The following is a 461,373-nucleotide window of genomic DNA, read 5'->3' as shown; positions in this document are numbered from 1 at the left end:
TCGCGGGATCGCGGTCATCGTCAAGACCGCCAATTCCAACTACTGGCAGAACGTCCGAAAGGGCGCCGCCGACGCCGTTGCGAAGGTAGAGAACTATACGATGACCTTTCAGGGACCGACGTCCGAATCCGCGGTCGCGGACCAGGTCAACATGGTCGCCGACGCCGTGACGCAGAAGGTCGCGGCCATCGTGCTGGCCCCGTCCGATCCGGATGCTCTGGTGCCCTCCATCCGCAAGGCGTGGGAGGCGCATATTCCCGTCGTGCTGATCGACAGCATGATTTCTGATTCGGGTGCCAAATATTACCAGTCCTTCCTCGCGACCGACAACGAGGCGGCGGGCGAGGCGCTGGGCAAGGAAATGGTCGATCATGTCGGACAGACCGGCAAGGTCGCGATCATGTCGTATGTGCCGGGTGTGGGGTCTGAAATCGGCCGGGTCGGCGGATTCAGGAAATATATCGCCGAACATTCGCATATCCAGATCGTCGGTCCCTTCTATTCGCAGTCCCAGATGGCCCTGGCCATGAACCAGACGACCGACGTGCTGGCCTCGAACCCCGATCTGAAGGGTATTTTCGCCGCCAACGAGATGACGGCGGTGGGCGTGGGCCGTGCGATCCAGCAGGCGGGAAAAAGCGGAAAGCTCTACGCCATCGCCTTTGATGGAAACGAGGACGAACAGGGGTTCGTCAGGAGCGGCACGTTCCAGTTGCTTGCCGTGCAAGGGTCCTACGCGATGGGCGCGAAGGGGGTCGAGACGGCGATCGGCGTCCTGACGGGGGCGAAGCCCACCAAATATGTCAACACGGGCGTGGTCTTCGTGACCAGTGCGAACCTGGATTCGCCGGAAGCCAAGCAGGTTCTGTATTGATCGGGAGGATGTCATGAACAGATCTTTTCCGAAAATCGGCATCCGCCCGATCATCGACGGGCGGCGCGGCGGCATTCGCGAATCGCTTGAAGACGTCACGATGGCGATGGCCCACCGCACGGCCGCGTTCCTGACCTCGGAATTGCGTCATGCCGGGGGCGAGGCCGTGGAGTGCGTGATCGCCGACACCTGCATCGCGGGATACGCCGAAGCCGCGGCGTGCGAAGAGAAATTCGCGTCCGCGCATGTCGGACTGTCGATTTCGGTGACTCCGTGCTGGTGTTACGGGGCGGAGACCATCGACATGGTGCCGGAACGCCAGAAGGCGATCTGGGGCTTCAACGGCACGGAACGGCCGGGCGCGGTCTATCTGGCGGCGGCGCTGGCGGCCCATAACCAGAAGGGGCTGCCCGCCTTTTCCATCTATGGACGGGATGTCCAGGATTCCGGCGACGAGGCGATCCCGCCCGACGTGCGGGAAAAACTGCTGCGGTTTGCCCGCGCGGGGCTTGCGGTCGCCACGATGCGCGGGCGCACCTACCTGTCGATCGGCGGCGTGTCGATGGGAATAGCGGGGTCGATCGTCGATCACGCCTTTTTCCGGTCGTGGCTGGACATGCGCGTGCAGGCCGTGGACATGACGGAATTGCGGCGCCGGCTCGACAGGAAAATCTACGACACGGCGGAACTGGAGACCGCCCAGGCCTGGGCGGACGCGCGGTTCCGTTTCGGCATCGAGCGCAACGCCCGTCCGCGTGACGCGGCCGGGAAACGCGAAATCCTGTCGGAAAGCCTGGCGATGACCCTGTGCATTCGCGACATGATGCACGGCAACGCGCGTCTGGCGGCAATGGGGTGGGCGGAAGAGGCGCTGGGCTATGACGCGATCGCGGCGGGTTTCCAGGGGCAGCGTCACTGGACCGACCAGTATCCGAACGCCGATGTCGCGGAGGCATTGCTGAACAGCTCGTTCGACTGGAGCGGCGCGCGCGCACCCAGTATCCTGGCGACCGAGAATGATTGCCTGAACGGGGCGACCATGCTGTTCGGCCTGCTGATGAGCGGCAAGGCCCAGATTTTCGCCGATGTGCGCACGTTCTGGTCGCCCGAGGCGGTGCAGCGGGTGACGGGACACCGGCTGGAAGGCAAAAGCGCGGGTGGAATCCTGCATCTGATCAACTCGGGCGCGGCCGCGCTGGACGGGTCCTGCGCCGTGCGCGACGCGCAGGGTGCGCCCACGATCAAGCCGCACTGGCAGGTGGACGAGGACGATATCTCCGCCCTGCTGGCCGCGACGGACTGGTGCCCGGGACTGGAGGAATATTTCCGGGGCGGCGGCTTTTCCAGCCATTTCGTGACACGGGGTGGCGTGGCCTTCACCATGGTGCGGCTGAACCTGGTCGCCGGAATCGGTCCGGTGCTGCAGATCGCGGAAGGCTGGAGCGTGGACCTGCCGCCTGCCGTGCATGCGGCCCTGGAAGCCCGCACGGACCCGAGCTGGCCGACGACCTGGTTCGTGCCGCGGCTGACGGGGCATGGCGCGTTCCGCGACGTCTATTCCGTCATGGCGTCATGGGGGGCGAACCATGCCGTGCTCGCGCACGGGCACGTGGGCGCGGACTTCGTGGCGCTCGCCGCCATGCTGAGGATTCCGGTGTGCATGCACAACCTGGACGAAGCGGCGATCGATCGCCCCAGCCTCTGGGGGGCGTTCGGTTCCGACAAGGAAGGACAGGACTATCGCGCCTGCGCCGCCCTCGGCCCGCTATACGGGCGCAGGGGCTGACGGCTCAGGCCCTGTTTTTGGCTCTAGCGGAGCCGTCGCGCCGCGAGGTTTCCGATCAACTGGATGATGGTGACCATGACGATCAGCACGGCCACGACCGACAGCATCACCTGGGTGTTGAATCGCTGGTAGCCGTAGCGGATCGCCAGGTCGCCCAGCCCGCCGGCACCGATGACGCCCGCCATGGCCGAGGCGCCGACGAGTGTGACCAGCGTGACGGTGAAGCCCGAGATCAGGCCGGGCAGGGCCTCCGGCAGCAGGACGTAGCGGACGACCATCCAGCGCGTGCCGCCCATCGCGCGCACCGCATCGACCAGGCCGCGATCGACCTCGCGCAGCGAAACCTCGGCGATGCGGGCGAAATAGGGCACGGCGGCGATCGCCAGCGGCACGATCGCGGCCCCGGTGCCCAGGGTGGTCCCGGCGACCAGACGCGTCAGCGGAATCAGCAGCACCAGCAGGATCATGAAGGGCACGGCCCGGACCGCGTCGATACCCAGGCCGAGGATACGCGAGAGTGCCGGCAGCGGATACAAGCCGCCCGGTGCGGTCGCGACCAGCAGGACCGCCAGCGGCAGGCCGCCGATGACCGCGATCAGGCCCGATGCCAGCACCATGTCCAGCGTCTCGACCGTCGCGCGCAGGACCAGATCAACGATCAGCCGGGACATACCCGATCACCTCCATGGACTGGCTGGCCTGCCGGATGAAATCGAGCGCCTCGGCGGACTGGTCCGACAGGCGCAGGACGAATTCGGCGCCGGCACGGCCCGAGATGTCGCCGACCGTTGCCTGCACGACCGTCACGTCCAGTCCGAAGCGGCGGCCCAGCGTGGACAGAAGGGGCGTCTGGCCTGCCGGCGCGTCCAGGACGACGTGCAGGACCGGATGGGCGCCCTGGGATGGCGCGTCGCGCAGGGCGTCCATCACATCGTCCGGAACGCGGGGCCGGCCTTCGGACAGGAAGGCGCGCGTGACTGGGTGGCGGGTCGCGCCGCCCAGCAGCGCGGCGGTCGGGCCGTCCTCGACGATCCGGCCCTGGTCCAGGACCAGGACGCGCCGGGCGATGCGACGGATGACCTCCATCTCATGCGTGATCAGGATGATGGTCAGCCCGAGCCGCCGGTTGATGTCGAGGAGGAGGTCGAGAATCGAGACGGTCGTTTCGGGGTCCAGCGCCGATGTGGCCTCGTCGCACAACAGCAGCGCCGGCTGCGCGGCCAGGGCCCGGGCAATGCCCACGCGCTGTTTCTGGCCGCCCGACAACTGGCTGGGCCGTTTCCGTTTGTGCCCGGACAGCCCGACCAGTTCGATCAGTTCCGCCACCCGCGCCGCGCGTGCGGCTTTCGGCACGCCCGCGATTTCCAGCGGCAGCGCGACGTTGCCGGCGACGGTCCGGGACTGCAGCAGGTTGAAATGCTGGAACACCAGCCCGATGCGCCGCCGGACCTGCACCAGCCGGCTTTCCGGCAGGGCGGTGATGTCCTCGCCTTCGATCACGATCCGGCCGCTGTCCGGCCGTTCCAGGCCGCTCAGGCAGCGCAGCAATGTCGTCTTGCCCGCGCCCGACCGGCCGATGACGCCCAGAATCTCGCCGGGATGGACCTCGAAATCGATATCCTGAAGCGCGGTATGGCCGGCGAAGCGGCGCGACGCGTGCTCGACCCGCAGAAGGCTCATCCCCATGCCGGAACGATCGCACCATGGTAGACGTCCAGGATTCCCTGGCGGACGTCCGGCTGCTGGAAGGCATGGACCAGCGGGGCGACCCAGGGGGCGTGCTCGTCCTGCGCGTTGACGGCGATGAAGTTGACGTAGGGGTTGCCGGCCAGTGCTTCCTGGCCGATCCGCTGCCGGCTGACCTGGATACCGGCCTTGAGGGCCCAGTCGGTATTGACCACCGCCGCGTCCAGGTCGGGCAGCGCGCGGCCCACCATCCCGGCATCCAGTTCCTTGATGGTCACGTTGCGCGGATTGTCGGCGATATCCAGCGCGGTGGGCAGAAGGCCCGCCGAGGGGGTCAGGGTGAACAGGCCCAGCGATTCAAGCAGATGCAGGGCGCGCCCTTCGTTGCTCGGGTCGTTGGGGACGCCGATCACGGCGCCGCCGGGCAGGTCCCTGACCGATTTCCAGCGGCTGGAATACAGGCCGATCGGCGAGAAGTAGGTATTGCCGACCGCAACGATGCGATAGCCGCGCGCCGCGATCTGGGCCGACAGGAACGGCCCGTGCTGGAAGGCGTTGGCGTCCAGTTCATGGTCGGCCAGTGCCTCGTTGGGCGCGTTGTAGTCCGAGAACGTGACGACCTTCAGCATCAGGCCGGCCTGGGCGGCATGGACGGCGGCGATACGCCAGATATCTTCATCCTCGCCAGCCATGATGCCGATCCGCAGGGTCGTCGGCGCGGTCGCGTGGGCGACATGCGAAAAGGGTGTCGCGGCCAGCAGGGCAAGCAGCGAACGGCGGCGCAGGGGCAACGGGGGCGTCATTGGCACTCCTTGAAGTGAAACGGCTGGCGGCGTCAAGGCAGCGCGTGCGCCAGTTGCAGCAGGGCCGACAATCCGTCCGGCCACAGCCCGACGCCCGATGCGCTGCCGATATGCCCGATCCGCCCGGCATCGATCAATGTCGATCCCCACCGTGTCGCCAGGGTCGCGGCGCGGGCCGGCGACAGCCATTCGTCGTTCCGGCTGGCGACCAGGATGGAGGGTAGCGGCAGCCGGACACCCGGCAGCGGGGCGAAACCGGTGACCCGGCGGGCGTCCGGCCCGGCATAGTGCTCGACATCGGCGGGCGCTACCAGCAGGGCGCCGACCGCGCGCCCCAGGCGGTGTTCGGACGCCCGCCGCGCCACCAGGACGGCGCCGAGACTGTGCGCGACAAGGATGGCCGGGCGCCGGCAGGCCTGCAAGGCATGGCGCAGACCGTTGCTCCATGCCTGATAGGTGGGATTCGCCCAGTCGCGCTGGATGACCCGGCGTACCGTGACACCCTGCAGGCGCAGGGCGTTCTCCCACCGGGACTGCCAGTGATCGGGACAGGAGCCGTGGAGGCCGGGCACGATCACGATTTCGAAAGCCGAGAGAAGCGCCAGCGCGGGGGTGACGTGATTCGGGGAATCGACGGCCGACATCGCTGTGCCTCCGGGATCGATAATGGTCATGGTCGGTGATTTTGCGGTTCGGGGCTTCAGGCCGCACGTCTGTCGCGTAGTGCGGCACAGCCCGTATCGCAGGCTTCCACGACCTGGATGATTTCAGCGAAGTCCCGGTTGCGCGACGGGGGATAGGACACCGTCGTCCGGATCGTCCGGGCCGGGTCCAGGACGAACACCATATGTTCGTCCAGCGTCGTGCCGGCCGGTCCGACATCCACGCTGAAGCCGCGCCAGAGGGCGGCGACACCTTCGGCGCCGTCCTGGATGATCGGAAACTCCAGGCTTTCGACCTGCCTTGCTTCGTGGCCTGACGATGCCAGGCCGAGCAGCCGGACCGGCCGCGCGCCGGACCGGGCCCAGGCAACGGCGCTGCGCAGGCTCTGCGGGCTGTAATCGTCCGGGTGGGTGACGACGATGCCCCACCCCCCGGCCAGCCACGCGTGGAAGCGGACCGGCCCCAGTGCCGTATCGATCGTGAAATCCGGTGCGGTCCAGCCGGGGAAGAGCGCCATGGCCTGTATCCTGAAACGCGCTATCGCGGTTGCGGGACAAGCCGCAGATAGGGCAGCACCGTCTTCCAGCCGGCGGGAAAAAGGCTACGGGCCTGTTCGTCGCCGACCGAGGGCGCGATGATGACTTCGTCGCCGTTCGTCCAGTTGGCCGGGGTCGTGACCTTGTGGGCGTCGGTCAGTTGCAGGCTGTCCAGCACCCGCAGCACTTCGTCGAAGTTCCGGCCGGCCGACGGCGGGTAGGTCAGCGTCAGGCGGACCTTCTTGCTGGGATCGATGATGAAGACCGTGCGGACCGTCACCTTGGGATCGGCCGACGGATGGATCATGTCGTACAGGGCCGCGACCGTTCCGTCCGCGTCGGCGATGATCGGGAAATTGACCGACGCCCCCTGGCTCCGGGCGATATCGCTCTCCCATTCCGAATGGCTGCCGACCGGATCGACGGACAGGCCGATCACCTTGGTATTCCGTTTCGCCCATTCGGGTGCCAGCTTCGCGACGGCGCCGAGTTCCGTCGTGCAGACCGGCGTGAAATCCTTGGGGTGGCTGAACAGGATGCCCCAGGAATCGCCCAGCCAGTCATGGAAGCGGATCGGGCCGAAGGTGGTTTCCTGCTCGAAATCGGGAGCGATCTCCCCGAGATGAATGGTCATTGGACTGGATTCCCCTTGCCTGTGATGGCCGCCATGCCGGCAGGACACCAGATAACGGCATTCGGTCGTTCTTTTCAATATATAACTATCGAAAATGTTATATAAAGGTCGCATCCGTGCGCACTGAAAGCGCCTATGGAACCAGGCATGATCCGGGGAACGGGCCCGATCCTGGCCCGCGCGATTGGGAATTATAACCAACACATTGAAAATAATATAAATTATATAAACCGGCGGGACTGGGTCCAAAAAGCACTCAATAAATAGTTATATAATATATAACCAAAATTCGGCGGGTTTATGTGTTGACCGGCGGCCTGCCGCCTGTATGATCACCCTTGTTCGCCGCGATGGGCGACGATCGACCGGAGTGGTTCACATGATTCAGGCGACTGCACGAATGTGCCGCATCGAACGATGTAGCGCGGCGTGTGCCGGCCACGGGGCGCCGGCGCACACCGGATAGAACGCCGGCGGGAAACCGTCGGCCGAATCCCGCCTGTGCGGGGTCGAAAAGGCGGCAACCCGATGCTTGAATCCCATATCGTCGAAATCGACGGCACGTTTCTCGGCACCGTCATCCTGGAGGATGACCACGAGACGCGGCGCTTCTATGCCACGCACGACAGCGTGCGGGCTTTCCATAACCGGACCCTGACAGGGCATGACGACCTGACGTGGCAGGTCGCGCGGCTGTTTCGGCGCGCGCGCGCCCGCCTGTCCGGTCATTCGACTATTCCGAAGGAAAATTTGTCATGAGCAGCTTTCGCCCCCTGCATGACCGCGTGGTCCTGCGGCGCATCTCCCCGACCGAAAAGACGGCCGGCGGCATCATCATTCCCGACACCGCCCAGGAAAAGCCGGTCGAAGCCGTGGTGGTGGCGGTCGGTCCCGGCGCCCGTGACGATCGCGGAGAGATCGTGCCGCTCGAGGTCCGCGCCGGCGATCACGTCCTGTTCGGGAAATGGTCGGGCACCGAGGTCAGGATCGCGGGCGAGGACCTGCTGATCGCCAAGGAATCCGACCTGTTCGGTATCGTCGGGTCCACGCGCTGACATCTCAGGGACAGGAAAAACTTCAATGGCCAGCAAAGACGTCAAGTTCGCCGGCGACGCACGGGCGCGCCTGCTTTCCGGAATCGACACGCTTGCCGACGCGGTCAAGGTGACGCTGGGGCCGAAGGGCCGCAACGTCGTCATCGACAAGAGCTTCGGCGCGCCAAGGATCACCAAGGACGGTGTCACGGTCGCCAAGGAGATCGAACTGTCCGACAAGTTCGAGAACCTGGGCGCGCAGCTTCTGCGTGAGGTCGCCAGCAAGACCAACGACCTGGCGGGCGACGGGACGACGACCGCGACCGTCCTGGCGCAGTCCATCGTGCGCGAGGGGCTGAAGGCGGTCGCCGCCGGTTTCAACCCGCAGGACGTCAAGCGCGGAATCGATCACGCGACGACCGCGGTGATCGAGGAACTGCGGACGCGTACCCGCCCGATCGCGACCCGGGAGGAAACCGCCCAGGTGGCCACGATTTCGGCCAACGGCGAGGTGGAAATCGGCCGCATCATTTCCGAGGCGGTGCAGAAGGTCGGCAAGGACGGTGTGATCACCGTCGAGGAAGCCAAGGGATTCGAGACCGAACTGGACGTAGTCGAGGGGTTGCAGTTCGACCGGGGCTATATCTCGCCCTATTTCGTGACGAACAGCGAGAAGCTGATCGCGGACCTGGAAAATCCCTATATCCTGATCCATGAAAAGAAGCTGTCGTCGCTGCAGCCCCTGCTGCCGCTGCTGGAGAACGTGGTCAAATCCGGGCGCCCGCTGCTGAGCATCGCCGAGGATGTCGAGGGCGAGGCCCTGGCGACCCTGGTGGTGAACAAGTTGCGCGGCGGGCTGAAGATCGCGGCTGTCAAGGCGCCGGGCTTCGGCGACCGGCGCAAGGCCATTCTGGAGGATATCGCGATCCTGACGGGTGGCGAGGTCATCAGCGAGGATCTGGGCATCAAGCTGGAAAGCGTGACGCTGTCGCAGCTTGGCCAGGCGCGGCGCATCGTGATCGACAAGGACAACACGACCATCGTCGACGGCGAGGGCGACGCCGACGCCATCAAGGGCCGCGTCGGGCAGATCCGCGCGCAGATCGAGGAAACCACCTCGGACTACGATCGGGAAAAATTGCAGGAGCGCCTGGCGAAGCTGGCGGGCGGAGTGGCCATCATCCGGGTCGGCGGTTCGACCGAAATCGAGGTGAAGGAGCGCAAGGATCGCGTCGATGACGCGCTGAACGCCACGCGCGCGGCCGTCGAGGAAGGCATCGTCCCGGGCGGCGGGACCGCGCTGGCGCGCGCGGCGGAGGTCGTGGCGCGGCTGCAGTTCCATAATGACGACCAGCGCATCGGCGGCGACATCGTCCGCAAGGCATTGCAGGCGCCGCTGCGCCAGATCGCGGAGAATGCCGGCGAGGACGGTGCGGTCGTGGCCGGAAAGGTGCTGGAGAACGGCGCATACAATTTCGGATTCGATGCGCAGATCGGCGAATTCAAGGATCTGGTCGCCGCCGGCATCATCGACCCGACCAAGGTCGTGCGCACGGCCCTGCAGGACGCGGCCTCGGTCGGCAGCCTGCTGATCACGACCGAGGTCCTGGTCACCGAAAAGGCCGAACCCAAGCCGGCCGCCCCACCGGCGGGTGCCGACCTCGGATACTGACCAAGGATGCCCAGGGGTTGCGCCGGACCGGTCGTCCGGCGCAACCGCCTGCATCGCCAGGGGCTGAAGCGGAAAAGACATGCCAGGACACGTCACGAGTTTACGCGCCTATCTCGACCAGGGCCGCGCGGTGCCGCTGACCGCGCGGGTCAGGCAGCACGCGCCGTCCTCGACGGCCGCGCTGTGGCAGGCCATGCGGGCGGAGGTGCGTGGATGTCGCGACGTGGTCCTGAAGGATCTTCTGCGCCCGTCCATTCTCGACCAGCCGGATTTCGCGACGGCACTGGCTTTCCTGCTGTCACGGAAGCTCGACAGCGACCTGCTCCGCAAGGCCACCCTTTTCGGGCTGGTCCGCGATTTCCAGCGGGCGCGGCCCCAGTCCGTCGATGCGGCGGCGGCCGACCTGCATGCCATCTGCGACCGGGACCCTGCCGCGACGGATTCCGTGACGCCGTTCCTGTTCTTCAAGGGATTCCATGCCATCCAGTGCCACCGCGTGGCGCACTGGCTGTGGCAGGAAAACCGCCGGACGCTCGCGCATTATATCCAGAGCCGGGCTTCCGAACTGTTCGCGGTGGACATTCATCCCGCGGCGCGCCTGGGGCAGCGGATTCTGTTCGATCACGGCACGGGCATCGTCGTCGGGGAAACCGCCGTGATCGAGGATGACGTCGCCCTGCTGCAGAACGTGACCCTGGGCGGCACCGGCAAGGAAGCCGGCGACCGGCATCCGAAAGTCCGGCGTGGGGCCCTGATCGGTACCGGCGCCAAGGTCCTGGGCAATATCGAGATCGGCGAAGGGGCGAAGGTCGGGGCGGGTGCCATCGTACTGCGCCCTGTCGCCCCCTTCACCACGGTCGTGGGCAATCCGGCGCGTCCGGTGGGCGAGAGGCATGAGGGCCTGCCGTCGCTGACCATGGACCAGAGCCTGCCGCCGGTGGATTACGTGATCTGACGGTTGGCTGGCGGCTACCAGTCCTCGCTGTGGCCCAGCCGGACCAGGATCTCGCGGCGCAGCGTCAGGAGGCGCGGATCGTCGCGATGGCGGTGATAGGGCAGGTCGATCGCGATGTCCGAAAGCACGCTCGCCGGCCGCGCGCTGAACGTTACCACGCGGGTGGCCAGCAGCAGCGCTTCCTCCACGTCATGCGTGACCATGATGACGGTGAAGCCGCGCCTTTGCCACAGGCGCAGCAATTCCGTCTGCATCGTCAGCCGCGTCAGGCTGTCCAGCTTGCCCAGCGGTTCGTCCAGGATCAGCAGTCTCGGATCGTTGACCAGTGCCCGGGCCAGGGCCGCGCGCTGCGCCATGCCGCCCGAAAGCTGGTGCGGCCAGGCGCGTTCGAAGCCCTTCAGCCCCACCATGTCGATCGCGGCATCGATGGCCGCGTCGTCGCGCCGGCCCGCGATGTCCTGGCTGAGCGCCACGTTGGCGCGCACGGTGCGCCAGGGATAGAGCGTCGGGTCCTGGAACATGACGATACGGTCGGGCCCCGGGCCAGTGACCGGCACGCCGTCCGCCAGAATTTGCCCCGAACGCGGCGGTTCCAGCCCCGCGATCAGGCGCAGCAGGGTCGATTTGCCGCACCCGGACGGACCCAGCAGCGCCACGAACTCGCCCGGCGCGATATCAAGGCTGACACCCTGGATTACCGGCTGGAAGGCGCCGCCGATCCGGTAGCCGTGGTGAATGCCGCGAAGCCGGATGCCCAGCGGTGCTGTCTGTCCGACCGGAGAGGTCACCATTTCAGCCCGTCCTTCTGCCAGCCGAGAATCCGGTCCCGTACCTTGAACAGGATCGTGACCAGCCCCGTGCACATCAGCGACATGACCAGGAGCGCGGCATACATGTTGGGATAGGCCGCCCATCCCTGGGCCCACTGCATGTAAAAGCCCAGCCCGGATTTCACGCCAAGCATTTCGGCGACCACCAGCACCACGAAGGACATGCCCAGGCCCATGAACAGCCCGACGAAGATCTGGGGCATGGCGGCGGGCAGCGCCACCCGCAGGACAAGGAAGCGGTCCCGTGCGCCCATGGTGCGCGCCACGTCGTAATAGGCCGGGTCGACCGCGGCCACGCCGGACCAGGTCAGGACGGTGATCGGAAAACCGGAGCCAAGTGTCATCAGCGCCTCGCTGGCCAGCCAGTTCGAGGGAAACAGCACCATGGCAAGCGGCAACAGGGCCACCGGGGGCAGGGGACCGATCAGGCGGACGAAGGGCAGCGCCCAGTAGCGGAAGCGCCGCGACCGGCCCAGGCCCACCCCCGTCGCGATGCCCAGGGTGGCCCCGGTCGCGTAGCCCACCGCCAGCAGGCCGAGCGAGTGCAGCAGGCTGTCGCCCAGCCGTTTCCAGTCGGTCAGGAACACATCCAGCAGGTCCTGCGGCGTTCCGAAGAACGGCCGTGGCAGCAGCAGCAGCTTGGCCTGCGCGACCTCCCACGCCGCGAGGCCGAGGCCGAGCGCGATCATCCAGGGGCCGCGCGCCGAAAGACGCCGCACTGCCGCCGCCGCCAGCAGCGCGACGCCGATGCCGGCGAACACGCCGGCGAGGATGTCGGTATCCGGAAAATCGTCGGCGTCCGGCCAGCGCCAGGTCAGCAGGGCCGCGACGAACCACGCCGGGCCGGCTACCCAGGGCAGAAGGGCGCGCGACGAAATGTGCGCATTCGCGCGGACATGGGGCCGATCCTCCGCGACGGACCCGATGGCCTGGGTCGTCTCGCCGTTCATGCGCTGAACAGGTCCTGCGTGACGCGCACCGCGAAACGGGTGGTGTCGAACGAGGGACGGAACACGCCGATATCCTTCAGGGCGTTGGCGTAGAGCACGATCTCGTCGCGGAACGTGCCGCCCCGTGCCTGGTGATGGTGTCCCTGGAGGCGGATCATGGCGGCGATGTCTTCCGCCGTCGCCCTGGGCGCGTAGGGCTGGAAGATGCGGCCCGCCTCGTCCGGATTGCAGGACAGCCACGCGCCGGCATCGAGGATGGCGCGCGTGACCGCGACGGCAACCTGTGGCTCCTCCCGGATCAGGCTGCCGCGCAGCCCGATCACGCAGCATGCGACATGCGCCCAGTCGCCGTGCATGCTGCTGTCGATCTCGGCCAGCCCGAACTGGCGTTTCTGAAGGTAGCTGTAAGGATCGCTGCCCGTGATTGCCTGGACCTCGCCGCGTTGCAGGGCGATGGGCAGCAGGTCCGGGGGGTACTGGCGCCACTGCACTTCGGATTCCGGGTCGATGCCGATCTTCTTCAGGCGGATACCGAAGAAATTCCGGTCGGGGCCGCCCATGTCGGTAACACCCACGATCTTGCCGCGCAGGTCCGCAAGCTGCGTGACGGCGCCCTTGGGCGGGGCGAGCAGGTACAGGCACCCCGCATGGAGGCCCGCGACCAGCTTCACGTCGAACCCCTGTTGCAGCGGCTTGAGCCAGCGCAGCGCCATGCCGGGGGCACCGTCGGCCTTGCCGGTCGCAAGTGCCTCAAGCAACTGGTCGGTCGAGCCGGCGAAATTCACGTAGTCGATGTCCAGGTTGTGCCGCGCGAAGAATCCCTTGGCTTTCGCGACCGGCACCGCCGCGGTGCAGATCGAATTCTGGTTCCACGCGATGGTCAGCTTGCGTGGCGGCCCGGCGAGCGGGATGATCGCGCCCGGCGCCGCACCCGCGCAGGCCATGTCGCCGGTCATGCCGTCGGACGCGGCGGCGCGCCCGGCGCCGATGAACGGAAGGGCCAGGCCAGCGGCTGTGGCCAGCGCCGCACGACGGGAGAGAGGGGGAAGTTCGGACATGATGCTACCCTGACGGACCGGAGCGGGATGCTCCTCACGTGAAATCGCGGCGCCCCGAACCGGCCGGCAGGGCTCCGGAGCATATCCATATTAACGTATACAAATCGTCATATGGTTATATTTGTCCCGTTCCTGCTTTACGCACAAGTGTCAAATTCCTCAATTAACGATAAATATTCGTTAAATACGTGCGTTCAACCACCTGATGCGCGGACGCATGGCCGTGTTCGGCCCGATTACAGGGATGAGCCGCCCGTGGCCGGAGCGACAAGTCGTAAAGCTTCGGCCCAGGGGCGCGCGACTGTGCCCTGGCCGGGACTTTCCCGGGGCGTCGCGCGCAACCGGCGCGCGGGCCGCCGGTACGGTTCATCTGATGATCATACGTCGAAATGATGCGGCAGAAGCACCAGGTCGCGGACGATGACCCCCTTGCGGCGGGTCAGCATGAACATCACGGCTTCGGCGACCTCGTTGGCTTCCATCATCGCACCGGCCTCGATATTGGCCTTCAGCCGCGCCGGGTCCCAGTCCTTCAGCAGGGGGGTCACGACGGGGCCGGGCTGGATCGCGCCGACGCGGATGCCGAACTGGGCCACCTGGCGGCGCACCGTATGAACGAAAGCCTGTACGGCGTGCTTCGATGCGGTGTAGATCGGCTCCGCCATGATCGGGACCACGCCGGCGATGGAACTGGTCACGATGATGTCGCCGGATTCCTGCTTCATCATCTGCGGCAGGGCCGCGCGGACCGAACGGAATGCCGCATTGATGTTCAGGTGCAGCATCGGGTCCCAGCTATCGGGGTTTCCGTCCCAGACGTTGCCGCCGACATAGGCGCCCGCGTTGGCATGGAAGATGTCCAGTTGCCCTTTCTCGCCGACGATGCGGGAAACGGCGGCATCTACCGTCGGGTAGTCAAACAGGTCGACAACGCAGGCATGGGCCTTTCCGCCCAGTTCGGCCGCCGCCTTGTCCAGCGCGGATGCGTCACGGTCCAGCAGATAGACCTCGGCGCCCGCATCGATCATGTGACGGACGCATTCCAGGCCGATGCCCGACGCCGCGCCGGTCACAGCCGCGATCTTGCCTTCAAGAGAGTTCGTCATGGTGGTTATCCTTGTCAGAAGTCACAGAGAGCCCCATTCAGCGCGCCATGCCGGCAAACCCGTCCAGCGCGCCTTGCCGGCGCGACGCCGGCGGCTGATGAAGATGGTCAGCAGGGTGATGGCATCCGCGTTGGGCTGGCCGCTCATCAGCCGCGAACGCGGGACCACGCCCGACAGCGCGGCGGTAAAGCCGCTGATCAGGTAGACGATGATCTTGCAGCGCCGGGCGTCGATGCCGGACAGGCGGACGGCTTCCTCATTGCTCCCGATGGCGTAGATGAAACACCGATCTTCAGCGGGTCGGCGCAGGCGGTCTGGGACAGGGCGGTACCACCCAGGCACAGGACAGCCAGGGCAAGAGAAAGCGTGGGATTTTCACGGGACACCTTCTGGAATTTTATCGTTCCAGATGATCGACACCTGGAATCATCTTGTTTGTTTCCGCAGATACGTCTTCTTGCTTTTTCTTGACGCGGACGTTTTTCGAAGCAGACCCTGCCGGCAGGAACCATCCCGAAACCGTCCGATTTCGTCTCTTTTACTCCATGCACGAACGCTTGACCAAGTCCAGACAATTGTCGGGCAGACCGTTCGTATCGGTACCCCTGTGGAAGATGAGCAAACTCTCATAATCGTGTAATGACGATGGCGAACCAACTTTTGTACGAGGCGTTCTGAGGGCCGTAGGCGTGGAGATTACCGAGGTTTATAAAATCTTGCAAAAATCATTAGAGTAATCGGATGATAAAAATGAATAAAATCTGGTTGCCAGCCCGAAATCGAGTCCACGCAGATAAATGGGGTATGTCGCTCCGGCCCGGAAAGTAGAACATAAAAAAGAAATCATAAGATCCGTCTAAACAATGCTTCTCCATCGACCGTGGATCATGGTGCGGGGGTGAGGCGTTGGCCGAAACCGAGCAATCAGGCTCCAACAAGAAAACCAAGAACAATGAAGAAGACAATCTCTTTTTCCCGTACCGTGGCGTGTGGCGCCCTGCTGTCCGTATGCACGGGTTTTGCCGTGTGTGCCGCGACCGGGGCCATGGCGCAGACCTCTCTCAATCCCAGCGTCCGGGTCGCGACCCCGCTGAACCAGGTCAATTTCGGTGCGACGTCGGTGCCCCCGCTGCCCCAGCCCGAGGCGCTGTGGCCGGACCCGTTCGGCTGGAATACGTGGCTTCGCGATCGCGGCGTTGCGTTCCTTCTGGATAACGTCAACGAATTCGCGGGAAATGTCGGAAGCGTGACGCCCGGATACGGCCTGCGCAAGGGCAGTTCCAACGCGGGCCAGTACGCATTCGAAAATGATACGGACTGGGAGCGCCTTGCGGGACTGACGGGCTTCAGCACGCACGCGATCGTCGTCGGTCGTTACGGTATTCCGGCCAGCCGCATGTTCGGTGACAACGTGGCCCCCAGCCAGGAAATCTATGGTGCCGGCGGCAACGTGGTCGTGCACTTTGTGTATGGATACGGGGAAGAGACGTTGTGGCAGGGCCGCTTCGATGTCGCGGCCGGGCGCATTCCGTTCCTGAACGATTTCTCGTCCAACCCGCTGTACTGCAATTTCATGAACAATGCGTTCTGCGGTAACCCCAAGGCGTCTTCCGACAACACCGCCCATTCGTCCTATCCGGATTCGAACTGGGCCGTCCGGTTCCGGGTCCGTCCGACCACCGATACGTATTTCCAGACCGGCGTCTATTTCGACCAGGCCGGTATCTACGGCAATACGCAGTATCGCACCGGCTTCAAGCTCAACGGCGCCGATATCAACGGCGAATCGATGCCCATCGAATTCGGCTGGGAACCGGTCTTCGGTCACGGGACGCTGCCCGGCCATTACAAGATCGGCTACGCACGCGATACGGTGGACCATCAGGACGTCTATTATGACGGCTATGGCGATGCCTGGGCGTTGACCGGCCTGCCGCGTCGGCGGGACCATGGTGCGAACGCCGCATGGTTCCTGGCCGACCAGATGCTGTATCATTTCAAGGGCGGGGCCAAGGATGCGGGCGTGACCTTCCTGGGCGGCTTCTATTACAACGACGAAGATATCTCGATGCGCTCGCAGCAGTACCAGGCCGGTTTCCTCGCCCGGGGATTCTGGAAGGCGCGGCCGCTCGATGGTGCCGGCATCAATTTTGCCTATATCCGTGAGTCGGCGCTGGCGGCCAAGACCCAGGAACTGCAACTGCAGCAGGGAATTCTGCCCGGCAACCTGCTGAACGGGGCCTATGGCCCGCAATCCTACGGCATGAACCTGGAAGTGGACTATCAGATCCACGTCTATCGGGGCATGACGATTGCCCCGGATTTCCAGTATTACTTCAATCCGGGTGGCCAGCGCGTGCTGCGTGACACCGCCGTGCTGGGGTTCAAGACCCATATCGAACTGTTCTGAACACCAGGCCGGGGCCGGAGCCGTCCTTCCCGCATGCGGGACGGGAACGGCTCCGGCCTTCGTCGTGACGGGGCCGGACCGCCCCTGCGTTACAGGCCGGCGGCCGTGCCCTGGCCGATGGATCGAATGGCCGGATACAGCCGTTCGAATTGCGCATATTGCGCGTCATAGAGCGGGATCGCTTCGTGGTCGGGCGCAATCGCCTGCGCGATCTCGAAAGCCGGCATGGCGTCCGCCATCGTCCATCCATCCGCCACCATGCCCAGCCGGGCCGCGCCCAGGGCGCAGGCATGTTCGGCATTGCGCGGAATGACCAGGTCGCGGCCCAGGACCGTCGCCATGATGCGGGCCCATTCCGGACTGCGGGCACCGCCGCCGATCAGTGGGACAGGGCCGGAAATCGCCTGCTGGCACGCCAGAAGGTCCTGGCCCTGGCGCAGCGAGAACGCCACCCCTTCCAGCACCGCCCGGGCCAGGTCCACCACATCGCACGATGCGTCGAGGCCGATGAAGGCGCCCCGGGCCAGGGCATCGTCGTGGGGCGTGCGTTCCCCGCGAAGATAGGGCTGGAACAGGATGCGGCTGGGGCCGGGTCCACGCGCCTCCACCCGCCGAAGCAGGGCGGGGAGATCGCTCTCGCGGCACAGGGCCGCCACCCAGGCCAGGCAGCTCGCGCCGTTCAACATCGCGGCCATCTGGTACCAGCGGCGGGGAACGCAATGGGCGAACGTGTGCAGGCCCACCGCCTCGTCCGGGGCGTACGTGTCCTGAACGGTGACGTAGACCGCGCCCGTCCCCAGCGAGATATAGGACTGCCCCGCATCGACCCGGCCCAGCCCGACCGCCCCGACCGGCGTGTCGCCGCCGCCCGTGGCGACGGCTATGCCGGGGGGCAGGCCCAGATCCCGGGCCGTCGCCGTGCGCAGGCGTCCGGCGCAGTCGGTGCCGTCCCGCAGTTCGGGCAGGATAGCGGGGCCGAGCCCCAGATAGTCGCGGACCGGGGCGAACCAGGTGCGGTTTTGCTGGTCGAACAATTGCGACCCGGCGGCGTCCGACATATCCGTGGCCAGCGCGCCGGTCAGCCACAGGCGGACATAATCCTTGGCCCACAGCACGTGCCGCGTCGCCGCGAACGCCGCCGGATCGTTCTCCCTGATCCACAGCAGCTTCGCCGCGCTGAAGCTGGCCATAGGACGCACGCCCGTGGCCCGGCTGATGTCCGGCACGTCCTGAAGCAGGCGTTGCGCCTGCGCCTGGCCCCGCGTGTCGTTCCACAGCAGGGCGGGGCGGACGGGGTGCAGCCCGTCATCCAGCAGGGCGACCGAATGCATGTGACCCGACAGGCCGATCGCGCGGACGGCGCCATAGGCCGGCCCCGCCTCGTCGCGCAGCCGGGCCAGCGCCAGGCGCACGCCGGCGATCCATGTATCGGGGTCCTGCTCGCTCAGGCCCGGGGCAGGCTGATCGATCCGCGACGCGACGGTGGCGGCGGCCAGGACCGATTGGCGGTCATCGACCAGGATCGCCTTGGTCGCGGTGGTTCCGATATCCAGTCCCAGATAGGTCATGGGGCCGCATTACCATACCGTGAACCCGGCATCGACATTGATGATCGCCCCGGTCATCAGGCTGGCGGCGTCGGACGCCAGGAACTGGACGACCGACGCCACTTCGTCCGGCTGGCCGACGCGATGCATCGGCGTGCCTTCCAGCCAGGCATTGTACAGCCGGGGCTGTTCCATGCCGAAGCGGGTCAGCGTCGTTTCGATATAGGTCGGCGCCACCGCGTTGACGCGAATGCCGCGCGTGGCCCATTCCGCCGCCAGCGAGCGCGTATATTGATGCACCCCGGCCTTCGTGGCGTTATAGGCGGCCTGTTCCTGCGGCTTGTTGACGATCAGCCCGGACATGGACCCGATATTGACGATCGCGCCCCCGCCCTGTTCCAGCATGATACGGCCGAATGCACGGCAGCAGCGGAAGACGCCGTTCAGGTTGATGTCGACCTGCTTCAGCCATTGCGCATCCGTCATCTCCTCGGCCTTGACTTCCGAGATGCAGATGCCCGCATTGCAGACCAGGATGTCGATATGCGCCTCTTCCTTCTTCAGGCGCGCGGCGACGTCATCGACCTGTGCGGTGTTGGTGACGTCCAGCGTCGTGCCCGCCACGTCCAGCCCTAGGGCCGACAGTTCGGCGGCGGCGCTTTCCGCCAGCGGGCCGTCCAGGTCCGCGATGATGACGCGGGCGCCGAATTCCGCCAGCGCCGTGGCGCACGCCAGGCCGATATTCTGGGCACCGCCGGTCACGATGGCGGTGCGGCCGTCCAGGCGAAGTTTTTCCGTATACATCGGGTTCGGATTCCTCAGGGGAAATGAAGGCAATTTGACGATCGCGCTGCCGGTCAGTGCCCGACCGGAAGCGGGTGCGCGGACACCTGGTCCAGCGCCAGTCCATCGGCGTCGAACAGATGGCAATGCGCCGGATCGGGGGCGATGCTGACCGGGGTGTCCGGCATGTCCGTATTGTTTCCGCTGGTCTGCACGACCAGTTGCTTTCCGTCCGACAGGCGGACATGCAACAGGGTCGCCGCACCCAGGCGCTCGGCGATTTCCACCAGGCCGTGGGATGCCCCGGCGGCATTCAGCCCGATATGTTCGGGCCGGATTCCCAGCGTGACGGACGACCCGGCCTCCAGCATCCGGCCGGACGTCGGCACGGTGACGGTCAGGGGACCGGTGGTTACCGTCGTCTCCCGGTCGGTGGCCGATACGACGTGCGCGGGCAGGATGTTCATGGGCGGCGATCCGATGAACTGCGCCACGAACAGGTTGCGCGGGCGGTGATACAGTTCCAGGGGCGATCCGATCTGTTCCACGACGCCCTTGCGCAGCACCACGATCCGGTCGGCCATGGTCATCGCCTCGACCTGGTCATGGGTCACGTAGATGGTCGTCGCACCCAGCCGGCGGTGCAGGGTGGCCAGTTCCACGCGCATCTGCCCGCGCAGCGCGGCGTCCAGGTTCGACAGCGGTTCATCGAACAGGAAGACCTTGGGATTGCGCACGATGGCGCGGCCGATGGCCACGCGCTGCCGCTGCCCGCCGGACAATTGCCCCGGCTTGTGGTCCAGGTAGGGCTCAAGCTGCAGGATGCGCGCGACATCGGCGATGCGGTGCCGCCGCTCGGCCTCCGGCATGCCGGCCAGGCGCAGCGAGAATTCCATGTTCCGGTAGACGTTCATGTGCGGGTACAGCGCGTAGGACTGGAACACCATCGCCAGCCCGCGTTCCGCCGGGCCCATGTCGTTGACCCGGACGCCGTCGATCAGCAGGTCACCGGCGCTGATATCCTCCAGCCCCGCGATCATGCGCAGCAGCGTCGATTTGCCGCAGCCGGACGGCCCGACGAAGACGACGAATTCCCGGTCGTGAATGGTGAGCGAGACCCCCTTGATGATCTCCTCGTCCGAATAGGTCTTGCGGATGTTCCGCAGTTCCACTGTTGCCATGACACCCCCCCCAGATACGTTTCAGGCCCTGAATGATTCGCTTATTTGACCGCGCCGAAGGTCAGTCCGCGGACAAGCTGTTTCTGGCTTAGCCATCCGAAGACCAGGATGGGGGCGACCGCCAGCGTCGAGGCAGCGGACAGCTTGGCGAAGAACAGCCCCTCGGGCGACGAGAAGGAAGCGATGAAGGTCGGCAGCGGCGCGGCGTTGGACGATGTCAGGTTCAGGGACCAGAACGCCTCGTTCCAGCACAGGATCATCGACAGCAGCCCGGTCGAGGCGATGCCGGGCAGAGCCAGCGGTGCCAAAACCTGGGTGATTTCCTGCCAGCGCGTGGCGCCGTCCATGCGCCCCGCCTCCAGGATCGGGACCGGTACCTCGCGAAAGAAGGTGTACAGCATCCAGACCATGATCGGCAGGTTCGTCAGCGTATAGATCACGATCAGCCCGGTGCGGGTGTCCAGCAGGCCGCTGCTGCGGGCCAGCAGGTAGATCGGCACCAGCACGCCCACGGGCGGCAGCATGCGGGTGGACAGCATCCACAGCAGCGTGCCGCGCGTGCGTCGGCCGGGCAGGAAGGCCATGGCGTAGGCCGCCGGGATCGACAGCAGGATCGCGACAATGCTGGAAAAGAGCGAAATCGCGACGCTGTTCAGGGCGAAGTGCCAGTAATTCTCGCGCGCGAAGACCTCGCGATAGCTGGACAGCGTCGGGTGGAAGAACAGGTGCGGCGGCGTGGAAATGGCGTCGGGTTCGGTCTTGAAGCCGGTCAGCAGCATCCACAGGATGGGGAAGAACACCCACAGCGCGACGGCCCAGGCCAGGACGCCGATGCCGATGCGGTTCAGGCGCGCGCGGTTCCTGGTCATGATGTCAGGCCTCCAGGTTGCGGGCGACGGCGCGCAGCAGGAACGCCGCCACGATGTTGGCGATGACGATGGCGACCATGCCGCCCGCCGACGCGCCGCCGACATCGAACTGCAGCAGCGCGCGGGCATAGATCAGGAAGGCCAGGTTGGTGGACGCGACCCCGGGACCGCCCGCCGTGGTGACCGAGATTTCGGCGAAGATCGCCAGCAGGAAGATCGTCTCGATCATGATGACGACCGTGATCGCGCGCGACAGGTGCGGCAGGATGATGTAGCGGAACTGGGCGACGGGCCCGGCGCCGTCCATGCGCGCGGCTTCCTTCTGCTCGGAATCCAGCGACTGGATCGCCGTCAGCAGGATCAGGATCGCGAACGGCAGCCATTCCCACGACACGATCATGATCAGCGTCGCGAGCGGATAGCGCGACAGCCAGTCCACCGGCGTCAGCCCGACCGCCCGCATCATGGCGGAATACACGCCATAGATCGGGTGCAGCATCAGGTTCTTCCACAACAGGGCGGACACGGTGGGCATGATGAAGAACGGCGAAATGACCAGGACGCGGGCAACGCCCTGTCCCAGGAACGGCTGGTCGTACAGGACGGCCAGCAGCGTGCCCAGTCCGACGGTGATGACCAGCACGCCGCCGACCAGCAGGCCGGTATTGAGCAGCGCGGTCAGGAAGTCGGGGTCGGTCAGCAGGTAGCGGTAATTGCTGATGCCGGCGAATCCCTGCAACGTCGGATCGACCAGGTTGTAGTTGCGCAGCGAGTACCACAGCGTCATCGCCAGCGGGACCAGCGACCACACCAGCAGCAGGATCACCGCCGGGGATTGCAGCAGCATTCCTTCATGCCGCCGGGCGCGGGCCGCGCCCCCGGGCGGGACCACGCCGCCAGGGGGGACCACGGGGGGAGTCAGGTCGATCGTTCCGGTCATGCCACCCATGATCCGCTCCTTGCGCGTCGGGATCTAATGCAGCAGGCCTGCCTGCCGCATGGTGCGTGTCACCAACGCCTGGGCCGAGGCCTGGGTTTGCTCGACCGTCGTCTGGCCCGACAGGGCGGCGGCGACGCTCTGGCCGACCTGGGTGCCGATGGCCTGGAACTGCGGGATGGCGACGAACTGCGCGCCGCCATAGGGGCGCGGCTGCTTCGTCGGCCCGTTCGGATCGGCATGGTCGATGGCGTTATGGACGAACGCCGCGAACGGCGCTGCCTTCTGGTATTCCGGGGTGTTGTAGGTCGACAGGCGCGTGCCGGCGGGCACTGCGACCCAACCGCGGTTCTTCGCCACCAGTTGCACATAGGCCTTCGACGTCGCCCAGGTGATGAAGGTCTGGGCGTCGGCCACATGGGTGGACGATGCGGGAATGGCCAGGTTCCAGCTCCACAGCCAGGTCGGTCCCTTGCCGTATGGCCCCAGCGGCACGGAAGCGAAGCCTACCGTATTGGCCACGTGTGATTGCGCCGGATCGAACAGCAGGCCGCCGGCCACCGTGGAATCGATCCAGATGCCGCAATGGCCGCTGGCGAACAGCGCCAGGTTTTCATTGAATCCGTTCGATGTCGCCCCGGGCGGGCCATCGGCCTTCAGGGCCGACACGTACCAGGTCAGCGCCGCCTTCCATTCCGGACTGTTCAGCATGGGGTGCCAGGTCATGTCGAACCACTGGCCGCCGAACGTGTTCACCAGCGACGTGACATAGGCCATGTTCTCGCCCCAGCCCGGCTTGCCGCGCAGGCACAGGCCATAGGTCTGGCTGTCCTTGTCCGTGATCTTGTCGGCGAAGGTGCGGATCTGGTCATAGGTCGGGGCGTCGGGCATCGTCAGCCCGGCCTTGGCGAACAGGTCCTTGCGGTAATAGGTCATGACGCTTTCGGCATAGAACGGCAGGGCATACAGCTTGTCGTTCACCGTCAGGCCGGCACGTACCGCCGGCAGGATGTCGTCCGCATCATAGGCGGCATCGGGGTGCAGTTCTGCCAGCCATCCCTGCTTGGCCCAGATCGGCACCTCGTAATTGCCGATCGTCAGGATGTCGAACTGGCCGGAATGGGTCGCGATGTCGGTCGTCGCCCGCTGGCGCAGGACGTTTTCCTCCAGCGTCACCCAGTTCAGGTGGATGTCGGGATGCGCCGTCTCGAATTCGCCCGATAACTGTTTCATGACGACCATGTCGGCATTGTTGACCGTGGCGATCGTCAGCGTGCCGGCCGCATGGGCCGGCGACGCCGCGCCCATGCCGAGGCAGGATGCGGTGCCCAGGACCAGCATGCCGAGAATCTGCATCGAGGCACCGGACCAGCGCCGCGAAGTCGTGGAATGCGCCATATTGCAACCCTTTGTTCTTATTCCGCCCTTGTTTCGGGATGCCGCTTATGTCGCGGCGTTCAGGCAGGCGGTTTGAATTCAAGTGACTTTCGGACAGGGAAGGGGTCGATCAGGCCCCGCGTGTCATGATCCCCCGGTACCGCTTCTGGTCGTCATACATCGCACGGCAGACCTGCAGCTTGGCGTCATGGAACCCGCGCGTTTCCGGATCGGGCCGGATTTCGGCGCCGGTGCGGCTCATGGCCGCCATTCCGTCATGGATCGACGCATGCACGCCGCCCGCCACGGCGCCCAGGATGGCGCTGCCCAGCAGGACGGCGTCCGGTTCCTCCGGCAGCAGGATGCGGCAGCCGGTCGCATTGGCATGTTCGCGGACGAAAACCGGGTTCTTCGTCCCGCCGCCGGTCGCCAGGATCGTGTCGATGGCATAGCCCTGCCGGTTCAACGTGTCTATGATGTCGCGGGTCCCATAGGCCAGGCCCTGGATCGTCGCCAGATACAAACACGCCAGGTCGTCGTCGGTTGCCGACAGGCCCAGCCCGCCGATCATGCCGTGCGATGCCGGGTCCGCGTGCGGCGAGCGGTTGCCGTTGAAGTCGGGCATGACATGCAGGTCGCGCGTGATGCTGCCGGCGGGCATCCCGGATTCCAGCCCGGCCAGGATGTCGTTCAGCACCTGGTAGATCGTCCGCTCCTCCTGCTGCGCCTGCCGGCGCAGCGCGGGGGTGGCCGGATGACTGGCGATGATGAAGTCGATCAGGCTGCCGGTGGCGGATTGCCCGGCCTCGTTCAGCCACATGCCCGGCAGCATCGCGTCGAAATACGGTCCCCAGATGCCCGGCACGAAGCGCGGCGTGGGCGAGACGACCATGTGGCAGCTCGACGTGCCGCCGATCAGCGCCACGCGCCGGTCGAACGACGGATCGCCGCCCCCGGCCGCGCCGATCACCCCGATGCCGCCGGCATGGGCATCGATGGCCGACACCGCGACGGGTGTGCCGACGGGCAGGCCCAGCTCCTCCGCCGCCCGCGCGTCCAGTCCCGCGCCGACGCGGCCGCCCAGCGGGCGGATATCGGTGCCGATCCGGCGATAGCCCTCATCGACCAGCCGGCCCAGGCCGACGGCGCGGAAGTAACTGTCGTCCCACCGGTCCTCATGCGCCAGGTAGGTCCATTTGCACACCGTCGAACAGCGCGACCGGGATTCTGCGCCCGTGGCCCGCCAGGTCAGGAAATCCGGCAGGTCGAAGAAAAGGCCGGCCTGGTCGAAGACGTCCGGCAGCCGTTCCTTCAGCCACAGCAGCTTCGGCGTTTCCATTTCGGGCGAGATCGTCCCGCCGACATAGCGCAGGACGTCATAGGCCCCGTCATTGATCCGGGCGGCCTGATCCACGGCACGATGATCCATCCACAGGATCACGTCCTGCCCGGGCGCGCCGTCGCGATCGACCGAAAGCGGCGCGCCGTTCCTGTCCAGCACCACCAGCGAACAGGTGGCATCGAACCCCACCCCGCGAACATCCAGCAGGCCGCCGGCCCGCTCCGTCGCGAGCGCCATCGCATCGGACACGCTGGCGCAGACGGCATGCCAGATATCGGTGGAGGATTGCTGGGCGACATGCGGGCGCGGGTGCCACGTGCGGGTCGCCCGGCTGGCCGCGCCAAGCTTGCGGCCGTCGGTGGTGAACACCCCCGCCCGGGCGCTGCCCGTTCCCACATCAATTCCTAAAACGACGTCCATTGTCGGAGCGCTTCTTGTTATTTCGGCCAAGCCTATCCGTAGTCAGGGCCGCTCGCAACGGGGCCGGCCGTCACGGTAGAGTGATTTTCGGGGGCGTCGCTTCGGATCATGCGCTTTGCCTATGGACCTGGAAATTCTGGTATTCCCGCCGCACGATCGTCATCAGTTCCGGCACCGAGGTCGCGCGTGCGTCGTTTTCATACGTCACCTGGCCGTGCTGCATCAGCATGATGCGGTCCGCGATATCCAGCGTCTGGGCGTAATTATGCATGATCATGATGATCGACATGTCGCCTTCCGCCTTCAGCCGCAGGATCAGGTCGATGATCAGGGCCGCCTCGCGCGCGCCCATCGCCGCCAGGGGTTCGTCCAGCAGCAGGATGCGCGCCTTGCCCTGCACCGCGCGGGCGATCGCGATCGCCTGGCGCTGCCCGCCGGACAGCGAGCCGACCTCGGCCTCGACCGAGGGAACGGAGACGCCGATTTCCTCCAGGCACCGGACGGCCTCGCGCCGCATGGCGCGATTATTGAGAATATGCAGTCCGGGATAGAGTATTTCGCGATTCAGGAAGATGTTGTGGTAGATCGACAGCGAATTCGCCAGCGCCAGGTCCTGATAGACGCATTCGATACCCAGCGCGCGCGCATGATCGACCGAACGCAGCGTGGTCTCGACCCCGTCGACGAACAGTTTGCCCGATGTCTGGGGCTGGTAGCCGGTCAGGATCTTCATCAGCGTCGATTTGCCGGCGCCGTTGTCGCCCAGGATGCCCAGGATCTCGCCGCATCGCAGGCGCAGCGACACCCCGTTCAGCGCCGTGACGGGGCCGAACCTCTTGACGATGTTTTCGGCGCGCAGCATCTCGGCGCCGGCGGTCGGTGTGTCGGTCATGATACCGCGATCCCGCGCCGATACCGGCCTATGAGGATATTGCAGAGCATGGCCACCAGGATGGCCCCGCCCAGGATCAGGTCGAAGGTAAAGGCGTTGATCCCGATCAGGGTGAACCCGTCATTGAGGATGCCCAGCACCATGGCCCCGATCATCGCCCCCGCGATGGTGCCCGACCCGCCGGCCAGCGGCGTGCCCCCGATGACCGCCGCCGCCACGGCCAGGAACATGATATGCGTGCCCCCGGCCGTGGGATCGATCGACGAAATCCGGAAGGCTTCCAGAATCCCGGTCAGGCCGGCCAGCGCGCCGCACAGGACGAAGTTGACGATCTTCAGCGACCGGATGCGAATGCCGGCCTCGCTGGCCCCGATGGGGTTCGCCCCGGCCGCCACCGTATGCAGCCCCCAGCGCGTGTTGCGCAGCATGAAATGCATGACCAGCACGACCAGCACCGCCCAGAGGAATTCCGCATAGCCACCCCGTCCCATCAGGAAGGAGAGCGTGCGGCTGGCCTCGATATCGACCGGCGTGCCGTTGGAAATCGTCAGCGTCAGCCCGTTCAGCAGGAACAGCGTGCCCAGCGTGGTGACGAAGGAGGGCACGCCCAGCATCACGGTCACGAAGCCGTTGACCGCGCCGATCGTGGCCGCGCCCAGCAGCGCGCCCCCGATGGCCAGCGGATAGGGCAGGCCGGCCCGGGCCAGGAAATACATCACGAAGGGGGCCAGGGCGTAGACCATGCCGGCCGAAAGATCGATCTCGCCCCCGATCATCAGCATCACCTCGCCGCAGGCAATGATGGCGACCGGGGCGATGAACTGCGACAGGTTCTGCAGGCTGGCGTTGGAAAACAGGAAGTTGGCGTTGGCGATCTGGAAATAGACCGCCAGGACGACAGCCACGACAATGACGCTCAGTTCACGCCATCTCAGCATGCCGGTGATGGTTCTCGTCATGAGACCGCATCCTTGCTGTATTCTATCCTAGCACTACAGTTGCGTTTTTGCCCTGAGGCGCGAGAGGTATGCTGCGGCCTGATGAGCACGTCGAAAGAACGACCATCGGAGGATATGCTCGATGGAGGCGCGGCTTCGGGTAATTTTCACGGCGAGGCGGCGGATTTCCTGGATTGACCAGCGGATGAGCGGCCGCGTTTGTGCAACTGGCTTTTTTTGAGCGCCATGGCGTTGGCCTGGGACCGCACAGCGGCCATCATGGCGTAAGCCAGCATGACCAACGAGACGTGACGGTGCCAGCCATGCCAGGAACGGGTTTCATTATGGTCGAGTCCGAATTCGTTCTTGGCGGTCTCGAACCCTTCCTCGATTCGCCAGCGCGTGCCCTCGACACGCACCAAGATCTCAAGCGGTGTTCCCTGAGGGCACCAGGTCGTGAAATATGCCAGATCGCCATCGGAGGGATTACGCCGGACCAGCAGCCCACGGGTCCATATCCCGGTTGAGATACCTGAATATTCGGAGGCCTCGAGATCGGCCATCGGGCAATACAGCCAGTCATACAGTCGTTCGCCCTTGGTGCCGCGTCCGGCGGAACAGCGGACCCAGGTCTCGTCCGGCAGGGTCTTGATGATTTCGCGCGCCTCGCCGGACCAGTGGATGTCCGGACGCCAGGAATGGAACCAGTGATTGGCGTTGACGCCAAGGACGAAGCCTTTGCCTGCGCGGCGCAAAGCCATTTCCAGTTCACTGACGCCATAGACGCTGTCGCCAGCCACCCACCGGAACGGCACATCGGCCGCAAGCGCCCGGCCGATCATCGCGGTGGCCAGGGACGGTTTGCTGGCAAACGTGACATCGCCCGGCACATGGGCCGCCGCCAACCGCTCAGGCTTTTCAGTCCAGGCTTTCGGCAGATACAAAGCCCGGTCGAGAAAAGCATGCCCCTTGTCAGAGACATAGGCTGCGAACACGCCAATCTGGCAATTCGTGATCTTGCCGGCAGACCCGGTATATTGCCGTCCCACTCCGCATGATGCAGAGCCCTTCTTGAGGAAACCAGTCTCGTCGACCACCAGTACCGCGTCGGCATCCCCCAGATGCTCGACAACATGATCGCGCACGACGTCCCGCAATGCATCGGCGTCCCAATGCCCGCGTCCAAGCAGGGCCTGCTGTCGCCATGGCCCCGGATCGCCCGCAGCTTCAGCCCGCATCCAGCCGGTCTTGCGCGGCTCGTTGCCCAGTAGTGTTTCCAGAAACCGGCCTGCCGATGCCGCCACCCGCTCCTGGCCGAATACCGGGCGCATTCGCTCCTTGGCGTCCCGCAGCGCCTCCAGCGTCAGAGCCAGAACATCCTCGACCGAAGCTGCGCTATTCATCTCGTTCAGAATCATGGTTACCCATAGATTCAGAACTCTCAGAAAAACGCAACTGTAGTGCTAGGACTGGATCGGGCCGGAGCGCGGGATGAACTGCGCCTCGCTCGAACTGCCCTCGTAGCGGCTCTTGGTCGCCAGGTATGGCGCCACATCCCCTTTGGTCACGAATTTCAGGCCGGTATTGATTTCCGCCGGTCCCACCAGGCCCCCGGACATCAGGTAGGTGTACATTTCCATGACCGTGTAGTAGCCCTGCAGATAGGGTTGCTGGTCGATGGTGAAATCCAGGTGCCCGTCATTGATCAGGCGCAGCGTGCGCGGCAGCAGGTCGAAGCCGCCGCCCCGCACGCCCTTGGCGGCCAGGCCGTACTGCGCCATCGTGTCGGCGACGGACTGCGTGGTGCCGCCATCGACGGCGAACATTCCCTTCACGTCCGAATGGCCCAGGTAATAGGCCTTCACCTTGGACAGTTCCTCGTTCACCGTGGCGCCCGTCGCGACGATGTCGATCTGGTACGACCGGCCGCTCTTGCGCAGCATGTCCTGCGCGCCGTCGATACGCGGCTGGATGTTCAACTGCCCGGGTGTCGCGATCATCAGCGCCACGCGCCCGCCGGGCACCAGGTCGAGAATCCGCTGGCCCATCATTTGCCCGGCCTTGAACAGATCCTGCCCGATATAGGCCAGGCGCTTGTTGCCCGACCCCGCCGGCGCGTCCGCGTTATAGGCGAAGACCGGGATTCCGGCGGCCAGCGCGCGTTCGACCGGATCGTTGAAGGCATGCGGATCGACCAGGCAGACGGCGATCGCGCTGGCCTTGGCGGCGATGGCGGCATTGATCGCGGTGATCATCTCGGCCGCGATGCTGTTTTCCGACCCCGTCCACTGGGTATCCGCCCCGACCAGGGCCGCCGCGTCGCGCAGTCCATACTGTGTCGCCGTGAAAAACGGATTGGTCGTGACATGGTTGACGAAAACCAGACGGAATCGGGGATGGCTGACGGTTTCAGCGGCGGCGCGCCGGATGCCGCCCAGCGCCGCCATCGAGGCGCCAAGGGCGGCGGTCTGCATGATTCCGCGCCGGCCGACGCCGGATTGCGCCGCCGTGAAAGGCCTGTTCCACATCGTGTCCTCCAGGGTCGCCTTTTGCCGGCGATCTTGCTTTTCGGTATCCGGGGTCGACGAATCGTCCGGAAAGGATGCCCGGCCGGCTTCCCGCCTGATGCCGGACGATCGCCCTCCGCTAACGCTGGCCGGGGCGAAGAAACCAGACGTTTCGATGGTGCCGGCCAATCAATAAAATGCGAGAGGCGCCGGGGACCGCAACTTGCCATCCGACGAACAGTTTCCGGTCCCGGACTCCCGAATCTCGGGCCTGCTCTTTGCGCCGCTTCCTCATCCGTCGAAATCACCTCGGTCGCGGCCGTCGGGCATACACGCGAAAATGAAACGCGGCCGATGACCGGTCATGTTCTAATAGCGTTCAGGTATGGCGAATACCTCAAAAAAGAAGAGCCGCCCCCCGGCTCAAAAAAATGGTGTGATAATGAACCCAGAAACGTCTCAGCCCAACGCGGCTGACCGCGCCGCGCCCGCGGAAGGTCATCATTCTGCCAGGCCTGTCCTGGAAATGTTCGGAATTTCCAAAAGTTTTCCAGGCGTCAAGGCGCTGCAGGGCGTGCAGCTCTCGGCCTATGCCGGTGAGGTCCTGGCCCTGATGGGCGAAAACGGCGCGGGGAAGTCCACGCTGATGAAGATCCTGTCCGGCGCCTATGTCGCCGATGCGGGGGGCGAGATCCGGATCGACGGGCAGCCGGTCAGGATCGGCACGCCGGCGGCGGCGCGCGCGGCCGGCATCGCCATCATCTACCAGGAACTGGCGCTGGCGCCGAACCTGACGGTGGCGGAAAACATCCATCTGGGTTCGGAACTCGGCCGGGCGGGCCTGATCGACCGCGCCGCGATGAACGAGGCCTGCCGGCCGCTGCTGGAACGGCTGGGCACCCCCTTCCGGCCCGAAACCCTGGTCGCCACCCTGTCGGTCGCCGAACAGCAGCTTGTCGAGATCGCGCGTGCGCTGCATCGCCACGCCCGCATCCTGGTGCTGGACGAACCCACGACCGCGCTGTCGGCCCGCGAGACCGACCGGCTGTTCGCGCTGATCCGCCAGTTGCGCGCCGAGGGCATCGCGCTGATCTATATCAGCCACCGCATGGCGGAAATCGACGAACTGGCCGATCGCGTGGCGGTGCTGCGGGACGGTACCTATGTCGGTACGCTGGAGCGGCAGGAGATCAGCTCGGCGTCCATCGTGCGGATGATGGTCGGCCGCGACCTGTCCGGCTTCTACGTCAAGCAGCGTGGGGTCCGGCATGAACCGGGTGCGCCGGTGCTGGAAGTCGACGGCCTGACGGACGGCAGCCGCGTGCACCCCAGCAGCTTCACCCTCCATCACGGCGAGGTGCTGGGCATCGCGGGGCTGGTGGGGGCCGGGCGCACCGAACTCGCGCGGCTGATCTTCGGTGCCGACCCGCATCTCAGCGGGCGGATCAGGCTGGATGGGCGGACGATCGAAATCCGCTCGCCGCGCGAGGCGCTGGATGCGGGCATCGCCTACCTGACCGAGGACCGCAAGGCGCTGGGCCTGTTCCTGGACATGTCCTGCGGCGGCAACCTCAATATCGGCGTCATCGGGCGCGACGCCCATGGCGGCGTGCTGGATGGAAAACGCGGGCGGTCGCGGGCGGCGAACGCGTTTTCGATGCTCAAGGTTCGCGCCGCCAGCACGCTGGTGTCGGTCGGCGGCCTGTCGGGGGGCAACCAGCAGAAGGTCCTGCTGGGCCGGCTGCTGGAAACGGGCCCCAAGGTGCTGATCCTGGACGAGCCGACGCGCGGCGTCGATATCGGCGCGAAATCGGAAATCTACCGCATCATCGGCGAACTCGCGGCCAAGGGGCTGGGCATCATCGTGATTTCCAGCGAGATGCCCGAAATCGTGGGCATCTGCGACCGCGTGCTGGTGATGCGCGAAGGCGTCATCACGGGCGAGGTCGGCGGCCCCGAAAGCCCCGACATCAGCCAGGAAGCCATCATGGCCTATGCCGCCGGCATAGCGGCCTGAGGAACCCCAGACATGCCCAACACACTCGTCCCCCCTGTCGGCCCCGCCGACATCTCGGCCGTCCGCGCGTCCGAACGGCTTCGCAGCGCCATGCAGGCGGCCGGCATGCTGCCGGTCCTGGTCCTGCTGGCCATCTGTTTCCACGTCTTTGGCGGCCACCGCTTCCTCAGCGGCCAGAACCTGTCGATCGTCGCCCAGCAGGCCGCGATCAATATCGTGCTGTCGGCCGGGATGACCTTCGTCATCCTGACGGGCGGCATCGACCTGTCCGTGGGCTCGACCCTGGCATTCTCGGCCATGGGCGGGCTGATGGTCTCGCTGGTGCCGGGCCTGGGCTGGCTGGCGATCCCGACCTGCCTTGCCGCCGGGTTGCTGGTCGGCCTGTTCAACGGGTCGCTGATCGCGGGGCTGAAGATTCCGCCCTTCATCGTCACCCTCGGCACCCTGACCGCCGTGCGCGGGCTGGCGCGGCTGATGGGGGCGGACCGCACCATCTTCAACCCGTCTCTGTCCTATGCCTGGATCGGCAATGACGGCATTCCCGTCACCTCCACGCTGGTCATTCCCTGGCTTGCCGTCATCGCACTGGTCGTCGTCGTCACCTGCTGGTTCGTGCTGCGGCGCACCGTGCTGGGCGTGCATATCTATGCGGTGGGCGGCAACCCCGCCGCCGCGCGCCTGGCGGGTATCAACGTGCCGGCCGTGCTGATGTTCGTCTATGCGCTGTCCGGCCTGCTGGCGGGGCTGGGCGGCGTCATGTCCTCGGCCCGCCTCTATGCCGCCAACGGGCTGCAACTGGGCCAGTCCTACGAACTGGACGCCATCGCGGCGGTAATCCTGGGCGGGACGTCCTTCGTCGGCGGCATCGGCTCGGTCTGGGGCACGCTGGTCGGCGGCCTGATGATCGCGGTGCTGTCCAACGGACTGATCCTGATCGGGGTGTCCGACATCTGGCAGTTCATCATCAAGGGCCTGGTCATCATCGTCGCCGTGGCGCTCGACCGCTTCCGCCAGCCCGCCGCGCGCACCTGATCGCGGCGTCCTCCCACTTTTCCTTCCCCCCCTCATCGGACCTGTCAACATGACGTTCAAATCCGTCCTTCTCGCCGGCCTGGCTGTACTCTCGCTGGCCGCGCCCTCTCTGGCTGTGACTGCGGCCCAGGCCAAGCCGATCACCGGCATCGGCGTTTCGCTGGGCACATTGGGCAACCCCTATTTCGTGGCGCTGGTCAAGGGCGTCACCGCCGAGGCGGCGAAGGTCGCGCCGAACGCGCGCATCACATCGGTTTCGGCCGACTACGATTTGAACAAGCAGTTCTCGCAGATCGATAATTTCATCGCATCGGGGGACAATCTCCTGCTGATCAACGCGGTCGATCCGCAGGCCATCCTGCCGGCCATCAAGCGCGCGCAGAAAGCGGGCGCCGTGGTGGTGGTGGTGGACGTGGGCGCGGCCGGCGCCGACGCGGTCGTCCAGACCGACAACGTGGCGGCGGGGCGCCTGTCCTGCGAATACCTGGCGCAGAAGATCGGCGGCAAGGGCAACGTCGCGATCCAGAACGGCCCGCAGGTGTCCTCGGTCCTCGACCGCGTCAAAGGCTGCAAGGAAGCACTGGCCAAGAGCCCCGGCATTACGATCGTGACCGACGACCAGAACGGCCAGGGCTCGCGCGATGCCGGATTCGCCGTCATGCAGGGCTATGTCGTGCGCTTTCCCGACCTGGCCGGCGTGTTCACCATCAACGACCCGCAGGCCATCGGCAGCGACCTCGCGGCCCGGCAGGCGCATCGGTCGGGCATCGTCATCACCTCGGTGGACGGCGCGCCGGATATCGTGACGGCGCTGAAGGACAAGACGTCGTCGGTCCTTGCATCGTCCAGCCAGGACCCGTACCAGATGGGCATCGATGCCGTCATTGCCGGGCAGGACCTGCTGGACGACAAGCTGAAACGCGGCACGGTCCAGTTGATCATGCCCAAGCTGATCACCCGCGATAACGTGGACAGCTATCAGGGCTGGACCAACCACTGATCCGATTGCTGGATTTCCGGGGGATGCGTTCCCCCGGAAATTGACGTCAGGTCGCCCAGTTTTCCTGAAAATCGCCATACAGCGTCAGGCCGCCATCGACGAAGAGGGTCTGCCCGGTGATGTAGGACGCCTGGCCGGACGCCAGGAACAGGATCGCATCCGCGATCTCGCCGGCCTGGCCTGGCCGGCGCATCGGGATATGGCGTGATACCGCATCATATTTGCCCGGATCGTTGATCCAGCTTCGGTTCATCGGTGTCTCGATCGCGCCGGGGGCCACCGCGTTCACGCGAATGCCCCGGCTGGCATATTCCAGGGCCCAGGTCCGCACCATGTTGCCGATGGCGCCCTTGCTGGCGGAATAGCCAAGGTAGCCGGGCTTGGGAATGATCTCGTGGACCGAACTGGTCACCACGATGGTCCCGCGTGTGCCGCTGCGCACCCAATGCCCCAGGGCCGCCCGGGCACACAGCATGACGCCGGTGACGTTGACCGCCATGACGGTCGCGAAATCGTCCAGGGTGACGGACTCCGACGGGCTCGGGATCTGGATGCCGGCATTGCAGACCATGACGTCCAGGCCGCCCATCTCCGCAATCGCGGTCTCGATCATCCGCGTCGCCGTGTCCTCGTGCGAGACGTCCCCCGGCCGTTCCAGATGCGGACCCGCCGCCACGGTGGGCAGGCCGGCCAGGGTTCGTCCCAACGGCTCGGCATGCAGGTCGTTCAGGGCCACCCGGGCGCCCTGGGTAGCGAATTTCATTGCCGTCGCGGCGCCGATGCCCTGGCCGGCCCCAGTGACGAACACGCGGCAGCCGGTGAAACCTTGCTGATCGGGGGGTGGCATGGCGTTTCCTTTTTCGGGATTTTCGACAGTCTATTTCAATATAACCCGATCCGGTCGGGATGAACGCACAAGTGATGCCAATCGGGGCGATGTGCGGGCCCGCCACGGGGCAGGGGAGGCGGATGTGGCAGGGCGGCAATGGAAACCTGCCGTGCGAATTATGCTGTATCCGGAATGATCGGGCGGCGCCTACACTGCCGGTCAGTCGCACAGGACCGGACGGAAAGGAAAACGACGGAATGCTGCCACCGACGACAAGCCTGCTTGCCTTTGCCCTCGTGGCGTTCGGGATGGCGCTGACGCCGGGTCCCAACATGATCTATCTGATTTCCCGATCGCTCTGCCAGGGACCGCGCGCCGGCCTGGTCTCGCTTGGCGGGGTGGCCGCCGGGTTCGTGTTTTACATGCTGTGCGCGGCGTTCGGGGTTACGGCGCTCGTCATGGCGGTGCCGTATGCGTACGATGGCCTGCGGATGGGCGGGGCGGCCTACCTGGTCTATCTGGCCTGGCAGGCCATCCGTCCGGGCGGGCGTTCGCCCTTTCAGGTGCGGAACCTGCCGCCCGATTCCCCCCGGCGTCTGCTGGCGATGGGCTTCGTGACGAACCTGCTCAACCCGAAGATCGCCGTGATGTACCTGTCGCTGCTTCCCCAGTTCGTCAATCCGGCGCAGGGGCACGTGCTGTCGCAGTCCCTCACGCTCGGCACGACGCAGATCGTCATCAGCGTCATGGTCAACACGGTCATCGCCCTGATGGCCGGTTCGATCGCGCTGTTCATGACGACCCGGCCGCGCTGGGCCCTGGTCCAGCGCTGGGTCATGGCCAGCGTGCTGGGCGGCCTGGCGGTCAGGATGGCGACCGAGGCGCGGCGCTGACAGGATGGTTCAGGACGGCCCTGTCGCAAAAGCGCGACAGGTGCCACGCCGGCGGGTCACGACCGGGTGATCGCGATGACGAGGGCTCTGGCGCACGGGATCGGGGCGTGGCGATCTCCAACATGGCCGGGTGTGCGGCAAGTAAGAACGTATAATAACCCGCGCCGGGACCAATATGCCTGATTCGGGAGAGGACATCATGTCCATTGAAGGAAAAGTCGCACTTGTCACGGGCGCGGCACAGGGGATCGGACGCGGCATCGCGCTGCGTCTGGCGAAGGACGGCGCCGACATCGCGCTGGTGGACATCAAGCGCGAGGCGCTGGCGGCCGTGGCCGCCGAGATCGAGGCGCTGGGCCGCAAGGTGACGACCTTCGTCGCCGATGTCGGGGACCGCGCACAGGTCCGCGCCGCCATCGACCACACCGAAAAGGCGCTGGGCGGCTTCGACATCATGATCAACAATGCCGGCATCGCGCAGGTCAAGCCGATCGCCTCGGTGGCGCCGGAGGATGTCGAGCGCATTTTCCGCATCAATGTCCAGGGCGTGCTCTGGGGTATCCAGGCCGCCGCCGACAGCTTCATGGCGCGCGAACAGAAGGGCAAGATCATCAATGCCTGCTCGATCGCGGGTCATGACGGCTTTGCGTTCCTCGGCGTCTATTCCGCCACGAAATTCGCGGTGCGGGCGCTGACCCAGGCCGCGGCGAAGGAATATGCCAGCAAGGGCATCACCGTGAACGCCTATTGCCCCGGTGTCGTGGGGACGGACATGTGGGTCGAGATCGACCATCTCTTCGCCCAGATCACCGGAGCGCCGGAAGGCGCGACATTCCGCAAATATGTCGAAGGCATCGCCCTGGGCCGCGCGGAAACCCCGGAAGATGTCGCTTCCCTGGTGTCCTACCTCTCCAGCCCGGATTCGGACTACATGACGGGCCAGTCCATCCTGATCGACGGCGGGTTGGTGTATCGCTGATCGTCCCGGATCCCGCACCGGACACTTGTGACGGGACGCCCGATCCGCGTCGGGATCGCGTCCCGTCCGCATGGGCTGTCCTCACGCAGACCGTAACGGGTCAGGATAGTCGTCCGTCCTGAAAATCGGGAGAGGAGGACCACCGAAATTCCAGAATATAAAATTAAACTATATTTTATTCCTGCCATCACAAGGTCATTACGACTATAAAAGGTCATTGACCTTTCCAGGGTGATATGACTGAATCGCAGATTGCTAATAATGGTAAACGTGAGCGAACGCTCGCAATAATTCTGCGTGATTTTGATGGCATCGAAAATAGAAACCTTCCCATCCTTCGTAAAGCGAATAAACCACCCTAAGTTCGCAACAAAGACTGACAGAAAAATATCTTTCCATTTCCTCGGAGGGGTCTTTTTATGATGGCATCGTCAAGCGCCCGGTCCCGCCCGTATTTGTCGACCAAAATCATCATGATATGCGGGCTGTCGTTTCTCGTTATCCAGATCGTCGCCGTAAGCTTGTCCGCCAGACTGATGAAGGCGCAGGTCGAGAAGAATATCTATTCCGAGGCGATTTCAAAAAGCCAGATCCTGGCGCAGCAGATCATCCAGGCGCTCGACGCGCAGAATACCGTCGTGCGCAGCCTGCGAGGCACCATTGAATCCGCCCATCGGTCCGGTGTGCTGACCAGGCAGTTCGTCATCGACAATCTGTCCGAAACCATGCGCCTCTTCCCCGATATTTACGGCATGGACGTCAAGGAAGCCGCGCATGGCGCCGAGGGCTCGCTCTTCCCCGGCGGGCCGGCCGGCAGTTCTCACGACGTATTCTTTCCCTACGCCGTGCGCGGCCCGGGCGGCAAGGTTGCCATCACCACGCCCGCGCTGCATTACAGTCCCGTCTTTTATAGTATTATAAATACCGGAAATCTCGAAGGTCTTGAACCGTATATCGACACGGATTCAGGGGTTCCGATGGTATCGCCCACCTATCCCATCACGTTCGATGGAAAGAGGATCGCCGTCATCGGCGCGGATATCCCGCTCGGGTGGCTGGCGCCGCTTCTGAAAACCGTCCATATCGCCCAGGGTTCGACGGTTTCCCTTCTGTCGGATCAGGGCTTCTGGATCGTCACCCCCAATTCCTCGCAGGTGATGAAGCATTATGATGCGTCGTCCGACGCGACTGTGCAAAAGGCCATAACACAGCATACACTGACCATCGCGCGGGATTTCAATGACGGCGCGGTGGACCGTATCATCGTTCCGATCAGAATTGACGATTTCGGCATCTACTGGACGCTTATCGTCGACGTGCCGTCCGACGCGATCACCAAACCCGTCTGGAATACCGTCTTTTCCCTGGTCGTTCCGGGGGTTACGCTGATTCTGCTGTCCATCGTGGTGATGTGGCTCACGTTCAACAGGATGTTGAGCACGCCCCTGCGCAACCTTTTGCGGTCGGTTTCGGAACTGGAACGCGGTGAATATAACGGCACGGTCTACGGGACACGGCGTTCCGACGAAATCGGCGCCATGGCCCGTGGGCTGGAGGGCTTCCGCGGGTCCCTGCTCAGGGCACAGCAGGCTGACGCCGAAGCCCGGCAGGCCCGCCAGCAGAACGAGGCGATGCAGGCCGCGCGCCGCCGGGAAGACGAACAGAGGCTCAAGGACGGCAACCGGGTCATCAAGACGATCGGCGCCGCGCTGGACGACCTGGCCAACGGGGACCTGTCGGCCCGTGTCCATGACGCGCTGCCCCGGGAGTTCGAGCCGCTGCGCGACAATTTCAACCGGTCGGTCCAGCAACTCGCCATCGCCATCGGGGGCATCTCCGAGGCCGTCAGCGTCATCAGGAAAGGCAGCCAGGTCGTCTCGGGCGGGGCGGAGGAACTCGCCGAACGGACGGAACAGCAGGCCGCCGCGCTGGAAGAAACGACGTCCGCGATAAATCAGATCGCCCGGAACGTTTCCCAATCGGAGGAGATCATCACCCAGACCCAGACCGTCGGTCTGAAAGCCTGCCGGTCCGCCGAATCGTCTTCGGACATCATGGGCAGGACCCGCAAGGCCATGCAGCGCATAGAAACGAGCTCGGCCGAAGTCGTCGCCATTATCGAGATCATCGAAGGCATCGCGTTCCAGACCAATATCCTTGCCCTCAATGCCAGCATCGAAGCCGCCAGCGCGGGCAACGCGGGAAAAGGCTTCGCCGTCGTGGCCAACGAAGTCCGCAGCCTGGCCCAACGCAGTGCCGAGGCCGCCAAGGGCATCAGTTCGCTGGTGAACAAGACGGTCGAGGAAATTCATGAAGGTGCGACCTGCGTGCGGGACACGGAACGGGCCCTGCAGGATATTTCCAGCCTTGTCTCGACAATGGGCGAGAAGCTGAACACGATCGTCCATAGCGCGCGTGAACAATCCTCCAGCCTGCGGGAGGTCACCACCGCTGTAAACGTCATGGACCAGACCACGCAGAAAAACGCATCCATCGCCGACAATTCGCGCTCGTCGTCACGCAGCCTGACAGAGGAAACGCAGAAGCTGACGGACCTGATCACGCACTTCAAACTGTCCGGGTCCGAAAACAGCGATATCCAGGCATGGCACGGTGAAGTCATTCACCTGGCCGAACGGGTTCATGAACGTTCGGGGTTCAATCGCTGATATCGTAGCTTACGGGCAGGTGCCTCTATCCACTGTCCCCAGTCCGAGAAACTTCGGATGCGGGGCGGTGGATCGAGCACAGACGGACCAATCACCACCTGGAATAATCCGCGCTTCAAGGCACAAGAGTAGCCCCAGGGTTACTCGGTCAATCCTGCCGCGCGCCTGCCTGCCATAGATCCGCCGCCGGTCACCGCGACGTGATGGGATCGTTTTTCATCCCGGATGCGTTCGAGGGGGGAACGATGCGCGGGTGGATCGGGCCGCCCTGGTCAGCAAGGTGGAACATGGCCGATGGCGGCGGTATTCACTCCACGAGCCAATGTCATCGTTACCGTGGTGATGCTGGGGATCGTGGGCGCCGTTGCCGGTGTGTGCCTGTGGTGGTTTGCCTGGCCACGGTCGGATTACGTTCGCCATGTCGGGTGGATAATCCAGCAGCCGGTCCCGTTCAGCCATCAGCATCATGTGGCGGGGCTGGGCATCGATTGCCGGTTCTGCCACAGCAGCGTGGAACGCAGCGCGCAGGCCAGCCTGCCGCCGACCTTCACCTGCATGACATGTCATTCCCAGATCTGGACCAACGCCGCCCTGCTGGCGCCGGTTCGCGACAGCCTGACGGAAAACAGGCCGATCGTCTGGGCGCGGGTCACGGACGTTCCGGACTACGTTTATTTCAATCACAGTATCCATGTCTCGAAAGGCGTGGGGTGCGAGAGCTGCCACGGCGACGTGGCCGGCATGCCCCTGACCTACAAGGCGAAGACCCTGACGATGCAGTTCTGCCTGGACTGCCACCGCAACCCGGGGCCGAACCTGCGCCCGCTTGCGAACGTCTATGACATGGGCTGGCACCCGGACCATGCGACACCACCGCCGACGGAACTGATGCGCGCCTACCATATCGGCGGCCGCAACCTGACGGAGTGCTCGATATGCCATCGCTAGACGGGCTGCCGGGCGACGAACGGGAGTGGATCGGGCGTTTTCCGCATCTGGAACAGGCCCTGGCGCATCCGCTGGACCGGCGGCGGACGCTGAAACTGATGGCCCTGGCGCTGGCCGGCGGCGGGCTTGCGGGATGCGATCCCGGAACGCCGGATCGCGGCTTCGTCTCTGCCGTGCGGGCGGCGCCGGGGGTGATTCCGGGGGTGCCCAACGTCTACGCCAGCGCCCATGTCCGCGACGGCTATGCCAACGGTATCCTGGTTACCCACCAGATGGGGCGGCCGACCAAGGTGGAAGGCAACCCCGGACACCCGTCCAGCCTGGGTGCCACCGATGTATTCGCCCAGGCCGCGATTCAGGATTTCTATGACCCCGACCGGGCCAGCGGGCCGCTGCATGACGGCATGCCCGCCGCGTGGCAGGAGGTCACGACCGCCCTGCAGGTCCTGCGCGCCGCGCCGAACGGCGGGGTGCCGCAAGGTGCGTCCGGCCTGCGCATCCTGACCGGAACCGTCACGTCGCCCACCCTGGGGGCGGCGATCGACGCGCTGCTGGCGGCCTATCCCGGCGCGATCTGGCATCGATGGGACGCCATCGGGCGGGATACGGTGCGGCAGGGCGCGGAACTGGCCTATGGCCGCCCGGCGATGGTGATCCCGGACCTGCGACAGGTCGATGTCGCCCTGGCCGTGGACAGCGACCTGCTGGACAGCGCGCCCGGCCATCTGCGCCATGCCCGGGCCTTCGCCGGCCGCCGCAATCCGGTGCAGGGGCCGATGAACCGCCTGTATGCCGTGGAGCCGACGCCCAGCCTGACAGGGGTAGCCGCCGACCACCGCTTCATCACGGCGCCCGCCGCCTGCGACGAGATCATCGGCCGCCTGGCCGCCGCCGTGTTGCGCAACGAGGCACCGTCGGGCGGCCCCGACTGGCTGGGCGCGGTGGTGGCCGACCTGCGCGCCCATCCCGGGCGGGCGCTGATCCATCTCGGCCCCGATCACGGGGCGCAGGCCCAGGCCGCCGTGCATGCGATGAACGAGGCGCTGGGCGGCCGGGGCAGGGCATTCGACGTCTTCGACGCACCCGATCATCGCCCGGCGCGGCCGACATCCACCCTGCCGGCCCTGATGGACGACATGGAAAACGGGCGCGTCCGCGCGCTGCTGATCCTGGACGTCAATCCGGTCTATCAGGTGCCGCGTTTCGCGGCGGCGCTGCCGCGCGTCCCCCTCAGCGTCGCGCTGGCCGACCGGCCGCATGAGACGGCGCAGGCGGCACGATGGCATGTGCCGCTGGCTCATGGGTTCGAGGAGTGGGGCGATGCCCGCGCCGACGACGGTACGGCGACGATCCTCCAGCCGCAGGCGATGCCGCTCTATGGCGGTGTCAGCGCCGCGACCATCCTGCATCTTTGCGCCGGCGACGTCGCGCGCCCCGCGCGGGACCTGGTGCGGCAGACCTGGCGGCAGCATCTGCCGTCGGAACGCGACTGGCGCGCGGCGCTCGCGGCGGGTGTCGTTCCCGGCACCGCCAGCGCGCGCCTCGATACGCCGCTCGCACCCGTCATGCCGCCCGCGCCCCCTCCCGCGCCGCCCGTGGACCTGACCCTTCTACTGCGGCCCGACCCGCATCTGTGGGATGGGCGCGAGGCGAACAATCCCTGGCTGCAGGAATTGCCGCGCCCGCTCAGCAAGATCGTCTGGGGCAACCCGCTGCTGATCCCGCCGGACCTGGCGCGGTCGATGGGCCTGCGCAATGGGGACGAGGTCGCGCTGTCGGTGGGTGCGCGCCGCGCCGTGCTGCCGATCTGGGTGCAGCCCGGGCAGGCATCGGGCTGCGTCGTCGGGCTGCTGGGATCGGGCCGGCGGCGCGCCGGGGAAACGGGTGACGGGGTCGGCACCGACCTGTATCCGCTGCGCGACGTGGCCGGGCCGGTGCGTATGGTCGCCACCGGCCGCGCGGTGGCCGTCGCCTGCACCGAACACCACGCCACCCTGGTGGCCGATACGCCGTCCGACATCGTGCGGCATGGCGTGCTGGCACGGTTCCGGCAGAACCCGAAATTTCTTGGAACCGCGCAGGACGATCCCGCCCCCGCTGCCGCCCTGTACCGTCGGAACCCCGGCGCCCCGGTGGCGTGGGGCATGGGCATCGACCTGAACGCCTGCATCGGCTGCAATGCCTGCATGACCGCCTGCCAGGCGGAAAACAACGTGCCGGTGGTGGGACGTGACGAAGTGCTGCGCCAGCGCGAGATGCACTGGCTGCGGATCGATCGCAGCTATGAAGGAACGCAGGACGCACCGGACACGTTCTTCCAGCCCATGCTCTGCATGCATTGCGAACAGGCGCCGTGCGAAACGGTCTGTCCCGTCGGCGCCACGACGCATGATTCGGAGGGCCTGAACGTGATGGTCTACAACCGATGCGTCGGCACGAAATTCTGTTCCAACAACTGTCCTTACAAGGTCAGGCGATTCAACTACTTCGCCTTCGCCGAACAGGAACGCCGGCCGCCGATCAGCCGCAATCCCGATGTCTCGGTCCGCGCGCGGGGCGTCATGGAAAAATGCACCTTCTGCGTCCAGCGGATCGCGCAGGCGCGCATCGCGGCCGACCGGGACGGGACGGTGGAACAGGTGGTGACGGCCTGCCAGGCCGCCTGTCCCACGCAGGCCATCACGTTCGGAGACATCAACGACCCCGATGCTGCTGTCAGCCATCGCAAGGCCAGTCCGCTGACCTATGTCGCGCTGCCCGAACAGGGCACGCATCCGCGCGTGACGTACGAGGCGCGCATCCGCAATCCCAACCCGGCGATCGAACTGTGAGCGCCCCCGCCGTCGTCGCACCGGGCGAGACCGCGCAGTCGCTGACCGAACGCATTTGCGCGGTGACGCTGCGCGAGGACGCGCGCCCCTGGACGCCGCTGTGGTGGTGGGGGGCGTTCGCGGTGTCGCTGGGGCTGCTGGGCATGGGCGTGGTCGCGGTCGCGTGGCTGTTTTATGCCGGCCTGGGCATCTGGGGCATCGACTGGCCGGTGGTCTGGGGGCTGGATATCCTCAATTACGTGTGGTGGATCGCCATCGCCTCGGGCGGCACGTTCATCTCGGCCCTGTTCTTCCTGCTGGGGGTGGAATGGCGTACGGCGCTGAACCGCCTGGCGGAAAGCCTGACCCTGTGCGCGGCCCTGTGCGCCGCGATCTTTCCCATCCTGCATCTGGGGCGGCCCTGGTTCTTCTACTGGCTGTTTCCCTATCCGAACACGATGGGACTATGGGCGCAGTTCCGCAGCCCGCTGGTGTGGGATTTCTTCGCGATCCTGACCTATGTTCTGGCGTCGATCCTGTTCTGGTATTTCGGCCTGCTGCCGGACCTGGCGACCTTGCGCGACCGCGCGCGGGGGCAGGGGCGGCGCATGTTCTACGGGGTGCTGGCCCTGGGTTTTCGCGGTTCGGGCACCCAGTGGCGGCATTATCGCGCGGTCTATGCCGTGATGGCCGCGCTGATGGCGCCGCTGGTGGTGTCGGTGCACAGCATCGTGGGCATGGATTTCGCGGGCAGTGCCGCCACCGGCTGGCATTCCACGCAGTTTCCGCCCTTCTTCGTCTTCGGTGCCGCCCTGTCGGGGTTCGCCGTGGTGCTGATGGCCATCCTGCCGCTGCGGTCGCTGCTGGGCCTGCAGCCCTATGTGACGGAGCGGCACATCGACGTGCTGGGCCGGCTGTTCCTGACCAGTTCCCTGTGCGTCGCCTATGCCTATCTGATGGACGCGTTCGCCACGTTCTACGGGCCCGACCAGGCGGACCGGACGATGTTCCTCATGCGCGCCTTCGGCCTGTACGCGCCGGTCTATTGGGGCACCATCGTCCTGAACATCGTGTTCCCGCAATTGCTGTGGTGGCGCGCGGTGCGGCTGACCCAGCCCCTGGTCTGGCTGATCGGGCTGGGCGTGCTGGTCGGCATGTGGCTGGAGCGGTTCCAGATCATCGTGACCAGCCTGGCGCGCACGCAATTGGCCTCCGCCTGGGGGCAGTACACGCCGACGATATGGGAATGGAGCCTGCTGTTCGGCACGATCGGGCTGTTCCTGACCACGTTCCTGCTGATCGTGCGGCTGATGCCGGTGGTCGCGATGGCCGAAATGCGGGCCATGCTGCGGGGGCCGGCATGATCGTCGCCGCCTTCGCCACCGAGGCCGGAATGCGGAAGGCCGCCGCCGAAATCCGGCGCGGCGATCCCGGATTCGTGGAAACCTACATGGCGATGGAACCGCGCGAGGCGGAAGACGACGGTGCCGGGGACGGGCATATGGCGGGCGGTTCCATCCTGCCGGCGGTCATGCTGTTCGGCGGGATCGTGGGCGGGCTGGGCGGCTTCCTGATGCAGGCCTATGCCACGACCATCAGCTATCCGCAGAATATCGGTGGCCGGCCGGACCTGTCCTGGCCGTCCTATGTGCCCACGACCTTCGAACTGGCGGTCCTGGGCGCGGTGGTCGCCGGCATGGCCGGATACCTGCTGCTGGCCCGGATGCCCCGCCTGTACGATCCGGTGGACGAGGCCGAGTGCATGCGCACCGCCATGCTGGGATTCTATGTCCTGGTCGCGCGCCCCACCGACAGCGCCCGCGCGCACCGGGTCCTGGCCCGCCACGCCCCGATCGGGATCGAGGAGGTAGCGGAATGAGAGGCTGTTTCAAAAGCCCCGCTGCTGGCGATCCGACGCGCGTTTTGAAACAGCCTCCGAGGCCGCGCCCCGCTTTCGTCCTGGCAATCGCGGCCGTGCTGCTGGTCGCCGGCTGTGACGACATGACGAAGCAGAGGAAGCAGAACCCGTATGCCAGCCGTGCGACCGCCCCGGGCGAAGTTCCGGGCGGCACCGTGCAGTACGGCGAAACCGCCAGTCCGGTGCCCCCGGTGACGATGGCGCTGCTGGAACGCGGGCGAACCGAATATCATGTTTTCTGCGCGTCCTGCCATGCCGAAACCGGTGACGGTCATGGCATGATCGTGCAGCGCGGCTTTCCCGCCCCGCCGCCGCTGGCCATGTCATCCCCGGCCGCGTCCAGGCCGCAGTTTCTGTACGACGTCGTAACCGGCGGCCGGGGCATGATGTACGGCTTTGCCCAGCGGATCGAGCCTGGCGACCGCTGGGCCGTCGTTGCCTATGTGCATGCGTTGCAGCGCAGCCAGCACATGGTGCTGGCCGACCTGACGCCGGAACAGCGGGCCGCGCCATGACCCGTACCCCGCCCCGGACCGAAGGCGTCGCATGGGCCATCGCCGGGCTGGCGGGGCTGGCGGTGCTGGCCGGGCTGGTGTGGATGCCCCGCGCCGTCTATGGCCCTTGGCTGGCCGCATGTGCCGCCTGGCTAGGCTGGCCGCTGGGCAGCATGGCGCTGATCCTGGCCCACGCGCTGACGGGCGGGCGCTGGGGCGACATCCTGCGCCCCGCCCTGCGCGCCGGCGTGGCCACCTTGCCGCTGGGCCTGCCGGCGCTGGCCGTCCTGCTGGCGGGGGCAGGGGACCTCTATCCGTGGCTGCATGCCGGGGGTACCGCGCACGCCGCCAACCGGTTCTATTTGAATCCGTCCTTCGCGCTGCTGCGGATCGCGCTCTATGCGGGGGTCTGGGCCGTGCTTGCCATGGCGTGCCTGCGGGGGGGCAGGCTGGCGCGCATCGCGCCGGCGGGGCTGATCCTGCTGGCCCTGACCTTCAGCTTCGCGTCCATCGACCTGACGGAATCGCTCGATCCGCACTTCAATTCCAGCGCCTACGGGCTGATCGCCGCCGCCGGGGCGGGCCTGCTGGCGCTGGCCATGCTGCTGGTCCTGCTGGCGGGTTCTGCCGACGGGGCCGCGACGCGCGACCTGGCGCGGCTGTTGCTCGGCCTGACGGTGCTGTGGGCCTACCTGGATTTCATGCAGTTCCTGATCATCTGGCAGTCGAACCTGCCGGTCGAGGCCGCCTGGTACGGCCGCCGCCTGCATGGCGGATGGGGCGCCGTGGCGGTGGGGATCGTGCTGCTGCATTTCCTGCTGCCCTTCGTGCTGCTGATGCTTGCCCCGCTGCAGGTCCGGCGCCCGGTCGTGCTGGGTGCGGCGGCCCTGCTGGTGACCATGGAGGTCGCGCGCAATCTGTGGCTGGTCCTGCCGGAACGCGCGTCGGTGTCGGTGATGCTGACGCTGGCGTCGCTTCTGCTGTTCGCGGGGGCGGGGGCGGCACTGTGCCTCCGCACGATGCAGCGCGAGGCCGCCCATGCCTGACGATCCCGCCCCCGCCGCGCCCCCGCATTTTTCCCGCCCCCGGCATGAAGTCCGGGATGTGGCCCTGCGCCCGGTCCTCGTGGTCGGAATCGGGGTGGGCGTGGCGGTGGTGATGCTGGCGGTGCTGGCCAACATGCTGTTTCCGCAGCACACGCTGGACACGGAACTGCGTGGCCCCCTGCCGCGGATGGCCGCGCCCGCCCTGCAAAGCGACCCGCCGGCCGACATGGCGGCCTTCCGCGCGGCGGACCTGGCACGGCTGAACGGGTTCGGCTGGGTGGATCGCGCGGGCGGGGTGGCCCACGTGCCGATCGACCAGGCGATGCGGCAGGTGGCGCGCGACGGTATTCCGGACTGGCCATCCGCCGGGGCGGACCGGCCATGACGCCCGGACCGACGATCGGGCGCGCCATGGTGGCGGCGCTGGCCCTGGCGGTATCCACGGCGGCGTGGGCAGGTCCGATGCAGGACCTGGCCTTCACCCAGCGCCAGGGGGCGATCGTGCCGCTCGATGCGCGTTTTACCGACACGGCGGGGCGCACCCTGCCGCTGGGCGCGTTCATGGACGGCCATCCGGCGATCCTGTCGATCGGCTATTACACCTGCCCCAATCTGTGCGCGCTGGAACGCGAGGACCTGCTGCACGCGCTGGATGCCGGCGGCCTGAAGACGCCCGACGATTACACGTTGATCGTCGTCAGCATCGACCCGGCCGAAACCGCCGCCATGGCGCGGCAGGCCCGGCAGGACGACCTGGCCAGCCACGCCACCCCGGGCGCCGACCGGGGCTGGCATTTCCTGGTCGGGCAGACGGCGTCGATCGCGCGCCTGTCCCAGGCGGTGGGGTTCCACGCGCGGTACGATCCGGCATTGAAGCAGTATCTGCACCCGATGGGACTGGTCTTCATGACGCCGGCCGGCATGGTCTCGGGCTACGTGCTGGGGGTCGGCTACCGCCCCGGCGATGTCCGGCAGGCCCTGGCGCGGGCGGCGGCGGGACAGCGGGCCGAGGCGTCGCCGGTCCTGCTGCTGTGCTTCCATTACGATGCCGCCACCGGGCGCTACACGCTGGCTGAAGCGGGCCGGCAGGTTTGGAACAGCAGGACACCAGGAATGGAACCCATTTCTCCGGGGTTCTGAGGGACCGTTAAGGGCGTAATTAGGCCCCACTTAGTTCGAAATCAGTACCTCCCCACGTTGCCCGCGCGCATGGCTTTCCCGGCAGTTTATCCGTGCGTGGGTTCAGCACGCGGCTCGGCTGCGTCAACAGCCTGTGCCCCCGCCGTCTCACCATCAGGCACTGTCTCAGCGGGGAATGGATAAGGCGGCAGTGGCTCGAACGCGCGTAGCGGCAGTCCGGCCTTGGCCTCCAATTCGTGGACGATCAGCCTGGCGCCGATAGCCTCGGCGTGCAGGGCTTCCAACAGGTCTCGCGTGCGCCAGCCGGTCGAGCGCAGCGCGCCGATCTCGTCGCTGGCGGAGAGCAGCGATCGCGTCAGCGCCTGCTCGCGCTTGCTGGCCAGATCAAGCGCGGCCAGGGCCTGCTGGCCGGCGTCATACTGGGCCTTCTGCGCCTGGAGACGGGCATGCTGGAGCTTGGCGAACCACCCGGACGCCAGGCCAACGACGGCCCCGGCCGGTCCCGACCATTCATTATAGAGGGCGAGGAGGTCCATCAGGTCACGTCCAGGGTGCCGTTCACCAGGGCGACCGTTCCCGCGCCCAGCATAAGCGCACCATCGGCATTCAGCGTCGCCAGCGAATTCCCGCCCACTGACGCGGCAAGCGCCTGCATCAGGTTGGCAACTTCGACGGTCGATCCGTCCGACATGGTGAACTGGAGCGCGCCGCCCTCGACGATCTCGGCCGAGGCGATGAACGGGGGAGGCGAGAGAGCGGTCCCAGGCGCAATGACGACGCGCATCGGCGAATTGGTCAGCGGCGTGACGTTCATGGAGTAGGATTCCCGATCTGGGTGACGCCAGGGATCACGGTGACGGCGAATGTCTCGGTCGCAGTGACCAGGCCGGTCGGCGAGGTGAAGACGACGTCGCAGAGATAATTTCCCGCCGCCCATGTCGCTGTCGAACCCGCAAACGACAGGTTGAGGATACCCGTGGTGTTCGCCGGCACGACAGCCGAAAGCGCGGCGATCTGGTTGCCTTGGCTGTCGCGGATCTGACTCGCGAAAACGAAGCCAGTCAGATCGACCAAAGTCCCATCATCATGCTCGACCTTGCAGGTCAGAACAAAGGTAGTCCCTGCCTTGAGAAGAAAGCCGCTCATTTGCTTCGCTCAATACCCAGAGCACTTGACCAACAGGGTATCCCCCGCGACCCAAGGGTGCTGCGCACCGTCTGTGCCAAAATTGGCCAGGGCGGACGATGTGGTCGTCGATCCGGTCTGCCGGGTCTGAAACACCGTGGCCGATTGGGTCGTGATATCCGACGCGTCGCAGACCCAGCCGTGATAGGCTGGCGGCAGCGTCAGGACGCCCGACGATCCCGGTGACGTGCCGACCGTGAGCGAGAACGCGGCCGACCCGTTCGTCTGGAGCGTCGCACCCGTCCCGAACCCGCTGGCGACTGCCGGGCCCGTCGAACTGCTGACAAGGGAGGAGGCAGCGTAGAGCGACGGGTCCAGGATGCTGAGCGCGCCGGCCCCGCGGTAAAACGTGCCGGCCGTGCCGGGCGTCAGGCTGACACCGTTCAGCTTCACGGCCGGGTTGTTGCCGTATGATCCCAAAGACAAGGTGTAGGTATAGGAGGGCGACCCCGCCGCCGTGACCGACAGCCCGTTGAATTCGGCCAGCGTGTTGAGGATGTCAGGAGCGGTCACGTCACTGGTGTTGCTGGCGTCGATCTGGACCGCCGCGACCTGCGGGGCCGGCGTCTCGCCCGCGGCGATCGTCTGGCCCGCCAGGTAATTCGGCGTATCGCACTGGACGTTGCTGTAGACGGTATGACCTGACCGTTGCCAGATGCACTCAAGGCCTGGACGCACGACACGCAGGTTGGCGACCGTGAGGCCGTTAGAATGCAAATCTGTGACGAGCCCCTGCATCTGAGGCTGGATGGCTGTGCAATTCACGCACGAGGACCCCGCCAGCAGCGCGTTTGTCGATCCATCGAAGTTTTCATTGCTGCCGGACAAGTAGAATGCAACGCCGCCCTGTGCGTATCCCCACCCACCACTCGGCAAGGTAGGCGTCCGCTGCGCATACCACGAGGTCAAATTCGAGAACGAGGCGCCCGCACCTCCGGATGTGTCGATCCAGAATCCGTCGTGCGACATAAAGTCCGTGCTGTCCGAGACAATGGCGCCCGTCGCCGTCAGCACATCGACGCCAGCACCCTGGTTATATACGGGGGTGCTGCTATGATTCCCGACGCCACAATACGACGTGTGGGTTTGCGTGACAGTAGGGCTCTTGGGGGCAGGTGTCGTAGTCTGGGCGCCCGTGGTTAGGCTGAATGAGCCGAGGCCTACGCAGTTGTCCCAGCCGCGAGTGACGGTCCCCTCGAATCGGGCGTAGTCTGCCATGACCAGTACGGCATTCCCCAGGCCGTCATTGGTGTGCGTGCCGATCGTGGTGTTGTTCCACGCCAATGGAACGAATGGCCCGGTGCTGAGGAACTGGGCCCCGTTGTGGTCGATCGTGCAGCCCCGAAACTCAGCCATGACCGCCGAAGGCTCGATGACCAGGGCCGGTGACGGGGCATATCCCGCCCGCGCGACGGTCAGCGTCGTCTGCGGGCCGTCACAATAGACGCGCTGGCCCGGCGTCGTCATGTCGATCCACCCGGCCGTGATCGTATATTTGCCCTGCGGGATATACACATTCCGCCCGGTCGCGATCGCCTGATTGATCGCGCCGACCGCGTCGGTCGCGCCGGTATTGTCGGCGCCATAATCCAGCACGTTGACGACGTCGCCGAGATGCGCGGCCAGCGTGCGGGACTGGGTGCTGGCGACAATGCCGTTAACCGTCTGTGCCCCGTCCATCGTCCCGCCGATCACCGACGGCGTCGTCAGCTTCTGGGTGGTGGACGATCCGCCCGCGACATCGACCTTGGCTTGTTGCATGGCCGTCAGCTGGGCGGCGGTCAGGATCTGGCCGGGAGAAAATTGCGGCACCGTCGACTGGGCACGGAGAGGTCCCGGCACGAGGACAGCAGTGGCGCAGATGATGATACCGATGATACGCAATAGAAGCGTCACCCCAGCGTCTCCCTTGGTCATGGCAGGAACCGATACATGATGGCGCCGCCGGCGCCTGCGCCGCCCGAATATACGGTGCCCGAACCGGACACGTCGTACGCACCCCCACCGCCGGCCCCCCAGGCCACGCCGGCAATGCCGCCGCCCGCGCCCGCACGGCCGCCGCCGCCCCAATGAGAGGGCGCTCCGCCCCCCGCGAAGACGTAATTCTGTCCCTGCCCGTCACCGCCGCTGCCGCCCTTGATCTGGGCGATCTGCAAGACACCGGCCGATGCCTCCGAGGCGTAATCTCCGCCGGATGCCCCGGCCGAACCGTTCGCGGAATACCAGGTTGCCCCGCCACCCCCGTTCGCCGTGGCAAGGATGGTGCCGTTCACCGAGACGGCGCTGGCCCCTCCCGCCGCAGCGGCAGCCGTGCCGGCGCCTCCGGCCCCTCCGGAGCCAACGGACAGCGCGACGGCTGCCCCGCTCGTGACCGATAGCATCGCGTACACGGTTGCCGCAGCTCCGCCCCCGGCACCGGATATCGCGCCACTGATCGACGTGCCCTGACAGCCCGCACCGCCGCCGCCGCCGCCCGTCATCCAGATTTCCAGGCGGGTCGCCCAGGCGGGCGTTACCACAGTTCCGCTGGCGGTCGCCGTGTTCCAGGGGCCGGATGCATCCTGGATCGACGTCGCCAGAGCCGTCTCCTTCTGTTCCGCTCGCGTGACCTCGTTTTGCAGGTCCGTCGCCGCCGCCTTGCTCGATTGCAGGTTGCTTTCGACGGTCGAGGCACGCAGGTCCTCCGCTTCGACGGCGGCAGCAATCGCCTGCGCAAGCAGCGTGTCGTCGGCGGCATTGGGTGTGATGCCGTACGCCTTCATCGCGGCGATCAGCGTGTTCGTCACCGCATTGAGGTCCGCCGCCAACAGCGATGTGCCGGGGACACCATTCACGATATCCCGGTCTGCGTATTGTCTGCGCCCCTGGCTGTCCGTGACGTAGTTCGCCGCGCTTGTGTAATCCATTACAGAGATCCTGCATCAGACGCGATCACGAGATCGCATCCACATTGAGGTTGAAGGTATCTAGGACCGCCCCTGTCGGGCCTGGTCCGAACCCGAAGACCACGGTGGTATCGGCAGGGCTCATTGTCTGGATCGGACAGATCAGCATTGCCGCTTCGTTTGCGATCGCCGGCGGCAGGATGTCGCCGCAGACCGTGACGCCGGAGACACCGATTCCGCAGATCGCCGCCTCGGGCTCCAGACCCGTATTGCCGGGCTGGATATTGACGACCCAGATGAACCGGTCCGTTTCCTGGCTACAGACATCGACGCCGCAGACGGCCGCGCCGCAGATCGCGGGCTCGGGTTCGTCGATCGTGATGGTCACACCGACCGAGGCGGCCATCTGGGTGTAGAAATCGATGCTCTGGCCGCCGGCATACGTCCAGCGCTGGAAGTCCAGCGCCTGGCGCTCGGCCACCGTAGTCACCAGTTGGTCGCGGCCGCATGGGTCGGGCCCCAGGACGGCCTCGTAATCCGACAGCAGCAGCGTGCTGGTCTGGGGCGAAATCTCCAGCTTCAGCGCGTCCAGGTCGGCTTCGGTCTGCGCGCGCGTCAGCGCCATGGCGCGGTAAAGCCCGGCCAGATTGCTGCCCGCGATTTTCGGAAACGCGCGACCCGGAGGCGAGAGCTGGTGCAGCCACTGATCGACGATCTGGTCGGCCGTGCGGCTCATGACGGCGCCTGCCATGCGATCGTGCCCAGAACGGGCATCTGGTTGGCGCCGAACGCCTGGTCGGCGGTCGGCGAGACCAGGTCGTTTTCCTCGCCCGCGACGGCCGAGATCTGGGCATTGATCTGTTCGAGATAGGCCGTGCCGCCGATGCCGACGCTGAGGTAATACGGCCCCAGGACCGAAGCGACCGCCGCCTGCGCCGTGACGGTGTCCGGATTGAGCAGGATGGTCAGGTTCTGCGGCACGATCGTCGCCGCGAACACGGTGACGTTGCCGCGCACCGGGCGCACGCTGTCGATATAGGCCTGGATGGCAGTCACCTGGGCGGGCGTGGGCGCGACGCCGCCGGCCATCGCCACCGCGACCCCGACAGTCCCCAGGCCCAGCCATGCGCGGATGACGTTGACGTAGGCCGCGCCGGCCGCCTTGGCCCAGCGCTGATAATCCGCGACCGTGCCGCCGCCGACCGGGGCACGGATATTGGCGATGATACGGGCGCGCCAGCTTTCCACCGGTTCGATCGGCGCGCCGCCCGCCAGGCCATTGCCGTCCACCGCGACCGTGACCACGCCGACGATCGGCGAGACCAGCGTCAGCGCCGTGTTGGCCGCGAGATTGCCCACGGTGCCGGTCGTGGTGGCCTGGACGGACACCGATGTCGTGCTGTTGGCGGCGAGATTATACGCCTGCGTCACCTGCCACTGGACCGACCCGTCCAGCGTCAGCAGCGTGCCTTGCGGCAGGTTGACGGCCTGGTTGGTGGTGAAGTGTTAATTTCTGCTGAGATTTGACCCTGGGTTTTCATCGAGAACTGACCCGGCCTTTGGTTATCTCTGCTATGTTTTATGGGCTGGTCAAGCGGTTGCCTTTTCCTTCCGGTTCCTGGGGGCGGCGGAGCTTGCGCGGAACCGGTAGCTGTCATTTCCGGTTTCGAGGATATGACAGTGGTGGGTAAGGCGATCGAGCAGGGCTGTCGTCATTTTGGGATCACCGAAGACTTCGCCCCATTCGCTGAAGCTCAGATTGGTGGTGATGATGACGCTGGTGCGCTCGTAGAGACGGCTGAGGAGATGGAACAGCAGGGCACCGCCTGATGCGCTGAACGGCAAATAGCCAAGTTCGTCCAGGATCACGAGATCGAGGCGCAGGAGACGTTCCGCGATCTGTCCTGCGCGATTGGCGGTTTTTTCCTGTTCGAGGGCGTTGACGAGGTCGACCGTGGACCAGAACCGTATCTTCTTGCGGTGATGTTCGATCGCCTGCACGGCAAGTGCGGTGGCCAGATGGGTCTTGCCGGTTCCTGGTCCACCAATGAGGACGACGTTGTCGGCACGGTCGATGAAATCCCCGGCATGGAGTTGACGGACCATGGCCTCGTTGACCTCGGCGGCCGAGAAATCGAACCCTGCCAAATCTTTGTAGGCCGGGAACCTGGCAGTCTTGGTTTGATAGGCGATGGAGCGCACCTCTCGCTCGGCGAGTTCCGCCTTCAAAAGCTGGGAGAGGACGGGGATGGCGGCCTCGAATGCCGGCGCACCCTGTTCGGTCAGTTCGGCCGTGGCCTGGGCCATGCCATACATCCGCAGGCCGCGCAGCATGACGACGAGGGCACCGGCCGCGGGATCATGACGCATGACGGGCCTCCCCGCGCAGGGCGTCATACCGTCCGGTATCGGCCTGAGGCTCGCGTTCGAGCACCAATGCCTGCGGCGCGTCGAGCCTGGGTGCTCCTGTTTTCTTGGCGTCCGTCAGACGATGCAACGTATTGAGGACGTGTGTCTTGGTGGCTACTCCCTCCTCGAGCGCGAGTTCAACCGCGCAAAGCACGGCCTGCTCATCATGCTGCAGCACCAGGGCGAGGATCTCGACCATTTCCCGGTCGCCGCCCGTGCGCCGGAGGAGGTGCGTCTGCAGCGTCCGGAACGCCTCGGGCAATTCAGAGAAGGGCGCGCCATTGCGCAAGGCCCCGGGTTTGCGCTGGAGCACCGCCAAGTAATGCCGCCAGTCATAGATCGTGCGACCGGGCACGCCGTGGGACCGCTCGACGATCCGGGGATGTTCGCATAGGATCCGCCCCTCGGCCGCGATCACCAACCGGTCGGGATAGACGCGCAGGCTGACCGGCCGATTGGCAAAAGAGGCGGGCACACTGTAGCGGTTGCTTTCGAACTGCACGAGGCAAGTCGGCGAAACCCGTTTGGTATGTTCGACGAACCCGTCGAACGGGCGCCCTGGAACCCAGGTGAGGCACTTCCGCCGCATGGCCTCGGCGAGGCTGCCGGGCAATTCGACATGCCTCAAGATAGTCCAACGTTCCCGGCAACGCGCCTCGAGCCAGACGTTCAGGGAGGCCAGATCAGGAAAATGCGGCATCTCCTGCCAGATCTGCCGCCGGGCGTCCTGGACGGTCTTCTCGATTTGACCTTTCTCCCAACCCGCTGCCGGATTGCAGAACTCCGCCTCGAACAGATAATGGCTCACCAGGGCCGAAAAACGCAGATTGACCTGGCGGACCTTGCCGGGCCCAACCCGGTCCACGGCGGTTTTCATATTGTCAAAAATACCTCGACGCGGCACCCCGCCCAAAACGCGAAAGGCTTCCGTCAGCGCGTCGAACAGCATCTCGTGAGTCTGGAGCGGATACGCCCGCAGAATGAAGGCCCGGCTGTAGGACAGCTTGGTGTGGGCGACCTGCAGCTTGACGCGCCGCCCCCCGATCACCGCCCAGTCCTCTCCCCAGTCGAACTGGAAGGCCTCTCCGGGTTGAAAGCGCAACGGAACGAACACGCCGCGTCCCGTCGTCTGCCGCGCCCTTTGCTGTTCCGCCTTCCAGTTCCGGATAAAGGCCGCAACCCGTCCATACGATCCGTCATAACCCAGCGCTACAAGATCCACATGCAGGCGCCGCCCCGTGCGGCGCTGCTTGCGCGACTTTGACGTCTCCAGAGCAAGCCAGGTCGCCAGTTTCTCCGCAAACGGGTCCAGCCGGCTCGGACGCTCGGCAACCTTGAACTGCGGCTCAACCGTCTCCGCCCGGAGATACTTGCGGATCGTGTTGCGCGACAATCGCGTCCGACGCTCAATCTCGCGGATCGGTACATGATCCCGGTAATGCCACCGCCGGATCACACTCAACAATTCCATGCTGATCACTCCTTTAACCCCCGGACAGTTGCTCCGGGGAAGTGTCAGACACGGGTCAATTCTCAATGAAAATTTCCGCCCCTACAGGGTCAGTTCTCGCTGGAAATCAACACATTTGGGAAAAAACGCTCGAATTTGACGTTTTTGATATTTGCATGACAACCGTTCCCGCCAATAATTCGAATGAATATTTATTCGAGGTGACTGCCAAGGTCAGGATAACTTGCCGCGGCGACGCCCAAATGAAATTTGAGGGCTCGGTTTCGACCCAGTTCGATATCCTTCCAGCCATGAAGCCAGATACGATGGCCGACCACTTGCGGAATATTCTCGTGCGGCAAATACAAAGAGCGCAGCCAGGAACCGGAACTGCGAGATAGAAAGGCTCACTTTCGCCTCATGGTCAGGGAGAGAATTGTCAAAGGACATCACCCCCTGACTATCTTCCTGAACAACGAGACCAAGCATCTCTGCCGTAAAAAGCGCACCACCTTCAAAGAGGACTTCTTCCGTTACTTTGACCATCACCGACCTCCCCGAACCGCCTGGCGCCGGAGCATCCGCTCACGCTGTGCCAGGTCTTTTTTCTGTTCACTGACTGCCGCCAACTCGATCATCGGCAGATACCGCCGCTCGATCACCGCCCAGCCGTGCGGCTCCGCCATGAATTCCAGCAGCCGCCGATCACCGGTTGCATGCACCAGGGCGTCGAAACGCGGCACGCTGATCTGGTGCCCCTCACGCATCGCCGACGAATAGGCATTCAGCATCGGCAGGCTGACCGGCCGTTCCAGAATGGCCGACATCCGCGCCGCCACGTCCTCACGCGACTGCCCGCACTCCTGCAGGCTGATCGAAATCGCCCGCGACAACCGGCCGCTGAAGGAATTCGCCCGGATCAGGCGCTCATCGAACTGCACCACCGGCTCCGGCGGCATCCAGTCCAGCAGGGACATCTGTCCCGGCACAGGGCGGCGGCTCATGCGCGCCCCCGACTGCTGGCACGAGCCCGTTGCCAGACTCGCGCCAGCTTCTTCACCATGGGAAGTGCCACCAACCCCATGGAGAACCAAAATGCCCTATTACTTGAGACGACTGACCATACAGCCCGGCCTCGCCACTCCCGAGGAAGCGATCCCGGCTTATCTTGAAGCCGATCTGCACGTGACCGCCGATACGGCAGCGCCAGAACTTGGCGCAGCTTTCGGCAATATGATCGTGACGATCCGGATGAGCGAAACCACGGTTCCTTTTCCAGAGCTTCCCGCAGAAGACCTTCAATTGTGGCTTGTCGAGCTTTTGCGCGCGCGACTTCGTCCCGAACAAAAGTAAGCCCAACCTTGTCGTCTCCGGAGACGACGAAGCTCATCCGCATACCAGGAGGCGCTGGCGCTCGCGCGAGCGCCTCTTTCAGATCGGAGGGAAGATCGTTTTCGTAATCGCTCATGCCGCGCGCTCCCGCGTCTTGGCATCCGCCGCCAGAATCTCCAGAAACACCGACTGCGGCACATCCAGTTCCCACAGCAGATCGAACAGATGGTTCATGCGGGGCAGGCGGGCGCCGGTCTCCCAGCCCCAGATCGCATTCGACTGAACCCCAATGGCCTTCGCCAGGTCAGTCTGGGTCACACCCGAACGCTTCCGCTCGCGCTCGATAATCGCGCCGACGGCGACAGCCAGGGCAGCTTCTCCTCCGCCGCTCATGCGACCGCCCCCCGCACGATCTGGTCACGCTGGATCAGCCCGGCCTTGACCAGTTCCTCCAGCAGCACCCGCTGGGCCGGCGCATCCATCTTGATGATCTTCGCCGCCGCCTTGCGGCCCATCGCCAGCCACATCGCCTCAGTCGGGATGGCGGCGACCGTCTCCTCGGCCAGTTCCGAAGGCTTCTTCCCGGCTTCCAGGGCCTTCTTGACCAGAACGACCTGTTCGATCTCGTGCTCGATCTTGCCGATATAGAGCAATTCCGCCCGGTCATCGGCCAACGTCGTGCCCTGAAGCGCCCGCACGGTTTCAGGCTGGAGGGCGCGATACAGGGCGATGTATCCGTGGATGCTCCTCTCACTGATGCCCATCTTGTCGGCTGCATCGACGGCGAAACGGGGAGGCGAGCAAGTTGCAACGGTTGCAACTTGACCAACTTTTCTGTCGCCCCCATGCCGCGTCTCGGGGAATAGCCGGAGATAAACCTCCTTCCGCTCATACAGCGACCGCGCCCGCGACAGCACGTCCAGTTCGTGCTTGTACAGGTTTTCGTCGATCTCCTTCAGCCGCGCCTCATCGGCATTCAGCTTCGAAATCACCGCATCCAGCGCGTCCCAGCCCGCAATCTGCGCGGCCCGGTATCGGTGCCCACCCGCGACCAGGATGAACTTCGGCGCACCTTCCTCGCCCGATCCATATCGGACCTCAATCGCCGTATCCTGCCCGCGCTCCAGGAAGCTCTCGGCATAAATCTGGGCGACAGCCTCAACGACCGGCCGGATACGCCCGTCGAAACGCGGATCGATGTCCGCCAGCTTGACCTTCTTGACGTTCATGCCGCCACCCCGTTTGCACGAAGACGGTCAGGAATCCGGCAGGTAGGTTTCCGATCAACGACACGCGAAATCGGAGTCCCGTCCTTGTGGAAGCGGTCAGGAAACACCTCATGCGGCGCTTTCCCCAGAAGCTCGGCGATGCGCCGTTCGGAGCGGACGGAATTTCCCGGCTTGTGGATGGCTGCGGTCAACGCATTGGGGTTCAACCCCAATTGGCGACTGATGCTAGCCAAACTGCCATACCGCTTGCGCAGTTCGGCCTTAATGTCTTCGACATGCATTGGCATTGCGCACGGCTTTCGTGCCATATTGCGCCCCTCGTTCGAACCAGGCCGGCGCCAACCGGCCTTTATTTTCACCCACGGATCAGATGTAACGGTCTGATCCATAGGCCAGAGGATATGGTTATGTTCGCCATTTGGAAAGCCAAACAGAACATTCCGAACCTAAATTTTAGGTAATGTTGGCAAATTTGAGACAACACACTGACTTAAAAGGCAGAATTGAGAATATGAGCCGGGACAGTATCGCTGAACGGAATTCCGACCCCGACGCGGACAAGTTTGGCACCGCAGAGCGAGCCGAACGCTTGAGGGAGGCTGTCAGGCTGGCTGGAGGAAACACCCAGGTAGCCGCTCGTGCTGGAATCCCATTTGGGACACTCAACAACTACCTCGCCGGACGGGAGATGAAGGCGGGAACGATGATCGCGCTGGCAAAAGCCTGCGGCGTCTCTCTGGAATGGCTAGCAGAGGGAGTCGGGCCTATGGAGATCAGCAACGCCCAGCAGGCAGGGCCCGCGCACGAAGCCTTCATTCCAGCAAACCAGAACCTTGTTGATGTAAGGTATTACGATGTTCGCGCTTCGGCGGGGTTCGGGCTTCTCAATGATGAGAGACCAAAGCCAGTTATAATTAAGATTTTCTGTAGAAGTTTGCACTTTATCTGACGGACGGCTTGAAGTGGCCGGCGTGGATGCTACGCGTTCATGTGGTGTTCGACGTGGCGCCCGATATCTTTTTCGCGGGCGTGGTGGGCTGCGTCAAGGAAGGTTTGCATCGGGGTTTTGCCGAAGCAGTATCGTCCCTGGTGGGTGCGATTGCGGTTGAAGTCATCCATCCATTCGTCGAGGTCTGCCTGGAGTTCGTGGATGCTGTCGTAGATCTTGCGGCGAAAAGTGACACGATAGAACTCGTCGAGCATGGTCTTGTGGAAGCGCTCGACGATGCCGTTGGTCTGCGGGCTGCGCGCCTTGGTGCGGGTATGGTCGATGTTCTCCACCGCCAGATAGAGTTCGTATTCATGGCGGTCATGAGAGCCGCAGAATTCGGTGCCCCGGTCGGTCAGCACGCGCTGGAGCGGGAGATCGTGCAGCTCGAAGAAGGGGATGACGCGGTCGTTGAGCAGGTCGGCAGCGGTAACCGGGGTCTTGCGGTCATAGAGCTTGGCGAAGCCGACCTTGCTGTAGGTATCGACGAAGGTCTGCTGGTAGACGCGACCGACGCCCTTCAGGGTGCCGACATAGAAGGTATCCTGAGCGCCGCAATAGCCGGGACATTCGGTCTCGAACTCGCCCCAGGCCTCCTTGTCGGCCTTGGCCTTCTCCAGGGCCGCAAGCTGGCTTTCGGTGAGGATCAGCCGTTCCTGGGCCATCTTGGCTTCGAGCGCCTTGAGGCGGAGCTTCATGGTAGCGAGGTCGTGGCGCAGCCAGATGCTGCGCACCCCGAAAGGAGAGACGGTGACGCCGCGCTTGAGCAGTTCGTTGGCCACGCGGGCCTGGCCCCAGGCCGGTTGTTCGATGGCGATCGCGACCACTGCTTCCTCAACCGCCGGCTCGACGCGGTTTTTCAGCAAGGGTTTGCGGCGGGAGAGTTCCTGGAGCGCGATTTCGCCGCCTTTGTCGTAGAGCTCCTTGAAGCGGTAGAAGCTGTCGCGCGAATACCCCATCATCTTGCAGGCCTGGGAGACGTTGCCCAGTTGCTTCGATAGTTCCAGCAGGCCAACTTTGGCGCGGATGATCTTCTGGTCACGGGTCATGAGGATATCCTCCGATGGCTGCGGCGGGGGCTGCGTCGCCCGGCCACTCCGCCCCCGCCGCAGCCCTGGTTGAGCTTCAGCAGACACCATCCGTCAGATTTAGTCGAGACTTCTACAGATTTTCAAAGCCATACTTGATATGGCGAATGTGCATCCCAGCGACGCCATTATTATCCACGCCAACGGCGACAGCATGGTTCCGACGATCAATAGTGAAGACGGTCTGGTTATCGATACTAGACGATCAAACAGTTTGTCCGGCGTCTACGTCATGGTCCTCAATGGCCAGCTGCTCGTGAAGCGCCTCTCCCTGCGCGCCGACGGCAGCATTCGCATCTCCAGCGACAACACGATATACCCGCCGGACGAGGTGCCGCTGGAGAATGTGTGCTGGGGCGAGGCCGAGCGATCCGACCAGCTCTGCATCGTCGGGAAGGTCAAAATGCTCTTCCATGAGATGCCCTAAGAACCGATTACGACCCGCTGAGAGCCCCCTGAGCGCCCGGCACCGACAGTTCCAATCCAACCGTCCGCCGGCAGGGTGAATCCACCCCAAGTTCCAAATCTGCTGTCCGCGCCACCCGGGGTCTCACACCCCCCTTGCAATCCCCACACCCACCGCGCGACCGCCGATTTTCATCCCACGACATCCCCGCATATCCCACCACATCCCACATCCCCGGATGTTCCAATCCTAGTGTCCGGTTACACTGGCGGTCCGCAAGCTGCTGCGGCTGGGCGCGCTGATGACGGTACTGACCCTGGCCACCCTGCTGGGCATGGCCCATTGGCGGAGGGCGCGATGACCTGGCTGCCCGAAGCCTCGTCCCACGCCATGCGGATCGATATCCTGCTGGCCGGACTGGTGCTCATCAGCCTGGCGGTGCTGGGGCTGGTGTTCGGGCTGATGCTGCTGAACGTGCTGCGTTTCCGTGCCGGCCGCACGACGGATATCGTCCGGGCCATCGCGGAACATAAAAGCTGGTGGTTCGAGATTTCCTGGACCTCGGCGACGCTGGTGATCTTCTTCGGCCTGTTCCTGTGGGCCACGCAGCTTTACGTCGTGGCCTTCCGCCCCCCGGCCGGGGCGATCCAGGTCTATGTCACCGGCAAGCAATGGATGTGGAAGATCCAGTATCCGGGCGGCCAGCGCGAAATCAACGCGCTGCATGTGCCGGTGGGCCGGCCGGTGCAGTTGCTTTTGACATCGGAAGACGTGATCCACGATTTTTCGATCCCGGCGCTGCGGATCAAGCACGACGTGCTGCCCGGCCGGTATCAGAGCCTGTGGTTCACGGCAACGCAGACCGGATCGTTCCGCCTTTACTGCACCCAGTTCTGCGGCCTGGCCCATTCCCGCATGACCGGCACGGTGACGGTCCTGAGCGCCGCGGATTATGCCGGCTGGCTGAACGGCACGCCGGCCAGCGGCAGCCTGGCGATGACGGGCGAGGCCCTGTTCATCCGCAGCGGCTGCAGCGGCTGCCATGCCTCCAGCCGCTATGCCCCGGATGCGGCGGATACCAGCCGGGCGCCGTCGATGGTCGGGCTGTACGGCAGCCGGGTGACGCTGGCGGACGGCCGCGCGATCATGGCCGATGCCGCGTTCCTGCATGATTCCATCCTTGATCCGCCGCGCAGGCAGGCTGCCGCCTTCGCGACCGAAATGCCGTCCTTTCGCGGCGTCCTGGCCGAGGACGACCTGGCCGCGCTGGTCGCCTACCTGCAGACCCTCTCGCCCGCCCTTCCTCCAGTTGCAGGGAATTGACGCGATGTCGGAAAGCTATCTCTGGCAGGACGGAACCCTGCGATCCTGGCTGCTGACGCGTGACCACAAGCGGATCGGCCTGCTCTATCTGGGCTCGATCACCGCCTTCTTTGTGCTGGGCAGCGTCGGGGCGGCGCTGGTGCGGCTGCAGTTGCTGGAACCGAACGGCACCATCCTGTCCGATGCGACCTATAACCGGATGTTCACCATGCATGGCGTGGTGATGGTCTGGCTGTTCCTGGTGCCGTCGATTCCGGTCACGCTGGGGAACTTCCTGGTCCCGCTGATGCTGGGCGCCCGCGACCTTGCGTTTCCGCGCCTCAACCTTATCAGTTGGTACCTCTTCGTCGCGTCGGGCCTGCTGGTGGTCTACGGGCTGTTCCGGGGCGGCCTGGAAACCGGCTGGACGTTCTATACCCCGCTTTCGTCGGATTATACCGAGGGCCGGGTACTGCCGGTCGTGCTGGGTATCTTCCTCAACGGGTTTTCCTCGATCGCGACGGGGGTGAACTTCATCGTCAGCATCCATCAGCTCCGCGCGCCGGGCATGACGTGGTACCGCCTGCCGCTGATGCTGTGGGCGCTGTATGCCACCAGCGTCATCTTCGTGCTGGCGACACCGGTCCTGGGCATCACGCTGCTGCTGCTGGCGTTCGAACGCCTGTTCCACGTGGGCGTGTTCGACCCGACGCTGGGCGGCGATCCGCTGCTGTTCCAGCAGATGTTCTGGTTCTACTCCCACCCCGCCGTCTACATCATGATCCTGCCCGGCATGGGCGTGGTCAGCGAAATCGTCAGCACGTTCTGCCACAAGCCGGTGTTCGGCTACCGCTTCGTGGCATGGTCGTCGGTCTCGATCGCGGCGATCGGCTTCATCGTGTGGGGGCACCACATGTTCGTCGCCGGAACGTCGCTCTATTCCGCCATCGTCTTTTCGATGTTCAGCTTCTTCGTCTCGGTCCCGTCGGCCATCAAGGTCTTCAACTGGCTGGGCACGATGCATGGCGGTTCCATCCGCCTGGACGCCCCGATGCTGTATGCGATGGGCTTCATCGGCCTGTTCACCGTGGGCGGCCTGACCGGCCTGTTCCTGGCCTCGCTGGCCGCCGACGTGCATCTGACGCAGACCTATTTCGTGGTCGCGCATTTCCACTACATCATGGTCGGCGGCATGGTATCGGCCTATTTCGGCGGCCTGCATTACTGGTGGCCCAAGATCACGGGCCGGATGTACCCCGAAATGTGGGGACGCCTGGCGGCCGCCCTGATCTTCTTCGGCTTCAACCTGACCTTCTTCCCCCAGTTCATCCTGGGGTTCGAGGGCATGCCCCGCCGCTATGCCACCTATCCCGCGCAGTTCCAGGTCCTGAACGTGCTGTCCTCGGCCGGGGCGAGTATCCTGGCCGTCGCCTATGCGATGCCGCTGGTCTATTTCACCTGGTCGCTGTTTCGCGGCGCCCGCGCGCCCGACAACCCGTGGGGGGCGACGGGCCTGGAATGGCGGACGACATCGCCCCCGCCCACCGAGAATTTCGCCGTCACACCGGTCGTGACCACCGACGCGTACGATTACGCGGACCTGGATACCCATGCCGGGCTGGCGGATACGGGGGTGCCGCATGTCTGACGGTTCGACGCTCGACCACCATTCCCCTTACGAGACGCCCCTGCATCGCGACGAAAGCGCGCTTGCCGGCATGTGGCTGTTCCTGGCCAGCGAGGCGCTGCTGTTCGGTGGCCTGTTCCTGGTCTGCCTGATCTATTCGCACACCCGGGCCGGCGGATGGGCCCTGGGCGTGCGCCACACGAACCTGGCGATCGGGGCGGTCAACACCCTGATCCTGATCACCAGCAGCGCCGTCTTTACGATGGCGGTCGAGGCGGCAAGGCGTGGCGACAACCGCCGCGTGGTCCGGGCCGGACTCGGCGCGGCGGCGCTGGGCCTGGCATTCCTGGCCCTGAAGGGGATCGAATGGGGACAGGAATTTGGTGAAAACCTGTTTCCCGGGCCGCATTTCGCCCTTCATGGCCCGGATTTCGGGGGCGCCGAACTGTTCTACAGCTTCTACTTCCTGGCGACCTTCCTGCACGGCATGCACATGGTGGTCGGAATCGGGCTGATCCTGTGGATCTGCCGCAAGGCCCATCGACAGGCGTTCAGTCCCGCATGGAACACGCCGGTCGACGTCGTGGGCCTGTACTGGAGCTTCGTCGACCTGATCTGGATGCTGCTGTTCCCGTTGCTCTATCTGATCGGGCGGGCATGATGACGCGCATCGCGATATATTGGGGAATGCTGGTCCTGCTGCTGGTGGCGGAACTGGCGGCCGCGCGGGCGGGAATCGGGATCGCCGTGTCCGTGCTGGCCATCCTGATGGTACTGGTCATCGTGCTGGGCTTCATGCAGATCCTGCATGCACCGAAGCTGGCGGTCATCTTCGCGCTGGGCGGCCTGTTCTGGCTGACGATCCTGCTGGCCCTGGGCAGCCTGGACAGTTTTACCCGGACGACCGTACTGGTGCATGATGTTAACATTACGGGATAAAGACCTGATGGAGAGCCGGATGGAAAAGACACTCTACGCCACCATGCGCGCGCTGCCGGGGCAGGAGGACGCCGTCGCGGCCCTGCTGCGCGACCTGGCGGGACAGGTCCGGGCCGAGCCCGGCTGCCTGCGCTTCGTCGTCTATCGGCTGGAAAACGATCCCGCCGCCTTTCATGTCGAGGAGACCTATCGCGACCAGGCGGCGTTCGAGGCGCATATCGGCATGGAGCACGGGCGGCGTTTCAACGCGGCCATTACGACCATGGTCGAAGGCGGGGCATCGACCGTCGTGTTCCTGGACCGGGTTGCCTGACGCCACCGCCGCTGCCCCCAGGCGGCCGTAGCGGCCTTTACGCCCGGCGCGTCAGGCGAAAGGCGGGGGCGTAGCTGGGCCGCGTCGACAGCACGCCGACCGGCAGGACGGGAGCGTGGTCCACCAGGGCCAGCGAGACATCCTGCACCACGCGCGCCAGCACCAGCACCGCTTCGGTCATTGCCAGTTGCGCGCCGATGCACACATGCGGGCCGGCCCCGAACGGCAGGAACGCGAAGCGCGGCGGGTCCGGCCGGTCCAGGAAACGCGCGGGGTCGAAGCAGCCGGGGTTGTCCCACAGCGCGGGATTGCGATGCAGCATCCAGAAGGGCAGCAGGACCATCGCCCCCTTCGGCACCGTGTGACCGCACAGGTCGGCCTCGTCGACGCTTTCGCGGCCGCTCATGAACGCGGGCGGGTACAGGCGCAGCGTTTCGCGCACGACGGCGGTGGTGACATGCAGCGCGGGCAGCGTCGTGGCCGCGCCGGCGGGGGACAGGTCCATGTCGCGGACCTCTCGCGCCACTTCGTCCTGCCAGCGGGGCGACTGCGCCAGCAGCAGGCACGCCCAGAACAGGACCGAGGCCGTGGTCTCGTGCCCCGCGACGATCATGGTCGCGACTTCGTCGATCAGTTCGGACGTCGTGCCGCCGCCCTCCGCGCCGAAGGCGGCCTGCATCAGGTCGAACAGGTCGCGCGGGGCGTCGGTGGGGCCCAGGGCCTGGCGGGCCGCGATGATCTGCCCGATCAGGGCGACCCAGCGCCGGCGAAAGCGCCGCCGCCGCCAGCCCAGCAGCGTGGGCATGCCGGGCGGCAGCAGGAAATCGCCGGGGCGCGGCGTGCCGATGCCGGTCATGAAGCGGGTGACGGAATCGCGCAATGGACGGTCGAAGGACCCGATATCCAGCGAGAACATCGAAACCGCCGCCACGTCCAGCGCCAGGCGCCGCATGGTGGAAAACAGGTCGACCGGGCGGTCGGGCTCCAGCGCCCGGCAGGCGCGGTCGGCGCAGGCGGCGATATGCCCGGCCAGGACGGGCACGCCGCGCGGGGTGAAGGCCGGCGCCATGGCGCGGCGCTGCCGCCGCCAGGTCTCGCCCTCGCTGACCAGCAGGCCGCGCCCGACGATCGGGCTCAGTACCCGCTGGCCGACGCGCAGGCGCCGGTATCCCCCCGCCTGGGTCACCAGGATGTTCTGGACGGAATCAGGTCCCGCGGCCAGGACCAGCGGCCGGCCCAGGGCGCGCAGGCTGACCACCGACTGGTCGAAGCAGCGGCGCGGAAAGGCAGAATAGCCGTTGCGCCGCAATGCCGCCAGCACGCCCAGGCCGCCGGCCCGGTCCGCAAGCATGGGCGGCATGGGCGGGATCAGAGGAGAGGATTCGAGCACGGTCGGGCCTTCGCTGGACAGAAGGGCAGGCTATCCAAACCGTTGGAAACTGGAAAGGACGGCAGCGGGAAGCAGGGGACCGGGAAACGGAGGGCCGGAGCCGACGAACAGGGCGCGGAGGCCCGGCGAAAGGCGATGGCCGAGATCGATTGAGGATCGTAATCAGTTCCGTGTTACCCGGTTAGAGTCGCGTGGAACTTATGACGGGAAAAATCAATACTGTCTTTCCGATCAGAGAATCGGCCTGATCATGGGCCGGCGGTTGATCATGGACTGGGAATGCGTAATAACGTCAAAGTGGATGGGCGGGGTCGGTCATATCGTCCAGGAGTCTTGCACTATACTCGCGCGACGGCCTGTCGCCGCTATTGGGACAAAGGGTTGGCCGGAATGGAGGGGCTGTTTTCCGGCATGCGGCAGTGGACATCGCGACGGCCTGGCAGAACGGGAATTGCGCGCGCCTGTCCCGGTTTCCGAATCATCCTGCCTGCGATCCTGATCGTTTTCGGCTGCCAGGCATCATCGGCGGCACCGTTGAATTTCCTGGTCTGGGAATCGGGCGTCAGTCCCGAAGTGGTCAAGTCGTGGACCGACATGACCGGCATCGACATCAACCAGATCATCTTCGACAGTGGGGACCGGCGCGACCTGATGGTCGCGAACGTGAATGCGCCGATCGACCTGGCGGTAATCGACAGCGCCCACGTCCAGGCGTTCGGCGAACGCGGGCTCCTGCTCGACCAGTCCCGCTTCCCCCTGCCGCCGGAGGAGCAGAGCGAAGGGCGGTGGCGCGCGATGTGCGGCCGTTACGGCGTGCCCTATAGCTGGGGGAATACCGGCATCGTCTACCGCGCCGACCGGCTGAAGGTGCCGCCCAGTTCGTGGGGCGACCTGCTGAAGCCCGCCCCGGCGCTGGTGGGACATATCGCGATGCCCGATGATCAGGAGGAACTGCTGGCTGCCGCCCTGAATTATCTGGGGCGTCCGATGAACAGCGGCGATCCCCAGGACCTGCGCCGCGCGTTCGACCTGCTGCGCGCCCAGGCGCCGGCCGTCCTGATCTATGGATTGCCCGTCACCGCGCAGCAGGAACGCAGCGTGCATGACCTGATCGATATCGGACTGGGGGGAACGGGGGACGAGAAGACCCTGAACATGACGACGGACCAGACCCAGCCCTGGCGGTTCGTCACGCCGCGTGAAGGGGTGATGGTATGGGTCGACTGCCTGGCTGTGCTCAGCCGGACCTCCCGTCCCGACCTGGCGGAGAAGTTCATCCGCTTCCTGGTCAGGCCGGACAATGCGGTCCGGGATGCGATCTTCCTGCACCAGCCGACACCGAATCCGCGCGCCGAGGCGATGCTGCCCCGCGCGGTCCGCGATGATCCCCAGATCTATCCGCCCCAATCCTACCCCATCATCTATCGCAAGCCCGTGCCGACCGACAGCCTGGCGTTGCGGAGGCGGATTCTCGGCGCCCTGATTGCGATCCATGACGCTCAATAGACGCGCATTCGCGGTCCTGCTGCCGATCGTCCTGCTGGGCCACATCCTGGCCGGCGGGGCGGCGTTCCTGGGATACCGTACCGCACTGGTCCTGCTGCACAAGGCGCGCGTGCAGCAGGAACTGTTCCAGCTCAAGACGTCCTATTCCGATTATGTGTCGCTCGAAGCGCAGTTGCTGTACGTCATCCGCAACAGCAGCGCCTTCATGTCCTTCATCAACGAATCCGATCAGGCCTACCGGACCCGTGTCCTGGCCATCGGAATCCAGGACAGCCTGCAATCACTCGTTCCCAATGACGGGACGAAGGTGTCGTGCAGCGTCTTCCAGTCCGATGGGCGCGAGATCTTCTATTTCGACAACGGCCTGGACCCGTTCCAGACGCTGGGCGAGCATCAGGCGGCATTCGCGCACGCCGTCCTGACCGACAACGCGCTGTCGCGCACCGGCCTGGTGACGGAAAAGGACGGCACGACCTATCTGCTGGATGCGGCGGAAGTTCAGGCGCGGGGCAATCGCCCGGTTTCCTCCGGGATGCTGCCGGAACAGTCCGTCCTGTTGCAGATCGCTGTGAAGCCCAGCCGTTTCGAGACGATTCGCCACACCCTGGCGGTCGAGTACGGGGCACCGGTCGAATTGTCGGCCACACCGCCGGTGCCGGGCAGGGGGCTGTCCGCCAGCGTCCGACTGGCACCCGCGCTGTACGCCCGGGTAACCCCGGCCGGGTCCTATATGCGGGCGAAGCTGACGCGGGTCGCGATGGTGATCGGGATGTTCGTCGTGGTCCTCAGCGTGATGTCGGTCGGTGTGCTGATGCTGCTGGTGCGGCGCTATATCATCGCACCGATCGAGGAACTGGACCGGCAGGTGACGGCGATCATGGAAAAGCGCCGGATCGACATCGATGTGCCCGAACGGGGTGAGATCGGGCGGCTGGCGGCGAATGTGCGGATGCTGCACGGGCAACTGGCGCGGGCGCTGCGCAAGACCCGGCGGCTGTACGAGACGGATTCGGTGACGGGCATCGGCAACCGGATCTATTTCAACGAAATGCTGGAACGGTTCTTTCTGGACAGCGCCGAAACCGGCCGCCCGCTGACCATGCTGTTCATCGACCTGGACAATTTCAAACAGGTCAATGACGAGCACGGCCATCGGACCGGTGATGCCCTGCTGGTGGCGGTGGCCAAGGCGCTGGTGGCCTCGGCCGCCGAGACGGCGGAGGCCTGCAACGAACCGCCGGGCATCGCTGCGCGCCTGTCGGGGGATGAATTCGCCTTCCTGATCCAGGCCGAGCCGCGCAGCGCCGCGGTGCAGATGCTGATTCAGTCGTTCCTGGTAAAGTTCCGCTGCGGGTTTGCTGTCGAGTCCGACTCATACCCGGTGACCGCCAGCGTCGGTGTGGCCGCCGTGCCGGGCGACGCCGATACGCCCACGCACCTGATGTCGTGCGCGGACCATGCGATGTACTACGCCAAGGCGGCGGGGCGGAACACGTTCGCGTTCTACAGCGACCTGCCGCCCTCGGCCCGTACGCCGGGTGTACGCGTCCCCTAGCGCTCAGGCGGTCGGTGCGGGAACAAGCAGCGCCGCCACCTGTTCCAGGACCAGCCGATCCTGCGGTGTGAAACGGTCCCTGATCGGGCTGTCGATATCCAGCACCCCGATCAGCCGGTCACCGTCCAGGATCGGAACGACGATTTCGGATTCGGACGCGGTGTCGCAGGCGATATGGCCGGGAAAGGCATGCACGTCGGGCACCACGATGGTGCTTCGCCGGGCCGCGGCGGTGCCGCAGACGCCCCGGCCCACTGCGATGCGGGTGCAGGCGACCCGCCCCTGGAACGGCCCCAGCACCAGTTCGCCGTCACGCAGGATATAGAACCCGGCCCAGTTGATGTCCGGCAGCGCCTCGAACAGCAGGGCGGAGATGTTCGCCATGTTGGCGATCAGGTCGCGTTCGCCCGTCAGAACGGATTCGACGGTGGACAGCAAATCCTCCAGCGTGACGCGGTGATCGGCAGGCAGGGTGGTCATTGACGGGCTCCGGGTGGCTTGGCCGGTGGGGTGGGTCGGCTGCGTATAGAATGCCACCGTCGAGGGCGGAACCAACCAGGACGCGAAATGCACGACAAAAGGTCGCTTTATCAGATCGCGGAAGCGCGCGGCCGTCCAGCGGCATTGCCAGAAAGGCATCCGCCGGGGAGGAGGGCCGTTCGGGGTGGTCCGGCACGCGCCACTGCGGGGCGGGGCCGGACCGGCCCCTGATCAGACCGCCTTTTTCAGGTTGGGACTGGCCTTGAAACGGACGGTCTTGCCGGCCTTGACCTTCACCGGTTCGCCGGTGCGGGGGTTCAGCGCCTTGCGCGCCTTGGTCTTGTGCACGGTGAATGTGCCGAACGACGGCAGCGTGAAACCGCCTTCCTCCTGCAAGGTTGCCACGATGGCGGTAATCAGGTCGTCGGCGGCCTTGCCGGCGGCGACGCCTGTGCAGGCAAGAGAATCCTGAAGAACGGCGGCGATGAAAGCCTTGCTCATGGAGGAGCGTGTCCCAATAGTTATTGACCGTGGGGAACGGTAGCAGCGAGGCCGGAAAATTGTCTAATACCAACTCCGGTCCGCCCTGACTCATATGTGATTGCCTGACGGTATCGTTCTGGAACGAGCTGTGATTCACAGGATGCCGAACCGGGCGGGAGGCATCCGAATGGGCGGGGCGTTAGCGTTGCGTGAGGATTATGATGCGGCGGGACTGCGTGCTCTGGCGCGGACAACGAGGCATGCGGGCCAGGCGCGTCGGCTTCTGGCGCTGGCGGCGATCTACGATGGTGCGTCACGCGGAGACGCGGCACGACTGGCTGGGACGGATCGGCAGATTGTGCGGGACTGGGTGGTGCGTTTCAACGCCGAGGGCCCGGATGGCGTGCGGGATCATCATGGGGGCGGTGTCGTTCCCCGCCTGACACCAGCCATGTTGGAAGCGCTGATGCGCCGGATCGAGGACGGCCCGATCGCTGCCGTGCATGGGGTGGTGCGCTGGCGGCAGGCTGATCTGGGGCAATGGCTTTATGAGGAATTCGGCGTCTCTCTTTCGCGCAGCCGGCTGAGCGCCGTTATCCGGGGCCTCGACTTCCGCCTTCTGACGGGACGCCCCCGGCACCATGCCCAGGATCCCGAGGCCCAGGACGTTTTTAAAAAAGCTTCCCCGACGTCATGGCCGGGATCCGGGCCCGGCATCCCGGCAAGGCCATCGAACTCTGGTGGGGCGACGAGGCGAGGGTCGGCCAGAAAACGAAGCTGACGCGCCGCTGGGCCAGACGCGGCACCCGTCCACGCGCGCCTGCCGATCAGCGCACACGTTCGGCCTGGATCTTCGGAGCGATCTGTCCGGCGCTAGGTGTTTTGTCCCGGGATTTGGTGGTGCGGATTATGTATGAACCGTGATGGTTCTTTTTCCCACTGCTGACAAATGAATTCATATGGAGTGAGGCCGCGCAGGGTCTTGAGCCTGCGGGCGAAATTGTAGGCGGTAACGAAGTCGGCGAGGTGTTGACGCAACTGGTCATGTGTTTCGTAGTAGAAGCGCTTGACGGTGGCGTCCTTGATCGTGCGGTTCATCCTCTCGACCTGGCCATTCGTCCAGGGATGTCGCGGCTTTGTCAGTCGATGCTCGATATCGAGATCAGCACAGGCCAGTTCAAAAGAGTGGCACCGGAACAGGACACCATCCGCCCGCATGGCCTTGATGTCTTCGGGTGTCCATCCATTGCCGGCCGGATCGGTAAAATGCGTGCCGTTATCGGTCAGCACGGTATGGATGCGGTAGGGAACCGCAGCGGCCAGAGCACGCAGGAAGTCACCGGCAACGCGACGTGTCGCTTTCTCGTGCAATTGGACAAAAGCGAATTTCGAGGTCCGGTCGATCGCCACCAGAAGATAAAGGCGCCCCATTTCAGTGCGGACTTCAGCAATGTCGATGTGAAAATAGCCGATCGGATAACTCTTGAACTTCGACCGTTTTGGTTTGTCGCCTTCGGTCTCGGGCAGGCGGCTGATCCCATGGCGCTGAAAACAACGGTGCAGGGAAGATCGCGTCAGATGCGGGATCGTCGCCTGAAGCGCATAAAGGCAATCATCAAGAGGCAGCAGGGTATGGCGACGGAAGGCCACAACGATCGCTTCTTCTTCGGTCGACAGGATGGTTGAGGATGCGACCTTCGGACCGGTGCGTCGATCCGACGTATCGGTCCGCCCCTTCCATTTGGCGACCGTCTTCGGGTTGATCCCGTAGCGTTTCGCCAGAACCCTCAGGCTCTCTTGACTATGTTGTATCGCTCGACGGACTGCCGCTGTCGTCGTGGCGCTTCCGTGGTGAACCTGGCCCATAGCGCATCCTTCCACTCATGTGAAAATAATGCACCACCAAATCCCGGGACCAAACAGCTAGGCAAGGGAGCGGCCCTCGTCCTGCCCTGGTGCAACCTCCACGCCATGAACCGGCATCTCGACGAGATCTCGCAGGCCGTAGCGCCGGGCGCTCACGCTATCCTCATCGTCGATCAGGCAGCGTGGCATACCAGCCCGAAACTCGATATCCCCGCCAACATCACCATCCTGCCGCTCCCGCCACGCTCGCCCGAACTCAATCCGGTGGAAAACGTCTGGCAGTTCATGCGCAATACCTGGCTGTCGAACCGGATCTTCCGCACCTACGACGACATCGTCGATATCTGCTGCCACGCCTGGAACCAGCTCGTCGACCAGCCCTGGCGCATCATGTCCCTCGGGCTACGACAATGGGCACATGGGTTTTAACAAACAGGAGTTGGTATAATCCGATCGCGGCGCGCGGGCCCGGATTCGCATCCCTTACTGCGCGGTGTAGCCGCCGTCGATCACCAGTTCGCTGCCGGTCATGAATTTGGATTCGTCCGAGGCAAGGTAAAGAATGCCGTAGGCGATGTCGTCGGCCTCGCCCAGATGGCCGATCGGATGCAGCGCCACCAGCTTTTCGCGGGCGGCTGCCTGGTCGGCGGTCAGGCCCTGGACCATCGGTGTCCAGATATAGCCCGGATGGACGGAATTGACCCGGATCTTGTAGCCCGAGCGCGCGCAGTGCAGCGCCGCCGACTTGGTGAACAGCCGTACGCCGCCCTTGCTGGCATTGTACGCCGCCAGCGTCGGATCGCCGATCAGCCCTTCGATCGACGACAGGTTGATGATCGACCCGCCATGATCCTTCATCGCCGCGACGGCGAACTTGGTGCCCAGGAACACCCCGTCCAGGTTGATCGACTGCACGCGGCGCCATTCGGCCAGGTCCGTGCTTTCCACGGTGCCGGAAAACGCGATGCCGGCATTGTTGACGGCAATGTCCAGCCGGCCGAACCGGCCCGTCACCGCCGCCATGGCCTGGGTCCAGGCGTCCTCGCTGCTGACGTCCAGCGGCACGAACAGGGCCTCGCCGCCCGCCGCCCCGATCTCGGCGACGACCGCCTGGCCCTCGTCCTCCTTCAGGTCGGCGACGGCGACGCGCGCGCCCTCGCGGGCCAGCATCAGGGCGGTGGCCTTGCCGATCCCACGGGACGCCCCCGTGACGATCGCCACTTTTCCGGAAACGCGGGCCATGGTGGTCTCTCCTTGTCGAAAATCGGGGCCATGGTGCGCCATCCGTCGCGCCTGGCCAATGATTTGCCTCAACGCGTGCGGGTCACTCCTGGCCCGGGACCAGCCCGCGATGTCGCAGCATCGGGGTGATATCGGGGTCCTGGCCGTAGAAGGCGCGGAACATCGGGCCGTACGCCATCGTATGCCCGCGTGACAGGATCATGTCGCGGAAGCGCTGCCCGTTTTCGCGCGTCAGCCCGCCGTGGGCGCGGAACCAGGAAAACGCCGCGTCGTCCAGCATCTCGGTCCACAGATAGGCATAATAGCCGGCGGCATAGCCGTTGGCCCAGATGTGCAGGAAATAGCTGGACCGGTAGCGGGGCGGAACGTCCGTGGTATCCAGTCCGGATCGGGCCAGCGAGTCCGCTTCGAACCGGTCGACGTCCTGGCGCGGGGCGCCGGCGGGCAGCATGTGCCAGTCCATGTCCAGCTTGGCGGCGGCGATGACCTCGCCCAGCGCGTAGCCCTGGTCGAAGCGCGCGGCCTTCCTGATCTTGTCGACCAGGGGCTGCGGCATCGCGGCGCCGGTCTGGTACTGTCTGGCGTAATGGGCGAAGACGATCGGGTCCAGCGCCCAATGTTCGTTGAACTGGGACGGGAATTCGACGAAATCGCGGGCCACGGCGGTGCCGGACAGGGTGGGATAGGTCTGGTCGGCGAACATGCCGTGCAGCGCATGGCCGAATTCGTGGAACATCGTGGTGACGTCGTCGAAACTGATCAGGGCGGGTTGCCCCGGCGCCGGCTTGGTGAAGTTCGCGACGTTATAGACCACCGGCTTCGTGCCCAGCAGGTGCGACTGCCCCACGAAATTCGACATCCAGGCGCCGCCGTTCTTGTTGTCGCGCTTGAAGTAATCGAAATAGATCAGCGCCAGCGGCGACCCGTCCTTGTCGGTGACCTGGAACACCCGTACGTCGGGGTTGTAGACGGGGATGTCCTTGCGTTCGGTGAATGTAAGCCCGTACAGCCGGTTGGCGGCGAAGAACACGCCGTCGCGCAGCACCCTGTCCAGTTCGAAATAGGGTTTGACCTGGTTCTGGTCCAGGTCGTAGCGCGCCTTGCGCACCTGTTCGGCGTAATGGGTCCAGTCCCACGGCTGGGGCTGGAAGGTCTGGCCGTCCACATGGATGGCGGCGCGGATATCCGCGATTTCGCGCTTCTGTTCGGCCAGCGTCGCGGGCACGAGCTGCGCGATGAAACGCTGCACCTTCGCAGGGGTATCGGCCATCTGGTCATACAGCACGTATGACGCGTAATCGGGATAGCCCAGCAGTGCTGCCTTGCGCGCGCGCAACTGCGCCAGTTCGGCGATGACGGCGCGCGTGTCCCCGCTGTCGCCGTGTTCGGCGCGCAGCCAGCTATCGGCGAACAGCGCCTGGCGCGTGGCGCGATCGGTCAGGGATTGCAGGTCCGGCTGCTGCGTCGTGTTCTGCAGCGGCAGCGCCCATGCGTCCGTCAGCCCGCGCCCCCTGGCGGCTTCGGCGGCGGCATCCAGTGCGGCCCGGTCCAGCCCGTGCAGGGCGGCGGGGCGCCAGACGACCAGCGCGCCCTGCCGGGTCGCTGTCAGCAAGGTCTGCTGGAAGCGGGTTTCCAGTTGCGACAGGTGCGTGTTCAATCCGCGCAGCGTCGCCTGGTCCGCGGCGGACAATTGCGCGCCGGCATGGATGAATTGCTGATAATAGACCGTCAGGAGCTGCGCCTGCTCTTCCGTCAGGTGCAGCGTGGCGCGCGCGTCGTACAGCGTGCGGACCCGGGCGAACAGTCCGGGATTCAGGTAGATCGCATCCTGATGCTGGGCCAGTTTCGGCGCGATGGCCGTTTGCACGGCATCCAGCGCCGGATTGGTGTTGGCCTGGTACACCCCGTCGAAGGTCTCGGACACCCGGTCCAGCACGCGGCCAGAACGTTCCATTGCCGCGATGGTGTTGTCGAAGGTCGGGGGCGCGGGATAATCCGCGATTGCCTGGATTTCGGCCATCTGCTGCGCCATGCCCTGCTCGAACGCGGGCTGGTAGTCGCCGTCATGGATCAGGTCGAAGCGCGGGGCCTGGAACGGCAGCGTGCTGGCGGTCAGGAACGGATTGTCGGCGGCATGGGCCGGGCCGGACAGGGCCGCCCAGCCACCCAGGCACGCGGCGACGGTACGAAGCCAGACGGTACGATTCATGCGTTTCCAGACCTTCTGCGGTGGCATGGCGCGCAGGATGGGCCAACGGGGCATGAAAATCCACCCGACCCGAAACGATCCGGCAGGCCGCTTAAGGCCGTGGATGGCGTGGTGGATTTGCAAAATAACATAATCTTTTCGTTATAACTATTGACCATGACGATATATGACGTATGATCTGGTAAATCCTGCGATTTGTCGGGATTTCGGGATCGGGGCACGATGGCGATGCGAATGTGGAACTGGCACCGATGTAGCGCGCGGTGCTGCGGCCAGCGCGGCGGGCCGAACGCCACGCCTTGACGGACCGGCATGCCGCCGGCCGCCGAATATACCGACGGACGGATATCCATGCTGAATTCCACGATTATCGAAGTCGACGGCATCTTCCTGGGCGCGGCCATCGTGCTGGATGGTCTCGGCGGCCGGCGCTTCTACGCCACGCACGACAGCGTGCGTTCCCTGCATAACCAGACATTGCCGGACCTGGCCGTGCTGACGCACCGGGTGGCGCAGCAATTCCGTCGTGCCCGCTTATGCCAGGGGGCGTTATGAACACGCGCTGCGGCTGCCCGGGGACCATTCCGGCGCGCGGGCGGGACCGCATGCCGTCCGCGGCCCAGTGGGCGGAATGGGGCGGCAGGGCGGCCGTGCTGCTAGCCGTCGCCTGGGCGGCCTGCATGGTGTGGAACGGCGGCGCGGGCCTTCATGCGCTGTCCCAGGCGACGGCGGCGTTTTTCGCAGCCTGATCCCGATCCGCGCTATGCCACCGCGCCGCCGCCCATTTCCGGCAGGGCGCGCGTCATGGCGTGTACCGGAGAGATAGGGGATATGTCGTGTTCGGCATGGTCCAGCATCGCCCGGGCAATTTCGCGTTCGCCCATGATGACGACGTCCGCGCCCAGATGGTGCAGGTGATCGACCGCGCTGTCGAAATGCGCGCGGGCGATGATGGTGATGGACGGATTGGCGGCGCGGCCCTGCGCGACCACCTGTCCGGCCTCGAACGCCTCGGGGATTGCCACGACCAGCAGCCGGGCCTCGGGAATGTTCGCGGCGGCCAGGACCGCGGGATCGGCGGCATTGCCCAGAATGGTCTCGATCCCGCGATCGCGCAGGGGCTGCATCGCCATGTCCCCGGTTTCGATCACCAGCAGCGGCCAGCCCTGGTGCAGCAGCCCGTCCACCACCAGCGCGCCCACCCGGCCATAGCCCACGACCACGGCGTGCCCGCGCAGGGTGCTGGGATGGGCTACCGTCGCGGCTTCGCCGGGTGGTCCCGCGCGCAGGGCGTCGATCCTCTCCGCCCACGGGGCCAGCAGGGTGACCGCCAGGAAGGCCAGGGGATTGAGCAGGATCGACAGGATCGAGACGGCCAGGATCAGGCTGCGCGCCGATTCGTCCAGCAATCCCAGATCGACCCCCAGCGTCGCCAGGATGAATGAGAATTCCCCGATCTGCGACAATCCGGCGGCAATGGTCAGCGCGGTGCGCAGGCTCTGGCGCAGAATGCAGAGGGTGACGAACACGATGGCCGGCGTCACGATGAAGACGACGGCCAGGGGGGCCAGCAGGCTGGCGGGGTGACGCAGCAGGGTCGTGGGTTCGAACAGCATGCCCACGGAAATGAAGAACAGCACGGCGAAGGCGTCGCGCAGCGGCAGGGTTTCCTCCGCCGCGTGCTGGCTGAGCGCGGATTCGCTCAGCACCATGCCCGCGACGAAGGCCCCCAGCGCGAAGGAGACGCCGAACAGTTCCGACGCCATGAAGGCGACGCCCAGCGCCACGGCCAGCAGCGCCAGGCGGAACAGTTCGCGCGATCCGATCCGCGCCACGTAATGCAGCGCCGCCGGAATGACGCGGCGCCCGACCAGCAGCATCAGCGCGATGAACGCCGCGACCTTGCCCAGGGTCAGCGCCAGGGTCAGTGCCAGCGCCCACAGGGTGGGCGCATGGGCGGCCCCGTCCTTCAGCACCGGGGCCAGCGCGGGCAGCATGACCAGCACCAGCACGGTCACCAGGTCCTGGATCACCAGCCACCCGATGGCCAGGTGCCCGCGCTCGGTTTCCATCAGCCGCTGTTCGTCCAGCGCGCGCATCAGCACGACCGTGCTGGCGACGCTCAACGCCAGGCCGAAGACCAGCCCTGCCCGTACCGTCCAGCCCATCAGCAGCGCCAGTCCCATGCCGGCCAGGCTGGACAGCGCCACCTGCAGCAGGGTGCCGGGCAGGGCGATGGCGCGCACGGCCAGCAGGTCCTTGACCGAAAAATGCAGCCCGACCCCGAACATCAGCAGGATGACGCCGATATCGGCCAGTTGCAGGGCCAGTTCCTGGTCCGCGACGAAACCGGGCGTGAACGGCCCCACCGCGACACCGGCCAGCAGGTAGCCGACCAGAACCGAAATCTTCAGCCGGTTGGCCAGCATTCCCAGCACGAAGGCCAATGTCAGGCCGACGACCAGGATGGTGATCAGGGGGCTGGCGTGGGACATGGCCGGTACTCCTGGCGGTACCGGAACAACGGCGGAACGTCGGCCGGGGTTGTGGGGCGGGACCGTTATTTACTGTACAACCGGCATGATGCATGCGAAAAGCCGGGCTGGTTCAAGGCGCAATGCCGGTGTTTGGGGAAATGGTCCGATCATGATCCTTCGGGGAAACCTCGTCCTGCCGGACCGGGTGGCGGCGGGGCGCATCACCTTCGACGGGACGATCCGCGCCATCGCGCCGGACGAGGTGAGCGGCGGGGATGGACCGGCCGAGGCACTCTATATCCTGCCGGGCTTCATCGACGCGCATGTGCATGGCGGTGACGGCGCCGACACGATGGACGGCGCGGCGGCGATCCGGCGCATGGCGCGGTTTCACCTGGTCCATGGCACGACGACGATCCTGCCGACCACCATTACGCGGCCATGGCCGGACGTGATGGACGCGCTGCATGCGGTGGCCGAGGTGAAGCAGGCCGGGATGGCGGACGGCCCGGTCATCCATGGCGCGCATCTGGAAGGTCCGTTCGTCAGTCCGCATCGGCTGGGGGCGCAGCCGCCCTTCGCCATCGCCCCGGACCCCCATCATGTCCGTGCGGCGCTGCAGACCGGGGTGGTGCGCGTCGTGACGCTGGCGCCGGAACTGGAGCATGCGGACAGCGCCATTGCCGCCTTCGCCGCCGCCGGCGTGCGCGTCAGCATCGGCCACACCGTCGCCGGCTTCGAACAGGCCGAACAGGCGATCTGCCGGATCTGCGCCGCCGGCGGGACGGCGGGCGGCACCCATCTGTTCAACGCCATGGGCGGGATCGAGGGCCGCCGGCCCGGCCCGGCGACGGCGCTGCTATGCAGCGATGCCGGTCATGCCGAACTGATCTTCGACACCCATCATGTCCATCCTGCCAGCTTCCGCCTGGCGCACCGGCTGCTGGGCGACCGCCTGCTGTTCGTGACCGACGCCATGCGCGGCGCGGGGCAGGGTGACGGGATCAGCCAGCTCGGTGGGCAGGAGGTGACGATCCGCGACGGAATTGCGCGCCTGCCTGACGGCACGCTGGCCGGCAGCGTACTGACGCTGGATGGGGCGCTGCGCAACGCGATCGCGGCCGGCACCGATCTGGTCGATGCCGCGAAGCTGGTTAGCCGGAATGCCGCGCACTATCTGGGCCTGCGGGATCGCGGCGCGCTGCTGCCCGGCCTGCGGGCCGATTTCGTGGTGATGGACCGCGAATTCATGGTGCGCGAGGTCTGGGTCGGCGGCGAACGCCGCTTCTGAAATTTTCCTATCGGGCCTGTGGCGCGGTACTGCCGCGTTCGACCAGCCGGGCGGGAACGGTGCGGGTCCGCCCTTTCGCCGCTGTCGCTGGGTCGGCCAGGGCGGAGGTCAGCAGGTCCAGTGCCGCTTCCGCCATGCGGTCCACCTGCTGGTCGAACGATGTCAGGTCGTACCCGTGCCATGCGGCCTGGGGAATGTTGTCGTACCCGACCACCCGCACGTCGCCGGGCACCGTCAGGCCGTGGGCGCGCAGTGCGTCGATCGCGCCGCATGCCATCATGTCGTTGCTGCAGAAGAACGCTTCCGGCGGCCGGTGCCCCCGCAACAGGTCGCGCACCGCCGCATATCCATCGTGATAGGTATCCTGCCCCACGATGACGACGGGCGCGGGCAGGGCGCGGGCGGCCAATCCATCCAGGAAGCCGCGTGCCCGCGCGCGGGTCGCGGCGCTGTCGCGCGGGCCGGCGAGCCATGCGGTGCGGCGCGCCCCGCGATCGGCCAGCAGGTGGGCCGCAGCCTGTCCCGCCGCGCGGTTGTCCGACCGGACGGTGGAAATCCACGGCGCTGTCAGCCGGGAATTGAAACAGACGATCGGTATCCGCAGGTCCGACAGCGCCGTCGCGGCCTGCCGCGTGCCCACGGCCAGCGCGGTCACGACCGCATCGACCCGGTAGCCCGCCAACTGGTCCAGCGCCCCGTCCAGCGCCAGGGCATCGGGCACCTGCACCAGCAGGACCTGCAGCCCCACGGCGCGCAGGACGACCGCGAAATGATCCAGGACGGCGGCGTAGAAGGGATTGTCCAGCCCCCCGACCACCACGCCGATCATCCGCGACCGGCCGGACAGCATGATGCGGGGGATCAGGTTCGGCCGGTATCCCAGCACGGCGGCCGCCGCCAGAACCTTCTCGCGCATCGCGGGGGATACGCTGCCGCCGGGGGAAAAACTGCGTGAAACCGCCGATTGCGATACTCCGGCCAGCCGTGCGACGTCGATGGAGGAAATGGGGGAGCGGGGCGTGCGCTCGCGCGGCATAATGGTATCATTTCCGATAGTGCAGGCGGTGTACAAGTTCTGGCCGGCCAACATAGTCTTTCATCACGCAATGCGACAAGCAGGAGCACGATCATGCTGGAAGACGGTGCGTGAAGCAGTCGGCGCGGCTGATCCTGGTCCTGTTGCTGGCGCTGTCATGCTGCGCGCCGGCCACGCCGCCGGCCTGCGGGCCCGTGGGAACGCTGTCCGGGGCGACGGTGCCGGTCTATCTGGTCGACCGGGGCTGGCATACCGAAATCGGGATTCCGGCGGCGGCGTTGACGGGGCCGCTGGGTTTCTATCGCCAGGTCTTTCCGGGCGCGCGGACCATCCTGTTCGGCTACGGCAAGAAGACGTTCTTCACCGCGCCCGCGACCAGCCTGGAGGATTACCTGATCGGTCCGTTTCCCGGCTCCGCCGTCATCCAGGTCGTTGCGCTGACCGTCGCGCCGGACCAGGCCTATGGCACCGGACCCGTGGTCATCCTGACGCTGAAGCCGGCGCAGGTGGAGCGTCTGTCGGCCTTCATCTGGGGGGATCTGGCCTCCGGACAGGACGGTGCGCCGCGCCTGGTGGCGGTCGGGCACGATCCGGACAGCCTGTTCTATGCGGCGCGCAGCCGCTACACGCTGTTCCACACCTGCAACGGATGGGTGGCGCAGGCGCTGGGCCGGGCCGGGCTGCCGGTATCGGACCGCATGGCTGTGTTCGCCGGCCAGGTCATGGCGCGTGGCGCACGCGCGGCAAGGGCCCTGTGTCCTGTCCCGTCCGCGGCCCCGTAGATACGGGACCGGTCTCAGGGGCAGGGGGGATGGGTGCCGTCGGGGCAGACCACGTCGGTGCCGCGGGGGACGACGATGACATTGCGGTCGTGGGGCGGGTGATGGTCGCCCTCGCCGCTGGCGGAACTGCATGCGGCCAGGGGCAGCATGCCCAGGCACAGGAGGGCGGACAGGAGCGCGCGCGGTGACGGGGCGGCCGACATGTCGGGGACTTTCATGGCAGGGCGGATCGGGGAGGCCATCGCATGATCAAGCGCCCGACACCCACCCCAAGTTGCAGGCCCGCCGCGTTTTTTTCCGTTACCGGCCCAGCAGCCGGCACAGCGCCAGCGAGGCGTCGGCCCGGTTGAGGGTGTAGATATGGAAATGATCGACCCCCTCCTCGCGCAGGCGCCGGCACAGTTCGGTCGCGACCGTCGTCGTCACGATGGCACGGGCGCCGGGCTGGTCGTCCAGCCCGTCGAACAGGCGCCGCATCCAGTCCGGAACGCGTGCGCCGCACATGTCGGCAAAGCGATAGGCCTGGGCGATATTTCCCACGGGCAGGATGCCGGGCACGATTTCGGCCGTGATCCCGGCGGAAGCGGCATGGTCGCGGAAGCGCAGGAACGTTTCGGACTCGAAGAAGAATTGCGTGATCGCCCGCGTGGCGCCGGCATCGATCTTGGCCTTCAGATTGTCCAGGTCGGCGGCGGCGCTGACGGCGGCGGGATGGGTTTCGGGATAGGCGGCGACCGAAATCTCGAACGGCGCGATGCGGTGCAGGCCGGCGACCAGCGCCGCCGCGTTCGCATATCCGTCGGGATGCGGTACGTACGCGGCACCCGCCTCGGCCGGGTCGCCCCGCAGGGCCACGATATGCCGCACGCCCGCGTCCCAATAAGCGCGCGCCACCGCATCGACCTGATCGCGCGAGGCGTCGACGCAGGTCAGGTGTCCAGCCACCGGCACGGTGGTTTCGCGAACCAGCGACGCGACGATGTCCAGCGTGCGGTCGCGCGTCGATCCCCCGGCGCCATAGGTGACCGACATGAAACGCGGTGCAAGGGGCACCAGGCTGGCCACGGTCTGGCGCAGCGTCTCCGCCATCCTGTCAGTCCTGGGCGGGAAGAATTCGAACGACATTCCCAAGGGGGACGGTGTGTCGGCGGACGGATTCAGGGACATTCAACCGCTTTCATGACGCAGGGTGGTGGATCGGGGCAGCGGGTGCCGAAAGGCGGCGGCCCAGCCATAATTTGACGGTCAGTTCGCCATCCAGGTGAACCGGGGGCGCGCAGGACAGGCCGGCGGCGGCGAACCAGTCGGACATCTGCCGGTCGGTGAAGCCCAGGCGGACATGCGCGTCGCGCTCGCGCAGGTCCTCGCGGTCATGCGGGGCGAAATCCACGATCAGCAGCCGCCCGCCCGGGGCCAGCAGCCGCGCGGCCTCGGCGATCGCGGCGGCGGGGTGCTGCGCGTAATGCAGGACCTGATGCATGATCGCGACATCGGCCGATGCCGCGGGCAGCGGCAGGGCATACATGTCGCCCTGCCGCAGTTCGGCGTGCTCCAGCCCCGGTTCGGTCGTCGCCGCCTGGGCCAGCTTGGTGCGGGCCAGGCGCAGCATCGCCGGACTGCGGTCGAAGCCGACGGCGCTGTCGGCCTGGCGGCCCAGCACCTCCAGCATCCGCCCGGTGCCGGTGCCGATATCGACCAGGCGCCCGATCGGATCGGGCGCCAGCACGCGCAGGATCGCGGCCTCGACATCGCCTTCCGCCACGTGCAGCGAGCGCAGCGCGTCCCAGTTCGCGGCATGGGTTTCGAAATAATCCTCGGCCGCACTGGCGCGGACCGCTCGCACGGCTTTCAGCCGGGCGATATCGGCCTGCTGCTCGGCATCGTCCGCAGGCGTCCAGCGGTCGATCGCGGCCAGCAGCGGGGCCAGGTCGTCGGGCGGCCCCAGGGTCAGGAACACCCAGCTTCCTTCCTTGCGGCGCTCGGCCAGGCCGGCATTCACCAGGATCTTCACATGCCGCGACACGCGCGGCTGGCTTTGCCCCAGCACCTGGGCGATTTCGCCGATGGACAGTTCCATCGTGCGCAGCAGCGCCAGGATGCGCAGGCGTGTCGGGTCGGCCAGGGCCTGGAAGATGACGAGCGGGCGGGTCATGGAAGAATGAATATAACAACATCCTTATATGTGCAAATTCCAATTGACTCCTGTCGGCGTCGCGCGCCTTAATCCGCCCCGTCATGGTTCCGTGCCCCCCGTTCCGGGGCACGGCTAAGAGGGAAGCCGGTGCGACGCCGGCGCTGCCCCCGCAACTGTAGGCGGCGAGCATCGGTCCATTCGCGTCACTGGGGCGTCATGCCCCGGGAAGGCCGGACCCATTGCGCGGACCCGCGAGCCAGGAGACCTGCCATGGCCGCAAGAATCCTCCGGCGGGGTGTCCGGACGGGTCGTGACGGCACCGTGCCCGGGATGATCCGGCGCGGCTGGTGACGCGTGCCTGTTCCCCGGTCCCGCCCAACCTGACGAGGCTGTCATGACCGTTACCGTCGCCAAGATTGAAGTCGCCACCCTGGGCTTTCCCCGCATCGGCCCCCGGCGTGAACTGAAGGCGGAGCTGGAAAACCACTGGGCCGGCCGCACCGATGCCGCGTCGCTTCACGCCGCCGCAGCCCGGCTGCGTGCCGCCAACTGGGCGTGGCAGCGCGACCGGGGCGCGGATGTGATCCCGTCCAACGATTTTTCGCTCTACGACCATGTGCTGGATACGACCGTGATGGTCGGGGCGATTCCGCCGGCCTATGGCTGGACCGGCGGCACGGTCGACAGCGCGACCTATTTCGCCCTGGCGCGCGGCACCCAGGCGACGCCGGACGGGCAGGCGGACACATGCGCCCACGGCCATGCGCATGCCCACGGCGCGGGCGTGCCCGCTTCCGAAATGACCAAATGGTTCGACACCAACTACCATTACCTGGTGCCCGAATTCTCGGCCGACCAGGTGTTCCGCCTGTCCTCGACCAAGCCGGTCGATGAGTATCGCGAGGCCCGCGCCCAGGGAATCGAGACCCGGCCCGTCCTGCTGGGGCCGGTCAGCTACCTGCTGCTGGGCAAGGCGCGCGGCGGCGGCTTCGATCCACTGACGCTGCTGCCGCGCCTGCTGCCGGTCTATGTCGCGATCCTGCGGGCGCTGGCCGATGCCGGGGCGGAATGGGTGCAGATCGACGAACCCTGCCTGGTGCTGGATCTGGACGACGCGGCGCGGGCGGCCTTCGTCCAGGCCTATGCGCAGCTCGGCGCGGGGGCGGGCGAGGTGCGGCTGATGCTTGCGACCTATTTCGGGGCGCTGGGCGACAATCTGGCGACGGCGCTGTCGCTGCCGGTTCACGGTCTGCATGTCGATCTGGTCCGCGCGCCGGAACAACTGGACGCGGTTCTGGCGGGCGCGCGGCCGGACCTGGTGCTGTCGCTGGGCGTGATCGACGGGCGCAATGTCTGGCGGGCCGACCTGAACGCCATCCTGGCGCGGATCGCCCCGGCGGTGCGTGCGGGACGGACGCTCCAGCTTGCGCCGTCCTGTTCGCTGTTGCATGCGCCGCTGGACCTGGACCGCGAGACGGCGCTGGAGACGGATGTCCGGTCCTGGCTGGCCTTCGCGGTGCAGAAGATCGCCGAACTGGCCGTGCTGGCGCGCGCGTTGAACGAGGGCGAGGCCACCGTGCGCGAGGCGCTGGATGCGTCATCCGCCGCCGTCGCGTCGCGCCGGACCTCGCCGCGTATCAACGATCCTGTCGTCCAGGCGCGGCTGGCCGCGGAAGGGCCGACCGCGGCCCATCGTGCATCGGCCTTTCCCGTCCGCCGGGCGGCGCAGCGCGCGCGGCTGAAGCTGCCCGCCTATCCCACCACCACGATCGGGTCCTTCCCGCAGACCCCGGAAATCCGCCAGGCCCGCGCCGCCCATGCCAGGGGCGAGATGCCGCGCGCGGACTACGAGGCCTTCCTGCATGCCGAGATCGCCCGCGCCGTCGCCTGGCAGGAGGAGGCCGGACTGGACGTGCTGGTCCATGGCGAATTCGAACGCAACGACATGGTGCAGTATTTCGGCGAACGGCTGTCGGGCTTCGCCTTCACCCGTCATGCCTGGGTCCAGTCCTATGGATCGCGCTATGTCCGGCCGCCGATCATCTATGGGGACGTGTCGCGGCCCGAGGCGATGACCGTGGCATGGTGGCGCCATGCCCAGTCGCTGACCGCCCGCCCGATGAAGGGCATGCTGACCGGTCCGGTCACGATCCTGAACTGGTCCTTCGTCCGCGACGACCAGCCGCGCGAGACCACGTGCCGCCAGATCGCCTACGCCATCCGGGACGAGGTCGTGGACCTGGAACGGGCGGGCGCCGCCATCATCCAGATCGACGAGGCCGCGCTGCGCGAGGGGCTGCCGTTGCGGCGGGGGGAATGGCAGGCCTATCTGGACTGGGCGGTGGCTTGCTTCCGCATCGCCGCGTCCGGGGTGGCGGATGTGACGCAGATCCATACCCACATGTGCTATTCCGAGTTCAATGACATCATCGCCGCCATCGGGGCGATGGATGCCGATGTCATCTCGATCGAGACGGCACGCTCGAAGATGGAACTGCTCGATGCCTTCGTCGGGCATCGCTATCCGGCCGAAATCGGACCCGGCGTCTACGACATCCATTCCCCGCGCGTACCCACGGTGGCCGAAATGACGGCGCTGCTGGCGGCGGCGGCCGCGCGGATCGATGCCGACCAGATCTGGGTGAATCCCGATTGCGGTCTCAAGACCCGGAAATGGCCCGAGGTCCGCGCGGCGATCGCCGGGATGGTGGAGGCCGCGCGCCGGATGCGGGCGGGCGACGCGACCGGCTGACCCCGGCCTGTTGCGTCCGGACGCGGAACGATGTTGGTTGGGCGAATCCGCGTGCGATTCGCACCCACCCCCGCCCGACTGCCGGAGAAGCCCAGACGTGTCACCCCACCTGAATCGCGCCCTTGGCCCCTGGCAACTGATGTTCACGGGGCTGAGCGCCATGATCGGGTCGGGCTGGCTGTTCGGGGCCCAGCGCGCGGCCGCGACGGCGGGGCCGGCGGCCAGCCTGGCCTGGCTGCTGGGCGCGGTCATCGCGCTGGCGATCGCGGGCGTGGCCACCGAACTGGGGGGCATGTTCCCGGTGGCGGGCGGCATGGTGCGCTACGCCAACCTGACCCACGGTCCGCTGGTCGGCTTCATGGCCGCCAGCGCGAACTGGCTGTCGATCGTCAGCGTCGTACCGGTCGAGGCCGAGGCGTCGGTGCAGTATATGAGTTCCTGGTCCTTTCCCTGGGCGCGGGGGCTGTATCATGACGGCGTGCTGACGCCGCCGGGCCTGATGGCGGCGGCGGTGCTGGTGGTGGTCTATTTCCTGCTGAATTTCTGGAGCGTGCGGTTCTTCGCGCGCTTCAACGCCATGATCACGGTCTTCAAGCTGGTGGTGCCGGCCGCCACCGCGCTGGCGCTGATGGCCAGCAGCTTCCGTGCCGGCAACCTGGTGGGCGATGGTGCCGGCGGGTTCATGCCCTATGGCCTGTCGGGCATCCTGACGGCGGTTTCGACCTCGGGCATCGTCTTCGCCTTCAACGGGTTCCAGAGCCCGCTGAACCTGGCGGGGGAGGCGCGCAATCCCGCGCGCAGCATCCCCTTCGCCGTGCTGGGATCGGTCGTGCTGGCGACCGTGATCTACCTGCTGCTGCAATGCGCCTACCTGGGCGCCGTGCGGCCGGGGGCGGGGGGATGGGCCGGCCTGTCCTTTTCCTCGCCCTTCGCGCAGCTTGCCATCGCCTTCAACCTCAACTGGCTGGCGATGCTGCTGTATTTCGATGCCTTCCTCGCCCCCAGCGGCGCCGGGGCGACCCATCTGGCCAGCAGCACGCGCATGACGCTGGGCATGCAGCGCAACGGCACGATGCCCGACCTGCTGGGGCGCATCCATCCGCTCTACGGCGTGCCGCGCCCGGCGCTGTGGTTCAACCTGGGCGTGGCGTTCATCTTCCTGTTCTGCTTTCGCGGGTGGGGTATCCTGGCCTCGGTCATTTCGGTCTGTACCGTGATTTCCTACATGATGCTGCCGATCGCGGCCCTGGCGCTGCGGCGGACGCTGCCGGATCGTCTCCGGCCGGTGCGGGTGCCGGCCATGCGGGTGGTGGGCGCGCTGGCCTTCATGTTTTCCTCGCTGCTGCTCTATTGGGCGCGATGGCCGCTCAGCGGCGACATCATCCTGCTGATGCTGATGTTCCTGCCGCTCTATGCCTGGTTCCGCCGGCATGACGGGTGGGCGCGGCACCGTGCGGCCTTCCGCCATGCGGTCTGGTTCATGGCCTACCTGCCGACCATCGCGGCGCTGTCCTATGGCGGCAGTACGGCGTTCGGCGGGCGGGGCTGGATTCCCTATGGCTGGGACCTTGCGGTGGTGGCGGTCGTTTCTCTGCTGTTCTGCGAATGGGGGGTGCGCAGCGCCGTGCCCGTCCCAGACGTCTCGGTAATGGACGCGCAGGACGACGTGCCGGCCATGGAAGGGCACTGAGAAACGTATTTCGTTCCCTCAAACTATTGTGCGAGACAGGCGCCGCGCGCCCCCTTGTTCCGTCTTGTGGGCCCACCAACTCAGGTCTCGTTCATCAGCGAACGGAGGACGTCATGTCAAACGTTACAACGGACAAGATCAGCGAGACGCACGAGCTTATCTCCTCGGACAAGGTGGAGGGCACGGCGGTCTATTCCCGGGGCGGCGACCGGCTGGGCACCGTCAATCATTTCATGGTGGACAAGCGCACCGGTCATGTCGCCTACGCCGTGATGAGCTTTGGCGGATTCCTCGGGATCGGGAACAGCTACCACCCGCTGCCGTGGAAGACCCTGACCTACGATCCCGACCTCAGCGGCTATGTGGTCGACCTGACGCGGGAACAGCTCCAGGGCGCGCCGGCCTATACCGACGACACGATGCCGAACTGGGGGGACGAGATGTATGGCCACCAGATCGACGAGTATTACGATCGGTCGCTGGGCCGCTGAGCCGCATCATCATATATCGCGTCGTCATATGAAGACAGCCTGAGAATAAAAATGCCGGAATGGGGGATCGGGCCTACCTGGTCGCCCATTTCGGTCCCCGGCATTGGGCGACAGCCCGCCGGATAGACAGATGACCCGGATCGCCGTTAGTATCGGGGCCATGCTCATCCTCTCCATTTTTACAATATGTTTCGCCGGCGGTCCGCTTCCGGTCGATCTACAATCGTATTACTTCGCGTCACTGGCCCTGCTTGTGGCGCTATGCGGCGGGACCGCGATCGTCGCCAGGGTTGCGTCGCACCTTCGATGAGGACGATCTTCGGCTGCATCATCGCTGAACACAGCCTGTCCCTGGTGATCGCCGCCGGGCTGCTCTGCGGCCTGGGGTCCTGGGTGACGGCGCGGCTGTTCTTCCGCACGCTCGATACGACCGGGCTGCAGAAGTATGGCTGGCACTTCCTGACGGCCCTGACCGCGGCGGTGTCGATCTGGTGTACCCACTTCATCGCCATGCTTGGATTTCATCCTGGCGTTCCCGTGGGGTTCGATCCGGTCCTGACCATCGTATCCCTGCTGATCGCGGTCATCGGCAGCACGGCCGGCTTCGTCCTGGCCGGAAACCGCGGGACGGGGCTGGCGCCCGCATTGGGCGGTGGGATCGTCGGCCTGTCGATTGCCGCCATGCACTATACCGGGATGACGGCCTATCGCGTGCAGGGCGTCATGTCGTGGGACAGGCGTCTTCTCGTCGTATCCATCGTGCTTGCCGTCGGCCTGTCGGCGGTGGCACTGCAGGTCGCCGCGCGGCGGGGCCGGCAGGCCCGCAACCTGATGGCCGGCCTGCTGGTGCTGGCGACCATCGGGCTGCATTTCACCGGCATGGCCGCGCTGCGCATCACGCCCGCGCCCATCGACGGGTCGTTCGCCAATCCCGAGGCATTGCATGCCCTGGCATTGGCGATCACCGCTACGGCGCTGGTCATCGTCGGCGCCGGGCTGGCGAGTTACCTGATCGACGACAGCGTCCGGGCCGAAACCGTGGAGCGACTGCATCATATAGCGATGAACGACACGCTGACCGGCCTTCCGAACCGCGCCAGCTTCAACGACCGTCTCGATTCCGAGATCGCGTTGGCACGGGAGAATAAGGGCACGTTCGCCTTTATCGGCATCGATCTCAATCGCTTCAAGGAAATCAACGATCTGCGCGGTCATGCGGCGGGGGACGAGGTGCTGCGCATCCTCGGCCGGCGCCTCAAGGGATTACTGCGCGACGGCGAGTTCGTCGCCCGGACCGGCGGTGACGAGTTCGCGGCCCTGTATCGCATGGGGGACAGGCGGGACCTTTCCGACTTTCTCGGACGCCTGGAACGCGCCCTGTTCAAGCCCCTGCGGCTTGATGGATTCGAGGTCCAGTCAGGCGGCAGCCTGGGCGTGGCCATCTGGCCCGACGACACCGCCGACAAGGAAATGCTGGCGAACAACGCCGACCTGGCCATGTATCGCGCCAAGGCCGATCCGATCCGGAAGATCTGCTTCTACAAGCCCGAGATGGACGAGGCCCTTCGCGCCCGTCGCATCCTCGCCGCCGACCTGCGCGACGCGCTGGCGCGCGACCAGCTCTCGCTGCACTACCAGGTCCAGACGTCGATCGCGACCGGCCGGATTCGTGGCTACGAGGCCCTGCTGCGCTGGGAGCACCCGCAGATCGGTTCGATCTCGCCGGCCGAGTTCATCCCCCTTGCGGAAGAAAACGGCCTGATCCTTCCGATCGGCGAATGGGTCCTGCGAACCGCCTGCCGGGAAGCCGCGTCGTGGGAGCCGCCCTACAAGATCGCGGTGAATCTCTCGGCGGTGCAGTTCGTGCATGCCGATCTGGCGAAGCTGGTCCGGACCGTGCTGGCCGAAACGGGGCTGTCGCCCGAACGGCTGGAACTGGAACTGACCGAAACGACGATCTTCGCGGACCAGAAGCGTGCGTTGCACGTGCTGCGCGAAATCAAGGCGCTGGGGGTCACCATCGCGCTCGACGATTTCGGAACGGGGTATTCCTCGCTCGATACCCTTCGTGCCTTTTCCTTCGACCGGATCAAGATCGACCGTTCGTTCTGCTGCGCGGCGGCGGCCAATCCGCAGACGCTGGCCATCATCCGGGCCGTGCTCGGCCTCGGCAAATCCTTCGGCATTCCCGTGCTCGCCGAGGGAATCGAGACGTATGACCAGCTTTCCATGCTGAACAGCGAAGGGTGCGACGAGGCCCAGGGCTTCCTGCTTGGCCGGCCGGCCCCGCTCGGGCAGATCGTCGGAAGCGGGCAGATCACGCTGACCCGCGAAAGCCGAACCCTCCGCGACGGGAACGGGGCGTCCGCCCGTGCCGAATTCGCCCGCTGACGCCACCACCGACCAAGCCATGCCCATGAGCGGCGGCGTGAGGACCTGATGAATCCGAAATCGATCTGCGCCGGAATTGCGACGTTCCTGTCGGTGCGCACCGGTAACCCCGAACTGCTGAAGGCGCAATTCGCGGCGCTCTCGCGCCTTATCCCGCTGATGTATTTCATCCTGGTGGCCGATGCCTGGGTCCTGGCCGGGACCTTCATCCATCGGGCGCCGCTGTGGCTGACCCTGTATGCGTCCCTGCTGCTGACCGCCATATGCCTGTCGCGCCTGGTCGTGTGGTGGAAGAAGAGAAACGTCGCGTTGACGGTGGAAACGGCCTTCGCGGAACTGCGACGCGCCAATCGCGTGGCCGCGGCCCTGACGGTGGTCTTTCCGGCCTGGGCATTCGCGCTGTTTTCCTATGGCGACGCGCTGGAACAGAGCCACGTCGCGTTCTTCCTGGTGATTTCCATCCTGGGCACGATGTTCTGCCTGATCCACCTGCGCTCGGCCGCCCTGATCGTCGCCGCTGTCGCCGGGAGCGCCTTCGTGGTCTTCTTCGCTTCGACGGGACAGCCCGTGTTCATCGGCATGGCGGTCAACGTCGTGTTCGTGATCGGGGCCTCGGTGGTCGTGGTGCTGATCCAGAACCGCGACTTCGTCCGCATGGTCAACGCGTCGATCGCGGCACGGTCCAAGGAACAGGCGCAGAACCGGCTGCTGCGCATGATCGACGACATGCCGGTCGCGGTGATGACGGTCGAACCCGATACGCTGAAGATCAATTACGTCAACGAGACCTCGAAACGCCTGGTCCGGCGGATCGAGCACCTGCTGCCGATCAAGGCCGACGACCTGCCGGGCACCTGTATCGACGTCTTTCACAGGCACCCGCAACACCAGCGCCGGATTCTGGGCGACCCCGCGAACCTTCCGCACAACGCCCGCATCAGCCTCGGTCCCGAGGTCATCGACCTGAAGGTTTCCGCCGTCACGGACACGGACGGGACGTATATCGGCCCCATGCTGACCTGGGCGCTCGTGACCAAGGAGGCGGAGTCCGAACGGCGCATCTTCCAGATGGCCCATTACGACATCCTGACCGGGCTTCCGAACCGCATCACGTTCCACGAGGAACTGGACAAGCGCCTGGGCACGCCCGGGAACCGGGTCGGACTGCTGTTCGTGGATCTGGACGGCTTCAAGCTGGTGAATGATACAAGGGGGCATCGGATCGGCGATATCCTGCTCACCCAGGTGGCAAGCCGCCTGCGCGCGACGTGCAACAGCCCGGCGACCGTCGTCGGACGGCTGGGAGGGGACGAGTTCGCCGTCCTCGTTCCGCACGACAACGCGGAAGAGGCCGCGTTGCTGGCCGCGCGTGTCGTCGCCTTCCTGAGCGAGCCCTATGACCTCGATTACGACCGGAGCATCCAGATCACCGCGTCCGTCGGCATCGCCCTGGCGCCGCTCCATGGCGAGGACGGGGAAACGCTGCTGAGCCGGGCTGATATCGCCCTCCATGTGGCCAAGACCGCCGGAAAGGGAGAGTTCCGGATGTTCCAGCCCGAGATGGAGGCCCGCATCCAGGAGCGTATGCGCCTGGAAGCCAGGCTGCAGGCTACGCTGAAAAGCGAGGAGGGGCTGTTCGTCTTCTACCAGTCGATCATCGGCATCGACAGCGGCACCGTGACGGCCCGCGAAGCCCTGGTGCGGTGGTACCATCCCGAGCGCGGCTGGATTTCGCCCGGCGAGTTCGTGCCGGTGGCCGAGCAAAGCGGCCTGATCGACCAGCTCGGCGGTTTCGTGCTGAATACGGCCTGCCGCGACGCGGCCCGCTGGACCGATGGCGCGCGCGTCGCGGTGAATATTTCCGCCAGCCAGATCGGCAAGGGAACGCTCGTCCCGTCCATCCTCGCAGCCCTGGAGGCCTCCGGCCTGCCGCCCGAGCGGCTGGAAATCGAGGTGACCGAAACGGCCCTTCTCTACGACGAACGGGATACGACCGCCGAACTGCAGCAATTGCGGAAGCTGGGCGTCCGGGTGGCGCTCGACGATTTCGGGACGGGCTATTCCTCGCTGGCCCATCTGCGGGCCTTCCCGTTCGACAAGATCAAGATCGACGGTTCGTTCGTGCGCGATGCCGTCGACCGGCCCGATTGCGCCGCCGTGGTGCAGGTGGTGGCCAGCCTGGGCAAGCGTCTGGGCGTGACCACGGTCGCCGAGGGTGTCGAGACCCAGGCCCATCTCGACCGGGTCCGCGAGGAAGGCTGCACCGAGGTCCAGGGCTACCTTTTCGGCCGGCTCAAGCCGGACGAACGGGACGCCCCGCTGGTCGAGGAACTGAACCGGCGGGCGCGCGAAGCCGCGACGGCCTGACCCGGACGATCCCGCGCCAGAAAGACGAGGAACCTCCGCCGTCGGTTGAACCGTTATGCCCGATATCGTCCCCATTCCGGGGGCCGGGTGTATGGGTTCTTCCACGGAGATGCATGTGACGCAGCAGCCCGGTCCGACCGATGCCGATCGTGGCCGGCGCTTTTGGCAGACACGCAATTTCATCCTGTTTTTCGTTGCCACCAGTGCCTCGACGCTGGGATCGGCCATGGTATCGGTCGCGTTGACGTTCGCGGTGCTGTCGCACGGGCATTCGGCATCGATCCTGGGCCTGGTCCTGGCCGCGCAGGCGGCCCCGGTCGTGGTGCTGATGGTTCCGGCGGGGGCGATCGCGGACCGGTGGGTGCGGCGGTCCCTGATGGTGGGCGCGGACCTGCTGCGCTGTGCCAGCCAGGGTCTGACCGCGATCCTGATGGCGGGTGCCCATCCCTCGGTCGCCGTGCTGATCGGCCTGGTCACGCTGGTCGGGGTCGGCAACGCATTCTACGGCCCCGCGGAAAGCGGCCTGATTCCGGTTCTGGCGCGGCCCGAGGATCTGCGCCGCGTCAACAGCCTGCTCAGTCTTTCCGGCTCGATCACCGCGATACTGGGGCCGTCGCTGGGCGGCATGCTGGTTGCGATCGGCAGCGCACCGATCGCGATTGGCTGCGACGCGGTGACCTATGCCATCAGCGCCATCTGCCTGACGGCGATGCGTACCCTGCGCCCGGCGCGCCGGGCGACCGCACCGTTCCAGACCCAGTTGCTGGCCGGCCTGCGCGAGTTCCATCAGCGGCGATGGCTGATCCTTATGACGGCGCAATACGGGTTCCTGAATCTGGCGGCGTTCGCGCCGTTCCTGATCCTCGGCCCCGTCTCGCTGGCCCATGTGGTGCGTGGCGCCCAGTCCTGGGGCATCATTTCCTCGGCCATCGGCATCGGCGGCATTTTCGGTGGGGGCGTCAGCCTGTTCTGGCATGTTTCCCGTCCGCTGGTGCTTTATGAAACGGCGGCTGCCGTCCTGGTGATTCCGCTGGTCCTGCTGGCCGCGCAGGCGTCGGTTCCCTACCTGGCCCTGGGCGGCGTCGCCTTTGGCGCGGGGATCGTGATCCTGAACCTGGTCGCGCAGACCACCATTCAACGGCAGGTGCCCGAGGAGGCGTTATCGCGGATCAACGCCCTGTTCGGCCTGGTCGCGCAAGGCCTGACACCGCTGAGCTACGCCATGTGCGGCTTCCTGGCCCGTGCGGTCGGCATAAAGCCTGTTCTGGCGGCCAGCAGCGTCGTGGTCGGGGTCAGCGTCGTGGTCCTGCTGATGCGCAGGGAAACCTGGGACCTGCGGGATGCGCCGGCCGTCGCCGACGGCCGAAGTCAGGATAAGGGGGGCAGGACAAGGGGTCAGGATAACCGGTCCAGCCGGTAGCCGTCATGGTACGCGGTGACGGTCATGGCCAGCCCCCGGTCGCGGCAGCGCGCGACGAAGAGGGTGGCGGCGTCATCGCCGCTGCACGGCGTGTCGGTCGGGCCCGTCCAGTTGGCCAGCACGATCGGACCGCCGGGCCGCCGCACGGCGAGAACCCGGTCCGCCAGGCGGCGGATGTCGGCCGGCGAGAGGAAATAGAGCAGCTCCGATATCACCACCAGATCGCAGGAGCCCGGACGCAGGGCCGGAAATTCCGCCGGCAGGAAGGCGCGGTGAAAGGTGATCCGGTTGCAGTCCGCGCAATGGCGTCGGGCGTGGTCCAGGGCCGTGGCGGCCGTGTCCACCGCGACCAGGCGGTCGCATCGTGCGGCAAGGGCGCGGCTCATGATCCCGATCGCGCACCCCAGTTCCAGCGCCAGCCCGAACGGGCCGCGTCCCACATGATCGAGCGTCGTGGCGTATTTCCGCCGCTCGTAGGCCGATGTCGTCACGCGCCAGGGGTCGGGATCGGCCCGGTACAGATCCTCGAACAGGGCCGTGGGCCAGGTTTCGACCGTCGCCGGCTTACGCGACCGAACGTCCATGCCCCATCTCCATGACAAGATCGTCGATCATGGCCTGCGCCATGGCGTGTTGCTCGGCCAGATCGCGTCGCAGCACCCGCCGCCGGTGCAGCGACGGGCTGCATCGTTCCAGGCTTTCCCATGCCGCGCCGAAGGTGTGTCCGGCCAAGGGGCGTGCGAGGGCGTCGGCCGGAATGCGCAGCATGTCCGCAAGCTGCCGCGCCGTATCGGCACGGTCCCGGCCGCATACCGACAGGTCGCGCAGCCTGCGCAGGGCCGCCCGGGCCATGGCACGGCGCAGGCAGTCCGCCGTCGGTTCCAGCGCGTCGTCCAGTTGGGTGTCCTGGCGGATCACGTGCCGGGCCATCGTATCCGCCATACCGCCCCTTGCGCGGCCCGCCAGGCGGCCGGAAACGGTGACGGTCACGCCGGGGGCGTGGCGGATCGGCGCGTCGATCCGGCGCAGGGCCGCCATGAAGCCGCGATCCTCGCCCAGCGGCTGGGGCGGAATGCCGCCCGCCCGGCGCCAGGCCCGCACCGTGACGGCGATGCTGGCACCCGAATGTTCGGTATGACGCGGCCAGGGATCATGGGGGTCGGGATCGAGCAGGTGATAGAGCCTGTCCAGCAGGGTGCCATAGGCGATTTCCTCGGCCTCCTGCCGGTGAAGGTATGCCGGTATGGCGCGTGCCTCCTCGGGGTCGATCTCGGCGCGGCCGCAGACGACATCCACACCGGTATCGAAGGCCGCGAAGGTCTGGCTGATCCAGTCCGGGGCGACGACCCCGTCGGCATCCGTCGTCAGCAGGATGCCGTCCGGCCCCGCGATGCGGCCCGCGATCTCCATGGCTTCCCGCCGCGCGGTGCCGACATGGGCGACGGCCGGGGAAAAGATGCGATGGGCGACGGTCAATCCGAAGGGCAGCACGGGGGCCAGGTCGTCCACGCGCGCCGCCGTCCGGTCCGTGCAGTTGTTCAGAAGCAGGACGACATGATCGACCGTCCGCCCCGTCTGCGCGGCCAGGCCGTACAGGCAGGGCGCGATGCGGTCCTCTTCGTCCCGGACCGGTATCGCCACGACGACGGGGCAAGCAGCCGACGCGCTGGACACGACAGGCTCCGCATTCGATCGACCCCTCATGCCATCATAACACGGGGCGGGGCAGGGGGTTGCGCCGTGCCCGTGGCGGGACCGGCATCCTTTTTCGGCACGATGCGTTTGAATCTGTCGGGCAGACTGTCCTGCGGATGGTTCCGTCCTGCCTTGCGCCATCATCTGCCGTATCGGAGGACGATTCAATGAGACTGATATTACTTGTGATTGTCGTATTGTTGCTGATCGGGGCCCTGCCGACATGGCCATATAGCGGCGGGTGGGGATACTATCCGGCGGGCGGCCTGGGGCTGATCCTGCTGATCCTCGTGATTCTGGCCGTCATGGGCAATATCTGACCCTGCCCCTACAGGTCCGGCATCAGGAATGTCTCGAAGGCGGTCTCGAACGCCGACAGAAGGTCCGGGGGCAATTGAAAGCCCTGCGGATCGTCGGTGATCAGACCGCCGTACTGGCTGCGATGGGCAAGGATGGCCTGTCGCTTGGCATCGCGATAGGCGCTGATGTCCAGGCGCATTCCGGTGGCCTCCGTGCAGTCCAGTTCGGTATCCGGGGCGATGGTCCAGCCCCATACCGGATAAGCCAGCAGCGCGATGCCCAGGCGCCGGTACAGGGCTACGCCCATTTTCCAGGTGGCTTCATGATCGCAATGCGGGTCGTGGCGCCACGGGGCCAGGATCGTCGTGCAGCCCTGCTGCCGCGCGATGTCGGCCAGGCGGTCCAGCGCGGCGTCGAAGGCGGGCCCGTCATGGGGGGCCGCCGCGTCCGGCAGGCCGAGAAAGGTCAACCATTCCGCATCCAGCCCCAGTCGCCGCGCGGCCTCCGTGGCCTCGGCCTCGCGCAGGCGTTTCAGGCGCGGCGCGGGCCATGCGCGGGATGCGGGATGCGAGGCGGCGCCGTCGGTGATGATGACGACGGCCGGCGGCCGGCCGGCGGCACAGCACGCGGCGATCAGGCCGCCGCAGCCCAGGCTTTCGTCATCGGGATGCGGTGCCAGGATCAGCGCCCGGCCCGGCACGATGTCCGCCAGTTTCCTGACAGGCAGGCCGCGGAATGCGTGCTGCAGGCGGCCGGCCTTCATGACGGATATCCGGGTTCCGTGCTTTCGGGTTGTGGCGGGTCGCGGCCCGTGAACCATCCGGCTGCTTCGACCAGCGTCTCGTCGGGGGCCGGTTGCCGCAGATAGGTTGCCAGGTCGCGCAGGACGCGCTCGACGGGATTGGTCTGCACGAAAGCCGACAGCCCCAGGCCGCGCTGCACCCGTTCGATGATGTGCAGGGCCGCGTGTTCCACGGCCAGGCGCGCCAGGTTGACCGTCTGCGCGACGTCGCCGGGGTCCATGTCCGGCTCGCCGGCGGCCAGTGCCGCGCGGCGCGTCCAGAAGAAGGCGGTTTCGCGGGCTATCAGGGCTTCGCCGATGCGGGTCCGCTGATGCGGATCGCCGTCGCGGGACCGGGCCACGAGCTGCTGCCGCAACAGGTCCACCAGCCGGTCCATCCCGCCCAGCGCCACGGCCATGCCGCGCCACGCACCGGCGGAAAATTCGGGCTGTCGCAGATAGTCGCCGGCCTGCCCGATCAGCGATGCGGTGGATAGCGTCAGGCCGTCAAGGTCGCACCGGCCGGTTTCGGCGCCCCGCATGCCCGTCAGGCCGCCGATGGACGGCACGGCCCGCCGGTCCGCGCCCAACGGGACCAGGATCATGCGGGATACCCCTTCCGGGTCGGTCGCGGTGATCAGCGGGTGGGTGACATGCAGCGCGCCGGAGGTGAAGGATTTTCCGCCCGTCAGGCTGACCCGGTCCCGGTCCACGGTCATGCGGACGGGGACCGGCCCGTCGGACGCCCATACGCCCAGCAGTGCGCCGGCATGGATGGCGGTGGCCAGGCGCCGCGTCTGTTCCGGTCCGCCATACCGCGTGACCAGCCGGACGGCGTTCACGTGGCCCTCCAGCAGCCGGCCCAGGGCCAGGCTGGCCCGTCCGGTCAGGCGCAGCAGATGCAGCAGGGCCGGTTCGCCCCCTGCCTCGGTCCCCATCCCTGTCCACCAGACGACCGGGGCAGAGGCAGGGCCGTCACGCCGAGGCGCGCCAGGGTCGCCATTCCTTCGCCGGGGAACGCGGCGGCCGGGTCGTTGGCCGATGCTTCGGCCTCCAGACAGTCCAGGACGGCTTCCAGGCGGGAGAAGGAAAATGTCGGTTCGCTGATCAAGCCTTCGTGCATGGGGACCCCTCCGGGCGTCGGCGCCCTGGCGGGCCGGGACGAGTTGCCTGTCATGGAACCGCTTTTTGCGGTTCCGGTTCCGGCCCAGCAATCGAATCCGGCGCAGGAACTCATGCCCCGACACGTCGTTGACTCCATCCCGGACTGGTCAGTCCGGGACATTTTCCTCGTGAAAAATCCTGATAGGAATTGAGGAAAGACAGAGATCTGCCGATATCGAGGCGATCTCCTGGAGGACCGAAATCATGGCTTACATCATCAAGGCAATCGAAGGCGAACTCGCCTTCGTCCTGGCGCAGGCTGACAAAAGCGGTGGCAGCGGGGCCAAGCACAATCCCGGCAACTTTGCCAATAATCCCCAAAAAGCGTCCGAGGCAGGACACAAGGGCGGCCAGCACAGTTCGGGAAGTTCCGCACGCGAGTCGGACAAATCGTCCGAGACCGGACATAAGGGCGGAACCCAGCACAATGCGGGAAATTTCGCCGAAGATCCGGAACGGGCGGCGGAAGCCGGCCGGAAGGATGGGCAGCACAGCCACGGCAAGACCTGACATCCGGCAAGGGCGGGACCAAAAGGGTCCCGCCCGCGCGTTAATCTCGCGTACTGGTGATCTCGCAAGGAACCCTTCCGATGGCGTCAAGTTACCGTCGCCCGGCGTCAAGGGGATTACCAAATGGGCAGGACACATTTCCCAGGCCGGGGATTCGGAACATTCTGGCATGGAATGGCTCTATCGGGTCTCGAAAGGGCATGCCTTGCTTCGTTCGCGTCCCGAGGCCATGACGTGACGCTGTTTTCCTTCGGACCCCTTGCCGATCTTCCGGATGGAGTCAGGAACGCCGGCGCCCAATCGATCGTATCGCCTGAACTGTCCTCGCGTTTCTATTATGACGGTGCGCCGCATATGGGACATTTTTCGGATATTTTTCGCTACCGCATGATGAAGACGGGCTTGGCCTAGGTCGACATGGACGTCCTGATGATGTCGGACGACAAGATATTCGACAAGCCGGCCATCGTTCCGCTGGAGGACGACAGGACCATCAACGGTGCGATTCTTTATATCGAAAATGTTCCGATATTGGAACATCTTATAGATGAAACGATGAAGAGCATGGACCGGACGCTGAGATGGGGAGAAACTGGTCCATTGCTTCTGACGCGCATTCTGTTCGAGCAGATGAACCCGTCGGGGTTCACGGACATGGCCGTGTTCTATCCCATTCCCCATTACGATATCTACAAGGTATTGCTGCCGGAATTCCGGGACGAATGCGCCGAGGCCTGCCGGGACGCCATCACGATCCATTTGTTCAATAATGCCATCGTCAGGATGGGATATTGGAAAGACATGGCGCCCCCCATAGGGTCGTTCCTGCATGAAAAGCTGGGCGAAGGCGACCTTCTGAGGTATTTCGACGAGACCTATCCCGTGCAGGTCATGAGGAATATGCTGGATAATTTCCGGCTTCGCATGAGCGGGCAGGCGCTCGGCATCAAGAGCATTGTCCGGGAATTCGTGCCGAGCCTGATGCGGACGTACAGGCATTATCATCCGAAACAAAATTGAGGGGCTGTTTCCGAAGCGCCGCTTGCGGCGATCCCGCGGCGTTTTGAAACAGCCGCTGAGCACCGATCGGCGGAGGGAGACGGGCGATGCGCGGAAAACGGACGAAGAAGCGGGATGCCGGCGGACAACGCTGGTCGGCCGACGTCAACCGGACGAGCGATGCGCTGGACCTGGAGCCGGATATCTTCACATCCGGCGATCCGCATCATATCGCGGAATCCCTGAAACATTCGGCCGAGGCCAGCACCCGTCGCAAGACAGACCCATTTCGCTCGGCCATGTCCATGCTGGTCTTCTACATCAACCGGGCGGGCAGGGCGCTTCCAGCGCCGCGCCGCCGGATCCTGGAACGCGCGAAGGACGAATTGCGCCGGGTCTTCGGGCGGCCATCCTGACTGCCCGAAGACCATCCCGGACGGGCGTCAGCCTCTCGTCTCAATGTGTCTCATGCCGGCGGCGGGTTTCGGCGGCTTTCTGTGCAGAAGCCGACCGGGCCGAGTCCGAGCGGCTGGCCGACGCGGCGCCGCCGGTCCGTCCGCCCTTGCGTGACGGTTCATGCGATACCGCATGCCCGCGTCCCGAGCCGCTCTTCTTGCCGCCGCCGGTTTCCTTGTTCACGGTCGCCCAGGCCCGGCGTTCGGCTTCCTTCTCGCCGACGCCGCGATCCTCGTAGCCTTCGGCGATATGGTCGGCCTGTCGCTTCTGCTTGTCGGTATAGGTGGATTTGTCCCCGCGTGGCATGGCACATGCTCCCTGCTTGAGCGGCCCGTCCGTCCGACGTTGCGTCTTGCGGCGAGATTGCAAGGGGTCTTAGAAATACCGTTCATAGATTGTGATGACGTCGCCGGGCTGCAGCATGGAATCGCGCTTCACCCGTCCCTCGACCGCATGGCCCCCCGGGTCGCTGCGCACGTCGCCCGCGTAATCGGTGATCGCGCGATAGGTGTATCCGCCGGCGAGCGCCACGGCGCTGAGGGTGGTCATGCCGGGCATGTAGGGATACTGGCCCGGATGCGCGACTTCGCCCAGCACAAAGATGGGACGATACTGTACGATCTCGACCGACACGCTGGGGTGCGTCAGGATGCCGCTGCTGCTCAGCCGCCCTGCGATCGTGGACGCCAGGTCATGCGTCGTCAGCCCGGCGGCGGCGACCGAGCCGATCAGCGGAAAGGCGATCTGCCCGTTATCCCCAACGGTAAACGTATTGCTGAGCTGCAGGTCGTTATAGGTCAGGACCCGCAACTGGTCGCCCGCCCCCAGGCGATAGGCCGTGCTGGCCGGCGGCGGCAGCGGGGCCAGGTCGCTGCCCGGGGCACAGCCGCCCAGGACGGACAGCGCCACCACCAGCATTCCGGCACCCAGACGTGTGCGATGGGGCCGTGCGCGATGGGGGTGCGCGCGACGGCGGATCGCGGGGCGGCAGTCCGTGTGGGGCGGGCGGTGCGTCGGCGCGGTCATCATTATCCTCCGGTCATGGCACGGGTCATTCGGCGAAGCTGACCCCGAGTGCGATATAATTGCTGGCGAAAGTCGATCTCTGGTCGGCAAAGAGCGGGTCGGGCGCAGCACCCCCGTGGGCGTAGTCGTTGACGTGGCTGTAGGACAGGCTGGCCGTGACCGTGCGGTTGACCTTCCAGTTCGCGGAAACACCGAACTTGAACAGGGTCTGCGTGCGGGACCGGGTTCCCTGGACGGTCTGCCCGGTCTGGCTCATGCCGCCCTCGGCATAGCCGCGCAGGAAGATATTCCGCCGCAATTCGTGATCGACCTGGATGCGCCCGTCCGTCACCGTCTGGTTGCGCGCGAAGGGCGAGGCAGGGTCCAGGATCCGGCGATAGAAGAAGATGCTGACCGTATCCAGCCGCGTCGGCGTCCAGATCGTATCGATCTCGAAGGTGGGGGTGGTGACGGACGGCGCCGCGCTGCGGGTGAAATGGCGCGTCTCGCCCCCCGCCAGCAGCCGGTAGCGGACGGGCGAATCCGTATTCAGGTCCAGGCCCGCGAAGGCCGCGCCATCGACGTAGTCGTTGGGGGTGCCGCCCGGGGTCGTGACGAATTGCGCCGTCGATCCGCGCAGGATCATGACCGCCGCATTGCCGGTGGATATTTCGAAGCGCGAGGTCAGCGATCCGGTCTCCAGCCGATGGCTCAGGCTGTCGTAGTTGGTATCGAATCCCCCGCCCGTGGCCCGGCCGAATGAATAGTTCTCGAAGATCGCGGACGGAATCAGGCTGAATCGGCCGAACAGCTTGGTATAGGTCAGGCGCACATCGTCGGCGGCGTAGGGGACCGGGCGCGATACGCCGAAATTGCCCAGGTCCATCGACGACAGATGCAGCAGGTAGTGCGTATATCCCAGCGACAGCGTGTCGTTTCCCAGGTTCAGCAACCCGCCCGCCCCCGTCGCCCAGTTTGTGTAGTTGGCGACCGGGATCTGGGGAAAGCGGCGGTCGCTGACGTTGGCGAAGATGCCCAGCGCGTGGCGGGACCAGTTCGAATTGATCTTCAGGCCGCCATCCATTTCGAATTCCGCGCTCTGGGTATGCGGGGTCGCCAGCGTATTGGTGTTGTACCCGGCGTTGAGCGCGGCGGAGGGACGCACGATGAAGCTGCCCAGCGGAATTCCCGTCGGCTGCTGGCCCAGCAACTGGCGCATGACGACGGAATCGGCCTGGTCGGACGATGCGTAGCCCGGCAGGTCCGATGGGAAATATTGCGCGATCAACTGGGCCCGGGCCGGATGGCTTCCTGCCGCCATCGTCGCCATCGCCAGCGTGGCCAGTACCGCCGGACGGCGGGAGGAGCGCATATACAAGCGGGCTTTCAGGACAGGGAGCCCCCTTGCGCCGTGTCCAGCGAGATCGGGGGGGCTGGATTCTTGCCGGCGGACATCAGCACCGTTCCGTACATGTCGGTATAGCGGCGGGCGACATCGTTCCAGTCATAATGGGCTGACTCCCTGATCGCGTGCGTGCGCAGGCTGCGCAACGCCTCGTCGCCGCGCGCATGAAGCGCCAGCATCTCCTCTGCCAGCCCGTCCACGTCATCGGCCGGCCGGACGATGCCCATGCCGGTCTGCCCGACCAGGCGGCGGAAGGGGACGATATCGCTCAGCACCGGGATCAGTCCCGCCGACAGCGCCTCGACCGCCGCCAGGCCGAAACCTTCATGCCGGGACAGGCACCCGTAATAACTCGCCTGACCGAAAAGGGTTTTCAGTTCGTTGTCCGACGGCGCGATGACGAAGCGCACCGCATCGGCCACGCCGGCGGCGCGGGCGGCGGCGGCCAGGTCGGCCTCCGACTGGTCGGCGGGCCGGCCGGCCACGATCAGCCGCCAGTCCCCGCCGCCCGCGCGCAGGCGCGCCAGCAGCGGAAACAGCAGGTCGATCTGCTTGTGACGCGCGAACCGGCCGAAGCTGACGATCGTCCGGGTGGGATCGGCGGCGGCGGCGGCGCGGAATTTTCGCTGGTCGATGCCGTTCTCGATCGTCAGCAGGCGCGTGCCCGCGATGGGCTCGAACATCTGCGCGTCGCTGTGGCTGCATGCCACGATCCGGGCATAGGCGTGAAGGGACGCGCGGGTCACGGTCCGGAACCACATCGTCTTGATCGCGCGTAGCGCGCTGGTATGGAAGAACCCGCCATGGGTCGAGGCCACCAGCGTGCGCCCGTGCAGCCAGCGTGTCGCGGCCAGGAAATCGAAAAAGAAATCGATGGCGTGCACATGCACGATCGTGGCGTCACCCAGGTGGCGAAGCACGCCGGGGGCCAGCGGATAGCGGGTGGACCCGCGCCAGGCGATACGGCGGACCGGCACGCCCTGCACGATGTCGGTCGCGGGCAGTCGGTCCGGGGCGCCGAACACCCGGTCCAGGGTCAGGACCGTGGCGTCGATCCCCAGCAGGTCGCGCTGGATGCGTGCAAGGTTCAGGACTGAATCTTCCAGGCCGCCGACCGACGGGTTGAACTGGCGGACGATATGCAGGACTTTCAATGTGCGTCCCTCAGGAATCGTAATTCAGGGCGATGCGTCGCGTCGTTTCGCCGCGATAATGCGCGCCGGGGAACGCCGAGGCCGAGGCCTCGGCCATCGACACCACGACGCCCGAAACCTGCGCCCCGTAGGACCGCAGCCGCTCGATCGACGACAGGACAGCGCTGCGCGAGGTCCGCAGCCAGCGGCAGACGAAGACGGTCTGGTCCGCGACGGCGCCGTAGACCAGCCCGTCGGGCATGTTCTGCAGTGGCGGGCTGTCGATGATGATCAGGTTGTACGACCGGCTGATATCCTTCAGCAGGGTGCGCAGGCGCGCGATTTCCGCCGTGTCGAACGAAAGCATGCAGGGCGCGCCGGCCGAGATGAAATCGACGCCGGTTTCCGCGTCGTGACGCACCACGTCCGTGACCGACGCCGCGCCGGACAGCAGTTCGGTCAGCCCATGGGGGACGGGCGTGCCGCCGCGGCGGGTTCCCTCGCGATGGTCGCCGTCGATGACCAGGACGGGCTGGCCGCCGGTGCGGGCCAGCACCGCCAGCCAGTAGGCCAGCGAACTCTTGCCGTCGCCGCCCGAAGCCGAGGCGACGGTGATGACCCGCCCCCGCCCGGTCAGGGGGGCGGACAGTGACAATTGCGCCAGAAGGCTGCGTACCGCCTCGCTGGCCGGCGAGAAGGGGGCATCGAGCACGTGGCTGCGGACCGCGCGCCCGTTGCGCGCCGGAATGCGGGGAATGGCGGTCAGCAGCGGCAGGCCGATCGCGGCGCGCAACTGTTCGATTTCCCCGAAACCGGGCGAGAGCAGGTCGCGCAGGAACACCGAGCCCGCCGCCGCCACCACCGACAGGACGATCACGCCCATCAGCAGCTTCTTGCGATTGGGGAAGGTGGGCGCGTCCGGGGCCGTGGCGTGCGAGACGAAGGCGACCGGCGCCTGCAGCAGCGCCACCCGGTCGACCATTTCCTTCGACCGGCCCAGGAAGGCCTCGTACACGTCGCGCGCGCTCTGCGCCTCCTGGTCCAGCATGCGGTATTCGGCCTGCGGCGAGCCCTGGATGCTGGCTTCCTGGCGCAACTGGTCCAGATTGCGGCTCAGTTGCGCGACCTCGGCCCGCGCGGACACCACGTCCTCGTTGATCGAGGCCAGGGCGGCCTGGGTCTCGGTGGCCAGGCTGGCGCGGGTTGCAGCGATCTGCTGGTCCAGGCCCGCCAGGTCGGGGTGATGCGGCCCCATGGCGGCGGCCTTCTGGGTCCGGGTGCTTTCCAGTTGCGCCAGCGTATTGGCGGTGGCCACCAGGATCGGCTGCTGGGTCAGCGCGACCAGGGCGCGGCTTTCGCCCCGCGCGCTGGCGCGGGCCAGGGCGTCGGCCCGGGCCTCGGCGGCGGCCAGGCGGTTCTGCGCCTGCGTCAGGCCGATGGCGGTTTCCGACATCTGCCGGTCGATCAGCGGGCCGTTGCCCGATCCGTCGCCGGTATTGGACAATTTGTGCGCGGCGTTGAACGTGCTGGCCTTGGTCGCGGCCTCCAGCCAGCGCTGGCGCAACTGCCCCGTCCGCCCGTCGACCCAACCCGCCGTGCGGTTCAGGTCGGCGCGCTGCCGGTCCAGGGCGATCTGCTGGTATGCGGTCACGAACATATTGGCCAGGTCGGCCGCGCGCTGTCCGTCGGCGGCGTTGACGCTGATGTTGATGATGCGCGAATGGACGCCCGGCACCACCGTGACGGCGGCCAGAAGCTGGTCCACCTGCGCCTGCCGTGCGTCCTCGGGGCTGATGGGTTTCGCCGGCGCGCACAGCAGGTGGGCGTGGGTACACAGGGCCGCGCGCAGGCTGAAGCCCGGCGGCGCGGGCGGCGGCGGCAGGGCGCGCAGCACGGCCTCGGCCACGTCGCGCGACTGCAGCATGCCGGCCTGCGTCGCCAGTTCGTCATCGTCCAGCCGGTCGTTCGGCTGGGCGTTCTGGTTGACCGGGTCGGTGCTGGCGGGCGACACGACGACGGTCGCGGTGGCCATGTAGGTGCGTTTCAGCATCAGCGTCGCGCCGCTGCCCGCCAGGAACGTCCCCGCGCCCACGGCAAGGAACAGCGTGCGATAGCGACGGATCAGCCGCATGCCATGCAGAAGAATGGCCCGGCCGTCGCGCGGTGGAATCATCGTCGGCAGGGGGTCGCCCATGCTGACGTCGTGGAAGGGAGCATGGTTCATGTCGGCATCGCTCATGGCAGGCACCGGCCGGGGCCAGGTGTCGGTTCTAGCGGTCATCGCGCGGGCTCCGTTCGGGGCTGATCTTCCAGCGCAGGACGTGAAACCCGAAGATCGGCAGGCCGATCAGATAACGACGCCACAGTCGTTTCGGTTCGCGCGATAATCTGACAAGCCATTCCAGTCCCAGGTTGGCCACCCAGCGTGGCGGCCGGCGGACCCGTCCGGCGGCATGATCGACCAGCGCGCCCGCCGTGATGGCGACCGTGGGCGCCAGGCGGTCCCAATTGTCGTACAGCCATCGTTCCTGCCGCGGCATGCCCATGTTGACCAGCAGCAGGTTCGGGCGCGCTGCGTTGATCTGCCGGACGATCTCCTCCGATTCGGCCGAGCCGGGGCGCGCGTCGAAAAACCCGTCGCGTACTCCGGCCGTACGCACGCCGTAACGCTGTTCGTAGGCGCGCGCGGCGGCTTCGGCCACGGACTGCTCGCCCCCCAGCCAGAACAGCGAGGCATCGGGGCCCAGGGCCTCCAGCACCGGTCCGATCCATTCCGGAGGGGTGGTGCGGTGGGGACGCCGCCCGATCAGGAACAGCGACGCCAGTTGCACCCCCGCGCCGTCGCAGAAGGTGACGTCGGCGCGGTCGAACAGGTCGCGCAGCCAGTGCTGGCGCTGTGACAGCACGACACAGTGCGCATTGGCGTTCACGATCAGCATCTTCGCATGGCGGCGGGTGGCCTGGATGACCTGCCCGGCCAGGTCCTGGCGAGGAATGTCCAGCAGGCGCAGCCCCATTACGCGCAGTTCGTCGGCCTGCGTCGGGGTGAGGGGGGCAGGGACGAAGGGAGCGATGGCGTCAGAAGGCATGACGGCTGAAGACCTCTCGCACCACGGTCAGCATCAGGATCTTCAGATCGAAGCGCAGCGACCATCTCTGCATGTATTCCAGGTCCAGTTCGACGCGGCGGCGCAGATCGTCCAGCGTGACCAACTGGCCGCGCGCGCCGTTGACCTGCGCCCATCCGGTAATGCCGGGCTTGACCTGGTGGCGGATGACATATTCCGCCAGCGCATCGTCCAGCAGCATGCCGGCCGCGCGGGTGTGCGGCGCGTGCGGGCGGGGACCGACCAGCGACATCTCGCCGCGAAGAACGTTCAGCAATTGCGGCAGCTCGTCGATGCTCAGCTTGCGCAGCCACTTGCCGATGGGGGTCACGCGCGGATCGTCCCGCGCGGTCTGGCGCGCGGCCATCATGTCCGACTTGTCGGTGAACATCGTGCGGAACTTGAAGACCATGAAGGTCCGGTTGTTGAACCCCAGGCGCGGCTGCCGGAAGAAGACGGGACCGGGCGAGGTCGCCTTGATCGTGATCGCGACCGCCGCCATCAGCGGCGCGAGCATCACCAGGGCGATTGCGCCCAGGAAGACGTCCAGGACCGTCTTCTTGACGATCTGCCAGTCCGACAGCGGGCGACGCTGAAGGACCAGCAGCGCGAACGGCCCCAGCCGTTCGATCGGCAGCAGGACGTCGATGCCATGCACGATATTGGGCAGCACATAGACGTCCGCCAGAACGCTGCGCAGCCGCCAGTTGATTTCGGCTACATGGTCGATCGGATCGGTACTGGGGGGAATGGCCAGAATGATCGCATGCAGCGGGGTTTCGCGGCTGCGCTCGATCAGGTCGTCCAGCGTGCCGGTGGTGGCGGTGGGGTCCAGCGCGGTGTCATGGTCGTCGAATACGCCGATCATGCGATAGGTCGATCCGGCTTCCTCCCCGATGCGGGCGGCCAGCCTGATGGCGGCGTCGTCGCTGCCGACCACGGCCACGTTGCGTGCCAGCTGGTTTGCGATTGCCGGCCGGGACAGCAGCACCGTTTCGGTTCCGCGCACCACCGCCAGCACGCCGGTCGAAAAAGCCAGCCACGTCAGCGCCAGTTCGAACGACGGCACGATGGGATGATGCAGCATGTACAGGACGATGACGTGCAGCAGCGCCCCGGCCAGAAGCGGCGGCGTCAGATAGCGGACCTGTGCCGAAAAATCCTGTACCGTAGGGACATGAAGCAAACGGCGGTTCTTGGGGAGCATCAGGAACCCCAGCGCCGACATCAGGTCCGCCAGCGGCTGCGCCACCCGCCAGTCCTGGTGGATGATCGCCGGTTCGACGGAGGCGCCGATGAACGTGGCGGCCAGAATCGCCAGGGTATCTACGCTGGTTATCATCCCGGCCAGAACGGAATGATAATAAGGATAGGTCCCGGGTTCGGCGATCCTGGCCGAAGGCGTCTTGTATGTGATCGGATCGGTCGAAAGACCGATCGAATCCTGCAACTGGCCATACCACTCGCTCATGCGAAGATCTCCATCGGGCAAGCGCTCACTGTCGACCGTTTTACCGTTTCGAAATGTTATGATCTGAAAAAAGTCTTTTTAAGACGAGTGTGTCAAAAAGTTCACGAATTTCTCAATCAGGCCGAAGCCGCCCGGTCTGTACGCGCGGACGTCCACACCGCCTGGGTTCCGTCGCGTCGATCAGACCGGCCGGGCGTGCTCCGCTCGGCGATATCGATCGTAAAAGGCTGATGCGTCGATAAAATGTCTTCCGTGGAGTTCCGGAAACCCCGGTTCGGCATCAAGACATAAACGTGATGCCCAAGGCACACGCGTAAATCCAGGCCCACGAGGGGCCGGGTGGAAAATTTCGAAGCATGTCAAGACTAGAGGCGGAAAGATGGCGGTGTCCAGCGTTTTGTGTAAAATATTTTAGAAACTCGTGATGTAGGCAGAAGAAATGAACGATGTCGTGCCTCGGCCCCCCGGTGCCCCGATTTCGCAGGGGCATCGGGGCGCCGTCGTGGCCCGTTATTTCCGCACGGGGCCTTCGATCAGGGGGCGGCCGATTGATTCGTATTGGAAACCATGGTCGCGCATGGCCTTGGGTTCCCAGACATTGCGCAGGTCGACGATGACGTCGCCTTTCATCAGTTCGCGCAGCCGGGCGGGCGACAGGGCGCGGAATTCGTTCCATTCGGTCAGCACCACCAGGGCATCGACCCCCGTCGCGGCGTCCAGCGCGTCATGGCAATAGACGACTTCCTCGGGCAACAGCGGTTGGGCGGCCTCCATTCCCGCCGGGTCGAACGCGCGCAGCGTCGCACCCGCGCCGGCCAGGTGATGCAGGATGGGAATGGACGATGCCGCGCGCATGTCGTCTGTCTCGGGCTTGAAGGTCAGCCCCAGCACCCCGATCGTCAGGCCGGCCACGGACCCGCCGCAGGCCGCGACGATGCGGTGGGCCATGCGGGTCTTGCGCGTATCGTTGATGTCCACCGTCGTTTCGATCAGCCGCATGGGCGAGCCCGCGTTCTGGGCGATGTGGACCAGCGCCAGCGTGTCCTTGGGGAAGCACGAGCCGCCGAAGCCGGGGCCCGGGTGGAGGAACTTGCGGCCGATCCGGTTGTCCAGTCCGATGCCGCGGGCAATGTCGTGGACATCGGCCCCGACCTTTTCGCACAAATCCGCGATCTCGTTGATGAAGGTGACTTTCATGGCCAGGAAGGAATTGGCGGCATATTTGGCCAGTTCCGCGGTTTCCAGGCTGGTGAACAGGATCGGGGCCTCGATCAGGTACAGCGGGCGGTAGAGCCGGCGCATGATCTCCATCGCACGGTGCGCACCCCCTTCCTTGGTCGTGTCGGTGCCGATGATCACGCGATCGGGGCGCATGAAATCGCCGATGGCGTTGCCCTCGCGCAGGAATTCGGGATTGGAGGCGACGTCGAAATCCAGGTCCGGCCGTACCCGGCGGATCAGGTCGGAAACCTGGCGTCCCGTCCCGACCGGCACCGTCGACTTGGTGACGACGACGGCATAATCCTTCATGCATTTCGCGATCTGTTCCGTCGCGGCATAGACATAGCGCAGGTCGGCATGCCCGTCGCCGCGCCGGGTGGGGGTGCCCACCGCGATGAAGATCGCCTCCGCTCCCTGGACCGCCTGTTCGATATTGTCGCCGAAGGTCAGGCGTCCGGCGGCCACGTTGTCGGCCACCAGCTTGTCCAGGCCCGGTTCGTAAATCGGGATACGGCCCTCGCGCAGCGCCGCCAGGCGGTCCGGGTCGGTTTCGACGATGGCCACGTTGGTGCCGAATTCGGCGAAGCAGGCGCCGGACACCAGTCCGACGTACCCGCCGCCAATCATTGCGGTCTGCATGATCCACTCCTCTGCTTCATGATGGGTCCATGGGGGGCGCCGCCGGTCATGCCGAACGCCATTGCGCGACCCGGCGTTGCATCGCGCGCCCGATCTGCCACCCCATGCGCGGTACAAAAGACGGGCGTTTCACGGCCCGCGCCGCCAGGGCGCCGACCGCTCCGCGCCGGATCGCCTGCGAAAAGAAATGGGCGTCATCCAGCCGCCTGAGCCCTTCTGCCCGTGCCAGAAGCATCGCCGTCAGCCGGGGGATCCGCACGGATCGCGGGGGCGTCCGCCAGGTCGATCGCCGCCTGCGCCAGCGCGCCGTAGCGATCGTCGTGCGCGTCATGTCCGACGCCCGACGGCTGATCGTGCCCTCGCGCTGGGTGTAGAGGTAATGCGCCGTGTCCAGGATCCGCATCCGCGCCCCGTGCAGCAGCAGCGTCACCATGAAGGTGAAGTCCTCGCCATGGCGCTGCCCGACGGGATAGCGGATACCCGATTGGACCAGCAGGTCGCGCCGGATGACGGGCTTCAGCAACCCCCAGTCCACGCCCCGCCCGTCGGCCAGGTTATGGGCCAGATAGTCGTCCAGCGTTACCGGTGGCGGCGGCATGGCGCGCGGTCCCATGGCGCGTCCCGTCACCTGCCCGGCCACAGCGTCGTAATAGAGCAGGTCGTCCGCCAGGATGTCGGCCGCCGGGTCCTGCGCCGCCATGTCCGCCATCGTGTCCAGCCGGTCGGACGCATAGGCGTCATCCGCGTCGAGGATCGCGATCCAGTCGCCCGTGGCGTGGGCGATGCCCATATTGCGCGCCCCCGCCGGCCCGCCGTTCCGCGCCATGCGCAGCGGGCGGATGTGGGGGTGGCGCAGCGCCAGGGCCTCGACCACCGCCAGGGTCGTATCGGTCGAACAATCATCGACGACCAGGATTTCCGCCGCCGGCAGGCTCTGCGCCAGGACGGACCCGATGGCCCGTTCGACGAAGCGGGCGGCATTGTAGACCGGGATGATGACGGAAACGGCGATCCGGCCGGTCATGCGCTGGTCCTCGTCATGCGTCGATCCTCGCCAGTTCGTCGTACAGATCCTCCAGTGCCGCCGTGCAGAGCCGGATGTCATGCTTCCGCTGGACGAAGCGCCGGCCGGCGGCGCCCATGCGGTCCGCCAGTCCGTCATCCGCCAGCAGCGCCAGAAGCCGGTCGGTCAGCGCATCGATATCGCGTTCGGCAAAGGCGAAGCCGGTTTCGCCGTCCTCGATCCCCTCGGTCACGCCGCCGCGGGCCGAGGTGACGACGGGCACGCCGCTGGCCTGTGCCTCCAGCAGCACCAACGGCAGGCCCTCGGCGTCGCCGCTGACGGCCGTGACGCTGGGCAGGCAGAAGATGCGGGCCTGGTTCAGAAGGTCCTGCACCCGATCGCGCGATACCGCGCCGGTGAAGGTGACCGTGTCCAGCGGCGCGGCCATGTCCTGCAGGGCCGCGCGTTCCGGCCCGTCGCCCGCGATGACCAGGCGGGCCTGCGGCATCCGGTCGCGCACGCGGCGGAAGGCCTCGATCAGGAAACGGCATCCCTTCTTTTCGACCAGCCTGCCCAGGAACAGGATGGTCGGCGCCCGGGCACCGGGGGTGGGTGCGCGTGGGACGAAACGGTCCGGATCGATGCCGATATGGCGGACATGGACCCGCCCGGCCGGCAGGCCCACGGCAATCGCGGCATCGCGGATGTGGCCGGATACCGCGACGAAGCTGACTTCGGGCCGCCGGGCCAGCTTTTGCAGGCGGCTGGGGTAGCTCTTCCACCGCCGTCCCGACCGGCCGGCCGAGAACCATGCCATGTGGGTGGTGATGTCCGACCCGTGCAGCGTCACCAGCAGCGGGACCGACAGCCGCCGCGCCAGATGCCAGGCCTCGACCCCGTCAAAGCCGAAATGGGCGTGGATCAGCGCCGGACGGACCTGCCGGGCAATGCGGGTCAGGCCGGGCGGCGCGCGATCCAGCGTCCGCGCCACCACGCTGCGCGCACGCTGCGGCAGGGTGGCGGGTCCGCGATAGGCGGCTTCGGCCGCCAGGCCTTCCAGCGGCAGCCGGTCGACCAGCCGTTCGCCGATCATCACCGGATTCCATCGGCGCAGGGCCAGGGACTGGTCCCGCACGAAGGTTTCGGACAGCGGCAGGATTTCGGTCCGATAGATCCCGACGGTCGGGCGGTCCGTCATACTGTCGGTTCTCTGAAGCATCCGTCCTTCCTTTCCGGCTAAAGCCTTGTGTCGGCATAGGCTTCGGGCGTGATGATGCGATCCACCACCTCGTTCCAGCCCAGCATCTGGGGGCGGATGGGGTCGCTATGGGCCAGGGCGTCGTCGATCGCCTGCCGGATCGATGCCGGGTCGCCCGGCCGGTATCCGTATCGTCCCGGCTGGTCACCCATGGCGAAGTCGGGACAGATCGCGGGAATGCCGAACAGCCCGAATTGCCGAAGTTTCAAGGAAGTATCGAGCAGATAGCGTGGCGTGTCGCGGTCCAGGTACGGCGCCACCCCGAAGGCCGCGTGCTGCACGAAGGGCAGCGTCTGCTGGAAGGGCATTTCCTGGTGAATGATGATGTTGGGCGCCGACAGGCCGTCCGCGGCCTTGCCCGCGCCGATGATGTGGAAGTCGATATCGGGAAATTCCGCCGCCGCGATCGTGAAAAACGAGGCATCGAACAGCATCGACCCCATCGACACGCAGCTCCGCCGGTTGCCGTAAGGGTTGGGATAGGATCGCTCGGCGATCGTGCGGTCGATACCCTGGGGGATATAGAACGACGTGCGGTCGTGCGGCAGGCCGTCGCGCAGCAGGCGCGAGGGCAGGCGTATGGCATCGATGCTGTCGAAATTGGCCCGAAAGCGTCTCTTTATGGTTTCGGCGCAGCCGATGACGTCCAGATCGTCCGATGCCAGATAGACGATACGGGCCGTTGGATTCAGCCGGCGTGCATCCTCGATGAAAACCGGCGCCATGCCGGATTCGATGAAAATCGTGTCGGCATCGCAAAGCCACTGCCTTGGAATCCTTGGAATCATCCGGCGATAAAGCCAGAACATCGATTCCTCGACCGGTGCCAGGGCCGGGCGGCGGATGTTGAACGGGTGCCAGGCCGCACGCCACAGGAAGCATTCGACGCCATCGACGGTTTCCACACGGTTGGCGCGTGGCGCCAGATCGGCCCGGGTGTCCCCGCGATGTTCCGACAGACGGCTGAGGCCTACGGAAAAGAAGCGGGTTTCCCCACGCTTTGCCAGTTCGGCAGTGATGAAATGCACGCTCGCCTTCCGGCGGGAACGATAATCATGCACCGATATAACCAGTGATCCGGTCATGCGTACGGTCTGCCTCTCTTCGTTACTGATAACGCAGGGAACAGTCGCAATATCGATTTTGGAACGGGGCCAAAAATCCGCGTTCTCCGACGCGTGGCCCCGTCACCTGTAGGGGATCGTTTCGGGGAATGCAAGAAAGGAGAGAGTTCCTTCAATCGAAAAATTCCAGGCGCTATATGCCGCCTCTTATCCGGCGACAAATAAGGCGATTCTTTGTCCATAGGATGCCATTGGGATGGCGGGGGCAATGCTTGCTCATTCCAGTGGAAAATATCCGAAACATGCAATGTTACGCTTGCAAGTCCCGTCATGCTCTGGGTAAGTGGGGACGACGGCAATGCCGACACGCCCGCCGCCAGGGGCGGATCATGACAAGCGCGTCATCGTCGGCGTTTCGGTCTTGCGTCCTGAATGGAACATTCTGAAAGATCGAGACTCTCGGTCGTAAATCGTCAATTGGTGTGACGCCTGTACTTGCGGATGCATGGCAGCGGGCGAAATTCTCCAGCGGAGGGACGGTTGCATGTCGGACCATCTGTTTGAGGCACGATCGGAAAGATCCTATCTGGGACAATTGACGTCCCTGCGGGGGATCGCCTGCCTGGTCGTTCTGGTCGGTCATGTCATCCAGGTCATCCGTTACGATCCCGTTCCCCGGTCGCCGTGGGGGCGGGCGGTGCACGACATCGTCACCTATGCATTCAATGCCCAGGCGGCGGTTCTGCTGTTCTTCGTGCTCAGCGGCTGCGTGCTGTCGCTGTCGCTGCGTCGGGTGGAGCGGTTCGACTGGTCCGCCCTGACCGGATTCTATATCAAGCGCGTCTTCCGCATCTGTCCGCTCCTGTGGGTGTCGGTTCTCTTCGCCATCGTGGTGACGGTTCGGGTCCGTTCCTCGATGGATATCGGGGTCTTCGTGGACTGGCTGGCGCGCAACCTGGGCTCGCCGGTGTCGGTGCCGCATGTCGGACTGGCGCTGGTCGGCGCGTACACGCGTTATAACGGCCCGATGTGGTCGCTGCGGGTCGAACTGATCTTCTCGGTGCTGTTCCCCTTCATCCTGATCGCGATGCGCCATGTGCGTATACGCCCGTGGGCCCTGGCGGGTTTCCTCGTCCTGGCGCTGGTGCCGATGCCATCGGAAATCGGCCTGAATTTCGGCCTGGCCTTCGCGGTCGGGGCGCTGATCCCGATGCTGCCCCGGGTCGACTGGGCGGCGGCGCCGGCCATTCCCGTCATGGCGGTCGTGGTCCTGCTCTATGATCGCCTCGCCCTGGGCGGTCACGCGGTGCCGGAACAGATCTATGACGTGATCGAAACGCTGGCCGCGTTCGTCATCGTGCGCGACCTGTACGCGTCGGGACGGTCGTCCAGGGTGCTGAACCATCGCGCCGCCGTATGGGTGGGGGAACTGTCCTACAGTGTCTATCTGCTGCACCTGCCGATCCTTCTGGTGCTGTTCGACCTGATGCAGCATCAGGTCGGGCTGCGGCCGCTGCTGGCCGATCCGGACGTGACGCAACTGATGCTGGCATTGCTGACCATCGCCGTGACCCTGGCGGTATCCAGCGTGACCTATCGCCTGGTGGAATTGCCGCTGCACAATGTCGGGCGGGCGCTGGCCCGCCGTCTGCCCGCCAGCGATGGCCGGGCAGCGGCGTGGCGCGGCACTGTCGGGCTGGCAACACCGCTGACGGCCGGGCGCGAGGGCGAGGGATGACCGCCGGAATCATGTCGGCCGGCCGGATCCAGGTCCGCGGCGGCGGCCTGCAGGCGGGGAAATACCTGGTCCTCGCCGGGGCGGTCTTCAACCTGGCGTTGTGCTTCGTTTCGACCCGGCACTGGCTGCATATCGGAAACGCCCAGATCGCCATGGTGGAAATCGCGATCATGGCGGCCGGATTCTACCTGATCCGGCATCAGGTGGACCGGAACGCGCTCTGGATCATGGCCGTGACCTTCGGCTTCCTGGTGGGGGCGAAACTGGTCAATCCGGCCCTCAGCTTCAAGATCGTGCATGATGTCGGCATCATGTATATCTTCTTCGTCCTGGGGCGCATGACGACCGAGCGCGTGGCGTGGTCCACGATCTGGATCCTGACGGCGCTGGTCCTGGCGGTCGGCATGGTCGAACTGATCTTTACCGACATGTATGCCAGCCTTTTCAATATCTGGGATTATTACGTCCAGAAGGGCGTGATTTCCAGCGACACCGTCAATTACAGCAACACCAACCTGTTTCTCAGCGGCAATCGCGGGGCGGGCGCGGGCCGCACGTTCTTCCAGTCGATCTTCGGGCCGCACCGTGTGTCCTCCCTGTTCCTGGAGCCGGATTCGCTGGGGAATTTTTCGGCGGTCCTGTTCGCATGGTGCCTCAGCGTATCGCGCAACCAGCCGGGGCGGCGGTGCGTGCTGCTCTACGGCCTGGCGGTGCTGTGCTTCATCCTGGCGGATTCCCGGTTTGCCTCCGGCTGCTGCATGCTGATGCTGCTGATGCGCATCAGCCCGTTCTGCCGGGTGCCGCTGGTCGCTTTCCTCTGCCCGGTCATCGTGGCGACGGGGCTGACCGTCCTGGGGTCCCTGCACGAACTGCCCGGCGTGCTGCCGGCCATCATCAAGGACGACCTGTCCGGCCGGCTGATCTTCTCCGGCCGCCTGCTGGACTATTGGAATATCGGCCAGTGGTTCGGCCTGGCGCCCTCGCAGGTCTATACCTCCGATACCGGCTATGCCTACGTGCTGAACAATCTCGGCGCGATCCTGACCCTGTTCTATCTGGGGGTATTCGCCTTCCACCGGTCCCGCACGCCGGAAAGCGCGATCATGAAAACCATGATTTCGGTCTATTTCGCGACGTCGCTGTGCATCGGGGCCTCGGTCTTTACGATCAAGACGGCCGCGCTGCTGTGGTTCCTCTATGGCGTCACCGAGGTCATGGGCCCCGCCCGCCAGTCCGTCCGCCCCGTGCGGGCGGCACGCCCGGCCGCGCGCGCCGTTCTGCCGCACGTGGCCGGGGCCGCCGTCTGATCCGCCATGATGGGAACGATTATGCGCATTATACAATTGCCCATGCGATCGACCGCCCTGGCGCTGCTGCTGCTCGCGGGGGCGATGCCGGCCCGGGCCCAGGACTACAAGGGTGTGAACCTGGCCGGGGCGGCCTATTCGTCGAACAAGATCCCGGGTCGCTACGGCTACGACTATCTGTTTCCCAAGCCGGGCGAGGTCACGTACTTCCATGACCGGGGGATGAATATCTTTCGCCTGTCCGTTCTGTGGGAACGGCTGCAGCCCGCGCCGGGGGTGGCGCTGGATTCCGGTTATATGGGCCGCATCAACGGGTTCGTGGACCAGGTCCACGCGGTGGGCGGCAAGGTCATCCTCGATATCCACGATTATGGCCGCTATCGCGGCACGCTGATCGGCGACGGCCAGGTGACCGCCGCCGATTTTCGCGACCTGTGGACCCGCCTGGGGACCGCGTTCCGCGACCGGCCGGATGTCTGGTTCGGCCTGATGAACGAACCGCAGCAGAAATCGGCCGAGGCGTGGCGCGATATCGAACAGCAGGCGATCCTGGGCATTCGCGCGGCGGGGGCCCGGAACCCGATCCTGGTATCGGGCGTTGGCTGGGACGCCGCCCATGGTTTCGCAACCGTAAATGCTCCGGCCCTGGCCACGTTGAAGGACCCCGACCATTCCCTGGTGTTCGAAGTCCATGAATATTTCGATCCCGACAGTTCGGGCCGCAGCCCGGACTGCATCCCGACCGATCAGGCGGTCGCGCGGCTGGCCTCCTTCACCGCATGGCTGCACCAGACGGGAAACAAGGGCTTCCTGGGCGAATTCGGCGTCGGCCGCAGCGCGGCCTGCCTGGATGTCCTGGACAAGGTCGCATCCTATCTGGCGGCCAACCAGGCGGTCTGGCTCGGCTGGACCTACTGGGCCGCCGGGCCGCTATGGGGCGAATACATGTATACGCTGGAACCGACCAAGACCGGACAGGACCGGCCGCAGATGCTCGTCCTGGACCGTTACCTGACCCACCGGGGGAGATAAGGTGCAATGGCAGATCCCGTGATCGACATCCTGGTCCCGGCCTATAATGCCGAGCCGACCATCCGCGAGGCGATCGACAGCCTGCGCAACCAGACGGTGCGCAATATCCGCATCGTCGTCGTCGATGACGGGTCGACGGATGCGACCGGCCGCATCCTGGCCGAAATGGCGGCACAGGACGGGCGGATCGTCGTGCTGACCCAGCCCAACGGGGGAATCGTCGCCGCCCTGACATACGGGCTTTCGGTGTGCCGCGCCCCGTTCATCGCCCGGCACGATGCCGACGACCTGGCGGCCCCCGATCGCCTTGAACGCCAGATCCGCCATATGGAAGAGCACCCCGACTGCGTCGCGGTGTCCGGCAGTGGCAGCCATATCGACGCGCAGGGGCGGCCGACGGGCGGCCGGGTACGGCTGGCGCGGATCGACAAGGCCGACCCGTTCTGGATTCCGGCGCGCGAGCCCTACCTGCCGCAGCCCTTCCTGCTGATGCGGCGGGCCGCCTTCGACCTGGCCGGCGGATATCGCAGCCTGGCGGTGGCGGAAGACAGCGACCTGTACTGGCGGCTGGACGATATCGGGACGCTGTCGAACATCGACCGGAATTTCGGGTCCTATCGCGTCCATGCGGGCAGCGTGTCCAGTGCCTCGATCCGCAATGGCCGGTCCATGGCCTTCTGGTCGCAGATGGCCGCGCTGTCGGCGCGCCGCCGTCGCGCGGGCCAGCCGGACCAGGTGTTCAGCCCTGCCGAGCTGCGACGATGCGAAGCGGCGGAAACGCTGGAGGAATTCTTTCGCGCCGGCTGCCCCGGCCTGACCCAGGCCGAACGGTCCTGGCTGGCCCTGGCCCTGGGAATGAAGCTGGTCGCGCTGGCGTTCTACCGGCCCTACGAACTGGATAGCGCGGATTGCGCGTTCATCGGCCGCGCGCTGCGCGACCGGGACGTGGCAATCGGCCGTGAAAACCGCGTCGAGATTGCCGAGCACCTGATGGCGACGGCAACCCGCCTGGCCGCGCATGGCCGTTTCGGCGATGCGCTGAAGCTGGTGTCGCCCGCGCGCTATCCCGTGCTGCTGGGCCGGATTTCGTTCCGGCTGGTGCTGCCGTCGGGCCTGCGCGACGTCTTCAAGCGCCTGGCGGGCCGCGCGCAACCGGCGTGACGACACCGGAAAGACGACGAGACCCAGAGGAGGACCGCATGGCGGCAGAAGGACAGGGCGCGCGCGCGGGCGGGCTGGGCAGGGCGGCCACCAGCGGGGTCCTGTGGCTGATGGTGCAGAGCCTGGCGGCGCGGGGAATCGGCTTCGTCTCGCAGCTGGCGCTGGCGTGGCTGCTGACCCCGGCCGATTTCGGGGTCATCGGCCTGGCCTATACCGTGTTCGGGATCGCCAACGCGCTGGTCAGCTTCGGTGTCGACGACGTGCTGCTGCAACGGCAGAAGGTCATGACGCTGTGGTCGGCGCCGGCCTTCTGGGTCTGCCTGTCGCTGGGGCTGCTGGGCATGGTCGGGATGCTGGTCGCCGCCCCGTTCGCCGCGTCCTGGTACCATTCGCCGGAACTGGTGGGGCTGATCGCGGCGCTGGCCATCGCCACGCCGATCAAGACCCTGGCCACCGTGCCTTCGGTGCGCATCCGCGCCGACATGGATTTCCGCTTCCTGGCGGCCTACAACACATTCGAAATCATGGCGCTGCAACTGGGGACGATCCTGCTGGCGTGGCTGGGATGCGGCGCCTACAGCTTCGCGATCCCGATTCCGGTGCTGGCCGTCATCAAGGCCGCCCTGTTCTGGTGGAAGGCCCCGCCGCGCATCGGCCGCGCGATCCGCAAGGTCCAGTTGCAGTACATCCTGGGCAGCAGCAGCACGGTGTTCGCCACGCGGACGATCATCGAAATCGTCAACCAGGGCGACTACATCGTCCTGGGGCTGATCGCGTCGCATTCCGTCGTCGGACTCTATTTCTTCGCCTTCCGCTTCTCGGCGCAGCCGGTGCGGATGCTGGCCGGCAATTTCATCAATGTCCTGCTGCCGGCCTTCGCGCAGTTGCGCAGCGACCCGCACCGCCAGACCGAGGCCGCGCTGAAGGCCTGTCGCCTGCTGGCCTATATCGTCGTGCCGTTCTGCTTCCTGCAGGCCGTCCTGGCCGGACCCGGCCTGCATTTCCTGTTCGGCGAACGCTGGATGCGGGCGGTGCCGTTCGTACAGATCCTCAGCCTGGGCCTGCCGTTCGACGCGGTGTCGTGGATTACCGGCTCGTTGCTCAGCGCGCGGCGCGAATTCCGGCTGGGGCTGATGTTCGCCGTGATCTCGGCGCCGCTCTTCTTCGGGCTGGCGATCGCGGGCGGCCTGGCGGACAGTGCGCTTGGCGTCGCGATGGCGGTGGCGTTCTATTATTTCACCTATCCGCCGCTCTGTTCGCTGCTGATCCTTCGGCGCTGCGGCGTGCCCGTCGGGCGCGTGATGGAGCTCTACGTCATGCCCTTCGTGATCTCGGCGGTGGCGATGGGGCTGGGGTACGCGTCATCGCTCCTGCCAGGCGTCCGCGCCCATGACCTGTCGCGGGTCATCGCGATCGGGACCGTGGGCACCGGCCTCTATCCGGTGCTGCTGTTCATGCTGCGACGCGACGTGTTCGACCAGCTTGCCGGACGGTTCGGCGGCATGCTGGGGAAGTTTCGGCGGGTCAAGGGCGGGGTCGCGCAGGCTGCCTAGAACGGCGCGCCCGCGTTGGGTCCGCCCCCTGCCAGATGACGCAGTCGTTATAGGGTAAGCACGCTATATCGCTTGTATTGCGCCAACACATCTGCTGTCAGTTTAGATAACGCCAGCAAGCCAAAAAGGCATTGCAAAATGACTGGCGAGGGATCGAACGACGCCTGATGGCGAAATCTGTTCGGCAAGAGCGGAGTGTGTTTGGTGAACAATAACAACAAGATTATCAAATGCCGCGCGTCTGTCACGCGTCGGGCAGCCCTTGGCGTGCTCATGGCCAGCGCGTTGTGCGCGATGGTGCCCCATGGGGCCATCGCCAGCGCCGCCCATCCGAAAATCGGTTTTTCCATCGACGACCTTCGCGTGGAACGCTGGACGCATGACCGCGACTATTTTGTCGCTGCTGCGACGAAACTGGGCGCGACCGTCAACGTGCAGTCGGCGAATGCCAGCGAATCCCGCCAGATGGCGCAGATTGAAAACCTGATATCCCGCGGGATGGATGTTATCGTCATCGTGCCGTTCAACGGCAAGGTGCTGGCCAATACGATTGCCGAAGCAAAGCAGGCCGGAATCAAGGTGATTTCCTATGATCGCCTGATCCTGGATTCGGATATCGACGCCTATATCTCGTTCGACAATGTGCGCGTGGGTGAAATGCAGGCCCAGGGCGTCGTGGATGCGGCACCGACCGGAAATTATTATCTGCTGGGCGGCGCGCCGACCGACAACAACGCGAAGTTGCTGCGCGAAGGCCAGATGAAGGTGCTGCAGCCCCTGGTGGACAGCCACAAGATCAAGATCGTGGGCGCCCAGTGGGTCAAGGAATGGAGCCCGACCGAGGCGCTTGCCATCACCGAAAACGCCCTGACCGCCACCGCCAACAAGATCGACGGCATCGTCGCGTCCAATGACACGATCGCGGGGGGTGCGATCCAGGCGCTGGCCGCGCAGGGCCTGGCAGGCAAGACGGCCATTTCCGGGCAGGATGCCGACCTTGCGGCGTTGCAGCGCATCAACAAGGGCACGCAGACCATGACGGTCTACAAGCCGTTGAAGGATATCGCATCCACCGCAGCGCACCTGGCGGTCGACCTGGCAAAGGGGACGACGCCCACTTATACGACCAAGATGAACAATGGGCAGAAGGATGTGAATACCGTTCTGCTGACGCCGATTTCACTGACCAAGGCCAATCTCGATCGCGTCGTGAAGGACGGGTATTTCACGATGGCACAGATCGAAGGACAGTAATCCTTCGCCGTGTGCGCGGGAAGACGGATACTCCTTCCCGCGCATCCCGATTGGAATGGACACGCGATACGCGAGGACACGGGATATGGCCGAATACCTTCTTGAAATGAAGGAGATTACCAAATCGTTTTCGGGCGTTCCGGCCCTGAACGGCATCAATATCCGTGTCCGGGCCGGCGAATGCGTCGGCCTGTGCGGCGAGAACGGCGCGGGTAAATCGACGCTTATGAAGGTTCTGTCGGCCGTGTATCCGTATGGAACGTGGGGCGGCCAGATCCTGTGGGACGGCGCCGAGCTGAAGGCCCGATCGATCCGGGAAACCGAAGATGCCGGTATCGTCATCATCCATCAGGAACTGATGCTGATTCCCCAATTGTCGGTGGCGGAGAACATCTTCCTGGGGCGCGAGCCGCACACGGCGGCTGGCCTGATCAATTTCAACAAGATGTACGAGGACGCGGCACGGCTGTTGGCCGAACTGCATATGGGTCACATCAACGTCGCACTGCCTGTCTCGCGTTATGGCGGGGGAGAGCAGCAACTGATCGAGATCGCCAAGGCGCTGGACAAGAAGGCGCGCCTGCTGATCCTGGACGAGCCGACATCCTCGTTGACCCGGTCCGAAATCCAGACGCTGCTGACGATCGTCAGGGAACTGAAGTCCAAGGGAACGGCCTGCGTCTACATTTCGCACAAGCTCGATGAAATCGAGGAAATCGCCGATACGGTCGTCGTGATCCGGGACGGGCGCTTCGTGGGCGAGGCGGCGATGGCCCAAATCACCACGAACGATATCATCCGCATGATGGTGGGGCGGGAACTGACCGCCCTGTTTCCGCGAGAGGAGCATGCGATCGGCGACGTGATCTTCCAGGCGCGGAACGTGACCTGCCTCGACCCGAACAACACCGCCAGAAAACGTGTCGACAATGTCTCGTTCTCGCTCCGCCAGGGTGAGATACTGGGTATTGCCGGACTTGTCGGTGCGGGGCGGACGGAACTGGTCAGCGCGCTGTTCGGCGCCTACCAGGGCGCATATTCCGCGGAATTCCTGATCAACAACAAGCCGGTCAAAATCAGGAACCCGCGGGACGCGGTCCGTCAGGGTATCTGCATGGTTCCCGAAGACCGCAAGGCCCACGGGATCGTTCCGGCGATGGGGGTGGGGTATAACATCACCCTGTCCGTCATCGGATCGCTGAGCCATCATGGCCTGATCGACGACGGGCATGAGTTTTCCTCGATCGGTGAGGCGATTACGCGCATGCGGATCAAGACCTCCAGCGCGCTGCTGCCGATCGCCAACCTTTCGGGCGGAAACCAGCAGAAAGCGGTCATTTCGAAAATGCTGGAACCGAAACCAAGGATCCTGATCCTCGACGAGCCGACGCGTGGGGTCGATGTCGGCGCCAAGGCCGAGATCTACAAGATCATGTTCGCCTTGGTGAAGGAAGGCATGTCGATCATCATGGTGTCGTCGGAACTGCCGGAAATACTCGGAATCAGCGACCGCGTCCTGGTGATCGGGGAAGGGCAGTTGCGCGGCGAATTCATCAACGACGCAACATTGACGCAAGAACGCATCCTGACGGCCGCCATCACGCCGATCGCGCAAGCCGCGTGAATTGAGACGTATCATGACCATACCCAATACCCCCGTGTCCAGCCCGCCGCATTTCACCGCCGGTATGGCCCAACGGGTCAAGCTGCTGGACACGGCGCACATCAGGCGCGCCTTTGCGCGATACAAGACGCTGGCGCTTCTGATCGCCATCGCGATCCTGTGGGGCGTGTTTTCCCACTTCACCGATGGCGATTTCCTGACGGCACGCAATTTCTCGAATCTGCTGCGGCAGATGTCCATTACGGGGATGCTCGCCTGCGGGATGGTGTTCGTGATCATTTCCGGGGAAATCGATCTGTCGGTCGGCTCCATGCTCGGGTTGCTCGGCGGTCTTGCGGCGATCCTGGATGTATCCTTTCATATGCCGCTGGTGTTGAATGTCCTGATCATCATCGTCGCGGGGGCGGCGATCGGGGCCTTCAACGGATATTGGGTTGCGTATCTGCGCATACCCTCCTTCATCGTCACCCTGGCCGGGTTGCTGGCGCTGCGCGGCATCCTGCTCGGGATTACCGGTGGCGCGACGATCGCCCCGGTATCGCCGCACCTGGTGGCGGTGGCGCAGGATTACCTGCCCCCGCTGTTCGGCCGGGGGCTGGAGATCGTCATTCTGGGCATCCTTGCCGCCTCGGCCTTCCAGTCCCGGGCCAACAGGACGCGCTACAATCTCGCGACGGCGCCCCTGTGGCTCGACATCGTCAAGCTGGCGGGGTCGGCGGCGGCGATTGTCGCGTTGTTCGCGGCGCTCGATGCCTATCGGGGCGTGCCGCTGCCGGTTCTCGCCATGTTGTTCTTCCTGGCGATTTTTACCGTCCTGGCGCAGCGGACGACCTTCGGCCGCCGCATCTATGCGATCGGTGGCAACCTGGAAGCCACACGCCTGTCCGGTGTGAACGTGAAGCTGGTCAAGCTGTCGGTCTTCAGCCTGATGGGCGTGATGGCCGCACTGGCCGGAATCAGTACGACGGCCCGGCTGGCGGCGGGCTCGCCTTCCGCCGGATCGCTCCAGGAACTCGACGCGATCGCCGCATGCATTATCGGCGGCACGTCCATGCGGGGCGGCGCGGGAACGGTCTTCGGGGCGCTGATTGGCGCGCTGATGATGGCGACGCTCGATAACGGCATGTCGATGCTGGGGGTCGAGGCATACTGGCAGATGATCGTGAAGGGCACGATCCTGTTGGCGGCGGTCTGGCTGGATGTCGTGACGAATACGAAGGAGTGAGAGCGGGTGGGCCTTCCACAATCAGGCACTGTTCCGGCGCGCCGCACGCCGGATCTTCTGCAGCAGTCTCACGCCCTGGGGGGGCAGGACGTTATGCAGCGTCGTCTGCAGGCGCGCGCTCGCGGACTGGCCGGGGCGTGGCATATAAACCGTTGTGTTCCGGCCCGATGCCGCATCGTTCGTATAGAAATAGGCAATCACGGCCTTGCGCTCCAGCCCCGGCCTGACCTGCTCGGGGTGGCCGTGCGCCGCGATCGCGGATTGTTCCATCAGGACCGTGCGCCCGAAATGCGGAATGATCGTGACGGCGCGCCGGGCGGGACGCATGGTCCACAGCTCCAGGCTGCCTCCACAGGTGCTGTCCCAGCCGTCATTCAGGTAGGTCAGAACCGCCAGCCGGTTGCTCAGATTCGTGGTTGGATGTTTCTGAAAATCGATATGCATGTCGAAATGACCGCTGCCCGAAACGACATGCAGCCCGCCGCCATATAATGTCGGGTCCGGCAGCAGGGCCTCGATTCCCGTCAGTTGCGTCAGCAGGCGCAGGAAGGGGCCGGAATTGATGAAGTCGAAATAACGCTGGATGCCAGGGGGAAGATCGGAATCGGGCTCTGTTCCCTTCTTTTTCTGCAGGGCGGTATTGTAGGATTTCCAGTGCCGGACGGCGCCTGTGTCGTAATCGTCCAGGACCGCGCGCAGCCAGGGTGCGGGAAACAGGTTGTCGATGATCAGGTGGGGAAACGGATGGGCCGCCAGGTAGCGTGCCTTCATCTGCTCCGCCGGTTCCGCCAACGTCAGGTCCCCGACCGAGAACGGCGCGGGCAGGGGGGGTGAAGGCCATGTCGCGTGCTGTGTCATCGGAAACCGCTCTGTCGTTCGCCACCGCCGTGAACAGGCAGGTGTTTCTCGAACGAGGATAGCGGCACATTGTTTCCAGACAACAGGAATAGGCCCCGGACGGCGAAGGGGCGACCGCCATGGCCGCCCCTGGCAGGATCAGGCCTGTGCGGGCAGTGTCGCCATGTCGATCACGAAGCGATATTTCACGTCGGATCGCAGCATGCGCGCATAGGCGGTCTCGATTTCATCCATGCGGATCATTTCGATGTCGGCGGTGATGCCGTGTTCGCCGCAGAAATCGAGCATTTCCTGGGTCTCGGGAATGCCGCCGATCAGCGAACCCGCGAAATTGCGCCGCTTCATCAGCAGGCTGAATACCGAGACGGGCAGCGGATTTTCCGGCGCCCCTACCTGGACCAGCGTGCCGTCGCGCTTCAGCAGGTTCAGGTAGGCGTTGATGTCGTGGTCGGCCGCGACGGCATCCAGGATGAAATCGAAGCGCCCGGCCTCGCGCGCCATGGCATCGGGGTCGCGCGACAGCACGACCTCATGCGCGCCCAGGCGCAGCCCGTCCTCGATCTTGCTGGCCGACGTGGTGAACAGCACGACCTCGGCCCCGAAGGCACGGGCGAACTTCACGCCCATATGGCCCAGGCCGCCCAGTCCCACGATGCCCACGCGCTGCCCGGGCCCGACCTTCCAGTGGCGCAGCGGGGACCAGGTCGTGATTCCGGCGCACAGCAGGGGCGCCACGGCCGCCAGGTCCAGGGTTTCGGGCACGTTCAGGACGAAGGCCTGGTCGACCACGATGGCACGGGAATAGCCGCCGAAGGTGATGCCGCGCCCGTGCCGGTCCTGGCCGTTATAGGTGCCGACGAAGCCGTTTTCGCAATATTGCTCGTACCCGTCGCGGCAGCTTTGGCATTCGCGGCAGGAATCGACCAGGCAGCCCACGCCCACCAGGTCCCCCGCGCGGAATTTTGTGACACCGGTGCCGACCTCGGCCACCCGGCCGACGATTTCATGCCCGGGAACGCAGGGGTAGATCGTGTTGTGCCATTCGTTGCGGGCCTGGTGCAGGTCGGAATGGCAGACGCCGCAATAATGGATGTCGATCCGCACGTCCTCCGGCCCGGTATCGCGACGTTCGAAGGCGAACGGGGCCAGCCGCGCGTCGGCGGCGGTGGCCGCATATCCTGTGCATGCGAACATGATGTGTGATCCTTCTGAAAATGTCGGGGCAGGATATCCTTGGCGAACATGCCATGCCGCTCCCGCCGGCTGAATGCGGAATGCTGTCTGGTTCTTGCACGATCCTGCCGAAGATCCGGCCCCATGGCTTGCCAGATGCCGGTCCAGCGGCCACATCGGTGGGCGGAGGGAACGGCATGCGGCAATCGATCGAGGCATTGCGCCACCATATTGACAGGCATTGCAAGGCGGGTCGCGTCGAAACCGTGGTGCCCGGCCTGTCGCTGATGCGCGCCGACGCGCCGACGCTGCCGGTCAGTTGCGTGTACCAGCCCACGCTTTGCCTGATCGTGCAGGGCAGCAAGCAGGTGGTGTTGGGCGATCGGATCTTCGCCTATGACGCGCGGAACTACCTGATCGCCACGGTGGACCTGCCGGTGACGGGCGGCGTCACGCAGGCGACGCCCGATTATCCCTATCTGGCGCTGAGCCTGGCGCTGGACCCGTCGCGGATTGCCGCCCTGCTGCTGGACGTGCCCGCCGTGCTGGCCGAAACCAGGCCGGCGGCGGGCCTGGCCGTCAGCACGGTGACCGACACGCTGCTCGACCCCGTGGCGCGGCTGGTCGGGTTGCTGGACCGGCCGGAGGACATCCCGGTGCTGGCGCCCCTGTTCGAGCAGGAGATCCTCTACCGGCTGCTGCAGGGCGACCAGGGCGGGATACTGCGACAGGTTGCCCGCGCCGACAGCTATCTGTCCCATGTCCGCCGGGCGGTCGCCTGGATACGCGATCATTACGCCGAGCCGTTCAGTATCGGTGACCTGGCGGCCCAAACGGGCATGAGTGCTTCGTCCTTCCACCGTCATTTCAAGGCGGTGACGATGATGAGCCCCCTGCAATACCGCACGCGCATCCGCCTGCAGGAGGCACGGCGCATGTTGCTGGCCGACGGGCAGGACGCCGCCGGCATCGGCTTCGTGGTGGGCTATGACAGCCCGTCGCAATTCAGCCGGGAATATCGCCGGATGTTCGGCGTTCCACCCGCGCGTGACGCCGCGCGCCTGCGCCGGACGGACGGCGAGGCACGCGGCCTGGCCTATCCGCCCTGATTCCGCCGGTCGCGCGGGGCAGGCGGCGCAGCCGGAGGGCAGCCCCCAGCGCCCCGGCCAGCAGGATCAGGTGAAGGCGGCGACCCCGTTCCACCCCAGGCCCGACCACCACCAGCCGCCGACCGATCCCGCGATGCTGGACCCCAGGTAATAGGCCAGCAGGTAGAGCGACGTCGCATGGCCCCTGTCGGCCAGCGCCAGCCGCCCGACCCAGCCGCTGGCCACCGCATGGGTGGTGAAGAAGCCGACCGTCAGCAGCACGATCCCCGCGACGATGGCCGGCAGCGCGCCAGCCAGGGTCAGCAGGATGCCGGCGGCCATGATCGCGATTCCGGCCGTCATGACCCGGCCGCGCCCCATGCGGTCGGACAGTCCCCCCGCGATGGACGAGGACGCGATGCCGAACACATAGACCGAAAACAGCAGCCCCAGCCTGGTCTGGTCCAGGTCGTAGGGCGGTGCCATCAGGCGATAGCCGGCATAGTTGAAGATGGTGACGAAGGTGCCCATCACCGCGAAGCCGACCCCGTACAGCGCCGGCAGCGCCGGGTCATGCAGGTGCCGCCCCCACGCATCGAAATGATGCCGCGCGCCCAGGCCGTGCCGCCGGGTGAAATTGCGCGAGGGCGGCAGCAGCGCCAGGAAGCCCAGCGCCGCGATCAGGCCGGCCGCCCCGACGATCGCCATGGCCGGGCGCCAGGACAGGGCGTCGGTCAGGATGCCCGTGCCCACGCGTCCGATCATGCCGCCGAAGGCGGTGCCGGAGACGTACAACCCCATGGCCAGTCCCAGTTCCCGGGGATGGATTTCCTCGGCCAGATAGGTCATCGCCACCGCCGGCACCCCGCCCAGGGCGAAGCCTTCCGCCATGCGGGCCAGCAGCAGCAACGGCCAGGTGGGCGCCCAGGCCGCCGCGATGTTCAGCAGGGCCGAGACGACCATCGACATGGCCATCAGTTCCCGGCGCCCCGCCCGTTCGGACAGGGCGGCGGCCACCAGGATGGCAATGGCCAGCGCCCCGGTCGACAGCGACAGGGACAGCGAACTGGCGGCGGCCCCGATGCCGAACTGGCGGGACAGCACCGGCAGCAGTGGCTGCACGCAATAGAGCAGCGAAAACGTGGCGAACCCCGCCAGGAACAGCGCCATGCCCGCGCGGCGATAGGCCGGGCTGGCGCGGGTGATGAAAGTGCCGGCCTTCGCAGGGGCGACAGGCATGGTCCGGTCCGAAAATATCTGATGGAATTCCAGTATCTTCGGTATGTCATCGTGGCGGATGGCGGAATTCAACTTCACGCGATCCCGCCAGCCGCGCCCTTTTTCCCCTTACTGGTATTCCTCGGATGGCGGGGCGGCGGCGATGGGCTGCCGGTCGCGGACCTGTCGGGCGGGACGGCGCAGCACCCACATCGCGGCGCCCGATATGCAGAAGAAGGCCAGGGCCAGGCCGGTGACGAATATGGCGGCCCGCCACAGCGGGGCGAACCATGACGACGGGGCCAGCTTCGCCTCGTGCAGCGTATGCATCCACTGGAAGAACACCTCGCCCGTCTTCTGCGCGCCCGGGTCGCGTACCATCACCAGACTGTCGCTGGCGGCATCCAGGCGCAGCGTCGCCGGGCGATTGGGGCCATAGGCGGGAAGGGCGACCTGCACCTGCTGGGCGTCCGGCGTGCGGCCAAGCGTCACGTCCATCGGCACCGCGTCGGGCAAGGTGGCCCGCAGGCGGTCCAGCATATGGTCAAGTCCGGCCTCGCCCGGCACCCCGCCGCCGGAACCCGGCATCTGGCCCCCGCCATGGGCGTGGTGCGCGGCGGCCGGGGCCGGACGATGCACACCCAGAACGGTACGGGCGAAGGGCAGGGCGAGGATCGTCCCGCTGCTGGCCAGGAACGCCAGCATCAGGGCGGTCCAGAATCCGAAACTCTGATGGGTCTCGCGCCAGAAGCGATAGCCGCGCGCGCGCCGCGAGATCGTGATGGTCCTGCGCCATTTGCCCGACAGCCAGAGGTCCGGACGCGGCCACCACAGGATGATGCCCGTGATGGCCATGCCCAGCAGCAGCAGCCCCATGATGCCGGTGGCTGTCTCGCCGTACGGGACGAGAAACAGGTCGGCGTGCAGCCGGTGCAGGAAGAAGAATGACGCGGGGATGGTGTGCGTGCCGGTGATCGTGGCGGTGGCGGGATCGACCATCACCTGGAAGGCTGGATGACGCTCGCCCGGCGGTCCGAAGCTGACGCACGTGCTGTCACCCGCCCAGCGCGGCGGCGAGACGCGCAGGGGGATGGTACCCGCCGGCGCCGCCGGGCGCGCGGCGGCGATCTGTGCCTCCATGGGGCGGGGGATGCCCGTGGCGTGGGTCTGCGGGCGTCCGGATGTCAGCAGCGGGATCAGGATCAGAAGCGTGCCGGTTATCCCCTGCAGTGCCAGGGGCAGAGCCAGGATCAGTCCGATCCATCGATGTATTTTGCGAAGCACGCCCGTTTAACCCTGATAGTAAGAATTATTCGCATACATTACCGAATCGCGGATGACAAGGGACGATCGCCCGGCGAAACGACCGGTGTCGAGCGGTCTACGATATGATATTTCTCAGGATGGTGTCGTTGTATTTCCGAAGACGACAAACTGTGATGAAGAGCCCGGGGCGGAATCTGCAACAGGTTGAACTATTCCACGATGCCGCCGCCGGGGCGGTGGATCAGCCGATCACCCGCATTTGCCCGACATCGACCAGTCCGTGATCGGTGATCTTCAGATGCGGCACGACCGGCAGCGGCAGGAAGGCCAGTTGCAGGAACGGTTCTTCCAGCGTCACGCCCATGGCGCGGGTTGCCGCGCGCAGGGTCTCCAACTGGTCGCGCACGGTCTCGAACGGTGCATCGCTCATCAGCCCGGCGATCGGCAGGGGCAGTTCCGCGCGCACCTGCCCGTCCTGGACGATCACGAAGCCGCCGCCGATTTCGGCCAGGCGATTGACCGCGACGGCCATGTCGCCGTCATCGGCGCCGACGACGCAGATATTATGGGCATCGTGCCCGACCGAGGACGCCAGCGCCCCGCGCCGCAATCCGAAGCCCCGGACGAAGCCCCGGCCGATATTCCCGTTCAGCCCATGCCGCGCCACCACGGCAACCTTGGCCACGTCCCGGTCGCAATCGGCTTCGACCCTGCCGTGCCGCGCCGACAGGTCCAGGGTCAGGAAATCGGTGATGATCTGGCCCGGGATGATGCCCATGACCGGGTGACCGGTCCCGGACCCCGAAACCGTGAAATCCTCCGCCGTGACCGGGCGCCGCAGGATCACGCTGTCGCGCCCCGGCGCCGGAATCGTCCGGCGCTGCTCCAGGGCCGGACCGATCGGCCGGCCGCCGGCCAGAACGTCCGAGACCTGGCAGGTTTCCAGGTCGTCCAGGAACACGATGTCGGCGCGCCGGCCCGGGGCCAGCATGCCGCGATCGGCCAGCCCGAAGGCGCGCGCCGCCGTCAGGCTGGCGGCGCGATAGGCCGCCAGCGGCGGAACGCCGCGCGCGATCGCGCTGCGGATCAGGAAATCGATATGCCCCTCATGCGCGATTTCCAGCGGATTGCGGTCGTCGGTACAGAAGGCCAGGAAGGGCGACGTCTCGACCGTCAGCAGCGGGGCCAGCGCCGCCAGATCCTTGCAGACCGATCCCTCGCGGATCAGCACGGTCATGCCCTTGCGGATCTTTTCCAGCGCCTCGTCGGCGCGGGTGGCTTCGTGGTCGGTGGAAATACCGGCCGCCAGGTAGCCGTTCAGCGCGCGGCCGCGCATCAGCGGCGCATGCCCGTCGATATGCCGGCCCGAGAATGCCGCCAGCTTGGCCAGGCAATCCGGATCGCCGGCCAGTACGCCGGGCATGTTCATGACTTCCGCCAGTCCGATGACCTTGGGGTGGTCCATCAGGGGCGTCAGGTCATCGGCGCCCAGGTTCGCGCCCGAGGTCTCGACCGAGGAGGACGGCACGCAACTGGACAGGTTGACCCGCAGGTCCATGACCATGCGCGTCGCGGCGTCCAGGAAATAGCGCAATGCGTCGGTGCCCAGCACGTTGGCCATTTCGTGCGGGTCGCAGATCGCGGTCGTTACCCCGTGCGGCAGCACGCAGCGTTCGAATTCGAATGGCGTGACCAGCGACGATTCGACATGCAGGTGGGTGTCGATGAAACCGGGAACGACGACGCGCCCGTTCCCCTCGATCACGTTCGGTCCCTGGTAGCGGTCCAGCATGCCGACGATGGTATCGCCGCAGATCGCGATGTCGGTCGGGATCAGGTCGCCGGTGACCAGGTCGAACAGGCGGACGTCGCGGACCACCAGGTCAGGCGGTTCCTGTCCACTTCCCTGGCGGATGCGGCGGGCGATGATGTCGGGCGATGTCCTGCTCATGGTATTTTTATGCATGGAAGGGGGATTCCCGTCCATGGCACGTCCGCGTCAGGTCCCGTTTCGCGCCGGGCATGGCCCACAGCGCGGCACCCCCTGCCAGCGCCGTCCCGATCACATACAGCGCGGGCGCCTGCGGGTCATGCCCCACCAGGGCCGACACGCAGGCCGGGGTCAGCCCGCCGAAGACGGCGTATGACAGGTTGTAGGAAAAGGACAGCCCGGAAAACCGCACGGCAGCGGGAAAGGCCCGCACCATCGCGATCGGCACGAGGCTGACGTATCCCGCGCCGATACCCGCCAGCGCGGCCAGCGGCAGGAACCAGCCGGGATGGGCGGGGGCCAGCGCATACAGCCCCCATGCCCCCGCGATCAGCAGCCCGACCACCGGGGGGATCATTCCGCGCAGGCCCCACCGGTCGGTGGCCGCGCCGATCACGACCGAAGCGACGGTGACGGACAAGGTCGCGACCAGGCTGGCATCCATGGTGCGGGCGGGGGAAAAACCGTACAGCGTCTGCAGCAGCGACGGCATCATCAGCAGCAGCACGACGATCGCGGCCGTCAGCGTCCAGGTGCCGATGATGGACAGGATGACCGCCCGGCGGCAGGTGCGCAGCACCGCGACCAGCGGCGTCTGCCGCGCCAGCGCATCCCGCGCGTGCATCTCGGTAAAGACCGGCGTTTCCTCCAGCCAGCGGCGCAGTTTCATGGCGATCAGGCCGAAGATGCCGCCCAGGATGAAGGGCAGGCGCCATCCCCATGCGACGATCGCGGCGGGCGGCAGGGCCAGGTTCAGGCCCAGCGCCACCAGCGAGCCGATCAGCATCCCGGCCGTCAGTCCGCCGGTCAGCAGCCCGCAGGCCAGTCCGGTGCGTCCGGCGCTGGCATGTTCGGCCACGAAGACCCAGCCGCCCGGCGCCTCGCCGCCGATCGCGGCCCCCTGTGCCATGCGCAGCAGCAGCAGGGCCAGCGGGGCGCCGATGCCCAGCGTGCCGAAACCGGGCAGAAGCCCCATCAGCAGGGTGGGGGCCGCCATCAGCAGGACGCTGAAGGCGAACATTTTCTTGCGCCCGTGCCTGTCGCCGAAATGCGCCATGACCACCCCGCCCAGCGGCCGGGCCAGGTATCCTGCCCCGAACAGGCCGAACGTCTCGGTCTGGCGCAGCCAGTCGGGCTGGATCGCGGGGAAGAAATGCTGGGCGATGATTTTCGCGAAATAGGCGAAGATCACGAAATCATAGAATTCCAGCGCCCCGCCCAGCGCGGCGAGGGCCAGGGTGCGCAATTCCCCCCAGGTCAGGCTGCCCGTTTGCGGGGGAGGGAATTCAGGCATGGCGGGCGCGATCCGGGCTTGGGAAAGGGTCGGGCGGGCAGAACGGCCCGCCTTGCGCCTGCCTTGTCAAGGAGAAAGGGCAGGGCTGTCCGGAATCCTGGTTGCGCCGACTATGACAAAAGATAAAGAATGGGTTGCATCAGAAGGCGGATGCAACTGAAAATGGGACCGGGCCCGAAGCCGGCCCGATCGGCGCGCATAATAAAAACAAGAACGCGAGCAGAACATATGGGTGAGACAGGTCTGACCCGGTCCGAGGAGCGGTTTATTCGCTGGTCCTTCGGAACCTATTCCGGGCACAATCCATCGTTGTCGGACGGGATTATCCTGCCGATCTGGAAAAGCGGGCCCTGCTGCGGGCGCCCCCGTATCCCGGCCTCGATCCGCGGCCTGGTGGCGCGTGGGCTGTTGCAGGTGTCGGAGGACGAACCGCCGCCGCGGGCCTATTTCACGCCCACGGGGATACGGGCGGTACGGCGCATGTTCATCAAGCCCCGCTTCGACACCGGGCAGTACATTCATCTGTGGCGCGAAGTGGAAAGCCGCGTCGAGATGGAATAGCCCTCAGCCGCGCAGGAGCGACCGGCGGCGCAGCGGCATCGTCATGCAATGGATGCTGCCGCCCCCCTGGGAAAACTGGTCCAGTTCCGGGTCCAGCACCGTCAGGCCTTCCGCGCGGAGCATCGCGTTGACGCGGGTGGAATGGCGCGGGCTGACCACCCGTCCGTCGCCCAGCGCCAGCACGTTGCAGGCCATGTCGCGCATCGCTTCCTTGTACGTGACGGGCAGCAGGCGGATGCCCTGGTCGCGGAACCAGTCCAGGTCCGCGTCGGCCAGGGCGTCGGGTGCCACCAGGGCCAGGTTTTCCGCGACCATCGTAAACACCACGTCCAGATGCAGGAAATGGTCCGAGAACCGGATCATCCGCGTCTGCCATCCGGCCTCGTCGAACCAGCCGGTGAATTCGCGGGCGCCCGCCGTGTCGGTGCGCGTGCCGGTGACGCCCACCGCCAGCAGGCCGGGGCGGATGACATGGATGTCGCCGCCTTCGACATGACCCCCGGCGGTGCCCTTCCCGGCGGTCTTCCAGATCTCGCCCGCGCCGTAGAAGGCTTCGATCTGCGCCTTCTCGTCCTTGCGCTCGTGGCGGAACAGGCTGGTGACGACGGTGCCGAAGGGGGTCGTCTGCGAACTGTCGCGGGTATAGACCTGATAAGGCAGGCCGGGTTGCGGCGTCAGGAAATGGCAGGTCACGCCGGCGCTGCGCAGGCAGTCGACCATTTCGTCGAACTGCTTCTGTACGGCGTGATGCTCGGGCTTCAGGCCATTTTCCAGGCTCAGGACCGCGATGTCGTTGCTGGGAATCCAGTCGTAATAGGTCGGCGGGCACAGCAGGACGTCGTCCAGGTGTCCGGTTTCGCTATCGATGAACCAGCGGTTGGCCGTCATGTCCCGTATCCTCGTCCCAAAGCCCGATCCTGTCCGCTACCATAAGGGAGCGGGGCGGCCTATCCGATAGCGGACCCCGCAAGTGAAGTTTGCGATCCGTTCAATCATCCGGACGCTCGCCCGTGTCGGGCGGGGCTTCTCATCGGCCGTCGCGCTCTATATGGGCTGAAACCGGACGGGGAGGTTCTGTTGCGTATTCTCATGACCGGCACGGCGGGATTCATCGGTTTCCATGTGGCATGCCGGCTGCTGGATGACGGGCATGAGGTCACGGGCATCGACGGGATCACCGCCTATTACGACGTGGCGCTGAAGCGCGAGCGTCACGACCGCCTTGCCATGCGGCCCGGTTTCACCCGCCACGAATTCATGCTGGAGGATGCGGTCCGGCTGGCGGAAACCTGCCGCGAGGCGCGCCCGGACATCGTCATTCACCTCGCCGCCCAAGCCGGGGTGCGGTACAGCCTGGAAAATCCCGGCGCCTATATCAGCGCCAACATCGTGGGCACCCATAACCTGCTGGAAGCGATCAAGACGCTGGGCGTGCGGCATTTCGTCCTGGCCTCGACCTCGTCGGTCTACGGGGCCAGCGCCGAGAGCCCGTTTACCGAGGACCAGGCCTGCAATCACCCGCTCAGCCTCTACGGCGCGACCAAGAAGGCGTGCGAGGAGATCGGTCATTCCCATGCCCACCTGTACGGGCTGCCGATCACCGCCTGCCGGTTCTTCACCGTCTACGGCCCATGGGGGCGGCCGGACATGGCGCTGTTCCGCTTCACCAGCAACATCCTCGGCGGCCGCCCGATCGACGTCTACAATAACGCGCAGATGGAACGGGACTTCACCTATATCGACGACGTGGTCGAGGCGCTCTGCCGCCTGCTGCCGCACGCGCCGGCGGTGACGACCCCCACCCGGCGGGGCGTCAGCCCGGTCGCACCGTTCCGCGTGGTGAATGTCGGCCATGGCCAGCCCGTCGCCCTGGGCGATTTCATCGGCGCCATCGAACGGGCGACGGGGCGGACGGCCATCCGTCACAACCTGCCGATGCAGCCCGGCGACGTGCCCCGGACCTGGGCCGACTGCACGATCCTGGAACATCTGACCGGCTATCGTCCCGCCACCGCGCTGCAGGACGGGATCGACGCCTTCGTCGCCTGGTACCGCGACTGGTACGACGCCGCCTGACGATTCAGAACGACCCGGTCAGGCTGACATTGAACGACCGGCCCATGCCCTTCAGCGGGCCGAGAACGCCCGTCGCGTCGTAGTCGCCCAGCGACAATCCCCCAAGCGGCAGATAATATTTCTGGTTCATGACATTATCGATGCCGGCGTTGAGCGCCAGGTAGCGCCAGCGATAGCTTCCCCCCAGGCCCAGCAGCGCATAGCCCGGCGTGCGCGGCTCGTTGCGCAGCCGGTCGACGGTGTCCTTCGATTTCACGAACGTCATCTCGACGCGGCCGGTCCAGTTTCCGACCGTCTCGTGCACACCGACCATGCCGTTGGCCGGCATCTGGTGGTACAGGCCGGAACGGGTCACCAGATCCTGCCCGCGCACCCAGTCGACGGTGCCGACCAGGTCGCCCTGGCCATACCGGACCGTGTTCCACAGACGGTACGAGCCGGAGGCATTGATGCCGTAGCTCTGGGCGTCATGGTTGACGAATTCCAGCAGCGACGTGCCGTTGCTGTACTGCGCCAGGCGCACGACGTTCACATAGTGATGCGTGTAGGTGTAGTAGGGCTGGATCTTCAGGTCCCATGCCTGTCCGTGCGGGTCGTGCCAGTCGATCGTGATGCTGGCGGTATTGGCGATTTCGGGCGTCAGGTTCGGGTTGCCGACATAGCCGTTGCCGTCGCCGAACCAGCCGATCATCTTCGTTGCCATGGCGCCCCGGCCCCACGCATAGCGTTCATAGAGGTTGGGCGAGCGCGTCTTGCGGGCATAGCCGCCTTCGATCGTCAGGCTGTCCAGCGCCTGCCAGCGCGTCAGGGCCGTGACGTCGAAATTGACGTCGGTACGGCCCCTGTCCATCGCGTTGAACGCCCGGGCGGCCGTGGCGTCCGCCGCCGCCATCATGCCGGTCCAGGAATAGGGCGAGACCGGTCCGGTATTCATCATGACGAGGTCGTTGCGGAACCCGAGCAGGGTGGACAGGCGGGGCGTCCAGCGTGCTTCCCATTCCGCGTAGTGCCCCAGCCGGTCGCGGTGGCCGTTATTGACGTTATGGAACGTTCCCGGTCCCATCATCATGCTGCCCTGCAACGGCGGCCACCAGTCGTTCAGCCCGTCATGATCGAACGAACTGCCGAGCCGGAGCGTGTCGCGCGGCCCCAGCGGGATGGTCGCCTTGAGCGTATAGCCCGCCATCCGGGAATCGGTGTTCATGGGCATGCCGGTGGTGGGGGAATGGCCCCCCTTGTCGCCCAGCATGTCCATGACGTGATCGACCCGTTGCCAGTAGCCCCGGACCTCAAGGTCGCCCCAGTCGAAACTGCCGTCGTACTTGCCGTTCACGTAGGTCGACCGGTTGTTGGTCATGTCCATGTACTGGTTGGGAAAGCCCTCGTAGGGGGTATCCTGCTGGCCTGCCGTCAGGGCCAGCAGATGGTTGCCCTTGTGCATGCCCAGGGTCACGGCATGGTTGAAGGTCAGGTAATCGGTCGAGCGCACCACGCCCCCGTCGCCGCCCGCGTGATAATCGCCGGCATGGGCGTAGGAAGCCGTGTAGCGCAGGCTGAACGTGTCGTCCGCCAGCGTGACGGTGCCCGACGCCTCGGACCCGCCGCCATTGCTGCGGTAATTGCCGGTGACATGGCCGGTGACCAGGACCTGGCCCTTCCGGGCGAATTGGGGGTCGCGCCGCTCGACATCGACCGTGCCGGCGGTACTGTCGCCGCCCAGGCTGACCGGCGTGATCCCGGCGATCGCGGTCGCGGTCTGCACGCTGTCCGGGTCGATATAGGACATGGCGGGGTTCATGTGATTGGGGCACCCCGCGCTGATCCGCACTCCGTCGACGACGGTCGCCACCCGGTCGTCCGCCATGCCGTTCAGCACCGGAAGCGACGAGATCCCGCCGGCCGAATAGGCGCTGAAGCCGGGCGTGTCGTGGAACAGGGCGACGGCGTCGGGGCTGCCGAGTTGCGCGGCCGCGCGGTCGCTGGCGCCGGGCGAGGAGGCGGAAAGCGGACTGTCCGCCAGCGATGGAAGATCCGTGGCCTCGATCGAGAGCGAAGGCAGGGTAACTACCGGATCGCCGGCGCGGGCCGGGGCGGCATGGGCGCAGAAGGCGACGATGCAGCCGCAGAGTGCCGCCTCGGCAGGCGAGGGGGCTGCGGGAAAACGTGACATGGATGGGCTGTCCTGAACTGACGGGATGTCAGCCGGCGGCGTCATGCCCGCCTGTCCGCATGGGCCACGCGGCATGGTGCGGGCACCAGGGCGCGGGCGTGGTCTGGGCATTCGGGTGGCGTGGGCCGTCGGCGCTACGGGTCAGGCAGCGGCAGGGGGCCCCCGTGACGGCGGCAGTCCGCAGCCGCGCACGGGCGGGGCCCGTGGCTGGGCGGGGCGGCTGCGCGGCCGTGCCCACACCATTGGCGGCAACGGCAGGAACGCCAGCGTCGTCAGCGTCACGACCGGCAGATGCAGCAGCGGGCAGAGCGGGCACGAATCGCCGTGGTCCGGAGCGGCAGGGTGATGGCCGTCGGGTGTCACCTGCGGCGCCCCGTCCATCCGCATGCCTGCCATGCCGTCGTCATGGGGGCGCGCCGGCATCGTGCACGCGATATCGATGCCCGTCAGGCGTTCGATCGTGGCGCGCGGCATCTCGTCGGGCAGTGCGCGGCTCTGGATCAGCAACTGGCTCAGCAGGCCGATCAGGGTCAGCGCGACGATCAGCCAGCGGCCGCAAATCGGCCGTGTCGCAGGAAGGGCGGCGCGCGTCAATGGAGCGGACGGATATGCCTCTTTACGGATCGCCGCTCTTGTCGCCCCCGGCGGCGGTGGTTGTCAAATTGCCGTGTTCGGCCTTTTCTGGCGACCATGAGTGACGGAGCCGACACCGTGATGCGCGCGGCCGCTGTCCCGGACCGGGGGCGGCGCGACCGCCTGATGCGCCAGGCCGCGCCCGCGTCGCGCGGCCTGGTCCCGGCGGTGATGGTCGCGGCGCTGCTGCTCCATGGCCTTTTCGGGCTGGTCGTCTTCCCGTGGGGGCGGCCGATTCCGGTGCCGTCCATGGCGCGCGTGGTGGAAATGTATTTCCTGCCCCCCGTCGCCGCGCCAAAGCCGCCCCCACCCACACCGGCGGCCACGCCGCCGGAGCCGCCGCCGCCCGGGCCCCGGCCCGACACCCCGCCTTCGCGGCCCGTGATGCCGGCGGACCGGGATGCCGACCGGATCGTACCCCGTCCCAGAGCGATGCCGTCCCACGCGCCGCGCGTGGCGAGGCAGCAGGCGACCGTACCGGTCCCCGCCCCGGCAAAGCCCGCCCCGCTTTCCCCGCCGGAGCCGGCTGCTGCCCCCGTGAAGCCGGTGGCCCCGGCACCCCCGGCGGCACCGGTCTGCGACCGGCCGGCCGGCCGGTACCCGCCCATGGCGCGGCGACTGCATGAAGAAGGGGAGGCCGAACTGTCGTTGCAGCTCGGCCCCGACGGGGCCGTCGCCCATGCTGAACTGGCGCGCAGTACCGGCTATGACGATCTGGACGAAGCGGCCCTGGCGGCCGGCCGGACGGTGCATTGCACCGTTCTGTCGGGGCGCATGCCGGCGTCGGCGCGTATCACGGTCATGTTTCACCTGAAAATGACCTGAATCGATTTTGGAGGGGCAGACGGTATGGACACGGTGGACATGGACGGGATTCCGGTCACCTTCGCTGTTTCGGTCCCGCCGGATCGCCATGCCGACGTCCGTGCCGCGCCGCATTTCCGGCGCTGGCTGCTGCAGGCCGCGTCGCGGTTCGACCTGCGCGCCGTGGCGGTGCGGGACGTCGTCTTCTTCGGACACAGGGTGGGCTTCATTCTGGTGGAGGCCGACGCCTGGCATGCCGGGCGGCAGGTCCCGGGCGCGGCCCTGCTGCGGGGGGATTCGGTGTCGGTGCTGGTGGTGCTGCTGTCCCGGCATCCCCCGCGGACCATCCTGACGTGCGAGCCGCGCCTGCCGGTGGCCTGCCCCGACCTGCTGGCGCTGCCGGCCGGCATGCTGGACGGCGGCCAGCTTGTCAGCACCGCCCTGCGCGAACTGGCCGAGGAAGTCGGCACCGACCTGACCGTGCGGGCCGACATGCTGGTCGAACTGACCACCGTCTGGCTGTCGCCCGGCGGATGCGACGAGGCGATCACGCTCTACGCCGTCGATCTGGATATCGACGCGCAGGCCATGCGGGCGCTGGACGGGCGACGGACCGGCAATGCCTGCGAGCATGAAACGATCCATCTGCGGATCATCGACCTGGATGCGATCCCCGGGATCGGCCGCACCGACGCGAAGACCCTGCTGTCCTATCACCTGTACCGGAACCTGAAGGACCGGAGCCCGGGCCCGGCGGATATGGTTTCCAAAACGGAATAAACCGGCTTGACCGCGACCGGGCGGGTACGGATCATGCCGTGATGATCGATGATCCGCCCGCGGATGCCGCACCCGTCATCCTGCCGAACGGACCGTCGCCCGTGCTGCCGCGATGGCGGCTGGCCGTCGGGATCGGTATCCCGTTCTGCGCCGTGGATCTGGCTCTGCCGTGGCTGGACCGGGTGCGGGGCACGATCCTGGGCTTCCCGGTCGTGACGGCCTGGCTGTTCGCGTGGTTCGTCCTGACCTCCGCCTGCCTGGGCACGGTATGGGTCCTGCATGACCGCCATCTCGGCGATGACGACTGACATCCCATGTCAAGTGTGACGTTCTGCCTCGTGATCCTGCTGTCGCTGGGGATCGCGCTTTATTCCCGGCGAGGGCACCATCACCAGGGAACGCGGGATTTCTTCGTCGCCTCGGGGCAGTTCGGCGGTGCGCTGCTGTTCTTCCTGGCGGTGGGCGAGACGTACAGCATCGGCACCGTGCTGGGCTTTCCCGCCGGCACGGTCAGCCACGGCACGGCGTTCGTACTCTGGTTCCTCAGCTACATCGTGCTGGCCTTTCCGGTGGGGTATTTCCTCAATCCCAGGATCTGGCAGGCCGGACAGGCCTGCAATGCCCTGACCCTGGCGGACCTGTTCCGCCACCATGTCGGCAGCCGGGCGGTCGAAATCGCCATGGCGCTGAATGCCATCCTGTTCCTGTTGCCGTTCGGCGACATGCAGTTCGTCGGCCTGCTGACGGTGCTGCAGGGCTTCGGCTGGCAGGTGCCCAGCATCCTGCTGACGACGCTGGCGGCGGTGATGGCGTTCTTCTGGGTCGCGCTGTCGGGGATACGCGCCCCGGCCTATGTCTCGATCCTGAAGGATGTGCTGACGATCGTCGCGGTGGTGGCGGTCGGCGGCGCGGCCCTGCTGGCCATGGGCCACCTGCCGGACCCGCACCAGGCCGGGCGGGCGGTCGGGCAGGACATCGCGGATATCCGTCCCACCGGGCGGGACGAGGCCTTCGCCATGTCCACCGTCATCCTGCAGTCGATCGGCTTCTGCGTCGCGCCGCAGACGGTGGCGTTCCTGTTCACCGGGCGCTCGCGGCGGATCGTCCGGCGCAACCAGGTCCTGATGCCGCTCTATATGCTGATGTTCCCGTTCCTGTACCTGGTCGCCGAGTATGCGCGCCGGTCGGGCATGGCGCTGCCCACGCCGAACGATGCGTTCATGACCGTGTCGCTGGCGCTGCTGCCCGGCTGGATGGACGGGCTGGTGGCCGCGGCCTGCACCCTGTCGGCGCTGGTGGTCCTGGCCGGAACGTGCCTGGCGATCGGTTCGCTGGTATCGCACAACCTGCTGCATGGCCTGTCGGATCGCCAGCAGCGCTACGGCGCGCAGGTCGTGATCGCGCTCTATCTGCTGTTTTCGGTCGTCAGCGCGGCACACGCGTCCGGCGTCCTGGTCAAGCTGAACACCATGTATTATTTTGGCGTGACGCAGGCGGCGCCCGGCCTGTTCGCTATCCTGCTTGCCCGGCCGGTCAGACCGGCGGCGCTGGTCGCCGGATTGCTGGCCGGGGACGGGCTTTCGGTCGGACTGTATCTGGGCGGTGTCGATCTGGGCGGGATCAATCCCGGACTTGTGGGGCTGGTGGCCAACGCCGCCATCCTGTGGGCCGGCAGTTACATGCCGCGGCGCCGCTGACACGCCGGCATCGTGGCGGAATTCCGTCGCGGGCGGGAAACTTTCATCGCCGGAAGATGTTGCTTTCGCGGTCGCATCAATGATCCGCGTGCCGAATGATGGCGACCCGTCGGGTTCGGCGAATACAAGTTCATAAAAGTATAGAAATTTAAATAACGTCTAATATTATTTTCCGAATTTTTACGCATAAATTTAATATATATATTGGGGCGAGAGATGGATTCCTCATTATTGCTGGATCATGACACCCAATATCCATTGGTCGTGGATCTGGATGGCACATTGATCGCCTCGGATCTGCTGATCGAATCGTTTTTCGCCTGTATCGGTCAGGAATTCGCCAGCCTTCCGCATCTGTGTTCCTCCCTGGCCAAGGGGAAGGCGCACCTGAAGCATGCGCTGGCCTCGCGGGTCGAAATCGATGCCATGACGCTACCCTACCAGGACGCGGTTCTGGACCTGATCGACCAGGCGCGGGCCCAGAGGCGGCCGATCTTCCTGGCCACGGCTTCGAACGAACGCTACGCGCGGGCCGTGACCCAGCATCTGGGCGGGTTCGATGGAATATTCGCCAGCGACACGCACAACAACCTGTCGGGCGCGAACAAGGCCCGCGTCCTCGTCGAAGCCTTCGGAGAAAAAGGCTTCGATTATGTCGGCAATCATCGTGACGACCTGGAAATCTGGCGCCACGCGCGGCGATGTCACGCGATCGGGCTGGATGGCGGGTCGCGGCGCAAGCTGCACGCATCGGGCCCAGACCGCGTCGAAATCCTGGACAAGCCGCCCCAGTCGCTGAAGACATGGGCGCGCGCCCTGCGTGTCCATCAATATGCGAAAAACGTCCTGGTCTTTCTGCCGGCCCTGGCCGCCCATGCGTTCAGCCTGACGGTCCTGCTGCAAAGCTGCGCCGCCTTCCTGGCCTTCTGCGCCTCGGCATCGGCCATCTATCTGGTGAACGACCTGGTGGATCTGCGTGACGACCGGTCGCATCCCACCAAGAAAAGGCGCCCGCTGGCCAGCGGCAGGGTGTCGATCCACGCGGCGCTGGCCGCGATCCCGATACTGGGACTGTGCGCCATCGCGCTCTGCCTGTTCCTGCCATTGATCTTCAGCGTCACGCTGTTCGGCTACGTCGTGCTGACGACGGGCTATTCCTTCTGGCTGAAGCGCAAGAAACTGGGGGACGTGGTGGGGCTTGCGCTGCTGTACACGGCCCGGCTGGTCGGGGGCGCGGCGGCGACGGGGATCGTCCTGTCGGAATGGATCCTGGCATTTTCGCTGTTCGTGTTCACGTCCCTGGCCCTTATCAAGCGCTATACGGAATTGCTGACCCGGCTGGATGCGAACCTGCCGGATTCCAGCAGCCGGGACTACAAGAAGGACGACCTGGTGGTACTGGCGTCCCTGGCGGCGGCGTCCGGGACCAACGCGGTGACGGTCTTTTCGCTGTATATCGCATCGGATTCGGTCAAGGCGACGTACCGGCACCCCGATATGCTGTGGCTGCTGTCACCGATCCTGCTCTTCCTGCTGGGCCGGGTGCTGATCGTCGCCCATCGGCGGCACATGCATGACGACCCGGTCATCTGGGCGTTGCGCGACCGCACGAGCTGCGTTGCCGTCGCATGCTCGATCATGATCTTCCTGGCGGCGTCGTGACATGACGATTTCTCTGCCGATGCATCATGAGGCGGCCCTGGAGACGCACAGGGCGTCGGACTGGCGCGTCACGCTCGGGATCGTCCTCTGGGGGACCCTGCTGTCCCTGATCTCGTCCCAATATGCCGGCGGGCAGGTGAACAATTTCTACCACCTTCCCATTCTGGCGGGGCTTTACAATGAACCCCAGTTCGCGGACGACCTGTTCATTCAAAGCCTGCGCTTCTACTCCTCCGGTTTCTGGCAAATTCTGTCCGGGACCATCAACGGCCCCCAGGTCTTCGGAATCCTGTTCTTTTTCCTGATCCTGTCACGCATGCTTCTGTTCGCGGGCATGCTGGCCTGGGCCAGCCTGCTGGGTTTCGACAGCGTCAGGGAACGGATCGTGTTCACGACGCTCGTCGCGTTCGCGTCGATCCTTCAGGGCTATGCCGAAGCAGGGGCGGGGGGGCTTCTGATCGACAGTTTCACGCAATCGGAGGTCGCGAACGCGACGACGCTGATCGCGCTGGCCTGGGCGGCACGGCGGCGGATCGGTGCCGCGTTCGCCATCAACGGCGTGACGTTTTTCCTCAATGCCTTTGTGGCCGTCTGGACCGCCGTTCCCCTGGCCTTCATCCTCTGGCGCCAATGGCGGCGGAAGGACTGGACCCTGCGGACGCTTGGGATTCAGGCGGCGCCCGGCCTGGCGTGTTTCGTCGTCCTGGCCGTCCCGGTCGTTCGCAACATGCTGGCCAATCCCTATGTCACGGTCACGCCGCCCTTCGATTACATCGCCTTCCTGGAAGCGTTCTTCCCCTATCATTTCCTGGTCTGGGACATCTCCATCCGGGACAAGGTTATCTTCCCCGCAATGTTCTGCAGCGGAATGCTCGCCGCCATGATGCTGCGCCGACCCAATGCCTTTCTGACGACCGCCCTGTGGGGGGCGATCGCGGTCTGGGTGACGGGTGCCGTCCTGCCCTTCGCAACGCATTCCCGCATGCTGCTGAACCTGCACCTCCTGCGGTCGGGTACCACCGTGTACATGCTCGCGGCGATTGCCGTCGCCGCGCTGACGACCCGGTGGGTGTTCTCGCGCAATACCATGGACCGCACCCTGTGGGCGCCGGCCCTCATGCTGGCGTCCTGCACCCTCAAGATCCTGGCGCCGTTCATGCTGCTGGTTCTGCTGCTGCGGCGCCGGCCGTGGCGCTTCCTGTCCAATCCGCGGCTTTCCGTCATGGCACCGGTTCTGCTGCTGATGACGATCCTGTTCTGCGGGGTGCGCATCTACCATACCATGGCGTTCGACCACACTTTCCTGGCGAAGCGGGCCGACTGGCAGGCCCTGGGCACCTGGGCGCGGATACAGACGCCGGTGCGCGCGATGTTCCTGATCCCGATCGACCTGCTGCCGGAGGCGAGCCTGCTTCCCAAGGGTGACGCCGGCCAGAACGAACTGGCGATCGGGAACACCGTTTTTTCCTATTTTTCGCATCGTAGAGCCTGGGTGTTCCCGCGTGCCGGTGCGAACGTGCTGTGGGCGCCCGCCTATTACCCGGAATGGCATGACAGGATGGTGGATGTCCGCCGGCTGAAGAGCCTGCCCGACCGTCTGCGCTATGCCGATCGGCACGGCATGTCCTACGTGGTCGATGGCTGCGGCCAATCCGATTCGCCGGTACCGGTCGCCCAATTCAGCCGGCTGTGCGTCTTCGCCGTTCCGCAACATTCCGCAGCATGACGGAAGCCACGTCCCTGGGCGGCTGGAGCGACCTGACATGAACCTGTCCGATACCTTCCCGCCCCTGGAAGCGCCAGCCCCGGCGGCCGTGCGCCCCTGGTCGTTTCCCGACCATGCCAGGCCCGTGCCCGACCGGCGCGCGACGTTCGCCGTCATGTTGGTCGGAACGCTGCTTTCGCTGGCCCTGTCGGGATACGCCGCCGGGGAGGAGAACAATTACTATCAGATGCCGATCCTGGCGGGCCTGTATCACGAGCCGCAATTCGCGACCGACCCGTTCATACAGAGCCTGCGCTTCTACGCATCCGGCTTCTGGCAGATGCTGTCCGGAAGCGCGAACGGGCCCCATGTCTATACGATCCTGTTCGCCTTCCAGATTCTGTCGCGCATGATCCTGGTGTTCAGCATCATGGAATGGGCGACCCTTCTGGAATGCGGATCCGTGATGGAGGTGGCGACATTCACGGCCCTCGTCCTGCTTTCATCGACGATCCGGGGATTTTCCAATGCCGGCGTGGGTGGCCTGCTGATCAGCAGTTTCACGCACTCCGAAATGGCAAACGGCACGATGCTCCTGGCGCTGGTCTGGGCCGGACGGGGACGGATCACCGCTTCGCTGGCCGTGAACGGGGTGACGTTCTTCCTGAATGCGTTCGTCGGTGTCTGGACCCTGGTGCCACTCGTCTTCATCATCTGGTCGCACTGGCGGCACCACGGAGTGGCCGGGCGTACGCTCGCGCGTCAGGCGGCCTGGGGGGGCGGGATCCTTGCGGCGTTCGCCGCTCCGGTTGTCCATAACATCCTGGCCAACCCCTATACGCGGGAGGCACCTTCCTTCGACTATGTCGGCTTCCTGCAGTCGTTCTTCCCGTACCATTTCCTGATCTGGAGCACGAGCCACCGGGAACAGGGCCTGCTTGCGGTCATTTTCTGCTGCGGCCTTGCGACCGCGTCGATGCTGCCGACATCGCGCGCCGCCCTGAAGGCCGCGTTGTGGGGGGCGGCCTCCGTCTGGATCGCGGGTGTGTTTCTTCCGTTCCTCAGCCATTCCCGCCTGCTGCTGAACCTGCATCTGCTGCGCTCGGGCAGCACGGTTCACATGTTGTCGGCCATCGCCGTCGCCGCACTGGCGACCAGGTGGGTCTTTTCCGGCACGGCGTCGGATCGCCTCGTGTGGGCCCCCTTGCTCTTTGTGCTGTCCTGCACGCTCAAGATCTTCATGCCGCTGGTCCTCGTGCTTCTGGTGGTGCGGCGGTGGCGGCCGGCGGTGGCGGTCGGCCTGCGCCGTTACGCGGCGCCGGCGCTCCTGCTGGCCGGGGTCGCCTTCAACGTGGCACTGATCTATCGCGCCGCCGTTTCAAGCCGGGTCGCCGTCCAGAAGCGCGACGACTGGCAGGCCCTGGGCACATGGGCGCGGGCTCATACGGCCGTGGACGCCCTGTTCCTCAACCCGCCCGGGATATCATGGGGAATGGGCATGTCGGCGAAGAACGACGCGTTTCAGGACGGGCTTTCAGAGGGGGCGCCCGTCTTCACCTATTTTTCCCATCGGCAGTCATGGGTCTCGTCCCCCGCGGGGGCGGCGGTGATGTGGGCGCCCGCCTATTACCCCACGTGGCACGCCAGAATCACCGAAGTCCGGGCACTGAAGACCCTGCCGGACCGTCTGGATTACGCGGCCCGGAACGGCATCGCCTATGTCGTCGATGGCTGCGCCCGGACCGACCGCGACCGCCCCTCGCCCGTTTCGGACGGCTTTGCCTCTTTTCCTCCAGGAGCACCCAATCATGAAATTCGGGACGGTTTCTCTCGTGCTGTGGACCGTTCTATTGTCGTTGTTCAGCGTTCTATTGTCGTCCTCGGCCCAGATCCTTGCTGAAGATGGGGATGTCCGCCCCGTCGGTGCAGGCCGTGATCGCCACCCGGTCCGACCTGCGACAGGTCTTCGCGGCGGTGGCGCTGAATCCGTCGATCGTGCTGGGATTGCTGGCCTTCGGTTCCAGCGCCGTCGTGTGGCTTCTGGTCCTGGCGCGTATCGACGTCTCCCAGGCCTATCCTTGCGTTGCGCTGGGCATCGTCATGACCGTGGGGGCGGGCATCGTCCTGCTGGGCGAGCAGATCCACCCCACGCGAATCATCGGCCTGCTGGTGATTCTGTCCGGCGTCGTCATCATGGCACGCGCGCAATAGCGCGGCTCCAGATGAGGGGATCGCCCCTCATCTCGATCGCCCCGCGAAGCCGGAGACCCCGTCAGAAGCGCGACAGCGCCATGGTGTCCTCGGTCTTCCGCGTGCTGATACCATCAGGAATACGTGCTGTCGATCGTGCGAGCAGGCCGCTGCGGCACAACGCGATCAGGAAGAGCACCGCACCGATCAGCCATGCCGATGCAAGCGTGCGTGTGGCGAGGAACCCGATGCGGCCTGCCAGGATGGACGGATAGGTCACCGGCATCGAAACGAGTATGATGCTGCACCAGACCAGCCTGTCCGTCAGCGGGCCGCCATGCAACGGCAGCCGGCCTGTGATGTAGGCACTCCACGGCATCAGCAGCAGCAGATAATAATGCGTCCACGATACGGGGCTGGTGATGACGCAGAATGCGATCAACAGCGAAAAATCGAATATATCCGACAGGTCAGCCGCGCTCCGGCCCGTCCGGGCTGCCCGGGATCGCCAGGCCAGGCTCGCGATGGTGGTCAGCGCGAGGATGACGATCGCCAATGCCTTCGACACCAGGGTCATGGAAAACGGCAGGTCATGCAGATACCAGTCGAAGACATATTTCGGCCCTGTCGCAAGCCGCAGCAGGAACGCGTTGATGGACTGATTGTTGAAGGCGCCGATGGTCTGCTGCGTATAGCGGACAATGCACCACTCGTACCATCCGCGCGTGACAGGCCAGCCGAAGACCGCCACGGACGATACGGCCGTCACGGCCACGATCGCCGCGCAGGCCCCGGCGGCGCGCCAGTTTCGCCGATACAGGAAATAGAGGAAGAAGATCGAAATCATCGGCTTGATGGTGGCGGAAAATCCGATCAGCAGGCCAACGGAATACATCCGCTTCTTCTTCAGCAGGCCGAGGCTCAGGATAAGCAGGAGGAATATGAAATGGGTCGTGTTGCCCATGTCGAACATGCTGTACCACAAAGGGCCGTTGCAGATAAAAAGGAAGAACACCAGAATCTTCTTCCTGGTGTTGCACCCTTTCGTCAGGATCAGGAAGGACCCGACCACGGCCAGCAGCCCCAGAATGGAAAAGACGATCACCGCCCCGGTGGGGCCCATATAGGGGAACGGGGCGAACAGGTAGACGTCGATGGGCCAATTGACGAATTTTCTGTTCATGAGAAACGGAACCAGCGCGCCCCTGCCATGCCTCAGCACGGCATCGGCCGCGTCGTAATAGCAGTCGCGGAAATCGGCCATGAACAGGGGAGGTTTTATAAAATATAGAGGAAACCATATATTGATAAATATCGATAAAATAGCCAACGATATCAGGAGGGAAATTGTCATGCTCCAATTCCCTTTGGTCAGGGATATGCGCAGGTTTTGCATGGTATTCCGTATTCCCTGTATTAAATGGAATTTGTCATATGGTCCGATAGGATAATATATAAAATCACGCGGGCTCGAATTTTTCGGTTTTTGCCGGACCATCGCTCTCGTGCCGTCCGGCGATGGGACGATCAGTCCCACTGATCTCGATCGGTCGAGCATTGCCCGATGATTACGCCGCAGGCACGAGGCGGTTGCACCCCGTTCCAGCCCCGGTTTGGTCGTGACAGGAAGATCAGGGCGAGGACGCCAGCCGCGGCAGGGTATGGAGAATATCGTCGATCGGCAAGAGCCATGGCAACGCAACGGAAAATCCACAATACGAGACAAAATCGGCCATATCGGAGAAACGGTGCGGGCGGTGGGGGAACGTACCGAAAGGAAGGGCGTTTGCTGTTTCGTTGCTTTTCGATCCGGATATATTCCGCACCCGAAGCGATCAAATATGGCAATATAATCAGTATAATTTTCAATAATTACATTACGGGGCGAGGGGCTGCATGCTCTATGAATTCAAGCTCACTTCACTCATTCCCCAGATGTCCGGCGCGACCACGGAATGTGTCTATGCCGCGCCCGATGCGGCGCTGCGGATGGGCAGCAAGCTGATGGACCTCAGCGTCGATCTCAGCAGTGCGTTTGCCCAGGAATGTCCGCCGGTTTCCTATTATCGAGTGGTGCTGCGCGAGGCCGTCTTCCTGCGGCGGATCGACCTGTCGCCGGGACAGTACTGCGCCCTTGGCGATCGTCTGGCGCTGTTTTCCACCGATCCCGACGAATCCCTGGATCAGGAGGTGGATCGGCCGGTGCGCTGCACCGTGGCCGGTATCATTCATCACGACGGCATGTGGACAGGACGGCATTCATGAACAGGATTCCCCTGCGTTTCGGCGCGCTCAAGGCCGACGGCTATACCATTGTTCGTTCCAGCCTGCGCTGGCTGCGTGAATCCGGCCAGTTCTGTCGGGCCGGTCAGCCGGTCGCCTATTGCAATATCAGCCTGGAACCATCGGGTGTGCGGATTGCCGCCGGCGCGTCCATGGCCGGGGAACTGGAGATGCAGGTGGCCTTCGCGCCCCGTGTGTCCGGCCGCCTGACCGTGCAGGACGACATGGCCCGCGGCGGCTACCTGGCCATTCGCGGTGTCGATACATGGGACCCGAATACGATCCTGGGCCATATCGAACCCGACGGCGAGGTCCAGGACGACGATCCGGGGCGCCTTCGTCTGCTGATGCTGGCCGGGCGGCGGATGACGGCCCTGGCCGACGTGCATGCGGGCCTGCTTTCCGGCTGGTTCGGACGCAGCCGCGCGTGGTGGCATGAGGACGGGGAGACACCTGTCACGCTGCTCAGCATGGGGGTCTGCGACGCGGCCGGCGTCGTACTGGGCGAGCAATCCGCGTTCCTGGAAATGTTCGAAGCCGAACGGCGATCCTCGCAGTTCGTCTTTGTGCCCGATCATCCCGTCGCCCCCTGCACGCCGATCCTGATCGACCAGTTGTCGCGGACTCCGGCGCAGTTCGATGCGATCGCCGAGGATCTGCGGCGTTTCCTGGGCAGCGGGGCGGTGGCGCCGACGGCGGATGACTGGATGTTCGCCGGGGCGTTGCTGTCGGTCCTGCAGAACGCACCGCTGAAGGATCGCTACACGGTGTTCGGTGCCGACGGTTCGACCCGTCTCGGGCCGCCGGACGCCGTTCTGCTGTCCCTGAGCGTGGAACCGCAGGCGATCCTGCGTCACCGGACGCTGGGCTACCCCCTGCATGTCATACGTCACCACCTGGCGGCGGCGGGCCCGGCCATCCGGGCGTGGATCGCCGGTTCCTTCGAATCGGTCAGGCGCCCGGTGGATGCGATCCGCCGCGATTACGAAACGCTGATCGATACCCTGGCCGCCACGACCAGAAGCCGCGTCATGGTGCTCAATCGCATGTCGACGTCGGGATACGAGGATATCTCCAGCTACCTGGCCTTCGATGCCCCGCTCAGCGACACGCTGTCCAACATCGCCGCCAAGGAATGGAACCTGATGCTGCATGACGTGGCGGAAAGCCACGACCTGACCATCATCGATGTCGATGCGCTGGGTGCCGAACTCGGCGGGGGCATGCATCTGCCGGACGGAATTCACCAAAGCGGACAGATGGCGGCGGCCCTGAGGCAGGAGATCCTCCAGGCGCTGTCGGAAACGCGCCCGGTCGGAACTCCTGCCGCCCTGGTCAGGTAATTTCGAATGCGACGGGGATGTCGGCTGCCGCGACATCCCCGTCGGGCAGGGGCTCGTCCGCCTCGTCGCTGAACAGCGCCAGCCGCAGCCCGACCGCGCACCAGTCGCCGGGCTGGGCGTGAATTGCCCGCAGGATGCCGGCCTGGCCCGCCCGCACCTCGACGACCGCCTTGTGGGTCTCCAGTTCGACAATCAGGTCGCCCGGCGCAAAGGCGGTCCCGGCATCGCCATGCCATTCGAGGATACGAATTTCCTCGACCCCGGGCACCGCGGCGGGAACGGATAATTGGTAGATCATGCATGTTTTCCTGGTTTGGGTGGTCGATCGCGCTCTAGAGCAATCAGTCATCGGATAGAACCAGCTGAATTGCTCCAGTCTTTTGTTTTCCGAGCATCTTCACGTGGAGGTGATTTCACCCGACCACGATCTGCTCTATTGCGCCATAAGCGCGCACACGGTTCGGGCAACGCGTGCCGCATCGGGGACGCACGCCGTCTCCAGAACCGGATTCGATGAAACGGGCGCGGGAAGGGCGCCGATGCGGATCCACGGCCTGGGGCCGATCCGTTCGAACATCTGGCTGGCCACCTCGGCGCCGACGCCGCAGACGGTCTGGCCTTCCTCCAGGGTCAGCAATCGCCCCGTCCGCGCGACGGACGCCGTCACGGTTCCGATGTCCAGCGGCGCCAGGCTGCGCAGGTCGATGACTTCGCAGGATATGTCCTGGTATTCGAGCGCGCGCGCCGCCTCCAGGGCCACCTGGACCATGTAGCCATGGGTGACCAGCGTCACGTCCCGCCCCGTGCGCCGGACGCAGGCCTGCCCGAAGGGAACCGGTTCCTCGATCACCGGCACCTCGCCCGGGGCGGGGAACAGCCGCTTGTGGTCGATATAGACGACGGGCCCGTCATGCCGCAGGGCCGTCTTCATCAGCCCGTAGGCGTCGGCCGGGGTGGCCGGCGCCACGACCGTCAGGCCCGGGACGCTCATCAGCCAGGCCTCGATGCATTGCGAATGGGCCACGCCCTGGCCGTGCGCGCCGGCCGTCGTCTTCACCACCAGCGGCGCCGTCAGGGTCCCGGCCGATTTATAGCGCAGCTTGGCCGCGTAATTGATCAGCGCGTCGAAACCCAGCATCAGGAAATCCATGTAGGTGATGCTGACCAGCGGGCGATACCCGGCGGCGGCGGCGCCGGCGGCAATTCCGATGGTGGCGGCTTCCGCCACCGGCGTGTCGCGAATGCGCCCGGGCCCGAAGATCGGGTACAGCCCATCGAATTCCCGGTAGGAACCGCCGAAGGCCCCGACGTCCTGCCCCATGATCAGGATACGGGGATCACGCGTCATTTCCTCGCGGACGGCGCGCGCGACGCCCTCGCGAAAGAACATCCGGGTGGTTGTCAGGCCATGGCTATCCAACATGATGCAGGACCTCCTCTGCGTCCGGGTAGGGTGAGGCGTCGGCATAGGCCAGGGCCTGTGCCGCGCGGCTGGTCGCCTGCTGCTGCATCCGCTCCAGATCCGCCGCACCCAGGATGCCTTCGGCCCGCAGGGCCGTGATCGTGCGCTCGATCGGGCAATGCGTCCGCAGCGCGGTCAGTTCGGGCCGGCTGCGGGTCTCCCGCGCCGTGGTGGAGTGCGAGCGCAGGCGGATGGACGTGCATTCCAGGAAGGCCGGCCCCCGTCCGTCGCGGACATGGCGGACGGCCTCGGCGGCGGTGGCGGCGACCAGGCCGACATCCAGCCCGTCGATCGTCCGGGCCCACAATCCGAACGTGGCCCCCAGGTCCGACAGGCGCGGGACGGCCAGCGCAGCCTCGCGCGCGGTCGAAACCGAAAGCTGGTTGTTGTTGCACACGAACAGCAGCGGCAGCTTCCACAGGGCCGCCATGTTCAGCGTTTCGTGCAGCGCCCCGGCGCCGCAGGCACCGTCGCCGAACAGGATGACGACAATGCCGCCGGTCCCGTCCATCTGCCGGGCCAGCGCCACCCCGGCCGCGATGCTGATATTGCCGCCCACCACCGCGTGCGCGCCGAAAAAGCCGTCATCGGGCGCCGACATGTGGCCACGGCCGGCGCGCCCGCGATTCATGCCGCCGGTCCGGCCCAGCAGTTCGGCCATGACCCGCTCGGGCGCCACGCCGCGTGCCAGGATGGGGCCGATCGACCGTCCACCGGTCAGCAACTGATCGCCCGCCTCCAGCGCCGAGGCCAGGCCGACGGCAACCGCTTCCTCGCCCGACGACAGAAGCTGGAAGCCATGGTCCTTGCGCGCCGACAGCGCCTCCTCGAAGGCCCGGATCAGCATCATGTCGCGCAGGGCCTCGATACGATCGATATGGCTCATGTCTACCTCGCGCCGAATGCGCGGATGACGCCGGTGGTCAGCAGGCCCAGGCTTTCCTGCACGCCGCGCTTGCGCACGGCATGGACTAGTTTTTCCATGGCCTGCGCCGGGTCCATCTGCCGTTTCATCACCAGCCGGATCAGCCGGCCGACCTGGTTCTCCTGGTCGGTGTCGGTGATCGTCGAGACGACCTGCCGCCGCCGTCCCTTGCCCATGGTCACCATGTTTCTCGGCGTGATTTCCGGGGGCGGCCGCGTCGCGGGACGACGGGCGGCAATGACCGCCTTCACGCGCTCCTGCGCCTCGTACGGCAGGACGGCGTCCAACCCGTTATCCACGATGCCCAGCGCCACGGCATGTCCGGCCAGTTCGCGGGCCGCCGCGCCGTCCAGACGGTAGTCGGTCTCCAGCCGCAGGGCCCCGATATCGGCGAATATCCGGTCCAGGTCGATGACGAAGGCGCCATATTCGCGCGACAGTTCGGCCGCCAGCAGGTTCAGCCGACGGATCCGCACCAGCAGGACATCGGACCGGTCGGGGTCCGCCTGCGGGCCGACATGGCGGAACACCGTGGCAATCAGAACCGGTGCGCCGCCTGCGCACAGCGTCGCATAGTGCTGCCGGATCTGCTGCTCCAGCACCGGCCATGGCGTGTCCAGCGTCTCGACCCAGGGGACGAGGGATGAAAGGCGGATGGAATCGGCCGGTGCGCCCGGCAGATCATCCATGCTGGCCACCATCGTGCAGGACAGCGGGGTGCCTTCCTGCCGCAATCCCTCGGTCAGGAAATCGGCGGCGCAGGCGACGGCCGGCTGTTCCGAATCCGATACGAAAGCTGTCATGGAAACCTGTGCCATGGTCATGTTCCCCAGGGAATGTTGGAACGAATGTCGGACTCCGACAGCGTCGCTTCCCGTGCCGCCATGTAGGCCTCGCGCACGGCCTCGCGGCTGGGCAGGCCCTCGTAGGACCCGGCGATCTCGGCCAGGTGCGGCAGCGACAGAATGCGGAAATCTTCCGGAATGATCGCGGTGTCGCTCAGGCTCTGCCACAGCAGCGGCAGCAGGGCGACGTCGGCGCGCGGATGGGCCTGGTAGAAGATGTCCTCCCAGTCCTTGTCCTCCAGCGGGTCCCGCCAGCCGCTACGATGGATCAAGTGATAGCTGCGTGCCGCGCCGGCCACCATCTTCAGCCCCGCCTGGCACAGGCGCAGTGCCAGTTCGCGATGTTCGTTGATCGATATGTCGGGATGAAATCCCCCCGCACGGGCGAAGGCATCGCGCGGCACCGACTGGTTGGCACCGGCGGCGGCAGCCCACAGGACGCCGCAATCCCCTTCCGCCCGCAGGGCCTCCATTTCCAGTTCGTACAGCTTGCGCGGGCCGAAACCGGGATAGACGCCGGCCTGGGCGCGACGGTCGATTTCATCGAACCGCTGCGTGACCTGCGCGCGGGTGACGATCGCCCGCGCCCGTTCGGCCTCCGACATGCGCGCGACCCGTTCTTCCTCGCCGGGCCGGGGCGTGCCGCGTTCGGGGTCCAGGAACGGGCGGGTGCAGCGCAGATGGAAGTTCTCGCCACGGACCACCACGCCGGGCCGTTGGCGGTGGATCGCCAGATGGTCCGCGACCAGGTCGGGCCCGGCAAGGGTGTTTCCATCCAGGAAGATCAGGATGTCCCCGTGGCATTGGTGCCGCCCGGTATTTGGCCGCCGCCGATCGCCCGGCCGGGCGGGCATGGTGAACGGACACGATATCCAGTTCGGCCCTGGCGTCTTCGATGACCTCCGCCGTATGGTCGGTGGACCCGTCATTGACGACGACGACTTCCGCGGCCTCGGTCTGGCTGGCAAGCGATGCCAGGGTCAGGCGCAGCCGGTCCGCTTCGTTGCGGGAACGAATGACGACGCTCGCTCTCATCTTGCTTCCTCCGTGCTGTCGAGGACACCCAGGTCGGCGAGAATCCGCACGACTTCCTCCGCCACGCGCCGGTATCCTTCCGGCGTCAGATGGACGGTATCGAGCTTCAGCCGATCCGCGCCATGACGGGCGACAATGGTATCGACATCGACGATCGATATGCCGGTGGTGCCCGAAAGGTCGATCAGTCCCTGGTTGAAACGCCGTATGCGGACGGGAAACGTCTCGTCCAGGCCCATGTAGCAATGGGTCGTATCGCCCGGTATGACCGGGGACAGGTTATAGACCAGGATCGGAACGTCCCGCGTTTCGCGAATCCTTCCGATCAGGGCGTCGAGATGCCGCATGGACTCCTCGACGTCCAGAAGCCCGATCATATCGAATTCGGAGCGGAACCAGGCCCTGTCCTCGTCGCGCCATGTCGCGATATCGTTGGGATAGAGCAGGTAGCCCTCGCTGCGATGACGGCCCAGCTTCGTCGTGATGTCGGCCTGGATCGAGAGCAGGATCGCATCGGCCTCGGTCGTGAAGATCGCGGTGCTGAACTGGCTCTTCATCGGATAGCTGCCCAGCGGAATGTCGCGGGCGGCCAGCGAGGCCGGGATCGTGCCGTCGGCCGCCAGCAGGGCGTCGGACCGTGTCCAGGTTTCGTGCCGGACGCGGGCGGACACGCCGGGCCAGGACTCCCGCAGGGCATCGTTGATTCCGTTCCACTGCAGCACGCCGCCGATGCGGCAGGAATGCAGCGTGTCGTGGATATCGACATTGCCTTTGGAAAACAGCGTCAGACGTTTCATATGACGGTGACCCGGTCGGTGTAGATCGATGCGCCATCCAGCCCGACCATGTCGATATCCACACCCTTGCCGCGCGCGGTCTGCAGCACGCGCCAGGTGGCGGGTATGGCGACGCCCACGGGCCCCACGCAGCGGCGCGGCAGGCACTGCGTGATCATCCGGGCATCGGTCCGCCCGTAAAAATGGTCGCGCCAGGCGGAATCCTGTCCGCCGTGGGACAGGTCCCAGCTCATGAAGTCGAACGGACGCCATCCCGCATCCTCCGTCCAGATTTCGGCCCAGTAATGAAGGGTCGGCGAATGCCGGTACAGGAAATGGCCGCCCACCAGGCGTGCGGGAATACCCCGCGCGCGGCACAGGCCTATCAGAAGCGCCGCGCCAAGCTGGCAGTCGTAGCATCCGGCCTCCAGGACCCAGTCAAGGGGGGCGTCGGCCCGGATCTGATCGTAATGGACCGGGCTGTTGATCAGTTCGTCTATGATGAAGGACCAGAAGGCCCGCACGGCCCGTTCCGTCGGTGCCGTCCCGGCCAGGCGGCGTGCAAGCGCCGCGACCGGATCCGTGATCCTGATCAGGCCTTCGCTTGGACGAAGGAAGATGTCGCGGTCGGCGTCATCCTCGGGCCTGCCGTCCGGCAGGGGAGCGAGGAAGACATCCGCCCCGATCGTGATGTCGCCTTGCCCGTCCGGACGGATCCGCACATCCATGCGGCCGTCGCTGATGCTGATCGTCCCCCCGTCGCAGGGCCAGGGCCGGACATCCAGATAATCGCATCGCGATCGCAACGGCAGCGGCATGCGTAGCCGCAGCGTCCTGTCGGGGGCGAACGCACCGCGGGCGAACGTGCGCCCGATGGTGATGTCCATATGCGGGCTGTCGCGGCCGCCCAGTTCCCCGACCAGCCGCCGGCTGGTCGGGACGTAGCATGAGGACCAGAAATCATCCTGTCCCTGCCGCCCGCGCGATTTCAGGAAATGTACTACCTCCACCGGATCGAACAGGCGCTGTCCCAGACGATCCCGGTGGAATTGCAGGCCGGACCCGATCCACCGGTCCAGCGCCTGGCGCGTCATGGCCAGGGCATGCGCGGTATCGTCGGTGAACGCCCAGCCCAAAAGCAGAAGCGCCTTCAGAATCCGAGATTCATCGATGGTCCTGTAGCGGTCCGCGAATTGCAGTAATTCGGTCATCGATTTCTCGGTATGTTCTTGTCGGATTGAGCGGGCGGAGTTTTTAAATGTCTCTGCTTGACAGAATATATTAAACCGTGCTTCATAAATAATGATGTAAAAATGTGTTCAGTATAAAAATCAATTCTATAATTATTTCTGTTTTCGGTGTCTGGAATAAAAAACGTTCAGACAAGACGTTAAAATAACGATCTGCAATTAACGCGTTGAATTTTTTAATAAACGCGCCTCTCTCGAACGTATCAACGCTCGCCCGGATAACCGGTTTTGAAGTGTGTCAAAAAAAAGACCGACGCGGTCGGGAAAACAGGGCCGGACCATTCCGCGCGCATGTTGTCTACACGGCCCGCGACTTCACAAGCCTGACCGCGATGATGTCCGAAAAGCGAAGGAAAGCCTTTCGCTCGGAAATGTCGAGGCAGGCGAACCACAGGATTCCATAAAACGCCCCCAGGAGCAGCGCGGCGACCATGATGGCAACCGGACGGGGCATGTCGAAAAGTGCGATGCAAAGCGATGCGGAACCGCACAGAGCGGCCGGCAGGATGCGGCCGATCGCGCCTGACAGGGGTCTGTAGAGGTAGATGCTCATCGCCGTCCGGATGATGAAATCGATCGTGGTGCGCAACGCCCACGCGAAGGCCGCCCCGACCACGCCGAAGGACGTCAGGAACAGGAGCAGGATGGGCGTATAGATCAGCAGTTCGCCGATGGACAGTTTGGCACTGGCGTCCGGTCGCCCGATACCGTCCAGGAAGCCGGCGGACACGGAATCGATGCCGGAAATAAAGACGCCGAGGCAGAGCAGCTTCATGATCATGCTGCTGTGCGCGGCGAAATCGGCGTCGATCCAGATCGACAGGATGTCGTGGCTGAACAGCGCGCCGCACAGGCAGACCGGGAAGAGCAGCGCCACCACCGTCAGCACGCTCGTCTGGTAGAGCTTGACGGTCAATGCCACGTCCTTGCGCCATGACGCCGCAAAGGCAGGGTAGGCCGAACCCGTGACGGCATTGGTCAGCAGGCCGAAGCGCCCCACGACATCCGCCGGCGTGGTGTAGAAGCTGGTCGCGGCCGCCGAAATCACGCTGGCGATCATGAACCGGTCCATATAGGACAGGATCGGATAGGCCACGTTGGACACGGTCATCCACCCGCCGATGCGAAACAGCGGCAGAAGCAGGCGCGGACGGGCCCGTGCCCTGCGCAACTGGGGGATCAGCCGATAGCAAAGCCGCCCATAGCTGACGGTCATCCATAGCCGGCATACGGCCAGCACCAGCATGACGCCGATCAGATTGTTCCAGACCAGCAGGATCAGCAGCGGACCGACATAATACATGATCGAAAACGGCATGTTGATCAGGTTGATGGATTTGAAATCCTGATACGCCGTCACGACGCCCCACATCGCGGCGTTGACCATCACAAACGGCGCCGTAGCGCAGAAGACCCAGAACGACAGCTTCACTTCCTGTTCCAGTTCGTGCGGAATCTTCAGGCCGTGCGTGACCCACAGACCGGCCGATGCCGCCGCGACGAACCCGGCGACAAGCCCGATGCCGCCAAGGGCGAGAATTCCGGTCAGGACCAGGTCGGCGGTGTCCTGCCGGGGGCTGTCGGTCGCCCGGTCGGCGATGGCACGAGTCAATGCCCGGCCCAGGCCGAAATCGAAGATACCGAACGTGCCGATCAGGGTCAGGGCGATGGTGAACACGCCCCAGCGTGACAGGCCCAGCAGGTGAATGAGCTTCGGCGTCACCAGGATCGCCACGAAAATCGGCAGAATCCGGCCAAAGATGTTCCAACCCGTATTGGACAGGATATGCCGGGGTTGCGGAGGCGCAAGCGGGGCTGAGGACGTCATGAATACACCTCGTGTCGATACCAGCCGTGTCTGGCGGGGGCAGTTCGCTATTCCCCGCGGGGCTGGCGACGCCGATGGTCCATGCCGATGATCCCGTGCGCCGCCCGAAAGCGTCTCCGGTTCCGTCTCCAGATCTCGAAAGCGATGTCATTCGTCATCTTGGCGGCCACATGATGATTTGCGTCTCTGTATTTCGGTATGAAATCGTAACGGGTTGGCCCGAGGGCGGCCTCGGATATAATGGGTCGGATCCTTATTCGACTGAATCGTCAGGCAATCGGGCCGCGATCGACGCCGGAAGCCGGATATCGAAGGGCTTCGCGTCGAAACCTGCGGTTTTTCCATGTCGCCGGGCCATTGAACGTCTTCCGGTCCCTGCGGTTCCTCGGGGCGGATTGCCGGCGCATGGTCATCTTCCTGAAGGGACGGCATTTCCGTACCCGGCCAGGCGGCCCAGGAACGTCATCAGGTAGTAGCGCGCGACCAGCATATCGAATTTGGCCAGGTGGACCGCGACCCCGCCGATCGGGCGCACCAGGAACCGGGCCACGGTTTCCCGGTCGCATCCGTTCTTCCGCATCACGCGCCCGACGCCGCGTCCGTACAGGAAGGCGCGGGCTACGTTCAGCACCACGGGTTTGTCCGGGTGGATGATCTTGAGCGTATAGGCGTAAAAGCCGGTAACCTTCCTGGCCAGCATTCTCAGGGCCAGGTCCTGGCCCTCGCCCGATCCGAACGGTGTTCCGGGCCCGATCGCCTCGTCGAAACCGCCCACGGCGTCGAATATGCTTCTGCGGATGAACAGGTTGAATTCGATCAGGCAGGTCCACACCGTCTGGCCGTCGATCGCGCTGTCATGCGCCAGCCATCGTCCCGACCGTCCGGCCTGCCCGCCGGGCAGGATCACCGATCCGGTCAGGAAGCCCAGTTCGGGCTGGGTGCGGAAGCGGGCCTCGACCTGCGACAGGACATCCGGCGGATATTCGCAGTCATCGTCGGGGAAGGTGATGATGTCCCCCGTGGCATGGCGGGCGCCCAGGTTGCGCGCATGATTGCAGCGGCGGACCGGGCTGCGGATATGGCGGATCGTCAGCCGGTCGCCAAACGTGGCGATGACCGGCAGCAGCCGGTCGTCATCGTTCTGGTCCACGATGATGACTTCGAAACTCTGGATATCCTGTTTCGTCAGCGAGAGCAGAAGGGCATGAAGCTCTTCGACGCGTCCGAGCGTCGGCACAACCAGGGAAAAGAGCATGGATCGCGCTCCGTGCTACAGGGTCAGGATACGTTCCGGCGCAATGCGCCCGCGCAACAGGTCCATCAGGGCCAGACCATTGCCGAGCAGCCGGCCCCTGCGGTCGACATAGGGTTCGGGCCACAGGCTGCGCATCAGGTTCATGGTGATATTGCGCCCGACGCTGCGCAGCGTGTGGTCCCACGGAAACGTGCCCTTGCGCGACAGATAGATCGGGTTCGCGACCTGCGAATATCCCAGGCGGCGTCCGGGGGTCTTGCCGGTCTTGCTCGCCAGGTGAATGCCCTTGGCCGCGTTCATCCTGACGACGCGGCCGTGGCGGCCCAGCCTTCGGGAAAAATCGATATCTTCATACCAGGCGTAAAGCGGCAGCCGCTCATCGAAGCGCACGCCGTGCCGCTGGACGGCCGGAATGCGGAACGCCATGTTACAGCCGTAGCTGCTCCATGCGTCCTCGACCGAGGACTGGGCGGGATTGTCGTTGATCCTGGGGTTGTCCAGCATCTGCCGGGCTTCTTCCATCGAAAAGCCCGGTCCCTTCGCTCCATCCGCAAGGACCCGGCCGGTCGCGGCCAAGATGCCTGGGGAGGCGCCGAAGACCTCGGCGCATACTTTCAGGTAGTTCCGGTCCGGCAGGAAATCGTCGTCGAAGAAGACGATGACGTCGTTGTCACCGGCATGGTCCAGGATCACGTTTCGCTGGTGGCACGCGCCGATCGGCCCGCGCAGGATCGTCAGTCCGTCGGCCTCGGCCAGACCGTCCGCGTCGGATGCACGGGGCGTGCAGACGATGATCCGGCTGGCCGGATAGCTCTGCTTGCGTAATTCCTGGACCGTTTCCCTCAGGATGCCGGGACGTCCGCAACTGACGATGCCGATCACGAGAGTTGGGAGGGGCGTCATGGTACGGCTCCGGCATAATGATGGGTGGCGCGCCTGTCCTGCGTCGCCGGTTCGGGATGATGGACGGCGTCCGGTTGCAGGGTCAGAAGCTCGTACGAAAGGGCGACGTGCCGCGCGGCGTAGGTCTGCGAATTCAGGCATTCCCGCATCCGCCGCTGGGCATTGGCGGTCATCGCGGCCTGGCGCGGCGTGTCGGCCGCCAGGTCCGTGATCGCGTGCGCCAGGGCCGCGATGTCGCCGGGCGGGACATAGGTGACGGCGTCATGGTCGAAATAATGCCGCAGTCCGCCGACATCGGTCGTAATTACCGGCACGCCCCGCGTGATGGCTTCCTGGATGGTGGTCAGGCCGGATGCATGCAGGTTGGGACCGAGCGGCACGACGACCAGATCCGCCTGGTCGTACAGGGCCAGCAGGTCGGCATTGTTTTTCAGGGACGCCAATGTCGCGTGGCCGTATCGGGCGATGCGCCGCCGCGCCGCCGGGTCCGTGGTCGCGATCGTCAACCGGCACGGCAGCTCCGCCGTGGCCCGCAGCAGCGTCTCCCAGTCCCGATGGCGGTCATTGCCCAACGACAGGACCCTGATGGTCTGCCGCGCCGGGCGCGGCGGCCGGACGATCATGTCGTCGGCACGGATGCCGAACTCGACCAGTTCGGTGCGCGTGCCGGGGAAGAGCCGCGCCGCCGCCGCCCTGTTGCACGGCGAATGAAACGTCAGGACATCCGCACGGGACAGCAGGGCACGGAATATCAGCCGGTTCTTCCGGGATTCATGTGCCCATCGGTCGAGCAGCCAGACGCTCTGCGCGATGATCCGGGGGTGCCGCCGCCAGGGGTACAGGCGGAACAGCAGCAGGACCGCCATGGACTGGGCCTCGGTATGGGTCCAGACGATATCGCTGTTCCATATGCCGGACCGGTTGCGCCAGGCATGGACGAAATCGAACCCCAGCAGCAGGCGTACGGCATAGCGGATGGCACGGCCGGGCAGGCGTTCCCGTTCGTCCTCGGACTGCGTCACGCTGAAGCTGGGTTCGGCGGCGCGCTGATATCCGTAGGCATATTCCTCGTTGACGCCCAGAAGGCTGCCATCCTTCCATCGCGTATGCCAGTTCGTGGCCCCGTATCCATAGCTGAGCTGTACAAAGGCCCTGACGGGACGCTGCATGTCGGTCATTGAGCGGGTTCGCGACGGTATTGAAAACTTATTCATGTGGCATTTCTTGTTGAAAGTGGCAGCGTGAAGACACGATCAGTAGACTCCCACGTCGACAATGCCGACATTCTGCGCGGCCGTGCGTCCGATCATGGCGGCACGGGCGGTCGCCGCGGCAGCGCGGGTTTTGAACCGATGGCAGTAATTGATCTCCAGGCCCAGATGCAGCCCGTATCGGGCGTTGACCGTCCGCCCGAACCGCCCGCCATAGACGCCCAGCGCGACCCGCGACGTGCTGGCCACGCGGATCAGGTCGCTGATGAACAGCCGCTGGTCCGCCTGGACGCTGCACCAGACGACCGTCGCGGGACCGTTGGCCTCGGGCAGGAAGCCGGCTATCGGGTCATCCTGCGCCACGGCCGGGCGGGGCGACGCCGCAAGGAGGGCAAGCACGCAGGCGGCCCATGCCAGATGGCGTTTTGTCGGATGGCGCATCATTCATGCGGCTTCCCTGTCATGCACCAGGTCCAGAAGCGCGCGCGCCGCCTTGTCCCAGGTAAAGCCGGCGGCGCGTGCCATGCCCTTCATGCGCATGTCCTGCGCCAACCCCGGTGTGTCGATCACGCGGGCCACGGTACTGGCGATCGCGACGGGGTCGTCGGGATGGGCATAGAGCGCGGCATCGGCGCAGACTTCGCGCAGGGCGGGGATCGAGGACGCGACCACGGGGCAGCCGCACGCCATGGCCTCGACCGCCGGCAGGCCGAATCCCTCGTATCGGGACGGAAAGACGAAGCACGCGGCGTTCTGGTACAGGGCGCACAGTTCCGTGTCGCTGACGCGGCCGATATAATGGGCCGGCGCGGGCAGCGTGATCCCGTCCTGCCCGTTGAACACGGACCGGTTCAGGGCGCCGGTGATGACCAAGGCGATGTCGCGGGCGGCCAGCATGCGCGCCAGCACGCCCAGGCTGGCCAGGTTCTTGTGCGGCGCCAGGTTGCCGACGACCAGGACATAGCGTCCCGTCGCAAGCCCGTGCCGCGCCAGAACCGCATGGTCGGCGGCAAGGCGCGAGATATGATCTGCCCCTTCGGGGATCACCGCGAAACGCTCCGCCACGACGCCGAGGTGGCGCGCCAGTTCCCCGCGGGAAAATTCCGACACCGTGACCAGGCGCGAGCGCGTACGCAGCAGCAGGTTGTGCAGGACGCGGTACCACAGGCGGAAGCGCCACGAATAGGCGTCGGGCTGGCTGAAAATGCCTGCGTCATGCAAGACCACCAGTTGCCGCCGCCCCATGATGGGGGCCGTGTTGCCCAGGTTCAGCAGCACGCCGTCCCGGGCCCGGCGCGGCAGGTCGATCTGCTCCCAGATCTGTCCCTGCCGGCGTCCGACGAACTGGCGCTCCAGATCCCCGGGGCCGTCCGCGATCAATGCCGCCGCCGGGGTCAGCAGGATGGGGCGGCTGACGTCATTGGCGCTCCAGACCCGGCCGATGGCGCTGGTGATCTCGGTCGCGAAGCGCTGCACGCCGCTCAGGGGCTGGGTCAGGAAGCGGCTGTTGACGTAAAGCGCGGACTGCATTGAAAACTCCTGCCCATACCGGCATTGGAGGGACGTGGGGCCGGATTCAGGAGGTCAGCAGGCCGTACTGACGATAGATCCCCAACTGGCGCTTCTCGGCGCTTTCCAGTCCCCGGGCCGGGACCTGCGTCAGGACGCTGCCCAGCACGCGGGCGTCATAGGCATGCAGGATCCGCATCGCCTCGGTCAGTTCCATGGACCCGGTCAACCCCCATTTGACGACCATGACGATGCCGTCGGTCTGCTGGGCCAGGACGGCGGCATCGGGGAAGGCCAGGATCGGGGGGGTGTCCAGGACGATCATGTCGTAATGGGGTGAAAACTGCGTCAGGACGCGGCTCAGTTCCATCGGCGACACCATGGCGTAATTGCGTTCGCCCGGCGGCCGCATGGTCAGGATATCGACCCCCGGCATCACGTCGCGCGCCAGCCTGCCCGTGGCCACGCTCACCGGCAGGGAATTGTCGCTGGCCTGGTCCGTCTTGCCCAGCGCGCCCAATGCCGAGGGGTTGCGGGAATCGCAGTCGATCACCAGCGCGCGTTGCAGGTCGCGGCCCGCATTGGCGGCCAGGGACACGGCAAAGGTCGTCTTGCCTTCCCCGGGGCGGGCGGAGGTGACCAGGACCACCTTGGCGCGGAAGCGGCTGTGACCGAAGCACAGGATGCTGCGGATGTTCTCGATCGTCTCGACATAGGCCGAGGAGACGCCTGCGGCAGCGGACCGGTAATGCCGCACCAGAGCGCCGTTGAAGACCGGGACCATGCCCAGCGTGAACAGGCCGGGGACCGAATCCAGTTGCGACGTGCTGCGGATTCCCTTGCGAATGCGATCCGCCAGCAGGGCCGCGCCGGTCCCGCACAGCATCGAGAACAGCAGGGCGATGGCCAGGTACTGGGTCCGCGGCGGCCCCGAAAAGCCCAGCGGGATCTCGGCGCGCGAAATCAGTTCCGCTTCCGGTTCCTGCAACTGCGCCTGGGTCGAGGTCTGGGCAAAGCGGCCCAGATAATCCTGGTAGACGACGCGTGCGGCGTTGGCCTCGCTTTCCAGCTGGCGCAGGGTGACATTGGCCTGGTTTTCGGCGGTCACCTGCTTCTGCAGGCTGTCCACGGCGTGGCTCAGCGCCGCGACGCGCGCCTGCGCCCCGCTGACATCCTTGGCGATGCTGTCGGCGATCCGCGCCGTCTCGGCGCCGATCTGGCGCCGCACCTGGGCGGCGGCGGCCTGGGCGGCCTGCATCTCGGGATTGCCGTCCAGGACGGAGCGGCTGAGGCTGGACACGCGGCTGCTCAACTGGGCCTGCTGGTTCTGCAATTGCTGGATCAGCGGGGCCGAGACCACGTCCGGCAGGTTCCCCACCGTGCCGTTGCGTTCCGCGGTCCGGACTTCCGAATAGCGTGCGCGCTTTTCCTCCAACGCGGCCTGGGCGGTGACCAGTTCCTGGTTCATGCGCATCAACTGCTCGTCGGCGACCGTGGTCGCATCGGCCTCCGGCGTGCCGGGCATATGTTCCAGGCGGGCCGAGATCAGGCCATTCTGTTCGCGAAATGCCTCGACGGCCTGTTCCGCATGACGCAGCCTTTCGCGCAACGGGACGATCTGTTCATCCAGCAGGGCATTGGCCCGCCATGTCGCAGCGACCTTCATGTGACGCCGGGATTCGAAATAGGCGTCCGCATAGGCATTCGCGATCCTGGCGCTGGATGCCGGATTGTCGGTCTTCGCCGTGATCGTGATGATATAGGACCGGCCGTCATTGAGGATATTGACCTTGTCGGCCAGCACGAGCGCCGTCGCCTGCAGCCGCGCCGTCGGCGTCATGGGGGGCGCGGGCGGCGGCGCGATGCCGAACAGCTTCTGCACGGCAAGGACGATCCGGGCCTTGAGCGGCACGGTATCGAGGACCTTGCGGAATTCCGGATCGTCGACCAGGTTCAGGCGTTCGGTCACCGCCCGGGCAATGGTCGAACTGCGCAGGACGCCGACCTGCGTATTGATGCCGACGGCATCGATGTCGGGGGTCGATACCGTGGCCTGCAGGTCGCGGAAGGACGCCTGCCGCGTGCCCACCATCAGCATCGCCGTCGCGGTGTAATAGGGTTTCATCGTCTCGATGAACGCCACCGCCGGAGCGAACATCCCCACCGTCACCAGCACGACCGCCAGGCGATGGCGCCCAAGGATGCGGAATACCTGCGTGGGGGGAACATGCTGACTGTCCGTCGGCATGCCCGAAAGGCCGGCCAAGGGAGATAATTGAAGCTGGTTCATCGCACGATCTCTCGCATGGGGGCGTAGGGAGATTTCATCGAAACGGCCTTGCGGCGGTCGGGCTTTCGGACTGTGCGGCTCTATCGGGCGCCGTTCCGGAACAGGACGGCCGGCACCGTCCTGGCAAGGATCACGACGTCGTTCCACAGGCTCCAGTTACGGACATACCAGTTGTCCAGTTGCACCCGTCGCGGATACGACGTGTCGCTCCGTCCGCTGACCTGCCACAGGCCGGTGATGCCCGGGCGGATCGCATGGTAGTACTCCATGTCGTCACCGTAATGATCTGCTTCGGCCGTCACGATCGGCCGTGGTCCGACCAGGCTCATGTCCAGGCGCAGCACATTCAGAAGCTGCGGCAGTTCATCCAGGCTGGTCTGGCGCAGCAGGCGGCCGATCGCGGTGATCCGCGGATCGTTCGTCAGCTTGCGCGTCGCGGCCCATTCGGCGGCGGCATGGGCGTCCCGGGCCAGCAGGTCGGCCAGGACCTCCTCCGCGTTCGGCACCATGGTGCGGAACTTCAGGCAGCGGAAGGGCTGTCCATTTCGTCCGACGCGCAGATGTCCGAAGGTCGCCGGGCCGCCATCCATCCGCACCAGCCCATAGAGTATAAGGAACACGGGCAGTGCCAGGAACAGCAGCGCGGACGCCACCGCCACGTCGAACGCGATTTTGGTCGCGCGGTGGAACGGCAGGTCCAGCTTGCTGCGAAATGTCAGCATCATGGTGTCGAAGCTGAAATAGGACAGACGGCTATGGTCGATGGGTATGTCGGCCATCTGCGGGACCAGCGAAAACGGCACCCGGCCCCGCGTCACGCGTGAAATGACCGCGCGGCCGGCGGCTTCGTTGACATCGATGGCCAGGACCAGTCGTACCGCGCCGTACCGCGTCAGAAGTACCCGGGTCAGATGCGAAGGCGCCACGCGCAGCAGGGATTCCGAGGAAATGCAGTCGACCGCCCGCAGACCGGGCAGACGCTCGCTGGAAAATGCCTCGATGGTCTTGTTGCAGGTTTCGGTGTCGCCGACCAGAAGAACCGGAAGCTGCCACAGCCCGAAATGATGCAAGGTGTGCTTGGCGATCTGGCGCAGGGAAATCGCCAGCGCGGCAAAGACGACCCATTGCTCCGTCATCCGCGCGGCATCATGCAGCGAGCCGAGCAGGACGCCGAACCCGGCCGCCACGGTCATGGCGGCCACCGAGATCGCGATGATCTGCGGGACCTCGCTCCAGAACGGCAGCCGGTCGCGATAATGGCCCTTGGTCGAAAAATAATAGACCAGACCCGCCATCATGAAGATCGAAAGCCACAGGCTCTTTTCCGTCGCCAGGTGCCCGTCGGGGACCAGCAGCGACGTCGATGCCGAAAAGGCGGAGGACAGGTGAACAGTCGCGAGCGCAAGCGCGAACGCCAGCGCATCGCCCATCATCAGGGCAGTTGCGGAAAAGTAACGAAAACGGCGAAGATCCGACGGAAGCGCGGGCGTCGGACCGCTGGCCAGGGTAAGGATATTGCTTTCCGGCACCTGACCGGCCGCGTCAGCAACGCCAATAATGATGCTGGAAACCTGTGTATCCATAACACATCCCCGGCTAAAATAAAAATAAATAATTAAAATCAGGTGTCGATAATTTTAAAAAAAGCGATTATATACGATATAAAAATAAGCAATTTATGTTGGCGGGCGGGAAATATGAAATATATCGTTACGTAATGTAGTCGTGTCCAGTCCGGAGGGGTATACGCGGCGACACTGGCAAGGTTTCCTCCCGAAAGGGGGGGGGCTCAAAAAAAGTCGAAATGAAGGCGCAGCTATCGTGATCAGAAAAACGTGATAGCGATCGGCGAAGGCGGATGAAAATAAAACTGGAGTCAAGCGATATAGGTTCGGTCAAACGCCCGCACAGTGACAGGAAATAAAAATAAATCACGTGGGTGAAACGATCGGGACGTTGCGGCCGTTTGGAATCGCCATATTTGCAAGGTATCCGGTGAGAACAACATTATACGTCAGTCTGGGGCTGATAGTCGTTGTCCCTCTGTTCCTGCCGGATAGTGCATCCGCCCAGGTACTCGATACGTATTTTCCGCCCATGGGAAGCGGGTTCGGCGATATCATGACCGAGCCGGCACAGGTTCGCGCGCTGGAAGAATACGCGCCGCTTGGCCTTCGTTACGGCCCCCTGCGTATAGACGCCGACGCGGCGGAGTCGATCGGCTATGATTCCGATATCGCCCGCCTAGCGAACGGAACCGGCGGCGTCATGGAAACGACGCATGCCCGGCTGGCAGGGGCGGCCGTATGGCAGCGCGACCAGGTCCATGCCGAAATATCCGTCGACGATTACCGCTTTCCATCCCAGTCCATACAGAACCGTACAAACTGGACGGTCGGCCTGGGCGCGGTGCATGATTTCGGCCACGACCGGCTGGGCATGGCCTACACCCATCTGTCGCTGGTCCAGACACCGATGGACCTCGGCGCGCTGATCCTCAGCCGTCCCATACCCTATCAGTATGACGACGTCCGCCTCAGCTATACGGCGACGACCCACGGGCGCTTCAGCTTCATTCCCGAAGCCGGTATCAACCGTTACAATTTCGACCGTGTCGTTCTTGTTCCGGGCCAACTCGACCAGACCTATCGCAACAGGGCCACGATCACCGAGGGCGTGACCGGTCGGTACGACCTTGCCGGGACGACCCAGATTCTCGTGATTCTGCAGGGGACGGAAATCCGCTATCTGGACCGTACCCCGGGCGTTCCGTCCCGCGATTCAAACGGTGTGTCGGCGATGGCCGGCATGGATTTCGGCCTGTCGGGGCCACTTCGCTTCCGTGCCCTGGTCGGCTATCAGACACGGGTCTATCGCTCGTCCCTCTACCAGCGGATCACCTCCCCGATCGCCGAGGCGGAACTGGGATGGAATCCCACCCGCCTGACGACGATGACGCTTTCGGTGCGTCACGGGATCGAGGACGGCGCCTTCGAGAACGTTGTCGGCTTCAGCTATACCTCCGCACAGATCGGTGTCCGTCACAATTACGGACGCAACCTGGTACTGAACGCGCAGGCCGGAATCGAGAAGGCGGATTATTCCGCAGCGTCGGGTGTGCTGAGAAACACGATCCTCGACCAGATCGCGTCCAACCAGACAGTCTATAATATTGGCGCGGGCGCCCAGTGGCTGCTGAACCGTCACCTGAGCGTAACGTTGAACTACAACTTTTCCAGCCAGAAGACAGTGGGATACAGGACATTTTCCGACCATACCGTCCTGCTCAGCGCGCATCTGGCGCTTTAGCCCTTGTGATCTCCAGCCCATGCGATACGGGAGCATATCCAGAATGCCGACGACCAGTCTCACCAGCCGTCGTTCCGCCGTGGTGCTTTTCGGCATGGCAACCGTTCTGAGCGGATGCGCCGCCGGATCGTCCCTCGATCCGGTGGCGGCATACGATCCCAACCAGTATCGCCTGGGGGTCGATGACCAGATCCGGGTTCTTACCTACGGTCAGGACCAGCTGACGTCCGATTTCCGGGTCGACAGCAACGGCAAGGTCGCATTCCCGCTGGCCGGCCACCTGCAGGCGGAAGGACTGACCACCTCCGAATTCGCGGCGGAAATTTCCGCCGCGCTGGAGAAGGCGCGCATGGTGCGGCAGCCGAACGTCACGGTCGAAGTGACGGCCTATCGCCTGGTCTCGATCCTGGGCGAGGTCGCACGGCCGGGCCAGTATGCGTATCAGCCTTTCATGACGATGCTGACGGCCGTCGCATCGGCCGGCGGATTCACCTATCGCGCGCTGGAAGACCGGGCCTACGTCGTCCGGCAGGAAGGCGACCATACGGTGGTGGGGCGCCTTAATCCACAGGACTACGTCAAGCCCGGGGACGTCCTGAAGATTTATGAACGCCACTTCTGATGGAAGATACGGGAGGTATATATCGTGACCGTCATGCAGCCCGATCCGTCCGTCGCACCGATGCTGAAGGTGGCCGTCGTTCATGAGTGGCTGGAACATTTCGCGGGGTCGGAACGTGTCGTCGAGCAGATCCTCAAGGTCTTTCCCCAGGCCGAGATCTTCGCGATCGTCGATTTCATGCCGCCGTCCGAACGCGGCATGCTGGGCCAGCGCAAAGTCACCACGACGTTCATCCAGCACCTGCCGTTCGCTCGCAAACGCTTCAGGAACTATATCGGCCTGATGCCGATCGCCATCGAACAGCTCGATCTTTCCGGGTTCGATCTCGTCATTTCCAGCAACCACGCCGTTGCCAAGGGGGTGATTACCGGCCCCGACCAGATCCATATCTGCTATGTCCATTCCCCGATGCGCTACGCATGGGACATGCAGGCCGCCTATCTGAAGCAAAGCGGGCTGGAGCGCGGGCCGAAGGGATTGTTCGCCCGCTGGCTGCTGCACCGGCTTCGCAACTGGGACGTGCGCTCGGCCAACGGCGTGGACGTGTTCATTGCCAATTCCAGCTATATCCAGCGGCGGATTCGCAAGGTCTATCGCCGGTCGTCCGTCGTCATCTATCCCCCCGTCGATGTCACGCGCTTCCGGCCCGTGGTCCAGGTCCGCGACGCCTATGTGGTTGTCTCGCGCCTCGTCCCGTACAAGCGCGTCGATCTCGTGGTCGAGGCATTCCGGCGCATGCCGCAGCGCCGGCTGATCGTCGTGGGGGATGGTCCCGAACGCGACCAGATCGTCGCCGTCGCGGCCGGTGCGCCCAATATCGAAATGCGGGGCAAGGTGGGAAGCGAGGAATTGCTGCACCTGATGCAGGCGGCACGCGCGTTCGTCTTCGCGGCGGAAGAGGATTTCGGCATCGCCATGGTCGAGGCCCAGGCCTGCGGCACGCCGGTGATCGCGTTCGGGCGCGGCGGCGCGCTGGACATCGTGCGGGGGGTGGGCGACGCCGGCGGCCCGACCGGGCTGCGTGTTCGACCAGCAGGGACGCGGGACGCCATTCGTTGACGCCGTGGAACGCTTTGCCGCCCTCGAATCCCTGATGACAGTGGAGCTGTGCCGGGAAAATGCCCTGCGTTTTTCCGAAGAGATGTTCCGCCGCGCGATCCGCGACGTCGTCGATGCGGCCCTTCTCGATACGACCGGGCCCGGCGTGACGCAACTGACGGGTGGGGCTGGGGGTTAAGCATCGCGATTTCCGTCCTCTCTTCCTTCCTGACCGGAGGCCGATCCCGTGTCCGTACCTCTTTTCGGCCTTATCGTTTTTCCCCTCTGCTTCCTGCTGTGGCTGCGGCCCGCCAGGATGCTGGAAGTCCTGCTGCTGGCGGGGGCCTTTCCGGCGGCGGCGGCGCTGGTTCTGGGCGGCGGGGGGGTGCAGCCGGTCCTGGTGCCGACCCTGGGCTTCATATCCTACGCCATGCTGCAACGCATGCTGGGCGCGCGCTATCCGGGGGATCGGGCGGCGCGCGCGCTCTATATGCCTTTCGTGCTGACGGCGGCGTGGGCCGTCCTGGGTTCGGTGATTCTGCCGCGCGTGTTCATGAACAGCGTCCTGGTGTGGCCGCAGAGGAATGATTCCACCGCGCAGCAGGTCCTGCTGGCCCCCAGTTTCGGCAACATCACCCAGGATATCTATCTGATGGTCAACGTCATGCTCACGGTCCTGGCGGCGGGATTCCTGACGCGGGCCGATATCCGGATCGACCGCCTGTATCGCGCGTATCTTTTCAGTGGCTGGGTGGTCTGCATACTCTGCTTCTGGCAGCTCGCGCACCGGCTGGCCGGCGTGCCGTTTCCCTCCGCCTTTCTGTATTCCAATCCCGGATGGGTTATCTTCGACGGGCAGATGGCCGGGTCGGTGCCCCGCATCAACGGATCGTTCACCGAACCATCGGCATGCGGCGCCTACCTGTCGGGGATTCTGTATTCCACGATCTGGGCCGGACTGCAGGGATATCGCCTGCGCATGCTGCGGGCCCTGATTCCGGTTGCCGCCGTCGCCCTGCTCACCACCACATCCACAACCGGTTTCGCCACGATGGCCGTGGGATTCCTGATCCTTCCCGCGGCGGCGCTGGCCACCGGTTCGATCCGGCTGTTCGGCCGTGTCGGCCGTTTCCTCGCCATCGGCGCGGCGATTGCGGGCTTCGGGTCACTGGTCCTGATCACGATCGAGCCGCGCCTGCTGCCGGCGATGGAACTGGTGTTCCAATCGACCGCCGACAAACAGGATTCCGAATCCTATCAGGAACGGTCGATGGCCGACCGCGACGCGCTGGCGGTGGTGCCGCAGACATTCGGGCTGGGCAGCGGCTGGGGAAGCAACCGGGCCTCCAGTCTCATTCCCAGCCTGCTTTCGACGATCGGCGTCGTCGGCGTGGCGGGCATGCTGATCTTCGATGTGCGACTGGTACGAAGCGCCATGCAGGCCCGCCGCCTCGTCCCCATCTGTCCCGAACGCCTGATGATCGATGGTGGTCTTGCCGCGCTGGCCGGGCGCATGGTGGCGGCCATCATGTCCGGTCCAACCATCGGGTTTCCTGACTTCTACCTGATGATGGCCATGGTGATCGCCGCGGTCGCCCGCATCAGGGTGTGGGCCGCGGAAAACCGCTGGCCGTATGAAACCCAAGGCCGGCCGGACATTCCGTCAACGCCGGTGTGGCCGCATGTCCCGGGGCCGGTCGCTCTGTCCCAGATGGTCGGAAGCAGCGTGGCATAGTCCCCAACGATCAGGACCCATCGAACATCGCGGTGACGGGTCCCGTTCCATGTTCCACCGCGTATGGAGGCGCAGGTTGAGACGCAATCACGAACTTGATGCCATTCGTGGCATCGCGGCGTTCGTTGTCCTTCTGCATCATGCATGGCTGGCGATGCCGCGGCCGTGGCATGACATGGCCGAACCGTCATCGTTATGGCTGTTCCTGCGCCCGGCTTTCCTGCTGCGCTACACGCCGCTCGGCCTTCTTGTCGACGGGCCGCGCTGTGTGGGCCTGTTCTTCGTTCTCAGCGGCTATGTGCTGGCGATTTCGCTTTCCGGTCCCCGCGCGGGAGGTTATGGGCGCTTCGTGGTCCGCCGCCTCTGCCGCATCTACCTTCCTTTCGCCGCGATCATCCTGGTGTCGGCCATGGTCTGGGGGCTGGTCCCGGCGGCGGGGGACCGTGTGCCCGAAGCCAGTGACTGGCTGTCGCAGGGGCAATGGTCGGTGGTGCCTGCCTTTGCGGTGCTGTTGGGACACCTGGCCATGATCGGAACGCCGGCCCTGCAAAGCCTCGATCCACCGATGTGGTCCCTGGTGGTCGAAATGCGGGTCTCGTTGATTTTTCCGCTGCTCTACCTGGTCATGACGCGCTATCGGGCGATTGGTATCGCCGGGGTCGCAGTCCTGTATCTGCTGTCCTGCGGCATCATGTCGGCCCGGGACGAGGTCGTACCCCTGTCCTTCGGGACCAGCCTGCTGCTGACCCTGGACTATATGCCGCTGTTCGTCGTGGGTATTCTTCTACACCAGGGGCGTGAACGGCTTTGGCATGTCTGGCGGTCGATGCCGGTCATCCACCGCTGCGTCGCGATCCTCTCGGTCGTGGGGGCCTATATCGCCTTCCAGCGCAGCATGCCCGCGACGGAGGCGGCGTTGATGGCGTGGGCTCCCGGAATCGGGGCGCACGTTGCGATCGACGTGACGAAGAATATCATCTGGCAGTTGTCGGTCGCGGGCGGGTCGGTCGCCGCGATCATGATCGCCCTGCACAGCCAGCGCGCCAGCCGCTGGCTCGACCTGCGACCCTTCCAGTGGCTGGGCAGCATTTCCTACAGCCTCTATCTGGTGCATATGCCGGTGCTGATGGCCATGGTCCACGCGCTTCACGGCCATATGCCCATGCCGGCCATCCTGGCCGTGTCGATCATCCTGTCGCTGGCGGTGGCAACCCTCGGCTTCCACTGGATCGAACAGCCCGCGATCGCCCTGGGCCGTCATCTGACGCGCAGGACGATGTCGGCCCCCGTCGCCGTGGTACCGTGATGCCCGGCCTATCCGTGGTGGTGCCAGAGCAGGAACAGGCCCAGCAGGATCGCAATCCATAGCACGGCCCCGGCCAGCACCGCCCGCATCACGCCGCGGGCGGGACGCAGGGGATCAGGGGTCTGTTCCGTCCTGTCGGCCGGATGATCGACCGTTCTCATGCTGGGTTCCGGCATCGTCTGATCTTCATCACCCCGGTCATTCCCCTCTGGCATCGTGTCGGGTCCAGACTGTCAGCCTACGGAAGCGAAATGATAATCTATTTTTATTTCAAACACATGGTAAAAGATATGTCCAGATCGGAACGAGGTTGATACCCTGTTTTCGCCGGGCGGGCGAGGAGATGCGGGGCCAATGATGTCTTTCGTGACCGATCTTGCGGATCAGTCTGTCGTCATTCCCTTGCAAATCATGGTTTTCGTGACCTTCCTGCTGTTCCGCTCCTGGCGTTTCGCGCTGGTCTGGGGCCTGGTGACGTGCGGCGGATCGGGACTGATCCTGATGCTGAAACTCTGGTTCGAGGCCTGCGGCCTGCCGCCGGACCGGGTTCTCTACAGTCCCAGCGGCCACACCATGGCCGGCACGATGGTCTATGGCTGCCTGCTGGCGGTCCTGCCCGTGCGCCGGTCGATCCTGATGGGGGTCACGGTTGCCATCGCCTGCGTGCTGGGACTGTCGCGCGTCGTGCTGGGCTGCCACACCGTCACCGAGGTCATCGTCGGCGGGGTGGTGGGCGTGGCCGTCGTGGGCGTCTTCTATCGCCTGGCGGGTCCGCCCCCCGGCGGAGGGCGGACCGTGCTGGGCGTGCTGGCCGTGGTCGCGGGTATCGTCGCACTCTTTCACGGATATCACTCGACCGTCGAATACCATATCCAGCAATTTTCGCGTTTCGATCTCGGGCCGCTCTTCTGCCGCTCCGACGTGCGCGGCGCATAGGCCGTCCGGTCAGAGGGCGACCACGATGCGCCCGCGAACGCGACCTTCCAGAAGGTCCGTGGCGGCGGGAACCACGTCCGACAGCGTGATGTCCTGCGTCATCGGTTCCAGTTCCGCCGGGTCCAGGTCCTGCGCCAGCCGCCGCCAGGCCTCGATACGGTCGGGGCGGGGACACATGACGCCGTCGATGCCGACCAGGGTGACGCTGCGCAGGATGAAGGGGGCGACCGTGACCGGAAAGGCCATGCCGCCCGCCAGCCCGCATGCGGTGACGATGCCGCGATACTGCATGGCGGCACAGATGCTGGCCAGGACCTGCCCGCCCGCCACGTCCACCGCCCCGGCCCATCGCGCCTGTGCCAGCGGGGGGCCCGGATGCGACAGGACGGCGCGATCCATCACGTCGTCCGCGCCCAGGGCGCGCAGATATGCGTCGTCACCGGTCCGCCCCGTCACGGCAACGACGCGATAGCCCAGCCGTGACAGCAGCACGATCGCGATGCCGCCGACGCCGCCCGATGCCCCGGTCACGACCACGTCGCCCGAATGCGGGGTCAATCCCTGCCGTTCCAGGGCCAGAACGCACAGCATGGCGGTAAAGCCGGCGGTACCGATGGCCATGGCCTGCCGGGTGCTGAAGGCGCGGGGCAGCGGCACCAGCCAGTCACCGCGCACCCGCGCCAGTTGCGACAGGCCGCCCCAGTGGCTTTCGCCCACGCCGCAGCCATTCAGGACCACGCGGTCGCCGGAGCGGTAGCCCGGATGGTCGGATTGTGCGACGACCCCTGCCAGGTCGATGCCCGGCACCATGGGAAAGCGCCGCACCACCGGGGCTCGCCCGGTCAGGGCCAGCGCGTCCTTGTCGTTCACCGCCGAATATTCCACCCGCACCGTCACGTCGCCCTCCGGCAGGCGTGCCGGTTCCAGCGTGCGCAGCGTGGCACGATAGCCGTCCGCGTCCCTGTCGATTATGATCGCCCTGAACATGCCCGCCCCCCGTGCCACGCCCCCTTTGCGGAGGAACGCGGGACGATGGTGATTGGTGCCGCCGATCGGCCTTGAGGCTGTTTCAAAAGCCCTGCTGCGGCGATTCGACGCGCGTTTCCTGCGCTCAGCAGCAGAACTTTTGAAACAGCCTTTTTGACCCGAACCGGCGCTTGGGGCACGTTCTGGCGAATTGCCCCATACCCGATGGAGATCCCGCCATGTCCCAGTATCCCGAGACGCTGCTGTTCATCGACGGGCAGTGGATCGCGGCCAGCGACGGACGGTTCGTCGACGTGGTGAACCCCGCGACGGAACAGGTCATCGGCCGCGTGGCCCATGCCGGCCAGCCCGAACTGGCGGCGGCGGCCGCGGCGGCCGGGCGCGGCTTCGCGGTCTGGAGCCGGATGTCGGTGTTCGACCGCTACAGGATCATGCGGCAGGCGGCGACCCTGCTGCGCGAGCGGGTCGAAACGGTGGCCCCGATCATGACGATGGAACAGGGCAAGCCCGTGGCCGAGGCCCGGACGGAACTGCTGGCGGCGGCGGATACGATCGACTGGCTGGCGGAAGAGGGGCGTCGCGCCTATGGCCGCCTGATTCCCGCCCGCGCCGTGGGCGTGACCCAGGCGGTGATCCGCACCCCGGTCGGTCCGGTCGCCGCGTTCTCGCCGTGGAATTTCCCGGTCAACCAGGTGGTGCGCAAGGTGGGCGCGGCGCTGGCCACCGGGTGCTCGATCATCGTCAAGGCCGCCGAGGAAACGCCGGCCTCGCCGGCCGCCCTGGTGCGGGCCTTCGCCGATGCCGGGGTACCGGCGGGGGTGATCGGGCTGGTCTACGGCACGCCGTCCGAAATCTCGGAAACGCTGATCGCGCATCCGGCCATCCGCAAGGTGACGTTCACCGGATCGACCGCCGTGGGCAAGATGCTGGCGGCCCTGGCCGGATCGCACATGAAGCGCGCGACGATGGAACTGGGCGGCCATGGTCCGGCGATCGTGTGCGCCGATGCCGATCTCGACCGGGCCGCGACCACGCTGGTGGCGGCGAAGTTCCGCAATGCCGGACAGGTCTGCGTCTCGCCCACCCGCTTCCTGGTGGAACGCCCGGTCTTCGGCCGCTTCGTCGAACGGTTCGCGGAACTGGCCCGGAAGGTTCAGGTCGGCGACGGGCTGCAGTCCGGCACCACCATGGGACCGCTGGCCAATGTCCGGCGCGTGGACGCGATGGAGGCCCTGATCGGCGATGCCACCGCCCGGGGGGCGGAGATCGTGACCGGCGGCCAGCGGGTGGGCAATGCGGGGTATTTCTTCGCGCCCACGGTCCTGCGCGACCTGACCACCGAGATGCGCATCATGAACGAGGACCCGTTCGGTCCCGTGGCGCTGATGGTGCCCGGTTCGACACGCTGGCCGATTGCGTGTGGCCGAGCGACCCGCCTGCCTTACGGCCTGGCAGCCTATGCCTTTCCCGGTTCGGGGCGCACGGCGGCCCGCCTGAGGGACGAGGTCCGGACCGGCATGCTGACCGTCAACCACCTGGGCCTGGGACTGCCCGAAGTCCCGTTCGGCGGAATCGGCGATTCCGGGTACGGATCGGAAGGCGGGACCGAAGCGCTGGATGCCTATCTGGACACCCGCTTCTTCTCGATGCGCGACTATCCGGCTTGACGCGCGGCGCGATCTGGGGACTCTGACCGATCGGTCCGGCCCGCGTCGCGGGCGCGTAAGGGGGCCGTTTCGGGCTGGCGCGGCAGAGGCCGCGCCGATGTGGTGGTGAAAGAGCAGGATCATGGACAGCGCCGACCAATTTCGTTTTACGCATCTTCCGCATCCCGCGCCGGTTCCGGCGGCACGGCGCACGGAATTGCTGGCCAATCCGGGATTCGGTCGCGTCTTCACCGACCACATGGCTGTCGTACGCTACAAGGAAGGGCAGGGCTGGCATAACCCGACGATCGAGGCCCGGGCCCCGATCCCGCTGGACCCGGCCGCGGCGGTGCTGCACTACGCCCAGGAAATTTTCGAGGGCATGAAGGCCTATCGCGCCGCCGATGGCGGCGTGGTGATGTTCCGGCCCGATGCGAATGCCCGCCGGTTCTATCAGTCCGCCGAACGCATGGCGATGGCCCCGGTGCCGGATGCGCTGTTCCTGGCGGCGGTGCGGGAACTGGTGCGGGTCGACCGCGACTGGATTCCGACCGGCGAGAACGCCAGCCTGTACCTGCGGCCGTTCATGATCGCCAGCGAGGCGTTCCTGGGCGTGAAGCCCTCGTCGGAATATCTGTTCATCGTCATCGCCTCGCCGGTCGGATCGTATTTCAGCGGGGGCGCCGTCTCCGTCTGGGTGTCCGAGGATTATACCCGCGCGGCCGTGGGCGGCACGGGGGCGGCCAAATGCGGTGGCAACTATGCCGCAAGCCTGCTGGCCCAGCGCGAGGCGAAGACCCACGGGTGCGATCAGGTCCTGTTCCTGGACGCCGTCGAACACCGATGGGTCGAGGAAATGGGCGGCATGAACATTTTCTTCGTGCTGGATGACGGATCGCTGGTCACCCCGCCGCTGGGGGGCACGATCCTGCCGGGCATCACCCGCGACGCGATCCTGACACTGGCGCGCGACCGTGGCCTGACGGTGCGCGAGGAGCCGTACAGCATCGACCAGTGCTATGCGGACGCCGCCAGCGGTCGCCTGAAGGAAGCCTTCGCCTGCGGAACGGCGGCGGTCGTGACCCCGATCGGCCGCCTGTGCGGCCATAGGGGCGAGGTCGTGATCGGCAGCGGCAACGGCGCCGATCCGATCACCGAAAGCCTGCGCGGCGCATTGATCGGCATCCAGCGCGGGCAGAACCCGGACCCCTATGGCTGGGTCCAGCACGTCGCCTGAACCCAGGACGACCAGCTACCCCAAAGGGCTCGGCCCTTTGGGGCACAGGGCAGCGCCCTGACGCTTTACAAGGCTGCGATGGCAGTGAGTTCGACCCGCCAGAGCGGATCGGCCAGACGCGCCTCGACAGTGGCGCGGGCGGGTTTGTTGTCCCGGTCCAGCCATACGTCCCAGGCGCGGTTCATGCCGTCCAGGTCGTCCATGTTCGCCAGGAAGATCTGCACGCTCAGCAGACGGCTCTTGTCGGTGCCGGCTTCCGCAAGCTGGGCGTCGACCTGGCGCAGGATGTCGGCCATCTGGCCTTCGATATCCAGCGTCACGTCTTCGGTCACCTGTCCGGCCAGATAGACCACACCGTTATGGATGACGGCACCGGTCAGACGGGTCTCGGGTTGCAGGCGGGTAATGGGGGACATCGGTCGCATTCTCTCCGGATCACATAGGGATGGCTCAGGATAGGACGTAAGGCGCGCCCGCGACAGGGCCGCGGGTCCGGGGAGAGGCGACTGGCCAGCATGCTGACAAGATAGTCGCCGTATGCGCAATATTATTTTAGCGTTAATATAAAGTGCGTGAAATATTCCATCGATTTCCATGCGGCGTGCGTCGGATATCCGGGCTGCGTCACCGACGCCTTGTCATTGAATTGTCATAAGGGAAACCGGGAGGTCTGTCGTATAGGCACTGACCTATACGACACTCATCTTATATGCCCCTCATCCGGCGGGTCTTGCGCGAGTAGACAATGGCCACACGCAGAGATTTCCTGAAATACGCCCTTCTGTCCGGAGCGGCGGGTGGCGCGTCGTTGCTGTCTGATCCCATCCGCCGTGCTTTCGCCATTGCACCGAATCCGGGCTCGACCTGGCAGGACGCCGAGCATGTCGTGATCCTGATGCAGGAAAACCGCTCGTTCGACCACGTCTTCGGCACGCTGCAGGGTGTGCGCGGCTTCAACGACCCGCGTGCGATGCGCCTGGCCAACGGCAATCCGGTCTTTGCGCAGACCGGCAAGGCGGGGGAGACGTATCTGCCCTGGCGGCTGAACATCCGCGATACGCGCGTGACCTGGATGGGCTCGATCCCCCATTCCCGCGACAGCCAGGTCGATGCCTGGAATGGCGGCGGTCATGACGGATGGATTGATGCCAAGAAGTCGCATCACAAGGGCTATGATCGCTATCCGCTGACAATGGGCCACTACACGCGCGAGGACCTGCCTTTTTACTACGCGCTGGCCGACGCCTTTACCGTCTGCGACCAGAATTACTGCGGCGCGATGACCAGTACCACGCCCAATCGGCTGCTGTTCATGACCGGAACCGTGCGCGACCGGCAGGATACGTCGTCGAACGTGTATATGCGCAATGGCGAGATCCTGGAGGGCGGCATGACGTGGGCCACCTTTCCGGAACGACTGGAACAGGCCGGAATTTCGTGGAAATACTACCAGAACGAACTGACGCAGACCGGCGGCATGAGCGAGCCGGAACGGGCGTGGCTGGGGAATTTCGGCACGAACGTTCTGGAATGCTTCGATCAGTATTGCGTTTCGGCCAATCCCGGTTTCGCCGACTGGCTCGAGGCGCGCATCGCCGACTGCCAGGGCCATATCGACCGGCTCAACAGCCGGGAAATGCTCATTTCCGAAGCGCATGAGGAGCAGTTGGCCGAGGCGCGGATGCTGCTCGATGTCCTGACGCGCCGTCGCGGCCTGGCCGACCAGACGATGGACAGGCTGACACCGCAGGAACGTACGTTGTTCGAGAAGGCGTTCGTCATCAACAGCGGTGATCCGAATTATCGCAAGCTGGACCGTCTGGCCTTCCATGACGGAGAAAAGACCACTCACATGGATGCGCCGAAGGGCGACCTCCTGCATCAGTTCCGCCAGGATGTGAAAGCGGGCAGCCTGCCTGTCGTATCGTGGCTGTCGGCACCGGGGCATTTTTCCGACCATCCGACCTCGCCGTGGTACGGCGCGTGGTACGTGTCGGAAGTCATGGATATCCTGACCGAAAATCCCGATATCTGGAAAAAGACCATTTTCATCATCACCTATGATGAAAATGACGGTTATTTCGACCATTGCTGTTCCTACGCGGCCCCGGACCCCACGCGCCCGGACACCGGTCGTTCTTCCGCCGGCATCGGACCGGACGGGCTGGAATACACCACCGCGAAGGATGAAACGGACCGAGGCGTGCCCGAACGCCTGGCCCGCAGCGGCCCGATCGGGCTGGGCTTCCGTGTGCCGATGATCGTGGCCTCGCCCTGGAGCCGGGGCGGTTGGGTCAATTCCCAACTGTTCGAACACACCTCGACGTTGCGCTTTCTGGAAGCCTTCATCCAGGGCAAGTTCGGCAGGACGGTCACCGAGACCAATATCTCGCCCTGGCGCCGCGCCATCAGCGGCGACCTGACCTCCTGCTTCCGGCCCTATGACGGTACGGTGCCGACCCTGCCTTTCCTGGACCGCGACGCCCATCTGCATATGATAGAGGACGCGCGTGACCGGCCGATGCCGGGCGGCTTTCGCGCGCTGGATGATGCGGAGATAGCCGCCCTGCGCGCCGACCCCGCCACCTTGCGGCGGGTGATCCGGCAGGAGCCCGGCACGCGTCCGGCCTGCGCTCTGCCCTACGAGCCCTATTGCGACGGCGGCATGTCGAAGGATGGCAGGCTGGTCAGCCTGCGTATGCGCGCCGGTACGACGCTGCATGGCGCACGGTCGGCCGGGCTGCCGTTCAATGTCTATCGTCATGCCGCCGCACCCGATGGCGGCATGCAGGCAGGGACCTACGCCGTCGCGGCCGGGGATACGCTGAGCACGGCATTCGGCGGTTCGGCATTTCTCGACGGGCTCTACGACGTGTCGGTCCATGCGCCGAACGGCTTTTATCGTCGGTACAGGGGGCGGCGGGACGGCGTGCCGTTATGGGCGGAATGCCTCTATCTGCACGGCAAGGATGCGGATCTGCTGGTGCGCGTCACCAATCACGGGACGAAGGCAATCGACATAACCTGTACCCTGGCCGCGCACGGCACGGCGCGGACGCTGCATGTGCCGCCGGGACGGAGCGTCGAGGCGCCGTTCGCCCTGCGTCAGGACGCGATGTGGTACGACGTCACCCTGACCAGCCCAACCGAGGGCGATCTGCTGTATCAGTTCGCGGGCCGGGTCGAAACCGGGAACCCGGGGCGGACCGATCCGGCCATGGGCGCGGCGTAGGGGACCATCTCCCCGCGCGTCAGCGGGCGGGGCGATCGGTCAGCATGTCCAGGAAGGCGACGATGTCCCGCCGCTCGTCCGGGGTCAGGGGCGGCGCGTCGCCGGGGTGCCGGTCGAACGGGGCATCGGCCACGTCGATATTGGTCTGGTAGCGATCGGGCAGATCGTCGAATTTCCGCACCTGCCCATCCGGCCCCACGGGATAGATGCGTCCGGGATCGACGTCGCGGAAGGTGTAGAAGGCCAGGACGTCGTCCAAGGTGCGGAACACCCCGTTATGGAAAAAGGTGTGGCGCGTCGCGACATTGCGTAGCGTGGGGGTCGCGAACAGGCCGCACATCGCACTTTGGCCCGCCATGTCGGCGCGCGGCGGCCCGCACAGCCCCAGATCGTGGAAGGACGGATCGCGGTTGGCGGCCAGTGCCCGGTTCCGGGGGGCGCCCAGGGCCTCGAACTGATGGTCGGTGAACAGCGGCGGCCTGCCGTCGGCCCCCGGCCGGTCGGGGTGGCATGCCGCGCAATTGCCCTTCGCCGGGTCGTTGAACAGCAGATAGCCCCGGCGCTGGGCGGGGGACAGGCGCGTCTTTCCCTCCAGCCAGTCGTCGAAGGGGCTGGCGTAGGGATGGAAGGCGGGGTCTTCGATCTGGTAGCGCGCCACGGCGAACAGGGCCTCGGCCAACAGCAGGTCCGGCGACCGCGCGACGGCCGGGCCGCCCAGGCGATAGAGGGTAGGGGTGTAGGGGGCCCGCGCCAGCCGGGCCAGGACGACGGCGCGGCTGGACGCCATTTCCCGGGGGTCGAACAGCGGGCCTGTCGCCTGCTGTTGCAGCGTGTCGGCACGGCCGTCCCAAAACAGGCCGCCCTGCGGGACCATGTTGGCAGCGGTCGCCGCATTGTTCTGCGCGGTCTTGGCGGCGTGGGGGAGGCCGGTCGCGACGGGCGGCGGCGGGGCTTCGCTTTCGGCATTGTCGGGGCCGATGCTGAAGGCGGGGCGGCGCTCCAGATAGGCCAGGGTCGGGACGGCGCGCAGCCCGTCCCGCGACAGGTCGACCCCACCGCGCGCCACCATGGCGGCACCCGCCGGCCCGTAATGGCGCGCCCGGTCGTGGCAGGACGCGCAGGATAGCCGTCCCGACCCCGACAGGGCCGGATCATGGAAAATGTCGCGCCCTGCCAGGGCCATCGCCGAAAGCGGGGCGGCGGGCGGGCGACGCAGGGCGACGGGGCAGGGGTTGCGCCCGTCCGACAGGGGCTGGCAGGCCGCGGGCGCCGGACCGCCCGCCGCACGGGCCGGCCGATCCCCCGGCGAACACAGCCACAGGACCGGCAGCAGCAGGATGAACCATACCCGGCCGCTGTCCGATCGGCGCGGCACGGCCCCTATCGGGCCTCCTGGCCGGTTTGGGGGTCCAGCAGCAGCGGCGTCAGGCGCGGCGGACGGGTAAAGTCGAACAGGTCCCCCAGATCATGGGCGTCGGCGTCGAAGGCCCCGCCACCCAGGCGTGCGCCGCCCAGCCAGTTATCCTCGATGAAGCGGGTGATCGAACTCTGGGTGACCAGGGCGTGGCCGACATGATTGACCCGCGCCCAGGGCGAGACGACCATCAGCGGAATGCGGGTTCCCGGGCCGGAGCGGCCATCGACCGGCTGGCCCGCGACGCCCGGCGGACGTGGCGCCGTGCCGCATCGGTCGGTGCCATCCAGCTGGTCCGCCGATTGGTCGCCCCCCGGCGCCGCCGACGAATGGGTCGGCCGGACTAAGGCATGGTCGTACCACCCGTCCGAATCGTCCCATGCGATGATGATCGCGGTGTCACGCCATTCCGGACGCTGCTGCAGCAGGTTCACGATGTCGACGATCCCCTGCTGCTCGTCCAGCGGGTCGGAATAGCCGGCATGGCCGTCCTGATAGGCGGGCAGTTTCAGGAACGAGACCGCCGGCAGGTGTCCCGCGCGCACGGCGGCGAAGAAATCGCGCAGGTCGTATTCGTGATTGGCCGGGTCCGGCGTGACGCCGTCCGCGCCCAGCGTATGGCCGATGGCGGCGATCGATCCGGGGCGCGCATGGGTCGGGTTGGCGGTGCTGGGGAAATACTGGAACCAGTTGTGATGGGGAATGTAGTCGGTGATCGTCTGCCCCACGACGGGCGAGGCCGTGGCCCGCTGGCACCCGGTGGACCCGTCCGGGTTGCGCACGGTCAGGTCGAATCCGCCCATGAACCCGCCCCAGGAAATCCCGGCGCCGTTCAGCAGGTCGCCGATATTGCGCCCGCGCATCACGACCTGGTCCTTCGGCACCGAGCAGACGTCATGGGCGGGGTCGATGTCGCCGATCATCGTCCAGCCGCCCTGCCCGTCGGCGATGTAGGGGGAATGGGCCTGCCGCGTGGCCGGCTTCTGCGTGGTCGCGACGATCTGCATGCCGTTGGTCTGCCCCGACACGACCTCCAGCGCCCCGGGGGTGGAGGGGCCGTAGGTATCGGTATAGGCCGCGTCGCTCATGGCGAAGCGCTGGGCATAGCGCCACAGAGCGGTGACGGTATTGCCGTCGAAATAGCCCATGACCTGTCCCCGGGTGGCGAACGCCCCCACGCCGCCGGGCGTACCGCGCCCGGTATGGCGGGGAAACAGGTCGGCCCTGCCACCGTGATAGGCCAGTTGTTCGGCGGTATAGGCATGGTTCTGGTCGGCGGTGGCGGCCTGCGTCCTGTCCAGCCGGAACGGCAGGCTGGCATCCCGGCCATTGGCCGGACCGGCGTTGGGGTTGGCGGTCAGCAGGCCGGTCGCGGCCAGGGTGTTGGCCGGCGGCGTGCCGGCCCCCGCGACGAAGGCCGGTTCGCCCGGCGGGTTCGCCGCCTGCGGGTAGGTCGCGAAATAATGGTCGAACGACACGTTCTCGTCGTACACCACAACCAGATGCCTGATCGGCGTCGTGGTCACGGCGGGTGGCGGCCCGGCCCCCCAGGCGGACGCGGCCAGCAGGGTCGTGGCCAGGGGAATGGCGAGGAAGGGGAGCGTTCTGCGAATCATGCCGGCGCGTGTGTCCTGATCGGTCGTCGCCGGGGCGGCCGTCACCGCCCCGAACGGCCGCTCAGGCTATAGCGGCTGCCCGGATAGGTGAAGATGCCCTTCATGACGACGCGGCCCTCCACCCAGGTGCGGCGGACCAGTTGCAGACAGGCTTCCGGCGTGTCGAGGTCCAGCAGCCCGCGCAGCCGCGCGTCGGGCGTGATGGCGAAGACCACGTGCTCGACGTTCTCGGGCCGGGCGATCAGCGACAGATACCGGTGCGGATGGGCCAGCGAGAAATCCTGCGCCAGATAGGCGGGCGCGAAATGCGGCGACACGAAGCGGTCTTCGACCTGCAGCGGGATACCGCCCTCGTCATGGACGATGACCGAGTGGAACAGCCGCGCCCCTGGCCGCTGGCCGAACGCGATGGCTAGGTCCATGTCCGCGCGTACGGTCTCCAGCGCCACGACGCGCGCGTGATGGGCCTGTCCGCCGGCCGCGATGTCGTCGGCGATGTCGCGCAGTTCCAGGAATTCCGCGTCGATCGCGGGGGGCGATACGAACGTGCCCACCCCCTGGGCACGGTTCACCACGCCCTCGGCCGTCAGTTCGCGCAGGGCCCGATGCACCGTCATGCGCGATACGCCCAGCGTCGCGACCAGCGCGCTTTCGGACGGCAACCGGTGCCCGGCGGGCCATTCGCCGCTTCGGACACGGTCCAGGACATAGTGCTTGACCTGGCCGTACCGGGTGGGCGGGATGCTGTCGGGCATCGAGGGGGGGGACTCCGTGGGGCGGTTGCCGGATGTCGATGGGTGTCTATACAACCAAACCCGAACGGGAGCCTACTCCGGCACCCTGGCGGGCCGGCTTGATGCAGATCAGGTCGTGCCGGAAGGGAGCTGTGTAAGACTACGCCACAGAGACGATCCGCGGATGCGATCTGCGGATACAATCCTTGGGGGAACGAGCATGACTGGAAAGATGAAGGCCGCTGTCGTTCGTGAGTTCGGCAAGCCGCTGACGATCGAAGAGCTGGATATTCCCTCGATCCGGCCGGACCAGATCCTGGTCAAGATGGACGCGTGCGGCGTCTGCCACACCGACCTGCACGCCGCCCGGGGGGACTGGCCCGTGAAGCCGAATCCGCCCTTCATCCCGGGGCACGAGGGCGTGGGCCACGTCGTGTCCGTGGGCAGCGCGGTCAAATGGGTCAAGCTGGGCGATGTCGTCGGCGTGCCGTGGCTGTATTCGGCCTGCGGCCATTGCGAGCACTGCCTGGGCGGGTGGGAAACGCTGTGCGCCAGCCAGGACGATACCGGCTACACCGTCAATGGCTGCTTCGCCGAATATGTGGTGGCCGATCCCAGTTACGTCGCCCACCTGCCGAAGACGATCGACCCGCTGCAGGTGGCGCCCGTGCTCTGTGCCGGCCTGACGGTCTACAAGGGCCTGAAGATGACCGACACCAAGCCGGGTGACTGGGTCGCGGTGTCGGGTGTCGGCGGGCTGGGCCAGATGGCGGTGCAATACGGCGTCGCCATGGGGATGAACGTCATCGCCGTCGATATCGACGACGAAAAGCTGGCCACGGCAAAGGCCCTGGGCGCGGCGCTGACGGTGAACGCGCGCGCCACCGATCCCGCCCCCTTCATCCAGTCGCAGGTCGGCGGCGCCCATGGCGCGCTGGTCACGGCCGTGTCGCGCAGCGCGTTCTCGCAGGCGATGGGCTTTGCCCGCCGGGGCGGCACGATCGTGCTGAACGGGCTGCCGCCGGGGGAATTCCCGATTTCCATCTTCGACATGGTCATGGCCGGGACCACGGTGCGCGGATCGATCGTCGGCACGCGGCTGGACATGATCGAGGCGGTGTCCTTCTTCGCCGACGGCAAGGTCAAGACGGTGATCGAGCCCGACCGGCTGGAAAACATCAACCAGATCTTCACCGACCTGGAAGAAGGCAAGATCCAGGGACGCAAGGTGCTGGATTTCCGCCAGTAAGCCGCGCCACGACCCCAGTCGTTCCGTCGAGGCCGGCATATCCGTGGCCGGGCACGGTGTGCAGGATGGCCTGACGGGGCGCATATGGCCTACGATGCGGCTGTTGCCGGGGAATGGTACCGGCGAGCGATTGGGGACCCGCGATGCGAAACAGTGCGCCGGTATGGGAATTCGTCGAGGCCCGCAAGGCACCGCTGATCGCGCTGAGCGATGCGGTGTGGGGCGTGCCGGAACTGAATTTCGACGAATTCCGCTCGGTCGCGCTGCATGACGCGGCGTTGCAGGCCGAAGGGTTCCACGTCACGCGCGACGTGGCGGACCTGCCGACCGCCGTCATGGGCGAGGCCGGGTCGGGCGGCCCCGTCATCGCCATCCTGGGCGAGTTCGACGCGCTGCCGGGACTGAGCCAGGAAGCCGGCCTGCTGCATCACCAGCCCGTGCCGGGCAGCGGGAACGGCCACGCCTGCGGGCACAACCTGCTGGGCTCGGCGGCGCTGCTGGCGGCGACGGCGGTCAAGGACTGGCTGGCCGCCACCGGCACGCCGGGGCGCGTGCGCTATTACGGCTGCCCGGCCGAGGAGGGGGGCGCGGGGAAGGGCTTCATGGTGCGCGCCGGGGTGTTCGACGATGTCGATGCCGCGATTTCGTGGCATCCCTTCGCGTTCGCCACCGTCTTTCCGCCGGCCGCCCTGGCCAATACGCGCCTGGACTTCACCTTCACCGGCCGTGCCGCCCATGCGGCCTCGGCCCCGCATCTGGGCCGCTCGGCGCTGGATGCGGCGGAACTGATGAATGTCGGCGTCAACTACCTGCGCGAGCACATGCTGCCGACATCGCGCATCCATTATGCCTACCAGGACGCGGGGGGTGCCGCGCCGAACGTGGTCCAGTCGCGCGTCGTCATCCGCTACACCGTCCGCGCGGCGGAACTGGAGGACATGCTGGCCCTGGCCGCCCGGGTGCGCCGCGTGGCCGAGGGCGCGGCGATGATGACCGAGACCCATGTGGACTGCGCGGTGGTCAGCGGCATGGCCAACCTGCTGGGCAACCCGCCGCTGGAAGCCGCGATGCAGGCCAATCTGGAACGGCTGGGCCCCCCGCCGTTCGACGAAGCCGACCGGGCCTTCGCGCGCCGCATGCAGGCGACCTTCACCCCGGAAGATATCGCATCGGCCTTCCGCCAGGTGGGAATGCCCCCGGCGACCGACAAACCGCTCTGCGACGTCGTCCTGCCCTATCCGTCGCCGGCCGGGCCGATCCTGCTGGGATCGACCGATGTGGGCGATGTCAGCTGGACGGTGCCGACGGTCCAGGCGCTGGGCGCGACCTGCGCCATCGGCACGGCGCTGCATTCCTGGCAGATGACGGCGCAGGGAAAATCCCCGATCGCGCACAAGGGCATGGTCCATGTCGCCAAGGTCATGGCGGCGACGGCGACCGACATCCTGAGCGACCCGGTATTGCTGGACCGCGCGAAGCAGGACCACGCGGCGAAGCTGCGCGCGCAGCCCTATATCAGCCCGATGCCCCCCGAAGTACAGCCCCCGGTAAAACACCGTCCGTAAACGCGCACCGGTATCGGCCCGACACGGACGCGTGAACGGGGTAAAAAAGGGTGAACCCGGTCCGGGCAGGGCACGTTAACCGCAGAACATTCCGTCATTTTCGGTCACTTCAACCTCAGCGGTGTTGGCCATGTCGGACTTCTGCACGCAGCATCCGCTCTTTTCCTATGCCGTGGCGATCGTGGTCCTGCTGGCCGCGATGCTGGGCCTGGGGGCGGTTTCCGGGACCCGGCGCGTCGGCGCGGCACGTGGGCGGTCGATGGACCTGCCGTTCGAATCCGGTGTCCTGCCGGTCGGTTCGGCGCATTTGCGCATCCCGGTGCAATATTACCTGGTTGCGATGCTCTTCGTCATATTCGACGTGGAATCGGTTTTCCTGTTTTCGTGGGCACCGGTGGCGGTCGGCGCCGGGTGGCGCGGCTATGGCGCGGTGGTGGTGTTCGTCGCCTCGCTGGCGGCGGCGCTGGCCTATGTGTGGCGGTGGGGCGCGCTGGACTGGGGCCCTGTTCCCCGTCGCCGGATAGACTATCGCAGGGCGGGGGACGCATCATGCGCTGGTCGCTGACCCGACCGGGCGAGGAACCCGGCACGCCGCGCGACGCGACCATGACCGAAACCGTGAAACGCAACCTGGTGATGGGGCGGTTGCAGGATTTCGTGTCCTGGGGACAGAAGAATTCGATCTGGCCGTTCAATTTCGGCCTGTCCTGCTGCTACGTCGAAATGGCGACGGCCTTCACCAGCAAATACGACATCGCCCGGTTCGGGTCCGAGGTGCTGCGCGCCACCCCGCGCGAGGCCGACCTGATCGTCATCTCCGGCACCGTCTTCGTGAAGATGGCCCCGATCGTCAAATATCTGTACGACCAGATGCTGGAACCGCGCTGGGTGATCTCGATGGGGTCCTGCGCCAATTCCGGCGGAATGTACGACATCTACAGCGTGGTGCAGGGGGTGGACAGCTTCCTGCCGGTCGATGTCTACGTCCCGGGCTGCCCGCCCCGGCCGGATGCGCTGCTGGAAGGACTGATGCTGCTGCAGGATTCCGTGGGCACGCAGCGCCGGCCGCTCAGCTGGATGGTGGGGCCGCAGGGTGTCGAACGGGTCACGCCGCCCAGCCTGCGTGATGCGAAGCGCGACCAGCGCCGCGCCGCGCAGACCCTGCGCAGCCCCGACACGATCTGACGGGGCCGCGCGATGATCGTGCCCGACCTGGTGGCGGACGCCATGACCGCAGGACCGCCCGCCGCGAAAAGCGGAGACGGCGCCACCATGTTCGGGCAGGTCTCCGACCTGGGGCCGGGAACGGTGCTGGCGGTCGAGACGGCGCGCGACGGAGTGCCCACGGCCTGGATCGCGCCGACTTCCCTGCGCGCGGTCGTCGGCATGCTGCGCGAACCGGCGGCGGCGCTGCGGATGCTGTTCGACCTGACGGCGATCGACGAACGGCAGCGCGCGCACCGCGTCGGACAGCCGGATTGCGCCTTTACCCTGGTCTGCCATTTCATGGCCCTGGGGGGTGCGGGCGACGCACTGCGCCTGAAGGTGCCGTTGCCCGCCGAGGCGCCGCGGGTGCCGTCGATCGCGGACTTTTGGCCCAACGCGAACTGGTACGAGCGCGAGGTCTGGGACCTGTTCGGCATCACGTTCGAGGGCCACCCGTTCCTGCGGCGCATCCTGACCCCGCCCACCTGGACCGGGCACCCGCTGCGCAAGGACCATTACGCCCGCGCCACCGAAATGCCGCCCTACAGTCTGACCGAAGACCAGGAAATGGCCGAACAGCAGGCCCTGCGCTTCGACCCCGGCGCGTGGGGCATGGCGCGGCATTCGGCGCATAGCGACTTCATGTTCCTCAATCTGGGGCCGAACCATCCCAGCGTGCATGGGGTGTTTCGCATCGTCTTGCAACTGGAGGGCGAGCGGATCGTCGATGCGGTGCCCGATATCGGTTTTCACCATCGTGGCGCCGAGAAGATGGGCGAGCGCCAGTCCTGGCACAGCTTCATTCCCTATACCGACCGGGTCGATTACCTGGGCGGCGTCATGAACAATTTCCCCTATGTCATGGCGGTGGAAAAATTGGCCGGCATCACGGTGCCGCCCCGGGCGCAGATGATCCGGGTCATGCTGGCCGAACTGTTCCGTGTGGCCAGCCACCTGGTGTTCTACGGCACCATGACGCAGGATGTCGGGCAGTTGTCGCCGGTCTTCTACATGTTCAGCGACCGCGAGCGGGTTTTCGAAATCATCGAGGCCATCTGCGGTTTTCGCATGCATCCCGCCTGGTTCCGCATCGGCGGCGTGGCGATGGACCTGCCGCGCGGCTGGGACGGGCTGATCCGTGATTTCCTGGACTATCTGCCGCCGCGCCTGGACGAGTACGAAAAGATGGTGATGCGCAATCCCATCTTCCGGGCACGGACCATCGGCGTCGGCGCCTACGACGTATCGGAAGCCATTGCCTGGGGGGTGACGGGGCCGGGCCTGCGGGCCTGCGGCCTGGAATGGGACCTGCGGCGCAAGGTCCCCTATTCGGGATACGACCAGCTGGAGTTCGATATTCCGACGGCGCAGAACGGCGATTGCTACGACCGGGTGCGCGTCCATATCGCGGAAATCCGCCAGAGCCTGCGCATCATCCGGCAATGTCTGGACGGCATGCCCGCGGGCGCGATCAAGGCGGAACACAGGCTGACCACGCCGCCGCCGCGGGCGCGGACGATGCATGACATCGAAACCCTGATCCATCATTTCCTGTCCGTCAGCTGGGGGCCGGTCATTCCGCCCGGCGAGGCCCATGCCTGCGTCGAGGCGACGAAGGGGCTCAATTCCTATCACCTGATCAGCGACGGGGGGACGATGTCCTATCGCACGCGCATCCGTACCCCGTCCTTTCCCCATCTGCAGATGATCCCGCTGATCAGCCGGGGCGGGATGATCGCCGACCTGATCGCGATCATCGGCAGCATCGATTTCGTGATGGCCGATGTCGACCGCTGACCCGCCCCTGCCGCCCGACCTGAAGGCCGAGATCGCGGCCATGGTGCGGGCCGCCGATTACCCGCGCGCGGTGTCGGTGGGCGCGCTGGCCGCCGTGCAGGCGCGCTTCGGCTGGGTGTGCGACGCTCATCTGGCCGAACTGTCGGATCTGACGGGCCTGTCGGTCGCGGACCTGGACGGGGTCGCGACCTTCTTCAACCTGATCTTCCGCCGCCCGGTCGGGCGGCACGTCATCATGATGTGCGACAGCGTGTCGTGCTGGATCATGGGGCGTGACGCGCTGTGCGCGCGGCTGTGCGACCGGCTGGGCATCCGCCCCGGCCAGACGACGCCGGACGGGGCGGTGACGCTGCTGCCGATCGTCTGCCTGGGCCATTGCGACCACGCGCCGGCCCTGCTGGTGGACCGGACGCTGCATGGCGATGTGGACGAGGCCGGGATCGACCGCATCGCCGACAACGTGCGGGGGCACCCGGCATGAGCGAACGCCCCCTGACCGCCATGATCGACGCCGCCGGCCCGCCGGACTGCGCCGCCTATGGCCGCGCCGGCGGCTGGCAGGGGCTGCGGCGCGCGCTGCGCGACCTGACGCCGGAGGCCGTCATTGCCGAGGTCACGGATTCACGCCTGCGCGGGCGCGGCGGAGCCGGGTTCGGCACCGGGCAGAAATGGAGCTTCGTACCCAGGACCCCGGCCGGGGACCAGCGCAAATACCTGGTCGCCAATGCCGACGAGATGGAGCCCGGCACCTTCAAGGACCGCATCCTGCTGGAGGGCAATCCCCTGCAACTGATCGAGGGGATGATCGTGGCGGGATATGCCATCCAGGCCGGCGAGGGCGTGATCTTCCTGCGCGGGGAATATCACCTGGCGCTGGACCGCCTGACCCGCGCGATCGACGAGGCCCGGGCCGTCGGCTGGCTGGGGCGGGACATCGCGGGCTCGGGCTTCGATTTCGACATCCATGTCCATGCCAGCGGCGGCCGCTATATCTGCGGCGAGGAAACGGCGCTGCTGACGGCGCTGGAGGGCAGCCGCGCGGTGCCGCGCAGCAAGCCGCCCTTTCCGCAGGTCGGCGGCCTGTGGGGCGCGCCCTCGGTCGTCAACAATGTCGAAACCCTGTGCAACGTGCCACACATCCTGGCCAATGGCGCCGCGTGGTTCCGCGCGCTGGCCATCGGGCCGGATGGCGGGACCAAGCTGTTCGGCGTCAGCGGCCGGGTGAAGCGGCCGGGCGCGTGGGAACTGCCGATGGGCACCCCGCTGCGTGAGATCATCGAGGAGCATGCCGGCGGCATGCGCGACGGCTACGGCCTGCGCGCGCTGCTGCCGGGCGGGGCCTCCACCGCCTTTCTCGACGGCGGGGCGATCGACATCGCCATGGACTACGCCACCGTCGAGAAGGCCGGCAGCCGGCTGGGCACGGGGCTTGCGATCCTGCTGGACGACCGGACCTGTCCGGTCGGGATGCTGCGCAACCTGGAACATTTCTTCGCCCAGGAATCCTGCGGCTGGTGCACGCCCTGCCGCGACGGGCTGCCCTGGGTGGAACGGCTGCTGGACGCGATCGAGGAGGGCAGGGGCGAGGATGGCGACCTGGACCTGCTGGCCCATCATGCCCGCATGATCGGCCCGATGGGCCGCACCTTCTGCGCGCATGCCCCCGGCGCCATCGCGCCGCTGTCCAGTGGACTGAACCTGTTCCGGGCGGAGTTCGAGGCGCATCTGCGCCTCGGCCGCTGCCCGCATCGCCACGCGGCATAAGGGGACGCCATGGCCACGATCCGGATCGACGGACGAGACTGCCCCGCCCGGCTGGATGAAAACCTGCTGCAGGCGTGCCTGGAAAGCGGCGCGGACCTGCCCTATTTCTGCTGGCATCCCGAACTGGGGTCGGTCGGGGCGTGCCGGCAATGCGCGGTGCGGCAGTTCGCGGGCCCCGACGACACGCGCGGGCGGATCGTCATGGCGTGCATGACGCCGGTCACCGATGGTGCGATCCTGTCGATCGAGGATCAGGAGGCACGGGACTTCCGTGCCGGGGTCATCGAATGGCTGATGACCAACCACCCCCATGACTGCCCGGTCTGCGCCGAGGGCGGCGAATGCCACCTGCAGGACATGACGGTCATGACCGGCCATGCCGCGCGGCGCTATCGCTTCCCCAAGCGCACGCATCGCAACCAGGACCTGGGCCCCTTCGTCCGGCACGAGATGAACCGCTGCATCGCCTGCTATCGCTGCGTGCGCTTCTATCGCGACTATGCCGGCGGCACCGACCTGGCGGCGTTCGGCGCGCATAACGACGTCTATTTCGGCCGCGCCGCCGGCGGCGTGCTGGAAAGCGGCTTCGCCGGCAACCTGGTGGAAATCTGTCCGACCGGCGTGTTCACCGACAAGCCTTTCACGTCGGTCTATGTCCGCAAATGGGACATGGACGGTGCGCCGTCGGTCTGCCCCCATTGCGCGGTCGGCTGCAATACCATCGTCAACGCGCGCCAGGGCTCGGTACGGCGGGTGATCAACCGCTACCACGACGCGGTCAATCGCTATTTCCTGTGCGACCGGGGGCGGTTCGGCCATGGCTTCGCGCAGGCGCCGTCCCGCCCGCGCGTCCCCCTGCGCCGGGTGGACGGACAGCAGGCGGTCGCGGCCGTGCGCGACGTGCTGGACCGGTTCGCGGACATGGCGGCGGACGGGCCGGTGGTGGGCATCGGCTCGGCGCGCGCGTCGGTCGAGGCGAATTTCGCCCTGCGCAACCTGGTGGGTCCGGCGGGATTTTCCACCGGCCTGACGGGGGCGGAACACGACCTGGCCTGCGCGCTGCCGAACCTGCTGCGCGCCACGCCGGCGCGCAATCCCACCCTGCACGACATGGAACGCGCCGATGCCGTCCTGATCCTGGGCGAGGACGTGGCGGCGACCGCCCCGCGTGTCGCGCTGGCGCTGCGCCAGGCGGTGCGCCAGCCGGATTACGGCGCCGCCGACGCGGCCAAGGTCCCGCGCTGGATGGACGCCGCCGCGCGCACCATGGGCACCGGCCTGCGCGTGCCGCTGTTCGTGCTGACGCCCGGCGCCACCGGCCTGGACGACATTGCCGAGGGCATAAGGCGCGCGGCCCCCGACGACATCGCGCGGCTGGGCTTCGCCATCGCGCACCGGATCGACATGAACGCGCCCGAGGTCGCGGACCTGACCGAGGACGAGGCCGCCCTGGCGGACCGGATCGCGCGGGCCCTGTCCGCCGCCGGCCGGCCGCTGATCGTCACCGGGTCGCACTACGGCATGGCGGCGCTGCCGCACGCCGCCGCCAACATCGCGACCGCCCTGGCCCATGCGGGGCGCGACGTGGCCCTGTCGGTGATGCAGCCGGACTGCAACAGCATGGGCGTGGCGCTGCTGGGCGGGGTCAGCCTGGACGCGGTGGCCGGCATGGTGCGGGCGGGCGGGATCGGCACGCTGGTGGTGATGGAAAACGACCTGACCCGCCGCATGGCGCCGGACGCGCTGGAGGCCCTGCTGGCGGGTGTGCGGCATCTGGTGGTCATCGACCATGTCGCGACGCAACTGATGGCGCGGGCGGATATCGTGCTGCCCTCCGCCGCGTTTTCGGAATGCGCCGGCACGCTGGTCAGTGCCGAGGGACGGGCCCAGCGTTTCCTGCCCGTGCTGTCGCCCGACCGGCCCATCCAGGCGGCATGGCGCTGGGCGCGCGACCTGGCCCGCGCGGTGGGGCGTGATCCGGGCTGGGCCGACCTGGATTCGATCGTCGCCGCGATCGGCACGTCCTGCCCGGCCCTGGCCGGGATCGGGGCCGCCGCGCCGGATGCGTCCTATCGGCTGGACGGACAGCGCGTGCGTTCGGCGCCCCCGCGTTTCGACGGGCGTACCGCGATGCGCGCCCAGGTCAGCGTGCGCGACCGGCCGCCGGTGGCCAACCCGGACACGCCGCTCTCCCCGTCGATGGAGGGATCGTACGGGGCGGACATGCCGGGGGCGCTGGTTCCGTACTATCAGCAGCCGGGATGGAATTCGGTCCAGGCGCTGAACCGCTTCCAGCAGGAAATCGGCGGCCCGATGCGCGGCGGCGACGCGGGAGTCCGCCTGCTGGATGGCGACATGCCGGCCGCGCCTGCCTGGCACGCCGACATTCCCCCCCGTTTCGTGCCGTCCACGGACCGCATCCTGCTGCTGCCGCAGGAACTGCTGTTCGGAACCGAGGAACTGAGCACGCTGTCGCCGCCGGTCGCCGCGCGGGCGGAACCGATGGTGCTGCGCGTGGGCACGGACTGGCCGGCGGATGCCACTCTGCTGCTCGCGGGGCAGGCGATCGGCCTGCCGGTGGTGCGGGATGCGGCGGTGCCGCCCGGGGTCGCGCTGTGTCCGGCGCATGCGGGCGGGGCGCAGGGTATCGTCAGTCCCGTCTGGGCCGATATCGGGCATGCGGGCGGGGACGCGTCATGATCGTTCCCATGCCCGCCATCATTGCCGTCACGCTGGTGGTCCTGCTGGGGCTGGCGACGGCGCTGACGTGGGTCGAGCGGCGCCTGCTGGGCGTGTGGCAGGACCGCTACGGGCCCAACCGCGTCGGGCCCGGCGGCGTTCTGCAGGCCGTGGCCGACGGCATCAAGATCCTGTTCAAGCAGGACTGGATTCCGCCGTTCGCCGACCGGGCCGTGTTCGTCCTGGCGCCGACCATCGGCATGATGACGGTGCTGCTGTCCTTCGCGGTCATCCCCGTCACCGCGTGGTGGAGCGTCGCCGCCGGGCTGAATGTCGGGCTGCTGTTCGTCTTCGCCGCCATGGGGATGGGGGTCTATTCCGTGGTGCTGGCGGGCTGGGCGTCGAACAGCAAATACGCCCTGCTGGGCGGGCTGCGGGCGGCGGCGCAGATGATCAGCTACGAAGTGTTCATGGGCCTGTCCGCCCTGGGCGTGGTCATGGCGGCGCATTCGTTCAGCCTGCGCGACATCGTGCTGGCGCAGTCGGGCCTGTGGTTCGTCATCCCGCAGGCACTGGGCTGCGTCGTGTTCCTGCTGGCCGGAATCGCGGAAACCCATCGCCTGCCGTTCGATCTTCCGGAAGGCGAGAACGAACTGGGGGCCGGATTCCATACCGAATATTCGGGCATGAAGTTCGGCATGTTCTTCCTGGCGGAATATGCGGGCATCGTCCTGATCTCGGCCCTGGTGGCGACGTTGTACCTGGGCGGATGGCAGGGGCCGGTCCTGCCCGGGGGGCTGTGGTTCGCGCTGAAGACCGGGGTGCTGACCGGCCTGTTCATCCTGCTGCGCGCGGCGCTGCCGCGCCTGCGCTACGACCAGTTGATGGTGCTGGGCTGGAAGGTCCTGCTGCCGCTTTCCTTGCTCAATATCGTTGCGACCGGCGCGGTGCTGCTGCTGCGCGCGCCGGGATAGGGGGCCCGCGATGTTCGATATCCTGCGCACGCTGTGGCTGACCTTCCGGCACATGACCCATCGCCGGGTCACGGTGGGCTATCCCGAGACCAAGCCGCCGCTGCCGCCGCGCTATCGCGGGCGCATCATCCTGTCGCGCGATCCCGACGGGCAGGAACGCTGCGTCGCCTGCGGCCTGTGCGCCGTGGCCTGCCCGGTGGACTGCATCAGTCTGCAGAAAACGGAACAGGACGGGCGCTGGTACCCGGATTATTTCCGTATCAATTTTTCCCGCTGCATCTTCTGCGGATTCTGCGAGGAAGCCTGCCCGACCTACGCGATTCAGCTGACCCCCGATTTCGAGATGAGCGAATATGTCCGCCCCAGCCTGGTCTATGAAAAGGAGGACCTGCTGATTTCGGGAACCGGGAAATATCCCGATTACAGCTTCTATCTCGTGTCCGGCGTGACGATCCCGGGCAAGGACAAGGGGGAAGCGGAACGCGAATCCCCGCCAGTCGACGTGCGCAGCCTGATGCCCTGAGGGTGATGGACATGAATGTCTCCTTCGCCCTGTCCGCGCTGGTGGTCGTGCTGGCCGCCTTCATGACGGTCACGCGCGCGAATGCCGTGCACGCGCTGCTGTACCTGGTCGTGCTGCTGCTGGCGCTGGCCGGCATCTTTTTCCAGTTGGGCGCGCCTTTCGCGGCCATGCTGGAAGTCATCATCTATGCCGGCGCCATCATGGTCCTGTTCGTATTCGTGGTCATGATGCTCAACCTGGGGGCGACGGACCAGCGGCGCGAACGGGCGTGGATCGTGCCGCGCGTGTGGATCGGCCCGGTCCTGCTGGCCGGTGTCCTGCTGGCGGCGCTGCTGCGTGCGCTGGCCGTGACCGCGCCGGCGGGCGGCGGCGGCCCCATCGGTCCGGCGCAGGTGGGGCTGGTGTTGTACGGGCCCTATGCGCTGACGGTCGAACTGGCGTCGTTCCTGCTTCTGGCCGGGCTGGCCAGCGCCTTTCGCATCGGCCGCCATCTTCAGGGGGGGGAATGATCATGCGCCCCACCCCGGACATGGCGATGCTGCTGGCCGCCGGCCTGTTCGCGCTGGGGCTGCTGGGTGTCCTGGTGCGGCGCAACCTGCTGTTCATGCTGATGTCCATTGAAATCATGCTGAATGCGGCGGCGCTGGCCTTCGTCGCGGCCGGAACGCGCTGGCATGCGGCGGAGGGGCAGGTGATGTTCCTGATGATCCTGTCCCTGGCGGCGGCCGAGGCCGCGATCGGGCTGGCGATCCTGCTGCGGATGCACCAGGCGGGGCGGCCGACCCTGGACGCCGATACCGGCAACCGCCTGAAGGGATAGCGATCATGACCGCGCTGCCGCCGCTGATCGTCCTGTGCCCGCTCCTGGCCGCCACGATCCTGTTCCTGTTTCCCCTGTTCCTGCGGTCGGGCCGTATGTCCACCCGCGCGGCCTGCATCATTGCCGCCGGGGCGCTGGGCCTGTCGGCGCTGCTGACCGGATGGCTGGCGGTGGACCTGCTGCCCGCGCCCCATCCGGCCCTGCGGATCGTGCTGTGGCAGTGGATGCGCGTGGACGGGTTCGACGCGCATGTGTCGTTCGCGGTCGATCCGCTGTCGCTCGTGATGATGCTGGTCGTGACCGGGATCGGGTTCCTGATCCACCTGTATGCGTGCGGATATATGTGGGACGACCCCGATATCGCACGATTCTTCGGCGGCATGACGCTGTTCGTCGCCGCCATGCTGGTACTGGTCCTGTCGTCCGACCTGCTGTGCCTCTATGTGGGGTGGGAGGGCGTGGGCCTGTGTTCCTACCTGCTGATCGGCTTCTGGTACCGCGAGGTCGCGAACGGCGCCGCCGCGCGCAAGGCCTTCATCGTCACGCGGATCGGCGACGTGCTGCTGCTGTGCGGGCTGCTGCTGCTGGCGACGCGCGCGGGCAGCCTGGACATCGACCGCGTGCTGGACGCCACGCGCTTCCTGCGCGGCCCGGGCGCCGAACTGGTGGCGCTGCTGCTGCTGTGCGGCGCGGTGGCCAAGTCGGCGCAGGTTCCGTTCCAGATCTGGCTGCCCGACGCCATGGCCGGTCCCACGCCGGTTTCGGCCCTGATCCACGCGGCGACGATGGTGACGGCCGGGGTCTACCTGATCGCGCGGCTGCATGCGCTGTTCGAGCCGGCGCCGGTGGTGATGGGGGTGATCTCGGTCGTGGGGCTGGTGACGCTGCTGCTGGCGGGGGGCAGCGCCCTGGTCCAGACGGATATCAAGCGTATCCTGGCCTATTCCACCATCAGCCAGCTTGGCTACATGTTCCTGGCGCTGGGCACCGGGGCGTGGGGGGCCGCGATCTTCCACCTGGTGACGCATGCGATGTTCAAGGCGCTGCTGTTCATGGCGGCGGGCGCGGTGATCCTGCGCATGCATCACCAGCAGGATATCTTTCACATGGGCGGGCTGCGGCGGGCGATGCCGGGCGTCTTCGCCGCCTTCGTGGCGGGGGCGGCGGCGCTGGCGGGCGTGCCGCTGGTCTCCGCCGGGTTCTACAGCAAGGAAGCGATCCTGCAGGGCGCGTGGGACAGTTCCCCCCTGCTGTGGGCGGGGGCGCTGCTGGGGGCGTTCCTGACCGGGCTGTACAGTTTCCGCTGCGTCTTCATCGTCTTCCTGGGCGCGCCGCGCGGCACCGCGACGGGCAGCACCGGCTGGTCGATGGCGGTGCCGCTGGCGTGCCTGTCCGTCCTGGCGGTCGTCGGCGGGATGATCGAAATGCCCGATGTCATCGCGCCGGTGCACCTGCTGTCGCACCTGCTGGCGCCGGTGCTGGGCGGGGCCGAGGCGGAATCGGGCGGCGAGGGTGGTCGTGCGTTGCTGGCGGCCGGGTCCCTGGCGCCGCTGGCCGGGATCGCGCTGGCCTGGGTGTTCTGGCAACCGGGACGTGTGCCGCAGCCGGCCTCCGGCGTGCTGGCGGGGCTGGCGCGGGCGGGGTGGGGGTTCGATGCGGCGTACGGCGTGCTGGTGGTGCGCCCGTTCACCGCCCTGGGCCGGTGGATGAAGCGGGACGTGTTCGACATCCTGCCCGACCTGCTGGCGGCGGGGGCCGTCTGGGGCGGCAAGGCACTGGGACTGATGCAGGACGGCCAGGTCCGGCGCTATGCCGGGTGGCTGGCCGTGGGTACGGCGGTCGCCCTGTGCCTGGCGGTGCAGCCATGGGGGGGACGGCCATGATCGCGTTGCCGGCCCTGGTCCTGCTGCCGCTGGCCGGCGGGACGGCGGCGTGGCTGGCCGGACGCGGCGCCGGCCCGCGCGGGCCGTGGCGCGTGACGCTGGCCACGCTGGCGCTGCTGACCCTGCTGCTGCTGTACATCACCTGGCGTGCGTACTGGCACGCCCCGGCGGGCGGCGGGCCGTGGCTGGCGCATTTCGCCGTGCCGTGGATTCCCGCCCTGGGCATCGCGGTGCGCTGCGACCTGGACGGGCTGGGGCTGGTTATGCTGTGGCTGACGGTGGTGCTGTCCTGGCCGTGCGTGCTGCTGGCCTCGCGCGATATCGGGCCGGGGGCCGGGGTGTTTCACCTGCTGCTGCTGGCGACGGTCGCGGGGGTGGACGGCGTGTTCATCGCGACCGACCTGTTTCTGTTCTTCTTCTTCTGGGAACTGATGCTGGTACCGCTCTATGTCCTGATCACCGGCTGGGGGCACGAGGACCGGGCGCGCGCGGCCATCAAGTTCTTCCTGTTCACCCAGGGCAGCGGCCTGCTGATGCTGCTGTCCATCCTGGGTCTGGCCATCGCGCATTTTCGCCAGACCGGGGTCCTGACCTTCGATTATTTCGCCCTGGCGGGCACGATGCTGGCGCCGGGCGTGGCGCTGGCGCTGGCGTCGGGGTTCTTCGTCGCCTTCGCGGTGAAGCTGCCGGTGGTGCCGCTGCATGTCTGGCTGCCCGACACCCACACCCAGGCCCCCACGGCGGGCAGCGTGCTGCTGGCCGGGGTGCTGCTGAAGACCGGCGGTTACGGGCTGATCCGCTTCGTCGCGCTGCTGTTTCCCGACGCCGCGTCACGGCTGGCGCCGCTGGCGCTGGTGCTGGGGGTGGCGGGCGTCCTGTACGGCGCGATGCAGGCACTGGTGCAGGACGACCTGAAACGGCTGATCGCCTATAGCAGCGTCAGCCATCTGGGGTTCGTCCTGATGGGGGTTTTCTCGGGCTCGGCCCTGGGGATGGAAGGGGCGGTGGTGCAGATGCTGGCCCATGGGCTGAGCACCGGCGCGCTGTTCGTCATCGCCGGGGCGCTGCAGGACCGGCTGCATACCCGCGACCTGCGCCGCATGGGCGGATTGTGGGCGGTGATGCCGCATCTGTCCGCCATGGGGCTGGTCTTCGCGGTGGCGTCGCTGGGCCTGCCGGGCCTGGGCAATTTCGTGGGCGAATTCCTGGTGCTGCTGGCGACGTGGCGCATCAGTCCGCTGCTGGCCGTCCTGGCGGCGTCGGGGCTGGTCCTGTCCGCGCTGTACGGCCTGACCATGGTCAGCCGGGCCTTCCAGGGTCCCCTTCCGGTGGACGGGGTCCGGGGGGCCGGCGATTTCGGGGCGCGGCACATGGCGGTACTGGGCGGCACGGTCGCGCTGCTGATCGGCCTGGGCCTGTGCCCGCAGCCGGTGCTGGACCTGTCGCAGCCCGCCCGCCCGACGGTGTCCGCGCCATGACTCATGACGCCATGACCATATTGCCCGCCATGCCGCCGCCCGTGCTGGTCCTGGGGGCCGGCATCCTGGCCCTGCTGGCCTGCCTGGCATGGCGGCGCGCGGCCATGGGATGGGTGGCCGCCGGCACGCTGGTCCTGGCGCTGGCCAGCCTGGCCTTCGCCGGTGCGGGCGGCCCGCCCGTCGCGGACGGGGCCGCCCTGTTCGCGGCCGATGGGTGGTTCGTCTATGGCGCCGGGCTGATCGTGCTGTCGTCGGGCGGCGTGCTGGCCATGGCGTGGCGCCGCCTGGGGGATGACGGCGCGGGCGAGGGGCACCTGCTGCTGCTGCTGGGCACGCTGGGCGCCGTGATCGTGGCGGGCAGCGCGAACATGATCGCGCTGTTCCTGGGGCTGGAAACGCTCAGCCTGTCCCTGCCGGGGCTGGTCGCCTACCGGCCCGGCCGGCCGGAAGCGGTCGAGGCCGCGATGAAATACCTGATGCTGTCCGGTGTCTCGACCGCGATCCTGCTGTTCGGACTGGCATTGTCCTACGACCAGGGCGGCACGCTGCGCTTCGCCGCGCTGGATGGCGGGGCGCATGGAATCCTGGGGCTGGCGGCCAGCATCATGGTCCTGACGGGCCTGTTCTTCAAACTGTCGGTCGTGCCGTTCCATTTGTGGCTGCCCGACGTGATCGAGGGCGCGCCGCTGCCGGTCGCGGCCTTCATCGCCGTCGTCTCCAAGATCGCGCTGTTCGTCGCGCTGGCCCATTACGCCGCGGGCGTGGACCTGGCCGGCGCCGGACCCCTGTCCACCGAACTGACCGCGGTGGCGGTGCTGAGCATGCTGGGCGGCAACCTGCTGGCCCTGCGGCAGACCAACCTGAAGCGGCTGCTGGCGGGGTCGTCCATCGCCCATATCGGGTACCTGCTGGTGGCGCTGCTGTCGCCCGGGCCGTTCGGCGCGGGCAGCGCCGCCTTCTATCTGGCGGCCTATTCGGCGGCCACGCTGGGGGCGTTCGCGGTGTTGGGCGCGGTGGGGCAGGGTGGCGAGGACATGGCGGACCTCGATTCGTGGCGCGGCATGTTCCACCGGCATCCGGCGGTGGCCTGCGCGCTGTCCGTCATGCTGCTGTCGCTGGCGGGCATTCCCCCGGTCGCCGGCTTCTTCGCCAAGGCGTATATCGTCACGGCGGGCATGTCGGCCCACCGCACGGTCCTGTTGGCGGCCCTGATCGTGGGCAGCGTCATCGGCCTGTACTATTACCTGAACGTGGCGCGGGTCATGATGGCGTCCGCGCCGGGCGTCCTGCCGCGCGAAGGCGCCCCGGCGGGGCGCGGACAGGCCGGCCTGGTCGCGGTGCTGGCGGTGGTCGTGGTGATGATCGGCCTGCTGCCCGGCCCGCTGGTGCGGTGGAGCGGCGCGCTGGTCGCGGCGGCGGGGTCTCACGAATTTCTGTTCGCCGCCGCCCACGTGCCGGGCACCGTCCCCTTCCGTTAGCCGTCCGGCTTGCCACATCACCCTTGCGCGCCCCCGATCGGGGACGCGGGAGGATGCATCATGACGGCTTCTGTTCTTCAGGTGCTGGACCGCAAGGGCCATCACGTCACGACGGTGCGCGAGGATATGAACGTGGCCGACGTCGCACGCCTGCTCAGCGACCGGCGCATCGGCGGGGTTCCGGTGCTGGACGCGGCGGGCGTGCTGGTCGGGCTGGTGTCGGAACGCGCGCTGGTCGGCGCGCTATCGCGGTACGGGGCGGATTTCGCGCGGCTGCGGGCGGAGGACGTGATGATGCGCAACGTCCCCACGACGTCGCTGGACGAGGATATCGTCGCGGTCGCGCGCCGGATGACCGGACGGCGGGCCCGGCACGTCCCGGTGCTGGAAAACGGCGCGGTGGTCGGCCTGGTCAGCATCGGCGACCTCGTCAAGTTCCGGATCGAGGAAGCCCGCCACGCCGCGACCTCCGGCCGGAACTACATTATCGGCAACACGGACCACGCCGCCTGACATGATTCGATACCGAGACATTTTTTTGTTTCGTTGTGGCATTTGAATCACGATATCCCCCAGGCGCGCCCGGGACGTGCGGCTTCGAAAGCAGCGGTGAAACAAGGTGTCTTCGCGATGCGGGCCGGTACCGGGCGCCGGCGGAGGCGGAAAAAACCATTACGGTATGGAACCCAGATGATTGCCCCGGCGCGACGGAAGGCTGTAACAAGGTGGCTCACCGGCACAAGACGGGCGTGCCGTCCGGCTGTCACCTTATCTGTTGCATGCTCCTGCAACGTCTTCTGGGGAAGCTTTTATGACGAATGCTTTTCGGCGTCCGGCGGCTACGCGCCGTCAGATGCTGACCCGAATCGGCATATTGGGGGGCAGTGCCGCCCTCTATCAGGCGATGACCAGCCTGGGCCACGCCGCCGGCACCGATTTCAGCGGCCCGCCCGTCCTGACCGGGGCCAAGCGCGGAACCCGGGTTCTGGTGCTGGGGGCCGGCCTGGCCGGGATGCTGGCGGCCTATGAACTGCGCAAGGCGGGCTATCAGGTCCGCATCCTGGAATTCCAGAATCGCAGCGGCGGGCGCAATATTTCGCTGCGTGGCGGCGACACGCTGACGGAACTGGGCGGCGCGACCCAGAAGGTCCAGTTCGCCCCGGGCAACTACATCAACCCCGGCCCGTGGCGCATTCCATACCATCACCAGGGCCTGCTGCATTACTGCAAGGCGTTCGGTGTCGAACTGGAACCGTTCGTCGAACTGAACCATAATTCCTGGCTGCATACCTCGGACGCCTTCGGCGGCAAGGCCGTGCGCTATCGTGAATTCGCGTCCGACTTCAACGGCTTCACTGCCGAACTGCTGTCCAAGGCGATCGAGCAGCACAAACTGGACGATGTCGTTTCGGCCGACGAACGCGCCCATGTCGCCACGGCGATGCGCGAATGGGGCGGGCTGGACGCCAGCGGGGCCTATCGCAAGGGGGTGACCAGTTCGCTGCGGCGCGGCTTCGCGAAGCCGCAGGGCGGCGGCGTCGACGGCGCGCCGATCCCTTCGGATACGTTCGCGCGCGGCGACGTGATGCGGTCGGGCCTGTGGCAGTGGATGGCCTTCCACGAACGGCTGGACATGCAGACGACGATGTTCCAGCCCGTCGGCGGCATGGACCAGATCGGCAAGGGCTTCACCCGCCAGGTGCATGACCTGATCACCCTGAACTGCAAGGTCTCGTCGATCCACCAGGACGACCACGGGGTGACCGTGACCTATGACGACATGGCCCATGGCGGCGCCGTCCGGCAGGCCCAGGCCGATTATTGCGTCTGCACCATTCCGCTGTCGGTGCTCTCGCAGCTCGACATCCAGGTCAGCGGCCCGCTGAAGGCGGCGATCGCGGCGGTTCCCTATGCGTCGTCCGTCAAGCTGGGCCTGGAATTCAACCGCCGCTTCTGGGAGGAAGACGACCAGATCTATGGCGGCATCAGCTTCACCGACCAGCCGATCAGCCAGATCTCGTATCCCAGCCACGGCTATTTCAGCAACGGTCCGGCCGTCCTGCTGGGCGGCTACATGTTCGGGCCGGCGGCCTACGATTTCGCGGGCATGAGTCCGGCGGAGCGGATCGAGCGCGGGCTGGCGCAGGGTCAGGTCATCCATCCGAACTATCGCAAGGAATTCCGCTCGGGCGTCGCCGTGGCCTGGAGCCGCATGCCCTGGACCCTGGGGTGCTGTTCCATGTGGTCCGAGCAGGCACGCAAGACCCATTACAAGACGTTGTGCGAGGTCGATAACCGGATCGTCCTGGCCGGGGAGCATGCGTCCTATATCGGCTGCTGGCAGGAAGGCGCGATCCTGTCGTCGCTGGATGCCATCACGCGTCTGCACAAGCGTGCGCATGGGGCTGTCTGATGCGTTCCGTATTCCTGCTCCTCACCGGCCTGGCGGGCGGCGCGTTCCTCGCCCCGCAGGCCCATGCCGACAGCGCCAGCGCCGTCGTGGGCAAAATGCAGCCGCTGACGGACGGCGCCGCAATCTACCAGCATGTGTGCCAGGGCTGCCATATGCCCGACGGCAAGGGCGCCCTGGGGTCGGGCGCCCGCTTTCCGGCCCTGGCCGGGAATGCCAAGCTGGCCAACGGCGACTACCCGATCTATGTCGTGCTGAACGGTTACGGCGGCATGCCGTGGTTTTCCGGCATGCTGACCGACAAGCAGGTGTCGGACGTGGTGAACTATGTCCGCAGCCATTTCGGCAATCATTACACCGACATCGTGAAGCCGGAAGACGTTGCCGGCCAGCGCCCGGCCATTAATCCCGAACAGGAATGACAGACATGACGATGGTCAAGACAATGGCGGGCGCCGCCGCGCTGGCGGCTGTCCTGGGCGTGGGGATGGCATCCCCGACGCGGGCGGCGGATATCGTGCGCTACCCCGCCGATCATTTTCCGATCGCCACGGCGATCGAGGTCCCCCCCGGCGCCAGCACGATCTATCTGAGCGGCACGGGCGCGCAGCCGGTGAACAAGTCGGCGAAGCCGATGACGCTGGCCGCCTACGGTGACACCGAGACCCAGGTCCGTGGCGCGCTGACGCAGATTCAGGGCCAACTGGCCAAGCTGAAGCTGACGATGGGCGACGTGGTGCAGATGCACATCTACATGGTCGCCGATCCGAAGCTGGGCAAGATCGACTTCCCGGGAATGATGAAGGCCTATACCGAGTTTTTCGGAACGAAGGCGCAGCCGAACCTGCCGACGCGCTCGGCGTTCGAGGTCGCGCACCTGGCCAACCCCGGCTGGCTGGTCGAAATCGAGGTCACGGCCGTTCGCGCGCACTGATCGCGGTTCCGATATCGTCACGAAATCGTCACAATTGGCCGGCATCGTGGTCTTGCGATGTCCGGCTGTTTCGATCCGGGGCGGCGGAAAGCCGCCACGGTAGCGGAACTTTTGCCGCCGGGCATGGTTGAATCAGGCATTTCCACGGGAGATCCAGCCATGCAGCCAGAGAACAGAGTCGATTCTGACCGGTCCTCCTCCGCGCAGGATCAGGTTAAATCCGCACCGTCCCGCGGTTATCCCCCCGTCGCGGATTCCCTGTGTTTCGAAACCGTGCCGCTCGGCACGCCCAGGGCGCATCGGCCGCCTGCCGAATCATAAGATCTCGTAACGGTTTTTTCCTGTCGTGTGGTTGGGTCCCACGGCAGGAAAATGACCCGATCGCGATCCGCTCCTGGGCAATCGACTGAATCCGGCTTCCAGACGGCCTCTTTTCGTCTATCTGGTATTCTGGTCCGTCCAGAAAACAGGTCGATTGCATTACAGTGTTTGAACCGTCTTCTTTCCCGCCATGTGGCGGTACCCTCCCTCGTGGGATCGCCCCACGCGGGTTGTCGGTGCGCGGGTTATGTAATCCGCATGCGGGGCCGGTCGATTTCGATGTGCCGGGCGGTGCCTGCCTGGTCCTGACCGGCATGTCGGGCGCCGGCAAGACGGTGCTGTTGCGCATGATCGCAGACCTGGACCCCCATCAGGGCGACGTCGCGCTGGACGGCAGGCTGTGCCGTGCGATGCCGGCCCATCTGTGGCGCCGGCAGGTCGTATATTGTCCGGCCGAACCGGGATGGTGGTCGGATTCGGTTCTGGATCACCTGCCCGACGATGCGCGCACGCGCGACCTGCTGGCGCGGGCCGGGCTGCGCGACGGCCTGCTGCGCGATCCGCTGCACCGCCTGTCCACCGGCGAGCGGCAGCGCCTGGCCCTGGTGCGCGGCCTGCGCCAGGACCCGCGCGTGCTGCTGCTGGACGAACCCTGTTCGGCGCTGGACGAGGCGACGACGCGCAAGGTGGAAACCATCCTGCACGCCGAGAAGGCCAGGGGGGTGGCGATCGTCCTGATATCGCACGATCCGCGACAGGCCGACCGGATGGCCGACCTTCGGTGCCATATGGAGCATGGCCGCTTCGCCCGGGTGGGTTCGTGACGCCGATCCTGCTGACGACCGGGGACCTGGTCCTGGCGGGTGGCCTGATCGCCGGCTGCATCGTGGTGTCGGTCATGCTGTCGCTGGGTATTCATCGCACGCTGGCGATCGCGGCGGTGCGCATGGCCGCCCAACTGATCCTGACCGGCAGCGTGCTGGTGTTCGTGTTCGGAAAATCGTCGATCTGGCTGACCCTGCTGGTGGTGGCGTTCATGTTCGCCGCCGCGTCCTGCGAGGTCGGGTCCCGCCAACTTGTCCGCCTGACGCCGGGCTGGCATTTCGGTATCGGCGGGGTCAGTACGGCGGCCGGGACAAGTGTTGTGGTGCTGGTGGGGCTGCTGACGGCGTTGCAGCCGCACCCCTGGTACCAGGCGCGCACGGCCATCCCCATGACCGGGCTGCTGCTGGGCAATGTGATGAACGCGACCAGCCTGTCGATGAACACGCTGCTGTCCTCGGTCGTGGGCGAGCGCGCGGCGATCGAGGCCCGGATCATCCTGGGCGCGACGCGGGCCGCGGCGATGAACAGCCTGATCCGCCGGGCGATCCGCACCGCGCTGATCCCCACGCTGAACCAGATGGCGGCGGCCGGGATCGTGACCCTGCCCGGGATCATGACCGGCCAGATCCTGGCCGGCATGAATCCGCTGGAGGCATCGAAATACCAGATCGTGCTGATGAGCCTGATCGTCACCGGCAATATGATCGGCGCCGTCCTGTCGGCCGGACTGACGGCGGCACGGCTGAGCGACGCCCGCGGGCGGCTGCGGCTGGAGCATCTGCGCGCCTGACCGGCCGCCCGCCGCCCGTTCGATCACCCCGTTACGGAACGGCCCGGTCCAGTTCCGGCACCGTCCGGTTCGCCGCGGCGGCGCCGTCCTTGGCCACCCGGCGCCAGCGATGCAGCGTGGACTCGGTATAGCCGTTGGGCTGGGTCACGCCCTTGAACACCAGGTCCGACGCGGCGCGGAAGGCCGGGCCGCCTGCGTTGTCGGCCAGCGGGCGATAGCCGGGCTCGTCGCGATTCTGCCCGTCCACGATGGCGGCCATGCGGATCATGGACGCCCGGACCTCGTCTTGCGACACCACGCCATGATGCAGCCAGTTCGCGACGTGCTGCGAGGAAATGCGCAGCGTCGCGCGGTCCTCCATCAGGCCGACATCGTCCAGGTCCGGCACCTTGGAACAGCCGATGCCCATATCCACCCACCGGACGACATAACCCAGGATGCCCTGCAGGTTGTTGTCCAGTTCGGCCCGGCGCTCCGCCGCCGACCACGCCGCCGGATCGGCCAGCGGCAGGGTCATCAGCCCCTTGATGGCGGCCGGCGGCACGTTTTCCATCCGCGCCTGCACCGTCGCCACGTCGACGAAGTGAAAATGCAGCGCATGCAGCGTCGCCGCGGTGGGCGAGGGCACCCAGCCCGTATTGGCGCCCGCGCGGGGGTGGGCGATCTTCTGCGTCATCATGTCGGCCATGCGGTCCGGCATCGCCCACATGCCCTTGCCGATCTGGGCATGGTCCTTCAGCCCGCAGGCCAGGCCGATCGCGACGTTGCGCTGTTCGTATGCCGCCATCCACGGCTCGGCGCGCATGTCGGCCTTGCGCACTACGGGGCCGGCCTGCATGCAGTAATGGATCTCGTCCCCCGTGCGGTCCAGGAAGCCGGTATTGATGAACACCACCCGCTCGCGCGCGGCCTGGATGCAGGCGGCCAGGTTGGCGCTGGTCCGCCGTTCCTCGTCCATGATGCCCATCTTGATGGTGTTCGGCCCCAGGCCCAGCACCCGTTCGACGCGCGCGAACAGGGCGTCGGACAAGGCGACCTCTTCCGGCCCGTGCATCTTGGGCTTGACGATATAGATCGATCCCGTCCGGCTGTTGGTGGTGCGCGACGTTCCGCGCAGGTCGTGCAGGGCGATGACGGCGGTCACGGCGGCGTCCAGCACGCCCTCGGGCACCGGGTGGCCGCCAGTGTCCACGATCGCATCGGTGAACATGTGGTGGCCGACATTGCGGATCAGCATCAGGCTGCGCCCCGGCAGCACCAGCGGCGTGCCGTCGGGCGCGGTGTAGTGCCGGTCGGGGGCCAGGCGCCGTTCCAGCAGGCGGCCGCCCTTGCGGAACGACGCGGTCAGGGTGCCCTGCATCAGGCCCAGCCAGTTGCGATAGACCTGGATCTTGTCCTCGACATCGACCGCCGAAACGCTGTCCTCGCAATCCATGATGGTGCTGATCGCGGATTCCGCGATCACGTCGGATATCCCGGCGCGGTCCCGGCTGCCGATCGGCGATGTCGGGTCGAAGCGCAGTTCCAGATGCAGGCCGTGATTGCGCAGCAGGACCACCCGGGGCGCGTCCGGCGGTCCCTGGAATCCGGCGAACTGTGCCGGACGGCGCAGGCCGGCCGGCGGCGCGCCGTCGTCGAGCGCCGCCGTCAACCGGCCGTCCTCGACCCGATAGCGCGCGACGTCGGCGTGGCTGCCGCGCGTCAGCGGCATGATTTCGTCCAGCAGCAGCCGTACCCGCCGGATCACCCGCTCGCCGCGCTGCGTGTCATAGCCGGCGGTGGGAACGCCTTGCATGTCGTACGGCTCGGCGTCGGTGCCGTAGAACGCGTCATACAGGCTGCCCCAGCGGGCGTTGGCGGCATTCAGCGCATAGCGGGCGTTGGTGACGGGAACCACAAGCTGGGGCCCGGCGATGCGCGCGATTTCGGCATCGACGTCACGGGTGGCGATCGACACGCTCTCCGGCTCGCGCTCCAGATAGCCGACGGTGCGCAGCAGGTCGATCTGCGCGCCGACATCGCCGGGATCGAATCCGGGTGCGGTCAGCAGATGGTCCACGGCCTGCTGCAACAGGCGGCGGCGCGCCAGGGCGTTCAGGATCTTCGGCGTGAAATGGGTGACGATGTCCGACAGGCCCATCCAGAACCGGTCGGCGGAAACGCCGGTTCCCGGCAGGACTTCGTGCGTGACGAAGGCATCGAGGGCATGATGGATGCGAAGCTGGCCGATCGTGCGACGGGACATGGTCTTTCCCCTTTTCGGGCCCTTTTTCGGGTCTGTCTTCCGGTGTCTGGTCTGTGGTCGGGTCTGCGGTCGGGTTCGGCGGCCGGGCACGCGGCCCGGCCGCCCCCGGCCGCCGGTTCATCAGACCGGCGTCTTGTTCCGGTCGAAGGACAGGTCGGCATGGAACTGCTCGGTCTCGGTCGAACCGGCCATCGCGGCGGTCGAGGTATGGCCGCCGCCGGCCACGGTCGCGACCGCGTCGAACCAGCCGGTCCCGACCTCGCGCTGGTGGCGGGTGGCGGTGTAGCCGTCGACCTCGGCGCTGAACTCGGCTTCCTGCAACTCGGAATAGGCGGCCATGCCGCGTTCCGCGTAGCCATGCGCCAGCTTGAACATCGAATAGTTCAGGCTGTGGAAGCCCGCCAGGGTGACGAACTGGAACTTGTAGCCCATCGCCCCGATCCGGCGCTGGAAGTCCGCGATGTCGCGCGCCGACAGCTTCTTCTTCCAGTTGAAGGACGGCGAGCAGTTATAGGCCAGCATCTTGCCGGGGAACTGCTTGTGGATGGCCTCGGCGAACTGCCGGGCTTCCTCCAGGTTCGGCTCGGACGTCTCCCACCACAGCAGGTCGCAATAGGGCGCATAGGCCAGCGAACGGGCGATGGCGTATTCGACGCCCAGCCCCTCGCGGATGCGGAAGAAGCCTTCCCGCGTGCGCTCGCCGGTCAGGAACGGATGGTCGCGCTCGTCGATGTCCGAGGTCAGGAGCTGCGCCGCGTGGCTGTCGGTGCGGCAGATCAGGACCGTGGGCACCCCCTCGACATCCGCCGCCAGCCGCGCCGCGTTCAGCGAGCGGATATGCTGCGCGATCGGGATCAGCACCTTGCCGCCCAGATGGCCGCATTTCTTTTCCGAGGCCAACTGGTCCTCGAAATGCACGCCCGCCGCGCCGGCCGCGATCAGGGCGCGCATCAGCTCGAAGACGTTCAGCGGGCCGCCGAACCCGGCCTCGGCATCCGCGACGATGGGGGCCATCCAGTACTGGCCGCGATCGCCCTCCTGCGTCGCGATCTCGTCACAGCGGCGCAGGGCGTTGTTGATGCGCCGCACCACGGTGGGCACCGAATTCACGGGGTACAGCGACTGGTCGGGATACATCTCGCCCGCCACGTTGGCGTCGGCCGCGACCTGCCAGCCGGACAGGTAGATGGCCTTCAGCCCCGCCTTGACCTGCTGCATCGCCTGGTTGCCCGTCAGCGCGCCCAGCGCGTTGATGTAGGGTTCGGTCTTCAGCAGGTGCCACAGGCGCGCGGCACCCATTTCAGCCAGGGTGTGGCGGATGCGGAACGAGCCGGAGAGCGTCGCCACGTCGCGCGCGTCATAATCGCGCTTGATGCCCGCGAAGCGCTCGGGGTCGGCCATGAAGGCGGCAATGGTGTCGATGGACATTGACGGATCTCCCTTTTCGATCGTCTGTTCCATCATTTAATGAGAAGGGATAATGATATGCCATGTAAAACAGGATAGCGTATCATGAATGGTGTAAAATTATTTACATACTGTTTTGAATATTTGTAAAAAGAGTAAATCGCCATGGCGCCGACCCGCATCGGTTACATCATTCGCCGGCTTCGGTCCGAGCGGTCCCTGTCGCAGCAGGGGCTGGCGACGCGGCTGGGCATTTCGCCCAGCTACCTGAACCTGATCGAACACGATCAGCGCAGCGTCACGGCCTCGCTGCTGATCAAGCTGACCCGGGCGCTGGACGTATCCATCGAAGCCCTGTCCGGCGTGGACGAACAGCGATTGCGGGGATTGCTGCACGAGGCCCTGTCCGACCCGCTGCTGGGCGCGCACGCGGTGCCGGCGCAGGAGATCGCGGTCCTGGCGGCACAACCCGAGGCCGCGCGGGCGGTGCTGACCCTGCATCAGGCCTTTCGTGCCGCCCATCATGACGCGACACGCCTGATGCTGCCGACCGGCACGCGGGTCATCCTGCCGCAGGAAGAAGCACGGCTGGTCTATGACGAGCGGCTGAACTTCTTCCCGGAACTGGAGGCGGCGGCCGAACAGGTGCGTGCCGACATGGCCCGCGCGGCGCGGCTGCCGGACGGCGAGGCCCTGCCGCCGTCGGAAAGCAACCACATGATCGCGACCCGGCTGCGCCAGCACCACGGCATCGTGGTGCGGATCGCGGCCCTGGACGGCGCGTTCCGCCGTTACGATCCCGACAGCCGGCTTCTGCAGCTTTCCGATCTGCTGCCGCGTGAAAGCCGGGGGTTCCAGCTGGCCTTCCAACTGATGCTGATCGAGGGACGCGACGCGATCGAGCATCTGCTGCAGGATATCGCACCCAGCACGCAGGAGGCGCGGATCGTCATCCAGATCGGGCTGGTGAACTACGCGGCGGCGGCATTGCTGATGCCCTATTCGCCCTTCCTGGCCGCGGCAACGGCCCTGCGCCACGATCTGGACATCCTGTCCGCGCGGTTCGGCGTATCCTACCAGCAGGCGGCGCAGCGCCTGTCCACATTGCAGAAACCCGGCGAACGCGGGGTGCCGTTCTTCTTCGTGCGGACCGATCCGGCGGGGAACATGACGAAGAGCTTTTCCGCCTGCGGCTTTCCGGTGCCGCGCCAGGGCCATTCCTGCCCGCAATGGAATGCCAATACCTGCTTTTCCACCCCCGGCGTGATCCAGGCGCAGGTGGCGCAGTTCACCGACGGCCGGACCTTTTTGTGTTTCGCGCGGACCGTGACGGGCATTTCCACCGGCTGGAACGACGTGCAGCCCGTTCATGCCGTCGCCATGGGCTGCGACATCACCCGCGCTGCCGAAATCGTGTATTCCGATCGCCTGAATTTACAGGCGCCGGCGATTCCTGTCGGCATATCCTGCCATTTATGTGATTGGACCGAATGTCGTTCGCGGGCCTTTCCTCCCCTGCATCACCGGTTGGCGCCCGACGTCAACCAGCGGGATTCGCTGCCGTTCACATTCGCGCCCGAACCGCCGGGGTGATCTGCCATGAAGGGGGCGGGAATGGGCTCGTCTCCCAAGGGTGAAACCGTTATATTCACCGTCTATACCCTCCCATTCAAGAAGCCGGATTCCCTACCGGCCATGACAGGCGAATAGAATAAACCGTGATACACGCAGAGACCTTTCCCGTTCCACCCTCGTTCGCGGCACAGGCTGCCGTCGATGCCCCCCGCCTGCGCCAGATGACCGATGCCGCGTCGCAGCATCCCGATCAGTTCTGGCTGGACCAGGCCGGGCGCATCGACTGGGCGGTCCGGCCGACGACCGCGTCGTCCTCGACCTTCGGGGGCGACGTGGCGATACGCTGGTTCGCCGACGGCACGCTGAACGCCAGCGCCAATTGCCTGGACCGCCACCTGGTGACGCGGGGCGACCAGGTCGCGCTGATCTGGCAGGGGCAGGATCAGGGACAGGTCGAACGCCTGACCTACCGGGCGCTGCACCAGCGCGTGTGCCGGATGGCCAACGTCCTGCGCGGGCTGGGCGTCGGGCGGGGCGACCGGGTGGCGATCCACCTGCCGATGGTGATCGAGGGCGTGGTCGCGATGCTGGCCTGCGCCCGGATCGGCGCGGTGCATGTCGTGCTGTTCGGCGGGTTCTCGGCGGAAGGGCTGGCCGACCGCCTGGTCAACAGCGGGGCGGTGGTGGTGATCACCGCCGACGAGGGACGGCGCGGCGCCAAGCGCATTCCGCTGAAGGCCACGATGGACGACGCCGTGGCCCGTGACGGCGTGCAGGTGCGCCACGTGCTGGTCCTGGCCGTGACCGGGGCGGCGGTACCGATGCACGCGGGCCGCGACCTGCCGCTGAACCCGCTGCTGGCGCAGGCTGCGGAGGACTGCCCGGCCGAAATCATGGGGGCCGAGGACCCGCTGTTCGTCCTCTATACCTCGGGCAGCACCGGCAAGCCGAAGGGCATGGTCCACACCACCGGCGGCTACATGGTCTGGGCGTCCTATACCCACGAACTGGTCTTCGATCACCGGGCGGGCGACGTGTTCTGGTGTACGGCGGACATCAGCTGGATCACCGGCCACACCTATGTCGTCTACGGCCCGCTGGCCAATGGCAGCACCGTCGTGCTGTTCGAGGGGCTGCCGTCCCACCCCGCTCCGGGCCGGTGGTGGGAGGTGATCGACACCCACAAGGTCACGACCTTCTACACCGCGCCGACCGCGATCCGCGCGCTGATGCGCGACGGCGACGACGTGGTGGACCGCTACGCGCTGGACAGCCTGCGCCTGCTGGGCAGCGTGGGCGAACCGATCAGTGCCGATGCGTGGCTGTGGTTTCACGAGAAGGTCGGGCGCGGACGCTGCCCGGTGGTCGATACCTGGTGGCAAACCGAAACCGGCGGCATCCTGATCGCCCCGGTGCCCGGCGCGGTGCCGCAGAAGCCCGGGGCGGCGACCCTGCCGCTGCCGGGCGTAGCCTGCGTCCTGCTGACGGACAAGGGCGCGGTGATCGAGGGCGAGGGCGAGGGCTGCCTGTGCGTGGCACGATCCTGGCCCGGGCAGGCCCGGACGATCTGGGCCGACCATGCGCGGTTCCGCCAGACCTATTTCACCTTCAGCCCCGGCTATTATTTCTCGGGCGACGGGGCGCGGCGCGACGCCGACGGCTATTACTGGATCACCGGGCGGATCGACGACGTCATCAACGTGTCCGGCCACCGTATCGGCACGGCCGAAATCGAGGACGTGGTGGCCACCGACCATCGCTTCGTGGAATGCGCGGCGGTAGGCATCCCCCATGACCTGAAGGGGCAGGGACTGGTGGTGTTCGCGGTCGCGCGCGACATGGCCGAGCCCGGCCTGGCCGAGGCCGCGGCGCTGGCCGTCACCAGGGGCGTGGGGCGCTACGCGGTGCCGGAGCGCGTCTATCTGGTGCCCGACCTGCCGAAGACCCGGTCGGGCAAGATCGTGCGGCGGCTGCTGCGCAAGATCGCCTGCCACGAACTGGACGGGCTGGGCGACCTGTCGACGCTGGCCGATCCCACGATCGTGGACCGGCTGATCGCCGAGGTTGCGCGGGTGGCGTAATGGCGGCCTGGGGGAGGGGCGGAATGATGCGATCCGTGCGGTTTTTCGCCGTGCTGGGCCTGGTCGTGGCGGCAGTATGTGCCCCCTCCGGCGGGGCGTGGGCGCGCATGGTGACGCGCCCCGTCGCCTGGACCCTGGACGGCACGCGGTTCGAAAGCGTGCTGATCTATGACGATGCGGTCTCGGCCCGGCGGCCGGGGCTGGTCATGGTGCCCAACTGGCACGGGGTGAACGCCATCGCCATCGACAAGGCGCGGATGATCGCGGGGCGGGATTACGTGATCCTGCTGACGGACATGTACGGTGCCTCGGTCCGGCCCACCGACGATGCGCAGTCGATGGCGGCGGTGAAGCCGCTGATGGGCGATCGGGTCCTGATGCGGCGGCGTGCGGCGCAGGCGCTGGCGGTGCTGAAGTCGCTGGCCGGCACGGCGCCGATCGACCTGTCGCGGCTGGCGGCCATAGGCTTCTGCTTCGGCGGTACGGCGGTGCTGGACCTGGCGCGCAGCGGGGCGGATGTGCGCGCCGTCGTCTCTTTCCACGGCAACCTGACGACCGACGATCCGGGGCTGGCGCGCGGCATCCACGCCGCGGTCCTGGCGATGAACGGGGCCGACGACCGGACGACGTCACCCGATTTCGCATCCTTCCTGGCCGAGATGGGCCAGACGCCGACACCATGGCAGTTCGTGGTCATCGGCCACGCCGTGCATTGCTTCACGGAAACCGAGGCCACGGCGCCCACCGGCCTGTGCCGCTACAACCCCGCCGCGGCCCGGCAGTCCTACGACCTGATGCATCGCTGGCTGGCCGCGCGCTTCGCCGCACCGGGCCCGTAAGCCGTGTCCCGGCGCGCGCTGGTGCTGGCCGGGCTGCTGGGCATCGTTCTGTCAGGCATCCCGGCGGCGCGCGCGCAGGTGGGGTGCGCAGCCGGGCCGTTCGGGTGCGGGGTCAATCCCGCCGAACAGGCGCAGCGGCGCATGCAATTGCAGACGGAAATCCAGCGGCAGGAATTCACCGCCCGGCAGCAGGGGCTGCGGGCGATCGAACGCGACCGCGCGCAACTGGATGCCCTGCGCCGGCAGCAGGAAACTGCGCCCGATGCTACCACGCCCCCGGACAGACAGCGCCAGAAGCAGGCCCTGCAGGCCGATATCGACCGGCAGACCGCCGCGATGCGCGGGCACTTCACCGCCCAGCGGACCGGACCCGGGTCGTGGACCATTCAAAACGGGCAGGGCGCCCCACAGGCCGCCTGCCGTGAGGTCGGCAGCGTGCTGGTCTGTTAGATGTTTTGTCCCGGGATTTGGTGGTGCGGATTATGTATGAACCGTGATGGTTCTTTTTCCCACTGCTGACAAATGAATTCATATGGAGTGAGGCCGCGCAGGGTCTTGAGCCTGCGGGCGAAATTGTAGGCGGTAACGAAGTCGGCGAGGTGTTGACGCAACTGGTCATGTGTTTCGTAGTAGAAGCGCTTGACGGTGGCGTCCTTGATCGTGCGGTTCATCCTCTCGACCTGGCCATTCGTCCAGGGATGTCGCGGCTTTGTCAGTCGATGCTCGATATCGAGATCAGCACAGGCCAGTTCAAAAGAGTGGCACCGGAACAGGACACCATCCGCCCGCATGGCCTTGATGTCTTCGGGTGTCCATCCATTGCCGGCCGGATCGGTAAAATGCGTGCCGTTATCGGTCAGCACGGTATGGATGCGGTAGGGAACCGCAGCGGCCAGAGCACGCAGGAAGTCACCGGCAACGCGACGTGTCGCTTTCTCGTGCAATTGGACAAAAGCGAATTTCGAGGTCCGGTCGATCGCCACCAGAAGATAAAGGCGCCCCATTTCAGTGCGGACTTCAGCAATGTCGATGTGAAAATAGCCGATCGGATAACTCTTGAACTTCGACCGTCTTGGTTTGTCGCCTTCGGTCTCGGGCAGGCGGCTGATCCCATGGCGCTGAAAACAACGGTGCAGGGAAGATCGCGTCAGATGCGGGATCGTCGCCTGAAGCGCATAAAGGCAATCATCAAGAGGCAGCAGGGTATGGCGACGGAAGGCCACAACGATCGCTTCTTCTTCGGTCGACAGGATGGTTGAGGATGCGACCTTCGGACCGGTGCGTCGATCCGACGTATCGGTCCGCCCCTTCCATTTGGCGACCGTCTTCGGGTTGATCCCGTAGCGTTTCGCCAGAACCCTCAGGCTCTCTTGACTATGTTGTATCGCTCGACGGACTGCCGCTGTCGTCGTGGCGCTTCCGTGGTGAACCTGGCCCATAGCGCATCCTTCCACTCATGTGAAAATAATGCACCACCAAATCCCGGGACCAAACAGTTAGAGCAATCGGTCATTCCCCCTTGGCGTAGAGTTCCTTGGCGTTGCTCGCATCGATGCGCTGCGTCGGCACCGTGACCAGGCGCGGGACGGACGATGCGCAGTCGATCAGGATCTTCTTGGCCAGGTCCAGGGCTTCGGCGGCACCGGTGGGGTACACGTAGGTCGCCGTCCATTGACCCTCGGCCACCGCGCGGATGCCGCCGGATGGTCCCGGCAGTCCGTCGGTCCCGATGATCTTGACCTGGCCGAGCTTGCCGGCCTGCTTCACCGCGATATAGGCGCCTGCCGCGGCCAGATCGTTGCTGGTATAGACCAGCTTGATGTCCGGATGGGCCTGCAGCATCGCGGAAAACACTTCCACCGCCTTGTCCTGCATCCAGTCGACCGGCTGGACCGCGATGATCTTCACCTTGGGGTTGGTGGAAATCCCGGCCTTGAAGCCCTCCAGCCGTTCGATCGCCGGCGAGGAACTGGGCAGCCCCTCCAGAATCGCGACGTCGCCGCCATCGGGCAGCAGGCTTGCCGCATACAGGCCCGCTTCATGCGCGATGGCGCGATTATCGCCGCTGACGAAGCTGGTGAATTTTTCGCCCGTCGTCCTGCGGTCCAGTTCGATGACCGGGATACCCTTGTCGTAGACGGCACTGACGGCCGGGGTCAGCGGCGCGGCCTCGAACGCCGAGACGAACAGGATATCGACCTGCTGCGTCAGGAAATTCTCGACCTGCGAGACCTGGGTATTGTCGTTGGCCTGGCCGTCGGCGATGACGAGCTTGAATTGCGGATAATTCTTCACCAGGCGCTGAAGTTCATGATCCACGTGCGCCCGGTACGGTTCCTTGAAGTTGGCCTGCGAGAACCCGATGACATAGCTCTTGTTCGGCCCGCACTCCTTCGCCAGCGGGGCGGCCGCCGCCGCCAGCGGGAAGAGGAGCGCCAGGCCGACGACAGGGGCAATCCTGACAATCATCGTTTTGTCTTTCTTGTTCTTGTTTTTGGTTTCAACGGATGATTTCACGCGCGCGTGCCGTTTCCGGCGCCGACGAACGTCTGCAGTCCGGCCGCGCCGACGATGATCAGGCCGGTTGCCAGAAGCTGCATCGCGGCACTGACGTCGTTCAGTTGCAGGATATTGGCCAGCGCGCCCAGCATGACGGCCCCGGCGATGGTGCCGACCATGCTGCCGGCGCCCCCGAACAGGTCGGTCCCGCCGATGACAACGGCGGCGATCGCATTCAGTTCGTAGCCGGTACCGTCATTGGGACTCCCGAAGCTGAACTGCCCGGCATGCACGATCCCCGCGACCGCCGCGCAGAAGCCGCTCAGGCCATAGACCGTGACCTTGATCCATCGCAGCGGGATGCCGGACAGCCGGGCGGCGCGTTCATTGCCGCCCACGGCAAAGACATAGCGTCCATACCGCGTTTCATCGAGCAGCAGCGACGCGATGACCGCCAGCACGACAAACACCAGCGTCGCCACGGGAAAGATGTTGCCGAACACGCGCTGGCCCAGAATCGCGAAGGCCGGGGGGGCGTCGCCGGGGCCGGTGCCGTAATTGATGTTGATGAAGTTGTTGTCCGAAGCGATCAGCGCCAGGCCGCGCGCGGCCTGAAGCCCGGCAAGCGTGACGATGAAGGCCTGGATCCGCAGGCGATTGGACAGCACGCCCTGAACCAGCCCGAACGCCGTTCCGATCAGCAGCACCAGCGGCAGGGTGGTGGCGATCCCCCATCCGTGATTGACCATCAGGGACGCGGTCAGCACGCTGGACAGGCCCAGCAGCGCACCGACGGAAAGGTCGATCCCGCCCGAGATGATCACGAAGGTCATGCCCAGCGCCAGGATACCGGTTTCCGAGATCGAACGGACGATGTTGGCGATATTGTCGGGTGCCAGGAACAGGATGTGCCCGTGCCGCCGGGGGGAGAATATGATTCCCCCCGCCGCGACAAGGACCAGGCCCAGAAGGCTCTGGAACCGGACCAGCCACGCCAGCCGCGCACGGAGCGGGCGCGGTGCCGAACGGGGCGGGCCGGATGCCGCGTCGGTCACGCTCATGCGGCGACCCCGCCTTCCAGGGCCGCGCCACGAAGCGCATCCTCGCCTGTGTCGGCCGCGAAATCGGCAACCGTGACGCCGTGATTCATGACCACGATCCGATCGCACAGCCCGATCAGTTCCGGCAGTTCCGACGAGGCGACCAGCACGCCCAGACCCTGCGCCGTCAGCGCCCGCAACTGGAAATAGATGTCGCTCTTGGCCCCGACATCCACGCCGCGCGTCGGTTCGTCCAGCAGCAGGATCTTCGGTGTCGTCAGCAATTCCTTCGCGAAGACGATCTTCTGCTGGTTGCCGCCGGACAGGTTGACGACCTTCGCGTCCGGCCGTCGTGGCCGGATGTCGAAGCGGTCGATCGCGCCCTTGACCACCATCCGTTCGCGCACGGGGGCGGCCATGCCCCAGGGTGTGACCCGTGCCAGGGTGGACATGACGACATTGCGTCCGACGCTCTGGCCCAGCATCAGGCCCGCACCCCGGCGATCGTCCGTGACGTAGGCCAGGCCCGCGCGCCGCGCCCGGGCGACCGAACCCAGCCGGGCGGCGCGGCCGGCGATTTCGACGGTGCCCTCCCACGTGCCGCGTGCCTCGAAGCCATAGAGCGCGGAGAGAAGTTCCGTCCGCCCTGCGCCCGTCCGGCCCGACAGGCCCACGATCTCGCCGGCATGCACGCACAGCGAAACGTCCTGCGGTGCCTGCCATCCCGCCCGTGGAACGGTGGGCACGAATCGCGCATGGTCCAGGCGCAGCAGCGGCGGGCCGACCTGCGTTGCCCTGGGCGGAAAAAGATCCTTGAAGTCGCGTCCCACCAGCATGTGCACCAGCGTCGCCTGCGGCGCATCGGGCGCGGCCTCGCCCACGACCGCGCCGTCGCGCATGACCGTCACGCGGTCGGCGATCTGCGGCACTTCCTCCAGGCGATGGGAAATATAGATGATGCCGACGCCGCGCCCGCGCAGTTCGCGAATGGTGGCGAACAGATGCTCGGCTTCCCCGGCAGAGAGCGCGGCTGTCGGTTCGTCCAGGATCAGCACCCGTGCCTCCGCACCCAGTGCCTTGGCGATCGAGACCAGTTGTCGCTCCCCCATGCGCAGCGAGGACATGCGCAGCGCGGGGTCCAGGTCGACCCCCGCGCGCGCCAGAAGGGCGCGCGCATCGCGCCGCATGCGGGCATGGGCCAGTGTATGCATTCCCGTGACGGGCTCGTGCCCCAGGAACAGGTTGGCGGCGATGTCGAGACCGGGCACGAGGTCCAGTTCCTGCGGGATCATGACGATGCCCGCCGCCTGCGCGTCACGCGGCGTGTGGAAATGAACCGGTTCGCCATTCAGCAGGAAGCGGCCGTCGTCGGGGCGGGTGGCGCCGCTGACGACGCCCATCAGCGTACTCTTGCCCGCGCCATTCTCGCCCAGCAGCACGTGGACCTCGCCCGCAAGCAGGGTGAAATCGACACCCCGCAATGCATGGACGCCGCCGAAATGCTTCTCGATACCGACAAGCTGCAACAGCGGCGTTGTCATGGGGCGGTGCCCTCGCATGCCGGCCGTTGATCGGCCGTGCTTTTTGTTCGCTCCCTATAGCGCTGGAGACGGGGTTTTTTTGCCCGTCTTCCGGATCACCATGCCGCGATCAGCGAATCAGCCCGACCGTTTCTTGCCGCTCGGGATATCCTGCCGGTTCCACCAGCCACCGCCCAGGGCCTGGAACAGGCCGGCAGTGTCGGACAGGCGGGCGGCGCGGGCCTGGACCAGGGCCAGGCGGGCCTGCAATTCGGTCTGCTGGGCGGTCAGCAGCGCGACCTGGCTGACATCGCCCAGGCCCAGGCGCGCGTGGGTGATGCCCAGGCTGCGCGCTGCCGCCTTTTCGGCATTGGCATTGGCCGCCAGGGCCGAGGCATCGGCTCGGACGGCGTTCAGGCTGTCGGTGACGTCCTGCACGGCGGTCACGACCGCCGCACGGTATTGCGCGGCACTTTCCTTGTAGGCCGCGCGGGCGGCGCGTTCCTCATGCAGCAACTGTCCGCCCTGGAACAGGGGCTGGCTCAGCATGCCGGCCAGCATCCACTGGCCGTATCCGGGGGTGAACAATTGCGCGATGGTCGCGGCGGCCACGCCGGGCTGCGCGCTCAACTGGATGTTGGGCAGGCGGTTGGCCACGGCCACGCCCACCTGGGCACAGGCGGCGTGCCAGTTCGCCTCGGCCACCTTGATGTCGGGGCGCTGGTCGATCAGGCGCACCGGCAGGCTGACCGGCAGGTCCTGGGGCAGGGTGAAGGCGTCCAGCGTGAAATCCGGCGTCGGGTCGTCCGGCATGTCGCCGGTCAGGGCGGCGATATGGTCGTGCTGCTGCTGCAATTGCTGCTGCAGGGGCACCAGCATGGCCTGGTCCTGGGCCAACTGGGCGCGCTGCATGGCCACGTCGGCATCCGCCAACTGGCCCAGTGCCTGCTGGCGGATACTGGAATCCAGAATCCGTTGCTGGGCGGCGGTCAGGTCCTTCACGGCGTCGATCTGCGCCCGCAGCGAGGCATAGCCGACCGCCGCCTGCACCACTTCGCCCGTCAGGGTCAGGTACGCGGCCTCAAGCTGGTAGCGCAGGGCATCGCGCTGGGCGGACGATGACTCGATCCCGCGCCGTATGCCGCCCCAGATATCCGGCTGGTAGGAAATGTTCAACTGCGCTGTGTGGACGGTATACAGCCAGCTATTGTTGTTGGGCACCGGCGAGTAGACGCGCGACGTCTTGAACCGGGCCGGGTTGAAACTGGCCGAGATGCTGGGAAACAGGGCGCCCACCGCTGCCGAGCGGTTTTCCTGAGCCACCCGCAGGGCCAGGCTGGCGGCTTCCAGCGTCGGGCTGTGGTCCAGCGCGTGGCGGACCAGGCGGTCCAGGGCCGGGGAATGAAACAAGGTCCACCATTGCCCCGGAATGTCCTGGCCGGGGTTGAAGGTCTGGGCCATGCCGTCCGCGTCGGCCGTGCTGTCGGTATGGGCGGGGCGCCCCGCCTGGGCGAAATGGGTGGACGGTGCGGCGGGGTGCCGGAAGTCCGGCCCCACGGAGCAGCCGCCCAGGACCGGCAGGCCGGCCAGCAGGCCGGCACCGCACATCAGGGTTGCCCCCCGGGCCGGCCAACGCCGGGCGGTACGGGCGGTCATGTCACGCCTCCCTTGCGGGCTTCGCGGCGCGGGTCGCGGCGGGCACACCATTCTTCCAACTCGCAATAATAGGTGGGCAGGATGAACAGGGTCAGCAGGGTGGCGATGCCCAGCCCCCCCACCACCACGGTGGCCAGCCCGCGCTGCACGTCGGTGCCGATGCCGGTGGCCAGCGCCGCGGGCAGCATGCCCATGCTGGCGACGGTCGCGGTCATCAGCACGGGGCGGAACCGTTCGCTCGCCCCCTCCAGCACCGCGTCGCGCAGGGGCATGCCCTCGTCGCGCAGGCGGTTGATGGCCGACACCATGATGATGCCGTTCTGGATGGCGACGCCGAACAGCGCGATGAATCCGACCGCGGTGGCGATGTTCAGCGTCTCGCCGCGCAGGTTCAGTGCCACCAGCCCGCCCAGGGTGGCCATGGGCACCACCGCCAGCACAAGCACTGCCTGCCGGATACGCCCGAACTGGCCGAACAGCAGCACCAGCATCACCGCGAACATGATCCCCAGCGCCACCGTCAGGCGGGCCTGCGCGCGCTGTTCCTGCTGGAAGGTGCCAGCCCATTCCAGATGGTAACGCGCGGCGTCGAAATGGACCTGGCTGTTGATGCGGGCCTGCGCGTCGGCCAGGTACTGCGACAGCGGGCGCTGGCCGTTATCGACGCGGATGGTGATCTGGCGATGGTTCATCTCGTGCGCGATATTGGCCTCGCCGGTCTGCAGCGAGACATGGGCGACCAGCCCCAGCGGGATGCGTGCGCCGTTCAGCCCCGTCAGCGGAATCTGGTTGATGGCGGGCAGGTTGTTGTTCAACTGCCGTTCCATGTGCGCCGTCATGGAATAGATCCGGTCGGCCACATAGACCTGCCCGACCGGGGCGTCGCCGACCATGTTTTGCACGACGTTCATCACGTCGGTCCCGGTGATTCCGTAGCGCGCGGCCGCGGCCCGGTCGACGGTGATGTCCATCTGCGGGATTTCGGGTTCCTGGAAGATCGAGGCGTCGGCGGTCCCGGGAACCTGTTTCAGGATATCGACGACCTGGTTGCCGATCCGACGCAGTTCCTTGAAATCGTCGCCATAGACGCGCAGCACCAGCGGGCTGTGCGCCCCGCCGACCAGGTCGTTCATGTTATCGGCGATCGGCTGGCTGATGCCGAAGCTGATACCCGGAATCTGCGCCAGCCGGTCATGCAGGCGCTTGACGAACTGCACCCGGTTCTCGCCGTGCGGCCAGGTCGCATAGGGCGTCAGGCCGACCGGTGCCTCGATGTGCGAGGGGCTCCAGGGGTCGGTGCCGGAATCGTTGCGGCCAAGCTGGGTCGCCACATAGCTGGTTTCGGGAAAGGCATGGATCGCGGCCCGGATTTCGTCCGCCATGGAACCCGCCTTGTCCAGGGACAGGCCGGAGGGAAGCTGGATCTGCAGCCACAGCGCACCCTCGTCCAGGTCGGGCAGGAATTCGCGGCCGGTGCGCCCGCCCAGCCACAGCACCAGGGCGAAGGCGATCGCCCCGGCCAGATAGGCCGCCCAGGGCCGGTCCACCATATGGCCCAGCCAGCGGCGATAGGCATGGTGCAGCTTTTCCAGCGGGACGTTGTGGAACATGCGGTGCGGCTTGCGCATGGCCAGGTAGGCCAGGGCCGGCGTCAGCGTGATGGCGCACAACAGCGCCCCCAGCAGGGCGAAGCTGACGGTGAAGGCCATCGGCTCGAACAGCTTTCCCTCGGCGCCCTCGAACGCGAACAGCGGGCCATAGGCGACGATGATGATCAGCGTCGCGAAGAAGATCGCCTTGCCGATATGTTTGGTAACCGCAAGGATATCCTCCTCGTCCATCGTGTGGGTCGGGTGTTCCTCGCGGATGCGCAGGATGGCCTCGGTCACGACGATGGCGCCGTCCACGATCACGCCGAAATCGATGGCGCCGAGCGAGAACAGGTTGGCCGGCATTCCCAGCAGGTGCATCACCACGAACACGGTCGCCAGCGCCAGCGGAATGGTGACGGCGGCGACGATGGCGCTGCGCGGGCTGCCCAGGAACAGGACCAGGATCAGGAATACCAGCCCCACGCCCTTGACCACCGTGTCGGTGACCTTGTCGGTCGTGGTCTGCACCAGGCGGTCGCGGTCGATATAGGGGACGATCCGCACGCCCATCGGGGCCAGCCGGGCCTGCAACTGGTCGATGACCCCGTGCAGGTCGTGCAGCACCAGCGACGGATTCTGCTTGCTCAGCATCGTCACGATGCCTTCGATCGTGTCCGAATTGCCGTTCATGCCCAGGATGCCCTCGCGCACCTGGTGGCCGAGCTGCAACTGGCCCAGATCGCGGATCAGGACCGGCACGCCGTTGCGCTGCGTCACCGCGATGGCGCCCATGTCGGCCATGGTGTGGACCATGCCGACGCCACGCACGATATAGGACTGCTCGCCCCGGGTGATGCGGCCGCCGCCGGCATTGGCGTTGTTGGCCTGCAATGCGGTGATGACGTCGTTGACCCCCACCCCGTAGCGGAACAGCGTGGAGGGATTCAGGACGATCTGGTACTCGATGGTGAAGCCGCCGAAATTATTGACGGCGGCCACGCCCTGGACCTGCATCAGGGCCGGGATGACGATCCATTTCTGGATGTCCGACAATTGCATCAGGTTCTTGCTGTCGGATTGCAGCGTATAGCGGTAGATCTCGCCCGACGGTCCGGTGACCGGACCCAGCGAGGGCGTGGCGCCCATCGGCAGCGTGGCCTGCGCCATCTGTTCCGCGACCTGCTGGCGCACGAAATAGACGTCGGTACCGTCACGGAAGATCAGGGTGATCAGCGACAGGCCGAAGGTGGAACTGGATCGGCTGTCCACCAGCCCCGGCGTATTCGCCACCAGGCGTTCCAGCGGAATGGTGATCTGCTGCTCGATCTCCTCCGCCGCCAGGCCGGGAACCTGGGTCGTGATCTGGACGTTGACCGCGCCCAGGTCCGGATAGGCCTCGACCGGGATCTGGTGCCACGCCAGGGCACCCAGAGCGACCAGCACGGCCATGGCGGCAAAGACGATGCGCCGCTGCCGCAGGCAGATCGCGATGAACTGGTTAATCATCGTTCAGCAGCACCGCGCCCTGGGTGACGATCCGCTCGCCCGCCGACAGGCCGGAATCGACCTCGCACAGGTCGCCGTCGTCATAGATGATATCGATATTCCGACGCATGTAGGTGTGTGGGGCGACCTCGACGAACACCGTGACCGTGTCGTTGTTCATCAGCAGCGCCGATTGCGGGACCATGATGCGGGGGGATTGCGGGGCTTCCACCGTCACGGTCGCGAACATGTTGGGCTTCAGCGCGCCGTCCGCGTTGGGCAGTACCACGCGGGCCTGCAGGGTGCGCGTATCCGCGTGCAGCGTCGGTTCGATCGCCGCGATGGCGCCATGCAGCACCTCGCCCGGCAGGCCGGGAACGTAGATGTCGGCCTGCTGGCCGGCCTGGATGGTCGCGACCTCGTTTTCCGGCACGTTGGCCACGGCCCAGACTTCCCGCGTGTCCGCGATCGTCAGCAGCGGCGCGGTCGGGTCCGTGACGTTGGCGCCGGCGGCGGTATTGACCGTCGAAACCACGCCATCGACCGGCGAGACCAGCTTCATCGTGCCGCCGCCGCCCGGCTGGCCGCCCAATGCCGCCAGACGGGCGGTGGCGCGGTCGTCCTCGGCCACGGCCTGCAGGTACGTGCTGCGGGCGGCTTCGATGTCGCGCACGGCACCGCCGCCGGCCTGCGCCACGCCCTGGGCACGGGTCAGCGCGCGGCGGGCGAGGTCGAGCGCCGCCCGGGCCTTGACCTCGTCGGTCGTGGCCTGCGCCATGTCGCCCGAAAGCAGTTCGGCCACGACCTGCCCGCGCGTCACGTGATCACCCGGGGCCACCGGCAGGCTGACGATATGCCCTGCCAGCGGTGCCTGCACGGAAATCGAGCGCGCGGGTTCGGCCATGATCGCGCCGGGGACGGGAATAGCGCGGCTGGGTTTCGTCAGCGTGACCGGGGCGACGGCCAGGCGGGCCGCCATGGGGGAATTTTCCGGAACCGTCAGGCGGCCGTGATCGTCCCGGATCATGGTGGTATTCTCGGCCCGGGCGGCCGACGGCGCGGCCACGGTCGCGGCCAGGAGGAGGGCCGCCAGGCCCCAGGCGGCGATTGACCCGGTGGCTGGCCCGGAAATGGTCGGGGGCATGATGTGGAGCATGGTCTGGTGTCTGGTTGTCCCGGCCGTCTGGCACCCCCGTGTCGTGCGGGTGCCGGCGCATCTGATGGAGAAAAGGATCGGGGCCCCAGGCTTCGGGACCGGTGGTGTGCTCCATGCCTCGACAGCCAGGCCGGCGGACATCGGGTCGTGTGGTGTACAGTCAGGGGCGCGAACCGCCGCACCCGGTTTTCCAGCCATGGCGATAGCGGTCAAGCCCCAGCGGCGCGCGAGGCCAGTAGCCGTGATCACGGGCCTTGTCCATGGCCGCGACAGGCCGGCGCGGCAGTGGGACGATCGCTCACGCCGCCCGTTCCGGGGCAGGCGGAAGGGCAATCGTTACGCCACGAGGAAAATCCCAGGGAATTCCCATGTAAGTCCTGGATTTTCCGTGAAAAAGAGATGGAGGTCCGGACAGGAACACGGCATGGCGCGACAGGCTGGAAAATGGCATGAGTCGAACACGGGGCAAGTTTATTTTCGCCAACGCTGACTACAGAGTATTGCGAAATGTTTCAATGAGGTGACCCCCAAATTGTGATAATTTAATAATCATCGATTATCGGCGACGACCGTCGGCCGATCGTCGATTTTACCGCCGATATGTCATGAAAATTTCATCATTATGCTGCAAGGGCGCAATCCGGCGAGGCGGGTCATGGTAGCGGGGCGGACCATTCCATGTCATTGCGATAGGTGATCGTTGCGGCCTCCGGGTCGCGTCTTCTACCGCCTGCCTCGAAAGGGTATGTCCTCTTGCGTCCGCTTTCCAAACGCTTCCTCGCCCTGTCCCTGACCACCGCCCTGGTGGCCGCCGGCATGGCGGGCCGTCCGTATTCCGTGCGCGCGGCCGACAGCCAGCCGCAACCCGAGCCCCTGGCGCTTCCAGATTCCGTGCCGGTGCCGCGTGACGTGCCGTTCGGCGGAACCATTCATCTGACGGTCGATGCCACCGACCTGGCCCGGCGCGTCATGACGGTGCGTGAAAGCGTGCCGGTCCCTGCTGCGCTGGCGGAAACGGGCGGCGACATGACCCTGCTCTACCCGATGTGGGTGCCGGGCGACCATTCGCCGACCGGCACGATCGAGCAGTTCGGCGGCCTGGTGGTCAAGGCCGGCGTCGCCCCGCTGGAATGGGTGCGCGACACGGTGATGGTCAGCGCCTTCCATGTCCGGGTGCCCAAGGGCGTGCATGCGCTGAACCTGTCGTTCCAGATTCTGTCGCCCGTGTCGCCCGAGGAAGGGCGCGTGGTCATGACGCCGGAGATGCTGAACGTCCAGTGGAATGCGGTGGCGCTGTACCCGGCGGGGTATTTCACGCGCCAGATCCCGGTGCAGGCGGAACTGCGTCTGCCCCACGGATGGCAGTACGGCACCGCGCTGCGCGCCCATGGCCCGGCGGGCGACGTCGTCACGTTCGACCCGGTGCCGTTCAACACGCTGGTGGATTCCCCGCTGTTCGCCGGGCGATATTTCCGCCGGTTCGACCTCGCCCCCGGGGCTGCGGCGCCGGTAACGCTGAACGTGATGGCGGACAAGCCGGCGGAACTGGCGGCCACCGACGCCCAGGTCAAGGCGCACCAGGATCTGGTGACGCAGGCAGGGCTGCTCTTCGGCTCGCACCATTACGACCATTACGATTTCCTGCTGGCTCTGACCAATGAACTGGGGCGGATCGGGCTGGAACATCACCGCTCCAGCGAGAACAGCGGTCCGCGCGGCTACTTCACCGAGTGGGACAAGACCTTCGCCGTCCGTGACCTGCTGGCCCACGAATACACCCATTCCTGGAACGGCAAGTATCGCCGCCCCGCCGACCTGTGGGCGCCGAACTTCAACACCCCGCAGCGCGGGTCCGGCCTGTGGGTGTATGAAGGACAGACCCAGTACTGGGGCTATGTCCTTTCCGCCCGGTCGGGCCTGATGACCGAACAGCAGGTGATCGACGCGCTGGCCGAGGTGGGCGCGATGTACGACACCCGCCAGGGACGCACCTGGCGTCCGCTGCAGGACACGACCAACGATCCGGTGATCGCCCAGCGTTCGCCCCTGTCCTGGCGGAGCTGGCAGCGCAGCGAGGATTATTATTCCGAAGGCCAGCTGGTCTGGCTGGACGCGGATACGCTGATCCGCAAGCTGTCGGACGGCAAGCACTCGCTGGACGATGTCGCGCGCCATTTCTTCGGCACCAATGACGGCAGCTTCGTCACCAGCACCTACCAGTTCGCCGACGTGGTGAAGGCGCTGAACGACATCCAGCCTTATGACTGGGCCACCTTCCTGCGCCAGCGGCTGGACCGCACATCGACCCATGCGCCGCTGGACGGCTTCACGCGCGGGGGATACCGCCTGGTCTATACCGACCAGCCGAACGACTGGGTCAAATCCTTCGCCGCCATGCGGCACGTGACGGATTTCAGCTTCTCGCTGGGCTTCCTGGTCGGCAAGGGCGGTACGCTGGCCAACGTCGAATGGGGCAGCCCGGCCTGGCAGGCCGGCGTGACCCGCGACGCGCAACTGGTCGCGGTGAATGGCGAGGCCTACGATCCCGACGTGCTGCAGGACGCGATCACGGCGGCACGGGACCCGCACGCGGCCCCGATCGCACTGCTGCTGCACATGGGGGACCACTACGTCACGATCGCCATCCCGTATCACGGCGGCCTGCGCTATCCGCATCTGCAGCGGATACCGGGCACGCCCGACATGCTGGCTGACATCCTTGCACCGCGCCACTGACGTAAAAGGCCGCGCCCCAGCGGGCGCGGCCATGGACAAGGGGGCGGCCGGGGGGGCCGCCCCGCCTGCTGCGCCGGCGGGACGGGCACGAGGCCCGGGTGACGTTCGAGGAACTGTTCTTCGACCTGGTCTACGCCTTCGCCGTCACGCAATTGTCGCACCTGCTTCTGCATCATCAGACCACCCAGGGGGCGATCCAGGCGCTGATCCTGTGGTTCGCGGTCTGGCTGGGCTGGCAATATACCTGCTGGATCACCAACTGGTTCGACCCCGAACGCCCCGCGGTGCGCGGGCTGCTGTTCGGCATCACCCTGCTGGCGCTGCTGCTGGCGGCGGCGCTGCCCGAGGCCTTCGGCGAACGCGGCATGCTGTTCGGCGTGACCTATGCCGTCATGCAGGTGGGGCGCACGGTCTTCGCCCTGTGCGCCGTGGGTGCCGATCATCCCCTGGCCGCCAATTTCCGGCGCATGATGGTCTGGGTCGGTGCCGCAGCCCTGTTCTGGATCGCCGGCGGACTGGCCGGCGAGGGGCCGCGTCCCTGGCTGTGGGCCTGCGGCGTGGCATGCGAATATATATCGCCCATGTTCGGCTTTCCCGTGCCCGGACTGGGCCGGTCGCGGACGAGCGAATGGACCGTCGAGGGCGCGCACATGGCCGAGCGCTGCCAGGCGTTCGTCCTGGTGGCGCTGGGCGAAACCGTGATCATGACCGGCGATACCCTGGCCGAAAACGGGGTGTGGAGCGCGCCGGTCATCCTGGCCTTCCTGACTGCGTTCGTGACCTCGCTGGCAACGTGGTGGCTCTATTTCGGCACCAGCGGCAAGGATGGCAGCGCCGCGATCCGCCATTCCGGCGATCCGGGGCGGATGGCGGCCTATTTCCATTATATCCACGTGATCCTGATCGCCGGCATCATCGTCATGGCGGTGGGCAGCGACCTGGTCCTGGCACACCCGCATGGCCCGGCCCGCCCGGTGCCCGCCGCGATCATGGCGGCGGGGCCGGTGATCTTCCTGCTGGGCAGCCTTTTGTACAAGCGCGTGGTCTATGGCTGCATCGCGCCGTCGCACCTGACGGCCATCGCGGCCCTGGTCGCCGGTTATCCGCTGGTGATTCACATGGACGTCCTGGACGCGGGCATGACCATGACCGCGATCATGCTGCTGGCGGGATTCTGGGAAAGCCGGATCCTGCGCCATTTCCCCGCCGCCGGGGCCTGACGGCAACATGCGCGCGACGCTGGGCCGGATCATCCTGTTCGCCGACCTGGCCGGCACGGTGGTATTCGCGGCCGAGGGCGCGATGGTGGCGGCCGCGCGCGGGCTGGACCTGTTCGGGGTCATGGTCCTGGCATTCGTGGTCGCGCTGGGCGGCGGGATGATCCGCGACGTGCTGATCGGCACGGTGCCCCCCAGCGCCATCCAGGACTGGCGCTATCCCGTCCTGGCTTTCCTGACCGGGCTGGCCGTGTTCGCCGGGCGATGGGCGGTGCCCACGGTGCCGGGGTGGTACCCGCTTTCGGTCCTGGATGCCGCCGGCCTGTCGCTGTTCGCCGTCGCGGGGGCGGAAAAGGCGCTGTCCCGCGGCATCGGGCCGCTGGCCGCCGCCATGATGGGCATGCTGACCGGCGTGGGCGGCGGGGTGATGCGCGACGTCCTGCTGGCGCGGGTGCCGCTGGTGCTGGTGTCCGACATCTACGCCACCGCCGCGCTGGCCGGGGCCGCATTGGTCGTCGTGGGGCGGCGGCTGGCGCTGCCTACCGCGCCGGTCGCCGTTGCGGGCGGGCTGCTCTGTTTCGGACTGCGGCTGCTGGCATTGCGATATGGCTGGCGGCTGCCGGCCGCCGCGCCCTGACAGCCCGTGTCCCTGGCGGACGCCGTCGTCAGACGATGCCTTCGGTTTGGCTGACCTCGCTGTCATGGAGCGCCGTGCGCAGGACATGCAGCGCCTGTTCCAGCGTCGCGCGGTCTGCCGGGGCGCCCAGGCAGACCCGCACGCCCGGATCGGCATCGCGCGACACGCTGGATGCCTCCTGCGGCGTCAGTTCCACGCCGGCGCGCAGGGCCCGTCCGATGACCCGCTGGGTCTGCACCGGCGACAAGGGCAGCCAGATATGGGGCGAGCGCACGGCGCCCGGCTGTTCCATCGCATCGCCCAGGATTCGCCGTGCCAGGTCCAGCCGAGTGGCGGCCTCGGCCTGGACCGCGTCGGCGACGGCGTCGGCGGTGCCGTCCGCCACCCAGCGGGTAAAGACCAGTCCGCCCAGCGCCGGGGGGCAATAGCCCAGGGCGCGGATGCCGCGCAGGATCCGCTCGCGCGGCATGGCGGGCGGCAGCGCGACGAAAGCCAGGCGGAGTCCCGGACAGATCCCCTTGGAAATACTGGCCAGATAGAGCGTGCGTTCGGGCGCGAGGGACGCGATCGGCGGAGGACGGTCGCCCGGGTCGGCGTAGGCGGAATAGGCGTCGTCCTCGACGATCGTCAGGTCGTGCCGCCGGGCGATCCGCACGATCTCCTCGCGCCGCGCGGCGCCCATCGTGCGGGCGGTGGGGTTGTGCAGCGTCGGCACCGTGAACAGCACCCGGGCGCGGGTTTCTGCAACGATGCGGTCCAGCGCCGCCGGCACCAGCCCTTCATGGTCCATCGTGACCCCGCGCAGGGACAGGCCCAGATGCTCCGCAGCGATCTTGGCGCCATAGAAGGTCGAGGATTCGCACAGCACCGTATCGCCCGGACGACAGAGCGCCGACAGGGTCAGCGCGATCGCATGCTGCCCGCCATTGCACTGGATCAGGTCGCCCGGATCGCGCTCCAGCCCGTAGCGCCGCGCCAGCCACGCCGACCCGGCCTCGCGCACCGGGCGCAGGCCGCTGCCCTGGATATACTGCACGGCGGGCTCCAGGTGCCCGGCCGCCGCCAGTTGCGTGACGGCGCGTTCCAGCGCCTGTGACAATGCGACCGCGGGCGGGGTGTTGCAGCGCAGGTCGATCATCGTCCCCCGCGGTGCGGGAGTCGGCGCGATGTCGAAGGTGGGCAGGATCGCCACGTCGGGCGTCGGCGCGCGGATGAACGACCCCCGGCCGACATGGGCCTGCAGCAGGCCGCGCCGCTCGGCCTCGGCATAGGCCTTGGTCACGGTGCCGATGCTGATTCCCAGCGCATGGGCCAGGTCGCGATGCGGGGGCAGCCGCGTGCCGTTATCCAGCGTCCCGGCCGCGATATCGCGTTCCATGGCGTCGGCCAGCCGATGATAGAGCGGGCCGGGCGCAGGTGGGATATCGGGGCGCCACATGCTGTCTCGGTCCATTTGTGCGGCTCCGGCTTGATTGAACTATGACAATATAGCCGTTGACCAACGAATGTCATAGATGAAAACTCAAGAAATGAAGAGAGCGACGAAGTTGTACTAATACAATTGAAGCGGAGGCCTCTTCATCATCCAGGAGGATAGTCGATGATGTCCATCACAGGAAAAAACAGGCAGGGCGCCGGCTCTCCGGCCCGGACCGCCGGAAACGGAGCGGCGGATCGCTTCTGGCCGTATGTCGAGGCGGCGGGGATCGGTCTGATCATCGTTCTGGGACTGCTGGTTCTGCTGGTCCTTCACGGACCGGCACACGGGCAGGACGATGACGGCGCCCCGGTGGCGATCCGGGTGGCATACAGCGCGGCCGATATCCGGGACGTGGCACATGCGCGCCTGCTGCTGGCACGGCTGGACCGGACCGCGCTGGCGGCCTGCGGTGCCGACTCCACCAGCCTGGACGGGCTGCGCGCCGCCGCCGAGCAGTCCGATTGCCGGCGGCAGGGCGTGCTGCGCGCGGTGGCGCGCATCCACGCACCGGCGCTGGACCAGGCTCTGCGACAGGACGGCCTGCCGTCCTGACAGCCGGGCGTAAACGGATGGATGGTATGGGAATCGGGAACAGCAACATGACAGAATTCGCATTTCGCCAGGTCGATGTCTTCGCGGCACGGCCGCTGAAGGGCAATCCGCTGGCGGTCGTCATCGGGGCTGACGGGCTGAGCGACGGGCAGATGGCCGCCTTCGCGAACTGGATGAATCTCAGCGAGACGACGTTCCTGCTGAAGCCCACCCGGCCGGACGCGGATTATCGCGTGCGGATCTTCACGCCGCACCAGGAACTGCCCTTCGCCGGACATCCCACCCTGGGGTCCTGCCATGTCTGGCTGTCCATGGGCGGCGTGCCGCAGGGCAGGGACGTGGTGCAGGACTGCGCCGCCGGGCTGGTGCGCATTCGCCGCGATGGCGACAGGCTGGCCTTCGCGGCCCCCACGTTGCGCCGTGCCGGACCGGTCGGGGCGGAGGTGCTGGCGGCGGTGACGCGCGGGCTGAACCTGCCGCCCGATGCGGTCGTGGCGTCGAACTGGGTGGATAACGGCCCCGGCTGGGTGGCCGTCATGCTGCGCGGCCGGGCGGACGTGCTGGCGGTCCGGCCGGATTTCCGCGCGCTGGGGGACCTGCAGGTCGGCATCGTGGCCCCGTGGGACAAGGCGGTGGACGGTGACGGCGCGCAGTTCGAGGTCCGGGGGATCTGCGGCGGCGTGGACGGGTTCGAGGACCCCGTGACCGGCAGCCTGAATGCCGGCCTCGCGATCTGGATGATCGGCAGCGGGCTGGCGCCGCCGGCCTATGTCGCCAGCCAGGGGGCGGCGCTGGGCCGTATGGGGCGTGTTACGGTGACCCGGATCGGGTCCGATATCTGGATCGGCGGCGAAACGGTGACTCGTATCGAAGGGCGGGTGACGATCCCGGATCTATGACGGGCCCGTTCTATTTCGGATCGTGCAGCAGCAGCGCGAAGCCGAACAGGATGAACAGCGCGCCACTGAACCGCTGCACGCGCCGCCGCCACACGGCGCGGGTCAGCACGACGGCCAGGCGTGCGCCGCTGCTGGCATAGATCAGATACCACAGCGTCTCGACCACGGCCGAGGTCGCGACCAGCAGCCCGTATTGCGGGGCCTGCGGCGCCGTGGGGTTGATGAATTGCGGCAGGAACGATGCCGCGAAGATGATGGCCTTGGGGTTGCTGGCCCCGACCAGGAAGGACGTGCCCAGCGTGGAATGCCACGCCAGGGGAACGGCCGCGTCCGGCCCCGCCGGGGCCGACCCGCGATCCAGCCAGGCCCGCACGCCCATCTGGACCAGATAGAACGCGCCGGCGAATTTCAGGACCCTGAACAGGGTGGGCGACGCCGTCAGCACGGCGCTGAGTCCCAATGCCGATGCGCCCATCAGCGCGACCAGCGCCAGCAGGCATCCGACCATGCCCGGCACGGTCCGCCAGATGCCGTTTCGGACGCTGACGGTCATGATGTGCGTCATGTTCGGCCCGGGAATGGCCGACAGCAGGAACACTGCGTTCAGGTAGAGCAGCCAGGATTGCAGCGTCATGCCGGCGTGCGGGTGATGGCGCGCAGGTCCGCCGCCAGCGCGTCGATGCGCGCACGCTCCGAATCCCAGGCGAACATGAAGCGGGCGCTGTCACCGATGAAGGTATAGAACAGCCAGCCGCGCGCCCGCAGCGCCGCGGTCGTCTCGGGGGGCAGCTTCAGGAATACCGCGTTCGCCTCGACGGGAAACTGCACCTCCACCCCCGGCAGGTCCGCGACCTGATCGGCGAAGTGACGGGCGCAGGCATTGGCATGGGCGGCATTCGCGCGCCATGCGCCGGTTTCGAACATCACGGCCCAGGGCGCGGACAGGAAGCGCATCTTGGATGCCAGTTGGCCGGCCTGCTTGCAGCGATAATCGAACCCTTCGGCCAGGGAGCGGTTGAAGAAGATCACCGCCTCGCCGATCGCCATGCCGTTCTTGGTGCCGCCGAAGCTCAGCACGTCCACCCCGGAACGCCACGTCATATCGGCCGGGGTGCAGCCCAGGCTTTCGACGGCATTGGCGAATCGCGCGCCATCCATATGCAGCTTCAGCCCCAGTTCGCGGCAGGTGGCGGCGACGGCGCGGATTTCCTCCAGGCTGTAGACCTGGCCGGTCTCGGTGGGCTGGGTGATGGTGACGGCGCGCGGACGCGGGAAATGGATGTCGGTGCGTCCCCGCGCGAAGCCGCGGATCGTCTCCGGCGTCAGCTTGCCGTTTTCGGTCCGCCCGACCAGGATCTTGGCGCCGTTGGAAAAGAATTCCGGCGCCCCGCATTCGTCGGTTTCGACATGGGCGATGTCGGCGGCGATGATGCTTTCGTACGACTGGCACAGCGCGGCCAGGGCCAGCGAATTGGCGGCCGTGCCGTTGAAGACGAAGAACAGCTCGCAATCGGTCTCGAAGGTCGCGCGAAACGCATCGGCCGCGCGGACCGTCCAGGGATCGTCACCATAGGCCTGGGCGGACCCGCGATTGGCGTCTTCCATCGCACGCAGGGCTTCGGGACAGATACCGGCGTAATTGTCGCTGGCGAACTGCTGCGTCTGGGGCATTGCGGTAAAGGCCTTTCCTCGTCCGATGTCGCGCATCGCGAGGATCATGGCGTGCGGCTGGGGTCCGTTTTTTGCCGGATCGGCCACATCTTCCCGTCACGGGAACGCCACCTTGCTCGGATGCAGGTTGGTGCCGGGGCGTGACCCGACTCTGGATGCGGGCCGGACGATATCGCAGGGTCCCGCCGCCCGCAAGTCGTGTGCCAGGAGGCTGGCGGAACCTTAAAAGCCGGCTTCCCCCATCAGCAGCGAGACCGTCTTGCGATAGACGCGTGCCAGCAATGACACGGGCCGGCACTGGATGATCGCGACGCCGGGCTGGCGCAGGGCCGCGCCGCCGGCCCCGTGTCCCGGCGTTTCCTGATCCGGCACCAGGATGACGCGATAGATCGCGCTGTCGGGAATCAGGCGCCCCGCCTCGTCCTTGCGGGCCTGGACATGGCCGCCATAGACCGACGCGGCCTCGGGCGAATCCAGTTCCCGGATCGAGGCCGCCGAGATCGACGCCACCCGCGCGTCCGTCGCCGGGACGTCCGATCCCGGCGCCCGGAACCAGGCCCGTGCGCCGACGCGCAACTGGTCGATGTCGGCCTCGTCGACATAGGGTGTTTTGTCCCGGGATTTGGTGGTGCGGATTATGTATGAACCGTGATGGTTCTTTTTCCCACTGCTGACAAATGAATTCAATATGGAGTGAGGCCGCGCAGGGTCTTGAGCCTGCGGGCGAAATTGTAGGCGGTAACGAAGTCGGCGAGGTGTTGACGCAACTGGTCATGTGTTTCGTAGTAGAAGCGCTTGACGGTGGCGTCCTTGATCGTGCGGTTCATCCTCTCGACCTGGCCATTCGTCCAGGGATGTCGCGGCTTTGTCAGTCGATGCTCGATATCGAGATCAGCACAGGCCAGTTCAAAAGAGTGGCACCGGAACAGGACACCATCCGCCCGCATGGCCTTGATGTCTTCGGGTGTCCATCCATTGCCGGCCGGATCGGTAAAATGCGTGCCGTTATCGGTCAGCACGGTATGGATGCGGTAGGGAACCGCAGCGGCCAGAGCACGCAGGAAGTCACCGGCAACGCGACGTGTCGCTTTCTCGTGCAATTGGACAAAAGCGAATTTCGAGGTCCGGTCGATCGCCACCAGAAGATAAAGGCGCCCCATTTCAGTGCGGACTTCAGCAATGTCGATGTGAAAATAGCCGATCGGATAACTCTTGAACTTCGACCGTTTTGGTTTGTCGCCTTCGGTCTCGGGCAGGCGGCTGATCCCATGGCGCTGAAAACAACGGTGCAGGGAAGATCGCGTCAGATGCGGGATCGTCGCCTGAAGCGCATAAAGGCAATCATCAAGAGGCAGCAGGGTATGGCGACGGAAGGCCACAACGATCGCTTCTTCTTCGGTCGACAGGATGGTTGAGGATGCGACCTTCGGACCGGTGCGTCGATCCGACGTATCGGTCCGCCCCTTCCATTTGGCGACCGTCTTCGGGTTGATCCCGTAGCGTTTCGCCAGAACCCTCAGGCTCTCTTGACTATGTTGTATCGCTCGACGGACTGCCGCTGTCGTCGTGGCGCTTCCGTGGTGAACCTGGCCCATAGCGCATCCTTCCACTCATGTGAAAATAATGCACCACCAAATCCCGGGACCAAACACATAGGCCTCGATCACCCCGCGCGTATCGGTCACCAGGGTCCCGATCTGTTGATTTCCAGCGAGAACTGACCCTGTAGGGGCGGAAATTTTCATTGAGAATTGACCCGTGTCTGACACTTCCCCGGAGCAACTGTCCGGGGGTTAAAGGAGTGATCAGCATGGAATTGTTGAGTGTGATCCGGCGGTGGCATTACCGGGATCATGTACCGATCCGCGAGATTGAGCGTCGGACGCGATTGTCGCGCAACACGATCCGCAAGTATCTCCGGGCGGAGACGGTTGAGCCGCAGTTCAAGGTTGCCGAGCGTCCGAGCCGGCTGGACCCGTTTGCGGAGAAACTGGCGACCTGGCTTGCTCTGGAGACGTCAAAGTCGCGCAAGCAGCGCCGCACGGGGCGGCGCCTGCATGTGGATCTTGTAGCGCTGGGTTATGACGGATCGTATGGACGGGTTGCGGCCTTTATCCGGAACTGGAAGGCGGAACAGCAAAGGGCGCGGCAGACGACGGGACGCGGCGTGTTCGTTCCGTTGCGCTTTCAACCCGGAGAGGCCTTCCAGTTCGACTGGGGAGAGGACTGGGCGGTGATCGGGGGGCGGCGCGTCAAGCTGCAGGTCGCCCACACCAAGCTGTCCTACAGCCGGGCCTTCATTCTGCGGGCGTATCCGCTCCAGACTCACGAGATGCTGTTCGACGCGCTGACGGAAGCCTTTCGCGTTTTGGGCGGGGTGCCGCGTCGAGGTATTTTTGACAATATGAAAACCGCCGTGGACCGGGTTGGGCCCGGCAAGGTCCGCCAGGTCAATCTGCGTTTTTCGGCCCTGGTGAGCCATTATCTGTTCGAGGCGGAGTTCTGCAATCCGGCAGCGGGTTGGGAGAAAGGTCAAATCGAGAAGACCGTCCAGGACGCCCGGCGGCAGATCTGGCAGGAGATGCCGCATTTTCCTGATCTGGCCTCCCTGAACGTCTGGCTCGAGGCGCGTTGCCGGGAACGTTGGACTATCTTGAGGCATGTCGAATTGCCCGGCAGCCTCGCCGAGGCCCATGCGGCGGAAGTGCCTCACCTGATGGTTCCAGGGCGCCCGTTCGACGGGTTCGTCGAACATACCAAACGGGTTTCGCCGACTTGCCTCGTGCAGTTCGAAAGCAACCGCTACAGTGTGCCCGCCTCTTTTGCCAATCGGCCGGTCAGCCTGCGCGTCTATCCCGACCGGTTGGTGATCGCGGCCGAGGGGCGGATCCTATGCGAACATCCCCGGATCGTCGAGCGGTCCCACGGCGTGCCCGGTCGCACGATCTATGACTGGCGGCATTACTTGGCGGTGCTCCAGCGCAAACCCGGGGCCTTGCGCAATGGCGCGCCCTTCTCTGAATTGCCCGAGGCGTTCCGGACGCTGCAGACGCACCTCCTCCGGCGCACGGGCGGCGACCGGGAAATGGTCGAGATCCTCGCCCTGGTGCTGCAGCATGATGAGCAGGCCGTGCTTTGCGCGGTTGAACTCGCGCTCGAGGAGGGAGTAGCCACCAAGACACACGTCCTCAATACGTTGCATCGTCTGACGGACGCCAAGAAAACAGGAGCACCCAGGCTCGACGCGCCGCAGGCATTGGTGCTCGAACGCGAGCCTCAGGCCGATACCGGACGGTATGACGCCCTGCGCGGGGAGGCCCGTCATGCGTCATGATCCCGCGGCCGGTGCCCTCGTCGTCATGCTGCGCGGCCTGCGGATGTATGGCATGGCCCAGGCCACGGCCGAACTGACCGAACAGGGTGCGCCGGCATTCGAGGCCGCCATCCCCGTCCTCTCCCAGCTTTTGAAGGCGGAACTCGCCGAGCGAGAGGTGCGCTCCATCGCCTATCAAACCAAGACTGCCAGGTTCCCGGCCTACAAAGATTTGGCAGGGTTCGATTTCTCGGCCGCCGAGGTCAACGAGGCCATGGTCCGTCAACTCCATGCCGGGGATTTCATCGACCGTGCCGACAACGTCGTCCTCATTGGTGGACCAGGAACCGGCAAGACCCATCTGGCCACCGCACTTGCCGTGCAGGCGATCGAACATCACCGCAAGAAGATACGGTTCTGGTCCACGGTCGACCTCGTCAACGCCCTCGAACAGGAAAAAACCGCCAATCGCGCAGGACAGATCGCGGAACGTCTCCTGCGCCTCGATCTCGTGATCCTGGACGAACTTGGCTATTTGCCGTTCAGCGCATCAGGCGGTGCCCTGCTGTTCCATCTCCTCAGCCGTCTCTACGAGCGCACCAGCGTCATCATCACCACCAATCTGAGCTTCAGCGAATGGGGCGAAGTCTTCGGTGATCCCAAAATGACGACAGCCCTGCTCGATCGCCTTACCCACCACTGTCATATCCTCGAAACCGGAAATGACAGCTACCGGTTCCGCGCAAGCTCCGCCGCCCCCAGGAACCGGAAGGAAAAGGCAACCGCTTGACCAGCCCATAAAACATAGCAGAGATAACCAAAGGCCGGGTCAGTTCTCGATGAAAACCCAGGGTCAAATCTCAGCAGAAATTAACAGTTCAGGGGCGCGTGGCCTCGGCGTAACCGCCCCTGAACGATCGGGCTCTTCAGCGATACCGGGCCAGCGCCAGGTCTTCATGCGCGATGTCGGGCGTGCGGCCCGACATGATGTCGGCCAGGACCCGGCCCGACCCGCACGCCATGGTCCAACCCAGCGTGCCGTGCCCGGTATTCAGGTACAGGTTGCCGATCTCCGTCCGGCCGACGATGGGCGTGCCGTCGGGGGTCATCGGGCGCAGGCCGGTCCAGAAGGTGGCGGCCGGCACGTCGCCCGCGCCCGCGAACAGGTCGGTCAGGGAATGCTCCAGCGTGGCCCGGCGGGGCGCGCGCAGGCTGGTGCTGAATCCGGCCAGTTCCGCCGTGCCGCCCACGCGGATGCGGTCGCCCAGCCGGGTGATGCCGATCTTGAATGTCTCGTCCATCACCGTGGATACCGGCGCGCGCGCGGCATCCAGGATCGGGGCGGTGATGGAATAGCCCTTGACCGGATAGATCGGCAGGTCCAGCCCCAGCGCCCGCACCATGGCCGGCGAGAAACTGCCCAGCGACAGCACATAGGCATCGGCTTCCAGCATGCCCCGGCTGGTGTCCACGCCGGTGATGCGCCCGCCCTCGCGCCGCAGGGCGCGGATGGTCGTGTCGTACAGGAAGGTCACGCCCCGCTCCGCCGCCATCGCGGCCAGGCGCTGGGTGAACTGGAAGGCGTCGCCGGTTTCATCCCCGGGCAGGCGCAGGCCGCCCACGATCTTCTCCCGCGCCCCGCTCAAGCCGGGTTCGGCATGGATACAGCCGGCGGTGTCCAGCACCTCGTACGGGACCTGGTACTGGTCGAGGACCCGCAGATCGTCGCCGATATGGTCCAGTTGCTTCTGCGTGCGAAAGACCTGCAGCGTTCCCTGCTGGCGGTCGTCGTAGGTGATGCCCGTCGCGGCGCGCAGATCGGCCAGGACGTCGCGGCTGTATTCAGCCAGGCGGACCATCCTTCCCTTGTTGCGGTCATAGGCGGCGGTCGTGCAGTTTTGCAGCATCTGCGCCAGCCAGCGCCATTGGCCGATGTCCGGCATCGGCCAGAAGACGAAGGGCCGGTTCTTCATCATCAGCCAGCGCACGGCTTTCAGCGGCACCCCGGGGCCGGCCCAGGGCGAGGAATAGCCGGGCGAAACCTGCCCGGCATTGGCAAAGCTGGTTTCCAGCCCGGCACCCGGCTGGCGGTCGATGACCGTGACCGAATGGCCAACCTGCGCCAGGTACCAGGCGGAACTCACGCCCACGACGCCGCTGCCGAGAATGATGATCTTCATGGTCCTGTGTGCCGATCTGTCAGGAGGAAAAAGCGTCGGAGCCGCCCGCGACATAGGCGCGGTGATAGCGATGCCCCAGCGATGTCAGGATTTCGTAGCCGATGGTGCCGGCCGCCCGGGCCACGTCGTCGACGCCACGGCGCGGCCCCAGCAGGTCTACCATGGTGCCGGGCCGGGTCAGCGTTTCGGGGGCATCGGTGACGTCGACCGTCATCGAATCCATCGAAATCCGGCCCAGCACCGGCAGTTGCATGTCGCCCAGCCAGGCGCAGCCCCGGGCGGCACCGCTGCGCATGAAACCGTCGGCATAGCCCGTGGCGATCGTCGCGATTCGCCGCATCGCACTGGGGCGGTAGGTCAGGCCGTAACCCACCCCGTCATTCGGGCTGACATGGCGCGTTTGCAGGATTCGTGCCTGCAGGCGTACGACCGGACGCATCGGGTTCGGGGTAGCGGCGTTGGGGGCCACGCCGTACAGCGCCGCACCGGGACGGACCAGATCGAAATGAAAGTCCCGCCCCAGGAAGACACCCGACGAGGCGGCCAGGCTGACCGGCGCGGGGGGCAGCAGGGCGCGCATTCGTACCAGGCGCGCACGCTGACGGGTACTGGCTGGATCGTCCGGGTCGTCCGCGCAGGCCAGGTGGCTGATGACCAGGCGCAGGTCGATCCCGCGCAGGCCGTCCGGGTCCGCCACGATCGCGCGGATCTCGTTCTCGGACAGCCCGAAGCGCGACATCCCGGTATCCAGTTGCAGGATCGACGGCAATGCGCGGCCCGCCTCATGGGCCAACCCGCGCCAGCGCTGGATCTGGTCGACACTGTTCAGGACCGGGATCAGGTCATCATGCAGACAGTCCTTCTCGGCCCCCGGCACGGCGCCATGCAGGACGATGATGCGCGCATCGGCGCTGACATGGCGTCGCAGCGCCATGCCCTCGTCCAGATGCGCGACGAAGAATGTCCGCGCTCCTTCCTCCTGCAGCGCCGGAGCGACCCGGGCCGCCCCCAGCCCATAGGCGTCGGCCTTGACCACCGCAGCGCATTCCGCGCCGGCGGCCAGGTTCCGTACCGTGCGGTAATTGGCCCGGATGGCATCAAGATCGATGGTCAGGGTCGCGCCGGCCCGGGCATGGGGCCATGCGGTATCGGCAATGGGGGGAACAGGCATGAATAGTGCGGGCTCCGCCAGGGAGAGGGAGGGATGGCGTCTGGCCCGACTCTAGGTCAGGATGGCCGGCATTTCCTGCCGAAGGATCGCATGATATGTCGCGGGCGGCCGGACCGCGCATCATCATGCGGCGGAATGGCGAAACATGCCGATTTGGTTGCCGAACCATGATGAACACAGACCCGGAATGATCATGGACAAGACGACCGAGGCGATTCTGCGTTATCTCGGCCAGGACGGACGCATGACCAACGCGGAACTGGCCCAGCGGGTCGGCCTGTCGCCGTCCGCCTGCCTGCGCCGGGTGCGACAACTGGAACAGGACGGTGTGATCCGGGGGTATCGTGCGATCATCGACGACAGGGCGCGCGAGGGCGCCACGACGGTGATCGTCCGCATCAGGCTGGAACGCCAGACCGAGGAATGCCTGCGCCGGTTCGAGGCCCGGGTACGGACCTGCCCGGACGTGCGCGAATGCTACCTGATGACCGGCGACGCCGATTACCTGCTGCACGTCGCGGCCCGCGACGCCGCGGATTACGAGCGTATCCATAACGAGGAACTCTCGCGCCTGCCTGGCGTCGCACAGATCCAGAGCAATTTCACCATCCGGCCGGTGATCCGGAAATAGGGGCTGCCGCCCGAGGGTAGGCGCCGGCGAAGCGGAATGGAGTGCATGATCGTGTCTGACCGGGCGACCGCCACCGTTCCCGACAGCCGCCGCGCCGCGCCGATCGTGCTGGGCCAGGGGGATACGGTGCGGGTGGCGGTGCGGCGGATCGTTGCCACCATCCACGATCACCTGGCTGCCAACCTGCCGGTCGCGATCGACGGGCGCAACGCCGAAGGCGTGCATCAGGTCCGGGTCGCGCTGCGGCGGTTCCGCGCCCTGGCGGGCCTGCTGCGACGCGACACGCCCAATGTGGTACTGGAAGGGGCATCGGCCCATGCGCGGTCGCTGGCCGGGGCGGTGGGCGACGCGCGGAACTGGGACGTGTTCCTGCTGACCACGGTACCTGGATTGGCGGCGCTGACGCAGGTCGATGTCGACGTGGCAGGGGTGGTGACGCCGCTGGCGCAACCTCTGCGCCATGCCGCGTACGGCCAGGTGCAATCAGTCCTGGGCGGCGAGGAAGCCCGGCAATTCCTGCGTCTGCTGGGCCAGATGGGGGACGGAGATGTCTGGCTGGCATCGCTGTCGGCAGCCGGGCAGGAGACGCTGGAAGAGCCCGCCATTGATTTCGCCGTCCGGCACCTGACGCGACTGCACCGCAAGGCACTGCGCAAGGGCCGGGATTTCGCGCTGCTGACGCCCAAAGAGCGGCACGAGGTCAGGCTGGTCCTGAAGAAACTGCGCTATACGGCTGAATTCTTCAACGCGCTGCATATGCCAGGAGGGAAAGCCAAGCCCTATATTCGGCGCCTGGCTGCATTGCAGGACGTGCTGGGAATGGACAGCGACGTGCTGACGACGCGCAGCCTGCTGGCCCGGCTGGGCGAGCATGGCGGGGACGCACTTCAACATACCGTGGGGGCGGTGACGGGTTTCCTCTGCTGCCGCCAGCTTGGCGTACATGGGACGGCCCATAAGAAATGGCGCAAATTCTGCCGCCGTCCCGTGTTCTGGCAGCCCTGACCGCGAACCCAATCCGCCACCGTCATCGAACTGTCATCAGGACTTCACGCATTCGTCGTTGTCACAGGACGGACTGCATGCTCTTGCACGGCTGTTCTCAGCCGTCCCGTCGCTTCAAGCGAAGGAGATCATGTCATGTTCAAATCCGAGATCATCGAAATCGACGGTGTGTTCGTCGGGGTCGTCATTCAGTCCCGTCGCGACGGCGCACGGGTGTTCCGCGCCATCCACGAATGGCTGCGGCCGTTGAACGGTCAGATCATGTCATCCCTGCAGGAAGCCCGGAACGTCGCGACAGGCCTTTTCCGCCGCCAGCGCGTGGGGCTTGCGCCGGTCCTGACCTGACGGTCCGGCTAGGGGCGGCCGATCACCGCCCCTGAACGATCACCGCGCGATAGGACGCGCCCCGCCAGCGGTGCTGTGCGACGGCCTGATAGGGTGGGCTGTCGTACCACGCGCGGGCATCCGCCATGGTCGGAAATTCCACGATCACGACGCCTTCGGGCGCCAGCCCCTCCAGCACGTCCTGAGTGCCATAGGCGGCCAGGATCTTGACGGGATGCCCCTCGAAGGTCGTACCGACTGCCTGCATATAGGTGTCGAGTTCGGCGGCATCGTGGGTCGATTCACGGGTGAAGACGATATAGGCGGCCATGGCCTCTACTCCTTCAGGGGCAGCTACGTTGCCATGGTGCCGGGCGGCGGACCAGCGGGATCTACTTCATACAATTCCAGCGGCAGGTCGTCGGGGTCGGCGAAGAAGGTGAAATCGCGCCCGGTCAGGGCGTCGGTGCGAATCGGCTCGACCACGATTCCGGCCTGCTGCAGGTGTTCGACCGCCGCGTGCAGGTCCCGCACGGCGAAGGCCAGATGCCGCAGGCCGCGCGCCTCGGGACGCGAGGGACGTGGCGGCGGGTCCGGGAAGGAAAACAGTTCGATCTGCGCATGGCCGACGGCCAGGTCGCATTTCCAGGATCGGCGTTCGGCCCGATAGGTCTCGCGAATGATCGGCAGGCCGAGGATGCGCGTATAAAAATCCTTCGACCGGTCGTAATCCGCACAGATAATAGCCACGTGATGAAGGGCGTCGATCAAGGAACTGTCCTTCCGGCAAGCGTGTTGAGGCACCAGGGCAGAGGACGAAACGCCCGAACACGGGATTTGTCCCGGATGAACAAGCGGGAGGAGCAGACGACTATGACACCCGAAGCCACCGCGATCGACCTCTTTGCGCGCCACGGTGCCGAAGCCTTGGCCATTGCCCAGACCCATCTGGACGAGGCCCGCCTCGACGGCGACGCTGAAAAGGCACGCTACTGGATCGCGTCATGCGAGGAAATCAGGCGCCTGCATGCCGGCCAGGAATCGATGGAAATCGATCTGTCCCGATAGGCGGGGACCGTCCTTCCGGCCGGATCTCCTGCATTCGTGATCCCGTTGCCGCCTCGTCCACTGCATGAGACCCGCGCGGTTACCCCCATACGCAAACGTACCGTTTCGCGCCATCCTGCGTCGAATAGGCGTCGCGAAAAGGTGCGGGGGAATGAAACGGGAGTCGGGATCGTCCAAATCAGCCGGAGGACATGCGAGACGTACGCCTTTTGCGGCACAGGTGCCCCAGGCCCTTTCGCGTCTGCTCAATCACCATGCGCTTGAAGATCGGGGCCATGACAACATCGTCCGCATCGGCGATGCCGATCGGGCGTGGTCCGACCTCTATCATCATGCCCTCACGGTGCGCTGGCGCACTTTTTTCTGGTCTTCGCTGGCGTTCTACGTCCTGATCAATGTCGGGTTTGCCTTGCTATATATGATGGCGCCGGGGCAGGTGACGGGGACGCATCCAGGGGCGTTCTGGGATTACTTCTTCTTCAGCATCCAGACCCTGTCGACGGTCGGCTACGGCGTGATGGCCCCCGTCGGGCCGGTGGCGCATGTCATTTCGTCATTCGAATTGCTGGCCGGCATGATCTTGAACGCGGTCGCCACCGGCCTGGTCTTCGCCCGCTTCGCACGCCCCAAGGCGCGGATCATGTTCAGCGACCGCGCCCTGATTCGGGTTGAAAACGGAATCTCTCACCTTAGCGTGCGAATCGCGAACCGGCGCCTCAGCCCGATTCTGTCGGTCGGCGTGGAAATGTTCCTGGCCCGCCTGATCGTCCAGCCAAACGGACGCCTGGCCCGCCAGTTCGACCCGCTACCGCTGGTCCAGTCCCACATTCCCGTCCTGCGCTTCGCGTTCCCACTGATGCACGTCATCGACGAGCACAGCCCCCTGAACGGCCTGACAGTCGATGAACTGCGTCTGGAGGAGGCAGAAATCGTCGTGACCATGACCGGCACCGACGAGGTATCCGGACAAAGCGTCTTCGCCCGCAACGCCTACGGATTCGATCGGGTGCTCTACAACCACCGCTTCGTCGACATCATCGATTCTGGCCCCGACGGGCGCATTACGGTCGATTACACCCGCTTCCATGCGACGGAAGGGCATTGAAGTCTGGATTTTCATGAATCGGGAGAAGCCACGGCTCCAGGCCGAAACACGTTGTCCGGCGCTACGCCCACAAACGAGCGCCGAAAGTCAAGACAAGGAACAAGCCGCGAAGGGTGACACAGTCCGGAGTGGCCTATCTCGCCACGTACGCGGCGGTAATAGCCGGGCTGGTCACAGCGCCAATCAAGGTCAGAAATTTATACAGCTTGTTGACCTTTGCGTTGGAAACGAAAATAAGATCCTTGTCTTTCATGACAAACTTCTGGGCAAGAAAGTAATTCGTCGGGTTCATCAGATCGACATGGTAGATAATCGGTGTGCCACCAGTTTTCGGTGCTAGCCCAAGCTTTTGGGCGACCTCGTCGCTCTCGTAACGGAATAGATAGATTGCGTTGGCGTCCGCGGTATCATCAGATGGTCCACCAATTCGCGCTATGGCCTGGTCAAGTGTGAGCACTGGCGTATTGAACGGAGTCTGATTGACGTGAGTTGCGCCGAAAACAGTATAGGTGCGGGGCAGATAGATAACCTGCACTCTGTCGCCCGGCATGAGCGGAATATTTTCGTCAGGATGCGTTTCAAGTGTACGCAAGGGTATGCGTCCGGTAACGCCATGACGTGTCAGCATCACCATGCTATCCTCGGATGAGTGGCTTGCCCCGCCTCCCATCGCAATGATGTCCAGAAGTCCCTCATGGGCGAGGGTAAGCATCTGACGCCCAGGATGAAGAATGTCGCCGGACACGATAATGGAATTGTGAAGATCGGTCAGGACGCGTACGATAACTTGGGGATTCTGGGACTTAGAGGCCAATTGGCTCTCGATCGTCTTCGCAAGTTGGGTCGGCGTTTGTCCCGCGACCAAAATGCGACCGATATAGGGAAAAGCAATCGAACCCTGGTCGTCGACTTCAGTCGGGGGAAGCGCCTCAACGCTGGCGGTGGTGCCACCGCCACCACCCCCGCTCGCAGTACTTGCCGTTCCCGCTGCCGCCCGTCCCCCGGTGGCCGCTCCACCACCACCCGAAAACAGCCCGCTGCCAATCTCGAAAACGGAGATCGAAAGAACGTCGCCCGGGCCAATGGCCCCATGTTCTCCTTGTCCAGGCCCTTCTTTATCGAGGGTGGAGAGGAGCGGAGGCGTCTCATTCTGGAGTATATTGAGTGTTTTTGGTGTAAGCGGTACGATGTGAAAACCGATAGGGTTCAGCTTCGGATCTTTTGCGGCTTGTATGATCTGTGAACTGACCGGGCCGCTGCTGGGCAAGGCGCTGCACCCAGCCAGCATGACAGAGATGGCCAGGATTCGAGCAACGGATGCCGAGCGATCGATCATGTAATCCATACGAGCTGAGACAATGTTGAGGTCCTTATGCAACGTCAAAAAATATTATGCAAGAACGCCGCAGCCCTGTAGCTTGTCGTTGTGTGTGCTAAATAGTCTGAGTGTTGCACAGTGTAAATTTGGATTATCTACAATAATAGATAGTTTCGTGCAGTTCTGATTGTTTGGTTTTGTGAAATATATCTGCCTTTTTGTGAGGTGCCGTTGCTTCGTGATCTTTCCCCACGTATTGGTGTTGATGGATTCAATCTCGCGCTTCCGCGTGGGACTGGCGTTGCCACTTATGCGCGTACGTTAACCTATTGTCTCAAAGCAATGGGAAACGTCGTGGATGTTATCTACGGCATGAATATCTCCAGGCGAACGCCAACCGATCTGCGGGAGGTAATTTTTTTCGATAGCTTGGACCAGGAAGCGACCGGCAGGCTTCCCAAGCCTTTCACGTTGCGTTGGTGGCAAGCTCGGAAGGCTGATATTGTCGGACACGTAGCCCTTGATGTCCCAATCAGTGGCCGAGTCGAGGCGCGCGGATTCGCGCATCGTATGCCTGCGTTTGACCGGATTCTCAACGTCCCCGACCTTTATCGTTCGGCTGCGAGGCATTTTCGGCACACCGGTCGATTCCTGACAGTCACCATTCCCAATCCTCCGGCAATTATGCATTGGACTTACCCATTGCCGATCAGGCTAAAGGGCGCGCGGAATATTTATACTATTCACGATCTTGTGCCATTGAGGTTGCCGTATACGACGCTAGATAATAAAAATTATCATTTCAAGCTACTTCGTAAAATTGCGCGGCAGGCAGATGCTGTTTGTACTGTTTCCGAGGCGTCGCGTTCTGAAATTCTGTCGTTTTTCCCGGATGTAAGTGATCGGGTCCATAATACCTACCAATCATTTCAGCCTGCTCTTTTGCCCGGGAATTCGCACGGACTTGATTCGCTTCCGGAAATTGCCGGTTTGTTCGGCTTGCAGACGGGGAGATTTTTCCTATTTTTCGGTTCCTTGGAGCCTAAGAAAAATCTTGGTCGTCTGATTGAAGCCTACCTTATGGCCAGAACGGAGTGCCCTCTCGTCATTGTCGGAGCCATGGCCTGGAAATCGGAAACCGAATTGCGCTTTCTGGCAACTGGTCTTGCCAATGGGCGGGTACGGCAGTTGGAGTATCTGCCGACACCGCTGCTGATGGCTCTGATCAGGGGAGCACGAGCAGTCCTCTTTCCTTCGTTGTCCGAAGGGTTTGGTTTACCCGTGCTGGAGGCTCTGTCGTTTGGTACGCCGGTGTTGACCTCACGCGAAGGTGCCTTGCCTGAGGTGGCGGGACCGGCGGCATTATTCGTGGACGCATATGATACATCTTCCATTACCGCTGGAATCGAGGAAATGGATAGGAACGACGCATTGCGCGTTCGTCTGGGCGAGTCCGGGCCGTTGCAAGCCGCATGCTTCAATATGACGAGGTACGAGGAACGGCTGCGAAAAATGTATGAAGCGGTATTGTAAATTATCGTAATCTCCGAGCTGTCATTACTCCCGGCTATGATTGAGTCGCTGGTCTTTACATTTCGCTTTTCGAGGAAAAAAGAAAAGAACTGCCGGAGCCCCCGACGACCGTACCTGACGACCTGCTGGGTCGGCAGAGGGCGGCCATCGCAACCGATCGGGAAGGGCCGGCAGAGCGGCCGTGATCCCAAAAAAAAGAAACAGTTCTTTCAACTCATTATGACCCAGATCCTCATTCCCTAGTTGCTTTTCACTTACCAATGGGGCACCTAATTTCCCATGGATAGATTTGAAGTTCCGAGCGAGAGAGCAGCGTCAGTGGCCTCGGCGCTCGTCGCGATTCCGCGAGGTTTTAACCGTGAGCATCGACTCCGGAAAGCCCGGCCATTTCTGTTGGTGGTTGCGTTGCCCACACTCATTGCAGCTATTTATTATTTCCTGATCGCCGCCCCGCAATATGTTTCGCAAGCTGAATTCGTTGTGCGAGGCGCAGCGTCGCAGCCCGTGGGAATGCTAAGCAATCTGCTGACGCCGGGGGAAGGGTCGGTCGCTGACGAAGATTCCTATATCGTACAAGATTACCTGACTTCCAGGGACGCCGCAAAAACAATGCTTGCGACGAAACGGTTGGCGGCAATCTTCAATCGTCCCGAAGGTGACAGATTTGCCCGTTTTCCAAATGTCTTTACGGGGTCATCCTTCGAATATTTTTATCAATATTATAAAAATCATGTCACTGTCGAACTTGATACCTCAACCTCGATCGCGACCCTGCGGGTTCGCACTTTTCGTGCACAGGATTCCCAGGATATCGCAACAGCCCTGCTTGTCTCTGCGGAGCAGCTTGTTAATCAAATAAATATGCGACAACGCGCTAATATGATTGGTAGTGCGGTGAAAGAGGTTGAAGAAGCCACAGAACAATTACGTGATGTGGAGGGGCAGTTGGCAGCGTATCGCAATCGCGAAGCACTTCTTGACCCAATCAAGCAGGCGACTCCGCTGTTGTCGAATATCAATGAGTTGCAGGTGATGTTGACATCTGCGCGGATGCAACTCGCTCAAGTTCAGACCGCGTCTCCGCGTAGTCCCGCCATCCCCGTCTATCAGCGTAGGATTGCGATCCTGGAAGAACAGATTGCACGGTTGAGTAGGGATGTTACCGGATCGAAGGCCTCTCTGGTTCCTAAGATTACAGACTATGACGCTTTGACGTTTAAACAGGAACTTATCGAGAAGCAGTTGACCGCGGCAGCCACGGCACTGGAAACAGCGAAAGCTCAGGCTGACCGTCAGCAGGTCTATCTGGAGCAGATCTCTCATCCCGATCTGGCAGATTATGCGACCTATCCGAAGCGGATCAGTGACGTGCTGACCGTATTTGCGACATTCTTGGGGCTTTTCTTAATGGGCAAGTTGATCATCAGCGGTGCGCGAGAGCATCAGATCGTTTGAGTGTCAAGATGAACGGACCGTCCCTTTTTGTGCTGTTTCGAGTTCAGATGCGGGTGATCGGCGCATTGATGATGCGTGAATTGCATACGCGGTTTGGACGAGAAAATTTGGGCTATTTGTGGATCGTCGGAGAGCCAATTCTGTTTTGCGCGGGTGTTGCCGTCGTTTGGACCGCCATTCGGCCCGCGCATGAACATGGGTTGCCGACAACCGCTATTGTCGTGACGGGCTACGTTCCGCTTACAATGTGGCGGCATTGTCTAGGCCATTCGCTTCATGCCTTTACAGCAAATGGGAGTCTTTTATTCCACCGGCAGGTGACGCCGCTGGATCTTATTTTCACCCGGGTTAGTCTTGAGGTTATGGGCTCTTTAATTGCGGGTCTGATTGTGGCCGTCGGGGCGATTATAATGGGTTTTATGAAGCCACCAGTTGATTACGGGTTGCTGTATTTAGGACTTTTTTTTCACGCCCTGTTTTGTCTCGGAACAGGACTGCTCGTTGCATCCTTGTCAGAAATGTCAGAATTCCTGGAAAAAGGCGTCGGGATTATTTCATATCTGTCCTTGCCCCTGTCCGGGGCATTCTCAATGGTTGATTGGGTATCACCACGTTATCGCTGGATTTTGTTACTTTCACCAAGTGTAAATGATATTGAAATGGTGCGTGGCGGACAGTTTGGTTATTCTGCGCATGCACATTTTAATGTGCTCTATAATAGCTGTGCGATTTTTATCATGATTCTTATAGGACTATCGCTGACACTTCGGGTGCGGCGTTATATATTGGTTCAATGATTCGGTGTATTGATCTCGTAAAAGACTATCATACACCCGGTGGAAAGCGGCGTGTGCTTGATCGTGTCAATTTCCAACTGGATCGTGGGCAGAAGCTGGGGATACTTGGCCGGAATGGCGCGGGAAAATCGACATTAATCCGCATCATTGGAGGAGTGGATTTTGCGACGTCGGGACGTATTGAACGTACGATGTCCGTCTCTTGGCCGCTGGCATTCGGTGGGGCCTTCCAGGGAAGCCTGAGCGGTCTAGATAATTTACGTTTTATTTGCAGGATTTACGATCTCGATTATCCGGCCACGCGTGCATTCGTGGATGATTTTGCCGAACTCGGCCGGCAATTAGGGGAGCCGGTCAAGACCTACTCCTCGGGTATGCGGGCACGCCTCGCGTTCGCATTGTCAATTATCATCGAATTTGATTGCTACCTTATCGATGAGGTTATCATGGTTGGTGACGCTCGCTTTCTGGCTCGGTGCCAAGATGAACTGTTTGGCAAACGGCGAGAGCGGTCTTTGATAGTCGTCTCACATAATATGGATTTTATACGAGAACATTGCGATCATGCTGCAATTATCCATGAGCGCCAATTTTCTCTTTACGATAATGTACAGGATGCAATCGCAACTTACGAACGTCTGTAAAGACGAAATTTCATAAAGATGCTATGAAAATTAAATATTAGAGCAATTTATCTCACTTTATCCGATAATAAATACTCTAGGGTCAGAATCCATTGATATGAGCGGCAGGTTGTGATTCAGGCCTCCTTGAGGAGACTGAAGATGAGTGACCTGTATTGGTTGACAGGCGAGCAGATGGAGCGTCTGCGGCCCTTTTTTCTGAAGAGCCATGGGTAAGCCTCGGGTTGATGACCGCCGTGTGTTGAGCGGGATCATTTTCGTGAACAAAAATGGTCTGCGCTGGCGTGATGCGCCGTGGGAATACGGCCCACACAAGACGCTCTACAATCGGTGGAAGCGCTGGGGTGCCATGGGGATCTTCATCCGCATGATGGAGGGACTGGCCGCCGAAGGGGCAGAGCCTCAGACGATCATGATTGATGCGACCTATCTCAAGGCACATCGCACAGCTTCGAGCCTGCGGTTAAAAAAGGGGCTCCAGGCCGTCTGATTGGGCGCACCAAAGGCGGGATGAATACGAAGCGGCATGCCGTCACCGACCGGGACGGACGTCCACTCGACTTCTTCATGACAGCAGGCCAGATCAGTGATTACACCGGTGCCGCAGCCCTTCTGGACGATCTCCCACCAGCCGAATGGATGCTGGCAGATCGGGGCTATAATGCTGACTGGTTCAGGGATGCCTTGGAGGAGAAAGGGATCAAACCCTGCATTCCCGGACGGAAATCCCGAGGGGAACCCATAAAATACGACAAGCGGAAATACAAAAGACGCAACCGTATCGAGATCATGTTCGGGAGGCTCAAGGACTGGAGACGGGTCGCGACACGCTATGACAGATGCCCCACCGTATTCTTCTCGGCAATCTGCCTCGCTTCAACCGTCTTGTTCTGGCTATGAGTCCTGAGCCTAAGGGAGTATTTAAAGATGACGATTACGATTTCATTAATTTTAGAGTTTCTGAGATCGTTGACGACATGCAGGCAGCGATTATGACCATCTGCGAAGCTAACCCTGTATCCCGCTTTATTCTGACTGTATCTCCGGTCCCTCTTATTGCAACCTACTGTAACCGCCACGTTCTTGTGTCTAACACCTATAGTAAGGCATGCCTTCGTGTGGCGGCGGAAGAGCTCTCGATGAGTATTCCCGACGTTGCCTACTTTCCATCCTATGAAATTATTGCTGGCCTTACAACCGCGCCTGGTTACTACCTTAGTGGTCTTCGTTCCATCTCACCGTTTGGTATAGAACACGTCATGCGTGCATTTTTTTTAGGCATTGCGTCGACCAATTTCAGCATTCTCACGCTGGGGTGAGGTTTTCTCTTGAGAAAAAGATTCAGGATGTATCGAAAATTGTATGTGATGAAAAGGAGATTGCCAAGGTTTAATTGTATTATACTCGATGGTGCTGTTTTTTTTGCGAAACCGTGGCGGCATTGTGGACTGATATTTTTGATTAGTCTATAAATATTCTGGAACGTGCGTAAATAGGTAAGGTTTATACGTGGAAATGATCGTAAAGCGAATGGCGCTGAAGGCGGGATCTGCAGCAGGCTGGACAAGAGAGGGAGATGCTGCCCGCGACAGGGGTGACTGGCCTGCGTCCGCGGCTGCTTACGAAAAGGCGCTCGAACTGCAGCCTCTGTTAGGACATATCTGGATTCAATATGGGCACGCTCTGAAGGAAAGTGGGGAGTTGGACAAGGCCCACATCGCCTATCGTCGGGGAGTTGAGATTCTGCCGACTTCTTCAGATGCTTATATTCAACTAGGACACATTCTGAAATTAAAGAATGACCCATTGCGCGCAACTATTGCCTATCGACAAGCAGTGATTCTTGACCCGGATAACGATAATGCTCTCAGGGAACTTCGAACTGCCGAATGGACTGACGCTGAAATTATGGAAACCACATGTTCTCAGGAGGTGGGCAGGAAATGTCCTCCAACCCGTTCTGATTTTACACGATTAGTATCAAAGTCGTTTATAAAATTTGATGCTCAAAATTACCGCGATCAGTTTCCAGATGTATCATTTTTGATTGATTTGGGGGTTATATATTCACCTGAGCAGCATTATCTGCATTACGGATATAGGGGGGGGAGGGATATTCTTCTTTCCCTAGAGCAAAAAGCTCCGTCGCGGGCGTTTGTCCTGTGTCCAAGTTTTTTCAAGCGATGTGGTATCGGCGAACATGCTCGTTATCTGGCGCATAGTATCGAGGCATCAGGATTAGAAACGCATCGAATCCGAACGACCGTTGAGTTGGAGCAATTTTCTCCGGCAATTCTTCAAGATGCGATTCTTATTATCAATCATGGTCCAGGCTTGTTTGATGCATATAATCCTGAACTCTCCGAGGGTGAGAGTGTAAGCGACGTTATTTCGAAATCAATCGATGTATTCGATAAATATAATACGCGCACCGTTGTGTTGATGCATTCCCTGCTCGACCGAGACAACAGAGAGATGTTTCCGCGGCAGCAGCTTTGGCTGGAAAGTCCGTTGCCGATTGTCACGACTATCCAAGCAGCGGCGACATTTTTTAATCTCATCCATATCGAGCACGGAATGCAACCTGTGGAGGTGCCTCCCGCGGTGCCGAAAGCTAAAAATAGCCGAGATTATCCGACTATCGGATTTTTTGGTTTTTTCCAGTGGGGTGGAAAGAATTTCGACGCTCTCTTCAATGCGGTGGAACGGCTGAAAGGTAAATTGGTTGGTTCGGTTGCCACTGGGAAAGAGTATGATATTGAAAAATTGCGGGAAACTTTAAAAGAACGAGGTATTAATTGCGATCTCGGAACTGGATGGGTTGACGACTCCGAGTTGACGAGACGGCTATCGGAAGCTGATTATTTTTATCTTCCGCAGTACGATTATGATCATTGGAACAATAGCGGTACGGCGCGCTTGGTGATGAACTTTCGCCTCCCGGTCGTTCTCCCGCCGCATAATCCGTTTCTTGATTTGCGTAAATATGCCATTTTTGCGGATGAGGCTGATGTCCCCGCGATTATGTCGTGGATGCGTATTCCGAAAATTTACGAGGATGCGGCGACTCGCTCCGAGCGTTATGCAAAGGCGCATCCGATGCTCGTGGAAATGCCGAAACTGGCGCATGGTCTGAAACAGGTGGTGGCCGCAAGCGGGGCGGATGTTTTTCTGGACCCCAATCTTTTTAGCGTGTGGTCGCTGCTGAGTGTTTCGTCAGACGTGTTCCTGAAGCGTGTCTCTTTTCGGACGTCTGATGATGATCTGGATTTTCAATCGACCGATCCAGATAGTGATGAACGCCTGGAGCAGATCTTGGCATTGCGCGCGCATTATCCACATCTATTCGGTTTGATTTTTAATGTCGTGCAACCTGTTCATTACTGGCGAGATCATTATGATCTTGATTCATTTTTCTTCCCGACATGGGGAGAAACGATAACAAACGTCTGTCGTGTTATGTATAAAAATGAACCAAATTTTTCATATGTTAATAAAATTCTCAGTTTGCTGGGTGTCGAACTACAAGGGATAAATGACGCTATTTCGCCCAGCCAGACACTTTCCCTGCTTCGCTGGCATATGTTCCGAGAGCCCAATTTGGATTTTGCTCCTTGCGTGCAAATTTATCATGCGGGCAGTCCGTTGGCACTCGACAACTTGAGTTCGTCTGATCTTCTCGCCACTTTTGAGGAGACCACGACTCGTCGACTTGCACTTTGTAAAAAGGTTCATATTTCCAATGAACCTCTGTTCTGTCCTGAAAATGACCGGAATTTATTGAAGTTATTAACACTTCCGACTGAATGGGTGGATCGGGCTCTGACGGAGTGTGCCCGTTCGGCGGGGAAAGATTTTGTATTCGAAGGGGTTGGTGAAATACAGGACATCTACCTTAGATATAATAAGTTGCTATATTCTCTTAGTGGTAAGGATGTTAGAGTGTCTGACATTGGTCTGCTTGATAGGCCAATTGTTGATTCTGTAAATTTCCACCGTTTTGTTTATTCTATTGCAGATTTTTGGCATTTTGACGGTGACGGATTGATTTTTCAGGTGGTACGCTGTTTGCTAAAGCGGGATCCTTCTCCTCGCGAGATGTTTGCGCTAAGCCAAATTTATGATCAAAAAGGGCGTCTGGCGGTCATTCAATGTGTTGCTGCCTATCCCTATATAAGCACGCGTGTTGTCGATTTGAACGCGGATCATCTCGTGATGAAACTTGATGAGATGCGCAAGGCTACCGAAGTTTTGGTCGGGCAGGTTCGTTCACCTTATGCTGGTGGTTGGGATTTGCGGAACAAATATCTTGAAGATCGGCGGAACTTTGACCGGGCTTGGCTGCGAATGAAGAATATTAAAGACTTGTGGTGGTCTCAGTCCGGTGGCAGCATAGACAGCATTGTTTCCCTCAACGTCCACTCCTAAGTGCCGAAAATAGTTATAATAATTTATCGATTAGATGGCGGCGGTCTCATTTGCGAGATTGCCGCCGATATAGACGACACAGACACCGTCCATTCGTTCCAATTGAATTAACGGAGATGATGTCAGATGATCAAATCACATCATCAAGAAATGGGTGATCGCCCAATTTATTCAATAGGTTGGGGAGTTATTTCATCTGTTTCAATATATGCGACGTTTCTGATTCGATCATTTCCGAGTTGTCCCGCGTTTAGTTGATTTTTATTTTTGCTCGTTACGAGAAATTTAGTGCGCTGTGGCGCAATCGCGTATTGGAGGATCTCGATCTTGCGCCATTTATTTATGCGGATCTTGGGGCGATCCGTTGCGGCGCTCGTCGTACTTGCGCCCGTTTTTACGCCCGTCTTTGCACGTCCGCCGGGAATCAGGGCGTCGGTTTCCGTGCTAGATTACGGTGCTGACCCCTCAGGCAAGAAGGATAGCGCACCCGCGATCAATGCTGCGCTGGCGAGTGGGCGCGATGTCGTGATTGCGAAGGGCAATTATGTCCTTACTGCGGGATGGATTTCCATGACGTTACCGCATCAGACATTGTCCTGCATGCCGGGCGCTAGGCTGCGTGTCGTGCGGCCGGGCCGCAATCCAACTCCGGCTCTCATCATCGCCCAAAGTGCGGTCGGTGCACGTTTGAATGGATGCCAGATTGACCATGATGGCGGACAATTTCTGCCGCTTTCGCCATTCTATCCCATAGCCTGGAACGATGGAATCACGGCTATCGAAGGCAAGGGGCTGGCTAACAACCCGCAGGGCAAGACCCTCCGCAACGATGGCTTCGGCGTCGGCGTACTGGTTATGGCCGATGCGGCGGAATTGCGCGATGTGACTGTTCTTCGTGGTTGGGACAACTCCATCATGGTTGCCAATTATCGCATGGATGCGCCGGGTCAATCGTTAGGTCCCTATGGTGTTCGGCTCACGAATGTGAGGACGGCCGACGCCGGTGCCGGCGCTCATTCCTGGGATCCGAAATTCTACATGGGTTGCGGCATCGATATCGGGACGGGTGTTGACACGATGCTGCACGATGTCGTGGACGACCGGTCGCATATCGGTTTTTGTGTCGATGAGGCCGGTGGCGCTTCGGCGCATTTCGTCAACGCCATTTCGCATGCCGCACGAATGACAAAGGCGCCTTTTATCAAGCCGGACCGGGTAAGCAGCTATTATCCCGATCCGCACGATCCCTGGCATGCTTCGACGATCAGCGGTTCGGCATTCTTCTTCGGTGGTTCGACACTTTCGTCGCTCACAGGCAAGCCGATGAAAGATCTTCATGAATCGGTCTGTACTAACTGTCAGGCGATGGAACCTGACGGCGTGGGTGTCTGGCTCAGCCGCATTTCAGATGGCGTGCGTTTCGAAGGGCTGAAGATTATCAGGCCGGGGCTTGAAGGAATCTGGGCGCTTGGTGGTACACATACGTTCGTCGATACGACGATCGAACAGCCAAATGCCTTTCGGGGTTCAACACGCATATGGGGCGTACGGTTCCCATGGCCACAGGTGTCAGCGATCAGCGCACACTGTGCTAATTGCCCACCCTTCGCTAGTGATTCCAATGCCACACACTTGAACCTGAGCAGAGAGCAACTTAACACGACACTCCTCTTCCACGGTCTCAAGATTGATGCAGGATCGGGGCAGCGCACCTATAGCTATGTTTACACTACACGTTCGACTTCCGATGAGACTTCCATCATCAAATCCGAAAGGGTCGAGGCACCTGCGGGCGCGCTCGGTCTGGAGGATAGGCAATGACTGGATAGTTCGCGTCTTCCTTTTCTTTATAACAAGTAAAGATAGGGGCATCGACTTTAACGTACAAAATATTGGCGAACGGCCCAATTTGGTAAAAAATGCAAAAATATGGACCCGTCAAATAATAGCACGCAACACGGCGGCAGCTTCTTCGGCGGCTTTTTTCAAGCGGGCATGATTAGTAGCTGCTACATTGGTAAGTCGGCTTTGCATTGCTTTATCGGTTACGCTTGTGTTGAACTTTGATAAAAGCACATCATAGTCGATACTATTTGACGGTACGAGTAAATCTTCGAGATCATTCTCGCGCATGAAATTATCTGTTTTCAGAGCAGGTGAAACTGCTACGAAAGGCGTTCCAGTCATCACGGCTAGCACAGCGCCGTGATAACGTAGAGATACGCTGGCCTGCATATCGGCATATATGTCGAGTGACTGGCCTAAATCGACCATATTAACCTGATCGAATTCAATCAGGGGAGGTGACATCCTTTGTGTTATATCATAAGCCATTGCTCTATCGAGGGGCTGTTTAGTGGAAAAACAGGCCCACACCGTCCACCAGTCATTTTCCCAGACTGAAGCGGCTCTGGCCAGAACCTCTGATACATAATTAGCCCAAAAAAAATGCATCATTCGGTCTGGATTGGGAATACGCCAACGTGCGTTGAACTCATCGTTGAGGGCGATCATCAGTTTGGGTTTTTCGTCACTACGAAATTTATTCTTTACCACGGCAGGCGTCCACGTCGCGAATCCCGGGTCCGCGCCATGAAATGCCCGGTAACCCTGTGCCGCGACAGCAACGTAATCGTTGTAATTGCGCATAATAGCTAGTCGCAGATCAAGATGGCTTAGAAGTTCAAGTTCCGTCCAACTGCGCAGCCCAGCCCCGAATATGATGACTGGAAGCTTTCTGTCTTCTATTATCTTGATGTAATAATCGTCAATAACGTCCCCACCTCCGAGAATAACAGCTCGCGCTTCAGGATGAATGAATTCGGATGAAAATTTAAGATCGAAGTCCGGAAATAATATTGAGAGACCTAAAGCCATCAGGTCATCACCAAAATTGTTTTTGTTATACCAGCCGATGCACTGAATTATCGGGCGATTAGAGGAAGAAATAACATTTTTTTGCATCTCGGATGGCAAGATTCTTCGCGGGTGATTTTCGTAAAGCAAATCAGTCTCTCCTTGTAATTTATATTATTACTGATTCTGCGGTTTGGTCGTGGAGCTTTTACTTCGAGCGTCAGAGTCGTTTTCTGAGCAATTCAACGGATCATGGTACCTATAAGAAGTTACCATAATCAGGCTATGATCGGCAGCGTGGAAATTGATGTCTGCGACGATTTGGGGGGGAACACTGGTTGACGGCGTTCACCCTGGGAAAATCGGACGGGGTGCCAAGAGGATTTCGCCCCGACGATTACGGATATATGATTTGGGTTCTGTCCTGATTTTACTTTATGTCTGGCGTTATTGATCAAATAATGTTCCGATTGAACCTCGATGAGAGTCAATCGAATGAGAGGAATCTATGATATTTCTTGTCTTGAGACGCCGTTCCATCAGGCGCTTAGCTACGCTGTGGCCCAGCATGTGAACATCTATATCGTTTCGGGATCGATCTATTGGGTGTGCTGTATCCAGAATGAAATAATCGGTCGACGAATTGATATTAAAATGACCTTGGGTCAGGGCGGGCAGGGCGGGTTGATGGTCACCATACAGTGCAAAGATCCCGCCTTTGTCGTTCAGCCAGCTTGATGAGGCGAGTTGGCCGATCATTCGGTCAGTGGCCATCAGGCTGTCCAGGTAGCCGCCGAGTTTTTCCGCGAGGGGGCCCGGGGTTGTGGCCTGCGCGGGCCAGGGGCCGTGATTGGCAACCGTGATCGCGAAGACGAAGACGGGTTGGGTCTGGCGGTCGACGAAGTTGTTGATCCAGGCGCCCAGGACCTCGTCGGGGACGAGGTGGCCGTGCGGGGCGTCGAAGGCCTCGCCGCCGATGAACTGGTCGAAGCCGAGATTGGGCATGACCTTGTGCCGGCCGTAGAAACGGCGGTCGTAGGGATGGACGCAGACGGTCAGGTAGCCCGCCTGGCGCATGCGCGCGGCCAGGGTGTCCAGGGGACGGCGGGCGAAGGAATAATAGGGATTGAAGCGATCCAGTCCCAGGTCGGACGGGGAGGCGCCGCTGATGACCGCGAATTCGCTGCGTGTCGTGTTGGCCCCCCATGAATCGACATTCAGGTGGCCATGGCGCCAGGCGCGGTCCCGGCAGGCCATATACTCCGTCAGGGGGGACGGCTGGGTGGGGTCCAGCCGGCCGATATCGAAGAAGGATTCGGCCTGGACCAGGACCACCGGCGGCTTGTCCGCCGGCACGGTCACGATGCCGAAGCTGCAGGCGGCCTGGCGTTCAGGCCGTTCCTGGCGCGAGCAGACCGTATGGGCGGCGAAGCTGCCCAGCATGCCCAGTTTTTGCGCGTCCAGCACCGGATCGCCGCTCGGTCCGAACTTGCGCAGGACTTTTGCCATGATGTTCAGCGACGGGCGCCAGAAATAGGCACCGATCGGAACGGCCAGCAGCAGGGCCCCCGCCACGCGGGACAGTACGGGATGGGCCGGCATGGCGGGCGGTTCGACCGAAAACAGCCACGCCGTCGCCAGGACCAGCGTTCCGCCGATTCCATAGAAGACGGCGGGATGGACATAGGGCAGGTAGAAGCGCGGGTGCGTGAAGACCAGGAAGAGTTCGCTGGCATCGGCAAAGACAACGGGTTCCCGAAGGACCTGGCGTTTGGTGTGGTCGGCCAGCAGCAGGCCCGCGGCCAGAACCGTCCACAGCAGGGCCGACGAGGCCGGCCGCTGGGTCAGCAATGTCAGCGCCAGCCACAGCGTGATGCCGATCACGATGTCCGGGATATCGTTGAGAAACGATCGGGTCAGCTTGCCACTCGTGAACCGAAGCACGAAAAGGGTCACCAGCCCGAGAACCGATACGACAGCAATGGCCCAAGCCTGCATTCTACTACCTTGGTCTTGTTCTGGATGTGGCATACGCCGGGGTCATGTGCCAGCGCTACTCCATACACAGATGAGGGCCGGTTTGCCATGCCGGGCAGCAAGGGGCTGATATTGCAGTTTTTTTATGGAATGGGATTTATAATTCGCGGCGGTCACCTTGTCTGACGGGCCGGTGATCTGGCTGGACGGGCGTAACGCGAAACGGGCCGGCGGGACCGGTGTGGCGCGCTATACCCAGGCCATCGCGGAATGCCTGGAGCAGGCGGGCCTGCCCGCGACCTATCTGACCGACCAGGTCGAGGGAGCACCGATCGGCCATCCGCATTCACCGGCCAGGCAGGTCTGGCGTGCGGTGCAGACCCTGCGGCCTGCTTATCCCGCGACGATTCGCCGGGATGGGCGCGCGCCCTATGCGGTCTGCCCGGATATTTTCCGTATCGCGCATGTCAGGTTCAAGCTCTGGGGGGCGCTGGCCACCGTCTCGGTGCCCACGCCGCCCGACATCATGCACTGGACCTATCCGCTGCCGATTCGAATGAAAGGGGCGCGAAATGTAGTGACGATCCACGACGTCGTTCCCCTGACGCATCCGGAACTGACCGGGATCGATCCCGATCGCTATCGGCGGCTGCTGCGGCGTCTGGTCCGTTCGGCCGATGCGGTGGTGACGATTTCCGAGTCGGCGCGTCGCGATATCGCCACCCAATGCGATGTCCCGTTGTCGCATATTCACAACCTGTTCCAGACGGCCGGGTTTTCCGCCGACGAATTGCGGCAGGCGGGGCAGGTGCTGCCGCCCGCGCCACCGGGCTATTTCCTGCATGTCGGGCGCGTCGAAGGCCGGAAGAATATCTGTCGCCTCGTCGCCGCCCATGCGCGCAGCGGCACGCGGCGGCCGCTGGTCCTGATCGGACCCGATGGGGATGACAGGCCCGATTACGCGCCGTTTGTCGGGGACACCCCGGTCCTGCGTCTGCCCTGGTGTGACCAGCCCGGCCTGATCCGGGCGATCCAGGATGCGCATGGTTTGCTCTTTCCCTCGCTGGCCGAGGGATTCGGATTGCCCATCGTCGAGGCGATGGCCCTGGGGACGCCGGTATTGACCGCGCGCGGCGGGGCGACGGAAGAAATTGCCGCGGACGCCGCGATCCTGGTCGATCCCCTGGATATCGATGACATCGCCAGGGGGATCCGGACACTGGACGGGCTGGGGGAAACCTCGGCTTTGCGACTGGCGTTGCAGGGGAAAGGGAGGCTGCGTGCATCCCGGTTTTCCCGTGCCGCCTATACCGAGCGGCTGCGTCAATTCTATTGCTCGTTACTGTAATGAACTGGCGACCGGGGACCGGATTTTAACGTGGCACAGCGTTGTCGATTTCGAAATGTTTGCTATAACCCCATAAATTCAGACGATTTTGAGAGGATATAACATCGCGAATGCCCGGGAATGACCAGCGATGCGGATAACGGGTGATACAACCGCCTTGTTGCGTCCTCCACCCTTTCACCGGGTCATGCCGGTTCTGGCCGTGAAGCAGGATGGTGCTACGTCGGAACGGGTCTGCGGTTCCGGGCGGGAACTGGACGGTCTGGCCGCGCGGATCGTGCGGCAGCGCGTCGGCGGATGTTTCTGGGGGCGGCCTGCCGGAGCACGGCGGCCGGTCGTCGTATATGGCCCGGGATGGGGGGCCGGTTCCCGTCCGATTCGTTCGATCCTGCGGGATGTCTTCGCCGCGCATGCCGCGCAGGACGTGGTTCTGGTCTGCGGGCGGCGCCAGGGCGCACTGGCCGCATGGGGGCGCCGCCATGGGCTGGCGGTAGCCCCGGCCGATACCGATCCGCACGATCTTCTTGACGGTGCGACCTGTGTCTATGCCCACCCGACGACCGATCTGGCCCGGCTGGCCGTTCTGCGCGGCCTTGCGGTGAAGGGAATCCCGGATGGGATGAGCCTGGCCGGAATCATGACCGACATTGCGAATCGCACTGATTATATCGATCCGTTTACCGGTGCGCCGATGGCATGCGCCGATGCGATTACGCTTCTGGCGGACTGGCGGCGGACGATCATGGCCAATCGCAGGATCGGCGCATGCCTGGGAATGTCGCGATGGAAGCGGCGCAGGATTGCCGATTTCCTGGCGACGGCGCCCGGCCATCCACCCTTTCGCCCGGATATCCGCGCCGGGCAGCGCGGCGCGGTGGCGGTGTGGGCAACCCGGCAGCCACCGGGACTGGAAGATGCGGCGCGCCGGGTGGGTATTCCGTTGTGGCGGGTGGAGGACGGCTTCATCCGCTCCATCGGCCTGGGCAGCGCGTTGACCCCGCCTTCGTCGATTACGATCGACACGCGCGGTATGTATTACGACCCGGCGCAGGAGAGCGACCTGGAACATATTCTGGCCACATCCCCCTTTGATGATGTGTTGCGCGCCCGCGCCAGGAAATTGATGGATGCGTTGGTGCTGCTTGGTATTTCCAAATATGGCCCCGGTCGGGCCTCTGCCCTGCCTGCGTCCTGGGATGCCGCGGGGCGGCGCACGATCCTTGTGCCCGGCCAGGTCGCGGACGACCAGTCGGTGCGCCGTGGGGGCGGGCGGATCGCAGGCAACCTGGAACTGCTGCAGGCGGTCCGGGAGAGCAACCCGGACGCCTTCATCCTCTATCGGCCGCATCCCGATGTCGAAGCGACCCATCGGGTGGGGCATGTGGACGACGTGCTTGTCCTGCGACTGGCCGATCGGATCGATCGCGGCGGGGCGATCACCGATACGATCGCCCGCGTGGACGAGGTTCATACCCTGACCTCGCTTGCCGGATTCGAGGCCCTGATGCGGGGACGGCGCGTCGTGACCTATGGCGCGCCGTTCTATGCGGGATGGGGGCTGACGGTCGATCGGGGGGACGTTCCCCCCCGCCGGACGCGGCGCCTGTCCCTGGAGGAACTGGTCGCGGGGGTCCTGATCCTGTTTCCGCGTTATCTGGACCCGGTGACCCGGCTGCCATGCAGCCCGGAAGTCCTGATCGAGCGCCTGCAGGACGCCCGGGTCTGGCGGCCTACCTGGTGGATGCGGGCGTTGGCCTTGCAGACAGGCTGGCGCAAGGCTGTCGCGCGCTATCGTGCGGCGGTGGCGTCATGATGTCCAACCCGATCCTGATGGATATTTCCCGGCTGCTGTCGCGTGCCGGCAGCGCGGTACCGACGGGAATCGATCGTGTCGAGCTGGAATACGCGCTGTACCTGTCACGGAATTTCCCGGCGCGGGTGACCTTCGTGGCCTATCACCCGCTGGGGCGGATCGGGGTCCTGCCGCGCCGTCCCACAACCTGGTTCCTGCGGATGCTGGCGCGGGCCTGGACGAACGGGACGAGGCCCTGGCGCGGGGCGTCACTGATGGCCGGGCTGCTGCTGCAGGCGGCGGCGGCCGGCACGGTTGGCGAGACCGCGCGGCGCCGGCTGTATCTGCTGCTGTCGCATCATCACCTGATGAAGCGTGACGTGATCGCCGGTTTCATGGATCGGGCGAATGCCGGATTGGCCGTCATGGTCCACGACCTGATACCGATCGACTATCCGGAATATGCCCGCCCGACCGAACCGGACCGCCATCGGCAGCGTATGGACACGGTGGGCCAACTGGCGGATTCCGTCATCGTGCCCTCGCAGGCCGTGGCGGACTCCCTGCGGCACTACCTGGCGCCGGGTGGCCGCTGCCCGCCGATCGGCGTGGTGCACCATGGATGCCATGTCGATCCAATCTCCACGATCCCGGTCAGCGGCCTGGCGCCGGATGTCCCGTATTTCGTCGTGCTGGGAACGATCGAACCGCGAAAAAATCATTTATTATTGCTTAATATCTGGCGGCATATGGCAACGGGACGTGACCGGAGCCGGTTGCCGCATCTGGTCGTCATCGGGCGCCGCGGCTGGGAAAACGAAAATATACTCGACATGATGGAACGTTGCCCCGCCCTTCAGGGGGTCGTGCACGAATACGCGACATTGTCCGATGTGGTGGTCGCTGATCTGGTCCGGGGGGCGCGCGCCCTGCTGTTTCCCTCGTTCGCCGAAGGATTCGGCCTGCCGTTGCTGGAGGCCCTGTCCATGGGCACCCCTTGCCTGTGCAGCGACCTGCCGGTCTTTCGCGAAATCGCCGGAGATCTGCCCTGTTACCTGGACCCGCTGGATGGACCCGGCTGGCAGCGCAGGATCCTGGACCTGGCCGGAGAGGACACGCGCGAGAACGGCGAGACGCCGGTCTTTGCCGACTGGCCGGCCCAGGTGGCGGCCGGGTTGGCGATGATCGACGGCGCGGTGCATGCCGATGCGGCGGTGGCCGTTCGTCCGATGGACGTGGAAGCGAGGACGGCGTGCTGAGTTTCCTGGTGCTGCAGGGCAATGCCACCCCGTTCTTTTCCGAACTGGCCGCGGCCCTGAAGGCCGCCGGTCATCACGTCCGTCGCATCGCTTTCAACGGCGGCGATGTCGTCTTTTCCTCGGACGCCACCTGGTTTCGCGGACGCGAGGAGGCCTTGCCCGCCTTCATCGAAGACATCGTGGCGCGCGAACGGCCGGATGCGATGATCCTGTTCGGCGATTGCCGACCGATCCATCGCATGGCGACCGAGATCGCCCGCGAGCGGGGCATCGCCATATGGGTGTTCGAGGAGGGGTATCTGAGGCCGGGCTGGATTACGCTGGAGCCGCACGGCGTCAATGGATTTTCCGCCCTGCCGCGCGACGCCGCCGCCATCCGGGCGCGCGGGACCGCACCCTGGCCCGCCCCGCGATACAAGCCGCATGCCGATTTCCTGCGGCGGTCGGTCTATGACGTGTCCTATCACGCCCTGCGCGTGGCCCTGACCCCGCTTTTTCCCCACGCGCGGTTTCATGCCGCCATCGACCCGTTCGTGGAATATGCGGGCTGGCTGCGGGACTGGGCCGGGCGCCTGGTGCGCAAGCCGCCGCAGGCGGTACTGCCCGATGGCCCCTTCATGCTGGTGCCGATGCAGATGGAGGGAGACTACCAACTGCGGGTCCATTCCCCGTTCCACGGCATGGGCCAGGCACTGGAGCAGATTCTGGGCTCTTTCGCCGCCCATGCGCCCGATACGCTGTCGCTGGTCGTGCGGCGTCACCCGCTCGATCCCCGGCTGACGGACTGGGAGGGGCTGGTCCGCGACCGTGCGCAGGCACTGGGCGTCGCGGACCGGGTTTATTTCATGTCCGAAGGACCGCTGGAGCCGGTCCTGGATTCCTGCATCGGGGTGGTGACGGTGAACAGCACTGTCGGGCTGCTGGCCCTGAGGCGGAACAAGCCGGTCAAGATCCTGGGCGAGGCGATCTACGACGTCGAGGGATTGACCTTTTCCGGCCCGCTGGGACGCTACTGGCGCGAGGCCTGCGCCCCGGACGCCGAATTACTGGACGCCTTCTGCCGCATGCTGATCCAGGAGGTGCTGGTCGAGGGTGATTTCTTCACCCCCGAAGGACGGGCGCTGGCGGTCGAGGGATCGGTTCGGCGGATCCTGTCCGCCTATTCCGACAGGGCCTGCAATTCCCGCACGAGAACCGCCGCCGTCGTTTCGATCTGATCGGTCGTGTGCGATGCGCTGACGAAGAAGCGCAGGCGCGCAGCCCGTTCTGGCACCGCGGGATGGATGATCGGCTGGACGTTGATGCCCTGTTCGAATACGGCCTGCGACAGGCGACCGGCCGTCACCGAACTGCCGGTGACCAGCGGCACGATGCCGTAGCCGGCGGAACTGCCGGTATCGAACCCCGCATCCTGGAAAAGACGCAGAAGATGGACCGAGTTTTCGCGCAGGCGCGCGATGCGCCACGGTTCCTCGCGTATGATGTCCAGTGCGGCCAGCGAGGCGGCGGCGCCGGGCGGCGGCAGGCCGACGGAATAGACGAATCCGGCGGCCGTACGCTTGAGGTAGGTAATGACATCCGCGCGCCCGGCGATGTATCCGCCGCAGGATACCAGGCTTTTGCTGAGGGTCCCCATCCACAGGTCGACCGAATCCGGTGCAACGCCGGCCTGTTCGGCAATGCCGTGCCCGCCCGCGCCCAGCACGCCGGTCGAATGGGCTTCATCCACCAGCGACATGCAGTCGAATTCCCGCGCCAGGGCCACGAAGGCCGCGAGGTCGGGAATATCGCCATCCATGCTGTAATGGCCTTCCAGCACCAGCAGCGCGCGCTTATGAGCCTTGCGGTGCATCCATAGCTGCTCGCGCGCGGCGGCGACGTCGTTGTGGGCGAAGGCGACGCGGCGGGCGCCGGACAGGATCGCGCCCTGGATCAGGCTGTTATGGGCCAGGGCGTCATGGACGATCAGGTCGCCGGGCCGCATCAACTGGGCCAGTGTCGTCACGTTGGTCGCATGGCCCGATACCATCACGACGCAGTCCTCGGCGCCGTGCCATTCGGCCAGCGCATGTTCCAGTTCCCGATGGAACGGGCGTTCCCCCGACACCATGCGGCTGGCCGAAACCGTCGTGCCATATTTGCGCAGCGCGTCCTCGACCCGGGCGATGATCCGGGGATCGCCGTTCAGGCCGAGATAGTCGTAGGACGAGAAATTGATGTAGCTGCGTCCGTCGATCGACGTCGTGGCCCCGTCGAGTCCGTCATGCTGGCGGAAGAACGGATCGGCGATGCCGAGCGCCGCCGCGCGCTTCGCCATGAACTCCATTTCCTCCACGCCCGGCAGGGACCAGCCGCGCGAGCCTGTCTGGGCCGGTGCGGCACCGGACAGGCTGGCCAGCAGCTTGATGCGTTCGCCGAGGCGTCGGCCGAATTTCGGTCCCGTCATGTGGTCAGTTCTTCATTGTTCTGGGAGACGGGTTCGGACGACGCCGAGGCGGCCTGCCGTTCCTCGGCGGACAGATGGCGGTCCAGCACGGCCTCGTCCGGCGTGACGGCGGCGTCCTGGCCGCCGGCACCCAGCAGGGCGGAGACCTGGCGGGCGACGCGCCGTACGGTCATTTCCTGCCAGGCGAAACCGGGAAGCGACACGCCCAGTCGGCGTTCCAGCCCCAGTGCCAGTTCCACCGCCGTCAGCGAATCCATGCCCAGTTCGGCCAGCGGCTGGTCCAGGGGCAGCGCCTCGCGATCGGTCTGCATGATGCGGGTCAGTTCGCCCAGGATCAGGTCGGCGACGATTTCGCGCCGCTGTTCCTCGGTCGCCCCGGCCAGCAGGGTCATCAGGTCGCCGGTGTCGCTATCTTCGTCCCGACGGCGCGCCACGGCGCCGAACAGCGGTTCGTCCAGGATCGGCAGCATGTTTCCGGTTGCCTGCCAGTCCATGTCCGCCAGCACCGGGCACGGATCGGACGAGACGAGCAGGTCGGGCAGGGCGTCCAGCGCCGCCATGGAGCGCATCGATTGCGCGCCCAGCCGGCGATCCAGCGCCTCGCGCGCCGCCGCGTTGCGTTCCAGGAAGCCGGAATCGGCGATCGGTCCCCAGCGGACGGCGCAGCCGGGCAGGCCCGAATCGCGGCGTCGCCGGATCATTGCCTCCACCGCCGCGTTGGCGGCGACATAGGCGCCCTGGCCCGGCGCGCCGAGGGTGATCGTGGCCGAGGAGAAGATCAGGAACAGCGAAAGCGGATCGTCCCGCGTCAGCCGGTCCAGCGCCAGCGCGCCGCCCAGCTTGGCCTGGACCGAGGTGGCGACCTGCTCCTCCGTCAGGGTCGAGACCAGCCCGTCCGCCACGGTGACGGCGGCATGCACGACTCCGCCGAGCGGCGGCATGGTGGCGCGGATATCACCGACCAGCGACGCGAGCGCGGCCGGGTCCGTCACGTCGCAGGCGCGGATTTCGACGCGAAGCGCGCCCGCATCCAGCAGCGTGGCACGCAGGTCGGCGACGCCGTCGGCGGCGGGGCCGCGCCGGCTGACCAGCACCAGGTGCCGGGCCCCCCGCTTCACCAGCCACAGCGCGGCGCGCGCGCCGAACCCGCCGGTTCCCCCAGTGACCAGGACCGTCCGGTCGGCGGGCACATCCAGGTCGGGCGGCAGGTGCACGGGGCCCATCGTCAGGACGATCTTGCCCACATGGGCCGACGTGCGCATCAGCGCGAACGCATCGGTCGCGGCGGCGGCGGGGAAGCTGGTATGTGGCAGCGGGCCCAGCGCGCCCTCTTCCAGCAGGGCGTGAAGGCGCTGCGTCAGGGTGCCGACCAGTTCCGGGCGGTGGCGCACCAGCGCATCGACGTCGATCGCATGATAGCTGACATTCTGCCGCAGCGGGCCGATACCGACCCGGGTATTGGCCAGGAAGTCCCGCTTGCCCAGTTCCAGGAAGCGTCCGAACGGCCGCAGCAGTTCGAGACTGCGCTCCATCGCCTCGCCGCTCAGCGCGTTGAGGACCGCATCGACGCACTGGCCGTTCGTGGCGGCCAGGACATCCGCGCCGAAGCGCAGCGAGCGGCTGTCCAGGACGGTTTCGATCCCCAGCCGTCGCAGCGCCGCCCGCTTGGCCGGCGAGCCCGCGGTGGCGATGATCCGCGCCCCGACATGGCTGGCATACTGAATGGCGGCCAGGCCGACGCCGCCGGCCGCGCCATGGATCAGCACCGTTTCCCCGGCGCGCAGCGCGCCCACGGTTTCAAGCGCGTACAGCACCGTCAGGTAGGCAACGGGAACGGTGGCGCCGGCCGCGAAGGACAGCCAGTCCGGCAGGGGCAGGACACTGCGCCGGTCCGTGACCACACGGCTGGAATGGGCGGCGGCGGACAGCGCCATGACGCGGTCGCCGGGCGAGAGGTCGGTGACCTGATCCCCCACGGCCTCGACCACGCCGGTGCATTCCATGCCCAGCGTCGCGCCGGCGAAGCCGTCCAGCAGCAACTCATCGGGCAGCATGCCGATGGCGGACAGCACGTCGCGATAGTTCAGGCCGCTGGCGCGGACATCGATGACGACGTCACGCGGCCCGGGCGCAGTGCGGGCTTCCGGGGTCCAGCACAGGCGGTCCAGCGGCCCCGGGACCGGCTGGATCAGCCGCACGGGTTCGGACGCCGGGGCGGCGGCACGATCCGGCAGGCTCTCGCGCAGGCGGCGGACCACGCGTCCGTCGGGGGTCCAGCGCACCTCGCGCTCATCATCCGTCGACGCGCATTCGGCGCGCACGGCCTCTTCGGTTCCGGCCTCCGTCATGGCGGCGGACAGGTCGATCCGCCGGCAGCGCAAGGACGGAAATTCGTTGGCGATCGTCCGGGCCAGGGCCGTACGCGCGGCCTCGTGCGGCGTGCGGGCGGCATCGCGGGTGACGACGGCCAGACGTTCGCCGGCCTCGGCGGCCTGCCGTGCGTCCTCGGCCAGGGCCAGCATCGCCCGGGCGGTGAGGGCGGTTTCGTCGTCCTCGTGACCCTCGGGCGCGTAGGACAGGCGGACCGGCGGCAGGACGGGGGCCGGTTCGGGGGCGGCGGCCAGCGGGTCTTCGGCCTCGGCCGCGACAGCCGCCAGCAGCGCGAGCGGGAACGGCGCCTGGCTGGGCGTGCTCTCGGCCACCGCGCGCAGGCGATGCGGCAGGTCGCGCCACGCGGCGATGGTGGTCAGCGGATCGGCGGACAGGTCGCGCAGGACGCCCCAGCCCCCGTCCTCGGCCGCCTCGGCCACCAGGATCAGGCCGCCCGGGGCCAGCCGGTCGGCCTGCGCCAAGATGGCGGCCGGCACGATGCCGTGCAGGCCGGGCGTGTAGGCGACCAGGACGTCATAGGCGCCGGCCGGAACGGTCTCGGCCAGGACGATGCCGGGCAGGTGGGCCAGCACCGTCGGGCGCAGCCGGGCCTGCCGTTCGCGGTTGGGTTCCAGGATCGTGTAATCCAGGCTCCCCGGCAGTCCGGCCAGGCGCGGGGCCAGTTGGCGGGTCAGGGTACCCCGGTCGGCATGCAGTTCCAGCACGCGTATCGGGCGGTCCTGCGGCCAGTCGCGCGTATAGGCGGCAATGGCGTCGGCGATCTGCGCCGCCGCCAGTTCGGCGGCACGGCCGGACAGCAACTGCCGGAACGCGATGTCGGGAAAGGCGTCGTCGCCCGGCATCGCTTCGTGGAGAGGGGCTTTGCCGCGCCGTTCGCCCACCCAGGCCAGCAGCAGCGCCGCCGGCAGCCATTGCGGCAGGTCCAGGAACAGGGTCTGCCAGACGCGCGTGACGTCTGGTGTCTCGCCCTGGGGTGCATCGCCCGCGGGCGCGTCGCAGGCGGTCAGGAAGGCCTGGGCCAGAAGGCCGGCATCCTTGTCGTCCGCGTCGCCGGCCGGTGTTTCCATGACCGGACGCAGGGCCAGGAAGCGGTCGTCGGACAACGGGGCGGGGGTGAGGGGCGACGGCAGCCAGATTTCATGGAAGCTGCGCTCGGCCACCGGGGTGGGGCGTTCGCCCGGCATGCGGGTGAACCAGCAGGCGGTGGCCGACAGCACCGCGCGCCCGTCGCCGTCCAGCATGACGATATCGGCCTCGGTCTCGCGCGGGCCGGACGTCATGACGGTGGCCTGTCCACGGACCGGTTCCGCCGCCGTCAGGTCCAGGCGGATCACGCCGAACTTGCGGGGCAGCGGCGCATCCGTGGATTCGGTTCCGGCCCCGGCATGGTTGACGGCCAGTCCGACCAGCCCCTGGAAGGTGCCGTCCAGCGCCGTCGGGTCCAGCGTCAGGCCCGCCATCGGGGCGTGCCCGGTCAATGTCACCTCGACCCGGCCTTCGGCCATGGACGTGGCGGCGACGCGCTGGAAGGCCGGCCCGTAGGCCAGCCCGGCGGCACGCGCCGTGGCATACAGCGCATCCCCCGCCAGCATGGAATCGGTGGCGGCGGGCGGCAGCGCCGCAGGGGGGACAGGTGCCACGCCGGCCCGTGTGGTCGCATGGCGCGTCCAGACCGCGTGGGCCAGCCTCGGCCGGCTGTCGAGGGTGATCGTGCCGTCCGCTGCCAGCCGGACCCGGATTTCACGCAACTGTGCCGGTTCGATGATGATCGGGCGCATGATCTGGAAGTCGCGCAGTTCCAGCACCTGCGCCGCCGGCCATGCCGCCCGCGCGGCGGTGAAGGCGAATTCGATCATGCAGGCCGCGGCCAGGACGATGGTATCGCCGACCTTGTGGTCGGCCAGCCAGGGCTGCACCGCGCCGTCCAGATGCGCGATCCACTCGTTCGGATCCGCCTTGCCGCGCGCGCCCAGCAGGGGATGGGTGTTCTGCTGGTCGCACAGGACCACGGACGCGTCTTCGGTCGGGGTGTACCAGTGGCGCTCGCGCTGCCACTGGACGCCGGGCAGGCCACGGACCTGGGCCGGGCCAGTGAAGCACGACGCCGACAGGATATCGCCGCCCGCGGCAAAGCAGGCCAGGGCCGCGCGGGGGAACGGGTCGGTGGTGACCCGGGCCGGCACCGCCGGTATGGCCCGGAACTGCACGTCGCTGTCCCGCAGGATCTCGCGCAGGTAATGCTGCAGGACCGGGCGCGGGCTGATCTCGATGAAGATGGCGCCGCCCTGGGCGGCCGCCTGGCGCACGGATTCGGCGAAGAGGACCGGCGCGCGGACGTTGCGCCACCAATACTCGGCGTCGAACGTCGCGGTCACCGGCTGGCCCGTCACGGTCGAGATCAGCACCCGCTCCGGCAGGCGTGCGGTGATGGCGCCCAGGTCCTGGACCAGCGGGGTCGAGATCGGGTCCATCCGGCTGCTGTGATAGGCGTACCCGACCTTCAGCCGGTGGATCTGCAGCGCCGTGCCGGCGTTCGCCGCCTCCAGCCGGTCCAGCGCGTCCAGATCGCCCGCGACGGCCAGGGCGTTCGGCGCGTTGAAAGCCGCGATTTCCAGTTCCGGCGCGGCCTGCTTCAGCAGGCGCGTCGCCTCCTCCAAATCGCCATGCAGCGCGGCCATGCCGCCGCCGGGCGCTGCCGCCTGGTGACGGCTGCGCAGGACGACGATGCGCGCGGCCTCTTCCATGTCCAGCATCCCGGCGTAGAAGGCCGCCGCGATTTCGCCCACGCTATGGCCGATCGCGATATCCGCCCGCACGCCCTGCCGTTCCAGGCCGCGCAGGACGCCGATCTGGAAGGCGAACAGCATCGGCTGCGCGATGTCCGCCGGTTCGGCCGACCAGTCGCCCGACCGCATCGTCTCCAGCACCGACCAGCCGAGATGCGGGCGCAGCGCCGCGTCGGCCTCGGCGATGCCGGCGGCGAACGGGGCGCTGATCTCCAGCAGTTCCTGCCCCATTCCCGAAAACTGGGTGCCGTTGCCGGAAAAGACGAACACCGTGCGCCCCTGGGCCAGGGCCTGTCCGGTCACCACATCGGGATGGACCCGCGAGTCCACCCAGGTCGCCAGGGACGCGCGCATGTCCGCCGCATTCCCGCCGGGAACGCCCAGGCGATAGGGCAGGTGGGCGCGGCGGGTCGCGACGCCGCGCAGGTCGGCGTCGCTCCACGATCTGGCGGACCAGATCCGTGCCAGGTCGCGCAATCCGGCCTCGGACCGGGCGGACAGCAGCAACGGCACGGCGCGGCCCGGCGCGGCCTCGGGCGCGGACGGGCGGGCAGCCTGATCGGCGGCCCCGGCCGGGGCGGTGGCCAGGATCGCGTGGGCGTTGGCGCCCCCGAAGCCGAAATTGTTGACGCCGGCGATCAGTTCGCCCTCGCCGAGCGGCCGGGCCTTCGTCACCACATCCAGGTTGAGGTCCGCGAACGGGATGGCCGGACTGGGATTTTCGCAATGCAGCGAGGCCGGCAGGCGCCGCTTCTGCAGCGCCAGCATCGCCTTCAGCAGGCTGACCAGCCCCGACGCGGGCTCCAGATGCCCGACATTGGTCTTCACCGACCCGATCGGCAGCGGCGTGGCGCGCGCCTGGCCCAGCACGCTGCCCAGCGCCTTCGTTTCCACGGGGTCCCCGGCCGGGGTGCCGGTGCCGTGGGCCTCGACGAAGGCGAGCCGGTCGGGCGAGATTCCGGCCTGGTCGTAAATGTCCCGCAGCAGGGCGGCCTGGGCCTTGGCGCTGGGGAAGGTCAGGCCCGGCGTCCGCCCGTCGGCATTGACAGCGGTGCGGAGAATGACCGCGCGAATGTCGTCCCCGTCGCGCTGGGCGGCCGACAGGGGCTTCAGCAGGACCATGGCCCCGCCTTCGCCGCGCACATAGCCGTCGGCATCGGCGCTGAACGAATGGCACCGTCCCTTCGGGGACAGCATGCCCGCCGCGCAGAAGCCGATGAACGGATAGGGCGACAGCAGCATGCTGACGCCGCCCACCAGGGCCGCGTCGATACGGCCGGCGCGCAGATCCTCGCACGCGCTGTGCAGGGCGAACAGCGAGGACGAGCAGGCGGTGTCGACCGTCATGCTCGGCCCGCGCAGGCCAAGGGCGTGGGAGATACGGTTGGCGAAGATGCTGAGCGTGTTGCCCGGCATGAAATAGGCGTCGCCGTTCGCCGGGTCGGTCAGGCGCTGGTTGGCATATTCCAGCCCCGAGGCGCCGATATAGACACCGGCCGTCGCGATCCTCTCGGACGTCGTCCCGGCATCCTCCAGCGCTTCCCACGCCAGTTCCAGCAGCAGGCGCTGCTGCGGGTCGATCTGCCGGGCCTCGCGCGCCGAAATGCCGAAGAACGCGGCGTCGAACAGTTCGACATTGTCCAGGGTCGCGGCGTGCGTCGCATAGAATTTCCCGGCCTCGCCCCGCCGCGGGTGCCAGAAATCCCGCAGGGGAAACCGGTCGCCCGGAAGCGGCCTGACGCTTTCGCGTTCCTCGTCCAGAAGGTGCCAGAGACCTTCAAGGTCCGTCGCGCCGGGCAGACGGCAGGAAGCACCGATGATGGCGATGGGGTCTTCCGGAGTATCGGTAATGTGCCCAGGCATGGAACGATTCTGCATGAAGGGATATAATTCCAAATGCGACCAATGAATCAGGATGTAACGCGATCGAGACGGGGGGAAAAGGGCTGGCGGAACCGAAAAGCGGCGAAACGGAGGGGCACCGGTTCCACCCGATCACGCCCAGGACATCCATGGCTTATCGGGTCCAAGGTGAACGATCCCGGTCCCTTTTGCGATGCATACGGATTCTGCCGGGTCTTCTTCAATTCGTTGTTTGGTCGAGCCGGATGCGCAAGGCAAGCGGACAGCGCCAGATGAATCCGGAGCTGGATCGTTGGGTGGCAGGGTAATTCCGGGAAAAGTCACGGCGCTGTGATGGAAATTGTCCAGCACCGCACGGAGGGTGTGGTGTCCGCGGCGGGATTCGAACCCACGGCCCCAGGATTCATCCCACTTCGGCTTTCGCCGCCGCCATCGTCGATGGCGTTCGTGGTCTGGACTGTCCCTTCACCCTGGGCCCGAAGGCCGACAGGTGCCGCCCGTCCAGTCTCTACACCGTCCCGGCAGGCGCCGGGCTTGGCTCGGGATCGGCACGACCGCGCGGTCAGAGCGTTCCCCGAATTTGAGCGGATCCGTCATGCGGTTTCCCATCATGACGCCCAATTTGAAAACCAGGAATCCTGTGCTCTATCCTGCTGAGCTACGCGGACACACACGACGCTTCTAGCCGAGCGGGACGGTTCGGGCAAGCGCGCAGGTCACCGGCGGCGCCCCGCCATCGCGGTCGCGGCCAGGCGCGCGATATGGCGGCGGCAGAGCGCGAGGTCCGGGGCGCCGGTCTGCTTGCACTCCAGTTCCAGGCGCTGGGTCTGTTCGGCGGCCTCCATCAGGCGGGCGGCCGTCCACAGGGAAAGGGCCTGGCCGAAGGCATCGGTCCGCTTGAAGAAGACGGGCGGGCGCAGGCCGCGCATGGCGTCGGCGCGGCTCTGGCCGCCATCCATGGCGATTCGCGCGCGCCGCAGCCGGTGCAGGTGCGACAGCAGCGACCGGGCGACCGCGATCGGGCTGGTGCCCTCGGCCAGCGCGCGCTCGATCGCGATATCCGCGCCGGCCCGGTCGCCCGCTGTCGCGGCGAAGGCCGCGTCTTCCAGCGACACGCCCGCCGCGTCCCCGATGCACATCCGCACGTCGTCCAGCGAGAGCTGGCCGCCCCGCCCGGCATAGAGGGCGAGCTTCTCGACCTCGCCTCGTGTCGCGGCCCGGTTCGGTCCCAGCAGGCCGGCGAACCAGGACAGGGCGTCGGGATCGATGCGAATGTCCTCTTCCGCCAGCATCTGGCGGATCGAGGCTTCCAGCGCGCGGCCTTCCTCGGGGTAGCAGGCGATGGCGGCGCAATCGGCCTGCGCCTCGGCCAGCGCGCGCAGGCGCGCGCGCGAGGCCAGGCCCGGGGCCTCGACGATCACCAGCGTATCCGATGGCCGGGCCAGGCTGGCCTTCAGCGGGGCCGTCAGGCTGTCCCCGCCGTCGCGGACCCAGACGACGCGGCGGCCGCCGGCAAGGGATAGCGCGAAGATCTCCTCGTCCAGCCGGTCCGCCGCGTCGCGGTCCAGCACGGCGACGCGGAACGGGTCGTCCAGGTTCGGGGCGATGGCGGTCGCGGCCAGACGGGCGCGTTCGCGGATCAGGCCGGAATCGTCGCCGTGCAGCAGGATGACGCGCAGCGCCCCGGGTTCACGCAGGATGCGGGCGACCGAGCGCGCGTCGATCTTCACTGGTTGATCAGGGTCCCGTTGGCGGGCTCGGTCTCCGACGCGCCGGACGGGTTGGGCAGCGAACGTCCGATGGCCATGCCCGGCATGCCGTCCTCGCCGACCGACTGGCGTGGCATCTCGTTGCTGGCATTGGGCATGACGTTCGGGTCGATATAGGTCGGCTGCGGGGCGACGACCCGCTGGGCGGGCGTGGTATGGCTGCGGAACCATACCGCGAGCTGCTGGGTGATGCGCTCGGCGATCGTGTCGGCCACGCGCCGGCCGAGCGTGGCCTGGTTCAGGTTCTGGGCGAAATACTGCTCGAAAGACTCGTTCTCGCCGTCCACGGTCTGGGCGTCGCCCTGGGTCAGAAGGACGGGGTTGGGGGCGACGGTATACAGCATCCAGTGCGCGTGGCCCGTGGCGCGGGTACGCCCGCTGGTGTTGTCCGAATGGATGTCGATCGCTTCGTTCATCACATAGGAATTGACGCGCAGCGTATAGCCGGTCGGGTCCTCGGGGCCGGCACCGGCCAGGTCCTGCTGCAGGAACAGCCGCAATTCCTGGCCGTACCGTTCCGGAATGCTCGCGACATAGACCTGCCGAAGCTCGTCGGGAATGTTGTCCGCGGCGCTGCCGCCGGCACCCTTGCCGCCATAGAGGGGCTGGAAGCCGCATCCGCCCAGGGACAGCGACCCGGCCAGCAACAGGGCCCCAAGGACGGCGCGGCGCGGCGGGGCGGTCATCGGGTCAGCCCGCGATCACGAAATTGACGATGCGGTTGGGCACGTGGATGCGCTTGACGATGCGCTTGCCCTCCAGCAGCCGGGCGACGTTGGTCTCCGTTTCCGCCAGGGCGATGACCGCATCCGCCGGGGCGTCGGGCGGGGCCGCGACCGTGCCGCGCAGCTTGCCCATGATCTGAACCGCGATCGTGACCTGGCGGGCGACCAGCAGTTCGGGCTCGGCGACCGGCCACGGGCGGCTGACGGCGGGGGATTGTCCGGGCTCCAGCAGGGCCAGCATGTCCTCGGCCTGGTGCGGCACCATCGGGGCGGCCAGCAGGCACAGGGTCAGCGCGGCCTCGCGCCGGGCGAAATCCATGCCGTCGTCGCCTGACGCGCGTTCGGACTCCGCCAGCGCGGTCGTCAGTTCGTGCAGGCGGGCCACCGCGACGTTGATCGCGAAGCTTTCCAGCGCGTCGGTCACGGCGGCGATGGCGCGGTGGGTGGCCCGGCGCAGCGTATCGGCGGCTTCCGTGGGCGTGGCGGCGGCTTCCGCCACGGGCTGCACGGATTCGGCGACGGTGCGCACGGTCCGGTACAGCCGCTGCAGGAAGCGCGCGGCGCCGGCCACGCCGGCCTCGGTCCATTCCATGTCGCGTTCCGGCGGGCTGTCCGACAGCACGAACCAGCGTGCGGTATCGGCGCCGAACCGTTCGATGATCGCGACCGGCGCTACGGTGTTGCGCTTGGACTTGGACATTTTCTCGACGCGGCCGATCGTCACCGGGGCGCCGGTATCGCGGCTGACCGCGCCATCGGCACGGCGGTCGACTTCCTCGGGATACAGCCACTGGCCCGCCGCGTCGCGATAGCTCTCGTGGTTCACCATGCCCTGGGTGAACAGGCCGTCGAACGGCTCGTCCAGCCCGACATGCCCGGTTTCGCGCATCGCCCGGGTGAAGAAGCGGGCATAGAGCAGATGCAGGATCGCGTGTTCGATGCCGCCGATATACTGGTCGACCGGCAGCCAGCCGTCCGCCGCCGGGCGCACGGTCGGCGCTGCCGCGTGCGGCGCGGTGAAGCGGGCGAAGTACCACGAACTGTCCACGAACGTGTCGAACGTATCGGTTTCACGCGTGGCGGCGGCGCCGCAACGCGGGCAGGCGACGTGCTTCCAGGTCGGATGATGGTCCAGCGGATTGCCGGGACGGTCGAACGTCACGTCCTCGGGCAGCACCACGGGCAACCGGTCGTCGGGCACCGGCACCGCGCCGCAGGACGCGCAATGGATCACCGGGATCGGGCAGCCCCAGTACCGCTGGCGCGAGATGCCCCAGTCGCGCAGGCGCCAGTTCACCACGCCCCGGCCGACGCCCATGCCTTCCAGCCGGGTGATCGCCTCGGCCTTCGCGGTGGCCGAATCCAGCCCGTCGAGGAAGCCGGAATTGAACAGCGTGCCGTCACCGTCCCACGCCTTGCCGGTAATGGTGAAGGTCGTGGCGTCCTCGCCGGGCGGCAGGATCACCGGCTGGAACGGCAGGTGATAGGCATTGGCGAAATCCAGGTCGCGCTGGTCACCGCAGGGGCAGCCGAAGATCGCGCCCGTGCCGTAATCCATCAGCACGAAATTGGCGATCCAGACCGGGAAGCTGCGATCCGGCAGGAAGGGATGCGATACCCGCAACCCGGTATCGAAACCGCGCTTTTCCGCCGTTTCGATCGCTTCCTCGGACGTGCCCAGGCGGCGGCATTCGGCGATGAACGCGGCGGCGGCGGGATTGTCCTGCGCCACCTTGGCCGCCAGCGGGTGGTCCGCCGCGACGGCGAGGAAGGCCATGCCGAACAGCGTATCCGGCCGCGTGGTGAAGACCTCGACCGAATCGAGGTCGGTGTCGAAACCCTCGGGCGGGGCATGCAGGGCAAAACGCACCCGCGCGCCGACCGACCGGCCGATCCAGCGTTCCTGCATCGTCCGTACCCGCTCGGGCCAGCGGGGCAGGTGCGACAGCCCGTCCAGCAGGTCGGGCGCGAATTTGGTGATGCGCAGGAACCACTGCGAAAGCTGCTTCTTTTCGATCAGCGCGCCGGACCGCCAGCCGCGGCCGTCCACCACCTGTTCGTTCGCCAGCACCGTATGGTCCACCGGGTCCCAGTTCACCCAGCTTTCGCGGCGTTCGACCAGGCCGGCCCCCAGCATGTCCAGGAACAGCTTCTGCTGCTTGCCGTAATAGTCCGGCAGGCAGGTCGCGATCTCGCGGTCCCAGTTGAACGAGAAGCCCAGGCGCTTCAGCGTCGCGCGCATGGCGGCGATTTGTCCAGGTCCAGGCCTGCGGGTGCACGCCGCGTTCGCGCGCCGCGTTTTCCGCCGGCAGGCCGAACGCGTCCAGCCCATCGGGTGCAGCACCGAATGGCCGCGGGCCCGCTTGTACCGAGCCACCACGTCGCCCAGCGTATAGTTGCGGACATGGCCCATATGAAGCTGCCCCGACGGGTAGGGGAACATCTCCAGCACGTAATATTTCGGGCGGTCGGCGGGGGGCACGTCGGGCACGTCGAAAGCCCCCGCCCGGTCCCATTCGGCCTGCCAGTGCGGCTCGGCCGTGCGGAAATCATAGGGGGCGGGGGAATTCTCGGTCATGATCATGGTCCGGGGCACGTGGCCCGATCGTCTATGGGGGCCCTGATCGATCGATGCAGGGAAGCGGGCCGCGCCGGGGCGGCGCGGGTCAGTGGCCGCCGCTGTCGGCGCGAAGCTGCCGCGCCCGGGTCAGGATGCGGGACGTGATGTCCGAAACCGTGTTCGGCGCGACCGGGGTGTCGGTCCACTGGCCGTCGGTGAAGGCCTGGCGGAAGACTGACACGCGGATGGCGTCGGACCGCAGGTTGCGCGACAGCACATAGGCCGTGATCTTGAAGCGTTCGTTCTTGGTCGCGGGCGGCGTGTACCAGTCGGTCAGGATCACCCCCCCCACCGCGTCGGCCGAGGCGAACGGCATGAAGGACAGGGTGTCGATCGCGCCGCGCCACAGATAGGCGTTCACGCCGCTGTTGCCGATCTGGTCGTCGCCGCCGCTGGCCGAACGATCCTCGCTCAGCAGGTGGTTCTTCGGCATGGCCAGCCCGGCGTCGGCGCTGTGCGGCGAACTGCCGCACGCGGCCAGGACGGCGAGCATGGGGGAAAGGGCCAGCGCGGGCAGCAGGCGCGCCCGCGACGAAAGGGAACGGCGGATGGCGGATGGCGGTCGAACGGTCATGATGCCCCTGTGGTCCCCTTGTGTATGGTCCCGCTGATGGACCGGCCGTCGTGGTGTTTCCCGCCCGGCCGGGGCCGGCGGTCGGGCCAGGTTCCAGCCGGTTTCGATGCCGTCTTCATATCCCGGCCTGCCAGCCCCGCCAAGTCGGCAGGACATTTTCTCTAGCGTGCGGCCACCGTACCGCGTTCGGCGGCCTGCGCCCACAGGACCAGCAGCAGCGCCGCCAGCGCCAGCACCGCGCCCACGACCGGCAGCGCGCCATAGGACCAGGGCGAGGACACGACCAGCCCGCCGATCCACGCCCCCACCGCGTTGCCCAGGTTGAAGGCGCCCTGGTTGAGGGTCGAGGCCATGTTCGGGGCCTCGGCCGCCTGCTGCACGACGCGATATTGCAGGGGCGGGACCAGCGCGAACACGATGATGCCCCACAGGAACAGCGTGGCCATGGAGGCGACGGCGAAATGGCTGGTTTCGACGAACGCCACCAGCACCACGATCGACGCCACCAGCGCCATGATGACCGAAGGCAGCAGCACCCAGTCCGCCAGGCGGCCGCCGGCCAGGTTGCCGATGGTGATGCCCGCCCCGAACAGCAGCAGCGCCACCGTGACCATCTGCGGCGACAGGCCGGCCCGGATCTGCAGCAGCGGGGTGATGTAGGTAAAGACGCTGAACAGGCTGGCGGAGCACATGGTCGAGATCAGCATGGTCAGCAGGACCTGCCGCCGGCGCAGCACGCGCAGTTCCGCCAGCACGCGGGCCGGGGCGTGGTCGTCCCCGCCCGGCACCAGCACGACGATGGCCAGCAGCGCCACGACCCCGATGGCGCAGACCGCCCAGAAGGTCGCGCGCCACCCCGCCCACTGGCCCAGCGCGGTGCCGAACGGGACGCCGAACACGTTGGCCAGGGTCAGGCCGGCGAACACCAGGGACAGGGCCTGCGCCCGCTTGTTGCGCGGAACCAGGTCGGCCGCCACGATGGCCGCGGTGCCGAAGAAGGCCCCGTGACAGAAGGCGGTCATGACCCGCGCCGCCATCAGCAGCAGGTAGGTGGGCGCGACGGCGCAGCAGAAATTACCGACGATGAACATGGCCATCAGGACCAGCAGGGCGGTCTTGCGGCGCAGGGGCGCGGTCGCGACCGCCACGATCGGCGCCCCCACCGTCACCCCCAGCGCATAGCCCGAGACGAGTTGCCCGGCGGCGGGGATCGACACGCCCAGATTGTCGGCCAGCTGGGGCAGCAACCCCATGATGACGAATTCGGTCGTTCCGATTCCGAACGAGGCGAGCGCGAGCGCGAGAAGGGGCAGGGGCACGAGGGGGGATTCCAAAAAAGATGGCCATCACGCAATGGAGATGCAAAATCCCTTCTTCCCTGTTCCGGCCTGCTTGAAAAGAGACATCATGCGGCGCCGTGATCGAAGGCGGTGTCTCGCGACGTTTCCGCCACATGGGGCGTTGACGTGTCATGGCGCCCGGATCGCGGCGCAGGGGCAGGGGGGATGGGATTGACGGTGCGGACGGATTCCCGAAGGCGAAGGACGCGCCTGGTCGTGGCGGCCCTGGGCGTCGCGTCGATCCTGCCGGTCATGCAGTCCGTGTCGCGGGCCGGCGCGGTGGACCGGGGGACGCGAATCGCGTCGATGGTGGCGCGCCTGACGCCGGCGGAAAAGCTGGCCCTGGTCCAGGCCGAAATGACCCCGGCGCAGGGCGGCGGCCCCATGATCGTCACCCTGCCGGGGGTTCCGCGCGTGGGCCTGCCCGCGTTGCGCATGGCGCTGGGCGACGGGCCGGGCCTGCCGTCGCCGTTGGCGCTGATGGCGACATGGGACACGGATCTGGCGCGGCGGGCCGGGCTGGCGCACGCGCATGCGGTTCGCGCGGCCGGGCGGGCCATCGTGCCGATGGGGGGCGTCGGGCCGGTGCCGACCGGGCGGACGCGCGATGGCGAAGACCCGTTGCTGAGCGGCCGGGTGATGGGGGGCGCCGCCTCCGGGCTGCTGGCGGGCCATGTGCTGCCGCTGTTCGGCGGCAAGGGCGTCGCCGGCCCCGGCGCCACGCGCGCCGACCGGCTGCTGGGCCTGTACCTGGCGATGGAACAGGCCCGGGGCGCCGGAATCCTGTGCCGGACGGCGATCGCCGACGCTCATCCTGCGGCGACATGGACGGGAGGCGGACGATCCGCGATGGATGGCATTTCCGGCATGATCGCCGAGCTGGCGGACCGCGAGGTCGCGGGCGACGGCATGGCGCGCCAGCCTTTCCTGCTGGCGACGCTGGCCGCCGGCGTGGACCTGGAGGGATCGCCGGCGACGGACACCCTGTTCGCCGTGGTCTTGCGGCAGGCGGTGAGCGGCGGCGCGGTGCAGCCCGCCACGCTGGACCGGATGATCGCGCATATCCTGCTGCCGCTGGACCAGGCCGGCGTGATCGACCGCCCGCCGCCCTTCGGTGCGCTGGGTACGGTCCAGCCGCCGCACGATCCGCTGGCGGAGGAGGAACTGGCGGAGGGCGCCGTCCTGCTGCGGAACGAAAACGATGTGCTGCCGCTGGCGACCACGGGCGGCGCCACCGCCGATGGCCCGGTCCTGATCGTGGGCGCGGGTGCCGCGCACGACGCGGCCCGCGCGCTGGTGGAGGCCCTGGGCCGCACGGGGCAGGCGGCGCGGCTGGCTGCCGATTCGCCGGGGGGCGGGCACTCGCCCGCCGATGTCGCGCGGGCGGATCGGATCGTGGTTTTTTCCGAGGGGCCGCAGGATGACCGGCTGATCGCCGCCATCGCGGGCAGCGGCGGCCATGTGGTGGTCGTGCTGCTGTCGGACGATCCGGACCGGCCCATGCCGTGGCTGGACCTGGTCGACGGTGTGGTTCAGGCCTGGTCCTGGCGCGGCGGGGGCGAGGCCGCGCTGGCGGCGCTGCTGACCGGTCAGCGGGATTTCGCCGGGCGGCTGCCCGCGACCTTCACGGGCGGGCAGGTGCCGGCGCAGGTCAGCCTGTCGGGCTACAAGGCGTTCGACCGCGCGCATGTCGCGCCGCTGTTTCCGTTCGGCTACGGGCTGTCGGTCCGAGCGCGGTTTTCATACAGCGACCTGCGGGTGACGCGGGACGGGACGCGGCTGGTCGTGTCCTTCGGCGTGACCAATTCCGGCAGCGGCGCGGGCCGCGACGTGCCGCAGGTCTATCTGGACCTGCCCGCCGGGGTGGGTGACGCGCCGAAGCGGCTGGTGGGCTGGCGCGTCGTGCAACTGGAACCGGGGCAGGCGGCGCGCCTGTCGCTGGGCATCGACGCGCATCTGCTGGGACAGTGGCACCCCGCCACGCTGGAATGGGTGGTGCCGGCCGGCGATTATGCGCTTTCGCTGGGGGCGCATTCGGCCAACCTGGTCCGCCAGGCCATGGTTCACCTGCCGGAACTGCACGTGCCCGGAGCGCTGCCCGACAGCGAAAGCGAATAAGGGTAGAAGAATCCGGGGAAACCTAATGCCCCGGCCGGACGATCATGCATGCCAGTCCCTGCTGCCGCAGGGTGGTGCAGGCCGTGGCCGCGCTGTTCTGCGCCAGGCCGGCCAGCCGCGCGCGATAGACGGCGTGACCGCCGGGCGACGGGATGGGCTGCACGACGCCGCGGGCACCATTCAGGGCGTTGAACGCGGCCTGGCGGGCCATCGTGTTGGCGAAGCGGGCCTGGCCCTCCGAAGTGAAGGCGCCGACCTGGATGGCCCATTGGCCGTAATTCACGCCGTCAGGCGGCAGGGCACGGCCCGAGAGCGGAATATGAATGATCGCGGGAACGATGGGCGCCATCCGGGACGGGGCCGGCGGCATCGTGGCGGCGGTGACGACTGCCGGCAGCACCGGTGCCGGGGGCGGCAGAGGTTGCGGCGGGCCGCTGACCATGGGCAGGCAGGGCGCGTCGGGGTCGTAGGCCGCGTTGGGGTCCTGCGCGCAGCGCGCGGCACGGGGGCGCGGCGGGACATAGGCCGCGTACTGGATCGGCTGGCCGCCGGTCGGGTTGGCGATCGTGGGCGTGACGACGACCGGCAGCCGGGGGCCGGCCGGCCGTGCGGCGGATGCCATGGCCACCGGCAGGGGCGTCGGTGTGGCCGAGACCATCTGCGTGCCGGTGCCATAGGCCGCCAGCGGGCCGCTGAGGGGGATGGTGCTGCCCAGGTTGGGTGTGACCGAGGCCAGGTAATTGACCGTCTCGTTCGGCAGCGACCGCCCGGTCTGCAGATAATCGTCCAGCCGCTGCGGTCCGGCGTTGTAGGCCGCCAGGAATCCCGGTGCGCCGTAGCGGTCGTACATCTGCCGGATATAGGCGGTGCCGGCCAGGATATTGTCGTGCGGTTCGTACGGGTCGGGGCCGAGCGTGTTCTGGTCCTGCATGTCGGCATAGGTCTGCGGCATCAACTGCATCAGGCCCATCGCCCCGGCGGAGGAAGTGATCGGCTGGCCGTCCAGGTATTCATGGCCGCCCGATTCCTGCTGGATGACGGCGCGGATCCATTCCTGCGGCACCGCGAAGCGGCCCGAGGCCTCGGCGATGTACGGGCCCCATGGGTCCTCGGCCGGGCCGGGGGCGCGGTAGGCGCCGTTGCGGGCATAATAGCGCGAATAGCGTGACCCGGGCGCGGTGCTGCAGGCCGCCAGCGTCGCGGCCGCGCCCAGCAGCGACAGGCCGATCACGACGCCGTATCCGCCGTGCGGCCGGCGCGCGGCGGGTGGGGCGGCATCGTCCGGTGGCGTCAGACGTCGGGTCATGATGCCATGTTGCCCCATTTTCATGAGTCCGCGCAATCGCTCTCCTGCGCAGAGTATTGATTTCCCGGGACTTCGCCAGCGGCGTCTAGATCAGGCACAGCCCCGCCAAGTCCCGCCGCAGCGCTTCGGGCAGCGCCGTGGCGTCGCCGCCGCCCGCGCCCAGATCGGGCGGGGCGTCGGCCGGGCGCAGGTAGCGCCAGCCCTGGAAGGGGCGCATCGGGCGCGGGACGACCGGGACGATCGCGGGGGCCAGCACTACCAGCGCGCAGGCCGCCCCGTCTTCGCGCACGTCCGGGCGGATATCAGCGATGCGCTGCCGGCACAGGATCATGCCGCCGATGACCCGGTAGAGCGAACCGCCCTGCAGAATTTCTTCTGCCCGGCGGGGATACATGCGGGTACGCAGCCAGGGCCGTCCGTCGGCGTGCGTGCCGTCCAGCCCATCTCCGGCGCCCTCCATCATCGTGCGCTGACGATGCGCCAGGTCGTCGATCGATGCGATTCCGACCGCCAGCTTGACCATGTGCAACATGGGATCGTCAGGGCCGGGGGAAGGCATGGGACGGATGGATGTCGCTCTGGGCCTCGTGCAGGAACGTGGCGAGGAAGCGTCCCGCATCCACGGACTGCACGATCCGCACCTTGCGGACGCCCATCGCCCTGGGCGCGGTGGCATCCGGCCAGACGACGGCGTGGCCGTATTGCGGCCCCTTGGAAATGTCGATGTCCATATAGGCGTCGATCGAGGACGTGATCAGGCCGGGGTCGGCGGCGATCGCCGTCGCCAGTTCGTCCCACATCGGCAGCGGGTCGTAATAGGTGCCGATATAGTCCGTCATTTTCGTCTTCTTCTGCGTGATGCGCTTCAGGTAGTCGCGCGTCATCATCAGGTCGTTCGACACGTTGCCCACGACGGTGATCGACGGCCACGGTGCCGTCAGCGTGATATGCGCCGCCTCCGGGTCGAAGATCATGTTGAAGTCCGAGGCGAAATCGACGTTCCCGGTCAGCGATTTCATGCTGGTGTCCAGCAATCCGCCCATGAACACCAGTTGTTTCGCCGTCGCGGCGAAGGTCGGGTCGATGCGGATCGCCAGCGCCAGGTTGGTCAGCGGCCCGGCGGCCACGATGGTGACCTGATGGGGGTGATTGTGGACCTGACGGATCAGGAACAGGGCCGCACTGTCATCGATCGGACGCTGTGCCGGGGCGCCCTCCTTCAGGTCCGGCAAGGGGGGCTGGGTCGCGGGCGTGCCGTCGATCGACCCGATTCCGCCCCAGGCGCCCTTCCACGGGATGACGCCGTATTGCTGTTCGCGCAGGCGCATCATCGGCACGCTGTTGATCAGCGGATAGACCGCGCCGTCCGCCACCGGCACGTCGCCCCGGCCGATAATGTCCAGGAACCGGCGCAGATGGGCGGATTCCTGGTTTTCCCAGCCATCGCCGGTCACGACGGTGAAGCCCAGGACCCGGACCGCCGGATTGAACAGCAGCGGAATGATCGATTGCTGGTCCGATCCGCCGGGACCGAGGAAATCATTGTCCTCGATCACCAGTTGCGGGGCGGCCGCCCGCGCGGGCGGCCCGGCCGTCAGCCAGGCGGCCAGCAGGCCGAGCACGCCGGCGCCCAGGGCGCGGCGGAAGGCGCGGCGCGGCACTTCGCGCGGCGTCGATTCGCGTCGGGTCGTCCCGAGGCGCATCGCGCGCCGGAGAGGGCAGAAAAACATGCGGCGTCCTAAATGCTGGTGGGCCGGGTCCTACAGCACCAGGGCGCCGAGCAGCGCTTCCAGGCGGAGGCGGCCCGACGGTGTTGCGCGCAGGACCGGTCCGTCCGTCGTCTCGTCCCGCAGAAGATATCCTTCTTCCAGCGCCGCCGCCAGAATCGCGGGGTCCAGCGCATCGGCCATCGCCATGCCGGTGCGGCGGGCGAAGCGGTCCTCGGGGATACCCTCGCTCAGGCGCAGGCCCATCAGCAGCATTTCCCGGGCGCGGTCGCGCGCCGACAAGGTCTCGTCCTGCATCACGCCGCTTCCCTGCCGCTCGACCCGTTCGGCCCAGGGTTCGGGGGCGCGGTGGCGGCGGGTGGCGTGCAGCGTACCGTCCAGCGTCAGGCGGCTATGCGCGCCGGGACCGATGCCCAGGTAATCGCCATAGCGCCAGTAGGTCAGGTTGTGGCGGCTTTCCGCCCCGGGACGGGCGTAGTTCGAGACCTCGTACCCCATCAGTCCGTGGCGGCCGGCGACGATAGCCGTTTCCTCGTACAGCCGCGCGGCATCGTCCTCGTCCGGAAGGGCCAGCAGGCCCTGGCGGTGCAGCCCCTCGAACCGGGTGCCGGGCTCGATGGTCAACTGATACAGCGACAGATGATCGGAGACGAGCGAGAGCGCCCGGTCCAGTTCGGCCCGCCACGCCGGCAGGGACTGGCCCGGCCGCGCATAGATCAGGTCGAACGAGATCCGGTCGAACAGGCCGCGCGCCAGATCCAGCGCATCTATGGCCTGCGTGGCGGAATGTTCCCGGCCCAGCAGGCGCAGCGCGTCGTCATCCAGGCTCTGGATGCCCAGCGACACCCGGTTGATCCCGGCATCGCGGAACGCGCGCAGCCGCCCGGCCTCGACGCTGGTGGGGTTGGCCTCCAGCGTGATTTCCAGGTCCGGCAGGGGGGTGAACAGGGTGGTGGCGTCCGCGATCAGCGCCGCCACGGTCGCCGGGTCCATCAGCGAGGGTGTGCCCCCGCCGAAGAAGATCGAGCCCAGCCTGCGGGGCCCGTCCGCGTTCAGCCGTGCCGCGTCCTGCGCCAGTTCGCGCCGCAGGGCGGCGGCGAAGCGGGCCTGGGGGATGACATCGCGGACATGGCTGTTGAAATCGCAGTACGGACATTTGGCCAGGCAGAATGGCCAGTGGATATAGAGCGCGAGCGGTGCGGCGTCAGATGGCAAGCCGCACGCCCAGTTCCACGACCCGGTCCGGCGGGATGCGGAAGAATTCGGTGGCGGGGGTGGCGTTGCGCGCCATCAGCAGGAACAGCGACATCCGCCAGCGCGACATCTTGGGCACCGAGGACCGGACCAGCAGTTCGCGGCTGGTGAAATAGGATGCCTGCATGACGTCGAAATCCACGCCGTTGGCCTTCAGGTCCTCCAGCGCGCGGGGCAGGTTCGGGGTTTCCATGAAGCCGTAGCGCAGGATCACCCGGTAGATATTGGGTGCCAGAAGCTGCAGCGCCACCCGGTGGCCGCGCGTGGCCTCGGGCTGGTCCAGGGTCTGGACCGTGACGAACAGCACGTGCTCGTGCAGCACCTTGTTGTGCTTCAGGTTGTGCAGCAGGCAGGTGGGCACGAATTCCGGCGTCGCGGTCATGAACACCGCCGTGCCGGGCACGCGGATGGTGCGCGACTGCGGCAGGCGCGCCAGGAAGGAATTGACCGGCAGGCTGTCCAGCTTCTGCCGGTTCATGATCAGGCCGCGGCCGCGCTTCCACGTCGTCATCATCAGGGTCAGCGCGATGCCCAGCAGCACCGGCACCCAGCCGCCCTGCGGGATCTTCAGCGCATTGGACGCGAAGAAGATGCTGTCCATGACGAAGAAGCCGCCGAACGTGAACGCCGCCGCCGCCCGCGACCAGTGATACAGGCGGCGGAACGCCACCATCGCCAGGACGCAGGTGCACATGAAGGTGCCCGTCACCGCGATGCCGTAGGCCGAGGCCAGGGCGTCGGAACTGCGGAACGCCACCACCAGCGTCAGCGCGCCCACCATCAGGAAGCGGTTGAACTCGGGCAGGTAGATCTGCCCTTCCTCGTTCTTGTTGGTGTGGGTGATGCGCATGCGCGGCAGGTAGCCGAGCTGGATCAACTGCCGACAGAGCGAGAACCCGCCGGAAATTCCGGCCTGGCTGGCGATGACGGTGGCCATCGTCGACAGGATGACCATCGGGATCTGCATCCAGTGCGGACCCAGCAGGAAGAACGGATTGCTCAGCGCCGACGGCGTGGCGATGATCAGCGCCCCCTGGCCCATGTAGTTCAGCGCGAGGCAGGGCAGGACGCAGAACAGCCAGGCGTAGCGGATGGGCTGGCGGCCGAAATGTCCCATGTCGGCGTACAGGGCCTCGGCCCCGGTGACCGACAGCACCACCGACCCCAGCGCGATGAACGACAGCCAGCCGTGAAAGGCGATGAAGCGCACGGCATAGATCGGCGAGATCGCCATCAGGATGCCCGGATGGCGCAGGATCTGCAGCATGCCCAGGATGCCCAGCATGCTGAACCAGAGCAGCATGACGGGGCCGAAGACCGTGCCGACCTTGCCCGTGCCGGCCGACTGGACGCTGAACAGCCCGATCAGCACCATGATGGCCACGGGAATGACCAGGTCGTGGGCCGCGGGAAAGCTGACCTCCAGCCCCTCGACCGCCGACAGGACCGAAATCGCGGGCGTGATCAGCCCGTCGCCGAAGAACAGGCACGCCCCGGCGATGCCGGTCATGCCCAGCACCAGCTTCAGCCGGGTGTTTTCCGACACGCGCTGGGCCAGCGACATCAGCGAGATGATCCCGCCCTCGCCATTATGGTCGGCGCGCATGATCAGCAGCACGTATTTCACGGTGACGATCAGGATCAGCGACCACAGGATCAGGCTTTCGACGCCCATCACCTCCCAGGCTTCGATCTGGTGGTGCTGCGACACGACCAGGATGGTCGATCGCAGGGCGTAGAGCGGGCTTGTCCCGATATCGCCGAAGACCACGCCCAGCACGACCATGAGGGCGGCGAAACCGACCGGATTGGCCGCATGTTCATGCTGGTCGGCGCCGAATTCGGTGATTTTCGTCGGCACGTCCGCCACGCCCCCCGCGGCGTTCGGGCTCGCCGGGGCGGAAGGCAGGGATCCGGGGGCCATATCGCCCGGGACTGGCGTCATGTCGGGACGTCTCCGCAGTCAGATCAGAGGGCGGCGGGTTGGCCGGCCTTGTTCATCGGCATAGCGTCATGATCCGGGGGGGGCAAGGTGACTTGCCGGGACCTAGCTATTCCCCGGCCCCCCTGTCTGGATCGGGCGTTGCTGTGGCAGGCCGCTGGCCGAAAATGGCGCTGCCGACGCGCACATGCGTCGCCCCGGCCGCGATCGCCGCCTCGAAATCGGCCGACATGCCCATCGACAGCACCTCCAGCCCGTGCGCGCGGCCCAGTTCCGCCAGGAACGCGAAATGCGGCGCCGGGTCCCGGTCCGCCGGGGGAATGCACATCAGCCCGCGTACCGCGTCGCCGAACCGCCGGCGGCAATCGGTGATGAAGGCGTCGGCCTGGGCGCGCGGCACGCCGGATTTCTGGGCTTCGTCGCCGGTATTGACCTGCACCAGCAGGTCCGGCAGGCGGCCGGCGCGATCGGCCGCGCGCGCCAGGGCATCGGCCAGCGCCGGGCGATCCAGGCTTTCGATCATGTCCGCGATCCGCACCGCGTCCAGGGCCTTGTTGGTCTGCAACCCGCCGATGACATGCAGCCGCAGCGCGGGCCAGTCGGCGCGCAGGGACGGAAATTTCCCGGCGGCTTCCTGCACCCGGTTCTCGCCGAAGACCATCTGTCCGGCTTCCAGGGCCGCCACGACGCTGGACTGGGGATGGAATTTCGATACCGCGACCAGCGTGACCGCGTCCGGCGCGCGCCCCGCCCGCCGGGCGGCGGCGGCAATCCGCGCCCGGATGCCTGCCAGCGCGGCAGGGATCGCGGCGAGGGCGGAGGGGGAAAGAACGGGGGCGGCGGGCAGCGTCGTCATGGTGCTACGGTTGGGCCGCGCGGCCCGGCGGTCAAGGGCGGCGGGCAGAATTCCCCGGCGGGGGACTGGCGGCCCGGGGGCGGGCGTGCGATCAGCACGCCGGATGTCGAACCAACGATCGGGAACGGGGCAAGTCGGGCGGATATGATTCAGGGCGTACCAGACAGGTCAGGCGCGCGGGGGCGCGGCCCGCGCGGGGCCGCGGCGGACCCGACGCGGGATATCGCCTTCGATATCGTGCAGGGGGTGCTGGAACACCGGCGCATGCTGGAAACCAGCCTGGACCAGTCCGCCGCCGCACGGGACGCGGACGCGCGCGACCGTGCCGCCGCGCACCGTCTGGCGGCGACCGTGCTGCGTCACATGGGCACGGCGGGCATGGTGCTGGAACCCTTCCTGAAGAAGGAGCCGCCCCTGCCGGTGCGCACGGTGCTGCTGATCGGCGTGGCGCAGATCCTGTTCCTGGACACGCCCGCCCATGCGGCGGTCGGCACGGCGGTCTCGCTGGCGCGCCGGCGGGGGCTGGTGCCGTTCGCGGGACTGGTCAACGCCGTGCTGCGCCGGGTGGCCCAGGCCGGCGCCGGGGCGCTGGAGGGGCTGGACCAGGCCCGGCTGGACGTGCCCCCCTGGCTGTGGGGCGCATGGGGCAGCCTGGCGCGCCCGGTGGCCGAGGCGCTGGGCCAGGAGGCCCCGCTGGACCTGACATTGCGGCCGGGGCTGCCGGAGGCCGAACGGCCGCCCGGCGGGGTGATGCTGCCCACCGGGACCCTGCGCCTGCCGGCCGGCACCCGTGTGGCCGACCTGCCGGGCTATGCGCAGGGCGCGTTCTGGGTGCAGGACGCGGCCGCCGCCCTGCCGGCGCGCCTGCTGGCGCCCCGCGCGGGTGAGCGGATCGCGGACCTGTGCGCCGCCCCGGGGGGCAAGACGGCACAACTGGCCGTGGCGGGGGCCGAGGTCACGGCCATCGAGCGGGAGCCGGGCCGGCTGGCGCGGCTGAAGGAGAACTGGACCGCCTCGGACTGGCCGACCGGGTGCAAACTGGTCCAGGGCGACGCCGCCACGTGGCGGCCGGACGCGCCGCTGGACGCCGTGCTGCTGGATGCGCCCTGTTCGGCGACGGGCACCGCACACCGCCACCCCGACGTGCTGTGGATCAAGCGCCCGCGCCTGACGGCGCTGACCGAGGGCCAGGACCGGCGGCGCGCGACATGCTGCGTCCCCTGTCCGGCTGGTCTATGCGGTGTGCTCGCTCCAGCCCGACGTAGGGCCGGAACGCGTACGCGCGGCCGAGGCGATGGGCTGGAACCCGATCCCTTCACGGCGGAGGAACTGGCCGTGCTGCCCGAAGCCCTGACGAAGGAAGGCTGGCTGCGCACCCATCCGGGCCTGTGGACGGAACAGGGCGGCATGGACGGATTCTTCGCGGCGCGGTTCCGCCGCCGGTAGGCCGGGCCAGGGCAGGCACGGGACCCAGGGCCGGCATGGAACCCAGGGCAGCAGGGGACATGGACGCGGGCAAGCACGATCGTGATCCGCCGGGATGCGACGGAGGCACGCAACGGCTTGCACGCGGCATGTGATTTACTGTTACACTGTCCCCATGCCTGCTCACTTCCCCCCCCTCGTCGCGCCCAGCGTCCTGTCGGCTGATTTCTCCCGCATGGCGGACGAAGTCAGCGCCGTCGAGCGCGCGGGTGCCGACTGGCTGCACCTGGACGTGATGGACGGCCATTTCGTGCCGAACCTGTCCTTCGGCGCGCAGCTCATCAAGGCGTTGCGCCCGCAATCCAGCCTGGTGTTCGACGTCCACCTGATGATGGCGCCGGTCGATCCGTACCTGGAAATGTTTGCCCAGGCGGGCGCCGACCATATCCATGTCCATATCGAGGCCGGCCCCCATACCCATCGGACCCTGCAGCATATCCGCTCGCTGGGCGTGAAGCCGGGGGTCGCCATCTGCCCCGCCACCCCGCCCGAGGCGGTGGCCGAGGTGCTGGACCTGGTGGACGTGATCCTGGTCATGACGGTCAACCCCGGTTTCGGGGGCCAGAAATTCCTGACCAGCCAGTTGGGCAAGATCCGCACGCTGCGCCGCCTGGCGGACGCGACGGGCCGCGACATCCGCATCGGCGTCGATGGCGGCGTGGATGTGGAAACCGCGGCGCTGGCCACAGAGGCGGGGGCCGACATGCTGGTGGCCGGAACCTCGGTCTACGGCCAGCCGGATTATGGCCGGGCGATTTCCGCCCTGCGCGAGGCCGGCCGCCGGCCCGCATGACGAAAGCCGGACTGACGGACGCACGGCGCGCGTCCGGATATCGTGGGATGAGAGGGGCCTGATGGTCCTGCGACGCTGGAGCCAGGACGCGCGTCTTTCACTGGCACGCCTGCCGTCGCTGGCCGGGTTGGGCCGCGTCCCGCCCCAGCCGGTCCATGCCGTTCGCGACCTGTGGCCGGGCGATGCGGCATCGGGCGCGCGGCTGCTCCGCGGCAGCCTGTCTCATGCCGGCGTCACGCGGCCGATCGGCCCGGGCCGGTGGGAGGACCCGTCCTACCCCGAGCGCTTCCGGGCCTGCCTGCACGGATTCGCCTGGCTGCGCGACCTGCGCGCGGTCGGGACCGATTCGGCGCGGCTGCAGGCGCGGGCGCTGGTCGATGACTGGCTGTCCCATCCGCCCAGCGACCCGATGGTGCGTGACTGCGCCGTGACGGGCACGCGGCTGGCGTCGTGGCTGGGCCATTACGATTTCTTCGCCGCTTCCGCCGATGACGGGTTTCGCCAGCGCCTGATGCAGCGCCTGCTGGCGGAAGGACGGACGATTGCCGCCCTGATGCCGCCCGAATCGCATGACTGGCGGGCGCTGGCCGCGTTCAAGGGCCTGCTGGCGGCGGCGATCGCCATGCCCGACCATAGCGGCTTCCTGGTGCGGTTCCGGCGCTATATCGACGCCGAACTGGAACGGCAGATACTGCCGGACGGCTGCCATATCCAGCGCAGCCCGGAAATCCAGTTCCTGGTGCTGCGCGAACTGGCGGAAATGCACGCGATGCTGCACGCCGCGCAGATCGCCCCGCCCATGGCCCTGACCCTGGCGCTGGATCGGATGAGTCCCGTGCTGCGCGCGATGCGGCATGGCGACGGCGGGCTGGCGCTGTTCAACGGCAGCCACACGGGCAATGTCGCGATGATCGAGACGGTGCTGTCGCAGGCGACGCGCACGCGCGTGGTGGCCACCGCGATGCCGGACGGCGGCTTCATCCGCCTGCAGGTCGGCCGGTCGCTGCTGCTGGTGGACGCGGCCCCCCCGCCGCCGCCCGGCTTCGATGAAGATGCCCATGCCGGCACGCTGTCGTTCGAATTTTCGGTGGCGCGGCGGCGGGTGATCGTCAATTGCGGCGCGGGCGAGGGGCCGGAATGGCGACGGGCCCTGCGCGAAAGCGCGGCCCATTCCCTGCTGGTTCTGGAGGATACCTCGTCCTCGGACTTCGCGCCGCAGGGCGGAATCCTGCGCCGGCCGGTCCATGTGACGGCCGAACAGGTGGCCCAGGACGGCGCGCATTGGCTGGACCTGTCCCATGACGGCTATCACGCGCCGTTCGGCGCATCCTGGCGGCGGCGCCTCTATCTGGGAAACGGGGGCGAGGACCTGCGGGGCGAGGAAATCGTCGAGGGCGAGCGCCAGCAATCCTTCGTGCTGCGCTTCCACCTCCATCCGTCGGTCGGTGCGGAATGGGATGCCGATGCCCAGATCGTCATCCTGGACGTCGGCGGCCAGATCTGGAAATTCCGTGCCGACGGCGGCAAGGTCGCGGTCGAGGAAAGCGTCTATTGCGGCGGAACGACCCCCGAGCGCAGCCGGCAGCTCGTCGTCCGGGTGCGTCCCGGCGACCATGCGGACGAAGATCAGGCAGAGGACAATCAGGCGGATACCGATCAGGCGGATAAGGAGCCGGCGGATGAAGGCCGGACAGATGAGGATCGGGCCGCCCGGGACCATGCGGATGAAGACGGGCCGGCCCGGAACGCCGACACCCCTGACGCGGCCCCCCCGGCGAAGCCCGTGCCCCAGGCCGAGAGCGGCGAGCGTACACGCCAGGTCGTGCGCTGGGCGTTGATGCAGATGGAAGGGTAGGGGCGCGCCACGCGGCCTGGTGGCCCGGAACCGGGTATGAAAATTCTCGAAATCACCAATGTCGATTTTTCGCTGCGGCACTTCCTGCTGCCGCTGATGCGGGGCCTGCGCGCCGATGGGCACGAGGTCGTCGGCGTCTGCGCGGACGGTCCCCTGCTGGCCGATGTGCGCGGCGAGGGATTCCGCGTCGAGACGGTGCCGCTGGTCCGATCCTTCTCGCCCCTGGCGCAGATGCAGGCGCTGATCGCGCTGGTCCGGCTGATCCGGGAGGAAAAGCCGGACATCGTCCACGCCCACATGCCGATCAGCGGCCTGCTGGGCCGCCTGGCGGCGTGGCTGTGCCGCGTGCCGTGCGTGGCCTATACCTGCCATGGCTTCCTGTTCAACCAGCCGGGGCCCGCCCCACGGCGCGGTCTGGCGCTGGTGCTGGAATGGCTGGCCGGGCGGATCACCGACCGGTATTTCACCGTATCGGTGCAGGAGGCCGAGGACGCCCGGCGCCTGAAGATCCACCCGGCGCCGCTGGCGGTGGGCAATGGGCGCAACCCCTCCCTCTTCCAGCCCGATCCCGAGGCACGGCGGCGGATTCGCGCCGAACTGGGGGTGGCGGAAGGGGCGGTGGTCATCATCGCCGTGTCACGGCTGGTGCGGCACAAGGGCTATCCGGAACTGCTGAAGGCGATGGAGCAGGTGTCCGGCGCGATGCTGTGGGTGGTGGGCGAACGCCTGGAGTCCGACCATGGAGAATCGCTCGATTCGTGCTTCGAGGAGGCGCAGCGGGTACTTGGCGCGCGGCTGCGGTGCCTGGGCTATCGCGAGGACGTTCCGGCCCTGCTGGCGGCGGCGGATATCTTCACCCTGCCCAGCCATTTCGAGGGACTGCCGATGTCGGTGATCGAGGCGATGCTGACCGGCCTGCCGGTGGTGGCCAGCGATATTCGCGGCCCGCGCGAACAGGTCGTGAACGGCCGCACCGGGCTGCTGGTTCCCCCGGGCGAGGCCGTGCCGCTGGCGCGCTCCCTCGGCTGCCTGGTCCGCGACCCGGACCTGCGCTACCGGATGGGCGAAGTCGGGCGTGAGCGGGCTCGCGCCCGGTATGACGAGGACATCGTGGTCGGCCGCACCAAGATGGCCCTGCTGGCACCCGGGACGACGCCGACCGACGATGCCGGCTGACCGCCGTCCCGGTCAGGGCCGGGTACTGCTGCCGTTACTGCTGCTGGCCGGGACCGGCCGGCCCGCCCATGGCCTGCATCAGGGCCTGGGCTTCCTGGGGGGAATTGCGGATCAGGGCGACGTTGGCCGGGTTCGGGGTGGGGGCGTGCGCGCCGGGCGGCGGCGGCTGCTGGATCAGGGCTTCGGTCAGGCCGAAGGTCGTGATGCCCATCACGAAGTCGCGCGGGGTGAAGCCATGGGCGGCCAGGATCGGCGCCAGGCCGGGAATGGCGGCCGTCCGGTCGATCGTCTGGGCCAGCGACAGGTTCGGCGCGTTCGGCGGCGCGATGTTGGCGGCCTGGACGGCACGGACCGTCGCGGTCATGCGCGGCAGGAAATCGTTGGGCAGGCGGTACTGCGCCGCCGCCTCCATGTCACGCTGGAAGGCGGCCTGCTCCGCCGCGGTCGGCTGGCCCTGCTGGGGCGCCTGCTGTTGCGCCATGGCGGACAGGGGAAGGGACACGGCCAGCGCCGCCGCGAGGATGATCAGTCGCGTTTTCATACTTTGTTGACCCACTCGCCATGTTTCATCAGGGGTTCGCGCGCGCCATCCTGGGTGATGGCGGTCACGTCGATCTCGGCCGAGCCGATCATCCAGTCGATATGGATGAAGCTGCTGTTGGCGCCACGGGCCTGGATCTGCTCGGGCGTCTGGTTCTCGGTATCCAGCATGCATTTCGTGTAGGCTTGGCCCAGCGCGATATGGCTGGACGCGTTTTCGTCGAAGAGCGTGTTGCGAAACAGCACGCCGCTCTGCGAAATCGGCGAGGAATGCGGCACCAGCGCCACCTCGCCCAGCCGGCGGGCGCCCTCGTCGGTGTCCAGGATGCGTTCCAGCACCTCCAGCCCCTCGGTCGCATGCGCTTCGACGATGCGCCCGTCGGCGAAGCGGACCGCGATGCCGTCGATCAGCGTGCCCTGGTGGAACAGGGGCTTCGTCGCGCGGACATAGCCCTCGACCCGCCGCGCGTGCGGCGTGGTGAAGACTTCCTCGGTCGGGATATTGGGGTTGCACACGATGCCGTTGCGCGCCGGTTCCGACCCGCCGGCCCAGGCATGGCCGTCCGCCAGCCCCACCGTCAGGTCCGTACCCGGCCCGGTGAACTGCAGCGCCGCGAACCGGCGCTCGTTCAGCCAGTCGGCGCGGCGGTGCAGCGTGTCGTTATGCTCGACCCACGCCGCCACGGGGTCGTCCACCGTGACGCGGGACGCCAGGAAGATCGCGTCCCACAGCCGGGCCAGCGCCCTGTCCGGGGCATCGTCGGGGAACACCTGCGCGGCCCAGGCCGGGGTGGCGCAGGCGACGATGTTCCAGTTGACGGCGAAATTGGTGATCAGTTCCATCGCCGGGCGGCCGGCCAGCGAACTGGCCTTGCCGGCGCGGGCGACGCGGTCCGGGTCTTCCCCAGCCAGCAGGGTGGGGCTGCCGCCGGTCACGGCCATCCGCGCGGCGCCCTGGCGATAGGCGTTGGCCATGCCGTCCTGCAGCCAGCCGGCCGCGACGTCGAAGGACGCATCCGGGGCGTGGCGGAATCGCGCCAGCGTCATCTCGTCGTCCGAGAAGAACGGCGTGACCAGCGACGCGCCGGCGCGATAGGCGTGTTCGGTGATGCGGCGCACCAGCGGAACCGCGTCCAGCGACGCGGTGATCAGCAATTGCTGGCCCGGCGCCAGGTTCAGTCCGGTTCGGACCGCGACCTCGGCCAGCCGGTCCAGCAGGCCGTCATGGGACGATGCGGAAGTCATGAAGCCGTTCATCCTGTCATCTCAGTAGGTTCATTCTAGCCTGATCGCTTCGGACGGGATAGGCAACAGGTAGGCACCGGAATGGGCCATGTCAGGTAGGGGACGGATGAATATCGAACCGACGCGCCTGTGCGTGATGGATGACATACGCGACGGACCGCGCCGCGTCGTGGTGGAAGGCGAAGGGCTGGTGGTGTGGATGGCGGCCGATGGGCAACCCCGCGTCTTCGCCGATCGCTGCCCGCATCGCGACGCCCGCCTGTCGGCCGGTCATGTCGAAAACGGGCGCCTGCTCTGTCCGTTCCATCTCTGGGCGTTCGACGAATCGGGCCTTTACGTCGGGCCCGACGGCGTGGCCGACCCGACCTGCGCGGTGCCGGGCGTGCCGGCGGACGTCCGTGACGGCGCGGTGTGGATCAGCCGCTTGCCTGTTCGCGATCCAGCCAGGTGCGAATCACCGTAAGGACATAGGCCCGTTCGGGGGCGTCCAGTTCGCGGCCGCGCGCCAGGCCGTGCCATTTTTCCAGGCAGCCGCGACAGCAGGTAGCGGTGGCGTGCTGGGCGACGAAGACCGGGTGCCCGCGCCAGGGCGTCTGGCGCCCGTCGCGGGCGGGACGCGCGGGGGCCAGGCGGCGCGCGATGAAATCCGCGGCGTGGGTCATCACGGTCGCCATGCCCTTGTCCGTCAGATAGGCGCGGTCCTTCGGGTCCAGGTGAAAGCGCGCGCGGAAGGCCGAGCGCGCAAGGCGCTGCCACAGCGCGTCCGGCACGGGCGGGGGCGGCGCAGGCGGGTGCGCGGCGTCGTCGGGCCCGGCCGCGGCAGCCATCAGGCGGGCGTCATCACGCGGGCCGCACCAGGATATGGTGCTTGCGTCCCGACGACAGCTTGATGGCCCCGTCCGCCAGGTCCGTCGTGGTGATCACCTGGCCTTCATCCTGCACCGCGACGTCGTTGATCCGCGCGCCGCCGCCGCGAATCAGGCGCCGCGCCTCGCCATTGCTGGCGGCCATGCCGCTTTCGACGAACAGGCGGAAGGCGGGAATGCCCGCCGCCAGCAGGTCGGCGGCGATCGTCGTGCCGGGCAGGGCGGCGGGCGCGGCCCCGTCCTCGAACGTGCGGCGAGCGGCCTCGGCGGCGGCATCGGCTTCGGCGCGGCCGTGGCACAGGGCGGTGGCCTCGGTCGCCAGGACCTTCTTCGCCTCGTTGATCTCGGTGCCGCCCAGGGCCGCCAGCCGGTCGCATTCCGCGATGGGCAGGTCGGTGAACAGGCGCAGGAACCGGCCGACATCCGCGTCATCGACGTTGCGCCAGAACTGCCAGTATTCGAAGATCGGCAGCCGGGACGCCGACAGCCAGATCGCGCCGCGCGCGGACTTGCCCATCTTGGCCCCGGACGCGGTGGTCAGCAGCGGCGTCGTCAGGCCGAAGACCTGCTTCTGGTCCGTCCGGCGCACCAGGTCGATGCCCGATACGATGTTGCCCCACTGGTCCGATCCGCCCATCTGCAGGGTGACGCCCTGCGTGCGGCTCAGTTCACGGAAATCGTAGGATTGCAGGATGGAATAGTTGAATTCCAGAAAGGTCAGCCCCTGTTCGCGCTCCAGCCGCGACCGGACCGAATCGAAGGCCAGCATGCGGTTGACCGAAAAATGCACGCCCACGTCGCGCAGCAGGTCGATATAGGACAGCCTGTCCAGCCAGTCGGCATTGTTGGCCAGCCTGGCCCCGGCCGCGCCGTCGAATTGCAGGAACTGGCGCAGGCAGCCCTCGATCCCGCGCAGGTTCGCCGCGATCGTCTCGTCCGTCATCAACTGGCGGGCTTCCTCGCGGAACGAGGGATCGCCGATCTTCGCTGTGCCCCCGCCCATCAGGGCCACGGGCCGATGCCCGTGCTTCTGCATCAGGCGCAGCATCATGATCTGGATCAGGCTGCCGACATGCAGGCTGTCGGCCGTGGGGTCGAATCCGATATAGCCCGCCACCGGCCCCGCCTGCAGGGCGGCATCCAGGGCGTCGATGTCCGTGCACTGGAAGATGAAGCCGCGCGCTTCGGCTTCCTGGAGGAATTCGCTTTTAGGCATAGTCGGGTACTCTCTGGCGGGCCGGCCTGTCGGGGACATGTCCCGACAGGCCTTAGCATGCCCGCCTTGCGAGATGAAGCATGCCCGCCTTGCGAGATGAACCCGGGGACGGGGTCAGTCGGCCGCCAGCGCCAGCGCGCCGCGCGCCATGATGGTGCCGACATGGTCTTCCAGCGCCTCGGCGACCTGGTCGGAATGGTGGGCGAAGACATGGTCCGCGCCGGCAAAGATGCGGTAATCGACCGCCACGCCCTTCTGCGTGTTCAGCTTGTCGACCAGCTTGCGGACCGCGGGTTCGGGCACCAGCTCGTCGGCCTCGCCCGCGATCATCAGGCCGCCGCAGGGGCAGGGGGCCAGGAAGCCGAAATCGTAATGATTGGCCGGGGGGGCGACGCTGATCCAGCCGGTGATTTCCGGCCGGCGCATCAGCAACTGCATGCCGACGAACGCGCCGAACGAATAGCCCGCGATCCACAGCCCGCCGGCGTTCGGGTTGACCATCTGCATCCAGTCCAGCGCCGCGGCGGCGTCCGAGATTTCCCCGATGCCGCCGTCATAGCGGCCTTGCGACCGGCCGACGCCCCGCGAATTGTAGCGCATGACCGAGAAACCCATTTTCTCGAACGAGCGGTACATCGCATAGGTGATGCGGTTGTTCATCGTGCCGCCATGCAGCGGATGAGGATGGAGGACCAGCGCGAGCGGCGCATTCGGCTCGCTCGAATGATGGTAGCGTCCTTCCAGGCGGCCGTCAGGGCCGGCGAACATGACCTCAGGCATTCGTATCCCGCGATATGGATTCCGCGCCCCAGGGCATGGCGGCGGAATCGTTACTGTCACGGCCTGCGGATGACGATGCCCCGTCATCCCTCGGCAAAGAAAACAAGCGGCCCTTCGCGGAATCCCAGACGGGATGCGCGACCGGGCGTTCGGTCCACGTCAAAACCAGGTCACGTCGGCGTTGCCGTATCTCCCCGCGATCAATGAAACGCGATCGACGGGGATGGCACCGCCATCACTCCTTTTTATTGTGAAGCAAGCCCTGTGCTGATCAAAATGCCGGTTCGTCAGGCGTGGAATGCGTTTCCATCAGCCGTCGGAAGCGGGCGGGGGAAGTCAGGAGGGGCGGAAGCGAGGGGGGCGGTTGACTTCCAGCAGGACAGGACCATAGTTCAGTATCCCTTCTTCAGGCCCCAGCGCGCCCTGTCCGGCGCGGTCGCGTCGGGCGGGATCGTGCATCCGGCCATGAAAAAATCTTCGTCCGCCGGACCGGTCATGCGCTGACCGGCCAGGCTGCGGACCGTATATAGCGATCCAAAATCGCCAATTGCCATATAAATCGTGTTTAGGTCGCGCCGCGCGACCCGGAATTCGGACAGAAGCGCGCATCGTGGGGCAAGGACGGACGCGCAGGGTGGAGGTCATGGATCGCGATTTTTTCTATTTCGATGCCAACGCGTCGGAGCCCGCGCGTCCCGCCGCGCTGGACGCCATGGCCCGCGCGGCCGCGATCACCGGCAATCCGTCATCGGTCCACCGGGCGGGGCGGCAGGCGCGCGCGATCCTCGAATCCGCGCGGGAACGGCTGGCCGCGCTGTTCGGCGCGCGGGCGGATAATTGCGTCCTGACCTCGGGCGGGACCGAGGCCAACCTGTTGGCGATCGCCGGACTGGGCGGGGGCCGGCGCATTCTGGCCTCGGCCGTCGAACACGACGCGGTGCGGGCCGCCGTGCCGGCCGGCGCGGACCTGATACCCGTGGATGGGCAGGGCGTGGCGCGGCTGGAGGTGCTGGAGCAATGGCTGGTCGAAGCGGACGGCCCCCCGCCGCTGGTATGCCTGATGCTGGCGAACAACGAGGTCGGGACGATCCAGCCGGTGGCCGAGGCGGTGCGGATCTGCCACGCCCATGGGGCGCTGCTGCATGTCGATGCCGTGCAGGCGGCGGGACGGATACCCATCGACCTGGGCGCGCTGGGGTGCCGACAGCAGGCGGTCTCGGGCCATAAATTCGGCGGCGTTAAGGGCGCGGGGGCCCTGCTGCTGGCCGGGGAGGCGACGCGGGCGCTGCCGCCGATGATGGCCGGCGGCGGGCAGGAGCACGGCCGGCGCGGGGGCACGCCTGCCCTGCCGGCCATCGCGGCGATGGCCGAGGCGGCCGGGGACGCGGTGGCGGCCCTGGCGGGTGGCGGGGACGGACGCGCCGATCCCACGACGCTGGCACGGTGGCGCGACGCGATCGATGCGGCGGCGCGTGCCGCCGGTGCCGTCGTCTGTGGCGGCGACGCGCCGCGCCTGCCCAACACCACGTCCCTGGCCCTGCCCGGTCGTGCGGCGCAGATCCAGTTGATCGCGCTGGACCTGGCGGGATTCGGCGTATCGGCCGGGTCGGCCTGTTCGTCAGGCAAGGTCGCGCGGTCGCATGTGCTGCAGGCGATGGGCCACGGGTCGCTGGCCGGCGAGGCGATTCGCGTCTCGCTGCCCTGGACGGTGCGCGAGGATGACGTGACGCGCTTCATCGCCGCCTGGCGTGCGATGGCGGCCCGGCTGCCGGCGCGTGCGAGATCGGAACGAACGGAGGTCCACGTATGACGGACGGGCGCGAACTCTATCTGGACTACCAGGCCACCACGCCGTGCGATCCGGCGGTCGTCGCGGCGATGATGCCGTGGTTCGCCGAATCGTTCGGCAATCCCCACAGCGCCGATCACGCGCTGGGCCGCCGGGCCTGGGACGCGGGCGAGCAGGCGCGGGCCGAGGTCGGCGCCCTGCTGGGTGCCGACGCGCGGGAAATCGTCTTCACCTCCGGGGCGACCGAGGTCAACAACATCGCCATCAAGGGGGCGGTGCGCCATCTGGCGGCCCGGGGCGACGCCCGGCGGCGCGTCACTACCGTGGCCACGGAACATAAATGCGTGCTGGAATCGGTGCGCGACCTGGCGGCGGAAGGGTTCGATCCGGTGGTGCTGCCGGTCGCGCCCGATGGGCGGCTGGACCCCGGGACGCTGCGCGCGGCGCTGGCGGTGCCCACCCTGCTGGTCAGCATCATGGCGGCGAACAACGAGACCGGGGTGCTGCACGACATGGCCGCCCTGGCCCCCATTGTGCGGGCGGCGGGCGCGCTGCTGCACAGCGACGTGGCGCAGGCGGCGGGCAAGGTGGCGCTGGATGTCCGGGCGATGGACCTGGACCTGGCATCGGTGTCGGCGCACAAGCTGTACGGGCCGAAGGGGGTGGGCGCGCTGTATGTCCGGCGGCGGCCCCGGGTGCGGCTGGCGCCGCTGTTCTCGGGCGGCGGCCAGGAACGCGGACTGCGCTCGGGCACGCTGCCCACGCCGCTGCTGGTGGGGTTCGGCGCCGCGTGCCGCATCGCGCGGACGGTCAGGGTCGAGGAGGCACGGCGGATGGCGGCGCTGCGCGACGGATTCCTGGAGCGCATGGAGGAGGGCGTTCCCGGGATCGTGGTCAACGGGTCGATGGCGCACCGCCTGCCGGCCAACCTGAACCTGCGCTTTCCCGACGTGCGGGCGCTGGACGTGATCGCGCATGCGCCGGAACTGTGCGTATCCACCGGATCGGCGTGCTCGTCGGCCGAACTGGTGCCGTCCTATGTGCTGACGGCGATGGGGCTGAGGGCCGAGGACGCGGCACGAAGCTTGCGTCTGGCGGTGGGACGCTATACCTCAGCCGCCGATATGGATCGTGCGGCCGCGATCCTGTGCCGGGCTGTAGCGGATGCGCGCCGGGCTGAACGGGGGGCGGCCGCGCGCGCCGCCCACGACGATACGGCCAGGACAGCAGAATGCCGCATATGATTTTCATCGAGAGTGACGGAACGCGCCGCGAGGTCGACGCGCCGGTCGGTCTGTCGGTCCTCGAGATCGCGCACAAGCACGGGGTGGACCTGGAAGGCGCCTGCGAGGGATCGCTGGCCTGCGCCACCTGCCACGTCGTGGTCGATCCCGACTGGGCCCCGAAGCTGGCCGCGCCGACCGAGGACGAGGAAGACATGCTGGACCTGGCATTCGGCCTGGAAAAGACGTCGCGCCTGGGCTGCCAGATCGTGATGACCGAGGCACTGGACGGGCTGGTCGTGCGCCTGCCGCACAAGGCCTGAGAAAGACGGGGGAACCAACTCATGCGGATCATGGTCGCCATGTCCGGCGGCGTGGACAGCAGCGTGGTCGCCGCGCGCCTGGTGGCCGAAGGCCACGAGGTCGTCGGCGCGACGCTGCAGCTCTATGATTCGCGCGAGTCCGCCCGCAAGGGCGCCTGCTGTGCCGGACGCGACATCCATGATGCGCGCCGCGTGGCCGACCGGCTGGGCATCCCCCATTACGTGATCGACGCGGAAACACGCTTCCGCCAGAGCGTGATCGAGACCTTCGCCGACGCCTATGCCGGCGGCGAGACCCCGGTACCCTGCGTGGCCTGCAACCAGGGGGTGAAATTCACCGACCTGCTGGGCATTGCGCGCGACCTGGGGGCAGAGGCGATGGCGACCGGCCATTACGTCCGCCGGATCGAGGGGCCGGACGGGGCCGAACTGCACCGCCCGGTGGATGAAGGCCGGGACCAGTCCTGGTTCCTGTTCGCGACCACCCGCCAGCAACTGGAATTCCTGCGCTTTCCGTTAGGCGACATGCCGGACAAGGCCGCCGTCCGGGCCGAGGCCGAGCGGTTCGGCCTGTCCGTGGCGGCCAAGCCCGACAGCCAGGACCTGTGCTTCGTGCCCGACGGGTCCTATGCCCGGGTGGTCGAGGCGCTGCGCCCCGAAATGGCGGGCGAGGGCGAGATCGTGGATGGATCGGGCCGGGTCGTCGGGCGGCATGACGGCGTGACCCGCTTCACGGTGGGGCAGAGCCGCCGGCTGGGCGATGCCGCGATGCGTGACGGCGCGCGCCAGATGGTGGTGGGCATCGACCCCGCTTCCCGGCGCGTGGTGATCGGGCCGCGCACCGGCAGCGCCGTGCGCGACCTGTCGCTGCGGGACATGAACTGGCTGATCGACCCGCCCGAGGGGGACCTGCGCTGCCTGGTCCAGATCCGCGCGCGCGAAGCCGCGCGGCCCGCGACGGTGCGGCGCACGGCGGACGGCGCCTCGGTGACGCTGGACGAAGCCGCGATGCCGGCCCCCGGGCAGGCCTGCGTGCTATATGACGGCAGCCGCGTCCTGGGCGGCGGCTTCATCCGGCGGCGCGAGATGGCGGGCGCGGCGGCCTGAACGGCAGGACCGCGCGTAAGGGACGAAGGATGGGTGGTATGGCGGACGGCAGACTGATCATCGGCACCAGACGGTATTCGTCCTGGTCGCTGCGCGGCTGGCTGGTCGTGCATCTGGCCGGGCTGGATGTCGAGGAGGTCCTGATTCCCATCGCCGGGGGCGGCGGCACCGCCGGGATCAAGGTGGTTTCGCCCAACGGGCTGGTGCCGTATCTGGAACATCGGGGCGCGCGGGTGTGGGAAAGCCTGGCGATCGGGGAATATTGCGCCGAGATCGCCCCCGCGCTGTGGCCGGCCGATCGCGTCGCCCGTGCCCATGCCCGCAGCATCGCGTCGGAAATGCATGCCGGATTCCGCCCGTTGCGCATGGCCATGCCGATGAACCTGGGCCGCCAGGCGCGGCCTTTGGCGGCGCCCCTGGCGGACGATGTGCTGGGGGACATCGCGCGGATCGACGCCATCCTGTCGGAAACCCGCGCGACGTTCGGGGCGGGCGGCCCCTATCTGTTCGGCGCGGGCCTGACCGTCGCGGACGCGATGTATGCCCCGGTGATCGCCCGGTTCCTGTCCTATGGCGTGACGCTGTCGCCGGTGGCGGCCGAGTATGCGGCGGCGCTGCGCGCGCATCCGCTGGTCGTGCGCTGGTATGACGAGGCGGCGCGCGAGCCCGCCGCGTGGCAGCTCGACCGCTACGAATCCATTTCCTGACGGCCTGGTGGCGCCGGTCGTCACCGTGCTGCCGCCGCGAGAGCGCTTCGCGCCGGGGCAGGCGGGGGCGATCAGCCTGCTGGTGCGCCGGCTGGCGGACGTGGGCGACGTGGTCGTCGGCACGGCGGTGGCCGCGCCGTTCGACGGCGTGACCTTCCGGCCGGCGGTGCCAGGCCTGTGGCCGCCGGCCTGGATCGCGGGGGGGGCGGGACGCTACGCCGCCGCCGTGGCGCGGATCGTGCGCGCCGTGCGCCCGGCGCTGGTCGAAATCCATAATCGCCCGGACGTGGCCTGGGCGCTGGCCCGGCGGTTTCCCCGCCTGCCGATGATGCTGGTGCTGCATAACGACCCGCAGGCGATGCGGGGCGCGACCTCGCCGGTGCTGCGGGCGGCGATCCTGCGGCGCATGCGGGTGGTCGCGGTGTCCGGCTGGGTCCGGGGGCGGTTCGTCGCGGGCCTGCCCACCGGGGCGGGGGTCGACGTGGTCCCGAATTGTATCGACCTGGCCGGGCTGCCGCCCGCCCTGCCGCCGGCCGGGCGGGACCGGACGATCCTGTTCGCCGGCCGCGTGGTGGCGGACAAGGGGGCGGATGCCTTCGTCGCGGCGTGCGGCGCGGTGCTGCCCGACCTGCCGGGATGGCGGGCGCGGATGATCGGCGCGGACCGGTTCGGCCCCGATTCGCCGGACACGCCGTTCCTGGAGGCATTGCGGCCTCTGGCGCGGGCGGCAGGCGTGGACATGGCCGGCTACCGGCCCCATGACCGCGTGCTGGCCGAAATGGCCCGTGCCGCCATCGTCGTGGTGCCCAGCCGCTGGCCGGAACCGTTCGGCCTGACGGCGCTGGAAGCCATGGCCTGCGGCGCCGCGCTGGTCGCATCCCCTCGCGGCGGGCTGCCCGACCTGGTGGGGGATGCCGCGCTGCTGGTTCCGCCGGACCCGGAAACCGGACTGGCGGATGCGATCCGCGACCTGGCCCGTTCGGCGGACCGGCGGGCCGACCTGTCGGCGCGGGGGCGGGCGCGGGCGCGGCTGTTCGACTGCGCGGCCGCCCGGACCACGTTGCGCGGCCTGCGCCGGGCCGGCATCGCCGCCGGCGGGGCAGGCCCCGGCGCCTGACCGGCCGCCATTTTCATGCCGCCGGGGGATGGGACCGGCGGGCGGGTGGGCCTATATGCAGGAACGAATGGATACAGGGACAGGAGACGACATGTCTGAAACCCAAGCGGCGCTCCAGCCGAAAGACGGTGATGGGCTGGTGCCGGTGACGGTGCTGACGGGCTTTCTCGGCGCGGGCAAGACCACGCTGCTCAACCATATCCTGACGGCGGAGCACGGGCGCAAATACGCCGTGGTGATCAACGAGTTCGGGGAACTCGGCGTGGACAACGACCTCGTGGTGGATGCCGACGAGGAAGTGTTCGAGATGAACAACGGCTGCATCTGCTGCACCGTGCGGGGCGACCTGATCCGCATCCTGGGCAGCCTGATGAAGCGGCGCGGGAAGTTCGACGGCATCATCGTCGAGACCACCGGCCTGGCTGACCCCGCACCCGTGGCGCAGACCTTCTTCGTCGACGAGGACGTGCGCGGCAAGACGCGCCTGGACGCCGTCGTGACCGTCGTGGACGCGATGAACGTGCTGCAGACGCTGGACGAAAGCCCCGAGGCGGTGAACCAGATCGCCTTCGCCGACGTCATCATCCTGAACAAGACCGACCTGGTGGACGAGGCCGCGATCGCGGCCCGTCGCGCACGGCGATCAACGCGGTGGCGCGCCTGCACCGGGCCCAGCGCGGCGACGTCGCGCCCGATCGTGCTGGACCAGGGCGGCTTCGACCTGGCCCGCGCGCTGGAGCACGCGCACGCGCTTCGTGGAGTACACCCAGCCCATTCGCACGAGGAAAACGTGACCTCGATGTCCTATGTGGTGGAGGAACCGCTGGATGCGGCGAAGTTCCAGGCCTGGATCGGCGCGTTGCTGCGAACAGGGGGCCGACAGTGGTGGAGGAACCGCTGGATGCGGCGAAGTTGGCGGGCCTGGATCGGCGCGTTGCTGCAGGCCCAGGGGGCCGACATCCTGCGCGCCAAGGGCATCCTGAACTATGCGGGCGAGAACCGGCGCTTCGCCTTCCAGGCCGTGCACATGATGGCCGATGGCGGCTTCATCGGTCCGTGGAAGGAAGGCGACGCCCGCGATGCCCGCCTGGTCTTCGCCGGCCGCAACCTCAACCGCCCGCGCCTGCGTCGCGGCTTCGAAAGCTGCCGCGCGCAATGAGCTGCGCGGGGATGGCCGGCAACGCGCCGGCGGGACTGTCTGGAGACGCGCCGCCGGGTAAGGATGATCGCCGGCCACGTCACCGGTTGTGTCGCCTGCCGTGACAGCCGCAAGTTCGGCTGGGCCACCGCCGAGGGCGACATCGTGCTGGGCGCACGCGAGGATTTCGCAAACGCCGCCGTATGGCAGGTGCAGACGGTGCATGACGGGGCGATCCTGTCCCTGGCGCCGAATGCCGCCCCGGCGGGGTTCCTGACCGGGGGCGACGACAGCACGCTGCGTCGGATCGGCGCCGATGGCGCGGTCACCGACCTGGTGCGTGGCCGCCGCTGGGTCGAGCATGTGAGCAGTTGGGCGGACGGAAAGTCCGGCGTGATCGCGTTCGCGTCGGGCAAGCAGGTGGAACTGCGCGACGCCACGGGGGCGACGACCCTGAAGGTGCTGGAGCACCCCTCGACCGTCAGCGGCATCGTGTTCGATGCCAAGGGCAAGCGGATCGCGGCCTCGCATTACAATGGCGCGTCGCTGTGGTTCGTCCATGCCAAGGTCGATACCCCCCGGCGCCTGGAATGGAAGGGGAGCCATACCGGCATCGCGATCCATCCGGGCGGCGAGGCGCTGGTGACCAGCATGCAGGAAAACGACCTGCATGGCTGGCGCCTGTCCGACGGGCACAACATGCGCATGAGCGGCTATCCGCACAAAGTGCAGTCCATGGCGTTCTCGCGCACCGGCAAATGGCTGGTGACCAGCGGGGCGGACAGCGTGGTGATGTGGCCGTTCTTCGGCGGCGGCCCGATGGGCAAGCCGCCGTCGGAACTGGCAGGGGTGCCCGGTGTCATCTGCCGGCGCGTCGCCTGCCATCCGGTGCACGAGATCGTCGCCGCGGGGTTCGAAGACGGCACCGTGCTGCTGGAGGATGCGGCGGCGCAGCGGGTATTGCCGGTACGCGGCGCCGGTGGCGGCGCGATCTCCGCCCTGGCCTTCACCCCCGACGGCTGCGCCCTGGCCTTCGGGACCGAGGACGGGGGGATCGGAATCGTCGATCTGGCGGCACGCTAAGGGGCAGGGGGCAGGGGGCAGGGGGCAGGGTCGACGGACTGTCTCCCCTGCCATTCCCTCCCGGAGCTTGAATTTTCGACTGTGCGCCGATAGGTGGAATAGTATGGAATTCATCCCTCCCTTTCCGCCCCGTCCGAAGACATCGCTGTCGGTATTCGAGCTGTTGCGGAGAGGAACGCAAAACTTCCTGAATATATGGGAAGAAAAGGCATTCGAATACCAGACGATGTCGATGCAGGTTCTGGCCCGGCAGGTCTTCATCTGCAACAGTCCGGACACCGTCCGTCACGCCTTCATCACCCGTGCCGAGAATTTTCAGCGCAAGAGCCCGCAGATACGCAACGCCCTGTCGCCGCTGCTGGGTGACGGGCTGTTCGTCAGCGACGGCGAGACCTGGAAGCAGCGGCGACAGATGGTCTCGCCGGTGCTGCACACCTCGCGCATGGACCAGTTCGCCCCCGCGATGGTCGAGACCGTCGGCGAACTGGCCGACAGATGGGCCGCCCTTCCCGACGGGGCGACCTTCGACGTGCTGAAGGTCATGGCGCAACTGACGGCGGAAATCATCTGCCGCGCGGTATTCGGCCGGACGCTGGGGGCGGAGCATGCGCGCGAGGTGGCGGAAGCCTTTACCGAATACCAGAAATATGTCGATCAGAGCGATCTCGCGTCGTTCGGCCTGCCATCCTGGGTTCCGCGCCGGAACGGGGCCAAGACCCGCCGCGCGACGGCCCGGATTCACGCTGTCCTCGACGGGATCATCGCTGATCTTCAGCGCACCGAGGATGATGGCTCGGTCATCCGGATGCTGATGCGCGATGGGGTGCTGGACGCCACCGCGCTGCGGAACGAGGCCGCCGTCATCTTCCTGGCCGGGCATGAAACCACGGCCAACTGCCTGTCCTGGGTGTGGTACCTGCTGTCGCAGGCGCCGGAGGTCGAGGCCCGCCTGCACGAGGAACTCGATACCGTCCTCGGTTCGCGGGCACCGACCTTCGCGGATGTGTCGCAACTGGTCTATACGCGTGCCATCGTCGAGGAGACCCTGCGCCTCTACCCGCCCGTGCCCCTGCTGGCGCGGGAGGCGAAGGAGGACGACACCATCCGCAGCCGCAAGGTGAAGGCCGGCGCGCTGGTCATGGTGGTGCCGTGGCTGCTGCACCGGCACCGTCTCTACTGGCGCAAGCCCGACCATTTCATGCCCGAGCGGTTCCTGCCCGGCAGTCCGGATGCGCCGCAGAAATATACCTACGTGCCGTTCAGCATCGGCCCGCGGATCTGTCCCGGCCTGTCCTTCGGGCTGGTCGAGGCGATCATCTGCCTGGCCTCGCTGGCACGCGGCACGACGTTGCGCCTGGCGCCCGGCGCGGTGGTCGAGCCGGTCTGCCGCCTGACCCTGCGCCCCGGCGATACCCTGCCGATGACGGTGTGGAAGCGCACGGCCGCCGCCGGGACCCGACCGGTCCCGGCAGCCGCGTCGGCCCAACGCTGTCCGGTCCACCACGGCTGAGCGCTCGCGCGCAGGATCTCGTCAGAACCGTTCCGGCGCGGTGGGGCCGGGGACGATCGCGGCCCGGGGCGGGGCGGCGGTTTCCTCGGCCGGCGGGGGGGCATGTTCCACCACATCGAGGAATTTTTCGGCCAGCGCGCTGTAGAGCGACTGGCTGCAGACCGTGCGCGACACGGCATAGGCCAGGAACGACGTCGCCAGCAGCGCCAGCGTCACCTGCTGGTTGTCCGACATTTCCATCACGATGACGGTGGCCGTCAGCGGTGCCTGCACCACCGCCGAGAAATAGGCGACGGTGCCCAGCAGGACGACCGCGCCGGGCGTCGTATGGGGCAGGAACTGCGCGATCCACCCGCCGATGCCCGCCCCGATGGCCAGCGACGGCGCGAACAGTCCCCCCGGAATGCCCGAGCAGTAGGACACGATGGTGGCGATGTATTTCAGGATGAAGAACGACGCCGGATAATGGGTCTGGCCCGTGATGATCTCGCGCGCCTGTAAATAGCCCGTGCCGTAGGTGATGCCCCCCGATGCCACGCCCAGGACGGCCAGTACCAGGCCGCACGCGGCCGCGAAGGCCACCGGCCGGCGGCTGACGAACTGCCCCAGCACGCCCGGCAGGCCGGCCGAGGAGCGGATCAGGATGGCCGAGAACGCCCCGCCGCTGACCCCGCCCAGGATACCGCAGGCCAGCACCGCGATCCAGCTTATGCCGATCGGCACCACGACGTCGGTATGGCCGAAATAGGTATAATTGCCGACCAGCGCGATGGCGGTGACGCCCGACAGGATAACGCCGGTCAGCATCGTGCCGCTGGTGCGCTGCTCGAAGGAATGGCTCAGTTCCTCGATCGCGAACACGATTCCGCCCAGCGGCGTGTTGAAGGCCGCCGACACGCCCGACGCGCCGCCCGCCAGGATCAGCCCCCGGCGCATCCCCACCGCCGACAGGTTCAGCCAGCGGCCGAACGCATGCATGATCGCGGCGCCCACCTGCACGGTCGGGCCCTCGCGGCCGATCGATGCCCCGGCCAGCAGGCCCAGCGTGGTCAGCAGGATCTTGCCGAAGGCGATGCGCAGCGACAGCAGCCGGTCGACCACCGCGAAATCGTCCAGGTGCAGGGTCGCGATCGTCTGGGGAATGCCCGATCCCTGGGCGCCGCGAAACCAGGTGCGGGTCAGCCAGGTGGACAGCGCCAGCCCCGCCGGGGTGATCGCCAGCATGATCCACGGGTCCCAGTGGACCAGGCGCGTACGCAGGGCGGCGGCGGCGTCGGCGGCGGTGGCGAAGCCCACGGCGACCAGCCCCACGACGATGGCCGCGGCCCAGTACACGATCTTGCGCCGCCACTGCGCCGTCGTGACCCGGGCGGATCGGCGCAGGTGGCGCATATGGCGGATGCGCAGTTCGGTCAGGTCGGTTTTCATCATTCTCGCCCGAGGCAGGCCAGGCCTGCCCGGATGGGGGCTGCGGGTCGGTTCGGGGCCATCCGTCCCTTTAGCGCGGATTGTCCGGCGGGTTCCAGCGGAACCGCCATGCTAGCCCTGTTTCAGGATGAGGGCAGGATTGCCCGGGGCGCGGGGGCCGGCGGAACCGCAATTCCCTCATGCTTGGCCTTGCGCTCGGGCTCGACATGGATGTGGATCAGCGCCTGGCCGATCTCGGCGCGCAGGGCGGCCTCGATCCGGTCGCAGATCTCGTGGGCAGCGTCCACGGACATGGCGCCGGGAACCACCAGATGAAATTCCACGAACGCCATGGCGCCGACGATGCGCGCCCGCAGGTCGTGCGCCTCGATCGCGCCGGTGGCGTTGCTGGCGATGACGTGGCGGATATCGGCCAGGGTGTCCGCATCCGGGGCCTCGTCCATCAGGCCCGCGATCGAACGGCGCATCATCTCCCAGCCGACGCGCAGTACGTTCACCGCGATCAGCGCGGCCAGGGCGGCATCCAGCCAGGCCTGCCCGGTCAGCGGGATCAGGACGAAGCCGGCGACCAGCCCGACCGTGGTCCACACGTCGGACATCACGTGCTGGCCCGCTGCGATCAGGGTCGGCGATCGCCGCGCCCGGCCGGACTGCAGCAGCACGATCGCCCAGGCCAGGTTCAGTACGCCGGCCGAGCCGTTCAGCGCGATGCCCGACAGCGGCGCGTGCGGCAGAACCGGATGCTGCCAGTCGATCCAGGCCTCGCGCCCGATGGCCAGCGCGGTCATCAGTACCAGCACGCCTTCGGCCACCGCCGACAGGTATTCCGCCTTGTAATGGCCGTAGGTGTGGTTTTCGTCGGGCGGCAGGCTGGCGACGCGTAGCGCCCACAGGCCGGCCAGGGCGGCGACGACGTTGATGATCGTCTCGATCGCATCGGAATAGAGCGCGATCGAGCCGGTGACGCGCCAGGCGGCGTATTTCAGGCTCAGGGCGACCAGGCTGACCCCCAGGCTGGTCCAGGCCAGGGCGTTCTTGCTGATATGCGGCATGGGTCAGATCGTGTTCGCGTCCGCCAGGACACATCGTGCGGAATAGGACAGCGTTTCGATCTGGAAGGTGGGATGGCCGATGCGAAAGCGCGTGCGCAGTGCCTCGGTCGCGTCACGCAGCAGGCTGTCCTCGCTGGCGTCTTCCTCCCCCGGAGGAACGGGGCAGGCGGCGCGCACCAGATGCACGGTCAGGGCGGTGTCCGTCGTACTGATCGGCCAGATATGCAGGTCGTGCAGGTCCAGCACCCCCGGCAGGGTGCGCAGATAGGCCTCGACCCCGGCGCGGTCGATCGTGCGGGGCACCCGGTCCAGCGCCATGTCCAGCGAATCGCGCAGCAGCGACCAGGTGCCGGCGACGATCGTGACCGACACGACCAGGCTGACGATGGGGTCCACGCGCGTCCAGCCGGTATAGAGGATGATCGCGCCCGCGATCACCACCGCGACCGTCATCAGCGTGTCGGCCGCCATGTGCAGGAAGGCGGCGCGGATGTTCAGGTCCTCCCCGCCCCGCGCGAACAGCAGGGCGGTGATCCCGTTGACCAGGATTCCGATCCCCGCCACCACCATGATCGTGGTGCCGGGCACCGGGGCGGGGTTGATCAGGCGCAGGATCGCCTCCCACACGATGCCGCCGGTGACCAGCAGCAGCGCCACCGCATTGCCCAGCGCGGCCAGGATGGACGAGCGGCGCAGTCCATAGGTGAAATCGGCGCTGGGCGCGCGCCGCGACAGGTGCTGCGCCATCCACGCCGCCGCCAGCGCCAGGACGTCGGACAGGTTATGGCCGGCATCCGCCATCAGGGCGAGCGCGTGGGACAGCACGCCCCAGGTCGCCTCGGCGACGACATAGACCAGGTTCAGCGCGATGCCCCACGCAAAAGGCGGCGCCGAAACTGGCCGGGGCATGGACGTGATGGTGGCCGAATCCATGTCCGTGCCCCTCATGCCCATGATCGTGACCGTGATCATGTCCATCATCGTGCGCGTGGTCATGTCCGTGGCCACACTCTCCCGCTTGGTCCTCGGCGGAATCGTGCCGGTGCGGGGGCGGTTGATCGTGCGGGTCGGCCATGGCGGCGTGGTTCTCGTCCGGGGGCGGGGGGCTTTCTGTAACAGAAGCGCGACCGGCGGGGCGAGTCCTGCATTCTTTTGCCGGGGGGCTCGCCCATGATATGGCACGCCTCCGAACAGAAACCGGGTTCCCTCATGATCCGACTGACCGAAATCCGGCTTCCGCTGGACCATCATCCCGATGCCCTGGCGGCGGAGATCATCCGGCGGCTGGGCATTCCGGCCGAGGACCTGCTGGATCACGCGGTGTTCCGCCGGGGCTACGACGCGCGGCGCCGGGGCGCGATCGTCCTGGTCTACACCGTCGATTGCACCCTGCGGGACGAGGAAGGGGTCCTGGCGCGGCTGGCGGGCGACAGGCATGTCGGCGTGGCGCCGGATACGACCTATCGCGTCCCCGTGGAGGACGGCGCCCGCCTGGCGGCTGCCGCTACCTATCGCCGCCCGATAGTGATCGGCGCGGGGCCGTGCGGCCTGCTGGCGGGGCTGCTGCTGGCGCAGATGGGGTTGCGGCCGCTGATGCTGGAACGCGGCAAGAGCGTGCGCGAGCGCACCGTCGATACGTTCGCCCTGTGGCGCAGATCGGTGCTGACGCCGGAAAGCAACGTGCAGTTCGGCGAGGGCGGGGCCGGGACGTTTTCCGACGGCAAGCTGTACAGCCAGGTCAGCGATCCGCGCCATTACGGCCGCAAGGTGCTGACGGAATTCGTCCGGGCCGGCGCGCCGAAGGAAATCCTCTATCTGTCCAAGCCGCATATCGGCACGTTCCGCCTGGTGTCGATGGTCGAGCATATCCGTGCGGAGATCGAGGCGCTGGGCGGCGAATATCGCTTCGGCGCCCGGGTGGAGGATATCCTGCTCGCGCCCGGCGCCCGCCGGGTCTCGGGGGTCAGCCTGGCGGGCGGCGAGGTGGTGCAGGCCGACCATGTCGTGCTGGCCGTCGGCCACAGCGCGCGCGATACCTTCGCCATGCTGCACGGCAGGGACGTTGCGATGGAGGCCAAGCCCTTTTCCATCGGCGTGCGGATTGAGCATCCGCAATCGGTCATCGATGCCGCGCGGTTCGGCACGCATGCCGGCAATCCGCTGCTGGGGGCGGCGGATTACCGGCTGGTGCATCACGCGTCCAACGGGCGGGCGGTCTATTCCTTCTGCATGTGCCCCGGCGGCACGGTGGTCGCCGCGACGTCCGAGGAAGGACGCGTCGTCACCAACGGAATGAGCCAGTATTCACGGGCCGAACGCAACGCCAATGCGGGGATCGTAGTCGGCGTCACCCCCGACCCCGATTATCCCGACGGCCCGCTGGCCGGCATCGCGTTCCAGCGCCATTGGGAACGCCAGGCCTACCTGGCCGGCGGCGGCGGCTACCGCGCCCCGGCCCAGCGCGTGGGCGATTTCCTGGCCGGCCGGCCCTCGACCCACCTGGGCGCGGTGGAGCCGTCCTATCGTCCCGGGGTCACGCCCACGGACCTGGCCGCCTGCCTGCCCGATTTCGCGGTCCAGGCCATGCGTGAGGCGCTGGCCGATTTCGGGCGGCAGCTCGCCGGCTTCGACATGGAGGACGCGGTGATGACGGGGGTGGAAACGCGCACGTCCTCGCCGCTGCGAATCCCGCGTGGGCCGGACGGGCAGAGCGTGAATACCGCCGGCCTGTATCCGGCGGGCGAGGGCGCGGGCTATGCGGGCGGGATTCTGTCGGCGGCCATCGACGGCATCCGCGTGGCCGAAGCGGTGGCCCTGGACCTGGCCGGGCGACCGGTCGACGGACTGATCCGCCAGACCATGACCCGCAGCGCCCCGGCCCAGTAGGGGCCCGGCAAGGGGCAACCCTCCCTTTGCGCCCACGTTGGCGAACCAGGGGCATGGCGGCGCCGGTCGCCCCATGCCGAAGGAAACAGAGGGGCTGTCATGAGCGTAAAATCACCAGGGACGAAATCGCCGGGTGCGAAATCACCCGGGCCGGGGCGCAAGACCGCCACGCTCGGGACCGAGACGATCCAGCGCGGGGCGGGTGGCGAGACGCATCAGGTGGCGGGGGGCGACGTGCCGGTCCTGACCACCCAGCAGGGCATACCGGTCGCGGATGACCAGAATTCGGCCCGGATCGGGGCGAGGGGGCCGACCCTGCTGGAAGATTTCCATTTCCGCGAGAAGATCTTCCATTTCGACCACGAGCGGATTCCCGAACGCGTGGTGCATGCGCGCGGCTATGGCGCGCACGGGTTCTTCGAACTGACGGAATCGCTGGCCGACGTGACGCGCGCCGACGTGCTGCAGCGCCCGGGCGAGCGCGTTCCGGCCTTCGTGCGGTTTTCCACCGTGGCGGGCAGCAAGGGATCGTCCGACCTGGCGCGTGACGTGCGCGGCTTCGCGGTCAAGCTGTACACGCATGAAGGCAACTGGGACATTGTCGGCAACAATATCCCGGTCTTCTTCATCCAGGACGCCATCAAGTTTCCCGACGTGATCCATTCGGTGAAGCCCGAGCCGGATCGCGACTTTCCGCAGGCGCAGTCGGCGCACGACAATTTCTGGGATTTCGTGTCGCTGTCGCCGGAATCGATCCACATGGCGCTGTGGGTGATGTCGGACCGCGCCATTCCCCGTTCGCTGCGGTTCATGGAAGGGTTCGGCGTCCACTCCTTCCGCTTCGTGAACAAGGCGGGCAAATCGACCTACGTCAAATTCCATTGGAAGCCGAAGCAGGGCCTGCAATCGGTGGTGTGGAACGAGGCCCTGAAGATCAACGGCGCCGATCCCGATTTTCATCGTCGTGACCTTTGGAACGCCATCCAGTCCGGCGATTTTCCGGAATGGGAACTGGGCGTGCAACTGTTCGACGACGATTTCGCCGACAGTTTCGATTTCGACGTCCTGGACCCGACCAAGCTGATTCCCGAGGAACTGGTGCCGGTGCGCCGGATCGGGCGGCTGGTGCTGGACCGGGTCGTCGATAATTTCTTCGCCGAGACCGAGCAGGTGGCCTTCTGCACGCAGAACATCGTCCCGGGCGTGGATTTCACCAACGATCCGTTGCTGCAGGGGCGGAATTTTTCCTACCTCGACACGCAGCTCAAGCGCCTGGGCGGCCCCAACTTCACGCATATTCCCATCAATGCCCCTAAATGTCCGTTTCACAATTTCCAGCAGGACGGGCACATGGCGATGCATAATCCGAAGGGCCGGGCGAACTACGAACCCAATTCCTGGGGCGGCGCGCAGGGCGGCCCGCGTGAGGACCCGGCGCGCGGCTTCACTTCCTTCCCGGCGCGCGAGGCGGGCGAGAAATTGCGGGAACGCTCCGAACTGTTCGGCGACCATTACAGCCAGGCCCGGCAATTCTACCTGAGCCAGACCGAGACCGAGCGCGTTCACATCCAGCAGGCCTTCACCTTCGAACTGAGCAAGGTCGAGACGCCGCCGATCCGTGCGCGGGTGGTGTCGCACCTGGTGAATGTCGATATCGACCTGGCCACCGCCGTGGCGCAGGGGCTGGGGCTGGAGGACCTGCCCGAGGCCGCCCCGCCGGCCCGCCCGCTGGTGGACGGCCTGGCGCCCTCGCCGGCGCTGAGCATCCTGCGGAACGGTCCCGACAGCTTCAAGGGGCGCAAGATCGGTATCCTGGTGACCGATGGCGTCGATGCCGGGCTGCTGAAGGCCGTCACCGATGCGGCGAGGGCCGAGGGCACGAACGTGGAACTGGTGGCGCCGAAGGTGGGCGGCGTGACGCTGCATGACGGCACGTTGGTTCCGGCCGGGCAGAAGATCAATGGCGGCCCGTCGGTGCTGTACGACGCCGTGGTGCTGCTGCCCTCGGCGGACGGGGCCACCCTGCTGATGCAGGAGGCGACGGCGCGGGACTTCATCGCCGATGCCTACGCCCATGCCAAGTTCATCGGCTACGCCGAGGCGGCGCTGCCGTTGATGGAACGCGCGGGGGTCCGCCCGGCCGACATGGATGACGGCATCCTTAAACTGTCCACGCCCGCCGACGCGACCGCCTTCATCGCCGCGTGCAGGGCTCTGCGGTTCTGGGAGCGCGAGGCGAACGTCCACGCGGTATAGGGCCTGCTAAAGGAACGAGACCGGATCGATATCGATGTCGATCCGGGCCCCGCGTTCGGGCGTCACGCGGTCCAGCCATTGCCGCAGCAGGGGCTGGACCGCGACCTCGCGCCGCGTGCGCAGCAGCAGTCGCCTGCGGTGGCGGCCGCGCAGGATGGCCAGCGGCGCGGGGGCCGGGCCCAGCACCTGCAGGCTGTCGCCCCGGGGCGCTGCCTGACCCAGGGCCCGGGCGGTGGCGTCGGCGGCCTCCGGCGTATCCGCGCTGACGATCAGGGCGGCCAGCCGGCCGAAGGGGGGCCAGAAGCCGGGGCGGCGCTGCTCGGCCTCCTGGCGCATGAAACTCTCGAAATCGCCTGACACCAGCGCCAGCATCACCGGATGGTCGGGGGTGTAGCTCTGCAGCAGCACCGTCCCCGGGGCCTCGGCACGGCCGGCGCGGCCGGCGACCTGATGCAGCAACTGCACCGTGCGTTCCGCCGCGCGCAGGTCGCCGCCGCCCAGGCCCAGGTCGGCATCGACGACACCGACCAGCGTCAGATGCGGAAAATGCCAGCCCTTGGCCACGATCTGCGTGCCGATCACCAGGTCGATCTCGCGCCGCGCGATCCGCGCCACGGCGTCGGCGGTGGCGGCGGGGCCGGGCAGGGTGTCGCTGGCCATCACCAGGATGCGCGCATCGGGGAAGGTGGCGCGCGCTTCCTCGGTAATGCGCTCCACGCCGGGGCCGATCGGCGTCAGGCTGGATTCGGCGTGGCATTCGGGGCAGGCGGGCGGTGTCGCTTCCTGATAGCCGCAATGATGGCAGGTCAGGATCTGCCGCGCGCGATGTTCCACCAGCCAGGCGGTGCAGTTCGGGCATTGCAGGCGGTGGCCGCAGGTACGGCACAGGGTCAGCGGCGCATAGCCCCGCCGGTTGAGGAACAGCATCCCCTGCTCGCCGCGCCCGATCGCCTGCCGGATGGCCTCGGTCAGCACCGGCGAGAGGAACAGTCCCCGTTCGGGCGGATGGGCGCGCATGTCGATGGTGCGCACCTCGGGCATCGTCGCCCCGCCATGGCGCGCGGTCAGCACCAGATGGCGGTAGCGGCCGGCCCCGACATTGGCCAGGGTCTCCAGGCTGGGCGTGGCCGAGACCAGGACGACCGGCGCGCGGTCCATGCGCGCCCGCACCACGGCCATGTCGCGCGCGTGGTAGGTCACGCCGTCTTCCTGCTTGAACGCGGTCTCGTGTTCCTCGTCCACGATGATCAGCCCCAGTTCCGCGAAGGGCAGGAACAGGGCCGAGCGCGCGCCCACCACCACCCGCGCCGTGCCGTCGGCCACCGCGTGCCAGGTGACGCGGCGCAGGCGCGGCCCCAGGTCGGAATGCCACAGCGCGGGCTCCGCCCCGAAGCGGCGGGCGAAACGCCCGGTCCATTGCGAGGACAGGGCGATTTCCGGCAGCAGCACCATCACCTGCTTCCCGCGCGCCAGGCAGGCGGCAATGGCCTCCATGTAGATCTCGGTCTTGCCCGATCCGGTCACTCCTTCCAGCAGGGTGACGGAAAAGCCGCCCTCCGCCGCCAGGGCACGCAGGGCCCGGGCCGATTCCGCCTGCTCGCCGTCCAGTGCCGGGGGGCAATGGTCCGGATCGGGCCGCACGAAGGCGGGGCGCGGCGTCATCGTTACCCCGCGCAGCGCCCCGGCATCCGCCAGGCCGCGCACCACGCTGGTGCCGACCCCGGCACGGCGGGCCAGTTCGGCGGCGGTCAGCGGCCCGTCATGCGCGGCGATGTCCAGCACCCTTCGCCGTGCCGGGGTGTCGCGCAGGCCCGGCGGCGGATCGGCAACGGCCCAGCCCAGCGCGGGGGCGGCCTGGGCGGCGGTGCCGGTGCGCAGCGCCATGGCCAGCACCAGCCCCGGGGGGGAAAGCGTATAGGCCGCGACCCAGTCGACGAAGCGGCGCAGCGAGGCCGGCAAGGGCGGCTGGTCCAGCCGCGCGATGACGGGCTTCAGCCGTCCGTCCGCCACGCTCTTCATGGGGGGCGGGGTGAATTCGGGCGGCAGGTTGCGCTCCGGGTCCCAGACCACGCCGGTTTCGGTACGCCGCCCCAGCGGCACGGTGACGATGTCGCCGGGTTGCAGCGGGGGGGCGGGCAGGTCCGGCGGTGCGGCATAGTCGAACGGGCCGGGGAAGGGCAGAGGCAGCAGGACCGCGACACGCGGCCGGCCGGTCGGAGGCTGCTTCAAAAGCCCCGCTGCTGGCGGTCCGACGCGCATTTCCTGCGCTCCGATGCTCACGGCCATAAGGCCGCTCCGCTTCGGTGCTCGGAAACACACGACGGGCGCGACCCTTCGGGCCGCTCTCGCTCAGCAGCGGGGCTTTTGAAGCAGCCTCCCATTCCCGCCTTCCGTGCCGGGGTGCGTTTGTCTAGACTCGCATGTGCCATGAGGTTTTCTATCGCCCCGGTCGTTTCCTGTCTTGTCCGCCGTCACGCGTGATGGGGGGCGGCGCATGACGGGCGCGGATCTGCGCGACGCCTTCCTGGACTGGATGCGGGACGAACGCCGGGCCTCGCCCCTGACGATCGCGGCCTATCGCGGTGACCTGGACCGGTTCCTGGATTTCATCGGCGCCCATGTCGGCGGCACGGTGGACCTGGCGGTACTGGACCGACTGTCGCTGGCGGACCTGCGGGCATGGCTGGCGTTCGAACATGCCCAGGGACATGCGCTGGCACAGCGCGACCGGGGGCGGTCCAGCACGCCGGACCGTGCGGCGCGGACCCGGGCGCGGCGGGTGTCGGCCATGCGGTCCTTCTATCGCTATCTGGCGCGGCGTCATGGCGTTACCAATCCGGCGCCCGGCCTGCTGGCCGCGCCGCGTACCAAATCCCCCCTGCCGCGCCCCTTGTCCGAAGCGCAGGCCCTGGACGTGCCCGATGGTGTAGGGGACCTGGCGGTCACGCCCCTGGGGCAGGCGCGCGACGCGGCGCTGTTCCTGCTGCTGTATGGCTGCGGATTGCGGATATCCGAGGCGCTGGGGCTGGATGTCCGGGATCTGGATCACGCGCTGTCGGCGGGCGGCACGCTGCTGGTCCGGGGCAAGGGCGGGCGGGAACGGCTGGTGCCGATCCTGCCGGCGGTGGCGCGTGTGCTGACGGACTGGCGGGCGCGGCATCCCGCGCCTCTGCCCGACGCGCCGCTCTTCCCCGGGGTGCGGGGCGGCCGGTTGCAGCCGGCGGTGGCGCAGCGGGCGATGCGCGCCTGGCGCGACATGGCGGGCCTGCCGGACCACGCCACGCCCCATGCCCTGCGCCATTCCTTCGCCACCCATCTGATGGAAGGCGGCGCGGATCTGCGCACGATCCAGGAATTGCTGGGCCATGCCAGCCTGTCGACGACCCAGCGCTATACGCTGGCCGACGAGGCCCGGCTGATGGAAGTCTGGACCCGCGCCCATCCCCGCGCGGCACGTCCGGCAGAATGAAGGAGCGCAGATCGTGACCACGTCGCCCGCCTGTACGCTGTATCCGCCCATCGAACCCTACCGGTCCGGCCATCTGGAAACCGGCGACGGGCATCAGGTCTATTGGGAATTGTGCGGCAATCCCGACGGCATTCCCGTCGTGTTCCTGCATGGCGGCCCGGGGGCGGGCTGCGCGCCCACGCACCGGCGCCTGTTCGACCCGGCGCGCTACCGCATCCTGCTGTTCGACCAGCGCGGATGCGGCCGGTCGCGGCCGCACGCGGCGCTGGAAAACAACACGACCTGGCATCTGGTCGAGGATATCGAACGGCTGCGCGAGATGACGGGTGCCACGCGCTGGCTGGTCTTCGGCGGATCGTGGGGCTCGACGCTGGCCCTGGCCTATGCCCAGGCGCATCCCGACCGGGTGACGGGCCTGGTCCTGCGCGGGATCTTCACCCTGCGGCGCGCGGAATTGCTGTGGTATTATCAGGAAGGTGCATCCTGGCTGTTCCCCGACAAATGGGAACGCTTCCTGGCCCCGATCCCGCCTGCCGAGCGTGACGACCTGATGGCGGCCTATCGCCGCCGCCTGACGCACGCCGATCCCGCCATCCGGGGCGAGGCCGCCGTGGCCTGGAGCCTGTGGGAGGGCGAGACCTTGACCCTGCGCCCCGCGCCCGACCTGGCGGCCCAGCATGCCGATCCCGAATATGCCCTGGCCTTTGCACGGATCGAAAACCATTATTTCGTCCATGGGGGATGGCTGGACGAAGGCCAGTTGATCCGCGACGTGGGGCGTATCCGCCATATACCGGCCGTGATCGTGCAGGGACGCTATGACGTCGCGACGCCGGTCCGCACCGCCTGGGACCTGCATCGCGCGTGGCCCGAGGCCGAATTCCACCTGATCGACGATGCCGGCCATGCGGTGGCGGAACCCGGAATCCTGAACGCGCTGCTGGACGCGACCGACCGGTTTGCCTCGCTTGGCTGAACATGGGCCGGCTGACCGTGCGCGCATGGGGACGCTGGCCATACTGGCGCTGCTGGCCATGCCGGCCCATGCCGAGCCCGCGCCGGGCCAGGATGACGCGCCGCCCTGCGCGCTGACGCGCATCGCGCGGGTGCCGCTGCGGGATGATGGGGGATATCTGTCCGTTCCGGTATCGATCACCGGATCGCAGGGGCGCGCCGCGTTCAGCCTGCTGGTCGATACCGGGGCCGAAGGCGGCCTGATCAGCAGCGGCGTGGTGTCGGCCCTGCACCTGGCGATCGACCCCGACCGGCGGACCGTGCTGCAGGGCACGGGCGGCATCGCGGGCGTGGTGCCCAACGCCATGGTGCCGGACCTGCGGCTGGGGGCACCGGGGCAGGAGGGCCTCGATCTGGGCCCATTATCGATTCCGGTGGGTGACCTGCCGGGGCAGCCGGTCATCCAGCCGCCGGTCGCGGGCCTGCTGGGTGCGGACGTGCTGGCAGGCTTCGACGTCGAATTCGATGTCGCCGGGGGCTGGCTGACCTTCTGGCGGCCTCAATCGGATACGGCCTGCCAGCCTGTCCCGGTCTGGCACGGCGTGTATCAGACCGTTCCGCTGCAGCGGGCGGGGCATCGGGTCAGCGTGGCCGCGGAACTGGATACGAGGGACCTGACCGCGCTGGTCGATAGCGGGGCCCGGTCGCGGATCCTGTCCACCGATGCGGCCCAACGGATGGGCCTGTCAGCCGATCGGCTGGCGGCCGACCCGGGGGGCGAGACCAGCGGCGTGGACGGGCGGCCGGTCCCGTATCACTGGCACCGCTTCACGTCGCTGCGCATCGGGCGCGAGGACGAACGCGCGCCGGTCCTTACGGTCGCCCCGCTGCGGGACCAGGTGGACATGCTGCTGGGCGCGGACTGGTTCGCCGGCCACGATGTCTGGATATCATACGCCACCAGCCGGATGTTCGTCCGGCCGGCGCGGTAGCGGGCCGGGCATATCGCCCGACCCTTGTAGCCTGACCTTGGGATCAGCCCTTCAGGTGGGCGTTGCAGACGCTGTAATAGCCGCCGCCCTTCTGGATCCATTTCAGGCCACCGTTGCCGTTGGTGGTCTTGTTGGCGTTGTACTGGTCCAGGCAGGTATGCATCCGGGCCTTGCCGGCCGACTCGCTGGAATATTTGGGCGACACGGCGCTGGGCAGCACCGCATTGCCGGCGGCGGCCGGGGCCGGGGTTGCCGGGGCAGTCGCCGGTGCGCTGGCGGGGGCTGCCGGAGCCGTCGTCGCGGGCGTCGTCGCCGGGGCGGTCGCCGTGGGGGTGGCGGAAGCGGCATCGGGCGTCGCGCACTGCGTCGCCTTGAACTCCTTGTAGGTCTGGCCCTTGATGGTGCCGGCCTTCCGTTCCGCGTTGAATTTCTTGTAGCACGCCTGCGCGGGGCTGACGGCGTGGGCGTGCGGCGCGGTGAATGCGATGGCCGGGGCGGTCAGAAGCAGCGCAAGTGCAAGCCGGCCATGAAGTGCGATAGCCATGGGGAAGGCAACCCTTTCCGTTTGCGGAACGGCGCGGGCGGGGCGGGGCGCCGCACCCCGGCCGTTCGATCTGGACAATCATCCATAACAGTTTGACTTGAATACGGAAAGAAAAAGGCCGGCCCGGGCATGCACCCGGGCCGGCCTGTCTGTTGTTCGGTGAAATGGATCAGTTGATGCGTTCGCCGTGCTGGGTCATGTCCAGCCCCTCGATTTCGTCCTCGCTCCGGACGCGCAGGCCGATGGCGAGGTCGACGATCTTCAGCAGGACGAAGGTGACGACCGCGCACCAGACGATGGTGACGCCCACGGCCTTGGCCTGGGTGACGAGCTGCGCGAAGGACCCCACGACCCCGGCGGGATTGGCGTCGGTGGCCGAAAGCGGGCCATAGGCCAGCACGCCGGTCAGCAGCGCGCCCAGGATGCCGCCGATGCCATGCACGCCGAAGGCGTCCAGGCTGTCGTCATAGCCCAGCATGTGCTTCATGGTGGTGGCGGTCCAGTAGCAGACCGCGCCGGCCAGCAGGCCGATGATCAGGGCCCCGCCCGGCAGCACGAAGCCGGCGGCGGGCGTGATCGCGACCAGTCCGCCGACGGCGCCGGAAATGATGCCCAGCACCGTCGGCTTGCCGGTGCGGGCCCATTCGGCCAGCATCCAGGCCACCCCGGCGGCGGCGCTGGCGATCTGCGTCGTCGCCATCGCCATGCCGGCGCGGCCGTTGGCCCCTACCGCCGACCCGGCATTGAAGCCGAACCAGCCGACCCACAGCAGCGACGCGCCGATGACGGCATAGGTCAGGTTGAAGGGCGACATATCGTCCTGGCCGTAGCCCTGCCGCTTGCCCACCACCAGCGCCGTGACCAGGCCGGCGACGCCGGCATTGATGTGCACCACGGTGCCGCCGGCGAAATCGATGGCGCCGAACCCCGCGACCCAGCCAAGCGGGCTCCAGACCCAGTGGGCGACCGGCGCATAGACCAGCAGCGACCACAGGATGGTGAACACGCACAGCGCGCTGAACTTCATGCGCTCGGCGAAGGCGCCGGTGATCAGCGCCGGGGTGATGATCGCGAACGTCATCTGGAACATCATGAAGACGCTCTCGGGGATCGTCATCACCGTGGCGTTGGCCGACCCCAGCCCCAGCGTGAAGCCGACATCGGACCCCTTGGAAATCTGCGCGCCGATGCCGTTCAGCATGAAGCGGGACAGATCGCCGATGTAGGGCGACCCGGTGCCGAACGCCAGGCTGTAGCCCGCGACCATCCAGACAATCGTGACGATGCAGCAGATGGCGAAGGACTGCATCAGCGTGGCCAGCACGTTCTTCTTGCGGACCATGCCGCCATAGAACAGGGCCAGGCCCGGTACGGTCATCATCAGCACCCAGCGCGTGCTGACCAGCATCCAGGGGGTATCGCCGGTGTTGATGGCGGGCGGGGCCGGATCGGCGGCCATGGCGGGCGCGGCCATGGCCGGCAGCGCCGCCCCGGCCAGCGTGGCCAGGGCGATGGTGGTGCCGCGAGGTGAGAAAGTCCGAATAGTGCGGGGGAGACTCACAGCGCGTCTTCTCCCGTCTCGCGCGTCCGGATGCGGATGACGCTGTCCAGGCTGGATACGAAGATCTTGCCGTCGCCGATCTTGCCCGTGTGGGCGGACTGCAGAATCACGTCCACGACCTGGTCCACGATGTCGTCCGACACCGCGACCTCGATCTTCACCTTTGGCAGGAAGCTGACATGGTATTCCGCGCCGCGATAGATTTCGGTCTGGCCCTTCTGACGACCGAAACCCTTCACTTCCGACACGGTCAGCCCCTGGATGCCCAGCGGGGTCAGGGATTCCCGAACGTCGTCGAGTTTGAAGGGCTTGATGATGGCTGTGACAAGCTTCATCGCGCCACGTCTCCTTGTTTCATGATGGTGATCCGTTCCCTGATCCGGATGATGATCCAAATCGTGAATACGGCAATACAAAAACCGTGCCATCTCTGCGCACGGTTGACGCCGAAGCCCGTCTGGTGTGCGTTGCATCCTTCGACCCGGGGGATTCTGCCTGATTTATGGGCTGGCAGCACCGGAACGGATCACGATTGTCGCGGGTCGTCCGATCCGCATGGCCACCACAGGACCCCACGCATGACCGCAGGCACGCAGCCCTTTCCCCGGACCGGATTTGCCGATGCCCGTGACGTCCCGCCTGACATCCCCGGTGATGTCGATGTCTGCATCGTGGGCGCGGGGCCGGTCGGCGCCACGCTGGCCTGCCGCTTGGCGATCGGGGGGCTGTCCGTGGCCATTGTCGACCGCGCACCCCTCTCGCCCATGGAAGATCCGGCCTTCGACGGCCGCGCATACGCCATCGCTGCCGGATCGCGCCGGCTGCTGGATGCGGCCGGGGTATGGGACCGCCTGCCGCTGCCGGCCTGCCCGATCGAGGAAATCCGCGTCTCCGACGGACGCCCGGGCGAGGCCCCGTCGCCCCTGTTCCTGGAATTCGGACGGCAGGACGCCGACCAGCCCTTCGGCTGGATGATCGAGGCCCGGGCGTTGCGCGTGGCGCTGAACGCGTCACTGAGTGCCCATGAGACGATCACCGTGCTGGCGCCGGAGGAAGTCACCGTGACACGCACGGAATCGGGTGCGCGAATCCGCACCCGCGCGGGCCACGAATTCGGCGCGCGGCTTGTGGTCGCGGCGGAAGGGCGGCGCAGCACCCTGCGCGACCAGGCCCGCATCGCCGTCACGCGCGTGCCGTACCATACCAGCGGCATCGTCTGCAGCGTGGCGCATGAACGCCCGCACCAGAATCGGGCGCTGGAACATTTCCTGCCCGCCGGTCCGTTCGCGCAACTGCCGATGGCCCCCACCCCGGATTACCCGAACCTGTCGGCCATCGTCTGGTCGGAAAGCGATGCCGTGGCCCAGCGTATGGTCGCCCTGCCGCCTGATGCCTTCGCGCACGAAATCCAGCGCCGGATGGGCGACTGGCTGGGCCGCGTGACCTCGGTCGGGCAGCGCTGGACCTATCCGCTGTCGCTTCAGTATGCCCAGCGCTATTTCGATACGCGGCTGGCGCTGGCGGGCGACGCCGCCCACGGCATGCACCCGATCGCGGGGCAGGGCCTGAATGTGGGCTTCCGCGACGTCATCGCGCTGTCCGACCTGCTGATCGCGGCCCATGCGCGGGGCGAGGACCCGGGCAGCCCGACGCTGCTGCGCCGCTACCAGGCCCGCTGCCGCCCGTCCAACATGGTGATGCTGGCCGCGACCGACATGCTGGAACGCCTGTTCGGCAACGACAATCCCATCCTGCGCGGCGTCCGCGACCTGGGCCTGGCGGGGGTGCATCGCCTGCCCCGGCTGCGCCGGGCCTTCGTGAAACAGGCCATGGGGCTATAGCTCTTCCGCACCTCCCTCTGGTCAGGGCGGGCGCGGATTACCATATCGTCATTCTCGTCCATTCATCAGGTTCACCATGCCCGATACGTCCCTGATCTCGCTGACCGAGGCCCGCAAGGCCGATCCTGCGCTGCTGGCCGCCGATTATCGCCGGCTGTGGGACGAAATTGCCCGTGGGTGCGAGGGCTGCGGCGACCCGCTGGTGCGCGGGCTGCTGGCGACCGGCATTCGCAACCATGCCAGTTTCGCCAACGGGCTGGCGGCGCTGATCGGGCGCAAGCTGGGCGACCGGTCGGTGGCCGACGACGCGCTGTCCAACCTGGTGACCGAGGTCTTCGAGTCCGATCCCGAAATCGTCGCCGCCGCCGCCGCCGACCTGGTGGCGATCCGCGAGCGCGATCCGGCGACGGCGAACTACGCGACGCCGTTTCTGTTCTTCAAGGGCTATCACGCGGTGCAGAGCCACCGCGTGGCGCACTGGCTGTGGAACAACGGGCGGCGCTACCTGGCGCTGCACCTGCAAAGCCGGGCATCGGAACTGTTCGCCGTCGATATCCATCCGGCGGCGCGGCTGGGTCGGCGCATCCTGTTCGATCACGGCACTGGAATCGTGATCGGCGAGACCTCGGTGCTGGAAGACGACGTGTCGCTGCTGCAGGGCGTGACCCTGGGCGGTACCGGCAAGAATGTCGGCGACCGGCACCCCAAGGTGCGGCGCGGCGTGCTGATCGGCGCCGGGGCCAAGATCCTGGGCAATATCGAGCTGGGCGAGGGGGCGAAGGTCGGGGCGGGCTCGATCGTGCTGGAATCGGTTGCGCCGTTTACCACCGTCGTCGGCAACCCCGCGCGGCCGGTCGGCACGCGCCATTCCTCGCTGCCCGCCTTCACCATGGACCAGACGCTCCCCCCCATAGACTACATGATCTGAAAATCTGGCTGGAGACGCGGTCTGGCCGCGATCCGACGCGCGTTTCCTGTGCTCCGGTGCTCTCGGCCATCAAGGCCGCTCCGCTCCGGTGTTCGGAAGCGCACGCCGGGCGCGGCCCTTTGGGCCGCTCTCGCTCACCAGCCCGCGTCTCCAGCCAGATTTTAGCGGCTTCGCCCGTTACAACTTTAAGCTGTGAGGCATGCCCACTGGACATCCGTGGTTCATGGCCGAACAGTGGGGCCGGAAAACGTTCAATAGCGGGAAGGAAGCGGGCATGACCATCGCAGGACGGTTCGGCTGGGCGCTGTCGCTGATGTTATGCGCCGGTGCAGCCAACGTGGCCGTGGCGGCGGAGGCACCGGCGGTGCTGCTGGAGCACGCGACGCTGATCGACGGCACCGGGGCGACGCCCGTGGCCGACAGCGCGGTCCTGATCCGGGACGGCCGGATCGCTTCGGTGGGGCGTGACGGCACGATCGCCGTGCCGGCGGGCGTGAAGACGGTCGATCTGGTCGGGATGACCATCCTGCCGGGCCTGATCTCGGACCACAGCCATACCGGGCTGGTGAAGGGCACGCAGGACGACACGGCCAATTATACGCGCGAGAATATCCTGGCGGCCCTGAAGCAGTATGAACGCTACGGCGTGCTGTCCGTGGTGTCGCTGGGCCTGAACAAATCCCCGCTGTTCGACCAGTTGCGGCAGGAACAGCACGCGGGCCGCAATCCGGGCGCCGACCTGTTCGGCGTGGACCAGGGGATCGGCGCGCCGGACGGCGTGCCGCCACAGGGCATGTTCCATCTGGGTGCCGATCAGGTCTATCGCCCGACCTCGGTGCCCGAGGCCCGCGCCGCCGTCGATCGCATGGTCGACGAGGGCACGGACCTGGTGAAGATCTGGGTGGACGATTTCCGCAACGGCGTGCCCGGCGCCAAGGGATTCCCCAAGATCGATCCCGCGATCTATCGCGCGGTGATCGAACAGGCCCATGCGCGCGGCAAGCGCGTCGCGGCGCATATCCATGACCTGGCCGACGCCAAGGCGCTGGTGGCGGCCGGGGCCGACATCGTTGCCCACGGCGTGCGCGACCAGCCGGTCGATACCGATTTCATCATGCTGATGGAACAGAAGGGCGCGTGGTATATCGCCACCCTGGACCTGGACGAGGCGAACTACATCTTCGCCCTGCACCCGGAATGGCTGGACGATCCGTTTCTGTCCGCCGGCCTGAACCCCGCCCTGCGGGCCCGGTTCGCCGACCCGGCCTGGCGGGCCAAAATCCTGGCCGCGCCGCTGACCGAAGCGTCGAAGAGGGCGGTGGCGCTGAACCAGCGCAACCTGATGACCCTGTACCGCGCGGGCATTCCTATCGGCTTCGGCACTGATTCCGGGGCATCGGCCACGCGGATTCCCGGTTTTGCCGAACATCGCGAACTGAAGCTGATGGTCGCGGCGGGCATGACGCCGGTCCAGGCCCTGACGATCGCAACGGGCCGCGCCGCCGCCCTGATGCAGTGGGACGACCGGGGTATCCTGCTGCCGGGCCGGTGGGCCGACCTGGTCGTCGTGTCCGGCGACCCGGCCCATGACATCACGGCGGTCGACAGGATCGCCCAGGTCTGGCATCGCGGCGTACAGACCGAAGGCGCGCTGATTCCACAATAACGCGGATCACGGGCCCGGTCGCAGGAGCAGGATGGCCGATATCGTCGTGATCGGTGCGGGGCCCGCCGGCCTGGCCGCCGCCGAAACCCTGGCCGCCCATGGCTGTGCGGTAACGGTGCTGGACCGTATGCCCACCATCGGGCGCAAGATGCTGATGGCCGGCCGGGGTGGACTGAACCTGACCCATTCCGAGCCGTTCGCGCGGTTCGTCACCCGCTATGGCGCGGCCGCGGACTGGCTGGAACCCGCGCTGCGTGCCTTCACCCCCGACGATCTGCGCCGCTGGGCGGAGGATTTGGGCCAGCCCTGCTATGTCGGCAGCAGCGGCCGGGTCTTTCCGCGCGCGATGAAGGCATCGCCCCTGCTGCGCGCCTGGGGGGCACGGCTGGCGGCGCTGGGGGTGGACATCCGCACCCGCCATGACTGGACGGGCTGGGACGCGCATGGCCGGGTGCGCTTCACCCGCCCCTCGGCCGACGGGTCGGTCGAGCAGGGGACGCTGCCCGCCGATGCCGTCCTGCTGGCGCTGGGCGGGGCAAGCTGGCCACGCCTGGGGGCGGATGGCACGTGGACCGGCCTGCTGGCCGACCGGGGCATCGGCATCGCCCCGTTTCAACCTGCCAATTGCGGTTTCGTCACGGACTGGAGCGACACCGTACGCGAACGCTTCGCCGGCACGCCGCTGCGCGGCATCGCGCTGACGCCCGACGGATCGGGCCCTACGGTGCGGGGCGAGGCCGTGGTGACGGCGCGCGGTCTGGAAGGCGGCGCGGTCTACGCGCTGTCGGCACTGCTGCGCGACCGGATCGCGGCCCATGGACAGGCCCGGCTGATGCTGGATCTGCGCCCCGACATGGGCGTGGAGGACGTGGCCGCGCGACTGGCCCGCATCCGCGGGCGCGAGAGCCTGTCGAACACGCTACGCAAGGCGTTGCGCCTGCCGCCCGTGGCGGTGGCGCTGCTGCGTGAGGCAGCCCCCCCGCCGCGTGACGCGGCCGCGCTGGCGCGGCTGGTCAAGGCGGTGCCGGTCACCCTGACGGCGCCCGATTCGCTGGATCGGGCGATCTCGGTGGCGGGCGGGGTGCGGCAGGCCGAGTGCGACGCGCGCTTCATGCTGCGGGCGTCACCCGGCCTGTTCGTGGCGGGCGAGATGCTGGATTGGGAGGCGCCGACCGGCGGCTACCTGCTGCAGGGCTGCTTCGCGACCGGGCGCGCGGCGGCGAACGGAATCGTCGATTGGTTGCGCGAGCAGGCCAAGGAACGGTATCCGTCCTGTCCATGACGGTTGCGATCACGATTGGGGATGTGCGCGGCGGCGGCCCCGCCGCGATGGATCTGGCGGAATTGCTGTCCACTCGCCTGTTGGTGCAGGGCAATTCCGGATCGGGCAAATCGCACCTGCTGCGCCGGCTGCTGGAACAATCCGCGACCCTGGTCCAGCAGGCCATCATCGACCCCGAGGGCGACTTCGTCAGCCTGGCGGAGAAATTCGGCCATCTGGTGATCGACGGCGCGGCCCATACCGAGGCGGAGCTGCAGGCGGCGGGCGAGCGGATGCGGGTCCATCGGGCCTCGGTCGTGCTGAACCTGGAGGGGGCCGACGCGGACGTGCAGATGCGTCGCGCGGCGGCCTTCCTGGGCGGGATGTTCGAGGTCGGGCGGGAATACTGGTATCCCGTGCTGGTGGTGGTGGACGAGGCGCAATTGTTCGCCCCCGCCGCCGCCGGCGACGTATCGGACGAAGCCCGGCGGGCCTCGCTGGGGGCCATGACCAACCTGATGTGCCGTGGCCGCAAGCGCGGGCTGGCGGGGGTGATCGCCACCCAGCGCCTGGCCAAGCTGGCCAAGAACGTGGCGGCGGAGGCGTCGAATTTCCTGATGGGGCGCACGTTCCTCGATATCGACATGATGCGCGCCGCCGACCTGCTGGGGATGGAGCGCCGGCAGGCCGAAAGCTTCCGCGACCTGGAACGGGGATATTTCGTGGCGCTGGGCCCGGCGCTCTGCCGCCGCCCCGTCGCGGTGCGCATCGGCCCGGTGGAAACCGAAAGCCGCTCGGCCGGTCCCGCCCTGCTGCCCTTCGCCCCCGCGCCGCCGCCCGAGGACATTCGCGACCTGATCCTGACGAAACTGCCCGAGCGCGAGGCATTCGCCCGCCCGTCGCGCCCGGCCGCACCGCCGCCGCCCGATATCCTGGCGCAACTGGCCGCCCACGCGGCCTCGGCGGCGGTGGAAGCCGAGGCCGAGGAACCGGTGGTCGAAACCCCGGCCGACCGGGCGGCGCAGCGCCGGCGCTTCACGACGATCCTGGCCGAAATCCTGCGCGACGAGGATGCCGGCTTCCGCCCCGTGCATGTGCTGTACCAGGACTTCCTGGTCCGCTGCCGGATCGAGGGCATGGGGCGGCAGGCGCTGGACATGCCGCAATTCCGCCGCGTCCTGGCCACCGCCCGCGCCGGCATCGACGCCGAAACCGCCGAGACCGAGGCCTGGCAGGCCGCTGAGCGGATCGCTGCCCCCCTGCCGGACGACGTGCGCGGCATCTTCCTGCTGATCGCCCGCGCGGCCATGGAAGGCGCCCCCTGTCCGTCGGACGCCACGATCGCCCGTGCCTACGGCACCCACTCGCTGGGCCGCGCCCGCCGCCAGCTGGCCTATCTGGAAGAACAGAACGTCATCGTGCTACGGATCGACGGCATGGGCCGGCGCAGCGCCGCGATCATCGGACCGGGCTGGGAAACGGTGCCGTCCGATCCGAATGGTGTCGAAGGATAAGGTTTCGCGGCCGCCGGCAGACGCATGGAGGATGACCGGATGTCCGACTTTCCGTCAAAGGCATGGTTTCGGGCAAAGCGGTACGGATACGGGGCCGGGCTTCCCGTCACATGGCAAGGCTGGGCGCTCTTTGGCGCCTTTGTGGTAGCCCTCTCGTTCCCCCCGATGATGCTGCCCCAATTCGTTCTGGCCAGGTCCAATGCCTGGGTGGTGGTTCCGGCACTGGTCGTTTTCGACCTGATCGCGACGCTGGTCTTCCTTCTTATCTGCCGACGGAAAACCGAAGGGGGCTGGCGCTGGCGCTGGGGAGATCAGCGTCCATGAACTCCAGGTCCTGACCGGACTCGTCTTCCGCCGGCTCCGGCAGGTGGAACTGCCCGACAAGGTCGTTAAGCCGGTGGCTTTCGTTCGCGAGGCTGGAGGACGCGGCGTTGAACTGTTCCGCGACGGCGGCATTCTGCTGGGTCGTCTGACCCAGCGAGGCCATCGCGGCGGTGATGTCCGTCAGGCTGGCGGATTGTTCCCTGGCCGAGACGGCTATGGCGTCCAGGTGCTGGCCCATCTGACCGATGAAGTCCACGATCGTCCGCAATGTTCCGCTGCATTCCTTCACGCGGCCCGAGCCTTCCTTCACGTCGGCGGCGGTATTGCGGATGACGGTCCTGACATCCACGGCGGCCTCGCCGCATTTCTGCGCCAGCGACCGGACCTCGTGGGCGACCACGGCGAAGCCCCGGCCCGCGTCACCGGCCCTGGCAGCCTCGACGCTGGCATTCAGCGCCAGGATGTTGGTCTGGAAGGCAATGCTCTCGATCACATCGACAACCGATGAAATCTGTTCCGAGCCGTTCTCGATGCGGTTCATGGCCTCTTCCGTCGCATGCGTGATCGTGCTTGACGCGGCGGCGGACCGGCGCGCCTGCGTGCCGATCTGCTGGGCGGTTTCGGATCGCCTGGCCGTATCCCCCACGCTTTGCGCAATGCCCGCCACGGCGGCGTCCGTCTGCTCCAGGGCCGTCGCCTGGCGTTCGGTCCGGGACGCCAGGTTGTCGGCCCCGGTCGCCAGTTCGCGCGCGCCGTTGCTGATGGCCTGAATGGCGCCCGACATCTGGGCGAACGTCGCGGCAAGCTGGGTCAGGGACTGGTTGAAATCCTCGCGCAGCGGCTCGAACTCTTTTGAAAACCGGGTCTCGATCTGGAAGGACAGGTCGCCCTCGGCCATCCGTTTCAGGCCGGCCGCCAGGGTGCCCGTCGCCCTGCGCAGCCATTCGCTGGCTTCGGCTTCGGCTTTTTTCTGAATGGAAGCGCGTTCGGTGTCGGCACGCTGGCGCTGGAGTTCGGCGTCGCGCTCCAGGTCCCTCTTCGCGATGGCGGCGGCGCGGAAGACGTCCAGGGACCGGGAAATATCGCCGATTTCATCCTTCCTGTCCGCGCACGGGAACGTCAGATCGGTCTGGCCCTTTGCCAACCTGCTGATGGATGCATTGATTTTCTGAAGCGGCCGAAGAATGTTCAGCACCACGACAAGGCCGGAAATGAGCATGGAAACGAACAGCGTGACATACGCCGCATAGACCCGCCGCAGCGTCGCCGTGTATGTGGCCCCCGATTCCGAAGCGTAGGTGGCGGCGTCCTGTATGTTTCCATTCATGAAGGACGTCAGCGTTTCGGAAACCGTTTCCTGCAATTCGATCAGGCGTTGCCCCTCGTTGACAAGGGTCTGGGTCCTGTCGTGGGCCGCGCCCCAGTTCTTGAATGTGGTGTCGTGGAAATCCTTGTACTCGTCCCACTGCGTTTCAAGGTTGTGGAACAGGACCTGATCCTGGTCGGTCTGGATGAAGGGCACGTACGCGTCGATGGCATGCGCAATTTTATCGGAAATCGCGGCGCTGGAACTGGAAAGAGTCGCAAACTCCTCTGGCGAGGATGTCCCGAGTTGCTTGATCTCGACGCCCCGGAAAGCGCGGATCTGACTGTCGATCGCGGCCAGGCCCCTGATGTTCGCCAGCGATTTGTGCGCGATCTCCTCTACCCGGAGATTGACCTGCGTCAGCCCTCTTATCGAAGATATTCCGGAAAAAACGCAGGACAGCGCGATGAGTATGAAAAGGAGGCCTAAAGATACCTTGATGCCGAAAAAGCGCACTGGCTGCCTCGTTGATTTTTGTGCCCAGGCCGCTTGTCCGCGCGAAGCGACGCATATTCATGGATGAGTCTAGGCGATTTCCGGGACGCCAATTGTGAAGATTATATTTATTCTTCCCCTCGGGCGTGCCCGGCCGAAGCAGGGACCCTGCACTGGATAACAAAAAAGCCCCGCCTCCTTTCGGAAGCGGGGCTTCTTGTTCAACGGGCTGGAATGGCCCGCCGCGCTGGTGTCAGCGGCGCCACCAGCCGGTCTTGCGGGCCGGGGCCGGTTTGGAATCGTCGATGACGATCGGCTGTACCACCGGGGCCGTCTTTTCGGCTTCCGGGGTCGGTTCGGCCGTGGCCTCGGCTTCCGCCTGCGGCTTCGCCGCTGCCTTGGCGCGGGCAGGGGCCTTGCGCGTGCGGCGCGGCTTGGCCGGGGCCTCGGGGGCCGGCTCGGCCGCCTCGGTGGCATCAGCCTCGGTTGCGGCGTCCTCGGCCGCCTTGGCCTTGCGGGCGCGGGTCGTGGTGGTCGCCCGCGTGGTCCGCTTGCGGGTCGGCTTCTTCGGTGCCGCTTCGGCCGCATCCTCGGCGGGTACGGCCTCGGCTGTCGCCGGGGGCGCGCTATCGGCAACGGTCGGCTCTTCCGCCGCTGCCTTGGCGGCCGTCTTGCGCGGCGTCGCCGCGCGGCGACGCTTGGGCTTGGCCGGTTCTTCAGCCTCGGCGGCAACGGGCGCGGGCTCCGCCGTGCTGTCCGGGGCCTCGGCCGTCACGGCCTCGGCCACCGCGCTCTTGCGGGCGCGGGTGCGGCGGCGGGGCTTGGCCGGGGTTTCGACCGTCTCGGCCTCGACCTCAACAGGTTCAGCCTCGACCGGCGCGGCTTCCACGGGGGCGGCCTCGATCACGATTTCGGCTTCGACGATCGCGGGGACCGCCTCGGGTTCCGACACGGCCAGCGTCTCGGCGACGTCGACGATGTCGGCCGGCATCGCATTCGGCTCGGGCCGCCGGACAGGGGCCTGCGGGGCCTCGGTCGATTGCTCGATCACATCGAAAATATCGAGGATGCCGTCGCCGAACGGATTGGCCGGCGTCGGGCCGCGATACGGTGCCTGCGCCGACGGGGCGGCCGGCTGTGCCGGACGGCGGTCCTGCCGGTCACGGCGGCGGCGATTGCGGTCGCGTCCGCCCTCTTCACGGGCCGGCGCGGGCTCGGCCACGCTCTCGGCATGGATGGCGGGCGCGGTCTCTTCCTCGCCCTCGTTCCCATGTCCGGCGTCTTCGTCCGCCTGTTCCGCATCGGCGGCTTCGGCCGGCACGGCCTGGGGCGCACCCTCGGCCCGCTCGCCGCCACGCCGGCGACGGCGCCGCCGCCGGCGGCGGCGATGATCGGTTCCTTCCTCGCCTTCCTCGGTGGAAACCGGCGCGGCCTCGGCTGCGACGGCCGCATCGGCCGGGGCTTCGGCCTGGATCGGGATTTCGCGCACGACGGGCGCGGCGGCTTCGGTCTCCTCGGCCAGGATGTCGGTCGGTTCGGCCAGCACCGGCGGCGCGACGGGCTCGAACCGTTCGGTCTGCGGCCGTACGCGCTCGATGCGAAGCTGCGGCGGCAGCAGGCTGGCATCGGGCGAGAAGACGACATGCATCTTGTGCCGCTTTTCGATCTCGCTCAGCCAGGCCCGCTTGTTGTTCAGGATATAGAGCGCGATCTCGGCGGCCACATGCACCGTGATCTCGGCCGCGCGACGGCGCGCGCCCTCTTCCTCGACGGCGCGCAGCACATGCAGGGCCGCACTTTCGGTGCCGCGTATGATGCCGGTGCCCTGGCAGTGCGGGCAGGGGGTGAAGGTCGATTCAGCGATCGACGGGCGCAGCCGCTGCCGCGACATTTCCAGCAGCCCGAAATGCGAGATCGCGCCGACCTGGATGCGCGCGCGGTCGGTGCGCAGCGCGTCCTTCAGCCGCCGCTCGACCATCCCGTTGTGCTTGCGGCTTTCCATATCGATGAAATCGATGACGATCAGTCCGGCCAGGTCGCGCAGGCGCAGTTGCCGCGCCACTTCCTCGGCCGCTTCCAGGTTGGTGCGCAGCGCCGTCTCTTCGATATTGCGCTCGCGCGTCGCGCGGCCCGAATTGACGTCGATCGCGACCAGGGCCTCGGCCTGGTTGATGACCAGATACCCGCCCGAGCGCAGTTGCACCGTGGGGGAGAGCATCGAGTCCAGCAGGCCCTCGACATTGAAGTGCGAAAACAGCGGCTGGCCGCCGTCCCGCCAGCATTTCACCTTCGGCGCGCTCTGCGGCATCAGCATGCGCATGAATTCGCGCGCCGATTTCCATCCGGCCTCGCCGTCGACCAGGATCTCGCCCACATCGCGGGTATAGATGTCGCGGATGGCGCGCTTGATCAGGCTGGCTTCTTCATAGATCAGCGCGGGGGCGACGGAATGCATCGTGTGGTCGCGGATGTCGTCCCACAGCCGCAGCAGGTACTCGCAGTCGCGCATGATCTCGGGCCGCGGCCGCTGGGCGCCGGCGGTGCGGACGATCATCGCCATGCCGCGCGGGATCTGCAGTTCCGCGATCACGTCCTTCAGCCGGCGGCGGTCGGCCACCGACGTGATCTTGCGCGATACCCCGCCGCCGCGCAGCGAATTGGGCATCAGCACGCAATAGCGCCCGGCCAGCGAGATATAGGTGGTCAGCGCCGCGCCCTTGTTGCCGCGCTCTTCCTTGACGACCTGCACCAGCAGGATCTGGCGGCGGCGAATGACCTCCTGGATCTTGTAGTTGCGCAGGAAGCGGGCGATGCGGCGCTGGACCAGGCTCTCGTCGCCCGTGTCGGTCTCGCCGCCCACGGTTTCCGGCAGCGGCTCGGCCTCGCCGTCGGCGGCCTGGGCGTCGCCATCGGCCTGGGCATCGGCGGCGGCGGGCTCGGCCGGCGCCTCGGCGTCGTCGTCCTGCGACTGCGCCTCGTCGATGCGGGCCTCTTCTTCCTGAAGGGCCAGCAGCTTCTCGCGATCCGCGACGGGGATCTGGTAATAGTCCGGATGGATCTCGCTGAAGGCCAGGAAGCCGTGGCGGTTCCCGCCATATTCGACGAAGGCGGCCTGCAGGCTGGGCTCGACCCGGATCACCTTGGCCAGGTAGATATTGCCCTTGAGCTGTTTCTTGGCCGATGCCTCGACGTCGTAGTCTTCGAGCCTGTTACCATCCATTACGACCACGCGGGTTTCTTCCGCGTGGGTCGTATCGATCAGCATGCGCTTGTTCATTAAAAACGGAACTCCGGTATGCCCTGTCCCGGCGTCTGTCCTGCGTCCGCATGGGGGACGGGCAACTGCGACGGGCAAGACGGGCAAAAGCAGACGGGGAAAATACGATGGATCCGGAAACCGTTGCGGCGGGGCCCGCGCAGGCGGCGCCAGCGCGCGTCACGTGGGACGCGTGCTGTGTCGTGCCGTCTGCCAGTGCGGGTCGCGTGGCGTTCATCCATCCTCATCAGGCGGTGACGCGCGCCCGTGCAGCGCCCGGTCGCATCGTCGGATCACATGGCGTCGTCATCCTGCGCCCGGCCTTGCGGCCGGGGGCGGAGCGGCAGCCTTGTCCCGTCAGCGTGGGGCGGCCCGATCGCCTCGGCGTCGGGCGCCACGCCCCGATGGGCCGGCCTGCCGGATGGACCCGGTCATGCCGACCTTGCCGTGTTCCGGCGTCGATCGACGCGGTTCCATCACCAGTACAGCATGACCTAACTGCGCCCCCGCTGCAAGCACCCGTTGGCAGGCAGGGATGCCGCCTGCGCGTCCGTACCAATGACCCCCCGCAAGTCGTTGAAATGCTGACTTGGGCCACGGACCCTGCTAGGGTGGCGGGCAGGATCCGCAACATGGACCGGTATTCATGCACAAGGATAGTTCCGATAACGTGACTGCGCGCGGACGCCGGCAGGTCCTGCGGGCCGGCCTGTCCGCGACCGGCCTGGCGGCGATCCTGGCCGTGCGCCCACGGGTCGCGTTGGCGGCGCAGCGCCGCGTGGCGCACCATGCGCGGCATGCGACGGGATTGGCCGCGCCCGCCATCGTCGGGCGGGCGGTGGCGCACCTGCCGCTGGTCATGCTCGACCCCGGTCATGGCGGAAAGGACCCAGGCGAAATATGGGTCTCGGGCACCTACGAAAAACACATCGCCGAGGCCGCGGCGGCCGAACTGCGTCGGCAGTTGCTGGCCAGCGGCGCCTATCGCGTGGCGATGACGCGGTCGGACGACCGTTTCATTCCGCTGGAAGGTCGGGTGGATATCGCCCATGCCCACCGGGCGGCCCTGTTCATTTCCATGCATGCCGACGCGCTGACCGATCGCGGGGTGCGCGGGGCCAGCGTCTACACCCTGTCGGGCCAGGCGTCGGACGCGCAGACCGCGGCGCTGGCGCGCACCGAAAACAGCGCCGACCGCTTCGGCGGCCCGCAGGTGCATGCCAGTTCGCCCGAGGTGCAGGCCATCCTGGCCAGCCTGGTGACCGAGGAGACGCGGCGCGGCGCCGCCCACATGGCCAGCAGCGTGGTCGCGTCCTTCCAGTCGCGGATCGGGCTGCTGCCCCATCCGTCCCGCCATGCGGCCTTCGTCGTGCTGAAATCGGCCGACATCCCCTCGGTGCTGGTCGAAATGGGGTTCATGTCCAACCGGATGGACGAAGCCGCATTGCGCCAGGCCGGACACAGGATGATGGTCGCCGGGGCCATGAAGCAGGCCATCGACCGTTATTTCGCCTCGGCCAACGGCATCACGCACCTGACCGGCTGAAATATGGACCGGCCGCCTTGCGTCATCATCCTCAACGGTGTCGGCAGCGTCGGCAAGAGTTCCGTCGCGCGGGCGCTTCAGGGGCTGCTGGACCGCCCGTTCCTGCATGTCGCGATGGACGATTTCGTCTCCATGCTGCCGCCACGGATGCTCGATCATCCGGATGGCATGCAATTCGTCCCCGAAACCCGGGACGGGCATCCCTCGATCGCCATTCGCGGCGGGGCGGTGATGGCACGGGCGATGCGCGGTATGCGCCATGCCGTGGCCGCCATGGCGGGGCAGGGGAACGACCTGATCGTGGACGACGTGATGCTGGATGCGGCCGACGCGCGCGACTATCGGGCGCTGCTGGCGGGCTGCGTCGTGCATCTGGTCGGGCTGTTTGCGCCGCTGGCGATTTTGGAAGCGCGGGAGCGCGCGCGGGGTGATCGGCGGATCGGCCTGGCGCGCTGGCAGTATGATCGGGTGCATCGCGGCATGGCGTACGACCTGGAACTGGACACGGTTCGCATGACGCCCGGACAGTCGGCGCACAGTATCCGCGACGCGTTCGGCCTGTAATCCGCCGGATACGGATGGACGGGCCTTTTCTGTTGCAATCGGCGGATCGGCCTGTATGGTGCCGGCCATGGATTCCGCAACGATCATGACGGCAGGCTTGTCGGGCGCAGTGGCGCCGGCCCTGTCGCGTGCCTGCGGCCGGGACGCCCTTCTCCTCAGCCTTCGACTTATCTGCCCCTGAGCGTTCAGGGCCGGCAGGACGCCGGTACGCCCAGGGGAAGTTGCGGGAGCCATCCCGCATGCAAGGCAGGAACGCCCGCACGGCGTTCAAAGGCGAACATCCGGATCAATCCGAGGTAATTCATGACTATCGACCATCCGTCCTTCGGCCGCATCGACAATGATCGTGTCATCATTTTCGACACGACCCTGCGTGACGGCGAACAATCGCCCGGCTTCTCGATGAACCTGGCCGAAAAGCTCCGCATGGCCGAGGCGCTGGCGGAACTGGGCGTCGATGTGATCGAGGCGGGATTCCCCGTGGCGTCGAAGGGCGATTTCGACAGCGTGCACCAGATAGCCTCGCACATTCGTGCCCCCGTGATCTGCGCCCTGGCCCGCAGCGGCGGGCGGAACGACATCGCCAGCGCCGGCGAGGCCATTCGCCCGGCCGCGCGGGGACGCATCCACAACTTCATCTCCACCTCGCCGCTGCACATGAAATACAAGCTGCGGATGGAGCCCGAGACGGTGCTGGAGCTGATCACCGCCGGCAACCAGGCGGCGCGGCAGTTCACCGACGACGTGGAATGGTCGGCCGAGGACGGGTCGCGCACCGACCCGGATTTCCTGTGCCGGTGCGTCGAGGCCGCGATCAAGGCCGGCGCCACCACGATCAACATCCCCGATACCGTCGGCTATGCGACGCCCGAGGACATGGCCCGCATCTTCGCCGACCTGCTGGCCCGCGTGCCGGGAGCGGATACCGTGATCTTCTCGGCCCATAACCACAACGACCTGGGGCTGGGGGTGGCCAACACCATCGCCTCGCTGTCCGCCGGCGCCCGGCAGATCGAATGCACGATCAACGGCATCGGCGAGCGCGCGGGCAACGCGGCGCTGGAAGAGATCGTCATGGCGCTGCGCACCCGCCAGGACGTGCTGCCGTACAGCACCGGCATCAAGACGCAGAACCTGCTGCGGACGTCGCGGATGCTGGCGACGATCACCGGGTTCGACGTCCAGCCCAACAAGGCGATCGTCGGCCGCAACGCCTTCGCGCATGAAAGCGGCATCCACCAGGACGGCGTGCTGAAGAATGCCGCGACCTACGAGATCATGACGCCCGAGAGCGTGGGCTGGACCCGGTCGTCGCTGGTCCTGGGCAAGCATTCCGGCCGCGCCGCCTTTCGCGACAAGCTGAAGGCCATGGGATACGGCGAGATGGACGAGGCGCATCTGAATGATGCGTTCGCGCGGTTCAAGGACCTGGCCGACCGCAAGAAGGTCGTCTACGACGAGGACCTGGTCGCCCTGGTCGATGACGAGGCCCGCGACCATGCCCGCATCCGCTTCGTCTCGCTGGATATCGAGGCCGGGTCTCGCCGTCCGGCGCGCGCCGACCTGGCGCTGGAGGTCGACGGCGAGGCGCGCAGCGCCACCGTGACTGGCCAGGGGCCCGTCGATGCGGCGTTCAACGCGGTCCGCGAGATCTTCCCGCACGAGGCGACGCTGCAGCTCTATTCGGTCGGCGCGGTGACCGAGGGCAGCGACGCGCAGGCGCGCACCACCGTGCGGCTGGAGGAAGATGGCAAGCTGGTGGACGGCCAGGGCGCGGACAGCGACACGCTGGTGTCGGCCGTGCGGGCCTACGTTCATGCGCTGAACAAGCTGCTGGTCAAGCGTACCCGCGCCGAACCCGAAGCCATGACGGCCTGACCGGCACCGGACGGCCGGTATCATGACGGGCGGGGCATCCTTCGGGTGCCCCGCTTTTTTTCGTCGGTCCGTCCTCAATAACCGTTGTATAACCGCCCGGACAAGGCTCATTTAGTACTGCCTCTCTTTTATACATGATTACGCTCAGTTATGTACCATCTCTCGATAATCCTGTCTGTAGTAGCCGCGTGTCAGTAGCCGCGCCGGGGCGGGGGCGGCGTGGTCGCGGCCCCCGTCGCGGCGCCCACGGCACCGCCGGTCAGCGCGCCGATGGCCGCGCCGCCGCCGCCGCCGGCCAGGCCGCCGATGGCCGCCCCGCCGCCCGCGCCGATCAGGGCGCCGGTGCCGGCGCGCGCGCCGGGGTCATAGGGATTGCCGCACCCCGCGAGGGCCAGCAGTCCCGCCCCTGCCAGGGCGCTTCGAACGAGGGTTCGATGGCGGGTCTGCGTGGAGGTGGGGGCATGCATGCGGATCTTCATGATCGTCTTCCTTGTCACCGTCTGGCCGCCATTCTCGGTGCGGCTGATGGATGCGGAAGGGCGGTTCGGTGGCGAAAAAAAGGCATGCCGCCGCGCCGCCGCGCCACGCCGCAGATATGGGAAGCGGCCGGGCATTCCGGCAGGGGATGGAAAAGTTTTCATGCCAGCGGGAAGCGGGATCGGCGGGGCGGCATGGAAATGCACGATTTAATGTCCGTGGCCCTTGCCCGTCTCTTCCAGCCCCGGTAAGCCCACGGCCTGATCCTGTGGGCTTGTGTGCGAGGCGACGTGTGGCTGTCGGCACGTCGCGCAACCCCGGCCGGGATGATCTGCCATAGTCGTGCTTGTTGTCGGGAGTTCTGGATGTTTGCTCGTCTGCTGGGTCTCTTGTCGGCCGACATGGCCATCGACCTCGGCACGGCCAATACCCTTGTCTATGTCAAGGGGCGTGGCGTCGTCCTGAATGAACCCTCGGTGGTCGCCATCGCCGAGGTACGCGGCAAGAAGATGGTGCTGGCGGTGGGCGAGGAAGCCAAGCAGATGGTCGGGCGCACGCCCGGCAACATCACCGCCATCCGCCCCCTGCGCGATGGCGTCATCGCCGATTTCGAGGTCGCGGAGGAAATGATCAAGCATTTCATCCGCAAGGTGCATAACCGGCGGATGTTCGCCAGCCCGCTGATCATCGTCTGCGTGCCCTCCGGCTCGACCGCCGTCGAGCGCCGGGCGATCCAGGAAAGCGCCGAGAGCGCGGGCGCGCGCAAGGTCTTCCTGATCGAGGAGCCGATGGCGGCGGCGATCGGCGCCGGCCTGCCGGTCACCGAGCCGTCGGGCAGCATGATCGTCGATATCGGCGGCGGTACGACCGAGGTCGCGGTGATTTCGCTGGGCGGTATCGTCTATGCGCGCTCGGCCCGGGTCGGCGGCGACAAGATGGACGAGGCCATCATCTCGTATATCCGGCGTAACCATAACCTGCTGATCGGTGAAAGCTCGGCCGAGCGGATCAAGATCGAACTGGGATCGGCCCTGCCGCCCGACGACCTGGAAGATTACGGCGGCTGGCGCGAGGTCAAGGGACGCGACCTGATCAACGGCGTCCCGCGCGAGGTCGTGGTGTCGCAGGCGCAGATCGCCGAGAGCCTGGCCGAGCCGGTCAGCCAGATCGTGGACGCGGTGACCACCGCGCTGGAAAACACGCCCCCAGAACTGGCCGCCGACATCGTGGACAAGGGAATCGTGCTGACCGGCGGCGGCGCGCTGCTCTATCGGCTGGACGAGGTACTGCGCCGCGCGACCGGCCTGCCGGTGACGGTGGGCGAGGACGCATTGTCCTGCGTGGCGCTGGGGACTGGACGCGCCCTCGAAGAAATGAAACGTTTGAAGAATGTCCTGACCAGCATGTACTGACGGCAGGCGAAAACAGGCGGTTCGGCCAGGCGGTGGCCGGCCCGCGCAGGGACAGGCAAGGGGGCCGGGGCGATGAACGTCCGGCGGGGCGGCTGTAGAAACGGACAGGGACACCTGCGAATCGCGGGGGTGTCGTCATGATTCCGTTGTCCATCCCCCTCCGCCAGGCGCTGGACCGGCTGGTCCTGCCGCTGCTGATCGTCGCGGCGGTCGGCATCATGCTGCTGGGCCAGGCCGACCGGGGCCTGACCGAACGCGTGCGCATGAGCGTGGCCGACATTCTGGCTCCGGCTTATGGATTGATCGTCTGGCCCCAGGAAAAGTTTCACGGTCTGTTCGGCCGCATGCGCGACATGGGCCGGATGGAGGCCGAAAATCAGCGCCTGCGCCTGGAAAACGCCAATCTGCGCCATTGGTACGACGTTGCCGCCGCCCTGGCGGATGAAAACGCGGCGCTGAAGGCCAACCTGCACTGGATGCCCGATCCCGCGCCCTCGTTTGTCACCGGGCGCGTGGTCCGCGATACCAGCGGGCTGTATGCGCGTAGCGTACTGGTGGCCGCCAATGTCGATGCCGGTATTCACAAGGACGAAATCGTGCTGGACGCGTCGGGTCTGGTCGGCCGCGTGACCGAGGTCGGCGCGCGCTCGGTGCGGGTGCTGCTGGTAACGGATGCGTCCAGCCGGATTCCGGTGACGCTGGAAGTCAGCCATGGGGCCGCTATAATGGCGGGGGACAATTCGGGCACGCCGCGCCTGATCTACTATCCCCAGGATACCCCCCCGATCGAGGGAGAACGCGTCGTCACCAATGGCGAGATTGATTCACTGCCCCCGGGGCTGCCCGTCGGGCGGGTTCACTACCCGCGCGCCGGCCAGCCGGTCATCGTTCCGGCCGCGTCGCTGGAGCATCTCGACATTGTCCGCGTCTTCGATTACGGGCGGTCCGCCGTGGTCGCGCCGGATGCCCCGGGGCGGGTTCCCCTGCTGCGGCCCGGCAGTATCCTTTCGGTTCCCTTCCAATCCCCACTTGGTCGTGGATGAGAGTGTGCATGGATGACGCCCGACCAGTCACCTGCGCTTCAGCCGGGCATCCAGCCCCGTGCCAGCCTGTGGCGCCGGCTGGACGTGCTGTCGCGGCGCGGCCTGCCCGGCGCGCTGACGGGCCTGGCCATCCTGCTGCTGTCCGCGCCGTTCAACCTGCCGGGGCAGGCGGAGCTGCTGCCGGGGGTGGTGCTGTCCTCGGTCTTCTTCTGGACCATCTTCCGCCCGGCCTCGATGTCCTCGCCGCTGGTGTTCCTGCTGGGGCTGCTGGTCGATCTGCTGGGATTCGGGCCGCCGGGCGTGATGCTGCTGGTGCTGCTGATCGTCCACGGCGTGGGGATGTCGGCGCGGTACGGATTCGCGCGCATCCACGGGCTGCTGCTGTGGCTGGTGTTCGGCGGCGTGTCGCTGGGGGGGACGGTCCTGCAATGGACGCTGGTGTCCGCGCTGTCGCTGCGGGTGATGCCGGTCGGCGCGTTCGTCTTCCAGTGGACGCTGGGCCTGGGGGTGTTCCCGGTGCTGTATGCCGTCTTCGCCGCCATGGCGCGCACGATCGCCAATCCCGGCCGCGCCTGACGTCCCCCTTGCGCGCGACTCATGACGTATTCTCTGTCCTGACGCGGATGGGTGGATGATCCGGCGCAGGAAAACCGCCACCCGCCTGATGTCGCGGCCCGATACCGGGAATCCGTCGCGCGGGGTCTTCACCCGGCGCGCGCTGGTGGTGCTGGGGGCGCAGATGGCGGCGCTGGGCGCGCTGGGGCACCGGCTGTACGGACTCCAGGTGCTCGACGGCGACCATTACGCCAAGCTGGCGGAAAACAACCGCGTCAATCGCAGCCTGATCGCCCCGCCGCGCGGCCGGGTGGTCGACCGGTTCGGCATTGCCGTGGCGTCGAACAAGGTCAACTGGCGCGCGCTGCTGCTGCCCGAGGACACCAGCGACATCTCCGGCACGCTGGACCGGTTTTCCGCCCTGGTGCCCATCGAGGCCCGCGATCGCGCGCGTATCGAGCGCGAGATGCGGCACAAGCGGCGCTTCATCCCGATCATGCTGCACGACTTCCTGTCGTGGGACGACATGGCGCGGATCGAACTGAATGCGCCCTCGCTGCCCGGCGTGCTGATCGATGTCGGGACCACCCGCAACTATCCGTTCGGGCCGCTGATGGCCCATGTCGTGGGCTATGTCGCGCCGCCGGGCGAAAAGGACGTGACGGCCGACGCGACGATGGCCCTGCCGGGAATGCGCATCGGCCGGTCGGGAATCGAGCAGACGCAGGATACCTTGCTGCGCGGCCAGGTGGGCGCGGTGGAGATCGAGGTCAACGCCGTCGGCCGCGTCATGGCCGAACTGTCGCGCGATGATGGGCAGGCCGGCGACGAAATCACCCTGACCATCGATTCGGGCCTGCAGCAGGCGGTGCTGGGGCGCATCGCCGACCAGTCGGCCAGCGCCGTGGTGATGGATTGCCGCAATGGCGAGGTGCTGGCCATGGTCAGCAACCCGTCCTTCGACCCCTCGCTGTTCGACAGCGGCGTCAGCCAGGCGCAATGGGTCGAATGGACCAACAACCAGGGCACGCCGCTGATCAACAAGGCGGTCGCGGGCGTCTATCCCCCCGGCTCGACCTTCAAGCCCGCCGTGGCCATGGCGGCCCTGCAGGCCGGCACGCTGTCGCCGACCGACCGGATCTTCTGTCCCGGCTACCTGGATGTGGGCGGCACGCGCTTCCATTGCTGGTCGCGTTACGGCCACGGATCGCTGACGCTGAAGGACGGGCTGAAATTCTCCTGCGACGTGTTCTTCTACGAAGCCGCGCGGCGGACCGGCATGGACGCCATCGCCGCGGCGTCGCACGCGTTCGGCCTGGGCACGCACCTGGATATCGAACTGCCGCACACCCGCCAGGGATTGATCCCGACCCCGGACTGGCGGCGGGCGCACGGCCAGCACTGGAATGGCGGCGATACGATCGTCAGCGGCATCGGGCAGGGATTCGTGCAGGTCACGCCGCTCCAACTCGCCACCTATGCATCGCGGATCGCCAGCGGGCGGGCGGTGCAGCCGCATCTGGTCCGCGCGGTCGCGGGCAAGCTGGCGGAGGGCACGGACCCCACGCACTGGCCGGCGCTGGGCATGCCCGATCCGTTCCTGGGGCAGTTGCGCGCCGGCATGTTCGCCGTGATCAACGAGGAACACGGCACCGCGCCCAAGGCGCGCCTGGATATTCCAGGCGTCCAGATGGCCGGCAAGACCGGGTCCGCGCAGGTGCGTCGCGTGTCGCGCGCCCTGCGCGAAAGCGGGCATTTCGATTCCTCCGCCCTGCCGTGGGAATATCGCCCGCATGCCCTGTTCATCTGCTATGCGCCCTATGACGCGCCGCGCTATGCGGTTTCGGTGGTGGTGGAACACGGCAATGCGGGCGCCGCGGTTGCGGCGCCGCTGGCCCGCGATATCATGACCGATGCGCTGACCCGCGACCCGGCGAACCGCAAGGAACCGCCGGGCCAGGTGGTGGCCGACATCGAATAGTCGCCGGTGGGCTGCGTTACCCCTGCCGGAGAGGGACACATGAATTTCCAGAAGCGCCTCCTGCGCGCCGAACCCAATTTCCGCATCCTGGCCAAGCTGTGGCAGGTCAACTGGCTGTACGTGCTGCTGATCTGCGTGCTGGCGGGGGTGGGGTACGGCGCGCTCTATTCCGCGGCGGGCGGGTCGTCCCGTCCGTTCGCCGGTCCGCAGACCATCCGCTTCGCCTTCGGCATGGTGATGATGATCTGCGTCGCGCTGACCAGCCCGCGCGTTCTGGTCCGCCTGGCCTGGCCGCTCTACGGGCTATCGCTGCTGCTGCTGGTCGCGGTGCTGCGGATGGGCCATGTCGGCAAGGGGGCGGAACGCTGGCTGATCATCGGCGGGATGCAGGTCCAGCCCTCGGAACTGGCCAAGATCGCACTGGTGCTGGTGCTGGCGACGTGGTTCCACCGCATCAGCTACCGCAGGATGGTCAATCCGCTCTACCTGCTGCCGCCCGCGCTGATGGTGCTGCTGCCGGTGGGGCTGGTGCTGAAGGAGCCCAACCTGGGCACCGCCGTCATCATCGGCGTGGTGGGGGCCACGATCTTCTTCGCCGCCGGGATGCGGCTGTGGCAGATCGTACTGCTACTGGCACCGCTGCCGTTGCTGGGCAAGTTCGCCTACGCCCACCTGCATGACTACCAGAAGGCGCGGATCACCACCTTCCTGCACCCCGAAAGCGACCCGCTGGGCGCGGGCTATAACATCATCCAGTCGAAGATCGCGCTGGGGTCGGGCGGGATGTGGGGGCAGGGCTACCTGCATGGCACGCAGGGGCAACTGAACTTCCTGCCGGAAAAGCAGACCGACTTCATCTTCACCATGATCGCCGAGGAATGGGGCTATGTCGGCGGGATCGTGGTCATCGGGCTGCTGATGCTGATGGTGCTGGGCGGGATGCTGATCGCCCTGCGCAGCCGCAACCAGTTCGGGCGCCTGCTGGGGCTGGGGATCGCGACCAATTTCTTCCTCTATTGCGCGGTCAACCTGTCGATGGTGATGGGGACGATTCCGGTCGGCGGCGTGCCGCTGCCGCTGATTTCGTACGGCGGTTCGGCCATGCTGACGGTGATGTTCGGGTTCGGGCTGCTGCTGTCGGCCTGGGTGCACCGCAATTCCACGTTCGGCGAGACCGCGTCGGACCCGTCATGACCGGCCTGCGACCGGTCGATCCCGCCACCGCACGGGCCTATCGGCTCAGCCTGTATCGCGCGGGCGGACAGTCGGTCCGCACCGGCCGCCGGCCGGTCCCTGATGACGACGCCGGGGCATGGTGGCGACGGGGAGATATCCTCGTCATAAGCGCCAGCAATCCCGGCGGCGGCCGCCGGCCGGACGGCTGGAACCACCGGACGATGCGCCATATGGCCGCGTCCCTGCCGGGCGTCACCCTGCACGCACGGGGAAGGACGGCTGGGCCGCTGGTCCGAACCGCTGTTCGCCGTCGCACCGCCGCTGGCGCGCGGGCAGGTAGTCGCCCGGCGCTTCCGCCAGAACGCCATCCTGCTGGTGCGGAACGGCCGCCCCGCGCAGCTACTGTTCCTGGCGCGAGGTCCTTACCCCTCAGATCTGGCTGAAATCCGCGATCAGCACCGTCATGCGGCGCAGTTCCGCCAGCAGCCGCAGCCGGTTGGCCCGCAGATCGGCCCGGTCGGCATTGACCGTCACGGCGTCGAAGAATCGGTCCAGCACAGGGCGCAGCCGGGCCGCGTCGCGCATCGCGTCCTCGAACCGTTCCGCCGCGATCGTAGTTTCCACGGCGGGGATGACGTCCAGCAGGGCGTTGGCCAGCTCCCGTTCCTCAGGCTGCTCGTACAGCGTCGGGTCCGGTGCGCCGTCATGCGGTCCGTCCTTGCGGTCTTCGATTCGCAGGATGTTCGCCGCCCGCCTGGTCGCCGCCAGCAGGTTCTGCCCGTCATCGGTGGCCAGCATCGCCGCCAGCGCGTCGGTGCGGGCCAGCAGGCGCGTGATGTCGCTATCCTCGTTGCCGCTGGAAATCGCGGCCAGGATGTCGTGCCGTGCCCCCTCGGCCCGCAACTGGACCCGCAGCCGCTCCGCCACGAATCCCGGCAGCAGGGCCAGGTCCGGCGCGTCGCGCAGCGTCTCGGGCAGGGCCTCGGCCGCCAGCACGAACAGCTTCACCAGGTCCAGGCGCAGCGCGTTCTCGCGGATGATGCGGATCACGCCCAGGGCGGCGCGGCGTAGCGCGTAGGGGTCGCCCGAACCGCCGGGCTTTTCGCCCGCCGCGAAGAAGGCGGCCAGGCTGTCGATCTTGTCGGCCAGCGCCACCGCGATCGACACCGGCGCGGCGGGCACGCCGTCATTCTGGCCGCGCGGCATGTAATGTTCGGCAATGGCGGTGGCGACCGGATCGGCCTCGCCGTCATGCCGGGCGTAGTACGCGCCCATCACTCCCTGCAGTTCGGGGAATTCGCCCACCATGCCGGTGGTCAGGTCCGCCTTGGCCAGCAGGGCCGCGCGTTCGGCCTGGGCCGGGTCCGCCCCCACCATCGGCGCCAGCAGCCCCGCCAGTCGCACGATGCGCTGCACGCGCGCGCCCTGGCTGCCCAGGGCGGCGTGGAAGGTGATGGCGTCCAGCGCGCCCACCCGGCTGGCCAGGGTGCGGGCGCGGTCCAGGTCCCAGAAATGGCGTGCATCGGCGAAGCGGGCGCGCAGCACGCGCTCGTTGCCCGCGATGGTCAGCGCGCCGCCATCCTCCGGCAGCAGGTTGGCCACGAAGGCGAAGCGCGGCGCCGCCGATCCGTCATCGTTGATCAGCGCGAAATAGCGCTGGTTGACGCGCATCGATACCTGCATGACCTCGCGCGGAAGGTCCATGAAGGTCTCGTCGATGCGCCCCAGGAAGGGAACCGGCCATTCCGTCAGGCCCGCGACCTCGTCCACCAGGCCGGGGTCGGGGACGATTCGCAGCCCTTCCTCGGCCGCCAACCGGGTCGTGCCCTCTTCGATCAGCGCGCGCCGTTCCGCCGCATCGACCAGCACCTGCCGCGCGCGCAGCCCGTCGCGCCACGCGGCGGCGTCGGTCACGGCGAAGGCCCCCGGCGCGGTGAAACGGTGGCCCTCGGTCAGGCGATCGGCGCGCAGGCCGTGGCCGTCATCCTCGCCGTCCGCCAGCGAAAACGCGACGGTCTCGCCATCCAGCAGGCACAGGATACGGCGCAGCGGCCGCACCCAGGTGAAACCGCTGCCTTCACCCCAGCGCATGGATTTGGGCCAGGGAAAGCGGCGCAGCAGCGGGGGCAGGGCCTCGGCGATTCGCGTCGCGGCCTCGACCGGGGGCACGGTGCGGTTCAGCACCCAGAATCCGTCCTCCAGCACCAGGTCGGCCGGGGTCACGCCATGCTTGCGGGTGAAGCCGGCCAGGGCCTTTTCCGGCGCGCCCTCGCGCGGGCCGCGCTCGGCAACGGTGGTGCCGGGGACGACGCCGTCCAGCGTCAGGGTCAGCGCGATGCGGCGCGGGCCGGAAAAGCCCCGCGCGTCGCGCGGGTTCAGCGGGGCCAGGGCATCGGTGACCAGGCGGACCAGGTCCTCGGCCGCGCGGGCCTGCATGCGCGCGGGAATTTCCTCGGAAAACAGTTCAAGCAGAAGTTCGGGCATGACTTATTCCTCGCCCGCCAGCCACGCGTCGCAGCATCGCCGGGCCAGCGTGCGCACGCGGCCGATATAGGATGCGCGTTCGCTGACGCTGATGACGCCGCGCGCGTCCAGCAGGTTGAACAGGTGGCTGGCCTTCAGGCATTGGTCGTAGGCGGGCTGGGCCACGCCGTATTCGACCAGCGCGATGGCCTCGCGCTCGGCGTCGATGAAATGGCGGTGCAGCATTTCGGTGTCCGCCAGTTCGAAATTATGGCGCGAATAGTCGCGTTCGGCGCGCAGGAACACGTCGCCATAGGTCAGGCCCTGGCCGTTGAAATCCAGGTCATAGACGTTTTCGATTCCCTGGACATACATCGCCAGCCGTTCCAGCCCGTAGGTCAGTTCGGTCGAGGGCATGACGGTCGGAATGCCGCCGACCTGCTGGAAATAGGTGAACTGCGTCACTTCCATCCCGTCGCACCAGACCTCCCACCCCAGGCCCCAGGCGCCGATGGTGGGATTTTCCCAATCGTCCTCGACGAAGCGGATGTCGTGCTCCATCGGATCGATGCCGATGGCGCGGTAGCTGTCCAGCAACAGCTTCTGGCTGTCCTCGGGCGTCGGCTTCAGCAGCACCTGATACTGGTAGTAATGCTGCAACCGGTTGGGATTTTCCCCGTAACGCCCGTCGGACGGCCGGCGGCAGGGCTGGACGTACGCGGCCTTCCACGGGCGGGCGCCAAGGGCCCGCAGGGTGGTGTGCGGCGACAGCGTGCCGGCACCCACCTCGGTATCGTACGGCTGCAGGATGGCGCAGCCCTGTTCCGACCAGAACTGGTGCAGTTTCAGGATCAGCGCCTGAAACGACAGGGGACGCGTGTCGGTCGGCCGGGGCGCGGGGGCCGGGACCATGGAAAGGATGCTCCGGTAGGCGGTAGGAAGGGGCATGCCGTCCGGCACGCGGAAGGGGCGCACCATACAGGGATGGCGCGCGGATCCCCCGAAAAAGCCGGGGTGCGCCAGGGCGGTACGATGTTCGCAGGGGCGGGGGGTGCGCGGGGCGGGCTTGCGGAATTGACGTCCGCGGGCCACATCTTGGCGAGGCACCCTTGTCGGAGACAGGACGGATACGATGAATAACGAGGAACGCGACCTGATCACGAAGTTCGTCGCCCGCGTCGGCGGCGCGCCGCAGGGGGGCTTCGGCAGCGTGCCCGCCACGGCGCCCAACCTGCCGCCGATCGACCCCGAGGCCGACAATTATATCGGCCAGATGTTCCAGCAATATCCCGAAGCCCGCTATCGCGTCACCCAGATGGCGGTGGTGCAGGAAGCCGCCCTGGTGCAGGCGCAGAATCGCATTCAGCAACTGCAATGGCAGTTGCAGCAGGCGCAACAGGCGCTTCAGGCCCGCCAGCAGGCGCCTTCGGGCGGTGGCGGTCTGTTCGGCGGGCTGTTCGGTGGCGGCCAGCGCCCGCAGGCGGCGCCCCCGCCGGGTTGGGGCGGCCAGCAGGCGGCCCCCCCGCCGCCCCAGCCGGCCTATCCCCCGGGAATGCAGCCCGGCATGTTTCCCGCGCGCGGCAGCGGCTTCCTGGGCTCGGCGCTGACCACGGCGGCTGGCGTCGCCGGCGGCATGATGGTGGGCAACGCCCTGACCGATCTGTTCAGCGGGCATCATGATGCCGGTGGATTCGGCGGCGGCATGCCCGGCGGTGAGACCATCATCAACAACAATTACGGCGATGCCGGCGCACCCGGGGCCGATCCGTTCGGCGGGGCCGGCGGCGCCGTCGATCCGGGCTTCGATGCCGGCGGGGACGCGGGCGGGGATGCCGGTTTCGGCGGCGGCGACTGGGGCGGCGGCGACGATAACTTCTAGGTCGCCCTGGAGGGACCGACGGAAGTGAACGATGAAAAGGCGGCCGCGAGGCCGCCTTTTTTTATGCTCCGTCTTCCCAGTCACACATTGCCGTGAGGCCGATTGATATCAGTCATGAATGGGTGTTATTCAGAACTCGGCCATCAAGGCCATTTCCTCTGTGTCGTCTCATCCGCGGGAAACCGGGGCCTTCGGGCTCCGGTTTTTCCGTTTTTCGGCCTCTCGCCGTCCCTTCCGCGGGCTCCGTCACACGTTCGAGAGAGACGGAACGAACGCCGTTTCCCCACGCTGACTGGAAGGTTCCGCAACGCTTCCGAAGGAGGGGAACGATGTCCATTACCAATTCGGCGACGAACCTGGGGACGACTCTGGGTGACTTCCTGACCGGTGCGCGCTACGACCTTTCGGGCCTGACCAGCGCGATCAATGAGTATCTGGACGGCGTTCGCCGCGAATACGGGCCCAACGGCTTTGCCGAGCGCGCCGAGGCCGCCGGTTATGGTGACATCGTCGCCCGCTGGAAAGCCGACGACAAGACCGGCCCGATGACCGAGGATATGGTCCGGACCCTGATCGTCCCGAATGACCTGGAATGGTTCGCCGGGCAGACGGGCCTGTCCGACCGCGCCGTGGTCATGATCCTGGCCAAGCAGCTTCCCATCGTGGTGTACAAGCGCGCGCATGCGGTCGTCCCGCATTGATCCTGCCGCGACGAATGCGATCCGGCATGGTTCTTCCGGATGTATCGTGCCACGGTGAGGGCGGCATCGAGACCGGCCCCGGAACCGGATATCCCGGACCGGCGGGCCGGGTGCGCGGCGCATGGCGCCGCGTATCGCCCATCGACCGGAGGAAGGCATGCTGATTCGCGCCGGCTATGACATCGCATTGACGGTCCAGGTTCCGACGCCGCTTGTCCTGATGTTGGAAGTCCACCCGGACCGCGAACCCGACCTGATGACGCCGCAGATTCCGGTTTTCGATCCGCCGGTTCCCGCCCAGCGATATCTGGACGGCTTCGGCAACCGCTGCACGCGCGTGGTCGCCCCTGTCGGCACGCTGCACACCAGCATGTCCTTCGTGATCGCCGACAGCGGCCTGCCCGACCGGCAGATGCCCTGGGCGCGCGAGGTCCCGGTGGCCGACCTGCCGGCGGATTGCCTGGTGTTCCTGATGGGCAGCCGGTATTGCGAGACGGACCTGCTGTCGCCGGTCGCCTGGTCGCTGTTCGGCCATCTGGCCCCCGGCTGGGGGCGGGTGCAGGCGATCGTGTCCTTCGTCCACAATCATATTCGCTTCGACTATGCCCACGCGCGGCCGACCCGCTCGGCCTACGAGGCATATAACGAAGGGGTGGGCGTCTGCCGTGACTTCGCCCACCTGGCGGTGACGCTGTGCCGCTGCATGAATATTCCCGCGCGCTACTGCACCGGATATCTGGGCGATATCGGCATCCCGCCTGTCGATTATCCGATGGATTTCTCGGCGTGGTTCGAGGTGTGGCTGGACGGGCAATGGTTCACGTTCGACGCACGGCACAACACCCCGCGCATCGGGCGCGTCGTCATGGCGCGGGGGCGCGATGCCACGGACGTGGCGCTGACGACCTCGTTCGGTCCCTCGATCCTGTCGGGATTTTCCGTAACGACGTACGAAGAGATAAACTGACCGATTGCGTGCGGCTGCGAGGATTCGCCGACGTGCCGGTGTTGAGGCATGGTATCAAGGCGGACCATGATCCGGTCAGTATAAAATCCAAAATCGTAACGGTTGGCAGATAACGTCTTTTGTGAAATAGTTTAACTGTATATTTCGTTCACTTTTGTGCGAACATTCCTGTTTGTAATGTGGCAAACCCTTTGCTGGTAAGCCGTACGAATGGCGGGCAACAAAGTGAGTGCAGTATAATATAATTAAACAACATATCGTGATGAGAAATAAGTGAATATTCGACCCAAGTTGTTTGTTATCAATATCGTGTCTGCGATATTGATATGCTCTTCTTTGATGTATATGGCGTCAGGATTTTACGATACATCAAAAAAATATTCCATTCTATTTGATCAAGATCAGAATGGTATATTTGAGTTGGCGCGAGCATCAGATAAAATGAATGCTCTTTTTTATTCGATATATCGTATCGTCAATGCAACGGACTCGAATATAAAGACGAAATCGATCGATTTGTTTCATAGTGATCTTCAAGGGCTGTACGATATTCTTGAAGATGCAGGCAGGCACCTGCCTTACATGAAAAGCGACATCGACCAGATCGTGCGCAGAGCAAAGCTGGAGATGAGCCGCGCCGACGGGGTCGTAATTCTGGATAATGACAGGCAGAGAGCCGCGATCGTCAGTTATCTGGCGGACATGAACAATAAAGGACTCGATATCGCCATCGATCTGGGGCATCTGACCGAGAAAGCGCGCGGTATCGCAGACCAGAAAAAGGCGGATCTGCACCGTCATGTGAGTGACGTTATTGAAATAAGCATCATGCTCTGTCTTTCGGCAATAATTGCCGGGGTTCTTATTATCCTGTTTTTTTCCGCGTGGCAGATTACCGGGCCTATTTCTGCCCTGGCCGAGACCATGAAGAAGATTTCAAAAGGAAATTACAATACGTCCATTCCTTTCCGGGATAAGCGGGACGAAATCGGCATCGTATCCAATGTTCTGTTCCATTTTCAGCAGAATTTGCAGAATGCCCGTCATCTGGAAAAGGAAGCCGCCAACCTGCGTGAGGCCGCCGATGTGGAGAAGAAGCGCGTCGATGCTGAAAATGCTGAGCGGACGAAAATGCAGAAAGATCTGCTGGACGGACTGGCGAGAGGCGTGAAAGCCTTGTCGCAAGGCGACCTGTCCTTTCGCTATACTGAGGCATTCCCGTGGGAGTTCGAAGAACTCAGGGCTAATTTCAACGAGGCCCTGGTCTCGTTGTCCGATGCCATGCGCGACGTGTCGGACAGTGTTTCCGTTATCGCCAACAGTTCGAGCGAGGTATCCACAGCATCTGAAGACCTCGCGAAGCGTACCGAGCAGCAGGCCGCCAATCTGACGGAAACCGCATCGTCGGTGACGTTCGTGGCGACGGCGGTGCAGAAAACAGCCGGAGCGGGGGCGGAGGCGCACGCGTCAGCACAACTGGCTCAGGATAACGCGACGCGATCCCGGGACATCATGACGACCCTGAGCCAGGCGATGGCGGAAATCACCGAATCCTCGAAACAGGTTTTCGACATCATCAACCTGCTCGATGGCATCACGTTCCAGACGAACATTCTTGCCCTGAATGCGGCGGTCGAGGCGGCCCGCGCGGGAGAAACGGGCAATGGATTTGCCGTCGTCGCCAGTGAAATCCGTTCCCTGGCCCAACGGTCGGCGGATTCCACAAACGAAATCCGGGTCCTGATCAATCGATCGTCCGACGGGATAAGGAACGGCGCGCGGTTCGTCGATCAGGCCAATGGCGCGGTGAAAGACATTGTGGACAGGATTCTCTTCATCACCGATTCGGTCAGTCAGATTGCCTCGGCCGCCAAGGACCAAGCCTTCAGCATGTCCGAAATCAACACGACCGTCAGCCAGATGGACAAGGTGACGCAGCAGAATGCCGCGATGGTGGAGCAGACGACGGCGGCGAGCCACAATCTGGCGTCCGAAGCCCGTAAGCTGAAGGCGATTGTCGACAGGTTCAAGGCGGATTGACGGAAACCGGCACGCGGCCCGAACTGGCCCAGTAATATGGAAGCGCCAGAAAATTTTATGAAATGGTGAGCCGGGTGGGATTCGAACCCACGACCATTCGATTAAAAGTCGAATGCTCTACCGACTGAGCTACCGGCTCACCAGGGCCGCCTGTGCGGTGCGGCCCCGGGTAACGGTTTCGGCCGGTCAAGTCAACCGGCAGACGCGTGTCAGGCTGCGGCGGGACGCATGGAAATGATGCGGTCCGGGTCCTGCACCGTGCCGCTCTGGCCCGCGCCGCGCTTGATCTGGTCGATATGCTCCATGCCTTCGACCACCTGGCCGACGATCGTGTACTGGCCGTCCAGGTGGGGCGAGGGCTCGAACATGATGAAGAACTGGCTGTTCGCGCTGTCCGGGTTCATCGTGCGGGCCATGCCGATGGTGCCGCGCTCGAACTTCGCGGCGCGGGTGAATTCGGCCTTCAGGTCGGGCAGGTGGCTGCCGCTGGTGCCCGTGCCGGTCGGGTCGCCGCCCTGGGCCATGAAGCCGTGAATGACGCGGTGGAAGGGCGTGTTGTCGTAGAAGCCCTCGGCCGCCAGCGTACGGATCCGCTCGGCCGCCAGCGGCGCCAGGTCGGGACGCAACTGAATGACCACACGGCCCGTCTTCAGTTCCAGGTCGATCAGGTCGGCTTTCGGTGCGGTATCAGACATCGTTCATGTTCCAGTGCTGAAAGGCCCGTGGCACGGCATGCCGTGCCCGGACCGTGCGTTATCCCTCCAGCCGCGCCAGGACATGCCGGCGCGTGAAGGGGGGCACGAAGCCGGTGATGTCGCCGCCCAGTCGGGCGACCTCCTTCACCAGCCGCGAGGAGATATACTGGTTGCGTTCGGTGGCCATCAGGAAGACCGTCTCGATATCCGGCGCCAGATGGTGGTTCATGCCGAACATCTGCACCTCGTAGTCGAAATCCACCACCGCCCGCAAACCCCGGACGATCACGGTGGCGCCATGGGAGCGCGCCACCTCGACCAGCAGGTTGCCGAATCCCACCACGTCGATGGTCGTGCCGTTCCGCTGCGCCACCGCCCGGGTTTCGGCCTGCACGCAGGCGACGCGTTCGTCCAGCGGCATCAGGGGCTGCTTGCCGGTATTTTCCGCCACCCCCACCACCAGCCGGTCCACCAGTCGCGCCGCACGTTCGACGATGTCCAGGTGACCGTTGGTCATCGGATCGAACGTGCCGGGGTAAAACCCCGTGCGCGGCGTGGCATCAGGCATTCTCGTCCTCCGCCGCCGGGGCGTCGGGACCGCCGTCCTCGGCATCGTCATCGCCGTCATCCATCACGGGGAAGACGCTGGTGACGCGCTCGGTGGTGTCCAGGCGGAACAGCGTGACGCCGCTGGCCTGGCGGGACATGACGCGAATCTGGTCCACCGGCACGCGGATCAGGCGTCCGGCATCGGTGACCAGCATCACGTCGGTACCGTTGATGACCGGCAGCGTGGCCACGACCTCGCTGCCGCGCTTGCCGCCGTTGAAGGTCATGTTGGCAATGCCCTGTCCGCCGCGCCCGCTGACGCGGTAATCATAGGCCGACGAACGGCGGCCGAAGCCCGCGTTGCTGACGGTCAGCAGGATTTCCTCGGCCTGTTCCATCTCGGCGAACCGCTCGGGATCGATGACCGAATCGGCGGGCAGTGCTTCGTCGTCCGACGGTTCGGCGGCGACCTCCTCGGCCTCCTCGCCGGCCTGCAGCGCGGCGTTTTCCGCGCGGCGGCGGGCATTGGCCATGCGCAGGAAGGACGCGCGTTCCTCGACCGTCGCCTCGACATGGTTCAGCACGCACAGGCTGTTGACCTCGTCCCCCTCAGCCAGGCGGATGCCGCGCACGCCCGAACTGTCGCGCCCGGCAAAGACGCGCAGCGTGTCGTCGGTGATCTGGAAACGGATGCAGCGCGCCGCCCGCGTGGCCAGGAACACATCCTGTCCCTCGCGGCAGGTGGCCACGCCGATCAGCCGGTCGCCGTCATCCAGCTTCATCGCGATCAGGCCGGACGAGCGGATGTTGCGGAAATCGCTCAGGCGGTTGCGGCGCACGTTGCCCGTCGCGGTGGCGAAGACCAGGTGCAGGTTTTCCCACAGGGTCTCGTCCTGCGGCAGCGGCAGCACGGCCGTGATCGAATCGCCGCCCAGGTCGGGCAGCAAATTGACCAGCGCCCGGCCCTTGGCGGTCGGGCTGGCTTCGGGCAGGCGCCAGACCTTCTCGCGATAGGCCTTGCCGCCCGACGAGAAGAACAGCACCCACTGGTGGGTATGGGCGTTGAACGAGCGGACGACGATGTCGTCGCCCCGGCGTCCGGCGGCGGTCCGGCCTCGTCCGCCGCGATTCTGCGCGCGGAAGACGTCCAGCGGCGTCCGCTTGATGAAGCCCTCACGCGTGATGGTCACGACCATCTGGCCGGGCTCGATCAGGCTTTCGTCGGTCTGGTCGCCGGCATATTGCGCGATCTCGGTCATGCGCGGCGTCGCCAGTTCGGCGCGGATCGCCGCCAGTTCCTCGCACATCACTTCCATGCGGCGCGGGCGGCTGGCGATGATGGTCAGCAATTCGTTGATCCGGGCCGCGACCTCGGACAGTTCCTGCTGGATCTTCTCCCGCTCCAGCCCGGTCAGGCGCTGCAGGCGCAGTTCCAGGATGCCGCGCGCCTGGGCTTCGGTCAGGTAGACCTTGCCGTCGGTCACGACGTTGCCCTCGTCCTGGATCAGCGCCAACAGCGGCTCGACATCCGCCGCGTCCCAGGCCGTTGCCATCAGCGCCTCGCGCGCATGGGCGGCGTCGGGGGCGGCACGGATCAGGGCGATGACGGCGTCGATATTGGCCACCGCGATCACCAGGCCCACCAGCAGGTGACCGCGATCGCGGGCCTTGTTCAGGTCGAAGCGCGCCCGGCGCAGGATCACATCCTCGCGGAACGTGATGAAGGCCTCCAGCACGTCCTTTAGCCCCATCAGGCGGGGCTGGCCGTTATCCAGCGCCAGCATGTTGACGCCGAACGAGGTCTGGAGCTGTGTGAAGCGGTAAAGCTGGTTCAGCACCACCTCGGGCGTCGCGTCACGCTTGATTTCGATGACGATGCGCATGCCCGACCGGTCGCTTTCGTCGCGAATGTCGGAAATGCCCTCGATCTGCTTGGCGCGCACCAGTTCGGCGATGCGCTCCTGCAGGGTCGCCTTGTTCACCTGGTACGGGATCTCGGTGATCACGATGGCGCTGCGGTCGCGGCGCAGTTCCTCGATCTCGGCACGGGCGCGGATCAGGATCGAGCCGCGCCCGGTCTCGAACGCGCTGCGGATGCCGGCATGGCCCAGGATGATGCCGCCGGTCGGGAAATCCGGGCCGGGAACGATGCGGATCAGGTCGTCCAGCGTCAGGTCCGGATTGGCGATCAGCGCCAGGGTGGCGTCGATGATCTCGGCCGGATTATGGGTCGGGATGTTGGTCGCCATGCCGACCGCGATGCCCGAGGCGCCGTTGATCAGCAGGTTGGGGAAGGCGGCGGGCAGGATCTTCGGTTCCTGCTCGCTCTCGTCATAGTTCGGCTGGAAATCGACGGTGTCGCGGTCGATATCGTCCAGCAGGAAGGAAGCGGCCTTGGCCAGCCGCGCTTCGGTATAGCGCATGGCGGCGGGGGAATCGCCGTCGACCGAACCGAAATTGCCCTGGCCGTCGATCAACTTGACCCGCATCGACCAGAACTGCGCCATGCGCACCATGGCGTCGTAGATCGATGAATCGCCGTGCGGATGGTATTTACCCATCACGTCACCGACCGCGCGGGCCGATTTGCGATAGGGCTTGTCGTGGGTGAATCCGCTTTCGCGCATTGAATAGAGGATACGCCGATGCACCGGCTTCAGCCCGTCCCGCACGTCCGGCAGGGCGCGGCTGACGATGACCGACATCGCATAGGCGAGGTAGGAGGACCGCATCTCCTCCTCGATCGTCACCGGAATCATGTCGGAGGGTGCCGGCGGTTCCGGCGGATCGGGAATTTCGGTCAAGGCATATCCGTCATGTCAGTGCCACCCTGCGCGCCTCGTGGGCGAGGCGGGGGTGGCGGGAACCGGTCTGGGGGCCGGCGGCGTCACGCCGCACGATAGCACAGAGTCCGGCCGGGGAAAAAACGCGCCGCCCGGCCGGATTCGCCCCCGGCGGGGGCGCGTCCCGCCTAGAACGGGATTTCGTCGTCCAGGTCGCTGCCGCCATGCGGTGCGTCCCAGCCGCCGCCGGGATTGCCGCCGCCCGCGCCGCTCCCGCCGGGACCCCCGGCGCTGCCGCCGCGGCCACCGCCGATCTGCCGGGGCGCGGACGGCGCGGAATACCCGCCGCCATATCCGCCGCCGCCGGCATCGTCACCGGATTCGCCGCCCCGGTTGCTGTCCAGCAGCACCAGTTCGCCACGGAAGCGGTCTATCACGACCTCGGTCGTGTAGCGTTCCTGGCCGGACTGGTCGGTCCATTTGCGGGTCTGCAGCGTGCCTTCCAGATAGACCTTGCGGCCCTTGCGCAGGAACCGCTCGGCCACGTCCGCCAGGCGTTCGTTGAAGATGACGACCCGATGCCATTCCGTGCGCTCGCGCCGTTCGCCGGACGCACGGTCATTCCACGTGTCGCTGGTCGCCAGCGTCAGCGACACGATCTTGGCGCCGGCCTGGCTGTTCCTGACTTCGGGGTCCTTGCCCAGATTACCCACGAGAATGACCTTGTTGACGCTACCCGCCATACTGCTGTCCTGCTGCTGTCCGGTCCCGGGGGCGCGGCCCAAGGGCGGGCCCCCATGAAAAAAACCGTCCGCCCGGACCGGTGCTGGGTGGGGGGACGGAACTCGGTCGCCATCCTAACGCAGATGCGCGCCGGATGATACCGCATGTGCGCGATACGCCGGTGGCCGATGCGACCGGATTACATTTTTCCGCGTCGGCGGCTCTTGGCGGCGGGCACGGAACCGGTCAGAACAGAGTATGAACGAAGCGGCCCTGAGACAATCCGGTGCCGGGTGGAACGGAGAGCGGACATCATGGGTAATCGATCCAGGCCGGCACCCGGCCTGCCAGCGGCGCAGTCGATCCGGGTCCGCGGCGCGCGGGCGCACAACCTGAAGAACATCGACGTCGAAATTCCCCGCGACGCGCTGACGGTCGTCACCGGCCTGTCGGGATCGGGAAAGTCGTCCCTGGCGTTCGACACGATCTATGCCGAGGGCCAGCGCCGCTATGTCGAAAGCCTGTCGGCCTATGCGCGGCAGTTCCTGGAACTGATGGGCAAGCCGGACGTGGACGCGATCGAGGGCCTGTCGCCCGCGATTTCCATCGAACAGAAGACGACGTCGAAGAATCCGCGCTCCACCGTCGGCACGATCACCGAGATTCACGACTACATGCGCCTGCTGTGGGCGCGGGCCGGCGTGCCCTATTCGCCCGCCACCGGCCTGCCGATCGAGGCGCAGACCATCAGCCAGATGGTCGATCGCGTCATGGCGCTGCCGGAAGGCACGCGCCTGATGCTGCTGGCGCCGGTCATTCGCGACCGCAAGGGCGAATGCCGCAAGGAACTGGCGGAACTGCAGCGCAAGGGCTTCGCCCGGGTGAAGGTGGACGGCACGCTGTACGACATCGCCGAGGTCCCGGACCTGAACCGCAAGCTGCGTCATACCGTCGAGGCCGTGGTGGACCGGGTGGTGGTGAAGCCCGGCCTGGAATCGCGCCTGGCCGACAGTTTCGAGACCGCGCTGGGCCTGTCCGACGGCCTGGTCTATGCCGAGGAACTGCCGCGCGGCGAGGCCGAGCCGCCGCCGCACATCGTGTTCTCCTCGCGCTTCGCCTGCCCGGTCAGCGGCTTCACGCTGGAAGAGATCGAGCCGCGCCTGTTTTCCTTCAACGCGCCCCAGGGCGCATGCCCGGCCTGCGATGGCATCGGGCTGGAGACCTTCTTCGACCCGCACCTGATCGTGCCCGACGAATCCCTGTCGCTGGAACGCGGGGCCATCGCGCCCTGGCGCAGCACGCAAAGCCCCTACTACCAGCAGACGCTGGACAGCCTGGCCGCCCATTACGGCGTGGGCATGGACACGCCCTGGCGGGACCTGCCGGCGGGCGTTCGCGAGACCATCCTGGACGGCGGCAAGGACGAGATCCTGTTCCGCTATCGCGACGGCCGGAAATCCTATGACCTGACCAAGCGGTTCGAAGGTTTGGTGACCAACCTGCGCCGCCGCATGGCCGAAACCGACAGCGTATGGGTGCGCGAGGAACTGTCGCGCTACCAGTCCGACAAGCCCTGCCATGTCTGCCACGGCACGCGCCTGCGGCCCGAGGCCCTGTCGGTGCGGGTCGCGGGTTCGACGATCGCCGAGGCATCGGACCTGCCGATCCGCCGGGCGCTGGACTGGTTCGGCACGGTCGAGGCGACGCTGACGCCGCAGCGCGCCGAAATCGCGCGGCGTATCCTGCGTGAAATCCTGGACCGGCTGCATTTCCTGAACGATGTCGGGCTGGACTACCTGACCCTGTCGCGCGGGTCGGCCACCCTGTCGGGCGGGGAAAGCCAGCGGATTCGCCTGGCCAGCCAGATCGGATCGGGCCTGACGGGCGTGCTGTACGTGCTGGACGAACCGTCTATCGGCCTGCACCAGCGCGACAACGAACGGCTGCTGGGCACGCTGGACCGGTTGAAGCGGCTGGGGAACACGCTGATCGTCGTCGAGCATGACGAAGACGCGATCCGGAGCGCCGACTGGCTGATCGACATGGGGCCGGGGGCCGGGGTCAATGGCGGGCACGTGGTGGCCATCGGCACGCCCGAGGAGGTCGCGGCGAATCCGGCCAGCCTGACCGGCGACTACCTGTCCGGCCGCAAGCGGATCGATGTGCCGACGGTGCGCCGGCCGATCGATCCCGCCCGCATGCTGGTGCTGGAGGGTGCCGGCGGCAACAACCTGAAGGATGTCACCGCGCATTTCCCGCTGGGCACCTTCACCTGCGTGACCGGGGTGTCGGGGGGCGGCAAATCGACGCTGGTGATCGATACGCTGTACAAGGCGCTGTCGCGGCAGTTGATGGGATCGGGGCAGAATCCCGCGCCCTATCGCGGGATCGCGGGGCTGGACCTGCTGGACAAGATCATCGACATCGACCAGTCGCCGATCGGCCGCACGCCGCGATCCAATCCCGCGACCTATACCGACCTGTTCGCGCCGATCCGCGACTGGTTCGCCGAACTGCCGGAAAGCAAGGCCAGGGGCTACAAGGCGGGGCGGTTCTCCTTCAACGTCAAGGGTGGCCGGTGCGAGGCCTGCCAGGGCGACGGTGTGCTGAAGATCGAAATGCACTTCCTGCCCGACGTGTTCGTGACCTGCGACACCTGCAAGGGCGCGCGCTACAACCGCGAGACGCTGGAGGTGAAATTCCGCGGCAAGTCGATCGCCGACGTGCTGGCCATGACGGTGGACGAGGCGCTGCCGTATTTTTCTGCCGTGCCGCGGATTCGCGACCGGCTGGCCATCCTGCAGCAGGTGGGGCTGGGCTATGTCGCGCTGGGCCAGCAGGCGACGACCCTTTCGGGGGGCGAGGCGCAGCGCGTGAAGCTGTCCAAGGAACTGGCCCGCCGCGCCACCGGACGCACGCTGTACATCTTGGACGAACCCACCACCGGCCTGCACACCGAGGACGTGCGCAAGCTGCTGGAGGTGCTGCATGCCCTGGTGGATCAGGGCAACACGGTGGTGGTGATCGAGCACAATCTGGAAGTCATCAAGACCGCGGACTGGGTGCTGGACATGGGACCGGAAGGCGGCGATGGCGGCGGGCGCATCGTGGCCGAGGGCACGCCCGAGGACATCGCGGCGTGCCCCGAGAGCCATACCGGGCGCTTCCTGCGCCCCCTGCTGCCGGCGGCGGCGCCCAAGGCGCGCCGCCGTCGCTCCAAGGGCTGAGGGCCGCCGGATGGCTGTCATCGAAAATACTTGAAAAAAACATGCCCCGAGCAACCGAAAAATACTTGCGCTGATAAGGCTGTGGCCTTATCAGCGGCCCCCTTGGCCCAAGGGGGCGATCCCGCCCAACAGGCTGTCTACTGGTTTGGGGGTACGTGATGAACGCACTTGCTCAGCTGGGGATGGTCTCGGAATACCCGAGCAATATCCAGTCTTCTACTCCTTCCTCGTGCGACGAGGAGCGGAAGGATTATTTCGTTGAGAAAGACGGGATGAAGTTTGCGGGTACGCATCTTCTCGTCGATCTCTGGGATGCAACGAACCTGGATGACCCGGAGCAGATCGATCGCACGCTGTGCGAAGCGGCGGTGACGGCGGGGGCGACGATTCTGCACAGCCATTTCCACCATTTCACGCCCAATGGCGGCGTGTCGGGCGTGGTGGTCCTGGCCGAGAGCCATATTTCGATCCACACGTGGCCGGAACGCAATTTCGCGGCGGTGGACATCTTCATGTGCGGCGCGTGCGATCCGCATCTGGCGATCCCGGTGATGCAGCGCCTGTTCCAGGCGGACCGGGTCGTGGTGGACGAACAGCGCCGCGGCCGCGTCGCCTGACGGCGGGGGCGCCGGGCCCCGCCTGACGCCGTTCCTGCCCGCATAGAACCCGGGGGCCGGATTTATCCGGCCTCTTTTTTTATGTCCGGCGTCCATCCGTGGACACGAGGGGAAATGAGCAATGACTGAAGCATGGATCGGCGAAACACTCTATGACGGCTGGCAGCAGCGCTTCCGGGTCCGCACCGAGCTGGCCCGCACCAGGAGCGCGTTCCAGGATATCGTGGTTTTCGAAAGCGAGACGCATGGCCGCGTCCTCGTGCTCGACGGCGTGATCCAGATCACCGAGGGTGACGAGTTCGTCTATCAGGAAATGCTGACCCACGTGCCGCTGCTGGCCCACGGCAACGCCGCCAGCGTGCTGATCATCGGCGCGGGTGACGGCGGCGTGCTGCGCCGGGTGCTGCAGCATCGCGGCGTGACCCGGGCGGTGATGGTGGAAATTGACGGCGAGGTGATCGCGCTGTCCAGGCAGTTCCTGCCCGGCATTGCCGGCGACGCCTGGACCGACCCCCGCGCCGAGGTGATCGTGGGCGACGGCATCGACTACGTCGCGCGCGCCGAAACCGGATCGGTCGATGTGATCATCGTCGATAGCACCGACCCGATCGGCGTGGGCGAGGTGCTGTTTACCGATTCGTTCTACGAACATTGCGCGCGCATCCTGACGCCGAACGGCATCATCGTGAATCAGTGCGGCGTGCCCTTCATGCAGGCCGACGAACTGCGCGACACCAGCCTGCGCCGCGCGCGGTTCTTCCCGCACGTGTCGGCCTATGTCGCGGCGGTGCCGACCTATGTCGGCGGGTTCATGACGCTGGGCGTCGCGGCGAAAGGCACGAATCCGGCCACACCGTCGGTCGAGACGATTCGCGCCCGGGCCGAGGCGGCGGGCATCCTGGGGACCACCGGCTACTGGACGCCGGAAATCCACACCGGCGCCTTCAACCTGCCGCCCTATATCGCGAAGCACCTGCCCGCGGCGAAGTAAGGCAGGAGGGGGCAGGGCGTTCATGCCCTGCCTTTCTTTCTGGTGGGCCTTTCAGGCAGGCTGCGTCGTCAGCATCCGCACCTTGACGATCTCGACGCCCAGTTCGGCGACGCCGTCCGCGAAGACCTTGTAATGCGGCGTCGTCAGGTGGGTGTCGAACGCCGCACGGTCCGTATAGACCTCGTACAGGATGACCGTGTTCGGTTCGCCGTCCGGCAGCAGGGCGTCGAAGCGGTGGCACCCTGGTTCGTCCGTCACCGAACGGGCTGCGTCATAGGCGCAGATTTTCAGGAATTTGTCGTGACTTTCGGGCGTTGTCGCAAATTCCGCGATGACGGTAAACGGGGTCGCATCCATGAGCGGTGTCCTTCTCTCGGGCAGTTTGCCGGCCGCCCAGCCTATGCGGGCGCAAGCGGCAGATCCAGAACCGGAACGGGCTTTTGATCGGGCTTTCCAGGGCGATTGACTTGCTTGCGCAACATATGCCAAGCATCGGAATGCTGACGCGGGAGAGACTGGCGAGAGCCGGCGCCGAAGGAGCAACCGCCCCGGAAACTCTCAGGCCAAAGGACCGCCCGGCATCGACTTCTGGAGAGAGACGCCCCGAGCGTCCGCCGACGGGATAGCGATCTCAGGCAAACCGACAGAAGGGGCATTCGGATCCGATCTTGGATTCAGGAGGCTCTGTTCATGTCACGCGGTTCGTTATCCCCCTGTCCGTTTCCCTTTCTTCCTGGCCTGACGGCCCGCATGCGGGGGGCGGCATGACCCAGCCCCTGCTGCGCACGCCGCTGCACGACCTGCATCTGTCGCTGGGCGCGCGCATGGTCCCCTTCGGGGGGTACGAGATGCCGGTCCAGTACCGCGCCGGCGTCATGGCCGAACATCAGCACACCCGCGCCGCCGCCGGCCTGTTCGACGTGTCCCATATGGGCCAGATCCGCCTGCGTGCGCGCTCGGGCCGTGTCGAGGACGCCGCCCTGGCGCTGGAGCGCCTGGTACCGGCCGACATCCTGTCGCTGAAGCCGGGCCGGCAGCGCTATGCCCTGCTGACCAACGAACAGGGCGGGATCATCGACGACCTGATGGTGTCGCGTGTCGGTGACACGCTGCTGCTGGTGGTCAATGCGGCGTGCAAGGACGCCGACCTGGCGCATATCACGGCGGCGCTGGACGATGCCTGTATTGTCGAATCCCTGCCGGACCGGGCGCTGATCGCGCTGCAGGGGCCGCTGGCGGGCGCGGCCCTGGCCCGGCTGGCGCCGGCATCGGCGGACATGCGCTTCATGGATGTCGCGGAATTCGACGTCGCGGGCGTGCCCTGTATCGTTTCGCGTTCGGGCTATACCGGCGAGGACGGGTTCGAACTCGGCATGGAATCCGGCGGCACGGTGCGCGTGGCCGAGGCGCTGCTGGCGCAGGCCGAGGTCGAACCGGTGGGCCTGGGCGCGCGCGACAGCCTGCGGCTGGAAGCGGGGCTGTGCCTGTATGGATCGGATATCGGTCCCGACACCACGCCGGTCGAAGGCGCGCTGGAATGGTCGATCCAGAAGAGCCGTCGCGCCGGCGGGGCGCGGGCAGGGGGCTTCCCCGGGGCCGACATCATCCTGGCCCGGATTCAGGACGGCGCCGCCCGTCGCCGGGTCGGGATCGCGGTCGATGGCCGCGCGCCCGTGCGGGGCGGCGCGCGCCTGTTCGCCGATGCCGAGGGGCATCGTCCGGTGGGCCACGTGACGTCGGGCGCGTTCGGCCCCACGGCCGGGGCGCCGGTGGCCATGGGATATGTCGATATCGCGCATGCGGCGACGGGCACCGCCCTGTTCGCCGAACTGCGCGGCAAATACGTGCCGGTCACGGTCGCGGCTCTGCCGTTCGTGGCACCGGGATTCAAGCGTTGACGCATTGGGTGGAGTTTTGAACATGACCGTCTATTACACAAAAGATCACGAGTGGCTGCGCATCGAGGGTGACGTCGCGACGGTGGGGATCACCGCCCATGCCGCCGAGGAGTTGGGCGAGCTGGTCTTCGTCGAAGCCAAGCCGGACGGCACCGAGGTCGCGCAGGGCGACAGCGCCGCCGTCGTCGAATCGGTCAAGGCCGCGTCGGATATCTACGCCCCCGTGTCGGGCACCGTCGCCGGATTCAACGGCGCGCTGGCCGACGATCCGTCGCTGGTGAACCGTGATCCGGAAGCCGAGGGCTGGATCCTGAAGATGCGCATCGCCGACCAGGGGCAGCTCGCATCCCTGCTGGATGCCGCCGCCTACGCCGCCCTGATCGCCTGATCCTGATACCCCTGCTGCTGTCGCGGAGAACCTGATCGTGACGTCCACCTCGCTCTGGCGGAATACCACGCCCGCCGCCGATGCCTTCTGTACCCGCCATGTCGGCCCCGCGGAGCGGGATGTCGCCGCCATGCTGGGGGTGATCGGCGCGGATTCGCTGGATGACCTGATGGACCAGACGGTCCCGGCCTCCATCCGCCTGCGCGGCGACATGGGGCTGGGCGACGGCCTGTCCGAACCGGCGGTGCTGGCGCGGTTGCGCGAAATCGCCGGGCGCAACCGGGTGATGGTCTCGCTGATCGGGCAGGGATATTACGGCACCGTCCTGCCGGGGGTGATCCAGCGCAACGTGCTGGAAAACCCGGCCTGGTACACGGCCTATACCCCCTACCAGCCGGAAATCAGCCAGGGTCGGCTGGAAGCCCTGCTGAATTTTCAGACGCTGGTGACGGATCTGACCGGGCTGGACGTGGCCAATGCCTCGCTGCTGGACGAGGCGACGGCGGCGGCCGAGGCCATGGCCCTCGCCCGGCGGGTCGCGCGGTCGAAGGCGGATGGATTCTTCGTCGATGCCGACTGTCATCCGCAGACGCTGGCGGTGCTGCGCACCCGCGCCGAGCCGATGGGGTGGCGGATCATCGTCGGCAATCCCGAACACGACCTGGACCCGGACGCGGTGTTCGGCGCGCTGTTCCAGTATCCGGGCTCGTCGGGCCGCATCCGCGATCCGCGCGCCTGGATCGAACGGCTGCATGCCGCGCACGCCATCGTGGCGATGGCGGCCGACCCGCTGGCCCTGACGGTGCTGGAGGCGCCGGGCACGCTGGGCGCGGATATCGCGGTCGGGTCGATGCAGCGCTACGGCATGCCCATGGGGGCCGGCGGCCCGCACGCGGCCTATATGGCGGTGCGCGACGCCTACAAGCGCAACATGCCGGGCCGCCTGGTGGGCGTGTCGATCGACAGCCGGGGCGAACCCGCCTACCGCCTGGCTCTGCAGACCCGCGAACAGCATATACGGCGCGAAAAGGCGACGTCGAACATCTGCACCGCGCAGGTGCTGCCGGCCGTCATTTCCGCGATGTACGCGGTCTATCACGGGCCCGAGGGGCTGGCGGCGATCGCGCGGCGCACCCATCGCCTGACCGCCATCCTGGTCGCGGGCCTGCGCGCCCTGTCGATCCGGGTGGAGACGGAATCGGTCTTCGATACGATCACCGTGCACACCCGGGGCGAAGCGGACCTGCTGCAGGTCCGCGCCGAAGAGGCCGGGATGAACCTGCGCGTTGTCGATGGCGACCGTGTCGGCATCAGCCTGGACGAGACCTCGACGCCCCATACCGTGCGTGCCATCTGGCGCTGCTTCTGCCGCGACGCGGGCCGGCTGGCGGCACTGGAGCGCGACCTGACGGCGCCGGACGACCTGCTGCCGGCCGCCCTGCGGCGGACCACGCTGTTCCTGACCCATCCGGTCTTCCACGCCCACCGGTCGGAAACGGACATGCTGCGCTACCTGCGCCGCCTGTCGGACCGCGACCTGGCGCTGGACCGCACGATGATCCCGCTGGGATCGTGCACGATGAAGCTGAACGCGACGGTCGAGATGATGCCGGTCACCTGGCCGGAATTCTGCGACATCCATCCCTTCGCCCCGGCGGCGCAGCAGGCGGGCTACGCCGAACTGTTCCAGGATCTAGAACGGCTGCTGAAGGCCGTCAGCGGCTATGACGCGGTGTCGCTGCAGCCCAATTCGGGCGCGCAGGGCGAATATGCCGGCCTGCTGGCCATCCGGGCCTATCACCGCTCGCGGGGCGAGGGCCGGCGCGATATCTGCCTGATTCCGGCCTCGGCGCACGGTACCAATCCGGCGTCGGCCCAGATGGTCGGCATGCGCGTGGTCGTGGTGGCTTGTGACGGGCAGGGCAATGTCGATATCGGCGACCTGAAGGCGAAGATCGCGCAGCATGCCGACCGTCTGGCCGCGATCATGATCACCTATCCCTCGACGCACGGCGTGTTCGAGGAATCGGTGGTCGAGATCTGCGACCTGGTACATGCGGCCGGCGGCCAGGTCTATCTGGACGGCGCGAACATGAACGCGCAGGTCGGCCTGTCGCGTCCCGGCGCGTTCGGCGCCGATGTCAGCCATTTCAACCTGCACAAGACCTTCTGCATCCCGCATGGCGGCGGCGGCCCCGGCATGGGACCGATCGGCGTCGGCGCGCACCTGGCGCCGTTCCTGCCCGGTGCGCCGCAGGAAGGCGGCACGAACGCGGTCTCGGCGGCGCCCTTCGGATCGGCGGCGGTGCTGCCGATTTCGTGGACCTACATGACGCTGATGGGCGATGCCGGCCTGCGGCGCGCCACCGAAATCGCAATCCTGAATTCCAACTACATCGCCAGCCGCCTGTCCGACCACTATCCGGTGCTGTATCGCGGGGCGAACGGCCGGGTGGCGCATGAATGCATCGTCGATCTGCGCCCGATCAAGGACCAGACCGGCATCACGGTCGATGACATCGCCAAGCGCCTGATCGATCATGGCTTCCATGCACCGACGGTCAGCTTTCCCGTGGCCGGGACCTTCATGATCGAACCGACCGAATCCGAGGGACGGGTCGAACTGGACCGGTTCTGCGACGCGATGATCGCAATCCGCGCGGAAATTCGCGATATCGAGGCCGGCGTGCTGACGGCGGACGAAAGCCCGCTGCGCCATGCCCCCCACACGGTGCGCGACCTGACGGAAACGGCCTGGGAACGGGCCTATGACCGCCAGCGCGGATGCCTGCCGGGCGACGTGGTTCCGTCCTCGAAATACTGGTCGCCGGTCAATCGCCTGGACAACGCCTATGGCGACCGGAACCTGGTCTGCTCCTGCCCCGACATGTCGGCCTATCAGGAGGAGGCAACGGCCTGACCCATACGCCTGTCCCGGGTTCGGCGCGCGAGCCATGCGCCGGACGCGAGGCAGAGGCCATGTTGTTTCAATAGATTGCGACCGGCCCCAATTGCCCTTGGGGCCCGCCTCCGCAAGGCGCATGGTCATGCTGCAACCGGACGAACCCGCCGTGAACACGGCTGAAGAAGAGGGACGGTCCGGAGGAGGCATAACATGTTCCATATCAGCATGGCCGGGCCGCACCGGCCCCATCTGCATGCGCCGTGGCGGGCCGTGGCGGCGCGGCAGGACGACCCGTCCGGGGTCGATGCGCGCGACCGGATCACGGTCGCCCTGATCTGCGGCGGCCTGCTGTCCGCCTTCGTGATCGACATGGCGATCCTGTATTTTTCGATGTTCCGACCGTAACGAACGCTCCGTTCGCCGTCCTCGTCTACCAGCCGACAGTATATCGGGGGCTGGTGATGGATATGTCCAATAGGATATAGATCATCCTCCGGAGGGGACGCGGAATGGGAAGACACGATCTGGCTGCCGCAATATTGGCGGCGGCGGTGGTGGGCGTGTGGCCCGCGGCCGGACGGGCGCGGACGGTCATGGATATGACGGGTCATGCGGTGACGTGCCCCGATCATCCGGACCGGATCGCCGACCTGTGGTTTGCCCATAACGAATTGACCATCATGCTGGGGGCGGCCGGTCGCATCGCGGTGACGGACGACCTGCCCGCGGCGCGGCCGTGGATGTATCGCGTGGCCCCCGCGCTGCACCAGGCGGTGGGGGTGACCAGCCCGGTTCCCAATACCGAAATGCTGATGCAGTCCGGGGTGGACCTGGCGTTCGTTGCCAACGATTCGCCGGCCGCGGCGTCGCTGCGCCATGTCGGGCTGCCGGTGGTGCAGGCCGGCTTCACCGATCTCGCGTCCCTGCTGCGCGCCGTGGACCTGACGGCCGATATCCTGGGGGACGCCTCGGCCCATGACGTGGCGCGGCGCTATCGCGCCGTGCTGACGGCGACGGTCGAACGGGTGCGGCAGGCCGTCGCCCCCGTTTCGCTGTCCGCCCGCCCGCGCGTGCTGCACGTCAAGTCGCTGGTGCCGCTGACGGTCGATGGCGAACATACCATCATCGACGAATGGATCACCCGCGCGGGCGGGCGTAACGCGGCGACCGGCCTGACGGGCAACATGCGCCCGGTGTCGATGGAACAGATCGCGGCCTGGGACCCGGACGTGGTGATCCTGGGCGCCGACAGCGGCGATGCGACCGCCGCGCCGGAAGGGTGGGCCGCGCTGCGCGCCGTGCGCGCCGGGCGTGTCCATCAAAACCCGGCCGGCGTGTTCCCCTGGGACCGCTACGGCAGCGAATTGCCGCTGCAACTCCTCTGGACGGCCCGGACACTCTATCCCGATCGGTTTCGTGATGTCGATATGGTTTCCGAAACCATCAAATTCTATCATGATTTTTTCGCATATGACCTGAAGCCGGACGATGCGGCCCGCATCCTGGCCGCGCAACGCCCCGCCGAGGGAGGGCGGTGAGTCCGAGGACTGGAGGTGGCCGCAACGTTGCGGGGTTGGCGCTGCCGGCGGCCGGTCTGGTGATCCTGGCTATCGTGTCGCTGGGGCTCGGTCGCTACCCGGTATCGGCGGCCGATATCGTGTCGGTCCTGCTGGGGCGGGACGGGGGCGTGATGCCGGCGCGGCGGGCGCTGCTCCATTCCATCCTGATCGGCACCCGCCTGCCGCGTATCGCCGGGGCGATCGTCGTGGGCGCCGCGCTGTCGGTCTCGGGGGCGGGGTACCAGGCGGTATTCCGCAACCCGCTGGTCTCGCCGGGACTGCTGGGTGTGCTGGCCGGCGCGGGGTTCGGCGCGGCGGCGGGCATCGTGACCGGCGCGGGGCCGGTGGGGATGCATCTTCTGTCGTTCCTGGGGGGCACCGTGGCGGTGGCGGCGGGCGTGGGCGTGGCGCGGCTGTTCGACGCGGCGTCGATGCTGATGCTGGTCTTCGGCGGCCTGGTCAGCACCGCGCTGTTCACCGCGCTGCTGTCGCTGCTGAAATATGTCGCCGATCCCGACCGGCAATTGCCGGATATCGTCTTCTGGCTGCTGGGCAGCCTGACGCAGGTCGCATGGTCCGACCTGGCGGTGATGGCGCCGCCGGTCCTGGTCGGGATCGTGGCGCTGGGGGCGTGCGGGCGCATGCTGGACGCGCTGGCGATGGGCGATGACGAGGCCCGGACGCTGGGCGTGCCGGTCACCGCATTGCGCTACGGCGTCATCGCGGCGGCGACGGTGCTGTCGGCGCTGACCGTATCGGTGGCGGGAATGATCGGCTGGGTGGGGCTGATCGTGCCCCATGTCGCGCGCCTGCTGGCCGGGCCGCGCAATGCCCGCGTCCTGCCGCTCAGCGCCTGCCTGGGCGGGGCGTTCCTGCTGGCATGCGACGATCTGGCGCGCAGCCTCTCGGCCGAGGAAATCCCGGTGGGGCTGATCGCGGACCTGCTGGGGGTCTGCGTCTTCGTGTCCGTGCTGCCGCTGATCCGGCGCGGATGGGCGGAATGACGCATCTGGTGGTCGAATCGCTCTCCTTCTCGCGGGATGGGCGCCGCGTCCTGGACGATGTGTCGTTCGCCATGCGCGCGGGCGAGGGCGTGGCCCTGCTGGGGCCGAACGGCGCGGGCAAGACCACGATCCTGCGCCTGGTGCTGCGGCTGCTGCGGCCGCGCGCCGGCCGCATTCTGCTGGACGGGCAGCCGATCATGGGCATGGCGCGGCGCGACCTGGCATCGCGGGTCGCCTATGTTCCGCAGGGCCATGCGGTGGCTTTTCCCTATCGGGTGCGCGATGTCGTGGCGCTGGGCCGGCTGGCGGCGGGCACCATGGTGTCGCCCTTCGTTTCGGCCGCGGATCGCGCGGCGGCCGGGCAGGCCATGGATCATCTGGCGATCGGTCACCTGGCGGACCGGTCCTATGCCGCGCTGTCGGGCGGCGAGCGGCAGAGCGTGCTGATCGCCCGTGCGCTGGCCCAGGGTGCGCGCCTGCTGGTGCTGGACGAACCCGAGACCGGCCTGGATTATGGACAGCAGCTCCGCCTGTTCGATCTGCTGCGCCGGCTGGCGGGCGACGGCTACGCCGTGCTGGCCACCACCCACGACCCGCTAAGGGCCGCGCGGGTCTTTTCGCGCGCGATCCTGCTGCAGAAGGGACGGATGATTGCCGACGGCCCGGCGGCGGACGTGCTGTCGACTGCCGCGATCAGCAGCCTCTACGGCTACCCGGCTTCCTGGAGTGGGTGATTGGGTAAACCCCATCACCCACTCCAGGTTTTTGTTTTCAGAGCATCTTCACGTGATGAGGTGATCCCACCTCATCACGATCTGCTCTAATCGGCAGTGGGATCCATTTCCTGGACCCGGACGGCCTTGCCGGTCCGGTCGTAATACAGGATGGCGTTTCCGCGCCGCTCGGCATAGCCGTCCGGCGTGCCGTCCTGTGTCCAGAACATCAGGCGGTCGGCGTCAGACTGTTCCACGATTTTGTCGCCGGCCGGGCGGTAGCGGTACTGGCTGAAATCCTTGTGCGCGGTGGGTATCGGCGGCCGTTTCGCCAACTGGTGCAGCGACATGGTCTTGTGCGCTTCTTCTTCGTCGTCGGCCAACGCCGGCGCGGCCATGGCGACAAGGCAGAGGGAGAGTGCCAATCCGCGAAGTACCTTGTCCTGCATGACCGTGATCTCCTTCATCCTGCGGTGCGGTCAGCGGGGAACATCCTCCCTTTTCCCTCCGGGCGCAACTCGAAGGCTACTGGAACGGCAGGTAGCGGAAATCGAAGAAGATCTGGCTGGCGCTGGTCGAGGGCGCGCCGCCGATGCCCCTCCAGGTCTCCACGCGGGAATAGGCAAGCTGGGTCCCGGCCTCGACCGTGCCGTACCGCCCCTTGAGGAACCGCCACCACGCACCGATGGTGAATTCCTGGACCGAGCGGATATTGGCCGTGCAGGCCAGCGGCGACAGTTCGATCTCGCATCCCGCGTTGGAGGCATTCGGGTTGCCGTACCCGTAGGCCGTGCCGTCGGCGGAGAAATAGCTCCGGCCCGATCGTTGCATGCCGTAATAGCCATAGACGTCGATCGCGGAATTGGGGTGGGCGACGATCCCCGCCGTTCCCTGTGCGTCGGGCAACGGCTTCGGCTTGCCGCTGGATGACAGGGTCACGTCGGGCAGCAGGACCGATCCGTAGCGGCCGATGCCCATGCCGGCCAGGCCCGCCAGGCGGATTTCGACCTTGTGCGGAATGACCGGCAGGATCGCCGATCCGCCGCCGCCGCCCGAAATCGCGGTATTGTTCCGCCCGACCCCGTTCACGACCACGCGGTCATGCGGGAAGCGCACGACGCCCTCGGCCTCGTAATGGCCCCAGGCCGGGTCCCATGCGACCTTGCCGATCACGTCGGGTGCGATCTCGTCGGAATAATTGGTGGTGAATTCGGTCAGGCCGGTGCCGTTCGCGCCGACGTTGGCCGTCCCGCCATTGGGCAGCGGGACCGATCCGTTGGCGTTGGCAAAGCCGGTGGTGTCGTAGATCGTGGCGGGGTTTTCGATCGACAGGCCCAGCCACAGCCGGTGATGCATCATGTCATGCACCACGCGCGCCTGCCATTGCCGGGCCCAGGTCTGCCCGGCCAGCATCGAGGATTCGATCGTCTCCGGCAGGCTTTCCTGGCGTGCGATGATGCCCCCGCGGCCGGGCGTCAGCAGGCTCCACGCCTGCCCGATCAGGAAATGATTGTCCGAGCGCGTGTTGTCATAGGCCAGGTATGCCTGCCGCAGGCGCGGAACGTAGGCATTGCTTTCGTACGGATTGGTCGTTTCCGCCCCGGCCCCGAAATCGGTTTCGACGAAACCCGATATGGTGGTGTCGGCATCCACATTGCCCCGCGCCATCAGCGAGAAGCGGCTGTAGCGTGCGCTGCCCTCGAAATTGTTCTCGTGGAAGCTGGACTGGTTCGGGAAGGGCATGGCCTGCCAGTAATTGAACGTGCCCGATGCCATATGGCGGTTTTCCAGCACGGCGGCGGTGTCGAAGAACCCGCCCAGGATGATGCTGACCGGGCCGAGGTGGAACACGCCGTGATCGCCCAGCGCGCCGGCGGCCTGCGCGCCCACGGTTTCCCGGGGATGGGGGCCGACATTGTTGTCGGCGATCCGGTTGACCATGTCCTCGGACCGGCGGCCGACGACGGCGGCCACGGTCGGCTCGTCGAAGCCAATCCGGGGCGGCGGCACGTCCATCGGGGCGGGGGCGGATGTCGCGGCAACCGTCGCGGGCGGCGCGGCATCGGCCACCGGCGCGCCACGGTCCTGGCTGTCGATGCCGGCCAGGCTTTCGGGCGCCGTCACCTTCATGGCCGACGAGGCATGGGGCGCGGCCGAGGCGGCTTCCCGTACCGGTTGCCTGGCCGCCGCCGTGCCGCCGGCATGGCCGCCCGTCAGGCGCGCGCGGTGTCGCGCCAGTTCCTGGCGCATCGCCATCAGGTCTTTCTGCAGTTCTAGCTGCTGCGCCTGGATGCGCGCGATCCGGCTTTCCATCGCATCGATCTGCGCGGCTTCGTCCTGCGCCGAGGCATGGGCGGGAGCAACGGTGGCGCCGCACAGCAGCAGCACCGACAGGCGCCATGGAAGCGGGGAAGTACGCACGGAAATCCACATTGACGGCAGCATCGCTCGATGATGATCGGGCATCATTATGTCAAAATATGTCGGAATAGTGCGTAAACAAGAATTTCATTTAAAAATCACATTGTAACGATTCATTCTAAATGTGAATATCATTCATTCAATATGAAATGCATGTCCGGCAATAGCGGGACATCCTGACCCTGTACTGCCGGATCGGCCGTGCCGCCCCCATGGGATGGCCTTCATTTTTCAGGCGGCGTTGGGCACGCGGGCGGTGATGGCATATACCGTGTCGCGCCAGGAGGGCGTGTCGGCCGGGGGGTGGACCTCGCCGCTGTCGATTCCGGCAAATCCTGCCCGTTGCAGCAGGATGGTCAGCAGGCGACGCCGATCGGTGCTGTCCAGCGCCTGCCACAGCGCCACGGCCTTGCCGGCGATCACCCGGTCCGAGAACGTCACGATCACCACCCCGCCCGGACGCAGCACGCGCCGGATTTCGGCCAGCGTCGCCATCGGCTGGCGCAGGTAGGGCGCGACATCGCACAGGCAGGCCACATCGACGGCGTCGTCGGGCAGCGGCAGGGTGGGGGTCGCGTTCAGGTCCTGCACGATCCGGTGGCCGATGCGCGGATTGTCGGCCATCGCATCGGCGTCCAGCCCGATGCCGATGACGGAGCCATAGGTCGCGTCGCGCGGCAGGTGGCTGTCCGGCCCGGCCATCAGGTCCAGCACGTCCGCGCCCTCGGCCACCAGGGTATGGTACAGCGCGGTGACGGCGGATTGCGCCCCGGGGTCCATCAGGGGGCCGGGATCGCGCCTGGCAAAGAACGACGCGTCGGGTTCGTCGCTGGCGACGGTGAAGGCGGCGGGGTGGAAGCCGTGCGGTTCGTCGGTCATGCCCCGCACATGCGACAGGTCGGGCGGAAAATCCAGACCCACAATGCCGGCCGGGCCGCTATACATCCGCCACCCTGTCGATAAAGGAGTCCGAAACGATGGCGAAGCTGATCCATTCCATGATCCGCGTGCGCGACGAAGCCGCGTCGCTGGCATTCTACGAACGCGCCTTCGGCCTGCGCGTGGCCGACCGGCTGGTCTTCGATGGTTTCACCCTGATCTACCTGTCCAATGCCGAACAGACATTCGAACTGGAACTGACGGTCAACCACGACCGCGACCGCCCCTATGACCTGGGGGACGGCTACGGCCACCTGGCGGTGTCGGTCGCGGATATCGACGCCGAACATGACCGCTTCACGCGGGAAGGTCTGTCGCCGCTGGCGGTCAAGCAATTGTCGCTGGGCGAGCGGGTCGTGGGGCGCTTCTTCTTCGTCGCCGACCCGGACGGCTATCGGATCGAAGTGCTGCAACGCGGCGCCCCGGGCCGGTTTCTCTGACGGCTGCAAGCTTGTCTCGCACTCCGCCGATGCGTGCCGTATAAGGCGCGCATGATGACCCCGTTCCACAAGATGCACGGCCTGGGCAACGATTTCGTCGTGGTGGACGAACGCGCCGAACGGTACGGCCTGACGCCGGCCCGCATCGCGGCGCTGGCCGACCGCCATCGCGGGATCGGCTGCGACCAGTTCGTGGTCCTGCAACCCGCCACCCGCGACGGCGCGGACGTCCTGGTGCGGTTCTTCAACGCCGACGGCACCGAGGCCGGGGCCTGTGGCAATGCCTCGCGCTGCGTCGCGGCGCTGCTGTGGCGGCAGGAGGGGCGGCGCGAGACGGTGCTGCAGACCCGGGCCGGCCTGCTGCCTGCCCGGGTGGATGACGCGGGCGTCGTCACCGTGGACATGGGCCGCCCGGCCCTGGACTGGCGCGACGTGCCGCTGGCGCGGGCGGCCGATACGCTGCACCTGCCGCTGGCGGGAGACCCGGCGGCGGCCTCGATGGGCAATCCGCACGCCACGTTCTTCCTGGACGACATGCTGGACCTGGACCCGGTCGTGGCCGGGCCGTTGCTGGAACATGATCCGCTGTTTCCCGAACGGGCCAATATCGGCTTCGCGCATGTCCGCTCGCGCACCGAACTGCGCCTGCGCGTGTGGGAGCGCGGCAGCGGCCTGACCCTGGCCTGCGGCTCCGGCGCCTGTGCGGCGGTGGTGAACGCCGTCCGGCGCGGGCTGGTGGAACGGACCTGCACGGTCGGGATGGATGGCGGCGCGCTGTCCGTTTCGTGGCGCGCGCAGGATGACCCAGGGGAAGGGGGGCATGTGCTGATGACCGGCCCCGCCACCGTCAGCTTCGTCGGCACGTTCGATCCCGAAGGCTATCCGTCATGACCGCCAAGCCGGAGATCCTGACCTTCGGGTGCCGCCTGAACACCTATGAGAGCGAGGTGATGCGCGGTCACGCGGCGGCGCTGGACGACGTGATCATCGTCAATACCTGCGCGGTGACGGCCGAGGCCGAGCGGCAGGCCCGCCAGGCGATCCGGCGCGCCCATCGCGACCGGCCCGGCGCGCGGATCGTCGTGACCGGCTGCGCCGCGCAGATCGACCCGGACCGCTGGTCGGCGCTGCCGGGCGTCACCCGCGTCCTGGGCAATCGCGAGAAGCTGGAGGCCGCAAGCTGGACCCCCGCCGCGATGCAGGACGGCCACGCCGTATCCGACATCATGGCGGCGACCGAGACGGTGCCGCATCTGGTGACGGAATTCGCCGGCCGTACCCGCGCGTTCGTCGAGGTGCAGCAGGGCTGCGACCATCGCTGCACCTTCTGCATCATCCCGTTCGGCCGGGGGCCGTCGCGCTCGGTTCCGGTCGGGGCAGTGGTGGAACAGGTCCGTGCCCTGGTCGCCTCGGGCTATCGCGAGATCGTGCTGACCGGGGTCGACATCACCTCGTGGGGCGGCGACCTGCCGGGCCGTCCGGCGCTGGGGCAGCTCTGCCGGCGGGTGCTGGCGCTGGTACCGGAACTGGAGCGGCTGCGCCTGTCCTCGGTCGATCCGGTGGAAATCGACGACGATCTGTGGCGCCTGCTGGCGCAGGAGGGGCGATTCATGCCCTATCTGCACCTGTCGCTGCAGGCCGGGTCGGACATGGTGCTGAAGCGGATGAAGCGCCGGCACCTGGTCGAGGACGTGGCGCGCGTGCTGGACCGCGCCCGTGCCTGCCGCCCCGACCTGGGGATCGGCGCCGACGTCATCGCGGGCTTCCCGACCGAGACCGATGCCCTGTTCGCCGAAACGCTGGATTTCGTGCGTGCGCAGCGCCTGCCGTACCTGCACGTCTTTCCCTATAGTGAGCGGCCGGGCACCCCGGCGGCGCGGATGCCCGCCGTGCCCGTGGCCGTGCGCAAGGAGCGCGCGGCCCAACTGCGCGCGGCGGGGCAGGCGGCGGCGCGGGACTATCACGCCAGCCTGCTGGGGCGGACGCTGAACGTGCTGCTGGAAACCGCGACCACTGGCCATTCCGAGGAATTCGCCCCCGTCCGGCTGGCCCCGGACAGGCTGGACGGTACTGCGGCCGAGGCGGGGCGGATCGTGACCGTCCGGGCGACGGCGATTGACGAAAACGGACTGGTGGCGGAAACCCTCTGACATGGCACTTGGTTTTTTCTCCCGCCTCAAGGCGGGGCTGTCCCGTTCGACCCAGAAGCTGGGCGGTGGCATCGCCGCGGTCTTCACGCGCCGCAAGCTGGATGACGAGGCGCTGGAGGAGCTGGAGGATCTGCTGATTTCGGCGGATCTCGGCCCTGCCGTCGCGGCGCGGATCATCGAATCGTTCCGTCATTCCCGCTTCGGCGCCGAGGTCACGGACGACGAGGTCCGCGACGCGCTGTCGGCCGAAATCGCCCAGGTTCTGGAACCCGTGGCCGTGCCGTTCGTCCCCGATCCGCAGCGCAAGCCGCATGTGGTGCTGGTGGTGGGCGTGAACGGCACCGGCAAGACCACGACCATCGGCAAGATGGCGCGCTATTACGGCGAGCAGGGGCTGAAGGTCATGATGGTGGCCGGCGACACCTTCCGCGCCGCCGCCGTCGAGCAGTTGCAGGTCTGGGGCCAGCGGGTGGGCGCGCCGGTCATCGCCGGGCCGCCCAACGCCGACGCCGCCGGCCTGGCGTTCGAGGCCCTGAAGCGCGGCCAGGCCGAGGGCTGCGACCTGCTGCTGATCGACACCGCCGGGCGCCTGCACAACAAGGGCGCGCTGATGGAGGAACTGGCCAAGATCATCCGCGTGATGCGCAAGTTCGACGAAAGCGCGCCGCATTCCGTGCTGCTGGTCCTGGACGCGACCACCGGCCAGAATGCGATCGAGCAGGTGCGGGTGTTCAAGGAACTGGTCAACGTCACCGGCCTGGTCGTGACCAAGCTGGACGGTTCGGCGCGCGGCGGCATCGTGGTGGCGCTGGCCGACACGTTCGGCCTGCCGGTCCATGCCGTGGGCGTGGGCGAGCAGGCCGAGGATCTGCGCCCGTTCTCGGCCGAAGCCTTCGCCAGGGGGCTGGTCGGGGATTCCGTGCGCCTGACCCCGCGAGAGGGCGGGGAGGCGACGGAGGAAAAGGAGGACGGCCCGGCCTGACGCCGGGAACCGTCCCGTTCCGTCAGAGCGGCAGGATCCGCCCGGAGACTTCGCCCAGCGCCTGGATGCCCGGGAGAACCTTGCCCTCCAGCCATTCCAGGAACGCGCCGCCGGCGGTCGAGGTATAGGACATTTCGTCCGCCACGCCGGCATGGCGCAGCGCGGACACCGTGTCCCCGCCGCCCGCGACGCTGGTCAACTGGCCGGCCTGGGTCCGCCGCGCGACTTCCGCCGCGACCAGGTTGGTGGCGGTGTCGAAGGGATGCAGTTCGAACGCGCCCAGCGGGCCGTTCCAGACCAGGGTCTTCAGGCCCACGATCTTCTGGATCAGCAGGGTGACCGTCTCGGGCCCCGCATCCAGCATCATCGCATCCGCCGGGATCTCGTCGATCGGCACCGTTCTGGTCGGCGGATCGGCCCGGAATTCCGTCGCCGTCACCGCATCGACCGGCAGCACGATCTCGCACCCGCGTTCCTCGGCCTTGGCCATGATCGCGCGCGCCGTGTCGTGCATGTCCGCTTCCTGCAGCGACTTGCCGACCCGCACCCCGTTGGCCGCCAGGAACGTGTTGGCCATCGCGCCGCCGATGATCAGCACGTCGACCTTGTCCAGCAGGTTGCCGATCAGGTCCAGCTTGGTGGAGATCTTGGCGCCGCCGACGATCGCGCCGACCGGACGGACCGGGTTTTCCAGCGCGACGTTCAGGGCGTTCAGTTCCGCCTCCATCAGCCGCCCGGCGAAGGACGGCAGGAAGCGGGCGACGCCCTCGGTCGAGGCATGGGCGCGATGGGCGGCGGAAAACGCGTCGTTGACGTAGTCATCCGCCAGTGCGGCCAGCGCCTTGGACAGGTCGGGGTCGTTCTTTTCCTCGCCGGCATGGAAGCGCGTGTTTTCCAGCACCAGGACGTCGCCGTCCTGGAGCTTGGAAACGGCTTCCTCGGCCACCGGGCCGATGCAGTCGTCGGCGAACTGCACCGGACGGCCCAGCGTCGTGCCCAGGGCGGCCGCGATCGGCGCCAGCGACATCTCCGGCACCCGCTGGCCCTTCGGGCGGTCGAAATGGCTGACGACGATCACGCGCGCGCCCTTGTCCGCCAGTTCGCGGATGGTGGGGGCCAGGCGCTCGATGCGCGTCAGGTCCGTGATCTTCCCGTCGCGGACGGGCACGTTCAGGTCCGCGCGCAGCAGGACCTTGCGTCCTTTGGGCTGGAGCGCATCCAGCGTCTTGAAAGACAGCGCCGCCATCACAGAGATCCGAACAGCGCTGCGGTATCGGACATGCGGTTGGAAAAGCCCCATTCATTGTCGTACCAGCTGCACACCCGGACCAGCTTGCCGCCATCGACCAGCGCGGTCTCGGTCGCGTCGAAGGTCGAGGATGCGATGCTGTGGTTGAAGTCCGAGCTGACCAGCGGCGCGGTGTTGTACGCCAGGATCCCCTTCAGCGGGCCTTCGGACGCGGCCTTCAGCATCGCCGCGTTCACCTCTTCGACCGAGGCCGGGATGCGGGTCGGCACGAAATCGAGCGAGACGAGCGACACGTTGGGCGTGGGCACGCGGATGGCGGTGCCGTCCAGCTTGCCCTTCAGGTGCGGCAGCACCAGACCGACCGCGCGCGCGGCGCCGGTCGAGGTCGGGATGATGTTCATCGCCGCCGCGCGGGCCCGGCGCGGGTCCTTGTGCAGCGTGTCCACCGTGCGCTGGTCGCCGGTATAGGAATGGATGGTGACCATGTAGCCGCGCTCGATGCCGAACGTCTCGTCCAGCACCTTGGCGATGGGCGCCAGGCAGTTGGTGGTGCACGAGGCGTTGGAGATCACCGTCATGTCGCTGGTCAGCGTATCCTGGTTCACGCCATAGACGATGGTGGCGTCGACATGCGTTCCGGGGGCCGAGATGATGACCTTGCGCGCGCCGGCCTCGATCAGGTGCGCCGCCTTTTCCTTGGTCGTGAAGCGGCCGGTGCATTCCAGCGCGACGTCCACGCCGTCGAACGGCACCTTGGTCGGGTCGGCCTCGGCCGAGACCGCGATCGGCGCATAGGTGCGACCGTTGGCGGTGATGACGATCGCATTGCCCTCGACCCGCACGTCGGCGGGGAAGCGGCCATGGATGCTGTCATAGCTCAGCAGGTGGGCGTTGTCCGCGACGCTGCCGAGGTCGTTGATGGCCACCGGCACCACGTCGGTGCGTCCGCTTTCGATGATGCCGCGCAGGACGAGGCGGCCGATGCGGCCGAAACCGTTGATTGCGACTTTGACAGCCATTCTATTGCTCTCCCGAGTATTCAGCCGTTACGGAATGTCGGCCGTAGCTGGACGGTGCCTCCGGCGGCGTATCGTCCGCGGCCACCTTCCGCTTTCTGCCCGGACGGCGCGTGAAAGTCACGTCCCGTCTCGCTGATCAGGTGAATCGCCGTCTGGTGGATCCGTTCGGCGGTAATGCCCAGACGGCGATAGAGTTCGCTGGACGGCGCGGTCTCGCCGAAATCCTCCATGCCGATGAAGGCGCCGCGCGGCCCCAGCCACCGGTCCCAGCCGAAGCCCGACGCGGCCTCGATGCCGATGCGTGGCGCGCTGCCCAGGACCTGCTCGCGATAGGAGGCGTCCTGGCGGTCGAACAGTTCCCAGCAGGGCAGGGAAACCAGGGCCGCGTGAATCCCGTCCCGGACCAGGAGCTGCTGGGCCTGGCGGGCGATGGCGACCTCGCTGCCGGTGGCGACCAGCGTGACCTGGCGGGGGCCCCGTGCCTCTTCCATGACATAGCCGCCGTGCGCGCTGGCGCCGCGCGACCGGCGGCCGCGCAGGTCGGGGAATTCGGCCTGGCCGGCCGAAACGGGGCACAGCGCGATCAGGCTGGGCCCGTCGGCCCGGTGCAGCGCCAGTTCCCAGCATTCCGTGGTTTCGCGCCGGTCGGCGGGGCGGAAGACCGCGACATTGGGCATGGCGCGCAGGCTGGCCAGCTGTTCGACCGGCAGCCAGCCCGCCCCGTCCTGGCCCAGCGCCAGCCCGTCATCGGTCAGCAGGTAGATGACCCGCCTGCGCATCATCGCGGCGAAGCGCAGTGCCGGGCGCATCCGGTCCACGGCGACGAAGGTCGTGGCCCCGCACGGGATCAGGCCCCCATGCAGCGCGATTCCGTTCAGCAGCGCGGCCAGGCCATGCACCCGGGTGCCGCAATCGCCCGCGGCGGCATCGTCCGGGCGGATCGGGCCGGTCAGCTCGCCCCCCCGGCGCGATGCCAGGCACAGCATTTCCGGCACCAGGCCGCGCAGGATGTCCAGCCCGCGCCGGCCGTATCCCAGGGTTCCCTGCTCGTAGGGCGCGGGGTCCGAACCGTGCCCGGGGCCGGGTGGCGGTGCCCCGGTGCCGACCTGCCACGACCGGGCCCAGTCCTCGCGCCAGAAGGAGGGCAGGCGTCCCGCCGTCACGCGGTCGAATTCCCCGCGCTGCCGGTGCTTGGCCAGCCGCCGCAGCCACGCCCGCCGGGCCGAGGCCCCCCGGCGGGCGACGCGGGGCCACAGCAGGGTGGACAGGTCCTGCAGCGCCGGCAGGTCGCGGGGGGCATTTTCCCCCGGGGCGGCGGCCGCGTTCGGGGGAGGCGCGATGGAACAGGCGACGACGCATGGCTTGCGCGAGCGCGTCGCGGCCGACAGCGCGGCATGCACCGCGTCGGGATCGTCGGCGGCGACCTTGCGCACCGACCAGCCGGTCGCGGCGTAGCGCGCCAGCGTGTCCTCGGCCTCGCTTTCATCCTGCGGCGGGATTTCGAACAGCACCGTGATGCGGTCCAGCCCCATGCGCGCGGCCAGCGAGGCAGCTTCCATCGCGACCCCGGTGGACAGTTCGGTGCCGCAGGACAGGACCCAGATCCGGTGGTTGACGATCGACCGTCCGAAGCGCGCCGCCATGCGGCGTTCGGCCAGCGCCATGCCGATGGCGGCACCCAGCCCCTGGCCGCCGGGGCCGAATGCCATTTCCACGGCCGGGTGGGCGCCATATTCCATCACCGCCTCGCCGGGGGACGTGACCTGCCCGGCCAGGCGCATCAGGGCGTTCCGCAGCGGGCGGTGGCGGGTCGACGACACGACGAAGCGGTCGCGATCCGGCCAGTCGGGGCAGGCCGGGTCGAATCGCAGGAACTGGTTCCACAGCACGCAGGCCGGGACGGCCATCGCCGCCGCGCGGCAGGCTGCCTCCGCGTCGTCCACGGCGGCGCCGATGAAGCCGCGCACGGCGTCGCCCAGCGCGTGGACCATGTTCCGCGCGTCCGGATCGGCGGGCGCCATGCCGGGTCCCGCCTCGGCAGCAGGGTCGTCGTCCAGGTCCGGCATCGGGGTGCGCGCGCGTGCCATGGAACGATGGTTTAGGATCGTGGCGGGCGGCCCGCAAGCGCACGCTCGCAACCCCGGCGTCCTCCCGGCGCCCGCGGCCGGTTTTGCGCTCTTGCTCCGCGATGCGGATGCTGCAACCGTGCGCGCATGTTCCATCCCTCCCGTCCCGAACTGTTTCTGCTGGCTGCGACAATGGCGGGGACGCTGTGCCTCGCCTCGTGCAACCTGGTGGACCAGCGGACCTTCGATCCGCGGGCCAGCCGCGCGCCCCGTCCGCACTATCCCCCCCCGCCGCCCGCGCCGAAGCCGGTCCCGCCGCTGGTGGAAATCCGGCACGGCACGCCGCCCGAACAGTGGCAGCCGGCCCTGAAGGGGGCGGTGACCCGGGCGATGGCGCGCAAGCCGAACGTGCTGTTCGTGGTGACGGTCATCGTTCCGTCGGGCCGACGCCGGCGCAGGAAAGCGCCGCCCTGGCCCGCGCGACGGCCACGTACGGGCAGCCGGTGCCTCCTGCGATCGTGGCGGACGGCGCCGGGCCGGCACAGGTGGAAATAACCGCTATGTCGGATTCGACGATGACCTCGGGCGTGATCCGGGTGTATGTGCGATGAACCGTAAAGGTAATCCGCACAGCGGACCCGGACGAACCGTAACGGCGAATGCCGCGCGGGCCAGTGCCCCGCAACCGGCATCGCGGGAGAATTCCTCAGTGGCCAGTATCGACGTGGGTGGGCATCCTTTCTACCGTTTTTGCCGGTCGGCATTGCAGGATATTCGCCAGCAGGGTCGCTACCGCCAGTTCACCCCGCTGGCACGCCAGGCCGATCGGTACCCGGTCTACGAATACGGCGCCGTCCGCCCGCCCGAGGGGCGTGACGTGGTGGTCTGGTCGGCGAACGACTATCTGGGCATGGGCGTCGAGCCCGCCGTGGCCGAGGCCGCGATCGCCGCGATCCGCGAACACGGGGCCGGGGCCGGGGGCACCCGCAACATCGCCGGTACCAGCCCCCTGCACGCGGCGCTGGAGGCCGAGCTGGCCGACCTGCACGGCAAGGAAGCCGGGCTGCTGTTCGTGTCGGGCTATGTCTCGAACCAGGCCAGCCTGCAGACGATCCTGACCAGCATGCCGGGCTGGATCTGCTTTTCCGACCGGCAGAACCATGCCTCGATGATCGCCGGCATCAAGGGCGCGCGCGGTTCGTCCTGCGTCATCTTCGAACATAACGACCTGGCCGACCTGGAGGCCAAGCTGGCGGCGGCCCCGCGCGACGTGCCCAAGCTGGTCGCGTTCGAAAGCGTCTATTCGATGGATGGCGACATCGCCGATATCGGGGCGACCTGCGCCCTGGCGCGGAAATACGGCGCCATGACCTATCTGGACGAAGTGCACGCCGTGGGGCTGTACGGTCCGCAGGGCGGCGGCGTGGCCGAGCGCGACGGCGTGGCCGACCAGGTGGACATCATCGAGGGCACGCTGGCCAAGGGCTTCGGCGTCCATGGCGGCTATGTCACCGGGTCGGCCGAACTGATCGATTACCTGCGCTGCGCGGCGTCGGGTTTCATCTTCACCACATCGCTGCCGCCGTCGGTGGTGGCCGCGGCCCTGGCCAGCGTGCGCATGGTGCGCAAGGATGCCTGGCGGCGCGAACGGATGTTCGAACGCGTGGCGGCCTTCCGCGCGCGGCTGACCGCGGCGGGCGTGCCCTTCATGCCCACGCCCAGCCATATCGTGCCGATTCCGGTGGGCGATGCCGATCGCTGCATGGACATCAGCCGCCGCCTGCTGTCGGAATACGGGCTGTACGCGACGCCGATCAACTACCCCACCGTCCCGCGCGGCACCGAGCGGCTGCGCCTGACCCCGGGCCCGTTCCACACCGACGAGATGATGGACGAAATGACCGCCGCGCTGGTCACGCTGCTGGGGCTTTCCGACCAGCGCAAGGTCGAGGCGGCCTGAAAAGGAAGCTGGGCGTAATGCCCTGCTTCCTTCATCTTTGACAGGTGCTCTGTTAGCCGCGTCGCACCTTGGCGATGGCGGCCTTCAGTTCGTCCAGGTCCACCGCGCCCGGAATGACGTAGCGCCCGTCGAACACGAAGGTCGGCGTGCCCTCCAGATGGATGGAGGTGGCCAGGGTGGAATTGGCCCGCAGGGTCGATGCGACGGCCGAGCCCGCCATGTCGGTCGCCAGGCGGTCGGGGTCCAGCCCGGCCTGCGCCGCCAGCGTGCGGATGCGCGCCGCGTCGGGCTTCTGGCTGTCGGCCATGATCGCGCGCTGCATGCGGAAATAGGCGTCCTGTCCCCCCTGGAGGGCCGCCGCGGCGATGGCCTGCGCGGTCAGCAGGCTGGCCGGCCCCAGCACGGCGACCACCTTTTCCACGATGCGGACATCGGGGTCGTCATGGACCAGCCGGTCCAGGTCCGGCAGCACCTTGCGGCAATAGGGGCAGCGCGGATCATAGAATTCCACGATCGTCATGCGGGCGTGGGGGGCGCCCAGGATCGCATCGGTCGGCGCGGGGGTGCCCAGGGCGGCGCGGTTGGCGGCCAGCGCGTCGCGGGTCGTGGCCTGTTCCTGCGCCTCGGCCCCCGCGCGCAGGGCGGCGATGGCGTCGGTCAGGATGGTGGGATCGGTCTTCAGCGCGTCGCGGACGATCGCGACGATCTCCTTGCGCTGGTCGGCGGTGAACGTGCCGCCGTCCCCGGCGCGCGCACCCGTCGTGCTCAAGCCCAGCAGGATCGCGGCCGCGACACCCGACAGGGCCGCGCGGCGGCGCGCGGCCCGGCGGGCAGGGGGGCGGACAGGGGCGAAATACGGCAAGGGCGTGCTCCGGCAGTCGGTTCCTGGATGGTCCGCCGTCTGTAGAGCAGAACGCCCCGACGCGGAAGGGTGCGGCGGATGCGGATGTCGCGTGTTGCCGATGGCCCGGAAGACCGCTAATTCCCGAAGGCCCGGTGGTTCGCGTCGGGGTGGTCGTGTCTGTGGTCGTGTCCGGGATCGACGGTGGTTATGGAGAATTTGTGCGTGCGTGAACGTCCCCTGTATCCCCCGTTTCGTCGATATGGGGCCCGGTTGCTGTCGACCGCCCTGGCGGTCGCACTGGGCGGGTGCTCCTCCACACCGGTCAGAATGGTCAGCCACGAACTGTTCGGTTTCGGCGGCGCGGGCGCCGGCAAGACGTCGCCTTACCTGACCGGCTATATCGGCAACGTGGTCGCGGACGAACCGCAGGCGGCCATGGCGGCGCGCGATGTTCTGGCACGGGGCGGCAATGCCGGCGATGCGGCGACGGCCCTGGGGCTGGCGCTGGCGGTGACGCTGCCCTCGCGCGCGTCGCTTGGCGGCGGCGGGGCCTGCCTGGCCTGGCGGCCCGGCGACAGCGACGGCGGCCGGGCGTTCGTGTTCATGCCGGCTGCCGGCGCGACGACGCCGGAGGGCGGCGCGCCGGTGGACCGGCCGGCGGCGGTGCCGATGCTGGCGCGCGGGCTGTACCTGATGCACCTGCGCTATGGCAGCGTCGATTTCAACGAAACGATCACGCCGGCGCTGCAACTGGCGCGCGGCGGGGCCACGGTCAGCCGCGCGCTGGCCGGCGACCTGGCCGCCGTGCAGCAGCCCCTGCTGGCCGATGCGGGCGCGCGTGCGTTGTTCAGCCGCAACGATGGCACGGTGCTGGCCGAAGGCGACAGCCTGGTCCAGTCCCGGCTGGCCGGCGTGCTGGAGCAGATGCGTGCCATGGGTGTGGGCGATCTGTACAACGGGGCGCTGGCGGCGTCGTTCGTCGCCGGCAGCCAGGGTGCGGGGGGCGGCCTGATGGCGGCCGACCTGCGCGGTGCGCTTCCGTCCGAGACGATGCCGCTGACGGTGCGCGTGGACCGCATGACCGTGTCCTTCCTGCCCCCGCCGGCCGATGGCGGACTGGGCAGCGCCATGGCGTTCCGCGCCCTGTCCGACGGCGGGCAGGGCGGGACCGTGGGGCAGCAGGCGGTGGCGGCATGGCGCGCGCGCGCGACCGGAACCCGGAAGGCCGGGGACCTGGTGGCGCAGGCGCAGGCGATGGTCGATTCCGGCACCGTGTCGGGCGGCGGAATGCTGCCGCATCTGCCGGCCTCGACATCCTTCGCGGTGGTCGACCGGCATGGCGGGGCCGTGGCGTGCAGCCTGACGATGGACAATCTGTTCGGCACCGGCCGCGTGGCCGGCAGCACCGGCATCGTGATGGCGGCGTCGCCGCAGCGGCTGCCGCCCCCGCTGCTGACCGCCGCGATCGCAAGCCAGGGCGAAACCTTCCGCGCGGTGGCGACGGGATCGGGGCAGAACGACGCCGCCGACGCCGTGGCGACGGAACTGCGGCAGGTTCTGGCGGGACAGAAGCCCGGCGAACGGCCGGTGACGGCCGAGGGACGGATCAATGCGATCTCCTGCCCGGCCGGCCTGCCGGGGGGCGAGGGCAGTTGCGTCGGCGCGTCGGACGTGCGCGCGGCGGGGCTGGCGGTCGGGTCGGATTAAACCCCCGGCCGGCAAGGGGGTCGCTTGTGGGCGATCATGTTTTGTTCTAGTCTTGGCGAACAGGGATTCGCGTCATGCGGCCCCGGTGCCGATCCTGGAGGCGAGCCCAGGCGGGCGGAGCGGGCAGGACCTGGGTATTTCATGATAGTGGAGCGGGGTTAAGGGCGATGGCGCAGGCACCGGGCATTGACAAGAGCAAGGCGCTGGAAGGCGCGCTCAGCCAGATCGAGCGGGCATTCGGCAAGGGGTCCGTGATGCGCCTGGGCCAGCGCGCCAACGAGGCGGTGGATGTCATTTCCACCGGCTCGCTGGGTCTGGATATCGCGCTGGGAATCGGCGGCCTGCCGCGTGGCCGTATCGTCGAGATCTACGGTCCCGAAAGCTCGGGCAAGACGACGCTGGCGCTGCATGCGATCGCCGAGGCCCAGAAGAAGGGCGGCGTGTGCGCCTTCATCGACGCCGAGCACGCGCTGGACCCCGGCTATGCCCGCAAGCTGGGGGTCGATGTCGACAACCTGCTGATCAGCCAGCCCGACGCGGGCGAGCAGGCGCTGGAAATCGCGGATACGCTGGTGCGGTCGGGCGCGATCGACGTGCTGGTGGTGGACAGCGTCGCGGCCCTGGTGCCCCGGGCGGAACTGGAAGGCGACATGGGCGACAGCCATGTCGGCCTGCATGCCCGGCTGATGAGCCAGGCGCTGCGCAAGCTGACGGGCACGGTGTCGCGCTCCAACACCATGATGATCTTCCTGAACCAGATCCGGTTGAAGATCGGCGTGATGTTCGGCAGCCCCGAGACGACGACGGGCGGCAACGCGCTGAAGTTCTATGCCTCGGTGCGGATGGATATCCGCCGGATCGGGCAGATCAAGGACAAGGACGAGGTCGTGGGCAACCAGACCCGCGTGAAGGTCGTCAAGAACAAGATGGCCCCCCCCTTCCGCCAGGTCGAATTCGACATCGTGTATGGCGAAGGGATCAGCAAGATGGGCGAACTGATCGATCTGGGCGTCAAGGCAGGCATTGTCGAGAAATCGGGGGCCTGGTTTTCCTATGACAGCCAGCGGATCGGGCAGGGGCGGGAGAATTCCAAGCAATATCTGCGCGAACATCCCGAAATGGCGGCCGATATCGAACGGCGGGTCCGCGAACAGGCTGGCGTAGTGGCCGAAGCGATGCTGGTATCCCCCGGTGAACAGGATCTTGCCGAAATCGAATAACCGAAACGGCCCGCCTTTCGGTGTGATGCTGATGCTGCTGGCCGGCCTGGCGGCGTGTACGGTGAAGCGGCCGGAAGGGGATTCGATCGACGTTCCGCCGACCGGCCTGTTCAGCGGCGCCCCACGGCCGGATGCGACTCCGCCCGGAAAGGCCGGGGCCGCCCGGCCGGGCCGGCCGGACAATGCGGGCGACCTGGCCGCCCGGCAGCCCGACTATCGTCCGCTGCCCGATGCCCCGGGCATGCAGATGATCTCCTCGGGCTTCGATTCCAACGCGTCCGACGATGACGCGGAGAAGGAAGACGGCAAGCATTACGTGATCCCGGATACGCAGGTCAGCTACGGCGCGCACGGCACCCGGCAGGGGCAGCCGGCCGCTGGCCAGTAGGGCGCGCGGAGTCACGTCTGTGTCAGGGTGCGGGCAGGATACTGGATCACTCCGGGCGATGGTGTTACGCCGCGCGGAATTGCGGCGAAACGATGGTCTATCCGAAGGAAACGGGTCCATGGCGGGTTACATCAGGCAAGGCGGCCTCTGTCCGGTCCGGGCATAGGGAATGACATCCTCTTCCTCGCGCCGGGGGCGGTCGGTGCGGCCGGTCGCGGCGTTCCGCGAAAGCGATACCCCTCTGCCCTACCTGGCCTTCTCGCGTTCCGAATGGGCGGCGCTGCGTGCCAACGTGCCCCTGTCCCTGTCCGAGGACGAGATCGCGGGCCTGCGCGGCCGTAACGAACCGGTGTCGCTGGCCGATATCACCGAAATCTACCTGCCGCTGTCGCGCCTGCTGAACCTGTACGTCATGGCGTCGCGCAGCCTGAACAGCATGGTGGAAAGCGCCTTTCTGGGCTGTCCGAGCATTTCCGTCCCCTTCGTCATCGGCATTGCCGGCAGCGTCGGCGTGGGCAAGAGCACGTTCGCCCGCCTGCTGCAGGCCGTGCTGTCGCGCTGGCCCGATCATCCGCGCGTGGATCTGGTGACGACCGACGGGTTCCTGCTGCCCACCCGGGTGCTGGAAGAGCGCGATCTGATGCAGCGCAAGGGCTTTCCCGAAAGCTATGACCTGCGGCGGATGATCGGCTTCCTGGCGGCGCTGAAGGCCGGAGAGCGGCACCTGGACGTGCCGTTCTATTCGCATGACGCCTACGATATCGTGCCCGACCGGTTCCAGACGGTGGATCGTCCGGACATCCTGATCTTCGAAGGGCTGAACGTGCTGCAGACCGGCAGCGACCGGTCGGCGGTGGCGTCGGATTTCTTCGATTTTTCGATCTATCTCGATGCCGCGACGGCGGATATCGAATCGTGGTACGTGGAACGCTTCCTGCTGCTGCAGCGTACCGCGTTCCGCAAGCCGACATCCTATTTCCACCACTACGCCGACCTTCCGCGCGACAAGGCCGAGGAGATGGCGCGGCAGATCTGGGGCCGGATCAACCTGCCCAACCTGCAGGCCAACATCCTGCCGACGCGCGAGCGCGCGCGGCTGGTCGTGCGCAAGGAACGGTCCCACGCCGTCGGCGAGGTTCGCCTGCGCCACATCTGATGGCGCAGGGCTTATAACGGCGCAGGACTGAAGGGCGCGGTCCGGACGGATCAGCGCTGGCGTTCGATGTCGGCGCCCCCGCCGGGCAGGGGCGTGTCCCCCTTCACCGCCAGGGTGGTGCCGTCCCAGGACAGGGTGCGCAGCATGCGGTCCATGACGCCCTGGACCAGGATCGACGTCCCGTCCGGCGCGAAGACCAGCCCCTGTGGCCAGAGCGTGCCCGGCGCCTGCGCCAGTTGCGTCAGATGGCCGCCGGACAGTGAAAACACGGTGACGATCCCGCGATCATGATAGTGCGGCGAGGTCGGAACGACGGCCGACCCGTTCTGCGACACGACGGCGACGAACCGTCCGTCGCTGGAAATGTCCAGCCCCTCGGGCGCGTTGGGAACCACGACGCGCTGGATTTCGCGGATCGGCGCGGCCGTCAGGTCCAGGACCGACAGCGCGCCGGGCAATCCCTCGCCATGGCCCAGGATGCCCATGACGGCGTAATGCCCGTCCCCGGTCAGGCGGATATTCCATGGTCCCGGCCCGATCTCCAGCGGATGCGGATCGACCGTGACCCGATCCCCGTCCAGATGCAGGACGAAGACCCGGTCGCCCTTCCACAGGCTGACCAGCGCGCGCCGTCCGTCCGGGGTGATCGCCAGCCCACCCGGGAATCCGGCGGCCCCCGGCAGGGTGATCACCGTGCGGTCGCTCAGCCGGCGCCCGTCGAAGCGGAACCATGTCACCACGCCGCCGGCGCCATTGGCGACCAGCACATGCTTCTGGTCCGGCGTGATGCGCAGCGTGGTGGCGCCGGGGGCGGACGTGACCTGCTGGACCACGCGCGGCCTGTCGCCGGACAGGTCGATGACGCTGATCCGGTCATCCAGGACGATCCTGTCCCGGGCCGGGTCCGCCTTGCTGGCGGAAGACACCAGCGCGGTCCGGCCATCCGGCGTCAGGACCAGAGCGGTGGGCGGCCCCACGACGCTGACGGGCACGGCAACGCTGGCGCGCACGGTCCACAGCCCGTCCGCCCCCCGGTCCAGGACGGACAGCGTATCGGGCTTCAACGGTTTCGGCAGGACCTGCACGCCGTTTCGCAGGATGGAATGGGCATCATTGGCCGAAAGCACGGTCTGTGCCTGTGCCGCCGGGGCGATCATCAGCGACAGGCACAAAAGGGACAGCAATCCAAAACGCATCGAACACCTTGGGATTTATTTATTTCGCTTATCCCATGGATAACAGCTTTTCTAAAATGTCCGCCAACCGGCGGCGATACGCATGCGGATCATTCTCCCGCGCAATGCGTCCGATCGCACCGTCGCGCACCGTACGCCACAATCCGGCATCCTCGTACAGCGCCATGATCGCATCGGCAAAGCATTGCGGGTCGTCCGATCCGCCGCACAGGATATCCGTGCCCACATCCCAGCCGACCTGCCGGCACAGTACCGTGCTGGCTACCACCGGCAGGCCATGGGCGGCTGCCTCGTGAACCTTGTAGGGCAGGCCGCCGGCGAAGCGGGTGGGGGCGACGAACACACGGTGCCGGTCATAGAGCGGCCGCGGATCATCGACCGCGCCCAGGAAGGTGACGCGCCCATGGCCGGCCAGGGCGCTGAAATGAACCGACGGATCGACATGGCCCGCGATCGTCAGATGCATCTCCGCCGGCATGCGCGGCATGACCTGCGTGATGAACCACGCGATGCTGTCGTAATTGGGGGACTCCATGTCGTGCAGGGCGCCCAAAAACAGGATGCCGCTCCGCTCCGCCCAGCCCGAGGGCGTGGGGGCCGGTTCCAGCATGTGCCCCAGCACGGCGACATTGTCGTAACCGGCCGATCGCACCAGTGCTGCGTCATGGTCGCTGACTGCCACGATCTGCTGGCAGAAATAGGCGCAGGCCAGTTCGTCGCGCACCGCCTGATCCAGTTTCGGCGGGGATGCCAGGCCCAGCACCCGCGCGCGCTCCGCCGTCCGGGGGGCGGCGATGCACTCGGTGTCCAGGATGAAGCCCTCGACCGGCAGGGCGGCCGGTGACGCGGCCAGGATCGGCAGGATCTGCGCCAGATTATGGGTCCGGCCCACCCAGACCAGATCGTAATATCCCGGCCGTTCGCGGATCAGGTCGGCCAGCATGCCGATATGGCGGTCATGCAGGATTTCCACGCTGTCGGGCAGGGCGCCGTAGATGTCCAGCAGGGGCGTGTCAGTCATCAGGATCGGAAAGATGGTGACCTGATAATCCATTTCCACCATCAGGCGCACGATGTCGTTGGACCGTGCATAGCCCGCGCCATGGCGGCGGATCGGCGGCCGGTCCTCGATATACAGGATGCGTCGCCGGGCGCCGCGGGGCGAGCGCGCGAAGATGGCGTTCCCTGCGGCGCGGGGCTGGCAATAGCGCAGGATATCGCGATGCCTGTCGCTGAAGACGCGATGATTGCGATGCATCAGGACACGGGAATGATCGGTGTCGGACGATCCGTATTCCAGATGCCGCACCATGACCGACGGATCGTAGACGACCCGGTACCCGGCCTTGCGCATCCGCACGCACAGATCGACTTCCTCGTAATAGGCCGGGGAAAAGGCCGGATCGAAACCGTCAAGCTGATGCAGCAACCCGGTCCGCGCCAGCAGGAACGCGCCGGAACAGTAATCGGCCTCGCGCACGAAGTTCGCCTCGGGCGTCGCGGGATCGCGGTCGCGCAGATAGCCGCTGGTGGTGCCGTCCCGCCACAGGATCGACCCCGCTTCCTGAAGAATGCCGTTGCTGCGGACAATCTTCGCACCGACCGCCCCGATGTCGGGCGCGGCATGCAGTCGGCGCAGCGCCCGCGCGATGGCTCCGTACTCCACGATCAGGTCGTTGTTCAGGTACAATGTGCAGGGTGCCGTCACCATCCGCAGCGCCGCGTTGCAGGCCTCGATATAGCCGACATTGCGCGCGAAGCGGATGATTCGGGCACCCGCGACGTACCGCTCCAGATGCCGCGTCTCGTCATGTGATCCGGAATCGGCAATGATGACCTGCATGTTTCCGGGCCATCCGGTGCGCAGCGCGGCCAGGGCCTGCATCGTCAGGCTGAACCGGTTGTGCGCGACCATCACCACGGCCAGGTCGGCCGGCCCGTCCGGCGTGAAATCGATCGGTTCGTGCGCGTGCAGCAGCAGCATATCCTCGGCCGCCTGCCGGAAGGCGTCGCGGGATATCGCCTCGTCGATGCGTGGCGGGGCCGGCGCGATGCGCAGGTCGGCCGGTACGGCCAGCCAGAAACGGAACGGGTCCGGTTCCAGGCGCATTTCCGGGTTCGTCCGCGCCAGCCGGTCGCGAAAGGCGCGCAGGTCGACATCCGGGTGGGGGCGCCGCCATTCCCGCAGGCCGAATTCCAGAAAATGCTCGTATCCCGTGCGGAAGGTGCCGTTCCGCAGCGCGCTGTCCACGTCTTCGTAAAAAACACGGTAGTAATCTTCGGAAAACCAGGGCGTCGCACAGAAGCGGGTCGGGGTCGGATTGGCCAGGTAGTGATGCAGCGCGCAGGAATAGGCACCGGCGGCGATCAGCGCGGCGACTTCAGGATAGGTCTTCAGATACCAGATCGCGTCGAAACACGGCGACAGCGACAGGGTCGGTGCCACGTGGGGCAGGGACGCCGCCACCTGCCGGAACCTGCCGGACGGGTCGAACAGCCATTGCCCCCGCAGGCCGGATGGGTCGCCGACTTCCAGGTAATGGTCGTAAAGGTTGCGGTACCCCCGTATCGCCAGGCCTTCGGGCGACAGGTCGGGGTGCGCCCTGCGATACAGGCCGGAATCGAACAGCCAGTGCGGAGAACGATCGGCAAAACCGGTGGTCAGATAATGGACGAATCCGTTCTGGACCACGCCGTCCGCGATCAGTCGCGCAATGTCGGGATGGGCCGTGCGATACCATGCCTCGTCGAAGAACGGGTTGGGGGAATGGCCCAGCCCGATGCCGAAATCCCGGAAATAGGCCACGACGTCGTCGCAGCCCAGGAAGACCATCTGCTCGGCGACGAAGGGATAGGCCGCCCGATACCAGTCCGGGTCGAACCGGTACCAGGCCGGCTGGTGCCCGGGATCGGCCGCCGCGTCCCGCCGCAGCGCGCGGGCCCGCGCGGCATGGATGTCGTCCTGCGTGCAGGACGCGTGGCCGGCCAGCGCCAGCAGCGGCTCGATCACCGACGGCGCCACACGCATGGTCGCGATCGGCACGGCGTGCCGCGCCTGCTCGCCCGAACTGGTCCCGATGTCCAGCAGGAAGGCGTCCACCCGGTACGTAATGGTCAATCCCGCGTCATGGCCCAGGCAGGATGCGAAGGCCCCGACGGTGCGTTCGATCGCCGGGGCGTCCGCACCGTTGCTCAGCAGAAGGCAGGCGATATCCAGCAGCAGTCCGACGACCGTGTCGCCGGGCGGGGTGGGCATGGGCTCGGCGTGGGAAAGGATGGTCGGGCCCTCCGTGGCGGCGCATTTCGGGTCTATCGGCAGGTGCTTAATGTTTGGTTATCCCGGTCCTTGCGATAGCGTGCCGGATCGGCAAGACGGGGGAGTGCATGATTCGTGTCATCGGCCTGATGAGCGGTACGTCGCTGGACGGCGTGGACGCCGCCGGCGTGGAAACGGATGGCGTGACCGTTCGGGCCGCGGGGCCGGCGGCGACCGTTCCCTTCCCACCGTCCCTGCGCCGCCGCGTGCGCGATCTCTGCGACCGCGCGCCGGGACTGCCGGCGGATGATCCGGACCTGCGCGCGGTGGAACGCGACCTGACCCTGCTGCATGCCCAGGCGGTGCGGGCCCTGGACTGGCCGGCGCAGTTGATCGGGTTCCATGGCCAGACGATCCTGCACCGGCCCGAGGAGGCAAGGACATGGCAGATCGGGGACGCGGCGCTGCTGGCGGCGGAAACCGGGCTGCCGGTGGTGTATGATTTCCGCAGCGCCGACATGGCGGCGGGCGGCGAGGGCGCGCCGCTGGTTCCGGTCTTCCATCAGGCCCTGGCGCACGGGATGGACCACCCGGTGGCCGTGCTCAATATCGGCGGGGTAGCGAACGTGTCGCTGATCGGCCCGCATGGCCGGCTGGTCGCCTGCGACACCGGGCCGGGAAACGCGCTGCTGGACGACTGGGCCATGCGCCATACCGGCGTGCCCTGTGACCGTGACGGCGCGCTGGCCCGTGCCGGGCGGCCCGACCCGGACGTGCTGGCCGAACTGATGAGCGATCCGTTCTTCCTGCGCGGCGCCCCGAAATCGCTGGACCGTCTGTCCTTCCATCGCGGGATGGAGGTGCTGGAGCGCCTGTCCGCCGCCGATGGCGCGGCGACGCTGGCGGCGTTCACGGTGCGCGCGGTCGCCGCCCTGAAGCTGCCGTTCCAGCCCCGCCGCTGGCTGGTCTGCGGCGGCGGCCGCCATAATCCGGTGCTGATGGAGGGGCTGCGCGACAGCCTGCCCGCCGCCGTCGACCCGGTCGAGGCCGCAGGCTGGAACGGCGACGCGCTGGAGGCCCAGTGTTTCGGTTTCCTGGCCATGCGCAGCCTGCGCGGCCTGCCCCTGTCCTTTCCGGACACGACGGGCGCCACCCGGCCGGTCACGGGCGGCCGGCTGGAAACGCATGGCGTGCCCGATGCGGTTGTCCGCGCCGTCGCCGCGTCCGGGATAACGGGATGAGCAGTATTCCGACCTCGTCATCCGGGGTGATCCGCCTGATCGCGTGCGCCGCGGGCATGGTGGTCGCCAACATCTATTACGCCCAGCCGCTGATCGCGCTGATCGGTCCGGATATCGGCCTGGCGCCGGCGTGGCTGGGCAGCATCGTGATGCTGACGCAGCTCGGTTACGGTTGCGGGATGATCGGGCTGGTGTCCCTGGCCGACATCGTGGAAAACCGGCTTCTGGTCCTGGCGGCGCTGGCCGGCCTGTGCGTCACCCTGCTGGCCTCCGCCCTGGCGTCCTCGGCCGCCCTGTTCCTGGCCATGGACTTCGCCATGGGGGTGTTCGCCACCGCGACGCAGGTCCTGGTGCCCCTGGCGTCCCATCTTTCCGCACCCGAGGATCGGGGCCGGGTGGTCGGCACGGTCATGGGCGGGCTGATCGGCGGGATCATGCTGGCGCGCCCCGTCGCCAGCCTGCTGGCCGCGCATTTCGGCTGGCACGCGATCTTCCTGGCATCATGCGGGCTGATGCTGGCGCTGATGGCGGCCCTGGCGTGGAAGCTGCCCCGCCGCCAGCCGGTGCATGACGGGCTGACCTACCTGCATATCCTGGGCTCGCTGGGCGGCATCCTGGCCGGCACGCCGTTGCTGCGGCGGCGCGCTTTCTATCAGGGGGCGGCGTTCGCGGCATTCAACATCTTCTGGACGGCGGTGCCGCTGCTGCTGGCCGCCGCCCCCTTCCGGCTGGGCCAGACGGGGATCGCCCTGTTCGCGCTGGCCGGGGCGGGCGGCGCACTGGCCGCGCCCGTCGCGGGCCGGCTGGCCGACCGGGGGCTGACCAACCAGGCCACCACCGGGGCCATGCTGACGATCGCCGGCGCCTACGGCCTGGGACTGGTGGCGGTGGCATGGCACGCGGTGGTGCTGCTGGCGGTGGCGGCGATCCTGCTGGATGCGGGCGTGCAGACCAACCAGGTGATCAGCATGCGGGCGATCTACATGCTGCGGCCCGACATACGGGGGCGGCTGAACGCGCTGTTCATGACCATCGTGTTCCTGTGCGGCGCTACCGGATCGGTGACGGCGGCGGTGCTGTTCCACCATTCCGGGTGGAATGCGGTCACGCTGGCGGGGGTGGTGCTGGCGCTGGTGGCGCTGACCCGCCAGGTCCTGGCCGGCGAAACGTTTCGCCGGCCAGGATAGTCACGCGGCGGATCGGTTCAGGCCTGCGCCCTGGCGGCGATCAGGTCGCGATAGACGGCCAGATAGTCCTCGGCCATGCGGCGGGCGGTGAAGCGTTCCTCGAATCGCTGGCGGATGCGGGTGGAATTCATCTCCGGCAGGCGGGCGCAGGCGGCGATGGCCTGCTGCTCGTCGTCCACGATCAGGCCGGTCAGCCCGTCTTCCAGCACCTCCGGCACCGATCCGCGGCGGAAGGCGACGACCGGCGTGCCGCAGGCCATGGCCTCGATCATCACCAGGCCGAACGGTTCGGGCCAGTCGATCGGCATCAGCAGGGCCTTGGCGCCGGACAGGAATCCGGGCTTCTGCTGGTCGTTGATCTCGCCGATCAGCTCGACGCCGTCGCCCAGCATCGGCAGGATCTCGCGATCGAAATACTCGACATCCACCTTGTCGATCTTGGCGGCGATCTTCAGCTTCACGCCCAGCGCGCGGGCGATGCGGATTGCCTTGTCTACGCCTTTTTCCGGGCAGATCCTGCCCAGGAAGGCAAGGTAGTCGCGCGGCCCGGGCTGCGGCGTCAGCAGGTTCGCCGGCAGGCCGTGCAGCACGGTGCGCACGTAATGGGCCTGGGGCAGGGGCAGGCGCTGGTTATCGGAAATCGACACGATCGGCACGTTCGGGAACGCGTTGAAGACCGGCTGCAGCTCCATCAGGTCCAGCCGGCCATGCATGGTGGTCAGCATCGGCGTCTTCTGGCGGCTGAAATGGGTGAAGGGCCAGTAATCCATATGGAAATGCAGGATATCGAACTGATCCGCCGCACGGGCGACCTGTTCCATCATCAGCATGTGCGGCGCGATCGGGTCGCGAATCGCGGGGTCCAGGCGCAACGCCTGCGGCCAGCAGGCGTTCAGGCGGGCGGAAGTCACGCTGTCGCCGCTGGCGAACAGCGTCACGTCGTGGCCCATGGCCGTCAGTTCTTCCGTCAGGAAGGACACGACGCGCTCGGTCCCGCCATAGAGCTTGGGTGGCACGGCTTCATGGAGTGGCGCGATCTGGGCGATACGCATGGGGCAGTTCACTTCTTTCTTCCGCTTGAGGAAACAGGGGATGCTAGCGTGCGGGAGCCTAGCGTGCGACCGGGAAACGGCAAATCCATGGCATCGGCCCGGGACACTGATCCGGGTTACTGGTAAACGGAACGGGAGCAACCACGTTCCGTAACGAAGGGTGGCCGTAATGATAAGGTGGCCATAACGGCGGGTCGCCGGTCAGGAGAACCTTTCTTTCCTCCCCCTGATCCGGATAGATAAACAGTTCAGGGCGCAGGACTTTCCGGACGCCATGACGACCGGAGCGGCCGGCAGTAGAGAGGGCAGCCGATTTTGGCGAGTGATACCGAGACCACCATTCCCGACGACCAACTGGTCCGCTACCTGGGGCGGCCGCTCTCCTTTATCTTCCGCTATATGCGGCGCCATGCGGTTCAGCATGTCGTGATCTTCCTTTCGGTCGCGGTCGCGGTCGCCTGCACGGTCGGCGCCACATACGCCACCCGCTTCCTTGTCGATACCATGACCGCGCACGGCGCGGGAGAGATGGCGGCCGTCTGGCGCGCGGTCGCGATCCTGGTCGTGGTGATCGCCTTCGACAACCTCTCGTGGCGGGTCGCCGGCTGGTTCGCGACCTATGCCTTCGTCGAGATGACGGGGGACGTGCGGCGCGACCTGTTCCGGTACCTGACCGGGCATTCCGCGTCCTATTTCGCCGACCGGATGCCCGGTGCCATGGCATCGCGGATTTCCACGTCCGCCATGTCGCTGTTCACGCTGGAAAACCTGGCGGCGTGGAACGTGCTGCCGCCCTGCCTGAACGTGGCGCTGTCGATCGGGCTGCTGCTGACGATCAGCCCGCTGATGGCCGGGGTGATCGTGGCCCTGTCGGGCGGGCTGTGCCTCCTGATGTTCCGCATGGCGGCGGGCGGGCGCGGCCTGCACCAGCATTACGCGGCCGAGGCCTCGCGCGTGGATGGCGAGATGCTGGACATCATCAACAACGTCTCGCTCGTGCGCTCGTTCGGCATGACGCATTACGAGCGCCTGCGCCTGGCCGACGTGATGCGCCAGGAAATGGGCGCCCGGGGCCGGTCGCTGCGCTACATGGAAAAGCTGCGGCTGGTCCATGCGGTGCTGACGGCGGTCCTGACCGCCGGCCTGCTGGCCTGGGTGGTGCTGCTGTGGCAGATGGGGCGCGCGACCATCGGCGACGTGGTGATGGTGGCCAACCTGGGCTTCATGATCCTGCACGGCACGCGCGACCTGGCCGTGGCGCTGGTCGAAACCATCCAGCACATCGCCCGGCTGGACGAGGCGCTGTCGGCCATCCTGGTCCGGCACGAAATGGTCGATTCCCCCGATGCGCGCGGCTTCACCGGCACCTCGCGCGGCGAGGTCGCGTTTCGCGACGTCACCTTCGCCTATCCGGGCGCCCGGCCGGTCCTGTCGCATTTCAACCTGGAAATCGCCGCCGGATCGCGCGTGGGCCTGGTGGGGCGGTCCGGTTCGGGCAAGAGCACGATCCTGGCCCTGATCCAGCGGCTGCGTTACGTCCAGGGTGGCGCGATCGAGATCGACGGAATCGACATCCGCGACCTGGACGAGCCCAGCCTGCGGGCCTGCATGTCGGTGGTGCCGCAGGACGTGTCGATGTTGCGCCGGTCGGTGCTGGAAAATATCCGCTACGGCAAGCCCGACGCGACGGATGACGAGGTCCTGGCCGCCGCCGCCGCCGCTGGATGCCGCGACTTCATCGACGCGATGCCGGAAGGATTCCAGACCGAGGTCGGGGATCGCGGGGTCAAGCTCTCGGGCGGCCAGCGCCAGCGCATCGCGATCGCGCGCGCCTTCCTGCGCAATGCGCCGATCCTGATCCTGGACGAGGCCACCAGCGCCCTGGACAGCGAGAGCGAACAGCACGTGCAGGCGGCCCTGGACCGGCTGAAGGTCGGCCGTACCGTGATCGCGGTGGCCCATCGCCTGTCCACGCTGCGCGATTTCGACCGCATCGTGGTGATGGACCAGGGGCGGATCGTGCAGGACGGCCCCGTCGCGCTGCTGGAGCGCAGCGTGGGCCCGTATCGCGATTTCCTGGAGCGTCAGTCGATGACCGTGGAAGGCGCGGTATAAGGCATGACGAGCGACGGCGGGCGCAAGATGCTGGGCATCGACGCCTACAATCATATCCGCACCGGGCTGATCCGCAGCCGCTACCGCGTGGGTCAGCGGCTGGTGCTGCGTCCCCTGGCGGCCGAACTGGGCCTGAGTCCCACCCCGGTCCGCGAAGCGCTGCTGCGTCTCGTGTCCGAACAGGCGCTGGAACTGAACGATCGCAATACGGCGGTGGTGCCCGAGATCACGCCCGCCAGCTTTCGGGAAATCCATACGCTGCGGGTCGATCTGGAAAGCCGGCTGGTCCAGGCGGCGGCGCTGCGCGCCACGTCCGCCGAACTGGACGCGCTTGCCGAACTGGATGACGATTTCCAGGAGGCCTGCACCCGTCACGACGATGCCCGGATGGCGGCCAGCAACGCCGATTTCCACGCCATGCTGGCCGCGATCGCGGACCTGCCGCTGACGGCGAATATCCTGCGCAGCCTGTGGGCCCGGATCGGCCCGCTCTACGCGCTGGCACGGACCGGTCCGCCCACCCGGCCGCCCGGTGTCCCGCACCCGCATGACGAATTGCTGCGCGCATTGCGCGCCCGCGACCCCATCGCGGCCAGCCTCGCCCTGGTCCATGACGCGGAATATGCGCGCACCTGGATCGAGCCCCTGATGCCTTTCTAGGAGGCGGCTTCAAAAGTCTCCGAGCCTGGGGGCGCCTATTTGATGGCGGCCGCCGCCTGCGGCGCCGCGCGGGCCTTCAGCTCCGGGACCTCGATGTCGATTTCCAGCATCGAGACCCCGGCACCGCGATCCATCTTGATCTGGACCTTGTCCTGATCGACGGTGATATGCCGCGTAATGACGGCCAGGATCTCTTCCTGCAGCTTCGCGATCAGCTCCGACTGGCCTTCGCCGGCGGAGCGTTCGTGGGCCAGCAGGATCTGCAGGCGGTCGCGTGCGACAGGGGCGGAAGTCTTGCGTCCGAACAGGGATGCCAGAAGGCTCATGCCACACTCCGCTTGAACAGCCAGTCGAACAGGCCCTTGCGCTCGGTCGGCACGCTGATGTCCAGCTTCTCGCCCTCCAGGCGGCGCACCGCCTCGAAATAGGCGCGGGCCGGGGCGCTGGTCGGATTGGATAACGTGACCGGGGTGCCGAGGTTCGATGCGCGCAGCACCTCCTCGCTTTCCGGTACGATGCCCAGAAGCGGAATCGACAGGATTTCCAGCACGTCCTCGGTGCGCAGCATCTCGCCCCGCGCGGCGCGGGCCGGGTCGTAGCGCGTCAGCAGCAGGTGCTTGTCGACCTTCTCGCCCCGCTTGGCGCGCTCGGTCGTGCTGTCCAGCATGCCGATGATGCGGTCGCTGTCGCGGACTGACGAGACCTCGGGGTTGGTCACCACCACGGCCTGGTCGGCATGATACATGGCAAGCTGCGCGCCGCGCTCGATGCCGGCCGGGCTGTCGCAGATCACCCAGTCGAATTTCTCGCGCAGTTCGTCCATCACGCGGGCCACGCCCTCGGGCGTCAGCGCATCCTTGTCGCGGGTCTGCGACGCCGGCAGGATCGACAGCGTTTCGACCCGCTTGTCGCGAATCAGCGCCTGCGCCAGCTTGGCATCGCCCTGGACCACGTTGATCAGGTCGAACACTACCCGGCGCTCGGCGCCCATCACCAGGTCCAGGTTCCGCAGCCCGACGTCGAAATCGACGACGACGACGTTTTTCCCCGTCTGGGCCAGTGCCGCGCCGAGGGCGGCGGTGGAAGTCGTCTTGCCGACGCCGCCCTTTCCCGATGTGACAACCAGCACCTTGGCCATACGCGTGTTCCTCTGTCCGGATTCGCCATTCTGCGGCGTCATGTTTGCGGGACTCTAGTGGCGGAGATATGGCGAGGGCAACGGGGAAAGCGGCCCTTCAATGCAATGGCCGGACGACAAGGGTGCCGTCTTCCAGCAGGGCCTGCGCCGGCTGGCCGCTCAGGGCGGGATCGATCTCCTCGGCGATCATGTAATAGCCGTCGATCGCCAGCAGTTCCGCCTTCATCGCGGTGGCGAAGATCCGCGCCCCCGGCTGGCCGCCCATCCCCGCGATCGCGCGCCCGCGCAGCGTTCCATAGACATGGACCGACCCGCCGGCGGAAATCTCGGCGCCCGAGGCCACCGACCCGATGACGATCACGTCTCCGTCATGATGCAGGACCGACTGGCCGGAGCGTACCGGCCGCTCGACGATCAGCGACGCGGCCGGCGCGGTGGCGGATGCGGCCTCGCCGCCATCCGTTTCCTCGGGCAGGGCGACGGTGCCCGAGGCCCGGCCGCCCTCGAATCCCTGCGGCCAGTCCCAGCCGGCCAGGGCGGGCCAGGCGGAATCCCCCCCTTCGATCCCGATGATCCGCACCCCGCGTTCCAGCAGGGCGGGGTACAGGTCGGCCAGGCCCTCGGCTTCGCCCGACAGCAGGCCGAGGTCCAGAATGATCGGCTTGCCGACGAAGAAGGACGGCGAGCGCGCGATCTGTGCGTCCAGCCCCCGCAGCCAGTCATCCAGCCCGGCCTCGGGCGACAGCACAAGCGCCAGGAAGGAACGGCCGCGGGCTCGGATACGGGGAGGCGGTCGGAAATCGTCGGACAAGGGCGTCACGGACCTTCGGTCTGCGAATGATGGAGGCCCATTCCAGCTACCGTGAGAATCCCGCCCTGTCGAGCGATCGGTGGACCGACCGTGCGAATTCCCGGGCGTGTTTCAGGCAGGCGACATCATCGCGGGCCTTGGCGAAGCGTGGGGCGATGCAATAAAGCGGAGGGATGCGCATCCTCTATCATCTTCCGCTCTCGCCCTTCTGCCGCAAGGTCCGTCTTGTGCTGGGCGAAAAGCGCCTGCCGTTCGAACTGATGATGGAGCGGGTATGGGAGCGCCGTCCCGAATTCCTGGCCGCGAATCCGGCGGCAACCGTGCCGCTGCTGGTCGAGGAGAACGGGCTGGCGATTCCCAATTCGGCCGTCATCTGCGAATATCTGGAAGAAGCCTATCCCGACACGCCGCTGCTGGGCCGTACCCTGGCCGAACGGGTCGAGGTGCGGCGTCTCGTGACCTGGTTCGACGAGAAATTCGCCGCCGAGGTGACGGAGAACCTGCTGCATGAGAAGGTGATGAAGCGGATTTCCGGGCGCGGCAATCCCGACGGCAACGCCCTGCGGGCCGGATATGCCAACATCCGCTATCACCTGTCCTATATCGACTGGCTGGCGGAAACGCGGAAATGGCTGGCGGGGCCGACCCTGTCGCTGGCCGATTTCGCGGCGGCGGCGCACCTGTCCTGCCTCGATTTCATCAATGACGTGGACTGGTCCAAGGCCCCGGCGGCCAAGGACTGGTATGCCCGGATCAAGTCCCGTCCCTGTTTCCGGTCGCTGCTGAACGACCGGGTGACGGGAATCGTGCCGCCCGACCATTACGCGGATCTCGATTTCTGATCCGTTCATGTCCTTAGCCATGGATTTCGACGTCATCGTCCTGGGGGCCGGCGCGGCGGGGCTGATGGCCGCGCTGGCGGCCGGCCAGCGCGGCCGCCGGGTGGCCGTGCTGGACCACGCCGCCGAAGCCGGGCGCAAGATCCTGATTTCCGGCGGCGGACGCTGCAATTTCACCAACCTGGACACCGATGCCGGGCGGTTCCTGTCGGGCAACCCGCATTTCGCCAAGTCGGCGCTGGCCCGGTTCGGTCCCGCCGACATCCTGGCGATGATCGAGCGGCACGGAATCGCCTGGCACGAAAAGACGCTGGGGCAGTTGTTCTGCGACGGATCGGCGCGCGCCGTGGTTGCCATGCTGCTGGCGGAATGCGACGCGGGCGGGGTGGATATCCGCCTGTCGCACCGCATCACCGATGTCGTGGGGGGCGACGGTTTCAGCGTTGCGACCGATCACGGCACGTTCCGCGCGCCCGCGCTGGTGCTGGCGACCGGCGGGCTGTCGATTCCCAAAATGGGGGCCACGGGCCTGTCGCACGCCATCGCCCGGCAGTTCGGCCTGCGGGTCACGCCCACCCTGCCGGCGCTGGTCCCGCTGACGATCGACGCCGCCACCCCCGGGTGGGTGCCCGACCTGGCCGGGGTGTCGCTGGATGTCGTCGCGCGGTGCGGGACCACCCGCTTCCGCGAGGCGATGCTGTTTACCCATCGCGGCCTGTCGGGACCGGCGATCCTGCAGGTTTCGTCCTATTGGGATTCGGGGCGCGAGATCTGCCTGGACCTGATGCCGGGGCGTGATGCGGCCGAAGCCCTGCGGGCGGCCAAGCGGCAGCGCCCGCGCGTCGAGGGGCGGACGATGCTGTCCGGCTTCCTGCCGCAGCGGCTTGCGCAGGCCATGGCGATGCACCATCTGCCCGACGGGCCGGTCGGCGACATGCCGGACGCGGTGCTGAACCGGCTGGGTCAGCATCTGGGACGCTGGTGCCTGGTGCCCGCGGGAACCGAGGGCTTCGCCAAGGCCGAGGTCACGCGGGGCGGCATCGACACGCGCGACCTGTCGTCGCGCACCATGGAGGCACGGTCGGTCCCCGGCCTGTACGCGGTCGGCGAGGCCGTGGACGTGACGGGCTGGCTGGGCGGCTATAATTTTCAATGGGCCTGGGCCAGCGGCCACGCGGCGGGACGTGCCATCGCCGAAGGCGGCTGATCCCGGTCGGGAGGCAGATATCATGACGGCAAATGAAACGCGGCGCATCGCGCTGGTCACCGGCGCGGTGCGCGGAATCGGGCTGGAAACCGCACGCCAACTGGCGCGGCAGGGGATTCACGTCCTGGTCGCCGGCCGCAGGCAGGAGCAGGCGGATGGCGTGGCCGACCGGCTGCGCGGCGAGGGCCTGTCGGCCGAGGGCGTGGTGCTGGACATCGACAACCCGGCGCAGCTGACCGCGCTGCGCGATTACATCGCCACGACCTACGGGCGTCTGGACATCCTGGTGAACAATGCGGGTGTCCTGCTGGACCGGGGGGCGGACGGGGCGGCCCCGCCGCCGTCGGCGACGCCGGACAAGACGTTGCGGGACACGTTCGAGATCAACCTGTTCGCGACCGTGCAGGTGACGCAGACGCTGCTGCCGCTGGTCCTGAAATCGCCGGCCGGGCGGATCGTCAACCTGTCCAGCATCCTTGCGTCACTGGGCGCGCACAGCGATCCGGCCTCGCCGATCTACGGCAAGCTGACCTTCGCCTATGATGCGTCCAAGACGGCGCTGAACGCCTTTACCGTGCACCTGGCGCACGAGCTGAAGGACACGGCGGTCAAGGTCAATTCCGCCCATCCGGGTTGGGTGCGCACCGACATGGGCGGGCAGGACGCGCCGCTGGACGTGGCCCAGGGCGCACTGACCAGCGTGCGGCTGGCGACCCTGCCCGATGACGGCCCGACCGGCGGCTTCTTTCACATGGATCACGCGCTGCCCTGGTGAGGCATTTCCACTCGGCGCCATGCCCGTGGTATCCGGCGGGCCGGGGCACTCTGCGACAGGGATGGACGCGACGGCATGGCGGGCAGGCGGGATGACCACGGTGACGGAGATCTGTTCGGCGGTCCGGCGTCCCCCGTGCAGGGCACGTCGGGGCAGGGGGCGTCCGGTTCCGGCGGGCGCCGGGGGCGGGCCGCGCCGCCGCGCACGCAGCCCCTGGCCGACCGGCTGCGCCCCGAATCGCTGGACGATGTGGTGGGGCAGGACCACCTGCTGGGCCCCGACGGCGCGCTGCGGCGCATGCTCGATCGGGGATCGCTGGCCAGCCTGATCCTGTGGGGCGGCCCCGGGGTCGGCAAGACGACCATCGCCCGCCTGCTGGCCGACGCGGCAGGGCTGCGTTTCGTGCAGCTTTCGGCGGTGTTTTCGGGCGTGGCCGACCTGAAGCGCGCGTTCGACGATGCCCGGCGCCTGGGCGAAGCCGGGCAGGGGACGCTGCTGTTCGTGGACGAAATCCACCGCTTCAACCGCGCCCAGCAGGATGGTTTCCTGCCGGTGGTCGAGGACGGGACGGTGGTCCTGGTGGGTGCCACCACCGAAAACCCATCCTTCGCGCTGAACGGCGCGCTGCTGTCGCGCTGCCAGGTGATGGTGCTGCGCCGGCTGGACGATCCGGCGCTGGAACGCCTGCTCTGCCGGGCGGAGGAGGCAACCGGTCGCGCGCTGCCCCTGACGCCGGACGGGCGCGCCACCCTGCGTGCCATGGCCGATGGTGACGGGCGCTACCTGCTGAACATGGTCGAACAGGTTCTGGCGGTTCGCACGGACCAGCCGATGGACGCGCACGGCCTGTCCGGCCTGCTGGCCCGGCGCGCGGTGCTGTACGACAAGGACCGCGAGGAGCATTACAACCTGATCTCGGCGCTGCATAAATCCCTGCGTGGCTCCGATACCGATGCGGCCCTGTACTGGTTCGCCCGCATGCTCGAAGGCGGCGAGGACCCGCGCTACATCGCCCGGCGGCTGACCCGCTTCGCGGCCGAGGACGTGGGCATGGCCGATCCGCAGGCCCTGCCGCTGGCTATCGCGGCGTGGGAGACGTACGAACGTCTGGGCTCGCCCGAGGGGGAACTGGCCCTGGCGCAACTGGTGGTCCATCTGGGCACCGCACCGAAGTCGAATGCCGTCTACACGGCGTACAAGGCCGCGCGGCGCCTGGCGAAATCGACCGGCAGCCTGATGCCGCCGGCCCATATCCTGAACGCGCCGACCAACCTGATGAAGGATTTGGGATACGGTCGCGGCTACGATTCCGAATACGCGGATGTCTACGCGGATGCCGATCCGGGGGCGGGACAGCGGACCGCCGCGCGCGATCACTTCCCCGACGGGATGGGCCCGCAGCAGCTCTATCGGCCGTTCGATCGCGGGTTCGAGCGCGAAATCGGGAAACGTCTGGAATACTGGGCGCGGCTGCGCGCGGGCGGCAAGGGCCAATAGCGCGCCGTCTTGCCCGGTTTCTTCTTACGCGTGCGACTTGCTGCCGGTTACCAGCACGGTTTTTTCCATGTCGATCATCCGCGCCTCGGCCTTGACCTCGGTTTCGTCAGCGGGGGCGCAGAGATATTCCATCGCGGCGAGCCACGCATCATGCTGCAGCAGGACTTCGGCGATGATATCGGCGGCGATGGGGAATTCGGTTATCAGTTCGTCAACGATGACCTTGATGACAACCGGGTCGCGTGCCTCGATTTCCGTCAGCACCCGGGGACGATACCCGCCAGGGAAGACAGAATTGAAAATTCGATGCATACGTACCTCCAGCTTTCAGTGCGCGGGTGAACGGAGCGTATCGTGGAATGATGCCGGAAATTTTTACCAAAAGACTAATGCGGCCCGAACGAGACGGAAGAATCTTGTCGCCCTGAATAGTGAGTCTCTCATAAAAAAAGGCGAGGGACACAAATATTATCGATTGAGTATCGAATATATTTATCTTCGGGAAAGTTGCCCCTGGGTCTGATTAAATTTCACGGCAAAGAAACGCGACCGGGCAGAACGTTCTGAACGGAATGTGTATGGTCGGCAGAGTAGAATTGTTTCCCAGTGTCAAATCAGCAACATCCTATTGTCTACGTATATAACAGGTGGGGATATCTCTTTTCCTTGATCTGTATCAATCGGAAGAGCCTGTTTGAAAATGTGGGCTGGCGAGCGAAAGCGGCCCGAAGGTCGCGCCCGTCGTGTGTTTTCGAGCACTGAAGCGGAGTGGCCTTATGAGCCATGAGCATCGGAGCGCTGGATCGGCGACATGAAGGCCGTCGCGCGGGTGGTGTTCGAGCCGACTGGCCCGTATCACCGGCTGCTGAAGGAACGTCTGGCCCCCTTGAGCGTGCCAACGATCAAGGTCAACCCGCGGCAGCCTGATGCGAGACCGGACGGCAACGATCAATCGCCTCAAAAGCCTGACGATCGATTTACTGAAACGCCATGGCCGGCATCGTTTGCGGCAGATCGAAGTGCAGATCGCCTCTCTCGATGCCGCCATCGCGGCATTGGTGGCAGAAAATCCGCACTTGTCTCGGCGCCGGGACGTGCTGGCCGGCCTCGCCCCGATCACCCGCCCGTCCGGAACATGGCGGGGAAGAAGTGTCATTCAGGGCGGCAGGGCTGCCCTCCGGCAGGCACGCTACATGCCAGCCATCGTCGCCATGCGCTTCAACCCCTATCTCAGGCGGGTCTATGACCGACTGACCACCATCGGAAAACACGCCAAAGTCGCCATTGCCGCCGTCATGCGAAAACTTATCGTGCCCGCCAACGCACGGGTACGGGATTACCGCCTCTGGACGCCAAAAGCCGCTTGACCACAACGGATACTCTCAGGCGAGCCGTGTGAAATAATACCAGATTGAACTGGGTTTCATTCAAATGAATTTAACAATAAATTTTTAATGAAACTTATTTTGGCGCAAAATTTTTTTCAAATTCAAACCGCCTATTGATATCGCCATATACGTACCGTTAATAAAATAAATGTGTTGTTTTTTTAGACGAGTGGATGAAACTGGCTTGTGCGGGAAGCAGAAATGAAACATTCCGCTTCGTCATCCCTTTTGATGCGGGATCTTTCCACGCCAGGCCCTACCGTTGGCCCGTCGGACAAGGGCGAACGGATCTTCGAACTGTTCCGGGACGACCCGGAATTGATGCTGGTCGCCGTCGTCGATGAAGGCGGCGCGCCGATCGGGCTGGTGGAACGGCAGGCCTTTTTCGCCAAGGTTTCGGGGCAGTTCGGGCACGCGCTGTTCGCCGGGCGCCCCGTGGCCCTGCTTATGGACGACAGGCCCGTGATCGTGGATGCCGCGGTCTCGTCGACGGATTTCACGTCCATGACGATCACGGCGCAGTCGTCGGACGTGCTGCGCGGCTACATCGTCGTTGCCGGGGGGCGGTATCTGGGCACGGGAACGGCCCTGGACCTGATCAATGCCTCGCATTCCAATGCGGTCGCGTCCGCCGCGAACCTGCATGAAACGGCCGAGGAATTGCGCAAGGCGAACAGGAAGATCCTGCGCGACAAGCTGTTCATGGATACGATCGTCGAAAATATCCCCTCGGCCCTCGTGGTCAGGTCGGTGCGCGACGACCGGCTGGTCCTGATCAACCGCGCGGCCGAACTGATGACCGGCCGCGAGCGGAGCGAACTGGTCGAGCACACCGCCGCCGACGCCTTCACCGAAACCGAGATCGGCCACGCCCTGGTGCATCCCGAGGGCACGCGGCGGGAGGGCGTTTCCGAGAGCCTGCTGCGCAACCGCGCGGGGGACATGCGCGCGGTCGCGACGCGCTACGTCACGATCGCGGACGAACGCGGCGACGCGCGCTGGGAACTGTGCGTGGCCGATGACGTCACCGAACGGCGGCAGGCCCGCCAGCAGGTCGAACGGCTGGCGCATTACGACCCGCTGACCGGACTGGCCAACCGCGCCCTGTTCGGTGCGCGGCTCGACGGCGTGTGCGTGGCGGGGCACGAGGCCATCCTATTGTGCATCGACCTGGATTATTTCAAGACGGTCAACGACCTCTACGGTCACGCGGCGGGCGATGCCCTGCTTCGCCTGGTGGCCGACCGCTTGCGGGCCTGCAGCCGTCCCGACGACCTGATCGCGCGCCTGGGCGGCGACGAATTCGCCATCATCTGGCCCAACGTGCCGGAAAAGGAGGAACTCGCCCATCGCGCGGGTGAAATCGTCGAGACGATCAGCCGGCCCTACGTCATCGACGGCCAGCACGTCGCGATCGGCGCCAGCATCGGATCGGCATCCTATCCGGCGGATGCGGGTTCATCCGATCTGCTGCGGCAACATGCCGATATCGCGCTGTACAAGGCCAAGGCGCTGGGGCGGAACTGCTTTCATTCGTTCGATGCCGGCCTCAGCTACGAAATGCGCAACAAGGCCCGGCTGGGCGACGAGCTGCGCGCGGCCATCGGAAGCAGCCAGATCTGCCTGCATTTCCAGCCGCTTTACACCATGCCCGACAACCAGATCGCCGCCTGCGAGGCCCTGGTGCGCTGGAACCACCCCGTACGCGGGATGATCCCGCCGGATCAGTTCATCGGCCTGGCCGAGGAAAACGGCCTGATCCACGAACTGGGCGAGTGGGTCCTGCGTGCCGCGTGCCGCGAGGCCGTCTGCTGGCCGCCGCACGTCAAGGTCGCCGTCAATGTTTCGCCGGTCCAGTTCCGCAATTCCCGGTTCATGGCCATCGTGCAGTCGGCCCTGATGGAAGCGGGCCTCGTGCCCCACCGGCTGGAAGTCGAGATCACGGAAAATATCTTCGTGCAGAACAGCGCGGTCAACCGCGACATCCTGCGACAGCTCGCCGACATGGGATGCAGCGTCGTCCTGGACGATTTCGGAACCGGCTATTCCGCCCTCAGCTACCTGCGGCTGTTCTCGTTCCAGAAAATCAAGATCGATCGTTCCTTCGTCAAGGAATTGCCGGAAAAGAGCGCATCGGGCATCATCCAGGCCATTGTCAGCCTGGCCCAGAGCATGGACATTCCCACCACCGCCGAGGGCGTGGAAACCCAGGAACAGTGGGCGAGGCTGCACGCCATGGGATGCAGCGAGGCGCAGGGTTTCCTGCTGGGGCGGCCCGAACCGGTCGCCGCCATCCGCGAGCGCCTCGGCGTCAGGGACGTCGTCATGTCCTGACGGATGACCGGCGATTCGCGGGTGAAATCGCGCAACCGCTGGACAGTTGGGCCAGAGTGCGGGAAAGCCCTCGATCATGAGTGTTGTGACCCTGACCGTCAGCGAGGACGAGGCCGATATCCGCCTGGATCGCTGGTTCCGCCGCCACTACCCCCACCTGACCCAGGGGGCGTTGCAGAAACTGTGCCGTACCGGGCAGGTGCGCGTGGACGGCAAGCGCGCCGAAACCTCCACCCGCCTGCTGCCGGGCCAGGCGGTGCGCGTGCCGCCCATTCCCGGCGCGTCGCGCCCCGCGCCGCCGCCCCGCCCGGTGCTGGACGAGCGGCTGGTGCGCGAAATCCGCGGCATGGTGATCTATAGCGACGACCAGGTGATCGTGCTGAACAAGCCCGCCGGTCTGCCGGTGCAGGGCGGTCCCGGGATCATCCATCACGTCGATGCCATGCTGGACGGGCTGAAGGACCAGGACGACGACCCGCGTCCGCGCCTGGTACACCGGATCGACCGCGACACGTCCGGGCTGCTGCTGCTGGCGCGCACCCCCGGCGTGGCGGCGAAGCTGGCGGCATCCTTCCGCGGGCGGGACGTGCGCAAGACCTACTGGGCGATCGTGGTCGGGCGGCCCAGCCCGGCCTCGGGCGTGATCGACCAGCCGCTGGCCCGGCTGGGCGCCGGCCCCGGCGCGCTGACGGTGGTCGCCTCGCGCAAGGACGCCGACGCCGCGCATGCCCTGTCGGAATACGAGGTCCTGGATGCCGCCGGGCGCAAGCTGTCCTGGCTGGCGCTGTCGCCGCTGACCGGGCGCACGCATCAGCTTCGCGTGCATTGCGAGGCCCTGGGCACGCCGATCCTGGGCGATCCGAAATATGGCGGGGATACCGCCCACCCCGAGGGCTTCGTCGACCGGCTGCACCTGCACGCCCGCACCCTGGACCTGCCGCATCCGGCGGGCGGGCGGCTGGTGGTATCGGCCGACCTGCCGTCCCACATGCGTGAAACCTTCCGGCAACTGGGCTTCAGTGCCGGGGCCACCCAGCCGCCACGACGGGGCTGAACGATGGCGGACAGGAACGGAGGACAGCCCATGACGGGACCGGGGGCACGTTCGGGGCGGGGCCGTGCCTGGCTGCTGGCATCGGTGGCGGCGGTCGTGCTCGTGGCAGGCAGCGCCACCATGGCGGCGCGGGCCATGATCGACCCCGCCAGCCTGCGCCAGCAGGCGGTGGCGGCCGTCTGGCGCCAGACCGGGCGCGTGCTGCGGGTGGGTACGCTGGACGTGCGCATCCTGCCCTATCCCTCGGTGTCCGTTCGCGACCTTGCGCTGTCGGACATGGCGGGCGGGGCGCGACCGGACATGCTGACCGCCACCGGGCTGGATGCGCGGCTGGCCATCCTGCCGCTGCTGCATCACGAAATCCGGCTGGAGGACGTGCGCCTGACCCACCCCGACCTGCTGGTCGAACGGATGGCCGACGGACGGGCGAACTGGCAGATGCATCCGCAGCCCGACACGGCACCGGCCGCGTCCAACCCCGGCGGATCGTCGCATTCTGCCCGCTGGGCGGTGCGCATCGGCAGCGTGCGGGTGCGCGATGCCGTCGTGACCTGGGATGACCGGCAGGCCCATGGCACGGGAACGGTCGCGCTGGATCGTGTGGCGCTGGACGGGCTGACGGGGTCGGCGCCGTCCTTCGACGTGCAGGGACATCGCCCCGCGGATGCCGGTGCCGGCTTCACGATGCAGGGCCAGGTCGGCCCCCTTGTTACGCCATCTTCCGACCCGTGGAAGGTGCGGGTCCAGGCGGCGTTCCTGCTGGACGGCCAGCCGGGCGGCAGCCTGGGGCTGGACGGCGCGCTGTCCGATCCGGCGCATCTGCGCGGCTATGACGTCACGCTGCATGCCACGGCGGGCCAGGTTTCGGGGCTGAACCGCCTGTTCGTGCATGCCGGCCTGCCGGATGTGCGGAATGTCGATCTCGCGGCCCGGATCGTCGACATGGCGGATGGCGACGCCGCGCCGCAACCCGGCCTGCGCATGCTGCATCTGCGGGCTGGTCCGGTCGATGCCGGCCAGGTCGTGCCGGCCCTGCGGCTGGACCATCTGGCGATCGACGCGCCGACCCCGGCCGATCACATGACGATCCAGGCGGCCGGGACGTACGGCGCGCGACCGTTCGACCTGCATGGCACGGTGGGCACCTTGTCCGAAACCATCGCGGCAGCGCGCAGCCGGCTGGGCAGTCCCATGCCGCTGGACCTGTCCGGGGACGTCGCGGGGGCGGCCCTGCACGGGGGCGGCAGCATCGGCGGCGGCCAGTCCGACCTGGATCTCCATGTCGCCGCCGATCGTCTGGCGCTGCCCGGCGACCGGGTTCTGGACCATCTGACCGCCGATGCCCATGTCGCGATGCAGGGCGGGGACAGCGTTCGCCTGTCGGGCCTGCGGGTGATGCCACCCCAGATGGCGCTGGCCGGCGGGCTGGATTTCACCCGCCATGGCGGAACGGGCGGCGTTCCGCTGCTGGGCGGCCGGATACGGGCCGACAGGCTGGACCTGGACGCGCTGCACATCACGGCCCCGCACGCCGCCGCCCCCACGCCCCGGGCCCCGGCGCCGGACACGACCGCCCCTGCCGCGCCGGCACCAGCGCCGGCACCGGCCGACGCCGTCCTGCCGTTCGACCGGCTGCGGCGGATGAATATCGACCTCGATCTCGCGGCGTCGCAGCTTCGGCTGAACGGCGACGATTATCATGACGCGCTGGCGCACGTGCTGCTGCGCGGCGGCCGGCTGGTGATCGACCCGCTGCGCGCGGACGGCGCGGGCCGCCACCTGAACGGTACGATCACGGTCGATGCGTCGGGCGACGTGCCGCGTCTTTCGGCCAGCGTGGGATCGCTGGTCCTGCCGGCCGAATGGGTGGCGGCTCAGGCCGGTATCCCCGCGTCGGTGCATGGCGCGTTGCAGATGGTCGGCGTCCTGGACACGCAGGGGACGACGCGCGCGGCGCTACGGTCCGCGCTGGCCGGCCATCTGGGCCTGTCGCTGGTCAACGGGCAGATCGACGGTGCGGCCCTGGGCCGCCTGCTGGGTCCGGGTGCGGCCGGCGCGGCGCAGGACGCCCTGGGCGGGCTGCGCTGCTTCGGGGTGCATATGGCGCTGGGCGGCGGCCAGGCCACGCTGGATACGATCGGCATGCAGACCCGCCGCCTGTCGGTCACCGGGCATGGAACGGTCGGACTGGTCCGGCAGGACCTGGACCTGCATCTGGTTCCGCAACTGCTGATCGGCTCGACCGGGGCGGCGATGCCGGTCGAGATCGGCGGCACGATCCAGGCGCCGCAGCCGCGCCTGGACCCGGCAGGTGCCGGGCGGCGGTTCGTCCTGACCATCGGCCCGTCCTCCGGCATCGCCGATCCATGCCCCGCCGCATTGCAGGCGGCGCGCGAGGGCCAGCCCGGCCCGGCCCCCGGGGCCGCGCCCAAGGCCAAGGCGCCAAAGGTCATGGACATGCTGCGCGGCCTGGGACTGTTCCGATGAGCGGCGATCCGGCGCGGGACGACGCCCGCAAGCGCTTCTGGGACCAGGCCACGGTCGAAACGCTGCCGGACGGATTCGCCGTCCTGCTGGACGGCCGGACCGTGCGCCTGCCCGGCGGCACGGCGCTGTGCGTGCGAAGCGCCGCCCTGGCGACGGCGCTGGCGGCGGAATGGCAGGCGGCGGGCGGGTCCAAGGGGGGTGTTTTCACCCCGGCCGACCTGCCGCTGACGCGCATCGCGGGCACGATGCTGGAGCGAATCGCCCCGGACCGGTCCGCCACCGTCGCGGTGCTGGCCGGCTATGCCGGGGGCGACCTGCTCTGCTACCGCGTCCGCACGCCGGCGCTGCTGGTCGAACGGCAGCGGCAGGAATGGGACCCGTGGCTGGACTGGCTGCGCGTCCGGTACGGCATCAGCCTGACGGTGACCGAGGGCGTGATGCCGATCGCTCAGTCGGAAGAGGCCCTCGGCGCCGTGCGCGCGGTGCTGGATGCCCTGTCCGACGGGGCGCTGGCGGCGCTGGGTGTCGCGGTGCCGGCGCTGGGAAGCCTGGTCCTGGGCCTGGCCCTGGCCGAGGGACGGCTGACGGCGGAACAGGCCACCGCCTGCGCCACGCTGGACGAGCGGACCCAGATGGAATTGTGGGGCCACGACGCCCAGCAGGCCGAACGCCTGTCCCGGCTGGAGCGGGACGTTCGCGATGCCGAAACATTCCTGCGCCTGGTGAATGAGTCATAGAGGCGCCTGACGGCGCGCGCCCTGTCATCGATCCGCCATAATGCAACGGCACATCGGATCTTGCGTTCCGATACCGAGCCGAACACTTCGTTACAGGTCTTCGCTGTAGAAGGGACGAGGAGCGAAACTGGCGACACAGGAGAGTCCCATGGCCTCGATCGATTGGCGGCCGCTATCCGAACCGTCCGGCTTTGCCGAGCGTGACCCGTGGCAGGACATTGCGGCCAGCAGGGACCGGCCGCAGACGTCGCGCCGCATGAAGCAGAGGCTGGGCCACTGGGTCGCGACCTGCGCCATGGGGGCATGGGCCCTGCTGGCCATCGTGCCGGTCATCGTGGTCCTTATGGCCATCGACGGTTAATCACCGTCCGAAAACAGCCCCGCGGTCGTCATGTCTGACGGCCGTGCGCGCTGAAGTCCGGGAGACGGGCGCGGGACCGTCTCCAGCCAGATCGATCCGGGGCCAAGTATATCTAGGTGTTTTGTCCCGGGATTTGGTGGTGCGGATTATGTATGAACCGTGATGGTTCTTTTTCCCACTGCTGACAAATGAATTCATATGGAGTGAGGCCGCGCAGGGTCTTGAGCCTGCGGGCGAAATTGTAGGCGGTAACGAAGTCGGCGAGGTGTTGACGCAACTGGTCATGTGTTTCGTAGTAGAAGCGCTTGACGGTGGCGTCCTTGATCGTGCGGTTCATCCTCTCGACCTGGCCATTCGTCCAGGGATGTCGCGGCTTTGTCAGTCGATGCTCGATATCGAGATCAGCACAGGCCAGTTCAAAAGAGTGGCACCGGAACAGGACACCATCCGCCCGCATGGCCTTGATGTCTTCGGGTGTCCATCCATTGCCGGCCGGATCGGTAAAATGCGTGCCGTTATCGGTCAGCACGGTATGGATGCGGTAGGGAACCGCAGCGGCCAGAGCACGCAGGAAGTCACCGGCAACGCGACGTGTCGCTTTCTCGTGCAATTGGACAAAAGCGAATTTCGAGGTCCGGTCGATCGCCACCAGAAGATAAAGGCGCCCCATTTCAGTGCGGACTTCAGCAATGTCGATGTGAAAATAGCCGATCGGATAACTCTTGAACTTCGACCGTTTTGGTTTGTCGCCTTCGGTCTCGGGCAGGCGGCTGATCCCATGGCGCTGAAAACAACGGTGCAGGGAAGATCGCGTCAGATGCGGGATCGTCGCCTGAAGCGCATAAAGGCAATCATCAAGAGGCAGCAGGGTATGGCGACGGAAGGCCACAACGATCGCTTCTTCTTCGGTCGACAGGATGGTTGAGGATGCGACCTTCGGACCGGTGCGTCGATCCGACGTATCGGTCCGCCCCTTCCATTTGGCGACCGTCTTCGGGTTGATCCCGTAGCGTTTCGCCAGAACCCTCAGGCTCTCTTGACTATGTTGTATCGCTCGACGGACTGCCGCTGTCGTCGTGGCGCTTCCGTGGTGAACCTGGCCCATAGCGCATCCTTCCACTCATGTGAAAATAATGCACCACCAAATCCCGGGACCAAACATCTAGGGAACCAGGACCGTGGCGCTGGCGGTGCAGGCGATGCCTTCCTCGCGGCCGGTGAAGCCCAGCCGTTCGGAGGTCGTGGCCTTCACGGAAATCCGGTCGATCCCGACCTGCAGCAGGTCGGCCAGGCGCTGGCGCATCGCCTCGGAATGCGGGCCGATTTTCGGCCGTTCGCAGATCAGCGTGACATCGGCATTCACCAGCATGCCGCCCCGGGCGCGAATCCGCTCGCCGGCATGGACCAGGAAGCGCGCGCTGTCGGCGTCCTTCCACTGATTCTGGCTGGGCGGGAAATGGCGCCCGATATCGCCCTCGGCCAGCGCGCCATAGATCGCGTCGCACAGGGCATGGATACCGACATCGGCGTCCGAATGCCCGGCCAGGCCGCGATCGTGGGGCACGGTGATGCCGCACAGGATCAGGGCGCGGTTCTCGGCAAACGCATGGACGTCGTAGCCGATGCCGGTGCGCGGCAGCAATGTCGGACCGATCAGGCGTTCCAGGCGCATGAGATCCTCCTTGTAGGTCAGCTTGATATTGTCTTCCGATCCGGGCACCAGCGCGACCGTGTGGCCGGCTGCCTCCAGCAGCGCCGCGTCGTCGGTCGCGTCCGTCGCGGCGGCGCCGCGATGCAGGTCGCGCAGCAGCGCGAAGCGGAAGCCCTGCGGCGTCTGGGCGCGAAACAGGTCGTCCCGCGGCACGGTGCCGGCAATCACGCCGTCCCTGCCGCGCTTGATCGTATCGGCCACCTGCACGGCGGGAATGGCGCCGGGATGGGCCGCCAGCGCCGCGATCACCGCCTGCGTCACCTCGCCGGGGACATAGGGGCGGGCGCCGTCATGGATCAGCACCAGGTCGGGCCGCGCGGACTCGGGCAGGCGGTCCAGCGCCTCCAGCCCGGCGCGGACGCTTTCCTGCCGCGTCTCGCCCCCCGCCACCGGCGGCAGGACATCCAGCCCCTGCAGCGCATCGGCCAGGGCCTGGGCATCGCCCACCGGCTGAAGCAGGTCGACATGCGGGATCAGGGCATCCGCCGCATGGCGGATGATGGGCCGGCCGCCGAGCGTCAGATACTGCTTGGCGACAGGGGATGCCGTCGTGGCGCTGAAACGTCGGCCCACGCCTGCGGCAAGGAGAATGGCTGCAACACGCATGGCGGAGCAATGCGGCGGAGATTCCCCGCCGTCAAGCGCTGGAACGCGCGGGGATGCCGTATTTTGCGGCTCCGCCCCCGGTTTTGTGGCTCCGCCCCTGGGGGAATGCCGCATCGCGATTGCGTGACAGCGGAAGATTGGGTATTCTGCTTAAATCCTGGGCATAGATGCCGGAAATTCGCCCAATCCCGGCGCCCATCCGTGTGCCGGGCGCGGGATCTGACAGCCCAACGGGGGTAATGCCGTCCATGTCGTCCGAAATGTTGCGTCCCGTCGATCTGGGTGGGGGGGTGGTCCTGCGCACCCCGGTCATCCTCGCCCCGATGTCCGGGGTGACGGACCTGCCGTTCCGCCGGCTGGCGCGGCGGCTGGGCGCGGGCCTGGTCATTTCGGAAATGATCGCCTCGTGGGCCATGGTGCGGGAGAACCAGGCCACCCTGCGCATGGCCGAGGTCGCCGATGATGACGGCCCGAACGCGGTGCAGCTGGCCGGCTGCGAGCCCGAGGCCATGGCCCAGGCGGCGCGGATCGCGGTCGATCGCGGCGCGGACATGGTCGACATCAATTTCGGCTGCCCGGTCAAGAAGGTGGCGGTCGGCCAGCAGGCGGGCTCGGCGCTGATGCGGGACGAAGCCCTGGCCGCGCGGCTGCTGGATGCCGTTGTGCGGGCCGTGGACGTGCCGGTGACGCTGAAGATGCGCATGGGCTGGGACCATGCCAGCCTGAACGCGCCGGCCCTGGCCCGCATCGCGGAACAGACGGGCATCCGCATGGTCACCGTGCATGGCCGCACGCGCCAGCAATTCTATAACGGCACCGCCGACTGGTCCTTCGTCCGGCAGGTGAAGGACGCGGTATCGCTGCCGGTGATCGTCAACGGCGATATCCAGACGGTCGACGACGCGCGGCAGGCCCTGGCGCTGTCGGGGGCGGACGGGGTGATGATCGGGCGCGGCTGCTATGGCCGGCCGTGGTTCCTGGCCCAGGTCGCGCAGGCGCTGACGACCGGCGACATCGTGCCCGACCCCGACCTGGCGACGGAAAAGGCGATCGTGCTGGATCATTACGACATGATGCTGTCGCATTTCGGCGCCCATCCCGGGCTGCGCCTGGCGCGCAAGCATGTCGCCTGGTATTCCGCCGGCCTGCCGGATTCGGCCGGATTCCGCGCCGCCATCAACCGGGTGGACCAGGCCCAGGAGGCCATCGGGATGATCTCCGCCTTCTATGACCGGCACATCGCTGCCGGTTCCCACCGCGCGCGGCGCGGCACGGCGGCGGGCGGTCAGGATGCCGCCCAGGCGGCTTGAAACCCATGGCGGCCGGCATGGCCCTCGACATGCCGCAGCCGGATGGCGCCGCGCTGCTGGACGCGATGTCGATGCCGGTGGTCCTGGTGGGGCCGGGCAATCATATCCGCTACATCAACAGCGCGGCCGAACCGTTCTTCGGCGCGTCGCGCCAGCAACTGATGCATCGGGACCTGGCGGAAATCCTGGCGGCCGACCATCCGATCTTCCTGCTGGTCGAACAGGTGCGGCGCGACGGGGTGACGACCGCCGAACATGAACTGACGCTGGACGGGCCGCGGCTGCACCGCACGGGCATTACCGTGCAGGGCACGCAACTGCCCGATGAGCCGGATTCCGTGCTGCTGACCTTTCACGATTCGTCGGCGGCGCGGCAACTCGACCGGCAACTGACCTTCCGGTCCGCGGCGCGCAGCGTGTCCGGCATGGCCGCCATCCTGGCGCACGAGGTCAAGAATCCCCTGTCCGGCATCAGGGGGGCGGCGCAGTTGCTGGAAAGCTCGGTGGCCGAGGGCGACCGGGAACTGGCGGTGCTGATCCGGGACGAGGCCGACCGGATACGCGACCTGGTCGAGCGCATGGAAATGTTCAGCGACAAGCCGCTGGAACGGCGCCCGGTGAACATTCATCGCGTGCTCGAACGCGTGCGCATGCTGGCCGAGCAGGGATTCGCCGGCAACATCCGGATCGTCGAGGATTACGATCCCTCGCTGCCGCCGGTCTGGGGCAATCGCGACCAGTTGGTGCAGGTGCTGCTGAACCTGGTGAAGAACGCGGCCGAGGCCATCGCATCGGACGGGCAGGGGGGGGAAATCACCCTCGGCACGTCCTACCGGCACGGGGTGCGGCTGGCGGTGCCGGGGATGGAACATCGCGTCGAACTGCCGCTGGTGGTGTCGGTCCGCGATACCGGGCCCGGCATTCCCGACAGCATCCGGCCCCATCTGTTCGAACCCTTCCTGACGACGAAGACCAGCGGAAGCGGCCTGGGACTGGCCCTGGCGGGCAAGATCATCGACGACCATGGCGGCGTGATCGAAATCGACAGCCGCCCCGGCCGCACCGAGGTCCGCCTGCACCTGCCCATGGTGGCCGAAGGCAGGACCCTTCCCTGACCGCCGGCCGGACGCCGCCCCCAGCCCTTAGCCCCGATTCAAGAGACTGACCTATCGCATGCCCCTGCCGACCGTCCTTGTCGCCGACGACGACCGTTCCATCCGCACCGTCCTTAGCCAGGCGCTGGGGCGCGCGGGCTATCAGGTGCGCGTCACCGCCCATGCCGCGACCCTGTGGCAATGGGTCGAGGAGGGCGAGGGCGACCTGGTCATCACCGACGTGGTGATGCCCGACGAAAACGGCCTTGACCTGATTCCGCGCATCAAGCGGGCCCGGCCCGACCTGCGCGTGGTGGTCATGAGCGCGCAATCCACCCTGATGACCGCCGTCAAGGCGACCCAGCGCGGCGCGTTCGAGTACCTGCCCAAGCCCTTCGACCTGAAGGAGCTGCTGTCGGTGGTCGCGCGCGCGCTGGCGTCGCCGGCCGGCGCCCTGGCCGAACCCGCGCCGGTCGATACGGACGAACGCATGCCGCTGATCGGCCGGTCGATGGTGATGCAGGACATCTATCGCATCATCGCGCGACTGACGACGTCGGACCTGACGGTGATGATCAATGGCGAGAGCGGCACCGGAAAGGAACTGGTGGCGCGCGCCCTGCACGATTACGGCCGCCGGCGCGGCGGGCCCTTCGTCGCCGTCAACATGGCGGCGATCCCGCGCGAACTGATCGAGAGCGAGCTGTTCGGCCATGAGCGCGGCGCGTTCACCGGGGCCACCAGCCGCAATCCCGGCCGCTTCGAACAGGCCGCCGGGGGCACCCTGTTCCTGGACGAGATCGGGGACATGCCGCCCGAGGCCCAGACGCGCCTGCTGCGCGTGCTGCAGGACGGCGAGTTCACCACCGTGGGCGGCCGCCAGCCGATCCGCGCGAATGTCCGCATCATCGCCGCCACCCATCGCGACCTGCGCCAGGCGATCCGCACCGGATCGTTCCGCGAGGACCTGTTCTATCGCCTGAACGTGGTGCCCATCCGCCTGCCGCCCCTGCGCGAGCGGGCCGAGGACATCCCCCTGCTGGCCCGCCACTTCCTGGACCGCTGCCGCGAGGACGGCCTGCCGGGCAAGATTCTGGACGACGGCGCGGTGGAACGGCTCCAGGCCAGCCGCTGGCCGGGCAATGTGCGCGAACTGGAAAACCTGATGCGCCGGCTGGCGGCCCTGTACCCGCAGGAGACGATCACCGCCGACCTGATCGATTCCGAACTGGCCGAAACGCTGCACGAGCAGGGCGCCGATACGCCGGACCTGCGCGAGCAGGAACCGCTGGCCGACGCCGTGGCCCGCCATATCCGCCATTTCCTGGCCTCGGGCCAGGACGGCATGCCGCTGCACGACATCTATGACCGCGTGATCGCCGAGGTCGAACGGCCGCTGATCCAGATGACCCTGGCGGCCACCCGCGGCAACCAGATCAAGGCGGCGGCGATGCTGGGGCTGAACCGCAACACCCTGCGCAAGAAGATCCGCGACCTGGAAATCCCTGTCGTTCGCGGCGCGAACTGACCGTGAAGCGGGAGATCGTCCATTGACCGAACCCAGGGCATCCCGCGCCCGGATTCCGGCGCCGCCGCTGATGCGCGGCCTGTTCGGGCTGCTGGCGCGGCGCGACGTGACCATCGCCCTGGTCGCGCTGGCGCTGTGTTTCGGGGTCGCGACCTTCGTGGTGCTGTCCGGCGGCCTGTCGGTGACGCATTACCCCCGCATCCAGGCGCTGATCTTCGTACTGAATTTCCTGGTCCTGCTGCTGCTGGCCCTGGCGCTGTCGGAACGGCTGGGTCGCGTCCTGGCCGAACGGCGGCGCGGCCTGGCCGGGGCGCGGCTGCATGTGCGCCTGGTCACGCTGTTCGGCATCGTGGCGGTGGCGCCCACCATCGTCGTCGGCTGCTTCGCCACGGTGTTCTTCCATTACGGCATCCAGATCTGGTTCAGCGACCGGGTGAACACCGCGCTGAACGAGGCGCTGCAGGCCTCGCACGGCTATCTGCAGGAACATAACGCCAATATCCGGACCGAGGCCTTCTCGCTGGCCAACTACCTGGCCGGCGCGGCCAACGGCCTGGAAGGGTCGGGGTCGGACCTGATGCACGACCCCGAGGCCCTGGATCAGATCCTCGATTCGCAGGCCACCCTGCGCGGCCTGAACGAGGCGGTGATCTACGACCCGCTGACCAACCACATCGTGGCCTCGGGCGGGCTGATGAGCCACCCGGGCGACATGCAGGCCCTGCCGCCGCCCTCGGCCACCATGATGGCCCGCACCAACGAGATCGCCATTCTCGATTCGCCCGACGAGAAGACGGTCCGGGCGGTCATCTCGCTGGGCGACACGCCGCCGCTGATGCTGGTGATCACCCGCCCCGTCGATCCCGAAATCCTCGACCACATGCACAAGACCGAAAATGTGGTGGCCGATTACCAGCGGCTGAACCGGAACCGCTCGAAAATCCAGTTCACCTTCGTGCTGATTTTCGCGCTGGTGGGGCTTCTGGTGCTGTTCGCGGCGATCCTGATCGGCCTGGTGCTGGCCAACCAGATCGTCCGGCCGCTGGGCCTGCTGATCCTGGCATCCGGACGGATCAGCGACGGCGACCTGAAGGTGCGCGTCCCCGAGGGCGAGCGCGACGATGAGCTGTCCAGCCTGTCGCGTGCCTTCAACCGCATGACCGACCAGCTTTCCAGCCAGCGTTCGGAACTGATGATCGCCTACGACCAGATCGACGAACGCCGCCGCTTTACCGAAGCCGTGCTGTCGGGCGTGTCGGCGGGCGTGATCGGCCTGGACGCGCAGCAGGTGATCGAACTGCCCAACCGTGCGGCGGCCACCCTGCTTCAGCAGGATCTGGCGGCGGCCATCGGCCGGCGCCTGGTCGACGTGGTGCCGGAATTCCATCCGATGCTGGACGAGGTGGCGCGGGCTTCCGACCGGGTCTGGACCGGCGAGGTCCAGGTGGGCAGCGGCGCGCGGGCCTGCACGCTGCTGGTCCGGATCGGGGCCGAGACCCGTGGCGCCAAGGCCGAGGGCTATGTCGTGACGTTCGACGACATAACGGCATTGCAGGCAGCGCAACGCAAGGCCGCCTGGGCCGACGTCGCCCGACGCATCGCGCACGAGATCAAGAATCCCCTGACGCCGATCCAGCTCGCGGCCGAACGGCTGAAGCGGCGCTTCCTGCGCGAGATCACGTCGGATCCCGAAACGTTCAGCCAGTGCGCGGACACGATCGTGCGCCATGTCGGCGATATCGGGCGCATGGTGGACGAATTTTCCGCCTTCGCGCGGATGCCGCAGCCGATCATCCGCCCCGAGGACCTGTCGCGCATCGTGCGCGAGGCCCTGGTCCTGCAACGCGCCGCCCACCCCGAGATCCGCTACGAAACCGACCTGCCCGAACACGGGCCGGTGGTGTCATGCGACCGGCGGCTGATGGTCCAGGCGCTGACCAATTTGCTGCAGAATGCGGCCGACGCCATTGCAATGGTACCAAAAGATGGGAATGCTGCATGCAGCCCGGCCGGTCCGGCCGGCATCGTCGGGATTGTCTTGCACATCGAAGGTTCGGAGGCCCACCTCACGGTGGCCGACGACGGGATCGGCCTGCCGGAAGAAGACAGGCAGCGATTGACCGAACCCTATGTGACCCACAAGCCGAAAGGAACCGGCCTGGGTCTGGCGATCGTCAAGAAAATCCTGGAAGATCATGGTGGTAGCATCCGTCTGGAGGACCGGCCAGACGCAAGGGGAGCGGTTTCGATCTTGATACTGCCTGTAAAGGACGACCATGGGGCATGAAATCCTGATCGTCGATGATGAGCCGGACATCCGGCTGCTTGTCGAGGGCATTCTTCGGGACGAAGGCTACGAGACCCGCCTGGCAGGGGATTCGGATTCGGCAATCAGCGCCTTTCGGGCCCGCCGGCCGTCTTTGGTCATCCTGGATGTCTGGCTCCAGGGCTCGCGTCTCGACGGCCTGGGAATCCTCCAGGCCATCCAGGGCGAGGAACCGGTCGTTCCCACCATCATGATCTCCGGCCACGGCACGATCGAAACCGCGGTCGCGGCGCTGCAGCACGGCGCCTATGACTTCATCGAAAAGCCCTTCCAGTCCGACCGGCTGCTGCTGGTGGTCCGCCGCGCGCTGGAGGCATCGCGCCTGGCCCGGGAAAACGCCGAGCTGCGCCTGCGCGCGGGGCCCGAGGCGATGCTGTACGGCGACAGCCCGGTCATCGCGGGCGTGCGCAACCAGATCGAGCGCGTGGCCCCCAGCGGCTCGCGCGTGCTGATTTCCGGCGCCGCCGGGGCGGGCAAGGAGGTCGCGGCGCGGATGATCCACGCGCGCTCGCGCCGGGCCGAAGGGCCGTTCATCGCCCTGAACTGCGCCACCCTGGCCCCCGGCCGGTTCGAGGAGGAACTGTTCGGCATCGAGGGGGCGCCGGACGGCACCGGCCGCCGGACCGGCGTGCTGGAACGCGCCCATGGCGGCACCCTGCTGCTGGACGAGGTTTCGGACATGCCGATCGAAACCCAGGGCAAGATCGTCCGCGCGTTGCAGGACCAGAGCTTCGAGCGCGTGGGCGGGGCGTCGCGGGTCAAGGTCGATGTCCGCGTGCTGGCCGCGACCAATCGCGACCTGCAGGAAGCGATCGCCGCCGGCCGCTTCCGCGAGGACCTGTATTACCGCCTGGCGGTGGTGCCGCTGCGCGTGCCCAGCCTGCGCGAACGGCGCGAGGACATTCCCGGCCTGGCGCGGCTGTTCCTGCGCCGGGCGGCGGAAAACGCGGGCCTGCCGCTGCGCGACCTGTCGGGCGACGCCGTCGCCGCGCTGCAAAGCTATGACTGGCCGGGCAACGCGCGGGAACTGCGCAACCTGATGGAACGGCTGCTGATCATGATGCCGGGCAACGGGTCCGACCTGATCCGTGCCGAGATGCTGCCGCCGTCGGTGGGGCAGGGCGCACCTGCATTGCTGAAATTTGATCCCGCCGCCGACGTGATGGGCCTGCCGCTGCGCGAGGCACGGGACCTGTTCGAAACCCAGTATCTGCAGGCGCAGCTCCTGCGTTTTGGCGGCAATATCAGCCGTACCGCCGGCTTCGTCGGCATGGAACGCAGCGCATTGCACCGCAAGTTGAAACAGTTGGGCGTCACGTCGGAGGAGCGGGGCGCAGGATGAGGTTTTGCCCCGCGGGGAAGGGCCTGCTAGACAAGGGCAATCGCATGTTATCGGTACGGAGCGGTACGGCGTGTTCCGCCCTCGTTCCCGCCCACAGAAAAAAGTAAGGCCCAGCCGTGGCAAAAGAACCGACACAAAACGTTCAGGATGTCTTCCTCAACCATGTCCGACGGTCCAAGACCCCGGTCACGGTGTTCCTGGTCAATGGCGTAAAGCTGCAGGGCATCATTACCTGGTTTGACAATTTCTCGGTGCTGCTGCGTCGCGACGGTCATACGCAGCTTGTCTACAAGCACGCCATCAGCACCGTCATGCCGGCGACGCCGGTGGTCCTGTTCGACCCGTCGCGCACCGAAGGCGCCACCGTTGACCTGACGGAGAAGGATCTGGCGGGGGATGCCGATCTCCTCTGACGATCCCGTGTCGCAATCCGCGACGCGGGCCGCCGTCATCCTGCCCTGGGAACGGCCGGACCGCCAGGAGGAAGTTCGGGCGGCCGAGGCCCGACTGGAAGAAGCTGTCGGCCTCGCCGCCTCGATCGGCCTGGTCATCGTGCGCCAGGCCGTGCTGGTGCTGCGGGCACGCCGGCCGTCGACATTGCTGGGAAACGGGCAGGTCGAATCGCTGCGCGCGGCGGTCCAGCAGGACCGCGTCGCCGTCGTGATCGTCGATTCGCGCCTCTCCCCCGTGCAGCAGCGCAACCTGGAACGCGCCCTGGGCTGCAAGGTCATCGACCGTACGGCGCTGATCCTGGACATTTTCGGCGAGCGCGCGGCCACCAAGGAAGGCACGCTGCAGGTCGAACTGGCCCATCTGGAATATCAGCGCAGCCGCCTGGTCCGGACCTGGACCCATCTGGAGCGCCAGCGCGGCGGCTTCGGCTTCCTGGGCGGTCCGGGCGAAACCCAGATCGAGGCCGACCGCCGCATGATCGGCGACCGGATCGTGCGCCTGAAGCGGGAACTGGAACAGGTGCGGCGCACGCGCGGCCTGCACCGCGCCGCGCGCCGGCGGGTGCCGTTTCCGGTCGTGGCGCTGGTCGGTTACACCAATGCCGGAAAATCGACCCTGTTCAATGCCCTGACCGGGGCGACCGTCTTCGCCCAGGACCAGTTGTTCGCCACCCTCGACCCGACGATGCGCGGCATTCGCCTGCCGTCGGGCCGGCGCATCATCCTGTCCGACACGGTGGGCTTCATCAGCGACCTGCCGACCGAACTGATCGCCGCCTTCCGCGCGACGCTGGAAGAGGTCGCCGAGGCCGACGTCATCCTGCATGTGCGCGATATCTCCCATCCCGACAGCGCCGCCCAGCGCGCGGATGTCGAGGACGTGCTGGAAGGCATGGCCGGCAGCGGCACGCTGGAGGACGATTGGCGCCGGCGCGTGATCGAGGTGCAGAACAAGGCCGACCTGATCGGCGGCCGCGATGCCGTGCCGCCCCGCAAGGGCAGCGTCGTCATTTCGGCCATCACGGGCGAGGGCCTGCCCGACCTGCTGGCCGCCATCGATTCGCGCCTGACCGAGGCGATGGAAACCGTCCGCTACACCATCCCGGTGAAGGACGGCGCCATGCTGGCGTGGCTGTACGCTCATGGCGAAGTGACATCGCGCGAGGATGGCGAGCAGGCTATCGTGGTGACGGTTCGCCTGTTGCCGGCCGACCGCGCCCGTTTCGAGATGCAGATCGCCGGTCAGGACCAGTAGGGGTGCGGCCCGGCAGGGAGTGAAGATCATGACGGTCCCCGTTTCCGCCGGCCCTGTTTCCGTGGGACAGATGCGCGAGGTGCTGGGGATCATGCGGCTGGCCGCGGCCCGCCAGGTCATGTCGCGCTTCCGGCAACTCGATTCCGCATCCATCCGCTGCAAGACCAGCAAGCTGGACGTGGTGACCGAAGCCGACGAAGCCGCCGAGCGCGACATCACCGAGGCCCTGCTGCGCCTGTCCCCCAAGGCCGTGGTGATCGGCGAGGAAGCGGTCAGCGCGCGCCCGGCCCTGCTTGATTCGCTGGGCGAGGCCGAACTGGCGTATGTCGTCGACCCGATCGACGGCACCGCGAATTACGCTGCCGGCGTGCCGCTGTTCGGCGTGATGGTGGCCGTCGTGGCGCGGGGCGAGGTCGTCGGTGCCGCGATCCTGGACCCGGTTTGCGACGTCGCGGCGCTGGCGGTGCGGGGCGAGGGCGCCTGGCTGGTCGGCCCGGACGGTGCGGAACGCACGCTGGCCTGCGCGCCGCCCGCCCCCGCGGAAGAGATGTGCGGCAATGCCTCCTGGCGTTATCTGCCGCTGCCGATCCGCGACACCGTCGCGCGGAACCTGCCGCGGGTGATGGGCTCGTGGGACTTCCGCTGCGCGGCGCATGAATATCTCATGCTCGCGGACGGGAAGTGGCATTTCCTGCTGTTCAACCGCACCTTGCCCTGGGACCATCTGGCCGGCTGGCTGATCCACCGCGAGGCCGGCGGCTACTGCGCCCATTTCGACGGCAGCCCCTATCGCCCGACCGACCTTGCCGGCGGCCTGCTCTATGCCCCCGACCGGGCAAGCTGGCTGGATCTGCGGCGCCTGCTGCTGGAATACGACAGGGACTGAAAACGGCTTCGTCCTACCGCTCGCGCCGCTTGACCTCCTGCCAGCCGGCTTCCATCTCGGCCAGCGTGCTGTCCGGCAGGCTGGTGCCCCGCCGGGCCAGGTCCTGTTCCATGGCGGTGAAGCGGCGGGTGAATTTGGCATTGGCCTGGCGCAGGCAGGCTTCCGGGTCGATGTCCAGTTTGCGGGCCAGCGTCGCCAGGGTGAACAGCACGTCCCCCAGTTCGTCGGTGATGCGCGCGCGATCGCCCGAATCCAGTTCGGCCTTCAGTTCCGCGACTTCCTCGTCCACCTTGTCCAGGACGTCCCTTGCATCGGGCCAGTCGAATCCGACCCGGGCCGCCCGCGCCGACAATTTGCGCGCGCGCAGCAGGGCCGGCAGCGCCGCCGGAATGCCGGCCAGCGTACCCTCCTCCCGCCGGGCCTGCCGCTCGCGTTCCTTTTCATCTTCCCACTGGCCGGCCTGCAGCGTGGCATCGCCGAACACATGGGGATGGCGGCGGACCATCTTGTCGCCGATCATGCCGGCCACGGTCGCGAAATCGAACCAGCCGGCTTCCTCCGCCATGCGGGCGTGATAGACGACCTGCAGCAACAGGTCGCCCAGTTCGTCCGGCAGCGCCGCCCAATCCTGCCGGGCGATCGTGTCCTCGACCTCATAGGCTTCCTCGATCGCGAACGGGGCGATCGTGGCGAAGTCCTGCTCGCGGTCCCACGGACATCCCGCCACCGGATCGCGCAGCCTTGCCATGATGTCTATCAGGCGGGACAGGGCCTGGGTGGCTTCGGACATCGGGGGGAACTCCATGTTATGAAAAGGCCGGGCATGATGCCCTGCGCCCCGGGACATTGACAAAGAATCCGTCTCCAGGGGTATCGGCCTTTGGATTATGGTACAGGCCCCTATCCATTAGGGGTGAGGGAGAACGGACGGATCATGGACGGACAGGCGACGGTTTTCATCGATGGCGAGGCCGGGACGACGGGGCTGGGCATTCGCCAGCGCCTGCATGCCCTCCCGGTCGCGGTGCGGTCGATCGACCCCGAGCGCCGCAAGGATGCCGACGCAAGGCGCGAGATGATGGAATCGGCCGATCTGGTCGTGCTGTGCCTGCCCGATGCGGCATCGCGCGAGGCCGCGTCGATGGTGGCGGCGATGGAGGCCGCCGGCGGGCCGGCCCCGCGCCTGCTGGACGCCAGCACGGCCTTTCGCGTCGATCCCGACTGGGCGTACGGTTTCCCGGAAATGGGCGCGGACCAGGCGGCGGCGATCGCGACGGCGCGGCGCGTGTCCAATCCCGGCTGCTATCCGACCGGCGCGATCGCGCTGCTGCGTCCGCTGGTCCGGGCCGGATTGCTGGCCCCCGATTTCCCGGTCACGATCAACGCCGTCAGCGGCTATAGCGGCGGCGGCCGCACGATGATCGAGGCGCATGAGCGCGAGGGCGGCCCGGCCTTCGAACTCTACGGCCTGGGGCTGGATCATAAGCATGTGCCGGAAATCACCCGCTATGCCGGCCTGTCGCGCACGCCGCTCTTCGTGCCCTCGGTGGGGCATTTCCCCCAGGGCATGATCGTCTCGATCCCGCTGCATCTCGACATGCTGGCCGCACCGGCCACCGGGGCGGACCTGCGGGCCGTGCTGGCGGATGTCTACGCTGGCTCGGACCGGGTCGGCGTGGCCGAGGCCGGCACCACCCTGGATGCCGATGCGTTGGCGGGAACCGACCTGATGGAATTGCGCGTGCACGCCAACGACGCGCGCCGCCAGGCGGTGCTGACCGCGCGGCTGGACAATCTGGGCAAGGGGGCATCGGGCGCCGCGATCCAGAATATCGCGCTGATGCTCGGCCTGGCTTCGCCGGCCTGAAAGGGGCGGGCAGTTGATCAATTGCCAGATTCCCCGGTTTGCTGGTAAGCAGGGGACCAGGCGAGAGTGACGGAACGGTAGACGTAGTCGGCTCAAAATCGACCGCCGCAAGGCATAGGGGTTCGAGTCCCCTCTCTCGTACCACCGGCTCCGGACAGGATGATGCTCTCTATTTCTCCCGATGCGATCGTCAAGCCGGGTGCGCGCCCCGGCAATCCCTGTTTCTCCTCCGGCCCCTGCGCCAAGCGGCCGGGCTGGTCGCTGGATGCGCTGTCCGGGGCGCTGCTGGGGCGGTCGCACCGCGCACCCGACGGCCGCGCGCGGCTGAACGAGGTCATTACCCGGTCGCGCGCCATCCTGGGCATGCCGGACGACTGGAAGCTGGGGATCGTGCCGGCTTCGGACACCGGCGCGGTGGAAATGGTGCTGTGGTCGCTGGTCGGCCAGCGCCCGGTGGATGTCCTGGCCTTCGAGAGCTTTTCGGCAACCTGGGCCAACGATATCGTGGCCCAGCTTCAGATCCCGACGCCCGGGTGCGCGAGGGCCGATTACGGCCGCCTGCCGGACCTGGGGCAGGTGGACTGGTCGCATGATGTCGTCCTGGCGTGGAACGGCACGACCTCGGGCGTGCGCATCCCCGACGGATCGGCCATTCCGGCGGACCGCGACGGGCTGGTCATCTGCGACGCGACCTCGGCCGCCTTCGCCATGGACCTGCCGTGGGACAAGCTGGATGTGGTCACCTGGTCCTGGCAGAAGGTCCTGGGGGGCGAGGCCGCGCACGGCATGCTGGCGCTGTCGCCCCGCGCCGTCCGCCGGCTGGAGCAGGCGCCCGCCCCGCGTGCCCTGCCGAAGATCTTTCGCCTGACATCCAAGGGCAAGCTGATCGAGGGCATCTTTCGCGGCGACACCATCAATACGCCGTCGATGCTGTGCGTCGAGGACGCATTGGACGGCCTGCGCTGGGCCGAGGCGATCGGCGGACTGCCGGCGCTGGTCGCCCGCAGCCAGGCCAACCTGGCCGTGGTGTCGGACTGGGTCGCCCGGTCCGATTGGGCGGCGTTCCTGGCCGGAACGGCGGCAGAACGGTCCAGCACCGCGATCTGCCTGACCATCGTGGCGCCCTGGTTCCGGGCCCTGGACGCGGAGACGCAGGCCCGCGCGGCCAGGCGGATCGTGGCCCTGCTGGAGGGCGAAGGCGTCGCGCTGGATATCGGCAGCTACCGCGATGCGCCCCCCGGCCTGCGGCTGTGGGGCGGTGCGACGGTCGAATCCGGTGACCTGCGCGCCCTGATGCCGTGGCTGGACTGGGCCGAGGCCCAGGTACGAGCCGAATACGCCTGACGGGCGGGCATGACGAATGGCCGGGACGGTGCTATAGGCGCGCGCATGACGGACGACCCGCCTCCCAATCCCGCCCTGCTGCCCGCGGGCTTTGTCGACCTGCTTCCTTCCGATGCCGAGGCCGAGGCCGCCGGCATGGAAGACCTGATGCGGGTCTTCGCGACGCACGGATACAGCCGCGTGAAGCCGCCGCTGCTGGAATTCGAGGATACGCTGCTGAGCGGATCGGGCGCGGCCGTGGCCGACCAGGCCTTTCGCCTGATGGACCCGGACACGCGGCGGATGATGGCGCTGCGTCCCGACATCACGCCGCAGATCGCGCGGATCGCGGCGACCCGGCTGGCCGATGTGCCGCGTCCGCTGCGCCTGTCCTATACCGGGCTGTGCGTGCTGGCCAGCGGCGGGGCGCGGGAAAGCGACCGCCAGATTTCCCAGGCCGGGATCGAACTGATCGGCCCGGACTCGCCCCAGGCCGACGCTGAAATCATCGCACTGGGGGCCGAAGGCCTGGCGGTGCTGGGGGTGCCCGGCGTGTCGTTCGACCTGACGATGCCCTCGCTGGCGCCGGCGCTGATCGCGGAAATCGACTACACCCCGGCCGAGCGGCAGGCGCTGATGCGCGCCCTGGACCGCAAGGACGCGGCGGCCGTCGCGCGCCTGGCCGGCGGCCTGGCGCCGGTGCTGACCGAATTGCTGCATGCGGCGGGTCCTGCCGAACGCGCGCTGGCGGTGCTGGGTGGGCTGGTCCTGCCGGAACCGGTCCGGGCGCTGAGCGACCGGCTGGCCGCCACCTGTGCCGCGATCAAGGCGCGCGTGCCCGATATCCGCCTGACGGTCGATCCGGTCGAATTCCGGGGCTGGCGCTACCATACCGGCGTGTGCGTGACCGTGTACGCCCGTGGCCAGCATGAAGAACTGGGCCGGGGCGGGCGCTATATTTCCAACAATGACGAACCGGCCTGCGGCCTGACCCTGCGCCCCGAGGCCCTGCTGCGGGCCGCCCCGACCCGGCCCGGACGCATCCGCGTGTTCCTGCCCGCCGGGTGCGACCCGGCGCTGGGCCGGCGGCTGCGGACCGAAGGCTATGCCACGGTCGACGCCCTGGCACCGGTCGCCGACCAGGCGGCCGAGGCAAGGCGCCTGGGTTGCACGATGATCGCGGCCGGCGACGGAATCGTGGCGTTAGACTGACACATTTGTTAAAGCCGGGCGCCATCTGCCGCCCGTCCCGTTTTTCCAAGGAGCACCTTATGTCCAACGTCACCGTCATCGGCGCCCAGTGGGGTGACGAGGGAAAGGGCAAGATCGTCGACTGGCTGGCCAGCCGCGCCGATATCGTCGTCCGCTTCCAGGGCGGTCACAATGCCGGCCATACGCTGGTGGTGGGCAGCCAGACCTACAAGCTGTCGCTGCTGCCGTCCGGCCTGGTCCGAGGCAAGATGGGGGTGATCGGCAACGGCGTCGTCGTGGACCCCGAGGCGCTGCTGGCGGAAATCGACCGGGTGAGCGCGCAGGGGCTGGAAGTATCGCCGCGGACGCTGCGCATCGCTGAAAACGTGCCGCTGATCCTGCCCGTCCACGGCGCCATCGATCGCGCGCGTGAAGCCGCGCGCGGCGACCGCAAGATCGGCACCACGGGCCGCGGCATCGGCCCGGCCTACGAGGACAAGGTGGCACGCCGCGCCATCCGCCTGTGCGACCTGGCCGAGCCCGAGACGCTGGACTGGAAGCTGGACGAACTGCTGCTGCACCACAACACGCTGCTGGCCGGCCTGGGGGCCGAGACCTTTACCAAGGACGCCCTGCTGGCCCACCTGACCGCGCTGGCGCCGCGCGTGCTGCCCTACATGGATACGGTGTGGGACCTGCTGGACGATGCGCGCCGCGCCGGACGGCGAATCCTGTTCGAAGGTGCGCAGGCGGTGATGCTGGACGTCGATCACGGCACCTATCCGTTCGTCACCAGTTCCAACACCATCGCGGCCAATGCCGCGACCGGCAGCGGCGTGGGGCCGGGCAGCGTCGGCTTCGTGCTGGGTATCGCCAAGGCCTATTCGACCCGCGTGGGCGAGGGGCCGTTCCCCAGCGAACTGCATGACGACATGGGCCGCACCCTGGGCGAGCGCGGGCATGAATTCGGCACGGTGACGGGGCGCCCCCGCCGCTGCGGCTGGTTCGACGCCATGCTGGTCCGCCGCGCGGTGCGCGTGGGCGGCGTCAACGGTCTGGCCCTGACCAAGCTGGACGTGCTGGATGGCCTGCCCGAGATCCGCGTGTGCGTCGGCTATGAACTGGACGGCCAGGAAATCCGCAGCTTCCCGTCCTCGCCGGCGGCGCAGGCCCGCGTCAAGCCGATCTACGAGACGATGGAAGGCTGGACCGATACCACCTACGGCGCGCGGTCCTGGGCGGACCTGCCGGCGCAGGCGATCAAATATGTCCGCCGGATCGAGGAACTGGTCGAGGCACCGGTGACCCTGCTGTCCACCAGTCCGGAACGCGACGATACGATCCTGATGCGCGACCCGTTCGAGAACTGACGATCCACCCGGAAACGGGAAACGGAAGAGGGGGAGGCGCTTCAACGCCCCCCGTCATTCTCAGTTTGCGGCGTGGGCTTCGCGATGGGCCTCGACTTCCGCCTTCATCGCCGCCTGCACCTTCTCGAACGCCCGGACCTCGATCTGCCGCACCCGCTCGCGCGAGATGTTGTAGGTGTGCGACAATTCTTCCAGCGTGGCCGGGTCGTCCTTCAGGCGGCGTTCGGTCAGGATGTGGCGCTCACGGTCGTTCAGCGTCTTCATGGCATTGTCCAGCAATGCCTTGCGTCCGCTGAATTCCTCGTTTTCCGCCAGGGTCTGTTCCTGGTTGTCGTGTTCGTCGACCAGCCAGTCCTGCCATTCGCCTTCGCTGTCGGCGCGCAGCGGGGCGTTCAGGCTGTGATCCGGCGCCGACAGGCGGCGGTTCATGTTGATGACGTCCTGCTCGGGCACACCCAGCGATTCGGCGATCTTGTTCACCTGCTCGGGCTTCAGGTCGCCGTCGTCGATGGCCTGCATCTGGCCCTTCAGGCGGCGCAGGTTGAAGAACAGCTTCTTCTGCGCGGCGGTGGTGCCCATCTTCACCAGCGACCAGCTATGCAGGATATATTCCTGGATGGCGGCCCGAATCCACCACATCGCATAGGTCGCCAGGCGGAAGCCGCGATCCGGGTCGAAGCGGCGGACCGCCTGCATCATCCCGATATTGCCTTCGCTGATCAGCTCGCCCAGCGGCAGGCCATAGCCGCGATAGCCCATGGCGATCTTGGCGACCAGGCGCAGGTGCGAGGTGACGAGCGCATGCGCGGCCTCGGTATCGCCCTTGTCCTTCCAGCGCCGGGACAGGCGCTGTTCATCCTCGGGCGACAGCATCGGAAATTTACGGATGTCCTGAAGGTATCTTGACAGGTTGGATTCAGGACCAACATTGAGAACGGAAGAGGCCATGGACCGGACTCCTTTTCCCTGGGGGTGGTCATCTGTCCCTGGATGTCCTACGGCACATCCATATGAAGGGTTGCACGACCGTGCCCGCATGACGCGTGGATGGACTTCACGTCCCCGCGAGACGCCCCCTCCATGGGCCGCGTCGACGCGGGACGTCCAATCCGGCGGTGCGTCACCCGTCGGAGTTATGGTGTCCAGCCTACTGGCGGTCCGGCAGACCGTCAAGGAAACTCCCCTGACATTGCCTTAAAACTAAGCAATCTTTGCCAGCAACGTCTTGAAATCGTCCGGGGGCGCGGTTTCGAACAGCAGGGATTCGCCGGTGCGGGGGTGGGTAAAGCCCAGTCGCGCCGCATGCAATGCCTGGCGCGGAAAATCCAGCGCCGCGCGGCGTGCATCCTCGGGCAGGGCGCGGGCGGCGGCGGGAATGCGGCGCAGATAGACCGGGTCGCCGACCAGCGGATGGCCGCTGGTGGAAAAATGCACGCGGATCTGGTGCGTGCGGCCCGTCGCCAGCCGGCATTCGACGGAACTGATCCCGCCATGGAAGCTGTGCAGCGTCCTGTAGTGCGTCATGGCGTGCTTGCCGCCGTGCGTGACCACGGCCATGCGCTTGCGGTCGCGCCTGTCGCGGCCGATCGCGCCCTCGAACGTGCCGCTGGCCGGTGACAGGATGCCCCAGGCCAGCGCCAGATAGGTGCGGTCGATATCGCGCGCGGCGAACGCGTCCGACAGGGCGGTATGCGCCTGCTCGGTCTTGGCCACCACCATGACGCCCGACGTATCCTTGTCCAGCCGGTGCACGATGCCCGGCCGGCGTTCGCCGCCGATGCCGGTCAGGCTGTCGCCGCAATGCGCCAGCAGGGCGTTGACCAGCGTCCCGTCCTCGTTGCCCGGCGCGGGATGCACGACCAGCCCGGCGGGCTTGTCCAGCACGATCAGGTCCGAATCCTCGTACAGGATGGCGAAGGGAATGGCCTGCGCCCGGGGTGTCGCCGGGATTGCCGGGGGCATCCTTATCTCATAACACAGACCCGCCCGGACCGGGTCGGCCGGTTCGCGCAGGACATGGCCGTCGCGCAGGACATGGCCGCCCTCCATCAGCGCCTTGACGCGCGAGCGCGACAGCGTCCCCACCATATCGGCCAGGAAACGGTCGGTACGCTGGCCGGCATGCTCCGTCTCGGGCGTCAGGCGGATGGGTTGGGTGTCGTCGGTCATGCGCGGCTCTTAACGGAAAATGCCCGCCGGGAAAATGACGGCGGCCGGATACGGAAAGCAATCATGAACGCACAGGCCCCGAACGGACCCGGCTCGAAAGCCCTGCTGGCGGCGGTGATCGGCATGGGGGTCCTGCTCGCCGTGGGGTCGTTGGTGCTGGTGGGGGTCCTGGTCCATCGCATCTCGCATCCCCATTCCGTGTCGTCCGTCCGGGTGGTGTCGCCGCCTGACGGGGCGTACGGCCCGCTTGTGCTGGACGAACCGGCCGGGACGCACATTACCGCCATGGCACGGCAGGACGACGCCATGCTGGCGGTCTCGCTTTCCGGCGGCGGCCCCGACCGTATCGTCCTGTGGGACCTGGCCCACGCGCGGGTGGCCGGGCGGCTGACCCTGGCTCGTTAGGCCGCGTTCCGCCCTAACGGCCTGAAAAATATCGGTCTTGGAAAAAAAGCGATGCGGGCGGATTTTCCGGTATCAGGCGGGTTGCGTCCAGCCGCATGATGGCATAGAAGCTGCCTCGTCCAACGTCCCGTTCGTCTAGAGGCCTAGGACACCGCCCTTTCACGGCGGTAACACGGGTTCGAATCCCGTACGGGACGCCATTGATTTCCTTGAGTTTTTCGAGGAAACGGCATGATAAAATTTGGGTTTTTGAGCCAGATTTGAGCCATCGCGAGGAGGATGCTATCCTCGCGACATGGCAAGCAGCAGCGATAAAACACGAGATCAGGCCGTGACCAGGGCCAAGGGGGACATAGACCCTGCGACTGGTAAGACCTTGCCGGCTGGCATCTCGTGCCGCGGCCCTAAGCAGTATCAGGCTCGCAAGCAAGTCGATGGCAAGCGCTACCGCAAGACCTTCTCGACCGCCGCGCTGGCTCGACGGTGGCTCAACGAGACCGCCGCCAAGGTCGAACTCGGCCAATTCAAGGACACCAGCGCGCTCGACAAGCAGACCATCGGCGACCTTGTGGACAGGTATGCCAAGGAGTGCATGGATGGGCGTGGCGCTGACCTGACAGGGCATATCCCGGCCATTCTCCGGGACAAGGATCTGCCTGGAGTCCGGCTGTCCAAATTCTGCCTGGCGGATGTGCGCGGCTTCCGGGATCGGATGATGTCTGCCGACTATTCCCCGGCCACGGTCGTCAAACGTCTAAACCTACTTGCCTCGGTCATCCAGCACGCCATCAGCGAGTGGGATACCTCCATCGTCAACTACGCCTCCGGACGGTTCGTGAAGCGGCCGGAAGGTGCGGACAAGAAGCGCAATAGACGGCTCGACGAAGACAAGGACAAGGACGGGAAGACGGAGTTCGATAGGCTGATCGTGGCTGTCTCGGACTCCGTCTATCCGGACGATGTGTGGCTGGTCCGCTGGTCGATCGAGCAGGGCACAAGACGCGGTGAGGCGATCGGCCTGCGATGGTGCGATGTCGATATCGAACGCAGCTTGATCAAGCTGGGGGGCGAGTCCGGCAAGACCAAGACGCACAAGACCCAGGAAGAACAAGGCCCTGAAATCCGCCCGTTGACGCCGGGAGCAAGGCGACTCCTGCTTGAGAAACGGGACACATACGAGACGCCGCCGGAGCCCGGCGACAGCGTGTTCAGCGTAGGCAAAGAGTCTACATTCAGCATGCGTTACGGGCGGATGGTCAAACGCACCGGGCTCCACAACCTGACGTTCCATGACCTGCGCCACGAAGCGACCAGCCGCCTCGCGCGTCTGCTGCCGAACCCGCTGGACCTCAAGAGGGTCACGGGACATCGTGATCTGAAGAGTCTGGACCGGTATTATCAGCCGGTCCCGGAATCCATCAGCAAGCAGATCGAGGAGGCTGAGCGGCTGGCCGGCATCATCGCCGCCGAGGAAGGCGACGATGACGAGTAAGGAAGACGAGTCACGCCGTCTGCCGGCCGTGATGGACTACAAGCAGGCCGCCGAGTATCTGGGCGTCTCCCATGGGCGCCTGCGGAATCTGATGTGGCTCGGCTGCGGACCCAAATCGTTCAGCTTCGGCAAGCGTGACCGCCGCTTTCGTGTCTCTGACCTGGATGCGTTCATTGGCGCCAAGGTTGGAGACGTGGCGCCCGCGACAGTGATCAAGCGCGGTCCAGGTCGGCCACGAAAAGGACGGACGTGCTTCGGCGCAATGCTCGCGGTGGGGTTATTGTCGATCGCGATAGCCGCTCTGTCGCTGCTTGCTAAAATCCTGTGGTAACCACGCCCTCACGCCGACACTTCGCGCCTTACGCCGCTCCCGGTCCTCGCTCGCTCGGCGTCAGCACCAACTATTTGTCGGGCGATCCTGTCTGCTCATGAAGCAGAGGAGCAGCCATGGTCGCGCGGGGCGGTTATGCGTGCGGCCCCTGCGATGGCGAGAATCGCGGTGGATGTCCAGCCCTCTTCCGCTTCTGCCCTTATCTCGGTCACCCGGTCGGGACATGTACCATTCCAAAACCGGACGTAGATTTCAAGTGCTGACCCCGGGCGGGTTGGGATGGCTGTAGTAGGGCTACTTCCAAGCGCGAGGCTTGGGAAAGCTGTCATCCAGCGAGAAGCGCCTGCCGATTGCTATGTTTACATTTTCGAGCCTAAGGGTAGGATTGATACAACTGGAGCTAGCTAACTTGGTTCCTGCTAGATAGATTCGATTAGAAAGACGATCTTTTTGAGCAAAACGAAGCAAGCCTTTGACCGATTTCGCCACACCTATCCGGAAAGAGAATGTCCCCCCGTAGGTCATGAGGACGAACGTCGTGAGATGACAAGCGCTGATGGGCTCGAACAATGGCGCGACGGGACGGGCGAGGTCGCTGAGGGTGAGCCGCCGATGCTAATGAAAAATCATCCGAAGTTGCGCTTGTGGGTCGTGCGCGCCGAAGATGTTGTCCATGCGCCGGAATGCGGCGGCTTTGCAGATACGCTCAACGGGAAAGAAATCAAGCATAGCAATCTCACAGGCGCTCGTCCTGCGCATTGCGGCGGCCAGCTCGTCTTTGTCGAGAACGATGCAGTTGCGCTTGACGGAGGTTCAGGTCGTTATGGTCCACGTAGCAAAGAAGAGATGACTGCGGTCGCTAGGGCGTTTAAGAATTCGGGCTATGGGGTGTGGAGTTACGGGTGGGACGATGAAAATGCGTGGCCTTTTCGTATTGGGTCTCGTCTGCCGCAATGGGTAAAATGAATCTCCCATTGAAGGCCGAACTTGACCGCGTGTTCGGTCTGGAGTCGTGTGGCGATACACCAGAAGATCGGGCCGCCAGTTCCCCACGTCGTTTTGTCAGAAGTCAGTCGCAACTTTCCCCCGACCGTCCCGCTGCGACCGGACCACGCATGACCGCTCGGTGGGCATTAAAACAATTCGGCTACGCTGCACTCCGCGAGGCGGTCGATGAGGGTGCGACCGTCATTAGTGTCAGTCTTGATGAGCCTGCGCGCTCGCTGCGGGAGCAGCGTGTGAGGCTCGGACTCACGCAAGAGCAGGTGGCTCGGGCTAGCATGCTTACGGTCAACGACGTGCGGCGCGCTGAGCAGCTAGGGGCGATCTCGCCGGTTCGTCGCCTGCAACTCCTTGCCCAAACTCTTGGGCTCAACGATGAGCAACTGGGCGTCCGACCAGATGCGAGCGCCGACCAGCAATTAGCAGTCCGCCTGCGGACGCTCGGGAGTGCCGGACACAACGTACGCTTCTCACCCTCCCTGGTGCTCAAGCTTGCGGAGGCGGCGTGGACGATATCGCGGCAAAACTTGCTCGCGGTCGAGCTTGGTGTTGTTCCGAATATACTCAAGCACTTTGATGCGAGCGATGATTATTATGCTCCAGTATGGCGCCGGGGGTATGATCTGGCAGAACGAACGCGCACCCTGCTGAACTTAGATCCACTTGCCCCAATCCCATCAGTGCGTGAGCTCATTGATCAACTGGGGATTCCGCTGATTCAGGCCGCAATGGGAGCGGCCTTCGCAGGCGCAACGGTAGTTAATGGTGACGATCGAGGGATCGTCATCAATACTGAAGGTGACAACCAGAATGTCTGGGTGAGGCGGATGACCTTGTGTCACGAGCTTGGCCATTTGCTTTGGGATCCACCAGCTCGTCTGCGCCGCCTTCATGTCGACCGTTACGATGACTTGCGCACTGCCGAGGCCGGCGGCGGCGACGAAGTAGAGGCGCGTGCTAATGCCTTCGCCATTTCCTTTCTGGCACCGCGTGAGGCTGTAATCGAAATCGTCAAGCGTGGTGCAAGTCCGACTGATCAGGTGATCGAGCTCATGAAACGCTTCGGCGTTGGCGCAACGGCCGCGAAGTATCACATCGCGAATGTCTCGCGCAACTGGGGTGCCGAGGTCGATACCCGGCATGTCGCATCTAACCAGCTTCCACCACCTGATGATTATTGGACAACAAACGAGAACTGGACGGCGGACTATTTTCCCGTCGCCGGCGTTCCTATTAGTCGTCGTGGGCGCTTCTCCGGGTTGGTAGCTATTGCCGCTTCCCGAGAACTGATTTCGACCGATACGGCGGCATCATGGTTGCAGGCGGCACCCTCGGCTTTGGCTCAGCAGTTGGCGACAATTGCCGAACTGACTGCTCAGGATCTTGCTGTTTAGATCACTCAAGGGGGGGGAGGTGGGCTTGGGCCGCTCTTGTCGGCCTTAAGTCTTCGCGACATCGGGGCGTATAGCTCTCATGAAGGACGGTAGTGCGAATGGCAGCTTTTCTACCCTCGCAGACCCGAACCAAACATTCCGCTTCCTCCCCTCCCGCATAGCTGCCGGTCTAACATGCGCTTATGGCAGGCCGTCGGAAGCCGTTCATCACGCGACCTCTAGGCACCGGTAGACCGAAGCCCGACCGATCCCCAGCCGCTTCGCGATTTCGGTAGGACTGACACCTTCGGCTGACATCGCCCTGACATGGACGGCCTTCGCGCGCGCGGTCGGCTTGCGTCCGCGATATTTTCCTTCAGCCTTCGCTTTTGCGATCCCCTCCGCCTGCCGCTCCTTCATAATGTCGCGCTCGAATTCGGCTACGGCTGCCAGCAAGGTCAGCGTCAGCTTGCTGGTCGGACTGCTGGTATCCAAAGGCTGCCCCCCCATAGACAGGATAACCAGATCAGCGCCCTTGGCCTGCACCCGATGCACGAACGACAGTAAGTCCGTCGTCGATCGCGCCAAGCGGTCGGGCTTCGTCACCACCAACGCATCGCCTTGGCGCAGATAGTCGATGGCCGCCTCCAGTTCCGGCCTGACAGTGATGGTGCCTGACACTTGTTCCGCGAAGACCCGATTGCATCCCTGCGCTTCGAGATCACGGACTTGCGCCGCCAACCCCGCCGCCTGCTCCGTCGTGCTGGTCCGAGCATATCCGATCCTCATGCCCATCTCCATAGAATCTAAGACCTCATTGAGATGGTATCTCAAAAAGAGATTTCAATCCGTGTGAGACAGAAAATGATGATTGTCGCCTGCATCGTAATCATCTCATACGACCCTGCCCTAATGAGACGTTCAGAATGGGACATCGTCGTCTTCGTCCAGCACGAGCTTCGCTCGTGAAGCCCCACGCCCTTCCCTGGCGCCTGCCACTGCGTGGCACCGCCCTTCCCCCGCTGCCACGCTTCGCGTGGCAGCCGCCGAAGGCGCTGGCGCTGACGACGGGCACAAGTTCTCCATCTCCCATTCCCACAGGTCTTGATCCTGCTGCTGACGCCAAGTCTCAGCATCATGGGCCAGTTCCGCCATGCGTCCCATCGTTTCATCTCCCGTTGACGATGTTACGCGCGGCGTAACATCACATCCCGAGCCGACCGGCGCCATATCCGCCGCCGACCGCGATCAGCGCCATCGCCGCACCGACCAGACCGGCGATCAAGACGGGCAGGACCGGACGTCGCGTCATCGCCTGTTCCGAGACGCGCGCGATCTTGCCGGCCATCCTCACGATCTTGATGGCCTCGGCCTGAACCATAGCTTGTTTTGCAGCCTGCTCCGCACTGGCTACCGCCAGGTGCTGCCTGGCCAGGCGATCGGCATCCAACGCCTCAACCAAGCCGACGAACAACAGCGTCGTGCGATCAAGGACGTCGTCGCTGTCATCATCAAGCGGCGCTGACATTGAACAGCGCCTTGTCCCGATCCGACTTCAGACCATCAATCACAACATTCAGCAGAGACGCCGCACGATCGTCTGAATCCACCATCGCCAAGACGGCACCACCGACGATGATCTTCCGCCTCACATCCTCTTTCCGTGCCTTCTGGCTCTCGACCGACGACACTTTCTCGTATCGGGCTTGAGCCTGCGTCAGCCGCTGTTTCGCTCGCTCTAAACGTCCAACCGACTTTTCCACTTCGCCGCTCCATAACTGGTGACATGCTATTATAGCCGACGACGGCCATTCCTTTGGCGAGCGCAAGCGAGACAAAGGCGCACTTACGAGTCCTGGCGGACTCGACGTGCGACGCAGCGGCGTCGGTCACCTGCGGCGGCGGAACAGAGGAAACAGCGATGGCGATCATGTCCCTGTCCAGCAAACCAATCTCTCGATCAGCCGGACGATCCGCCGTCGCCGCTGCCGCCTACCGATCTGCTGAGAAACTGACCGACGAGCGCACCGGCCAGATTCACGATTACAGAAACAAAAACGGCGTCGTTGCGACCGCTTGCAGTGTTGGCAACCAGCGCGTCGATCGCGAGACATTATGGAACGCGGCGGAGGCAGCAGAGAAGCGGAAGGACGGCAGGACAGCGCGCGAATGGCTTCTAGCTCTACCGTCCGAGCTATCACCCCGAGATCGACAGCAGCTCGCCGCCGAATTCGCGAAGATGCTGCATCAAAAATACGGCGTTGCGACTGACATCTGCATCCACGAGCCGAGCCGGACCGGAGACGATCGCAACCATCATGCTCACCTCATGGCGACAACCCGGATCGTCACCATCGAAAACGGCAAGCCGGTCTTCGGTGCGAAGGCGACATTCGAGCTTGAGAACAGAGAACGCCAGAGGCGCGGTTTGCCATCCACCATGCAAGAGATGAAGGGCATCCGCCGGGAATGGGCCGACATGGTCAATCACGCCCTGGAACTCGCGGGGTCCACAGAACGTATCGACCATAGATCGCACGCAGACCGTGGACTCGACGAAGCACCCTCACGACACCTTGGGCCGGCCGCCACGGCGATCGAGCGCAAAACAAATCAACCATCTGAACTTCGCCTCAAGCATCGAGCAGAACGAATGGCCGCGTTTCAAGAAAAACTTGCGGCACGACGTGCAGTCAAAGCGGCGCGCGATGAACAACGCAAAGCTAAAGACGAAGCCTATATTGCAAAGTCTGTAGCGCGAGGACTGGACATCGCTGCATCACGAAACGATCGTTTGACCGCAATGTTGCACAATGAAGCGCAACGGGCGCGCGATAACTCAATATCGGCGATGCAGCGGGCTGCTGCATCAGCGACTAGAGCCGCATCTCTGTCGCAACGACTCAGCGAACTAGCTGACGAGGAAGGCGACGATCCGCAGACCGCCGCCCGCAAAGCGTTTCAGCGCGCAAAAATACAGGGCGACATGCTTCGCGAGGCCGCACAACAGGCGGCCGAGGCGTTCATGCGCAGACTGTCTAAACCCACTGACGGACAGATTGAGTACGCAGAACGCCGAACAAAACTGATAGCTCAGGTTGCTGTTGACCAGTCGACGACGATCGCTGATCGCGAGGCCGAGGCACGACAGAGACAAGCAGAACGCAAAACGCAATGGGCGGCTGAACGTGCAGAGAAACGACAGCAAAACAACGAACAGTGGCAGTCTGTAAAAGACTTTTTTGGCATAGACGATCAACACACACAACAGAACGACAATCATCAGAAACAGAAAAGGAAGAATGACAAACCAAGACAACCCTAATGCCGCCCCATCATTGACGGCAGCTTGGCTATTTCAGCTTCTCTTCTTTGGCCGTTTGCCAACATGACAAGATACACGTCGGGAAGGCCGCGAGACAGGACCTCAGGAGGCAGGACGGAACGGGCCGCAGCCACGTCCTCGGCAGAGGGGTGACTGTATGCTGACGATGGCGGAGCGTCAGGAAGCGACGGGGGCGATGTCGGTATGGTCTCAGGAATCGTTTTGATATCGTTTTGAGTTGCGGAATTAGCGTGCATAAAAAGGCTCTGATCATCAGGAATATGGGGCTCGGCGGAATCGGCGGCGACGAGACCGGCCGCCAACCGCGCTAGGGGATTACCCACACGCCCGGTCCAGCCATTCCGCCGAGCCTGCGCCGTCGCCTGCTCGTGGTGCCTCAGGAGGATCGCCAAACCTCGCTCACCTTCCTCTGTCTCTGGCCTCAACGTCAGGTTCATGACCTGGGTCCAGGTTTCCCAGATGCCGGCCTCGGTCGGCGATGGCCGCTCGCGGGCGATCACAAGGTTCTCGACATGGCCGCGTGACTTCTTCGTTGCGAAATCGGAACCGTTGGCGGAATTAGCATACACAGACCCGTCAAGTCCTTGATCCAACACAGAATTGCCAGGCGACGGACAGGCCCCCGATGCTAGCCCCCCGGAGGGGGGCGTCGCTCCCAGCGGCGAGGCGGCGGCAGCTTCACGGTTCGATGCGATATCGGAATGGATGGCGTAATTAGCATACACAGGGTGGCTAACATGCTGATCCTGAACACGAACCCTCGGCGGTCCCTCGGTGAATCCAGGCGGGAACGGCGAATCATCAGCACCGGCCAATATCCGAGGCGACAGCCTCTTGGCTACGACGAGGCTGTGTTCGCGAGGACGCGGCGGCACTAGCGCATCGACGGACCGGCCATCCGTGGTCCTGACCGGCTTCCGGACCGGAACGGCGCGCTTCCGGACTACCTTCTCCTTGTCCGTCTTGAGGCTGGCACGGAACACCTTAAAGCCAGCCAGCGGGGTCAAGTTCCACATCTGATCGACCTGTCCTAGAAACCAGGCGGCGACATCATCAGACAGGTCCGAGAATAAGATTTCGTCGGTCCGGGTTCGCTCGGCCTTGTATAACTTCGTCATGTAGTCGAGCAGCGCCGAGAGGTCAGTCACAGGACCAGTGACATAAAACCCAAGATCAAACTTCTCGCGAACGGCACGACGGAAGTCTTCCCAGACTTCAGGTGGCATCGGTGATTTCATCGTATAGCAGTAATTAACGTGACCGTTGACGGATACACCCGTCAGCGGATGAAACTGGAAGGCGAAATCGTTCGCCAGCATCAAAACATCGAAACCATAACCAGAGAACGGCCCTCTTCGGCACCATCTCAACATGTCACCTATCCGCCCGCGCAGACGCTTCATGTCTCCGACCAGATCGCCCCCAATGGGGGTCATCTCGGAGCAAGTGAACGTGCCAGAACAAAGCGGCGTCTTCATGTGGTTCTCGGCGTAGAAGCGTAATTCATCGCCCCGCTCGCGCCGTATTCCGTAAGCCTGAGAAGGTATAAGGAGCGTACGGCGCAGACGTTCTTGCGGCATTTTCTCGACGATCAGCGTGACTTCACTGATCCTGTAGATGTCGCGGCCATTGTGTGTGTGCGTCCTAATTCCAGCAAGTTCCATGATACGAAGCGCTCGGGCGTCCATGACTGCAAGCCGGTCTTGCAGATCATGGTTGATGCCGGTCTTGCGGCCGACGAGGGGCGCGGACAACTCGGTGAAGGATGCGAATGGACGAGCCATGGCGGACCTCGATGGTCCGTCTCCAGATTTGCGACTTGCGTGGAGGTCGCATACAATGGGGACATCTCATTCCGGCGGCCGGGAAGCACACACGGAATGCGGACCTTAGATTGATTGTTGACTGCGCGGCAGGCGGCTGGTGATCCAGCCGCCTGTTTGCGTTAAATGCTCAGATCGTCGGCGCGAGGCCCGCGCGGGACGAGAGACAGATGCGGATCGAAAGCAGTCATGTTGCGTTCCTCATAGGGCGTGGCTCCGAACAGCCACATGCAACAGTCCTATTAGCGCCGATTTGCGCTTAAACTCAAAAATCCCGCTTGAGCCAAAATCCTCGGCCAAAATCATGAGCCATTTTTGAGCCACAACGGAGGTGTTTTAGGGTGACAATGGGTGACGGGGGATGACATAATAAGTGTGAGTTCAACGCGATAACCACGGAGCCCGCAGTTGTCCAAGGCTAAGTTTTGCCCTTTCACGGCGGTAACACGGGTTCGAATCCCGTACGGGACGCCAACACGCCAGGCGCGTTGGCATTGCAGGTCGGTCTGTATGGATGGCCGCATCGCGGCACCGGGTCTGTTCCATGCGGGACGGCCCCTATGAATGCCTATACGTGAATCCAATTCATCTTGATTGTTGCAGGTCTGCTTGTTGCGGCCCTGCACCGCATGCGCATCCCCACAGTATCGCGAGTCGACGATTTCAGTTTTCGCCTGGGTCGGGCAATATCGTTTCGTCCCGGGAAAATCGACGGCTGGGGGGCCGATGCCGCGCCAATACGACCTCGATCTGCTGCGCTATCTCCATGTGCTGGTGGAAGAACAGAGCGTTTCCGCCGCCGCGCGGCGCATGAAGGTCAGCGAGCCGACCATGAGCCGCCAGTTGGGCAAGCTGCGCGAGGCCTTCGGCGACCCGATTCTGGTGCAGTCGGGGCGGCGGATGGTCCCGACCGCCTTCGCCACGCGCATCCGTGAAAAAGTCGGGCAACTGGTGCTGGATGCCGAACGGCTGCACGAGGATCGTGAAAAGCTGGACCTGACGACCGTTTCGCCGCGTTTCACCATTCGCGCCAGCGACGTGATCGTCGGCGCCTTCGCCAGCGAACTGGTCCAGGTGCTGCGGCGGGACTGTCCGCAGTGCGACGTCTGCTTCACCCCCGAAACCGACGAGCATGTCGGGGACGCGATGCGCCGCCAGACCATCGACCTGTATATCGGCGCGACCGACGAGATGCGTCCCGAACTGCGCCGGCAGAGCCTGTTCGCCATGTCGATCCGGGGGATGGTGCGGCGGGGACATCCGATCCTGGCCGAGGGCGTCACGCCGCAGAACCTGGTCCGCTACGATCATATCGGCGTGTCGCGCAAGGGCCTGCGGCGCGGCCCGATCGATACGATCCTGCAGGAACGCTACGGCCTGCGGCGGCGCGTCGTGCTGGTGGTGCCGTCCCATTTCGCGATGATCGAAAGTATTCGCGAGACGGACATGATCCTGCCCATGCCCGACATCGTGATCGACCGGTTGCCGACCAAGCTGATCCGCCTGGTCGCGTTCGACTTTCCCTTTGCCCTGCAACCGGTCGAGGCCTTCCAGGCCTGGCACCCCCGCCACGATTTCGATCCGGTGCATCGTTGGCTGCGCGACACGGTCTTCCGCATCACCCGGCGGCGGGCGGCCCAGCCTGCCGCCTGATCGTCGCCGCCGGGAACCAAACCGGCAGGGCCGCGGCGCGTTGTGGATGCAGCCCCCTGCGGGGCTCCAGCCCAGCGGAGGGCAAGCATGACATGGTCGATCCCCCTGGGGCGCATCGCGGGCACCGCAATCCGCGTGCATGTGACGTTCTTCCTGCTGTTGCTGTGGATCGCGATGGTCGCCGGTGCCCAGGGCGGCCCTGCGGCGGCGTGGCAGGGCGTGGTGTTCATCATGCTGGTCTTCGTCTGCGTGGTCCTGCATGAATTCGGACACATCCTGATGGCACGCCGTTTCGGCGTGACGACATCCGACATCACCCTGCTGCCGATCGGCGGCGTCGCGCGCCTGTCGCGCATGCCCGAACGGGCGGGGCAGGAATTGCTGGTGGCGCTGGCGGGGCCGGCGGTCAATCTGGTCATCGGCCTGCTTCTGTTCGCCGCGACGGGAACGTGGCCCAGCCTGGATGCCGCGACGAGCGGGATGGTGGGCGGCGGCGGGATGGTCGTCCGTCTGGCCTCGGTCAATCTGTTCCTGCTGCTGTTCAACCTGCTGCCGGCCTTTCCCATGGATGGGGGGCGGGTGCTGCGCGCGCTTCTGGGCTATCGGATGGGTTTCGTGCGGGCGACGCAGGTCGCGGCCTCGGTGGGGCAGGGGTTTGCGTTCCTGCTGGGCTTCCTGGGGCTGATCGGCAATCCGATCCTGCTGTTCATCGCCCTGTTCGTCTATCTGGGCGCCGCGTCGGAGGCCCATATGGTGCAGTTGCGCCAGGTGGCGCAGGGGATGATCGCGGCGGATGCCATGATGACCCGGTACGAGACGCTGCCGATGCTCACGACGCTGGACGAGGCGGTACGGGCCGCGATCCGCTGCGCACAGACGCTGTTTCCCGTCATGGACGGGCAGGGCAGGCTACAGGGCGTGCTGACGCAGGCGGCCTTGATCAACCATCTGCAAATAGACGGGCCCGGCGCGGTGGTGGCCGATGCCATGACGCCGGCCATCCCCGCCATCCATCCCTACCAGCCGCTGTCGGAGGCACTGCGCCTGTTGCAGGAGGGCAACCTGCCGGCCGTCGCGGTGGTCGACGCCGGCGACCGCCTGGTCGGCCTGATCACGTCCGAGACGATCGGCGAACTGATGTTGACTCACGGGATACGCGTAACGCAGGGGCGGCGCGCGGCCGATTCCGATCGCCCCCCGACCGACCGGGCCGCCGCCTAGGTCTGGTGAATCCGGTTACGGCCTCAGCCGGATCAGGACGCACCCTCCAGGCTCGGGGCGGGCGTATGGTGCGGCGCGTCGGCGACCTCGATCCGGTTGCGCCCGTTCCGCTTCGCCCGATAGAGCGCGGCGTCGGCGGCACGGAGCAGTTCCTCGTAATCCGGGTGGCCGGCATACTGGGCCGCGCCGATCGACACCGTGATCTGGTGCAGGTTGCCGTCCGGCAGTCGGATGGGCGTGTTCTCGATCTTCTGGCGCAGGCGCTCGGCACCGATGAGCATCTGCTCGGTATCGGTATCGCCCATGAGGACCAGGAATTCCTCGCCGCCATAGCGGAAGATGACGTCGCTCAGCCGGCTGGCTTCCTCCAGCACGCGGGCGATGGCCTGCAGGACGGAGTCGCCGGCCGCGTGGCCGAACGTGTCGTTGATGTGCTTGAAATGGTCGATATCCAGGAACAGCACGCTCATCGGCCGCCCCGTCTGATGGGCGACGCGCAGTTCGTAGGATATGATCGACGGCAGGAAACGCCGGTTCAGCACGCGGGTCAGCGGGTCCTCGACATCGTTGCTGCTCCGGCTGGCGTGGAACAGGACCTCGAGGCTGCTCAGGATTTCGGTGACGCCGGCATGCAGCGCGGCCAGGGCGGGCGAAATATCGCGTTCCGCCGCCATGTCTTCCAATATGGCCGGCAGCAATTCGTTATCGACCTTGGCGATCTGGCCGGTCAGCAGGGCCGAAATATCCGTCCCTTCGAACAGCAGGCCGACCTTGTACGTCACCCACAGGCCGAATTCCGACCGGGCCAGCCCCATCGTCTGCAAATCCTCGGGCGTCTTGGCGACATACAGCGACCGCAGGACGTTATAACTCCATCCCAGCAGCGCGGCCTTCTGGCCCTCGCCCTCGCGCGACAGGTCCTGGTTCAGCGCGAACAGCCGGTACGCCACGTCGTTCGACGCCGCGCGTTCGCGCTGCCGCCAATAGGTGAACGTCATCACCCCGGTCGCGGCCGTCAGCACGTTGGTGACGTACAGTACCGCGTCGGTCAGTTCCTCGTGGGTCAGGTTTTCATGACCCAGCGCGTGGATGATCGTTCGCTGGACCAGCGAAACGCCCTCGGACACCAGATGGATGGGAATGGACGAGCGTGCGTGGAAGCGCCCGATATGCCGCTGCGAATCGGCCATCCGCTGCGGGTGCTGCGGCGCCGCGGAAAACAGTTCGGCCATCCACACCATCAGGGTGCCGCGCAGGCGCTCCGTCGTCTCCGGATCTGTCAGGTAGGTCTGGCCTTCGGGATGGGACGTGAAATGGTCGTAGAACGCCGCGACCAGTGCGGGCGTCAGCCGTTCGACGACGTCATGGACCAGAAGGCGCGTGGCATCCGGCACGTTCGTGAAGGCACGCCGCAATTCGGCGTCTACGGCCACCTGGGCAACTGACATCATGCTCGGCCTCGCACGGCGAACGGGGGAAGGGATCCGGCAAGCCGGACGGCGCCGCCGGCGGGATGAACAGGTCGCATCGGGTCCGGACGAGCAGCAAACGCTAGTATAAACTTTACCACAACAGATTCAAAGAAGTTCTGGCAATTCAAACGGTACGTCAAATTGTATATTGGTATAAGATAATTTCGCAATGAATGTTTTCGTCCAGGGTGCGGCGCCGCCCTGATGCGGCACGTCGGCCATGATGCCGGTGCCCTGTCGACCACCCTTGCATCATATCGGAACCGGTAGGACATTCGCCCGCCGGTGGCGTCCGATCCGTGCCGCCCCGATACGGAAGAGGAATCGAGGCTTTGAGGCATGACGGCGCCGGGGTGCGCGGGTGGATCGACCGCACCTTTCACGTGACCCGCCGGGGTTCGACCCTGGCGCGGGAACTGGTCGCCGGGCTGACCACGTTCGGGGCCATGGCCTATATCATGATCGTCAATCCCGCGATCATGGCGCTGGCCGGTTTGGACCGGCACGACATGATCATGACCACCATCGCCGCGTCGGTCTGCGGGTCCCTGCTGATGGCGCTGATGGCCAACCTGCCGATCGCGCTGGCCCCGGCCATGAGCAGCAACCTCGTCTTCGCCCAGGTCGTGGTGGTGCAGATGGGCGTCAAACCGTCCGTCGCCTTCACGATGGTGCTGATCGGCGGCCTGGCCTTCGTCGCGCTGTCGCTGACACGGTGGCGGCAGAGGATCGTCATGGGCTTCCCCATTCCGGTGCGCAACGGAATCCACTGCGCCATCGGGGCCTTCATCGCGCATATCGGCATGGTCAGCGGGGGGCTGGCGGTCGGGGGCGCGCAGGGATTTTCCTTCGGCTCGCTGCACGATCCGGCGGTCCTGCTGGGACTCGCCGGCCTGTTCCTGGCGGCTACCCTCCAGATGCTGCGGGTGCCCGCCGGCATGCTGCTGTCCATCGTCGCGGTGACCGTCGCCGGCTGCTTCGTCCGCCATCCTGGCGGCCACCCGGTCACGACCCTGCCGGCGGCCTGGCTGGAATGGCCGCATTATCCCACCAACATGCTGTTCCCGTTCGATTTCCACGGCTTCCTGTCGCATATCGGCATCGTCCTGCCGGTCACGATCTATTTCTTCCTGGGCGACTTTTTCGATGCCACGGGCACCATGATGGCGGTGACGCGCCGCGCCGGCCTGACGGTCGAGGACGGGCAGCCGCTGCTGGGCCGCGCGGCCTTCGCCGCGGACGGCACGGCCAGCGTGATCGGATCGGTGCTGGGGACATCGACCGTCTCGGCCTATCTGGAATCGCTGGTCGGGGCCGAGGCCGGGGGGCGTACCGGGCTGGTCGGCGTCACGGTCGCCCTGCTGTTCCTGCTGTCATCCGTGCTGTGGCCCGTCATCACCGCCGTGCCGGCGGTGGCGACCGCGCCGGTGCTGGTGCTGGTGGGCCTGGGTATGCTGTCGGACATGGGCCGATCGGGGGCCCAGTCCGGGGATGGCGACGTGGGCGGGGTCCTGGCGCCGCTGCTGATGGTGCTGGTCACGGTCATGACCGGCAATTTCATGGTCAGCCTGGCGCTGGGGCTGCTGCTGTATACCGTGCTGGCGGTGGCGGGGCGGCGCTGGGCCGAGGTCACGCCGATCCTGCTGGCACTGGACGCGGTGTTCGTCGTCTATCTGGTGCTGGCCAGCGGCATGGGGGGCGGATCGTGACGCGGCGCGTGAAAGGGATCATGGGACTGGGGGTAGGGGCATGGGTTGCCGCGAGCCTGGTCGCGGCGCCCGCCCGGGCCGATGGCGGCGGGGCGTCCTGGCCCGACACGCCGGTCGCGCGGCTGGAATTGCAGGCGCTGATCGAAACGCTGGATGCGCGGTTGCTGTCCCACCCCAGCGCCACCCTGACGCTGGAAGGCTGGTGCCGCGACCATCGTCTGTCGCCCGTCACGCAGGTCGTCGCGCGGCGCGTGGCCGTTGCCGCCCGGCCGCCCAGCATGGCGCAGCGGCGGGACCTCGATGTCGGGCCCGGCGAGGCGGTGGCCTATCGCCGGGTGGAACTGACATGCGGGTCGCGGGTGCTGTCGGTCGCGGACAACTGGTACGTTCCCGCCCGGCTGACGCCCGCCATGAACGCGCTGCTGGACCATACCGACACCGCGTTCGGGCATGCGGTGGCCGCCCTGCATTTCACCCGCCGGACCCTGGACAGCACCCGCCTGTTCGCCCCCCTGCCGGAAGGGTGGGAGCAGCATCCGCTTCCCCCCGCCGCATCCGGCACGATCCGCATCCCCGCCGAAATCCTGCGCCATCGGGCGTTGCTGTACCGCCAGGACGGGGTGCCGTTCAGCCAGGTGGTGGAAACCTACACGGCCGCGATGCTGGACTTCCCGCCCCCTGCCGGTCCGTAAACGCGTGCATGGACCCACGGTGATATCCCGTTCGTCTTTAATCGAGGACATGCCCGATGACTGACCACGCTGTGGATCTGCGTGACCCGACCCTGCCGGTGGAGGCCGTGCGGGCCGCGCTGTCGCTGTCACCGCATCCCGAGGGCGGATGGTATCGCGAACTATGGCGGGACACGCCGCCCGATGGCGGCCGCGGCGCCGCCACGACCATCCAGTTCCTGCTGGCGCGGGGCGAGCGGTCGCATTGGCATCGGGTGGATGCCGCCGAGATCTGGTGCTGGCAGGGCGGTGCCCCGCTGCGCCTGCGCATTGCGGGCGCGGGCGGCGAGCAGGTCCTGCTGCTGGGCCCGTGCCCCACATCCGGCCAGGTGCAGCAGGCCGTGGTGCCCGCCATGGCGTGGCAGGCGTCGGAAAGCCTGGGGGCATGGAGCGCGGTCGGCTGCATGGTGGCGCCGGCCTTCCAGTTCTCGGGCTTCGAACTGGCGCCCCCGGACTGGACGCCGGACGGCCTGGAACCGGGGGGTGGGACATGAGCGGGGCGGAGCGGGACGGGGAGCCCGACTGGCTGGTCTGGGGCCGCGAGATCCAGGCGATCGCCCAGACGGGCCTGACCTTCACCCGCGACCCCTACGATCGGGAACGCTACGAGATGCTGCGCGCCCTGGCCGCGCGCATGATGGCGGCCAATACCGCCACCCCGGCCCGGCGGATCGAGGCGCTGTTCGCAGGCCAGGACGGATACGCCACGCCCAAGATCGACGTGCGCGCGGCGGTGTTCGACCCGGACGGGCGGCTGCTGATGGTGCGCGAAACGCTGGATGGCGGGCGCTGGACCCTGCCGGGCGGCTGGGCGGACGTGAACATGACCCCCGCCGACAGCGCGGTGAAGGAAGTGCGCGAGGAAAGCGGCTACATCGCTACGGTGCGCAAGCTGGCGGCGCTGTGGGACCGCACCCGGCAGGGCCACCCGGCCACGGTCTTTTCCTGCGCCAAGCTGTTCTATCTGTGCGATCTGGCGGGCGGGGCGCCGGCCACCAGCCTGGAGACGTCGGGCATTGGCTGGTTCGGCGCGGACGAGATTCCGGACGACCTGTCCCTGGGCCGCGTGCTGCCGGACCAGATCCGGCGGATGTTCGAGCACCATCGTACGCCCACTTTGCCGACGGACTTCGAATGACGGGTATGCAGCGCGTCGCAGGTCATTGAAAACAGGCATTTCGTGACCCATATGACCGCCTAAATCGTTAGTGTGGAACGGAGAGACACAAACATGACCGATCAGGCTACGGATTCGGACAAGGCCCAGCCCGCACCCCAGGCAGGGGGCGAGGAACATGCGTTCAGTGCGGAGGTCGGGCGGCTGCTCGACCTGGTGGTCCACGCGCTGTATTCCGAGCGCGAGATCTTCCTGCGCGAACTGGTGGCCAACGCCGCCGATGCCACGGACCGCCGCCGGTTCGAGGCCCTGACCGACGCCGCCCGGACCCTGCCGGAAGGGGCCGGGGTGCGCATCGACCCCGACAAGGACGCCCGCCGCCTGACCATCAGCGATGACGGCACGGGCATGAGCAAGGACGAACTGGCGCGCAACCTGGGCACCATCGCGCGCTCGGGCACCCGCGCCTTCGGCCAGGAACTGGACAAGCAGAAGCCCGGGGAGAACGCCGGGGACCGTCCCAGCCTGATCGGGCAGTTCGGCGTCGGGTTCTATGCCGCCTTCATGGTCGCGGACCATGTCGACGTGGTGTCGCGCCGCGCCGGTAGCGACGAGGCGTGGCGCTGGTCGTCGGACGGCAAGGGCAGCTTCACCCTCAGCCCCGCGACGCGTGAGCGCCCCGGCACCGACATCGTGCTGTATATCAAGGAAGATGCCGACGAATTCCTCGATGCATGGCGCCTGGAATCGATCGTGCGCAAATGGGCCGATCACATCGCCTGGCCGATCACCATCCGCCGCGACGGCGAGGACACGCCGGCCAATGCCGGAACCGCCCTTTGGCGCAAGCCCAAGGGCGAGGTGACCGAGGAGCAGCTCACCGAATTCTACCGGCATGTCAGCCATAATTTCGATACGCCCTGGGCGACGCTGCACTGGCATGCCGAGGGCACGATCGAGTTCACCGCCCTGCTGTTCATCCCCGGCAGCCGGCCCTTCGAATTCGGCGAGCAGGTGCGTGACAGCCGCGTGCGTCTGCATGTCCGGCGCATGTTCATCACCGACGACGCGGCGCTGCTGCCGCCGTGGATGCGCTTCGTGCAGGGCGTGGTGGATACCGAGGACCTGCCGCTGAACGTCTCGCGCGAGATGCTGCAGGCCACCCCGGTTCTGGCCCGCATCCGCAAGGCCGTGACCAATCGGGTGCTGAACGAACTGCGCAGCCGGGCCACGGATGCGGAATCCTATGCGACGTTCTGGGACAATTTCGGCCCGGTGCTGAAGGAAGGGATCTGGGACGACGCGGAATACCGCACCGACCTGGCGGGCCTGGCCCGGTTCCGTTCCAGCACGGAAGAAGGCTGGACGACCCTGGCCGACTACGTGTCGCGCATGAAGGACGGGCAGGAGGCGATCTATTACCTGACCGGCGACAACCCCGACACGCTGCCGGCCTCGCCGCAACTGGAAGGCTTCCGGGCGCGGGGGATCGAGGTCCTGCTGCTGTCCGATCCGGTCGATTCCTTCTGGCCGGACCGGCTGGGCACGTTCGAGGGCAAGGCCCTGCGCAGCGTCAGCCAGGGTCACGCCGACCTGGACAAGTTCGAGGCCCCGCAGGACGATGGGGCCCGGGCCGACCTGGAGGCGCTGCTGCCGGCCATGAAGGCCGCGCTGGGCGAGGCCGTGTCGGACGTGCGCGGCACCAGCCGGCTGGTCGGCAGCGCGGTCGTGCTGTCGGCGGCGGGGCAGGGGCCGGACCTGCAACTGCAGCGCCTGCTGCGCCGCAGCGGC

Annotated in this window: 393 protein-coding genes, 3 tRNA genes, 8 pseudogenes and 3 riboswitches (2 of these 407 only partly in view); of the genes and pseudogenes, 226 read left to right on the top strand and 178 right to left on the bottom strand. The window is 66.5% G+C overall.

Translation table 11 applies throughout. The features are described 5' to 3' along the window. Both GDI_RS12630 and GDI_RS12625 read left to right on the top strand, forming a co-directional pair. Positions 1–874 carry the 3' portion of an ABC transporter substrate-binding protein gene (locus GDI_RS12630; protein ID WP_041249436.1) on the top strand. It extends 71 nt beyond the left edge of the window, so the window shows 874 of its 945 coding nt (coding positions 72–945); its start codon lies beyond the left edge, outside the window; it ends in the stop codon at positions 872–874. 13 nt (positions 875–887) lie between these two features. Further along, the gene (locus tag GDI_RS12625) at positions 888–2,660 is read left to right on the top strand and encodes an L-fucose isomerase (RefSeq protein WP_012226729.1); all 1,773 of its coding nucleotides are present in this window, start codon (positions 888–890) and stop codon (positions 2,658–2,660) included. 23 nt (positions 2,661–2,683) lie between these two features. On the opposite strand, the gene GDI_RS12620 is transcribed toward GDI_RS12625, so the two are convergent. The 6 genes from GDI_RS12620 to GDI_RS12595 are packed head-to-tail and all read right to left on the bottom strand — an operon-like array spanning position 2,684 to position 6,982. Next, positions 2,684–3,331, bottom strand: coding sequence for a methionine ABC transporter permease (locus GDI_RS12620; protein ID WP_012226728.1), 648 nt, complete (start codon positions 3,329–3,331; stop codon positions 2,684–2,686). Next, positions 3,312–4,340 (bottom strand): methionine ABC transporter ATP-binding protein, encoded by a 1,029-nt coding sequence (locus GDI_RS12615; protein WP_012226726.1) that lies wholly within the window; start codon positions 4,338–4,340, stop codon positions 3,312–3,314. Before GDI_RS12615 ends, GDI_RS12620 begins: the two co-directional genes overlap by 20 nt. After that, positions 4,337–5,149 (bottom strand): MetQ/NlpA family ABC transporter substrate-binding protein, encoded by an 813-nt coding sequence (locus tag GDI_RS12610; RefSeq protein ID WP_041249435.1) that lies wholly within the window; start codon positions 5,147–5,149, stop codon positions 4,337–4,339. Before GDI_RS12610 ends, GDI_RS12615 begins: the two co-directional genes overlap by 4 nt. 32 nt (positions 5,150–5,181) lie before the next feature. After that, a complete protein-coding gene (locus tag GDI_RS12605) occupies positions 5,182–5,793 on the bottom strand; it encodes an RBBP9/YdeN family alpha/beta hydrolase (protein WP_012226722.1) in 612 nt (203 codons plus the stop codon). Between the two features lie 56 nt (positions 5,794–5,849). Continuing rightward, entirely contained in the window at positions 5,850–6,329 is a 480-nt protein-coding gene (locus GDI_RS12600; RefSeq protein WP_012226720.1) for a thioredoxin domain-containing protein, read from the bottom strand. A gap of 20 nt (positions 6,330–6,349) precedes the next feature. Continuing rightward, a complete protein-coding gene (locus GDI_RS12595; protein WP_012226718.1) occupies positions 6,350–6,982 on the bottom strand; it encodes a peroxiredoxin in 633 nt (210 codons plus the stop codon). Between the two features lie 528 nt (positions 6,983–7,510). Between GDI_RS12595 and GDI_RS12590 the strand changes: the two genes are divergently transcribed. The 4 genes from GDI_RS12590 (at position 7,511) to cysE (GDI_RS12575) (ending at position 10,643) form a co-directional block, all read left to right on the top strand. Then, entirely contained in the window at positions 7,511–7,741 is a 231-nt protein-coding gene (locus GDI_RS12590) for a hypothetical protein (protein ID WP_012553395.1), read from the top strand. Continuing rightward, positions 7,738–8,037 (top strand): co-chaperone GroES, encoded by a 300-nt coding sequence (locus GDI_RS12585; RefSeq protein WP_012226712.1) that lies wholly within the window; start codon positions 7,738–7,740, stop codon positions 8,035–8,037. Before GDI_RS12590 ends, GDI_RS12585 begins: the two co-directional genes overlap by 4 nt. Positions 8,038–8,062: 25 nt before the next feature. Beyond that, the gene (groL, locus tag GDI_RS12580; RefSeq protein WP_012226710.1) at positions 8,063–9,688 is read left to right on the top strand and encodes a chaperonin GroEL; all 1,626 of its coding nucleotides are present in this window, start codon (positions 8,063–8,065) and stop codon (positions 9,686–9,688) included. Positions 9,689–9,881: 193 nt separating this feature from the next. Then, a complete protein-coding gene (cysE, locus tag GDI_RS12575) occupies positions 9,882–10,643 on the top strand; it encodes a serine O-acetyltransferase (protein ID WP_144880068.1) in 762 nt (253 codons plus the stop codon). A 14-nt stretch (positions 10,644–10,657) separates the two neighbouring features. On the opposite strand, the gene GDI_RS12570 is transcribed toward cysE (GDI_RS12575), so the two are convergent. The 5 genes from GDI_RS12570 to GDI_RS12550 all read right to left on the bottom strand — a co-directional run bounded on the left by GDI_RS12570 (position 10,658) and on the right by GDI_RS12550 (position 14,929). Continuing rightward, on the bottom strand, positions 10,658–11,434 hold the full coding sequence (locus GDI_RS12570) for an ABC transporter ATP-binding protein (RefSeq protein WP_012226704.1): 777 nt from the start codon (positions 11,432–11,434) through the stop codon (positions 10,658–10,660). Further along, positions 11,428–12,423, bottom strand: coding sequence for an ABC transporter permease (locus tag GDI_RS12565; protein ID WP_012226702.1), 996 nt, complete (start codon positions 12,421–12,423; stop codon positions 11,428–11,430). The genes GDI_RS12570 and GDI_RS12565 overlap by 7 nt, the downstream gene beginning before the upstream one ends. Beyond that, positions 12,420–13,481 carry an ABC transporter substrate-binding protein gene (locus GDI_RS12560; protein ID WP_012226700.1) on the bottom strand — a complete coding sequence of 354 codons (1,062 nt, stop codon included), beginning with the start codon at positions 13,479–13,481 and terminating at the stop codon, positions 12,420–12,422. Before GDI_RS12560 ends, GDI_RS12565 begins: the two co-directional genes overlap by 4 nt. Before the next feature lie 377 nt (positions 13,482–13,858). After that, the gene (locus GDI_RS12555; RefSeq protein ID WP_012226698.1) at positions 13,859–14,587 is read right to left on the bottom strand and encodes an SDR family oxidoreductase; all 729 of its coding nucleotides are present in this window, start codon (positions 14,585–14,587) and stop codon (positions 13,859–13,861) included. A 21-nt stretch (positions 14,588–14,608) separates the two neighbouring features. Further along, positions 14,609–14,929 (bottom strand): ABC transporter permease subunit, encoded by a 321-nt coding sequence (locus GDI_RS12550; RefSeq protein WP_012226697.1) that lies wholly within the window; start codon positions 14,927–14,929, stop codon positions 14,609–14,611. Positions 14,930–15,539: 610 nt separating this feature from the next. Here GDI_RS12550 and GDI_RS12545 point away from each other — a divergent pair. Then, entirely contained in the window at positions 15,540–16,997 is a 1,458-nt protein-coding gene (locus GDI_RS12545; protein ID WP_012553389.1) for a carbohydrate porin, read from the top strand. 89 nt (positions 16,998–17,086) lie between these two features. Here the strand turns inward: GDI_RS12545 and xylB are convergent, their stop codons facing one another. The 11 genes from xylB to GDI_RS12490 all read right to left on the bottom strand — a co-directional run bounded on the left by xylB (position 17,087) and on the right by GDI_RS12490 (position 29,811). Continuing rightward, positions 17,087–18,565: a xylulokinase gene (gene xylB, locus GDI_RS12540; RefSeq protein WP_012226691.1), complete on the bottom strand. Its 1,479-nt coding sequence runs from the start codon at positions 18,563–18,565 to the stop codon at positions 17,087–17,089. A 9-nt stretch (positions 18,566–18,574) separates the two neighbouring features. Continuing rightward, positions 18,575–19,348 (bottom strand): SDR family NAD(P)-dependent oxidoreductase, encoded by a 774-nt coding sequence (locus GDI_RS12535; RefSeq protein ID WP_041249434.1) that lies wholly within the window; start codon positions 19,346–19,348, stop codon positions 18,575–18,577. Positions 19,349–19,401: 53 nt separating this feature from the next. Continuing rightward, positions 19,402–20,508, bottom strand: a complete 1,107-nt coding sequence (locus GDI_RS12530; RefSeq protein WP_012226687.1) for an ABC transporter ATP-binding protein — start codon at positions 20,506–20,508, stop codon at positions 19,402–19,404. 41 nt (positions 20,509–20,549) lie between these two features. Then, a complete protein-coding gene (locus GDI_RS12525) occupies positions 20,550–21,377 on the bottom strand; it encodes a carbohydrate ABC transporter permease (protein WP_012226685.1) in 828 nt (275 codons plus the stop codon). A 4-nt stretch (positions 21,378–21,381) separates the two neighbouring features. After that, complete coding sequence (locus GDI_RS12520; protein WP_173363379.1) at positions 21,382–22,317, bottom strand: carbohydrate ABC transporter permease; 936 nt, start codon at positions 22,315–22,317, stop codon at positions 21,382–21,384. Positions 22,318–22,350: 33 nt separating this feature from the next. After that, positions 22,351–23,712 carry an ABC transporter substrate-binding protein gene (locus GDI_RS12515; protein WP_012226681.1) on the bottom strand — a complete coding sequence of 454 codons (1,362 nt, stop codon included), beginning with the start codon at positions 23,710–23,712 and terminating at the stop codon, positions 22,351–22,353. Between the two features lie 109 nt (positions 23,713–23,821). Further along, on the bottom strand, positions 23,822–25,453 hold the full coding sequence (locus GDI_RS12510; RefSeq protein WP_041249433.1) for an FGGY-family carbohydrate kinase: 1,632 nt from the start codon (positions 25,451–25,453) through the stop codon (positions 23,822–23,824). A gap of 106 nt (positions 25,454–25,559) precedes the next feature. Continuing rightward, positions 25,560–26,345 carry an ATP-binding cassette domain-containing protein gene (locus GDI_RS12505; protein ID WP_012226677.1) on the bottom strand — a complete coding sequence of 262 codons (786 nt, stop codon included), beginning with the start codon at positions 26,343–26,345 and terminating at the stop codon, positions 25,560–25,562. Then, on the bottom strand, positions 26,342–27,304 hold the full coding sequence (locus GDI_RS12500; RefSeq protein WP_012226675.1) for an ABC transporter permease: 963 nt from the start codon (positions 27,302–27,304) through the stop codon (positions 26,342–26,344). The genes GDI_RS12505 and GDI_RS12500 overlap by 4 nt, the downstream gene beginning before the upstream one ends. Before the next feature lie 146 nt (positions 27,305–27,450). Then, the gene (locus GDI_RS12495) at positions 27,451–28,701 is read right to left on the bottom strand and encodes an IS701-like element ISGdi12 family transposase (RefSeq protein ID WP_012226673.1); all 1,251 of its coding nucleotides are present in this window, start codon (positions 28,699–28,701) and stop codon (positions 27,451–27,453) included. 45 nt (positions 28,702–28,746) lie between these two features. Further along, positions 28,747–29,811 (bottom strand): sugar ABC transporter substrate-binding protein, encoded by a 1,065-nt coding sequence (locus tag GDI_RS12490; protein ID WP_012226671.1) that lies wholly within the window; start codon positions 29,809–29,811, stop codon positions 28,747–28,749. 505 nt (positions 29,812–30,316) lie between these two features. Between GDI_RS12490 and GDI_RS12485 the strand changes: the two genes are divergently transcribed. Genes GDI_RS12485 through GDI_RS12475 form a run of 3 tightly spaced genes read left to right on the top strand, consistent with a single transcriptional unit; the run spans position 30,317 to position 33,839 of the window. Beyond that, positions 30,317–31,807, top strand: coding sequence for a sugar ABC transporter ATP-binding protein (locus GDI_RS12485; protein WP_012553383.1), 1,491 nt, complete (start codon positions 30,317–30,319; stop codon positions 31,805–31,807). 12 nt (positions 31,808–31,819) lie between these two features. After that, positions 31,820–32,839, top strand: a complete 1,020-nt coding sequence (locus GDI_RS12480) for an ABC transporter permease subunit (RefSeq protein WP_012226667.1) — start codon at positions 31,820–31,822, stop codon at positions 32,837–32,839. Positions 32,840–32,888: 49 nt separating this feature from the next. Then, positions 32,889–33,839: an ABC transporter substrate-binding protein gene (locus tag GDI_RS12475; protein ID WP_012226665.1), complete on the top strand. Its 951-nt coding sequence runs from the start codon at positions 32,889–32,891 to the stop codon at positions 33,837–33,839. A gap of 46 nt (positions 33,840–33,885) precedes the next feature. On the opposite strand, the gene GDI_RS12470 is transcribed toward GDI_RS12475, so the two are convergent. Next, positions 33,886–34,686: an SDR family NAD(P)-dependent oxidoreductase gene (locus GDI_RS12470; RefSeq protein WP_012226663.1), complete on the bottom strand. Its 801-nt coding sequence runs from the start codon at positions 34,684–34,686 to the stop codon at positions 33,886–33,888. A gap of 239 nt (positions 34,687–34,925) precedes the next feature. On the opposite strand from GDI_RS12470, the gene GDI_RS12465 reads away from it, so the two are divergent. The 11 genes from GDI_RS12465 (at position 34,926) to GDI_RS12415 (ending at position 47,565) form a co-directional block, all read left to right on the top strand. Beyond that, positions 34,926–35,561: a LysE family translocator gene (locus GDI_RS12465; RefSeq protein WP_012226660.1), complete on the top strand. Its 636-nt coding sequence runs from the start codon at positions 34,926–34,928 to the stop codon at positions 35,559–35,561. A 199-nt stretch (positions 35,562–35,760) separates the two neighbouring features. Continuing rightward, positions 35,761–36,540, top strand: coding sequence for an acetoin reductase (locus tag GDI_RS12460; RefSeq protein WP_012226658.1), 780 nt, complete (start codon positions 35,761–35,763; stop codon positions 36,538–36,540). A gap of 521 nt (positions 36,541–37,061) precedes the next feature. Beyond that, positions 37,062–39,209: a methyl-accepting chemotaxis protein gene (locus GDI_RS12455; RefSeq protein ID WP_231854117.1), complete on the top strand. Its 2,148-nt coding sequence runs from the start codon at positions 37,062–37,064 to the stop codon at positions 39,207–39,209. Between the two features lie 294 nt (positions 39,210–39,503). Continuing rightward, the gene (locus GDI_RS12450; protein ID WP_012226654.1) at positions 39,504–40,157 is read left to right on the top strand and encodes a cytochrome c3 family protein; all 654 of its coding nucleotides are present in this window, start codon (positions 39,504–39,506) and stop codon (positions 40,155–40,157) included. Continuing rightward, complete coding sequence (locus GDI_RS12445; RefSeq protein WP_012226652.1) at positions 40,145–42,988, top strand: 4Fe-4S dicluster domain-containing protein; 2,844 nt, start codon at positions 40,145–40,147, stop codon at positions 42,986–42,988. The genes GDI_RS12450 and GDI_RS12445 overlap by 13 nt, the downstream gene beginning before the upstream one ends. Beyond that, entirely contained in the window at positions 42,985–44,331 is a 1,347-nt protein-coding gene (gene nrfD / locus GDI_RS12440; protein ID WP_012226649.1) for an NrfD/PsrC family molybdoenzyme membrane anchor subunit, read from the top strand. The genes GDI_RS12445 and nrfD overlap by 4 nt, the downstream gene beginning before the upstream one ends. Continuing rightward, complete coding sequence (locus tag GDI_RS12435) at positions 44,328–44,846, top strand: DUF3341 domain-containing protein (RefSeq protein WP_012226647.1); 519 nt, start codon at positions 44,328–44,330, stop codon at positions 44,844–44,846. The genes nrfD and GDI_RS12435 overlap by 4 nt, the downstream gene beginning before the upstream one ends. A gap of 122 nt (positions 44,847–44,968) precedes the next feature. After that, positions 44,969–45,400 (top strand): c-type cytochrome, encoded by a 432-nt coding sequence (locus GDI_RS12430; protein WP_231854116.1) that lies wholly within the window; start codon positions 44,969–44,971, stop codon positions 45,398–45,400. Further along, complete coding sequence (locus tag GDI_RS12425; RefSeq protein ID WP_012226643.1) at positions 45,397–46,425, top strand: hypothetical protein; 1,029 nt, start codon at positions 45,397–45,399, stop codon at positions 46,423–46,425. Before GDI_RS12430 ends, GDI_RS12425 begins: the two co-directional genes overlap by 4 nt. After that, complete coding sequence (locus GDI_RS12420; protein ID WP_012553380.1) at positions 46,418–46,810, top strand: hypothetical protein; 393 nt, start codon at positions 46,418–46,420, stop codon at positions 46,808–46,810. Before GDI_RS12425 ends, GDI_RS12420 begins: the two co-directional genes overlap by 8 nt. Beyond that, positions 46,807–47,565 carry an SCO family protein gene (locus GDI_RS12415; RefSeq protein WP_012226640.1) on the top strand — a complete coding sequence of 253 codons (759 nt, stop codon included), beginning with the start codon at positions 46,807–46,809 and terminating at the stop codon, positions 47,563–47,565. Before GDI_RS12420 ends, GDI_RS12415 begins: the two co-directional genes overlap by 4 nt. 86 nt (positions 47,566–47,651) lie before the next feature. Here GDI_RS12415 and GDI_RS12410 read toward each other — a convergent pair whose 3' ends face one another. From GDI_RS12410 to GDI_RS12365, 11 genes and pseudogenes are all read right to left on the bottom strand, one after another. Continuing rightward, positions 47,652–48,101 (bottom strand): hypothetical protein, encoded by a 450-nt coding sequence (locus GDI_RS12410; protein ID WP_012226638.1) that lies wholly within the window; start codon positions 48,099–48,101, stop codon positions 47,652–47,654. Next, on the bottom strand, positions 48,101–48,379 hold the full coding sequence (locus GDI_RS12405) for a hypothetical protein (protein WP_012226636.1): 279 nt from the start codon (positions 48,377–48,379) through the stop codon (positions 48,101–48,103). The genes GDI_RS12410 and GDI_RS12405 overlap by 1 nt, the downstream gene beginning before the upstream one ends. Further along, positions 48,376–48,711 (bottom strand): hypothetical protein, encoded by a 336-nt coding sequence (locus GDI_RS12400; protein ID WP_041249432.1) that lies wholly within the window; start codon positions 48,709–48,711, stop codon positions 48,376–48,378. The genes GDI_RS12405 and GDI_RS12400 overlap by 4 nt, the downstream gene beginning before the upstream one ends. 9 nt (positions 48,712–48,720) lie before the next feature. Continuing rightward, positions 48,721–50,667 (bottom strand): glycosyl hydrolase family 28-related protein, encoded by a 1,947-nt coding sequence (locus GDI_RS12395; protein WP_012226631.1) that lies wholly within the window; start codon positions 50,665–50,667, stop codon positions 48,721–48,723. Further along, positions 50,664–51,656 (bottom strand): glycine-rich domain-containing protein, encoded by a 993-nt coding sequence (locus GDI_RS18625; protein WP_012226629.1) that lies wholly within the window; start codon positions 51,654–51,656, stop codon positions 50,664–50,666. The genes GDI_RS12395 and GDI_RS18625 overlap by 4 nt, the downstream gene beginning before the upstream one ends. 25 nt (positions 51,657–51,681) lie before the next feature. Next, complete coding sequence (locus GDI_RS12385; RefSeq protein WP_012226627.1) at positions 51,682–52,371, bottom strand: putative phage tail protein; 690 nt, start codon at positions 52,369–52,371, stop codon at positions 51,682–51,684. Then, a pseudogene (locus tag GDI_RS12380) lies at positions 52,368–53,126 on the bottom strand (baseplate J/gp47 family protein); the annotation flags it as partial. The pseudogene GDI_RS12380 and the gene GDI_RS12385, both read right to left, overlap by 4 nt. 99 nt (positions 53,127–53,225) lie before the next feature. Next, positions 53,226–54,005, bottom strand: coding sequence for an IS21-like element ISGdi17 family helper ATPase IstB (gene istB / locus GDI_RS12375; protein WP_012224987.1), 780 nt, complete (start codon positions 54,003–54,005; stop codon positions 53,226–53,228). Continuing rightward, a complete protein-coding gene (istA, locus tag GDI_RS12370) occupies positions 53,995–55,515 on the bottom strand; it encodes an IS21-like element ISGdi17 family transposase (RefSeq protein WP_012226622.1) in 1,521 nt (506 codons plus the stop codon). The genes istB (GDI_RS12375) and istA (GDI_RS12370) overlap by 11 nt, the downstream gene beginning before the upstream one ends. Positions 55,516–55,728: 213 nt before the next feature. Beyond that, on the bottom strand, positions 55,729–56,040 hold the full coding sequence (locus GDI_RS19795; protein ID WP_157871046.1) for a hypothetical protein: 312 nt from the start codon (positions 56,038–56,040) through the stop codon (positions 55,729–55,731). Further along, on the bottom strand, positions 56,040–56,471 hold the full coding sequence (locus GDI_RS12365) for a hypothetical protein (RefSeq protein WP_231854115.1): 432 nt from the start codon (positions 56,469–56,471) through the stop codon (positions 56,040–56,042). Before GDI_RS12365 ends, GDI_RS19795 begins: the two co-directional genes overlap by 1 nt. Positions 56,472–56,589: 118 nt before the next feature. Between GDI_RS12365 and GDI_RS12360 the strand changes: the two genes are divergently transcribed. Beyond that, positions 56,590–56,847, top strand: coding sequence for a hypothetical protein (locus GDI_RS12360; RefSeq protein ID WP_041249429.1), 258 nt, complete (start codon positions 56,590–56,592; stop codon positions 56,845–56,847). Between the two features lie 111 nt (positions 56,848–56,958). Here GDI_RS12360 and GDI_RS12355 read toward each other — a convergent pair whose 3' ends face one another. The 3 genes from GDI_RS12355 to GDI_RS19185 are packed head-to-tail and all read right to left on the bottom strand — an operon-like array spanning position 56,959 to position 58,336. Next, positions 56,959–57,219 (bottom strand): helix-turn-helix domain-containing protein, encoded by a 261-nt coding sequence (locus tag GDI_RS12355; RefSeq protein ID WP_012226617.1) that lies wholly within the window; start codon positions 57,217–57,219, stop codon positions 56,959–56,961. Then, entirely contained in the window at positions 57,216–58,055 is an 840-nt protein-coding gene (locus GDI_RS12350; protein WP_012226616.1) for a ParB N-terminal domain-containing protein, read from the bottom strand. Before GDI_RS12350 ends, GDI_RS12355 begins: the two co-directional genes overlap by 4 nt. Then, positions 58,052–58,336, bottom strand: a complete 285-nt coding sequence (locus tag GDI_RS19185; RefSeq protein WP_157871044.1) for a helix-turn-helix domain-containing protein — start codon at positions 58,334–58,336, stop codon at positions 58,052–58,054. The genes GDI_RS12350 and GDI_RS19185 overlap by 4 nt, the downstream gene beginning before the upstream one ends. Before the next feature lie 230 nt (positions 58,337–58,566). Here GDI_RS19185 and GDI_RS18620 point away from each other — a divergent pair, with 230 nt between their 5' ends. Then, complete coding sequence (locus tag GDI_RS18620; RefSeq protein WP_050935032.1) at positions 58,567–59,004, top strand: helix-turn-helix domain-containing protein; 438 nt, start codon at positions 58,567–58,569, stop codon at positions 59,002–59,004. A gap of 29 nt (positions 59,005–59,033) precedes the next feature. Here GDI_RS18620 and GDI_RS12340 read toward each other — a convergent pair whose 3' ends face one another. After that, the gene (locus tag GDI_RS12340) at positions 59,034–60,092 is read right to left on the bottom strand and encodes an IS481-like element ISGdi10 family transposase (protein WP_012222646.1); all 1,059 of its coding nucleotides are present in this window, start codon (positions 60,090–60,092) and stop codon (positions 59,034–59,036) included. Positions 60,093–60,231: 139 nt separating this feature from the next. Between GDI_RS12340 and GDI_RS12335 the strand changes: the two genes are divergently transcribed. From GDI_RS12335 to GDI_RS12310, 6 genes are all read left to right on the top strand, one after another. Beyond that, positions 60,232–60,558: a S24 family peptidase gene (locus tag GDI_RS12335; protein ID WP_050935029.1), complete on the top strand. Its 327-nt coding sequence runs from the start codon at positions 60,232–60,234 to the stop codon at positions 60,556–60,558. Positions 60,559–60,894: 336 nt separating this feature from the next. Continuing rightward, positions 60,895–61,860 carry a cytochrome c oxidase subunit II gene (coxB, locus tag GDI_RS12330; protein ID WP_012553378.1) on the top strand — a complete coding sequence of 322 codons (966 nt, stop codon included), beginning with the start codon at positions 60,895–60,897 and terminating at the stop codon, positions 61,858–61,860. Positions 61,861–61,864: 4 nt separating this feature from the next. Further along, the gene (locus tag GDI_RS12325; RefSeq protein ID WP_012226613.1) at positions 61,865–63,487 is read left to right on the top strand and encodes a cytochrome c oxidase subunit I; all 1,623 of its coding nucleotides are present in this window, start codon (positions 61,865–61,867) and stop codon (positions 63,485–63,487) included. After that, entirely contained in the window at positions 63,480–64,127 is a 648-nt protein-coding gene (locus tag GDI_RS12320; RefSeq protein WP_012553376.1) for a cytochrome c oxidase subunit 3, read from the top strand. Before GDI_RS12325 ends, GDI_RS12320 begins: the two co-directional genes overlap by 8 nt. Further along, a complete protein-coding gene (locus tag GDI_RS12315; RefSeq protein ID WP_231854114.1) occupies positions 64,124–64,405 on the top strand; it encodes a hypothetical protein in 282 nt (93 codons plus the stop codon). Before GDI_RS12320 ends, GDI_RS12315 begins: the two co-directional genes overlap by 4 nt. A gap of 19 nt (positions 64,406–64,424) precedes the next feature. Next, positions 64,425–64,718: a putative quinol monooxygenase gene (locus tag GDI_RS12310; protein ID WP_012226610.1), complete on the top strand. Its 294-nt coding sequence runs from the start codon at positions 64,425–64,427 to the stop codon at positions 64,716–64,718. Between the two features lie 37 nt (positions 64,719–64,755). Here the strand turns inward: GDI_RS12310 and GDI_RS12305 are convergent, their stop codons facing one another. After that, entirely contained in the window at positions 64,756–66,078 is a 1,323-nt protein-coding gene (locus tag GDI_RS12305) for a cytochrome P450 (protein WP_231854113.1), read from the bottom strand. Positions 66,079–66,642: 564 nt separating this feature from the next. On the opposite strand from GDI_RS12305, the gene GDI_RS12300 reads away from it, so the two are divergent. Both GDI_RS12300 and GDI_RS12295 read left to right on the top strand, forming a co-directional pair. Beyond that, positions 66,643–67,614, top strand: a complete 972-nt coding sequence (locus GDI_RS12300; RefSeq protein WP_157871042.1) for a polyamine ABC transporter substrate-binding protein — start codon at positions 66,643–66,645, stop codon at positions 67,612–67,614. Then, entirely contained in the window at positions 67,601–69,169 is a 1,569-nt protein-coding gene (locus GDI_RS12295; protein WP_012226607.1) for a GGDEF domain-containing protein, read from the top strand. Before GDI_RS12300 ends, GDI_RS12295 begins: the two co-directional genes overlap by 14 nt. A 3-nt stretch (positions 69,170–69,172) precedes the next feature. On the opposite strand, the gene GDI_RS12290 is transcribed toward GDI_RS12295, so the two are convergent. Next, positions 69,173–69,649: a GAF domain-containing protein gene (locus GDI_RS12290; protein ID WP_012226606.1), complete on the bottom strand. Its 477-nt coding sequence runs from the start codon at positions 69,647–69,649 to the stop codon at positions 69,173–69,175. A 231-nt stretch (positions 69,650–69,880) separates the two neighbouring features. Then, positions 69,881–70,150: an HU family DNA-binding protein gene (locus GDI_RS12285; protein ID WP_012226605.1), complete on the bottom strand. Its 270-nt coding sequence runs from the start codon at positions 70,148–70,150 to the stop codon at positions 69,881–69,883. A gap of 169 nt (positions 70,151–70,319) precedes the next feature. Between GDI_RS12285 and GDI_RS19180 the strand changes: the two are divergent. Continuing rightward, a pseudogene (locus GDI_RS19180) lies at positions 70,320–71,011 on the top strand (IS630-like element ISGdi4 family transposase); the annotation flags it as partial. Here GDI_RS19180 and GDI_RS12275 read toward each other — a convergent pair. Next, on the bottom strand, positions 71,006–71,998 hold the full coding sequence (locus tag GDI_RS12275; RefSeq protein WP_012224956.1) for an IS481-like element ISGdi9 family transposase: 993 nt from the start codon (positions 71,996–71,998) through the stop codon (positions 71,006–71,008). The pseudogene GDI_RS19180 and the gene GDI_RS12275 overlap by 6 nt on opposite strands. Before the next feature lie 57 nt (positions 71,999–72,055). Between GDI_RS12275 and GDI_RS12270 the strand changes: the two are divergent. Further along, positions 72,056–72,427 (top strand): annotated as a pseudogene (locus GDI_RS12270) (transposase); the annotation flags it as partial. Between the two features lie 54 nt (positions 72,428–72,481). Here the strand turns inward: GDI_RS12270 and GDI_RS12265 are convergent. Both GDI_RS12265 and GDI_RS12260 read right to left on the bottom strand, forming a co-directional pair. Further along, positions 72,482–73,240, bottom strand: coding sequence for a glucose 1-dehydrogenase (locus GDI_RS12265; RefSeq protein ID WP_012553371.1), 759 nt, complete (start codon positions 73,238–73,240; stop codon positions 72,482–72,484). Positions 73,241–73,322: 82 nt separating this feature from the next. Beyond that, the gene (locus tag GDI_RS12260; protein ID WP_049762994.1) at positions 73,323–75,449 is read right to left on the bottom strand and encodes a M3 family metallopeptidase; all 2,127 of its coding nucleotides are present in this window, start codon (positions 75,447–75,449) and stop codon (positions 73,323–73,325) included. 312 nt (positions 75,450–75,761) lie between these two features. Between GDI_RS12260 and GDI_RS12255 the strand changes: the two genes are divergently transcribed. Then, positions 75,762–76,004, top strand: a complete 243-nt coding sequence (locus GDI_RS12255) for a hypothetical protein (RefSeq protein ID WP_012226602.1) — start codon at positions 75,762–75,764, stop codon at positions 76,002–76,004. Beyond that, the gene (locus tag GDI_RS12250; RefSeq protein ID WP_012226601.1) at positions 76,001–76,198 is read left to right on the top strand and encodes a hypothetical protein; all 198 of its coding nucleotides are present in this window, start codon (positions 76,001–76,003) and stop codon (positions 76,196–76,198) included. Before GDI_RS12255 ends, GDI_RS12250 begins: the two co-directional genes overlap by 4 nt. Positions 76,199–76,210: 12 nt before the next feature. On the opposite strand, the gene ybaL is transcribed toward GDI_RS12250, so the two are convergent. Beyond that, positions 76,211–77,944 carry a YbaL family putative K(+) efflux transporter gene (gene ybaL / locus GDI_RS12245; RefSeq protein WP_012226600.1) on the bottom strand — a complete coding sequence of 578 codons (1,734 nt, stop codon included), beginning with the start codon at positions 77,942–77,944 and terminating at the stop codon, positions 76,211–76,213. A 151-nt stretch (positions 77,945–78,095) separates the two neighbouring features. Here ybaL and nagA point away from each other — a divergent pair, with 151 nt between their 5' ends. Further along, the gene (gene nagA, locus GDI_RS12240) at positions 78,096–79,217 is read left to right on the top strand and encodes an N-acetylglucosamine-6-phosphate deacetylase (protein ID WP_041249428.1); all 1,122 of its coding nucleotides are present in this window, start codon (positions 78,096–78,098) and stop codon (positions 79,215–79,217) included. Positions 79,218–79,224: 7 nt separating this feature from the next. Here nagA and GDI_RS12235 read toward each other — a convergent pair whose 3' ends face one another. Continuing rightward, a complete protein-coding gene (locus GDI_RS12235) occupies positions 79,225–80,253 on the bottom strand; it encodes a LacI family DNA-binding transcriptional regulator (protein ID WP_157871040.1) in 1,029 nt (342 codons plus the stop codon). Positions 80,254–80,363: 110 nt separating this feature from the next. Here GDI_RS12235 and GDI_RS12230 point away from each other — a divergent pair, with 110 nt between their 5' ends. After that, on the top strand, positions 80,364–81,035 hold the full coding sequence (locus GDI_RS12230) for a DUF2459 domain-containing protein (protein ID WP_012226597.1): 672 nt from the start codon (positions 80,364–80,366) through the stop codon (positions 81,033–81,035). A gap of 14 nt (positions 81,036–81,049) precedes the next feature. On the opposite strand, the gene GDI_RS12225 is transcribed toward GDI_RS12230, so the two are convergent. The 3 genes from GDI_RS12225 to GDI_RS12215 form a co-directional block, all read right to left on the bottom strand. Beyond that, positions 81,050–81,253 carry a hypothetical protein gene (locus tag GDI_RS12225; RefSeq protein WP_231854112.1) on the bottom strand — a complete coding sequence of 68 codons (204 nt, stop codon included), beginning with the start codon at positions 81,251–81,253 and terminating at the stop codon, positions 81,050–81,052. A gap of 82 nt (positions 81,254–81,335) precedes the next feature. Then, on the bottom strand, positions 81,336–82,202 hold the full coding sequence (gene metF / locus GDI_RS12220; RefSeq protein ID WP_012553364.1) for a methylenetetrahydrofolate reductase [NAD(P)H]: 867 nt from the start codon (positions 82,200–82,202) through the stop codon (positions 81,336–81,338). A gap of 10 nt (positions 82,203–82,212) precedes the next feature. Then, positions 82,213–83,187 carry an ArsR/SmtB family transcription factor gene (locus tag GDI_RS12215; RefSeq protein ID WP_012226594.1) on the bottom strand — a complete coding sequence of 325 codons (975 nt, stop codon included), beginning with the start codon at positions 83,185–83,187 and terminating at the stop codon, positions 82,213–82,215. 67 nt (positions 83,188–83,254) lie between these two features. Continuing rightward, positions 83,255–83,456, top strand: a riboswitch (cobalamin riboswitch). Between the two features lie 128 nt (positions 83,457–83,584). Here GDI_RS12215 and metE point away from each other — a divergent pair. The 6 genes from metE to GDI_RS12180 all read left to right on the top strand — a co-directional run bounded on the left by metE (position 83,585) and on the right by GDI_RS12180 (position 94,280). Next, positions 83,585–85,921, top strand: a complete 2,337-nt coding sequence (metE, locus tag GDI_RS12210; protein WP_197535956.1) for a 5-methyltetrahydropteroyltriglutamate--homocysteine S-methyltransferase — start codon at positions 83,585–83,587, stop codon at positions 85,919–85,921. A gap of 97 nt (positions 85,922–86,018) precedes the next feature. Next, complete coding sequence (locus GDI_RS12205) at positions 86,019–87,611, top strand: APC family permease (RefSeq protein WP_041249427.1); 1,593 nt, start codon at positions 86,019–86,021, stop codon at positions 87,609–87,611. 113 nt (positions 87,612–87,724) lie between these two features. Next, a complete protein-coding gene (locus tag GDI_RS12200; RefSeq protein WP_012553362.1) occupies positions 87,725–88,102 on the top strand; it encodes a PRC-barrel domain-containing protein in 378 nt (125 codons plus the stop codon). A gap of 306 nt (positions 88,103–88,408) precedes the next feature. After that, the gene (locus tag GDI_RS12190) at positions 88,409–90,493 is read left to right on the top strand and encodes a putative bifunctional diguanylate cyclase/phosphodiesterase (RefSeq protein WP_012226588.1); all 2,085 of its coding nucleotides are present in this window, start codon (positions 88,409–88,411) and stop codon (positions 90,491–90,493) included. A 48-nt stretch (positions 90,494–90,541) separates the two neighbouring features. Beyond that, complete coding sequence (locus GDI_RS12185) at positions 90,542–92,860, top strand: putative bifunctional diguanylate cyclase/phosphodiesterase (RefSeq protein WP_012226587.1); 2,319 nt, start codon at positions 90,542–90,544, stop codon at positions 92,858–92,860. 109 nt (positions 92,861–92,969) lie between these two features. Next, a complete protein-coding gene (locus tag GDI_RS12180) occupies positions 92,970–94,280 on the top strand; it encodes an MFS transporter (protein WP_012226586.1) in 1,311 nt (436 codons plus the stop codon). On the opposite strand, the gene GDI_RS12175 is transcribed toward GDI_RS12180, so the two are convergent. Next, a complete protein-coding gene (locus tag GDI_RS12175; RefSeq protein WP_050935027.1) occupies positions 94,256–94,864 on the bottom strand; it encodes a class I SAM-dependent methyltransferase in 609 nt (202 codons plus the stop codon). The two genes, GDI_RS12180 and GDI_RS12175, sit on opposite strands and share 25 nt — an antisense overlap. Next, entirely contained in the window at positions 94,845–95,954 is a 1,110-nt protein-coding gene (locus GDI_RS12170) for a glycosyltransferase (protein ID WP_041249426.1), read from the bottom strand. The genes GDI_RS12175 and GDI_RS12170 overlap by 20 nt, the downstream gene beginning before the upstream one ends. 188 nt (positions 95,955–96,142) lie before the next feature. Between GDI_RS12170 and GDI_RS19175 the strand changes: the two genes are divergently transcribed. Next, positions 96,143–96,295 carry a DUF3309 family protein gene (locus GDI_RS19175; RefSeq protein ID WP_012553356.1) on the top strand — a complete coding sequence of 51 codons (153 nt, stop codon included), beginning with the start codon at positions 96,143–96,145 and terminating at the stop codon, positions 96,293–96,295. Positions 96,296–96,303: 8 nt separating this feature from the next. Here the strand turns inward: GDI_RS19175 and GDI_RS12165 are convergent, their stop codons facing one another. The 3 genes from GDI_RS12165 to GDI_RS20295 are packed head-to-tail and all read right to left on the bottom strand — an operon-like array spanning position 96,304 to position 98,179. Beyond that, a complete protein-coding gene (locus GDI_RS12165; RefSeq protein ID WP_012226580.1) occupies positions 96,304–97,038 on the bottom strand; it encodes a PIG-L deacetylase family protein in 735 nt (244 codons plus the stop codon). Beyond that, positions 97,035–97,994 (bottom strand): acyl-CoA dehydrogenase family protein, encoded by a 960-nt coding sequence (locus GDI_RS12160; protein WP_231854111.1) that lies wholly within the window; start codon positions 97,992–97,994, stop codon positions 97,035–97,037. Before GDI_RS12160 ends, GDI_RS12165 begins: the two co-directional genes overlap by 4 nt. Further along, positions 97,943–98,179 (bottom strand): hypothetical protein, encoded by a 237-nt coding sequence (locus GDI_RS20295; RefSeq protein ID WP_231854110.1) that lies wholly within the window; start codon positions 98,177–98,179, stop codon positions 97,943–97,945. The genes GDI_RS12160 and GDI_RS20295 overlap by 52 nt, the downstream gene beginning before the upstream one ends. A gap of 245 nt (positions 98,180–98,424) precedes the next feature. Between GDI_RS20295 and GDI_RS12150 the strand changes: the two genes are divergently transcribed. From GDI_RS12150 to GDI_RS12140, 4 genes are all read left to right on the top strand, one after another. After that, positions 98,425–98,730, top strand: coding sequence for a con-10 family general stress protein (locus GDI_RS12150; RefSeq protein ID WP_012226575.1), 306 nt, complete (start codon positions 98,425–98,427; stop codon positions 98,728–98,730). Between the two features lie 234 nt (positions 98,731–98,964). Further along, positions 98,965–99,141, top strand: a complete 177-nt coding sequence (locus GDI_RS19790; RefSeq protein ID WP_012226574.1) for a hypothetical protein — start codon at positions 98,965–98,967, stop codon at positions 99,139–99,141. 18 nt (positions 99,142–99,159) lie between these two features. Then, positions 99,160–99,750, top strand: a complete 591-nt coding sequence (locus tag GDI_RS12145) for a hypothetical protein (RefSeq protein WP_231854109.1) — start codon at positions 99,160–99,162, stop codon at positions 99,748–99,750. 86 nt (positions 99,751–99,836) lie between these two features. Beyond that, entirely contained in the window at positions 99,837–100,145 is a 309-nt protein-coding gene (locus tag GDI_RS12140) for a DUF3175 domain-containing protein (RefSeq protein ID WP_012226572.1), read from the top strand. Between the two features lie 40 nt (positions 100,146–100,185). On the opposite strand, the gene GDI_RS12135 is transcribed toward GDI_RS12140, so the two are convergent. From GDI_RS12135 to GDI_RS12085, 11 genes are all read right to left on the bottom strand, one after another. Next, positions 100,186–100,491, bottom strand: a complete 306-nt coding sequence (locus GDI_RS12135; protein ID WP_012226571.1) for a hypothetical protein — start codon at positions 100,489–100,491, stop codon at positions 100,186–100,188. Between the two features lie 69 nt (positions 100,492–100,560). Further along, positions 100,561–101,214: a polysaccharide biosynthesis/export family protein gene (locus GDI_RS12130; RefSeq protein WP_012226570.1), complete on the bottom strand. Its 654-nt coding sequence runs from the start codon at positions 101,212–101,214 to the stop codon at positions 100,561–100,563. A 22-nt stretch (positions 101,215–101,236) separates the two neighbouring features. Next, positions 101,237–102,562 carry an outer membrane beta-barrel protein gene (locus tag GDI_RS12125; RefSeq protein WP_041249802.1) on the bottom strand — a complete coding sequence of 442 codons (1,326 nt, stop codon included), beginning with the start codon at positions 102,560–102,562 and terminating at the stop codon, positions 101,237–101,239. Positions 102,563–102,576: 14 nt separating this feature from the next. Beyond that, on the bottom strand, positions 102,577–103,749 hold the full coding sequence (locus tag GDI_RS12120) for a glycosyltransferase family 4 protein (RefSeq protein WP_012226568.1): 1,173 nt from the start codon (positions 103,747–103,749) through the stop codon (positions 102,577–102,579). Positions 103,750–103,759: 10 nt separating this feature from the next. After that, entirely contained in the window at positions 103,760–106,009 is a 2,250-nt protein-coding gene (locus tag GDI_RS12115; protein WP_012553347.1) for a GumC family protein, read from the bottom strand. Beyond that, positions 105,999–106,817 (bottom strand): WecB/TagA/CpsF family glycosyltransferase, encoded by an 819-nt coding sequence (locus GDI_RS12110; protein ID WP_012226566.1) that lies wholly within the window; start codon positions 106,815–106,817, stop codon positions 105,999–106,001. The genes GDI_RS12115 and GDI_RS12110 overlap by 11 nt, the downstream gene beginning before the upstream one ends. Then, complete coding sequence (locus GDI_RS12105) at positions 106,807–108,306, bottom strand: exopolysaccharide biosynthesis polyprenyl glycosylphosphotransferase (protein WP_231854108.1); 1,500 nt, start codon at positions 108,304–108,306, stop codon at positions 106,807–106,809. The genes GDI_RS12110 and GDI_RS12105 overlap by 11 nt, the downstream gene beginning before the upstream one ends. 510 nt (positions 108,307–108,816) lie before the next feature. Further along, the gene (locus GDI_RS12100) at positions 108,817–110,166 is read right to left on the bottom strand and encodes a UDP-glucose dehydrogenase family protein (protein WP_012226563.1); all 1,350 of its coding nucleotides are present in this window, start codon (positions 110,164–110,166) and stop codon (positions 108,817–108,819) included. Positions 110,167–110,212: 46 nt separating this feature from the next. After that, positions 110,213–111,190 (bottom strand): glycosyltransferase family 2 protein, encoded by a 978-nt coding sequence (locus GDI_RS12095; protein ID WP_012226562.1) that lies wholly within the window; start codon positions 111,188–111,190, stop codon positions 110,213–110,215. Between the two features lie 13 nt (positions 111,191–111,203). Next, positions 111,204–112,388, bottom strand: coding sequence for a glycosyltransferase (locus tag GDI_RS12090; RefSeq protein WP_012226561.1), 1,185 nt, complete (start codon positions 112,386–112,388; stop codon positions 111,204–111,206). A 17-nt stretch (positions 112,389–112,405) separates the two neighbouring features. Beyond that, positions 112,406–113,455 carry a GumK N-terminal domain-containing glycosyltransferase gene (locus GDI_RS12085; RefSeq protein WP_231854107.1) on the bottom strand — a complete coding sequence of 350 codons (1,050 nt, stop codon included), beginning with the start codon at positions 113,453–113,455 and terminating at the stop codon, positions 112,406–112,408. Between the two features lie 580 nt (positions 113,456–114,035). Between GDI_RS12085 and GDI_RS12080 the strand changes: the two genes are divergently transcribed. The 8 genes from GDI_RS12080 to GDI_RS12045 all read left to right on the top strand — a co-directional run bounded on the left by GDI_RS12080 (position 114,036) and on the right by GDI_RS12045 (position 124,385). Next, positions 114,036–115,229, top strand: coding sequence for an acyltransferase family protein (locus tag GDI_RS12080; RefSeq protein ID WP_012553342.1), 1,194 nt, complete (start codon positions 114,036–114,038; stop codon positions 115,227–115,229). After that, a complete protein-coding gene (locus GDI_RS12075) occupies positions 115,226–116,536 on the top strand; it encodes a hypothetical protein (RefSeq protein WP_012226556.1) in 1,311 nt (436 codons plus the stop codon). Before GDI_RS12080 ends, GDI_RS12075 begins: the two co-directional genes overlap by 4 nt. 42 nt (positions 116,537–116,578) lie before the next feature. Further along, positions 116,579–117,568 carry a glycoside hydrolase family 5 protein gene (locus GDI_RS12070; protein WP_041249424.1) on the top strand — a complete coding sequence of 330 codons (990 nt, stop codon included), beginning with the start codon at positions 116,579–116,581 and terminating at the stop codon, positions 117,566–117,568. A gap of 6 nt (positions 117,569–117,574) precedes the next feature. Beyond that, a complete protein-coding gene (locus GDI_RS12065; protein WP_012226554.1) occupies positions 117,575–118,729 on the top strand; it encodes a glycosyltransferase family 2 protein in 1,155 nt (384 codons plus the stop codon). A 38-nt stretch (positions 118,730–118,767) separates the two neighbouring features. Then, positions 118,768–120,282, top strand: coding sequence for a lipopolysaccharide biosynthesis protein (locus tag GDI_RS12060; RefSeq protein ID WP_012553338.1), 1,515 nt, complete (start codon positions 118,768–118,770; stop codon positions 120,280–120,282). Between the two features lie 273 nt (positions 120,283–120,555). Then, positions 120,556–121,536 carry a D-xylose ABC transporter substrate-binding protein gene (gene xylF / locus GDI_RS12055; protein WP_173363377.1) on the top strand — a complete coding sequence of 327 codons (981 nt, stop codon included), beginning with the start codon at positions 120,556–120,558 and terminating at the stop codon, positions 121,534–121,536. Positions 121,537–121,621: 85 nt separating this feature from the next. Further along, positions 121,622–123,160, top strand: coding sequence for a xylose ABC transporter ATP-binding protein (locus GDI_RS12050; RefSeq protein ID WP_041249423.1), 1,539 nt, complete (start codon positions 121,622–121,624; stop codon positions 123,158–123,160). 13 nt (positions 123,161–123,173) lie between these two features. Then, entirely contained in the window at positions 123,174–124,385 is a 1,212-nt protein-coding gene (locus GDI_RS12045; protein WP_012553336.1) for a sugar ABC transporter permease, read from the top strand. Positions 124,386–124,406: 21 nt separating this feature from the next. Here the strand turns inward: GDI_RS12045 and GDI_RS12040 are convergent, their stop codons facing one another. Together GDI_RS12040 and GDI_RS12035 are read right to left on the bottom strand one after the other, a co-directional pair. Then, a complete protein-coding gene (locus GDI_RS12040; RefSeq protein WP_012226549.1) occupies positions 124,407–125,243 on the bottom strand; it encodes a 2OG-Fe(II) oxygenase in 837 nt (278 codons plus the stop codon). A gap of 138 nt (positions 125,244–125,381) precedes the next feature. Further along, positions 125,382–126,437, bottom strand: coding sequence for an NAD(P)-dependent alcohol dehydrogenase (locus GDI_RS12035; RefSeq protein WP_012226548.1), 1,056 nt, complete (start codon positions 126,435–126,437; stop codon positions 125,382–125,384). 176 nt (positions 126,438–126,613) lie between these two features. On the opposite strand from GDI_RS12035, the gene GDI_RS12030 reads away from it, so the two are divergent. Beyond that, positions 126,614–127,525, top strand: a complete 912-nt coding sequence (locus GDI_RS12030; RefSeq protein WP_012226547.1) for an AraC family transcriptional regulator — start codon at positions 126,614–126,616, stop codon at positions 127,523–127,525. A 66-nt stretch (positions 127,526–127,591) separates the two neighbouring features. Here the strand turns inward: GDI_RS12030 and GDI_RS12025 are convergent, their stop codons facing one another. From GDI_RS12025 to GDI_RS12010, 4 genes are all read right to left on the bottom strand, one after another. Further along, entirely contained in the window at positions 127,592–128,743 is a 1,152-nt protein-coding gene (locus tag GDI_RS12025) for an MFS transporter (protein WP_041249798.1), read from the bottom strand. 108 nt (positions 128,744–128,851) lie between these two features. Beyond that, positions 128,852–130,006 carry a PepSY-associated TM helix domain-containing protein gene (locus tag GDI_RS12020; protein ID WP_012226545.1) on the bottom strand — a complete coding sequence of 385 codons (1,155 nt, stop codon included), beginning with the start codon at positions 130,004–130,006 and terminating at the stop codon, positions 128,852–128,854. Between the two features lie 223 nt (positions 130,007–130,229). Beyond that, positions 130,230–131,939 carry an adenine deaminase gene (gene ade, locus GDI_RS12015; protein ID WP_012226544.1) on the bottom strand — a complete coding sequence of 570 codons (1,710 nt, stop codon included), beginning with the start codon at positions 131,937–131,939 and terminating at the stop codon, positions 130,230–130,232. A gap of 7 nt (positions 131,940–131,946) precedes the next feature. After that, positions 131,947–133,272, bottom strand: coding sequence for an MFS transporter (locus GDI_RS12010; RefSeq protein ID WP_012226543.1), 1,326 nt, complete (start codon positions 133,270–133,272; stop codon positions 131,947–131,949). Between the two features lie 228 nt (positions 133,273–133,500). On the opposite strand from GDI_RS12010, the gene GDI_RS12005 reads away from it, so the two are divergent. Then, entirely contained in the window at positions 133,501–133,833 is a 333-nt protein-coding gene (locus tag GDI_RS12005) for a hypothetical protein (RefSeq protein WP_012226542.1), read from the top strand. 3 nt (positions 133,834–133,836) lie between these two features. Here GDI_RS12005 and GDI_RS12000 read toward each other — a convergent pair whose 3' ends face one another. Then, complete coding sequence (locus GDI_RS12000) at positions 133,837–134,721, bottom strand: dimethylarginine dimethylaminohydrolase family protein (RefSeq protein WP_012226541.1); 885 nt, start codon at positions 134,719–134,721, stop codon at positions 133,837–133,839. A 189-nt stretch (positions 134,722–134,910) separates the two neighbouring features. Here GDI_RS12000 and GDI_RS11995 point away from each other — a divergent pair, with 189 nt between their 5' ends. Then, positions 134,911–135,909 carry an NAD-dependent epimerase/dehydratase family protein gene (locus GDI_RS11995; protein WP_012226540.1) on the top strand — a complete coding sequence of 333 codons (999 nt, stop codon included), beginning with the start codon at positions 134,911–134,913 and terminating at the stop codon, positions 135,907–135,909. A 4-nt stretch (positions 135,910–135,913) separates the two neighbouring features. On the opposite strand, the gene GDI_RS11990 is transcribed toward GDI_RS11995, so the two are convergent. Together GDI_RS11990 and GDI_RS11985 are read right to left on the bottom strand one after the other, a co-directional pair. Then, entirely contained in the window at positions 135,914–138,079 is a 2,166-nt protein-coding gene (locus tag GDI_RS11990; protein ID WP_012226539.1) for a TonB-dependent receptor, read from the bottom strand. A 141-nt stretch (positions 138,080–138,220) separates the two neighbouring features. Further along, positions 138,221–138,673 (bottom strand): DUF2946 family protein, encoded by a 453-nt coding sequence (locus tag GDI_RS11985; protein WP_012226529.1) that lies wholly within the window; start codon positions 138,671–138,673, stop codon positions 138,221–138,223. Positions 138,674–138,793: 120 nt separating this feature from the next. On the opposite strand from GDI_RS11985, the gene GDI_RS18615 reads away from it, so the two are divergent. The 8 genes from GDI_RS18615 to GDI_RS11945 all read left to right on the top strand — a co-directional run bounded on the left by GDI_RS18615 (position 138,794) and on the right by GDI_RS11945 (position 147,571). Next, positions 138,794–139,537 carry an energy transducer TonB gene (locus GDI_RS18615; protein ID WP_012553332.1) on the top strand — a complete coding sequence of 248 codons (744 nt, stop codon included), beginning with the start codon at positions 138,794–138,796 and terminating at the stop codon, positions 139,535–139,537. 24 nt (positions 139,538–139,561) lie between these two features. Beyond that, positions 139,562–140,296 (top strand): NUDIX domain-containing protein, encoded by a 735-nt coding sequence (locus GDI_RS11975; RefSeq protein ID WP_012226526.1) that lies wholly within the window; start codon positions 139,562–139,564, stop codon positions 140,294–140,296. Between the two features lie 41 nt (positions 140,297–140,337). Continuing rightward, the gene (locus GDI_RS11970) at positions 140,338–140,604 is read left to right on the top strand and encodes a DUF3311 domain-containing protein (protein WP_012553330.1); all 267 of its coding nucleotides are present in this window, start codon (positions 140,338–140,340) and stop codon (positions 140,602–140,604) included. A 6-nt stretch (positions 140,605–140,610) separates the two neighbouring features. Then, on the top strand, positions 140,611–141,993 hold the full coding sequence (locus GDI_RS11965; RefSeq protein WP_012226524.1) for a sodium:solute symporter family protein: 1,383 nt from the start codon (positions 140,611–140,613) through the stop codon (positions 141,991–141,993). 216 nt (positions 141,994–142,209) lie between these two features. Continuing rightward, positions 142,210–143,655, top strand: coding sequence for a UbiA family prenyltransferase (locus GDI_RS11960; RefSeq protein WP_012226523.1), 1,446 nt, complete (start codon positions 142,210–142,212; stop codon positions 143,653–143,655). Position 143,656: 1 nt separating this feature from the next. Continuing rightward, the gene (locus tag GDI_RS11955) at positions 143,657–145,381 is read left to right on the top strand and encodes a hypothetical protein (protein ID WP_012226522.1); all 1,725 of its coding nucleotides are present in this window, start codon (positions 143,657–143,659) and stop codon (positions 145,379–145,381) included. A gap of 37 nt (positions 145,382–145,418) precedes the next feature. Then, on the top strand, positions 145,419–147,260 hold the full coding sequence (locus GDI_RS11950) for a hypothetical protein (RefSeq protein WP_012226521.1): 1,842 nt from the start codon (positions 145,419–145,421) through the stop codon (positions 147,258–147,260). A gap of 8 nt (positions 147,261–147,268) precedes the next feature. Next, positions 147,269–147,571 carry a DMT family transporter gene (locus GDI_RS11945; RefSeq protein ID WP_157871037.1) on the top strand — a complete coding sequence of 101 codons (303 nt, stop codon included), beginning with the start codon at positions 147,269–147,271 and terminating at the stop codon, positions 147,569–147,571. Between the two features lie 61 nt (positions 147,572–147,632). Here GDI_RS11945 and GDI_RS11940 read toward each other — a convergent pair whose 3' ends face one another. After that, a complete protein-coding gene (locus tag GDI_RS11940; RefSeq protein WP_231854105.1) occupies positions 147,633–148,904 on the bottom strand; it encodes a glycosyltransferase family 87 protein in 1,272 nt (423 codons plus the stop codon). A gap of 542 nt (positions 148,905–149,446) precedes the next feature. Here GDI_RS11940 and GDI_RS11935 point away from each other — a divergent pair. Continuing rightward, entirely contained in the window at positions 149,447–149,815 is a 369-nt protein-coding gene (locus tag GDI_RS11935; protein ID WP_012226517.1) for a hypothetical protein, read from the top strand. Then, complete coding sequence (locus tag GDI_RS11930; protein ID WP_012226516.1) at positions 149,812–151,176, top strand: hypothetical protein; 1,365 nt, start codon at positions 149,812–149,814, stop codon at positions 151,174–151,176. The genes GDI_RS11935 and GDI_RS11930 overlap by 4 nt, the downstream gene beginning before the upstream one ends. On the opposite strand, the gene GDI_RS11925 is transcribed toward GDI_RS11930, so the two are convergent. From GDI_RS11925 to GDI_RS11855, 16 genes and pseudogenes are all read right to left on the bottom strand, one after another. Next, positions 151,169–151,474, bottom strand: coding sequence for a lipoyl domain-containing protein (locus GDI_RS11925; RefSeq protein ID WP_012553323.1), 306 nt, complete (start codon positions 151,472–151,474; stop codon positions 151,169–151,171). The two genes, GDI_RS11930 and GDI_RS11925, sit on opposite strands and share 8 nt — an antisense overlap. A 135-nt stretch (positions 151,475–151,609) precedes the next feature. Beyond that, positions 151,610–152,599, bottom strand: a complete 990-nt coding sequence (locus GDI_RS11920) for an alpha-ketoacid dehydrogenase subunit beta (RefSeq protein WP_012226514.1) — start codon at positions 152,597–152,599, stop codon at positions 151,610–151,612. Continuing rightward, positions 152,589–153,524: a thiamine pyrophosphate-dependent dehydrogenase E1 component subunit alpha gene (locus GDI_RS11915; RefSeq protein ID WP_012226513.1), complete on the bottom strand. Its 936-nt coding sequence runs from the start codon at positions 153,522–153,524 to the stop codon at positions 152,589–152,591. The genes GDI_RS11920 and GDI_RS11915 overlap by 11 nt, the downstream gene beginning before the upstream one ends. Before the next feature lie 2 nt (positions 153,525–153,526). Beyond that, complete coding sequence (locus GDI_RS11910) at positions 153,527–154,381, bottom strand: SGNH/GDSL hydrolase family protein (RefSeq protein WP_012553321.1); 855 nt, start codon at positions 154,379–154,381, stop codon at positions 153,527–153,529. Between the two features lie 2 nt (positions 154,382–154,383). Beyond that, entirely contained in the window at positions 154,384–155,262 is an 879-nt protein-coding gene (locus GDI_RS19170; RefSeq protein WP_231854104.1) for a glycosyltransferase family 2 protein, read from the bottom strand. A 31-nt stretch (positions 155,263–155,293) separates the two neighbouring features. Beyond that, positions 155,294–155,443: pseudogene (locus tag GDI_RS20625) on the bottom strand (glycosyltransferase family 2 protein); the annotation flags it as partial. After that, positions 155,440–156,240, bottom strand: a complete 801-nt coding sequence (locus GDI_RS11900) for an SGNH/GDSL hydrolase family protein (protein WP_012226510.1) — start codon at positions 156,238–156,240, stop codon at positions 155,440–155,442. The gene GDI_RS11900 and the pseudogene GDI_RS20625, both read right to left, overlap by 4 nt. Further along, positions 156,237–157,430, bottom strand: a complete 1,194-nt coding sequence (locus tag GDI_RS11895) for a transglutaminase-like domain-containing protein (RefSeq protein ID WP_012226509.1) — start codon at positions 157,428–157,430, stop codon at positions 156,237–156,239. The genes GDI_RS11900 and GDI_RS11895 overlap by 4 nt, the downstream gene beginning before the upstream one ends. A 337-nt stretch (positions 157,431–157,767) precedes the next feature. Then, the gene (locus tag GDI_RS11890) at positions 157,768–159,297 is read right to left on the bottom strand and encodes a flippase (RefSeq protein ID WP_012226508.1); all 1,530 of its coding nucleotides are present in this window, start codon (positions 159,295–159,297) and stop codon (positions 157,768–157,770) included. A gap of 409 nt (positions 159,298–159,706) precedes the next feature. Continuing rightward, positions 159,707–160,552, bottom strand: coding sequence for a glycosyltransferase family 2 protein (locus tag GDI_RS11885; RefSeq protein WP_012226507.1), 846 nt, complete (start codon positions 160,550–160,552; stop codon positions 159,707–159,709). 15 nt (positions 160,553–160,567) lie between these two features. Then, positions 160,568–161,455 (bottom strand): glycosyltransferase family 2 protein, encoded by an 888-nt coding sequence (locus GDI_RS11880; RefSeq protein ID WP_012226506.1) that lies wholly within the window; start codon positions 161,453–161,455, stop codon positions 160,568–160,570. Beyond that, positions 161,452–162,633, bottom strand: a complete 1,182-nt coding sequence (locus GDI_RS11875; protein ID WP_012226505.1) for a glycosyltransferase family 4 protein — start codon at positions 162,631–162,633, stop codon at positions 161,452–161,454. The genes GDI_RS11880 and GDI_RS11875 overlap by 4 nt, the downstream gene beginning before the upstream one ends. A gap of 75 nt (positions 162,634–162,708) precedes the next feature. After that, positions 162,709–163,110, bottom strand: coding sequence for a hypothetical protein (locus tag GDI_RS11870; RefSeq protein WP_012226504.1), 402 nt, complete (start codon positions 163,108–163,110; stop codon positions 162,709–162,711). Further along, positions 163,111–164,196: a glycosyltransferase family 4 protein gene (locus GDI_RS11865; protein WP_012226503.1), complete on the bottom strand. Its 1,086-nt coding sequence runs from the start codon at positions 164,194–164,196 to the stop codon at positions 163,111–163,113. It lies immediately after the preceding gene. Positions 164,197–164,242: 46 nt separating this feature from the next. Then, positions 164,243–166,423, bottom strand: a complete 2,181-nt coding sequence (locus GDI_RS11860; RefSeq protein WP_231854103.1) for a GumC family protein — start codon at positions 166,421–166,423, stop codon at positions 164,243–164,245. A gap of 122 nt (positions 166,424–166,545) precedes the next feature. Further along, positions 166,546–168,048 (bottom strand): exopolysaccharide biosynthesis polyprenyl glycosylphosphotransferase, encoded by a 1,503-nt coding sequence (locus GDI_RS11855; protein WP_012226501.1) that lies wholly within the window; start codon positions 168,046–168,048, stop codon positions 166,546–166,548. Positions 168,049–168,586: 538 nt separating this feature from the next. Between GDI_RS11855 and GDI_RS11850 the strand changes: the two genes are divergently transcribed. The 6 genes from GDI_RS11850 (at position 168,587) to GDI_RS11830 (ending at position 174,475) form a co-directional block, all read left to right on the top strand. Beyond that, positions 168,587–169,774: an outer membrane beta-barrel protein gene (locus GDI_RS11850; RefSeq protein WP_231854102.1), complete on the top strand. Its 1,188-nt coding sequence runs from the start codon at positions 168,587–168,589 to the stop codon at positions 169,772–169,774. A 43-nt stretch (positions 169,775–169,817) separates the two neighbouring features. Then, positions 169,818–170,396: a polysaccharide biosynthesis/export family protein gene (locus tag GDI_RS11845; RefSeq protein WP_012553316.1), complete on the top strand. Its 579-nt coding sequence runs from the start codon at positions 169,818–169,820 to the stop codon at positions 170,394–170,396. A gap of 33 nt (positions 170,397–170,429) precedes the next feature. Next, complete coding sequence (locus GDI_RS11840; RefSeq protein ID WP_231854338.1) at positions 170,430–171,455, top strand: glycosyltransferase; 1,026 nt, start codon at positions 170,430–170,432, stop codon at positions 171,453–171,455. After that, the gene (locus GDI_RS20290) at positions 171,418–171,633 is read left to right on the top strand and encodes a hypothetical protein (RefSeq protein ID WP_231854101.1); all 216 of its coding nucleotides are present in this window, start codon (positions 171,418–171,420) and stop codon (positions 171,631–171,633) included. The genes GDI_RS11840 and GDI_RS20290 overlap by 38 nt, the downstream gene beginning before the upstream one ends. Positions 171,634–171,681: 48 nt before the next feature. Beyond that, the gene (locus GDI_RS11835; RefSeq protein ID WP_012226496.1) at positions 171,682–173,169 is read left to right on the top strand and encodes a hypothetical protein; all 1,488 of its coding nucleotides are present in this window, start codon (positions 171,682–171,684) and stop codon (positions 173,167–173,169) included. 76 nt (positions 173,170–173,245) lie between these two features. Next, entirely contained in the window at positions 173,246–174,475 is a 1,230-nt protein-coding gene (locus GDI_RS11830) for an acyltransferase family protein (protein ID WP_012553314.1), read from the top strand. Between the two features lie 8 nt (positions 174,476–174,483). Here the strand turns inward: GDI_RS11830 and GDI_RS19980 are convergent, their stop codons facing one another. Next, complete coding sequence (locus GDI_RS19980) at positions 174,484–174,636, bottom strand: hypothetical protein (RefSeq protein WP_162098027.1); 153 nt, start codon at positions 174,634–174,636, stop codon at positions 174,484–174,486. A 196-nt stretch (positions 174,637–174,832) separates the two neighbouring features. Between GDI_RS19980 and GDI_RS11825 the strand changes: the two genes are divergently transcribed. Beyond that, a complete protein-coding gene (locus GDI_RS11825) occupies positions 174,833–175,411 on the top strand; it encodes a phosphatase PAP2 family protein (protein ID WP_012226492.1) in 579 nt (192 codons plus the stop codon). A 9-nt stretch (positions 175,412–175,420) separates the two neighbouring features. On the opposite strand, the gene acuI is transcribed toward GDI_RS11825, so the two are convergent. Beyond that, a complete protein-coding gene (gene acuI / locus GDI_RS11820; protein WP_012226491.1) occupies positions 175,421–176,398 on the bottom strand; it encodes an acrylyl-CoA reductase (NADPH) in 978 nt (325 codons plus the stop codon). Positions 176,399–176,616: 218 nt separating this feature from the next. On the opposite strand from acuI, the gene GDI_RS11815 reads away from it, so the two are divergent. Further along, complete coding sequence (locus GDI_RS11815; RefSeq protein ID WP_012226489.1) at positions 176,617–178,065, top strand: NAD-dependent succinate-semialdehyde dehydrogenase; 1,449 nt, start codon at positions 176,617–176,619, stop codon at positions 178,063–178,065. A 121-nt stretch (positions 178,066–178,186) separates the two neighbouring features. After that, on the top strand, positions 178,187–179,281 hold the full coding sequence (locus GDI_RS11810; protein ID WP_012226488.1) for a branched-chain amino acid aminotransferase: 1,095 nt from the start codon (positions 178,187–178,189) through the stop codon (positions 179,279–179,281). A 65-nt stretch (positions 179,282–179,346) separates the two neighbouring features. Here the strand turns inward: GDI_RS11810 and GDI_RS11805 are convergent, their stop codons facing one another. Beyond that, positions 179,347–179,706, bottom strand: coding sequence for a RidA family protein (locus GDI_RS11805; protein ID WP_012226486.1), 360 nt, complete (start codon positions 179,704–179,706; stop codon positions 179,347–179,349). Positions 179,707–180,026: 320 nt separating this feature from the next. Between GDI_RS11805 and GDI_RS11800 the strand changes: the two genes are divergently transcribed. Then, positions 180,027–182,513 carry a phosphocholine-specific phospholipase C gene (locus GDI_RS11800; protein WP_012226484.1) on the top strand — a complete coding sequence of 829 codons (2,487 nt, stop codon included), beginning with the start codon at positions 180,027–180,029 and terminating at the stop codon, positions 182,511–182,513. A gap of 19 nt (positions 182,514–182,532) precedes the next feature. Here the strand turns inward: GDI_RS11800 and GDI_RS11795 are convergent, their stop codons facing one another. From GDI_RS11795 to hutC, 3 genes are read right to left on the bottom strand one after another with little or no spacing between them, the layout of a single operon-like run. After that, a complete protein-coding gene (locus GDI_RS11795) occupies positions 182,533–183,888 on the bottom strand; it encodes a cytochrome-c peroxidase (protein ID WP_012226483.1) in 1,356 nt (451 codons plus the stop codon). A 5-nt stretch (positions 183,889–183,893) separates the two neighbouring features. Continuing rightward, a complete protein-coding gene (locus GDI_RS11790; protein WP_408735202.1) occupies positions 183,894–185,543 on the bottom strand; it encodes a phospholipase C in 1,650 nt (549 codons plus the stop codon). A 41-nt stretch (positions 185,544–185,584) separates the two neighbouring features. Continuing rightward, positions 185,585–186,298 (bottom strand): histidine utilization repressor, encoded by a 714-nt coding sequence (hutC, locus tag GDI_RS11785; RefSeq protein WP_012226481.1) that lies wholly within the window; start codon positions 186,296–186,298, stop codon positions 185,585–185,587. A 199-nt stretch (positions 186,299–186,497) separates the two neighbouring features. Between hutC and adhP the strand changes: the two genes are divergently transcribed. The 21 genes from adhP to GDI_RS11680 all read left to right on the top strand — a co-directional run bounded on the left by adhP (position 186,498) and on the right by GDI_RS11680 (position 208,973). Next, positions 186,498–187,526 carry an alcohol dehydrogenase AdhP gene (gene adhP / locus GDI_RS11780; protein WP_012553308.1) on the top strand — a complete coding sequence of 343 codons (1,029 nt, stop codon included), beginning with the start codon at positions 186,498–186,500 and terminating at the stop codon, positions 187,524–187,526. Between the two features lie 143 nt (positions 187,527–187,669). Further along, complete coding sequence (locus GDI_RS11775; protein WP_012553307.1) at positions 187,670–189,091, top strand: M20 family metallopeptidase; 1,422 nt, start codon at positions 187,670–187,672, stop codon at positions 189,089–189,091. Positions 189,092–189,221: 130 nt separating this feature from the next. Continuing rightward, positions 189,222–189,656, top strand: coding sequence for an NADH-quinone oxidoreductase subunit A (locus GDI_RS11770; protein ID WP_012553306.1), 435 nt, complete (start codon positions 189,222–189,224; stop codon positions 189,654–189,656). Next, on the top strand, positions 189,641–190,276 hold the full coding sequence (locus GDI_RS11765; RefSeq protein WP_012226477.1) for an NADH-quinone oxidoreductase subunit B: 636 nt from the start codon (positions 189,641–189,643) through the stop codon (positions 190,274–190,276). Before GDI_RS11770 ends, GDI_RS11765 begins: the two co-directional genes overlap by 16 nt. 12 nt (positions 190,277–190,288) lie before the next feature. Beyond that, positions 190,289–192,094 (top strand): NADH-quinone oxidoreductase subunit C/D, encoded by a 1,806-nt coding sequence (gene nuoC / locus GDI_RS11760; RefSeq protein WP_012226476.1) that lies wholly within the window; start codon positions 190,289–190,291, stop codon positions 192,092–192,094. Continuing rightward, positions 192,081–192,575, top strand: a complete 495-nt coding sequence (gene nuoE / locus GDI_RS11755; RefSeq protein ID WP_012226475.1) for an NADH-quinone oxidoreductase subunit NuoE — start codon at positions 192,081–192,083, stop codon at positions 192,573–192,575. Before nuoC ends, nuoE begins: the two co-directional genes overlap by 14 nt. Continuing rightward, positions 192,572–193,858, top strand: coding sequence for an NADH-quinone oxidoreductase subunit NuoF (nuoF, locus tag GDI_RS11750; RefSeq protein ID WP_012226474.1), 1,287 nt, complete (start codon positions 192,572–192,574; stop codon positions 193,856–193,858). The genes nuoE and nuoF overlap by 4 nt, the downstream gene beginning before the upstream one ends. A 9-nt stretch (positions 193,859–193,867) precedes the next feature. Continuing rightward, on the top strand, positions 193,868–196,558 hold the full coding sequence (nuoG, locus tag GDI_RS11745; RefSeq protein ID WP_012226473.1) for an NADH-quinone oxidoreductase subunit NuoG: 2,691 nt from the start codon (positions 193,868–193,870) through the stop codon (positions 196,556–196,558). After that, entirely contained in the window at positions 196,555–197,511 is a 957-nt protein-coding gene (nuoH, locus tag GDI_RS11740) for an NADH-quinone oxidoreductase subunit NuoH (protein ID WP_012226472.1), read from the top strand. The genes nuoG and nuoH overlap by 4 nt, the downstream gene beginning before the upstream one ends. Before the next feature lie 10 nt (positions 197,512–197,521). After that, entirely contained in the window at positions 197,522–198,034 is a 513-nt protein-coding gene (gene nuoI / locus GDI_RS11735; protein WP_012553305.1) for an NADH-quinone oxidoreductase subunit NuoI, read from the top strand. 11 nt (positions 198,035–198,045) lie between these two features. Next, complete coding sequence (nuoJ, locus tag GDI_RS11730; protein WP_012553304.1) at positions 198,046–198,543, top strand: NADH-quinone oxidoreductase subunit J; 498 nt, start codon at positions 198,046–198,048, stop codon at positions 198,541–198,543. Next, positions 198,540–198,854 (top strand): NADH-quinone oxidoreductase subunit NuoK, encoded by a 315-nt coding sequence (gene nuoK / locus GDI_RS11725; protein WP_012226469.1) that lies wholly within the window; start codon positions 198,540–198,542, stop codon positions 198,852–198,854. Before nuoJ ends, nuoK begins: the two co-directional genes overlap by 4 nt. Positions 198,855–198,859: 5 nt before the next feature. After that, a complete protein-coding gene (gene nuoL, locus GDI_RS11720) occupies positions 198,860–200,737 on the top strand; it encodes an NADH-quinone oxidoreductase subunit L (protein ID WP_012226468.1) in 1,878 nt (625 codons plus the stop codon). Continuing rightward, a complete protein-coding gene (locus tag GDI_RS11715) occupies positions 200,734–202,215 on the top strand; it encodes a complex I subunit 4 family protein (RefSeq protein ID WP_012226467.1) in 1,482 nt (493 codons plus the stop codon). The genes nuoL and GDI_RS11715 overlap by 4 nt, the downstream gene beginning before the upstream one ends. A gap of 11 nt (positions 202,216–202,226) precedes the next feature. After that, the gene (locus GDI_RS11710) at positions 202,227–203,693 is read left to right on the top strand and encodes an NADH-quinone oxidoreductase subunit N (RefSeq protein WP_231854100.1); all 1,467 of its coding nucleotides are present in this window, start codon (positions 202,227–202,229) and stop codon (positions 203,691–203,693) included. 60 nt (positions 203,694–203,753) lie between these two features. Beyond that, the gene (locus tag GDI_RS11705; protein ID WP_012553303.1) at positions 203,754–204,206 is read left to right on the top strand and encodes a CBS domain-containing protein; all 453 of its coding nucleotides are present in this window, start codon (positions 203,754–203,756) and stop codon (positions 204,204–204,206) included. 298 nt (positions 204,207–204,504) lie between these two features. Then, positions 204,505–206,106, top strand: coding sequence for a flavin monoamine oxidase family protein (locus GDI_RS11700; RefSeq protein ID WP_012226463.1), 1,602 nt, complete (start codon positions 204,505–204,507; stop codon positions 206,104–206,106). After that, a complete protein-coding gene (locus tag GDI_RS11695) occupies positions 206,106–206,525 on the top strand; it encodes a c-type cytochrome (RefSeq protein ID WP_012226462.1) in 420 nt (139 codons plus the stop codon). The genes GDI_RS11700 and GDI_RS11695 overlap by 1 nt, the downstream gene beginning before the upstream one ends. A gap of 11 nt (positions 206,526–206,536) precedes the next feature. Beyond that, positions 206,537–207,037 (top strand): RidA family protein, encoded by a 501-nt coding sequence (locus GDI_RS11690; protein WP_012226461.1) that lies wholly within the window; start codon positions 206,537–206,539, stop codon positions 207,035–207,037. Positions 207,038–207,588: 551 nt separating this feature from the next. Next, the gene (locus tag GDI_RS11685; protein ID WP_012553299.1) at positions 207,589–208,182 is read left to right on the top strand and encodes an ABC transporter ATP-binding protein; all 594 of its coding nucleotides are present in this window, start codon (positions 207,589–207,591) and stop codon (positions 208,180–208,182) included. Further along, on the top strand, positions 208,179–208,973 hold the full coding sequence (locus GDI_RS11680; protein WP_012226458.1) for an ABC transporter permease: 795 nt from the start codon (positions 208,179–208,181) through the stop codon (positions 208,971–208,973). Before GDI_RS11685 ends, GDI_RS11680 begins: the two co-directional genes overlap by 4 nt. A gap of 31 nt (positions 208,974–209,004) precedes the next feature. Here the strand turns inward: GDI_RS11680 and GDI_RS11675 are convergent, their stop codons facing one another. Both GDI_RS11675 and aceA read right to left on the bottom strand, forming a co-directional pair. Next, positions 209,005–211,218: a malate synthase G gene (locus GDI_RS11675; RefSeq protein ID WP_012226457.1), complete on the bottom strand. Its 2,214-nt coding sequence runs from the start codon at positions 211,216–211,218 to the stop codon at positions 209,005–209,007. 120 nt (positions 211,219–211,338) lie between these two features. Beyond that, positions 211,339–212,646, bottom strand: a complete 1,308-nt coding sequence (gene aceA, locus GDI_RS11670; RefSeq protein ID WP_041249421.1) for an isocitrate lyase — start codon at positions 212,644–212,646, stop codon at positions 211,339–211,341. 144 nt (positions 212,647–212,790) lie between these two features. Here aceA and GDI_RS11665 point away from each other — a divergent pair, with 144 nt between their 5' ends. From GDI_RS11665 to GDI_RS11650, 4 genes are all read left to right on the top strand, one after another. Then, positions 212,791–214,218 carry a helix-turn-helix domain-containing protein gene (locus GDI_RS11665; protein ID WP_012226454.1) on the top strand — a complete coding sequence of 476 codons (1,428 nt, stop codon included), beginning with the start codon at positions 212,791–212,793 and terminating at the stop codon, positions 214,216–214,218. A 125-nt stretch (positions 214,219–214,343) separates the two neighbouring features. Next, positions 214,344–216,281, top strand: coding sequence for an acetate--CoA ligase (gene acs, locus GDI_RS11660; RefSeq protein WP_012226453.1), 1,938 nt, complete (start codon positions 214,344–214,346; stop codon positions 216,279–216,281). Positions 216,282–216,304: 23 nt separating this feature from the next. Then, on the top strand, positions 216,305–217,120 hold the full coding sequence (locus tag GDI_RS11655; RefSeq protein ID WP_012553293.1) for a dienelactone hydrolase family protein: 816 nt from the start codon (positions 216,305–216,307) through the stop codon (positions 217,118–217,120). Between the two features lie 3 nt (positions 217,121–217,123). Further along, positions 217,124–217,570 (top strand): hypothetical protein, encoded by a 447-nt coding sequence (locus GDI_RS11650; protein WP_012226445.1) that lies wholly within the window; start codon positions 217,124–217,126, stop codon positions 217,568–217,570. Here the strand turns inward: GDI_RS11650 and GDI_RS11645 are convergent. The 7 genes from GDI_RS11645 to GDI_RS11615 form a co-directional block, all read right to left on the bottom strand. Beyond that, the gene (locus GDI_RS11645) at positions 217,567–218,559 is read right to left on the bottom strand and encodes an IS481-like element ISGdi9 family transposase (protein WP_012226443.1); all 993 of its coding nucleotides are present in this window, start codon (positions 218,557–218,559) and stop codon (positions 217,567–217,569) included. The two genes, GDI_RS11650 and GDI_RS11645, sit on opposite strands and share 4 nt — an antisense overlap. 70 nt (positions 218,560–218,629) lie before the next feature. Beyond that, positions 218,630–219,589, bottom strand: a complete 960-nt coding sequence (locus tag GDI_RS11640) for a substrate-binding domain-containing protein (protein ID WP_173363376.1) — start codon at positions 219,587–219,589, stop codon at positions 218,630–218,632. A gap of 44 nt (positions 219,590–219,633) precedes the next feature. Continuing rightward, positions 219,634–220,680: an ABC transporter permease gene (locus tag GDI_RS11635; protein WP_012226437.1), complete on the bottom strand. Its 1,047-nt coding sequence runs from the start codon at positions 220,678–220,680 to the stop codon at positions 219,634–219,636. Then, a complete protein-coding gene (locus GDI_RS11630; protein WP_012553291.1) occupies positions 220,677–222,200 on the bottom strand; it encodes a sugar ABC transporter ATP-binding protein in 1,524 nt (507 codons plus the stop codon). The genes GDI_RS11635 and GDI_RS11630 overlap by 4 nt, the downstream gene beginning before the upstream one ends. 117 nt (positions 222,201–222,317) lie before the next feature. Then, positions 222,318–223,835, bottom strand: coding sequence for an efflux transporter outer membrane subunit (locus tag GDI_RS11625; RefSeq protein WP_012226435.1), 1,518 nt, complete (start codon positions 223,833–223,835; stop codon positions 222,318–222,320). After that, entirely contained in the window at positions 223,832–226,933 is a 3,102-nt protein-coding gene (locus GDI_RS11620; RefSeq protein WP_012226434.1) for an efflux RND transporter permease subunit, read from the bottom strand. Before GDI_RS11620 ends, GDI_RS11625 begins: the two co-directional genes overlap by 4 nt. Beyond that, entirely contained in the window at positions 226,926–228,068 is a 1,143-nt protein-coding gene (locus tag GDI_RS11615) for an efflux RND transporter periplasmic adaptor subunit (RefSeq protein WP_012226433.1), read from the bottom strand. The genes GDI_RS11620 and GDI_RS11615 overlap by 8 nt, the downstream gene beginning before the upstream one ends. Positions 228,069–228,884: 816 nt before the next feature. On the opposite strand from GDI_RS11615, the gene GDI_RS11610 reads away from it, so the two are divergent. From GDI_RS11610 to GDI_RS11600, 3 genes are all read left to right on the top strand, one after another. Further along, positions 228,885–230,804 (top strand): M61 family metallopeptidase, encoded by a 1,920-nt coding sequence (locus GDI_RS11610; RefSeq protein ID WP_050935137.1) that lies wholly within the window; start codon positions 228,885–228,887, stop codon positions 230,802–230,804. Positions 230,805–230,902: 98 nt separating this feature from the next. Continuing rightward, complete coding sequence (locus GDI_RS11605) at positions 230,903–232,024, top strand: low temperature requirement protein A (RefSeq protein ID WP_012226428.1); 1,122 nt, start codon at positions 230,903–230,905, stop codon at positions 232,022–232,024. A 7-nt stretch (positions 232,025–232,031) separates the two neighbouring features. Continuing rightward, positions 232,032–232,658: a trimeric intracellular cation channel family protein gene (locus GDI_RS11600; RefSeq protein ID WP_012226426.1), complete on the top strand. Its 627-nt coding sequence runs from the start codon at positions 232,032–232,034 to the stop codon at positions 232,656–232,658. A gap of 28 nt (positions 232,659–232,686) precedes the next feature. On the opposite strand, the gene GDI_RS11595 is transcribed toward GDI_RS11600, so the two are convergent. Beyond that, on the bottom strand, positions 232,687–234,111 hold the full coding sequence (locus GDI_RS11595; protein WP_012226425.1) for an aminotransferase-like domain-containing protein: 1,425 nt from the start codon (positions 234,109–234,111) through the stop codon (positions 232,687–232,689). A gap of 147 nt (positions 234,112–234,258) precedes the next feature. On the opposite strand from GDI_RS11595, the gene GDI_RS11590 reads away from it, so the two are divergent. Together GDI_RS11590 and GDI_RS11585 are read left to right on the top strand one after the other, a co-directional pair. Then, positions 234,259–234,690: a UrcA family protein gene (locus GDI_RS11590; RefSeq protein WP_012553288.1), complete on the top strand. Its 432-nt coding sequence runs from the start codon at positions 234,259–234,261 to the stop codon at positions 234,688–234,690. A gap of 47 nt (positions 234,691–234,737) precedes the next feature. After that, positions 234,738–235,589: a PhzF family phenazine biosynthesis protein gene (locus GDI_RS11585; protein WP_041249794.1), complete on the top strand. Its 852-nt coding sequence runs from the start codon at positions 234,738–234,740 to the stop codon at positions 235,587–235,589. Positions 235,590–235,599: 10 nt separating this feature from the next. Here the strand turns inward: GDI_RS11585 and GDI_RS11580 are convergent, their stop codons facing one another. From GDI_RS11580 to GDI_RS11565, 4 genes and pseudogenes are all read right to left on the bottom strand, one after another. Further along, positions 235,600–236,223: a LysE family translocator gene (locus tag GDI_RS11580; RefSeq protein ID WP_012226422.1), complete on the bottom strand. Its 624-nt coding sequence runs from the start codon at positions 236,221–236,223 to the stop codon at positions 235,600–235,602. Continuing rightward, positions 236,220–237,260: a threonine aldolase family protein gene (locus GDI_RS11575; protein ID WP_012226421.1), complete on the bottom strand. Its 1,041-nt coding sequence runs from the start codon at positions 237,258–237,260 to the stop codon at positions 236,220–236,222. The genes GDI_RS11580 and GDI_RS11575 overlap by 4 nt, the downstream gene beginning before the upstream one ends. Positions 237,261–237,317: 57 nt before the next feature. Further along, positions 237,318–237,424, bottom strand: a riboswitch (SAM-I-IV-variant riboswitch). A 58-nt stretch (positions 237,425–237,482) separates the two neighbouring features. Then, the gene (locus GDI_RS20620; protein ID WP_408735216.1) at positions 237,483–237,896 is read right to left on the bottom strand and encodes a hypothetical protein; all 414 of its coding nucleotides are present in this window, start codon (positions 237,894–237,896) and stop codon (positions 237,483–237,485) included. Further along, positions 237,868–238,855 (bottom strand): annotated as a pseudogene (locus tag GDI_RS11565) (IS481-like element ISGdi9 family transposase); the annotation flags it as partial. The pseudogene GDI_RS11565 and the gene GDI_RS20620, both read right to left, overlap by 29 nt. 215 nt (positions 238,856–239,070) lie before the next feature. On the opposite strand from GDI_RS11565, the gene istA (GDI_RS11560) reads away from it, so the two are divergent. Continuing rightward, the gene (gene istA, locus GDI_RS11560; protein WP_012226833.1) at positions 239,071–240,594 is read left to right on the top strand and encodes an IS21-like element ISGdi17 family transposase; all 1,524 of its coding nucleotides are present in this window, start codon (positions 239,071–239,073) and stop codon (positions 240,592–240,594) included. Then, positions 240,584–241,363, top strand: a complete 780-nt coding sequence (gene istB, locus GDI_RS11555) for an IS21-like element ISGdi17 family helper ATPase IstB (protein WP_012224987.1) — start codon at positions 240,584–240,586, stop codon at positions 241,361–241,363. Before istA (GDI_RS11560) ends, istB (GDI_RS11555) begins: the two co-directional genes overlap by 11 nt. Positions 241,364–241,499: 136 nt before the next feature. Here the strand turns inward: istB (GDI_RS11555) and GDI_RS11550 are convergent, their stop codons facing one another. After that, on the bottom strand, positions 241,500–242,753 hold the full coding sequence (locus GDI_RS11550; RefSeq protein WP_012226416.1) for a D-amino acid dehydrogenase: 1,254 nt from the start codon (positions 242,751–242,753) through the stop codon (positions 241,500–241,502). Between the two features lie 19 nt (positions 242,754–242,772). Beyond that, the gene (gene alr, locus GDI_RS11545; RefSeq protein ID WP_012226415.1) at positions 242,773–243,924 is read right to left on the bottom strand and encodes an alanine racemase; all 1,152 of its coding nucleotides are present in this window, start codon (positions 243,922–243,924) and stop codon (positions 242,773–242,775) included. A 187-nt stretch (positions 243,925–244,111) separates the two neighbouring features. Here alr and GDI_RS11540 point away from each other — a divergent pair, with 187 nt between their 5' ends. From GDI_RS11540 to GDI_RS11530, 3 genes are all read left to right on the top strand, one after another. Then, positions 244,112–244,555: an Lrp/AsnC family transcriptional regulator gene (locus tag GDI_RS11540; RefSeq protein ID WP_041249417.1), complete on the top strand. Its 444-nt coding sequence runs from the start codon at positions 244,112–244,114 to the stop codon at positions 244,553–244,555. Positions 244,556–244,600: 45 nt separating this feature from the next. Continuing rightward, the gene (locus GDI_RS11535; RefSeq protein WP_157871035.1) at positions 244,601–245,560 is read left to right on the top strand and encodes a CHAD domain-containing protein; all 960 of its coding nucleotides are present in this window, start codon (positions 244,601–244,603) and stop codon (positions 245,558–245,560) included. A 135-nt stretch (positions 245,561–245,695) separates the two neighbouring features. Beyond that, entirely contained in the window at positions 245,696–245,905 is a 210-nt protein-coding gene (locus tag GDI_RS11530) for a hypothetical protein (protein WP_012226409.1), read from the top strand. A gap of 22 nt (positions 245,906–245,927) precedes the next feature. On the opposite strand, the gene GDI_RS11525 is transcribed toward GDI_RS11530, so the two are convergent. Further along, the gene (locus GDI_RS11525; protein WP_012226408.1) at positions 245,928–246,215 is read right to left on the bottom strand and encodes a DUF1330 domain-containing protein; all 288 of its coding nucleotides are present in this window, start codon (positions 246,213–246,215) and stop codon (positions 245,928–245,930) included. 23 nt (positions 246,216–246,238) lie between these two features. Further along, the gene (gene gloA2 / locus GDI_RS11520; RefSeq protein WP_012226407.1) at positions 246,239–246,655 is read right to left on the bottom strand and encodes an SMU1112c/YaeR family gloxylase I-like metalloprotein; all 417 of its coding nucleotides are present in this window, start codon (positions 246,653–246,655) and stop codon (positions 246,239–246,241) included. Between the two features lie 102 nt (positions 246,656–246,757). Here gloA2 and GDI_RS11515 point away from each other — a divergent pair, with 102 nt between their 5' ends. Beyond that, positions 246,758–246,952: a hypothetical protein gene (locus tag GDI_RS11515; RefSeq protein ID WP_041249416.1), complete on the top strand. Its 195-nt coding sequence runs from the start codon at positions 246,758–246,760 to the stop codon at positions 246,950–246,952. Between the two features lie 64 nt (positions 246,953–247,016). Continuing rightward, the gene (locus GDI_RS11510; RefSeq protein ID WP_012226405.1) at positions 247,017–248,057 is read left to right on the top strand and encodes an ion channel; all 1,041 of its coding nucleotides are present in this window, start codon (positions 247,017–247,019) and stop codon (positions 248,055–248,057) included. Between the two features lie 133 nt (positions 248,058–248,190). Here GDI_RS11510 and GDI_RS11505 read toward each other — a convergent pair whose 3' ends face one another. Further along, positions 248,191–249,393: a polysaccharide biosynthesis/export family protein gene (locus tag GDI_RS11505; RefSeq protein WP_041249793.1), complete on the bottom strand. Its 1,203-nt coding sequence runs from the start codon at positions 249,391–249,393 to the stop codon at positions 248,191–248,193. 213 nt (positions 249,394–249,606) lie between these two features. On the opposite strand from GDI_RS11505, the gene GDI_RS11500 reads away from it, so the two are divergent. The 8 genes and pseudogenes from GDI_RS11500 (at position 249,607) to GDI_RS19780 (ending at position 260,053) form a co-directional block, all read left to right on the top strand. Further along, complete coding sequence (locus GDI_RS11500) at positions 249,607–250,908, top strand: glycosyltransferase family 4 protein (protein ID WP_041249792.1); 1,302 nt, start codon at positions 249,607–249,609, stop codon at positions 250,906–250,908. Between the two features lie 318 nt (positions 250,909–251,226). Continuing rightward, complete coding sequence (locus tag GDI_RS11495; protein WP_231854099.1) at positions 251,227–252,363, top strand: capsule biosynthesis protein; 1,137 nt, start codon at positions 251,227–251,229, stop codon at positions 252,361–252,363. An 8-nt stretch (positions 252,364–252,371) separates the two neighbouring features. Further along, positions 252,372–253,160 carry an ABC transporter permease gene (locus GDI_RS19160; RefSeq protein ID WP_081482878.1) on the top strand — a complete coding sequence of 263 codons (789 nt, stop codon included), beginning with the start codon at positions 252,372–252,374 and terminating at the stop codon, positions 253,158–253,160. After that, positions 253,157–253,804: an ABC transporter ATP-binding protein gene (locus GDI_RS11490; RefSeq protein ID WP_012226392.1), complete on the top strand. Its 648-nt coding sequence runs from the start codon at positions 253,157–253,159 to the stop codon at positions 253,802–253,804. Before GDI_RS19160 ends, GDI_RS11490 begins: the two co-directional genes overlap by 4 nt. Positions 253,805–253,945: 141 nt before the next feature. Further along, a pseudogene (locus GDI_RS19155) lies at positions 253,946–254,704 on the top strand (IS5 family transposase). Beyond that, on the top strand, positions 254,701–255,123 hold the full coding sequence (locus GDI_RS19150; RefSeq protein ID WP_012226385.1) for a GSCFA domain-containing protein: 423 nt from the start codon (positions 254,701–254,703) through the stop codon (positions 255,121–255,123). Before GDI_RS19155 ends, GDI_RS19150 begins: the two are co-directional and overlap by 4 nt. Before the next feature lie 190 nt (positions 255,124–255,313). Then, the gene (locus GDI_RS19785; RefSeq protein WP_012226384.1) at positions 255,314–258,232 is read left to right on the top strand and encodes a tetratricopeptide repeat protein; all 2,919 of its coding nucleotides are present in this window, start codon (positions 255,314–255,316) and stop codon (positions 258,230–258,232) included. A gap of 327 nt (positions 258,233–258,559) precedes the next feature. After that, complete coding sequence (locus GDI_RS19780) at positions 258,560–260,053, top strand: hypothetical protein (protein WP_157871033.1); 1,494 nt, start codon at positions 258,560–258,562, stop codon at positions 260,051–260,053. Between the two features lie 117 nt (positions 260,054–260,170). On the opposite strand, the gene GDI_RS19145 is transcribed toward GDI_RS19780, so the two are convergent. Next, complete coding sequence (locus GDI_RS19145) at positions 260,171–261,238, bottom strand: polysaccharide pyruvyl transferase family protein (RefSeq protein ID WP_157871031.1); 1,068 nt, start codon at positions 261,236–261,238, stop codon at positions 260,171–260,173. A 297-nt stretch (positions 261,239–261,535) separates the two neighbouring features. Then, positions 261,536–263,119 carry an LTA synthase family protein gene (locus GDI_RS11470; RefSeq protein WP_012226378.1) on the bottom strand — a complete coding sequence of 528 codons (1,584 nt, stop codon included), beginning with the start codon at positions 263,117–263,119 and terminating at the stop codon, positions 261,536–261,538. A gap of 124 nt (positions 263,120–263,243) precedes the next feature. Between GDI_RS11470 and GDI_RS11465 the strand changes: the two genes are divergently transcribed. The 4 genes from GDI_RS11465 (at position 263,244) to GDI_RS11450 (ending at position 268,681) form a co-directional block, all read left to right on the top strand. Next, on the top strand, positions 263,244–264,413 hold the full coding sequence (locus GDI_RS11465) for a glycosyltransferase family 4 protein (protein ID WP_012226376.1): 1,170 nt from the start codon (positions 263,244–263,246) through the stop codon (positions 264,411–264,413). A gap of 202 nt (positions 264,414–264,615) precedes the next feature. Continuing rightward, positions 264,616–266,226 carry a capsular polysaccharide export protein, LipB/KpsS family gene (locus GDI_RS11460; protein ID WP_231854098.1) on the top strand — a complete coding sequence of 537 codons (1,611 nt, stop codon included), beginning with the start codon at positions 264,616–264,618 and terminating at the stop codon, positions 266,224–266,226. Continuing rightward, a complete protein-coding gene (locus tag GDI_RS11455; RefSeq protein ID WP_012226372.1) occupies positions 266,223–267,464 on the top strand; it encodes a glycosyltransferase family 4 protein in 1,242 nt (413 codons plus the stop codon). The genes GDI_RS11460 and GDI_RS11455 overlap by 4 nt, the downstream gene beginning before the upstream one ends. Then, a complete protein-coding gene (locus GDI_RS11450) occupies positions 267,458–268,681 on the top strand; it encodes a capsule biosynthesis protein (RefSeq protein WP_041249412.1) in 1,224 nt (407 codons plus the stop codon). The genes GDI_RS11455 and GDI_RS11450 overlap by 7 nt, the downstream gene beginning before the upstream one ends. Here GDI_RS11450 and GDI_RS11445 read toward each other — a convergent pair. The 7 genes from GDI_RS11445 to GDI_RS11415 all read right to left on the bottom strand — a co-directional run bounded on the left by GDI_RS11445 (position 268,624) and on the right by GDI_RS11415 (position 283,957). Next, a complete protein-coding gene (locus GDI_RS11445) occupies positions 268,624–269,910 on the bottom strand; it encodes an aminotransferase class I/II-fold pyridoxal phosphate-dependent enzyme (RefSeq protein WP_012226368.1) in 1,287 nt (428 codons plus the stop codon). The genes GDI_RS11450 and GDI_RS11445 overlap by 58 nt on opposite strands. After that, the gene (locus tag GDI_RS11440) at positions 269,907–276,950 is read right to left on the bottom strand and encodes a type I polyketide synthase (RefSeq protein ID WP_231854097.1); all 7,044 of its coding nucleotides are present in this window, start codon (positions 276,948–276,950) and stop codon (positions 269,907–269,909) included. Before GDI_RS11440 ends, GDI_RS11445 begins: the two co-directional genes overlap by 4 nt. A 716-nt stretch (positions 276,951–277,666) precedes the next feature. Continuing rightward, positions 277,667–278,680 carry a DNA polymerase III subunit delta gene (gene holA / locus GDI_RS11435; RefSeq protein ID WP_012226364.1) on the bottom strand — a complete coding sequence of 338 codons (1,014 nt, stop codon included), beginning with the start codon at positions 278,678–278,680 and terminating at the stop codon, positions 277,667–277,669. Beyond that, complete coding sequence (locus GDI_RS11430; RefSeq protein ID WP_012226362.1) at positions 278,677–279,405, bottom strand: LPS assembly lipoprotein LptE; 729 nt, start codon at positions 279,403–279,405, stop codon at positions 278,677–278,679. The genes holA and GDI_RS11430 overlap by 4 nt, the downstream gene beginning before the upstream one ends. 4 nt (positions 279,406–279,409) lie before the next feature. Then, entirely contained in the window at positions 279,410–282,022 is a 2,613-nt protein-coding gene (gene leuS / locus GDI_RS11425) for a leucine--tRNA ligase (RefSeq protein ID WP_231854096.1), read from the bottom strand. An 88-nt stretch (positions 282,023–282,110) separates the two neighbouring features. Continuing rightward, on the bottom strand, positions 282,111–282,638 hold the full coding sequence (locus tag GDI_RS11420; protein WP_012226358.1) for a DUF3576 domain-containing protein: 528 nt from the start codon (positions 282,636–282,638) through the stop codon (positions 282,111–282,113). Positions 282,639–282,799: 161 nt separating this feature from the next. Beyond that, the gene (locus GDI_RS11415; RefSeq protein ID WP_012553256.1) at positions 282,800–283,957 is read right to left on the bottom strand and encodes an MFS transporter; all 1,158 of its coding nucleotides are present in this window, start codon (positions 283,955–283,957) and stop codon (positions 282,800–282,802) included. A 237-nt stretch (positions 283,958–284,194) separates the two neighbouring features. On the opposite strand from GDI_RS11415, the gene GDI_RS11410 reads away from it, so the two are divergent. Beyond that, positions 284,195–286,096: a glycoside hydrolase family 3 C-terminal domain-containing protein gene (locus GDI_RS11410; protein WP_157871029.1), complete on the top strand. Its 1,902-nt coding sequence runs from the start codon at positions 284,195–284,197 to the stop codon at positions 286,094–286,096. Positions 286,097–286,118: 22 nt separating this feature from the next. Here the strand turns inward: GDI_RS11410 and GDI_RS11405 are convergent, their stop codons facing one another. The 6 genes from GDI_RS11405 to GDI_RS11380 all read right to left on the bottom strand — a co-directional run bounded on the left by GDI_RS11405 (position 286,119) and on the right by GDI_RS11380 (position 293,181). Then, positions 286,119–287,402, bottom strand: a complete 1,284-nt coding sequence (locus tag GDI_RS11405) for a lytic transglycosylase domain-containing protein (RefSeq protein WP_144880110.1) — start codon at positions 287,400–287,402, stop codon at positions 286,119–286,121. A gap of 85 nt (positions 287,403–287,487) precedes the next feature. Further along, positions 287,488–287,934, bottom strand: coding sequence for a DUF1489 family protein (locus GDI_RS11400; protein WP_012226350.1), 447 nt, complete (start codon positions 287,932–287,934; stop codon positions 287,488–287,490). 7 nt (positions 287,935–287,941) lie between these two features. Beyond that, a complete protein-coding gene (locus GDI_RS11395; protein ID WP_012226348.1) occupies positions 287,942–289,132 on the bottom strand; it encodes a nucleoside hydrolase in 1,191 nt (396 codons plus the stop codon). A 30-nt stretch (positions 289,133–289,162) separates the two neighbouring features. Then, the gene (gene hemW / locus GDI_RS11390; RefSeq protein ID WP_012226345.1) at positions 289,163–290,344 is read right to left on the bottom strand and encodes a radical SAM family heme chaperone HemW; all 1,182 of its coding nucleotides are present in this window, start codon (positions 290,342–290,344) and stop codon (positions 289,163–289,165) included. Beyond that, positions 290,334–292,328, bottom strand: coding sequence for a potassium transporter Kup (locus GDI_RS11385; RefSeq protein ID WP_012553252.1), 1,995 nt, complete (start codon positions 292,326–292,328; stop codon positions 290,334–290,336). The genes hemW and GDI_RS11385 overlap by 11 nt, the downstream gene beginning before the upstream one ends. A gap of 106 nt (positions 292,329–292,434) precedes the next feature. Next, positions 292,435–293,181 (bottom strand): YggS family pyridoxal phosphate-dependent enzyme, encoded by a 747-nt coding sequence (locus tag GDI_RS11380; protein ID WP_012226341.1) that lies wholly within the window; start codon positions 293,179–293,181, stop codon positions 292,435–292,437. Between the two features lie 144 nt (positions 293,182–293,325). On the opposite strand from GDI_RS11380, the pseudogene GDI_RS11375 reads away from it, so the two are divergent. The 4 genes and pseudogenes from GDI_RS11375 (at position 293,326) to GDI_RS11360 (ending at position 298,490) form a co-directional block, all read left to right on the top strand. Continuing rightward, positions 293,326–294,627: pseudogene (locus GDI_RS11375) on the top strand (RsmB/NOP family class I SAM-dependent RNA methyltransferase). Between the two features lie 154 nt (positions 294,628–294,781). Further along, positions 294,782–295,459 carry a ribulose-phosphate 3-epimerase gene (gene rpe, locus GDI_RS11370; RefSeq protein WP_041249411.1) on the top strand — a complete coding sequence of 226 codons (678 nt, stop codon included), beginning with the start codon at positions 294,782–294,784 and terminating at the stop codon, positions 295,457–295,459. 61 nt (positions 295,460–295,520) lie between these two features. Next, positions 295,521–297,314, top strand: a complete 1,794-nt coding sequence (locus GDI_RS11365; RefSeq protein ID WP_012226335.1) for a heparinase II/III domain-containing protein — start codon at positions 295,521–295,523, stop codon at positions 297,312–297,314. A 36-nt stretch (positions 297,315–297,350) separates the two neighbouring features. Next, a complete protein-coding gene (locus GDI_RS11360; protein ID WP_012226333.1) occupies positions 297,351–298,490 on the top strand; it encodes a glycosyltransferase family 4 protein in 1,140 nt (379 codons plus the stop codon). A 34-nt stretch (positions 298,491–298,524) separates the two neighbouring features. Here the strand turns inward: GDI_RS11360 and GDI_RS11355 are convergent, their stop codons facing one another. Continuing rightward, entirely contained in the window at positions 298,525–299,031 is a 507-nt protein-coding gene (locus tag GDI_RS11355) for a hypothetical protein (protein ID WP_012226331.1), read from the bottom strand. Next, entirely contained in the window at positions 299,028–300,275 is a 1,248-nt protein-coding gene (locus tag GDI_RS11350) for an aminopeptidase (protein WP_041249790.1), read from the bottom strand. Before GDI_RS11350 ends, GDI_RS11355 begins: the two co-directional genes overlap by 4 nt. Positions 300,276–300,381: 106 nt before the next feature. Between GDI_RS11350 and GDI_RS11345 the strand changes: the two genes are divergently transcribed. After that, the gene (locus GDI_RS11345; RefSeq protein WP_041249410.1) at positions 300,382–300,738 is read left to right on the top strand and encodes a Rieske 2Fe-2S domain-containing protein; all 357 of its coding nucleotides are present in this window, start codon (positions 300,382–300,384) and stop codon (positions 300,736–300,738) included. Here the strand turns inward: GDI_RS11345 and GDI_RS11340 are convergent. The 3 genes from GDI_RS11340 to GDI_RS11330 form a co-directional block, all read right to left on the bottom strand. Beyond that, positions 300,692–301,102 (bottom strand): DUF4186 domain-containing protein, encoded by a 411-nt coding sequence (locus GDI_RS11340; RefSeq protein ID WP_012226325.1) that lies wholly within the window; start codon positions 301,100–301,102, stop codon positions 300,692–300,694. The genes GDI_RS11345 and GDI_RS11340 overlap by 47 nt on opposite strands. 13 nt (positions 301,103–301,115) lie before the next feature. Next, positions 301,116–302,357, bottom strand: a complete 1,242-nt coding sequence (gene tyrS / locus GDI_RS11335; protein WP_012226323.1) for a tyrosine--tRNA ligase — start codon at positions 302,355–302,357, stop codon at positions 301,116–301,118. Between the two features lie 114 nt (positions 302,358–302,471). After that, positions 302,472–303,137 (bottom strand): alpha/beta hydrolase, encoded by a 666-nt coding sequence (locus tag GDI_RS11330; RefSeq protein WP_012226321.1) that lies wholly within the window; start codon positions 303,135–303,137, stop codon positions 302,472–302,474. Positions 303,138–303,780: 643 nt separating this feature from the next. On the opposite strand from GDI_RS11330, the gene GDI_RS11325 reads away from it, so the two are divergent. The 9 genes from GDI_RS11325 (at position 303,781) to GDI_RS11285 (ending at position 313,134) form a co-directional block, all read left to right on the top strand. Beyond that, a complete protein-coding gene (locus tag GDI_RS11325; protein ID WP_041249789.1) occupies positions 303,781–304,947 on the top strand; it encodes a cysteine desulfurase family protein in 1,167 nt (388 codons plus the stop codon). Beyond that, on the top strand, positions 304,944–306,170 hold the full coding sequence (locus GDI_RS11320) for a cysteine desulfurase family protein (protein ID WP_012226315.1): 1,227 nt from the start codon (positions 304,944–304,946) through the stop codon (positions 306,168–306,170). The genes GDI_RS11325 and GDI_RS11320 overlap by 4 nt, the downstream gene beginning before the upstream one ends. Beyond that, positions 306,158–306,472 carry a ferredoxin family 2Fe-2S iron-sulfur cluster binding protein gene (locus GDI_RS11315; protein WP_012553243.1) on the top strand — a complete coding sequence of 105 codons (315 nt, stop codon included), beginning with the start codon at positions 306,158–306,160 and terminating at the stop codon, positions 306,470–306,472. The genes GDI_RS11320 and GDI_RS11315 overlap by 13 nt, the downstream gene beginning before the upstream one ends. 21 nt (positions 306,473–306,493) lie before the next feature. Beyond that, positions 306,494–307,579 (top strand): tRNA 2-thiouridine(34) synthase MnmA, encoded by a 1,086-nt coding sequence (mnmA, locus tag GDI_RS11310; protein ID WP_012226311.1) that lies wholly within the window; start codon positions 306,494–306,496, stop codon positions 307,577–307,579. A gap of 38 nt (positions 307,580–307,617) precedes the next feature. Then, entirely contained in the window at positions 307,618–308,286 is a 669-nt protein-coding gene (locus tag GDI_RS11305; RefSeq protein WP_041249409.1) for a glutathione S-transferase, read from the top strand. A 7-nt stretch (positions 308,287–308,293) separates the two neighbouring features. Further along, positions 308,294–309,403 (top strand): glycosyltransferase family 4 protein, encoded by a 1,110-nt coding sequence (locus tag GDI_RS11300; RefSeq protein ID WP_012226306.1) that lies wholly within the window; start codon positions 308,294–308,296, stop codon positions 309,401–309,403. A 91-nt stretch (positions 309,404–309,494) separates the two neighbouring features. Next, positions 309,495–310,562, top strand: a complete 1,068-nt coding sequence (locus tag GDI_RS11295) for a CobW family GTP-binding protein (RefSeq protein ID WP_157871028.1) — start codon at positions 309,495–309,497, stop codon at positions 310,560–310,562. 63 nt (positions 310,563–310,625) lie between these two features. Beyond that, positions 310,626–311,624 carry a WD40 repeat domain-containing protein gene (locus GDI_RS11290; RefSeq protein WP_012226302.1) on the top strand — a complete coding sequence of 333 codons (999 nt, stop codon included), beginning with the start codon at positions 310,626–310,628 and terminating at the stop codon, positions 311,622–311,624. Positions 311,625–311,727: 103 nt separating this feature from the next. Next, on the top strand, positions 311,728–313,134 hold the full coding sequence (locus GDI_RS11285) for a cytochrome P450 (protein ID WP_041249407.1): 1,407 nt from the start codon (positions 311,728–311,730) through the stop codon (positions 313,132–313,134). A 21-nt stretch (positions 313,135–313,155) separates the two neighbouring features. On the opposite strand, the gene GDI_RS11280 is transcribed toward GDI_RS11285, so the two are convergent. The 3 genes and pseudogenes from GDI_RS11280 to GDI_RS11270 all read right to left on the bottom strand — a co-directional run bounded on the left by GDI_RS11280 (position 313,156) and on the right by GDI_RS11270 (position 316,689). Continuing rightward, positions 313,156–314,526, bottom strand: a complete 1,371-nt coding sequence (locus tag GDI_RS11280; protein ID WP_041249788.1) for a chloride channel protein — start codon at positions 314,524–314,526, stop codon at positions 313,156–313,158. A gap of 158 nt (positions 314,527–314,684) precedes the next feature. Next, positions 314,685–315,614 (bottom strand): cation diffusion facilitator family transporter, encoded by a 930-nt coding sequence (locus GDI_RS11275; protein WP_012226296.1) that lies wholly within the window; start codon positions 315,612–315,614, stop codon positions 314,685–314,687. A 3-nt stretch (positions 315,615–315,617) separates the two neighbouring features. Beyond that, positions 315,618–316,689, bottom strand: a pseudogene (locus GDI_RS11270) (cation diffusion facilitator family transporter). 134 nt (positions 316,690–316,823) lie between these two features. Here GDI_RS11270 and GDI_RS11265 point away from each other — a divergent pair. After that, positions 316,824–318,500: an NAD(P)/FAD-dependent oxidoreductase gene (locus tag GDI_RS11265; protein WP_012553234.1), complete on the top strand. Its 1,677-nt coding sequence runs from the start codon at positions 316,824–316,826 to the stop codon at positions 318,498–318,500. Positions 318,501–318,599: 99 nt separating this feature from the next. Beyond that, positions 318,600–320,756: a catalase gene (locus tag GDI_RS11260; protein ID WP_012226290.1), complete on the top strand. Its 2,157-nt coding sequence runs from the start codon at positions 318,600–318,602 to the stop codon at positions 320,754–320,756. A gap of 6 nt (positions 320,757–320,762) precedes the next feature. On the opposite strand, the gene GDI_RS11255 is transcribed toward GDI_RS11260, so the two are convergent. Continuing rightward, positions 320,763–323,015 carry a primosomal protein N' gene (locus GDI_RS11255; RefSeq protein ID WP_041249787.1) on the bottom strand — a complete coding sequence of 751 codons (2,253 nt, stop codon included), beginning with the start codon at positions 323,013–323,015 and terminating at the stop codon, positions 320,763–320,765. Between the two features lie 235 nt (positions 323,016–323,250). On the opposite strand from GDI_RS11255, the gene GDI_RS11250 reads away from it, so the two are divergent. Genes GDI_RS11250 through GDI_RS11240 form a run of 3 tightly spaced genes read left to right on the top strand, consistent with a single transcriptional unit; the run spans position 323,251 to position 326,171 of the window. Further along, positions 323,251–324,225: a tyrosine recombinase XerC gene (locus tag GDI_RS11250; RefSeq protein WP_012226284.1), complete on the top strand. Its 975-nt coding sequence runs from the start codon at positions 323,251–323,253 to the stop codon at positions 324,223–324,225. Between the two features lie 13 nt (positions 324,226–324,238). Continuing rightward, complete coding sequence (pip, locus tag GDI_RS11245) at positions 324,239–325,201, top strand: prolyl aminopeptidase (protein ID WP_012226282.1); 963 nt, start codon at positions 324,239–324,241, stop codon at positions 325,199–325,201. Between the two features lie 25 nt (positions 325,202–325,226). Beyond that, complete coding sequence (locus GDI_RS11240) at positions 325,227–326,171, top strand: pepsin/retropepsin-like aspartic protease family protein (protein WP_012226280.1); 945 nt, start codon at positions 325,227–325,229, stop codon at positions 326,169–326,171. 43 nt (positions 326,172–326,214) lie between these two features. Here GDI_RS11240 and GDI_RS11235 read toward each other — a convergent pair whose 3' ends face one another. The 3 genes from GDI_RS11235 to glnK all read right to left on the bottom strand — a co-directional run bounded on the left by GDI_RS11235 (position 326,215) and on the right by glnK (position 328,611). Next, entirely contained in the window at positions 326,215–326,715 is a 501-nt protein-coding gene (locus tag GDI_RS11235) for a hypothetical protein (RefSeq protein WP_012226278.1), read from the bottom strand. A gap of 169 nt (positions 326,716–326,884) precedes the next feature. Further along, positions 326,885–328,189 carry an ammonium transporter gene (locus tag GDI_RS11230; protein WP_269446542.1) on the bottom strand — a complete coding sequence of 435 codons (1,305 nt, stop codon included), beginning with the start codon at positions 328,187–328,189 and terminating at the stop codon, positions 326,885–326,887. An 83-nt stretch (positions 328,190–328,272) separates the two neighbouring features. Beyond that, positions 328,273–328,611 (bottom strand): P-II family nitrogen regulator, encoded by a 339-nt coding sequence (glnK, locus tag GDI_RS11225; RefSeq protein WP_012226274.1) that lies wholly within the window; start codon positions 328,609–328,611, stop codon positions 328,273–328,275. A gap of 243 nt (positions 328,612–328,854) precedes the next feature. Between glnK and GDI_RS11220 the strand changes: the two genes are divergently transcribed. From GDI_RS11220 to GDI_RS11200, 5 genes are all read left to right on the top strand, one after another. After that, positions 328,855–330,117, top strand: a complete 1,263-nt coding sequence (locus GDI_RS11220) for a UbiH/UbiF/VisC/COQ6 family ubiquinone biosynthesis hydroxylase (protein WP_012226272.1) — start codon at positions 328,855–328,857, stop codon at positions 330,115–330,117. Between the two features lie 76 nt (positions 330,118–330,193). Next, on the top strand, positions 330,194–331,045 hold the full coding sequence (gene cysE, locus GDI_RS11215; RefSeq protein WP_012226270.1) for a serine O-acetyltransferase: 852 nt from the start codon (positions 330,194–330,196) through the stop codon (positions 331,043–331,045). Between the two features lie 274 nt (positions 331,046–331,319). Continuing rightward, positions 331,320–332,711, top strand: a complete 1,392-nt coding sequence (locus GDI_RS11210) for an amidohydrolase family protein (RefSeq protein ID WP_049762984.1) — start codon at positions 331,320–331,322, stop codon at positions 332,709–332,711. A 31-nt stretch (positions 332,712–332,742) separates the two neighbouring features. Continuing rightward, the gene (locus GDI_RS11205; protein WP_012226267.1) at positions 332,743–333,993 is read left to right on the top strand and encodes a TIGR03862 family flavoprotein; all 1,251 of its coding nucleotides are present in this window, start codon (positions 332,743–332,745) and stop codon (positions 333,991–333,993) included. Next, on the top strand, positions 333,990–335,486 hold the full coding sequence (locus GDI_RS11200) for an ATP-binding protein (protein ID WP_012553229.1): 1,497 nt from the start codon (positions 333,990–333,992) through the stop codon (positions 335,484–335,486). The genes GDI_RS11205 and GDI_RS11200 overlap by 4 nt, the downstream gene beginning before the upstream one ends. Before the next feature lie 262 nt (positions 335,487–335,748). Here the strand turns inward: GDI_RS11200 and GDI_RS11195 are convergent, their stop codons facing one another. Together GDI_RS11195 and GDI_RS11190 are read right to left on the bottom strand one after the other, a co-directional pair. Further along, positions 335,749–337,632 carry a HAMP domain-containing methyl-accepting chemotaxis protein gene (locus GDI_RS11195; RefSeq protein WP_012226253.1) on the bottom strand — a complete coding sequence of 628 codons (1,884 nt, stop codon included), beginning with the start codon at positions 337,630–337,632 and terminating at the stop codon, positions 335,749–335,751. A gap of 232 nt (positions 337,633–337,864) precedes the next feature. Beyond that, complete coding sequence (locus GDI_RS11190) at positions 337,865–340,888, bottom strand: Rne/Rng family ribonuclease (protein WP_041249406.1); 3,024 nt, start codon at positions 340,886–340,888, stop codon at positions 337,865–337,867. A gap of 625 nt (positions 340,889–341,513) precedes the next feature. Between GDI_RS11190 and GDI_RS11185 the strand changes: the two genes are divergently transcribed. The 3 genes from GDI_RS11185 to GDI_RS11175 all read left to right on the top strand — a co-directional run bounded on the left by GDI_RS11185 (position 341,514) and on the right by GDI_RS11175 (position 344,855). Then, positions 341,514–342,413 (top strand): N-acetylmuramoyl-L-alanine amidase family protein, encoded by a 900-nt coding sequence (locus GDI_RS11185; RefSeq protein WP_012226246.1) that lies wholly within the window; start codon positions 341,514–341,516, stop codon positions 342,411–342,413. Positions 342,414–342,416: 3 nt separating this feature from the next. Beyond that, positions 342,417–342,977, top strand: coding sequence for a chloramphenicol phosphotransferase CPT family protein (locus GDI_RS11180; RefSeq protein ID WP_012226244.1), 561 nt, complete (start codon positions 342,417–342,419; stop codon positions 342,975–342,977). A gap of 303 nt (positions 342,978–343,280) precedes the next feature. Beyond that, on the top strand, positions 343,281–344,855 hold the full coding sequence (locus tag GDI_RS11175) for a 2-isopropylmalate synthase (protein ID WP_012226242.1): 1,575 nt from the start codon (positions 343,281–343,283) through the stop codon (positions 344,853–344,855). A gap of 191 nt (positions 344,856–345,046) precedes the next feature. Here GDI_RS11175 and GDI_RS11170 read toward each other — a convergent pair whose 3' ends face one another. Further along, complete coding sequence (locus GDI_RS11170; RefSeq protein WP_012553224.1) at positions 345,047–345,334, bottom strand: hypothetical protein; 288 nt, start codon at positions 345,332–345,334, stop codon at positions 345,047–345,049. 363 nt (positions 345,335–345,697) lie between these two features. On the opposite strand from GDI_RS11170, the gene GDI_RS11165 reads away from it, so the two are divergent. From GDI_RS11165 to rodA, 5 genes are all read left to right on the top strand, one after another. Then, positions 345,698–346,744 (top strand): rod shape-determining protein, encoded by a 1,047-nt coding sequence (locus GDI_RS11165; RefSeq protein ID WP_012553223.1) that lies wholly within the window; start codon positions 345,698–345,700, stop codon positions 346,742–346,744. 137 nt (positions 346,745–346,881) lie between these two features. Beyond that, positions 346,882–347,787: a rod shape-determining protein MreC gene (gene mreC / locus GDI_RS11160; protein ID WP_012226238.1), complete on the top strand. Its 906-nt coding sequence runs from the start codon at positions 346,882–346,884 to the stop codon at positions 347,785–347,787. Between the two features lie 12 nt (positions 347,788–347,799). Beyond that, positions 347,800–348,363: a hypothetical protein gene (locus tag GDI_RS11155; protein ID WP_012226237.1), complete on the top strand. Its 564-nt coding sequence runs from the start codon at positions 347,800–347,802 to the stop codon at positions 348,361–348,363. Between the two features lie 55 nt (positions 348,364–348,418). Beyond that, positions 348,419–350,323 (top strand): penicillin-binding protein 2, encoded by a 1,905-nt coding sequence (gene mrdA / locus GDI_RS11150; protein ID WP_012226236.1) that lies wholly within the window; start codon positions 348,419–348,421, stop codon positions 350,321–350,323. A 39-nt stretch (positions 350,324–350,362) separates the two neighbouring features. Continuing rightward, positions 350,363–351,517, top strand: a complete 1,155-nt coding sequence (gene rodA / locus GDI_RS11145) for a rod shape-determining protein RodA (protein WP_012226235.1) — start codon at positions 350,363–350,365, stop codon at positions 351,515–351,517. Between the two features lie 411 nt (positions 351,518–351,928). Here rodA and glyS read toward each other — a convergent pair whose 3' ends face one another. Then, on the bottom strand, positions 351,929–353,983 hold the full coding sequence (gene glyS / locus GDI_RS11140) for a glycine--tRNA ligase subunit beta (protein WP_012226234.1): 2,055 nt from the start codon (positions 353,981–353,983) through the stop codon (positions 351,929–351,931). A 3-nt stretch (positions 353,984–353,986) separates the two neighbouring features. Continuing rightward, on the bottom strand, positions 353,987–354,874 hold the full coding sequence (locus tag GDI_RS11135; protein ID WP_041249784.1) for a glycine--tRNA ligase subunit alpha: 888 nt from the start codon (positions 354,872–354,874) through the stop codon (positions 353,987–353,989). A 220-nt stretch (positions 354,875–355,094) separates the two neighbouring features. On the opposite strand from GDI_RS11135, the gene GDI_RS11130 reads away from it, so the two are divergent. The 4 genes from GDI_RS11130 to GDI_RS11115 all read left to right on the top strand — a co-directional run bounded on the left by GDI_RS11130 (position 355,095) and on the right by GDI_RS11115 (position 359,549). Continuing rightward, positions 355,095–355,841 carry a DUF2076 domain-containing protein gene (locus GDI_RS11130; RefSeq protein ID WP_012226230.1) on the top strand — a complete coding sequence of 249 codons (747 nt, stop codon included), beginning with the start codon at positions 355,095–355,097 and terminating at the stop codon, positions 355,839–355,841. A gap of 329 nt (positions 355,842–356,170) precedes the next feature. Then, positions 356,171–356,542 (top strand): YidB family protein, encoded by a 372-nt coding sequence (locus GDI_RS11125; protein ID WP_012226228.1) that lies wholly within the window; start codon positions 356,171–356,173, stop codon positions 356,540–356,542. Positions 356,543–356,699: 157 nt separating this feature from the next. Further along, positions 356,700–357,509, top strand: coding sequence for a transglutaminase-like domain-containing protein (locus GDI_RS11120; RefSeq protein ID WP_012226226.1), 810 nt, complete (start codon positions 356,700–356,702; stop codon positions 357,507–357,509). 273 nt (positions 357,510–357,782) lie between these two features. Continuing rightward, a complete protein-coding gene (locus tag GDI_RS11115; RefSeq protein WP_012226224.1) occupies positions 357,783–359,549 on the top strand; it encodes a methyl-accepting chemotaxis protein in 1,767 nt (588 codons plus the stop codon). A gap of 63 nt (positions 359,550–359,612) precedes the next feature. Here GDI_RS11115 and GDI_RS11110 read toward each other — a convergent pair. From GDI_RS11110 to ssb, 5 genes are all read right to left on the bottom strand, one after another. Continuing rightward, positions 359,613–359,688: transfer RNA gene (locus GDI_RS11110), tRNA-Lys, on the bottom strand. 70 nt (positions 359,689–359,758) lie between these two features. Then, entirely contained in the window at positions 359,759–360,244 is a 486-nt protein-coding gene (locus GDI_RS11105; RefSeq protein WP_012226222.1) for a peptidylprolyl isomerase, read from the bottom strand. Between the two features lie 58 nt (positions 360,245–360,302). Next, positions 360,303–360,812: a pantetheine-phosphate adenylyltransferase gene (gene coaD / locus GDI_RS11100; RefSeq protein WP_012226220.1), complete on the bottom strand. Its 510-nt coding sequence runs from the start codon at positions 360,810–360,812 to the stop codon at positions 360,303–360,305. Then, positions 360,805–363,597: a DNA gyrase subunit A gene (gene gyrA / locus GDI_RS11095; protein ID WP_012226218.1), complete on the bottom strand. Its 2,793-nt coding sequence runs from the start codon at positions 363,595–363,597 to the stop codon at positions 360,805–360,807. The genes coaD and gyrA overlap by 8 nt, the downstream gene beginning before the upstream one ends. Positions 363,598–363,764: 167 nt before the next feature. Beyond that, positions 363,765–364,319, bottom strand: a complete 555-nt coding sequence (gene ssb / locus GDI_RS11090; RefSeq protein ID WP_041249405.1) for a single-stranded DNA-binding protein — start codon at positions 364,317–364,319, stop codon at positions 363,765–363,767. Positions 364,320–364,613: 294 nt separating this feature from the next. On the opposite strand from ssb, the gene uvrA reads away from it, so the two are divergent. The 3 genes from uvrA (at position 364,614) to speE (ending at position 369,134) form a co-directional block, all read left to right on the top strand. Then, entirely contained in the window at positions 364,614–367,526 is a 2,913-nt protein-coding gene (uvrA, locus tag GDI_RS11085) for an excinuclease ABC subunit UvrA (protein WP_041249404.1), read from the top strand. Positions 367,527–367,684: 158 nt separating this feature from the next. Next, positions 367,685–368,143 carry an adenosylmethionine decarboxylase gene (gene speD, locus GDI_RS11080; RefSeq protein WP_012553186.1) on the top strand — a complete coding sequence of 153 codons (459 nt, stop codon included), beginning with the start codon at positions 367,685–367,687 and terminating at the stop codon, positions 368,141–368,143. A 121-nt stretch (positions 368,144–368,264) separates the two neighbouring features. Beyond that, positions 368,265–369,134 carry a polyamine aminopropyltransferase gene (speE, locus tag GDI_RS11075; protein WP_012226211.1) on the top strand — a complete coding sequence of 290 codons (870 nt, stop codon included), beginning with the start codon at positions 368,265–368,267 and terminating at the stop codon, positions 369,132–369,134. A 51-nt stretch (positions 369,135–369,185) separates the two neighbouring features. On the opposite strand, the gene GDI_RS11070 is transcribed toward speE, so the two are convergent. Then, a complete protein-coding gene (locus GDI_RS11070) occupies positions 369,186–369,491 on the bottom strand; it encodes a putative quinol monooxygenase (RefSeq protein WP_012226209.1) in 306 nt (101 codons plus the stop codon). 139 nt (positions 369,492–369,630) lie between these two features. After that, a riboswitch (glycine riboswitch) is annotated at positions 369,631–369,718 on the top strand. Between the two features lie 180 nt (positions 369,719–369,898). On the opposite strand from GDI_RS11070, the gene gcvT reads away from it, so the two are divergent. The 7 genes from gcvT to GDI_RS11035 all read left to right on the top strand — a co-directional run bounded on the left by gcvT (position 369,899) and on the right by GDI_RS11035 (position 377,622). Beyond that, entirely contained in the window at positions 369,899–371,032 is a 1,134-nt protein-coding gene (gene gcvT, locus GDI_RS11065; protein WP_012553184.1) for a glycine cleavage system aminomethyltransferase GcvT, read from the top strand. A 22-nt stretch (positions 371,033–371,054) separates the two neighbouring features. Further along, positions 371,055–371,420, top strand: coding sequence for a glycine cleavage system protein GcvH (gene gcvH / locus GDI_RS11060; protein WP_012226206.1), 366 nt, complete (start codon positions 371,055–371,057; stop codon positions 371,418–371,420). A 37-nt stretch (positions 371,421–371,457) separates the two neighbouring features. Further along, a complete protein-coding gene (gene gcvP, locus GDI_RS11055; protein WP_012226204.1) occupies positions 371,458–374,340 on the top strand; it encodes an aminomethyl-transferring glycine dehydrogenase in 2,883 nt (960 codons plus the stop codon). Between the two features lie 195 nt (positions 374,341–374,535). Beyond that, positions 374,536–374,730 (top strand): hypothetical protein, encoded by a 195-nt coding sequence (locus GDI_RS11050; RefSeq protein WP_012226202.1) that lies wholly within the window; start codon positions 374,536–374,538, stop codon positions 374,728–374,730. A gap of 104 nt (positions 374,731–374,834) precedes the next feature. After that, complete coding sequence (locus GDI_RS11045; protein WP_050935020.1) at positions 374,835–375,863, top strand: ABC transporter substrate-binding protein; 1,029 nt, start codon at positions 374,835–374,837, stop codon at positions 375,861–375,863. Further along, positions 375,860–376,888, top strand: a complete 1,029-nt coding sequence (locus GDI_RS11040; protein ID WP_012226200.1) for a FecCD family ABC transporter permease — start codon at positions 375,860–375,862, stop codon at positions 376,886–376,888. Before GDI_RS11045 ends, GDI_RS11040 begins: the two co-directional genes overlap by 4 nt. Beyond that, positions 376,885–377,622: an ABC transporter ATP-binding protein gene (locus GDI_RS11035; protein WP_012226199.1), complete on the top strand. Its 738-nt coding sequence runs from the start codon at positions 376,885–376,887 to the stop codon at positions 377,620–377,622. Before GDI_RS11040 ends, GDI_RS11035 begins: the two co-directional genes overlap by 4 nt. Before the next feature lie 86 nt (positions 377,623–377,708). On the opposite strand, the gene GDI_RS11030 is transcribed toward GDI_RS11035, so the two are convergent. The 3 genes from GDI_RS11030 to GDI_RS11020 all read right to left on the bottom strand — a co-directional run bounded on the left by GDI_RS11030 (position 377,709) and on the right by GDI_RS11020 (position 380,901). After that, on the bottom strand, positions 377,709–378,068 hold the full coding sequence (locus GDI_RS11030) for a hypothetical protein (protein ID WP_012226198.1): 360 nt from the start codon (positions 378,066–378,068) through the stop codon (positions 377,709–377,711). A 58-nt stretch (positions 378,069–378,126) separates the two neighbouring features. Continuing rightward, entirely contained in the window at positions 378,127–380,034 is a 1,908-nt protein-coding gene (locus GDI_RS11025; protein ID WP_012553180.1) for a hypothetical protein, read from the bottom strand. A gap of 219 nt (positions 380,035–380,253) precedes the next feature. Beyond that, the gene (locus GDI_RS11020) at positions 380,254–380,901 is read right to left on the bottom strand and encodes a class I SAM-dependent methyltransferase (protein ID WP_041249781.1); all 648 of its coding nucleotides are present in this window, start codon (positions 380,899–380,901) and stop codon (positions 380,254–380,256) included. 98 nt (positions 380,902–380,999) lie between these two features. Between GDI_RS11020 and GDI_RS11015 the strand changes: the two genes are divergently transcribed. From GDI_RS11015 to ftsY, 4 genes are read left to right on the top strand one after another with little or no spacing between them, the layout of a single operon-like run. Continuing rightward, positions 381,000–381,401 carry a VOC family protein gene (locus GDI_RS11015; RefSeq protein WP_012226195.1) on the top strand — a complete coding sequence of 134 codons (402 nt, stop codon included), beginning with the start codon at positions 381,000–381,002 and terminating at the stop codon, positions 381,399–381,401. Positions 381,402–381,452: 51 nt separating this feature from the next. Then, positions 381,453–382,292: a diaminopimelate epimerase gene (dapF, locus tag GDI_RS11010; protein WP_012553178.1), complete on the top strand. Its 840-nt coding sequence runs from the start codon at positions 381,453–381,455 to the stop codon at positions 382,290–382,292. Then, positions 382,289–383,551, top strand: coding sequence for a tRNA (N(6)-L-threonylcarbamoyladenosine(37)-C(2))-methylthiotransferase MtaB (gene mtaB / locus GDI_RS11005; protein WP_012226193.1), 1,263 nt, complete (start codon positions 382,289–382,291; stop codon positions 383,549–383,551). Before dapF ends, mtaB begins: the two co-directional genes overlap by 4 nt. 1 nt (position 383,552) lies before the next feature. Continuing rightward, positions 383,553–384,533 (top strand): signal recognition particle-docking protein FtsY, encoded by a 981-nt coding sequence (gene ftsY, locus GDI_RS11000; RefSeq protein WP_012226192.1) that lies wholly within the window; start codon positions 383,553–383,555, stop codon positions 384,531–384,533. Between the two features lie 22 nt (positions 384,534–384,555). Here ftsY and GDI_RS10995 read toward each other — a convergent pair whose 3' ends face one another. The 3 genes from GDI_RS10995 to GDI_RS10985 are packed head-to-tail and all read right to left on the bottom strand — an operon-like array spanning position 384,556 to position 388,888. Then, entirely contained in the window at positions 384,556–385,779 is a 1,224-nt protein-coding gene (locus GDI_RS10995; protein WP_012226191.1) for a phosphoglycerate kinase, read from the bottom strand. Continuing rightward, on the bottom strand, positions 385,779–386,801 hold the full coding sequence (gene gap, locus GDI_RS10990) for a type I glyceraldehyde-3-phosphate dehydrogenase (RefSeq protein ID WP_012226190.1): 1,023 nt from the start codon (positions 386,799–386,801) through the stop codon (positions 385,779–385,781). The genes GDI_RS10995 and gap overlap by 1 nt, the downstream gene beginning before the upstream one ends. Positions 386,802–386,821: 20 nt before the next feature. Then, a complete protein-coding gene (locus GDI_RS10985) occupies positions 386,822–388,888 on the bottom strand; it encodes a transketolase-like TK C-terminal-containing protein (RefSeq protein WP_231854094.1) in 2,067 nt (688 codons plus the stop codon). Between the two features lie 126 nt (positions 388,889–389,014). On the opposite strand from GDI_RS10985, the gene GDI_RS10980 reads away from it, so the two are divergent. Both GDI_RS10980 and hemA read left to right on the top strand, forming a co-directional pair. Next, a complete protein-coding gene (locus GDI_RS10980) occupies positions 389,015–389,422 on the top strand; it encodes a hypothetical protein (RefSeq protein WP_050935017.1) in 408 nt (135 codons plus the stop codon). Between the two features lie 154 nt (positions 389,423–389,576). Next, positions 389,577–390,827 carry a 5-aminolevulinate synthase gene (hemA, locus tag GDI_RS10975; RefSeq protein WP_173363375.1) on the top strand — a complete coding sequence of 417 codons (1,251 nt, stop codon included), beginning with the start codon at positions 389,577–389,579 and terminating at the stop codon, positions 390,825–390,827. Positions 390,828–390,879: 52 nt separating this feature from the next. Here hemA and GDI_RS10970 read toward each other — a convergent pair whose 3' ends face one another. Next, positions 390,880–391,689 carry a DsbA family protein gene (locus GDI_RS10970; protein WP_012226186.1) on the bottom strand — a complete coding sequence of 270 codons (810 nt, stop codon included), beginning with the start codon at positions 391,687–391,689 and terminating at the stop codon, positions 390,880–390,882. Between the two features lie 204 nt (positions 391,690–391,893). On the opposite strand from GDI_RS10970, the gene GDI_RS10965 reads away from it, so the two are divergent. From GDI_RS10965 to coaA, 4 genes are all read left to right on the top strand, one after another. Next, complete coding sequence (locus GDI_RS10965; protein WP_050935134.1) at positions 391,894–393,378, top strand: gamma-glutamyltransferase; 1,485 nt, start codon at positions 391,894–391,896, stop codon at positions 393,376–393,378. Positions 393,379–393,545: 167 nt separating this feature from the next. Beyond that, positions 393,546–394,598 carry a recombinase RecA gene (gene recA / locus GDI_RS10960; protein WP_012553172.1) on the top strand — a complete coding sequence of 351 codons (1,053 nt, stop codon included), beginning with the start codon at positions 393,546–393,548 and terminating at the stop codon, positions 394,596–394,598. Continuing rightward, positions 394,582–394,986: a hypothetical protein gene (locus tag GDI_RS10955; protein ID WP_231854093.1), complete on the top strand. Its 405-nt coding sequence runs from the start codon at positions 394,582–394,584 to the stop codon at positions 394,984–394,986. Before recA ends, GDI_RS10955 begins: the two co-directional genes overlap by 17 nt. A 169-nt stretch (positions 394,987–395,155) precedes the next feature. Continuing rightward, positions 395,156–396,142: a type I pantothenate kinase gene (coaA, locus tag GDI_RS10950; RefSeq protein WP_012553170.1), complete on the top strand. Its 987-nt coding sequence runs from the start codon at positions 395,156–395,158 to the stop codon at positions 396,140–396,142. Between the two features lie 50 nt (positions 396,143–396,192). Here the strand turns inward: coaA and GDI_RS10945 are convergent, their stop codons facing one another. Together GDI_RS10945 and GDI_RS10940 are read right to left on the bottom strand one after the other, a co-directional pair. After that, positions 396,193–397,326, bottom strand: coding sequence for a lactonase family protein (locus GDI_RS10945; RefSeq protein WP_231854092.1), 1,134 nt, complete (start codon positions 397,324–397,326; stop codon positions 396,193–396,195). Positions 397,327–397,366: 40 nt separating this feature from the next. Then, positions 397,367–400,594: a glycosyltransferase gene (locus GDI_RS10940; RefSeq protein WP_012226177.1), complete on the bottom strand. Its 3,228-nt coding sequence runs from the start codon at positions 400,592–400,594 to the stop codon at positions 397,367–397,369. Between the two features lie 128 nt (positions 400,595–400,722). On the opposite strand from GDI_RS10940, the gene GDI_RS10935 reads away from it, so the two are divergent. Then, positions 400,723–401,835 (top strand): anhydro-N-acetylmuramic acid kinase, encoded by a 1,113-nt coding sequence (locus GDI_RS10935; RefSeq protein WP_041249401.1) that lies wholly within the window; start codon positions 400,723–400,725, stop codon positions 401,833–401,835. Next, positions 401,832–403,022 carry an MFS transporter gene (locus GDI_RS10930; RefSeq protein ID WP_012226175.1) on the top strand — a complete coding sequence of 397 codons (1,191 nt, stop codon included), beginning with the start codon at positions 401,832–401,834 and terminating at the stop codon, positions 403,020–403,022. The genes GDI_RS10935 and GDI_RS10930 overlap by 4 nt, the downstream gene beginning before the upstream one ends. A gap of 17 nt (positions 403,023–403,039) precedes the next feature. Here the strand turns inward: GDI_RS10930 and GDI_RS10925 are convergent, their stop codons facing one another. Next, positions 403,040–404,074 carry a glycosyltransferase family 4 protein gene (locus GDI_RS10925; protein WP_012226174.1) on the bottom strand — a complete coding sequence of 345 codons (1,035 nt, stop codon included), beginning with the start codon at positions 404,072–404,074 and terminating at the stop codon, positions 403,040–403,042. Positions 404,075–404,389: 315 nt separating this feature from the next. Here GDI_RS10925 and GDI_RS10920 point away from each other — a divergent pair, with 315 nt between their 5' ends. Together GDI_RS10920 and GDI_RS10915 are read left to right on the top strand one after the other, a co-directional pair. Continuing rightward, the gene (locus tag GDI_RS10920; protein WP_012226172.1) at positions 404,390–406,189 is read left to right on the top strand and encodes an ABC transporter ATP-binding protein; all 1,800 of its coding nucleotides are present in this window, start codon (positions 404,390–404,392) and stop codon (positions 406,187–406,189) included. 3 nt (positions 406,190–406,192) lie between these two features. After that, the gene (locus GDI_RS10915; RefSeq protein ID WP_012226171.1) at positions 406,193–406,849 is read left to right on the top strand and encodes a GntR family transcriptional regulator; all 657 of its coding nucleotides are present in this window, start codon (positions 406,193–406,195) and stop codon (positions 406,847–406,849) included. Positions 406,850–406,884: 35 nt separating this feature from the next. On the opposite strand, the gene minE is transcribed toward GDI_RS10915, so the two are convergent. From minE to minC, 3 genes are all read right to left on the bottom strand, one after another. Then, entirely contained in the window at positions 406,885–407,175 is a 291-nt protein-coding gene (gene minE, locus GDI_RS10910; RefSeq protein ID WP_012226170.1) for a cell division topological specificity factor MinE, read from the bottom strand. Beyond that, positions 407,172–407,987, bottom strand: a complete 816-nt coding sequence (minD, locus tag GDI_RS10905) for a septum site-determining protein MinD (RefSeq protein ID WP_012226169.1) — start codon at positions 407,985–407,987, stop codon at positions 407,172–407,174. The genes minE and minD overlap by 4 nt, the downstream gene beginning before the upstream one ends. Positions 407,988–408,084: 97 nt before the next feature. Further along, positions 408,085–408,798 (bottom strand): septum site-determining protein MinC, encoded by a 714-nt coding sequence (gene minC / locus GDI_RS10900; RefSeq protein WP_041249779.1) that lies wholly within the window; start codon positions 408,796–408,798, stop codon positions 408,085–408,087. Between the two features lie 173 nt (positions 408,799–408,971). Here minC and fzlA point away from each other — a divergent pair, with 173 nt between their 5' ends. The 4 genes from fzlA to GDI_RS10880 all read left to right on the top strand — a co-directional run bounded on the left by fzlA (position 408,972) and on the right by GDI_RS10880 (position 413,116). Further along, entirely contained in the window at positions 408,972–409,640 is a 669-nt protein-coding gene (gene fzlA, locus GDI_RS10895) for an FtsZ-binding protein FzlA (protein ID WP_012226166.1), read from the top strand. Positions 409,641–409,647: 7 nt separating this feature from the next. Next, on the top strand, positions 409,648–410,844 hold the full coding sequence (locus GDI_RS10890; protein ID WP_012226165.1) for a BaiN/RdsA family NAD(P)/FAD-dependent oxidoreductase: 1,197 nt from the start codon (positions 409,648–409,650) through the stop codon (positions 410,842–410,844). A gap of 22 nt (positions 410,845–410,866) precedes the next feature. Continuing rightward, positions 410,867–411,619 (top strand): SDR family oxidoreductase, encoded by a 753-nt coding sequence (locus GDI_RS10885; protein WP_041249400.1) that lies wholly within the window; start codon positions 410,867–410,869, stop codon positions 411,617–411,619. Between the two features lie 75 nt (positions 411,620–411,694). Then, the gene (locus tag GDI_RS10880; RefSeq protein WP_012226163.1) at positions 411,695–413,116 is read left to right on the top strand and encodes a replication-associated recombination protein A; all 1,422 of its coding nucleotides are present in this window, start codon (positions 411,695–411,697) and stop codon (positions 413,114–413,116) included. A 24-nt stretch (positions 413,117–413,140) separates the two neighbouring features. On the opposite strand, the gene GDI_RS10875 is transcribed toward GDI_RS10880, so the two are convergent. After that, positions 413,141–413,380 carry a hypothetical protein gene (locus tag GDI_RS10875; RefSeq protein WP_144880121.1) on the bottom strand — a complete coding sequence of 80 codons (240 nt, stop codon included), beginning with the start codon at positions 413,378–413,380 and terminating at the stop codon, positions 413,141–413,143. Between the two features lie 662 nt (positions 413,381–414,042). On the opposite strand from GDI_RS10875, the gene GDI_RS10870 reads away from it, so the two are divergent. From GDI_RS10870 to GDI_RS10845, 6 genes are all read left to right on the top strand, one after another. Beyond that, on the top strand, positions 414,043–414,483 hold the full coding sequence (locus tag GDI_RS10870; RefSeq protein ID WP_050935015.1) for a transposase: 441 nt from the start codon (positions 414,043–414,045) through the stop codon (positions 414,481–414,483). A 222-nt stretch (positions 414,484–414,705) separates the two neighbouring features. Then, a complete protein-coding gene (locus GDI_RS10865; protein WP_012553158.1) occupies positions 414,706–416,838 on the top strand; it encodes an EAL domain-containing protein in 2,133 nt (710 codons plus the stop codon). Positions 416,839–416,914: 76 nt separating this feature from the next. Beyond that, positions 416,915–417,892, top strand: a complete 978-nt coding sequence (locus tag GDI_RS10860; RefSeq protein WP_012226160.1) for an RluA family pseudouridine synthase — start codon at positions 416,915–416,917, stop codon at positions 417,890–417,892. Between the two features lie 30 nt (positions 417,893–417,922). Next, complete coding sequence (locus GDI_RS10855; protein WP_041249399.1) at positions 417,923–420,379, top strand: AsmA family protein; 2,457 nt, start codon at positions 417,923–417,925, stop codon at positions 420,377–420,379. Then, positions 420,376–421,116 (top strand): ATP12 family chaperone protein, encoded by a 741-nt coding sequence (locus tag GDI_RS10850; RefSeq protein WP_012226155.1) that lies wholly within the window; start codon positions 420,376–420,378, stop codon positions 421,114–421,116. Before GDI_RS10855 ends, GDI_RS10850 begins: the two co-directional genes overlap by 4 nt. Positions 421,117–421,264: 148 nt before the next feature. Continuing rightward, positions 421,265–421,477: a hypothetical protein gene (locus GDI_RS10845; RefSeq protein ID WP_012226153.1), complete on the top strand. Its 213-nt coding sequence runs from the start codon at positions 421,265–421,267 to the stop codon at positions 421,475–421,477. Positions 421,478–421,589: 112 nt separating this feature from the next. Here the strand turns inward: GDI_RS10845 and GDI_RS10840 are convergent, their stop codons facing one another. Both GDI_RS10840 and GDI_RS10835 read right to left on the bottom strand, forming a co-directional pair. Then, positions 421,590–422,582, bottom strand: a complete 993-nt coding sequence (locus tag GDI_RS10840) for an IS481-like element ISGdi9 family transposase (protein WP_012224956.1) — start codon at positions 422,580–422,582, stop codon at positions 421,590–421,592. 57 nt (positions 422,583–422,639) lie between these two features. Continuing rightward, positions 422,640–423,794, bottom strand: coding sequence for a bifunctional 2-C-methyl-D-erythritol 4-phosphate cytidylyltransferase/2-C-methyl-D-erythritol 2,4-cyclodiphosphate synthase (locus GDI_RS10835; protein WP_012226151.1), 1,155 nt, complete (start codon positions 423,792–423,794; stop codon positions 422,640–422,642). A gap of 248 nt (positions 423,795–424,042) precedes the next feature. Here GDI_RS10835 and dusB point away from each other — a divergent pair, with 248 nt between their 5' ends. The 8 genes from dusB (at position 424,043) to GDI_RS10795 (ending at position 433,987) form a co-directional block, all read left to right on the top strand. After that, on the top strand, positions 424,043–425,104 hold the full coding sequence (gene dusB / locus GDI_RS10830; protein WP_012553154.1) for a tRNA dihydrouridine synthase DusB: 1,062 nt from the start codon (positions 424,043–424,045) through the stop codon (positions 425,102–425,104). Between the two features lie 5 nt (positions 425,105–425,109). Then, complete coding sequence (locus tag GDI_RS10825) at positions 425,110–426,219, top strand: two-component system sensor histidine kinase NtrB (protein WP_012226146.1); 1,110 nt, start codon at positions 425,110–425,112, stop codon at positions 426,217–426,219. A gap of 58 nt (positions 426,220–426,277) precedes the next feature. Then, complete coding sequence (gene ntrC / locus GDI_RS10820; protein WP_012226144.1) at positions 426,278–427,726, top strand: nitrogen regulation protein NR(I); 1,449 nt, start codon at positions 426,278–426,280, stop codon at positions 427,724–427,726. Between the two features lie 70 nt (positions 427,727–427,796). Continuing rightward, a complete protein-coding gene (locus GDI_RS10815) occupies positions 427,797–430,013 on the top strand; it encodes a sensor histidine kinase NtrY-like (protein ID WP_012226143.1) in 2,217 nt (738 codons plus the stop codon). Beyond that, entirely contained in the window at positions 430,003–431,394 is a 1,392-nt protein-coding gene (gene ntrX / locus GDI_RS10810; protein WP_012226142.1) for a nitrogen assimilation response regulator NtrX, read from the top strand. Before GDI_RS10815 ends, ntrX begins: the two co-directional genes overlap by 11 nt. A gap of 116 nt (positions 431,395–431,510) precedes the next feature. Next, positions 431,511–431,807 carry an RNA chaperone Hfq gene (hfq, locus tag GDI_RS10805; protein ID WP_012226141.1) on the top strand — a complete coding sequence of 99 codons (297 nt, stop codon included), beginning with the start codon at positions 431,511–431,513 and terminating at the stop codon, positions 431,805–431,807. Next, positions 431,791–433,101 carry a GTPase HflX gene (hflX, locus tag GDI_RS10800; protein ID WP_012553151.1) on the top strand — a complete coding sequence of 437 codons (1,311 nt, stop codon included), beginning with the start codon at positions 431,791–431,793 and terminating at the stop codon, positions 433,099–433,101. Before hfq ends, hflX begins: the two co-directional genes overlap by 17 nt. A 28-nt stretch (positions 433,102–433,129) precedes the next feature. Then, positions 433,130–433,987 (top strand): inositol monophosphatase family protein, encoded by an 858-nt coding sequence (locus GDI_RS10795; RefSeq protein ID WP_012226135.1) that lies wholly within the window; start codon positions 433,130–433,132, stop codon positions 433,985–433,987. A 13-nt stretch (positions 433,988–434,000) separates the two neighbouring features. Here the strand turns inward: GDI_RS10795 and mazG are convergent, their stop codons facing one another. After that, positions 434,001–434,777 carry a nucleoside triphosphate pyrophosphohydrolase gene (gene mazG, locus GDI_RS10790; protein ID WP_012553149.1) on the bottom strand — a complete coding sequence of 259 codons (777 nt, stop codon included), beginning with the start codon at positions 434,775–434,777 and terminating at the stop codon, positions 434,001–434,003. Positions 434,778–434,921: 144 nt separating this feature from the next. On the opposite strand from mazG, the gene argC reads away from it, so the two are divergent. The 5 genes from argC (at position 434,922) to GDI_RS10765 (ending at position 439,738) form a co-directional block, all read left to right on the top strand. After that, positions 434,922–435,854: an N-acetyl-gamma-glutamyl-phosphate reductase gene (gene argC / locus GDI_RS10785; RefSeq protein WP_012553148.1), complete on the top strand. Its 933-nt coding sequence runs from the start codon at positions 434,922–434,924 to the stop codon at positions 435,852–435,854. 60 nt (positions 435,855–435,914) lie between these two features. After that, positions 435,915–435,998: transfer RNA gene (locus GDI_RS10780), tRNA-Leu, on the top strand. 18 nt (positions 435,999–436,016) lie between these two features. Beyond that, positions 436,017–437,198 (top strand): phosphoserine transaminase, encoded by a 1,182-nt coding sequence (locus GDI_RS10775; protein WP_012226132.1) that lies wholly within the window; start codon positions 436,017–436,019, stop codon positions 437,196–437,198. Between the two features lie 45 nt (positions 437,199–437,243). After that, positions 437,244–438,389, top strand: coding sequence for an ATP phosphoribosyltransferase regulatory subunit (locus tag GDI_RS10770; RefSeq protein ID WP_012553146.1), 1,146 nt, complete (start codon positions 437,244–437,246; stop codon positions 438,387–438,389). 59 nt (positions 438,390–438,448) lie between these two features. Beyond that, a complete protein-coding gene (locus GDI_RS10765) occupies positions 438,449–439,738 on the top strand; it encodes an adenylosuccinate synthase (RefSeq protein WP_012226126.1) in 1,290 nt (429 codons plus the stop codon). A 60-nt stretch (positions 439,739–439,798) separates the two neighbouring features. Here the strand turns inward: GDI_RS10765 and rpoH are convergent, their stop codons facing one another. Beyond that, entirely contained in the window at positions 439,799–440,686 is an 888-nt protein-coding gene (rpoH, locus tag GDI_RS10760; protein WP_012553145.1) for an RNA polymerase sigma factor RpoH, read from the bottom strand. Positions 440,687–440,938: 252 nt separating this feature from the next. Further along, entirely contained in the window at positions 440,939–441,907 is a 969-nt protein-coding gene (locus GDI_RS10755) for an RluA family pseudouridine synthase (RefSeq protein ID WP_012553144.1), read from the bottom strand. A gap of 63 nt (positions 441,908–441,970) precedes the next feature. Between GDI_RS10755 and GDI_RS10750 the strand changes: the two genes are divergently transcribed. From GDI_RS10750 to GDI_RS19120, 6 genes are all read left to right on the top strand, one after another. After that, positions 441,971–442,312, top strand: a complete 342-nt coding sequence (locus GDI_RS10750; RefSeq protein WP_012553143.1) for a hypothetical protein — start codon at positions 441,971–441,973, stop codon at positions 442,310–442,312. 124 nt (positions 442,313–442,436) lie between these two features. Beyond that, positions 442,437–442,512: transfer RNA gene (locus GDI_RS10745), tRNA-Glu, on the top strand. Between the two features lie 95 nt (positions 442,513–442,607). Continuing rightward, positions 442,608–443,804 carry an integrase gene (locus tag GDI_RS10740; protein ID WP_012553142.1) on the top strand — a complete coding sequence of 399 codons (1,197 nt, stop codon included), beginning with the start codon at positions 442,608–442,610 and terminating at the stop codon, positions 443,802–443,804. Beyond that, positions 443,794–444,135, top strand: a complete 342-nt coding sequence (locus GDI_RS10735) for a helix-turn-helix transcriptional regulator (RefSeq protein ID WP_012226117.1) — start codon at positions 443,794–443,796, stop codon at positions 444,133–444,135. Before GDI_RS10740 ends, GDI_RS10735 begins: the two co-directional genes overlap by 11 nt. 450 nt (positions 444,136–444,585) lie before the next feature. Then, positions 444,586–445,101, top strand: coding sequence for a hypothetical protein (locus GDI_RS19125; RefSeq protein WP_231854091.1), 516 nt, complete (start codon positions 444,586–444,588; stop codon positions 445,099–445,101). An 8-nt stretch (positions 445,102–445,109) separates the two neighbouring features. Next, complete coding sequence (locus tag GDI_RS19120) at positions 445,110–446,531, top strand: ImmA/IrrE family metallo-endopeptidase (RefSeq protein ID WP_157864093.1); 1,422 nt, start codon at positions 445,110–445,112, stop codon at positions 446,529–446,531. A gap of 207 nt (positions 446,532–446,738) precedes the next feature. Here GDI_RS19120 and GDI_RS10725 read toward each other — a convergent pair whose 3' ends face one another. From GDI_RS10725 to GDI_RS10715, 3 genes are all read right to left on the bottom strand, one after another. Next, the gene (locus tag GDI_RS10725; protein ID WP_041249777.1) at positions 446,739–447,299 is read right to left on the bottom strand and encodes a recombinase family protein; all 561 of its coding nucleotides are present in this window, start codon (positions 447,297–447,299) and stop codon (positions 446,739–446,741) included. A gap of 415 nt (positions 447,300–447,714) precedes the next feature. Then, positions 447,715–448,038 carry a hypothetical protein gene (locus tag GDI_RS10720; protein ID WP_012226110.1) on the bottom strand — a complete coding sequence of 108 codons (324 nt, stop codon included), beginning with the start codon at positions 448,036–448,038 and terminating at the stop codon, positions 447,715–447,717. Next, positions 448,022–448,273, bottom strand: a complete 252-nt coding sequence (locus GDI_RS10715; protein WP_012226109.1) for a hypothetical protein — start codon at positions 448,271–448,273, stop codon at positions 448,022–448,024. The genes GDI_RS10720 and GDI_RS10715 overlap by 17 nt, the downstream gene beginning before the upstream one ends. Positions 448,274–448,431: 158 nt before the next feature. Between GDI_RS10715 and mobQ the strand changes: the two genes are divergently transcribed. Then, positions 448,432–449,835 (top strand): MobQ family relaxase, encoded by a 1,404-nt coding sequence (gene mobQ / locus GDI_RS19115; protein WP_012226106.1) that lies wholly within the window; start codon positions 448,432–448,434, stop codon positions 449,833–449,835. Here the strand turns inward: mobQ and GDI_RS10700 are convergent. Then, entirely contained in the window at positions 449,832–451,640 is a 1,809-nt protein-coding gene (locus GDI_RS10700; RefSeq protein ID WP_012226104.1) for a hypothetical protein, read from the bottom strand. The genes mobQ and GDI_RS10700 overlap by 4 nt on opposite strands. Before the next feature lie 765 nt (positions 451,641–452,405). Between GDI_RS10700 and GDI_RS10695 the strand changes: the two genes are divergently transcribed. Continuing rightward, positions 452,406–453,332 carry a LysR family transcriptional regulator gene (locus GDI_RS10695; RefSeq protein ID WP_012226100.1) on the top strand — a complete coding sequence of 309 codons (927 nt, stop codon included), beginning with the start codon at positions 452,406–452,408 and terminating at the stop codon, positions 453,330–453,332. Positions 453,333–453,419: 87 nt separating this feature from the next. Beyond that, positions 453,420–454,553, top strand: a complete 1,134-nt coding sequence (locus GDI_RS10690) for a site-2 protease family protein (protein ID WP_012226098.1) — start codon at positions 453,420–453,422, stop codon at positions 454,551–454,553. A 32-nt stretch (positions 454,554–454,585) separates the two neighbouring features. Here GDI_RS10690 and GDI_RS10685 read toward each other — a convergent pair whose 3' ends face one another. After that, the gene (locus GDI_RS10685; RefSeq protein WP_012553133.1) at positions 454,586–456,004 is read right to left on the bottom strand and encodes a diguanylate cyclase; all 1,419 of its coding nucleotides are present in this window, start codon (positions 456,002–456,004) and stop codon (positions 454,586–454,588) included. Between the two features lie 353 nt (positions 456,005–456,357). On the opposite strand from GDI_RS10685, the gene GDI_RS10680 reads away from it, so the two are divergent. The 5 genes from GDI_RS10680 to htpG all read left to right on the top strand — a co-directional run. Further along, positions 456,358–457,734, top strand: a complete 1,377-nt coding sequence (locus tag GDI_RS10680; RefSeq protein WP_012226091.1) for an NCS2 family permease — start codon at positions 456,358–456,360, stop codon at positions 457,732–457,734. A 20-nt stretch (positions 457,735–457,754) separates the two neighbouring features. Further along, positions 457,755–458,426 carry a hypothetical protein gene (locus GDI_RS10675; RefSeq protein ID WP_012553132.1) on the top strand — a complete coding sequence of 224 codons (672 nt, stop codon included), beginning with the start codon at positions 457,755–457,757 and terminating at the stop codon, positions 458,424–458,426. Between the two features lie 56 nt (positions 458,427–458,482). Further along, positions 458,483–458,959, top strand: coding sequence for a cupin domain-containing protein (locus GDI_RS10670; protein ID WP_012226089.1), 477 nt, complete (start codon positions 458,483–458,485; stop codon positions 458,957–458,959). Then, complete coding sequence (locus GDI_RS10665) at positions 458,956–459,603, top strand: NUDIX hydrolase (protein ID WP_012226088.1); 648 nt, start codon at positions 458,956–458,958, stop codon at positions 459,601–459,603. Before GDI_RS10670 ends, GDI_RS10665 begins: the two co-directional genes overlap by 4 nt. A 93-nt stretch (positions 459,604–459,696) precedes the next feature. Next, positions 459,697–461,373: the 5' portion of a molecular chaperone HtpG gene (gene htpG / locus GDI_RS10660; protein ID WP_041249395.1), read on the top strand. 213 nt of this gene lie beyond the right edge of the window; only the first 1,677 of its 1,890 coding nucleotides appear in the window; the start codon lies at positions 459,697–459,699; the stop codon falls past the right edge of the window.

Source organism: Gluconacetobacter diazotrophicus PA1 5 (assembly GCF_000067045.1).
GTDB lineage: Bacteria > Pseudomonadota > Alphaproteobacteria > Acetobacterales > Acetobacteraceae > Gluconacetobacter > Gluconacetobacter diazotrophicus.
Note: the sequence above shows the minus strand (reverse complement) of the source record. Positions and strands in the feature narration are given on the sequence as shown.

What these genes read in the sequence shown, in the direction of transcription:
- GDI_RS12625 (WP_012226729.1), top strand. Translation starts at nt 888, where the DNA reads ATGAACAGATCTTTTCCGAAAATCGGCATCCGCCCGATCATCGACGGG.
- GDI_RS12620 (WP_012226728.1), bottom strand. Translation starts at nt 3,331, where the DNA reads ATGTCCCGGCTGATCGTTGATCTGGTCCTGCGCGCGACGGTCGAGACG.
- GDI_RS12615 (WP_012226726.1), bottom strand. Translation starts at nt 4,340, where the DNA reads ATGAGCCTTCTGCGGGTCGAGCACGCGTCGCGCCGCTTCGCCGGCCAT.
- GDI_RS12610 (WP_041249435.1), bottom strand. Translation starts at nt 5,149, where the DNA reads ATGACGCCCCCGTTGCCCCTGCGCCGCCGTTCGCTGCTTGCCCTGCTG.
- GDI_RS12605 (WP_012226722.1), bottom strand. Translation starts at nt 5,793, where the DNA reads ATGTCGGCCGTCGATTCCCCGAATCACGTCACCCCCGCGCTGGCGCTT.
- GDI_RS12600 (WP_012226720.1), bottom strand. Translation starts at nt 6,329, where the DNA reads ATGGCGCTCTTCCCCGGCTGGACCGCACCGGATTTCACGATCGATACG.
- GDI_RS12595 (WP_012226718.1), bottom strand. Translation starts at nt 6,982, where the DNA reads ATGACCATTCATCTCGGGGAGATCGCTCCCGATTTCGAGCAGGAAACC.
- GDI_RS12590 (WP_012553395.1), top strand. Translation starts at nt 7,511, where the DNA reads ATGCTTGAATCCCATATCGTCGAAATCGACGGCACGTTTCTCGGCACC.
- GDI_RS12585 (WP_012226712.1), top strand. Translation starts at nt 7,738, where the DNA reads ATGAGCAGCTTTCGCCCCCTGCATGACCGCGTGGTCCTGCGGCGCATC.
- groL (WP_012226710.1), top strand. Translation starts at nt 8,063, where the DNA reads ATGGCCAGCAAAGACGTCAAGTTCGCCGGCGACGCACGGGCGCGCCTG.
- cysE (WP_144880068.1), top strand. Translation starts at nt 9,882, where the DNA reads ATGCGGGCGGAGGTGCGTGGATGTCGCGACGTGGTCCTGAAGGATCTT.
- GDI_RS12570 (WP_012226704.1), bottom strand. Translation starts at nt 11,434, where the DNA reads ATGGTGACCTCTCCGGTCGGACAGACAGCACCGCTGGGCATCCGGCTT.
- GDI_RS12565 (WP_012226702.1), bottom strand. Translation starts at nt 12,423, where the DNA reads ATGAACGGCGAGACGACCCAGGCCATCGGGTCCGTCGCGGAGGATCGG.
- GDI_RS12560 (WP_012226700.1), bottom strand. Translation starts at nt 13,481, where the DNA reads ATGTCCGAACTTCCCCCTCTCTCCCGTCGTGCGGCGCTGGCCACAGCC.
- GDI_RS12555 (WP_012226698.1), bottom strand. Translation starts at nt 14,587, where the DNA reads ATGACGAACTCTCTTGAAGGCAAGATCGCGGCTGTGACCGGCGCGGCG.
- GDI_RS12545 (WP_012553389.1), top strand. Translation starts at nt 15,540, where the DNA reads ATGAAGAAGACAATCTCTTTTTCCCGTACCGTGGCGTGTGGCGCCCTG.
- xylB (WP_012226691.1), bottom strand. Translation starts at nt 18,565, where the DNA reads ATGACCTATCTGGGACTGGATATCGGAACCACCGCGACCAAGGCGATC.
- GDI_RS12535 (WP_041249434.1), bottom strand. Translation starts at nt 19,348, where the DNA reads ATGTATACGGAAAAACTTCGCCTGGACGGCCGCACCGCCATCGTGACC.
- GDI_RS12530 (WP_012226687.1), bottom strand. Translation starts at nt 20,508, where the DNA reads ATGGCAACAGTGGAACTGCGGAACATCCGCAAGACCTATTCGGACGAG.
- GDI_RS12525 (WP_012226685.1), bottom strand. Translation starts at nt 21,377, where the DNA reads ATGACCAGGAACCGCGCGCGCCTGAACCGCATCGGCATCGGCGTCCTG.
- GDI_RS12520 (WP_173363379.1), bottom strand. Translation starts at nt 22,317, where the DNA reads ATGACCGGAACGATCGACCTGACTCCCCCCGTGGTCCCCCCTGGCGGC.
- GDI_RS12515 (WP_012226681.1), bottom strand. Translation starts at nt 23,712, where the DNA reads ATGGCGCATTCCACGACTTCGCGGCGCTGGTCCGGTGCCTCGATGCAG.
- GDI_RS12510 (WP_041249433.1), bottom strand. Translation starts at nt 25,453, where the DNA reads ATGGACGTCGTTTTAGGAATTGATGTGGGAACGGGCAGCGCCCGGGCG.
- GDI_RS12505 (WP_012226677.1), bottom strand. Translation starts at nt 26,345, where the DNA reads ATGACCGACACACCGACCGCCGGCGCCGAGATGCTGCGCGCCGAAAAC.
- GDI_RS12500 (WP_012226675.1), bottom strand. Translation starts at nt 27,304, where the DNA reads ATGACGAGAACCATCACCGGCATGCTGAGATGGCGTGAACTGAGCGTC.
- GDI_RS12495 (WP_012226673.1), bottom strand. Translation starts at nt 28,701, where the DNA reads ATGATTCTGAACGAGATGAATAGCGCAGCTTCGGTCGAGGATGTTCTG.
- GDI_RS12490 (WP_012226671.1), bottom strand. Translation starts at nt 29,811, where the DNA reads ATGTGGAACAGGCCTTTCACGGCGGCGCAATCCGGCGTCGGCCGGCGC.
- GDI_RS12485 (WP_012553383.1), top strand. Translation starts at nt 30,317, where the DNA reads ATGTTCGGAATTTCCAAAAGTTTTCCAGGCGTCAAGGCGCTGCAGGGC.
- GDI_RS12480 (WP_012226667.1), top strand. Translation starts at nt 31,820, where the DNA reads ATGCCCAACACACTCGTCCCCCCTGTCGGCCCCGCCGACATCTCGGCC.
- GDI_RS12475 (WP_012226665.1), top strand. Translation starts at nt 32,889, where the DNA reads ATGACGTTCAAATCCGTCCTTCTCGCCGGCCTGGCTGTACTCTCGCTG.
- GDI_RS12470 (WP_012226663.1), bottom strand. Translation starts at nt 34,686, where the DNA reads ATGCCACCCCCCGATCAGCAAGGTTTCACCGGCTGCCGCGTGTTCGTC.
- GDI_RS12465 (WP_012226660.1), top strand. Translation starts at nt 34,926, where the DNA reads ATGCTGCCACCGACGACAAGCCTGCTTGCCTTTGCCCTCGTGGCGTTC.
- GDI_RS12460 (WP_012226658.1), top strand. Translation starts at nt 35,761, where the DNA reads ATGTCCATTGAAGGAAAAGTCGCACTTGTCACGGGCGCGGCACAGGGG.
- GDI_RS12450 (WP_012226654.1), top strand. Translation starts at nt 39,504, where the DNA reads ATGGCGGCGGTATTCACTCCACGAGCCAATGTCATCGTTACCGTGGTG.
- GDI_RS12445 (WP_012226652.1), top strand. Translation starts at nt 40,145, where the DNA reads ATGCCATCGCTAGACGGGCTGCCGGGCGACGAACGGGAGTGGATCGGG.
- GDI_RS12435 (WP_012226647.1), top strand. Translation starts at nt 44,328, where the DNA reads ATGATCGTCGCCGCCTTCGCCACCGAGGCCGGAATGCGGAAGGCCGCC.
- GDI_RS12430 (WP_231854116.1), top strand. Translation starts at nt 44,969, where the DNA reads ATGACGAAGCAGAGGAAGCAGAACCCGTATGCCAGCCGTGCGACCGCC.
- GDI_RS12425 (WP_012226643.1), top strand. Translation starts at nt 45,397, where the DNA reads ATGACCCGTACCCCGCCCCGGACCGAAGGCGTCGCATGGGCCATCGCC.
- GDI_RS12420 (WP_012553380.1), top strand. Translation starts at nt 46,418, where the DNA reads ATGCCTGACGATCCCGCCCCCGCCGCGCCCCCGCATTTTTCCCGCCCC.
- GDI_RS12415 (WP_012226640.1), top strand. Translation starts at nt 46,807, where the DNA reads ATGACGCCCGGACCGACGATCGGGCGCGCCATGGTGGCGGCGCTGGCC.
- GDI_RS12410 (WP_012226638.1), bottom strand. Translation starts at nt 48,101, where the DNA reads ATGGACCTCCTCGCCCTCTATAATGAATGGTCGGGACCGGCCGGGGCC.
- GDI_RS12405 (WP_012226636.1), bottom strand. Translation starts at nt 48,379, where the DNA reads ATGAACGTCACGCCGCTGACCAATTCGCCGATGCGCGTCGTCATTGCG.
- GDI_RS12400 (WP_041249432.1), bottom strand. Translation starts at nt 48,711, where the DNA reads ATGAGCGGCTTTCTTCTCAAGGCAGGGACTACCTTTGTTCTGACCTGC.
- GDI_RS12395 (WP_012226631.1), bottom strand. Translation starts at nt 50,667, where the DNA reads ATGACCAAGGGAGACGCTGGGGTGACGCTTCTATTGCGTATCATCGGT.
- GDI_RS18625 (WP_012226629.1), bottom strand. Translation starts at nt 51,656, where the DNA reads ATGGATTACACAAGCGCGGCGAACTACGTCACGGACAGCCAGGGGCGC.
- GDI_RS12385 (WP_012226627.1), bottom strand. Translation starts at nt 52,371, where the DNA reads ATGAGCCGCACGGCCGACCAGATCGTCGATCAGTGGCTGCACCAGCTC.
- istB (WP_012224987.1), bottom strand. Translation starts at nt 54,005, where the DNA reads ATGCGTCATGATCCCGCGGCCGGTGCCCTCGTCGTCATGCTGCGCGGC.
- istA (WP_012226622.1), bottom strand. Translation starts at nt 55,515, where the DNA reads ATGGAATTGTTGAGTGTGATCCGGCGGTGGCATTACCGGGATCATGTA.
- GDI_RS19795 (WP_157871046.1), bottom strand. Translation starts at nt 56,040, where the DNA reads ATGGTCAAAGTAACGGAAGAAGTCCTCTTTGAAGGTGGTGCGCTTTTT.
- GDI_RS12365 (WP_231854115.1), bottom strand. Translation starts at nt 56,471, where the DNA reads ATGTCCCTGCTGGACTGGATGCCGCCGGAGCCGGTGGTGCAGTTCGAT.
- GDI_RS12360 (WP_041249429.1), top strand. Translation starts at nt 56,590, where the DNA reads ATGCCCTATTACTTGAGACGACTGACCATACAGCCCGGCCTCGCCACT.
- GDI_RS12355 (WP_012226617.1), bottom strand. Translation starts at nt 57,219, where the DNA reads ATGAGCGGCGGAGGAGAAGCTGCCCTGGCTGTCGCCGTCGGCGCGATT.
- GDI_RS12350 (WP_012226616.1), bottom strand. Translation starts at nt 58,055, where the DNA reads ATGAACGTCAAGAAGGTCAAGCTGGCGGACATCGATCCGCGTTTCGAC.
- GDI_RS19185 (WP_157871044.1), bottom strand. Translation starts at nt 58,336, where the DNA reads ATGCATGTCGAAGACATTAAGGCCGAACTGCGCAAGCGGTATGGCAGT.
- GDI_RS18620 (WP_050935032.1), top strand. Translation starts at nt 58,567, where the DNA reads ATGAGCCGGGACAGTATCGCTGAACGGAATTCCGACCCCGACGCGGAC.
- GDI_RS12340 (WP_012222646.1), bottom strand. Translation starts at nt 60,092, where the DNA reads ATGACCCGTGACCAGAAGATCATCCGCGCCAAAGTTGGCCTGCTGGAA.
- GDI_RS12335 (WP_050935029.1), top strand. Translation starts at nt 60,232, where the DNA reads ATGGCGAATGTGCATCCCAGCGACGCCATTATTATCCACGCCAACGGC.
- coxB (WP_012553378.1), top strand. Translation starts at nt 60,895, where the DNA reads ATGACCTGGCTGCCCGAAGCCTCGTCCCACGCCATGCGGATCGATATC.
- GDI_RS12325 (WP_012226613.1), top strand. Translation starts at nt 61,865, where the DNA reads ATGTCGGAAAGCTATCTCTGGCAGGACGGAACCCTGCGATCCTGGCTG.
- GDI_RS12320 (WP_012553376.1), top strand. Translation starts at nt 63,480, where the DNA reads ATGTCTGACGGTTCGACGCTCGACCACCATTCCCCTTACGAGACGCCC.
- GDI_RS12315 (WP_231854114.1), top strand. Translation starts at nt 64,124, where the DNA reads ATGATGACGCGCATCGCGATATATTGGGGAATGCTGGTCCTGCTGCTG.
- GDI_RS12310 (WP_012226610.1), top strand. Translation starts at nt 64,425, where the DNA reads ATGGAAAAGACACTCTACGCCACCATGCGCGCGCTGCCGGGGCAGGAG.
- GDI_RS12305 (WP_231854113.1), bottom strand. Translation starts at nt 66,078, where the DNA reads ATGCCGCCCATGCTTGCGGACCGGGCCGGCGGCCTGGGCGTGCTGGCG.
- GDI_RS12295 (WP_012226607.1), top strand. Translation starts at nt 67,601, where the DNA reads ATGACGCTCAATAGACGCGCATTCGCGGTCCTGCTGCCGATCGTCCTG.
- GDI_RS12290 (WP_012226606.1), bottom strand. Translation starts at nt 69,649, where the DNA reads ATGACCACCCTGCCTGCCGATCACCGCGTCACGCTGGAGGATTTGCTG.
- GDI_RS12285 (WP_012226605.1), bottom strand. Translation starts at nt 70,150, where the DNA reads ATGAGCAAGGCTTTCATCGCCGCCGTTCTTCAGGATTCTCTTGCCTGC.
- GDI_RS12275 (WP_012224956.1), bottom strand. Translation starts at nt 71,998, where the DNA reads ATGGGCCAGGTTCACCACGGAAGCGCCACGACGACAGCGGCAGTCCGT.
- GDI_RS12265 (WP_012553371.1), bottom strand. Translation starts at nt 73,240, where the DNA reads ATGGCCCGCGTTTCCGGAAAAGTGGCGATCGTCACGGGGGCGTCCCGT.
- GDI_RS12260 (WP_049762994.1), bottom strand. Translation starts at nt 75,449, where the DNA reads ATGAATCGTACCGTCTGGCTTCGTACCGTCGCCGCGTGCCTGGGTGGC.
- GDI_RS12255 (WP_012226602.1), top strand. Translation starts at nt 75,762, where the DNA reads ATGCCGCCGGCCGCCGAATATACCGACGGACGGATATCCATGCTGAAT.
- GDI_RS12250 (WP_012226601.1), top strand. Translation starts at nt 76,001, where the DNA reads ATGAACACGCGCTGCGGCTGCCCGGGGACCATTCCGGCGCGCGGGCGG.
- ybaL (WP_012226600.1), bottom strand. Translation starts at nt 77,944, where the DNA reads ATGTCCCACGCCAGCCCCCTGATCACCATCCTGGTCGTCGGCCTGACA.
- nagA (WP_041249428.1), top strand. Translation starts at nt 78,096, where the DNA reads ATGATCCTTCGGGGAAACCTCGTCCTGCCGGACCGGGTGGCGGCGGGG.
- GDI_RS12235 (WP_157871040.1), bottom strand. Translation starts at nt 80,253, where the DNA reads ATGCCGCGCGAGCGCACGCCCCGCTCCCCCATTTCCTCCATCGACGTC.
- GDI_RS12225 (WP_231854112.1), bottom strand. Translation starts at nt 81,253, where the DNA reads ATGAAAGTCCCCGACATGTCGGCCGCCCCGTCACCGCGCGCGCTCCTG.
- metF (WP_012553364.1), bottom strand. Translation starts at nt 82,202, where the DNA reads ATGTCCCTGAATCCGTCCGCCGACACACCGTCCCCCTTGGGAATGTCG.
- GDI_RS12215 (WP_012226594.1), bottom strand. Translation starts at nt 83,187, where the DNA reads ATGACCCGCCCGCTCGTCATCTTCCAGGCCCTGGCCGACCCGACACGC.
- GDI_RS12200 (WP_012553362.1), top strand. Translation starts at nt 87,725, where the DNA reads ATGTCAAACGTTACAACGGACAAGATCAGCGAGACGCACGAGCTTATC.
- GDI_RS12190 (WP_012226588.1), top strand. Translation starts at nt 88,409, where the DNA reads ATGAGGACGATCTTCGGCTGCATCATCGCTGAACACAGCCTGTCCCTG.
- GDI_RS12185 (WP_012226587.1), top strand. Translation starts at nt 90,542, where the DNA reads ATGAATCCGAAATCGATCTGCGCCGGAATTGCGACGTTCCTGTCGGTG.
- GDI_RS12180 (WP_012226586.1), top strand. Translation starts at nt 92,970, where the DNA reads ATGCATGTGACGCAGCAGCCCGGTCCGACCGATGCCGATCGTGGCCGG.
- GDI_RS12175 (WP_050935027.1), bottom strand. Translation starts at nt 94,864, where the DNA reads ATGGACGTTCGGTCGCGTAAGCCGGCGACGGTCGAAACCTGGCCCACG.
- GDI_RS19175 (WP_012553356.1), top strand. Translation starts at nt 96,143, where the DNA reads ATGAGACTGATATTACTTGTGATTGTCGTATTGTTGCTGATCGGGGCC.
- GDI_RS12165 (WP_012226580.1), bottom strand. Translation starts at nt 97,038, where the DNA reads ATGAAGGCCGGCCGCCTGCAGCACGCATTCCGCGGCCTGCCTGTCAGG.
- GDI_RS12160 (WP_231854111.1), bottom strand. Translation starts at nt 97,994, where the DNA reads ATGGGGACCGAGGCAGGGGGCGAACCGGCCCTGCTGCATCTGCTGCGC.
- GDI_RS20295 (WP_231854110.1), bottom strand. Translation starts at nt 98,179, where the DNA reads ATGCACGAAGGCTTGATCAGCGAACCGACATTTTCCTTCTCCCGCCTG.
- GDI_RS12150 (WP_012226575.1), top strand. Translation starts at nt 98,425, where the DNA reads ATGGCTTACATCATCAAGGCAATCGAAGGCGAACTCGCCTTCGTCCTG.
- GDI_RS12145 (WP_231854109.1), top strand. Translation starts at nt 99,160, where the DNA reads ATGATGTCGGACGACAAGATATTCGACAAGCCGGCCATCGTTCCGCTG.
- GDI_RS12140 (WP_012226572.1), top strand. Translation starts at nt 99,837, where the DNA reads ATGCGCGGAAAACGGACGAAGAAGCGGGATGCCGGCGGACAACGCTGG.
- GDI_RS12135 (WP_012226571.1), bottom strand. Translation starts at nt 100,491, where the DNA reads ATGCCACGCGGGGACAAATCCACCTATACCGACAAGCAGAAGCGACAG.
- GDI_RS12130 (WP_012226570.1), bottom strand. Translation starts at nt 101,214, where the DNA reads ATGATGACCGCGCCGACGCACCGCCCGCCCCACACGGACTGCCGCCCC.
- GDI_RS12125 (WP_041249802.1), bottom strand. Translation starts at nt 102,562, where the DNA reads ATGCGCTCCTCCCGCCGTCCGGCGGTACTGGCCACGCTGGCGATGGCG.
- GDI_RS12115 (WP_012553347.1), bottom strand. Translation starts at nt 106,009, where the DNA reads ATGACCGCTAGAACCGACACCTGGCCCCGGCCGGTGCCTGCCATGAGC.
- GDI_RS12110 (WP_012226566.1), bottom strand. Translation starts at nt 106,817, where the DNA reads ATGCCTTCTGACGCCATCGCTCCCTTCGTCCCTGCCCCCCTCACCCCG.
- GDI_RS12105 (WP_231854108.1), bottom strand. Translation starts at nt 108,306, where the DNA reads ATGAGCGAGTGGTATGGCCAGTTGCAGGATTCGATCGGTCTTTCGACC.
- GDI_RS12100 (WP_012226563.1), bottom strand. Translation starts at nt 110,166, where the DNA reads ATGCAGACCGCAATGATTGGCGGCGGGTACGTCGGACTGGTGTCCGGC.
- GDI_RS12095 (WP_012226562.1), bottom strand. Translation starts at nt 111,190, where the DNA reads ATGACCGGCCGGATCGCCGTTTCCGTCATCATCCCGGTCTACAATGCC.
- GDI_RS12090 (WP_012226561.1), bottom strand. Translation starts at nt 112,388, where the DNA reads ATGCTTCAGAGAACCGACAGTATGACGGACCGCCCGACCGTCGGGATC.
- GDI_RS12080 (WP_012553342.1), top strand. Translation starts at nt 114,036, where the DNA reads ATGTCGGACCATCTGTTTGAGGCACGATCGGAAAGATCCTATCTGGGA.
- GDI_RS12075 (WP_012226556.1), top strand. Translation starts at nt 115,226, where the DNA reads ATGACCGCCGGAATCATGTCGGCCGGCCGGATCCAGGTCCGCGGCGGC.
- GDI_RS12070 (WP_041249424.1), top strand. Translation starts at nt 116,579, where the DNA reads ATGCGATCGACCGCCCTGGCGCTGCTGCTGCTCGCGGGGGCGATGCCG.
- GDI_RS12065 (WP_012226554.1), top strand. Translation starts at nt 117,575, where the DNA reads ATGGCAGATCCCGTGATCGACATCCTGGTCCCGGCCTATAATGCCGAG.
- GDI_RS12060 (WP_012553338.1), top strand. Translation starts at nt 118,768, where the DNA reads ATGGCGGCAGAAGGACAGGGCGCGCGCGCGGGCGGGCTGGGCAGGGCG.
- xylF (WP_173363377.1), top strand. Translation starts at nt 120,556, where the DNA reads ATGGCCAGCGCGTTGTGCGCGATGGTGCCCCATGGGGCCATCGCCAGC.
- GDI_RS12050 (WP_041249423.1), top strand. Translation starts at nt 121,622, where the DNA reads ATGGCCGAATACCTTCTTGAAATGAAGGAGATTACCAAATCGTTTTCG.
- GDI_RS12045 (WP_012553336.1), top strand. Translation starts at nt 123,174, where the DNA reads ATGACCATACCCAATACCCCCGTGTCCAGCCCGCCGCATTTCACCGCC.
- GDI_RS12040 (WP_012226549.1), bottom strand. Translation starts at nt 125,243, where the DNA reads ATGACACAGCACGCGACATGGCCTTCACCCCCCCTGCCCGCGCCGTTC.
- GDI_RS12035 (WP_012226548.1), bottom strand. Translation starts at nt 126,437, where the DNA reads ATGTTCGCATGCACAGGATATGCGGCCACCGCCGCCGACGCGCGGCTG.
- GDI_RS12030 (WP_012226547.1), top strand. Translation starts at nt 126,614, where the DNA reads ATGCGGCAATCGATCGAGGCATTGCGCCACCATATTGACAGGCATTGC.
- GDI_RS12025 (WP_041249798.1), bottom strand. Translation starts at nt 128,743, where the DNA reads ATGCCTGTCGCCCCTGCGAAGGCCGGCACTTTCATCACCCGCGCCAGC.
- ade (WP_012226544.1), bottom strand. Translation starts at nt 131,939, where the DNA reads ATGAGCAGGACATCGCCCGACATCATCGCCCGCCGCATCCGCCAGGGA.
- GDI_RS12010 (WP_012226543.1), bottom strand. Translation starts at nt 133,272, where the DNA reads ATGCCTGAATTCCCTCCCCCGCAAACGGGCAGCCTGACCTGGGGGGAA.
- GDI_RS12005 (WP_012226542.1), top strand. Translation starts at nt 133,501, where the DNA reads ATGGGTGAGACAGGTCTGACCCGGTCCGAGGAGCGGTTTATTCGCTGG.
- GDI_RS12000 (WP_012226541.1), bottom strand. Translation starts at nt 134,721, where the DNA reads ATGACGGCCAACCGCTGGTTCATCGATAGCGAAACCGGACACCTGGAC.
- GDI_RS11990 (WP_012226539.1), bottom strand. Translation starts at nt 138,079, where the DNA reads ATGTCACGTTTTCCCGCAGCCCCCTCGCCTGCCGAGGCGGCACTCTGC.
- GDI_RS18615 (WP_012553332.1), top strand. Translation starts at nt 138,794, where the DNA reads ATGCGCGCGGCCGCTGTCCCGGACCGGGGGCGGCGCGACCGCCTGATG.
- GDI_RS11975 (WP_012226526.1), top strand. Translation starts at nt 139,562, where the DNA reads ATGGACACGGTGGACATGGACGGGATTCCGGTCACCTTCGCTGTTTCG.
- GDI_RS11970 (WP_012553330.1), top strand. Translation starts at nt 140,338, where the DNA reads ATGATCGATGATCCGCCCGCGGATGCCGCACCCGTCATCCTGCCGAAC.
- GDI_RS11965 (WP_012226524.1), top strand. Translation starts at nt 140,611, where the DNA reads ATGTCAAGTGTGACGTTCTGCCTCGTGATCCTGCTGTCGCTGGGGATC.
- GDI_RS11960 (WP_012226523.1), top strand. Translation starts at nt 142,210, where the DNA reads ATGGATTCCTCATTATTGCTGGATCATGACACCCAATATCCATTGGTC.
- GDI_RS11955 (WP_012226522.1), top strand. Translation starts at nt 143,657, where the DNA reads ATGACGATTTCTCTGCCGATGCATCATGAGGCGGCCCTGGAGACGCAC.
- GDI_RS11950 (WP_012226521.1), top strand. Translation starts at nt 145,419, where the DNA reads ATGAACCTGTCCGATACCTTCCCGCCCCTGGAAGCGCCAGCCCCGGCG.
- GDI_RS11945 (WP_157871037.1), top strand. Translation starts at nt 147,269, where the DNA reads ATGTCCGCCCCGTCGGTGCAGGCCGTGATCGCCACCCGGTCCGACCTG.
- GDI_RS11940 (WP_231854105.1), bottom strand. Translation starts at nt 148,904, where the DNA reads ATGACAATTTCCCTCCTGATATCGTTGGCTATTTTATCGATATTTATC.
- GDI_RS11935 (WP_012226517.1), top strand. Translation starts at nt 149,447, where the DNA reads ATGCTCTATGAATTCAAGCTCACTTCACTCATTCCCCAGATGTCCGGC.
- GDI_RS11930 (WP_012226516.1), top strand. Translation starts at nt 149,812, where the DNA reads ATGAACAGGATTCCCCTGCGTTTCGGCGCGCTCAAGGCCGACGGCTAT.
- GDI_RS11925 (WP_012553323.1), bottom strand. Translation starts at nt 151,474, where the DNA reads ATGATCTACCAATTATCCGTTCCCGCCGCGGTGCCCGGGGTCGAGGAA.
- GDI_RS11920 (WP_012226514.1), bottom strand. Translation starts at nt 152,599, where the DNA reads ATGTTGGATAGCCATGGCCTGACAACCACCCGGATGTTCTTTCGCGAG.
- GDI_RS11915 (WP_012226513.1), bottom strand. Translation starts at nt 153,524, where the DNA reads ATGAGCCATATCGATCGTATCGAGGCCCTGCGCGACATGATGCTGATC.
- GDI_RS11910 (WP_012553321.1), bottom strand. Translation starts at nt 154,381, where the DNA reads ATGGCACAGGTTTCCATGACAGCTTTCGTATCGGATTCGGAACAGCCG.
- GDI_RS19170 (WP_231854104.1), bottom strand. Translation starts at nt 155,262, where the DNA reads ATGCCCGCCCGGCCGGGCGATCGGCGGCGGCCAAATACCGGGCGGCAC.
- GDI_RS11900 (WP_012226510.1), bottom strand. Translation starts at nt 156,240, where the DNA reads ATGAAACGTCTGACGCTGTTTTCCAAAGGCAATGTCGATATCCACGAC.
- GDI_RS11895 (WP_012226509.1), bottom strand. Translation starts at nt 157,430, where the DNA reads ATGACCGAATTACTGCAATTCGCGGACCGCTACAGGACCATCGATGAA.
- GDI_RS11890 (WP_012226508.1), bottom strand. Translation starts at nt 159,297, where the DNA reads ATGACGTCCTCAGCCCCGCTTGCGCCTCCGCAACCCCGGCATATCCTG.
- GDI_RS11885 (WP_012226507.1), bottom strand. Translation starts at nt 160,552, where the DNA reads ATGCTCTTTTCCCTGGTTGTGCCGACGCTCGGACGCGTCGAAGAGCTT.
- GDI_RS11880 (WP_012226506.1), bottom strand. Translation starts at nt 161,455, where the DNA reads ATGACGCCCCTCCCAACTCTCGTGATCGGCATCGTCAGTTGCGGACGT.
- GDI_RS11875 (WP_012226505.1), bottom strand. Translation starts at nt 162,633, where the DNA reads ATGACCGACATGCAGCGTCCCGTCAGGGCCTTTGTACAGCTCAGCTAT.
- GDI_RS11870 (WP_012226504.1), bottom strand. Translation starts at nt 163,110, where the DNA reads ATGATGCGCCATCCGACAAAACGCCATCTGGCATGGGCCGCCTGCGTG.
- GDI_RS11865 (WP_012226503.1), bottom strand. Translation starts at nt 164,196, where the DNA reads ATGCAGTCCGCGCTTTACGTCAACAGCCGCTTCCTGACCCAGCCCCTG.
- GDI_RS11860 (WP_231854103.1), bottom strand. Translation starts at nt 166,423, where the DNA reads ATGCCGACGGACAGTCAGCATGTTCCCCCCACGCAGGTATTCCGCATC.
- GDI_RS11855 (WP_012226501.1), bottom strand. Translation starts at nt 168,048, where the DNA reads ATGGATACACAGGTTTCCAGCATCATTATTGGCGTTGCTGACGCGGCC.
- GDI_RS11850 (WP_231854102.1), top strand. Translation starts at nt 168,587, where the DNA reads ATGACCGAGCCGGCACAGGTTCGCGCGCTGGAAGAATACGCGCCGCTT.
- GDI_RS11845 (WP_012553316.1), top strand. Translation starts at nt 169,818, where the DNA reads ATGCCGACGACCAGTCTCACCAGCCGTCGTTCCGCCGTGGTGCTTTTC.
- GDI_RS11840 (WP_231854338.1), top strand. Translation starts at nt 170,430, where the DNA reads ATGCAGCCCGATCCGTCCGTCGCACCGATGCTGAAGGTGGCCGTCGTT.
- GDI_RS19980 (WP_162098027.1), bottom strand. Translation starts at nt 174,636, where the DNA reads ATGAGAACGGTCGATCATCCGGCCGACAGGACGGAACAGACCCCTGAT.
- GDI_RS11825 (WP_012226492.1), top strand. Translation starts at nt 174,833, where the DNA reads ATGTCTTTCGTGACCGATCTTGCGGATCAGTCTGTCGTCATTCCCTTG.
- acuI (WP_012226491.1), bottom strand. Translation starts at nt 176,398, where the DNA reads ATGTTCAGGGCGATCATAATCGACAGGGACGCGGACGGCTATCGTGCC.
- GDI_RS11815 (WP_012226489.1), top strand. Translation starts at nt 176,617, where the DNA reads ATGTCCCAGTATCCCGAGACGCTGCTGTTCATCGACGGGCAGTGGATC.
- GDI_RS11810 (WP_012226488.1), top strand. Translation starts at nt 178,187, where the DNA reads ATGGACAGCGCCGACCAATTTCGTTTTACGCATCTTCCGCATCCCGCG.
- GDI_RS11805 (WP_012226486.1), bottom strand. Translation starts at nt 179,706, where the DNA reads ATGCGACCGATGTCCCCCATTACCCGCCTGCAACCCGAGACCCGTCTG.
- GDI_RS11800 (WP_012226484.1), top strand. Translation starts at nt 180,027, where the DNA reads ATGGCCACACGCAGAGATTTCCTGAAATACGCCCTTCTGTCCGGAGCG.
- GDI_RS11790 (WP_408735202.1), bottom strand. Translation starts at nt 185,543, where the DNA reads ATGATTCGCAGAACGCTCCCCTTCCTCGCCATTCCCCTGGCCACGACC.
- hutC (WP_012226481.1), bottom strand. Translation starts at nt 186,298, where the DNA reads ATGCCCGACAGCATCCCGCCCACCCGGTACGGCCAGGTCAAGCACTAT.
- adhP (WP_012553308.1), top strand. Translation starts at nt 186,498, where the DNA reads ATGACTGGAAAGATGAAGGCCGCTGTCGTTCGTGAGTTCGGCAAGCCG.
- GDI_RS11775 (WP_012553307.1), top strand. Translation starts at nt 187,670, where the DNA reads ATGCGAAACAGTGCGCCGGTATGGGAATTCGTCGAGGCCCGCAAGGCA.
- GDI_RS11770 (WP_012553306.1), top strand. Translation starts at nt 189,222, where the DNA reads ATGTCGGACTTCTGCACGCAGCATCCGCTCTTTTCCTATGCCGTGGCG.
- GDI_RS11765 (WP_012226477.1), top strand. Translation starts at nt 189,641, where the DNA reads ATGCGCTGGTCGCTGACCCGACCGGGCGAGGAACCCGGCACGCCGCGC.
- nuoC (WP_012226476.1), top strand. Translation starts at nt 190,289, where the DNA reads ATGATCGTGCCCGACCTGGTGGCGGACGCCATGACCGCAGGACCGCCC.
- nuoE (WP_012226475.1), top strand. Translation starts at nt 192,081, where the DNA reads ATGTCGACCGCTGACCCGCCCCTGCCGCCCGACCTGAAGGCCGAGATC.
- nuoF (WP_012226474.1), top strand. Translation starts at nt 192,572, where the DNA reads ATGAGCGAACGCCCCCTGACCGCCATGATCGACGCCGCCGGCCCGCCG.
- nuoG (WP_012226473.1), top strand. Translation starts at nt 193,868, where the DNA reads ATGGCCACGATCCGGATCGACGGACGAGACTGCCCCGCCCGGCTGGAT.
- nuoH (WP_012226472.1), top strand. Translation starts at nt 196,555, where the DNA reads ATGATCGTTCCCATGCCCGCCATCATTGCCGTCACGCTGGTGGTCCTG.
- nuoI (WP_012553305.1), top strand. Translation starts at nt 197,522, where the DNA reads ATGTTCGATATCCTGCGCACGCTGTGGCTGACCTTCCGGCACATGACC.
- nuoJ (WP_012553304.1), top strand. Translation starts at nt 198,046, where the DNA reads ATGAATGTCTCCTTCGCCCTGTCCGCGCTGGTGGTCGTGCTGGCCGCC.
- nuoK (WP_012226469.1), top strand. Translation starts at nt 198,540, where the DNA reads ATGATCATGCGCCCCACCCCGGACATGGCGATGCTGCTGGCCGCCGGC.
- nuoL (WP_012226468.1), top strand. Translation starts at nt 198,860, where the DNA reads ATGACCGCGCTGCCGCCGCTGATCGTCCTGTGCCCGCTCCTGGCCGCC.
- GDI_RS11715 (WP_012226467.1), top strand. Translation starts at nt 200,734, where the DNA reads ATGATCGCGTTGCCGGCCCTGGTCCTGCTGCCGCTGGCCGGCGGGACG.
- GDI_RS11710 (WP_231854100.1), top strand. Translation starts at nt 202,227, where the DNA reads ATGACCATATTGCCCGCCATGCCGCCGCCCGTGCTGGTCCTGGGGGCC.
- GDI_RS11705 (WP_012553303.1), top strand. Translation starts at nt 203,754, where the DNA reads ATGACGGCTTCTGTTCTTCAGGTGCTGGACCGCAAGGGCCATCACGTC.
- GDI_RS11700 (WP_012226463.1), top strand. Translation starts at nt 204,505, where the DNA reads ATGACGAATGCTTTTCGGCGTCCGGCGGCTACGCGCCGTCAGATGCTG.
- GDI_RS11695 (WP_012226462.1), top strand. Translation starts at nt 206,106, where the DNA reads ATGCGTTCCGTATTCCTGCTCCTCACCGGCCTGGCGGGCGGCGCGTTC.
- GDI_RS11690 (WP_012226461.1), top strand. Translation starts at nt 206,537, where the DNA reads ATGGTCAAGACAATGGCGGGCGCCGCCGCGCTGGCGGCTGTCCTGGGC.
- GDI_RS11675 (WP_012226457.1), bottom strand. Translation starts at nt 211,218, where the DNA reads ATGTCCCGTCGCACGATCGGCCAGCTTCGCATCCATCATGCCCTCGAT.
- aceA (WP_041249421.1), bottom strand. Translation starts at nt 212,646, where the DNA reads ATGTCCATCGACACCATTGCCGCCTTCATGGCCGACCCCGAGCGCTTC.
- GDI_RS11665 (WP_012226454.1), top strand. Translation starts at nt 212,791, where the DNA reads ATGGCGCCGACCCGCATCGGTTACATCATTCGCCGGCTTCGGTCCGAG.
- GDI_RS11655 (WP_012553293.1), top strand. Translation starts at nt 216,305, where the DNA reads ATGATGCGATCCGTGCGGTTTTTCGCCGTGCTGGGCCTGGTCGTGGCG.
- GDI_RS11645 (WP_012226443.1), bottom strand. Translation starts at nt 218,559, where the DNA reads ATGGGCCAGGTTCACCACGGAAGCGCCACGACGACAGCGGCAGTCCGT.
- GDI_RS11640 (WP_173363376.1), bottom strand. Translation starts at nt 219,589, where the DNA reads ATGATTGTCAGGATTGCCCCTGTCGTCGGCCTGGCGCTCCTCTTCCCG.
- GDI_RS11635 (WP_012226437.1), bottom strand. Translation starts at nt 220,680, where the DNA reads ATGAGCGTGACCGACGCGGCATCCGGCCCGCCCCGTTCGGCACCGCGC.
- GDI_RS11630 (WP_012553291.1), bottom strand. Translation starts at nt 222,200, where the DNA reads ATGACAACGCCGCTGTTGCAGCTTGTCGGTATCGAGAAGCATTTCGGC.
- GDI_RS11625 (WP_012226435.1), bottom strand. Translation starts at nt 223,835, where the DNA reads ATGACCGCCCGTACCGCCCGGCGTTGGCCGGCCCGGGGGGCAACCCTG.
- GDI_RS11620 (WP_012226434.1), bottom strand. Translation starts at nt 226,933, where the DNA reads ATGATTAACCAGTTCATCGCGATCTGCCTGCGGCAGCGGCGCATCGTC.
- GDI_RS11615 (WP_012226433.1), bottom strand. Translation starts at nt 228,068, where the DNA reads ATGCTCCACATCATGCCCCCGACCATTTCCGGGCCAGCCACCGGGTCA.
- GDI_RS11610 (WP_050935137.1), top strand. Translation starts at nt 228,885, where the DNA reads ATGGCGGGCCGTCCGTATTCCGTGCGCGCGGCCGACAGCCAGCCGCAA.
- GDI_RS11600 (WP_012226426.1), top strand. Translation starts at nt 232,032, where the DNA reads ATGCGCGCGACGCTGGGCCGGATCATCCTGTTCGCCGACCTGGCCGGC.
- GDI_RS11595 (WP_012226425.1), bottom strand. Translation starts at nt 234,111, where the DNA reads ATGGACCGAGACAGCATGTGGCGCCCCGATATCCCACCTGCGCCCGGC.
- GDI_RS11590 (WP_012553288.1), top strand. Translation starts at nt 234,259, where the DNA reads ATGATGTCCATCACAGGAAAAAACAGGCAGGGCGCCGGCTCTCCGGCC.
- GDI_RS11585 (WP_041249794.1), top strand. Translation starts at nt 234,738, where the DNA reads ATGACAGAATTCGCATTTCGCCAGGTCGATGTCTTCGCGGCACGGCCG.
- GDI_RS11580 (WP_012226422.1), bottom strand. Translation starts at nt 236,223, where the DNA reads ATGACGCTGCAATCCTGGCTGCTCTACCTGAACGCAGTGTTCCTGCTG.
- GDI_RS11575 (WP_012226421.1), bottom strand. Translation starts at nt 237,260, where the DNA reads ATGCCCCAGACGCAGCAGTTCGCCAGCGACAATTACGCCGGTATCTGT.
- istA (WP_012226833.1), top strand. Translation starts at nt 239,071, where the DNA reads ATGGAATTGTTGAGTGTGATCCGGCGGTGGCATTACCGGGATCATGTA.
- istB (WP_012224987.1), top strand. Translation starts at nt 240,584, where the DNA reads ATGCGTCATGATCCCGCGGCCGGTGCCCTCGTCGTCATGCTGCGCGGC.
- GDI_RS11550 (WP_012226416.1), bottom strand. Translation starts at nt 242,753, where the DNA reads ATGAAGATCATCATTCTCGGCAGCGGCGTCGTGGGCGTGAGTTCCGCC.
- alr (WP_012226415.1), bottom strand. Translation starts at nt 243,924, where the DNA reads ATGCCTGTTCCCCCCATTGCCGATACCGCATGGCCCCATGCCCGGGCC.
- GDI_RS11540 (WP_041249417.1), top strand. Translation starts at nt 244,112, where the DNA reads ATGATCATGGACAAGACGACCGAGGCGATTCTGCGTTATCTCGGCCAG.
- GDI_RS11535 (WP_157871035.1), top strand. Translation starts at nt 244,601, where the DNA reads ATGATCGTGTCTGACCGGGCGACCGCCACCGTTCCCGACAGCCGCCGC.
- GDI_RS11530 (WP_012226409.1), top strand. Translation starts at nt 245,696, where the DNA reads ATGTTCAAATCCGAGATCATCGAAATCGACGGTGTGTTCGTCGGGGTC.
- GDI_RS11525 (WP_012226408.1), bottom strand. Translation starts at nt 246,215, where the DNA reads ATGGCCGCCTATATCGTCTTCACCCGTGAATCGACCCACGATGCCGCC.
- GDI_RS11515 (WP_041249416.1), top strand. Translation starts at nt 246,758, where the DNA reads ATGACACCCGAAGCCACCGCGATCGACCTCTTTGCGCGCCACGGTGCC.
- GDI_RS11510 (WP_012226405.1), top strand. Translation starts at nt 247,017, where the DNA reads ATGAGACCCGCGCGGTTACCCCCATACGCAAACGTACCGTTTCGCGCC.
- GDI_RS11505 (WP_041249793.1), bottom strand. Translation starts at nt 249,393, where the DNA reads ATGATCGATCGCTCGGCATCCGTTGCTCGAATCCTGGCCATCTCTGTC.
- GDI_RS19160 (WP_081482878.1), top strand. Translation starts at nt 252,372, where the DNA reads ATGAACGGACCGTCCCTTTTTGTGCTGTTTCGAGTTCAGATGCGGGTG.
- GDI_RS11490 (WP_012226392.1), top strand. Translation starts at nt 253,157, where the DNA reads ATGATTCGGTGTATTGATCTCGTAAAAGACTATCATACACCCGGTGGA.
- GDI_RS19150 (WP_012226385.1), top strand. Translation starts at nt 254,701, where the DNA reads ATGAGTCCTGAGCCTAAGGGAGTATTTAAAGATGACGATTACGATTTC.
- GDI_RS11470 (WP_012226378.1), bottom strand. Translation starts at nt 263,119, where the DNA reads ATGCCACATCCAGAACAAGACCAAGGTAGTAGAATGCAGGCTTGGGCC.
- GDI_RS11455 (WP_012226372.1), top strand. Translation starts at nt 266,223, where the DNA reads ATGATGTCCAACCCGATCCTGATGGATATTTCCCGGCTGCTGTCGCGT.
- GDI_RS11445 (WP_012226368.1), bottom strand. Translation starts at nt 269,910, where the DNA reads ATGACGGGACCGAAATTCGGCCGACGCCTCGGCGAACGCATCAAGCTG.
- GDI_RS11440 (WP_231854097.1), bottom strand. Translation starts at nt 276,950, where the DNA reads ATGCCTGGGCACATTACCGATACTCCGGAAGACCCCATCGCCATCATC.
- GDI_RS11430 (WP_012226362.1), bottom strand. Translation starts at nt 279,405, where the DNA reads ATGACCGCCCCGCCGCGCCGCGCCGTCCTTGGGGCCCTGTTGCTGGCC.
- leuS (WP_231854096.1), bottom strand. Translation starts at nt 282,022, where the DNA reads ATGACCGAGAATTCCCCCGCCCCCTATGATTTCCGCACGGCCGAGCCG.
- GDI_RS11420 (WP_012226358.1), bottom strand. Translation starts at nt 282,638, where the DNA reads ATGACCGTTCGACCGCCATCCGCCATCCGCCGTTCCCTTTCGTCGCGG.
- GDI_RS11405 (WP_144880110.1), bottom strand. Translation starts at nt 287,402, where the DNA reads ATGACCCGACGTCTGACGCCACCGGACGATGCCGCCCCACCCGCCGCG.
- GDI_RS11400 (WP_012226350.1), bottom strand. Translation starts at nt 287,934, where the DNA reads ATGTTGCACATGGTCAAGCTGGCGGTCGGAATCGCATCGATCGACGAC.
- GDI_RS11395 (WP_012226348.1), bottom strand. Translation starts at nt 289,132, where the DNA reads ATGTTTTTCTGCCCTCTCCGGCGCGCGATGCGCCTCGGGACGACCCGA.
- GDI_RS11385 (WP_012553252.1), bottom strand. Translation starts at nt 292,328, where the DNA reads ATGACGCCAGTCCCGGGCGATATGGCCCCCGGATCCCTGCCTTCCGCC.
- GDI_RS11380 (WP_012226341.1), bottom strand. Translation starts at nt 293,181, where the DNA reads ATGACGACGCTGCCCGCCGCCCCCGTTCTTTCCCCCTCCGCCCTCGCC.
- rpe (WP_041249411.1), top strand. Translation starts at nt 294,782, where the DNA reads ATGCCTGCTCACTTCCCCCCCCTCGTCGCGCCCAGCGTCCTGTCGGCT.
- GDI_RS11365 (WP_012226335.1), top strand. Translation starts at nt 295,521, where the DNA reads ATGGTCCTGCGACGCTGGAGCCAGGACGCGCGTCTTTCACTGGCACGC.
- GDI_RS11360 (WP_012226333.1), top strand. Translation starts at nt 297,351, where the DNA reads ATGAAAATTCTCGAAATCACCAATGTCGATTTTTCGCTGCGGCACTTC.
- GDI_RS11355 (WP_012226331.1), bottom strand. Translation starts at nt 299,031, where the DNA reads ATGAAAACGCGACTGATCATCCTCGCGGCGGCGCTGGCCGTGTCCCTT.
- GDI_RS11350 (WP_041249790.1), bottom strand. Translation starts at nt 300,275, where the DNA reads ATGACTTCCGCATCGTCCCATGACGGCCTGCTGGACCGGCTGGCCGAG.
- GDI_RS11345 (WP_041249410.1), top strand. Translation starts at nt 300,382, where the DNA reads ATGAATATCGAACCGACGCGCCTGTGCGTGATGGATGACATACGCGAC.
- GDI_RS11340 (WP_012226325.1), bottom strand. Translation starts at nt 301,102, where the DNA reads ATGGCTGCCGCGGCCGGGCCCGACGACGCCGCGCACCCGCCTGCGCCG.
- tyrS (WP_012226323.1), bottom strand. Translation starts at nt 302,357, where the DNA reads ATGCCTAAAAGCGAATTCCTCCAGGAAGCCGAAGCGCGCGGCTTCATC.
- GDI_RS11330 (WP_012226321.1), bottom strand. Translation starts at nt 303,137, where the DNA reads ATGCCTGAGGTCATGTTCGCCGGCCCTGACGGCCGCCTGGAAGGACGC.
- GDI_RS11325 (WP_041249789.1), top strand. Translation starts at nt 303,781, where the DNA reads ATGGATCGCGATTTTTTCTATTTCGATGCCAACGCGTCGGAGCCCGCG.
- GDI_RS11320 (WP_012226315.1), top strand. Translation starts at nt 304,944, where the DNA reads ATGACGGACGGGCGCGAACTCTATCTGGACTACCAGGCCACCACGCCG.
- GDI_RS11315 (WP_012553243.1), top strand. Translation starts at nt 306,158, where the DNA reads ATGCCGCATATGATTTTCATCGAGAGTGACGGAACGCGCCGCGAGGTC.
- mnmA (WP_012226311.1), top strand. Translation starts at nt 306,494, where the DNA reads ATGCGGATCATGGTCGCCATGTCCGGCGGCGTGGACAGCAGCGTGGTC.
- GDI_RS11305 (WP_041249409.1), top strand. Translation starts at nt 307,618, where the DNA reads ATGGCGGACGGCAGACTGATCATCGGCACCAGACGGTATTCGTCCTGG.
- GDI_RS11295 (WP_157871028.1), top strand. Translation starts at nt 309,495, where the DNA reads ATGTCTGAAACCCAAGCGGCGCTCCAGCCGAAAGACGGTGATGGGCTG.
- GDI_RS11290 (WP_012226302.1), top strand. Translation starts at nt 310,626, where the DNA reads ATGATCGCCGGCCACGTCACCGGTTGTGTCGCCTGCCGTGACAGCCGC.
- GDI_RS11285 (WP_041249407.1), top strand. Translation starts at nt 311,728, where the DNA reads ATGGAATTCATCCCTCCCTTTCCGCCCCGTCCGAAGACATCGCTGTCG.
- GDI_RS11280 (WP_041249788.1), bottom strand. Translation starts at nt 314,526, where the DNA reads ATGCGCCACCTGCGCCGATCCGCCCGGGTCACGACGGCGCAGTGGCGG.
- GDI_RS11275 (WP_012226296.1), bottom strand. Translation starts at nt 315,614, where the DNA reads ATGCCGCATATCAGCAAGAACGCCCTGGCCTGGACCAGCCTGGGGGTC.
- GDI_RS11265 (WP_012553234.1), top strand. Translation starts at nt 316,824, where the DNA reads ATGATCCGACTGACCGAAATCCGGCTTCCGCTGGACCATCATCCCGAT.
- GDI_RS11260 (WP_012226290.1), top strand. Translation starts at nt 318,600, where the DNA reads ATGAGCGTAAAATCACCAGGGACGAAATCGCCGGGTGCGAAATCACCC.
- GDI_RS11255 (WP_041249787.1), bottom strand. Translation starts at nt 323,015, where the DNA reads ATGCGCGTCGGACCGCCAGCAGCGGGGCTTTTGAAGCAGCCTCCGACC.
- GDI_RS11250 (WP_012226284.1), top strand. Translation starts at nt 323,251, where the DNA reads ATGACGGGCGCGGATCTGCGCGACGCCTTCCTGGACTGGATGCGGGAC.
- GDI_RS11240 (WP_012226280.1), top strand. Translation starts at nt 325,227, where the DNA reads ATGGGGACGCTGGCCATACTGGCGCTGCTGGCCATGCCGGCCCATGCC.
- GDI_RS11235 (WP_012226278.1), bottom strand. Translation starts at nt 326,715, where the DNA reads ATGGCTATCGCACTTCATGGCCGGCTTGCACTTGCGCTGCTTCTGACC.
- GDI_RS11230 (WP_269446542.1), bottom strand. Translation starts at nt 328,189, where the DNA reads ATGGCCGCGCCCGCCATGGCCGCCGATCCGGCCCCGCCCGCCATCAAC.
- glnK (WP_012226274.1), bottom strand. Translation starts at nt 328,611, where the DNA reads ATGAAGCTTGTCACAGCCATCATCAAGCCCTTCAAACTCGACGACGTT.
- GDI_RS11220 (WP_012226272.1), top strand. Translation starts at nt 328,855, where the DNA reads ATGACCGCAGGCACGCAGCCCTTTCCCCGGACCGGATTTGCCGATGCC.
- cysE (WP_012226270.1), top strand. Translation starts at nt 330,194, where the DNA reads ATGCCCGATACGTCCCTGATCTCGCTGACCGAGGCCCGCAAGGCCGAT.
- GDI_RS11210 (WP_049762984.1), top strand. Translation starts at nt 331,320, where the DNA reads ATGACCATCGCAGGACGGTTCGGCTGGGCGCTGTCGCTGATGTTATGC.
- GDI_RS11205 (WP_012226267.1), top strand. Translation starts at nt 332,743, where the DNA reads ATGGCCGATATCGTCGTGATCGGTGCGGGGCCCGCCGGCCTGGCCGCC.
- GDI_RS11200 (WP_012553229.1), top strand. Translation starts at nt 333,990, where the DNA reads ATGACGGTTGCGATCACGATTGGGGATGTGCGCGGCGGCGGCCCCGCC.
- GDI_RS11190 (WP_041249406.1), bottom strand. Translation starts at nt 340,888, where the DNA reads ATGAACAAGCGCATGCTGATCGATACGACCCACGCGGAAGAAACCCGC.
- GDI_RS11185 (WP_012226246.1), top strand. Translation starts at nt 341,514, where the DNA reads ATGCACAAGGATAGTTCCGATAACGTGACTGCGCGCGGACGCCGGCAG.
- GDI_RS11180 (WP_012226244.1), top strand. Translation starts at nt 342,417, where the DNA reads ATGGACCGGCCGCCTTGCGTCATCATCCTCAACGGTGTCGGCAGCGTC.
- GDI_RS11175 (WP_012226242.1), top strand. Translation starts at nt 343,281, where the DNA reads ATGACTATCGACCATCCGTCCTTCGGCCGCATCGACAATGATCGTGTC.
- GDI_RS11170 (WP_012553224.1), bottom strand. Translation starts at nt 345,334, where the DNA reads ATGAAGATCCGCATGCATGCCCCCACCTCCACGCAGACCCGCCATCGA.
- GDI_RS11165 (WP_012553223.1), top strand. Translation starts at nt 345,698, where the DNA reads ATGTTTGCTCGTCTGCTGGGTCTCTTGTCGGCCGACATGGCCATCGAC.
- mreC (WP_012226238.1), top strand. Translation starts at nt 346,882, where the DNA reads ATGATTCCGTTGTCCATCCCCCTCCGCCAGGCGCTGGACCGGCTGGTC.
- GDI_RS11155 (WP_012226237.1), top strand. Translation starts at nt 347,800, where the DNA reads ATGACGCCCGACCAGTCACCTGCGCTTCAGCCGGGCATCCAGCCCCGT.
- mrdA (WP_012226236.1), top strand. Translation starts at nt 348,419, where the DNA reads ATGATCCGGCGCAGGAAAACCGCCACCCGCCTGATGTCGCGGCCCGAT.
- rodA (WP_012226235.1), top strand. Translation starts at nt 350,363, where the DNA reads ATGAATTTCCAGAAGCGCCTCCTGCGCGCCGAACCCAATTTCCGCATC.
- glyS (WP_012226234.1), bottom strand. Translation starts at nt 353,983, where the DNA reads ATGCCCGAACTTCTGCTTGAACTGTTTTCCGAGGAAATTCCCGCGCGC.
- GDI_RS11135 (WP_041249784.1), bottom strand. Translation starts at nt 354,874, where the DNA reads ATGGTCCCGGCCCCCGCGCCCCGGCCGACCGACACGCGTCCCCTGTCG.
- GDI_RS11130 (WP_012226230.1), top strand. Translation starts at nt 355,095, where the DNA reads ATGAATAACGAGGAACGCGACCTGATCACGAAGTTCGTCGCCCGCGTC.
- GDI_RS11125 (WP_012226228.1), top strand. Translation starts at nt 356,171, where the DNA reads ATGTCCATTACCAATTCGGCGACGAACCTGGGGACGACTCTGGGTGAC.
- GDI_RS11120 (WP_012226226.1), top strand. Translation starts at nt 356,700, where the DNA reads ATGCTGATTCGCGCCGGCTATGACATCGCATTGACGGTCCAGGTTCCG.
- GDI_RS11105 (WP_012226222.1), bottom strand. Translation starts at nt 360,244, where the DNA reads ATGTCTGATACCGCACCGAAAGCCGACCTGATCGACCTGGAACTGAAG.
- coaD (WP_012226220.1), bottom strand. Translation starts at nt 360,812, where the DNA reads ATGCCTGATGCCACGCCGCGCACGGGGTTTTACCCCGGCACGTTCGAT.
- ssb (WP_041249405.1), bottom strand. Translation starts at nt 364,319, where the DNA reads ATGGCGGGTAGCGTCAACAAGGTCATTCTCGTGGGTAATCTGGGCAAG.
- uvrA (WP_041249404.1), top strand. Translation starts at nt 364,614, where the DNA reads ATGGGTAATCGATCCAGGCCGGCACCCGGCCTGCCAGCGGCGCAGTCG.
- speD (WP_012553186.1), top strand. Translation starts at nt 367,685, where the DNA reads ATGAACGCACTTGCTCAGCTGGGGATGGTCTCGGAATACCCGAGCAAT.
- speE (WP_012226211.1), top strand. Translation starts at nt 368,265, where the DNA reads ATGACTGAAGCATGGATCGGCGAAACACTCTATGACGGCTGGCAGCAG.
- GDI_RS11070 (WP_012226209.1), bottom strand. Translation starts at nt 369,491, where the DNA reads ATGGATGCGACCCCGTTTACCGTCATCGCGGAATTTGCGACAACGCCC.
- gcvT (WP_012553184.1), top strand. Translation starts at nt 369,899, where the DNA reads ATGACCCAGCCCCTGCTGCGCACGCCGCTGCACGACCTGCATCTGTCG.
- gcvH (WP_012226206.1), top strand. Translation starts at nt 371,055, where the DNA reads ATGACCGTCTATTACACAAAAGATCACGAGTGGCTGCGCATCGAGGGT.
- GDI_RS11050 (WP_012226202.1), top strand. Translation starts at nt 374,536, where the DNA reads ATGTTCCATATCAGCATGGCCGGGCCGCACCGGCCCCATCTGCATGCG.
- GDI_RS11045 (WP_050935020.1), top strand. Translation starts at nt 374,835, where the DNA reads ATGGGAAGACACGATCTGGCTGCCGCAATATTGGCGGCGGCGGTGGTG.
- GDI_RS11035 (WP_012226199.1), top strand. Translation starts at nt 376,885, where the DNA reads ATGACGCATCTGGTGGTCGAATCGCTCTCCTTCTCGCGGGATGGGCGC.
- GDI_RS11030 (WP_012226198.1), bottom strand. Translation starts at nt 378,068, where the DNA reads ATGAAGGAGATCACGGTCATGCAGGACAAGGTACTTCGCGGATTGGCA.
- GDI_RS11025 (WP_012553180.1), bottom strand. Translation starts at nt 380,034, where the DNA reads ATGTGGATTTCCGTGCGTACTTCCCCGCTTCCATGGCGCCTGTCGGTG.
- GDI_RS11020 (WP_041249781.1), bottom strand. Translation starts at nt 380,901, where the DNA reads ATGACCGACGAACCGCACGGCTTCCACCCCGCCGCCTTCACCGTCGCC.
- GDI_RS11015 (WP_012226195.1), top strand. Translation starts at nt 381,000, where the DNA reads ATGGCGAAGCTGATCCATTCCATGATCCGCGTGCGCGACGAAGCCGCG.
- dapF (WP_012553178.1), top strand. Translation starts at nt 381,453, where the DNA reads ATGATGACCCCGTTCCACAAGATGCACGGCCTGGGCAACGATTTCGTC.
- mtaB (WP_012226193.1), top strand. Translation starts at nt 382,289, where the DNA reads ATGACCGCCAAGCCGGAGATCCTGACCTTCGGGTGCCGCCTGAACACC.
- ftsY (WP_012226192.1), top strand. Translation starts at nt 383,553, where the DNA reads ATGGCACTTGGTTTTTTCTCCCGCCTCAAGGCGGGGCTGTCCCGTTCG.
- GDI_RS10995 (WP_012226191.1), bottom strand. Translation starts at nt 385,779, where the DNA reads ATGGCGGCGCTGTCTTTCAAGACGCTGGATGCGCTCCAGCCCAAAGGA.
- gap (WP_012226190.1), bottom strand. Translation starts at nt 386,801, where the DNA reads ATGGCTGTCAAAGTCGCAATCAACGGTTTCGGCCGCATCGGCCGCCTC.
- GDI_RS10985 (WP_231854094.1), bottom strand. Translation starts at nt 388,888, where the DNA reads ATGGCACGCGCGCGCACCCCGATGCCGGACCTGGACGACGACCCTGCT.
- GDI_RS10980 (WP_050935017.1), top strand. Translation starts at nt 389,015, where the DNA reads ATGTTCCATCCCTCCCGTCCCGAACTGTTTCTGCTGGCTGCGACAATG.
- recA (WP_012553172.1), top strand. Translation starts at nt 393,546, where the DNA reads ATGGCGCAGGCACCGGGCATTGACAAGAGCAAGGCGCTGGAAGGCGCG.
- coaA (WP_012553170.1), top strand. Translation starts at nt 395,156, where the DNA reads ATGACATCCTCTTCCTCGCGCCGGGGGCGGTCGGTGCGGCCGGTCGCG.
- GDI_RS10940 (WP_012226177.1), bottom strand. Translation starts at nt 400,594, where the DNA reads ATGCCCACCCCGCCCGGCGACACGGTCGTCGGACTGCTGCTGGATATC.
- GDI_RS10935 (WP_041249401.1), top strand. Translation starts at nt 400,723, where the DNA reads ATGATTCGTGTCATCGGCCTGATGAGCGGTACGTCGCTGGACGGCGTG.
- GDI_RS10930 (WP_012226175.1), top strand. Translation starts at nt 401,832, where the DNA reads ATGAGCAGTATTCCGACCTCGTCATCCGGGGTGATCCGCCTGATCGCG.
- GDI_RS10925 (WP_012226174.1), bottom strand. Translation starts at nt 404,074, where the DNA reads ATGCGTATCGCCCAGATCGCGCCACTCCATGAAGCCGTGCCACCCAAG.
- GDI_RS10915 (WP_012226171.1), top strand. Translation starts at nt 406,193, where the DNA reads ATGACGAGCGACGGCGGGCGCAAGATGCTGGGCATCGACGCCTACAAT.
- minE (WP_012226170.1), bottom strand. Translation starts at nt 407,175, where the DNA reads ATGAGCCTTCTGGCATCCCTGTTCGGACGCAAGACTTCCGCCCCTGTC.
- minD (WP_012226169.1), bottom strand. Translation starts at nt 407,987, where the DNA reads ATGGCCAAGGTGCTGGTTGTCACATCGGGAAAGGGCGGCGTCGGCAAG.
- fzlA (WP_012226166.1), top strand. Translation starts at nt 408,972, where the DNA reads ATGCGCATCCTCTATCATCTTCCGCTCTCGCCCTTCTGCCGCAAGGTC.
- GDI_RS10890 (WP_012226165.1), top strand. Translation starts at nt 409,648, where the DNA reads ATGTCCTTAGCCATGGATTTCGACGTCATCGTCCTGGGGGCCGGCGCG.
- GDI_RS10885 (WP_041249400.1), top strand. Translation starts at nt 410,867, where the DNA reads ATGACGGCAAATGAAACGCGGCGCATCGCGCTGGTCACCGGCGCGGTG.
- GDI_RS10880 (WP_012226163.1), top strand. Translation starts at nt 411,695, where the DNA reads ATGGCGGGCAGGCGGGATGACCACGGTGACGGAGATCTGTTCGGCGGT.
- GDI_RS10870 (WP_050935015.1), top strand. Translation starts at nt 414,043, where the DNA reads ATGCGAGACCGGACGGCAACGATCAATCGCCTCAAAAGCCTGACGATC.
- GDI_RS10865 (WP_012553158.1), top strand. Translation starts at nt 414,706, where the DNA reads ATGAAACATTCCGCTTCGTCATCCCTTTTGATGCGGGATCTTTCCACG.
- GDI_RS10860 (WP_012226160.1), top strand. Translation starts at nt 416,915, where the DNA reads ATGAGTGTTGTGACCCTGACCGTCAGCGAGGACGAGGCCGATATCCGC.
- GDI_RS10855 (WP_041249399.1), top strand. Translation starts at nt 417,923, where the DNA reads ATGACGGGACCGGGGGCACGTTCGGGGCGGGGCCGTGCCTGGCTGCTG.
- GDI_RS10850 (WP_012226155.1), top strand. Translation starts at nt 420,376, where the DNA reads ATGAGCGGCGATCCGGCGCGGGACGACGCCCGCAAGCGCTTCTGGGAC.
- GDI_RS10845 (WP_012226153.1), top strand. Translation starts at nt 421,265, where the DNA reads ATGGCCTCGATCGATTGGCGGCCGCTATCCGAACCGTCCGGCTTTGCC.
- GDI_RS10840 (WP_012224956.1), bottom strand. Translation starts at nt 422,582, where the DNA reads ATGGGCCAGGTTCACCACGGAAGCGCCACGACGACAGCGGCAGTCCGT.
- GDI_RS10835 (WP_012226151.1), bottom strand. Translation starts at nt 423,794, where the DNA reads ATGCGTGTTGCAGCCATTCTCCTTGCCGCAGGCGTGGGCCGACGTTTC.
- dusB (WP_012553154.1), top strand. Translation starts at nt 424,043, where the DNA reads ATGTCGTCCGAAATGTTGCGTCCCGTCGATCTGGGTGGGGGGGTGGTC.
- GDI_RS10825 (WP_012226146.1), top strand. Translation starts at nt 425,110, where the DNA reads ATGGCGGCCGGCATGGCCCTCGACATGCCGCAGCCGGATGGCGCCGCG.
- ntrC (WP_012226144.1), top strand. Translation starts at nt 426,278, where the DNA reads ATGCCCCTGCCGACCGTCCTTGTCGCCGACGACGACCGTTCCATCCGC.
- GDI_RS10815 (WP_012226143.1), top strand. Translation starts at nt 427,797, where the DNA reads ATGCGCGGCCTGTTCGGGCTGCTGGCGCGGCGCGACGTGACCATCGCC.
- ntrX (WP_012226142.1), top strand. Translation starts at nt 430,003, where the DNA reads ATGGGGCATGAAATCCTGATCGTCGATGATGAGCCGGACATCCGGCTG.
- hflX (WP_012553151.1), top strand. Translation starts at nt 431,791, where the DNA reads ATGCCGATCTCCTCTGACGATCCCGTGTCGCAATCCGCGACGCGGGCC.
- GDI_RS10795 (WP_012226135.1), top strand. Translation starts at nt 433,130, where the DNA reads ATGACGGTCCCCGTTTCCGCCGGCCCTGTTTCCGTGGGACAGATGCGC.
- mazG (WP_012553149.1), bottom strand. Translation starts at nt 434,777, where the DNA reads ATGTCCGAAGCCACCCAGGCCCTGTCCCGCCTGATAGACATCATGGCA.
- argC (WP_012553148.1), top strand. Translation starts at nt 434,922, where the DNA reads ATGGACGGACAGGCGACGGTTTTCATCGATGGCGAGGCCGGGACGACG.
- GDI_RS10775 (WP_012226132.1), top strand. Translation starts at nt 436,017, where the DNA reads ATGCTCTCTATTTCTCCCGATGCGATCGTCAAGCCGGGTGCGCGCCCC.
- GDI_RS10770 (WP_012553146.1), top strand. Translation starts at nt 437,244, where the DNA reads ATGACGGACGACCCGCCTCCCAATCCCGCCCTGCTGCCCGCGGGCTTT.
- GDI_RS10765 (WP_012226126.1), top strand. Translation starts at nt 438,449, where the DNA reads ATGTCCAACGTCACCGTCATCGGCGCCCAGTGGGGTGACGAGGGAAAG.
- rpoH (WP_012553145.1), bottom strand. Translation starts at nt 440,686, where the DNA reads ATGGCCTCTTCCGTTCTCAATGTTGGTCCTGAATCCAACCTGTCAAGA.
- GDI_RS10755 (WP_012553144.1), bottom strand. Translation starts at nt 441,907, where the DNA reads ATGACCGACGACACCCAACCCATCCGCCTGACGCCCGAGACGGAGCAT.
- GDI_RS10750 (WP_012553143.1), top strand. Translation starts at nt 441,971, where the DNA reads ATGAACGCACAGGCCCCGAACGGACCCGGCTCGAAAGCCCTGCTGGCG.
- GDI_RS10740 (WP_012553142.1), top strand. Translation starts at nt 442,608, where the DNA reads ATGGCAAGCAGCAGCGATAAAACACGAGATCAGGCCGTGACCAGGGCC.
- GDI_RS10735 (WP_012226117.1), top strand. Translation starts at nt 443,794, where the DNA reads ATGACGAGTAAGGAAGACGAGTCACGCCGTCTGCCGGCCGTGATGGAC.
- GDI_RS10725 (WP_041249777.1), bottom strand. Translation starts at nt 447,299, where the DNA reads ATGAGGATCGGATATGCTCGGACCAGCACGACGGAGCAGGCGGCGGGG.
- GDI_RS10720 (WP_012226110.1), bottom strand. Translation starts at nt 448,038, where the DNA reads ATGTCAGCGCCGCTTGATGATGACAGCGACGACGTCCTTGATCGCACG.
- mobQ (WP_012226106.1), top strand. Translation starts at nt 448,432, where the DNA reads ATGGCGATCATGTCCCTGTCCAGCAAACCAATCTCTCGATCAGCCGGA.
- GDI_RS10700 (WP_012226104.1), bottom strand. Translation starts at nt 451,640, where the DNA reads ATGGCTCGTCCATTCGCATCCTTCACCGAGTTGTCCGCGCCCCTCGTC.
- GDI_RS10695 (WP_012226100.1), top strand. Translation starts at nt 452,406, where the DNA reads ATGCCGCGCCAATACGACCTCGATCTGCTGCGCTATCTCCATGTGCTG.
- GDI_RS10690 (WP_012226098.1), top strand. Translation starts at nt 453,420, where the DNA reads ATGACATGGTCGATCCCCCTGGGGCGCATCGCGGGCACCGCAATCCGC.
- GDI_RS10685 (WP_012553133.1), bottom strand. Translation starts at nt 456,004, where the DNA reads ATGATGTCAGTTGCCCAGGTGGCCGTAGACGCCGAATTGCGGCGTGCC.
- GDI_RS10675 (WP_012553132.1), top strand. Translation starts at nt 457,755, where the DNA reads ATGGGACTGGGGGTAGGGGCATGGGTTGCCGCGAGCCTGGTCGCGGCG.
- GDI_RS10670 (WP_012226089.1), top strand. Translation starts at nt 458,483, where the DNA reads ATGACTGACCACGCTGTGGATCTGCGTGACCCGACCCTGCCGGTGGAG.
- GDI_RS10665 (WP_012226088.1), top strand. Translation starts at nt 458,956, where the DNA reads ATGAGCGGGGCGGAGCGGGACGGGGAGCCCGACTGGCTGGTCTGGGGC.